We start from the raw sequence: 456492 nt of genomic DNA, 5'->3' as shown, positions 1-456492 counted from the left end.
TCGACCTCCGCACGCTCGCGTCGGAGGTGTTCGTGGACCTGCCGGCGGGGACGGCCGGGCGCGTCCAGTCCGACCTGGCCTTCTCGGCCGCCGGTCTGCGCCGGGACGTCGCCTTCGAGGTCAGCACGGCGGACCTCTTCCTGGCACGACTGGTCGCGCGGGGTCTCGCCGTCGCCCTGCTCCCGGCCGCCTTCGTTCCCCAGCTCCCGGGCGTCACCACGATCGAGGTCACCGACGCGCCGACGCGCGTGGAGTACGTCGTCTGGAGCCACACCGGCCGGACGCCTGCGGCGACCGCGTTCCTGGCGATCCTCGGCATCCCGGAACCGGGTACGGAAGGGCGCGTTCCGTGAGACCGGTCGCGCGACCGGTCTCACGGAACAGACCCTCCCGGGACCCGTCCCGACACCCCTCCCGGGACCGCCGCGAGACCGGTCAGGAATCGAGAAGCGCCCGCTCCGGGCCGCACGTAGCGTGGCTGTCGTGGGCGCCCGAGGACGGCGGAACGACCGGCCGGCACATCGGTTCGGGCTCCCACGAGCCACCGGGTCCTACGGGCCCACGACCCCAGGAGTGACCATGACCGCCTCTTCCACACAGGGCATCAAGACCGTTCTGCACCCCGTGTCCGACCTGGCGAAGGCCAAGGCGGTGTACGCGGCGCTGCTCGGCACCGACCCCCAGGTCGACGGGGAGTACTACGTCGGTTTCGAGGCCGGGGGGCAGCACATCGGACTCGTGCCGGGCGGTGGACCGCAGGGCATGACCGGGCCGGTGGCCTACTGGCACGTACCGGACATCGAGGCGAAGATCGCCGAGGTCACGGCCGCCGGTGCCACCGTGAAGGAGCCCGCGCACGACGTCGGCGGCGGCCGCCTGGTGGCCACCGTCACCGACGCCGACGGCAATGTCCTCGGGCTGCTCCAGGACCGGTGAGCGTCGGCGCCCCGACGGCAGGCCGTTGCCCCCGGGGCGCCGACGACGTAGAACACACTGCTGAGAACGACGACGTAGTACCAGGGACGTACCCGCTCGACACCGCCGGGACCGGGCCGGGGACGACAACGACGGAGACCGCGCAGGCGGCCCCGCCTCACAGATGGAGACACGATCAGCATGGCCACGAGGAAGGGCGCGCGGTCGACCGCACCGCACGGTGCCGACAGTCACGACGTGATCCGCGTGCACGGCGCGCGCGAGAACAACCTCAAGGACGTCAGCATCGAGATCCCCAAGCGCCGGCTGACGGTGTTCACCGGGGTCTCCGGCTCGGGCAAGAGCTCGCTGGTGTTCAACACGATCGCCGCGGAGTCGCAGCGGCTGATCAACGAGACGTACAGCACCTTCGTCCAGGGCTTCATGCCGACGCTCGCGCGCCCCGAGGTCGACGTGCTCGACGGGCTGACGACGGTGATCACCGTCGACCAGCAGCGGATGGGCGCCGACCCGCGCTCCACCGTCGGCACCGCCACGGACGCCCACGCGATGCTGCGCATCCTCTTCAGCCGCCTCGGCAAGCCGCACATCGGGCCGCCCAGCGCGTACTCCTTCAACACCGCCTCGGTCCGGGCAAGCGGAGGAATCACGGTCGAGCGCGGCGCCGCCAGGACGAAGACCGTGAAGGCGACCTTCCAGCGCACCGGCGGCATGTGCACGCGCTGCGAAGGCCGGGGCAAGGTCTCCGACATCGACCTGACGCAGCTCTACGACGACTCCAAGTCCCTGGCCGAGGGCGCGTTCACCATCCCCGGCTGGAAGTCCGACAGCCAGTGGACCGTGCAGCTCTACGCGCAGTCCGGCTTCGTCGACCCGGACAAGCCGATCCGCAGGTACACGAAGAAGGAGATGCAGGCCTTCCTCTACGGAGAGCCGACCAAGATCAAGGTCAACGGCATCAACCTCACCTACGAGGGGCTGATCCCCAAGATCCAGAAGTCGTTCCTGTCCAAGGACAAGGAGTCGATGCAGCCCCACATCCGGGCGTTCGTGGAGCGCGCGGTCACCTTCACCGTCTGCCCCGAGTGCGACGGAACGCGCCTCAGCGAGGGCGCGCGGTCCTCGAAGATCAAGCGGATCTCCATCGCCGACGCCTGCGCGATGGAGATCAGGGACCTCGCCGAATGGGTCCGTGGCCTCAAGGAGCCGTCGGTGGCGCCGCTGCTCGCCTCGCTGCAGCGGACCCTCGACTCGTTCGTCGAGATCGGCCTCGGCTATCTGTCGCTCGACCGGCCCGCGGGCACGCTGTCGGGCGGTGAGGCGCAGCGCGTCAAGATGATCCGTCACCTCGGATCGTCGCTCACCGATGTCACGTACGTCTTCGACGAGCCCACCATCGGTCTCCACCCCCATGACATCCAGCGGATGAACGACCTGCTGCTGCGGCTGCGCGACAAGGGCAACACGGTGCTCGTCGTCGAGCACAAGCCCGAGGCGATCGCGATCGCCGACCATGTCGTCGACCTCGGTCCCGGCGCCGGTACGGCGGGCGGCACCGTCTGCTTCGAGGGCACGGTCGAGGAACTGCGGGCCGGAGACACGATCACCGGCCGTCATCTCGACGACCGGGCCGCGCTCAAGGAGTCGGTGCGCACGCCGTCCGGCACGCTGGAGATCCGCGGCGCGACGGCGAACAACCTGCGCGACGTCGACGTCGACATCCCGCTCGGCGCGCTGGTCGTCGTCACCGGTGTCGCCGGCTCCGGCAAGAGCTCCCTCGTGCACGGATCGATTCCGGCCGGTGAGCCCGTCGTCTCGGTCGACCAGACGCCGATCCGCGGCTCGCGGCGGAGCAACCCGGCGACGTACACGGGTCTGCTGGACCCGATCCGTAAGGCGTTCGCGAAGGTCAACGGCGTCAAGCCGGCGCTCTTCAGCGCCAACTCCGAGGGCGCGTGCCCCACCTGCAACGGCGCCGGGGTCATCTACACCGACCTGGCGATGATGGCGGGCGTCGCCACGCCCTGCGAGGACTGCGAGGGCAAGCGGTTCCAGGCGGAGGTGCTCGAGTACCACCTCGGCGGCCGCGACATCAGCGAGGTACTGGCGATGTCGGTGACCGAGGCCGAGGAGTTCTTCGGCTCCGGCGAAGCGGCCACCCCGGCCGCGCACAAGATCCTGGAGCGGCTCACCGACGTCGGGCTCGGGTACCTCACGCTCGGCCAGCCGCTCACCACGCTCTCCGGCGGCGAGAGGCAACGGCTCAAGCTGGCCACCCACATGGGCGACAAGGGCGGTGTCTACGTCCTCGACGAGCCGACCACCGGCCTCCACCTCGCGGACGTGGAGCAGCTGCTCGGCCTGCTCGACCGGCTCGTCGACTCGGGCAAGTCGGTCATCGTCATCGAGCACCACCAGGCCGTCATGGCGCACGCCGACTGGATCATCGACCTCGGCCCCGGCGCCGGCCACGACGGCGGCAAGGTCGTCTTCGAGGGCACGCCCGCGAAGCTCGTCGCCGACCGCTCCACCCTCACCGGCGAGCATCTCGCGGCGTACGTCGGAGCCTGAGCCGTACGCGACGCACGCGAGCCCCGTCACCACCGGAAGGTTGGTGACGGGGCTCGCGTGCGGTGCGGTCCGTCCGCTCGGTCCGTCCCCGCTAGCGGCGGCTGCGGACCAGGAGGTAGAGGAAGTACGGCGTTCCGATCACGGCGGTCATCATGCCGGCACCGAGCTGGGCCGGGGCGATCACCGTACGGCCCAACAGGTCCGCGGTGCAGACGAGTACGGCGCCGAGGAGGACCGCGACCGGGACCACGCGCGTGTGCTGCCTGCCCACGAGGGCGCGGGCCGCGTGCGGGGCCACGAGGCCCACGAAGCCGATGGTGCCCGCGGCGGCGACGGCCGTGGCGCTGAGCAGGACGCTCAGGACCAGGAAGCCGAGCCTGCCGCGCTCCACGCCGAGACCCAGGAGCCGCGGGGTGTCCTCGTCGAGCGACAGGAGGTCGAGTTCCGTACGCCGCAGGACCGCGGCGACGACGCCCACGGCGAGCACGGCCGCCAGCGGCACGACGTCCGGCAGGGTCCGCCCGTAGGTGGAACCGGACAGCCAGGTGAGGGCCTTGGTCGCGTTGAACGGGTCGGTGAGGACGATGAGCAGGCTGATCAGCGCGGCCGTACCGGTGGCGACGCCGAAGCCGACGAGGACGAGCCGGTTCTGCTGGAAGCCGCCGCGAGCGGCGAGTCCGAAGACCACGACCGAACTGATCGCCGCGCCCACGAAGGCGGCGCCCGCGACGCTCCACGCACTCGCGAGCGGAACGGTCGTGACGAGGAGTACGGCGCCGAGCGCGGCGCCGCCCGAGACGCCCAGGGTCGCGGGTTCGGCGAGCGGATTGCGGGTGACGGCCTGGACGAGCGTTCCGGCCAGGGCGAGTGCCGCGCCGGCGAGGAGCGCCGCGAGGACCCGGGGCACCCGGCTGTCCAGGATGAAGGAGGTGGTCTGCCCCGCCCTGCCCTGCGCCCAGTTCATGACGTCGCCGAGGAGCAGTTTGCTGTCGCCCAGCAGGACGGCGGCGATCGTGACGCCCACCAGCACCGCCACGAGTGCGGCGGTGGTGGTCAGGAAGACGGCCCGGCTCCGGATGCGCAGCCGGTCGGCCGCGGCGGCTCCGGCGGTGTCGCGGGCCCGCGTCGCCATCACGATGAGGAAGACGGCGCCGACCAGGCTCGTGACGACACCCGTCGGCACGGCGACCGCCGTGTCCGCCGGCACGATGGTGCGCAGCAGCACGTCCGATCCCAGGACGAGGGCGGCGCCGACGAGACCCGCCACCGGAAGTCCGGCCCGCGCGCGGGAGAAGCCGCGGAACCTGCGGACGAGCGGACGGACGAGGGCGGGGGCGCACAGACCGACGAAGCCGATCGGGCCGGCGAGCGTGACGGCCGCCGCGGAGAGCATCGCCGCGAGGACGACCGCCGTGACGCGGGTGGAGCGCACGGGTACGCCGAGGCCGCGGGCCGCGTCGTCGCCGAGTGCCAGCGCGTCGACCCTGCGGGCGATGAGCAGCAGCCCGACGAGGCCGAGGAGTCCGACCGGTGCCATCTGGAGCACACCGTCGAACCCGTTCTGGGAGATGCTGCCCTGGTTCCAGGCGAACAGGCCCACGGTCTGCTGGGGGAACAGCAGAAGCAGCCCCTCGGTGATGGCGGTCAGGCCGAGCATGAGCGCGCTGCCGGCGAGCACGAGCCGCACGGTGCCCGCGCCCAGGCCGGAGAGTCCGAGGACGACGGCCGCGGCGGCGAGTCCGCCGACGAACGCGACGCCCGAGGAGGCGAGTAGCGGCAGCGAGACTCCGCTGACGGCGGCCAGTCCGAGGGCCAGATAGGAGCCGGCGTTCACGGCGAGGGTGTCGGGCGAGGCGAGCACGTTGCGGCTGACGGCCTGGAGGGCGGCTCCGGCCATGCCGAGCACGGCGCCGACGAGCAGTCCGGCGGCCAACCTCGGCAGGCGCGAGGCGATGACGACGGACGCGTCGGACGGGTCGGCCCGGCCCGTGAAGGCCTTCCAGACCTCGGACGCGCCGACGGAGGCCGTGCCCTGGGTGATGTCGACGAGCGCGAAGCCGGCGACGAGGAGGAGCAGCGCGGCCGTCACCGCGGCCGCGCCCGTCCGGGACACGGCCGCCGACGGAAGGGTGGCGGAGGAAGGTGCGGTGACGGCCATGGGGGTTACTTCGTCAGCGCCTTCACGACGGAGTCGACGTACTGGTTCATCGACTCGGTGCCGCCGAACATCCAGATGCCGTCGGGCAGCCGGTGGGTGTCGCCCTTCTTCACGAACGAGAGCGAGGTCCACACCTTGTCCTTCTTCAGGACGCCGTCGAACGGGGTGCTGCTCGGGTCGCCGTTGTTGCTGATGTACGCGAAGTGCGTGCCGTCACCGAGCTTGGTGAGGCCCTCGACGTCGGTGGTGCCGAGGCCGTAGGCCGGGTCGCCCTCGACCGTCCAGGCGTTCTTCAGGCCGAGCTTCTCGTTGACGGCGCCGATGAGCGAGCCGCTGGTGAACGGGCGGATCGAGACCTGGTTGGAGACGACGTAGCCGTCGGCGAAGGCGTACGGCTTGCCGGCCAGTCCGGCGTCGGCCAGGGCCTTCTTGCCCTCGGCGAGCTTCGTCTCGAACTCGGTCTTGAGCTTGCCGGCCTTCTCGGTGGTGCCGGTGGCCTGCGCGATGAGGTCGAGGTTCTTCGTCATCCGGCCGATCGGGTCGGCCGCGTCGGCCGCCTTGACCTCCAGAACCGGGGCGACCTTGCGCAGCTGCTTCACGGCGGCCGGCGGCAGGTCGTTGGTGGCGACGATGAGGTCGGGCTTCAGCCCGGCGACGGTCTCCACGCTCGGCTCGCCGCGCGTGCCGATGTCCTTGGGGTCGTTCTTCAGCGGGACCGCGGTGTCCCACGTCTTGTAGCCCTTGACGTCGGCGACGCCGACGGGGTCGACGCCGAGGGAGATCAGGGTCTCGACGACGTTCCACTCGGTGCCGACGACCTTCTTGGCGGGTCCTTCGAGCGTCACCTTCGTGCCGGTGGAGTCGGTGAGGGTGATGGGCTCCGCGGACTTCTTCGCGTCGTCCTTGGCGGGCTCGGTGGTCCCGCAGGCGGTCAGGGTGAGCGCCGCCGTGGTGGCGACCGCGGCGGTGAGGAGGAGGCGTCTCATGGGGTGGGGCTGAGCCTTTCGCTTCGCGTGTGATGGCGGCCGATGGCGCGGGTGCGCAGTCGGCCTGTCGTGGGGTCGGTGTCGACCTCGATGCGGATGCCGTACGTGTCCGTCAGCCGGGATGCGGTCAGGACGTGTTCGGGGCGGCCTTCGGCGATGATCCGTCCCGCCTGGAGCAGCACGATCCGGTCGGCGACGGCCGCGGCCTGGTCGAGGTCGTGCAGGACGACGCCGACGGCGATGCCGTGGTCGTCGGCCAGGTCGCGGACGAGGTCGAGGAGTTCGATCTGGTACCGCAGGTCGAGATAGGTCGTCGGCTCGTCGAGCAGCAGCACGCCGGTCTCCTGCGCGAGGCAGCCCGCGAGCCACACCCGCTGGAGCTGTCCTCCGGAGAGGAACTCGGCGCCCCGGTCGGCGAACTCCTCGACGCCCGTCATGCCGAGCGCGCGGTCCACCGCGACCTTGCCGCCGGGGTCCGACGTGCCCCAGCGCCCGCGGTACGGGTAGCGGCCGAACTCGACGACGTCCCGTACCGTCAGCCCGCTGGGCGTAGGGCGCCCCTGCGTCAGCAGGGCCACGTGCCGCGAGAACTCGCGGGGCGTCAGGGCGAGGCCGTCCGTGTCGGCGTCGATGGTCAGCGTGGCGCTGCGGGGCCGCTGCAGACGGGCGATCGTCCGCAGGAGCGTCGACTTTCCGCTGCCGTTCGGCCCGACGAGCACGGTCACTTCGCCGGGTCGCAGCGTCACGGCCGCGTCGTGCACGACATCGACACCGTCGTAGGCGACGGTGACCTCTGTGGCCGACAGGGCGTGACCGCGTACGGCCGTGGCCTGCGGGCTTTCTTCACCAACTCTCACGCCGCACAGGTTAGCCTAACCTAATTAAGACTGAACACGGGGTGGGCGCGAGCGATCCGGGGCAAGCCGGGTGGGATCGGTCATCTTCGGTCAGACATCTGGTCAGTTCCGGGTATTTCCGGTCCATGGGGGAGAACGGGCAGGGCCCGGCCGTCTGTGAGGCGAGGGCGCGTACCGCGCCCCCTTCGGAACAGATGGAGATCGACTCAGATGACGGCGCCCTTCGAGTGGACCGGGATCGTCCCGGCGTTGATGAGCGTGGTGATCCCCGGGCTCACCGCTGCGGTGCACCTGTACGCAGACCGGCGACGGTCCAGAGGAGGCACGCAGGGCGCCGTGGCGGCCGACGACGGGGCCGCCGTCGTCACCGTCAGGATCGTGATGACGACGGGCCCCGGCGGGACGGCGGCGCACGTATCCGGCGCGGCGGAGGCCCGCGGGACGGCGGACGCGTCCTCGGCGAAGGAGCGCGCCCCGTGGTAGACGGTGAGACGCGGGAGGGGGCGGCGCTCGCGGTGGACGGCGGGGTCGGGCGGCGACTCTACGACCATTACCCGGTGTTCATGGGCCGGGAGCCCCACGCGCTGAGGAGGCGGAGCGACGAGAAGCTGTCGCTCCAGGCCTGTCAGGACATAGCCCAGGAGGCGTTCCTGCGTGTGGCGCGCAAGGCCGCCAGGGGTGAGCTCGACGAGGCGGTCAACGTCCCGGCCTATCTGCGGACCGCGGCCTGGAACCTGGCTCGGGACCGGCTCAGGGCCGAGGGACGGCTGGAGCTGGCGGGCGACGGCCTGACGGCCTCGCTGCCCGAGCAGCGACAGGCGGTCGGCGAGTTCGATCCGCTGGAGGATCTCGTGCGGCCCGCCATCGACGCGATGCCGCCGAGCCGCCGTCGTCAGGTCGTACGGCTCCAGAGCCAGGGACTCAGCGACGGGGAGATCGCGGCCTCGCTCGGGATGCGCACGGACCGGCTCCACCGGGAGCGGTACAAGGCGGTGCTCGAACTGCGGGACGCCCTGGTCGCGTTCATCCGCGACGAGCACCGGAAGACGACACGATGCTTGAAGAAGGACAGGTGACGGTTGTGAGCCGCTTCAACGCGGACAGCGGCGGCCGCCCGGCGCCGGACGTCCCGGCCGGGCTCGTGGAACTGATGGGCCGGCTGGCCGGGCCTCCGGACTTCTGGGACCGGCCCGAGGGGGAGTTCGGCCCCCTCACTGGCGCGTACGAGACGGGCCGTGAGGAACGTGAGCGGGCGAACTCGCTCTACCGCCTCGGCTCGAAGGCGCTCGCCCGGGACGAACTCGTCGCCGCCGCGCAGTGGCTGGGGGAGGGGGCCTCGGCCGGACACCCGGGTGCCCTGTTCCGGCTGGCCGTGGTCGCGCTCCGGGCCGGCGGGGAGTGGGCCGACGAGGCGGGCTACCTGGTCGCGGAGGCCGCGCGGCACGGCCACGGGGACGCCACCCGGCTGCTGAGCGCGCTCGGTCACCGGCGCCCGGGCCCCGGCACGGCGACCGCCGTCCCTGAGGACCCCCGGTATTTCGAGGAGGTCCGCACCCGGCTCCGCGTACCCGAGGAGATGCTCCGTGCGGAGCCCGGAACACCCCGTCCGGGGACGGCCGGTGACGGTCACTCACGCGCACGCGGTGGTGGGGAGCCGCCCGCCGCGGACGGTGGTCCGGCGCTCGGAACGGAGACCGACGCGCAGCCTCAGCTCTTCCTCGTGCCCGCGCCCCTGGTGCCCAACGAGTACCGGCACACCCCGTCGGACGCAGCGACGGAGGGACGGCGGCCGCGGCTCACCGCGCTGCCGGGCGGGCAGGAGCCCGGGCTGGTCCTTCCTCTCCCCCAGCTGCCTCTGGATACCGAGAGCGGGACCGAGAGCGAAGGCGGGACCGACACCGAGGCCGTCGCCGCGTTGATGTCGCACGAGGCGGCCGGTGAGGTGGGCCCGGGAGAGGGCGGGCAGGAGCCCTGGTGGTCGGCGAACGCCCTGCGGCCGGCCGTCCTCACGGACATGGCCCGGCGCGACCTGTCCCCCGCCGTGGTTCCGGCCAGGTGGCAGGCCACCCAACGGGCCAGGGACCTGCTCCAGCTCATCTGCGCCGGGGGCGGGACCGACACCCGCACCCTCGCGCGGCGCGCGCGGATGTCCCTGAACGGCACCGCCCTGCTGCTGGAATGGCTCCGGGGCCAGCGTCTTGTCGACAGCGTCGCCGGCGCCCACCACCCCGGGCCACTGATGAACCTGGTGACGGGGCCCGACCCCGACGGCGAGCTCCTCAGGAACGCCCTCGCCGGTCTCCGCGACGAACTCGACGCGGCGGTCTACCTCAGCAGCTACACCGACGGCGAGATCCACATCCACGAAGCCGCACACAGCCCGACGGCCCCGCCGGTCGACGAGTGGGCGCCCTTCACCGACACGGGCCATGCCAGCGCCGTCGGCAAGAGCCTCCTGGCCCAGCTCGACTTCGCCTCCCGCATGGACCACCTCGCCCGCTACCCCTCCATCCAGCTCACCGACCGCACCATCACGAACCCCCGCGCCCTGATCGAGACCCTCGACGGACACGTCCCCCACGCGGCCCAGTTCGACCTCCTGGAGTACTCCAGGACCGAGGTCTGCGTCGCGTACTCCCTCGGGCTGCCCGGCCGGGCCTCCAGCGTCGCCCTGTCGCTGCCGGCCCACCAGCACCCCCGGCTCATCGAGGCCGCCCGTTCCTTGAGCCGGCGCGCCACCGGACTGCTCCTCGCCCACCTCCTCGCCTACGACGACCTGTCCACCGCCACCGCCGCGGCACCGGCGGACTGGACGGACACGACCCCCGAACCCCGTCGGGCCCTGCCCTGACCCGCCGTTGGGGGCTGCGGTTCCGGGCGCGGTGCTCGACCGTTCCGGGCATGGGGAGGCCCCCCATGCCCGGGTTCCGCGAACCCGTATGACCGGCCCGTCGTGGGGGGGGAGCACGACGGGCCGGGGGCTGACGGCGCGGGCCGCGCTCAGCAGTTGTTCAGGCCGTCGCGCGCCAGGTCGTACGCGGGGGCGTGGTCGTCGGCTCCGGGGAGGGCCAGGGCCGCGCGGAACTGCTGCCGCGCCTCGGCCCCGCGGCCCGCCGCAGCGTAACTCTGGCCCAGCCGGATGCGGACATCCATCTCGAGCCATGTGCTGGTGCGCTCGGTGAGCGTGGACAGGGCCTCCTGGTGGAGGTCCACGGCCCTGTGAGGCCGGCCCCTGCCCTGTTCCACCAATCCGAGCCGCGTGAGCGTGACCGTGTGCAGCTCCTCCTCACCCGCGTCACGGGCCAGTTCGACGGCCCGTCCCACCAGGCTCGCGGCCTCCGCGTGGCGGCCCAAGGCGATCCGCGCGTCGGCGGCGAAGCACAGGAACCTGGCGATCAGTCCGGGGCGGCCGTTCTTCTCGGCCAGGGCCAGGGCGGAGTCGTAGTGCTCGAGTGCGTGCTCGTGCCGCCCCTGCCGGGCCTGGATGGCGCCGAGGTTGCAGGTCACCATCCCGGCCAGCCAGTTGTCGTCGAGCCCCGTCGCCCGCTCGGCCGCCTCCCGCAAGTGGGCGACGGCCTCCTCGATCCGGCCGAGAGGCCACTCCACGATGCCCATCCCGGCGATCGCCCGGGCCTGGTCCAGGGGATCGCCCTGGCTCCGGGCCCGTTGCAGCGCGTCGACGAACCAGGCGTGCGCCTGCCGCAACCTCCCCTGGTAGATGTCGGTGACGCCCAGGCAGTTCCGCAGGGAGGCGGGCATCCTCCGGTCGGTGGCCATCTCCGCGTACGGCAGCGCCAGTTCCAGCGCGGCACGGCACTCGTGGGAGCGGCCCCGGCGGACCAGGTGGTCGACCATGCTCTCGGCGATCCAGCAGGCGTGGTCGTACTCCCCGGCGGCGACCGCGTGGGCCACCACGTCGACCAGTTCACCGCCGACGGCCTCCAGCCAGGCGGACGCGGCCCTCCAGTCGGCGAAGGGCGAGCCCGTGAGGTCGGGGCCGCTCGGGAAGCCCTCGGGGCCCCAGTCGCCGGCGCCGCGCCCTGCGGCGACATAGAGCCGCAGCACCGCCGCGCGGTCGGCGGCGGCCTCCTCGGGCGTCGCCTCGGCGAGCCGCCGCGCGTGGGCCCTGACGAGATCATGCGGTCGATAGCGGTCGGGCCGGGGTTGCTGGAGCAGGCTCGCGTCGACCAGCCGCTCCATGAGGTCCTCGGCCGTCTCGCGGGAGCAGCCCAGCATGACGGCGGGGGTGAGTCCGTCGAGGACGTACGTCGGCGACGACCCCAACGTACGGAACGCGCGCCGCAGTTCGGGCGGGAGCTGGTCGTACGACAGCTGGAAGGCGGCCTCCACGCTGCGGTCCCCGGCCCTCAGTTCGTCGAGGCCGTGTTCGTCGTCGGGCATCCGGCCCGCGAGGTGGGCCATCGTCCAGGACGGGCGGTGCTGGAGACGGGCGCCGGTGATCCGCAGTGCCAGCGGCAGTCCCCCGCAGCGCCGGGCGAGTTCGCGCGCGGCCTGCGGCTCGCTGTCCGCGCGCTCCTCGCCGAGGAGCTGCCGGAGCAGCTCGACCGCCGCTCCCGTGTCGAGGGGCTCGACGGAGAGCCGCAGGTCGGCGTCGAGGTCCGGCAGCCGCCCGCGCCCGGCCACCAGAACCCGGCTGCCGGGCCCGGCGGGCAGCAGCGGGCGCACCTGCTCCGCACTGCGGGCGTCGTCGACGACCAGGAGCAGCCGCAGCGAACTCGTCGCCGCTCGCCAGGCCGCGACCAGGTCGTCCAGATCGCCCGGCAGGTCGCTGACGTCGCTTCCGATCGCGCGCAGCAGCCGGCGCAGGGCCCGCTGCGGTCCGACGCTCTCCTGAGCCCCGTCGTGCGTGCGCAGGTCCACGAACAGGCAGCCGTCCGGGTACTGGCCGTGGAGCGTCCAGCCCGCGCGGACCACGAGCGCGGTCTTGCCGACCCCCGCCGTTCCGTCCACGGCAGCCACGGACACGGCTCCGGAGGGCACGGGGGCGGTGAGCAGGGCGAGTTCGGCCTCGCGGCCGACGAGGCACGCGGTGTCGCCCGGCAGGTCGACGCGGGGCCGCCGCGGGTGCGCCGTAGCGGGCCCGGCAGCGGGCGGGCGCGTGACGCCGTCTCCGAGGAGCAGGGCGTCGTCCCGGCGCAGAACGCCCTGGTGGACCCGCCGGAGCTCCTCGCCGGGCTCCAGCCCCAGCTCCTCCAGGAGCCGGTGGCGCGTCTCCCGGTAGAAGGCGAGCGCCTCCGCCTGCCGGCCGCTGCCGTACAGCGCCCGCATGCGCAGGGCGGCGAGGGCCTCGTCGTACGGCTGGACCAGAGCCGCGGCCGCGAGGCCGTCCAGGGCGTCCGCGAAACGGCCGAGGAGGACCAGGCACTCCACCCGCTCCTGGTGCAGCACGCGCCGCTGCTGGGCGAGGCGCTGACGCTCCGCGTCGGCGAAGGGTCCCGGCAGCCCGGCCAGCGGCTCGCCGCGGAACAGGTCGAGTGCCCGGGCGCAGTGCTCCAGGGCGGTGTCGAGGGTGCCTGCGGCCTTCGCCCGCCGGCTCTCGGCCGCCCGTCCGGTCAGCTCGGCCACATCCGTCCGGGCCGCCCCGGGGACGAAGCGGTAGCCGCCGCGCTCGCCGCGGATCACCGACTGTGCGAATCCGGTGCCGGGCGCGTCGAGCGCCTTCCGTAGGGGGTAGACGTAGCTCGGCAGGACTCGGTGGCCCGTCCCCGGTGGCTCGGCTCCCCACACGTCGTCGAGCAGCTGCTGACGGGTGATCAACGTTCCGTCACGCAGGACCAGCGCGGCGAGGACCGCCTGTCGCCGTACGGGACCGATGTCGAGCGGCTCCTCGCCGCGGCGGACACCGACCTGTCCCAGCAGGTCGATCCGCAGCCGTGCCACCGGATCCACGCACCTCACCGATTCCCCCATGCCCCCGTGGCCTCCTCCGTATGCGTTCGCTCAGGTGAACGCTCGCGCGCATCAGCAGGATTTCATCGTCGTTCCACCGCGACGCGAGAGGGTCTGCCACGTCGTCAAGAGAGGACCTGTCACCATGTCGAACGTCGATCGCCCACCCGGCACCCCGCCCACCCGCCGCGGTGCGCGATGGGAGCGCTTCCGGGTCACCCACCCGTTCTCCCCCAGGGACCTGGCGGGCTTGTGGGGAGCGATCATCGGGGTCGTGGCGCTTGCCCTCCTGCTCGGCTGGGGGCTCGAGGTCCAGGGCGGCGCGGTGATCGTCGCGGCCCTGCCCTTCATCATCGCGTGGTTCGAACAGCGTCGTACGGCGTTCCAGTTCGACGCGGCAGGTGTACGCGTCGGCAATGTGCTGCTGCCGTGGTCCGACGTCTCCCAGTTCGCCGTGGCCACCCCGCCGGACGACCCGCACGCCTTGATCGGCGTGCGGCTCCGTCCCGGTGCGGCCCTGCCGCCGGGCGCCGTGGTGCCGCCGCGGAACCCGGCGATGCCCGCGCCCATCCATGTCGCCGTGCAGCGGCCCAAGTTCCATCTGACCAAGTTGATCCGCAAGGCGCGCAGATACGCCCCCTCGCACGTTCAGATCATGATCGTCGAGCCGGCGGGCGAACGCGCCGCGGTCTAGATCGGCCCCCTCGTCGGGGGAGGGGGGCCGGAGGGCCGGTGTCCGCCGTGACGGCGGACACCGGCCGGTGGGTCAGGGGAAGGAGACGACGGTCGACGGGATGGTTTCGCTGCCGGCCGTGGGCGCTCCGATGTCGTTGATGACGTGGTCGAAGTGGCCGTTGCCGCCGAGCGAGACCGTGAGCAGGCTGTGGAACTTCACGCCAGGCTTCACGGGTGCCTTGAAGCCGTGTGCCTGCCGGATCGTCGGGTCGACGTTGTAGTAGCAGTAGCTGCCGAGGCCCCAGCCCTCATGGGTGGTGACCGAGTCGTCGACACGGTAGGCGGCATAGCCCTTGGTGGCGCCGTTCTGGATGGCGGCCTGGTTCGGGGCGTCGTACGCCTTCTCGTTCTGGAAGAAGATCGTGCGGCCCCGCTCGCCGTACCACTCCACGTCGTACTTGTTGAAGTGCTCGACGAACAGTCCGGTGGCGAGCACGTCGTCGCCGTTGACGCGGACGCCGTAGTCGGCCCGGTTGGTCTCCCAGCCGACACCCTCGCCGTGGTCGGCCCGCCAGACCCAGGTGTGGTCGATGATCGTGTCGTCGCTGTTGACGACCATGCTGGTGGTCGCCTTGCCCGCGCCGGCCCCGCCGATGCGGAGGTAGACGTCCTGCACGGTGGTGGGGTTGGCGGCGTGGTCGGCGGCCGCGCCGGCGGGGCCGACCTCCAGCAGTGTCGGCGAGTTGACGGGTCCGGCGTCGATGAGGAAGCCGGCCAGCCGGACACCGTCGACGTCACCGACCCGCATGGCGGTCACGCCGTTGTCCGGGATGATGGTCGCCAGCCCCAGGCCCAGCACGATGGTGTTCGCCCGGTTGATCTCCAGGGTGCGGTCGACGTGGTAGACGCCGGGGGTGAAGAGCAGGTGCAGGCCCTGGGCGACGGCCGCGTTGATCGTGGCGGCGGTGGCGCCGGGCTTGACGACGTAGAACCTGCTCAGCGGAATCGACTCGCCCTGCGGGGTGCCGTTCGCCCACGTGGTGCCGCGCGCGTTGACGCGCTTGGCGGGTGCGAAGACCTTGAACTCCCCACCCTCGTGGATGAGGAAGGGCTTCTCCCGGGAGATCGGGGTGGTGTCGAGGGTGGTGTAGCGGGGCTCGGGGAAGCTGGTGGAGGGAGCGCCTTCGACGCCGGAGAAGACCTGGTTCCACACGGAGTTCGACCAGCCGCCGATGGCGCTGTCGCGCGTGTACCACTGCTGCTGCGAGAAGTTGCCGATCTGCCCGTCGACCTTGCTGTCGGCGATGTAGCCGCCACTGGCCCAGCCGTAGCCGTTGGGTGAGAGGTTGAGACCGCCCTTCACGTGCATACGGCGGAACGAGGCGGCCTGGGAGACGGCCCACCGGTTGGTGCCGCTGACCGGGGTGAGGGCCAGGTTCTCGGCGGAGCGCCAGAAGTTCTGGGTGGCGTTGCCGTTGAACCAGCCCGCGTCGACGGTCACGTCGCCGTTGATCGAGGTGTCGTCGGGGCGCAGGCCGAGACCGGCTATCTGGGTGTAGAAGCCCACTTGCGCGTTGAGCCCGTTGTACGTGCCGGGCTTGAAGAGGAAGGCGTGCCGGCCGCTGCCGAACTGCGCCGATTCCTGCTGTCGGAAGACCTCGTCGAGCTTGGCCTGGATGCCGGGGGTGGACGGGTCGAAGACGTGCACGTTCGGCCCGAGGTCGCCGCCGCCGGGGAGCGTCGGGCCGCCGTCGGTGCCGTACACCTGGAACTCCCAGAGCGAGTAGCCGTATCCGGTGGCGCGCGTGACGCCCTGGAGGCGTACGTAGCGGGCGGTGCCGGAGACGGGGACGGTTTCCGTGCCGCCTGCCCCGGTCGTCGTGGCGTACGCGGACGTCCAGTCGGTGCCGTTGGTGGACAGCTCGATGCGGTAGGCCTTGGCGTAGGCGGCCTCCCAGCGGAGTTCCACCCGGTCGAGCGCGATGGGGGCGCCGAGGTCGACCTGGAGCCACTGGTTGTCGGAGAAGGCGCTGGACCAGCGGGTGCCGAGGTCGCCGTCCACCGCGGCCGCTGCCGCGGTGCCGGGCTGCTCCACGCTGGAGGCGGTGACGGGCTTGCCCTGCGAGGCCGGCACGGCGGCCGCCCTGGCCCCGGTCGCCGGGGCCAGGGCGAGCAGCGTACCGGTGAGGGCCGTGGCCACGGCCGCCGCGACACCGCGCCGCACCCATGGTCGCCGTGCGGATGCTGGCGCGGGTACGGGAGCGGGCGCCGGTGCTGACGCTGGTGCTGGTGCGCCTCTCTGCGATGTGAGGGGTGGGTGTTGCCCAAGAGGAGACATGCGGGGCTCCTTGGAAGGAAACGGAAGCGGGAGAGCGCTCCCGGACACCCTGCCCGGCGCCGTTTCTGACGGTCAATAACTCTGACAGGGCTTTTCTTTCGTCTTGCCTTAAGCCTCGGATCACGCGAGGAATCCGGCCCCGGGGCGCGCGAAGGCAGGGTTTCCGCTCCCCCCTCGTGGGAGCGGAAACCCTGCCGTCGGCGACCGGTGGCGGTCGCCCGTCAGCCGGTGAGCCCCCGGTGGGCGCGGATGATGTCCGCGTACCTGCGGCCGCTCCCCTTCACGGTCCGCCGCTGTGTGGCGTAGTCGACGTGGACGAGGCCGAAGCGCTTGTCGTAGCCGTAGGCCCACTCGAAGTTGTCGAGCAGGGACCACGCGTAGTACCCGGCGAGCGGCACGCCCTTGCGCAGGGCACGGGCGCAGGCGGCGACGTGCTCCTCCAGGTACGCGGTCCGCTCGGGGTCGTCCACCGTCCCGTCCGGGCCGACGGTGTCGGGGAAGGCGGAGCCGTTCTCGGTGACGTACAGCCGGTGCGCGCCGTAGTCGTCGGTGAGCCGCATCAGGATCGCCTCGAGACCGTCGCCGTCGATCTGCCAGTCCATGCCGGTGCGCGGCACGTCCGGCAGGCGGAGCTCGCGGGCGTACGGGACGGGTCCCGCGGGGTCGTCGGCGACGGTGACGGGGAAGTAGTAGTTGACGCCGTGCCAGTCGAGCGGGGCGGCGACGGTGTCGAGGTCGCCCGGCCGTTCGGGCAGCTCGACGCCGTACAGCTCGCGCATGTCGGCGGGGAAGCCGCGGCCGTACACGGGGTCGAGCCACCAACGGTTGGTGTGGCCGTCCATGCGGGCGGCGGCCGCGATGTCCTCGGGCCGGGTGGAGGCGGGCGCGACGGTGGAGTGGTTGGTCACGATGCCGACCTGGGCGTCGGGGACGGCGGCCCTGACGGCCTGTGCCGCGAGACCGTGACCGAGGAGCAGGTGGTAGGAGGCGCGTACGGCGGTGGTGAGGTCGGTCAGACCGGGGGCCATGCGCCCTTCGAGATGGCCGATCCACGCCGAGCAGAGCGGCTCGTTCAGCGTGGCCCACTGCCCGACACGGTCACCGAGGCGGGCGGCGACCCTTCCGGCGTACCGGGCGAAGTGTTCGGCGGTCTCCCGCTCGGCCCAGCCGCCCCGGTCCTGGAGCGCCTGGGGCAGGTCCCAGTGGTAGAGGGTGACCGAAGGGGTGATCCCCGCGTCCAGGAGGCCGTCGACGAGCCGGTCGTAGAAGTCCAGCCCCGGCGGGTTCAGTGGGCCGTCACCGGCCGGGACGACGCGTGGCCAGGCGATCGACAGGCGGTACGCGTCGGCGCCGAGGCCGCGCATCAGGGCGATGTCCTCGGGCCAGCGGTGGTAGTGGTCGCAGGCGGTGTCGCCGTGGTCGCCGTTGTCGATCGCGCCGGGCGTACGGGAGAAGGTGTCCCAGATGGACGGACCGCGGCCGTCCTCGGTCACGGCGCCCTCGATCTGGTAGGCGGAGGTCGCGGTGCCCCAGGAGAAGCCGGCGGGGAAGGCGTCCAGGTCGAGCGCGCGGGCGTCGGTGGGTTCGGACACGGAGGACCTCTCTGACATCGGTGGGAAGAAGAGCGTCACTTGACCGCACCCGCGGTGAGGCCTGCGACGAGATAGCGCTGGAGAAGGAGGAAGCCGGCGACGACGGGCACGCTCACGACGAGGGAGGCGGCCATGACCTGGTTCCAGTACACGTCGTTCTGGGTGGCGTAGCCCTGGAGGCCGACGGCGAGGGTACGGGTGGTGTCGTTGGTCATCACGGAGGCGAAGAGGACCTCGCCCCAGGCGGTCATGAAGGCGTAGACGGCGACGGCGACGATGCCGGGCACGGCCGCGGGGACGACCACGCGGAACAGTGCGCCGAGGGGGCCGCAGCCGTCGACCTTGGCCGCTTCGTCGAGGTCCCGGGGGATCGAGTCGAAGTAGCCGATCAGCATCCAGATGGAGAACGGCAGCGAGAAGGTGAGGTAGGTGAGGATCAGGCCGCCGCGCGAGCCGAAGAGGGCGATCCCGGTGGCGTTGCCGATGTTGACGTAGATGAGGAACAGCGGCAGCAGGAAGAGGATCCCGGGGAACATCTGTGTCGACAGCACGGTCACCGTGAAGACCCGCTTGCCGCGGAAGCCGTAGCGGCTGACGGCGTATGCCGCGAAGACCGCGACCACGACGGAACACACGGTCGCCGCGACCGCGACGATCAGGGAGTTCACGAAGTAGTCGGCGAGCGGGACGGTGTGCCAGATGTCGATGTACGGCCGGACGGTGAGCTCCGAGGGGAGCCACTGGAACTTCTCCGAGACGTCCTGCAGCGGCTTGAGGGAGCTGGAGACCATCACGTACACCGGCAGCAGGACGAATCCGGTGAGCAGGGTGAGGAAGACGCGCCGCGTCCACAGGAAGGAGCGGGGCGCGGCCATCGGGGAGCGGGGCGTCCCCCGCCGGGCGGGCTCAGACATCGCCTGCCTTCCTTCCTCTGCCGGTGACCAGCAGATAGACGCCCGTGACGAGGAGGAGGAAGAGCAGCAGCAGGACGGACATAGCCGAGCCGGTGCCGAAGTTCCAGGTCTGGAACGAGGACTGGTAGATGTGCAGGGAGATCAGGTCGGCCGCCTCGGGCGCCGCCTTGCCGAAGAGCACGAACGGCGTGTTGAAGTCGTTGAACGTCCACAGGAACAGCACCAGGACGAGGACCTGGTTGACCGGTCGCAGGGAGGCGAGCGTGATGTGCCGGATCTGCTTCCACACCCCGGCCCCGTCCAGGGCGGCCGCTTCGTACAGCTCGCGGGGGATGTTCTGCAGGCCGGCCATCACGGTGAGGAAGGCGAACGGCCAGCCCTTCCACACGGAGACGATCAGCAGGGCCCAGAAGCTGTTGTCGCCGATGAGCCAGAAGGCGGGACGGTCGCCGATGCCCAGCTGGTCGTGCAGCACGTGGTTGATCAGGCCGTTGTCGTGCTGGAACATGAACGCCCAGGTGATGACGGCGGCGTAGACCGGCAGGGCGTACGGGACGAGGAAGAGCGCGCGCAGCAGGCCCCGGCCGCGGAAGGACTCCTGGAGGAAGACGGCCGCGGCGGTGCCGAGGAGCCAGCACAGTCCGACGGACGTGACGGTGAACAGGCAGGTCGTCACGAAGGACGTGAGCAGAGCCTGTCCCACGGGGGCGTCGAAGTCGATCGACAGCGCGTAGTTCTCGAATCCGGCCCAGGGCGCGTCGGCCCAGTTACGGATGGAGAACTGGGTGAGCTCCTTGAAGCTCATGGCGATACCGATCAGCATCGGCACGAGGTGGACGAGGAGTTCGAGGGCCAGGGCGGGCAGGAGCAGCAGGTACGGCAGCCCGATGCGGCGCAGCCGCCCGGAGCGGCGGCGCGTGGGGCGCGCCTCTCCGGGCGGCGCCTTCCGCACCGCCCGTTCCTCGCGGGGCGAGACGGTAGAGGTCATGAGTGGTCCGCGCCTACTTCTTGGGCATCTGCTGCTGGGCCTTTTCGAGCGCGGCCTTCACCGACTCGTCGGTGACGGGCCGGCCGGCCGCGGCGTCGGCGAAGAGCTCCTTGACCGCGGTGCCGACGACGGTCTCGAACTGGGACTCCTCGGGGACCTGCGGCAGGGCGGAGGCGCTGGTGGCGAGCGTCTCGCGGATGACGGTGAGCGACGGGGTGGAGAAGGCGGGGTCCTGCTGCGCGGACTTGACCGGCGGAATGGAGCCGTACGCCTTGTTGAGGACCTTCTGCTCCTCGTCGCTGGTCATGAACTTCACGAACTTCATGGCGCCGTCGACGTTCTTCGTGTTCTTGAAGACGGCCATGTTGATGCCGGCGACCATGGAGTTGACGGCCGTTCCCTGGCCCGGCTCACCGGAGAGGACCGGCGCGGGGGCGACACCCCACTCGTCCTCCTTCATCCCCTGCGAGGCGAACGTCTGCGAGGGGGTCTGCCACAGGACCATGGCGGTCTTGTCCTTGGCGAAGTCGCTGAGCGACTGGTTCTGGGCGTACTCCGCGTTGCCGGGGGCGACGATCTTGTGCGCGGCCATCAGGTCGACGTACTGCTTGACCGCGGCGACGGCTCCGTCGGAGGTGAAGTCGGCCTTGCCGTCGGCGGTGAAGAAGTCGGCGCCGTGCTGCTTGCCGAGGACGTAGACCTGGTGGATGTTGTTGGAGAGGTTGGAGCCCTCGACCCCGATGGCCCACTTGCCGTCCTTGCTCAGGCGCTTGCCGGTGGCGACCAGCTCGTCCCAGGTGGCCGGGGGCTTGTCGACGCCGGCGTCCTTGAACATCTGCTTGTTGTAGTAGAGGGCGTAGGCCATGGAGTACAGGGGCACGGCGGCCGGGTCCTGACCGGCCGCGCCGGTGGAGCCGAGCGCCGAGGCGACGAAGCGGTCCTTGCCCCCGATCTTCTCGAGGTTCTTCGCGTCCCAGGGCAGCAGGGCGCCGGTGGACTGCAGGGAGGCGCTCCAGGTGTTGCCTATGTTGAGGACGTCGGGGCCCTGGCCGGAGGTGGTCGCGGTGAGGATCCGGTTGAGCAGGTCCGACCAGGGCACGACCTCCAGCTTCACCTTGATGCCGGTCTCCTGCTCGAACCGGTCGAGTTCGGGCTGGAGGACCTTCTTGTCGACCTCGAGGCTGGAGCCCTGGTTGGAGGCCCAGTACGTGAGCGTCTTCGGCTGGGAGTTGGAGCCGGAACCGTCGGAGGTGCCGCCTCCGCAGGCGGCGGCGGTGAGGACGAGGGAGAGAGTGACGGCGCCAGTGACCGCGGCTCTGATTCTGCGCATGGCTCCTCAAGGCCCTTTCGGGGAGTGACGGAGTCCGAGGAGGCGGGGGCGGGCGAGACGTCCCACGCTCGCCCCGTACACCCTCCCGGCTTAATTTAGGACGTGAGTTAAATGCCGAGAGAAGGTCGCGTCAAGGGCCCTGACAGGGGTATCTTGCGATGAGAGACTTCACGAACAGGGGGCAGGGTGCGAGCGAAGAGCAGTCGTACGGTGCGTGACCTGCGGCGGGAGAACCGCACCGCGGTTCTGCAACGATTGTATTTCGACGGGCCGCAGAGCCGCCTGACGCTCGGCCCTGCCACCGGGCTGAGTTCCGGGTCCGTCAGCAACGTGGTCGGCGAACTCCTCGCCGAGGGCCTGGTGGAGGAGGCGGGCAGCGTCGACTCCGCCGGAGGCCGGCCCCGCACCCTGCTGCGCGTCAGCCCCGACAGCGGCTGCATGATCGGCATCGACGTCGGCGAGACACGCATCAGGGTCGAGCTCTTCGACCTCGCCCTGACCGAACTGGCGCGCGTGGAGAGCCCTCTGTCGGCCGACGGCACCGGTCCGCACGGCCGGTACGACATCGGCATCGTGGTCGACCACGTACGCGACGGCATCGCCAAGGTGCTGCGCGCGGCGGACGTGCCCCCCGAGCGGTTGCTCGGCGTCGGCATCGGCGTCCCGGGCATCGTCGCCCACGCGCCCGAGGACGGCGCCGTCGTGCACGGCCAGACCGTCGGCTGGGACGCCGTGCCCCTGGAGCGGCTGCTGCGGGACACCGGCGCGGTGCCGGAGAGCGTGCCGTACTACATCGACAACGGCTCCAAGACGCTCGGGCAGGCCGAGATGTGGTTCGGGGCCGGACGCGGCACCGCCAGCGCCGTCGTCGTCCTCTTCGGCTCCGGTGTCGGCGCCTGCGTGATCGGCGAAGGCATGGGCACCGGGCGGGCGATCGAGTGGGGTCATCTCACGGTACGGGTGCGCGGGCGCCGTTGCCGCTGCGGCTCCCAGGGCTGCCTGGAGGCGTACGCGGGCGCCGAGGCGCTCCTCGACCGCTGGCGGGAGGCGGGCGGCAGGCCGCCCGCGGGGGCGGACGAGGAGACCGCGCTGACGTCGATGCTCGCCGCCGCCTATCCCCCGCACGACGCGGAGAGGGAGCCCGACGCGACGGCGCTCGCCGTCCTGGAGGAGACCGCCGAGTATCTGGGCGCCGGCTTCGCCGACCTGATCAACCTCTTCCAGCCCGAGCGGATCCTCGTCGGCGGCTGGGCCGGCCTCCAGCTCGGCTCCCGCTTCCTGGAGACGGTCAAGCCGCACGCCTCGGCCTTCGCCCTGCGCTACCCGGCCAGCCGGACCCGTATCGAGCTGGGCACGCTCGGCCCGGACGCCGTGACGGTGGGCGCGGCGATCCTCCCCCTCGAAGCGTTCTTCGCCCGGGGCGGCCGCCGCAGCGAGGCCCCGCCGGAGGAGCCCGTCCCCACCTGGCAACCGGCCCTCCAGCACCGCGCGACGTCCTGAAGGCGGGGCACCGCGGCGACCCGCCTCGGAACGCCGAGCGTGGTCGCCGCGGTCCTGGCCAGGGCCTCGGCGACCGCCGTCACCGGGCCGGGGTGATCCATCGCAGCAGTGCGTCATGGATGGTGTCGTCGAGCGCGCAGAGCGCCTCGATGGCGCCGAGGTCGCCGGGCAGGGGCGCGATGCCCGCCGCGGTGAGCGCGGCGTGCAGATCGAGGCGGCGTCGGTCGGCCGGCGGCAGCGGGAAGGACAGGCGGTTCTCCGGAGCCGGCGCGGGCAGAACGTAGTCGCCGAACTCCATGACCCCGCGGGTCATGGTCGTCTCCTCGGGCTCGTCGTCCATGAGCATGGCGGGGAACCGGTACGGGTCGAGATCCAGCAGCTCAGTGGTGCCCGTAGCGAAAGCCTGAAACCCGGTCACGAGTGCCTCCTCAGTTCGTCGTGCAACTGATGAGGACGACTACGAAAGGACCGGGCGCAGTTGCGGTCCGCCCCGCAGTCCACCCGAATGCCCCCAACTCCATCTCGTCACAAAAGAGATGAACCGACGGACGCCGCCGCCCGGAAATCCGGCCGCTCCAGGTCAGAAGGTGACGGCGTCCCGGGCAAGAGGGCAGGTCATGCAGTGGCCGCCGCCGCGGCCGCGGCCCAGTTCGGCACCGACGATGGTGACGACCTCGACCCCGGCCTTCCGCAGGAGGGTGTTTGTCTGTGTGTTGCGGTCGTACGTGAAGACGACACCCGGCTCCACGGCGACGGCGTTGTTGCCGCTGTCCCACTGCTGGCGCTCGGAGGCGTACACATCGCCACCGGTCTCGATCACCCGCAGCGCGGGGAGCCCGAGGGCCCGGGCGACCACGTCGACGAAGGCGGCGCCGCCCTCGTCGGTGATGTCCACGGGCGCCCGGTCACCGGGGCGCAGCGTGAAGGTGTGGACCGCGTCCATGATCTTCGGGTAGAGCGTGACGATGTCGCGGTCGGCGAAGGTGAAGACGGTGTCGAGGTGCATAGCCGACCGGAGTCTGGGCATCCCGGCGACGATGACCCGCTGGGCGGCTCCGTGCGCGAACAGTGAGGCCGCGACCTGGGTGATGGCCTGACGGGAGGTGCGTTCGCTCATGCCCATCAGGACGACACCGTTGCCGACGGGCATGATGTCACCGCCCTCGAAAGTGGCCTGTCCCCAGTCCTGTTCGGGGTCGCCCCACCACACCGTCGCGTCCACGAAGTCCGGATGGAAGCTGTAGATCGCCTTCATGAGGAGCGTCTCGCCGTGCCGGGCGGGCCAGTAGAGCGGGTTCAGCGTCACACCGCCGTAGAGCCAGCAGGTGGTGTCGCGGGTGTACAGCGTGTTCGGCAGGGGCGGCATCAGGTACTCGCGTGGCCCGACGCTCTCCCGCGCCAGCGCCACGTATCCGGACCGGAAGTCCTCGGGCAGATCGGTCGTGGAAAGACCGCCGATCAGGAACTCGGCCAGCTCCCGCGGGGCCAGGGACTCCAGGAAGGCCCGGGTGTCGTCGACGAGCCCGAGACCGACCTCGTTGGGGACGATCTTGCGGTCGAGGAGCCAGCTCCTGGCCTCGGGGATCGCCATCGTCTCGGCGAGCAGATCGTGCAGCTCGACGACCTCGACACCGCGCTGGGTGAGCTTGTTGACGAAGTCGGCGTGGTCGCGCTGAGCGTTCTCGACCCACATGACGTCGTCGAAGAGAAGGTCGTCGGAGTTGGTCGGGGTGAGACGGCGGTGGGCGAGGCCCGGTGAACAGACCAGCACCTTGCGGAGCCGTCCGACCTCGGAGTGGACGCCGAGCGCGGGCTCGGCCGAGGGGGTGTCGCTGCTCGTCATGGTGAACCTTTCCGGAGGAGGCCGCGGAGGGCGGAGGCGGGGGGCGTCGGTCGGGTCAGAGTTCGATCCAGCCGGCCGCGAGCGCGATGACTCCGACGACCGCACCGGCCACGGACACGGCGCAGATGAGGGCCTCCGCGGGCGAGAAGAGACGCCGGTTCTGCTCGCGCCGCGCCTTGACGAACAGGAAGGTGGCCGGGGCGTAGAGGATGAAGGAGACGAGGACGAACTTGAGCCCGGCCGCGTAGAGGAGGAAGGCCGTGTACAGCGTCGCGAGGACGGCGACGACGAGCTCCCGCCGGGTGCTCCGCCCCACGACCCGCTCCTCACGGGGTCTCAGTGCGATCTTGACGGCGAACGCCGCGGCCAGCAGGAACGGGATCAGACTCAGAGCGCTGGTGAGATCGAGGGCGAAGTTGAACGCGTCGTCCGAGAAGGCGGTGACGACCAGCACGACCTGGCTGAGGGACGTGGTCATCAGCAGGGCGGGGGCGGGTACGTCGTCGCCTGTGGAGCGTCCGAGGAAGCGCGGCATGTCATCGTCCTTGGCCGCGACGAAGAGCACTTCGGCGGCCATCAGTGTCCAGGCGAGGTAGGCGCCGAGGACGGAGACGATCAGGCCGACGCTGACGAAGACCTCGCCCCAGGTGCCGACGGCCGCCTCCAGGACGCCGGCCATGGACGGCTGGCGCAGCTCGGCGATCTCGCTCATCGGGAGGATCCCGTACGACACGATGGTGACCGAGGCGAAGATCGCGAAGACGCTGAGGAAGCCGAGGAGCGTGGCCCGTCCCACGTCCTCCCGGCGTTTGGCGTGCCGCGAGTAGACGCTGGCGCCCTCGACGCCGAGGAAGACGAAGACGGTGGCGAGCATCGTGCCGCGCACCTGGTTGAAGAGCGAACCGGCGTAGTCGGCGCCGCCCCAGTTGTCCGCGAAGACGGACGGTTCGAAGTAGAACAGCGCCAGGATGACGAAGACGATGATGGGGACGAGCTTCGCGACGGTCACGATCCTGTTGATCGCGGCCGCCTCCTTCACGCCGCGACGGATCAGCAGGAAGAATGCCCACAGTCCGGCCGAGGAGAGGACGATGGCCAGGGCGGTGTCACCGTCGCCGAGCGCGGGGGCGATCGCCCCGATCGTCGACATGATGAGCACCCAGTACGTCACGTTGCCGACGCAGGCGCTCGCCCAGTAGCCGAACGCCGAGAAGAACCCCAGGTACTCCCCGAAGCCCGCCTTCGCGTACGCGTACACACCGGCGTCCAGGTCCGGTCTGCGGACGGCCAGGGTCTGGAAGACGAAGGCGAGCATGAGCATCCCGAAGCCGGCGACCGCCCACGCGATGAGCGCTCCCGCGACACCCGTCTCCTGGGCGAAACGGCGGGGCAGGGAGAAGACCCCCGCGCCGACCATGGAGCCGACGACCATCGCGGTCAGGGTCAGCAGCGTCAGTTTGACCGCCGGCTCGGTGTCCGCGGCCGCGGCCCGCGCGTCGTTCGTCACACGTTCCCCTTCGAGTAGTGGCAGGCGCTCGCGCGGAGCCGACCCATTGAAAGGGGAATTTAGCCGGAAATGACTCATTTTTCCTTGATGCGCACCGCATCTCGGCGACGGCCCGGACCGGAACGGCCCGGGCGGGATCACAGCATCACGTGTTTGACCTGCGTGTAGTCCAGGAGGCCCGCGAGGGAGAGGTCGCTGCCGTAGCCGGAGTGCTTGACCCCTCCGTGGGGCATCTCGGAGACCGTGGTGCCGTGGGTGTTCACCCACACGATGCCGGTGTGGAGGGCGCGCGTCGCGCGCATCGCGCGGTCGTGGTCCGCGGTCCACACACTGGCGGCGAGGCCGTGGCGCACGTCGTTCGCCAGGTGCAGGGCCTCCGCCTCGTCCGTGAAGGGCTGCACGGTCACGACGGGCCCGAAGATCTCCTCCTGCACGATCTCGTCGTCCTGCCGCACGCCGGCGACGACGGTGGGCTCGTGGAAGAACCCGGCGCGGGGCGGTCGGCCGCCGCCGGTGACGATCTCCGCGTGCGCCGGGAGCCGTGCCAGCAGGGACTGTACCGAGGCGAGTTGAGCCGCGTTGTTGAGCGGACCGACGTCGGCGTCCGGCTCGTCCGGGGCGCCGGTGCGCAGCTTCCGCGCCTCGGCGGCGAAGGCCGCGAGGAACGCGTCGTGGACCGTCCGGTGGACCAGGAGCCGGGTGGGCGCGGTGCAGTCCTGGCCCGCGTTGTAGTAGGCGACGGCGGCGAGGGCCGCGGCGGTCGCCTCGACGTCCACGTCGTCGTGGACGAGGACCGGGGCGTTGCCGCCGAGCTCCAGGTGGACCCGCTTGAGATCGGCGGCAGCGGCGGCCGCGATCTCCCGGCCCGCCCGCACGCTGCCGGTGACGGCGATCAGGGCGACGTCGGGGTGGGCCGTGAGCGCGCGACCGGTGTCGCGGTCACCGCAGACCACGTTGAGCACGCCCGGCGGCAGGTGCGCGGCCGCGACGCGGGCCAGCAGCGCGGACGACGAGGGGGTGGTGTCGGCGGGCTTGAGCACGGCGGTGTTCCCGGCGGCGACCGCCGGGGCGATCTTCCACACGGCCATCATCAGCGGGTAGTTCCATGGCGTGATCTGGGCGCAGACCCCGACCGGTTCGCGGCGCAGCAGGGAGGTACGGCCCTCGGTGTACTCGGCGGCGGCGACGCCCGGCAGGTTCCGGGCGGCTCCGGCGAAGAAGCGGACGGTGTCGACGATCGCCGGAAGTTCCTCCGTCCTGAACTGGTGGGGAGGCTTTCCGGTGTCTCCGGTCTCGGCGGTAACGAAGGCGTCCGCGTGCTCCTCGATGGCGTCGGCGAGGGAGAGCAGGGCGCGCTGCCGTACGGCGGGCGTGGTCGTGGACCAGTGCCGGTAGGCCGCCGCGGCGGCGTCGCAGGCGGCGTCCGTGTCGACGCGGCCGGAGCGCGGGGCGCGGCGGTGCACCCGGCCGGTGGACGGGTCGACCAGCTCCATCGTCTCGCCCGAGGCGGCGGGCCGGTCGGTGCCCGCGATGTGGTTCCGCACGGTGTCAGCCACGGCGAAGCGCCTCCTTGGCCGCGTCGCGCCCGGTGCGGACGGCGCCCTCCATGTAGCCGGCCGTCCACTGATCGGATCCGCAGACGTAGAAGGGGGGTTCGTGGGTGCCGTGCAGGGGGCCGACGGCCATGACGTCGCCGGGGGTCCACTGGGTGACGTACCCCTGGGTCCACGGATCGGTGCCCCACATCCGGATGTAGCTCGCCAACGGCCGGTACGCCTCGTCACCGTAGAGGCGGGCGATGTCGGCCAGCAGTTCGCCGGTGCGCAGCGGGGTGGGCATGCCGAGGAGGACGCCGAGCCTCTCGGGCGGTACGAGGGCGGAGAGGATGCCGTCGCTCTGCGGCCAGGTGCTGCCGAGGACCCCCTCGCACTCGGAGAGGCCGCTGCGGCCGCGGTCGCGCCAGAACGGCCGGTCGTACGCGGCGACGAACTTGGCGGCGAGCGCGTGGCGTTGACGGTGCAGAGAGGCGAGGCGCTCCTCGGACACTCCGGTGACGTCGACCGAGCGGAGCGGGCCGACGGGCAGGGCGCTGACGACGGCGCCGGCGGTGAGGGTCTCGCCTCCGGCCAGCCGTACGGAGCAGCGGCCCGCCCCGCGTACGGTGACGGCCTCGACGGGCGCGCCGGTGCGGACGCGCCCGCCGAGGGCGCCGGCCATGCGCAGGGCCACCGTCGCCGATCCCTCGGCCACCCGCAGGCCCTCCCAGGCCTCGTAGTCGTAGTGGTCGGAGCCTGCCGCGGAGCCGGGTACGGCGGCGTGCTTGCGCAGGGCGGCGAGCAGCGACGTGCGCTCGTACGAACCGTCGGCGAGGGCGAGTTGGCCGATCTCCCAGAGACGTACGACGGCCGGGGTCGCTCCCTCGGAGCGCAGCCAGTCGCCGACGGAGAGCCGGTCGAGGGCGGTGGCTTCGGCATGGGCCCACGGGGCGTCGGGGTAGACGGTCCGGGCGAGTGCGCGGAAGGCGGCGGTGACCTTCTGGTGGCATGCGTCGTCGCCGGGGCCGAACCAGTGGGGCGGGTCGCCGGCGGAGACGCCTTCGGGGGTGGCGCGGGCGAGGGCGCCGGGCTCGGCGACGTAGCTGGGGGCGAGGGTGAGGCCGAGTTCGGCGGCCAGGGTCGTGTACGCGGTGTGGGCGCGGCCGACGACCTCTCCCCCGAGCTGGACCAGCCGGCCGTCGGGGAGTTCGGTCTGCTCGACACGTCCGCCGACGCGGTCGCGGGCCTCGACGACGAGGACGTCGGCTCCGCCGGCGGCGAGGTCGCGTGCGGCGGCAAGACCGGCCAGGCCGGCGCCGAGCACGATGACGTCGTGGTTCATGAGGTGTTCCTTCGGTCGGTGCCGCTTCAGTCCAGGACGAGGCAGTGCTCGGGCTTCCACCCGACCTCGACGTGTTCGCCGCCGCTCCAGCGGTCCTCCATGCGGGAGCGGTCGGTGTTCTGCTCGAGCACGGACACCGTGACGCCGGGGGCCAGTTCGATGAGATAGGTGGTGGTCGGGCCGCAGTAGACGGTCTCCCGGACGACCCCGCTGACGCGCGCCATGTCGGGTTCCAGGTCGGACAGCCAGATCTTCTCGGGGCGGATCGACAGATTGACCCTGGCGCCGTCGGTGACGGCCGGCCGCTCGCCGACGGGCAGCTCGGGCCCGTCGTCGAGGACGACCCGGCCGGAGCGGTAGGTGCCGGAAACGAGGTTGGAGGTGCCCATGAAGGAGGCGGTGAAGCTGCTCGTGGGGCGCTCGTAGACGTCCTCGGGTGTTCCGCACTGCTCGACGCGCCCGTCGTTCATCACGGCGAGGCGGTCCGACATGGTCAGCGCCTCGTCCTGGTCATGGGTGACGAAGACGAAGGTGATGCCGACCTCGCGCTGGATCTGCTTGAGCTCGACCTGCATGTGCCGGCGCAGTTTGAGGTCGAGGGCGGCCAGCGGCTCGTCGAGCAGCAGGACATGGGGCCGGTTGACCAGGGCACGGGCGAGCGCGACGCGCTGCCTCTGGCCGCCGGAGAGGGTGGGCGGCTTACGGCCCGCCAGATGTCCGAGCTGGACGAGGTCGAGCATGTCGGCGACGCGTCGGCGGATCTCGGCGCGGCCGACGCCCTTGCGCTTGAGGCCGAAGGCCACGTTGTCCGCGAGCGAGAGGTGGTCGAAGAGGGCGTAGCTCTGGAAGACGGTGTTGACGTTGCGCTTGTCGGGCGGCAGCCCGGTGACGTCCTGGCCGTCGAGCAGGACGCTGCCCGCGGTGGGGTCGGCGAAGCCTCCGATCATCCGCAGCAGGGTGGTCTTGCCGCAGCCGGAGGGGCCGAGGAGGGAGAAGAACTCGCCCGGGGCGATGTCGAGGGCGACGTCGCGTACGGCGTAGGTGTCGTCGGCGGCGGAGTACTGCTTGCTGACGTGGTCGAGCCGGACGGCGGGCGTCGTCGGGGCGGGGGCTGTGGCGTCGGGGGGCGTCGAGGCGGGGCTCGGAGCGTCGGGGCCGGGAGCCTCGGGGTTCGGGTGCGCGGAGGACGGGTTCATGGCTGTCACTTCCCGGAGAGCAGATCGAGGCCGCCGCGCCGCCCGAACAGGCGCGGGATGGCGAGTGCGAGGACGATGAGGCCGATGGACCCGGCCAGCATCAGGGTGCCGACGGCGTTGATGGTGGGCTGCACGCCGAACCTGATCGCCGAGTAGATGCGTACGGACAGCGGCTGCGGGTCGACGCCGGTCGTGAAGTAGGCGAGGACGAAGTCGTCGAAGACGAGGGCGAAGATCAGCACCGCCGACGCGAGGATGCTCGGGAGAAGCGCGGGCAGGGTGACCAGGCGCAGTGCCTGTCTGCGGGTGGCGCCGAGGTCCATCGCGGCCTCCTCGACCTCCGGGTTGAGCGCGGCGATACGGGAGCGGAGGATCACCGTCACGTACGAGATGGAGAAGGTGATCTCGGCGAGCATCACGGTCGTGGTGGACAGGGTGATGCCCAGGCCCTTGAAGAGGAGCATCGCCGCGACACCGGTCACGATCTCCGGTGTGATCAGCGGGACGAGCATGACCAGCCCGGCGAAGGAGCCGAGACGGCTGCGGCCGCGTACGAGCCCCAGGGCCAGGGCCACGCCGAGGACGAGCGATCCGGCCATGGCGACCAGCGAGACCCGCAGGCTCATGCCGAGCGAGTCGAGGAGGACGTCGTCGTGGACGAACGCCGTGTACCAGCGGAGGCTGACGTCCTCGAAGACGGTCAGCGACTTCTGCGAGTTGAAGGAGAACAGGACGACGACGCCGACGGGGAGGTAGAGGAGCGCGAAGAAGACGGCGGTGACCGCGACGGCGAAGCGGGGCCGGCGCTCGGCTCCGCGCCGGCGGCGCTGCCGGGCGCTCATCGGACGGCCTCCGCCTCGTCCTTGCGGGTACGGCGCAGGTATCCGAGCATCCCGAGGAACAGGACCGCCATGAGGAGCATGGTGAGGGCCGAGCCGAGGGGCCAGTTCTGGCCCTGGAAGAACTTGTCCTGGATCAGGTTGCCGATCATGATCTGGTCGGGACCTCCCATGAGCTGGGCGCTGACGAAGTCCCCCATGGCGGGCAGGAAGACGAGGACGCAGCCGGCGGCCGCTCCCTGCCGGGTGGCGGGGACGGTGACGAAGAGGAAGGTGCGCAGCGGACCGCCGTAGAGGTCGCGGCCCGCCTCGATGAGCGAGGTGTCCATGCGCTCCATCGCCGCGTACAGCGGGATGATCATGAAGACGACGAAGCCGTAGACGAGTCCGGCGACGACGCCCCCGCCGGTCTGGAGGATCTTGGTGCCGTCGTCGGCGAGACCGACCGCGCGCAGAGCCCTCAGCAGCGGTCCGTCGTCGGAGAGGACGACGGACCAGCCGTACATCCGCACCAGGTAGTTGGCGAAGAACGGGACGACGATCGCGGCGATCAGCAGGTTCTTGAAGCGGCCACCGCGCAGCGCGATGGCGTAGGCGACCGGGTAGGCCACGGCCAGGCAGATCAGACAGGTGATCAGCGCGTAGCCGAGGGAGCGCAGCAGGACCGTGCTGTAGGCCGGATCTGCCAGTGCGGCGATGTTCCCGACGTCGAATCCGAAGCGCGGGTTGCCGAGCGGGTCGGTGGTCCCGAGCGAGAGGACGGCCACCAGAAGGAGGGAGGCGACGAGGAAGCCCGTCATCCAGAGGGTTCCGGGGAGCAGGAGCCAGGTCCACAGCCGGGGCTGCGTGCGGGCCGCCGCCCCTGAACGCTTGCCAGATGTCATGTCAGCCGGCCTTCACATCGGTCCAGGCGGCGTCGCGGGCCCGTTCGGCCCGTGTGTCGCCGTTACGGAAGAAGAGGTCCGCCTTGAGGTCGTCGGCGGTCACCATGCACTGGGGGAACGGTTCGACGAGCGCGGAGTACGTGTCCTCGGTGCCGCGGACCGGCATGGGGTAGCCGATGTACTCGATGTTCTTCTTCACGTTCTCCGGACGGAGCATGTAGTCGATGAAGAGCATCGCGGTGCCGGGATGCCGGGCGTCGGCGGGGATGGCGTAGCAGTCGGAGTTGACGGGGGCGCCCTCCCGGGCGACTTCGAAGCCGAAGACGGCGGGGTCCTCGGCCTGGGCGAGCATGGCGGCCATGTCGCCACTCCATGCCTGGGTCATGTCGGCGTTGCCGTTGAGCAGGTTGTTGTAGCTGTCGCTGGAGAAGCCGCGCAGGCGGGGCCGGAGCGTGCGCAGGGTGTCGGTGACGCGGGAGAGCTCGTCGCGGTCTCCGGTGGTGAGGTCCAGGCCGAGCGTCAGCGCGCCGAGCCCGAGCACCTCGTCGCGGTCGTCGAGGACGAAGACCTTGCCCTTGGCCCGGTCGTTCCAGAGGTCGTTCCAGGAGCCGGTCAGGTCGCCGAGCCGGTCACGGCGCCAGCCGATGCCGGTCTTGTACATGGTGAAGGGGACCGTGTGTGCGGAGCGGGCGTCGTACCAGGGGTCGGCGAAGTAGTCGTAGCCGGCGAACACGGCCTCGGCGTTGCGGAGCCGGGAGTGGTCGATCCGGCGCAGCCGGCCGCCGGCGACGAGGCGCTCCGCCCACTTGGCGGTGGGGAAGATGATGTCGTAGCGGTTTCCGGCGTTGAGCTTGGCGGCCATGCCCTCCATGGAGTCGTAGTTCGACTGGACGACCTTGACGCCGTACTCCTCCTGGAAGCCGTCGAAGACGGCGGGGTCGACGAAGTCGGCCCAGTTGAAGTAGACGAGATCGCCGTCGACCTCGACGTCGATGGGGGCTTCGGCGCGCGCCCTGCCGGCCGGGTCGTCGGCCGAGGCGAAACCGCAGCCTGCGGCGGTGAGGGCGACGGCGGCGGCGGTGCCGGCACGGAGGAACGTGCGTCGGGTCGGTGGGAGTGCCTCGGGGGACATGGGGTCCTCTCCGTAGGGGCCGCGGGGGGGGGACGGCGGGAACGAGCGGTGCGTCGGGGCTCGGTCGTGGGGTGGGCGCGGTCGCCGGCGGCGCGGGGTGGGGGTGTGCGGCCGGCGAGAGCGTGCGGGAGGCGAGGGCCCGGCGAGGGTGCGGCCGGGGTGAGGGAGGCGACCCCAGGGGGCCCGCCGAGGGGCGTGAGGGCGTGCGGCCCGGTGCGGGGTGCGCGAGTCGGCATCGAGCGCTCGGTGGGGGCCGCGGCCCGGCGGGCGCGGGTACGTGGGTGGCCGGCGCGCTGGGCGTACGGACGGCCGGCCGGCGGCCTGTCTACGGCTCGGCGCCGTCGAGGTCGGCCCGGACGCGGTCGGCGAACCAGCCGACCGCCGACTCGCGGCGCGACAGCGGTCCGGGCTCGAACCCTGGCGTGGAGAGCCCCTTCTGCACGCGGGCGACCAGCTCGGCGTCCTCGTCGTTGGTGATCCAGCCGATGTGGATGTTCAGGCGCCGCGCGAGGCGGGTGCGCAGGCCGGTGCCGCGGCGGGTGTAGAACGCTCCGGGCACGGCCACGCGGTCCACCGCGGTGGGGATCGCGGTCCAGGCCAGCACATGGTCGGGGTAGAAGTCGATGAGGGTGTTGGGGTAGATGACCGCGTACCGCCAGATCCGGCGGTCGGCCTCTCCGAGGCCGGGCATGGGCGCGGCGATGCGCTGGTAGAGGCGTTCGGCCCAGTTCGAGGACGGTTTGTCGCGCAGCGGCGAGGCGAAGAGGGCGTAGGACTCCTCGATCTCGCAGGTGTAGCCCTGGTAGTCGAGCAGCCGCATCAGCCCGGGGTGGGCCACCGGAACGTGGTACCCCTCCAGGTAGTTGTCGACCGCCACCTTCCAGTTGGCGTTCTGCACCTCCGCACCGGCCAGATCGTGGATGCGGGCACGGCCGACCGGGACCAGGTCGGCCCCGGCGTAGTGGCCGACCGCCGCCTCGAGACCGGCGCAGCTCTGCGCCAGCGGTACGGCGTCGAGGTCGAGGTTGACGAAGACGAAGCCGAGGAAGGACTCGACGCGGGCGGGGAACAGGCCGAGGTTCGGCTTGTCCAGGCAGGGGATCTGCCGCGCCTCCGGGGCACCGACCAGGCTGCCGTCGAGGCGGTACGTCCAGCCGTGGTACGGGCAGCGGATCGCCTTGCCGGCCGGTTCGGGGGTGGCGACCAGGCGCGTGCCGCGGTGGCGGCAGACGTTGAGGTGGGCGGCGAGACCCCCGTCCTCGGTGCGGACCACCAGGACCTCGCGGTCCGCGACGGTGGCGGCGAGCCGGGCTCCCGGGTCGGGCAGGTCGGACTCGTGGCAGACGAGCTGCCAGGACCTGCCGAACACGTGTCGCGTCTCCGCGGCGGCGGTGGCCGGATCGGTGTAGTAGCGCGCCGGAAGCGCGGGGGCCACCGGCGTCTCGGGTGCGGCCCGTGAAGCGGGGGCTTCCGGCGCTTCGGGTGCCGGCGTTCGGGCGGCCGGTGATTCGCCGGCTGTCGGCGCTTGGGCGACCGCGGGTGTTTCCGGGGCTCTGGAGTACATCGGTGACTCCTCCGTGCCGCCAGTGCGGCGATCGGTGTCGGCGTGCGATGTCGAGACGACCGAGTTGCGGACAGGCGGTCGGGGCGGGAAGCCGGGACCGGCTGACCGATTGGACAGCCAGATTGCTGGCTCATTTCCGTCGGGTCAAGACTTGTTCACTGACCGATCGGTCAGCTAGCGTAATTCTTGCCTGACCGATCGGTCAGCAAACGTGTCTTCCTGTCGCCGCCCCGGCGCTTGCTCCTCATTCGCCCTGCTCACGGGCGTGGAGGCGGTCGGACGGCACCCATCTCCCGGAGGCACGCATGAGCGGGCGTCGGCGTCTGGACTGGCTCGGACTCACTCCCGAACCGGAGCGAGAACTCCCCACCGCGGTCGCCGCCCTGCGCGCCTCGTCACTCGATGCGCCCGCGCGGCGACCGAAAGACCTGGCGGCGGCCGAGCAGAGCCGCGTGGAGCGGCTGATCCTGCGCGGAAGCCGGCACAGCTGGCTGCGCTACCTCGCCGAGGTCACCGACCTGGTGACCGGCGTGGCCACCGGGTCCCGGGCGGGTGATCCGGCGGCCGCCCTGCTCGCGGGCGAGGTCGTGCTCGACCACCACCGCATGCTCATCGGCCTCCCGGGGCCGGGATACGGCCGTACGGCGGACGACCGCGCCGCGCTGGAAAGCGCCGTACACACCCTGCGCAGCCGCCCCGGTACCCAGACCCCCGACAGCGCCGACATGCAGACCCCCACCCGGACAGGAGGCAGCCGATGACCACGATCCGACTCCCGGCGGCGGACCCGCCGGGGACCGTCCTCGGGGCGGCCCCGGGCCTCACGGAGAGCGCCGGCGCCTACCGCGCCACCGGCGGCTACGACGAGGCCACGGCCCCCGACGAGCTGCTCGCCCACCTCGCCGCCTCCGGACTGCGCGGCCGCGGCGGCGCCGGTTTCCCGGCTGCGGTCAAGCTCCGCTCCGTACGCGACAGTGGCGGCGCGCCCGTCGTCGTCGCCAACGGCGAGGAGGGCGAACCCGGCTCGGTCAAGGACCGCTGGCTGCTGCGGGCCCGACCCCACCTGGTCCTCGACGGGCTCGCGCGGACCGCCGCGATCACCGGCGCCGTCCGCGGCTACGTCTACCTCTCCGACCCGGTCGCGGCCGAGAGCGTACGCCGGGCCCTCGTCGAGCATCCGCCGCCGCTGCCCGTCGAGGTCGTCGAGACCGATCACACCTATGTCGCCGGCGAGGAGACGGCGGTGGTCCGCAGGATCGACGGCGGACCCGCGCTGCCCGCGGCCAAGCCGCCCCGCCCCTTCGAGCAGGGGGTCGGTGGGGCGCCCACCCTGGTCTCCAACGTCGAGACGCTCGCCCGGATCGCGCTCACGGCCGCCCGGCCCGACCTCGGCCGCGCGATCGCCGTCACCACTCTCGTCACGTTGTCCGGTGGCGGGACCACGCCGCTGCTCACCGAAGTCCCGTACGGCATCCCCCTGCGCGCCCTCGCGGCCGAGCTCGGCATCCCCGGCGCGACCGGCGCGCTGATGGGAGGCCTCTTCGGCGGGCTCGTCGGAGCGGACGCCCTGGATCTCCCCCTGGAACCCGGCGCGCTCACCGCCGCGGGCACCGCCCTGGGCTGCGGCGCGATCCACTTCCTCTCCCCCGGCAGCTGCCCGGTGACCACCGCCGCGGGCGCGGCCGCCCATCTCGCTGCCGAGAGCGCACGCCAGTGCGGGGTCTGCGTCTCCGGGACCGGCGCGATCGGGAACGCCTTGCGCGCCCTCGCCGCCGGAACCGCGGGCCCGGACACCGCCGACAGCCTGCACCGCTGGTCACAGGGCCTGCCCGGGCGCGGTGCCTGCGGGCTGCTCGACGCCTCGGCCGGCATCGCGGGCAGCCTGCTCCGCGCCTTCCCCGGGCTCGTCCCCTCCCATCTCGCCGCCCCCTGCCCGCAGTGCGCCGACGCGTCCCCGGACGGCCGCCGCCTGACCGTGACCGTGCCGCAGGTGGCGGCCGGCATCACCTCCCCCGCACCCGTCTCCCCCACCGCCACCCCCCTCTCCCCCACCACCCTCACCGCCCTCCCGCTGCCCGCCCTGAAAGGAACGCCGTGAAACTCCTGCTGGACTCCACCCGCTGCCAGGGCTACGGACTGTGTCAGGAACCCGCGCCCGACCTGGTCGAACTCGACGAATGGGGCTACGCGAAGGTCATCGCCCTCGTCGTCCCGTCCGGCCCCGAGGCCGCCGCCCGCGCCCGGGCCTGTGCCGAGAGCTGCCCCAACTCCGCCCTCCGCGTGGAGGGATGACATGGCACGCGATCTGACCGCCCTCTTCGACCCCGGCTCCGTCGCCGTCGTCGGCGCGAGCGACGACCCGGCGAAGTACGGCCACGCGGTGGCCTCCCAGGCGCTGCGCGCACCCGGCCGACGCCCCGTTCACCTGGTCAACCGTCGCGGCGGCACCGTCCTCGGCCGGACGGCGGCCACCTCCGTCTCCGCGATCGGCGAACCCGTCGACCTGGTGGTGATCTCCGTGCCCGGCGCCGGCTTCGAGGCCGCCGTGGACGACGCCCTGGCCTGCGGGGCGAAGGCGATCGTCGCCATCACCGCGGGCTTCGCGGAGGCCGGCGCCGCGGGCCTCGCCCGGCAGCGGGCGGTCGCCGCCCGCGTACGCGCCGCCGGAGCCGTCCTCGTCGGGCCCAACTGCCTGGGGATCGCGGACAACACCACCGAGCTGTACCTCGCCTCCGACCGTTTCGCCCCCGGCGGAGTCGCCCTGCTCAGCCAGAGCGGCAACCTCGCCCTCGAACTCCAGCTCCGCGGCGAGCCGCACGGCCTGGGATTCTCCCGCTTCGTCTCCCTCGGCAACCAGGCCGACGTCACCCTCGTCGACCTCGTCGAGGACTGTGCCCGCCACGAGGCCACCTCGGCCATCGCCGTGTACGCCGAGGACTTCGGCGACGGCCGGGCGTTCGCGGCGGCCGCCGCCACGGCGGGCAAGCCGGTGGTGCTGCTCACCGCCGGCCGGGGCACCGCCTCCGCCCGCAGCGCGCAGTCGCACACCGGGGCACTCACCACCTCGGCCGACGTGGTGGCCGCCGCCTGCCGGGACGCGGGCGTCGAACTCGTCCGCACGCCGCGGGAGATGACCGTGGTCCTGGCCGCGCTGGGAGCGGGATCCCGCACGGGCGGCCGACGGACCGCCGTCTTCACCGACGGCGGTGGTCACGGTGCGATCGCGGCGGACGCGGCCGAGGACGCCGGGCTCGACGTGCCGGAACTCGGCGCGCCGGCCCAGGACAGGCTGCGGACCGTGCTGTGGGAGCAGTCCTCGGTCGGCAACCCCGTCGACCTGGCGGGGATGGGCGAACAGCGCCCCCTCTCGTACGCCGACACGGTCGGGGAGCTCCTCGCCGCCGACGAGGTCGACGCCGTGCTGATGACCGGGTACTTCGGCGGTTACGCCGCTTCCGACGGCGGTCTGGGCGGCGGCCCGGCCGGCGGCTCCGTACTCGCGGACGGCGAGACCCGCGCCGCCAAGGAGATCGCGGCTCACCTCGCCGCCGTACCGAAGCCCCTTGTCGTGCAGTCGATGTACCCGCGGTCGCCGAGCTGCCGGGTGCTCGCCGAGGCCGGGGTGCCGGTGTTCGACGCCACCGAGGACGCCGCCCGCGCGCTGGCGGCGATGACCGGCCGGGCGGCGCCCGGCACCGGCGGCGTCCCGCCGCTGCCGCCCACCGCCGTACCGCTGCGGGATCCGGGGTACCACGGGGTGCGGGCGCTGCTCGGGTCGGCCGGCGTGCCGTTCCCGGCGGCCCGCGAGATCACGGACGAGGCCGGACTCCTCGCCGCCGCAGGGGAGTTCGACGGGCCGTACGTGCTCAAGGCCCTGCACGTCCTGCACAAGTCCGACGCCGGTGGTGTGGCGCTGCGTCTGCCCGACCGGGACGCGCTCCTCGCCGCGTACCGGGAGATGCGGTCCCGGCTCGACGCACCGGCCTACTCGGTGGAGGCGATGGCCGATCTCTCGGACGGTGTCGAGCTGATCGTGGGCGTGAACCGGGATCCGAGGTTCGGGCCGGTCGCCCTGGTCGGGCTCGGCGGGGTGCTCACGGAGACGCTCCGGGACGTGGCCTTCGCGCTCGCGCCCGTACCGGCCGCGCGGGCCGAGGTCCTGCTGCGGGGCCTGCGCAGTGCCGCGCTGCTGGACGGCGTACGCGGCCGGCCGGCCGTCGACGTGGCCGCGGCCGCCGCCGTCGTCGAGCGCATCACCACCGTCGCGGCCGCGCACCCGGAGATCGCCGAGCTGGAGGTCAACCCCCTCCTCGTACGCCCGGACGGCGCCCTCGCCCTGGACGCCCGGGCCGTCCTCGCCCCGCCGGCCGACGTCGAACCGGCGGCCTTCCCCGCCTCGCCGGCCGACGTCGAACCGGCGGCCTTCCCCGCCTCGCCGGCCGACCTGGACTGAGGTGGCCCACCGCACCACCCGCCCCTCCCCACCACCTGTGCCCTGGAGGACACATGGACTTCCGCTACACACCCGAGCAGGCCGACCTCAAGGGCCGTGCGGCCGCCTACGCCCGGCTCCTGATGAGGTACGAGGACCAGGCCGAGGAGGCGGGCGGCCCGCTGCCCGCCGACACGGTCCGCGAGCTGACCCGCGCCGCGATCGACGCCGGCGTCTACGCCATCAACATGCCCGCCGAATGGGGCGGCGCTGGCCTCTCACTGCTGGACCAGGTCATCGTCGAGGAGGAGTTCGGAAAGGTCACCAACTGCCTCTGGGACATCCCCTGGCGGCCCGCGAACGTCCTGGCGTACGGAACCGAGGAGCAGCGGGAGAAGTACCTGCTGCCGGTCATCAGGGGCGAGCGGTTCGACGCGTTCGCGGTGACCGAGCCCGGTGCGGGCTCCGACCCGGGCTCCGGCACGAGCACGGCCGCCCGCACCGACGGCGGCTGGCTCCTGAACGGCGAGAAGTGGTTCGTGACCTGCGGTGACATCGCGGACTTCCTGCTGGTGCAGGCCGACGCGGGACCCGAGCGGGCGGCGACCCTGTTCTTCGTCGACAAGCAGGCGCCGGGCGTCGAGATGACACGCGTGCCGCGCTTCATGCACTCCGCGGTGAACGGGCACCCCGAGTTCACCTTCACCGACGTCTTCGTCCCCGACGAGGACGTGCTCGGCGGCGTCGGCAACGGCTACGAGCTGACCAAGGAGTGGTTCACGGACGAGCGGCTGATGATCGCCGCCCGGACCGTCGGCGCCGCCGAGCGGGCACTGGAGCTCGCCCGGGACTGGGCCGTCGAACGCCGCCAGTTCGGCTCCCCCATCGCCGACTTCCAGCTCGTGCAGGGCATGCTCGCCGACTGCGCCGTCGACATCGCCGTCAACCGCGCCTACACCCACCAGGTCGCCTGGGAGGCGGACCGGCCGGACACCGACCGCAAGACGCTGCACGCCAAGGCGTCGACGGCCAAGCTCGCGGCGAGCGAGGCCGCGGGGCGGGTCGTCGACCGGTGCGTACAGATCTTCGGCGGCCGGGGCTACGACCGTACGTACCCGGTCGAGCGCATGTACCGCGAACTGCGCGTCGACCGGATCTGGGAGGGCACCTCCGAGATCCAGCGCCTGATCATCGCCAACGAGCTGATCAAGCGCGGTACACGGGCCCTCGCCCTCCCCCACTCCTGACGACCGCTCGCCCGCCCACCACGACCCAGAGGACAGACACGCACATGGACTTCCGCCTCACCGCCCGTCAGGAAGAGCTCCGGGAAGCGGCGCGCGCACTGACCGACGTCATCATGAAGTACGAACTCGACTGCGAGGAGAACAACGGGCTGCCCCCGCAGGCCCACGCCGAGATCCGCGACGCCGTCCTCGACAGCGGGCTGCAGGCCGTCAACATGCCGCAGGAGTGGGGTGGCGCCGGCCTCACCATCCTGGAGCAGGTGACGGTCCAGGCGGAGCTCGGGCGGCTCACCGGCGCGCTGTGGGACATGGTGTGGCGTCCGGCCAACGCCCTGTCCTTCTGCACGCCGGAGCAGCGCGAGCGCTACCTCGTCCCCGTGATCAGGGGACAGCGCCGGGACTGCTACGCGGTGACCGAGCCCGAGGCCGGTTCCGACCCGCAGAGCCTGCGGACGACGGCGACGCGGACGGACGGCGGCTGGCTCCTGAACGGCGAGAAGTGGTTCGTCACGGTCGGCGACCACGCCGACTTCATGATCGTGCTCGCGGTCGCCGGGGAGGAACGCGCGCCGACCCTGTTCCTCGTCGACAAGGACACGGCGGGCATCGAGATGACGCGCGTGCCGCGCTGGATGCACACCTTCGTCTACGAGCACCCCGAGTTCACCTTCACCGACGTGTTCGTCCCCGACGACGCGGTGCTCGGCGAGCTGGGCCAGGGCTATGACATCACCCGCTCCTGGTTCACGGAGGAGCGGCTGATGATCGCGGCCCGGACGATCGGGGCTGCGGAGCGGGCCCTGGAGCTGGCCCGGGACTGGGCGGTGGAGCGCCGCCAGTTCGGCTCTCCCATCGCCGACTTCCAGCTGATCCAGGGCATGCTCGCCGACTGCGCCGTCGACATCGCCGTCAACCGCGCCTACACCCACCAGGTCGCCTGGGAGGTCGACGAGGGCCTGATCGACCGCAAGACGCTGCATGCCAAGGCGGCCATCGCCAAGCTGGCGGCGAGCGAGGCGTCCGGGCGGGTGGTCGACCGGTGCCTGCAGATCTTCGGGGGCCGGGGCTACGACCGTTCGTACCCGGTCGAGCGTCTCTACCGCGAGCTGCGCGTCGACCGGATCTGGGAGGGCACCTCCGAGATCCAGCGCCTCATCATCGCGGGCGAACTGGTCAAGCGGGGTACGGGCGTTCTGCGGATGCCTTCCGCGGGGTAGGCGCCCGGCCCGGGTGGTCCGGGCGGCGCCCATCGGCCGCTGCCCGGACCACCCCACCCGTACGCAACTCAGGCACCACAGGAATCGGTGCAGGAACAGGAATCAGTGCAGGAATCAGTGGAGGGAGGACGCGCCGATGACGGATGTCGAACGGGTCGGGATCGTGGGCTGCGGACTGATGGGTTCCGGCATCGCCGAGGTCTGCGCCCGCGCCGGACGGGACGTCGTGGTGGCCGAGACGACCCGGACGGCCGCGGCCGCCGGCCGGGAGCGGATCTCCCGCTCCCTGGAACGTGCCGCGGCGTCAGGAAGGCTGACGACCGCCGAACGGGACGCCGCCGCCGGCCGGATCACGGTGACCACGGACATGGCGCGGATGGCGGACCGTGACCTCGTCGTCGAGGCGGTGGCCGAGGACGAGCGGGCGAAGCTGGAGGTGTTCGCCGTGCTCGACCGGACGGTGGAGCGGCGGGACGCCGTCCTGGCGACGAACACCTCCTCCATCCCGGTCATCCGCCTGGCGGCCGCCACCTCGCGGCCGGCACAGGTCGTCGGCCTCCATTTCTTCAACCCCGTCCCGGTACTTCCGCTGGTCGAGCTGGTGCCGTCCCTGCTCACCGGCGAGGAGACCGTCCGGCGGGCACGGGCGTTCGCCGTCGACGTCCTGGGCAAGGAGGTCGTCCGTGCCCAGGACCGGGCGGGGTTCGTCGTGAACGCCCTCCTCGTGCCGTACCTGTTGGCCGCCGTGCGCATGGCCGAGTGCGGGACGGCGTCGGCCGAGGACATCGACCGGGGCATGACGCTGGGCTGCGCGCACCCCATGGGACCGCTCGCCCTGGCGGACCTCATCGGCCTGGACACGGTGCAGGCCATCGCGCGGTCGATGTACGCGGAGTACCGGGAAACCCTCTACGCGCCTCCGCCGCTCCTCGCCCGCATGGTCGACGCGGGTCTGCTGGGCCGCAAGACGGGCAGGGGCTTCCACACCTACGGCGGTCCCGGGGGAACGATGCGCGAGAATGACCGTGTGGCGGCCCGGGCGACCGGGCCCACCCGCCCGGTCCACGGGCACCGACACGGGGAGCAGCAGACGTGACCAAGGCCGATCGCGCACTGGAGACGCGTGAGCGCATCCTCACGGCCGCGTGCGAAGTCATCGCCGACATCGGCTTCGAGAACGTCAGCATGCGCAAGGTCGCCGAGCACGCCGGAGTCTCGAAGGCCCTGCTGCACTACCACTTCGACACGCGGGAGAAGCTCTTCGCCGACGCGATGACGCACTCCTTCGCCCAGACCGGTACGGAGGCCGACGACGGCGCCGACCCGGTTCCGGCGGCCGTCGCCCTGGCCCGCATCCTGCGGAGCATGCTGCCGACGGACGCGGAGCTGCGCCAGGACTGGAAGCTCTGGCAGGAGCTGTGGGTACGGGCCCAGCGCGACACGGCGGCGCGGCACCTGGCCGTCGACCTGTACGACCAGCTGCACGCGTGGGTGGGCGGGGCGATGGAACGGGGCATCGCGTCCGGGGAGTTCACCGACTGCGACGTCGACGCGCTGAGCACCCAGGTGCTGGCGCTGTGCGACGGCCTCGGCATCCGTCTGATGCTCGACGACCCCAGGGTGGACCTCGCGACGGCACGCTCGACGATCTGGGGAGCGATCGCACCGGCGCTCGGCATCGACCCGGCGTTCCCGGAGGTCTGACCGGTTCAGCCGGCCGGGTCGGTCGTGAGCGCCGCGGCCGCCGCGAAGAGGCGGGCGCAGCGGCGGGTCATGGCCTCGGGGGACTCGTCGGGGTGCTTGACCCACCAGCGGACGAGGGTCGCGACCAGCTCCCTCCAGACGTACTTCAGCGCGTCCGCGTCCAGCGGGTCGGTGGAACCGGCCGCGCGCAGCAGTTCGGCGGTTCCGCCGGCGGCGAGCCGGTCGATGGCCGTCCAGTACTCCGCGGCCCGACGCGCGGCCGCGCCGTCGGCCGGCAGGGAGGTGTCGTAGAGCACGAACCATGACTCCCGTTGCCCCTCCAGCGCGACGAAGATGCTTCTGAGGACGCGCAGAGGCGTGTGTCCCGTGGTCCCGTCCTCCCCCATCGCGGTGCGGATGGTGTCGAGGAGCCGGTCCCCGACCGGGACCAGGCAGGCGAGGTACAGATCTTCCTTCGTACCGAAGTACTGGTGCAGCAGCGTCTTCGTGACACCGACGCGCTCGGCGATCGCGGCGAGCGATGCGGCCGCGTAGCCGCGCGTGCCGAACTCCTCAGTGGCGGCGTCCAGCATCTGCTGCTGACGGTGGTGCCGCGGGACTCCCTTGGTGCCGGCCTTCGAACGGGGGGTTGCCATGGGCCGATATTATCAGTAAGTAATTTACCGCTAGGTAAATTCCGTCCGCGGCCTCTGGAGCACACCCATGTCCGGCACCATCACGCAGCCCGTTCCCCGTCCGCGCACCCGCTCCTGGTGGGGTTGGGGGTGGGCGGACGCGCATCCCGACGACGCGGAGTGCGCCGCGATGGGCGCCCTGCTCCCCGGCACGCTCGCCCGCCCGCTCCCCGTCCCGAGCGTCGGCGACCTGCGCATCGCGAACCCAGCCGTCGAGCCGCCCGCGAGCCTCGCGCACCTGGTCGACACCGACCCCCGGGAGCGCGCGGCGCACGCCATGGGCAAGGCGTACCGCGATGTCGTACGGGCCCTGCGCGGGCGCCCCGGCCGTATCCCCGACCTCGTCGCACGCCCGACGGACGACCGGGAGGTGACCGACCTGCTGGACTGGGCCGGCGAGCGGCAGGTCGCGGTGGTCCCGTACGGCGGTGGCTCCTCGGTCTCGGGCGGCGTGGAGTACCGCGGTGACGCCCACCGCGCCGTCCTGTCCCTCGACCTGACCGCCATGGGCCGCGTCCTGGAGGTGGACACCGTCGGCCGGGCCGCCCGCATCCAGGCCGGGACCCTCGGTCCGAGCCTGGAGGACCAGCTCCGGCCGCACGGCCTGACGTTGCGCCACTTCCCGCAGAGCTTCGAGTTCTCCACCCTCGGCGGCTGGCTCGCCACCCGGGCCGGCGGCCACTACGCGACCGGCCGCACGCACATCGACGACTTCGTCCAGTCTCTGCGCGTGGTCACCCCGGCCGGCACCAGCGCCTCGTGGCGGCTGCCCGCCTCGGGCGCAGGGCCCTCCCCCGACCGGCTGTTCCTCGGCTCCGAGGGAGCACTCGGCGTCATCACGGAGGCGTGGGTGCGGCTCCAGGAGCGCCCCGCCCACAAGGCCTCCGCCTCCCTCTCCTTCACCGACTTCCACGCCGCGCTGGAAGCGGTACGCGACCTGGCGCAGTCGGACCTCTCCCCCGCCAACTGCCGGCTCCTGGACTCCGGTGAGGCCGCGCTCTCCGGGGCGGCGCACGACGGCTCCGCCGTACTCGTCCTGGGATTCGAGTCCGCGGACGGACCGGTCGTGTCCCGCCTGGAACAGGCCGTCGACCTGGCCCGTTCCCACGGCGGAAGGCCCGGCACCGCGTCGTCCGCGAAGGACGGCGACGCCGCCGTGAGCGCCTGGCGCTCGGCCTTCCTGCGGATGCCCTACCTCCGCGACGGTCTGGCCAGGATGGGGGCCGTGGCGGAGACGTTCGAGACGGCGGCGACATGGGACCGCATCCCCGCCCTGATCGAAGCGGTGCGCACGGAGGTCGGCGAGGCGGCCCTGAAGGCCTCCGGCCACCCGGCGACCGTCAACTGCCGCCTCACCCACGTCTATCCGGACGGCGCCGCACCTTACTTCACCGTCCTGGCCGCCGGCCGCCCCGGCGACGAGGTCGCCTTCTGGGACGACCTCAAGGCCGTGGCGAGCGATGTGCTGCACCGCCACCGGGCCACGATCACCCATCACCACGCCGTCGGCCGGGACCACCGCCCGGGCTATGACCGCCAGCGCCCCGACCCGTTCGCCCTCGCGCTGCGCGCCGCGAAGGGAGCGCTCGATCCGCGGGGCATCCTCAACCCCGGCGTGCTCGTCGACTGACCGTGAAGCCCCGGCCGCCGCACGGGAAAGATGACCGGACCGTGCGGCGTGAGGTACGAAGACTTCTGTGAACGATCAGATCCACTCCTCGACCATTCGGGTGTTCGTCGCGCTCGCCCCACCGGACGACGCCAAGGAAGAGCTGGCGCGGGCGCTGGGGCCCGCCTACGCGGCGTACCCGAACCTGCGGTGGAACCGCATCGAGGACTGGCACATCACGCTCGCGTTCCTCGGGGAGCTCCCGGCGACGACCGTTCCGCTCCTGCGGCCGCCGCTCGCCGCACTCGCGGCAGCCCGTCCTTCCTTGGACCTCGGGCTACGTGGTGGCGGGCACTTCGACGAGCGGGTGTTGTGGAGCGGCATCGACGGGGACCTCGAAGGCCTGCACCTGCTCGCCTCCGAGGTCCGGGCCGTGGCCCGCGCGTGCGGTGTCGCCTTCGAGGACCGTCCCCTACGCCCCCACCTCACGCTCGCCCGGGCCCGCCGCAACGAAACGGCCCCCGTGGTGGAGACCGCCGCCGCACTCGAGGCGTTCACCGGTCGCCGCTGGCAGGCCGGACGACTGCACCTGGTCGGCAGCAACTTCGGCCGCGGCCCGGGGCCGATCCACTACCGCGACATCGAGGCCTGGAGCTTCGGCCGCGCCGACAGCGCCGGCGGGATCGGTGGCACCGGTTCAGCGACGTGAGGCGGACCGCTTCGGCGGCTCGATACGCACCCGCCGCCCGCTGGGCACCATGTCGATGTCGTCGAGCTGCGCGGTGATCGTGCTCCGCAGGACGTCGTAGTCGTCGAAGGAGTAGTCGTTGAACAGGGTGTAGCCGGTCCACATGAGGTTGGCGCAGACCCGCGCGGGTACCCGGCCGGTCCGAGCGCCCATGCCGACCAGGGCCACCGACGCGATGCTGCCCGGAGCCTCGCTGTTCTGCCGGTGGATCGCCTGGAAGGCGGCGGCGCACGCCAGCGCCACATTCAGCGTCTCCCGCACGTTCTCCGCAGACGATTCCATCGTCGGCGTCGATATCAGGAACTTCGGGACGACCGCACCCGACGGAACGCACACCGCACTGCCCACAGGGAGATGTCCCGCGAACCGGTCGCGAATCGCCCGCTGCACGCGCAATTGGATGCCCGCTCCGAGGTGTCGCTTGATGACCGCGTCCACCCCTCCGTCCATCCGCCCCCGGGAATTGGTGGGGGTGACCCAGGCATCGACCTTCTCGTCGAGGATCGAGCCCCTGCGGATCTCGATTCCGGGAGTGTCGGCGAACGCCGCGCGCCACGACTCCACCACGTCGGCGTTGATGTCCGTCAGCACCACCTCGAGAGGCGACTGCACACGGTTTTCGGTCATGATGCGCTCCGATCGAGAGACGGCTCTTCCCACCACTCACGACGCTACCGCGCACCACTGACAACGCCGCCGAGAGCGGCGGTCGGTGAGGCACCGTCACGATTGCCCGCGCCGTGACCCGGTGCTAGCCTGCCGCCCGTCTCCGCAGGTCCGACCGTGGCGGCCGACGCCGCCGACCCTGCCGACGGGGGCCGGCGAGAGTCGGCGGGCCGGACACCCAGGCGTTCAGAGGTCTGCTTCTCCGCGCCGCCCAAGCCCTTTCCCGCATATTCCATCACCGCATGGGGAGTCTTGCCGAAATGAACGATTCCAGCACCCCGAACGAGCCTGACGCGAATGACCCGTTGGGCCTCTCCGAACTCTTCGAAGGCGGCGGTGAACCCTGGCTTCCGATTCTGAAGCCCGCGATCGAGGCACAGCCGGACGCGGCCACGTTCATCGGCGCGGGCCGCAGCCCGGAAATCGTTCCTGTCCGGGAATTGACCTTCCAGGCGCTCAAGCCTCATCCGCCGCGCAGATGGAAGGTCGTCGTCTTCGGCCAGAATCCTTATCCGAGGCCCGAAAGCGCCACGGGGATAGCCATGTTCGACAACACCTTCCACGACTGGAAGGACAGTCAGTTCGGCCGGGTCGTCAGTATCCGCTGCATCATCAAGGCGGCGGCGATGTGGAAGTACGGAATTCCCAAGAAGACGCCCATCGCCGATGTCCGTGCCCTCCTCGAGAAGCAGGACACCGTCCAGCCGCCGGAGTGGTTCCAGGCGATGCTGACGCAGGGCGTCCTGCTGCTCAACGCGTCACTCACCGCCGGCAGCGACGGCGCGACGGGGACCGAACGGCACACCGCGTTCTGGCGTCCGGTCGCCGAGCGGATCGTCGAGGAGATCCTCAAGGCCAAGCAGGAGGCCGACGAGGAGGACCGCGGTGTCGTCTTCGCCTGGTGGGGGGCGCACGCGCGCAACCTGAAGAAGGTCGTCCTGCGTCTCCAGGAGAAGTACCCCGAGGTCGACGTCCGGCACATCGACCACCCCAACCCGGCGGCGCAGGGCGACATCTTCTGCGACGGCGACCACTTCGCCGTGGTCAACGACGCCCTGGCGTCGCTCGGCGCGGATCCGGTCGACTGGCTGCCGAGCAAGGGGTGGGACCGGACCGCGGGGGACGACGCCGACAGTGGTCGCGGGGATGTCGCGGAACGCATGGGAGCGTTCATCGCCTCCACCATGGAACTGCACCAGCTGTATCTGGACCGGCTCTCCGGCGTCAAGGACGAGGGCCTCGTCCTCCCCGGGATCACCGGTGTGTTCGACACCCCGGTCATGGAATTCCAGGACGCCGTCGGTCCCGTCACCGAGGTGCTGTCCAACCTCGGCCGGCACGTCGGCCTGTCGCACGAATTCGGCAAGAGGCGCGCGGACGAATCGGCTGCCGGCGGGCTCTCCGCCGACGCGATCGCCGCGCTCCACCTCTACACCTGCGAGTCCGCGTTCTACCGGGAGATCAACGCCGTCCTCCGCTCCCCCGACCGCTCCAAGCTCGTCCCGTACATCCCGTACCTGCGCCTGCTGTTCTCGGCCGTGTCGCAACTCCCGGCCCGTAAGGAGCCGTTGTGGCGCGGGGTGTCGCTGGACCTGCGCGCGCAGTATCCGCTCGGCCGCACCGTGACCTGGTGGGGCGTTTCCTCGTGCACGTCCGAGCTCGGCGTGGCACGCGCCTTTCTCGGCGGCCGGGGAAAGCGCACGCTCTTCGAGGTGACGCCCGTCCGGGCCGTGGGCATCCGCAATTTCTCCGCCTTCACCGGCGAGGAGGAATTCATCCTGGCGCCGGGCACGCAGCTCAAGGTGACGGATGTCACGACCGAGCGCGGCGGCCTGTGCACCGTGAAGCTCACCGAGCTGGAGGAGCAGACCCTCGTGTCGTGATCGACGGTCTGGCCGTCGGACGGCGGGCACGTGAGAATGCCCCCATGACCGATACCCCAGCCGCCTCGTCCGACCCCGTCGCCCCTTGCGTGCGTGTGGAGCGGGACGGACCCGTGACGACGGTGGTGCTGTCGCGGTCCGCCGCCCGCAACGCGGTGGACGGGCCGACGGCCCGGCAACTGGCCGACGCCTTCCGGGCCTTCGAGGCGGACGACGAGGCTTCGGTCGCGGTGCTGTGGGGCGAGGGCGGGACGTTCTGCGCGGGAGCCGACCTCAAGGCCATCGGCACGGAACACGGGAACCGGGTGGAGCCGGACGGCGACGGCCCGATGGGCCCGACCCGGTTGCGCCTGACCAAGCCGGTCGTCGCGGCCGTCGCCGGCCATGCCGTGGCCGGGGGGCTCGAACTGGCCCTGTGGTGCGATCTGCGCGTGGTCGAGGAGGACGCTGTTCTCGGGGTGTTCTGCCGCCGGTGGGGAGTGCCGCTGATCGACGGCGGTACGGTCAGGCTGCCCCGGCTGATCGGCGAGAGCCGCGCCATGGACCTCATCCTCACCGGCCGCCCGGTCCCGGCCACCGAGGCGTACGAGATCGGCCTCGCCAACCGCCTCGTACCGCCGGGGCGGTCCCGTCAGGCGGCGGAGCAGCTCGCCCGGGAGATCGCCGCGTTCCCTCAGCTGTGCCTGCGCCACGACCGCCTCTCGGTACGGGAGCAGCACGGGCTCCCCGAACCCGAGGCCCTGGCCGTCGAGCTGCGCCACGGCATGGTGCCGCTGTCGGCCGGCGAGACCCTCGCGGGCGCCACCCGCTTCACGCACGGGGCCGGCCGCCACGGGTCCTTCGCCGACTGACGTCTCACCGGGGGGACACCTGGCCTCGCACGGAGACCCCGGGCGCACGGAACGGCCTCACCAGAAGGGGGTTGATGAGGCCGTTCCGCGAGTCCGGGGTCTCCGCGTTTTCCGGGAGCGGCGCCTATCCCGCGCCGTCGAGCATGCCCTTCCGCAGCTTCTCCAGGTTGCGGGAGAGGAGCCGGGAGACGTGCATCTGCGAGATGCCCAGCTCCGCGCCGATCTCCGACTGCGTCATCTCCTCGACGAAGCGCAGATGCAGGATGCGACGGGCCCGCTCGTCGAGTTCGACGAGGAGGGGGGCGAGGGTATGGAAGTCCTCGAAGAGTTCGAGGGCCGGGTCCTCCACCCCGATGAAGTCCGACAGCGCCGCGTCGTCGTCGTCCGAGCCGATGGCCGCGTCGAGCGACGTGGAGTTGTATCCGTTGGATGCCACGCGGGCCTCGATGACCTCGTCCTCGGAGAGGTTCATCAACGTCGCCAGCTCCGCCACGCTCGGCGAACGACCCAGGCGTGAACTCAGCTCCTCCGTCGCCTTGGCGAGTTCGACGCGCGCCTCCTGCAGCCGGCGCGGTACGTGGACCGCCCAGGAGGTGTCACGGAAGAAGCGCTTGATCTCGCCCACGATGTACGGCACGGCGAAGCTGGTGAACTCCACCTCACGCGATATGTCGAAGCGGTCGATGGCCTTGATCAGACCGATGGTGCCGACCTGGACGATGTCCTCCATCTCGTCGCCACGGGCGCGGAACCGCCCGGACGCGTACCGCACGAGAGACATGTTCATCTCGATCAGCGTGTTGCGCGCGTACTGGTATTCGTGGGTCCCCTCCTCGAGGACCGCCATCCTGTTGAAGAACGTCCGGGACAGCTCTCGTGCGTCCTTGGGGGCGACCTTGCGAGGCGCCTCCAGTACAGGGAGCTCCCCCACACTCGTTCCGGCTCGGGCCTTCGTCTCCGTCGTCACCACAGTCGGCACTCGGACGACCTCCCTCGTAGCTCGAACAAACTCGACTCCCCGTCAGCAGACCGCCTGCCCCGAGTCCGTCGAAGCATTCCCATGGATTCACATCAATTTTTTCCGCGGCGCTCGGACGCGCCCGGGCGGATCAGGCGAGCGAGAGGCGCGCCCGGACCCGCTTGCCCGTGGGCACAGGGTCCACGCTCACGCTTTCGCAGACGGCCACCACGATCTCGACACCGTGCTGACCGATTCGCCCCGGGTCGTGACCGCGGGGGACGGGAGACGCCTCCTGCCGGTCGAAGACCGAGATCTCCAGCGCCCCGTCGAACAGCTCCAGCAGGACCCGGCACGGGCCCGGCGCGTGCCGCACCACGTTGGTGACCAGCTCGCTGACCACAAGTCGTGCGAGGTCGATGCGCTCACGGGTCACCGGTTCACGTCCCACCGCCGGGGAGGCGCTGAGGAAGTCGGCGGTGAAGTCGCGAGCGGAAGCGATCATCCCGTCACCCATGTCGTACTCGACGCTCGCGGACAGCGAAGGTCGTCGGGTCGCACTCTCCATGGCCGTCAAGTCCGTCACCGCCCCTCCTCCCCCACACGTTTCGTAGATCCCTGCTCGTTCTGCGAATTTTCCCCTCTTCGCACGTTCCACACCGTCCCCCGTCCGGGAAATCCGGGCGCGCGCGCCGCCTCTCTAGCGGCCACGGCCTCCGGACTGTTCTACCGGTCCGCACTCTCGTCCGCATCCCGTTCGGCGGCGCGGCCGCCGTGCCAGTCGAGGCAGAGGACGAGGATCGCTTCCGTCGGCACGCCCGGAGATCCCCGCAACGCCCGGACCACGGCGCTGGGCGTGTCGGCGCAGGTCAGATGCCGGACGGCGTCGATCGCGCCGTTCACGGCACGGTCCGACACCGGGCCGCTCGCTCCGGGCGGGTCCTCGGGCCGGTCGCAGGCGAGGAAGACGAGCCGGTCGCCCGGGAGGATCCGCAGGCGCTGGGTGGCGTAGACGGTGTCCTCGAACATTCCCAGCGGCAGTTGCCGTTCCAGATCGAGCCGCTCGGTCACGGCTCCACGGGTCCGCCAGACGGTCGGCGAGCCCGCGTCGACGACCTGCACCTCGCCGTCGGCGAGGCTGAAGCTCATCAGAAGGGCGGAGAGGCTCCGCTCGCCCCGGTGCTGACCGTAGAGCGCCTGGTCGGTCAGGCTCGCCTGGCCGACCAGGTCGAGCCCGGCGCGCCGGGCGTTGCGGAGCGCGTTCAGGGCGAGGTTGCTCACCAGGACCGACTGGGTGCCGGGCCCGGTGCCGTTGGCGACCACGAGCGTGAGCTCGTCCTCGGTCACCGACCAGTCCAGGACGTGTCCGCCCGAGGTGTAGGACGGCTCCCAGTAGGCGTGGAGAGCGAACTCCTCGCCCGCGCAGGCCCGCCCTGGAAGCATGTCCCACTGCATCTCCGCAGGGATGCTGAGGGCGCGGGCCCGCCGGGTCTGCCGGTAGACGTCGGTGTGGCGGTCCGCGACCCGCATGGCGTGCCCGAGGGTTTCGGCGATCGCGGCGAGATCCTCGGCCGACCGGGGTGTGAGGTGCTCCGAGAGGAGGTCGACCACAAGAACCCCACACCGGTCGCCGCGAACCGTCACAGGAAGGTACGCGGTCGCCGTCGGTCCGTCCGCCCCGGAAAGATATGGTTGCTGTGTGGTGAAGGCGTGACCCGCGGGCCCGGAGTCCAGGGCCATGGGCTGCGATCCGGTGCGGGCCTGGACGGGCTCGACGGGGCGGAGCGCCGTGAGCCCGTAGTCGACGAGCAGGAGGTCGACGGAGAACGCAGCGAACTGCTGTGCCAGATTGATTCGGAGGGAGTCCAGGAGGCGGTGTGCCGGCGCCCCGCGCAGAGCGCGTTCCACTGTCACGCGTCGATCCACCGAATCCGTACCGCCTTCTGGAGAGATGTGGAGATGACCGGGCGCCCGGCGGTGCCGGCGCCCTCGGCCCGGACGCCTGAGGAGTGTCGATAGCCATGGACACGGACCCCGCCCCGTCTCAACGGGAGGCGCAGCAGACGACCGAGGCGGCCCGGGAGCTCATCGAGCTTCTCGAGGTGCTGTGGGAGCGCGGCCGGGACATGGTGTCGTCGACGCCGGTGTCGGCGTCTCAGCTCCGGGTGCTGTACAGCCTCGACCGCGAGGAGGGGATCAACCTCCGCGCGCTGGGCGAGCTGCTCGGTTCCGCCCCGCCCTCGGTGAGCCGCATGTGCGACCGGCTGGAGGCCCTGGGGTTCGTGCAGCGGCTGCCCAGTCCCGTCAGCCGCCGCCAGCTCGAGCTGCACCTGACGGTCCGCGGCAAGGCGTACCTGAAGGACCTCAGGGCCCAGCGGGAGGAGGCGCTGATGGCCGTCGTCGCGGCCATGTCACCGACGACCCGCAAGGCGCTGCTGCGAGGGCTGACCGGGTTCCAGGACGCCCTGGACAAGGAAGGTGCGGCCCCGCGGAGCGCGCCGCCGCTCAAGGGCGTGCGTTCCGCCTGACCGCCGCATGCCGTGAGCGCCGTCCGGTCACGTGCCCCATGTCCCACTTGTCACCCCTGGTCGCCTACGACGTGTTCACTCCCGGGCACGAGCCAGGTGTTGCCACAAGGATACAGTTGTCACGCGGCAACTGTTACACGTGGTGGTGCACGGGGCGACGCACGGGCGTGTCAGGGGTGGGCGTCCTCGACCGGGGTGACCTCCTGGCGCGCTCCTCGTCCCCACCAGTCGAGGCAGACGACGAGCGCGTCGTCCTCCAGCGCCGTGTCTCCGTGGTACGCCGCGAGTTCCCGCAGCACGGCCCCGGGCACCTGGGTGGGCGGCAGCAGCCGCGTCGAGGTGAGCGCGCGGGCCAGCGCCCGTTCGCCGTAGCTCTCGCCGCTCGGGGACGCGGCGTCGTACACACCGTCGCTGCCGAACAGCAGCCGGTCCCCCGGACGTACGGTGAACCGCTCCGGGACGTAGGCGGTCTCCTCGAACATCCCGAGGGGCAGCTGGGCCTCGAAGATGACGGGCTCGACGGAGCGGTCGCGCATCCGCCACAACCGGGGTGAGCCGGCGTCGACGGCCTCGACCTCTCCCGTCGCGAGGTCGAAGCGGAGCAGCAGCACGGAGACGTAGGCGGTGCCGCGGTACTGCGCGAAGACCGCCTGGTCCGCCAGGGCCGCCTGGTCCGCGAGGCCGAGGCCGGCGCGGCGGGCGTTGCGGAGCGCGTTGATCGCGAGATGGGTCAGCAGGGCGGCCTCGATGCCCTCGCCCATCCCGTTGGTGACCGTCAGGGTGAGGTGGTCGGCCGACGCGGACCAGTCGTAGTTGTCCCCGAAGATCGCGTAGGCGGGTTCCAGATGGGCGCCCAGGGCGAACTCGGGCCGGGCGCAGGAGCGGCCCGGAAGCAGCTGCCACTGCATCTCGGCGGCCAGGGTCAGTCGGGTGGCACGCCGCGCCTGGACGTACAGGTCGGTGTCGCGCTCCGCGACGAGGATCTCGTGGCCGAGCGCCTCGCTGATGTCTCCGAGCTCCGAGAGCAGAGGGGCCAGGTCACGGTCCGGCGGTACGGTCACGGTGAGCACGCCCATCCGGTCACCTCTGATGGTCACCGGAAGGTGCGCGGTGACGGCGTCCGCCTCGTGCGTGACGTACGGCTCCTGCGCACCGAAGGCACGGCCCTGCGGGCTGTCGTGGATGGGCACCGACACGCTCGTGTGCGGCGCGCGCTCGACGAGCTGGAGCGACCGCAGGCCGTAGTCGGCCAGCCGTAGCTCCACCCGTCGGGCGCCGTAGTGCTTCCGCAAGGCGTCCTCGACGACGCTCACCAGCATGTGCGGAGCCGCCCGGCGCAGCGCCTGCTCGACGACGGTGATCTCGTGCACGTGTTCCCGCTTCTCCTTCCGCCCGCCGCGGGCCCGCAGCGGCGGGCCCGCGCCGAGGTCGACTATCCGGCGCGGCCGGCCGCCGCGAGCGCCTCCGCCACGTCGGCGTGCAGGGGCGTCGTCATCGTGAGACCGGTGATCTCCAGGATGCGCCGCACTGCCGGCGTCGGCGCGACGAGATGGAGGTCGCCCTTGGCCTCGCGCGCGTCCCGCGCCGCCCTGATCAGGACGTTCAGGCCGGACGAGTCCATGAAGGCGAGGGAGGAGAGATCCAGGACCAGGTGGCGGCGGCCGTGCAGGACCTGGTTTGCCAGGTGGTGGTGGAGCAGTGTGGCCGTCTCGATGTCGAGTTCTCCGCCCACGGACAGCACGGCCGTGTCGTCGTCGCGGATGTCCACCTCGACGTCCAGGTTCGCTTCTCGCTCGGTCATACTGCCTGCTTTCTGTGGTGGGGCATTCGGTCTTCCATGGGTGGGGACGTACGGTCGTCGAGCACGGGACGCCCGGTCACCGCGCGGTCAGGAGACCCGCACGCCGATCAGGCACGTGTCGTCGTCCGTGTCGGACTTGCTGTGCGTCAGCAGCGTGTCCAGGCGCCGTTCGAGGCTGTCCGCCGGGGCCTGGGCCGTGGTCAGGAGCTGGGCGAGGGAGTCGTGCACGGCCGTGTCGCGGCGCTCGACCAGTCCGTCGGTGTACATCAGGACCGTGTCGTCGGCCTCGAGCTGGAACTCCGCCTCCTCGTACTCGGCCTGCGCGAGCGCTCCCAGCAGCATGCCCTTGAGCAGCGGCAGCGTCGAGGCCTCCGTACCGCGTACGAGAACCGGCGGGAGGTGACCCGCCCTGGCCCAGCGCAGCGTACGGGTCTCGGGGTCGAAGACCCCGCAGACGGCCGTGGCCGTGACCTGCTCGGTGAGGTGGTGGGCCACGATGTTCAGCCAGGAGAGGAGCTGGCCGGGGCCCGCTCCCGTGACGGCGAGGCCGCGCAGGGCGTTGCGCAGGACCACCATGCCGGTGGCGGCCTCGATGCCGTGCCCGGCGATGTCCCCGACACACAGCAGTATCTTCTTGGACGGCAGCACGACCGCGTCGTACCAGTCGCCGCCCACCAGGGACTCCGTCTCCGCCGGGCGGTAGCGCACCGCGACGTCGAGGCCCGGTGCGTCGAGCGGGGCCCTGCTCGGCGGCATGATGGCGTGCTGGAGCTGCAGGGCCAGCCGGTTGCGTTCCGCCGACTCCTGCTCCGTGGCGGCGAGTTGGTCGCGGGTCGCCGCCAGGGCGACCTCCGTCCAGTGCTGCGAGGAGATGTCCTGGTACGCGCCCCGAACGGCGAGGAGCCGCTCGTCGGGGTCGAGGACGGGTTCGGCGATCACCCGGATGTGGCGGGTCACCCCGTCGGGGCGCAGCAGCCGGAAGGCGGTCGAGGTAGCCCGCCGGTGGTGCAGCACGGCCTGCAGGAAGCGGCCGATGGCGACGGAGTCGTCCGGGTGGGCGTGGGCGCTCAGATCGTGCAGGGACACCGGCCCCGCGGAGACGTCCCTGCCGTACAGGTCGAAGAGCTGTCCGTTCCAGGTGATCTCCCTGGTGACGATGTTCTCCTCGAATCCGCCGATGCGGCCGAGGCGCTGGGCGTGCTGGAGCAGGCTCGCGAGCCGGGCGGTCTCGTCCTCGATGCGCCAGATGAGGAGCACGCTGCCGCCGTGCCGGCTGATGCTGAGGTCCGCGACCGACGCGAGCTGCACCTGGTCCACGAGCGCGGTCAGCCGGGCGCGGCGCGCGCGGAAGGCTTCGCCGGTGGCGTAGACGCGCTCGATCCGCTCGAAGAGTTCGTTCTCGCCCGCGGCCGTGGGGTACGCCTCCAGGAGCAGGGCTCCGGCGACGGCGCTCCGGGTGCGCCCCGCGGGGTCCTGGAAGCGTTCGTTGGCATGCCGGATACGGAAGTCCGACAGGCGGCCCTCGGAGTCCAGCTGCGGCGTGAGGACGAGCGCGGGATCGTACAAGCCGTCGGCGAGGTCCACGAGTTCGGACACCCCGGCCGGTTCGCGCGGTCGCATCGGCTCCGGCTCTGCCGGAAGGGTCTCCAGTGTGTGGGCACACAGCTCGGCCAGCGCCTCGAACTGGCGCTCGACGACCGGGGAGTGCGGGTCCAGCGGCCCGGGCCAGCAGATCTCCAGGACACCGTGGATCCGGCCGCCGGTGCCGGCGGGTACCGCCACCCGTCCGCCGTCGGGGTTACCGGTGTGCCCGATGGAGGGGATGCCCGCGGCCGCCAGCGTGGGGAACCGCACCGTACGGCGCTCGGTCAGCGCCTGCCGGGCGACGGTGGCCACTCCGGGCGGTACGTAGCGCCATCGGGCGGGCTCGTCGGGACCGAACCCCGCGTGGCCGCAGAGGGTGAGCGAGGAGTCCGAGCCCGCGGTCCAGACGGCGACTCCGGTGGCCCCGAGGGGTGCGAGCGCGTGCTCCAGGAGGGACTCGGCCACGGACTGGGTGTCGCCGGCGTTCAGCGCCGCGCACTCTGCCGTGCGCAGGCGCACGGCGACCGAGGCCTCGGCGCCGCCGCTGGTGTCGGGGCCCTCGCCGGTCCCGGGGTCGCCCGCCGTTCGTCGGACGAAGTCGTCGGCGACCTCGGCGACCTGGTCGTGGGCCGCCTGGTTGACGACGTCGGCGGCCAGTTCCAGTTGCGAGAGTCCGGCCTGCTCCGCCAGGGCGGCCAGCTGCCGTGCCGCCTGCGCCGGGCCGCACCGGAGCCGCTCGACGATGACGCCCTTGGCTAGTTCGATGAGCGCGCGCCCGTCTGCCGCGGCCTGTGCGGCACGCACCTCTTCGCGCAGCCGTTCCACCGTGGCGGCCAGCCGGCCGACGGTGGAGTGGTCCTCGGACAGCGGATCTCCCTCGTTCGACGGTGCGGGCGCGGGCCCCGCCCCGGGCGCGGGGCCCCGTGGGGCGTCGCCCACCCCGTCGCCGCCGCGCGGACCGTGGCCGAGCAGGACGTCGTCGCCCGTCGAGTCGCCACCGGGCTCGGAGCCGGCCCGCGAGGCGTCCGCCGCACGGGACCGGGGCGCCGGCAGTTCGCGGTACGCGACGGACTGGCGGGTCCGGCGGTCGCCCTCGGGAGCGTCGTCCCCCGAGGGACCGACGGCGGGGTCTCCGTCGGGATGGTGGGGAGCACTCATGACGCGGACTCCTGAGAGGGGACGGCCGGGGGGCCTGGGCGGGCGGGGAGCGGGGGCGGTCGGTCCGGGCGTGTGGGGCTACCCCTCACCCAGCCAGCGCCGGATGCAGTTGACGAGGTCGTCGGCGTCCACCGGCTTGGTCACGTAGTCGCTGGCACCCGAGGCGAGGCTCTTCTCACGGTCCCCCGGCATGGCCTTCGCGGTGACCGCGATGATCGGCAGGCGGGCGTGGGCGGGCATCTGCCGGATCTTCGCGGTGGCGGTGTAACCGTCCATCTCGGGCATCATGACGTCCATCAGGATCAGGTCGATGTCCGGGTTCGCGGCGAGCGCGTCGATTCCCTTGCGGCCGTTCTCGGCGTGCAGGACCTCGACGCCGTGCAGCTCCAGGATGCCGCTGAGGGCGTAGAGGTTGCGGGCGTCGTCGTCGACCACGAGCACGGTACGGCCCTGCAGGGTGGCGTCCATGGCCTGCGGGACGGGCTGCCGCTGCTCGGCGCGTACGAGAGGAACGACATCGCCCGGCTGGTCGGCGGAGAGATGCAGGGCGATCCGCTCGCGCAGTTCGTCGAGGCTGGAGAGCAGCTCCAGGGGGCGCGTGCCGGCGCGCGACTGCAGGGCCCGCTCGTGGTCGGCGGCGAGCCTGCGGTTGTTGTGGGCGAGGACCGGGACCGTACGCAGCGCCCGGTCGCCGTCCATGGCGTCGAGGAAGGTGATGGCCTCGCTGTCGGCCATGTCGAGTTCGAGCACGACGCAGTGGAACGGCTGGGTGGCGAGGGCGGTGGCGGCGTCCTGGGGGCCCACGGCCGTGATCACCTCGATGCCGTCCTGGAAGCCGAGGTTACGGCCTCCGGCCAGTTCCGCGACGGCGTTCTCGGCGACGAGCGAGAGCAGCCCGCGCGGGCGTTCCTCGATCACCAGCAGCCGCCTCGGCTGCCGGGGCTGCGCGTGCGCGAGTCCGTCGCGGCCCGAGGGGGCGCCGTCGACGGCCGCCGCGAGCTGTGGGCCGTCCTCGGTCCTGGCGGGGTGCGCCGGGCCGGACGGTTCCTGGAAGTCCGCCCGTGCCACGGGCAGATAGAGCGTGAAGGTGCTGCCTTCGCCGGGCGTGCTCTCGGCGGTGAGTGCGCCGCCGAGCAGGTAGGCGATCTCACGGCTGATCGAGAGGCCGAGGCCCGTACCCCCGTACTTGCGGTTGGTCGTGCCGTCCGCCTGCTGGAAGGCGCCGAAGATGGCCTCCAGGTGCTGGGAGGCGATGCCGATGCCCGTGTCCTTGACCCGGAAGGCGACCACGGCACCGCCCCGGTGGACGCCGGCGGGCAGCTCCTCGTCCGCGGCGGGTTCGATCCGCAGCTCGACGCCTCCGCGCTCGGTGAATTTGACCGCGTTGGAGAGCAGGTTCCGCAGCACCTGGCGCAGCCGGGAGTCGTCGGTGACCAGGTCCACCGGCACACCGGGGGCGGTGGAGACGGTGAAGTCGAGGCTCTGCTGTGTGGTGAGCGGCCGGAACGTCGCCTCGACGTAGTCCAGGAGCCTGCGCAGCACGACCCGTTCCGGGTTGAGGTCCATCTTTCCGGCCTCCACCTTCGACAGGTCGAGGATGTCGTTGATCAGCTGGAGCAGGTCGGACCCCGCGGAGTGGATGATGCCGGCGTACTCGACCTGCTTGGCGGTGAGGTTGCGGGTCGGGTTCTGTGCGAGCAGCTGGGCGAGGATCAGCAGGCTGTTGAGCGGGGTCCGCAGCTCGTGACTCATGTTCGCGAGGAACTCGGACTTGTACTTCGAGGCCAGTGAGAGCTGCTGGGCGCGGTCCTCCAGCTCCTGCCGGGCCTGCTCGATCTCCAGGTTCTTGGCTTCGATGTCGCGGTTCTGCGTGGCGAGCAGGGCCGCCTTGTCCTCGAGTTCGGCGTTGGAGCGCTGCAGCTCCTCCTGCTGCACCTGCAACTCCTCGGAGCGCACGCGCAGCTCGTCCGCCAGGCGCTGCGACTCGCCCAGCAGTTCGTCCGTACGGGCGTTGGCGACGATGTTGCTGACGTTGACGCCCACCGTCTCCATGAGCTGCTCCAGGAAGTCCCGGTGCACGGCGGTGAAGGGGGTGAACGAGACCAGCTCGATGACGCCGATGACCTGGTCCTCGACCACGATCGGGAGCACGATCAGGCTGCCTCCCGACGTCTGGCCGAGCCCGGAGGAGATGTACACGTAGTCGCCGGGTACGTTCTCGGCCGCGATGGTGCGGCGACTGCGCGCGGCCTGGCCGACGAGCGACTCACCCAGCCGGATCCGCTTGCGGCCCGGGCTGTCCGCGGGAAGGCCGTAGGAGCCGACCAGCTTCAGTTCGGTCCCCTCCTCCCCGTCCTCCGCCAGGTAGAAGGCCCCGTACTGGGCGGAGACGAGGGGGACGAGCTCGTCCATGACGAGGTCGGCGACGACGGCCAGGTCGCGATGGCCCTGCATCAGCGCGGACATCCGGGCGAGGCTGGACTTCAGCCAGTCCTGCTCCTGGTTGGCCCTGGTCGTCTCGCGGAGCGAGCCGACCATCGAGTTGATGTTGTCCTTGAGTTCGGCGACCTCGCCCGAGGCGTCGACGGTGATCGAGCGGGTCAGGTCGCCCTCGGCGACCGCGCTCGCGACCTCGGCGATGGCGCGGACCTGCCGGGTGAGGTTGCCGGCGAGTTCGTTCACGTTCTCCGTGAGCCGCTTCCAGGTGCCGGAGACGCCCTCGACCTCGGCCTGGCCCCCGAGCCTGCCCTCGCTGCCGACCTCCCGGGCCACGCGGGTGACCTCGGCGGCGAACGAGGACAGCTGGTCGACCATCGTGTTGATGGTCGTCTTCAGCTCCAGGATCTCGCCCCGGGCGTCGACGTCGATCTTCTTCGAGAGGTCGCCGTTGGCGACGGCGGTGGTGACCTGGGCGATGTTCCGGACCTGCCCCGTCAGGTTGTTGGCCATGGAGTTGACGTTGTCGGTCAGGTCCTTCCACGTGCCCGCCACGTTCGGCACCCGGGCCTGGCCGCCGAGACGTCCCTCCGTGCCGACCTCGCGGGCGACCCGGGTCACCTCGTCGGCGAAGGCCGAGAGGGTGTCCACCATCGTGTTGATGGTGTCGGCCAGCGCGGCGACCTCGCCCTTGGCTTCCACTGTGATCCTGCGCGCCAGGTCGCCGCGTGCGACGGCGCTCGCGACCTGGGCGATCGAACGTACCTGCCCGGTGAGGTTGGACGCCATCACGTTGACGTTGTCGGTGAGGTCCTTCCACGTGCCGGAGGCTCCCCGGACGGTGGCCTGGCCGCCCAGGTTCCCCTCCGTACCGACCTCCCTGGCCACCCGGGTCACCTCGTCGGCGAAGGCCGACAGCTGGTCGACCATCGTGTTGATGGTCTCCTTCAGCTCCCTGATCTCGCCCCGGGCGTCCACGTCCACCTTCTGCGAGAGGTCGCCCTTGGCGACGGCGGTGGCGACGTGCGCGATGGAGCGGACCTGGGCGGTGAGGTTGCCGGCCATGGAGTTGACCGAGTCGGTGAGATCGCGCCAGGTGCCGGAGACACCCTTCACGTCCGCCTGACCGCCGAGGATTCCCTCCGTGCCGACCTCGCGCGCCATGCGCGTGACCTCGTCGGCGAAGGACGAGAGCTGGTCGACCATGGTGTTGATCGTGTTCTTGAGCTCCAGGATCTCGCCCCGGGCGTCCACGTCGATCTTCTGCGAGAGATCGCCCTTGGCCACGGCGGTGGCGACCTGGGCGATGTCACGGACCTGCGTCGTCAGGTTGCCGGCCATCGCGTTCACCGAGTCGGTGAGGTCCGCCCAGGTGCCGGAGACTCCGGGGACCTTCGCCTGCCCGCCGAGGGTTCCTTCCGTACCGACCTCACGTGCGACGCGGGTCACCTCGGAGGTGAACAGCGAGAGCTGGTCGATCATGCCGTTGAACACACTGGAGATCTCGCCCATCAGCCCGCTCGCCTCGTCGGGCAGCCGGGTTCCGAAGTCTCCGTCGCGTACGGCGGTGAGGCCGGCGAGGAGCTGTCGCAGTTCCGGCTCCCCCACCTCGGCCGGCCTCTGCCGCCCTACCCCCGAGGAGCCCTCGATCGTCGTCTCAGACATGATCCATCCTCGTCAGCTAGCGGGTCCCGCCGATGTACCGGGCGTCGTCAGGGCAGCGGCCGGGGTCCGCCGCCCTCCCGTACGTTCCCGGCCAGGACCGTTGTCGTACGGCAATCAACCCGAGACTACTCCCCCGTGATCGACGGGAGGGAGACGGAGCCGGATCCGGCGGCTGGAAGTGATCCGGTCCGGGCTCGTGGCACCCTCCCCGGACCGGTCTGCCGGACAGCCCGACGGGCCCCCGGGAGCGCGAGGACGGGGTACGCCCGCTTCCCTCACCGCTCCCTCTCCATGGCCTGAATCCGCCATTCCTCACGGTCGCGAACCCGGCGCGGCCGATCCGACACGCTGTAGCGGAACTGATGCCCGATGAGGGTGTCGGCGACGGGACGACGGGAAGACGACCCGAGTACGCAGAAGCGAATTCAGGGAGGAGGGGAACCATCATGCAGCCCCAGGGCGAGACGCGGTCCCGTGCCTCGATTCCTCGGCCCCGGCCGCCGCGCTCCGCCGACGACGAGCGGGCGGTACGCACGTCGACCCAGGCGCGAGAGTTCACCAGGCGGAGGCTGGCCGGCATGCGGCCGTGGGACGAATCACAGGTCGACGACCTGTTGCTCGTCGTCTCCGAGTTGGTGACCAATGCCGAACGTCATGGCGGTGGCCTCATCGATTTCCGCCTGGATGTGACACGGAACACAGCGACGGTGTCCGTCTCGGACGCCAGCGAGGACGCGCCCTTGTACCGGCGCCACGAACCAATGGTTCCCGGCGGGTTCGGGTGGCCGATCGTCCTGCACCTGTGCCGTGAGGTGGGCGTGACGGTCCGCGCCGGCGGCAAGACGATCCACGCGGTCGTACCCCTGGGGCAGTGACGGCCCCAGCGGATCCGGCACCGGAGAGACCCGGCGAGCGCAGCAGTGCCAGGGGAACGGGAATCATGGTCATCCAACCTCCGGCACGCCGCGTACCCCCTGTTCTCCTGCCCATTCCCGCTGAACAGGCAGGTTTTCCGCACGCTTTCCGGGGAATCTGCTGCCCTTGCCGCGGCCGGCGTCGTGCTCAGCGCTGGTACGTCCCGAGGAGGGTGCCCGAGGCCAGCTCCCGGCCCTTCAGCGCACCGTGCACGTCCTCGACACCCGGGTGGCCCTCGAGGGGCAGTGGCTCGGACAGGGCGTACAGGCGGAAGAAGTAGCGATGCGGCCCGTGGCCCGGCGGAGGCATCGGCCCGCCCCATCCCATGCGCCCGAAGCCGTTGGGCCACGGCAGTCCGCCCTGCGGCTTCGTGTCCTCCGCCACTCCGGTGGCCGCCGGATCGATGCCTGTGACCAGCCAGTGCAGGAAGGTCTCCCCCGGCGCGTCCGGGTCCTCGCACAGGAGCACGAGCTCCGTGGCCTCTTCGGGCACTCCTGACCAGGTCAGGGGTGGTGAGATGTTCTCTCCCTCCCCGCTGTACCGACGGGGGATCACCGTGTTGTCGTCGAACGCGGCGCTGCTGAGTTCCATTCCGCTCATGCGCGCCGCCCTACCCGCAACGACGGCACCGGCACCGGTTCACGCCCCGAAACCCCCGTTCGGCCGAGCGCCCGGTGGACCCGCGCGATCCGCTCCCGACGCCGCTCAGCCCTGTGGCGGGGCGGCCCGGTCCCGGCGGGAGCGCACCGCGCGCGTCACGCGTGCGATGCCGTAGCCGAGCAGCCAGGGCAGCACGGTGATGCCGAAGACGTAGACGACGAGATAGCCCGTGAGGTCCTCCTGCCAGGTCTCCTCCTTCAGCCGGAGGAGGCCGGACATGAGGACGGTGCCCGAGATCCCCACAGGCACGGCGGGCACCAGCACGGACCACAGTCGCGGCGTCCAGCCGGGCCGGCGGGCACACCACACACCGAATCCCGCCATGAGGAAGGGCCCGAGCGGCACCCAGAACACCACCGGGACGAACAGCAGCGCCAGCCAATCGTCCGAGTACCCGAACATCACGCGGCATCCCCCCCGACATCAGCCGCCCTCGTGCTACCTGCCCCGCCGCGGCCGCACCTGAATCATGGCCGCGGGTGTGAGGTGGCCGACACGGTCGCCGTCCTCAACCGCCGCGCCCCTCCTGGCGTCTGGCTTCCTGGAGGCTTCCTGGAGCCTGCACGACGACGAGGAGCACGCGTGGCCACCAGCGCAGAGTCCGCCCCACCCGCCGAGCACGCAACGCGGGGCCGGCCCACGACCGGTGAGCCGACCGATTCCGCCACACCCGCCTGGCGCATGCTCCTGGGTTACGTACGGCCGCACCGCTGGACGCTGCTCCTCGGCGCGGTGCTGTCGCTGGTCACCGGAGCCACCGGGCTCGCGCTGCCGCTGGTGGCCAAGTTCCTCATCGACGCGCTCACCGAGGACCGGCCGATCGCCGGCGCCCTGGTGCTGATGTCGGTCCTGGTCGTCGCCAACGCGGGGATCGGCGCGCTCGGCGGGTACGTCCTGCAGCGCACCGCGGAGTCGGTCGTCCTCGGCGCCCGGCGCACCCTGTCGTCGTATCTCCTGCGACTTCGCATCACGGCGGTGGACCGCAGTGAGCCCGGCGATCTGATGGCCCGGGTCACCTCGGACACGACCCTGCTGCGCGAGGTCACCACCGACTCCCTGGTGGGTCTCGGCACCGGAGGGCTGACGCTCGTCGCGACGCTGGTGATGATGGGCGTGGTCGACCCGGTCCTGCTGGCGGTCACGCTCGGCGTCGTGCTGGGCGCGGGGACGGTGATCGGCGTCTTCGTGCCCCGCATCAACAAGGCCAGCAGGCAGGCGCAGGACGCCGTCGGGGCGATGGGGGCGTCGCTGGAGCGCATCCTGGGCGCACTGCGTACCGTCAAGGCGTCCGGCGCCGAGCACCGTGAGGAGCAGGCCGTGCACGCGGCGGCCGAGGAGTCTTGGCGGCAGAGCCTCCGGGCCGCCAAGTGGTCGGCGCTGGCCGGGAACACGGCCGGCCTGTCCATGCAGATCGCGTTCATCACCGTGCTCGCGGTCGGCGGCGCCCGGGTCGCCACCGGCGCGATCGACGTGGGCACTCTGGTCGCGTTCCTGCTGTACGTCTTCTATCTGATGTCGCCGATCCAGCAGGTCGTCGGCGCCGTCACCCAGTACCAGGCCGGGGCAGGCGCGCTGGCCCGGATCCGCGAGGCGCTGCAGCTGCCGGCCGAGCCGCCCGCCGCGCCCGCGCCGCTGCCCGCGCCCGGCGCCGAACCCGCCGCGCTGGCCTTCGAGGACGTCCGGTTCCGGTACGCGGACGATCTGCCGCATGTCCACCACGGCGTGACCTTCTCCGTACCGCAGCGCGGTATGACCGCGTTCGTCGGCCCGTCCGGCGCGGGCAAGACCACCGTCTTCTCGCTCATCGAGCGGTTCTACGACCCGGAGGCCGGACGGATCACCCTCGACGGCCGCGACCTGAACGCCTGGGAGATACCGCGGCTGCGTTCCGCGATCGGGTACGTCGAGCAGGACGCGCCGGTGCTCTCAGGCACCCTGCGCGACAACCTGCTGCTCGGCAACCCCGAGGCCGGCGAGGACGACGTACTGCGGGTACTGGGGACCACCCGGCTCGACGGTCTCGTCGACCGGCTCCCCAAGGGCCTCGACACGCTCGTGGGCCATCGCGGTACCAAGCTGTCCGGCGGCGAGCGTCAGCGCGTCGCGATCGCCCGCGCGCTCCTGCGCCGTCCCCGGCTGCTCCTGCTCGACGAGGCCACGAGCCAGCTCGACGCCGTCAACGAGGCCGCGCTGCGCGACACCGTGGCGGACGTGGCCCGCACCACGACCGTGATGGTGGTCGCCCACCGGCTGTCCACGGTCACCATGGCCGACCGCATCGTCGTCATGGACGCGGGCCGGGTACGGGCAGTGGGCACGCACCGCGAACTCATCGCCGTCGACCCGCTGTACGCGGAGCTCGCCGCCACGCAGTTCCTGGCCACCGCCGACAACTGACCGCGGTTCCCCGGGCGCTCAGCGGGGCGCCCGGCGCTGTGGGGCTCCAGGGGCTTCCCTTGTGCACGGGGCTCCTGGGGCGCTCGGGTAGACCAACCGCTGTTCCGAGCCAAAAGCGGGGCCGTTCACGGGCGGATTGTTGGCCGGGCTCCGCCCTGCCCTGCCGTCCCCGGGCGCCTAGCATTCGACCACCCCCGCCCACACCGGCAGGGAGCCTCAGCAATCACGCATGACATGTACATGATAGTTCAACCGTTGCCGGTTGGACCACCCCTGTGGCGCAGCGAAGCACTGGATGGGAGAAATCATGAGAGTCCCCCTGCTCGTGGGCGGAGCGGTCGCCGCCCTGTTCGCCTCGGCCCTGCCGACACAGGCGACGCCGTCGTCGATCGTCGACCCGCCCCCGGACCGGATCGTCATCGACATCGCCACGGTGAACGGCTCCGGCTGCCCCCTGGGCACCGCGGCCATCGCCGTGTCCGAGGACAACACCGCCTTCACCGTCACCTACAGCGAGTACCTGGCCCAGGTGGGCGGCGGCTCCGCCCCTACGGCGGCCCGCAGGAACTGCCAGCTCAACCTCCTGGTGCATGTGCCCCAGGGGTTCACCTACGCGATCGCCAGCGCCGACTACCGAGGCTACGCGTCGCTCCAGCCCGGCGCGAGCAGTACCGAGAAGGCCTCGTACTACTTCCAGGGTTCACCGAACACCGCGTCCCGGACCCACACCTTCCGGGGTCCGTACGAGGACAACTGGCAGGCCACGGACAACACCGACTGGGCGCAGCTCGTATGGGCACCCTGCGGCGTGCAGCGGAACTTCAACATCAACACCGAACTCCGGGTGAACGCCGGCACGTCGAACCCGGCCAAGACCAGCTACATGACCATGGACTCGACCGACGGTGACATCAGCACCGTCTACCACCTCGCGTGGAAGGAGTGCCCCACGAACTGACAGGGCGTCACCCCGGCCGGGCCCCCCGTCCCGGCCGGGGACACCTCACCCGGGGGACCGCTCACGGCTCTTGACGGACACTTAACTTACTTCTTAAATCATGGAGGCGACAAAGGAGGGAACGACCACACACGCACATCAAGGTATGTCATGCGCATGACCTCCTACCCACCTGTCGCCCTCCGCCCCGGCAGGGCCGGATGTGCCCCTCCCCCACCCGCATCCGACGGAAGCGAGAGCCATGCACTCCTCCCGACCACCTCGCCGCCCCCTGCGGAAGGTCCTGTCCGCTCTGGCAGGCGCCGCCCTGTTGCTGGGCATCGCCGGCACCGCCCCCACGCCCGCCGCCGACGACGCCACGCGCGCGGTGCCCGCCGCCGGAGCCGCCGCGGTCACCTTCGCCGAGGAGTTCGACGGGCCCGCGGGCTCCGCCGTGAACGGCGGCCGCTGGCAGCTCGAAACCGGTGACAACGTCAACAACCACGAGCGGCAGTACTACACGGCCGGCACCGCCAACGCCGCGCTGGACGGCCAGGGCCATCTCGTGATCACGGCGCGCCGCGAGAACCCCGGCAACTACACCTGCTGGTACGGCCGGTGCGAGTACACCTCGGCGCGTCTGAACACGGCCGGCCGCTTCACCGCCCAGTACGGCCGGGTCGAGGCGCGGATGAAGGTGCCCCGCGGCCAGGGCATGTGGCCGGCGTTCTGGATGCTCGGAAACGACCTCGGCCAGGTCGGCTGGCCGAACTCGGGCGAGATCGACGTCATGGAGAACGTGGGCTTCGAGCCCTCCACCGTCCATGGCACCCTCCACGGTCCGGGCTACTCCGGGGCGGGCGGCATCGGCGCCGGCTACACGCTGCCCGGCGGACAGGCGTTCGCCGACGCGTTCCACACCTTCGCCGTGGACTGGGCCCCGGACCGGATCACCTGGTCGGTGGACGGAACCGTGTACCAGACCCGTACGCCCGCCGATCTGGGCGGCCGGGCCTGGGTCTTCAACAAGCCCTTCTTCCTCATCCTGAACCTCGCGGTCGGCGGCTACTGGCCCGGCGACCCGGACGGCTCCACCGTCTTCCCGCAGCAGCTCGTCGTGGACCACGTCCGGGTCACGACCGACGACGGCCCGGCCACCGGCCGACGGATCACCGGACTCGGCGGCAAGTGCGTGGACGTCGCCGGCGCGAACGCGGCCAACGGCACTCCGGTACAGCTCTACGACTGCAACGGCACCGCGGCGCAGCAGTGGACGGTCGGCACGGACGGCACGATCCGGGCACTGGGCAAGTGCCTCGACGCGGCCTCGGGCGGCACGGCGGACGGCACCCTCGTCCAGCTGTGGGACTGCAACGGCACGGCGGCCCAGCGCTGGGTCGCCAACGCGGCCCGGGACATCGTCAACCCCCAGGCGAACAAGTGCCTGGACGCCACCGGCAACAACTCCGCCAACGGCACGCGCCTCCAACTGTGGACCTGCTCCGGAGCGGCGAACCAGAAGTGGACGGTCGGCTGAGTCCGGTACAGCCGACAGGAGAGTGCCCCCTCGCGAGCGGGGGCACTCTGCGGTTGTCACCATGAGCCCGGTTGCCCGCGTGTCACTCCGGATCGTTCCGGATGCCCTGCCCGGCCCTCCCCCCTCTACCGTGTCGACGGCGCCCGCCAGAGCGACCAGTCCGTGGCCCGGGGGAGCAACGATGTCGTCGACCACCACCACCGAACGCCGCACCGCCACCGTGCTCAGGCATCAGGAGCGCACGGTGCTCTCCGCGGTCGGCTGCGGCCTGCGGGACCACGAGATCGCCGCCGCCCTCGCCATCCCCGAGGACGCCGTGGCCGCACACCTCGCGCGGATACTGGCGAAGCTCGGTCTGCGCGACCGGGCCGCGGCCATCGTCCACGCCTTCGACTGCGGCCTGGTCGTCCCCGGACGTGGTCCCCGCACGCAGCCGGTGAGCTCCGCCCTGCGGTCCGCCGCTCGGGCGGCCGGACCGACGGTACGGATTTCCGTGCTCGGCCCCGTGCGGGCATGGCACGACGGGCGGCCCCTGGATCTCGGGCATCCGCGCCAGCAGGCGGTGCTGGCGACGCTGGCGCTCTGCGCGGGACGGCCCCTCACCCGGCAGGAACTGCTCGACGACGTATGGGGGATGGAGCCGCCGGCCGCCAACGTGGTGCCGGTGTACGTCTACCGATTACGCAAGATCCTGCGCATCGGGGACAGCCCGGACTCGGTCATCGAGCACGCCCGGCACGGCTACCGGCTGGTCCCCGGGGCGGTCGACGTGGACGCGGCGCGTATGGAGGAACTGGTCGCGGCCATCGGAACGGCCGATCGCGCGGGTGAGCCGGCCGAGGCCGTCCGCCTGTGTGCCCAGGCGCTGGAGCTGTTTCGTGGGGAGCCGCTGGCCGGTCTGCCCGGGCCGCTCGCGGAGCTGGAGCGCATGCGGCTCACCGAGCGCAGGATCGCCCTTCTGCAGCGGAAGCTGGAGTGGCAGCTGCGGCTGGGCCAGGACGCGGAGGCCATCGACGAGCTGTTCGCCCTGTCCGTGGCCAACCCTCTGAACGAACCGGTGGCCGCGATGCTTATGCGGGCGCTGTACCGCAACGGCCGCCAGGCCGACGCGCTGACCGTGTTCGACCGCGCCCGCCGCAGCCTGGCCGACGATCTGGGCGTATCCCCCAGTCGGATGCTGCGGCGGACGCACACGATGATTCTGCGCGGTGACGAAGCCGGCCTCGGCCTCACTCCCCTGGCCGGCCGCACCGCCTGCCCGTGATCACCAGGAGGCGGGGTACCAGGCGCCGTTGTACCACTGCTCGTTGGCGCTGTCGTTGTGGTGGTCCATGTTGAAGTCGTTGGGGTAGTTCCTGACGTGGTTCCCCGGGTAGGTCCAGATACCGGCGGACTCGTCGCAGACGTAGTCCCAGTGACAGATCGTCTTGACCGGGATGTCGCCGAAGAACCGGTCGGCGCCGGCGAGCGGAGCGCCGACGATTCCGCCGAAGGGCACGGATCCGCCGTTCGCGCCGGGATTGCCCTGACGCTTCGGGTCCGCGATGAGAATGGCGTTGACGTTGTCGAACGTCTGCCAGTTCTCGGTGACCCAGATGTGCACCACCGCCGCGCCCAGGGAATACCCGCCCATCTTGACGTGCTGGCCCGGGCACGCGGCACGTTGGTCGCGGACCAGCCGGTTCAGTTCATTGACGCCGGCCCGGGCGCTCGCGCCATTGGGAATCTGCGTGGGGTATCCGACGTGCTGCTGAATGTTCCCGGTGAAACCGTCGTTGTTCCACGAACTTCCCGTACCGCCGACGACGATCGTGTACGTGCCCTCGCACGGAGCCGTCGCCGCTGCCTGCGCCGTCGAGCCCTGGGCCACCGAAAGCCCGGCTGTCATCAGAAGTCCGGCCAGCGCGGCCGTGATCCTCTTCGCTCGCATTTCGATCCTCCATGTGGTCGGCCTACGGGTGACGACATTGACAGAGGCCGATGACATCCCGATGAAACGCGTACGGGACCGATTCCATCGGCATTTCATCGACGCCTTCTACTGTCGGCCGCCGAATACCGGAGTTCACGGCAGAAAGGCACACGATGGCAAGAACTGGCTTATACCGGGTGTTCACCGGACTGGCCTTGGTAGCCGCTGTCTGGGCGTTGGTCGTCGGGATGACCGCCTCGGTCGCCCTCGCCCAACCCGACCCCGGTCCGCGCCCGGGTGACGACCGGTACGGCGTCTCCCACTACTTCAGCGGTCCCGAGGGGCTGGCGATTCCGACCGAGCCGTGTGATCCGGCCGGTCCGTCGGCCACCGACGGCCTCATGGCCGCACAGCTCAATCCTCAGCTGCAGGCACGGATGGCCGGCTATCTGACGGCCTACAAGATGTCCTGCGCGCGGATGGTCACCCAGGCGGTGAAGGACCGGGGGCTCAACCCACGAGCCGCGGCGATCGCCCTTGCCACGATCATCGTGGAGACCAACATGAACAACTACTCCCAGGCCGTCGACCACACCAGCATCGGCCTGTTCCAGCAGCAGGACTGGTGGGGCAGCAGGGAACAGCGCCTGAACCCGGCCTACGCCACGAACGCCTTCCTCGACGCGATGGAGGAGCAGTTCCAGGGCGGCTCGTGGAACAACGTCGCGATCGGCGAGGTGTGCTGGAAGGTTCAGCGGCCGCGGGAGGACCTGCGCCACCTGTACGGGCTCGAGGCGGGTGACGCCGTGCTGATCGCCAACGCGCTGTGGTCCGGGATGACCGCAGGCCCCAAGCACCCGTACGCCGCCGGTCGGGTGGTGTCCGGGCGGTCCGCGGACGGGCGGCTCGAGGCCTTCGCCGCTGGTGCCGACGGCGTGTACCACTCGTGGCAGACCGAGGTGAACGGCGGTTGGTCGCGGTGGCGGTTCGCGGGTGGTCCGCGCAACGCGCAGCTGGCGGTGGCGTCCAACGCGGACGGCCGGCTGGAGCTGTTCGCGCTGTCGGACAGCACGTTCGACCACATGTGGCAGACGGCGCCCAGTGCGGGCTGGTCCGCGTGGGAGAACTTCGGCACCGGGGGGTACCGGCTGGCGGCGGGCAACAACGCCGACGGCCGTATCGAGGTGTTCGCGTCCAATGCCAGCGGTGTGTTCCACCGCTGGCAGACCGCGCCGAGCGGCGGTTGGGCCCCCTGGGCCGGCTCGGGTGGCGGCCCGGCCAACGCGCGACTCGCCGTCGAGACCGCGCCCGACGGGCGACTGGAGGTGTTCGCGTTGTCGGACTCCACGTTCGGGCACCTCTACCAGACCGGCGTCAACGGGGGTTGGTCCTCGTGGGAGCGCTTCGGCGAAGGAGGGCACGCCGTCGCCGCCAACTACAACCAGGACGGCAGGCTCGAGGTGTTCGCCTCCAACGCGGAGGGGGTGTTCCACCGCTGGCAGACCGGCCCGACGTCGTGGTCGGAGTGGACGGGCACCGGCGGTACACCCGACGCCGAGCTGGTCACCTCACGGTCGGTCGACGGCCGGGTCGAGGTGTTCGCGATCAACGCCACCACCGCGAGCCATGCCTGGCAGACCGGCCCGAACGCGGCGTTCTCGCAGTGGGAGACGTTCGGTACCGGTGGCAGCGCGATCGGGGCGAGCAACAACGCCGACGGTCGTATCGAGGTGTTCGGTACCAGTCACGCGGGCGTCTACCACCGGTGGCAGACCGGGTTCGCCAGCTGGTCGGAATGGGGCTGGCTCAACGATTCCGGCCCCGCGGTCGTCTGACACGTACCCGCGTTCCCGCCGTCGTCCCGCGGGCCGCACCAGCGGCCGGGACGACGGCGGGCTTCGCGTCAGGAGGCGAAGTGTCGTTCCAGCCGGGGAATCAGATCCCGGAGGTCCTCTTCCCAGCAGCCGGCGTTGTGGCCGCCGTTGCACCGGGTGCCCCAGCCGGAGCCGTCGCCGTAGTTCACGAAGTGGTACGACATGCCCAGGGCGTCCATGGCGTTCTTGACGTGTTCGGCCGCGCCCTCGAGCCAGAACTCCAGGTCGCCGGGAGAGCCGCCCCCGTTGCCCACGTAGATCGAGACCCCGACTCCGCCGCCCTTGAGCCTGTCCATGTGCTGCGACGGGTCGACCTCGTTCCACCGCCGGTCGGCGTTGAACACCGGGTAGGGCGAGCCGAACGCGGCGTCGCTGTCCACCGAGGGCTCGTAGGCGACGAGGGAGGCGACGACGGCCAGTCGCAGGTCCATGGACCGGACCGACAGGTCGATGTCGCCGGACAGGGATGCGGTCTGGCTGAACAGGTCGGGACGGACCTGGGCGTAGTGGAGGGCTCCGAACCCGCCCATGGAGATGCCGGCGACGGCCCTCGCCTTCTTGGTGGCGAGGGTCCGCAGGTTCGCGTCGATGAACGGGATCACCTGCTTGAGGTGGAAGTTCTCCCAGTTCTGAGCACCCGCCTTGGTCTTCTGGTTCAGCCAGTTGGCGTACCAGCCCCGAGCGCCGCCGTCCGGGATGACGGTGATCATCCGGTCCGACATGCTCAGCGCCGGATAGGTCTGCTGGACGGGGTCGTCGGGTGACCCGTGCAGGAAGTACATCACCGGGTACCGCCGGCTCGGGTCGTCGTGGTAGCCGCTCGGCAGAATGATTTTGATGTGCTGCTCACCGGCGACCTCGGGCGTGGTCACGGTGATGTAGAAGTTGGTGGCGTTGCCTGTCGCCGTGCCGACCTGGGTCAGCCCGAACCCGTTCGCCATCGGTGGCGGCACGGAGTCGTCCGCGGCCTGCGCCGAACCTGCCGGCAGGGCCGTGACCATGGCCAAGGCGGCGAGGATCCAGGCCACCACCATGCACCGGCCATTCGATTTCCTTCTCACAGGGCTCCCTCTCGTGATCGTTGTCGTTGCGTCGATGTCAGTCGAGGACCTTGACCACCAAGGCCGGCGAGGCCGCGATCTGGTCCTCGGTGAAGCGCTCGGTCACCCACTGGCCGGCCGCGAAGAGCTTGGTCTGATCGGCGTGGTGCGGCGAGTTCGGGTCGGCCGACTGGGAGTAGGTCAGGACGGAGCGCGCCTGCGGCGGGCCGTCGGCTGTGAACCGGACCTGCTGGATGAAACTCGACCCGAAGACGATGTCCGGCTTTCCGTCGACCTGGCCGGCAGTGATCACGTTCAGCACGCCGAGTTCGCCGATCGCGCCGTGGATCGGGATCTGCTCACCACCGCGGGTCACCTTCTGGTGGTCCGACAGCGGCGCGTTCAGCGGAATGCCTGCCTTGCGCAGCGCGAGAACGGCCCGGGCCAACGCGTCACGGACGGCGGAGCTCCCCGGGTCCAGTGAATTGGGCGTGTGCACCGGGTCCTTGGGGTCGAAGGGGACCCGCCAGGGGAGCTTCTCGATCCCCTGTCCGCCGAGCAGGGAGAACCAGTAGTTCGCGAAGAGCAGGGATCCCCGGCTCTCCGCCGTGTAGTCGTGGTCCTTCCAGGCGGCGAGGATCGGGCATGCCTCGCTCACGTTGACCAGGTTGCCGTCCACCAGGACGAGCCCGAAGGGGACGCTTCTGCACATCGCCACGGTGGTGTTGAGCGCCAGGTCGGCCGCCCTGCTGTTGTCGGCGAAGAGCAGCGTCCCCATGGTCTCGGGTGTGAAGCCCCTGCCCGGCAGGCCGTCGGTTCCGTCGATCCGCTTCTGCGCGGTGAGGATGAGTTCCTGGGTACGCAGGGAGCGGGGCGCCCCCATGTCCCCCATCACCCGGGGGAAGGCCAGCGGCTGCTCGGGGTTGGCCAGCCAGGCGCTGTCGTTGGCGTTGCCCACGAAGTCGTCGCGGATCAGGCGTGGCTGCTTGTGCGGGTCCAGGAGTCCCGGTGCGGCCGCGTTCGGGTCGTCGGGCCAGTCGCACGCGCTGCGCTTGCCGTCGAGGATGGAGATCGGCGGCACGTTCGGCAGCCGTAGGGGCTGGTTGAACAGCAGTTGGCCGGTCATGGTGAGGCACGACTGCGCGTGCGCGTCGGTGATGTTCGGGGCGGCCTGGATGTCCGCGTACAGCGCCTTGCCCTTGCGGTCGGAGGCGACGGTGTTGAAGAAGGGGACGCCCTGCGTGGTCTCCAGGATGTTCACCACGTCGTCGACGTCCTTGGCCTGGTCGAGGCCGAACCAGGTGTTCAACGCCCGCAGGTTGTGCATGTTCACGTCGCGTACCGCGTGCGCGCTGACCGCCCAGGGCAACGGGACGCCCTGCATCGACGTGGTGATCGGGCCGTACCGGGTGGACCACAGCGTCCTGGTGACCTTGTCGATGGAGCCGTCCGCGTTCAGCACGTCGACACCGACCTGCTGCGAGGTCATCTGCTCCCAGGCGCCGTCGACCAGGTACTTCGTGGGGTTGAGCGGGTCCACCTGGACGTCGAACAGCCCGAAGGGAGCCACCGTGGCGACGGTGTGACTCCAGGCGACATCGTCGTTGTACCCGATGTTCACTGCGGGGAGCCCCAGCAGGCTCGCCCCGGAGACGTTGAGCTTCCCGGGGATCGTCAGCTGGCTCTGCCACATCCGGTTCTTGCCCTGCCACGGAAAGTGCGGGTTGGCCAGGAGCATGCTGGTGCCGCCGGAGACGCCCTGCGAACCGACCGCCAACGCGTTGCTGCCCATGCTCTGCCGACGGCTCACCGCCATCGCGTCACGGATCCTCGCCGCGGTCTCCCTGGGCGTGGACGCCGGCCGCGCGGCACCCGGCGCCCCCGGGGGCGTGGCGTTCACCTGGCCGTCCAGCAGCGCGTCGGCGCTGCCCATGATGATCTCGGCATGCGCATGCCGGTAGACGTCCAGTTCCGTGATCGGCCGCACCCAGGCCGCACCGCGGCAGGCCGGGTCGGAGAGGTTGTTCACGCCCGTCTCGGACAGGTACCTGTTGTATCCCCGGACGTAGCCGCGGATGGCCTCTTCGACCTCCGGTGCGGGCCCGTCGGGGGCGGGCTGTTCGAGCAGCCGCTCCACCACCAGGTTGTCCTTGATCCGCTGGAAGTACAGGTCGCTGTTGAGGTTGGTGGTGCTGTTCTGGTTCTGCCCGGGGCTCGCCTTGCCTGCGGGCCCCAGATGGCGGGAGCGCTGGGCGTTGACCATCAGATAGGTGTCGGCCAGGGTGCAGATGTTGTCCTTGGCCGCCGCGTATCCGTAGCCCGTTCCCAGCCCCTCCCAGTCCGAGGCGACGATGTGCGGGATCCCGTACTCGGTGTAGCGGATCGTCGGCCTGTCGGGCCCCGGTCCGGCAACCGCTGACCCCGTCGTCACCGGCCCTTCGGCCGCCGATCCGCCGGCAGTCGACCTCGTCGCCGCCGATCCGGTGGCCGTGGACCCCGTGGCGGCCATCGTGCTCATCACCGCCACCGCGGTCGCGACCGCCACCGGCAGCCTCGCTCTGCATCTCCTCCGCGCCATCGAGCCGTCCTTCCCCTGGGTACCGGTTCTCGTCCGAACTCGGTCACGCTAAGGAGGGGCGATGAAATCCCGATGATGCGGCGGACGGCTGCCGCGGCCCGCCGGCCGGACCGCTGCCCCCTAGCCGACGCGCTCCCGCCTGTCACTCCGTACTCTTCCGGGGTCTCCCGGCCCTAGGGCGTTGCTACGTTCCCTACCGCCCGTTCGCACGACCGGGTCGACGGACCGCGCCCACGGAGGAGCTTCCTGTGCTTCCTGGACTTTCCCGCCGCGCACTGGCCTGTGTGCTCGCGGCGACAGCCGCCCTGCTGCTGCCGGCCCTGGCGCCGGCGCCTCCGGCCGCGGCCCGGCCCGCCGCTCTCACCGGGGCCTGTCCGGCCGCCGGCTTCGTGTCCCAGCACTTCCACGACGGTCACAACGGCGTCGACATCGCCAACGGTGTCGGGACGCCGATCTACGCCGTGGGCGACGGCGAGGTGACCATCTCGGGGTACGAGCCCGGCTACGGCCAGTGGATCCGCGTGCAGCACCCCGACGGGAGGATCTCGGAGTACGGGCACATGTCCCGGCGGGACGTCTTCGCCGGCGACCGTGTCGTGGCCGGCCAGCAGATCGCCCTGATGGGCTCCGAGGGGCAGTCCACCGGCCCCCACCTCCATCTGCGGATCTGGGGGGACCGGTCCACCTCCTACGGCGTCGACCCCGAGGTCCACCTCGCGGAACGCGGCGTCGTGCTGCCCTGCACCCCGGGCAGCGGCCCGCGGCCCACGCCGCCCGTCCACCCGGCGGAGTCGGGCCGGGTCGTGTCGGCCCGGTCGGCGGACGGACGCCTCGAGGTGTTCGCGGCCGGAGCCGACGGCATCCATCACGCCTGGCAGCAGGAGGTCAACGGCAACTGGTCGGCCTGGGAACCCCTCGGCGGACCCGCAGACGCGGAACTCGCGATCGCGCCCAACGCCGACGGCCGTCTGGAGCTGTTCGCCCTCAACGGGAACACCTTCCAGCACCGTTGGCAGCAGAGCCCGTCCGGCGGCTGGTCGAACTGGCAGACCTTCGGCGAGGGCGGCCGGGACACCGCGGCCGGCGTCAACGCCGACGGCCGAATCGAGGTCTACGCGTCCGGCCCGGTCGGGCTCTTCCACCGGTACCAGGTCGGCCCGAACGGCGGCTGGTCGGAGTGGGAGCCCACGGGCGGCGGCCCCGCCGACAGCCGTGTGGAGATGGAGAAGTCACCCGACGGGCGACTGGAGGTCTTCGCCCTCAACGGCAGCACCTTCCAGCACCGGTACCAGACCGCGCCCAACGGCGGCTGGTCCCCGTGGGACGCCTTCGGCGAGGGCGGCCACGACCTGACCGTGGACCACAACGCCGACGGCCGGCTGGAAGTCTTCGCCTCCGGCCCGGTCGGCGTCTTCCACCGGTACCAGACCGGTCCCGCCGGGTGGTCCCGCTGGGAACCCACTGGCGGCCCGGCCGACGCACAGCTCACCAGCGAACGCACCCCCGACGGCCGCGTCGAAGTCTTCGCGATGAACGGCACCACCGCCATGCACACCTGGCAGACCGCCGTGAACGCCCCCTACAGCGACTGGGCCCCCTTCGGCACCGGCGGTACCGCAGTCACCGCCGCCACCAACGCCGACGGCCGGATCGAGGTCTTCGGCACCAATCCGGCCGGCACCTTCCACCGGTGGCAGACCGGCTTCTCCACCTGGTCCGGCTGGACCTGGCTCAACGACACCGCCGGCCCAGGCCTCGACTGACCCGCTCCCTCTGGAGGGACTCGTGCTTCCGATCAGCAGACGGAGCCTCTTGCACGGTGTGGCCGGGGCCGGTGTGCTCCCGTTCCTGGGCATCGGCCCGGCCGCCGCCGCGGCCTCCGAGGACACCCCGTCCCCCCAGTGGGTCGCCGCGGGACCCTTCACCTACGTCCACGACCCGTCGACCTCCACCGGCCCGCGCTATCTCAACGATCACTCATTGCTCCACGCGCGGGGCCGCTGGCACCTGTTCGGCATCGTCGGGGACAGCGCGCCGCGCGGCGAGTCCCCGGACAGCTCGGCGGAGATCTCCTTCGCCCACGCCTCGGCCTCCAGCCCGCACGGGCCGTGGACCAGCCACGCCGACGCCCTCACCGTCGACCCGTCCTATTTCGGCGAGGAACACCTGTGGGCGCCGCACGTCGTCGAGGCCGACGGCAGGTTCTGGATGTTCTACGCCGCGGGCGGCGAGCGTGGTGCCGCGATCAACCTCGCCACGTCGACCGACCTGTTCACCTGGACCCGCGAACCGTCCGGCCCGCTGTTCCGGGGGCGCGCGGCGCGTGACCCGATGGTGCTGCGGGTCGGCGGCGAGTGGGTCATGTACTACACGGAACTCTCGGACGTGGGCGGCCACCATGTCGTGGCGTACCGCCGTTCCGCCGATCTGCTGCACTGGAGCGAGCCGGGCGTCGCGTTCACCGACGCGAGCACGGACGCGACCGTCTCGGTCACCGAGTCGCCGTACGTCGTCCAGCGGGACGGCTGGTACTACCTGTTCATCGGTCCGCGCAACGGATACGAGGGAACCGAGGTCCTGGCGTCGCGCGACCCGTTCCACTTCGCACTCGCGGGGTACGCGGGCCATGTGCCCGGGCACGCCGTCGAGGTGATCGCCGACGGGGAGAGGTGGTACGTCAGCGCCGCGGGCTGGTTCCGCAACGGGCTGTACGTGGCCCCCCTGTACTGGCGGGACACGCCGGCCCCATGGCAGAGCCCCGACAACCCGGTGGCCGGCCTCGATGTGCACGGCCGCCTCACGGTGTTCGCTCTCGACGCCACCGACCGCTCCATGCTGCGGCGCGTCCAGCTCGACCCGTACACCGACACCTGGTCGGAGTGGGAGACGTTCGGCGGGCCGGCGGGTGCGGTGCCCACACTGGGCCGCGACACCGACGGCAGGCTCGAGGTGTTCTCGATCGCCCCGGGCGGTGTCCACCTCAACCACCGCGTACAGAGGCCGGACGGCGGGTGGCACGACTGGACGGGGTTCGGGGGGCCGGCCGGCGCCGCCCCTGCCGTCGCCCGCGCCGCGGACGGCCGCCTGGAAGCCTTCGCGCTGAGCCCGGGCGGCGCCTCCGTCGCGCGGCGACGGCAGACGGCACCCGGGTCTCTGGCCTGGGCCCCGTGGGAGCCGGGGTTCGGTGGGGCGGCGGGCGCGCCTCCCGTGGTCGCGGCGAATGCCGACGGCCGGCTGGAGGCGTTCGTCCTCTCGCCCGGCGGCTCGGGGATCGTCCACCGCTGGCAAGAGGCCGCCGACGGCCCCTGGACCGTGGCATGGCACCCGTTCGGCACGGCGGCCGGTGCCGCGCCCCGAGGGGCCAGGGACGGCAGCGGCCGGCTCACCGTCGCCGCGATCGGACCGTCGGGCGTGGGGACCTTCGCCCGGCGGCAGACCGTGCCGAGCGGCGGCTGGGACGAGTGGCAGCCGCTGTTCGGCTGGAGCGCCGGCGCTCCGGCGTTCGCCGCCAACGCCGACGGCCGGCTGGAGGCGTTCTCCCTGGCGCCGGGCGGCGCCCGGCTCAGCCACCGCTGGCAGGTGGCTCCAGGCGGGAACTGGGCTCCCGGCGGTGAGTTCGGCGAGCCCGGCATCCGGCTCGCCGCCCCACCCATGGCCGTGCTCGACCCTGCCGGGCTGCTGCACGTCTTCGCCGTCACCGTCGCGGGCGGGATACGGACCCGCGTCCAGGACCGGCCGAGCGGCGGGTGGCGGCCGTGGACGGCCTTCGGCGACCGCGCGGTCGCGCCCCTCGTGTCAGGCAGCCCCGCACTCTGAGCGGAGAGTACGGATCGCGCCACGTGAACGGGGGAATCAGCCCTTCGTACGCGCCGTGGATCTCCCTGGAATCCTCCGCGTGCGGTGACCTTCCCCACCTTGTGCGGCCCGGGGGGCGGCATTCGTACCCCGCACGGCAGTTGCCGCTCTAGCGCGCCCGGCCTCCGCGGAGGCAGCCGTCTCCCCCATGTCTCGGCGCGGCAACTGCGCCTGAACAGCTCGGCGGAGGCCCCCGGGACGCGGCGAGTGGCGTCCCCGGCGGACCGTGTCGCGGCGCGCCACGGGGAGAGCACTTCGGGAGCTTCCCCGCACCGCTGCGGCCGGCGGCCCGCCCCCGCGCTGTCGGTCGGGGCGAGGTGGCCAAAGTACGACGGTGAACTCCCGTGATGGATGAGTATCGTTCGGCTCGTCCGACACGTAGGGCCGGGGGAACGGGGGGAACGGTGAGCGGCGTAGTCGTCCATCTGCCGCGGGGGAGCGGTGGCGGCACCGACGGCGGCGAACCGCGCGGTGACGCGGTGACGTTACGGCTCGGTCCCGGCGAGGTCGCCCGCTTCGGACGGGGCTCCACCGCGGTCCCCGTCGAGCTGCGCCTGGCCGACCCGGCGATCTCGCGGCTCGCCGGGGAGATCCGGGTGACCCACGACCACTGGCAGCTGACGAACTACAGCGGCAGCCACAGCTACCTGGTGGAGAACCCGGAGGGAGCGGGGGAATACCTGAGGATCCAGCCGCGACGGGTCGGGGCGCCCATCCCGTTCGAGTTCTCCCGTGTGGTCCTGCCCACCCGCGGTGACGCCACCGTCTCCTTCCAGGTGTTCGCCCCCGACCACGTCTATCTGGACCCGGAGGCCATGAACGTCCCGTGGGGGAACAGCACGGTCACCGCGTACTCCCTGGACGAGACGGCCACGTACTTCGTCGTCCTCGTCGCGCTCTGCGAACCGCGCCTGCGCGACCAGTCCCGCGTGGCGGTGCCCACGACTCCCCAGATCGTCGAGCGGCTGAGGGAGCACGCCACCTGCGGAACGCTGACGGCGCGGGCGGTCAGCTCGCACATCGACTACCTCGCCGAGGAGAAGCTGCGCATCGGCGTCGCGGACGCCCGTGAGCCCGGCAAGGGTGACCGCCGCAACGGCAAGCGGGAGGAGATCGTCGGGCTCGCCCTGCGTTTCGGGCTCGTACGTGAGGAACACCTCGCGCTGCTGCCGCCCCTGGCGGGGGCCGGCGGGCGGGAGCGGCAGGCCGCACCGTGACCTCGCCGTACGGCCTGGGAGGCAGTACGGGAGGCGACCGAACGGACGTGCTCCCGCCGGGCCATCGGGTGGGGGGCTGGGTGGTCTCCCGGCTGATCGGATCCGGGGGCTGGTCCACGGTCTACGCGGCACGGCCGGCCGAGGGGCGCCCGGACCGCACCGGGAGGGCGGGCGCGGCCCGGCCTTCGGGCCCCACCGATGTCGCGCTCAAGATCATGCCGACCGACGGGCTCGCGCCACGGCAGGCGCGCAGGATCATGGAATCCGCCCGCCGCGAGGTCGAACTCGGCAGCCGGGTGGGGCATCCCAGGCTGATCGGCCTCCTGGAGTCGTTCGTTGTGGCGGCACCCGACCGGCCCTCCCTGGACGGCGCGATCGTGCTGGTCATGGAACGGGCCGTCGGCAGTCTGCGGGAACTGCTCGACGCGGGGGTGCCCGAGGCCGATCGCGGCCCCCTGATCGCGGGAATCTGCGAGGGGCTCTCCCATCTCCACCGCTCGGGCTGGGTCCACGCGGATCTCAAGCCGGAGAACGTCCTGCTGGGCCAGGACCGCTCCGTGAAGCTCTCGGACTTCGGCCTCGCCACCGAGCTGACGGGGACACACGGGTACGTGCCTCCCATGGGCACCCTGGACTACCTGCCGCCCGAGCGCTGGAGGGCGCCCCTCGGCGAACTCGGCGTGCGCATCAGGCCGACCGCCGACATCTGGGCCCTGGGGATCGTCATCCACGAGGTGTTCTCGTCGGGCGGCTCACCGTTCTCCGGCGCCACACCCGTCGCGCGGGGCGCAGCGGTCCAGGAGTACGGCGAGGGCCGTGCCCCGTTGCGCATGGACCACGCGGTGCCGCCGTTCTGGCGGGCGCTGGCCGCCGACTGCCTCGCCCCGACCCACGCGGCGCGCGCGCCGCACACCGCCGACAGCCTGCTGGCCCGCATCGCCGCCCATGGGGAGAGGCCCGGGGCGGGGGGCGGTCGGCAGCGGGGCCGGGCCCGCGCCGCCGTCCTCGCCACCGCGCTGTGCGCGATCGCCGGCGCGACCCTGTGCTCGGACGCGACGCGGACGGCCTCGTCCACGCCGTCCGTCCGTGCGGGCGAGACGGCCGGCACGGTCCGGGTGTTCAACGCGGAGCGGGGTTGCCGGGAGCGGGTCGACCGGGACCCCGGGTGCAGTCTGGGCCTGGCGATCGATCCCGTGAAGCCGTACACGGCGGACAACGTCGTACCGACCAGGGTGTGGCACGGCGACGTCCTCGCCGCCGACTGCCAGTTGCCCGACGGGCAGCCCATCGTCGACGAGGAGGCCCTGTGGTCCACCCGCTGGTTCCGTGTCCGTCTCCCACCCGGCTCCACTCCCCCGGCGGCCTGGCTCCCGGCCGTACGCACCAAGGAACGGCCGGCCCTGCCGGAGTGCCGACACCCCACGACGGTGCGCTGAAGACCCGCACGACCCGCGCCACCAGGCGCGGGATGATGGAGGTGGAACGACGGAACACGAGGTCAGGAGTCACATGGCGAAGCGGGTTCACCAGCCCCGTGAGGACGCGGAGTTCGATTTCATCCTTCGGATGAGCGGAGTCCCGGTCCTCGCGTACTTCATCGGGACATGGCCCAAGGCCATCGAATCCTGCCGGACGACGGACCTCGTGGTGGGTGGCATCGCCGACGAGTACGCGGGCCGCCTGACGGCCGTCAGGACCGACATCTCGCGCTGTCCGGCGGCGACCGAGCGGTACGGGATCACCGGCGCCCCGTCCTACGTCCTGCTGAAGGAGGGCGAGGCGGTGGCGCAGGCCGCGGGGATTGTGACCACCGTGGAGCTCCGGGAGTTCGTGGACGGTCACCTCTGAGGTGCCCGGCCCCCTGGCGCGCGGGGCACCCCGGGGCGCTGGATTGACCCGTCATTTCGCACCTCCAATGCACCCTTCTGCCGGTCTTTCGGGGAACTAGATTGAGTGGTGTCGCCGGGAACACCGGCGGCGGAACCACTGAGACCCAGGAGCGGCCATGACGTTCACCCGTGCTTCGAAGCCCGTCCTCGTCCGTGCCGACGAGGCCGAGACGCTGCAGGACGGAGCCACCAGCCTGATCACGCTGCTGGCCGACGCGAACGCCACCGGCGGTGCGCTGACCGCCAACCGCGCGACGCTGCGGAAGGGCTCTCCCGGTGCTCCCGCGCACTTCCACACCCGGGCCACCGAGATGTTCTACGTGCTCGACGGATCCATGCGGATCCTGCTCGACGACCAGGTCCTCACGCTCGGTCGGGGTGACTTCCTCACCGTCCCGCCCACCGTCCCGCATGCCTTCGCGCCGTCCCCGGACAGCGAGGCGGAGATGCTCGTCGTCTTCACGCCGGGGATGGACCGCTTCGACTACTACCGGCTGCTGGAGCGGGTGTACACGGGCGAGGCGTCGGTGCAGGACATCCGGGACAGCTCCGAGCAGTTCGACAACCACTACTTCGAGAGCCCCGTCTGGCAGCAGGAGCTCGCCCGCCGCTGACCTCACCGGACGCTTCATCGCGTCCGCGACCCCGGAGAGGGAAGGGGCCAGGGAGCGGGCGGCAGGGTCTGGCAGAGCGCGTCGAGAGCGGCGGCGTACGCGTGGTCGGGCGGGGTCGCGTAGCCGACGACCAGCCCGTCGAACAGCGCTGTCCCGGTGGAGGGGTGCCGGAAGCCGTCGAGGCCGTCGAGCGCGAGGCCGAGCGAGGTGGCGGCGGTCAGGGTGGAGGTCTCGGTGCCCGGCGGCAGCCGCAGCACCGCGTGCAACCCCGCGGCGATCCCGGTGACTTCGATGTGCGGCGCGTGCGCGGCGAGCGCGGCGACCAGGCGGTTACGACGGTCACGGTAGCGCTGCCGCATCTGCCGGATGTGCCGGTCGTAGGCACCGGAGGTGATCAGGTCCGCGAAGGTGAGCTGGTCCACCACGCCGGTCCAGCGCTCGCGCCGGCCCTTCACCGCGAGGACGGGGCCGACCAGACGCTCCGGCAGCACCATCCAGCCCAGCCGCAGCGCGGGCGACACACTCTTGCTCGCCGACCCGACGTACAGCACGTGGTCGGGGTCCAGCGCCTGAACCGCGCCGACCGGTTCGCGGTCGTACCGGAACTCCCCGTCGTAGTCGTCCTCGATCACCACTCCGCTCCGCGCACGCGCCCAGTCGATTGCCGCGTTGCGCCGCGCCGGACCGAGGGGCCCGCCTACGGGAAACTGGTGGGCGGGGGTGAGCAGTACCGACCGTACGCCGCGGTGCCCGTCCAGCTCCTCCGTTCTCGTGCCGTGCCCGTCCAGGCCGAGCGGCACCGTCCGTACGCCGTCGGCCGTCAGCAGCGCCCGGTGGAAGGCCAGGCCGTATGCCTCGACGGCGAGCGTTCCGCGCAGCACGCCGCCACCGAACAGCAGCCTCAGCGCGTCGGAGAAGCCCGAGCAGATCACGATGCGCTCCGGGTCGGTCCGCACTCCCCGCACGCGGGCCAGGTAGTCCGCGAGCGCGGTGCGCAGCTCGATCCGGCCCTGTGGGTCGCCCGGCCCGAACGCGTCGTGCGGAGCAGCGGTGAGCGCCCGGCGGGTGGAGGTGGACCAGGCGTTCCTCGGAAACGACGAGGCGTCCGGCTGACCTTGCGTCAAATCGTGTGCGGGTGGGGCGGACCCCAGGGGCGGCTTCTTCGGCACGCGCACGACCCTGGCGGGCGCGGCGCGCTCCGCGACCCGGGTGCCCGAACCCTGCCGGGCGGTCAGCCAGCCTTCGGCGACCAGCTCCGCGTACGCGTCGGCGACCGTGTTCCGCGCGAGGCCGAGGTCGACCGCGAGCGACCGGTAGGGCGGCAGCCGGACCCCGGCGGGCAGCCGCCCTTCCTGGATCGCCTCCCGCAGAGCCCGGGCGAGGGCGGCCCGGCGCGAACCAGTCCCGGCCAGCTCGAGGTGCAGGTCAGCGCCCAGGCGTTCGGCCAGATCGACCCAGGATTCCGACACGTGTGCACACCTCTCCCACCATCCGAGGCGCCGCCTTCTCCGGAAGCGAGCGCCGACACCGTCCACGTACCTGACTGCACATCAGCGCGTGGGTCCACCCAGGACCAGCGGCGTGCCCGGGACGTGCAGGGAACGGAACGCGCGTGCCTTTTCGAGAACTGTCACCATGAGCGACATTGCACCACGAGGCCCGGACGCACGATCACGGCTCCCGGCCTTCCCGGGACCCGGCCGACCTCAACTGGCCCCGCACAGAGCCGCACCGCAGACCGCACGGCAGAGGCGGAGGCCGCTCAGCCGCCGCTGGACGAGCGTGTCCGGAGCCGCGGGAGGACGAACAGCCGATGCCTGGGGGCGTCCGGCTGATCTAGTCTGCGTACCAGCAACTCCACGGCAGACGCGCCGACTTCGTGCTTCGCCGGGGCGATCGCGCTCAGCGGGATGTCGGCCAGCCCCGCGACCTCGTCGTCGTACGCCACGATCGCGACGTCGCCGGGAACCTGGATCGACCGCGCGCGCAACCTCCTCAGGAGCGCGAGCGCCTCGTTGTCGGGATGGGCGATGACGGCGTCGACGCGACCTTCCGCGGCGGCGTCGAGCAACTGCTCGACCAGGCCGTCGCGTTCCGGGCTCCCCGGCGTCGCGTCGGCGATGTCCAGGACGGTCGTCGAACGAGCGTCGAGCCCGGCCGCGCGTACACCCGCCTCGAACCCCTCGATGATCCACTGGGCGGTCGGACTCGTCCCGCGCACGAGCAGCACGAGGCGACGGCGGCCCGCCTCGACCAGATGCCGCACGGCCAGGCGTGCTCCATGGATGTGGTCGGACACGACGTGGTCGATCCCGGCGACCTCGTCCGCCTCGGGGCGGCGCTCCACGATCACGACGGGAACGGGCAGTTCCTCGTACCAGCCGCGCGGCCCCGACGGAACCACCAGCAGTCCGTCGACTCCGTCGCCGATCATCCGCTCGGCCTGTGCGCGCTCCTCGTCCGCGTCGTACCCCGAGATGTCCAGCACCAGCCGGGCGTTCCGGGCGGCGGCGGCTTCGCGCGCCCCCTTGATCACTTCGGGGTAGTAGTAGTCGGCGGACGGCACGATCAGCCCGATGACGCGCTCCCGGCCGCGGGACGACGCGGAGGGAACCGCCGCCTCGGAGGTGGCCGTCTCCGCCCAGGTCTCGGGGAGCATGGCCCCGCCGTGCACCCGGGCGACCAGGCCACGGTCCGCGAGGATCTCCACGTCACGGCGGACGGTGACAGGGGAAACGCCCAACTCGGCCGCGAAGTCGCTGACTCGTAGCGAGCCCTCCTCCCGCAGCCTGCGCAGGATCGCCTGGTGCCTGTGTTCCGCGTGCACTGCCACGCTCCCCTCCGACGACGCCCCAGTTCACGCGCAGTGTAGCGAGCGTTGGATCGATTCTGTCTGTTTGCTTTCGAACGGACAATGCATGGCTGTTCCTGTCCAAACTGTTGCTGTCTTGCTTTTCTGCGTGTTAGAAACCCCACGCTCACGAGCCAGCGACAGCGAACAGCGCCGAGGCAACGACGCGCTCCTCCCGTAAAGGTCGTCTCCCATGCCATCTCCCTGGCGTCGCCGCACATTCCTCCAGGCTGCGGGTGGGGGCGCGCTCGCCCTCGGACTCACGGGAACGCTCACGCACCCGTCCGCCGCCGCCGAAGTCCCCGGCGTCGACGGGACGTTCACCACCGCGTCCGACGCCGAGTTCGACGCGCTGCGCGCCAAGTGGCGCGACCTCGCCCTCGGTACGGGCTTCAGCCCGACGGCGGAGCCGTTCCGGACCATCCTCACCAACCTCGGCACGACCGCGTCCGGATACGCGGCGACCATGGCCCCGGCGAGCGGTTCGCTCTGGCCCGGCCGCACCTGGACCGACCCGGAGCCCGACCTCGACGCGGAGTCCTACGCCTTCTCGGCGGTCATGAACGACAGCTACAACCGGCTGCGCACCATGGCCGAGGCGTACTCCCAGCCGGGCACCGGGCTGACCGGCGACGCCGGGCTCCGCGACGCCGTCCTCACCGGCCTCGACCACCTCTACGCCGAGATCTACAACGAGAACACCGCGCGGTACGGCAACTGGTACAACTGGCAGATCGGCGCCCCCCAGGCGCTGATGGACACCTGCGTGCTGATGTACGACCACCTGTCGGCGGTCCAGATCGCCGACTACTGCCGGGCCGTGGACGCGTTCGTGCCGGATTCGGTCTTCGCCTCGTACACAGGGACCAGCACCGGCGCCAATCGGGTCGACCTGTGCCGCGGGGTCATCCTCCGCGGGATCGTCGGCAAGGACGCGGCCAAGATCACGCTGGCGTCCCGGGCGCTGGCCCCGGTGTTCCCCTACGTCACCTCGGGCGACGGCTTCTACGAGGACGGGTCGTTCGTCCAGCACCGCAACGTCCCCTACATCGGCGGCTACGGCGCGGTGCTCCACGACGGTGTGGGCCGGCTGCTCGCGCTGCTGCGCGGGTCGAGCTGGGAGGTGACGGGTCCGGGTACACAGCTCTTCCTCGACACGATCGAGAAGGCGGTCGCACCGTTCATCTACAACGGGCTGATGATGGACAACGTCAGCAGCCGGGGGATCAGCCGTATCGGCACCAACGAGCACCAGCGCGCCCACGGCCTCATGGCGACCATCCTGCTGGTCGGCCAGGGTGCGAGCCCCGAGGAGAACGCCCGCTGGCGCGCCATGGTCAAGGGCTGGCTCCAGCGCGACTACTACTACCCGGCGCTGAGGAACCCCGGCCTGAGCCTGATCAGGGCCTCACTCCTGCAGACGCTGCAGGACGACACCTCCGTCAGGGCCGCCCCCGAGCCCGTCGAGCACCGGCTGTTCCCCAACATGGCACGGGCCACCCACCGCCGCCGCGACTGGGCGGCCTCCGTCTCCATGGCCTCGAACCGCATCGCCCACTACGAGTTCGGCAACGGCGAGCACGCCCGCGGCTACCACACGGGCGCCGGCTGGCTCTCCTGGTGGGGCGGTGACTTCGGCCTGGAGCAGTACTCGGACGCCTACTGGCCCACCGTCGACCCCTACCGCCTGCCCGGAATCACCGCATCGCGCAAGCCTCTCGCCGACGGCGAGGGTGGCAACTGGGGCCAGCCCATGCCGGACGCGGCCTGGGTGGGCGGCACGACCGACGGCGAGTACGCCGCCATCGGCCAGCACCTCAAGGGCATCTCCAGCACCATGGACGCCAAGAAGTCGTGGTTCTGCCTGGACGACTCCATCGTCTGCCTCGGCGCCGGCATCACCTCCGCCGACGGCCACGCCGTCGAGACGACCGTCGACAACCGCGCCCTCGGCGCCTCGGGCGCGCCGGTCCTCACCGTCGACGGCAGGGCGCAGCCCGTGACACTGGGCTGGACGGCCACCTTCGACGACGCCGAGTGGGCCCATGTCGCCGGACAGGCCGGCTACGTCTTCCCCGGCGGCGCCACGCTCAGCGCCGTACGCGAGGAGCGCACCGGCTCCTGGAGGGACATCAACACCGGTGGCTCCCCCGACCCGATCACCCGCCGCTACCTGACCCTCTTCACGGACCACGGCATCGATCCGACCGACGGGGAGTACGCCTACGTGCTGCTGCCCGGTGCGAGCGCCCGGACCACCGCCCACCGCGCCCGCGACCGGGGATGGTTGCGGATCCTCGCCAACTCCGCCGACCAGCAGGGCGTACGTGTCCAGAGACTGGGCCTGACCGCGGTGAACTTCTGGAACGCGGGCACCGTCGACAGGCTCCGGGCGAGCGCCCCCGCCTCCGTCCTCGTACGGGAGCACCGCAACGGAACCGCGACCGTCGTCGTCTCGGACCCCGCGCGGCAGGCCACGTCCCTGGACGTCGTCTGGAACCGCGGGGTGAGCAAGGTGCTTTCGAAGCCCGCCACGGTCACCGCCGCCACGACCGGCTCGTCGCTGAAGCTCATGTTCGGCGACCTCACCGGCGAGGCCGGCGCACCCCAGAGGATCACCGTCCGCCTCGGCTGACCCCCGGGAAGAGAGGTGGTGCCCGCTCCGACCCTCGTCCCGCGCCCCCACTCGCGGACATCCGCTCTCCCCCCACCGGAGGATCCATGCATCAAAGCAACGTCCGGGGCACCCCCCGCTTCTCCCGCTCGGGCCGTCGCCGCTCCCCCACGGACCGGCGGGCGCCGCAACGGCGCCGGCGCGGGCGGCTGTTCGCTCCCGCGGCCCTCGCCGCGGCACTCTCGCTCGTCCTGGCGACACCCTCGCACGCGGCGGTCGAGTGGAACGGTGACGCGGACAACGGAGGTACCGCCGTGTTCGCCTCGGTGCTCTGCGACTCCCCGTCGTACGTGTACCAGCCGGACTGGAACGACGGCCGGGGACAGATCTTCGGCTTCACCAAGGCAGTGGGCTCCGAGCGGTGCGAGGGACACGGCATCGCCGGCCGCACCCTCACGTCCGGCCGGACGTACTGGTTCGGCTGGGAGTCCATGACCAAGACCGGCGACGCCCAGACCGTCTTCCAGTGGAAGTCGTGGGGCACCGGTGAGGAGCACGACCAGAACTACCCGGTGATCATGAAGGTCGAGGACAGCCGGCTGAAGATCTGGTACGTGGCCCCGGGCGAGCAGTGGATCTCCGTCGGCAGCGTCGCCTGGACGCCGGGCACCTGGAACAAGATCGAGCTGGGGATCGACGCCCGGACCTCCACGAGCGGTTCCTTCGCCCTGTACGTCAACGGCCAACTGGTCGTCGACCGCCGGAACGCCCGGACCTGGGACCTCCAGGGCAACGTTCCGCGCTGGGGCTCCTACGGCTCCACCATCGTCGACGTCGAGTCGGTCCACTGGGTCGACGGCCTGAAGATGGGCACGACGCGGGCCGACGTCGACTGACGTACCGCGTGCAAGGGTGAGGGGCCCGAACTCGTCGAGTTCGGGCCCCTCACCCTGTCGCGCCCGGTGCGCCACGGGTTCGCTACCACCGGTACCAGCGACCGCTACCGCTCTTGGGGCGAGCGACGAAGCCGAGCAGCCAGACGACGAGCAGGACGATCGCGATCCACCAGAGCACCTTCAGCGCGAAACCGGCACCGAAGAGAATCAGGATCAGCAGAAGAACGAGCAGCAGGGGAACCATGTTTATCAACCTCCGGCGGTACGAGTGCCCCGGTCTCCTGTTCGCACACACGACTGGCTGTCGCACACCGGAATTACCGCCGTCCCTGGTCCTCGCCGAGCGGCACGCGCAGAGGGGCAGGAGGGAGGTTCGTCACCAACTGCGGTCCAGCACGTAGGTGAACAGGGCGTCCAAGTCCCCAGCGGCACCAGGCGCGAGTGACGCCTCCCGCAGCCCGCGGCGGGCGATGTCCAGATGCAGGCGTGCCTCGGCGCGAGTGGCGGCCCGCCCGCCCGCCTCCTCCACGAGCACAGCGGCACGCGCCACCACCGAACCGTGCGGTGGCTGCCCGGAAGGCCCCAGCACCGCCGCCAGCTCACGGGCGGCAGCTCCGTCCGCGGCCAGCGCGGCGAGGACGGGGTAGGTCTTCTTGCCCTGCCGCAGGTCGCTGTGGACGGGCTTGCCCGTCACCGCGGGGTCACCCCAGATGCCGAGCAGGTCGTCCACCGCCTGGAAGGCGACGCCCAGATGACGCCCGGCCCGGTCCAACGCGCGGACGGTCCCGGCCGGAGCACCGCCGAGCACCGCACCGAGTCCGATCGCACAGCCCAGCAAGGCCCCCGTCTTCCCCTCTGCCATCAGCCGGTACTGCGCCGGCGCCACCGCATCGGGTCCGCTCCAGGGGCGCTGCTCGAACCGCAGGTCGTCAGCCTGCCCGCGCACCAGCGCGCTGAGCGTCCCGGACAGGTGCCGGACCGCGGTCGCGGCCCAGGGGCTCGACGCCTCGGCCAGCGTCTGCACGGCCAGGGCGAGGAGCGCGTCACCGGCCAGGACGGCCGGGCCGGTCCCGTAGGCCCTCCAGACGGCCGGACGCTGCCGTCGCAGGAGGTCCCCGTCCATGATGTCGTCGTGGAGCAAGGAGAAGGTGTGCACCAGTTCCGTGGCCACCCCGCCGGCGACGGCGACACCGCCGTCCGCTCCCACAGCCTCGGCCCCCAGCACGGCGAGCGCCTGCCGCACTCCCTTGCCCTCGGAGCCGGCCGGATCCGGCGTCCCGGCCACATCGCTCCAGCCCAGCGAGTACGCCGCCATCTCACCGATCCAGGGATGCAGCTGACCCACGGCCTCCACCAGCGCGGGCCGCACCAGCTCACGACAGCGCGCCACGACACCGGGCACCCTGCCGAGGGCGTCGGGTACGGCCGCCGAGGCGGGGTTCGCCGCGCCTCGTGACCCGACGGGCGAGGACGCGGTCTCCGGCTCGGGCTGCGGCTCCGGCCCCGTCTCCGGCTCCGTCGAGGTGAGCGTGGACGTGCACGCGAAAGCGGAGACGGACGCGGAGGGGGATGTCAGAGAGGAGTTCACCGCAGTGCCTCCGCATCGGCCGCCCGCAGTGCCTCCACCCCGGCCGCGGGCAACACCGGCTCCTCGGACACCCCGTCCCGGGCCTCGCCGGGCAGCGGACCCACTCCCAGCTCTGCCGCCGCCTTCTCCACCATGTCCCGGGCGTGCCGCAGGCCGATGCGCTCCAGCATCGAGCGCAGCTCCCCGAGCTCGGCCGCGCTCTGCGCGGCGTCCCGGCCCAGCCGGGCACGTGACTTGACCAGCCCCAGCCGAGAAAGCGCCGTCCCCCTCGGCTCCTCCATCGCGCGGAACTCCTCGAGGGCCCGCGCGTACAGCTCACGCGCCTCCTCGTACCGGCCCGCCCGGTACAGCACGTTGCCCCGCATCTTGTGGTTGTAGGCGAGCGCGCTGGACAGCCGTATCTCACGGCAGGCCTCCTCCGCCTGCGACAGCAGCGACAGAGCACGCTCCACGTCCCCGTCCCGCGCGGACACCACATCGGCGACGCCTCGCAACGCCCAAGCCCACCCGCGCCGGTCCTCGGCGCGCGACGCCGTCTCCGCCGCCTCCTCGAACAGCGCCAACGCCTCGTCGTAGGCGCCGGTGTTGCGGTGCATCTGCGCGATGCCCTCCAGGGCCCACACCGTGTGCCGGGCCTCGCCCCGCCTGCGGGCCTCGGCGAGCAGCTGCTCGTGCAGCCTGCCCACAGCCGCGTAGTCGCCCTGGATGCGCCCCGTCTCGGCAAGCCCGGCCAGGGAGTAGCCCCGCACGACGACGTCACCGCCCCGCTCACCCATCTCGGCCGCCAGGCGCAGCAACCGGTACGCCAGCGGGAACGACCCGCGCTGCCGCGCCAGCGTGCCGCCGCTCCACAACGCCCAGGCCATCGCCCCCTCGTGGCCGGCCGAGCGGGCCGCCCGGTAACTCGCCTTCCACGCCCGGTCGGCCTCCTCGATCCGGCCCAGCCTCCGGCAGGCCTCCGCGACGGCGAGCCCGCAGCGTGCCGCCTCCTGCCGGTCACCGGCCCGCTCTGCCGCCCGCAGCTCCTCGACGCCCCGTGCGAGCACGTCGGCCAACGGAGCGTTCACCGACAGCGACCCGAGAACCCCCTGGTACTCCGGCGCGGACGCCTTCGCCCGTCCCGCATCACATACCTGACCCGCCATCAGAAGCCTCCTTCAGTCGAACTTGACGGTCAAGACGTCGACGAGGGGCCGAGGTTCCGCGAAGGCTGCAAAGTCCGTCTGCGTACGGGTGCCGGGTCATCCTCAAGTGCTACGCGCCCCACCACGGAATCCTCAGCGAGACCTACCCCGCCCTCCGGCCCTCCGCGGAGACCCGCGCGCCGCGCGTGCTGCCCAGCCGGCCAAGGAGGAAGGAGACGGGCAGGGACACGAGGACGACCGTCTGGAGCGGGAACCAGTCGACGTGCCAGTCGGGGAAGAGGGCCAGAGGGTTGCCGGAGAAGACCGGACCGGACAGCTGGAGCCCGACGGCGCAGCCCAGACCTCCGTACAGCGTCCAGAGCAGACCGGTCCGGGTGTAGCCCTTCCAGAAGAGGGAGTACACCAGGGCCGGCAGCAGTGAGGAAGCGGCCACCGCAAGGGAGAGAGCCGTCAGGAACTGGACGTTCCACCCCTGGACCCAGACCGCCAGGGCGATGCTCAGTACGCCGACACCGGCGGACGCCAGGCGGGCGGCGGCCACTTCCCGGCCCTCGGTGGTACGCGCACGGCGCAGCACATGGGTGTACAGGTCGTGGGCGATCGTCCCCGCTGCCGCCAGGGTGACGCTCGCGACGACGGCCAGCGTGGTGAGGAAGACGCCGGAGGCGACGAGCACGACGAGCAGAGCCCCGCCGGCGTCGGCGTCCGCGCCTCCCGCCAGTTCGTCGGCCAGCATCACCAGCGCACTGTTTCCGCCCGGATCGGCGGCCAGGATGGCCGGTGCGCCGATCAACGCGGAGGCGGCGAGACCCATGAGGGCCGTGGTGAAGCAGAACGCGCCGACGATCGTGAGGGTATGACGCACGGTACGGCGGGCGGTGGCGGCGTCGGGCGCCGTGCCGAGTTGCAGGGCGACGTGCGGCAGGCAGGCCACGCCGAGCACGATGGTGATCATGAGGCCGATGAAGTCCAGGGTGGCGGCGGGCTCGGCGCTCGCGCCGAATCGGAGGCCGGGGCGCAGGAAGTCGGCGGGGCGGCCGCTTCCCTCTCCGGCCGCGGCGATCAGGGAGTCGGCGCTCCAGTGGAAGCGGTGCAGCAGCACGGCCGACACGCCCAGGGCCACACAGAGCAGCACCACCGTCTTGATCACCTGGATCACGACCGTACCGCGCATGCCGCCGAACGCCGTGGTGCAGACGACGAGAGCACCGATCATGACGATCGCCGTCTTCTCGATCCCCGGACCGGACAGCCCCAGCAGCGCCGAAGTGGTCACCCCCGCGCCGGAGAGCTGTACGACCAGGTAGGGGACACAGACGCACAGGGTGACCACGGCGACCGCGATCCTCACCGCGCGCCCCGGCGTCCGCAGGCCGAACGTGTCGCCCAGGGTGTAGCCGGCGCGCTCGCGCAGGGGTACGGCGAGCAGCAGCAGTACACCGAGGGAGAGCACGGTGCAGAGCGCGATGAACAGGCCGTCGTATCCGAAGACGGCGACGCTTCCCGTGGTGCCGAGCACCGTGGCCGAGGAGAGGTAGACGCCGGAGAGGACGAGCGCCCCTCGCAGGGGCCGCAGTGTGCGTCCCGCCGTGTAGAAGTCGTCGACGCGGTCCCTCGGAGGGCCGCTGAGGACGCAGAGGAACAGGATGGGGACGATGAACGCCACGAAGCAGCCGAGGATCAGGGCCTGGGTCTCCGGGTCCATGGTGCCGGGCGCGGCGAGCGGGATCTCCGGTCTCATCAGTACTCCCCGTGCCCGTGCGCGGTGGAGCGGCCGGCCGTCCGGGACTCGTCCGCCCTGCGGTCGTAGCGCACCGCCGTCCCGACGAGCAGCACGGCCTGGAGGAGGAGTGCCAGGACGCCGATGCCGGTCCCGCCCCGGACCGGGGCGGCCATGAAGTCGGGCGCGGAGCACACGAGCAGCAGATGCGCCGTGAAGACCGATCCGTTGACCACGGCGAAGGACAGACCTGGACGACGACGAGACCGGGAGCGATGAGGGGGACGAGGGACGTGCGGGTAGGTCATGGCGGAGCTCTCCTGGCAGGCCTGGGTGCGGGTGGGTCGCCTCTGAACGGGGCTCACCAGAGCACCTGGCCGCACGACGCGTCCATGTGCTTCGCCCGCACCGGTGCCCGCTCCCAACGCCCGGCAGGTGCGACTGTGCCGGGGCCCAGGGCGTGGAGGGCGAAGGAGGGCCAGGGAGTGCGAGGGAGTGCCAGGAGGGATCGGGCCGGGGCAGGGAGAAGGGCGTCAGGCCGGTGGGCGACGTCGGCGTCCGTCGTCGGCGGATCCGGCTGCCGCGGCCGGCCCCAGCAGGCGGTGGGCATCGAGCGCGAGGGTGAGTTGCACCAGGTCGCGGGGGCGGGACAGCGTGAGGCCGGTGACCTGCTCCACACGGCGCAGACGGTTCAGCACGGTGTTCCGATGGCAGAACATCTGCCGAGCCGCCTGGACGGAGGATCCACCGCATTCGATCCAGACGCCGATGGTGTCGAACAGCAGGTCGCGGTCGGCGGGTTCCAGGCCGTAGAGGGGGCGCAGCACCTGGCGGACGAGTTCGTTCGACAGGTCGGGCCGCGAGACCAGGAGTCCGTCGGGCAGGCGGGAGTCGAGCCGGGCGACCTCCCCGTCACCCCGGCAGGTACGAAGAGCGAGTCCGGCCATGTCCCGCGCGCGGGCCAGACTCTCCAGGCCCGGGACCACCGGGCTGATGCCGATGCGGAGCCCCGCTCCGGCGACGAGTCCTGAGGCGAACGCGTCCAGCGGACGGTCGCCCAAGTGGGCGACGAACACGGCGCGCCGGCCCCAGGAGTGCCGCAGGACCCGGACGTCCTTCAGCTCCGGCGCGGCCTGGGGCACGCGGCCGTACGGCGGTGTCGCCTCCGCGACCGCCACCGCGTACCGGCCGTCGAGCGGCAGATCGAGGATGTCGGCCGCGCTCCGGGTGAACTCGGGTTCGTGGCGCGTCTCGAGGAGCGCGGCGAGGATCAGACGGACGCGTTCGGCGTGCCGGCCGGTCACCCCCTCGATGACCTGCCGGTAGGCGTCGGCGACCAGGACGGCGTCGCGGTCGTTGCTCTTCCACACCAGCTCGGCGACGTGCACCAGCCGGCGCATGTCGCCCAGACCCTCGCGCTCCACCACCCCGATCATCCCGCTCCAGACCTCGGAGCCGGCGACGCGGTAGGCGTGCAGCACCTCGTCGAGGGGGCGGCCCTGTTCCGCGCGGCGCGTGCCCAGCTCTCTGGTGAACCGCTCGACGTCCACGATCCTGCCCGGGTCCACCCCGGTCTCCAGCGCGTGGCGGATGCCCGTCGCCACGTTCTCGCGCACGTCGGGCGGCGCCAGCACCGGGTCGGCGTAGTACGGCACCTCCGCCCGGATCGCCTCCAGGACGGAGTCCGTGAACACCGTGCCGTATCCGAGAAGCCGCCGGCACGCACGGTCGAACAGCTCGGCCGAGGACGGGTCGATGGCACTGCCGGGGGCGGAACTACGGTGCATGGACGCTCCTGGGGGACGGGGGTGCGAGCACCGCGCGAGCGAGGTGCGGGCGCGAGGCGCCGACGTGCGGTGCCGACGGAGCTGCATGAAGCGCGGAGCCTTCACCGGGCGGTCGCCGCAGGCGGGAACCGGCGGCGCCCTCCCGGCGGCCACCATGCTAAGCGGTCGGTCAGGAAGTGGTGGGGCCTCAGCCGGATCGTGATGATTCCGTGTGCGCCGACGCGAGCCGCCACGTTTCGAAAGCGCGTTCACGGATACGTGGCGTTCCGTCAGGAACATCGGCCTCTCGGAGGGGACAGCCGCGGTACTGACCCGCAGACCGGTACGACGCGGCCCTCGAACCCTTCCCGGGTCGGGGCCGCGGTGCGCGTGAGCCGTCGAAGAGTGAGGGAGGGCCCGGATGAAGGTGACCGGGGAAGACAGTGGTGCGGCCCGGCGTGGCCCTGCGGCCATCGGGCGCGATCTGCTGCTGGCGGTGGGGCTCATAGGGATATGCGGCGGCGGCCTCGCTCTCTTCCTCAGGACGGCCGAAGTGGCGGGGAGTCGCGGATCGGGAGTCCCGGTCGCCGTCCTCGTCGCACTCGCCGTCCTCGGAGTGCTCGCCGTCGGGCTGGGGGTGGCCAGGCGGAGCACGGTGCCCGTCCGGAACCGCGAGAGCGTGCGTCCCGCAGGCGCGCCGCGGGACTCGCCGCCCGCCGCGGACGTGCCCGACGTCGGGTCGGAGGCGCTGGACCACGCGGCGGTCGACGCCGACGGCTTCGAGCACACGGTCGCCGCACTCTGCGCGCGGGACGGCTGCGCCGCGGTGGAGGTGGTCGGCGGGGCGGGCGACCTCGGCGCCGACGTGCTCGCGGTGACCGAGGACGGCCGGCGTGTCGTGCTCCAGTGCAAGCACTACGCGGAGGACAACCGCGTCGGCTCCCAGGATCTGCAGAGGTTCGGCGGCACCTGCTTCACCATCCACGAGGCGGATGTGGCCGTCGTCGTGACCACCAGCTCCTTCACCGCGCCGGCTGTCGAGTACGCCGCCACGTCCGGGATCGTGTGCGTGGACGGTGAGGCCCTGGCCGCGTGGACGGACCAGATCGCGCCGCCCCCTTGGGAGACGCTCGGCGCGGATCCTACGACTCCCGTCTCGCTGACCGGCCCGGCTTGAGCCGTCGCACGGCGTGCGCGGCCCCCACGGCATCGCCCGGCCGCGTCGGCGAGCGTCCCCGCAGGAGACCCTCACCCCAGCCGCGGGCTCGGCCCGAGCGCCGCGCGGCGGCTGGAGGCGGCCCTGCCCCGGAGCCGGGGCCGGGTCCTCGCTGCTCCCGGGCTGCGACGCCCGGCCGGCCCACGTACAGGCCGCGGCGGCCGGGCCCCGGCTGCCTCCGGGCTGCGACGCCCACGCCCGGCCCTGGGCTGCCGCGGTACCCGCCCGACGAGGCATCAGTCCACCGGTTCGTCCGCGGCGGACTCCTCGTGCCCCTCCTTGGGGGCATCGCCCTCGGCGCGGTCCCGGCGTCCGGTGCCCGCCACGTCGGTCCCGGGCAGTCCGGTGTCGGGCCAGTCCGGTACGGGTATCGCCAGGGGGTCCTCCCCCTGCTTCGCCTGCTGGTTCTGCGGGTCGCGGGGAAGCGGCTCCTCTGCCCGCTCGGCATCGTCCGGAGTGCTCATACGGCTCACCTTCCTCTGGCGGCGGTCTTTCGCCGGTGGATACGGGCGCGGGGTCGCCGCGCCTCGGCGGCGGGGGGACCGGCCCCACCCCTACGGCTGCTGACCGGTGCGCCGTCCGGCAAACCTCGGTGCCGCGCGCCGCCGTCGGCCCGGCCCCGGTTCCCGGAACGCTCTCCCGTCTCCGCTCCGCTGCCACGCCACACCCGCTGACCGCTCCAGCGGGGCCACGACCTGGCCTTCGTGCGCCGGGATCGGCGCTCCCGGCGACGGTCCGGACACCGCAGACGTCCAGGGCGTGGCACACGAGGGCCTCCTCCTGGCCGGCCCACATCCGCGCCGCGGGGTCCCGCCTCGGTCGTGGTCGGACGAACGCGCCTCAGGCGCGAAGGGCGGTGTCGACGTCGGGATGGAGGGCGAAGACCTGATCGAGGCCGACGAGGCGCAGAATGCGCAGGGTGTTGGTGGGTACGGACGCCAGAGCGATGTCCGCCTGGGCCGCCTCGGCTCGGTTCCGAGCCGCCAGCAGGACGGTGATGCCGCTGGAGTCGCAGAACTCCATGCCGCCCAGGTCCATGACGAGGCGTTGTCCCGCGTGGAGGGCGAGCGTGGGCAGGACGTCACGCAGCTCGTCGGCGCTGGCGTAGTCGAGTGCGCCCTGGATCTCCAGGACGAGGCCGGCCACGGCGTCTCGGACAGTGATCTTCAATGCGCTCATCATGTTTTCTTCGCTACAGGACGGAAGCCGGATGGGTGGGGACGCCGAGGGCGAGGAGAGCGGTGTCGTCGTCCAGCCCTTCGCCGAATCCGGCCAGGAGCCCGGTCAGAGCTTCGATGACGCCACGGACGGACCTGCCGGCGTGGCCGGCGGCGAAGTCCCGGAGGGCCTCGTCCCCGAAGAGGTCCGCACGGTCCGTTCCCGTACGGGCCTCGGTGAGGCCGTCGGTGTAGAGCAGCAGCGTGTCGCCGGGGGCGAGTGTGGTGTCCACGGCGGCGAAGTTCGGCCGGGGCAGGATGCCGACGAGCAGGCCTCCGGGGGTGTGGAGATACTCGGTCCGACCGTCTGCGCGCAGCACGAGGGCCGGGGGGTGGCCGCCGGATGCCAGCTGGACGGAGGCCAGCCCCGTGTGCGGGTCCGGTTCGAGGATGCCGACGATGGCCGTGCAGTAGCGCGGGTCTCCGCCCGTGTAACGCTCGTGCAGCACCGTGTTGAGGGTCGACAGCGCCGCTACGGGGTCGGGGTCGTGCAGGGCGGCGGCCCGCAGGGTGTAGCGGGTGAGTGAGGTGACCGCGGCGGCCTGGGGGCCCTTGCCGCAGACGTCTCCGAGGAAGAAGCCGTAGCGCTTGTCGTCGATGGGGAAGACGTCGTAGAAGTCACCGCCGAGCCGGTCGGGGGAGGCGGTGTGGTAGTAGGCGGCCGTCTCCACTCCGGGGACCGGGGGCAGCGTGGTGGGCAGGAGCGACTGCTGGAGCACGGCGAGGGCGTCCTGCAGGCGGGCTCGGTCGGCCTGCGCCTGCTTGGTGGCCTCGTCGGCCGCCTTCCTGGCGCGCAGGAGCTCTTCCTCGTACGCGCGGCGGTCGCGGGCGTCGAAGACGGAGGTGCGGATCAGCAGCGGCTCGCCGTCGTCGGCGTGCTTGACGGTGCTGGAGACCAGCACGGGCAGCCGGGCCCGCTCGGCCTGCCGCAGATCGAGGGCGATGCCGGCGATCTCACCCTGCATCCGCAGCAGGGGTGCGAAGTGCGTCTCGTAGTACAGCTTGCCGCCCACGGTCAGCAGGTCGGTGAACCGCATCCGGCCCACCACCGCGTTCCGTTCGAGGCCGAGCCACCTCAGGAGCGTGGTGTTGATCTTCGCGATGGTGCCGTCCATCAGCGTGGAGAGGTACCCGCACGGAGCGCTCTCGTACAGCTCTTCGGCGTCGTCCTCGAGCATCGCCGCGAACGCGGCATCGCTCGTCTCCTCGCCGTCCGCCTCGTTCGGCCCGGACGCCTGTCCGGTACGGCACATCACCGCAGGCCTGCCAGGAAACCCGTGATGGCCTGGTTGGTGGCCTCGGGCGCCGAAAGATGCGGACAGTGGCCCGTGGCATCGAGCGTGACCAGGGTCGAGCCCGGGACGGCTGCGTGGACGAAGGCACCGACCTCTCGGGGGGCGATGACGTCCTCGGTGCATTCCAGCACCAGGGTCGGCACCGCGACGGCCTTCAGATCGTCCCGCGAATCCGACAGGAACGTGGTCCTGGCGAAGACGCGCGCCATGTCCGGATCGGTGGCGCAGAAGCTGTTGGTCAGCTCCTCGCCCAGCTCGGGCCGCTCGCCGTTCCCCATGATCACCGGCGCCACGGCGGCCGACCATCCGAGGTAGTTCGACTCCAGGGAATCCAGCAGCTCGTCGATGTCCTCGGCGCTGAACCCGCCCCGGTAACCGTCGTCGTCGACGTAGCGCGGCGAAGGGGCGACCATCACCAGGGCTCCGATGCGTTCGGGAGCCATCGCGGCAGCCAGGACCCCGGTCATCGCGCTGACCGAGTGCCCCACGAACGCCACGTCGCGCAGCTCCAGAGCCTCGCACACCTCCACCACGTCCCGGGCATAGCCTTCCAGGGACGAGTAGCGGTCCTCGGTGAACGCCGAGAGGTCGGAGCGGCCCGAGCCGACGTAGTCGAACAGCACCACCCGGTAGTCCTCGACGAGAGCCGGCACCGTCAGCCGCCACATGTTCTGATCGCAGCCGAATCCGTGCGCCAGGACGACCACCGGCCCCTTCGGGTTACCGGTGACGGTGATGTTGTTCCTGCGTCGGATGTCCATACCCGCCATCCTCGCAGCTCCCGCACGTCGACCCCCACGGGCCCGCGCATCCCCCGGACTGACGCGAAGCCTCCACCGGTGGCTCCGGTCGCCCGCGGGGTGGCCGCCGAAGGTCAGGCCGTGGAATGCTCGTCCCGCCGCTTCAAAAGGCGCCGCCGGGGCGCCCGAGGCTTCGCGGCCGAACCAGTGACAGTAGGGGGTGGCGTCGGCGGCCGCCGCACGCGTGACGCGCGATCGGTGTCCCGCAGAACCCACTGGACCCGGCCCTTTCCCGCGGTACCCCTCGTCGCCCCTCCGTCGGGGACCGCCCGGTCGCGCCGGTCGGGCGTGCCCCTGGTGCGCGCCACCAGGACGAAGGTGACGCTGATCAAGAGGGCCCAGGCTCCGAACTTGCCGAGGGGTACGGGTTGCCAGCCGTCGAGCTGGTGGGGGTAGCTCCAGGCACCGGCGTAGGTGGCGGCGTTCTCCGCGACCCAGAGGAAGAACCCGATCAGTGCGAAGGCCAGAGCGAGGGGCATCCGTGGGCGCGAGGAGCCCACCGTGAAGTGGACCCAGGTGCCGGCCATGGCGCCGAGCAGCAGCAGGGCCAACAGAACGCGCGCGTCCGGCAGCCAGTGATGGGTGAAGAAGTTGACGTACACCGCGGCCGCGAGGACGGCCATCAGGCGCGGCCGGTACCCGGACAGCGACAGATCCATGATCTTCCACGCCCGGCAGCAGTAGCTGCCCACGGCGCTGTAGAGGAATCCGCCGTAGAGAGGAACTCCCGCGACCTTGGAGAGGGCGTCCTCCGGGTAGCTCCACGAACCCATGCGCACTTTGACGAGTTCGAACAGCAGGCCCACGGCGTGGCAGCCCAGGATCACGGCGGTGTCCCGTGGGCCGTCCCAGCCGACCTTGCGGGCCAGGACCGTCAAGGCCACGCCGTAGAGCAGCAGCAGGTCGTAGCGCGCGACCGGCAGGTCGCCGGGCAGCAGCCGCGAGGCGCCGATGCCGCCGACGAGGGCGACGGCGAAGGCGACAGCCCGCACCTGGTCGAGCCCGAAGCGCCAGAACTGCGCGCACCCGTGGGCGATCCGCTGGAAGGTCATGCCCGAGCAGACTGCCGACCGGTGACCCTTGGTTCCGTCGATTCCGTCGATTCCGTCGGACCTTCCCGGAACTCCGCGTGCGACCCGGCCGGCTCTCGCGGGCGTTGCCGGGCCCGCTGCCGCCGGGCCGCCGCCCCGCCCGTCCGTCGATTAACCGGTGGATCGACCGTCGTGACGGTCCATAGAGTTTCCGACCATGCGTACGCACTATCCCCGGACCCCACACCTTCCCTGGTCACCCGGCGCGACCTCGGACGACGTACGGGCCGAGGGGCTCGCCGGGTTCGCCGGCCGCGAGATCGTGGTCACCGAGAAGCTGGACGGCGAGAACACCACCCTCTACCGGGACGGCCTGCACGCGCGCTCTCTCGACTCCGGCCACCACCCCTCCCGGGCCTGGGTGAAGGGGCTTCAGGGGCGCATCGGCGCGGGCATACCCGCGGGCTGGCGGGTGTGCGGGGAGAACGTGTACGCCCGCCATTCACTGGCCTACACCGACCTGGAGAGCTGGTTCTACGGGTTCTCGGTCTGGGACGACTCCGACCGCTGCCTGGACTGGGACGACACCGTCGCCTTTCTGCGCGCCGTGGGCGTGCCGGCGCCGCGGGTGCTGTGGCGCGGCGTCTTCGACGAACGGTCGCTGCGCCGGCTGCGGCTGGATCCCTCCCGGCAGGAGGGCTATGTGGTGCGGACCGTCTCCGGCTTCGCCCGGGACGAGTTCGGCCGGCGGGTGGCCAAGTGGGTGCGGGCCGGGCACGTGAGCACGGACACGCACTGGATGTACGCCGCCGTGGTGGAGAACGGGCTCGGACCGACGGCGCCTCTGTGGGCCGTCCGCTCGGGCGCCGCGCCCGACCCGGCCGGTCTGCTGGAGGCGGTGGGGATCGGTCCGGCGCACGGTGGTGCCGGTCGGCTGTCCGCGACGGGTGGACCGGCAGCCGTGGAGGCGGAGGAGTCCGTACGAGAGGTCGCCGGGCGCCTGGATGTGCTGGGGCGAACCGGGGAAGCGCGGCTCGCCGGGGTCCTGGCCGCGCTGCTGCACGACCGGCCTCGCGGCTCGTTGGGGCCCGCGCTGGCAGGCCGGCTGGGGACACCGCTGGCTCGGCGGGTGGCCGATCTCGTCGGCCTGCACCCGCGGTTGCACTCTCCTTTCCCGGACTCGGAGCGACGGGCCGGACTGCTGCGTATGACGGCCGCCGCCGATCTGGGGGTCCTTCACGCGGTGGCCGCGTCCGTGCCAGGGGGCCGGACCCGTGACGGCCGGGAACAGGTGGAGTGGTCCTCGCTGTACGCGGAGGAGGCCGGGCTGCTGGGTGCGGCCCCGCTGGAGCCCCTGCGGACCGGGCTGCGGGAGGCCCTGGCCGGGGCGGGGGTGACGGCGGAGGCCGCCGACCGCTGCTGGGCGCAGGCTCGGGAGGCGTACGCGGAGGGCCGGATCGGCACGGTGGAGGAGGCTGTTGCCGCGACGTGGCGGTGGCGGTCCGGCGAGTTCCCGCGGCTGGTCCAGCTGGTCGGGCCCTCCGGCAGCGGCAAGAGCACCCTGGCGCGGACGTTTCCGCACGTGGTGTGCGTGTCGCTGGACGACCTCAGGACGGAGCGTGGCGATCGCTCGGACCAGTCCGCCAACGCGGAGGTGGTCCGGCGCGGGCTGGAGCGACTGGACGCGGCGCTGTCGTACGGCGGCACGGTGGTGTGGGACGCCACGTCGCTGACCGAACGGCAGCGAGATCCGGTCCTGGCGGTCGCGCGGCGGCGGAACGCCCTGGTCACGCAGGTGGTGGCGCTGGTGGCGAAGGACGAGTTGGTACGGCGCAACGCCTGCCGACCGCATCCGGTACCGGCGGAGGTGCTGGACCGGCAACTGCGGCGGTACAGCCCGCCGTATCCCGGGCGGGCGCATCGGACCTGGTACGCCGGTCCGGAGGGTGGGATCGAAGACCGGGCCGGCGGCCTGGACCAACGGGAGCTGTGGGGTGTGAGGGACTGATGCGTACCAGTGAGGCCATCTATCACCAGGTCCGCTGGGATCCGCGGTTCGATCCGGCCCGGTTCCTGTTGGGGGTGGCCCAGCGCGGGCGGGAGCCGAAGCGGATCCCGCTGACCTCCTTCGTGCCGGGGGGCGATGTCCCCTGGCACCGAGTGCTGTTCGTGGAGGCGGACGGGGAGCTGGTGTGGGACCGGTCGAGCGGCCTGGACCGGGTCGCGGAGTCCGGGGCCGGGCGCATGCGGACGCCGCGCCGGTTGCGGGCCCCGTTCTTCACCGCGCGCACGCCGCACGCCTGGGACGGGGCGCGATGGAGTCCGGTCGCCTCGGACGTACCGGCCACGGCGGGCACCATGAGGACCGTCTCAGGGGCCGGCTCCGGGAGCGTCTCAGGGGCCGGCTCAGGGGTGCGGTTGCTGACCTGGAACACCCTGTGGGACCGGTACGACCCGGAGCTGATCGACACCGCGCTCCGTCGGCCTCGGCTGCTGGAGGCGCTCGCCGACGCCGACGCCGACGTGATCGCGCTGCAGGAGGTCGAACCCGCCCTGCTGGAGATGGTGCTGGCCGCCGACTGGGTGCGCTCCGGCTACACGCTGGGCGCGGAACCCCGCGGGCGGGACGTGGACGACTTCGGTCTTCTGCTGCTCAGCCGGCTGCCGGTGAGCGAGGCGGGCGTGCACGCGCTCGCCCCGCACAAGGCCGTGACGGCGATCGCGGTGGAGGCCGACGGCGTCCCGCTGGTGGTGGCGTGCACGCATCTGTCGAGCGACCACTCGGCCCGCGGGGCGGACCGGCGGGAGGCCGAACTGACCCGGCTGGCCAAGGGGCTGGCGGACACCGACGGCGACGTGGTGCTGCTCGGCGACTTCAACGACGGGCGGGACGGCCCGGAGGGCCCGGCCGCCATGCTCGGGCTGCGGGATGCCTGGACCGAGGCACGCGGTCCGGCCGACCGGACGCCGACCTTCGCCCCGGGGGTCAACCCGCTGGCCGCGGTGTCCTCGCTGAGCGGCCGGGCCTCGCGGCTGGACCGTGTGCTGCTGCGCGGGACCGGCCGGGTGACGAGCGTGGGGCTGCTCGGCGATGTCCCGCACGCCGACGGGCTGTTCGTCTCCGACCACTTCGGCGTCCGCGCCGATCTGGACTTCACACCGACGGTCGCGGCGACCGAGATCGTGGACGTGGCGCCGACCCCCCGTACGGCGCTGGCCTGGCTGCCCCCCGAGGAGCTGTGGCCCGCGATCCAGCGGCTGCGGCAGGCGTACGACCCCCGGTTCGACCGGTGGCCTCCCCATGTGAACCTGCTGTTCGGCTTCGTACCGGAGGCGGAGTTCGAGCGGGCGGCGGCTCTGGTGGCCGGAGTCGCGGCCGGGACGGAGCCCTTCCCGGTCCGGTGGGCAGGGGTCCACGACTTCGGGCACCGCGACGACGCCACGGTGTGGCTGGACCCCACCGGGGGCGGCGAGCAGGCATGGCAGGGGCTGCACTCCGCGCTGGCCGCGCGGTTCCCGGGCTGCCGCGGCCGGGCCCCGGGCTTCACCCCGCATCTCAGCCTCGGCCGAACCGCCGAACCGGCGGCCGTCGCCGCCGAGTGCGCCGAGGCACTGGCCGGGCTGCCGGCCGGCGCGGTCGGTGAGTTGGCGCTGCTGTCCCGGCGCGGCCCGGAGCCGATGCGCGTCCGGGCCACGGTGGCGCTGGGGACCGGCGAGATCCGCTGGCGCCCGGACCCGGCCGCCCCGGGCCACGAGGCGGGCGGCGGGCCGGGCTTCGCGGCGGCGGTCGCCGAGCGGGTCGCCGGCGCCCTGGGTGACGCGGCGGTGGAGGTGGTCGGATCCCGCCGGATGGGCTGTGCGCTGCCCGGCGCCGACCTGGACCTTGTCGCCGCCCTGCCCGGGGAGGTGGACACGGACGCGGTCGGCGCCCGCCTGGCCGCGGCACTGCCCGAGGCGACCGGACTGCGGCACGTGGTCGGTGCCAGGGTTCCGGGCCTGCGGTTCACCGTCGGCGGTCTGGCCGTGGACCTCGTGCTGGTCGGCACGGGCGGTCTGGACCCGGCCGAGGCGGTGCCACGCCGGGCGGAGTTGGGCGAGTCGGCGGCGGTCGCGCTGAGCGCCGTCGGCGACGCGGAGGCGGTCCGCGCGGCGGTGGCCGGACGGACCGCCGCCTTCGAGGAGCTGGCCCGGCGGGTCAAGTCCTGGGCTCGCGCCCGGGGTCTGGACTCCGCACCGCACGGCGGTCTGCCCGGCCTGGCATGGACGGTTCTGGCCGCCCGTGTGGTGGCCCGCTCCCCTTCCCCGGACGCCGGACCGGAGGCCCTGTTCCGCGAGTTCCTCGCGACCTGGGCCGCCTGGAACTGGCAGCACCCGATCGGCCTGGAGCCGGATGACGGGGCGTCAGGTACCGGCCCCACCCGCGGTCCGCAGGACACCGGCTCGCCCGATCCTGTCGTGGTCCTGACCCCCTCCGCTCCCGTGCGGAGCTGCACCGCCCAGGTGTCCGCCGGGTTCCGGGACCTGCTGGTCCAGGAGCTGTACGAGGCGTGGGAGCACGCGGAGGCCGACGTCCGCGCCGGTACGCCGGTCCTTCCGCCGCTGCACCGGCGGCATGCCGCATGGGCGCTGGTGACCGTGCGGGGCCGGCGCGGCACGGTGGAGTTCGAGGAGGTGCTGGGGCGCGTGCGGGGCCGGGTCCGGGCTCTGCTGGGCGCGCTGGAGGTGTCCGGTGGTCCCGACCTCCACGCCTGGCCCCACCCGTACGAGAGCGGCCCCGGGACCGTCCACTTCGCGATCGGTCTGGGCCGCACCCCGCCGCCCGTCGCCGCCGTCGAAGCGCTGGCGCGCACCTGGCCCCGTGACCTCCCCGGCGTGGACCTCACCTACGCCGCCGGGGGCGAGGTGCCCACACCGCTCCGCCCCGGAGGCGCCCGCGCGAGCGACGGCGCGACGTAGGCCGCCCGCCCTCCGTTCACCCCGATGGCAGGCGGCTCGCGCGGTGTCCGTGACCGGCCACGCCCATGATCGTTACCCGCAGTGGCAGCGACCGAGGGCGGACCCCTTCGCCCGGAGCGCGTACACGGCTTGTCAGGTCGTCGCGGGGAGGAATGACGCGTGGGTGGCTGGATCAGTGTCGGTCTCGGGGCGGCGGCGGCCCTGTGCCCGCTGCCGCACCACGGCGACGTGACCGTCGTCATGGACCACGCCCCCGGCCGCGATCACCTGGTGGTGTGTGCCCCGGACGTCCGGGTCGACATGGGCTACGGCGATGTGGCGCCCGAAGTCCCGCCACCCACGTGCACACCGCCGGCCGCGCACGCACCGCACACGTCGCCGCCGCCCGCACCGGCTCCCCCACCGCCGCCCCCGTCGGCGCTCCCCCAGCCTGCGCCGTCGGTGCCGCGCGGACCCGCGCCCTCACCGACGCCCCAAGCCGCCCCCGCATCCGCGGCGCCGGCGCCCGCCGCACCGCCGCCTCCCGGCCCGGAGCCGGCACCGGCAGCCCCGGTGCCGAGCGCCATCCCGGTCCCCGCGTCGTCGCCGCCGGCGAAGGCGCCCGAGGCCTTCCGGTGGGTGCCACGCTCGCACTACACCGGCGGTCCGTCCCGTCCCGCGCCCGCCAGACTCTCGATGACCATGTCCACCGTCGTGGTCACCCTGCCGGCTGTTCTGGCCGCGGCCGCACTGCGACCCGGGTCCCGCCGCCGCGGCCGCGGCTGACCGCCCGCTTCGCGTCGCGCCGGCCGGCCCCCGACCGGCCCACCCCGTCCGTCCCCGTATGTCGTACACATCGCTTCGCTCGTCCTGGAGTTGTGCAATGCCGGAATGGCTCGTCTACACCCTGGCCTCGGTCCTGGTCTGCGTTCTCGTCGTCACGGCGACCGTCGTGCGGCACCGCCGCGTGGCCGTCGACGAGGACACCTCCGAGACCCCGGACGTGCTGGAGTACATGGTCATGATGGTCGGCGTCGTCTACGCCATCGTGCTCGGTCTGGCGATCGCCGGCGTCTGGGAAGCCCGAACCGCGGCCGAGGACACCGTCCAGCGCGAGGCCCAGGCCCTCTACGAGATCGATCAACGCCTGGACGTCTACCCGGCCGCCTTCCGCACCCAGATCAAGGAGCACATCGACGCCTACGCCCGGCACGCCGTCACCACCGAATGGCCGGCCCTGAAGGACGGCACGCCCGTCGACGGCACGGGCGCCGAGCTGCTGGGCCGCATCCGGAGCGACATCGCTCACCGCACCCCGGCCGACGAGCTTCAGGCCCAGGCCTACCAGCCGCTCCTGGACCAGGTGGCGGCCGCGGACGACGCCCGTCACCAGCGTCTGGACACCTCCGGCACGACCCTGCCCGCCGCGCTCTGGTTCGGCCTCGTCGCCGGCGCCCTGGTCACCCTCGGCCTGCTCTACACCCTGCAGATCCGCCGCTCGGCGCGCGAACTGCTGCTGGCCACCACCTTCAGCGCGCTGGTGGTCTTCCTGCTCTTCCTCGTCTGGAGCTTCGACGCGCCCCTCGGCCACTCCGGAACGGACTCCGCCCAGCCCTTGAGCGACCTCCTCACCACCGCGGTCTGATCAGGGGTCACGGAGGGAGCGGCACCGCACCTCGCGGAGCCCGCGCCGTCAACAGCGGCGGGTCTGGTACGGCACGGGGGCGGGTACCGGTTCGGGCCGTGCCGGGCACCGGCTCAGGGCGAAGAGGAAGGTCAGCGCGATGCCGCCCGCGGCGACGAAGAGCGTGGTGCGGATCCCGTCGGCGGTGGCGGTGCGGAGCTGTTCGCCGGAGAGGCCGTCGAGACCGGCCGTCGAAACCAGGACGAGGAGGGCGAGGCCGACGGCCGCGCCCACACCCGAGCCGGTGGAGGCGATGCCGGAGGCGATGCCCTGTTGCCGGTCGGGGACGCCGGTGGCGGCGGCGATGAACATGGTGGTGAAGACCACGCCGTCGCCGACGCCGAGCGCCACGAGGCCGGGGACGAGTTCCGCGTACGTGCCGTCGGGCGCGATCACGAGGCCGAGCGCGACCGCACCGAGCGCACCGACGGCGAGGGCGGCGCCCAGGGTCCGCCGGAGGCCGAACCTCGTCACGAGCCGGCCCGCGACGGTCGAGCCCGCCACCACCACCGCCGTCGGGAGGAGGAAGCCGACGCCGGTCCGCAACGCGTCGTAGCCCAGGATCTCCTGGAAGTAGAGGGACAGGAAGTAGAGCACGGATCCAAAGGTCGCCATGAACATGAAGGCGATGACGACGCCGGTGATCAGGTGGGGGTTGGAGAACAGCCGGGGCGGCATCAGCGGGTCGGGGCTCCGCCGCTCGACGACGACGAAGGCTCCGATCAGCAGGACGCCCACCGCCGCGCTCAGCAGGATGGCCGGCGAGAGCCAGCCCGATCCCGGGCCCTGCACGAGGGCGAACACGATGAGGGTGACGCCGACGGAGATGCTGAGCGCACCCGGCAGGTCGAACGTGCGGCCCTTCTCCCGTTCGCCGTCCCGGGGGATCACGACGAAGGCGAGCAGCAGCGCGGGGCCGGCCAGGGCGACGTTGACGAAGAAGACCGCTTCCCAGCCGAAGACCTGCGTCAGTAGACCGCCGAGCAGCACACCGATGACGAGGCCCGCCGCGCCCGCCCCTCCCCAGATCCCCAGGGCGCGGTTGCGCGGACGGCCTTCGGCGAAGGTGGTGTTGATGAGCGCCAGGGTGGTGGGGAAGACCAGGGCTCCGCCGAGACCCTGGAACGCCCGGGCGGCCAGGAGTACTTCGGGGCCGGTCGCGAGCCCTCCCGCGAACGCGGCCCCGGCGTAGAGCGCCAGCCCGGTGGCCAGGACGCGGCGTCGCCCGAGCAGGTCCGCGGCCCGTCCACCGAACAGGAGGAAGCCGGCCGAGGCCACCGCGTAGGCGCTGATGACCGACTGCAGCGTCTGCGCGGAGTAGCCGAGGTCGCCCGCGATGTCGGGAAGGGCGACGACCACGATGTACTGGTCGAGCGAGACGATCAGCATGGCGAACGACAGGAGCAGCAGCGTCGCCGTCTCACGGTTCCGGCCGAGGCCGCCGGACGCGGTCGAGGTCTCCACTGGTCCCACGACAGCACTCCTGGTGATCGGTACCGCGCCCGGTCGGCCGTCTTCGGTTCACGCCTTCTGCTGCATGGAGCTGCGTGCGGGGTTGCTCTGGTCGGCCGCCTTGGGGTCCTTCTCGCCGGCCTTGTCGCGTACGCCCTGGGCGATGCGCTCGCCGATCGCCTTGTCGATGTTCGTCCAGTACGCGAACGCCCGCTCCAGGACCGGCTCGGAGACGCCGTTGAGGAGATGGCCGACCACGTTGTCCACCAGGCGGTCGCGAGCCGCGTCGTCCATGACCTCGCGCACGAGCGTGCCGGGCTGTCCCCAGTCGTCGTCCTCCGGATGGGAGACGTACGCCGCCCGGGTGATCTCGCCGTCCGCCGCCCAGCTGGGCGGGGACCCGTACCGCTCGGTGTCGGCGGCGGGGCCGCCCTTGGAGTTCGGGGCGTAGACCGGGTCGGTCGTCCTGCGGTAGGCCATCGCCCCGTCCTTCGAGTACGTGTGGACGTCGACGACGGGCGCGTTCACGGGCAGCTGCTGGTAGTTGGCGCCGATGCGGTGGCGGTGGGCGTCCGCGTAGGAGAACAGCCTGGCCAGCAGCATCCGGTCGGGGCTCGGCCCGATGCCGGGGACCAGGTTGTTGGGCTGGAAGGCCGCCTGCTCGATCTCGGCGTGGTTGTCGGTCGGGTTGCGGTCGAGCGTCATGCGCCCGACCGGGATGAGCGGATAGTCGCCGTGCGGCCACACCTTGGTCAGATCGAACGGGTTGAACCGGTACCCCGCGGCCTCCTCGTACGGCATGACCTGGACGTACAGCGTCCAGGAGGGGAACTCTCCGTCCCGGATGTGCTCGAAGAGGTCCCGCGTGTGGTAGTCGGTGTCGACGGCCGCCATCTGGTCGGCCTCGTCCTGGGTGAAGAACTCGATGCCCTGGTCGGTCTTGAAGTGGTACTTCACCCAGAACCGCTCGCCGGACGCGTTGATCCACATGTACGTGTGGGACGTGTATCCGTTCATGTGCCGCCAGGTACGCGGGATGCCACGGTCCCCCATGAGCCAGGTGACCTGGTGCGCGGACTCCGGTGAGAGGGTCCAGAAGTCCCACTGCATGTCGTGGTCGCGCAGGTTGTTGTCCGCGCGCCGCTTCTGGGAGCGGATGAAGTGCTGGAACTTCATCGGGTCCTTGACGAAGAACACCGGCGTGTTGTTGCCGACCATGTCGTAGTTGCCTTCGCTGGTGTAGAACTTCACCGCGAAGCCGCGCGGGTCGCGCCAGGTGTCCGGGCTGCCGCGCTCACCGGCGACGGTCGAGAAGCGGACCACGAGATCGGTGCGCGTGCCCGGCTGGAACAGGGCCGCCTTGGTGTAGCCGCTGACGTCGTGGGTGACCTCGAAGTGGCCGAACGCGCCGCTGCCCTTGGCGTGGGGCTGGCGCTCCGGGATCCGTTCCCGGTTGAACTGTGCCATCTGCTCGATCAGATAGGCGTCCTGCAGCAGGATCGGACCGCCGGGGCCCACGGTGAGCGAGTGTTCGTCGCTCTCGACCGGGGCGCCGGAATCGGTTGTGGTGGCGGGTCGGCTCTCGGTCATCGGTCAGTCTGCCTTTCCTTGAGCTGAGCGGTGGCGCGGCCCCTCGATGGCACGTCGGCGCACGACCGGCGTCGAGGGGCTGCTGCCCGTCGGTCGGGGCTCGTACGGCCTGGAGATGTCCCCTTCCCCGGAGGACCTCGGCCTCGTTGCCCACGTCTCGACATGTCGCCTCGCCCGCCGTCGCCGCGGTAAACGTCTTCACCGCCGTCGGATGCGCCTGCCGTCGCGGTGGGCGCGGGTGCGCCGTCGGCATGGGCCTCCTCGCCGGGTGCGGGCGGGCGTACGGGGACCAGGCGGCGTGCTCGCCGCCCGGACGCACCTCCCAGCCTGGGCCTTCTCGGCCGAACCCACCACCGGAGGCCGGACGGCTCCCGCCGGCGGCGGGCCGGCCCGCCGCCCTGCCCGGCGGGGGCGTCAGGCGACCGCGCTGAGGGTGTCCGCGAGGCGGCGGCGGGCCGCGCGGGCCGCGGGCAGGGCGGTCAGGGCGATCGCGCCGAGGACGGAGGCGGCGATCATGACCACGAGGTAGCCGGCGGGCGGGGCCTGGGCCACGCCGGAGCCGATGCCGGTGGTGTGGGCCTCGTGATCGATGAGCCGGCGGGCCAGGGGGACGCCGAGGGCCGTGGCGGCGAGGGCGGCGACGAGCGCGGTGCAGCCGATGGCCGTCACCGTGACGGCGGTGATCTGGCGCGGGGAGAGGCCGATGGCCTTCAGGGCCAGCAGGTCCCGTTCGCCGTCGCGGATGCTGCCGCCGATCGCCGTGGACAGTTCGGTCAGGCCGATCAGGGCGAGGACGGAGATCAGGCCCACGACGACCCCGCGCAGAGCGGAGAACCGGTCGGCGGGGGACGTGACCCCGTGGACGTCGAGATGCCCACCGGACGCGTCGGCCAGTTCGGCGCGGACGGCACGCGGGTCGGCGCCGGGCTCCAGGCGGAGCCGGTAGAGGGTGGGGCTCAGGGACGGGTCGTTCTCGCGCAGGGTGTCGAGCGAGGTGGAGATGACCCGGCCGCCGTTCTCCGGCTCGATGCTGCGCCCGACGAGGTGCAGCACCTGCGGGTGGCCGCCGACGGTGACTCGCACCCAGTCTCCGACGCGTACGTCCAGCAGGTCGAGCAGGCCCTGGCCGGCGACGGCCTCGTCGGGGCCCTCGATGGGACGGCCCTCGGCGACCGTGTACGGGTAGGGCTCGACGCGGGTGCCGAGACCACGGAGCGCGATGGTGCCGGTCTGGCCGGGAACGAGGGCGGCGACTTCGAGCCCCGGGTGGGCCGCGTCGATGTCGTCGTCGGCCGCCAGCAGCGCGGCGGCCTCGCGGTCGCCGAGCGTCGCGTCGGGGCGGGCGGTGAGCGCGGCGGCGTGCCCGAGCCGCTCGGGCCGGCTGTCGAACCGTTCGACGGTGGTCCAGGCGCTCAGCGCCACGGTGATCAGCAGCAGCGGCAGGGCGAGGCGGACGATCGTGGCCGGGGCGCGCCGTCCTCGGCCGAAGGCCCGGTGCCAGCCGAGAACCAGGGTCGCCGGTGTGCGCAGGGCAAGCGCTCCCCGGGCGGCTCGGGACAGTCCTCCGCCCGGCGCCGCGGCGGCGGGGACGACGGGTACGGGCTCCACGCGCCCGGCCCGCCAGGCGGCGAGGCAGGTCGCCACACCGATGAACAGCACCGCCGCGACGGGCACCGCGAGCAGCGCCGCCGTGTGCCCCTGGAGTCCTTGCCAGACGCCGACGGCGTCGCCGAGCCGACCGGGCAGGTGGGTGCCGAGCGTCTGCACGGCCGCCGTGGCTAGGGCCGCCCCGAGCACGGCGAAGGCCAGATGCTGGACGAGGAAGACACGCACGACCTGGCCAGGGGTGAAGCCGATGGCCTTGAGGACGGAGATGTCCCGCAGGTGGCCGCGGACCCGGGTGCTGATGGCGCCGAACACCGCGAGGGCGGCGGCGATCAGCGCTCCGAGACCGAACAGGCCGAGGACCTGGCCGAGCAGCCGGGTGTCGCCCTGGGCCTCGGAGCGGCCCTGCTGCCAGGTGCCGACGTCGGTCACGGCGCCGGCGCCGAGCACGGTGACGGCGCGCTGGACGACGTAGTCGGTGTCGTCGGGGTCCGCCAGACGCAGTCCGACGACCTGGCCGCCATCGCGCTCGGCCGGCACCCCGCGCGGCAGGGCCCAGACGGTGCCGGGCCGTTCACCGGGGCTGTAGCGGGGCTCGGCGCTGTCGGCGACGCCGAGGACGGTCAGGGTCCGGCCGGTGGGCAGGGTCAGCCGGTCGCCCGGTTCGGCCCACAGGGCGCGGGCGAGGCTGGATTCCAGGACGACGCCGTCCGGGACGGTGTCGTCGAGCCAGCGGCCCGACGTCAGCAGGGGACGGCCGGTGGCCGGGGGCTCGACGGCCGCCGCGCGCAGTTCGATGCGGGCGCGTGTGCCGCGTGAGGCGACGGTGTCGCCCGCGGTGCGGTAGGGGCCCGATATCCGCTCGACACCGTCGAGGGCCGCGAGGGCGCCGGTGTCGGCGGCGGGGCCGGTGTGGATCCACACGTGGGCGCCCCGCGACTGGGTGAAGATCCGCTGCCAGGGGTTGGTGGCGTAGCCGAAGAGCGCCGTGGCAAGGAGCAGCGAGGCGACGATTCCGGCGGTGGCGGCGACCATGAACAGCGCCTCGCCCCGGTGGGTGCGCAGATCGGCGTGCGCCCAGCGCAGCATGGCCCGCACGGGTCAGTCCTTCAGTTCCAGTACGCCGGCGAGGCCCTTGCCGCGAGGCGGGGTGCCACTCAGATCGGCGTCGTCGGCTATGCGGCCGTCGAAGAAGCTGATCACCCGGTCCGCGGCGCTGGCGAGCCGGGCGTCGTGGGTGACGAGCACGATGGTCTGGCCGAGCTGGTGGAAGCGGGCGAGCTGCCGCATCACTTCGCGGGTGCCCTTGCTGTCGAGGCTGCCGGCCGGTTCGTCGGCGAGGAGCAGCCGCGGCTGGTTGACCAGGGCACGGGCGAGGGCCACGCGCTGCTGTTCGCCGCCGGACAGCTCGCCGGGCATGCTGCGGGCCTTGCTGTCGAGGCCCAGCTCGGCGAGGAGTCGCTCGCGTTCGGCGCGGGCCCGCTTGGCGGCGGTTCCGGCCAGCAGCGCGGGCAGTTCGACGTTGTCGGCGACGCTGAGGTTGGAGACGAGGTTGAAGAACTGGAAGACGATGCCGATGCGGCGGCGCCGTTCCACCGCCCAGCGTGCCTCGGTCCAGCCGTCGGTGCTCTCGCCGTCCAGCAGGAGCGTGCCGCTGTCCGGACGGTGGAGGCCGCCGAGCAGATGCAGCAGGGTGGACTTGCCCGCACCGGAGGGGCCGGTGACCGCGACGAACTCCCCGCGCCGCACGGTCAGGTCGACGCCGCGCACGGCGTGGGCGGGCGCGCCCTCGCCGTGGTGGGTCTTGACGAGGCCGTCGGCGCGCAGCAACGGCACGGGTACGGCGGAGTCGGTCATCGCAGCTCCTCCAGCTCCTCCTGGCAGCGCTCCAGCCAGTCGAGATCGGCCTGGAGGTGCAGCATGGCGCCTTCGATCAGCAGGTGGGCTATACGGTTGTCCCGGTCTTCGGCGGCGGCCAGCTTGGACAGGTTGCGCATGGTGGTGAGGTATTCGCGTCGCTGCTTGTTGATGAGGGCGATCTGGTCGGCGAGGCCCGTGCGGGGGGCGAGGGCGAGCTTCATGAAGAACTCGTCCCGTACCCGCGGCTCGTCCGCCGTCTCGTCGAACCAGGAGCGCAGTGCTTCCTGCCCGGCTTCGGTGAGGCGGTAGATCTTCTTGTTGGGGCGGCTCTCCTGGGCGATCTCCTCGCCCTCGATCAGCCCGGACTTCTCGAGGCGGCCGAGCGTGACATAGATCTGCCCGACGTTGGTGGGAGGGTACGCGGCGCCCAGCAGTTGCTCAAGGTCCTGCTTCAGCTCGTAGCCGTGGGCGGGGCCCCTGGCCAGGAGGGCGAGGAGGGGATGGCGCACCCGTACTGTCCTCCCTTGGCGTGCTCCCGGTGTGGTGAGGGCTCTAGTATCGCCCATGCCTAACGGGTATACATGCCCTGTTGCTGGACGAAGGTGTACGGCGCGGCCCCCTGGGAGGAACCTATGCGGTGGATGCGGGCCGCGGGTAGGGGTCTCCTGGCTCTCGCGGTGGTCCTGACGGGCTACCTGGCCTCCGGAACCCCCTCGGGCGGCGCGGAGCACGCGGGTGGCCGCGGCCCGATGACGCTGGCGACCGCCGGTGATCTCACCGGCTATCTCGCACGTGTGCTGGAGGGCTGGAACCGCGCGCACCCGGCCGAGCAGGTCACCGTGGTCGAGCTGCCGGATTCGGCCGACGAGACCCGGGCCCAGATGATCACGGATCTGAAGTCGGGCGACGGCAGGTTCGATCTGCTCAACATCGATGTCGCGTGGACGTCGGAGTTCGCCGCGGCCGGATGGATCGCTCCTCTGGAGCGCGGGCGTTTCCCCTTGGAGAGCTTCCTGCCTCCGGTGGTGGACACCGCGACGTACGACGGACGGCTGTACGCCGTCCCGTACGTGACGAACGCCGGGATGCTCTTCTACCGCAAGGACGTGCTCGACCGTGAGGGGCAGCGCCCGCCGCGGACCTGGGCGGAGCTGGAGCGGCAGGCCCGCACCATCGCCCCGAAGTACGGCCTGGGCGGTTACGCGGGCCAGTTCCTGCCGTACGAGGGGCTGACGGTCAACGCGGCCGAGGCGGTGTACTCGGCAGGCGGATCCATCCTCGGCGACGAGGGCGAGCGGGTGACGGTCGACTCGGCGGCCGCCCGCTCCGGGCTGGGGTTCCTCGCCCGAGGTGTACGGGACGGCTGGATACCGGGGGAAGCCCTGTCGTACAAGGAGGAGGAGTCCCGGCAGGCCTTCCAGGACGGCCGGCTGCTCTTCCTGCGCAACTGGCCCTACGCGTACGCCGGCGCATCCGGCGCGGAGTCGAGGGTCGCGGGGAAGTTCGGCGCCGTGCCGCTGCCGGGCCCGGCGGGGCCGGGCGCGAGCGTGCTGGGCGGCTCCAATCTGGCCGTGAGCAGCCAGGCCCGGTATCCCGAGTCGGCGCGCGATGTGATCGCGTACCTCACGAGCGAACCGGTGCAGCGCCGCGTCCTGACCGAGGGCGCCCTGCCGCCGGTGCGGAGCGCGCTGTACGAGGATCCGGCGCTGGTGGCGCGCTTCCCGTATCTGCCCACGCTGCGGGCGAGCGTGCTCGCGGCCGCTCCCCGTCCCAAGAGCCCGCACTACGAGCAGGTGAGCCTCGCGGTGCAGGCGGTGGCGCACGACGCGATGACGCAGCACCAGACGCCCGAGGCCGCGGTGCGCCGGCTCGCGGACGAGCTCGCGGCCATAGCCCGTCGCCGCTGACACCTCGCCCAGTGCCTTCCCTCTTCGGCGCTCCCTCGCTGTCATCGCTGCGTCCCCTACTTACCTGTTAGGTATCAGCATGTGGACCGGTGCACCCCGACCGCAGGTGCAAACCAGGGCATTTCACCCCAACTGACTTCGATTTCCGACAGCTTCGTTGACACCCTCTCGTCATGCGTACTTAACATGCATGCATAACCGCTATCCGCTCTGGGTGGCGCGCACCCCTTCACGCAGAAATACAGGTCAACGGGTGATGCTCACAGCCCCAGGCCGCCGCCGCTGGTGGCGCGACGCGGTGATCTACCAGGTGTACGTCCGCAGCTTTCTGGACAGCACCGGCGACGGGATCGGCGACCTCGCCGGTGTCCGGGCCGGACTGCCGTACCTGAAGAAGCTCGGGGTCGACGGGATCTGGCTCAGCCCCTTCTACCCGTCGCCGCAGCACGACCACGGGTACGACGTCGCCGACTACTGCGACGTGGACCCCGTCTTCGGCGACCTCGCCGAATTCGGCCTGATGGTCGCGGACGCACATCGGCTGGGCATCAAGGTGCTGCTGGACATCGTCCCCAACCACTGCTCCAGCGAGCACGCCTGGTTCCGCGAGGCCCTCGCCGCCGGGCCCGGCAGCGAGGCCCGGGCCCGCTTCCACTTCGCCGAGGGTCGCGGTCCGGACGGCGACGTCCCGCCCAACAACTGGCACGCCATGTTCGGCGGACCGGCCTGGAGCCGGATCACCGAGCCGGACGGCACGCCCGGCCAGTGGTACCTGCACATGTTCACGCCCGAGCAGCCGGACCTGAACTGGCGCAACCCCGAGGTCGGCGCCCATTTCGACCACGTCCTGCGCTTCTGGCTGGACCGGGGCGTCGACGGCTTCCGCATCGACGTGGCCGCCGGCCTCTTCAAGCACCCCGACCTGCCGGACTCCCCCGACCCCGAGGCCGACGCCCGTACCCGCGACTCGGTCAACCCGCTCGCGTGGAACCAGCCCGAGGTGCACGACGTGTGGCGTCACTGGCGGTCGGTGTGCGAGGAGTACACGGCGCGCGACGGGCAGGAGCGGCTGCTGGTCGGCGAGGTGTCCGTACCGACCGCCCGCGAACACGCCCGGTACGTCCGGCCCGACGAGCTGCACCAGGCGTTCTTCTTCGACCTGCTCGGCGCACCCTGGGACGCCGACTCCTTCCGCAAGGTGATCGACGAGGCGATGCGCGACATCGCGGGCACCGGCTCCACCGTCACCTGGGTCCTCAACAACCACGACCAGGTGCGCACGGTGACCCGGTACGGCGAGTCCGGCACCGAGGGCAGCGGGCTCGGGGCCGCCCGGGCGCGCGCCGCCGCCCTGCTGATGCTGGCCCTGCCCGGCGCCGCGTACATCTACCAGGGCGAGGAGCTGGGCCTGCCGGAGGTCGTGGACCTGCCGGACGAGGTGCTCACCGACCCGATATTCCGGCGTACCGGCAGCCGGGCCCGGATCCGCGACGGCTGCCGCGTGCCGTTGCCGTGGTCCGGGCACGCCTCGCCGTTCGGCTTCAGCACCGGGGCGGAGAGCGCCAAGCCCTGGCTGCCGCAGCCCGGTTGGTTCGCCGAGCACGCCACCGACCGGGCGCTGGCCGACACCCGCTCGGTCTGGCACCTGTACCGCGAGGGGCTCCAGCTGCGGCACGGCCTGCCGCAGCTGGGCGAGGGCACCCTGCGCTGGCTGGACGCGCCGCCCGGTGTGCTGGCCTTCCTGCGCGGCGACGGGCTCGTCTGCGCCGTCAACTTCGGCACCGCTCCCGTGCCCGCACCGGTCTCCGGCGCCCCGCTGCTGTCCAGCGGACCGTGCCCGACCGCCGTACTGCCCGGGTCCACCGCCGCCTGGTGGATCAGTGACGACACCACTCTGGAGGAACTGCGATGACCCTGCGACGGATGACGACGGCCTGCTGCTCCGCGTTGACCCTGGCGCTCGCCGCCACGGCGTGCGGCGGCGACCCGGTGAGCGCCGGTGGCGGCGGCAAGGAGCTGTCCGGCCAGACCCTCGATGTGGCCGGGGTCTGGTCGGGCGCCGAACAGAAGAACTTCCAGAAGGTGCTGGACGCCTTCACCGCGAAGACCGGCGCCAAGACCCGGTTCGTGTCCACCGGGGACAACGTCTCCACCGTCGTGGGCAGCAAGATCGAGGGCGGCAACGCCCCCGACGTGGTCATGGTCCCGCAGGTCGGCGTGCTCCAGCAGTTCGCGCGGCAGAAGTGGCTCAAGCCGCTGTCGCAGACCGCGACGAAGGCCGTCGACACCAACTACGCACCGGTGTGGAAGAACTACGGTTCCGTCGACGGCGCCCTCTACGGCCTGTACTTCAAGGCCGCCCACAAGTCGACCGTCTGGTACAGCCCGGAGGCGCTCGACCAGGCGGGTGTGAAGCCGCCGAAGTCGTACGAGGAGATGCTCACGAGCGGGCAGACGGTCTCCGACTCGGGCCTGCCCGCCTTCGCGATCGCCGGTGAGGACGGCTGGACGCTGACCGACTGGTTCGAGAACATCTACCTCTCCCAGGCCGGCCCCGAGAAGTACGACCAGCTCGCCAAGCACGAGATCGCGTGGACCGACCCGACCGTGGTCAAGGCGCTGACCACCCTCGGCACCCTCTTCTCGGACAGGAAGCTGGTGGCCGGCGGTCAGAAGGGCGCGCTCGGCACCGACTTCCCCGGCTCGGTCGAGAAGGTCTTCGGACCGAAGCCCGAGGCGGCGATGGTGTACGAGGGGGACTTCGTCGCCGGCGTCGCCAAGGACCAGTTCGGCAAGAAGATCGGCGAGGACGCCACCTTCTTCCCCTTCCCGGCGGTCGCGGGCGGGAAGGCGCCGGTGGTCAGCGGCGGTGACGCGGCCGTCGTCCTGAAGGACGGCAAGAACCCGAAGGCCGCCATGGCGTTCCTGGAGTACCTCGCGACGCCGGAGGCGGCGGCCGTGTGGGCCGAGGCGGGCGGATTCCTCTCGCCGAACAAGAAGCTCGACCTCGCGGCGTACGGCGACGACACTCTGCGCGAGACCGCCAAGTCGCTGATAGACGCCGGGGACTCGGTGCGCTTCGACATGTCGGACCAGGCCCCTGCCGCGTTCGGCGGCACCAAGGGCGTGGGCGAGTGGAAGATCCTCCAGGACTTCCTGCGCGACCCGTCGAACCCGGCCGCCACGGCCGCGGCGCTGGAGGGCGCGGCGGCCAAGGCGTACAAGGGCTGAGGCGGACGTCATGACCACAGTCACCGCCCCACCACCCCCTCGGGCCGGCTCCACGAAGGGCGGCCCGCGGTCCGGAAGCCCGCGGGACCGGGCCAGGCGCCGACGGCGGATCGTCGCCCTGGCGTTCGTACTGCCCGCGTTGCTCCTGCTCGGCGCGCTGGTCGTGTATCCGGTGCTGTTCTCCGTGGGCCGCAGCTTCTTCGACGCGTCCGGCACCCGGTTCGTCGGCGGGGACAACTACACGGAGATGTTCCGCGACCCGGCCACCCTGACCGCGATCCGCAACAGCGCCATCTGGGTCGTCGTCGCGCCGACGCTGCTGACAGGCCTTGGGCTGATCCTGGCGGTGCTGGTGGAGAAGGTCCGCTGGGCCACCGCGTTCAAGCTGCTGCTCTTCATGCCGATGGCGGTCTCCTTCCTGGCGGCGGGCATCATCTTCCGCCTCGCGTACGAGGAGGACCCGGACAAGGGGGTGCTGAACGCGGCGGTGGTCGGCGTGCACGACGCGTTCCAGGGTTCCTCGTCGTACCCGGCGGCCCGGGCCCGCGAGGGTCAAGGGCTGGAGAAGGCGCCCGACGGTTCGTACGGGACGGCCGAGGCCGTCTCCCCGGGCCGGAGCGTCGCCCTCGGCCTCGTCGGCGTACCGCCCAAGGAGCTGCCCGCCGACGCCGAGCAGGCGGCCGTCGGCAAGGCCGGTGCGGAAGACGTGGCCGGCGCCGTGTACCTGGACTTCACACCCGGCGGCGGGGGGCGGCACGGCGCGATCGACCCCGCGGAGCGGGGGCTGCCCGGCATGACGGTCGAGGCGGTCCGCGACGGGCGCGCCGTCGCGACCACGGTCACCGCGGCCGACGGGTCGTTCCGCTTCACCGGTCTCGGGGCCGGCGCGTACACGGTCCGGCTGCCCGCGGAGAACTTCGCGCCTCCGTACGAGGGCGTCTCCTGGCTCGGCCCCGCCCTGGTCACACCGGCGATCATCGGTGCGTACCTGTGGATCTGGACCGGCTTCGCGATGGTGCTCATCGGCGCGGGGCTGTCCTCCCTGCCTCGCGACGCGCTGGAGGCGGCACGGATGGACGGGGCCAACGAATGGCAGGTGTTCCGCCGGATCACCGTGCCGCTCCTTGCCCCCGTGCTGACCGTCGTCTTCGTGACGCTGGTGATCAACGTGATGAAGGTCTTCGACCTCATCTACATCATCGCGCCGGGGCCGGTGCAGGAGGACGCCACCGTGCTGGCCACCCAGATGTGGCTGGTGTCCTTCGGCGGCGGCAACGACCAGGGGCTCGGCAGCGCGCTCGGTGTGCTGCTCCTGCTGCTGGTGATCCCCGCGATGGTCTTCAACGTCCGCCGCTTCCGTAGGAGTCAGCGATGAGTGCGACCGCGACGATGCCGGGCGGCCGGCTGCGCCGCTGGCTGGGCAACGGTCTGGTCCAGGCGTTCCTGGCGGTGATCGGCCTGGTCTGGGTGACCCCGGTCGCCGGACTGCTGCTGTCATCGCTGCGCTCGGCGAGCGACAACGCGGCGAGCGGCTGGTGGACGGCGCTGACCGGCCCCGGGCAGCTGTCTCTGGAGAACTACACGGCTCTGCTGGGCAACGCGGGCATCACGCGCGCCTTCTGGAACACGGTGCTGATCTCGGTGCCGACGACCGTCCTGGTCGTCGTCGTCGCGGCGCTCGCCGGATACGCCTTCGCCTGGCTGGAGTTCCCCGGCCGGGACTGGATCTTCCTGGGCGTGGTGGCGCTGCTTGTGGTGCCGGTGCAGGTGGGTCTGCTGCCGGTGGCGAAGCTGTTCGGACAGCTGGGACTGTTCGGCACGATCCCGGGCGTGGTGCTCTTCCATGTCGCCTACGGGCTGCCGTTCGCCGTTTTCCTTCTGCGCAACTACTTCGCCGACATCCCGCGCGAGATGCTGGAGGCCGCTCGGATGGACGGCGGCGGCGAGTGGCGGATCCTGACGCAGCTGGTGCTGCCGGTGGGCCGCCCGGCGATCGCCAGCCTGGCGATCTTCCAGTTCCTCTGGGTCTGGAACGACATGCTGGTGGCGCTGCTCTTCGCCGACAGCTCCTCGCAGCCGCTGACCGTGGAACTCCAGTCCCAGGTGCGGCAGTTCGGCAGCAACATCGACGTCCTGGCGCCGGGTGCGTTCCTCTCCCTGATCGTGCCGGTGGTGGTCTTCTTCGCCTTCCAGCGTCACTTCGTGCAGGGGGTGATGGCGGGTTCGGTGAAGTGACGGTACGGGCGGGGCCTCACGCGTCGGCGTGGGGCCCCGTTCCGTCCGGTGGGAGCGTCAGGGCCCCTCGGTCTCGAACATGCGCAGCAGATCGGCGGCGACGCTCACGGCGATGGTCGCGGGCTCCTTGCCGGTGATGTCGGCCAGCCCGATCGGCGTCTTGATCCGATCGATGGTGGCCTCGGCGTGACCGCCCTCGGTGGCGAGGCGTTGGCGGAACCGCGCCCATTTGGCCGCCGATCCGATCAGTCCGACGGAGCCGAGATGGGGCGTCCGCAACGCGGCGTCGCACAGGGCGGCGTCCTCGGCGTGGTCATGGGTCATGACCAGGACGTGGGTGCCGTGCGGCAACTCCTCCAGGACGTCCTCGGGCAGGAGCGGCGTGTGGTGCACGTGCACCTGCGCCACGGCGTCCGCCAGCACGTCGAGCCGCTCCTTGGTGAGGACGTCCGAGCGGCTGTCGACCAGATGGAGGTCGAGGTCCTGACGTGCCAGGATGCGCGCCAGCTCCATCCCGACGTGCCCGAAGCCGAAGATCGCCACCGCCCGTACGACCGGCAGCGGTTCGAGCAGCACCGAGACCGTGCCGCCGCAGCACTGGACGCCGTGCCGGTTGGTCACCTTGTCGTTCAGTGCGAAATCGATCAGCTCGGGCTCCGGCTTGCTCGCGACGATCATCTCCCGGGCCCGATCGATCGCCACGGCCTCGACGTTGCCGCCACCGATCGACCCCCACGTCCCGGTCTGCCCCACGACGAGTTTCGCACCGGCGTCGCGGGGGGCGTGGCCCCGCACGGTCGCGACGGTCACGAGCACGCCGGCCTCCCGGCGTGCCCGCAACCGCGCGACCGCGGCGAACCACGTCATGTCAGGCACCGCTCAACGCTTCCGCGTCGGCCCGGACCTCGCCGTCGGCGTGCGCGACGGTGGCGGCTCCGTCGCCGGCGCGGCCGATGCGGGAGGCCTCGCCCTGACGGGCCGACTGGATCGCCCAGTACACCGCCTCCGGCGTCGCGGGCGACGCCAGCTCGACGCCGACCCCGCTCGGGCCGAACGCGGCGGCGGCCTGCCGGAGCGCCTCTCGCATCGAGAAGGCCAGCATCAGCGGAGGCTCCCCCACCGCCTTGGACCCGTACACCGCGCCCTCTTCGGTGGCGTTCCGCAGCAGCGTGACGTTGAACTCCTCGGGCATCTCCGAGAAGCTCGGCAGCTTGTACGTGCTCGCGGCCTGGGTCAGCAGCCGGCCGCGGTGGGGCCCGTCGGTGGCGTCCCAGCGCAGGTCCTCGAGCGTCAGCCAGCCCGCGCCCTGCACGAACCCGCCCTCGACCTGGCCGATGTCGATCATCGGGGAGAGGCTGTCGCCGACGTCGTGCACGATGTCCACCCGCCGGATGCGGTACGCCCCGGTGAAGCCGTCCACCTCCACCTCGGCCGCGGCGGCGCCGTAGGAGAAGTACTTGAACGGCGAGCCCCTGAACGCCTTGGCGTCCCAGTGCAGCCCCTCGGTCCGGTAGAAGCCTGCCGCCGACAGCTGAACCCGCTGGAAGTACGCGGTGCGCACCAGGTCGTCCCAGGCCAGCTCCTTGTCGCTGCCCAGCGTGCGGGCGACGCCCTCGCCGATGCGCACGTCCGAGGCGCTCGAACCCAGCTGCGTGGCGGCGACCTGGAGCAGCCGTTCACGCAGCTGCTCGCAGGCGTTCTTCACGGCCGCGCCGTTGAGATCGGCCCCCGCACTGGCGGCGGTGGCGGAGGTGTTGGGCACCTTGTCGGTACGCGTCGGGGCCAGCCGCACCTTGTGCAGCGGGATGCCCAGCGTGGTCGCTGCCACCTGCAGCATCTTGGTGTGCAGGCCCTGACCCATCTCGGTGCCGCCGTGGTTGATCAGGACCGAGCCGTCCTTGTAGATCAGCACCAGCGCTCCGCCCTGGTTGAAGGCGGTGAGGTTGAACGAGATGCCGAACTTGATCCCGGTGATCGCGAGTCCCCGCTTGGTGTGCGGGTGCGCGGCGTTGAACGCGGCGATCTCGCGCCTGCGTTCGTCGATGCCGCCGTTCTCCTTGACCTGTTCCCAGACGGCGGAGATCCGTTCGGGCTGGGTGACCGGCTGTCCGTACGGCGTGGACTGGCCCTGCTGGTAGAAGTTGCGTTCGCGCAGCTCCGTCGGATCCAGGCCGAGCAACGGCGCACACCGGCCCATGATGTCCTCGATCACCAGCATGCCCTGCGGCCCGCCGAAGCCGCGGAAGGCGGTGTTGGAGACCTTGTTGGTCCTGGCGATGCGGCCGGCGATACGTGCGTGGGGAATCCAGTACGTGTTGTCGATGTGGCACAGCGCGCGGGCCACCACCGGCTCGGACAGGTCCAGGCTCCAGCCGCCGTCGGCGGTCAGGGTGGCCTCCAGGGCCCGGATGCGGCCGTCGGCGTCGAAGCCGATCTTCCACGCGGCGTGGAACCCGTGCCGCTTGCCGGACATGGTCAGGTCCTGCGTCCGGTTGAGCCGTAGCCGGACGGGCCGGCCGGTCAGCTTGGCGCCGAGGGCGGCGACGGCCGCGAAGCCGTGCGGCTGCATCTCCTTGCCGCCGAAGCCGCCGCCCATCCGCAGACACTGCACGGTCACCTCGTGGCTGTGCAGCCCGAGCACGTGCGCGACGATCTCCTGGGTCTCGGACGGATGCTGGGTGCTGCTCTGGACGAACACCTGCTCGGCCTCGTCGACATGGGCCAGCGCCGCGTGCGTCTCGAGGTAGAAGTGTTCCTGGTCGGAGAAGCGGAACTCGCCGGAGAACACGTGCGTCGAGTCGGCGAACCCGGCGTCGACGTCACCGGTGACCATCACGGGCCGGGCACCGTGGAAGCTGTCGGCCGCGATCGCGTCCTCCAGGGTCACCACGGAAGGCAGTTCGTCGAGTTCCACCTCGACGGCCGCCGCACCGAGCCGGGCCGCCTCCAGGGTCTCGCCCAGCACCCAGGCGACAGCGTGGCCGTGGAACATGACCTCGTCGGGGAAGAGCGGCTCGTCGTGCTTCATCCCGGCGTCGTTGACGCCGGGCACGTCGGCACCGGTCAGCACGCGGACCACCCCGGGAACGGCGAGCGCGGGCTCGGTGCGCAGCGCCGTGATCCTGCCGTGGGCCTTCATGACCTGGACCGGATGGGCGTGCAGCACGTCCTTTGTACGGGCGACCAGGTCGTCCGTGTACAGAGCGGTGCCGGTGACGTGCTGGAAGGCGCTCTCGTGCGGCATGGAGACGCCGACGACGGGCTTCTCGGGGCGCTGGGAGAGATGACTCATGACGACACCGCCTCGGTGGTCTGTGCGTGCAGCTTCAGAAGGCTCTGGCCGAGCATCGCGGAGCGGTAGAGGGAGCTGGCCCGGTGATCGTCCATCGGTGTCCCCTCGCCGCGCAGCACGCGGGCCGCGGCCTCGACGGTCTCCGCCTCCCACGGCCTGCCCTCCAGGGCGGCCTCGGTGGCGAGCGCGCGGATCGGGGTGGCGGCGACGCCGCCCAGGCCGATGCGCGCCTTGCGGACGATCCCGTCCTCGACGTGGAGCGCGAAGGCGACCGCCACGCTGGAGATGTCGTCGAAGCGCCGCTTGGCGATCTTGTGGAAGGCCGTGACCGGTGACAGCGGCAGCGGGATCCGTACCGCACGGATCAGCTCACCGGGCCGGCGCACGCTCTGCCGATATCCGGTGAAGTACTCCGCCAGCGGGATCTCGCGCTCGCCGTCGGGGTCGGCGAGTACCACCGAGGCTTCGAGGGCGAGGAGCACCGGCGGGCTGTCACCGATGGGCGATCCGGTGCCCAGGTTGCCACCGAGGGTCGCGCCGTTGCGGATGAGGCGGGAAGCGAACTGCGGGAACAGCTCCGCGAGCAGCGGAACGTCGCCGTCCAGGCGGCGTTCGATCTCGGTGAGCGTCAGCGCCGCACCGATCTCGATGTGGTCGGATTCGACGCGCAGCGCCCGCAGTTCGGGCAGCCGGTCGACGGCCACCACGCAATCGGCCCGGCGGGAACGGATGTTGACCTCCACACCCCAGTCGGTGGAGCCGGCGACCACCACCGCGTCGGGCCGCTCGCGCAGCACCTGCAGCGTTTCGGCCAGGGTGCTCTTCCGCAGGAACACGCTGTCGCCCTGGGTGTACACGGTGGCGACCGGTGCGGGTGGGGCCTGCTCGCGACGCCGCGCCAGCGGGTCGTCATCGGTGGGCGTACCGACGGCGAAGGCGGCATCGCGGATCGGGCGGTACCCGGTGCAGCGGCACAGGTTCCCGCTCAGTGCGTGCAGATCGAAGCCGTTCGGACCGTGTTCACGGTCGGCGCCGTCGGCCGGGTCGGCGTGCGCGCAGCGGTCGGACCGGTAGTACTCGGCGGCCATGCTGCAAATGAACCCCGGTGTGCAGTATCCGCATTGGGAGCCGCCGCGGACCGCCATCTCCTCCTGCACCGGGTGCAGGGTGGGCGGCATGCCGGGTTCCCCCGCCGTGGCGAGCCCTTCGGAGGTGATGATCTCCTGACCGTCGAGTGCCGCGGCGGGGACGAGGCACGCGTTGACGGCCACCCAGTCGGTGGGCTTGTCCACACCGGGGCGGGCGACGAGGACCGAACAGGCGCCGCACTCACCCTCGGCACAGCCCTCCTTCGTACCGGTGAGGCCACGCTCGCGCAGAAGGTCCAGCGCCGTGGTGTGGGGTGCGGCCGGGGAGATCGGTGTTTCCGTCCCGTTGACCGTGATCCGCGCGGCCACCGCGTCGGGTCGTCGTTCCGATGCGCGATCGGTCGCTTCGATGTTCGCCAATTTCAGGCAGCTTTCTGTGTTCGGAGGCGCCACAGGAGAGGTGGGGGCGCAAGGCGGCACGTAACGGCGACGTGCCGGGAAGTGGTGAGGGAAACCCGAAAAGTGCCCACGAGAGGGGCACATCAGAAACGGCGTGCTAGCAGCCGTGCGCGATCCGGCCCGGAACCCAGACCGTACGGCGGGCGAGGCGACCGAGGTCAGAGACGGTGTACATCTGCCGGTCGCCTCCTTTCGCTGGTCGTGGGTCGGCTCTCACGCAAAGTAGTGGCCGGTGCCATCGAGGTCAAGGGGTCGGCCGGCACACGGCAGCCGGGGACCGGGTGTCATGGCGGTGGATTCTCCCGTGGGTGATCGGGCCTCGGCTCCATCTCGGCCACCATCTCCTCGAGCCGCGCGCAGACGCGTTTGATCTCCTCATGGGTGTTGTCGCGCTCGGTGATGACAGCCGCGAGAAGCAGAGCCGTCAGCGCCGTCGTGCCGTTGAAGGCCTGGAGGGTGACCATGGTGGCGAACACGTCCTCGCCGGCGAACGGGCCTCTGTCGTCGGCGGCGGCCAGAACCGCGAGCGTCGACACCGCGAGCGCGCACGGCGCCGCACCGTCCAGGCGAAATCGGAAGGCCGCCCAGATCAGGAACGGCGAGACGAGGAAGAGCAGGCTCGCATGGGCCGTGCGGGTCGCCAGGAGCGTGACGAAGACCGTGCCGAGTGCCAGCGCCACCGCCTCGAACCATCGGCCGGGCCCTGCCCGCGACGGCCACCGGGCCTTGCGCAACACGAACAGGAAGGGTGTGACGACGAGGATTCCCATCGCGTCGCCGGTCCACCACACAGACCAGGTCGGCCAGAAGTCGCCCTCGTCCAGCGCTCCGGAGAGGACCAGGACGCCGCTGCCGATGGTCGAACTGATCGACATCCCGGCGAGGGCGCCGAGGAAGACCAGGGACAGTACGTCCCGCAGCCGGTCGAGTTCGGTTCTGAACCCGACTCTGCGCAGCATCAGGCAGGCGCAGACCGGTGCCAGCGTGTTGCCCGCGGTGATGGCCAGCACGGCGAGCAACGACGGGCCGAGGAGGACATTGACCAGGAACGCGCCCAGCGCGATCCCCGGCCAGACGCGCAGCCCCAGCATGAACAGCGCCGCCAGCGCGACGCCGGTCGGCGGCCACAGGGGGGTGACCTGGTCACGCACCAACGCCACCTGCTGGCGGAGGCCGATCTGCGCGGCCCCGTAGTACACGGCGGCGACGGCGAGAATACGCAGCGCAGCCAGCCCGTGGCTCCTCATCTCCGCGCTGCGCACGACAGCAGTCTGCGCTGAGATCCCCACGCCTGCGACCCCAGCGACGCCTCCCCCGCCACCTGGGGCCCCATCGGTCAGAGGGGCCCCGGCGGCCCGTCGTAGCGGACGACCAGGACTGCGGCATCGTCGCGGTGTCCCGTCAGATCGGCCACTTTGACGATAGCGGAGGCGAGGATGTCCGGGTCGGCGTCGAACCCCGCGCGGACCAGCTTGGCCACCTCGGCCAGACCGGCCTCCATCGGGTAGTGCGGGCCCTCCACGACCCCGTCGGTGAGCAGCACGAGCATCCCCGCTTCGGTCAGCCGCCGGTGGGTGACCGGGTACTGCTCGCCCGCGACGATGCCGAGCGGCGGCCCCCCGCTGTCGAGCGCTATGCCGTAGCCACCTCCGGCCGTGGCCCAGACCATCGGAACATGGCCGGCCCTGGAGACCGTCAGATCGCGGGTGACCGGGTCGAAACGCAGGAAACAGCAGGTCGCGAAGAGGCCGCCCCCCATGGCGATCAGCAGGTCGTTGGCGCGGCCCAGCACCTCTCGGGTGTCGATCGTCTGCTGGGCGAGAGCGCGCAGACTCGTCCGCACCTGCCCCATGAAGGCGATCGCCTCGACGTCATGGCCCTGGACATCGCCGACGGTGAGCCCCAGTGAGCCGTCGTGCATGACGAAGGCGTCGTACCAGTCGCCGCCGACGTCCAGACCGTCCCGCGACGGCGAATATCTGGCGGCCAGATGCAGTCCGGGCAGCTCCGGCAGCGCGGGCGGGAGCATATGGCGCTGGAGCGCCACGGCCAGCTCGGCCCGGGCCCGCTGGTACTTGATCCGTTCCAGGGCCTGGTCGACGAGCTGTCCGAGGGCGACGAGAAGTTCCTGCGCCCCTTCGTGCGGCTCGGGACGGTGTCCACGCATCGCCCCTCCTCACTTCACCCTAGCCGCCGCTGCGATATGCCTCCACAGCGGCGAAACGGCAGGCCGGAGCCGACCGTCGCCGCAGCCCCGCTTCCTACGAGCGCCCCCTCCGCACGTGTTCGGCCGGACAGCTCCTGGGGCTCGGGACTCCCCGCCCGCCGACTGTTCCTGGTCAGCGGTCCCGGGTACGCAGCCGGCCTCGTCGAGCCACTGAGGTTCAGTCGATGACCGCGATGGCTTCGAGCTCGACCAAGTGCTCGGGTACGTCGAGTGCCGCGACGCCCAGCATCGAGGCCGGTGGGAGCGGTACGGCCCCCAGCTTCGCGGCCGCCCGGCTGATTCCCTCCATGAGCTGGGGCATCTTGTCCGGGGTCCAGTCGACGACGTAGAGGGTCAGTTTCGCAACGTCGTCGAAGGAGGCGCCGGCCTCGGCCAGGGCGGTGCCGACGTTGAGGTAGCACCGCTCGATCTGGGCGGCGAGGTCGCCTTCGCCGACCGTGACACCGTCGGCATCCCAGGCGACCTGTCCGGCGACGAAGACGAGCTTCGATCCGGTCGCGACCGACACCTGCCGGTAGGCGTCGATCTCGGGCAGTCCCTTGGGGTTGATCAGAGTTATGGCCATGCTCCATGCCTCCATTGCCGTGAGAGCCCGCGAGGCGGCTTCCCTCGAACCGCATCGCGCTCGCTCTCTTGTGGTTACTCAGGAACCGTAGGAGAGTGGCCGGTGACATGGAAGAACGCACTTTTCGGTGACTGGGGAACCCCATGGTGACCAAGCAGCTCAGCGGCACGGCCGACGAGGCGGACTTGCGGCGCGCGGACTCGTTGGGGCGGGAGATCTTCTCGGACGTCGCCAACAAATGGGCGCTCCTGATCATCGAGGCGCTGGGGGAGCGCACCTTGCGCTTCGGCGAGCTTCGGAACGAGGTCGAGGGCATCAGCCACAAGATGCTGACCCAGAACCTGCGCATGCTGGAGCGCAACGGTCTGGTCGAGCGGACGGTCCACCCCGTCGTACCGCCGCGGGTCGAGTACACCCTCACCGCGCCGGGCCAGGCCCTGCGCGTGACGATCGATGGACTCTGCGACTGGACCCACCGGTACTTCCGTGACATCGAGGCCTCCCGCCATCGCTTCGACGCCTGACGGGTGAAGGGCCCCCCGCACGCGAAGCCATCGGCCGGCCTCACCCGAACGGTTGGGTGGACCGCCACGGGCGACAAGGTGGAGATACGGCGGGCCGGACGCGGCTGAGGATCCTCAGCGGGAGGCGTAGCGGTTGGCGTGCGGGTCCGACGGAACCGGGTACCGTCTTTGTCATGTTCTTCCAGCGGCCGATTGACGAGTGAGGGCGTGATGGGCCGCTGCTGACGTGCTTCGACGTCGCCGCCCGTCCCCCACCGCCGAATCCGTAGATCACTTCACATCACCACCGGGAGAACCCGTGACCGACAGCAAGAACATCAACAACCCCGTGGGCCAGGGCGGCGGCCAGCGCAAGAGGCTGTCCCGCGCAGAGCGGCAGAACAACGGTCCGCACCGCAACCTCGACCGCCGGAGTGCGGCCGACCAGAAGGCGGAGCTGGTGCGCAAGATGCGCGAGAAGACCGCAGGAGCCGAGGGTGCCGGGCAGGCGGGCGGCGACACCGCACAGAGCTGACGCACCGCCGCCGCATCTCCCGGTCAGCCGCACCGCGCCCTCTTACCCCAGCGGGGTACACCTAGTTCGCGGCTTGGAGTGCACGCACGGGCGGAGGAGGTGGACGATGGGATGGCAGACACGGCACCGGCCATCGTCCGATCCGGCGGACAGCACTCTGAATCGGCGGCCGAAGGGAGCCTGAGGATGGGAGCCACCGAACCCTCTCAGAGCGACCCTGGAGCTTCGGATGTGGTCCCGTCCACGCCGGGTGGCTTGCTGGATGTGCTGAACGTGGCCGCTGTCCTCCTCGATGCCAAGGGCAGGATCGATCTGTGGAGTCCGCAGGCGAAGATCCTGTTCGGGTACACCGCAGAGGAGGCCCTGGGCCAGTACGCGGCTCACCTGCTGATCGACAAGGAGCACCGCAATGCGGTGCTGGCGCTGTTCGACCAGGTCATGCGGGACGGGGAGAGCTGGGCCGGGGTCTTTCCCGTCCGGCACAAGGACGGCAGCACGCGGCTGGTGGAGTTCCGCAACATGCGGCTGCAGGACGACCAGCGCGACTACTGGGCCCTGGGGCTGGCCACGGACCAGGCGACGCTGCGGCGGGTGGAACGGAACCTGGCCCTGTCCGCCCAGCTGGTGTCCCAGTCGCCGATCGGTATCGCCATGCTGGGCACCGACCTCCGCTACATTTCCGTGAATCCCGCGGAGGAACGGATGAACGGCGTGCCGGCCGCCGAGCATGTCGGCCGCCACGTCCACGAGGTGCTGCCGTTCCTCGACGAGTCCTTCGCGGGAGCCATGCGGGAGGTCCTGGCCACCGGGACGCCGATCCTGGACCAGTACACCGTCGGCCGCACCGCGGCCGACCCGGACAACGACCACGCCTGGTCGATCTCGTTCTACCGCCTCGAAGCCCCCAACGGAAAAGTGCTGGGCGTGGCAACCTCCAGCGTCGACGTCACCGACCGGCACCGCGCCGTGGAAGAACAACGCCACACCGCCCTCACCCTCCAGCGCAGCCTGCTGCCCCACCCCCCTCCACAGCGACCGGGTCTCGACATCGCCTTCCGCTATCGCCCCGCGCAGGCCACCATCGAGATCGGAGGCGACTGGTTCGATGTCATCCCCCTGAGCGGCGACAAGACAGCCCTCGTCGTCGGCGACGTGATGGGGAGCGGCGTCGCGGCCGCGGCGAGCATGGGACAGCTGCGCACCGCCACGAGGACTCTGGCCGACCTCGATCTGCCTCCCGCCCAGGTCCTGCACCACCTGGATCACATCACGGACGGCCTCGGCACCATCGCAACCTGCGTCTACGCCGTCTACGACCCCGGCGCCGCGCGATGCCAGATCTCCCTGGCCGGGCATCTGCCGCCCGTGCTGCTCCACCCGGACGGCACCCGCGAGCTGCTCGACCTGCCCACGGGCGCGCCTCTGGGCGGCTGCGGCATTCCCTTCGACACCACCGCCATCGACGTCGGGCCGGGCGATCAGCTCGTCCTGTACACCGACGGCCTCGTGGAAACCCGCGACCAGGCGATCGACGCACGCCTGGACGCTCTCCTCGACGTCCTCGACGACCCCCACCGATCGCTCGACGCCACCTGCGACCTGCTGTTGCGCACTCTGCGTGAGGAGGGTGACCACGACGACGTAGCCATCCTCATCGCCCGGGTCGGCCACGGTCCCACGAATGTCCGGGAGCGGTCACCCGCTCCTCGCTCGGACCTCTGATGCCGGAATTCGCAGGTCAGCGCACGCGTCCCCGTGCCTTCAGCGGTGTCGCGGGCAGTTCCGGGGCCGGGAGCGGTGCTCCGTCGTAGACCTTGACCTCGCCGAACCCGGTGCCGTTCGTCCACGCCTCGCACGCCTCTTCGATTGCTGCCGCGCACCCGTCGCGCGCGAACGCCACCTGGGCCCGCTACGAGGCGCCACGCTCCACCGCTCAGCGGATCCGAACTCCGTCTGAGCTCAGGCCGTCGGGGTTCGCAAAGCCACGGGCCTCACCCGGCGTGACCCAGTCCTACGTCGCAGCGTCTGCCTCGATCGCCCGCCGATACGCCACGTGGCCACCCAGCGCACCGGTCACGGCAACCGCGGCCAGGCCACCAAAGGACCACAGCACGCCCTTCGCCGGGCGGCCCCCGAGCCGCGCCGTCAAAGACATCGCATAGCACGCGACCGTGGCCACATTCCCCAGCGCATGAGCCAGGCCCACCCGAGCCTGCTCGGGTCGCAGATCCGCCCAGTCGACCCAGCCCGCGATCGCTGCCGGTCCCGCCCCCGCCAGGCCGACCGCCGTCAGCGTCGTCGCCGCGCGACGGGCTCCCGGCACGGTCGTGTCGAGAACGGCAGCGGAGAACCAGCAGCCGATCGGTACCTGCACCAGTACAGGATGAACCGGGTGGCCCAGCGGCCTCCCCCGCAGGAGCTCACGTGCCCTTTTCAGAGGAAGGGCGCGGATCTTGCGTTGAAGGGCACTGATGGCGGGGTCCGCCACCGTCGTCCGCTCCAGACGGTCCAGTATCGTGAGCCACAGGGATGACGTGGTATCGAGCACCGAACCGTGTCCGCCCGTCACAAAGGGTCCATGGCATGAGTGTTGGTCATGCCCCGACGCCTACCCGGCCTCGCTCCCCCGGTCGCGCCGACGGGGTCGACTACGCCCGAACAGCCCTGATACGGGACTCAGGTATGCGCAGTTCGACGCACTTGTCGTTCGCGCGGGCGGAAGCGGGCGGCTTGAGAACGCCACACTGCCACTGGCCCGCCCGGGCGGGCCAGTGGCAGTGCACGCGTCGCAGGCTTGCCGGAGTCGCGCCGTCGTGACGCAGTGGGCCGCGAGCGCGTCGCTATATTCGGCGCAGACGATGACGGGCCTCGGGCCTCGTTATGAAATCCCCACAACACCGCCCGGCTCACCTTCGCACAGCACACCGCACCGACGCCGGCCGGAACCCGTTGCCCGCAACCACGTATGTCTCATACGCGTCGAGAAGCAGCAGATCAGCGCACCCTTCCCCGCGGCTTCAGCGGGGTTGCGGGAAGCTCCGGGGAAGGAAGCGGAGCGCCGTCGTAGCCCTTGACCTCGCCGAACCTGGTTCCGTTCGTCCACGCCTCGCGCGCCTCTTCGATCTCCTGCTGCGAGCGGCCGATCCAGTTCCAGAACATGACGATCTCCTCCTCGAACGGCTCGCCGCCCAGGAGCATCAGGCCCGCGTCCGAGGTTGCGCGCAGGGGGAGTTCGGTGCGGCCGCAGCCGAGGTAGAGCATCGAGCCCGGGAGGACCGGGACGCCGTCGACGTGTGCCTCGCCCGACATCGCCAGGACCGCGTACTCGAAGTCCGGCTCCAGCGGGAGGCTCGTCTCCGTGCCCGCCGTCAGGGCGAGGTCCGCGCCGATCAGGGGGCTGTAGGTGGTACCGGGCGAGGCGGCGCCGTCGAGTTCGCCGAGGATCACCGTGGCCGTGAGGCCGGCGGCCGTGACCCGCGGGAGGTCCGCGTGGTGCTGGAAGTGCGGTTCGACGTGGCGGTGGGCGTCCGGGAGCGCCACCCAGAGCTGGGCGCCGTGGAGGAAGCGCGCGTGGGACCTGGGGCTCTCCTCGGAGTGGGAGATCGCCCGGCCCGAGGTCATCAGGCCCAGTTCGCGGGGGCGGATCGTCTCCAGGCTGCCCGTGCTGTCGCGGTGCAGGACCTCGCCCTCGTGGAGCCAGCTGACCGTCTGGAGCCCCATGTGCGGGTGCGGCGGGACCTGCATGCCGGGCTCGTCGGCGATGTCGTCGGGACCGTAGTGGTCGACGAAGGCCCACGCGCCCACCATGCGACGGCCGAGGTTGGGGAGCAGACGTCGGACCTCGGTCGACTCGCCGAGCTGGACGTGACGGGGACTGAGGAGTTCTCGGACCGGTTCGGCGACGACGAAGCCGCGGCCGCCGCAGACGGTGAGGGCGGCCTGACGATCAAGATTGCTCATGACACTCAACCTATTCCTGTCCGGGGACGAGGCGGGCGTGTCTCCACGCGGAAATAGTAGTGGAATGTTCAATCATGTCGGCGTGTTGACGACGCCAGTGCCACCCCACCGGGTGGCAGGGTAGGTACCTCACGAGGGAGCGCGAGTGAACGACACGTACTACGAGTTCGGCACGGCCGGCGAGCGCTGGGACCGTGCGCAGTTCTTCTTCGAGGCCAAGGAGTACCAGTCGGCGGCGCGCATCCTGCGCGGCCTCGTCGCCGAGCACCCCGAGCAGACCGCCCAGCGACTGCTGCTCGCCCGCGCCTACTACCACTCCGCCCAGCTCTCCCGCGCCGAGACCGAGCTCCGCGCCGTGCTCGACCATGACCCGGTCGAGCACTACGCCCGGCTCATGCTCGGCCGCACCCTGGAGCGGCAGGGCCGCCCCGCCGAGGCCGCCCCGCATCTCCGGCTCGCCGCCGCGATGGGCGGCGACCTGCCGGAGTAGACCCTTGAGCCGGTCCCGCGCGCCCCTTCGGTAGGGTCGTCGCGGGAGGTTCAGCCGTGCGTACGGGACGAGTGGGACAGAGCCGCATGCGAGCGGGAGGCGCCGTCGCGCACCTGCTGCTCGTCGTGGTGCTCGCCCTCGGCGTCTTCGTCATGCACGCGGTCGGCCACCCGGAGAGCGCCTCGGAGACGGGGACGGACGGCACGTCACATGCCTCCACCCCCGCGGGGACCGACGACATGCCGCACGTCCCCGCCCCCGTGCACCACACAGTGACGGAAACGCCGGCCGCTCCGTCGCACGACTCCGGTATGCCGATGGACATGACCACGCTCTGCGTGGCCGTCCTCGGCGTCTGGGCTCTCGCCCGGCTCGTCCTCGGCGCCCTCGGGCGCCGTCCCGACTGGCTGGTCCGGCTGCTCGGCCGGCTCGTCCGGGCTCTCGCCCCGAACGCCCCGCCGCCCATACCTCCCGACCTCGCTCAGCTGTCGATCCTGCGGATCTAGGCCGAATCGCCACCGCGGGCGCCTCGCGCTGCCCGTACACGCGCCCCTTCGACCATTCCCGCAGTACCCAGCACACGAGGTGTGACAGACATGCGTGCCTTCACCAACCCCACCGCCAGGAAGCTCGCGCTGACCGGCGCCGCCGCCGTCGCGAGCCTGCTGCTCTCCGCCTGCGGCTCCGCCACCGACTCCGCGGGCGACGCGGCGAGCGGGACGAATCCGGGCTCCGGGCCCTCGGTCTCCGGCTCCCCCGCGGCCGACGCGTTCAACGACGCGGACGTGGCGTTCGCCCAGGCGATGATCCCGCACCACCAGCAGGCCCTGGAGATGGCGAAGCTCGCCGACGGCCGGGCCGAGGACGCCGGCGTCAAGAAGATCGTCGCCGACGTCGAGAAGGCCCAGGATCCGGAGATCCGGACGATGAGGTCCTGGCTCAAGGCCTGGGGCAGGCCCGAGTCGGCGGGTCGCAGCGGTCACGGCGGCGGGCACGGCGCCGGCCACGCCATGGCCGGGATGATGTCCGAGCAGGACATGAAGGATCTGGAGTCCCTCCGGGGCAAGGCCTTCGACCGGAAGTTCGCCGAGCTGATGATCGCCCATCACGAGGGGGCGGTCGAGATGGCGAAGACCGAGCAGAAGGACGGGCGCGATGCCACGGCGAAGAAGCTCGCCGATGACGTCGTACGGACCCAGTCCGCCGAGATCACCGAGCTGAGGAAGATCCTCGACCGGCTCTGACCGCCCCGGTGCCGGGCGGCCCTCGTGTCCCGGGGGCCGCCCGCGCCCGGTCTCAGCCTTCCGTGCGCGCGTGGACGACCTCTCCGCCCACCACGACCGTCTCCGCCACCGTGCCCGGGATCTCCTCGGGGTCGATGCGCAGGATGTCGCGGGAGAGGACGACGAAGTCGGCGAGCTTGCCGACGGTCAGCGAACCCCGCTCGTCCTCAAGGAAGTTGGCGTAGGCGGACCCCATGGTGTAGCCCTCGACGGCGGTCGCGACATCGATCGTCTCCTCCGGCGTCCAGGGCTCTCCCCCGCCGCGCAGCGGGCGGCGGGTGACGGCGGTGTAGATACCGACCATGGGGTCCATCTCGGCCACGTTCCAGTCGCTGGAGAGGGCGAGGACGGCCCCGGCGGCGTGCAGGCTGCGCAGCGGCCAGGCCTTGTGCCAGCGGTCGGGGCCGATGTTCTCGGCCCAGTCCTGTCCCGGGCCCGCGATGTCGGGGGCGGCGTGGCGGGGCTGCATACAGGCGACGACGCCGAGTTCGGCGAAGCGCGGGGTGTCGTCCGGGTCGAGGCACTCGACGTGCACGATCTGGTGGCGGGCGTCGCGCGGCCCGTTGGCCCCACGGGCACGGGCGACGGCGTCGAGGACCGTACGGACGCCGCGGTCGCCGGTGGCGTGCACGAAGCACTGGAAGCCGCGCCCGTCGAGGCCGGTGAGCAGGTCGGCGAACTCTTCCGGCGGGTAGAAGGTGTCGCCGCGGTGGTGTCCGCACCCGGCGTACGGCTCCAGGAGCGCGGCCGTGCGGGGTTCGACCACGTCGTCGATGTAGAGCTTGAGCGGTCCGACGCGCAGCCGGTCGTCGGCGAACTTCCGGGCGGCGGCGGCGAATTCGTCCAGGTCGGTGTCGGTCGTGCCGCGCGGGTGGAAGAGCGCGGCAACGATCCGTGAGCGGAGCCGGCCCTCGGCGCGGGCGCGCTCGAAGAGGGCGAGGTCGTCCAGGGAGTTCTGCGGTTCGACGACGGTGGTGATGCCGTACGCGACGGCGTCGTCGAGGCTCTTGGCGAGCCTGCCGTACTGGCGGTCCGGCGAGGCCCACGGGACGCCGAGCTCACGCAGTGCGCGGTGGCCTTCGCGGGAGAGGCCCTTGATCGCGAAGTCCTTGACGAAACCGGTCGGTTCGCCCGTCTCGGGGTCGGTGACGGCGGTGCCGAACGGCAGGTCGGTGCGGTCGCGGGTGACGTCGAGCGCACGCAGGGCGGCGGTGTTGAGCCAGGCGGTGTGCACGTCGTAGCTGAGTACGAGGGCGGGGGTGTCGCCGGTGACGGGGTCGAGGTCGGCCGCGGTGGGCATGCGCCCACCGGGTATCGCCGAGTAGTCGAAGGCCTCGGCCTCGATCCAGCCGGCCTCGGGGTGCGCCGTGCGCCAGGTGGTGATCCGCTCGTGGATCGCGTCGAGGGTACGGGCTCCGGCGAGTTGGACGCAGGCGTCGTCGGAGCCGAGGCGTACGTGGTTGTGGGCGTCGATGAAGCCGGGCAGGACCAGCCGGCCACCCGCGTCGAGGACCGTGGTGCCGGGCCCGGTCCAGCGCGCGGCGTCGGCGTCCGCGCCGAGCCAGACGATGCGTCCGTCGCGTACGGCGAGCGCCTCGGCCTCGGGCAGATGGGGGTCGACGGTGTGGATGCGGGCCCCGGTGAGGACGAGGTCGGCGGGGGTTGCGCTGTTCATGCTGGTCGGACTCCAGTTCCTGACAAGGACGTTACGGCTGTACGGGGGTGGCGGTGCGGCGCGCGAGGAGGACGTACACGAGCGCGGAGACGAGGGCGCCGAGAAGGGTGAGGTCGGCGCCGCCGAGCGGGGCGACGAGGGGGCCGGTCCAGAGCTCGGAGTCGCAGGTGAGGGCGGCGAAGACCATGCCGGCGAGCAGGGCGGTCGTGCCGGCGGGGTTCCATCCGGAGCGGTACCAGTAGCGGCCGCGCTCGCCGGCGTGCAGGGCGTCGGAGTCGTACGTACAGCGACGCAGGACCATGTCGGCGAGGAAGACCCCGCCCCAGGGGGCGAAGACGATGATCAGGAGGGAGAGGAAGGCGAGCAGCGAGGTGGTGAAGTCGGTGAGGAAGAGGGCGCCGAGGGAGCCGAGGGCGGTGACGGCGGCGCTGATCACGATGGCGCGTGAGCGGCTCCAGGGGATGCCCAGGACCTGGAGGTTCAGGCTGGAGGAGTAGAGCGTGATGATCGAGTTGGTGACCGAGCCACCGAGGATCAGGGCGAGGAAGAGCGGCTGGAACCAGCCCGGGAGCAGCCCCTCGGCTCCGGCGACCGCGTCGGTCATGTCGGCCTGTGTCGCGGCGGCCACTCCGGCGACGCCGAGGGCCACGGAGGAGAGGAAGCCGCCGAGCCCGCCGCTCCAGGTGAGGGCCTTGAGCGAGGTGGTGCGCGGCAGGTAGCGGGTGTAGTCGGCGGGCATCGGGACGTACGAGAAGGGGCCCGCGAGCATGACGACGAACGCGAGGCTCCAGCCGGCGGCGCCGGGGCCCTGGGCCGGAGCGGCGGTGTCGGCGCCGGGCAGGACGAAGACGAGCAGGGCGGCGAACCCGAGCGCGAGGGCGTAGGCCATCCAACGCTCGGCGAACTGGACGGTGGCGTGGCCCCACAGGGCGACGGCGAAGGTCATCGTGAGGGTCACGAGCAGGGCTATCGCGCGTGCGGTGTGGCCGCCGAGACCCCAGCCGAGGTCGGCGAAGAGGGCTTCGAGGGCGAGAGTGCCGACGACCGTGTTGACGATGGTGTAGCCGATGCTGACGACCCAGTTGAGGAGTCCGGCGGGCCAGTTGCCGCGCACTCCGAAGGCCGCGCGGGAGATCACGAGGGTGGCGGTGCCGGTGCGGACGCCGCTGAGTCCGGCCGCGCTGATGGCGAAGAAGGAGAGGCCGCCGATCACCACGACGGCGGTCGCCTGCCAGAAGGAGAGGCCGAACGCGACGGCGAGGGCGCCGTTGATCACGTAGGTGAAGGTGAGGTTGGAGCCGAACCAGAGCCAGAACAGGTCCTTGGCGCCACCATGGCGCTCGGCGTCCGGAATGGGGTCGATGCCGTGGCCCTCGACCTGAAAGACCTCGTCGCGGCCGACGTCCGCCGTTCTCTCCTGGTGCAGCATGCCCACTCCCAGACTTTGAATGGTGTTCTAGAATTTAGAACAGCATTCAAGATGTGGGAGAGGTGACGGCCGCGTCAAGGCCTCCGGGACCTGCGGTTAAAGTCGTGACCTGGCGGGTGACGGGGATGGAGGCGGCACGGGTGGCAGGGGCAGCACGACGGCGCGACGGGCACATCGCCCAGGAGCGGATGCTCGAGGAGGCCATGGCGGCCATCGCCGAGAACGGTCTCGCGGCGCTCACCATGTCGGCCCTGGCCGAGCGGCTCGGCACGAGCGGCGGACACATCCTGTACTACTTCGGCAGCAAGGACCTGCTGCTGCTCGCCGCGCTGCGCTGGAGCGAGGCGGCCCTCACCGAGGAGCGCCGGGCGCTGCTCGGCCGGCGGCTGACGGCGGAGCGCAAGCTGGACCTGTTCCTGCGGCTCTATCTGCCACAGGGGCCGCGCGACCCGCGGTGGATGCTCTGGATCGAGCTCTGGGCGCGCACCCAGGGGAACGACACGCTGCGTGAGGCGCAGCAGGAGCTGGACCGGGGCTGGCAGGAGGATCTGGAGGCCCTGCTCGCCAAGGGTGTGGCGCAGTCCCGGTTCGCACCGATGGACGCGGCCGAGGTGACCGAGCGCGCCTCCGAACTCCTCGCGCTCCTCGACGGGCTGAGCACGCGCATGGTGCTCGGCCAGGAGTACGGCCCCGACCCGCGCCCGGCGATCGACGCGGCGCGGGCGGCGGCCGCGCGGCTGGTCCCGCGGCGCTGAGCGGACGCTACCCGGTGGCGGCCGGCGGGTCTGCCCACGGCAGGGGGTCGGCGGCGGCGAACGGCCACTCCAGGGCGTCGGGGTGACGGCGCATCTGGTCGGCGTACCAGCGGATCTGCTCGGTGTGGAGCGCGGGGCGGGACAGCCTGGCCACCGCTGGATACGAGTCCGCGATCACCTGGGCGACGGCGAGTGCCGCCCCCGCGTCGGAGGCCGGGTCTCCGGGGTGGGCGTGCGGGACGCCGTACCACGTGGTGACGGCGCGCAGGGAGCGGCTGCCGGGGCGGTAGCGGTCGGCGTGGCGGTCCAGGAGGAGGGGGTCGCAGACGGGGGCCACCCCGTGCGGGAGCCGGGCGGTGAGGGGGGCCAGGTCGTGGCGCCGGAGTTCGGCGTGCAGGGTCGTCAGGACGTGCGGGGCGAACCAGACGACCAGGACCTCGTTCGACGCCAGGTGATCGGTGAGGACGGTCGCGAGTTCGCCGAGGGCGTGGGGAGCGGGGATGCCGTCGGCGCGGGCCCGCTCGACGGCGGCGCCGATCCCCGTGCCGCGGTCCGGATATCGGAGATTGGATCCAGGATCCACGATCCAGTCCGCGTTCGCGCCGTCACTGGTCCGCACCGACGCGGCGAGGATCCGATCCACGGCCGCCCGGTATCCCGTGGTCACGATGTCCACCGCCATGAGGCGGCGGCGGTGCCAGCCCGGCAGGTCCTGCCGGGCCGGCGGCGCGTCCTCGGGCACGTGCCCCGGGTGGAAGACCTCCCAGCCGTCCTTGGGGCCGTGGCCGTGCCGCAGCACCCCCGCCCCGGCCGGCACGACGGCCCCGCAGACCGCGCAGCGGCCGTCGTAGTCGTTGGTGCGGTCGGGGTCGGAGGCGCCGGGGCTCATGTCGTCGCCGCACCGTCCCGGTACGCCTCGAGAAGCCGCAGCCATGCCTCGCTCAGCGTCGGATACGCCGGAACGGCGTGCCAGAGGCGGTCGATCGGCACCTCGCCCGCGACGGCCACGGTGGCCGAGTGGAGCAGTTCCCCGATTCCCGGCCCGACGAAGGTGACGCCGAGGACGATCTCGCGGTCCAGGTCGACGACCATCCGGGCGTGGCCTCGGTAGCCGTCGGCGTACAGACCGGCGCCCGCCACCGAGGTGAGGTCGAGATCGACGGCGCGGACCCGGTGACCGGCGCTCTCGGCCTCGGCGAGGGAGAGCCCGACCGCCGCGGCCTCGGGGTCGGTGAAGACGACCTGGGGTACGGCCGCGTGGTCGGCGGTGGCCGCGTGCGCGCCCCAGGCGTCGGTCTTCACGGCGGAGCCGTCGGCGGCGCGCGCGGCGATGGCCGCGCCGGCGATCCGCGCCTGGTACTTGCCCTGATGGGTCATCAGCGCCCGGCGGTTGACGTCCCCGACGGCGTACAGCCAGTCGCTGCCAGTGACCCGGAGGCTGTCGTCCACCGAGAGCCAGGATCCGGGCTCCAGGCCGACGGTCTCCAGACCGATGTCGTCGGTGCGCGGGCGCCGGCCCGTCGCGAACAGGACCTCGTCGCCCTCGATCCGGTCGCCGCCCTCCAGGACGACGGTGACCGGTCCGGTGCTCCCGTCGCGTACCACCGCGGCGACGGAGACGCCGGTACGGACGTCGGCGCCGCCCTCGGTGAGCGCATCGGCGACGTGCTCACCGACGAAGGGCTCCATGCGGGGCAGCAGCCCCTTGCCCCGTACCAGGACGGTCACGCGTGAGCCGAGCGCCTGCCAGGCGGTCGCCATCTCCGCGGCGACCACTCCCCCGCCGACCACGATCAGGTGGCCGGGAACCTCGTGCGAGCTGGTCGCCTCGCGGCTGGTCCAGGGCCGGGCCCCGGTCAGACCGGGCAGGTCGGGCAGCGCCGCGCGGCTGCCGGTGCACACGGCGACGGCGTGGCGGGCCGAGAGGAGGTGGCGATCGCCCTCGGGGCCTTCCACGACGACCTTCCGGGGGCCGTCGAGGCGGCCGTGGCCCCGGTAGAGGCGGGCGCCGGTGGAGTCGAGCCAGCCGACGGCGCCGTCGTCCTTCCAGTCGGAGACGTAGTAGTCACGGTGGGCGAGGACCGCCGCGGCGTCGAGCGGCCCCTGCACGAGCTGCCGCAGCCCGGGGACCTTGCGGGCGTCCGAGCGGGCGATGGCCGGGCGGAGCAGGGCCTTGCTCGGCATGCAGGCCCAGTACGAGCACTCGCCGCCCACCAGTTCGCTCTCCACCACGGCCACGCTCAGCCCCGCTGCCCTGGCCCGGTCCACCACGTTCTCGCCCACCGGTCCCGCGCCCAGGACCACCACGTCGTACTCCTGCTCCACCTCATGTGTCATGGGCCCCAGTCTGCTGGCAGGTGTGCGCCGTGGCCACAGGGGAAGGCGCGGCCGTGCGCGCCCGGAACGAGGGCCGTGCACCCTCGGAACAGCGTGGAATAGCGCGACTCGATACGCCGTTGTGCGGGGCGAGTCCCCAGGGGACCGTGAGGACACCCACCAGGAGACCCGGAGAGGTAGAAAACATGAGCACTGTTGAGCTCACCAAGGAAAACTTCGACCAGATCGTGAGCGACAACGAATTCGTTCTGATCGACTTCTGGGCTTCCTGGTGTGGTCCGTGCCGGCAGTTCGCGCCGGTCTACGAGGCGGCTTCCGAGCGCCACGAGGACCTGGTCTTCGCCAAGGTGGACACCGAGGCGCAGCAGGAACTGGCGGCCGCGTTCGAGATCCGCTCGATCCCGACGCTGATGATCGTCCGCGACAACGTGGCCGTGTTCGCCCAGCCCGGGGCGCTGCCGGAGGCGGCCCTCGAGGATGTGATCGGGCAGGCGCGCAAGCTGGACATGGACCAGGTGCGCAAGTCCATCGAGGACGCGCAGCAACAGCAGCAGCAGTAACCACCGCGTCGCGGGGGCGGTACGGGATGTCCCGTACCGCCCCCGCCGTGCGTCGTCGCTCCCCCGCCGAGCCCGCGTGCCCTGGAGCAGCGCTCCAGGGCCGGCCCGTGTAGGGGGATCAGCGCTCCCCGTGTGCGGGGATCAGCGCTCCAGGACCAGCGCGAGACCCTGGCCGACGCCGATGCACAGGGCCGCGAGTCCGGTACCCGAGCCGGCCGCCGCCAGCTGGTGGGCCACCGCGCCCGCGAGCCGCGCGCCGGAGGCGCCGAGCGGGTGTCCGATGGCGATGGCGCCGCCGCGCGGGTTGACGACGGCGGGATCGAGTCCGGGCCACTCGGCGAGGCAGCCGAGCGACTGGGCGGCGAAGGCCTCGTTGAGCTCGAACGTCGTCAGGTCGGCGAAGGAGCGGTCCGCCTTCCCGAGCGCGCGCCGGACCGCCTCCACCGGGCCGAGCCCGAAGAGCTGCGGCTCGATGCCGGTGACGGCGGAGGCGCGGATCCGGGCGAGCGGCTCGCGGCCGGTCTCCCGCAGGCCCTCCTCGTCGACCAGGAGCAGCGCGGCGGCACCGTCGTTGAGCGGCGAGGCGTTGCCCGCCGTCACGGTCCCGCCCTCGCGGCGGAAGGAGGGCTTCAGCTTGGCGAGCGCCTCGAGCGACGTGGTGTCGCGGATGCACTCGTCCCGGACGAGGTCCACTCCCTCGTAGGGCACCACCTCGCCGTCGTACAGCCCCTTCGCCCACGCCTCGGCCGCCTTCTGGTGGCTGGCCAGGGCGAAGGCGTCCTGCTGCTCGCGGGTGAGGGCGTGCTTGTCGGCGATCAGCTCAGCGCCCTCGCCGAGGCCGACGGTCCACTCGGCGGGCATCCTCGGGTTGGTCATGCGCCAGCCCAGCGTCGTGGAGTGGAGCTGCTGGTGGCCGGCCGGGAAGGCGCGCTCGGGCTTCTGCATGACCCAGGGCGCGCGGGACATCGACTCGACGCCTCCCGCGACGGCCACGGAGGCGTCGCCCACCGCGATGGCGCGCGCGGCCTGGATCACCGCCTCCAGGCCCGAGCCGCAGAGCCGGTTCACGGTGACGCCCGGCACGGAGGTGGGGAGCCCGGCGAGCAGGACGGCCATGCGGGCCACGTCGCGGTTGTCCTCGCCCGCGCCGTTGGCGTCGCCGAAGTAGACGTCGTCGATCCTGGCCGGGTCGAGGTCGGGCGTGCGGTTCACGAGCGACGCGACGACATGGGCGGCGAGGTCGTCGGGGCGTACGGAGGAGAGCGCGCCTCCGAACTTGCCGATCGGGGTGCGGACGGCGTCGACGATGTAGACGTCGCGGATGCTCATCGGTTCTCTCCCACGTGACCCGGGGCGGTCGGTCGCGTGCGCGTCGTCCGTGCGCCTGCGGTCGACCCTGGGTGCGTTCGCCTGGTGAATTTTCCTTCGTTGACGTGCGAGTCTCCGCCCGGCGGCGGCTTCTGTCAACGGTGCCCGACGGCGCGTACGTGGCGGATGAACCGATACGACGGGACTCCCGGTCAGGGGGCTCCCGGGGTCCTGACCAGCGCCGTCAGGCCGTAGTCGAGCTCACGGCCGTCGACGAGCAGCGCCTCGACCGTGCGGGTCTCCGGGTCGATGTCGGCGGTGATGCCGTGGCCCTCGTAGCGCGGGTAGCCCGAGGAGCCCGTGCGGCCCGTCGCCTCCACGACCGCGGTCCGGACCGCGCTGTCCTCCACGGAGGCACCGCCCCGGTCCTCCACGTGCTCGGCGACGAGCAGGATCTCGAAACGCCGCGGAACTGTACTCATGCTTCGACGCTAAGCCGCTTCACGGCCCGCCGCCCGGCGCCCGCCCCTCGCGACCGTCGCGCGGCCGGATCGGGCCCCGCGCTCAGCTGGAGTCGCGGGGGACGACCCGCGAGGCCATCAGGTCCTGTGCCAGGGGCGCGCTCTCCGGGTCGCGGACCGCGCTGTCGACGAGTTCGGCGAGGTGCCGGCCGATCACCATGTCGATCTGCACCGTCGTCAGCCGCGGCCGCAGCAGCCGCCCGAGCAGCAGGTCGTCCGAGCCGACGATCGCCGTGTCGTCCGGGACGGAGATCCCCGCGTCCTGCAGGGCCCGCATCAGCAGCATCGCGTACTCGTCGTTGTACGCGAACACCGCGTCGAGGCCGAGTGCGCGCCAGCGTCCCGCGAGCTCGTTCGCCGCCTCCTCCTCGTACCGCAGCGGCAGCGGTACGACGGTGGCGTCCGTCCCCGTCACCGCCTGCCGGGCGCCTTCGAGCCGCGGCCCGGAGAACATCTCGAGCCCCGGCTCCTCCGGGACCACCACGCCGATCCGGCGCCGGCCCCGCTCCAGGAGGTGCTCGACGGCGACGCGGCCCACCCGCCCCTGGTCCATGACGAGGGCGTGCGCGCCCTTGACGCGGTGCGGGCCGACGGTGATGACGGCCTTCGCCCCGGACCGCTTGAGGATCTCGACGCCGTGCGGGGAGAGCTGGACCTCGCCGAGCGAGACCACCGCGACCGGGCGGAGCTCCGCCCAGGCGCGCGCGGCCTCGTCCCCCTCCAGGCCGAGGCTGCCGTACTGCACGACGGTGTAGTCGAGCCGCCGCAGGGCCCACTGCAGCTCGTTGAAGAACCGGCTGTAGAGGGGGCCGATCGGCACGTGCGCGGTGGGCAGCAGCACCATCCGGCTGTGACCGGCGCGGAGACTGCGCGCCGCCGCGTGCGGGACGTAGCCCAGCTCCTCGGCCGCCTCCCGCACCCGCCGGCGGGTGGGCTCGCTGATCCGCACGGCCGCGGTGTTGTTCAGCACGTACGAGACGGTCGCTCTGGACACTCCCGCGAGCCGCGCCACATCGGCGCTCGTCGGGACGGGACGTTCGGCGGACTTCTCGGGTGACTGGCTCATCGCTCCGGCATCTTTCCAGACCAATCCGGACCAGGGTCTGGCGGATGGCCGGATTCGAGTGCTACACAATGCTGACGCGTGTCACTGACACGTGTCAGCACTCGCACATCCGCTCCTCGCCCCCGCATCGGGCGATCTTCACCAGGAGGGCACCGTGGCCCTTTCCTCCCCCGGAACCGGACCCGAAACCGGACCCGAAACGGGACCCGGAGCAGGACTCGGACTCCGCACCGGAACCGACACCGGCACCGCCACCCGCGCCACCGGCTCCGGCTCCGGCTCCGAGCCCCGCCCCACCCGCGGTCTCCTGTCCCTCCTCCTCGCCGGGAACACGGCGATGTACGCGCTGTACATCGGCGTCCCCGGGCTCCTCCTCGCGCTGCAGATCGAGGACATCGACCCCGCGAACAAGGTGGCCAACTTCGGCCTGGTCTCCGGTGTCTCCGCGATCTTCGCGACGGTCTTCAACCCGGTCGCCGGCGCGCTGTCGGACCGCTCGGGCCGCCGTAACCCGTGGATCCTCGCGGGCGGACTGCTCGCGATCCCGGTGATGTTCCTGCTCGGCAGCGTGCACACGATCCTGCTGGTGATGATCGCCTGGTGTCTGGGCCAGGCCGTCATGAACATCTACCAGGCCGCGATCACCTCCGTGGTGCCCGACCGAGTACCTCTCGCCTCGCGCGGCAAGGCCTCGGCCGCCGTCGGGCTGGGCCTGCCGATCGGCTCCACCGTCGGCGCGCTGATCGGTGCGGCGTTCTCGGAGAACTACCGCACCGGCTATCTGGTCTTCGGCCTGATCGTGGCCGCCACGGCCGTCCTGTTCACCACCTGCGCCCCCGAGCGGCGGATGCCCGCCAAGGCTCCCCTGCCCGTGAAGCAGCAGATCGCCGCCTTCGGCAGCGCGCTGAAGGACCACGACTTCCGCTGGGCGTTCATCGGCCGCGCGCTGCTCGTCCTCGGCTACTTCGCGGTCGCCGGCTTCCAGCTGTACATCCTCAAGGACCATACCGATCTGCCGGGCGGACTCACCCCCGAGGAGGCGGTGGCGATCCTGATGCCGGTCAACTCCGTCGCCATGGTGGTCTCCACCGTCCTGGGCGGATGGCTCTCCGACCGCTACGACCGCCGCAAGCTGTTCGTCGGCGCCTCCGCCGCGCTGGCCGCGGTCGCGCTCGTCATCCCGGCCGTCTCGACGAGCTGGACCGCGATGCTCGTCTTCTCCGTCGTCAACGGCCTCGGTTTCGGCAGCTACATGGCCGTGGACACGGCCCTGGTCACCATGGTGCTGCCGAAGGCGGAGGACGCGGCCCGCGACATGGGCGTGCTCAATGTGGCGAACGCCGGGCCGCAGATCGTCGCCCCCTTCGTCGCCTCGCTCATCGTCTCGCTCAGTGGCGGATACACGGCCCTCTTCGTGGTCGCCGCCGTACTGTCGGTCCTCGGGGCACTCGCCGTGCGCCCGATCCGTACCGTGCGCTGACCGAGAGGCAACGACGTGCACCTGCACACGACCACCTGGGGATCCGGCGACCGGGTCGCCCTGCTGATCCACGGCATCATGTCCGACCACCGCACCTGGCGGCGGGTCGGACCGGCCCTGGCCGAACAGGGCTACCGGGTGGTCGCGGTGGATCTGCGCGGCCACGGTGCCAGCGGCCGGGCCGCCGGGCCCGAGGCGTACACACCGGAGGACTACGCCGACGACCTCGTCGAAACCCTGCCCATGGGGGCCGAGTTGGCGATCGGACACTCGCTCGGCGCGCTGACCCTGGCAGCGGCCGTGGAGCGGCTGGCCCCGCGGCGCGCGGTCTACGTCGACCCTGCCTGGCACCTGCCGGTCGGGGACGCGAGCATCCGCGCCCAGCTGTTCCTCCAGGCCAAGCGGCTCACCCGCGAGCACATCCGGGTCTTCAACCCCCGCTGGGCGGAGGAGGATCTGGACATCGAGATCGATACGGTCCGGCTCTGGGACGAGCGCACGGCGCACAGCCTCGTGGCACTCGTGGGCAGGGACATGTGGCCCTCGAAACCGGTCGTCCCGTCGCTGGTTACCCTCGCCGATCCGAGCAGGCTGGTGACCGCCGACGACGCCCGGATGCTCGCGGAGCGCGGCTTCGAACTCCGTACGGTCGTGGGCGCGGGGCACACCGTCCACCGCGACGACTTCGACGGGTTCATGACCGCCCTGAAGGGGTGGATCTGACGTACCGTGTGGTCATGGACGACGTCTCGATGGTGGGCATGCTCGGCCGGGTCACCGGCACCGTCGGGCCGGGACTCGTCGGCGAGGTGATCGTCCGGATCCGGGGCGGAGCCGAGCACTTCCTCGCGTACGCGGCCGACGCCAGGGAACGGATCAGTCTCGGTACGGTCGTGATGGTCGTGGAACATCTCCCTCCACGCACCGTCTATGTCACAGCCGCGTACGACGGTTGACCGATCCATTGAGCGCCCGTCCGGCGAGGCGCACACTCCCTTCACCGGATCCGCACGGCTCCGGTGAAGGGGGAGCTGCCCATGGGAATCGGCATCCTGGCGGGCGGCGCTGTCGTCGCCGTCCTCGTCCTCATCGCTCTGTTCAAACTCATGTGGCGCGTCGCGGAACCCAACGAGGCGCTGATCATCTCCGGCTCCAACCACAAGATGGAGGGGCTCGGCGAGGGCATGGGCTTCCGGATCGTCACCGGGCGCGGCACGCTCGTGATGCCGGGCGTCCAGGCCGTACGGAAGCTGTCGCTCGATCTCAACGAGACCCAGTTGCAGGTGGAGTGCGTCACCCACCAGGGCATTCCGCTCAAGGTCCGCGGTGTGGTGATCTTCAAGGTGGGCGACGACTTCGTGTCGATCGCCAACGCCGCCCGCCGTTTCCTCGACCAGCAGAAGCTGATGTCGGAGCGGGTGCACATCGTCTTCGCCGGTCATCTCCGCGCCATCGTCGGCGGGTTGACGGTGGAGGACATGATCCGTGACCGCGAGAAGCTGACCGGGCAGGCCCGTTCGGCCTGTGGCACGGAGATGGAGAAGCTCGGTCTGATCGTGGACTCGCTGCAGATCCACGAGATCGAGGACCCCACCGGGTACATCAAGAACCTGGCCGCGCCGCACGCCGCGGCCGTGCAGCGCGACGCCCGGATCGCGCAGGCGGAGGCCAACCGGCGCGCCACCGAGGCCGAGCAGCAGGCCGCGGCCCGGATGTCGGAGGCCACCCGGGACAGCGAGATCCTGCAGGCGGGCTATCAGGCCGAGCGGGATCAGGCTTCCGCGAAGGCCCGGCAGGCCGGTCCGCTCGCGGAGGCGGCGGCGCGCCAGGAGGTCGTCGTCCAGGAGACCCGGGTCGCCGAGCTGGAGGGGCACCGCAAGGAGCAGCAGCTCCAGGCGGAGGTCCGCAAGCCCGCGGACGCGATGGCGTACGAGACCCGGACACTGGCCGAGGCCGAGCGCGACGCCCGGATCTCGGCGGCGCAGGCGGAGGCCAAGGAGACCGAGCTGGCGAGCGCGGCCAAGGCCACCGCGACCCGGCTCACCGGTGAGGCGGAGGCGGCGGCCCAGCACGCGAAGGGTCTGGCCGTGGCCGAGGCGATGCGCGCCAAGGGTCTCGCGGAGGCCGAGTCGATCAAGGCGCGGGCGGCGGCCCTGGCCGAGAACCAGGAGGCCGTGGTCGCTCAGCAGCTGGCCGAGAAGTGGCCGGAGATCGTCGAGGCCGGCGCGTCGGCCTTCGGCAATGTGGACCAGATGGTCCTGCTGAACGGTGCCGACGGCATGGCGGAGGTGTTCGCCAAGGCGCTGACCATGGGCGGGACGGGTCTGGGGCTCGCTCGTCAGCTGCTCTCGACGATGAATCCGGGTGCCCAGGCGGCGGTGGTGCCCTCGGTGAACGGCGCGACCCCGCCCGCTCCGCGGACGGAGGCGATCGAGGTCGGCGACGACCGGGAGTAGCCGTACGGGAGCGGGACAGAACGGGCCCGGCGCCGTACCGGCGTCGGGCCCTCGTCGTGTCGTCGCCGGATCTCGGCCGGCCACAGGGGGTTCGCGCCGGGCCGATCACGGCGTCGGGCCGATCACCACGAGGCTGACACCACAAGGCCGGCCGGCGGAGGGCTGCCCGCGCAACGCGGTTCCGTGGAAGGTCAGTTGTGGCCGAACTTCCGTTCCTTCTTGTGGGACACCTGCTCGATGATCGGCCGCGGGGTCTCACGTACGGCCGGTGTCTGTTCCTTCGTCGCCTCGGTCCTGTGCTCGTGGCCGCCCGTACGGGCACCGCGGTTCACCCGGGTCTGTTTCTTGCCCACGATCGTGCCTCCTGTACCGGAAATGCGGACGCTGGGGCCGTTTTCAGCCTCGCACGGGGGTACGGACGGCGCATGTCAGGGACGGTGCGCCCCCGCCGGGCCCTACGGTGGTCCCCGTGACGACCTTCCAGTACTCCACGACAGAGGCCGACCCTCACGCGATCGGCCCTGTCCGCACGTCCTACGCCCCGGACCGTGACGGTGCCCCGGATCCCGGGGAGATCGTCTGGACCTGGGTGCCCTTCGAGGAGAACGACGGTCGGGGCAAGGACCGGCCGGTGCTCGTGGTGGCCCGGGAGGCGGCGGGAACGCTGCTCGCCGTGCAGTTGTCCAGCAAGCGGCATGATGACGATCGCGAGTGGGTGGCGATCGGGGTGGGTGACTGGGACAGCGCGCGGCGCGAGTCCTGGGTGGATCTGGACCGGGTGCTGCGGGTCCACGAGGCGGGGATGCGGCGCGAGGCGTGTGCCCTGGACCGGCCGCGCTTCGACCGGGTGGTGGCGCGCCTGATCGAGCGCTACGGGTGGTCGTAGCCGGTCAGCCGCCCGTGACGACCCGCTGGAACGCGCCGAGCGTCGTCCGGTCCGCCGTACGGTCGAGAATCGCGAAGACGATCTCGTCGAAGTGGCCGGCGAACCGGCCGCCGTCCATGAGCAGTGCCCGGAACGCGGCCGCGACCTCGGCCGGGTCGTTCTGGAAGACGCCGCAGCCCCAGGCGCCGAGGACGAGCCGCCGGTAGCCGCCCGCCACGGCCGTCTCCAGGACCCGCTCGGCGCGGGCTGCGAGGGCGGCCGGGACGCGGTCGGCGAGCTCGGGCGTCTGCCGGCGGATCACACCCGCGTTGGGCGCGGGCGAGGTGAGGAAGCCGACCGTGAAGGGCTCGTCCATCAGTCCGCCGCGGTCGTCGCGGAAGACGGGGACGCCGGGCGAGTGGATCACACGGTCCGTGTAGAAGGCGTCCCTCTCGGCCCGGTGGTGCGTGTAGTACTCGGGGGCGCGCAGGAGGGTCGTGTAGAGGGCGGAGGCCCGGCAGAGGGCCTCTTCCTGGGCCTGGGCGCCGTTCAGATATCCCCCACCGGGGTTACGGGCCGAGGCAAAGTTCAGGACGGCCACCGGTGTGGCCGGATCCGCCCTGGTCAGGCGCTGCGCGGCGACGAGGCTGCTCTCGTCGGTGACCTCGACGGAGGTGCCGCGGTCGGTGTCCGGGGTGACCGGCAGGGCCTCGGGGCCGTACAGCTTCGTGCCGGCGAGCGCGGCGCGCAGCGCCTCCTCGATGGAGACCGCCCGGCCGCCGGAGGCCCGGTACCGGCCCGCCTCGACGATCTCCTCGGTCTGCTTCGCGATCCCCCGCAGTCGTGCGCTCATGAACGCAAGCATGATCGATTCCGTTGACCGTGGGCAACGGGATATTCACCATGGGGCCGGTGAGGCGCTCTTGCACGCCCGTCAGTGGTGGCTTTAGGTGGAATCAGCGCCTCACGGAACAGGAGGAAACGACATGTCGTCGAGCGGCATACCGCAGAGCGGTCAGGGCCTCAGCGTGGACGAGGCCGAAGACCTGCTGCGATGTATCTGCTTCAAGACGGGTCCGCCCCGCACGGTCGGGGCGGAAGTGGAATGGCTCGTCCACGAGCTGCGTGACCCGCGGCTTCCCGTCCCGCCCGAGCGACTGGCCCTGGCCGTCGACACCGTACGGTCCCTGCCCCTGGCCTCGGCCATCACCCTCGAACCCGGCGGACAGCTGGAGCTCAGCTCGCCGCCCGCCGGTTCGCTCATGAGCTGCGTCGACACTCTCTCGGCCGATCTTCGCGCGGTGCGCGACGCACTCTCCCCCCTCGGACTCTCCCTCAACGGGTACGGGGTCGATCCCTGGAACGCGCCGCGCGAGCGGATTCTGCGTGAGCCCCGCTACGACGCGATGGAGACCGCTCTCGACCGTGCGGGCCCCGCGGGCCGGGCCATGATGCGGGACTCTGCGTCGGTGCAGGTCTGTCTGGACGCCGGTCACGAGGAGCCGGGTCCGCTCGGCTACCACCGCCGCTGGCAGCTGGCGCATCTGCTGGGAGCGGTGCTGGTGGCGGCGTTCGCCAACTCACCCGTCCACGGCGGGCGTCGGACCGGCTGGCGCTCGACCAGACAGGCCCTGTGGACGGACCTCGATCCGGCGCGGGCGCTCGCCCCGCCCCCGGACGGCGAGCCGCGTGCCGCCTGGGCCGCGCATGTGCTGGACACCCCGGTGATGTGCGTGCGCGGGGCGGAGACGCCCTGGGACGTCCCGGAGGGGCTGACCTTCCGGGAGTGGCTGCGCACCGGGCGTCCGCGACCGGCCGACGAGGACGATCTGCGCTATCACCTGACCACTCTCTTCCCGCCGGTGCGGCCTCGCGGGCATCTGGAGCTACGGATGATCGACGCCCAGCCCGGGCCGGACGGCTGGGTCGTGCCGGTCGCCGTGACCACGGCGCTCTTCGAGGATCCGGAGGCGGCCGAGACGGTGTACCGGGCCGTCAAGCCCCTGACGGAGCGTGCGGGTCCGCTCGCCGCGCCGCGCAATCCGCTCTGGCTGGCGGCGGCGCGGGACGGGCTCACCGATCCCGAGCTGCACGCCGCCGCGCTGGTCGCGTTCGGCGCCGCTCTGGAGGCGCTGCCCCGGATCGGGGCGAGCGAGACCGTCCAGCATACGGTGGCCGACTTCCACGAGCGGCATGTACGGACCGGCAGCTGTCCCGCCGACGAGCACCTGGAGGTGGCGTGATGACCGTGACCGACGACCCGACGGCACTGCGGCGGCGGGCGCTTGAGGCGCTCACCACCGCGCGGGCCCGCACCGCGCTGCTCACCTCGTGCGTCGAGGACGACGAACTCACCGCGCAGCACTCCCCGTTGATGTCTCCGCTGGTGTGGGACCTGGCCCATATCGGCAACCAGGAGGAGCAGTGGCTGTGGCGGACGGTCGCCGGGCGGGACGCGCTGCGCCCGGAGATCGACTCGATCTACGACGCCTTCGAGCACCCCCGTGCCTCCCGTCCCACCCTTCCGCTGCTCGCACCCGCCGAGGCCCGCTCCTACGCCTCGGACGTACGGGGCCGGGTCCTGGACATCCTGGGGAGCACCCCGCTGGAGGGCCGGCCGCTGGTGGAGGCGGGGTTCGCCTTCGGGATGATCGCCCAGCACGAACAGCAGCACGACGAGACGATGCTGATCACCCATCAGCTGCGGAAGGGTCCGCAGGCGCTCACCGCTCCCCCGCCGCCCGCCACGGACATCGGCCCCCTTCCGGCCGAAGTCCTGGTTCCCGGCGGCTCGTTCACGATGGGCACCTCGGACGAGGCATGGGCGCTGGACAACGAGCGTCCGGCGCACACCCGGGTCGTCCCGGGGTTCTTCATCGACACCGTGCCGGTCACCAACGGCGCCTACATGGCCTTCGTCGCGGACGGCGGGTACACGGACGAGCGCTGGTGGCAGGCCGAGGGCTGGGAGCAGGTCCGCAGGCACGGCATCGGGGCGCCGCTGTTCTGGCGGCGTGACGGCGGGCAGTGGCTGCGCCGCCGGTTCGGTGTGACGGAGCCGGTGCCCGAGGACGAGCCGGTCGTGCACGTCAGCTGGTACGAGGCGGACGCCTACGCCCGCTGGGCCGGGCGCCGGCTGCCCACGGAGGCCGAGTGGGAGAAGGCGGCCCGGCACGACCCGACGACGGGGCGCTCGCGCCGGTACCCCTGGGGCGACGCCGACCCCGAGCCCGACCACGCCAATCTCGGGCAGCGGCACCTGCGGCCCGCCCCGGCCGGCAGCTACCCCGAGGGCGCCTCACCCCTCGGAGTACGGCAGTTGATCGGGGACGTGTGGGAGTGGACGTCGAGCGACTTCCTGCCGTATCCGGGGTTCACCGCCTTCCCGTACAAGGAGTACTCGGAGGTGTTCTTCGGCCCCGCGCACAAGGTGCTGCGCGGCGGGTCGTTCGCGGTGGACCCGGTGGCCTGCCGGGGCACGTTCCGCAACTGGGACCTGCCGGTGCGGCGCCAGATCTTCTCCGGTTTCCGGACCGCACGCGATGCGGAGCGCTCCTGATGTGCCGCCATATCGCCTTCGTCGGCGATCCGTTGGCGCTCGGTGAGCTGCTGCTGCGGCCGCCGTTCTCACTGGAGCGCCAGGCGTGGCAGCCGCGGATGCAGAGCAGCGGCCTGGTGAACGCGGACGGCTTCGGTGTCGGCTGGTACGCCGACGGTGACACGGTGCCGGCTCGCTACCGCCGCGCCGTGCCGGTCTGGGGAGATCTCACCCTGGCCGATCTCGGGCGGGTGGTGCGCACGGGCGCCCTGCTCGCGGCGGTCCGGGGCGCCACCCGGCCGGGCGCGGACGGGGAGGCCGCGGCGGCCCCGTTCGCGGCCGGGCCGTGGCTCTTCAGCCACAACGGGGCGGTCGAGGGCTGGCCGGGCTCGCTGACCGGCCTTGCCGCGTCGCTGTCGGCCGCGGAGCTGCTCGCCCTGGAGGCCCGTACGGACTCGGCGCTGGTGTGGGCCCTGGTGCTGCACCGGCTGCGGGCCGGTGACGCGCCGGGGCAGGCGCTCGCCGACACCGTACGGGAGGTCGCCGAGGCCGCCCCGGGGTCCCGGCTCAACCTGTTGCTCACCGACGGTACGGAGATCACCGCGACGAGCTGGGGGAACTCCCTGTGGTACCTGAGGCGTCGCGACCGCGTGGTCGTGGCCTCCGAGCCGTACGACGACGATCCGCGCTGGCACGAGGTGCCGGACCGCACGCTACTGACCGCCACCCGTACCGACGTCACCCTCACCTCGCTCAAGGAGCCGTCCTCGTGAGCCCGTTCCAGCTGACCCGCACCCTTCCCGAGGACGCCACGGAGGCCGATCTGCGCGCCGACGTGCTCCATGGTCTGACCCGCATGCCGAAGGAACTGCCGCCGAAGTGGTTCTACGACGCGCGCGGCAGTGAACTGTTCGAGGAGATCACCCGGCTCCCCGAGTACTACCCGACCCGTGCCGAGCGGGAGATCCTGATCGACCGGGCCCATGAGATCGCGGCGGTGACGGGGGCCCGGACCCTGGTCGAGCTGGGCTCGGGCTCCTCGGAGAAGACCCGCTTCCTGATCGACGCGCTGCTGCCGGAGCTGGACAGCTATGTGCCGGTGGACGTGAGCGAGTCGGCGCTGAAGGGGGCGGCCGACGCTCTGCTCGCGGAGCGGCCGGGACTCCACATCCACGCCCTGGTCGCCGATTTCACGCGGGGGCTCGCCCTGCCGGGGACTCCGGGGCCGCGCCTGGTGGCGTTCCTCGGGGGCACGATCGGCAACCTGCTGCCCGCCGAGCGCACGGTGTTCCTGCGCTCGGTACGGGCGATGCTGGCGCCGGGCGACGCGCTGCTGCTCGGCACGGACCTGGTGAAGGACGAGGCGACGCTGGTCGCCGCGTACGACGACGCGGCGGGGGTGACGGCGGAGTTCAACAAGAACGTGCTGGCCGTGATCGCCCGTGAGCTGGACGCGGACGTGCGGCCGGACGACTTCGACCATGTGGCGCGCTGGGACCGGGACCGGGAGTGGATCGAGATGCGGCTGCGGGCGCGTCACGCGCTCACGGTCAAGATCCCGGAGCTGGATCTTGTGGTGCCGTTCGAGGAGGGCGAGGAGATTCGGACGGAGGTGTCGGCGAAGTTCCGTCAGGCCGGTGTGCGGGCGGAGCTGGCCGAGGCCGGGCTGGAGCTGACCCGCTGGTGGACGGACAAGGAGGGGCGGTTCGCGCTGTCGCTGGCGACGGCTCTCTGAGCCGCATGGGCGAGCGCGCGACGGTTCGGATACTGGACGCTGGATATCGGATCCAGTATCCGAATCTCCGCGGTGAGTCCGCGGGCCGTCGCGATCCGCCACAGTGAGGCGGCCAGCGGATCGTCTCCCACGAAGGCGGCGGGGCCGACGGGCCGGTACTCCAGCCGTACCGGCTGGACCGGCGCGGAGGCGTCGATGGCGGCCTGGAACGCGGCGTGCCGGAAGGCGCCCCCGCCCCGGCCGCACCAGGTCGACCCCTCGGGGAAGACGACCACCCGGCCGCCGTCCGCCATCGCCCCGGCCATCGTGCGTACGGTCGCGGGCAGGGCCCGCAGCCGGTCGCGGTCGATGAAGAGGGTGCCGCCCCGCGCCGCGAGCGGGCCGAGCACCGGCCAGGTCCGGACCTCCCGCTTGGCGAGCATGCGTCCGGGCAGGACGGTGGCGACGAGCGGGATGTCCAGCCACGAGATGTGGTTGGCGACGACCAGCAGCGGCCCGTCCGCCGGGACGGGGCCGCCGGTGACCTTCATGCGGACGCCGAAGGCCAGGATCACCAGCCGGCACCACCGGCGGACGAGCGCCCGCCTGCCGGCGGCGGGCAGCGGCGCCGCCAGGGGTGCGAGCAGCACCCCGGCGAGGACGGCGGCGATGCCCATGATCAGCCGGAGCGCGGCCAGGGCGGGCCCGACGGCCGGGGAGGCGTGCCGGGCGCAGTCGGCGGGCGCGCACGGCGCCGTCGGCAGCCAGGGCGAGACGGGGCCGGCGGTGGTCACTGTGCCGGGGCGAGGGAGAGGAAGTGGCGGAGGTAGCGGGGGTTGGTGTTGCGCAGCGACAGCAGGACGTAGAGGTCGGCGACGCCGAAGTCCACGTCGTGCGCGGGCGCACCGCAGACCCAGGCGCCGAGCCGGAGGTAGCCGCGGAGGAGCGGCGGGAGCTCGACGCGGCCCTCGGGGCGGGTGACGCCGTCGGGGGTCCAGAGCTTGTGCGGGGTGACCCAGTACTCCTCGGGGGCGAGGTGCTTGGTCCTGACGGTGTCCCAGGTGGCGGCGGCGAGCGTGCCCCCGTCGGCCAGCGGTACCGAGCAGCACCCGGCGAGCCAGTTGTGGCCGGTCCGCGTCATGTAGCGGGCGAGTCCGGCCCAGATGAGGGCGATGACGGCGCCGTTGCGGTGGGCGGGGTGGACGCAGGAGCGGCCGACCTCGACGAGGTCGTCGCGGATCGGGCCGAGGCGGCCGAGGTCGAACTCGCTCTCGGAGTACAGGCGCCCGATGATCCGGGCGCGGTCGGGCGGCAGCACGCGGTACGTGCCGACCACGTCGCCGGTGGCCTCCTCGCGTACGAGCAGGTGGTCGCAGTAGGCGTCGAAGGCGTCGATGTCGAGGCCCGGCTCCGGACCGTCGAGGTGGGCGCCCATCTCGCCGGCGAAGACCTGGTGGCGCAGGCGCTGGGCGGCGCGGACGTCGTCCTGGTCGCGGGCGAGGCAGACGATGTAGCGAGGCTGCTCCTCGGTGGCGCGGTCGGCGGCCGCGGGCTGCGGCTGCGCCGGGACCCCGTGGAGGGGGACGGTCGTGAGGGGGACACCGGCGGGGACGGGGACAGCGGGTGCGACAGTGGCTGCGGGTGACGGTGCGGGCATGTCGGGCTCCTCCGGCGTACGGAAGGGGGACGGTGAGGGCCGGACCGGGAGAGCGGTGGTCCGGCTCCTTACTTCTTCCGTGGCCGATTGGATTCGACATGACCGTGCGGCGGATCGCGGGTGTGTAGGTGCTGAATGCTGGTCGGCGGACCCCGCGTGGCCTGGTTCTTCGGTGTCCGGCCCGGCTCTACTCGCCGAGGGTCTGGGTGATCTTCTCCGAGGCGGACCGGGCGGCCTTCTTCGGGTTCTCGCCCTGGAGGACGGCCGTCATGTAGGGCTTGATCGGGTTGGCCGCCTCGACGTCGGCCCACTGCGGGGAGTTCGGTGTGGCCCGGCCGCGGGCGGCCGCGACGGCCATGACGGCGGTGGCCTCCTGGCCCTCGACGACGGACGCGAGGGAGGTCTTGTTGGGGACGTTGTTCATGGCCCGGGCCAGTTCCGTCTGCCACTTCTCGCCGGCGAGCGCCTTGACGACCTCGATCGCCGCGTTCCGTTCCGGCGCGTTCTCCGGCACGATCAGGTCGGAGCCTCCGGTGAAGACGGCGCAGGGCTGTCCGGCCTTCTTGCCCGGTATCGGGAAGAAGCCGAGCTTGTCCTCGAGTCCGGGGTTGGCCTTGGTGATGGCGGCGACGACGCTGGGCGTGGCGATGATCTGGGCGACGTCACCCTGGGCGAAGACCTCGGCCTGTGGCGGCGTCTGCTCGTCCGCGTCCTTGGGACCGGAGCCGAGGGACTGGAGCTCCTTGTAGAAGTCCATGCCGCGCAGCGCGGCGGGGCTGTCCAGGGCGCCGGTCCAGTCGCCGCCCTTGTCCTCGGCGAGTTCGCCGCCCTCGTCCCAGATGAATCCGGCGAGCGTGTACCAGTCCTGTCCCGCGAGGTAGATGCCCTGGGAGCCGTTGCGGTTGAGCTTCTCGGTGTCGTCGAGCCACTGGGCCCGGGTGGTGGGCGGTTTGGTGACACCGGCCTGCGCGAAGAGGTCCTTGTGGTAGATCACGACGCGGTTGGCGGCGTACCAGGGGATGCCGTACTGGGATCCGCCGATGCGTCCGGGCTCGGCGAGGCCGGGCAGCCAGTCCTCGCTGCCGAGGTCGCGTACGGACTCCAGTGTCAGGTCGTAGAGCTTGTCGGTGTCGGCGTACTGGGCGACCTGGGTGTTGCCCACCTCGATGACGTCGGGCCCGCCCTCGCCACGGATCGCCTCGGTGACCTTCTTTCCGATGCCCGTCCATTCCTGGATGGTGAATTCCAGCTCGACGCCCTCATGTTCGGCCTCGTAGGCAGCCTCGAAGCGCTGGAGGAAGTCCTCACTGGCGCTGTCGCGCATCAGCCATACGTTCACCGTTCGGGACCCGGCCTCGTCGCCGGGGAGGAGCCCGCAGCCCGCGAGGGCGAGGGCGGTCGCGGCTGCCAGGGGACAGGCCAGGTGGCGGTTCTTCACGTAGGTCACCTTCTGCGTTCCATGAATGGAGCACGGCATGGGGAGCTGACCCGTCGTGGGGGGACCGAACGGCGTGTTCGTGCGGGTGCGTGGCCTGGATTCTGGTCTGGACCAACCAAGTGGTCAAGCCCCGGTCGATCCGGTTCCGGGCAGGTGCACGGGGCACACCTGCCCGTTACCGCGGGTAGGGCCGGTGAACTAGACGGCCGGTACGGAGTCCTCGAAGGCCGTGCCCGCCGTGCGGTAGGCGGCCACCTTGGCGGCCACCTGTGCCGGGCTCAGGACCTGGTCCTTCACATGCAGGACGTAGTCGACCTTCTGGTCGTAGGACCGCGGCGTGGTCGACGTCTGGCCCTGGAGGTCGATGAGCCACTGGTTGAAGTTGATGGACATGGGGCGCTCGGGGAGATAGCGGGCGTCGTGGCGGCCGAACTCCTGGCCGTCGACGTAGTACACGATCGTGCTGTCGTCGATGGTCAGGACGAGGTCGTGCCAGCCGGCGTAGCTCGCGCGGACCTCGGAGTGCTGGTTCACCGCCTCCCACGGGTCGGGCCGGTAGGTCTCCCACGAGGTCGTGTAGAGGATGTTGGCGGGCTCGCCCCAGCCGCCGTTGGGCAGGTACTCGAAGTCGTACTCGGCGTAGTCGTCCGCCATCGGCGCCTTGAGGTCGTTGATCGTGAAGAAGGTCTGGACGAGGCGGTCGCCGTCCGGCCCGGAGACCGGCGCGTCGGAGAAGCGGACCCGCGCGGCGTACGTACCGTTCCTGAACTTCGTCGACCGGGTCAGGATCTCGGTCTGCCTGGTCGACTCGGCGGTTCCGGCGGTCGAGGTCCGCAGGTTCATGATCGAGTTCGTGCCCTCCTTGGCGAAGGTCACGTTCTCGGCCGCCCAGGTGGCGCCGGGGACGCCCGGTCCGCCGGAGTTGGACCGCACGCTCCAGCCGTGGGCGGAGATCGCGGGATCGGTGTGGCCGGTGTAGGCGAAGTCGTCGAAGAGGCTGCCGCCGCCGGTCGGGGGCGGGGTGGTCGGATCCGTCGGGGTCGGAGTGGGCTCGTTGCCCGCGGGTGCCGTGCCCCAGACCACGACGCCGCCGACGGTCGCCGTGACCTTGCTCCAGTTGGCGTACGTCGTCTGGGACGGGCCGAAGGAGTAGTCGTCGCTCTGGTTCAGCGGCTGCCAGTTGGAGCGGTGGAAGCGCAGCTGCATGTCGCCGGTGTCGGCGCCGGGAGCGAGACTTCCGGCGCCCGCGGTGAAGCCGACCTCCAGATAGCGGTCGGCGGTGGCGGTGGGGTTGGCGAGGGTGCCGAAGGTTCCGGTGAGGTTCGCGCAGCCCTTGACCGCCCAGGAGCAGGCGTAGGTGTACGAGGCTCCCGCGTCGGCCTTGAAGTAGTACCGCAGCTTCACCTGGCTCAACGGGACGCTCGACGAACCGGAGTTGACCACCTTGAACCAGGGCTCGACCTGGTCGCTCCCGGTGGCGCTCTGCCGGTACTGGACGGTGACGACCTCGCCCGCCGCGGCCGCCGGAAGGGCGGTCAGGGCGGTGGCGCCGAGGCCGGTCACGGCGGCGACGGCGAGTGCGGCGCGCATCCGCAGCGCTCGGGTGCTCTTCGGTTCACTCATCGGGTTTCCTCTCCTAGGTGGTGACGGGGGCGGGGGAAAGGCGGCGCGGCACCCCGAGGGCGTCGAGCCGGGTCCTGTGGTGGCGCAGCCGCGCCAGGAAGCCGTTCCAGTCGCCGCGTCCGGTCCAGGCGACCTCCGCGAGGGCGCAGAGCCGGGGGAAGGTCAGGTACTCGGCGTGCGCGGCGGTGGGCACGTACTCCGTCCACAACTGGGCCTGTGCGCCGAGCACCTGGGCCGTCTCCGCGGCGCTCCAGTGGGCGGGTGCCGGGTCGGTGCCGTGGACGGTGCGCAGGTCGACGACGGCGCCGGGCTGGCCCGGCGGCTCGTCGGAACGTGCCGACTGGGGGTAGTCGAGATAGGTGGTGCGGTGCGGCGCCATGACGACGCGGTGGCCGCGGCGGGCGGCGGTGCGGCCGTGTGCCGTGTCGCGCCAGGGCATGACGGTGAAGTACGGCGGGAGGTCGGCGCCGGTCTCGGTCCAGCCGAGCGGCCGTCGGCCGGCGTCGAGGAGATGGCCGCCGATCCGCTCCATGAACCAGCCGTGCAGGGCTTCCGGCCCGTCGAGTCCCTCCTCGGCGGCGCGCCGGCGCGCGGCGGGCGAGGCGTGCCATTCGGTGCTCGGGCACTCCTCCCCGCCGACATGGACGTACGGGGAGGGGAAGACGTCCATCACCTCGTCGAGGACGTCGCGGCAGAAGTCCAGGACCTCGTCGTGGACGCCGAGGACGGTGTCGCACACGCCCCAGCGGTCCCAGACGTCGAGGGTGCGGTCCGGCCGGTTGCCGAGCGCGGGGTAGGCGGCGAGCGCGGCCCTGACGTGGCCGGGCATCTCGATCTCCGGGACGACGGTGACGCCGCGCTCGGCGGCGTGCCGTATCAGGGCGGTGAGTTCGGCACGGGTGTAGGCGCCGCCGTGCGGGTGGCCGCCGATCTCGGTGAGCCGGGGACGGGCCGCGACAGGCATGCGCCAGCCCTGGTCGTCGGTGAGGTGGAGGTGGAGGACGTTGAGTTTGTGGAGGGCGAGGAGGTCGACGTAGCGGTGGAGGAAGGAGACGGGCCGGAAGTGGCGGGCGACGTCGAGCATGGCTCCGCGCCAGGGGAACCGGGGTGTGTCGGTGATCTGCGCACAGGGGACGGACCAGGTGATGCCGGGCTCGGGCACGTCGTGAAGGGCCTGTACGGGCAGGAGCTGACGGAGTGTCTGGACACCGGCGAGGAGCCCTTCGGGGCGGGCAGCACGCATCAGCACACCCGCGGCGCCGATGGTCAGGCCGTACCCCTCGTCGCCCAGGCCGGTGAGGGCGGGGTCGAGGGCGAGGACGACGGTGCCGTCGGACCGTTCGGGGAGGGGCAGACCGGTGGCCGGCCCGAGCAGGGTGCGCAGCAGCCGGGCGGCCCCTTCGGCGCCGGGGGCGATCTTGAGCGCGGTGGCGTCGTCGAAGGTGAATCTGCCGGGCAGCGGGTGAAGTTGGGTGGGATGAGGAACGAGTGGGGGCAGGCGCATGGCGTGCTCGTTATCCCTTCACGGCTCCGCCGGTCATCCCGGCGGCGACCCGGCCCTGCAGGACCAGGAACAGGACGAGGACGGGCAGGGCGAAGAGGGTGGAGGCGGCCATGGTGGCGCCCCAGTCGGTGCCGAAGACATTGGAGAAGGAGGAGAGCCAGACGGGCAGGGTCCGGTCGTCCTGGTTCTTGATGATCAGCATGTTGGCGAAGGCGAACTCGTTCCAGGCGGTGATGAATCCGAAGAGCGAGGTGGCGAGGAGACCGGGTGCGAGCAGCGGCAGGGTCACCCGCCGGAACGCCTCGGCGCGGGTGCAGCCGTCGACCTGGGCGGCCTCTTCCAGCTCGGCGGGGACGGCGGCGAGGAAGGAGCGCAGGGTCACGATGGTGAAGGGCAGGGTGATCATGAAGTAGATCAGGGTGAGGGTCGCCAGCCGGTCGAGCAGGTCGGCGTCCCGGGCGATGACGTACATCGGAATCAACAGGGCTTCCCAGGGAGCCACTTGGGCGATGAAGACCATCAGGATGAAGCCCCGGCGGCCGCGCCAGCGCATCCGTGCGACGGCGAACGCGGAGCCGAGCGCCACGACGAGCGCGAGCAGGACGCAACCGGCGGTCACGAGCAGGCTGTTGCGCCAGAAGAGCCAGAAGCCGTCGGCCTCCACGGCGTGCGCGAAGTGTTCGAGGGTGAGGGAGGTGGGCAGGAAGACGGGGGTCTCGGCCTGAATGTCGGGGGTGGGCTTGAAGGCGGTCAGGACCATCCAGTACACGGGGAAGACGGCGAGGGCGAAGACGATCGACGCGGCCGTGTTCAGCGGAACGCGGCGCAGGGCGCGGGGTGTCACCGGTCGGCCTCCTGCCGGAGCAACTGACGGAAGTAGGCGATCAGCGCGGCGACCAGCAGGAGCACGGTCAGGGTCGAGACGGCCGAGCCGAGGTCGTAGCGGTGGAGCGACTGGGCCACCCGGTAGGCGTAGACGGGCAGCGTGGTGGTCGCGTCGCCCGGGCCGCCCCGGGTGACGGCCCAGATCTGGGCGAAGCAGCGGAAGACCCAGATCACTTCGAGGCAGAGGACCAGGCCGAAGATCGGCCGCAGCAGGGGCAGGGTGATCGCGTGGAAGATCCGCCAGGATCCGGCGCCGTCCAGCCGGGCCGACTCGTACAGCTCCTCGGGAACGGTCATCAGGGCCGCGTGCAGGGTGATGGCGGCGAACGGGACCGACTGCCAGACCACGAGCAGGACGAGGACGGTGAAGGCGGCCGGGCCGTCGGCGAGCCAGGAGTAACCCTCGTAGGAGCTGAACCCGAGCCGTACCAGCACCCAGTTGACGACGCCGAGGCGGGAGGCGAAGAGCCACTGGAAGACGGTGGTGGTGGCGATGACCGGGCTGGCCCAGGCCAGGACGAGCCCGCTCGTCACCAGGATCCGCATTCGCCGGCTCAGCCGTCGCATCATCAGCGCGACCAGGGTGCCGATCACCATGATCAGGACGACGTTGACCAGGGTCCACCAGAAGGTGCGGCGGACGACCTCCCAGAACTCGGGGTCGGCCAGGACGGTCCGGTAGTTGCGCAGTCCGACGAACGCGGCGTCGCCCCGGATCAGTTCGCCCATCCCGTAGCGCTGGAGGGAGATCAGCAGATTGCGGACGAGGGGGTAGCCGAGGAGCAGGGCGCCGCCGAGGACCGTCGGCGCGACGAGGAGGTAGGGCCAGAGGGCGGCCCGGCGCCGCCCGCTCACGAGCCGAGGGTCTTGGTGATGCTCTCCGACGCGTCCTTGGCGGCCTTCGCCGGGTCGGTGCCGGTGAGCACGGCGGTCAGGTACTGCTTGATCGGGTTGGTCGCCTCGACGGCCGCCCACTGGGGGGAGTTGGGCGTCGCGCGGCCCTGCGCGGCCCCGGCCGCCATGGCGGCGGTGCCCGCGTCGTCCTGGATGACCCGGGCGAGCGAGGTCCGGTTGGGGACGTAACTCATCGTCCTGGCCATCTCCGTCTGCCACTTCTCGCCGGCCAGCGCCCTCACGACCTCGTACGCGGCCTCGGAGTGGGCGGAGGCTTCGGGGACGATGAGATCCGAGCCGCCGGTGAAGACCGCGCCGGGCTTCTCCGCCGACTTGCCGGGGATCGGGAAGAACCCCAGCTTGCCCTTGAGCTCGGGGTTGGCCTCCTCGACGATCTTCGCGCCGCCCGGTACGGCGATGATCTGGGCGATGTCCCCCTTGGCGAAGGCGTCGGCCTGCGGGGGCTTGGCCTCGTCCGAGTCCTTGGGCCCCTTGCCGAGGGCCTGGAGCTGCCGGTAGAAGTCCATGCCGGCGAGCGCCTCCGGGGTGTCGAGCGCGCCCTTCCACTCCTTGCCGTCGCGTACGGCGAGGTCGCCGCCGTCCTCCCAGATGAAGCCGGCGAGGGCGTACCAGTTCTGGCCGGGGAGGTAGATGCCCTGCGTCGAGCCCTTGTTGAGCTTGGCGGTGACCGCGAGCCACTCGTCGCGGGTCTTGGGAGGGGCGGTGATACGGGCCTGCGCGAAGAGGTCCTTGTGGTAGATGACCACACGGCTGGCCGCGTACCAGGGGATGCCGTACTGCTTGCCGTCGATCTTTCCGGGCTCGGCGAGTCCGGGCAGCCAGTCGGCGCCGTTCAGCTCGTCGACCTTGTCGCTGAGGTCCCGGACGCCGCCGCTCGCCGCGTACTGGGCGATCTGCGTGTTGCCGACCTCGATGACGTCCGGGGCGTCCTTGCTGGCCAGGGCCGCGGTGACCTTCTCGCCGATGCCGTCCCACTCCTGTATCTGGATGTCGAGGGTGGTGCCCTGGTGCGTCGCCTCGAAGTCGGTGCGGAAGCGGGTGAGGAAGTCGTCGGTGACGCTGTCCTTCATGATCCACACGGTGACCTCGCCGGATCCGCCGGCCTTCGGGTCGTCCGCCGAACCGCAGGCGGTGGCACAGAGGGCGAGGGTCGCCGCGAGGGCGACGGGCGCTGCGAGGGATCTGGTCTTCACGGGCACCTCGGAGAAGAAGAATTGACCAATTGGTCAAGTGGTCAGCTGCGTGACCAGAAGGTGGCATGGACCAATGTGGCCGTCAACCCCTTGAAAAATATGCGCTGTTCACCGACCTTCCCCTCAATGCCCGTGGTTAGGATGGGGCTTACCAGTTGACCAGTCAGGAGTCAGGGAGAGCGCATGAAGGACAGCCCCTCGGGCGGGGTGCTGAAGCGGGAGCGGGTACGGGAGCATCTGTTGGGCCTGATCGAGGCGGGCGGTCCGGGCGACCCGATCCCCTCCGAACGCACACTGTGCGCCGCCCTCGGCGTCTCGCGCCCCACCCTGCGCGCCGCGGTCGACGAACTCGTCGCGACGGGAGCGCTCGTACGGGAACACGGGCGCGGCATGTTCGTCGCCCCCGCCAAGATCACCCAGCAACTCGCCCCGGACGACACGGCGTTCAGCGTCCCCCGGGCCGCGGGCAGCTGGTCGAGCACGGTGCTGGAGTCCGCCAGGACGCGGGCGGGGGCGCGGATCGGGCGCAAGCTCCGGATCTCCCCCGCCGCCGAACTGCTCTACATCGCGCGGCTCCGCCTGGTCGACGGCTCCCCCATGGCCATCGAGCACCTCCACATCCCGGCGGACCTGGTGCCCTCCGCGCTCACCGCCGAGGAGCTGGAGGCGGGCGATCTCTACGACCATCTGCGCGAGCACCATCGCATCCATGTCCGGGAGGCGACGCAGTCCATCGAACCGACCGTCGTCAGCGAGGCGGAGGCGCGGCTGCTCGACGTCCCCGTCCTCTCCCCCGCCCTGCTGATCGAGCGCCTCACCCTCGACACCTCGGCCAGGCCCGTCGAGTACGTCCACTCGGTCTACCGGGGCGACCGCTACCGGATCGTCTCCCGGCTCGACTTCACCCGCGACGGCGTCGTGACCTCCTCGACGGAGGGCGATGCATACTGACCGCCGGAGCCACGGCGGGGAGGGCACGCGATGGAACTCAAGCGGGAGCGGGTACGGGAGCATCTGCTGGCCGTGATCGACGGACGCCGTCCGGGCGACGCCATCCCCTCCGAACGCACCCTGTGCGCCACCCTCGGGGTCTCGCGCCCCACCCTGCGGGCGGCCGTCGACGAGCTGGTGGCCACGGGAGCGTTGGTACGGGAACACGGGCGCGGCATGTTCGTGGCCCCGGCCAAGATCACCCAGGAACTGGTGGCCGAGGACCACGCGGCGGGGGCGCCCCCGAGCCGGGGGAGCTGGACGAGCACGGTGCTCGAGTTCCGTACCGTACGGGCGGGCGCGCGCATCGGCCGGAAACTGACCGTCTCCCCGGCGGCGGAGCTGCTCTACGTGGCGCGGCTGCGGCAGGTCGACGGCGCGCCGATCGCCCTGGAGCATCTGCACGTCCCGGCCGAACTCGTCCCCGGTCTGACGCCGGCCGACATGGAGCGCGGCTTCTACGCGCATCTGCGCGAGAAGTGCGGCATCCGGACGGCGCGGGCGGTGCAGTCGATCGAGCCGACGGTCCTGAGCGAGGAGGAGGCGGCGCTGCTCGACGTCCCCGTCCTCTCCCCCGCGCTGCTCTTCGACCGGATCACCTCGGACACGAGCGGGCGCCCGGTGGAGTACGTCCGCTCGCTCTACCGGGGCGACCGCTACCGGATCGTCTCCCGCCTCGCCCTCACGGACGGCGCGCCGGACCACCCGGAGCCCGACGTGTCGCGGACCGGGGCGTGGTGGGGCACCGTGGAGTGACCCCCACCGAGAGGAGTTCGGCCCCCATGTCGAACCACACGTATCGCGTCACCGAGATCGTCGGCACCTCCCCGGAGGGTGTCGACCAGGCCATCCGCAACGGCATCCAGCGTGCCGGACAGAACCTCCGGGGTCTGGACTGGTTCGAGGTGACGCAGGTCCGCGGCCACATCGTCGACGGGGAGATCGGGCACTACCAGGTCGGTCTCAAGGTCGGCTTCCGACTGGAGGAGGACGGGGCCTGAGGGTCTCGCGGGGACCCGCGGCGGCGGCTCCCGAGAGGGCACATCCTGCGCGGGGCGGGCGCCTGAGGGGCGGGCGCCCGACCGAGCTCCGCGGTCAGGTACGGCCCTCCTTCTCCTGGGCGTCCTTCAGCGCCTCGGAGGCGGCCGCCCAGCGGGCCCGTACGACCGTGAAGCCGGCTTCCTCGGCCGCGTCGCAGACCAGCTCGTCGTCGTCGACGAGCATCCGGATCTCACGGTCGCGGCCGAGCCGGCGCAGAATCTCCAGCTTGGTGTGGCGGGCGGGGCGGAAGTCCCGGTCGCGCCGCATGTGAAGGGCGCCGCCCTCCGGCAGTCCCTGCGCGGCCAGCCATGCGACGGTGTCCCGGCGGCAGCGCTCGGGACGCCCGGTGAGGTAGACGATCTCGCACTCCTCGGCGGCCTCCAGACACAGGGCGACGCCCTCCGCGAGCGGCGGGTCCTGCGGAGCCGCGGCGAAGAACGCCGCCCAGTCGCGCGGCCGGCGCTCCAGGAACCGCTGCCGGTGCGCGGTGCCGGCGAGGGTGTTGTCGAGGTCGAACACGGCGAGGGGGCTGCTGGTACGCGTCACACGGACAGCGTAGGCAGTCCGGGCGGGAGCGTGGGCACGCGGCCCGCCGAGGGCGCGGACAGGCGGACCGCCGGGGGACGCGGGCACGCGAGATCGGGCCTGGGCACGCGGACCGCCGGGGCGTCGGCCGTCCGGGAATCCTCCGCGCCGCCGCGCGTTGAACGAGACGTGACCTCTTCCCTCAGCGGCATCCGCTTCTCCGTCCTCGACCGTTCCCGGACCCGGGAGGGTGAGGACGGGGCCGTCGCCCTGCGGGCGAGTGTGGAGCTCGCGCGGGACGTGGAGGCGCTCGGGTACCACCGGTTCTGGGTTTCGGAGCACCACAGCGTGCCCGGTGTGGCCGGCTCCGCGCCGACCGTCCTCGCGGCCGCCGTGGCCGCCGCCACCTCCACCATCCGGGTCGGCACCGGCGGGGTGATGCTCCCCAACCACCAGCCGATGGTCGTCGCAGAACAGTTCGGCGTCCTGGAGTCGCTGTTCCCGGGCCGGATCGACATGGGCCTCGGCCGCTCCGTCGGCTTCACCGACGGGATCCGCCGCGCGCTCGGCCGGGACAAGGAGGACGCCGACCGCTTCGGCGAACAGCTGGCCGAGCTGCTCGGCTGGTTCGCGGGCACCCAGACCGCCCACCCCCAGGTGCACGCCCGTCCCGCCGAGGGCCTGCGGGTCCCGCCGTACGTCCTCGCGACGGGTGAGGGCGCGGCGATCGCCGCCGAGGCCGGACTGCCGCTGGTGATCGGCGATCTGCGCGGCAGGGAGCGGCTGCTGGGCGCCGTCGACACCTACCGGTCCGCTTTCCGGCCGTCGGGGTGGGCCGAGGAGCCGTACGTCGTGATCGCGGGTACGGTCGCCGTGGCCGCGACCGAGGAGGAGGCGCGGAGCCTGCTGATCCCGGAGGCGTGGTCGCTCGCCCACTCCCGCACCCGGGGCGTCTTCCCGCCCCTCATGCCCGTCGAGGCCGTCCAGCGGCTCTCCATGACCGGCAAGCAGCGCGACTTCTTCGAGTCGGGCCTGACGGGGCATGTGTACGGCACGGAGGAGCAGGTCGGCGACGCGCTGGAGCGGGTGGTGAAGGAGAGCGGGGCGCAGGAGGTGCTGGTGACGACCAGTACGTACGACCGCGCGGCGCTGCTCGACTCGTACCGCCGACTGGCTCGCGTGGCGGGCCTGACCAGCGCAAACACCTAGAATTGCGGCATGCCCGACACTCCCCCCGGCGGCCACGACCCGTACGTCCGCGTCCGCGGCGCCCGCGAGCACAACCTGGCCGGCGTCGATGTGGACGTCCCGCGCGACGCGATCGCCGTCTTCACCGGGGTGTCCGGCTCCGGCAAGTCCTCGCTCGCGTTCGGCACGATCTACGCGGAGGCCCAGCGCCGCTACTTCGAGTCGGTCGCACCGTACGCCCGTCGGCTGATCCACCAGGTGGGGGCGCCGAAGGTCGGCGAGATCACGGGGCTCCCCCCGGCGGTCTCCCTCGAACAGCGCCGGTCCTCGCCCAACGCGCGCTCGTCGGTCGGCACGGTCACCACACTGTCCAACTCGCTGCGCATGCTCTTCTCCCGCGCCGGTACGTATCCGGCGGGGGCACCGCGGCTCGACTCCGACGCGTTCTCGCCGAACACCGCCGCCGGCGCCTGCCCCGAGTGCCACGGTCTGGGCCTGGTCCACGAGACCAGCGAGGAACTGCTCGTACCGGAACCGGAGTTGTCGATCCGGGACGGGGCGATCGCCGCCTGGCCCGGTGCGTGGCAGGGAAAGAACCTCCGCGACGTGCTGGACACGCTCGGCCACGACGTCGACCGCCCCTGGCGGGAGCTCGACGCGAAGGACCGGGAGTGGATCCTCTTCACGGAGGAGCAGCCGGTCGTCACGGTCCATCCGGTACGGGAGGCGGGACGCATCCAACGCCCGTACCAGGGCACGTACATGAGCGCGCGGCGCTATGTGATGCACACCTTCTCGGACTCGAAGAGCGCCACTCTGCGGGCGAAGGCCGGGCGTTTCCTGACCAGCGCGCCGTGCCCGGTGTGCGAGGGCAGCCGGCTGCGGCCGGAGGCGCTCGCGGTGACGTTCGCGGGCCGGACGATCGCCGAGCTGGCCGCGCTGCCGCTGACGGTGCTGGCGGGGCTGCTGGCGGAGCACGACGGCTCGGAGACGGCACGGGTCCTGACCGAGGACCTCGTCGCGCGGATCGGCACGGTGACCGAGCTGGGCCTCGGCTATCTCAGTCTGGACCGCACCACCCCGTCACTCTCCAACGGCGAGCTCCAACGGCTGCGGCTGGCGACCCAGTTGCGCTCGGGTCTCTTCGGTGTCGTGTACGTCCTCGACGAGCCGTCCGCGGGTCTGCACCCGGCGGACACCGAGGCGCTGCTCGTCGTCCTGGACCGGCTCAAGGCGGCAGGCAACACGGTGTTCGTGGTCGAGCACCATCTCGATGTGATCCGCCACGCCGACTGGATCGTGGACGTCGGCCCCCGGGCGGGGGTGCACGGCGGCCGTGTCCTGCACAGCGGTCCGCCGCACGGGCTGGCGGATGTGGAGGAGTCGGCGACCCGCCGCTTCCTCTTCGGACGCGCGCCCGCCCCCGAGCGTGCGGTGCGCCGGCCCACGGGCTGGCTGCGCACCGGTCCGGTCACCCGGCACAACCTCAGGGCCGTCGAGGCGGCCTTCCCGACCGGTGCCCTCACGGCGGTGACCGGGGTCTCCGGGTCGGGCAAGTCGACCCTGGTCGGCGTGCTCGGCGAGGAACTGGAGGGTGTGGAACGGCTGGTGACAGTCGACCAGAAGCCGATCGGCCGGACGCCGCGCTCCAACCTCGCCACGTACACGGGTCTCTTCGACGTGGTGCGCAAGCTGTTCACGGCCACCGAGGAGGCCCGGGCGCGCGGGTACAAGGCGGGGCGGTTCTCGTTCAACGTGCCCGGCGGGCGGTGCGAGACGTGTCAGGGGGAGGGCTTCGTCTCGGTCGAGCTGCTGTTCCTGCCGAGCACGTACGCCCCCTGCCCCGACTGCCGGGGCGCCCGCTACAACCCGGAGACCCTGGAGGTGCGGCTGCGCGGGCTCACCATCGCGGAGGTCCTGGATCTGACGGTCGAGTCGGCGGCGGACTTCTTCGCCGATACCCCGGCCGCCGCACGCAGCCTGCGCACGCTGCTCGACGTCGGCCTCGGCTATCTGCGGCTCGGCCAGCCGGCGACCGAGCTCTCCGGTGGCGAGGCCCAGCGCATCAAGCTCGCCGCCGAGCTCCAGCGGCTGCGCCGCGGACACACCCTCTACGTCCTGGACGAGCCGACGACCGGTCTTCACCCGGCCGACGTGGAGGTGCTGATGCGACAGCTCCACGGTCTGGTCGACGCCGGGCATTCGGTGGTCGTCGTCGAGCACGACATGGACGTGGTCGCCACCGCGGACTGGGTCGTGGACCTCGGTCCCGGGGGCGGCGACGAAGGCGGCCGGATCGTCGCCGAGGGGCCACCGCGCGCGGTGGCCGCGGCGCCGGAGAGCCGGACCGCGCCCTGTCTCGCGGCCCGGCTCGACGGCTGAGGCCCGTCCGGTTCCCTCCGGCGCCGGCTACGCGGGCTCGACGAACTGGACCTCCAGGCTGACCTTGATCACGTCGCCGAGGAATCCGGGCGCGAAGTCGAGGCCGAAGTCGCTGCGGCGGAACTCGCCGGTGGCGTCGAAGCCCGCGTGCCGGCTGCCGTCCCCCGGTACGTCGACGACTCCGCCGAACTCGACGTCGAAGGTGATCGGGCGGGTCACGTCCCCGATGGTGAGGTCCCCCTCCAGGGTCCACTCCTCCCCCGCGCCGCCGATCCGGGTGGAGCGGAAGGTCATCGTGGGGCGCTTCTCCACGTCGAGCAGGTCGGCGGCCCGCACATGCGCGTCCCGGTCCGCGTTGCCGGTGTCGATCGAGGCGAGCGCGACGGTCGCGGTGATCGAGGAGTCCGCCAGGCTGTCGCCGACGACGAGCTCCGCCTCCAGGTCGTTGAAGCGGCCGCGCACCTTGGAGATGCCGAGGTGGCGGATGGTGAAGCCGACGGCGGAGTGCAGCGGGTCGAAGGCCCAGCGGCCGGCGGTCAGCGGAAGGGCGGTCGAGCTGGTCTGCTGTTCAGTGGTCATGGCTCCACGCTGGGGCCTCGCCGTCCCGCGAGGAAGGCCGCGCCGAGACGGGTAGTGGCGGAGCCTGGTAGTGGCGGAGCCAGGTAGTGACAGGGCCACCCTCGCGGCGCCCGGTGCTCGTAGGATCGTGGAGTGAGCGACAACGAACTGGGGGCGTTCCTGCGCGCCCGACGCGAGGCCCTGTCCCCGGCCGAGGCCGGGCTCCCGGCCGGGACACGCCGGCGGACCCCGGGGCTGCGGCGGACGGAGCTGGCGATGCTCGCCGGGATCAGCGTCGAGTACCTCGCCCGCCTCGAGCAGGGCAGGGACCGCAACCCCTCGGCCCAGGTCCTCGGCGCGCTGAGCGACGCCCTGCGGCTGCCGCTCGACGCCCGGGTCCATATGCGGCGGCTGCACAAGATCGAGCACCACCAGCACCTGTGCTCGGCGGCTCCGGCACCGGCCCGCGAGGTGCGGTCCACGGTGCGCGCGCTGGTCGACCGGCTCGGCGAGACGCCGGCCGCGGTGACGAACATGCTGGGTGAGATCGTCGCGTACAGCGACGGCTTCGCGCGGCTCGCGGGACCGGTGGGCCTGCTCGACGGCGATCCGCCCAGCATGCCGCGCTACGTTCTCACCGACCCGCGCGCCCGGGAGGTCTACCCGGACTGGGACCGGGTCGCCGACCAGCAGGTGGCGGGGCTGTACTTGGGTGTCACCGGCTCCGATCCCGCGATGGCGGAGCTGGCCAGGGAGCTGACGGTCACCGCCGGTGCGGCCTTCTCGGACCGGGTGGCCGCCGCCGGTCTCCTGCCGGAGCGCTCGGGGGTCGAACGGCTGGTGCACCCCGAGGCCGGCGAGCTGCGTCTCGCGTACGAGGTGCTCGATCTGGAGACCGACGGGCAGCAGCTGGTGGTACGGCTCCCCGCCGACGAGGCGTCCTCCGCCGCCCTGGACCGGCTCGTCGGCCGCCGGCCGGGCACCTTGCGCGCGGTCGGGGGCTGAGCCGGCGCCGGTCGGGGGGAGGTCCGAACGTGGCGGGCGGAGGCTGAACGTACCTAGCGGCGGCCGGACTTGCGTGTCGCGCGCAGCCACTCCCTGTTCATGGCCGCGATCGACGGCAGCGGGATCCCCTTCGGGCAGGCCGTCGCGCACTCTCCGGTGAGCGTGCAGCCGCCGAAGCCCTCGGCGTCCATCTGGCCCACCATGTCCAGGACGCGCGTCTCGCGCTCCGGTGCGCCCTGGGGCAGGACGTTCAGATGGTTGACCTTCGCCGAGGTGAAGAGCATCGCCGAGCCGTTCGGGCAGGCCGCCACGCACGCGCCGCAGCCGATGCACTCGGCGTGCTCGAACGCGAAGTCGGCGTCGGCCTTGGGCACCGGGGTCGCGTGGGCCTCGGGGGCCGAGCCCGTGGGGGCGCTGATGTAGCCGCCTGCCTGGATGATGCGGTCGAAGGCGGAGCGGTCGACCACCAGGTCCTTGACGACGGGGAAGGCGGAGGCCCGCCAGGGCTCGATGTCGATGGTGTCGCCGTCACGGAAGGACCGCATGTGGAGCTGGCAGGTGGTGGTGCGCTCGGGACCGTGGGCATCGCCGTTGATCACCAGGCTGCACGCGCCGCAGATGCCCTCGCGGCAGTCGTGGTCGAAGGCGACGGGGTCCTCACCGCGCAGGATGAGCTCCTCGTTGAGCGTGTCGAGCATCTCCAGGAACGACATGTCGGAGGAGATGCCGTCCACGTCGTAGGTGGACATGGCGCCGGGGGCGTCGGCGTTCTTCTGGCGCCAGACGCGCAGGGTGAGCTTCATGCGTAGCTCCGCTGGGTGGGGTGGACGTACTCGAAGACGAGGTCTTCCTTGTGCAGGACGGGGGCTTCGCCGGTTCCGCCGAACTCCCAGGCCGCCGCGTAGGAGAACTCCTCGTCGCGGCGCGCGGCCTCGCCGTCCGGCGTCTGGGACTCCTCGCGGAAGTGGCCGCCGCAGGACTCGGCGCGGTTCAGCGCGTCGAGGCACATCAGCTCGGCGAGCTCCAGGTAGTCGACGATCCGGTTGGCCTTCTCCAGCGACTGGTTGAACTCCTCGCCGGTGCCCGGGACCTTGATCCGGCGCCAGAACTCCTCGCGGATCTGCGGAATGCGGTCGAGCGCCTTGCGCAGACCCTCGTCGGTGCGGGCCATGCCGCAGAACTCCCACATCAGTTCGCCGAGTTCACGGTGGAAGGAGTCCGGTGTCCGGTCGCCGTCCACGGCGAGCAGCAGGTTCAGCCGGTCCTCGGTCTCGGCGAGCGCCTCGCGTACCGCCGGGTGCTCGTCGGTGACCGGCTGCGCGTGCGGGTGGCGGGCGAGGTAGTCGTTGATGGTGGAGGGCAGCACGAAGTAGCCGTCGGCGAGGCCCTGCATCAGCGCGGACGCGCCGAGCCGGTTGGCGCCGTGGTCGGAGAAGTTGGCCTCGCCGATGGCGAACAGGCCCGGGACGGTGGTCTGGAGGTCGTAGTCGACCCAGAGTCCGCCCATCGTGTAGTGCACGGCCGGGTAGATCCGCATCGGGACCTCGTACGGGTTCTCCGCGGTGATCCGCTCGTACATGTCGAAGAGGTTGCCGTACTTCTCCTCGACCGCCTTGCGGCCCATCCGCCGGATCGCGTCGGCGAAGTCGAGGTACACGCCCTCCCGTCGCCCACCACCGCCCTCGGCCGAAGAGCCTTCGGCTCCGCCCCTCTGTCCCTGGCCGCCAGGTCCGACGCCGCGCCCCTCGTCGCAGACGTTCTTGGCGGCGCGGGAGGCGATGTCACGCGGCACGAGGTTGCCGAAGGAGGGGTAGATGCGCTCCAGGTAGTAGTCGCGCTCGTCCTCGGGGATCTCGGCTGCGGGGCGGGTGTCGCCCTTCGTCTTCGGGACCCAGATGCGGCCGTCGTTGCGCAGCGACTCACTCATCAGCGTGAGCTTGGACTGGTGGTCGCCGGTGCGCGGGATGCAGGTGGGGTGGATCTGGGTGAAGCAGGGGTTGGCGAAGTACGCGCCGCGCCGGTGGGCCCGCCAGACGGCTGTGGCGTTGGAGTTCATGGCGTTCGTCGACAGGTAGAAGACGTTGCCGTAGCCGCCGCTGGCGAGGACCACCGCGTCCGCGTAGTGCGTCGAGATCGCGCCGGTGATCAGATCCCGGGCGACGATGCCGCGCGCCCGGCCGTCGACCACGATCAGGTCGAGCATCTCGGTGCGGGCGTGCATCTCGACGTTGCCCGCCGCGACCTGCCGGGAGAGCGCCTGGTACGCGCCGAGGAGCAGCTGCTGGCCCGTCTGACCGCGGGCGTAGAACGTGCGGGAGACCTGGACGCCGCCGAAGGAGCGGGTGTCGAGGAGTCCGCCGTACTCGCGGGCGAAGGGGACGCCCTGGGCGACGCACTGGTCGATGATCTCGACCGAGATCTGGGCGAGCCGGTGGACGTTGGACTCGCGGGCGCGGAAGTCGCCGCCCTTGACGGTGTCGTAGAAGAGGCGGTGGATGGAGTCGCCGTCGTTGCGGTAGTTCTTCGCGGCGTTGATACCGCCCTGAGCGGCGATGGAGTGGGCGCGGCGCGGGGAGTCCTGGTAGCAGAACTGGACGACGTGGTAGCCCTGTTCGGCGAGCGTCGCGCCGGCGGAGCCGCCCGCGAGGCCGGTGCCGACGACGATGACGGTGTGCTTGCGGCGGTTGGCGGGGTTGACCAGCTTGGCCTGGAAGCGGCGGGTGTCCCAGCGTTCCGCGATGGGACCCGCGGGGGCCTTGTGGTCGACGACCGGCTCTCCGGTCGTGAAGTCGAGGAAGCTCATGTCAGCTCACCACTCCGGTCATGACGGCTACGGGTACGGAGATGAAGCCCACGGTCAGGACGAGCGCGAGGCCGTTCGCGAGCACCTTGAGCAGTCGCTCGCGGCGGGCGTTGCCGAGGCCGAGGGTCTGGGCGGCGCTCCAGAAGCCGTGGCGGACGTGGAGCCCGACGGCGAGCATGGCGACGATGTAGATGACGTTGCCGTACCAGGTGGAGAAGGTGTCCACGACGTTCTGGTACGGCCGGCCCTCCTGGAAGCCGCCGGGGTGGACGGTCCCGGTGGTCAGGTCGAGGACGTGCCAGACGATGAAGAGGGCGACGATGATCCCGCCCCAGCGCATGGTGCGGGTGGCGTAGGAGGATCCCTTGCGCCGGTGGACGTAGCCGGTGGGGCGGGCCTTGATGTCGCGCCTGCTCAGCTGGTACGCGGAGACGGCATGGGCGACGACGGCGGCGACCAGCACGATCCGGACGAGCCAGAGGGCCCAGGAGTGGTGCAGGACGGGGGCGCCCATGGTGCGCAGCCAGTGGCCGTACTCGTTGAACTCCTCGGGGCCGAAGAAGACCTTGAGGTTGCCCATGACGTGCGCCACGAGGTAGCCGAGCATCAGCAGGCCGCTGACGGCCATGACCGTCTTCTTGCCGATGGTCGACGACCAGAAGCCGCGGGAGCGGGTGGGCGGCGGGGGTGCCGCCTTCGTTGCCAGAGCCATGCGACCGACGGTAGGGCCGAACGGTCCGAGAGGTCCAAGACATGGTCCGGCTCATCTCGATAGGCTGAGCCTATGCAGTTCCAGCAGCTTCAGTACTTCGTCGCGGTGGCCGAGACCCGGCATTTCACCCGAGCCGCCGAGCGGGTGCACGTCTCCCAGCCCTCGCTCTCGCAGCAGATCCGGGCCCTGGAGAAGGAGCTGGGTGCGGAGCTGTTCAGCCGGGCGCGGGGGAACATCGCGCTGACCGACGCGGGCGAGGCGCTGCTGCCGCTGGCGCGCCGGATCCTGGCGGACACGGACACGGCGCGGCACGAGGTGCAGGAGCTGGTGCAGCTCAGGCGTGGGCGGGTGCGGCTGGGCGCGACGCCGAGCCTGTGCACGGGGCTGCTGCCGGACGTGCTGCGCGCCTTCCACGACCAGCACCCGGGGATCCAGCTGCTCATCGAGGAGGGCGGCTCGCACGACCTCGTACGGGAGCTGGCGCGCGGCGCGCTCGACCTGGCGCTCGTGGTGCTGCCGCTGCCGACGCCGTCCCCGGCGCTGACGACGGTGGAGCTGCTGCGCGAGGACCTGGTGGTGGTGTCGAGCGCGGCGGCGGCCGCACCGGCCCGGCCGGTGCGGATCGCGGATCTGCGCGATCAGCCGCTGGTGATGTTCCGGCACGGCTACGACCTGCGGGAGCTGACGGTGGCGGCGTGCCGGGCGGAGGGCTTCGAGCCGACGTTCACGGTGGAGGGGGGCGAGATGGACGCCGTGCTGGGGTTCGTACGGGCGGGTCTCGGGGTGGCGGTGGTGCCGGCCATGGTCGCGGCGCGCGCGGGCCGCGACCTCCGGGTCACGGCCCTGGCACGCCCGGGCCTGCGCCGCACGATCGCCCTGGCCCACCGCAGCGACGTGGCGCCACCCCGCGCGGCAAGGGAGCTGCAGCGCCTGCTCCTGCACTCGGCGTGAGCCGGCTCCCGCCGGCGTCGTCACACCGCGTCCGCCAGGAGCAAGGAGTGGATCCGGTCCGGGGCGCCCGGGCGGGCGTAGTACCAGCCTTGGGCCGTGTCGCAGCCCAGTTCACGCAGCTGCTGCGCCTGCGCCCCCGTCTCCACGCCCTCCACCGTCACCGCCAGTTCCAGGCTGTGCGCCAGCGAGACGATCCCCTCCACGATCTTCAGATCGACCGGGTCCGCCGGATGCTGCTGCATGCCCTGGGTGAACGACCGGTCCAGCTTGAGCACGCTCACCGGCAGCCGGCGCAGATTGGCCAGGTTCGAGTACCCAGTGCCGAAGTCGTCCAGCGCGATGTCCACGCCCATCTCGGCGAGCTGCCGCAGCGGTTTCAGCAGGTCGTCGTCCGCGCCGATCAGCGCCGACTCGGTGACCTCCAGGCACAGCGCGCCCGGTTCGAGCCCCGAGCGTTCCAGGACGTCGACGGTGTCGGCGACCAGGCGCGGGTGGTGCAGCTGGGTCGGCGAGAGGTTGACGTTGATGCGCAGCGGGCCGCCGTCGGCGTGCCGGGCCTGCCAGAAGCGGGCCTGGCGGACGGCCTCCTGGAGGACCCAGCGGCCCAGGGGCACGATCAGTCCGGTGTTCTCGGCGAGCGGTATGAACCGGTCGGGCCCCAGGACGCCGTGCTGCGGATGGCACCACCGGACGAGCGCCTCGGCGCCGTGCACGCTGCCGTCGCCGAGGTGCACCAGCGGCTGGTACTCGATGAAGAACTCGCCGCGCTCCAGGGCCGCCGGAAGGGCGGTGGTCAGACCGTGGCGGGTGATCGCGCGGGCGTCGGCCTCGGCATCGGCGAACTCGAAGCGGTTCCCGCCGGCCGACTTGGCGCGGTACATGGTGATGTCGGCGCTGCGCAGCACCTCGGCCGGGGTCCGCTCCCCCGCCGGGCCCTCGACGACACCGACGCTGCCGCGGACCGTCAGCTCACGGCCGTCGATCCGGACGGGGGTGGCGAGGGTGGCGAGGATACGGTTCGCCAGCTCGACGACCTCCCGCTCGGTGTTCGGGCCGGTGGTCAGCGCCACGAACTCGTCGCCGCCGAGCCGGGCCACCATCTCGCCCGGGGCCGTGGCGCAGCTCTGCAGCCGGTCGGCGACCTCGACGAGCAGCCGGTCACCGGTCGAGTGGCCGAGGCTGTCGTTGATCGCCTTGAAGCCGTCCAGGTCGAGGTAGCAGAGGCCGAAGCGGCCACCGTCGGCCGGGGTGAGCGCCTTCTCCAGGCGCTCGAAGAACAGGGTCCGGTTCGGCAGCCCGGTGAGCGCGTCGTGGGTCGCCTCGTACCGCAGACGCAGGTTGAGCAGCCGCCGCTCGGTGGTGTCCTCGAGGAGCGCCAGCTGGTACTGCGGGAATCCCTCGGCGTCGCGCAGCAGCGAGACCGTGAGGTTGGTCCACAGGACGGTGCCGTCGCCCCGGTAGTACGGTTTCTCGACGCGGTAGTGCTCGCGCTCGCCGCGCACCAGCTCGTCGTAGAGCTTCCAGACGTGCGGACCGTCCTCGGGGTGGGCCCACTCCTTGACCTTGCGGGCGCGGATCTGCTGGTCGAGACCGCCGAACATCCGGGTGAGGGTCTCGTTGACCTCGAGGACGTTCCCTTCGAGGTCGGCGATGCCGATCCCGACCGCCGCTCCGTCGAAGACCGCCCGGAAGCGGCTCTCCGTGGTGTGCAGGGCGACTTCGGCGGCGTTACGGGCGCTGAGCGCGGAGCGGGCGATGGCCTCCTGCTCCGCGCGGGTCCGCTCGCGCAGGGCCTGCGCGAAGCCGGCCGCCATGGCGTGCTGGAGCCGTGAACAGCTGGCCCGCAGCTCCTCCGTGGAGGTGCGCTCCTCGTCGCCGCAGTAGAGCACCAGATACGCGTCGATGACCCCGAGGGTGCGGCTGAGCGCGTCGGGTTCCGTGCAGTGGATACCGACCAGCGCGGCACCGGCGCGGTGCGCCGGTGCCGTGTCGAAGGAGCGGTCGTGCAGCGCGGCACGCAGCTCGCGGGCGAGCGGCAGCAGCTGCTGCTCGAACTCGGCACGGGTCATGGAGGTGGCCGTGACAGGGAAGGTGGCCCGGCTCCAGATGGTGACGAACCGCCGGAGTCTGTCTTCGAGGCTGTCCGGTTCCGCGCCGGAGCCTGACGGCTGCGACGGCACCTTCACGCCTTGCGCCCCACACCTGCGAAGCCCGAGAAGGCGTAGGGATCCTCCTCCTCGACCGGGCTCTCGGGCCGCCATTCCGGCATGGTGACCAGGCCGGGCTCGACCGGCTCGCAGCCGTCGAAGAAGCGGCTGATCTCGGCGTGCGAGCGCATGACGAGGGGGTTGCGGATCTGGCGGTACACCCCGACGGTGCCCTCGGCCTGGTCCTGCGTCAGCGGGATGCCCTCGTAGGAGGCGTGGGTCAGGATAAGCAGGCTGCCGGGGGCGAGCGCGTCGAGCAGCTCGGCGACCGCCGCGCGCGGTTCGTCCTCGTCCTCCAGGAAGTGCAGGACGGCCACCAGCAGCAGCGCCACGGGCCGCTCCAGGTCGAGGAGTTGGCGCACCTCGGGGCTCTCCAGGATCTCCCGGGGCTTGCGCAGGTCGGCCGCGACGACGGCGGCGCGGTCCTCGCCCTCGAGGACGGCCCGGCTGTGCGCGACGGCCACCGGGTCGTGGTCGACGTACACGACGCGTGCGTCGGGCGTCGCCGCCGTGGCGACCTCGTGGACGTTGCCGAACGTCGGGATGCCGGAGCCTATGTCGAGGAACTGGGTGACTCCCTCCGCGACGGCGTACCGCACGGCGCGGCGCATGAAGGCGCGGTTCGCCTGCATGACCTTGGGGAGTCCCGGCATGAACTCCATGGCCTTGCGGGCCGCTTCGCGGTCCACCTCGAAATTGTGCGAGCCGCCCAGATAGAAGTCATACATTCGGGACACGCTCGGCACCGAGATATCGATGCCCGGCGGGGCCCAGGCGGGACGCTCCATCAATGTCTCCAACAGTCAACCACGGGGGATACGGCCAGGTGTTCGCGGCCGGTGTTCGAGCCGAGGCTACTGATCGCCCGTCGCGAGAGCGAGTGGAAACGGAAATTCGCGGTCCGTTCTTCGTCACACGCCATTGGCACGTGCGAGAGGAACGGAGAGTTCACGCCTTCAGCTCGTGCATTTTCACGTGCATATGGACGTGCGCCGGCCCGCCGTCACCCGTGGGGTGACGGCGGGCCGACAGGCCGGAAGCGCGGCGCGGGGGACCTACTTGGGCGCTCCGACCAGCTTTCCCGCGGGGGACACGGCGTACCAGGTGCCGCCCACACCTTGGCCGTTGGTGTCTCCGGGCTCCTCGTCGCCGGCGAAGGTGTAGAGGGGCCAGCAGTCGATGGTCTGCTGCTTGATGCCGTCGGGCCGGTCGAAGGTGACGAAGCCCTTCTTCGTGATGCCCTCGATGTCGTTCTTGTCGACGGGGGCGACAACCGGCCACTTCTCCAGGCAGGCGTCCGTGCAGGCCGTCTTCATGGGCCAGGCGGAATCCTTCTTGAAGCGGTAGACCGTCATTCCTCGCGAATCGACCACGATGTCACCGAGCTTGGGATCCTTGCGCACCGAGAGGCCGGCCGCGTCCGTCACGGGCTCCTCCTCGGCGCCTTCCTCGGCCGCCCCGCCGTCGGCCGCCGCCGAGGCCTTCTTTCCGTCGGGGGCGGAGGCGAACCAGGTGCCGCCGACACCGTGGCCGTTGACGTCTCCGGGCTTGGTGTCCTTGGCGTACCGGTACATCGGCCAGCCGCCCAGCGTCAGTTGCTTGCTGCCGTCGGCGCGGGTCACCTCACCGAGCAGCGAGGCGTCCACCCCGGCCGGGGCCTTGGCGCCCTCCGGGCTGACCACGGGCCACGCCTTGGCGCAGTCACCCTCGCAGGTCGCCTTCGGCGGGGAGGAGGAGTCCTTGTCGAAGCGGTAGAGGGTGAAGCCCTCGCTGTCGGTGACCACCTTGCCGAGCTGCTTGGTGGACGCCACCGCCATCTGCCCGGCGGGCTCCGCCTCGCCGCCTCCGCTGTCGCCGTAGCCCCCGGAGGCGTATCCGCCGGAGCTGTATCCGCTGTCGGCGGGGGCACCGGCCGGGTTGGCGGCTCCCGCCGGCTGACCGCCCAGTGTCTGGTCGCCCTTCTCCTGACCGCATGCCGTCGTCAGAGCGAGCATCGCCGCCGCCGTCAGTGCGAGCGCCGCGTTCCCCCAGGTCTTCATGTCAACTCCCGTTGCCTCATTGCTTGTCGGCGCAGCCTCTGCGGCCGCTTCCCGGCATTGGATACGGGGCCCGTCGGCGTCGTACTCAACGGCGCCGAAGAAAACTTTCGGAGATCGTCAAACCGGTGTGCTCCGAGATCCCCTCCATCCGGGGAATCCGGCGCGATTCCCGGCGTGGTGCGCCGGGACTGTGATGATGCTCTTCGGCGTGCCTCTGTACGGATCTCTCCTCGCGCGGCCACTCGCGGCCGCCGCGCTGCTGTCGCTGCTCGCCATACCGGCGCCCGCCGCCGCCGATGCCTGCGCCTACGCCGTCACCGGACCGGGCGGCTCGAACACCTCGGTCGCGGTCGCCGGTCCGGGCGCCTGTTCGCCGACGCCGAGCCCGCCCCCGTCGCCGAGTCCGGAACCCACACCGGAACCGAGTCCGGAGCCCACGCCGGAGCCGACACCGGAGCCGACACCCGAGCCGACACCCGAGCCGACACCGCCGAAGCCCGCGCCACCGCTCCCTCCCGAACCCGCGGACCCGCCGCCCCCGCCGCGGCCCGCCCCGCCGACCCGGAAGGCGCCGCCACCCCCGGCACCGGCCCCGCCACCGCCACGGGTGTCAAGGGCGCCCGCTCCCCCGCCGCCGTCGCTGCGTCCGCGGCCACCGGCCGCCACCCCCGTCGCCCTGCCCGAATACCGCCGCACCGCGCGGCCCCAACCGACGGGCGGGCCCTCACTCGTGTCCTTGATGCTGCTGGTCACCGCCCCCGCGGTGCTCGCGACAGCGATCCTGCGTCCCCGCTCCCGCTGAGCCCCGCCGAAGGAAACACCATGTCCGAATGGCTTGTCCTGACCATCGCCATGGCAGCCGCCTGCGCGGTCGTCCTCACCATCGTCGTCATCAACAACCGCCGGGTCCCCGACGACGACGACCCCAGCGAGACCCCCGACGTCATGGAGTACATGACCATGATGATCGGCGTGATCTACGCGATCGTGCTCGGCCTCGCCATCGCCGGCGTCTGGGAGGCGCGCGGCGCGGCCCAGGAGACCGTGCGCCAGGAGGCCCAGGCTCTGCACGAGATCTCGGCCCGGGTAGAGGTGTACCCGGCCGACGTCCGGGACCGGATCCGGTCCGACGTCGACGCGTACGTCTCGTACGTGGTCGACGAGGAGTGGACCCACATGTCCGAGCACGGCGAGCTCAGCGAGCAGGGCACCCGGCTCCTGGAGCAGGTGCGCCGGAGCGTGAGCGACTACCGGCCGGCCGACGACCACGAGGGGCAGGCGTACCAGCCGCTCGTGGACCAGGTGGCCGTGGTGGACGACGCGCGGGGCGCCCGCGGGCAGAACGCGGGGGCGACCATGCCCGGGGTGGTGTGGTTCGGCCTGATCATCGGCGCGCTGGTGACGGTCGGACTGATCTTCACCCTGCAGATCCGGCGCACCGGCCGGGAGTTGCTGCTCGCGGGTCTGTTCAGTGCGCTCATCGCCTTCCTGCTCTTCCTGATCTGGGACTTCGACGCGCCGTTCGGGCGCGGCATCTCGGCGACGGCCACCCCGTTCACCGACCTGTTCCCGCACCTCACGAGTTAGCGCCGGCGCGACACGTCACGGGGCCGGACGGGGGACATCGGTCCCCCATTCGCCCGTCTGGGATCGCGGCTGTGGTAATGCGCTCCTAGCGTCTCCGGTATCGAGGTGTATGCCCTGTCCTTGTGCGGAAACCGCTTCCGCGGCTGCTCCTCGGAGACCCGGAGGAACCCATGCGCGCGATACGTGCCGTGTCCACAGCCCTGCTGGGGGCGGCCACCCTCGCCCTGGCCGCTCCCGTCGCCTCCGCGGCGGACGGCGCACCCGCACCGAACCCGCAGGCCGCCGGAGCGAAGGCACCGGGCGATTTCGTCGTGACCCCCTCGCTGGTGGCGCCGGGCGGTCGGGTGACGCTCACCGCGCCCGGCTGCCGCAGCACGGCGATGGCGTCGGCGGGCATCTTCGACACGGTGACCATCGCCCCCGGATCCTCGGCCACCGCCACGGTGGACGCGGACGCCCGGCGCGGTGCCGTCTACACGGTGGCGTTCAACTGCACCGGTGGCATCACGGACACCGTCAATCTGACCATCAGCGGCACCACGGCGACCGCGACGACCAGCTCGACCATCCTCACCACCCCGCGAGGTGTCCAGGGCGGTCTCGGCGGTTCGGTCGACAAGGTCGACACGGTGATGCTGGCGGCCGGTGCGGGCCTGGTCCTCGCCGCCGCCACCGGAACCGTCCTCGTCGTACGACGCCGGTCGACGGCCGACCGGGGCCGGCGGCACTGACGGCGCGGACGGGGCCGCCGAGGCCCACCGCCTCCCCTCAGCCCTCGCCGAGCCCCACAAGCCCGTCCACGCCCGTCGCCCCCGACTCCTGATCCAGGAGTCGGGGGCGACGGGCGTACAGGGCCGACCGGGAGGTTCGGCGGTCAGGCCTTTCCGCTGCTCATACGGCGCCGGGCGATGAAGAGACCGCCGCCGAGCGCTGCCGCGGCGACGAGCGAACCGCCGACGGCCATCTCCGTGGAGCTGGGCGCGAGCGAGCCGCCGAGGCCGCCCTGCGCGCCCTGACCGGCGAGCACGCGGAACGTCTGGGTGAGCGTGCGGCCGTTGCACTGGACGGCCAGGTTGTACTGACCCGGCGTGGCGTGGTCGTGGATACGGGCGGTGGCGGTGGACACCCCGTTGTTGTTGCCGGAGAGGGTGACCGTCGGGAAGGCGTTGGACGAGACCCGGCCGCCGGGGCAGTTCCGGACGGAGATCGTGAGGATGCCGCCCTGGTGCACGGCGAGGGGGGAGACGGTGACGCTGTTGGAACCGTCACCTCCCCGGTCGACCTGGTGGGAGCTGACGGCCAGATGGTCGGGCCCGTGGGTGGCGGCGGCGAGTGGGGCGGCGAGCCCGACCGCCGCGAACGCGGTGGCGGTCACCGCCAGAGTGCGTGCAGCACGCATGGTTGAACCTCCAGTGGAAGACGCCCCAAAGCGGTGCTCCGGGAAGTTCGACGAGTACGCCTTCCATGACGAACACTCACAAGTGGTGGCCGACCGCGCATTTCGGCACTGGTCCACCCCGGTGAGGCGACACGCCGGGGAAATGACCCCGAATCTGACGGAGTCGCAGGTCACAGGCCGTCAGGGTGATTGTCCGACGAATACTCGGATGGGTCATCGTCCCCGTCACCCGGCCTGCCCTCGGGTACGAAGGGCCCGGGGCCCGTCGGCCGCGTCCCGGCGGACGTGCGGCACCCGTCCGGCGCCCGGCCGCCACCCGTTCGCCCCGCTCTGATCGCCGGCCCGGCCCGCCGCCCTTACCGTTCTGACGACGCCACGAAGGGAGAACCATGCGGCCCAAGGACTTCAGCGTCTTCGAGCCGAGAAGGATGCGCCGGCCGTGGGGCGTCCTGACTCTCGTCATGCTGTCCGGTCTGGCGATGATGCGCAATGGAGTCGACGTCGAGCTCGGCCCGCCGCAGCCCGCGGCCGCCGCGGCTCTCGACACCCGTCTGACCGGGCCCGCGCCCCCCGCCTCCGCCGACCTGGAGCCCCTTCCCCACGCCCCCGCCTCCCGCATCAGGATTCCCTCGATCTCGGTCAACGCCCCGATCATGGACGTCGGTCTGGACGCGGCCGGGTGGATCGAGGCACCGCCCCCGCAGGACCCCAACATGGCGGGCTGGTACCAGAACGGCATCGCGCCCGGGCAGCGCGGCACGGCCGTCGTCGTCGGCCATGTCGACAACGAGGCGGGCCCCGCGGTCTTCTACGGCCTCGGCTCGCTGGAGAAGGGCCAGCACATCGAGGTGGAGCGGTACGACGGCCGGGTCGCGGTCTTCGAGATCTACGGCATCGAGGTCTACTCCAAGAACGACTTCCCCGGGGCCGCGGTCTACGGCGACACCGGGGCACCCGAGCTGCGGGTCATCACCTGTGGTGGCGGCTACTCCCGGGCGCACGGCTACGACGGCAACGTGGTGGTCTACGCCCGGATGATCGGCTCCAACTGAGCGGTCGGCACGTCCGCGCGAAGGCCCCCGGCGCTATGGAGCGCCGGGGGCCTTCGCCGTACGGACTCAGCGCCGGGGCACGGTGATGCTGTAGCCGGCGTCCAGGAGTTCGGGCAGGTACCGCCTGAGCGCCGCCACGCTCTGGGACCGGTCGCCGCCCGCGTCGTGCGAGAGGACGACGACGCCGGGCGCCGCCCCGTCCAGGACGGCGCGCACGATGCTGCCGGTGCCCGGCTCCTTCCAGTCGAGGGTGTCGACGGTCCAGGCGAGCGGCTCCATGCCGAGCTCGGCGCCGATCTCGAATGAGTGCCGGTTCCACGCCCCGAACGGGGCGCGGTACCAGAGAGGGGCCGAGCCGAGGATCCTCTGGACCAGGTCGCTGGTGGAGCCCAGCTCGTCCCGGATGCGGGACGGGCGCAGCTTGGGGATCAGGGGATGGGACCAGGTGTGGTTGCCGACCACATGCCCGTCCGCGGCCATCTCCCGCACCAGGTCCTGGTTCTCGACCGCCATCTCGCCGCAGACGAAGAACATCGCCCGGCAGCCGTGACGGCGCAGGGTGGCGAGGATCTCCGGGGTGTAGCGGGGGTCGGGGCCGTCGTCGAAGGTGAGCACCATCGAACGGCCGACGCCGGACATCTTCAGGAACGGCCGCTGCCGGACGGGCGGAACGGCCCGGCGGTGGGCCGGGGGCGCGTACGCCGTCATCGGCTGGAGCCGGTACGAGGACGGCCTCAGCCGCGCGCCCGGCGGCGGCCCGGCGGCCGGGCCGCCGCCGGGGACCGGTCGTCCGGCCGGTCCGGACGCCTCCGGCGCGGTGCCCGGGGGCGCCGCGAGACGGTCTGCCGAGAGGACTCCGACCGTGGCTGTGGCCCCGAGGGCGGCGGCGATGCGCAGGATCGTCCGCCGCCCACTGGGCTTCTCATCCTTTTTCATGACTAATAGCTCGCACGGCCGAACGCCGACGCGCCCCACCCACACCGACGGCCCGCCCGAATGCACCCGATGGGCGCACACCGACGGACGGTGCGCGCCCTGGAGGGCCGGGCCCGACAGCGGCCCTACTCCCCCATCACCAGCCCGTCCTTCGCGGCTCCCCGGTCGAGGACGACGTCGCGGATGGAGTCGCGTACGGCGGTGAGGGGTTCACCCTTCTTGATGGCGGCGTTGAGGTTGACCACCCGGCCGCGGCCCGTGTCGAACCACTGCGGGAGGAACTCCGCCCTGGCGACCTCCCACCGCGCGCCGGTGGCGGTGGGAGGGGTGAAGGTGAAGCGCGCGAGGGTGCCCTGGTTGCCGCGGGGGTCGAAGGCGCCCTGGTGGTTGACCATGTCGCCGGCGATCTGGTCCCCCATCCCGTAGACGATCCAGGTGCCGTTGACCTTCTCGTACGCCTGGGGCACATGAGCGTGCGTGCCGAGGATCAGGTCGATGTCGGGCCGGCCCCCGCTCTTCGACGACGTGAGGGCCCGGCCGAGGGTGAGCTGCCGCTCGTCCGGGGCGGTCTGCCACTCCGTTCCCCAGTGGATGCTGACCACGACGACGTCGGCGCCGGCCTTCCGGGCGGCCCGGGCGTCGGCAACGATCTTCTCCTCGTCGATCAGATTGACCGCCCACGGCTGCCCCGCCGGCAGGGGGTAGCCGTTGGTGTCGTAGGTGTACGCGAGCTGGGCGACGGTCGCGTCGCCCGCCTTGAGCAGCGTGGGGCGCGCGGCCTCCTCGGCGGTGCGGGCCGAACCGGCGTGCCGCACACCCGCCTTGTCGAGGGCGTCGAGGGTGCGGGCGAGTCCGGCGGCGCCGTCGTCCAGGCTGTGGTTGGAGGCGGTGGAGCAGGAGTCGTACCCGGTCGCCTTGAGGGCGGGGGCGATCTCGGGCGGGGAGGTGAAGGCCGGGTAGCCGGCGTAGGGCCCGCCCTCCGGTCCGTACACCGTCTCCATGTGGCAGATCGCCAGATCGGCCCCCGAGACGACGCTCCTGACGCCGGAGAACATCGGCCGGAAGTCGTATCCCCGACCGTTCGCGTCGGCGGCGGCCCGCCTGATGATCGAGTCGTGCGGCAGGACGTCGCCGGAGGCGACGAGGGTGAAGCCGGTCCGGGCCGAGGCGCCGCCGCCGACCGGCGAGGGGACGGAGGGGCTCCCGGGATCGGGCCGCGCAAACGGGGCGTCGGCACCGCCCGCGCAACCGGTCGCCGCCGTGAGCAGGACCGCCACGAAGGCCACCGCTCCGGGTTTCGTACGCTGGGTCATCTGCCGACTCCGCCCGATTCATAGGATAAACAGCTTTCCTGATGAATTGACAGGGGATGATTGCCCCAGTCAAGAGTCAAAGCCGCATCGGACGCAAACCCCGCTTAATCGGATTAAGCAGCTCCGGCCGACCGCTCACCGCACCATTCGCCGCTCGGTGCGACCGCTCGTCGCAGACAGTTGCCCGTTCCCTGTCCCTGGTCGCCCGCATGCGTTCGTATACGCCCCGGGACGACGAGCCGGCAGAAGAGGTGTGGAGCATGACAACGGCGACCGTGACGACGGGGAAGGCGACGACGGACGAGCGGGCCCTCGCGGAGCTCCAGCGTGACCACGGCCAGGCCCTCCTCGCCTTTCTGCTCGGACTCACCTACGGGGACCAGCAGCGCGCGGAGGACCTGGTGCAGGAGACGCTGGTACGGGCCTGGCTCCACCCGGAGGCCTTCGACAGCCCCTACGAGTCGATGCGCCCCTGGCTCTTCACCGTGGCCCGGCGCCTCGCCATCGACGCCCGGCGCTCCCGGCTCGCCAGGCCCGCCGAGATCGGCGACGGGATGCTCGCCGCCACGCCCGACCCGGCGGACGCCACGGAGTCCGCGGTGGCCGCGCTCGACGTGCGCGAGGCCGTCCGGGGCCTCAGCCCGGAACACCGCGCGGTCCTGGTCAGCCTCTACTTCCGGGGCCTGACCGTCAACGAGGCCGCGGCCGACCTCGGCATCCCCGCCGGGACCGTCAAGTCCCGCTCGCACTACGCGCTGCGGCAGCTCGGACACCGGCTGCCCGACTACCGGCCGCGGCGCCGTGCCGTTGCCCGTCGGCGGACCGCGGCCGCACAATGACCTCGTGACGCCGACGCTGACTCCCGCCGCCGCCGAGAAGATCCTCGCCGACAACTTCGCCCCCTGGGTGCTCGATCTGGGACTCTCCGTGGTCTCGGTCGATGCCCACGAGGCTGCGCTGCGCCTCCCGTGGTCCGACCGGCTCGCCAGGGAGGGCGGGGGCCTGTCGGGTCAGGCGCTGATGGCCGCCGCCGACACGGCGACGGTGATCGCGGTCGCGGCGGCGCGCGGCGGCTTCGTGCCGATGACGACGGTGCAGCAGTCCATCAGCTTCCAGCGCGCGGTGCTCGGTACGGACGTGCTGGTACGGGCCCGGCTCACCAAGGCGGGCCGCCGGATGGCGTTCGCGGACATCACGATGACGGCCGAGGGCACGGACGAGATCGCCGCGCACGCGACGGCGGTGTACGCGCTCCTCGGCTGAGGCGCCGGGCGTCCCATCGCCCCGCCCGCCCCGGGCGCCTCCCCGCCCTCCCGGTGCCCCACGGGCACCGATCCGGCGGAGAAACGTATCCGAAACCACACCGGCGAGTTGAGTAAAGAGCGACCCACACGCGTCTTCCTCGGTGGAGGCTCGTGTTCGGGATCGCCGACCGACATGTCCGGGAGAAGGTGGGAGCGTTGCTGCCCGAGAGTACGAACGGCACCAGCGGGGGCGGGCTCGCCGTCCCGATGGCGTGGCTGTGTGCCGAGTTCATAGCCGACGATCTGCTGCGCGCCGGCTGTCTGGTCGCGCCCGGCACCCTGGAGTACCGGGCCGGGCGGCAGACGCTCGCGCTCACCATCCATCTCTGCGAGGGTGCCCAGGCGCTGGGCGGGGCGCGGTCCGCGGGCCGGCTCGACGAGTGGATGTCCAGGACCGCCTACGACCACCCCTGGCCGCAGTGGGTCCGCGCACGGCTGGCCGAGCGGGCCCACGCCGGCGAGGACGGCCCGGACCTCGCCATGGCCCGCGAGACCTGGCGCCTCCTGGAGGCGACATCGGTGCGGGCGACCGACCTGGGCGGGCTGCCGCCGGCCGGGCTCGGCTGCCTGCCCGTCGACGAGTCGACCGAAGTATGGATGCCCGCCTGGCAGTTGGGTCTTCCGCTCGGCCATCTGGCGCTGCATCTCTACTGATCGGAGAGTTGGGGGGCCGTCGGGTGCACCCCTGGGCGGTACTTGGGAATCCGTACCGTCACCTTCATCCCCGCACCGATTCCGGTCTCGATGACAAGACCGTGCTCCGCCCCGTACACCTGGCGCAGCCGCTCGTCGACGTTGGACAGGCCGATGCCCGATCCGGTGGGCCGCTCCCCCAGCAGGATCGCGCGCAGCACGTCGGGGTCCATGCCCACACCGTCGTCCTCGATCACGACCACCGCCTCCGCCCCGGCGTCACGGGCCGCGATCGTGACCCGGCAGGTGTTCACGCTGTCTTCCAGGCCGTGCTTCACGGCGTTCTCCACGAGCGGCTGGAGGCAGAGGAACGGCAGCGCCACCGGCAGCACCTCGGGCGCGATCTGCAGCGTGACCTTGAGGCGGTCGCCGAAGCGGGCACCTGCGAGCGCCAAGTACTGCTCGATGGCGCGCAGTTCGTCGGCGAGCTGGGCGAACTCCCCGTGCCTGCGGAAGGAGTACCGGGTGAAGTCGGCGAACTCCAGGAGCAGCTCCCGCGCCCGTTCGGGGTCGGTGCGGACGAACGAGGCGATCGCGGCGAGGGAGTTGAAGATGAAGTGCGGGGAGATCTGGGCGCGCAGGGCCCGGATCTCCGCCTCCACGATCCTGGTCCGTGAGCGGTCGAGCTCTGCCAGTTCGAGCTGGACGGAGACCCAGCGGGCGACCTCCGTCGCGGCCCTCACGAGCACGGCCGACTCCCGCGAACCGTAGGCGACGAGCGCGCCGAGGACGCCGTCCTCTCCGGTGAGCGGAGCGATGACCGCCCAGCGCAGCGGGCAGTCGACATCGGCGCAGCCGGTGTGCGCGGAGCGGCTGCGCCCGGAGCCGAGGATCGCGGCGACCTGCTCCATGACGTGCTCGCGGTGGTGGCTCTCGCCCGGCCCGTCCCAGGCGAGGACGTCGGACCGGTCGGTCAGGCAGAGCGCCTCCGTCCCGAGCAGCGAGCGAAGGTGCCGGGCGGCCTTGTGCGCGGTGTCCTCGGTGAGACCGGCACGCAGCGGCGGGGCGGCGAGCGAGGCGGTGTGCAGGGTGTGGAAGGTGGCCCGCTCGACGGGGGTGCCGAGGTCGAGGTCGGCCGCCCGGCCTCCGCGGCCGGAGGCGAGCCGCCCGAGGACGAAGCCGACGGCGAGGAGCACGGCCCCGACGGCGGCGGAGGCGGCGAACGCGATCCCGCTCATCGCTCGGCCCCCCGCGCACCGGGCTCGGGGCGCGGCTCGTGACGCACCGGCTCCGGGCGGGCCGTCAGCTCCTCCGGCAGGTGCAGCCGGGCCAGGAGCGCCGGTGTGGCGGCCGGGATGTGCCGGGCGGTGGCGAGCGACACCAGGATCATCGTGAGGAAGCCCAGCGGAACCGACCAGACCGCCGGCCAGGCCATCAGGGTGTGCGGCCAGCCCTCCGCCGGCAGACCGGCGCGGGTCGCCATCACCGCCGTGAGCGCGGAGCCGCCGCCGAGCACCAGCCCGGCCATGGCGCCCGGCGGGGTGAGCCGGCGCCACCAGATGCCGAGGACGAGCAGCGGACAGAAGGAGGAGGCGGAGACCGCGAACGCGAGGCCGACGGCGTCCGCGACCGGGACCTTCGAGGCGAAGACCCCGGCGGTCAGCGGTACGGCGGTGGCCAGCAGGGTCGCGAGCCGGAAGTGCCGTACGCCCCGGGAGGGGAGCACGTCCTGGGTGAGGACCCCGGCGACCGCCATCGTGAGCCCGGAGGCGGTGGAGAGGAAGGCGGCGAACGCCCCGCCGGCGAGCAGCGCGCCGAGCAGGTCGCCGGGCACTCCGCCGAGCATCCGCTCGGGCAGGACGAGCACGGCGGCGTCGGCGGCTCCGGTGAGGGCCAGTTCGGGGGCGTAGATCCGGCCGAGCGCCCCGTAGAGCGGCGGCAGCAGATAGAACGCGCCGACGAGACCGAGGACGACCAGCGTGGTCCGGCGGGCCGCCCGGCCGTGGGGGCTGGTGTAGAAGCGGACCGCGACGTGCGGCAGCCCCATGGTGCCCAGGAAGGTGGCGAGGATCAGCCCGTACGTGGCGTAGAGCTGGTGGCCGTCGCGCCCGCCGGCCAGCGGCTGGGACCAGCCGAGGGGATCGGCTCCGGTGGAGGCCCGGGTGGGGACGGGGGCGCCCTGGGGGAAAGCGAGTTCGGTGCCGCCCTCGACGCGGTGGGCGCCCTCGTCCAGGGTGACGGCCCGCCCTTCGTACGGGAGGCCGTCGACGCGGCCGGTGACGGTGAGCGTGAGGGGGGCGTCGAGCTCGATCCGTACGGTGTCGGCGACCTTCACGGTGGTGTGCTCGCGGAAGACGGCCGGGGCGTCGAAGCGGACGCGGGGCGCGTCGTCGCCGAACCAGGCGGCCGTCAGGAAGAGGGCGGGCACGAGCAGGGCGGTGAGCTTCAGCCAGTACTGGAAGGCCTGCACGAAGGTGATGCTGCGCATGCCGCCCGCGGCGACGATGCCGGTGACGACGAGGGCGACGAGGAGTCCGCCCACCCAGTCGGGCGCCCCGGTGAGGATCTCCAGGGTGAGCCCCGCGCCCTGGAGTTGCGGGAGCAGGTAGAGCCAGCCGATGCCGACGACGAAGAGGCTGGCGAGCCTGCGGGCGGTCGGGGACTCGAGGCGGGCCTCCGCGAAGTCGGAGAGGGTGTACGCCCCCGAGCGGCGCAGCGGGGCGGCGACGAGGACGAGCAGGACCAGATAGCCGGCGGTGTAGCCGACGGGGTACCAGAGCATGTCCGGGCCCTGGACGAGGACGAGGCCCGCGATGCCGAGGAAGGAGGCGGCGGAGAGGTACTCGCCGCTGATGGCGGCGGCGTTCAGACCGGGCCGTACGGTGCGGGAGGCGACGTAGAAGTCGGAGGTCGTACGGGATATCCGCAGGCCGAGGGCGCCGATGAGCACGGTCGTCAGGACGACGGCGGTGACGGCGGCCACCGCGTAGGTGTGGTTCACGTCCGGCCCCCGCGCTCAGCGGCCCTCGACGAGACCGGTGAAGTCGCGCTCGTTGCGTTCGGCTCGGCGGACGTACCAGTGGGCGACGGCCCAGATGACGGGGTACACGCCGACGCCGAGCGTGATCCAGACGAAGGCCTCGGGCGCGGGGAGCGCGAGCAGGAGGGGCAGCGGTCCGACGCAGAGGGCCAGCGCGCCCAGCGCGGTGAGGGCGGCCCGCAGCTGGCTCCGCATGAGGGAGCGGACGTAGGTGTGGCCGAGGGTGGTCTGCTCGCTGATCTCCGAGCGAGCGGAGCGAGGTGGGGGTCCCCCCGGCCGGCGGCTGAGGGAGGGCGGATGGCCGGGGAAGCGCTGCCGGGGCAGTCCGCTGTCACGGAGCGCGGAGGCGCGCGTGACCGTCTCGCGCCGGGGCCGGCGCGGCGGTGGTTCCTCGGACGTCGGTGTCCGCTCCGGCATCGGTCGACCTCGCAGGGGCTGTGGAGTGCACGGAGTCTACGCAGCGGTGTTCACGCACGGTAGAGGCTGAGGCCAGGCCCCCGGCACGGCCCGCGGGTCAGCCGCCCGCGCGGCGCATGAGGAGGTCGCGCAGCTGGCGGGCGTGGCGGCGGCTCACGGCGAGCTCGGTGCCGCCGAGGCGGACGGAGGTGGCGCCGCCGTCGAGCCGGAGTTCGTCGATGCGGGCGAGCGCGACGAGGTGGCTGCGGTGGATCCGGACGAAGCCGCGGGCGGCCCACCGCTCCTCCAGGGTGGAGAGCGGGATGCGGACGAGGTGGCTGCCCCCGTCGGTGTGCAGGCGCGCGTAGTCGCCCTGCGCCTCGACGTAGGCGATGTCGTCGACGGCCACGAACCGGGTGACCCCGCCGAGTTCGACCGGTATCTGCTCGGGCGCCGCGACGGCGGGCGGCGCGACGGCGGCGGGGGCCGCGGCGGCGTGCACCAGCTCGCGGACGCGGCGGACCGCCTCGGCGAGCCGCTCGCTGCGCACCGGCTTGAGGACGTAGTCCACGGCCTTGAGGTCGAAGGCCTGCACCGCGAACCCCTCGTGGGCCGTGACGAAGACGATCAGCGGGGGCCGGGCGAAGCCGGCGAGGAGCCGGGCGAGGTCGAGGCCGGTGAGCCCCGCCATGTGGATGTCGAGGAAGACGACATCGATCGCCTCGTCCCCGTCGGGCCCGGCCTCCAGCGCGCGGCCGATCCTGCGCAGCGCCTCGGTGGCGTCGGTGGCACCTTCGGCGCTGCGGATCCGCGGATCGGCACGGAGGAGGTAGAGCAGTTCCCCGAGGGCCGGCTCTTCGTCGTCGACGGCCAGTACGCGCAGCATGCGGCGGAGTCTAAGGGAGGACGCTACTTCAGGAACTTGGACGTCCGGCGGTCGGCGAGCGGTGTGCCGCCGGTCTGACAGGTGGGGCAGTACTGGAGCGAGGAGTCCCGGTACGAGACCTCGCGGATGGTGTCGCCGCAGACCGGACAGGCCTCGCCGGTCCGGCCGTGGACCCGTAGCCCGCTCTTCTTCTCGGCCTTGAGCTTGCCGGCGGCGACGCCGTGGGAGCGCTCGACGGCCTCGCGCAGGGTGGTGCGCATCGCTTCGTAGAGCACGGCGGTCTCGGCCTCGGTCAGGTTCTGGGTGGGCTTGAAGGGCGACATCTTCGCCACGTGGAGGATCTCGTCGCTGTACGCGTTGCCGATCCCGGCGATCAGGCTCTGGTCGCGCAGAGCGCCCTTGAGCCGGCGTCGCTCGCCGGTCAGCAGGGCGGTGAAGGCGGAGAGGTCGAACTCCTCGGCGAGCGGGTCGGGGCCGAGCCGGGCGACGCCGGGCACGTCCCGGGGGTCCCTGACCAGATGGACGGCGAGGCGTTTGGTGGTGCCGGCCTCGGTGAGGTCGAAGCCGTCGCCGCCGGTGAGCGCGGTCCGCAGGGCGAGCGGCCCCTTGCCGGGGCGCGGCGCGCCGGAGGGCAGGGGGTCCTTCCACTGGAGCCAGCCCGCGCGCGCCAGATGGATCAGGAGGTGGAGCCGCCCCGCGGCGCCGTCGGTGGCGATGTCGAGGAACTTGCCGTGCCGGGCGATCCCGGTGACGGTGGCGCCCTCGACGGCGCTCAGGGGCGGGTCGTACGTCTTGAGCACACTGATCGCGACGGGCAGGGCGCGGGCGATCTCCTTGCCCACCAGATGCTCGTCGAGGAACTCTCGCAGGGCTTCCACCTCGGGCAGTTCGGGCATGGCTCCACCCTGCCGCAGGCGCCGCCGGGACGCGCGCTCAGTCGGCCTTCTCGAGGAGATCGAGTTCGTCGGAGAGCGCGGCGGCCAGCGCGTCGAGGTCGGGGACGGCCTTGCCGTCGGCGACCAGGCCGACATGGACCCGGCCGCCGTACGGGGACATGGCCACGGCGAGCGCCTGGCCGCGGGCGAGCGGGGCCATCGGGAAGAGGGTGCGCAGCGGTGCTCCGCCGAGGGAGAGGGCCGAGCGGGGCAGCGGCACGTTGGTGACCAGGACGTCGAAGAGCAGCCGCGCGGCGCCGCCGGCCAGCGGGGCGCCGAAGCGGTGGGCGAGCGGAGGCAGTTGGTCGACGAGGACGGCCAGCGCTCCGGCGCCCCGCAGCGGCCCGTCGGCCTTGTTGCGGTCCATGGCCCGGCGTACGGCGGCGAGCCGGGCGGCGGGGTCGGGCTCGGTGACCGGCAGGGTGAGGAGGTAGGCGGAGAAGCTGTTGCCGGAGGCCGCCGGGGAGCCGGGCCGCCGGCGGGAAACGGGGACCAGGGCGCGCGGGTCGGCGCCGGGGAGCGGTTCGCCGCGCTCGTCGAGCCAGCGGCGCAGGGCTCCGGCGACCACGGCGAGCAGGACGTCGTTGGCGGTACCGCCCGAGGTGCGGCGGATCCGGTGGACGCGTTCCAGGTCGAGGACCGCGGTGGCGACCCGTCGGGTGCCGCTGGAGTCGGCGGCGAGAGCGGCCGTGGCAGGCGGGTCGAGCCGGCCGGCCCGGGCGACCGAGGCGCCGACCACGGAGGCGCCGACCTCGACGGCCCGGCCGAGGTCGCCGATGCGCTCGCGCGCGGCGCCGACGATCCGGCCGGGGCCGGGGAGCCAGGAGCGCGGGGGTACGGCGACCGGTCGCCACCGCCCGTCCGGGGAGTCGCCTCGCGCGGCCCCCTTCCTTCCCGTACGGCGGGCGAGGGCGGCGATCTCGTCGAAGATCCCGGCACCGATGGCGACGGCCCGCATGCCGTCGGCGAGGGCGTGGTGGAGCTTGACGAGGACGGCGAACGAGCCGTCGGGCGCGCCGGTGAGGAGATACATCTCCCAGGGCGGCAGCCCGCGTTCGACGGGCCGTTCCATCAGCTCGCCGGCCAGGCGGGCGGCCTCGGCGTCGAAGTCGGCGCCCGGCAGTGCGATCTCCCGCACGTGGCGTCGCACGTCGAAGTGCTTGTCGGTGGCCCAGGCGGCGGCGCCGACGGGCAGCAGGACGTCGCGGACCCTCATCCGCAGGCGCGGGATGGCGGCGGCGCGGTTCCCGAGCAGCTCCAGGACGGTGGACGGGTCGCCGTCGCCGGGGAGCGGGCCGAAATGGGCGAGGGCGCCCAGGTGCATGGGGTGGTCGGTGGATTCGAGATGCCAGAAAGCCAGATCGAGAGGTGCCAGAAGCTCACTGCTCAAGAGATCCCCATGTCCTAGGGTGGCGAGAAACCAGGTGGCGGAAACCGCAGTCAATCGCGTGCGGTCCATTACGGTCAAGTACGATCTGTGTACGCAGAGTTAACAATGAATTCGCACCAGACGCACTTGCCGCTGCCACGCGATTCGACTCCCCAGACGTCCGAGATCCGGTCCACGAGCATCAGACCCCGGCCCGAGACGCCCGCCTCGCCCGCCTCACGACGTCGTGGCAGCGCGCTGGAACGGTCCTCCACCTCCACCCGGAGGCGCCGTTCCGGACCCGCCAGCATCCGCAGGGTCACGATCGCCCCGCCGTCGGTGTGCATCAGCGCGTTGGTGATCAGCTCGTCGGCGGCCAGCTCGATCTCGTCCGAGCGATCGCCCGCGCCCCAGGCCCGTACGGCCGCGCGGATCATGTGCCGGGCCGACCGCAGCGCCTCCGGGTCGCTCTGCGCCACGTGCTGCTGGAGGCGGCCGCCGGACTGCGGGAAGTACGCCCCCTGCCGCCGCAGCAGCAGAAGCGCCATGTCGTCGTCGCCACCCCGCTCGTCCACGACCTCGCAGAGGTGGTCGGCGAGCTGCTGGAGGTCGCGCGGTCCCTGCTCCACCAGCGAGCAGAGCCATCGCAGTCCGTCGTCGAGATCGGAGCCCGGCTTCTCGATCATCCCGTCGGTGTACAGCAGCAGGGTCTGCCCCGGGGACAGCCCCAGCGTCGTCGAGGGGTAGTCGAGGCGGTCGAACTCGGCCGAGAGGCCCAGCGGAAGCCCGCCGTCCACGGGCAGTCGGCGGCAGCTTCCGTCGGTGTCCTGGAGCAGCGGGTCGACATGCCCGGCACGGACCACCTGCATGGCACCGGTCGTGAGGTCCGCCTCCACATAGGTGCAGGTGGCGGAGCGGTCGGTGTCCAGCTCATGGAGGAAGACCGAGGCACGGGCCATCACCGTCGCGGGCGTGTGGCCCTCGGCGGCGTAGGCGCGCAGCACGATCCGCAGCTGTCCCATCACGGCGGCGGCGTGGGTGTCGTGTCCCTGGACGTCTCCGATGACGGCGCCGACCCGGCCACCGGGCAGCGGGATGATGTCGTACCAGTCACCGCCGATGTCCCGGCCGAGGCGGGCCGAGCGGTAGCGGACCGCTATCTGGGCGCCGGGCACGTCCGGGATGCGGCGCGGCAGCATCGCCTGCTGGAGCCCCTCGGCCAGGTCGTGTTCCTGCTCGTAGAGCATCGCGCGTGCGAGGCTCTGCGCGATGCTGCTGCCGAGTGCGACCAGCAGATTGCGCTCGTCGGCGCTGAAGCCGTTCCGGTCGCTGTAGAGCAGCCCGAGCGCGCCGATCGGCCGGGCCTGGGCGATCAGCGGGAGGTAGGCCGCCGAGGTGATGCCGAGGCCGCTGATGTGGGGCCACAGGATCGGGTACGACGCGGCGAAGTCCTCCGGCGAGTCGATGAACCGGGGCCTGAGGGTCCGGATCACCTCACCCATGGGGTACGGCTCGTCCACCCGGGTGAAGCGCGTGCCGGGCACGAAAGCGCCCTGGGGGCCCTCGGCGACGAGGTGGATCCGGCCGGACTCCAGGAGCCCCATGACCAGGCTGGTGGCGCCGAAGTACTCGAGGCCGTGCGAGTCGCTGAGGAGGTCGATGACGTCCTGCACGGTCCGGGCGTGGGCGAGGGCGGCCGTGGTGCGTTCCACCACGCTGGTGCGTTCCCGCCGGCCCTCGTCCAGGCCGAGCCGGGCGGCCTGCTCGGTCACCTCCTCCGAGGCGTCCCGGACGATGCCGACGATCCGGACGGGGCGGCCGGCCTCGTCCCGCAGAACCTGGCCCTCGGTGTGTGTCCAGCGGGGTGTGCCGCTCCGCAGCCGGACGCGGAAGTACGCGCCGTAGTGATCGCTGCCGTCCTTCAGCGCGTGACTGACGAGCGTGTCGAGCTGTCGGCGTTCGTCGGGCATCACGCGGGGGGCCAGGGTGGCGGGGTGGTCGTCGTACTCCTCGGGACGCATGTCGAAGACCCGCAGGGCGCTGTCGTCCATGGTCATCAGTCCGGTGAGCAGGTCCCAGTCGAAGCTGCCCATGCGGAACGCCCGGCCGTGGTCCCGGAGGAAGCAGCAGCCGACACCGCCCGTGCCCGATGCACAGCGGCAGGGCTCCGCCGCTTCGCCACCCCCGCTTCCCGCGCTCATGTGGCCACGCTAGGCGCAGGCCCGACGGTGCGCACGGCGGAGATCACGCCTCAGCCCTCGAAGGTCTCCGGCTGCTGGGGAGCCGTCTCCATCGGGAACAGGTCCTCGAAGGAGGGCCCGTCGGGCTCGTACTCGGGCTCCGGCTCCGGCTCCGGCTGCGGTTCCACGGGCGGCTCCGACCGGGCCGGGGGCGGCGAGGGGACGTCCTCGGGCGAGGTGGAGCCGTCGGGGCGCACGGACTCGCCGCGGCCGGGCTCGGGCGAGCGGCCGGGGACCGAGGGGGACGGCACGGCGGACGGCGCTCCGGTGAGGTCGCACGCGGCGGGGTCGCAGGGCGGGACCACGTCCGGGTGGGTGTCCCGCTCGCCGTCGGTGCCCGTCCTCCGCTCGATCCAGGTGTTGTCGACGACGTTCACGATCACCAGGCTCGTGACGACGGTCGTCGTCGGCCGGATGATCACGACACGCTCGGGGTGGTAGCCGGACCAGGGCTGCCCTCGGTGGGTGGCGCCCTGGACGGCGACCGGTGAGCGCAACGGGTTTCCGCAGGCGCAGCGGACGCGCGGCGCGCCGTACTGGTCGACGAGGACCGCCGTACCGGCCTGGAGGACGGACTGGTACGCGGTGGCCGCTCCGTCGCGGAAGCCGTGGTTGGTGACGTGGGCGTCGGCGCGCAGGACGACGGGGGTGAGACCACGCAGCCAGTCGGAGACCCCGGCCTCGGGGATGCCGGCCGCCTCGGCGAAGGCACGGGTCTTGACCCGGTCGCGCGCGAGGAGGACGACCTGCCGCTCGACGTCACAGCTGGCGACCTGCCGGGTGCCGCCGTAGAGACCGGGAGTGGCCCCCGTGACCTCGCGGATCGTGCCCGCCGTGGGCGTGCCGGGCGGGGCCGTGGCGGCCGGCGGCGGGGCTCCGGCCCTGGCCGTGGAGGCGGTGAACGGGTCCGGGCCCTGGGCGACGACCGGCTGGAGGACGACCTCCCGGGACACGGCGGCGGTCCGGTCCGCGGCGGCGCCGCCTTCGCCCGCGTCGCCGCCGGCCGAGCAGCCGGCCAGGACCAGCGTCACGGTCAGGGCGCCGACGGCCAGTGCGGTGACGTGGGGCCGTGGTGACCGGCGTGTGGGTGAGCGCACGTGGATCTCCCGCCTCTTTCCGCCCGGAGACATTCCTTCATGTCTGTCGCACCGGGGCATCGGCCGCAAGCAGGGCCGGGCCGATCGGGGGAGGCCGGCACAGGGAGCTCGACCGGGCGGGCCCTACCGGCCGAGGTCGGCCGGAACAGGGACTTGAACACGTTCAAGGAAGGCCCTAGTCTCAGGTCCAGCAAGTTTGAACACGTTCAACAGGGGGTGGGCGCATGTCCGTGCTGGTCGGTCTCATCGTGATGCTGGGCATGTTCGTGGTCGTCCCGGCCGGTCTGGCGCTGATCGACGGCCCGCGGCCGCGTGCCCTCCTGCTGCTCCGCCGCGCCTGGCCGCTGCTCGCCCTGCCCGGAGCGGTGGCGCTCTGGCTCCCCCGCTCCCCCACCGCCGCCGCGCTCGCCGCCGTCTACGCGCTGGCCACGCTCGCGCTCGCGCTCTGCGCCCCGGCCCGGCTCGCGGCGCTCCTCCGCCCGCCTCCCGCCGGGGGTCCCCGGGGCAGGCCCCGGTCGCTCGCCCCCTCGGAGGTCGCCGTGCTCACCGCGCTCGTGACCCCGTCGGTTGCGGGCCTCGCACTCGTCGCCGAACGCGCCGGCCACGAGCTGCTCGGCTTCGACCTCGACATCCTGGCCCTGACCGTGCCCCACTTCCACTTCGCGGGCTTCGCCGCCGCCCTCGTGGCCGGCCTGGTCTGCCGTACGTCCGACAGGCCCGCCACACGCTTCGCCGCGCTCAGCGTCCCGCTCGGCACGCTGCTCGTCCTGATCGGCTACTTCGTCGACGACTGGGCCGAGCTCGCCGGGGCGGTCGTCCTCACCGCCGGGATGTGGGCGGTCGCCCTGCCGACCTGGCGTGACCTGCGGACCGGCGCCCCCGACCGCGTCACCCGCGGACTCCTCGCCGTCTCGGCCGTCGTCCTGGTGGCGACCATGCTGCTCGCCCTCAGCTGGGCGCTCGGCGAGGCCACCGGACTGCCCCACCCGAACCTGACCTGGATGGCCGCGACCCACGGCCTCGGCAACGCCCTCGGTTTCGCGCTCTGTTCGCTGCTCGCCTGGCGCCGCCTGCGGGCGGCCGCCCCCTCGAAGGAGACCGCCCCATGGCCCGTCTGATCCGCGACCTCGCCACTCCGGCCTCCGCGCCCCTGAACTACCGCGAGGTCGGCGCCACCGCGCGCGACGTACTCCCCGGCGGGTACCACCACCTCCACCACATGGTCCGCGTCGGCCGGGGCCGGGACGCCTTCGAGACCGCCGGGGCCGCCGTCACGACCTGGCGGATGCACCGCGCGTCGGGCGCCCGGGTCCGCAGCCGGGCCGACCGCGCCGAACCCGGCGCGTTCGTCGAGGTCTCGATCGGCGCCGGTCCCGCCCGCTTCACCGCACCCTGCGAGGTGATCTGGACGGCGTACGAGAAGGACCGCGTCGGCTTCGCGTACGGCACCCGTGCCGGGCACCCCGAGCGCGGTGAGGAGTCCTTCGTCGTCGATCTCCACCCCGACGGCACGGTCTGGTTCACGGTCACCGCCTTCAGCCGGCCCGCCGCCTGGTACACACGCCTCGGCGGCCGCCTCGTGCCCGTCCTCCAGCACGCCTACGCACGCCGTCTCGGCCGCACGCTCCGAGGCCTTGTCGCGGGACAGGCCACGGGCTGACACCCGGGGTTACGCTCCCTGTGTAGGCATACGTCCCGACCCAGGAGGCGGCCGTGAGCCAGAACCAGTACGACCTGTACAGCACACCCTCGCAGGCCGAGGGCGAGCGGCTCGAAGAGGACATGGACGCCCTCCAGCGGGACCACCGCCACCCCGCCACCTCCCGCACGACACCGTCCCAGGCGGAGGGCGTGCGCAGCCTGGACGAGGAGGAGAAGGGCTGACGCCCGGTCCGGACAGCGCCGATACTGGAAGCGATGGAGTGGTTCACCGCACCGGACTACTGGCTGAGCCGGATCGTCTTCCAGCGGGGGCTCGCAGGCCTCTACGTCGTGGCCTTCCTGTCGGCCGCTCTCCAGTTCCGTGCCCTCATCGGCGAGCGCGGCATGCTCCCCGTACCGGAGTATCTGCGCCGGGTGGGGCCGCGCCAGACCCCCAGCCTCTTCCACTGGCGCTACTCGGACCGCCTGTTCGCCACGGTCGCGTGGACCGGCGCCGCGCTGGCACTCGCCCTCGTGGCGGGCGCGGGCGACGCCGTCCCGCTCGCCGTCTCGATGGTCTGGTGGGCGGTGCTCTGGGCCCTGTACCTCTCGATCGTCAACGTCGGTCAGACCTGGTACGGCTTCGGCTGGGAGTCACTGCTCCTCGAAGCCGGCTTCCTCGCGGTCTTCCTCGGCAACGACGACATCGCGCCACCCGTCCTCGTCCTGGTGCTGCTGCGCTGGCTGCTCTTCCGCGTCGAGTTCGGCGCGGGGCTCATCAAGATCCGCGGCGACCGCTGCTGGCGCAATCTGACCTGCCTCTACTTCCACCACGAGACGCAGCCGATGCCCGGGCCGCTCAGCTGGTTCTTCCACCGTCTGCCCCGGCCGCTGCACCGGGCGGAGGTGGCGGCCAACCATGTCGTCCAGCTGCTCGTCCCGGTGCTGCTCTTCACGCCACAGCCGGTGGCGACGGTCGCCGCCGGTCTGATGGTGGCGACCCAGCTGTGGCTGGTGCTCTCGGGGAACTTCGCCTGGCTGAACTGGCTGACGATCGTCCTCGCGCTCTCCGCCGTGGACGGCTCGCTCCTCGTGGGCGACCACCCACAGCCCGACCCGCCGCTCTGGTACGTCGTCGTGGTCGTCGCCGTGACCGCCCTGGTCCTGTTCCGCAGCTACCGGCCGGCGCGCAACCTGCTCTCGCGGCGCCAGGCCATGAACCGCTCGTACGATCCGTTCCACCTGGTCAACTCGTACGGCGCCTTCGGCACGGTCGGCCGGATCCGGGACGAGATCGTCGTCGAGGGCACCGACGAGCGGGTGCCGCACGCGGGCACGGCGTGGAAGGAGTACGGCTTCAAGGGCAAGCCCGGGGATCCGCGGAGGGTGCCGCGCCAGTTCGCTCCGTACCATCTGCGGCTCGACTGGCTGATGTGGTTCGCGGCGCTCTCACCCGCGTACGCCCGTGACTGGTTCGGGCCGTTCCTGGAGCGTCTGCTCGAAGGAGACCGGGACACCCTGCGGTTGCTGCGGCACAACCCCTTCCCCGACGCGCCGCCCGCCCTCGTCCGGGCCCGGCTCTACCGCTACCGGTTCACGACCTGGCGGGAGCTGCGGGAGACCGGGGCTTGGTGGCATCGCACACTGGTACGGGAGTACCTGCCGCCTGTCGGGCTGGGCACCACGGCCCGTCGCTGATGCTCCCCGCGCGCCGGGCGGGACCGGACAACCCCGTGCCCCCGGGCGCGGGGCGGCCGGGGGCACGGATGAAGCGGTACGACTCAGTCGATACCAGGCAGGATGTGGGGCTCCGCGAGGTCGTCCTCGTAGCCCGCCAGCCGGATCGGTGCAGCATGCGCCCACACATCGAGGCTTCCCAGCTCGCCGGGGCGGTGGGGCCGCTCCGGTCGTTCGGCCGGTCGCTGTTCCTGCTTCGTCAGTTCTGGTGTCACCGCGCACTCCCTTGTGTCGCGTACCTATGAGGACATGGCCGTTTCGGTCGCGGTGGCGCCGGCTTTCGGGCGGGACCGCGGCCTTGGTGGCAGGCCAGTCCCCAGGCCGACCGTGAGGATTTGGTGAATCCCTGGTGGTCGACCGTGGGCATCAGACTAACCAAATGAGCGCGCCAACGCTCCATGGGGCTGAGAAGTGTGACGCAATCGAGTGAATTTCGGACATCGGAGCGGTTTAGCGCGGTGATCTGATCGGATCGACGCAGAGATCCGCGCGGGGATCCACGTGGGGATCCCCGCGGTGTGACGCGGTGATCTACCAGTTGCCGGGCGCGTAGTCCTTGAGGAAGCAGCCGTACAGATCCTCGCCCGCCTCGCCGCGCACGACGGGGTCGTAGACCCGGGCTGCGCCGTCGACCAGGTCGAGCGGGGCGTGGAAGCCCTCCTCGGCCAGCCGCAGCTTGTCGAAGTGGGGACGCTCGTCGGTGATCCAGCCGGTGTCGACCGAGGTCATGAGGATGCCGTCGCTCTGGAACATCTCCTGGGCGCTGGTCCGCGTCACCATGTTCATCGCGGCCTTGGCGGCGTTGGTGTTCGGGTGGCCCGCGCCCTTGTAGCCGCGACCGAAGACGCCCTCCATCGCGGAGACGTTGACGATGTAGGCCCGCCCGCTGGCCGCCTTCTTGGCGGCGTCGGCCATGACCGGTCGCAACGCGCTGATCAGGATGAACGGCGAGGTGTAGTTGCAGAGCTGGGTCTCGAGCAGCTCCACCGGGGAGATCTGGTCGATCGTCTGCACCCAGGTGTTGGACTCGACGACGTCCGGGACGAGCCCGCCGGCGTCGATGGCGCTGCCGTCGCGGTGGCGCTCGACGCTGGCGTTGCCCGCGACCAGCGCGAGGTCGGCGACCTTCTGCGCGTCGAGGCCGCTCACGCCGACGGGCAGCGCGGTCAGACCGTCCACCGCGCCGGAGTTGAAGGCGCCGATGACGTGGTGGGCGGGGAGCTCCCCGGCGGGCAGCGGCGCGCTCTCGCCCTCGACGAGGGCGGCGTACGCGGAGGGCAGCCGGCGCACCGTCTGCGTCGCGTTGTTGATGAGGATGTCCAGCGGGCCCTGCTCGGCGACCTGCTCGGCCAGGGCGACCGACTGTGCGGGGTCGCGCAGGTCGATGCCGACGACCTCGAGCCGGTGCATCCAGTCCGCCGAGTCCTCCATGGCCTTGAAACGGCGGATGGCGTCCTTGGGGAAGCGGGTCGTGATCGTGGTGTGGGCGCCGTCGCGCAGCAGGCGCAGGGCGATGTACATCCCGATCTTGGCCCGGCCGCCGGTGAGCAGCGCGCGCCTGCCGGTGAGGTCGGTGCGGGCGTCGCGGCGCATCCGGTTCTCGGCGGCGCACGGCTGGCAGAGCTGGTGGTAGAAGTAGTCGACCTCGATGTACCGGGTCTTGCAGACGTAGCAGGACCGGGGACGCTGGAGTATCCCCGCGATCCGGCCGGCCTCGGTGACGGACGAGGGCAGGAGGCCTTCGGTCTCGTCGTCGATGCGCTGGGCGGAGCCGGTGGCGGTGGCTTCGGTGACCGCCTTGTCGTTCGCGGTCTTCGCGGCCCGGCGCTCCTGGCGGCGGCGCTGCTTCACCGTGCGGTAGATGCCGGCGGTGGCGCGCCGGACGGCGATCGCGTCCGGGTGGTCCACGTCCAGCTTGTCGAGCTCGTCGAGCACGCTCAGGCAGACGGCCAGGCGATCGGGGTCGATACCCGGTCCGTACTCCTGGGTTTCTTCGGTCACCGTCATGGCCTCTGCCGTTCCTCGATCGCGGGTCGTTCCAGTCGTTCCAAAAGATGAACTTTACGGAGCGGGGGGCCCTGTCTCCAAACCCGTGGACCGTCCTCGCACGGGAGGGTGGTCGAACACACAGTCGCCGCAGAGTCCGCCGCTCGGGCAGCGGTAGTAGAGGCAGCAGCTGGTACGGCGGAGAGCCGGGCCCTGGACGGTCCCGGCCAGGTCGGGGTGGGCGAGGAGCCCGGAGACGAGCTCGCCGGCGCGGGCGGCGACCTCGGGCCGGTCCTGGGCGCGGGCCCAGCGGGTGAGCTCCCGCAGCGCTCCGGCGAGGGCGGAACCGGCGTTGCCCCAGAGCAGCCGGGGCGAGATCCGTCCGTCGCGGCGGAAGGCCGCGTGCAGGGGAACGAGATGGGCGAGCTGGACGGCCTCGCGGAGGTCGGCCACCGTGGCGGGGCGGGTGGCCGTGCCCGCCCACCACAGGTCGTCGGGCGAGGTCAGCGCGCCGTCCCAGGACAGCTGGGCCGGGTCGAGGTCCGGGAAACGCCCGAAGAGGGCTGCCGGGCCTAGGGCGGTCGACCAGAGCCGGGCCGTGAGCCCCAGGTGGGCGATCGAGGCCGCGACCCGCCGCTCGGGGGCCCCGAGGCGGGCGCCCACTCGGTCGACGCGGGCGGAGAGGGGGCCGTCCTCCCCCGCGTACAGGCGCGCGAGCGGCAGATGCCCACCGCCTGTCTCCGGCGGGGTCGTCCGCAGGGCGAAGAACCCGCCCACGGACGAGCTCTCGACGAGATCCACCGCCACCGCCTCCTGGCATCGCCGTGCCCGGAAAGGGCGACGTAAAGTTCGGGTCGTCCGAGGTCATGACTCGGTCATCCACGGTCATCATCGGGTCATGACCGGACCAAGTCGCGGCCGGTGACCTCGGATCACCGTAACGCTCGGGCGCATGACCACTCGACCTGCCTTCCCCCACACCTCAACTCCCGGACGGCGCACCGTGCTTGCCCTCGGCGCCGCTGCGGCCCTGACGGCCGGCGTGCCGTCCGCGCGCGCCTCGGCCCCCCTCGGACGGGGCGGTACGCCGGAAGGGCCGCCGACCGCCGAGCGGGCCCTCGCCGAACTCCGGGCCGGCAACGCCCGGTTCGCCGCCCTGCGGCAGCTCCATCCGCACGAGGACGCCGCCCGGCGCGCGGCCGTGGCCGTCGCGCAGCATCCCTTCGCGCTGATACTCGGCTGCGTCGACTCGCGGGTGCCGCCCGAGCTCGTCTTCGACCAGGGGCTCGGCGATCTGCTGGCGATACGGTCCGCCGGGCAGGCGCTGGACGAGGCGGTGCTCGGCTCGATCCAGTTCGGCGTCGAGGAGCTGGGAGTGCCGCTGGTCGTGGTGCTCGGGCACGAGCGGTGCGGGGCGGCGACGGCCGCCGTGGAGTACGTACGGACCGGGAAGCCGGTCGAGGGGCACCTCGCCCGGATCGTGGAGGAGATCGCCCCCGCGGCGCGGGCGGCGCGCGGGCTGCCGGGCGACTGGGTGGAGAACACCGTACGGGCCAATGTGGCCCGGGTCCGGCGCCGACTGGCTCGGGATGAGGCGTTCGACAAGGCGCGGATCGTGGGCGCCCGCTTCGACCTGGATACCGGAAAGGTCGCTTTCCACCCCTCCTGACCTGCGCGGGCGTACATCCCAGGCCGTACACGACGGTCCCGTACTGCGACGGCAGTACGGCCGAAGGCGTTCCCAGGTACGACGACGTGAACGCCAGGAAGAGAGATCGTTGTATGTATGAGCCCCCTCGTGCTGTCCGTGCTCCTGTCACTGGTCTCGGCGGTCGCCTACGCGGCCGCGGCGATCGTGCAGGAAAGGGTCGCGACCTCCGCCGCCGGCCTCACGTACGCGCCGCTGCGCAGCCCGGCCTGGTGGGGGTCCGTGCTGCTCAACGGTCTCGGTGCGGTGCTGCACGTGGCCGCGCTCGCCTACGGTCCGCTCAGTCTGGTCCAGCCGCTGGGCGCCCTCACGATCGTCTTCGCGCTGCCCATGGCGGCGCTCTTCGTCGGCCGGCGGGCGGGGCGCACGGCCTGGCGCGGTGCGCTCATGGCCACGGTGGGCCTCGCCGGGCTGCTCAGCCTGACGGGCGGCGCCGACACCCAGTCCCTGGCGGACGCGGAGCGATGGCTGCTCGCCGCCGGGACCTTCGCCGTGGTGGGTGTGCTCTTCACGGCCGCGCACCTGCTGGGCCGCCCGGTGCTGCGCAGCATCGTCCTGGCTGCGGCGGCGGGCGTCTCGTTCGGGATCGCCTCCGTCTTCACCAAGACGGTGGCGGTGGAGTGGGCGCCGGACGCACCGTTCGCCCAGTGGCCGAGCGTGCTGGTCCTCTCGGCGCTCGCCGTGACGGGGCTCCTGCTCTCGCAGGCCTCCTACCGGGGCGCGGGGCTCGCGGCCCCGCTGGCGACGGTCACGGTCGTCAACCCGGTGGTGGCCGCGACGGTCGGTCTCACCCTGTTCGGTGAGAGCTTCCGCTACGGCGCCGCCGGCACGGTCGCCGCGCTGATCTGCGGCGCCGTGGCGGCGCTCGGGATCGTCCAGCTCACCGTGGAGCGGCTGACGACGTCGTCCGGCTCCCTGTCGGTGTCAGATCGCCCGGGGTCCTCCGACCGGACGGCCGCGGATCGCCGGGGGGCGGATCGGCAGGCCTCAGATCGAGACGCCGCGGGCGCGCAGGTAGGCGAGGGGATCTATGTCGGAGCCGTACCCGGGACCCGTCCGAACCTCGAAGTGGAGATGCGGTCCCGAGCTGTTGCCGGTCGATCCTGAACGGGCGATGCGCTGCCCGCCGTTGACCCGCTGGCCCTCGCGCACGGAGAGCGCGGAGAGGTGCGCGTACTGGCTGTAGCGGCCGTCGTCGTGCCGGATGACGATCTCGTAGCCGTACGCCCCGCCCCAACCGGCGGAGACGATCCGGCCGGGGGCGACGGCCTTGACCGAGGTTCCGGTCGGGACCGGGAAGTCGACGCCTGTGTGGTAACCGCTCGACCAGGACGAACCGGAGACGCGGTAGCGGGTGCCGATGGAGGCGGAGACAGGCGCCGAGAAGGTGTCGGCAGCGGGCTGGCTCGCGGGCTTGCTGACGGGCTTCGTCCTGGCCGCGGGCTCGGACGCGGGCTTCGTGGCCGGTTTCGAGACGGGCTTGGTCGTGGAGGCGGGCGCCTTGGTGGCGGGGGCCTTCGTGGCCGGGGGCTTGGCTGCCGGGGGCTTCGCGGTGGGCGGCTTCGCGGCCGGGGCCTTGCCGGCCGGGGGTTTCGCCGCCGGTCCGGGCTTGGCGGGCGCGGTGATCCGCAGGGTCAGCTTCTGGCCCGGGTGGATCAGGTCGGGATCGTCACCGACGACGGTGCGGTTCGCCTCGTACAGCCGCTGCCAGCCGCCCTTCACCTGCTCCTCGCGGGCGATGCGGGAGAGCGAGTCGCCGGGGGTGACCGTGTACATCTCGCGGACCGTCGGCACGGTCGTCGGTGTCGCGGAGGCCGCCGGAGCCTTCGCGGGCGCGGACCGCTGCCTGGGGAGGGAGGCGGGCGTCACGCCCGGCTTCTCCTTGCCGAGTCCGGCGCGCGTGGAGCACGTCGGCCAGGCTTCCGGCCCCTGTCCCTTGAGGACCTTCTCCGCGATGGCGATCTGCTGGTCCTTGGAGGCGAGGTCGGCGCGCGGCGCGTAGTGCGTGCCGCCGTACCGCTCCCAGGTGGACTGGCTGAACTGGAGGCCACCGAAGTAACCGTTGCCCGTGTTGATGCGCCAGTTGGAGGAGGACTCGCAGGCGGCGACCTTCTCCCAGACGTCGAGGGAGGCCGCGTGGGCCGTCCCGGCACCGACCAGCGGAAGCGCCATACCGACGCCGCTCGCCGTGACGGTGAGCGACGCGGCGTTGATCCGGCTCGGCTGCTGTCGGCGGTGTCGTCCGCGTAAGGCCATGGCCCCCCCTTGAACCCCTCGGCTGAACGCATCAGCAGTCGCCCACGGTAGGGGAGGGTCACAGGCCGTGACAAGGGTTCAGCGCCCGGCGGGCCCCGGTTCGGGCTGGGGTTCGGGGCTCGGGACGGGGGTGGGGCGCACCGGCTCCGGGACCGGGTTCGGCGGCGGTACGGGGGGCGGCTCGGGCACCGGGGCCGGCGGGGACGGCACGGGGCCGGGCGGCGGGATCGGCGAGGGCGGCGCCGGGACGGGTGGCTGGGTCATGTCGGGCCTCTCGGTCGGCGGGGCGTTACGGCCCCAGGCTCTCCCGGAGCGTCTGCCCGCGCCCGCCGGGGCCATTCATCCGTGTCGGCGCACCGCCGTGGCCGCGGCGGCGAGACCGAGGCGCGGGCTGGAGAGGACGGTCAGCGGCGTCGTGGTCCGCTCGGCGGCGCCGGCCATGGAGGCCTGGGCGAGGACGACGACTCCGCCGCCGGTGGGGTCGATACCGTCCACGGCCGCGGCGACCGTGTCGAGATAGCCGTCCCTGTCGCCGGCCTCGAAGCGCTCCCAGGCAGCGTCCACGACGAGCGTGGTGACGAACGAGGTCCTGTCTCCCGACTCCTCCCGGAGCAGGTCGAGCGTGGGCGCGAGGGTGGACTCCACGCTCGCGACGACCACGATCCGGTCCGCCCCGGCCGCCTCGGCCGCCATCGGCCGGTCCACCCGCAGGACGGGCACGCCCAGTTCGGCGGCGCTGCGCTCGGCGACGCCGCCGATGGTCGAACAGGTGCAGAGCACGGCGCGGGCACCGTCCGCGACGGCCTCGGCGAGGGCGTCACGAACGGCGCCCGCCACGGCTTCCGGCCCCTCGACCCGGGCGCGCCCGAGCAGTTCCTCGACGACGAGGTGACGCAGGCCGAGCTCCGGGTGGTGCCGGTCGCGCAGACCGTCGAAGACGGGCACGTGAACGGCGGAGGTGTGCAGCAGCGCGAGCGTCACCAGAGCTCCGGGGTTGCCTTCAGCTGCTGCTTGGCGGCGCGGACGACGTCCTCCGGGGGCACGGGCGCCTCATCGGGGTGCTTCTCGGCCCACGTGGCGGCGTACGGGCAGAGCGGCACGACGGGGACGCCCGCACGGGCGGCCATCCCGTAGAACTCCCGCACGAGCGACCCGGCGATGCCCTTGCCCTCGTTGCCCTCCTCGACGACGGTGTGCACGGCCACGAGGGCATGCGGTGCGGCGTCCAGGACGAAGTAGACGACGACTCCGACGTAACGGCCGTCCTCGAACGCCTCCAGGCGCCCCTTCTCCCGGTCGTCGCGGATCTCCCGTGCGGCCATGCGGATCGTCTCCCTCGGTACGAGCGGTCGGTACGAGCGGCGGGGGTACGGGCGGTCAGGCGTGCGCGGCCACGGCGTGCGGGCTCCGCAGGGTGTCGCTCCCGGGCACGGGCGCGGAGGCGTCGGCCCCGAGTTCGACGATCCGGTTGTCCGCGTCCACATGCACCACGCGAGGCACGAGCGCCCGCGCCTCGGCGTCCTCGACCTGGGCGTAGCTGATGAGAATCACCAGGTCCCCGGGGTGCACGAGGTGCGCGGCGGCCCCGTTGATCCCGATCACCCCGGAGCCCCGCTCACCCTCGATGACGTACGTCTCGAGCCGGGCACCGTTGTCGATGTCGACGATGTGCACGAGCTCCCCGGGCAGCAGATCGGCCGCCTCCATGAGCTCGGCGTCGACGGTGACGGAGCCGACGTAGTGCAGATCGGCCTGGGTCACGGTGGCACGGTGGATCTTGGACTTGAACATGGTACGCATCATCGAGGTACTCCTGGACATAGGCTCCCTGCCTGCGTTATTGCAGGTCAAGTGCGGTTTCCCTACCCTACAACGAGTCGCATGTTCGGGCAGCATTCCCCAGGTTTTTCAGGACTCATGCTGACCACTTGCTGACTTTTCCGACGCATCGTCAGGTGATTACAGGGGGCTTCGTCCGCCCTGCCGAGCTCCACCATGACGACTGCACAAGCCTACGCAGCACCCTCCGAACGGCGTCCGTGATCACCGTCACTCTGGCGGTGTGGGCGGCGGTCAGGAGCGAGCGCGGCGACCAGAAGGCTGCGCACCGCCATGGGTCAGCTGGCCCATGGCCCCTCTATTCCGCCGCCTCAGAGGAGTGGCCCGCAGTTCAACAAGGAATCTGAGGTGCCGAAGCGGCGCGGCAACATAGCAGCGGATCGCCGGTTACCCAAACCGGCGATTCCCTTGACCATGGCGAGAGCTCGTCCGGTGACTCTTGGCGGTGGCACAGGACGGGCGTCAAGGACGTTTGGAATTCGGCCAGAGCAGAGCACGAGCCGATGCCGCGATCATGCTCAGGCCAGCCTTAAGGAGCCATTTTGCCCGTGGAACCGCAGCCGCACCTAGACGAGACCCGCCCCGATAACAACTCGTCGAGCAGGCGCCGGAGCATCGAGCCCGTCCTTATGGACACTTCCGAGGTCGCCGCGATGCTCAACATGTCTACGAGCTGGGTCTATAGGGAGGCATCGAAACTGGGCTTGAAGGGCTACAAGCTCGGCCGGGGCAGGAACGCCAAGGTCCTGTACAAAAGGGCTGAGATCTTCAAATGGCTAGAGCAGCAGAAGATCCACTAAAGGCCGAGCCCGGCCCCCGCCTGCGAGCCCTGCATCACCATGGCGAGCGGCGCGGGAGCTTAACTTGGCGGTTAACCCCGACTCATCTCGCGCTGGGGTTAAACGACAAGGTCACAGTAGGTACGAGAAGCGCAGTGCCCCGCCCTCCTCGCGGTAGCGGCCCCGGCCGCGCTTGCCGTAGGGGTTGGGGAGCATGTGGATGGCCACCTTGTGAGGGGTGAGGGCGTGGGTGACCACTAGGAGGCGCCAGCGGTCGTTGCCCGCGTGCTGGCGGGCCGCGCGGACCTCGCTCTCCCCCAGCTCGAAGCGGCCGCCTTCGCCCCCGGTCGCCTTCACCTCATACAGGTAGGGCCGGCTGCCGGAGCCGACCCGGAAGTCGTAGCCGAGGCCGTCGTCGCCGGACGTGCCGGGGAAGGCTTTGCGGCGGTTGCTCGACACCCAGCCGCTCTCGTCCATGCGGTCCGGGTAGCGCGCACACAGGAACTGGTACGCGTACCACTCGCCCACGTACCCGATGGCCTCTCGCTGGGCCGTGGTCAACCCGCTGTCCGTGCCGCCCCCGTACCGCCACCCGCGCGTGCGACCGGTGGCCTGGGTGCGCCCGGTCTGGGGACGGGGGTCCGTGAAGCGGAGCGCCCCGGCGGCGGTGATGCCCGGCGCCGAACCGCTCTGCAGGACCTGGTCGAGTTCGCGGGTGAGGGCGGTGTAGTCGCCCGAGTACACGTCGAAGTCGCGGCCGCCGACGGAGATCGACCGCCGTTTGCGCTCCCGTTCGCGGCGCTCGTGTTCCGCCGCGTTGCGCACCCGGTCCAGGTCGGCCTCGGACAGCCCGTGCCGGCTGGGATCCGTCGCCACCGCCATCCCGTCGGGCCACTGGCCGAGGGCCGCCAGCCAGCCGACGATATCGGTGGGCGACAAGGGTCGGAAGTCCAGCGCGCCCGCGGCCTCCAGCCGCGCGGTGACCTCCTCGGCGGGCTCGGCTCCGGTCAGGGCCGCGGGCAACGGGTGTCCGGCCGCCCTGACCAGGACCGCGAGGTCGGCGGCCAGGCCGGTGATCGTGCGGAGGTTCGTGCCGCGTACCTGGTCGGGGGCGGGCAGGCGTTCGCCCGACCCGGGCAACGGCACAGGGCGGCCCAGGCGCAGCGCCAGCTGCTCCTCCACGTGCGTCTCCAGGCTCCCCGCGTCGGCCGTGTCCACGGTGTACGCCCATCCCTCCGGCGCGGTGATCCAGTCCAGGGCCCGGACCGAGGGCCAGTCGGGCATCGGACGGCGCGCGTCGAAGTCCTCCAGCACCGCCCAGCGCAGCCGGTTCAACAGGTCCTTCTTGCGCAGGTCCAGGTATGTGCGGAGCGCCTCCTCGTGCTCGTCGGCGTGGCTGACCGGTTCCAGGGGCGGGCCCATCGCGCGCAGAGTGTCGTTCAGCTCGGCGAATCCGATGCCCAGGTCGCGCCGCAGTTCGTCCGTACCGCGGGCCGCGCGGGCCCTGGCGATGAACTCCGACACGGGGACCGGGAACTCGGCGTCGTGCTCCTCGAGGTGGGCCTGGAATTCCCGGGTGTCGCCCGGCGGCGGCAGCAACAGCGAGTTCGCCGCCTCCGAGCCGAGCAGGTGGAAGAGGAAGGGCCGGCAGCGCTCCAGGACGACGCCGATGGCCCCGTCGATCCGGCGGCTCGTCTCCTCGACCTGGTGGACCGTGACTTCCAGGGCGTCGGCGAGTTCTTCATGGCCCGGGTCGCGCAGGTCGGCGTGGCGGGAGGCGAGCTGGTGGGCGGCGAGGCGCAGTCGGCCACCGAACTCCCGCCGCCCCAGCAGCTCGGCGACGGCCACCACGATGCGAGTGGTCTCGGTCCAGCCCGGCTCGCCTATCGGGGCGAGGACGAGCGGATATTTCGGATCGGGCAGCGGCAGCACTCCGGCGAGGCGGCCCGGCAATGTCACGGGCCGACCGTCGAGCTCGATGTCCCAGCAGCGGTAGCGGTACAGACGTACACTCCGGACCAGGGACGTCAGCTCGCTCAGCTCCGCCTCGCTCGCCCTGGGGCCGCGCGCCAGGTGGTCGGAGAGGACGCCCACGGCCAGCGTGAGCCAGGGCAGCTGCTTGACCAGTGGCTCTCCTATGGCCGCGGGGTCCACCCGTGCCCCGTCCACGGTCACTGTGAACATCAGGTCGTCGGTGTGCCGGACGGTGGCGGTGTGGTCGTCCGCCAGCAACTCGGCGGCCGCCGCCGAGACACCCGGAAGGGTCAGCAGGGGGCGCCCCGTCTCCCGTACCAGCAGGGCTGTCAGACCGTCGCGTTCACCACTGACGTAGAGCACGGTCTCGGCATCGCTATCGCTCTCCCCGCCGTCCAGGTCGGAAAGCGGCACGCCGATCAGCCGGTCCCCGGACTCGGCGAGCAGACTGGCGCCCTCGGGCAGCGAGGGATGAGGCTGCCGCACGAGGTGCCTCCAGGCGCGTTCGTTGGCGCGCTGCGCGGCGGGCCGGTCCTCGGCTCCCAACGCGCCCTCCGCCGCGAGCCGTCCCAGCGCGGCGATGGCGCGGTCGCTGTCCCGGGGGTCGTCCCAGGTCGGCAGCCCCATCTCCCGCAGGCGGTCGCCCGCCTTCCCGCGTTCCAGGAGGTGGCGCAGCCGATGGTCGACGGTCGGTGCGTACGAGGGCTCCTCCTCGAGCCCGGGCGGGCAGTGCCAGGCGTCGGCTGGCCGGACGAACCGGACGGCCCGGTCGCGGCCCCGCACCGGGAGCCACGGCTGTTCCCGGACGAAGGCGTCGAGCGGGGTCGGCACCCGTTCCGTGTCCGGGGAACTCTGGCTGCCGGCACTGGTCCAGACGCTGGTGAACCTCGTGTCGTTCCAGTCGGCCAGGCCGTACAGGAGAAGTCGTGCATACGCCAGCCGGGCCTCTTGGCCGAGGCGTCCGACGATGTCCTGGCCGGGGAGCCGCCAGGCGGGGGTTCCCCGGTACGGCGTCCGAGGGTAGTAGGCACGGGACCAGTTGCGGATGTACGGCTCCCACTGCTCCTGCACCTCGGCCGGCACCTTCGCCATGCGGACCAGGTGCCGAGCGGTGAGCTCCCGGCCCTGGTCCACCCAGCTCACGGCGTCGGGGGACCTGACCGGGACCAGCCCGTCGGCCACCCCGGCCTCCCTCAGGAACGCCCGCCACTCCTCAGCCGTGGTCGCGCCCCCCTTGGCGAACTCCTCGGGCGCGGCGATGAGGCGTCCGGCGATCGCCTTGAGGCTCTTCGACACGTCCTGCCCGGCGGCGACCACCGCCGCCAGGTCCTCACCGACGGATCCGCGGCCCCAGCCCCGGCCGAAAACGGCGCTGCTCGCCCTGATCATCCGCCCGTCCGCCGACGGTACGTACAGTCCGAGCGAGGAGACCTCCGTCCCGTCCAGCGAACGCCGAGGCTGCCACAGTCGGAAGACGAACCGCAGGGTCCGGAGCCGCAGTCGGAGATCGGTGCTCGTGCTGAGTTGCTGCCGTGCGTGCTCCAGCAGGCCCTTCGTGTCGTACGGCCGGACGAGCCCTTCCTCTTCAAGGAAGACACGGGCGGACCGCCCGCGCGTACGCTCGCCGCAGTCCTGCCAGACCAGCCCCGGGTGCAGGCAGAACAACCGCCTGCCGAGCAGGGAGGGGACGGTCGGGCCCTCGGCGCGGTTCGCCTCCGTGCGCACCGGCTGGAAGAACGCCTCCCGACGGGCACCCTGACCGGTCGGCTTGCCCTGTGCACGTGTACGCGTGGCCGCACCCACCCTGTCGGGGGGACGGTTGGTGTGCCGCAGTGTGCAGTCCTCCGCGAGCAGCAGCTGCCTGCCCTGCAGGACGTGCCCGTCGTCCTCGAAGAGGGCGGCCAGGTCCTCGTACAGCGCGCTCCACTGCTCGGGGAACTCACCGGACCGGAGGGGTGGAAGGGACCCGACGATCCGCTCCACGTGGTCGGCGAGGAGCTCAGGGGTCGGCTCCCACGGGCACGCGAGGGCGCGGCACAGGGTGGCCAGCCGTTTCAGCCGGTCGCCGCCGATCCCGGGATCCGCCACCACGATCCCGGCCTCGTGCGCGCGGTGTGCCGTGAGGACTGTCAGGTCGAGGTCAGGCCACAGGGCCGCGCCCTGGGGCGGCGCCCAGCCCGCCTCTGGCGGGGTGCCGTCCGCGGCAAGGACGGGCACGAGCGGTACGTCGGCCAGTTCGCTCCCATGCACGCGCAGTGCCGCCGCGCGGAACCGCCCCACCGAGTCCCTCTTGTTCTCCCAGCTCACCAGGTCCACGGCCAGCTGCCGCATCGACGGTTCGGGCGACGCACGCAATGCCGCGGCGGCCGCCAGACAGGTCTCGGCGACCGCGTCGAGCAGCAGCACGTTGAGGGGGTTGTCGGAGGGGATCCCGGTGCGGTCGAACTTGGTGAAGAACGGGGCGTTCGCGTGCCCAGGGAAGGGCGCGGCCTGGTCCTCGCCCATCGGCAGGAAGGTGTAGATCTGCCCGTGCAGCGGTCGGCGCGGGGCGGGCAGCGGGAGCGCGACCTCGACGACGGCGGACCGCTTCCACTCCTGCCACGTGTCGTCGAGGAGCCCGGAACCCACGGCCTCGGCGAGCGTGCTGTTCAGCCGTTCCTTCTCGACGGTGCTTCGGGCCACGAGGAAGGTGCCGGACGGCCCCAGGTCCACGGTCGCGCAGGAGACGGGGAGCCCGTGCCCGGCGTCGTCCTGCGCCACCGCGAAGCGCTCCTCGGAGCGGGTCAGCTCGTGCCGCTCGTGCGTCTCTCGGAGGTCGTCAGACTCGTTCGCTTCGCCTGTCTCGCCACCGGCGGCCCGCCGTTCCAGCGTCAGGTCGGCGAGCCGGTCGAGGAACAGCATGACGGGTACTTTCGCCCCCGCGAGTTCGCGCATCCGCAACCGGACCTCGGCCCGGGCGGCCTCGCTCAGCAAGGGCAGCCGGACGACGGTGACGTACCCCTGGGCGGCGAGCTGCCGACAGGTCGCGGGCACGTCGTCCAGCGGCAGGGGTGCCTGCAGCGGCGGATACATGGCGGCCACCTCGTGGGCGTTGTCCTCGCCGGCGAGGAACTCCTCGACGTCGGCCCTCTGCGCGAAGCGAAAGCAGTACCCGTCCAGTTCCGCGCCGGACGGCCTGTCGGGGTCCGCGCTGTAGATCTCGGGCGCGTCGCTGATCAGCAGGATGCTGCGGAACCCGACGCCCTTGTTCCCGATGCCCTCGCCGACCTCCTTCGAGCTCTGCGCGAGCTCGCAGATCTGCTTGACGTTGTGCCAGGTGAAGGGCGTGCCGCCGTTGGCGACGTACAACGTCCCCCACTCGCCCTCCGCCTCGTCCAGAAGAACGTGGACCCGTCCGTCGCCGCGGTCCCTCGGATGCGCGTCGTAGCCGTTCTGCAGCAACTCGAAGAGCGAGCGGCCGGCATACTCCCGCGCGCTCGTGTACGACACGGCGTTCACCTGCCGTGCCATGCGCAGGACTTGCTCCGACCGGGCCCCCTCCAGCACCGACTGGCCGTACTCCCGCAGCTGCTCGGCCCGGGCGTTCCTCGCCATGGTTCTCCCCTCACCTCAGCGTGATGAGGACGGTATCCCGCCGCACTGACATCGGGGGGCGCGAGGACCACCGTGTGGAGGGCGGCTCGGAGCTGAGCTTGACGTGTTGGTCCGCCGTCGAACGGGGCTCGAACTTGTTCAGGGTTTCCCCTATCCACGGTGTGTCCGTGAGGCCGGGGCCTGATCCTGAGAGGAGATCGGCGCGGCGCGTGGAGGCCGGATCATGGAACGGGTCGAGCACGGGATTCAACGAGACGTGTTCGTGTTCTGCCACACCTTCGGCCAGCGCCTGGGCAAACACCAGAGGCCCGCCGCCCGGTATGACGTCGGACGAGTCCGATAATCGACCCGCACACCACAAGGTCGTCATCAAGCCCTGGCGCACTGGATAAACGTCAAGCTGCAGCGTTGCCCCGTAACTGCTGGTCGTCACTGGGGGCGCGTCGCGCCGGTCCCGGATGTACCAGTCGAGCCGTGTGCCGTCGTTGCTGTGCGGCTGTTTGCCGGGTTGAATCCTGCCCGCTGCGCGACTGCACCGGATGCAGGGTTCTCCCGATCGACCCGGATCACCGCCTCCTCCCTGTCCTCAGTGGAACGCGTATGGGACGCCCGGAGGACCGCGCGACTTACCAGGCCGTGCGAACCGCGGGTAAATCGTTCCCTGCGAGCGCCCTGTCGGCACACACTAGGCCCCAAGGCCATAGCGGCTGAACGGCGAAGTCAGCTGACCAAGCGCGCGCCCATCTATTGCTGATCCGTGGTGAGCAAACGGCTTCACCAGGTGCAGCCGCGCCGCCCCTCGCAGCCGGAGGCACCGAGTGATGAGTGCCTCCCGGTACGACCTTGCGCGACAGCAGCCCTTTGCGCCCGCTCAGGCGGCCACGTCACGTCGGGCCACCAGTCTCGATTCCGGAGGATGCCCCGAGTCAGCGTTCGGCGGCGTCCCTCCAGTAGTCCTTCAGCATCTCGCTGGGCCACGAGGGCTGGGAGACCGTGCCGCGCGGCAGGAACTCTTCGAAGACCGCCACCAGGTCCACCACCAGGGTGCCATCGTCGGCATCGAGGTCGGTGACGTGCAGGTCCCGTCCGTCGACGCGGAGCAGCCTGGGGAACGAGGTCGCGAGCCGGGCCGGACGCCGGTGGTTGTGGTGCACGAAGGTTCCCGTGGCCGGCCACTCCGGGTTGTCTCGCGGGCTGCGCGCGTGGAGAGCGACGTCCTCGGGGGAACCGAAGTTGAAGAACCAGGTGACCTGGAGGTGGGAGAACTTCTCGATCCCCTGCAGCGTCTCCTCCGGGTACTCCGGGCGCAGCCGAATGATCGACTCCACACCGCCCTTGAAGTCGTCGAGCCGCCCATTGTGGCCTCCGACCACCTCGGCGATCACCGGCACCTCGATGGACTTTGTGGACACGGGCTCCCCCTTCTCCGCTCGCAGCACGGCAAGGCGGTCAACCACAGCATGCCCGCCTTCACCACCATGGCGCCGTCAGGCTACTCGTTCGAGTACGGCCTTGGCGCGCTCATCGATCTCCGCCGCCACGCTGATTCCCCGATTGCGGAAGGGGGACAGCACTCGGCGCATGTTCACGGCTGCCTTGCGTGCTCTGCCCGACTGCACGCCTTCCATCGCATCCAGGGCCTGTGCCCACGTGTGGCACGCGGCCTCCACGTTCCCCTGACGTGCCTGCACAGTGCCCATGTAGCCCAACGTCACCGCGTGGGTCCGGCTGAAGGTGTCGGCCTTCCTGGTCAGCACGCTGTTGTTGAACTCTCTAAGCGCTCCGTCGAGATCACCGAGCGTCCACAGGGTGCGGGCGGTCTCGTGGGCCAGGGAAGCCCGCTGGAAGAACCACACCCGACTCGGATCTTCGTCGCCGACGTCCGCCGCAGCGAGGTCGTCCTCGGCCCGGAGGAGCGCTGCAATCGCGGCGCGCTTTTGCCCGTCGGCGGCCAGGCTGCGTGCCTGCACCACTCCGAGCAGCGCCCTCTCGCGGGGGGTCGCCAGGGTGTACCGCTTGCGTGCCACGGAGGCCGTGGCGAGTTCGACGGCAAACCGTGGGTGGCCGAGGTCCGTTGCCTGGTGAGCCATCGCCCGCAGGATATGGCCGGCGAGCGGAGCATCGTCCGCTTCCGCCGCGAGCTTCAGGGCCAGCGTGAAGTAGCGCCGCGCGGCCTCGTGGTGGGAGGCGTCGAAGCTCATCCAACCGGCGACGTACACCGCCTCGGCGGCAGCGGCAAGAAGGGCACGACGAGTGTCGTCACTGGCGAAGACCCCGCCGATGTACCTGGCGACGTCGTCGACGAGGTACTGGTAGAGCGCCGTACGGCCGTCCATGCCGCCGTGGCGCTGGTCTCTCCGAGAGAAGAACTCCGTCATCTCACGGACGGCACTGACTTCTGCGGCCCCGACTCTGCGGCTCGTCGCGGCGGGGCGGGACTTCGCCCGCTGGGGAGCCTCGTCCCACCACTGCTGTCCGGGCAGGACCAAGCCGCCCACCGAGTAGGCGGCGCCGGCCAGCAGTCGGCGGCGTTCGAGGTCCACGTCGCTTCTCCCAAGGTCTACCAGCGCAGTCAGCGTATCGACATTCCACTCCGAAGCCGTGACTGCACCCGTGTCCGGCACGGAGAGCCCGATCTCAGATGGAGTGATGGGGCGTTGGAGCCGCCGGGACAACGTCTCGCACAAGATAAGGGGCGCTCTGCCCGAGGGCTGTGTTCCCGCCACCCACATGGCGATGTGCGAGCGGCTGGTGCCCAGCAGTTCTTGCGCTCCTACCTCGGCCGCGACCCTCACGAAGGCAGCCGCCACCTTTGGCTGCGACCAGCCTGTTTCCGCGATCGCGTCGGCCAGCTTCACGTTCCGCTCGCGCGCCATCGTCTACCTCGGTTCACCAAAACGATCTTTGACGGGTTTGACGGCCCCGGCAGCCGCTCGGAGATACCGCCGCAATGTGATCCACGGTTCGCTCGTGGTCAACGAAACCACCAACCGCCTTTGCCTGGGAGGAAACCGGTGAAGACCAGCCACACGACTGGCGCCGATGCCCGGACCACTTCGGGCGACGGGCTCGCTCCCGCCCCGACGTCCGACGTTCGGCACTTCGACCATCCCCAGCCGGTGGCCGTGCTCGTGCACCACCTCCGCCGCTTCGACCGCTCCGACAAAACCGCCGATCGAGTCCTCCGCGGGCTCAAGCACCAGTTGTGAGAAGGCGAGCATGGACCGAATCGAGAGCCTGGGCAGCGTCATCAGCGCCCCTGAACACCAGAAGAGCCTGACGCTCGCCGCCAATGACAGGGCGCCGGGCAGAGCACGCTCCTTCACCCGCGAGGCGCTGACGGCGTGGGGGGTGGAAGACCTTCTGGACCAGGCTGTGCTGATCGTCAGCGAGCTCACCACCAACGCCGAGCGGCATGGCCGAACTCCCGACGCCGGCCTGGTCCTTCTGCCCAGAACGGACGGCGAGCCCGTCGATGAGATCACGCTGACGCTCGCCCTTCAGGCCGGCGTTGTGGGGATCGAAGTCGAAGACAACTCCCCGGAGCCCCCGGTGCCTCAGATTGCCTCGCTCTACGCCACCAGCGGACGGGGCCTGCACCTCGTGTCGGCGGCGGCTGACGCCTGGACTGCCTGCCCCAAGGAAGACGGACGCGGCAAGAGGGTGATCGCCCTCGTGAGGCGCCCCGAGTCGCCCATCACCTCCTGACCACCTCCCCCTGGAGACCCGTGATGCCATCCCGGCTTACGCCCTCACACATGCCGCCCTCCGGCGGAACGAGGCTGGGCTTCGACACCGAAGCCGTACGTGTGCTACTGCTCGACCTGGACGGCGTGCTCGTCGACACCCGCCCAGTCATGGAAAGCGCGTGGCGCCAGGTCCGTGAAGACCACAGCCTCCACGTGCCGTTCGAGGAGTACGAGCGCCACCTGGGCCGGCCCTTCGCCGACATCATGGAGCAGCTCGGGCTCGCTGACGCCGAGCCGATCCACCAGACCTACTCGAAGGCGTCGACGGACGCCTCTCACCTCGCCCGACAGTTCGACGGCGTCGCGGAGGTCCTGCACGCCTTCGCCGCTGCCGATTGGCGGATGGGGATCGTCACGTCCAAGCCGTTGGACCGAGCCACTCCTCTGCTGGCCCAGCTCGGTGTCCCGTTCGCCACGGTACGCACTCCGAACGGGGTGGGGCGGGGCAAACCCGCACCGGATCCGATCATGCTCGCCCTGATCGACCTCGGCGCCGACCCGGCCGACGCGCTGTACGTCGGGGACATGGCAGTCGACCAGGAAGCGGCCCGCCGCGCCGGCGTCTCGTACGTGCACGCGGGCTGGGGCTACGGCACCCCGAGCTCCCCGGCCCCCTTCGTCGCCGAATCGCCGAAGGACCTGCTGCGGCTTGTGGACACCGGGCCGCTCCTCGAAGGGAGCCTGGTATGACGCCGCCCAAACGCAGCGCCCTCGGCATCGCCCAGGTCGCGTCCTATGGCAAGCCCCTGTGGGCGCTGGTCGGCGAGGGCGCGCTCGCGACCATGAAATCCGACCGGATAGCCACGTCCGAATTGGAGGCCCTGCCATTCGACCCGAGGGAAGCGGAAGTACGGGTCGACCAGGTGATGGAGGCTCTCGAAGCGTACGGCGCTGACCTCGCGAGGACGCCGCGTGGCGCGGGGTGGTTGTACGTCCAGCACGTGCCGGTGCGGCGCCTGGTGACGCAGGTCGTACGCAAGCTGGCGGCGCTCAGCGCCTGGGAGCCGTTCGCAAAGGCCCCAGGGCCGCTGAGGCTCGCGCCGTACGAAGGACTCGTCGGGATGCGGTCGAGCAGCTCCCGCGAGTACCGGGCGTACACCGTCACCTGGTCGGGCATCGCCTATCTGCTCGGTGCCGCGGCCCCTCACAACCCCCTCCGCTCCGCGCAGTTACGCAACCTCCCTCCTCTCCTGGCGGCCACAGCGTTGCCGGGCCCGGCTCCCTCGGGGCTGCCGCTGAGTGAGGTGGTGGCGCTGTCGTGGTCCTCCCGTCACGCGGCCACTCTGCTGCCGGTACTGGAGGAGCTGGCCAGGAACGGACACCCGAGCCTCGTGGTGGACCTGGCGACCGACCCGGCGGAGCGGTGCCCGGCTTCAGAAGTCGCGGGGGTAAACCTGTGCTCGCCGCCGACCGGGCTCTTCGACCTCTCCGGCGCCGTGGACGGTCTGAGGCTGCGGCACGACGGCCGCGTCGTTCGGGTCTACGAGCACGAGGTTCAACTGGACCGGCTGGTCCGTCTCGTGTCCGTACTACTGGAGACGAGCGGCGGGTGCACCCAGCCCTCGTGGCGATCCGTGGTCCGGGCGGAGACGTGGCTGGACGGCGTCCTCACCGCAGCCCGGCCGCACACCGTTCTGGTCAGCAACGACACCAGCCCGCTGGGTGCACTGTCTGTACACGTGGCAGAGCGCCATGGCGCGAATACGGTGCATGTCCAGCACGGGGCCTGGACAGCGGAGTCGGTCGCATGGCCCGCGCTGCACAGCCGCGACATCGTCGTCATGGGTGAACGGGACCTTCCTCTCGCGAAGGCGTGGGTGCGCCACCCTGCCGCCGAGGTCCACGTCCTGGGCCAGCCCCGCTTCGACGCGCTCGCCGGCCTCAGCCGCGAAGCCCAGCGGCGCTACCTGGAGAATCTGCTGTCGCCCAGCCCACGGCGAGGCCCTGCCCGCATCGCGGTGTGGGCCTGCCAGCCCATCGGACCTCACCGGCTCAAGGCTCAGGCCGACCTCCTCCTGGACGGTCTGTGGAAGGCCGGCGGCGACTGGGGCCTCGTCATCACGCCGCACCCGGCACAGAGCCTCGACGTCTTCGCCCCCCTGCTCGAACGAGACGGTCGGCCGCTCGTGGCCGTGGCCGATCCCCGGGTCGGCGCTCGCGGTTGCCTCGCCGGTGCCGACGCCCTGGCGAGCGCCTATTCGACGTGCGGCATCGAAGCCGCGCTGGTGGGCGTCCCGGTGCTCGAACTTGGTTCGCCCGGCGAGCGCACGCTCGGACTCTCCGACCACGGCCTCGCACGGCGGTGCAGCACCGCCGACGACGTCGCCGATGCCCTCGTCGCACTGCGCGGTCCGCGCCCGCCCGCCGACCGGGCGGCGCCGGACGCAGTGTGCCGGTGGCGCGGCGACAGCGCCGCCCAAGTCGCACGCCTCATCACCCGCCGGGCCGACGGCCATGTCACGCACTCCCACCACTCCACCACGATGCCCGCGGCACCGATTCCGGACTGCCGCAGGGCGAAGGAGTACCTGCCCGATGACACACCTGACCGCCGACAGCGTCGCCGAACTCTTCGTCGGCGCTGTCGCCCTGGCCAAGAGCGGCGAGAGCGTCAGCCCTCGTGGCATGGCGACCCGTGAGGTCCTCGACGTCCACATGCGGCTGACCCAGCCACGGGCCCGCCTGCTGTACGCGCCGCCGGCGCGCGTCATCAACCCCGCGTTCGCCGTGGCGGAGACCGTGTGGCACCTCTCCGGCTCGGACGCCCCGTGGATTTTCGACTACAACACGCGCCTGCGACAGTACGCCGACGACGGTGTCCTGCGGGGCGCGTACGGCCCGAGGATGCGGAAGTGGGCCGGGAACGTGGACCAGCTGAGCCGCGTCGTCGAGATCCTCAAGGAGGACCCCGACTCTCGCCGGGCTCTGATCCAGCTCTACGACCCGGCCCGGGACGCCGCCGGACACAAGGACGTGCCCTGCACGCTGGGCTTCCGCTTCTACCTGCGTGCCGGCCGCCTGCACATGTCGACCACGATGCGTGGTCAGGACGTGTGGATCGGCATGCCGTACGACCTGTTCTTCTACACCGTGCTGCACGAGCTGGTCGCGGGCTGGCTCGGCGCCGAGCTGGGCGAGTTCCACCACCATGTGGGATCGCTGCACATCTACGAGAACCATCTCGACCAGGCGGAAGAGCTGACCTCGGTGACCGCGAGCGCGGTCATGCCGGACCTCACCACACCGTGGCGAGGCTTCGATGGCCTCCTCGACCAGGTCGAGGCCCAGGACGTGACCGGCCACCCAGGCTGGGACGCGATGGCCGAGACACTGCGCAGCTACCGGCTGTGGAAGGACGACTCCCGTGAGCAGGCGTGGCGGGTCGCCGACAAGATCGACGGGCCGCTAGGCGAGTCGCTGATCGCCTGGTACGGCGAGCTGAACCACCGTGCCCGCACCTCCACCGCGCGCGAGACGGCAGTGACGCGGTGATGGCCGCCATGGACCGCGCGCCCTCGGTCATCCTCGGGCTGTGCTCCTACACGCACGACTCCTCCGCCGCCCTGCTGGTGGACGGCGAGCTGATCGGCTTCGTAGAGGAGGAACGGCTCTCCCAGCAGAAACACACCAAGGACTACCCCCACCACGCCGTTGAGTGGCTGCTGGGCGAGGCCGGGCTCACCGCAGCCGACGTCGACGCCGTCGCCTACAACTTCCAGCCCGCCCACTACCTTGCCGAGTCCCCAGCGGCCCTGCGCCTGGCGCTGTCGCCGACGACGCGTAACCGGGCGCTGCCGAGGGCTCGCGGCTTCGCCAAGGTGGCGCTACGAACCCAACTGCGCACCCGATCCCTGGGCCGGCACTTCCCCTCCGCCCGCGTCACCCCCGTCCTGCACCACCGCGCCCACCAGCTGACTGCCTTCGCCGCCTCTGGGTGGAACGAGTCAGCCGTGCTCATCGTCGACAGCCTCGGCGAGCGGCAGACCACGACCATCGCTCACGGGCACGACGCGCTCCACCCCTCCACCCGCACCCTGGAGGCGATCAACGACCCGGCCTCCCTGGGCTACGTGTACGGCGCGGTCACCGAGCACCTCGGATGGCGCCGAGGTGACGAGGAGGGCACCGTAATGGCGCTCGCCGCCCTCGGCGACCCGCAGCGGTTCCGGCACCTCTTCGCCCGGGCTGTGCGCACCACACCCACGGGGTTCGTGGTCGACCCCGCGTACTTCCCGCCACGCGTGCTGACCTCGGGCTACCCGCGGACCTCCCGTCATTTCATCGCCGAGACGTCCCCCGAGCGTCACGCGAGCGAACCGCTCCAAGACGTCCACCGGGATCTGGCCGCGGCGCTCCAGGAGCGCACCGAGCAGGTGATGCTGCATCTGGCCCGCCGGGCGCGGATGATCACCGGATCGCGCCGTCTGTGTGTCGGCGGTGGAGTCGCCACGAACTGCGTGAGCATCGGCCGGATCATCGAAGACGGCATCTTCGACGAGGTCTTCGTCCCGCCCGCCCCTGGCGACGCCGGCACCGCGATGGGAGCCGCCATCGCCGTGCACACCAGCAGCCGCAGCCAGCGGCCTGTGTCCGGCGTCGCCCGGGCCTGCTACCTCGGCCCGTCATACCAGTACCAGGCCCCTGACCTCACGCCCTGGCCCGGGCTCCAGCAGAAGACGCTGGGTGTCGAGACCGCCGAGTTCCTCGCCGACCAGCTCGCCCACGGCATGATCGTGGGACTCTTCCAGGGCCGGGTCGAGGCCGGCCCCCGCGCCCTGGGTAACCGCTCGATCCTCGCCTCCCCGCTGGAGCCCGGGGTCGTCGAGCGGCTGAACGCCACCGTGAAGTTCCGGGAGCCGTTCCGCCCCTTCGCTCCCATGGTCCTGGCCGAACGCGCCGCGGAGTTCTTCACCCTCGGCCAGGAGGCGCCGTACATGTCGATGGCGTCCGGCGTAACCGACAAGGCGCGCGAACGCGTGCCGGCCATCGTGCATGCCAACGGCACCTCCCGCCTTCAGACCGTCGCCCAGTCGCAGAACCCGTTCATGCACGACGTGCTCAGCGCCTTCAGCCGCCGCACCGGGGTGCCGGTCCTGATCAACACTTCGCTCAACGTCAAGGGCAAGCCGATCTGCGGGACACCGGAGATCGCGCTGGACTGCCTGGCCAACTCCGGACTGGACGCCCTGCTGCTGGAAGGCCGGTGGATCACCAAGTGAAGATCGGATACAGCTTCTGGGGCTTCCTCGGCAACGGAATCACCGACACCCCGGATGGGGGCCGCAGCCACCGCCGGCCCCTGATCGACACGCTCCTCGGCCGCGGCCACGAGATCGTCTTCCTGCAGGCCAACCGGGACCTGATCGAGGCCGGCGACGACTTGGGCAACGCCTACACCTTCCACGGGGGCAGCCCGGACATCGACGTCCTGTTCCTGGAGTGGCGCTGGGCGATCGACGGGCGCAACACCACCCCGTGCGGCACCGCGGGGCATACCTGCGACCTGCACCGCCAGGCCGAACTGGTCACCCGGTACAGCCTGCGCAAGAAGACGCCGACCGTGATCTGGGACAAGGACCGCCAGCTCCGGCCTGACAGCGTGTGGCGGCGCTTCCGGCAGACCACCGTGTGCGAAGCTGCCCTCGAGCCGACGCCGGGCGCCCACCGCCTGCTCTTCCCCGTCGACGACCTTCTCCTCGCCGAGGCGGATCCGATCGCGCTCGCCAAGAAGCCCCGGGACCTTGTCCTCGGGTACGTCGGCAATCAGTACGACCGCGACGAGCACTTCGACCGCTTCTTCGCGCCGGCCGCCGCGCGCTTCGATCACCTGGTCGGAGGCAAGTGGACCAAGACCGACCGCTGGCCGCACGTCCGGTTCCTCGGCAGGCTCCCCTTCGAAGCAGTCCACTCCGTGTACGGCAGGTCCTTGGCGACCGTGCTGATGCTGCCGGAGCGATACGCCGCCGTCGGGCAGATGACGCAGCGGATCTTCGAGGCCGTGCTCGCCGGCTGCCTCCCACTCGCCCCTGCCGACATCCTGCAAGCCGACCGCTTCGTGCCCAAGGAGCTGATCATCAGCTCCAGCAGCGAGGTGATCGAGCGGCTGACGCACCTCCAGCGGATCACGGGCACCCAGCAGCACGCGGACCTGATCGCGGCCTGCCTGGACCGCCTGGACCTGTTCCGCCTGAGCCGGCAGGTCGACGCGCTGGAAGCCATCCTGGACACGACCGCTGGCCCCGTAGTTCTGGAACGGGGAGCGGCGTGATGCAGCTGACTTCCCGGGCCATGGTGTCTGGATCATCCGAACGTGTCCGAGCGGCCGGTCCGACCGGGCACCTGAACGCCTCTACGCTGGAGCACCATGAAGAAGGTCGCCATCGTCGGCTGCGGAGGCAGCGGCAAGTCGTACCTGGCACGCGAGCTGGGCAGGATTCTCGACGCCCCGGTCACGCACCTGGACGCCGCGTTCTACGACGACGAGTGGAACGCGTTGCCCATGGAGAAGTTCGCCGCCCTGCAGCGGGACCTGGTCGCGCAGCCGAAGTGGGTGATCGACGGGAACTACAACTCGACGCTGCAGATCCGACTCGAAGCCTGCGACACGGTGGTCCTGATGGACGTCTCGACCGCGGCCGCACTGTACGGGATCTTCTCCCGGCAGATCCGGCACGGGGCCGGGCACAAGGGCAACGGGGTGCACAACCGCATCCACTGGGGCGTGATCAAGTACGTGGCGACGTACCGTCGCAAGATGCGCCCGCGGGTCATGGCGAAGATCGAGGAATTCGCCTCGGGCCGTGCCGACGTGGTGCTGCTGTCCAACCGGCGGCAGACGCGCCGCTGGCTGCGGAAGGTCGCCGCCGAGCGCCGCTGAGCACTCCGCGCGCCCGAGGGGAGGGCGCGGCATGAGCGGAACCAATCCCTTTCTGGACCCCGCGCGGCAGGCGGAGCTGTACGGGCACGCCTCTCGGCTGGCCGGACGGTCCAACGCCCTGATGCGGGCGAAGACCTCTGGGCGCCCCGTACCGGACACGATCGTCGGGCTGGTGCGCAACCACCACGAGCGACCGGACCGTCTCGGCCTGACCCTGGACCTCGGCTGCGGTCGCGGCACGAGCAGCCTGACCGTCGCCCAGGAACTCCGTCCCCGGCGCGTCGTCGGCCTCGATGCCGCGCCGGCCCTGATCGAACAGGCCCGCAAGCGTGCCCAGCGGTTGCCCGGCCTCCCCGTGAGCTTCCTCCAGGGCGACTTCCACCATCTCCCGGTGCCCGCCGGGGCGTGCGACGTCATCGTCGCCGCGTTCTGCCTATATCACTCTCCGCACCCGCAGGCGGTAGTCGCGGAGATCGATCGGGCGCTCGCTCCCGGCGGTCTGGCCGTGCTCGTCACGAAGGGGCTCGACAGCTACCGCGAGATGGACCAGCTGGTCGCTGCCGCCGGCCTCGACGCGCAAGCAGAGCAGCACGAGAGCCTGTACATCTCGGCGCACAGCGGCAACCTCACCGACCTGGCCGCCGTGTCGCTCGACGTACTCGCCGTGGAGCACGAGGAGCACAGCTTCACCTTCGACGGCCACGAACACGTCGCCGAGTACCTGGCCACCAACCCGAAGTATGACCTCGCCCCTGGCCTGTACGGCAATGCGGGCGCGCTCGCGGCGACCCTGCACGAGTTCCTGCCGGACCAACCCCTCACCACCAAGTCGCTCGTGACCTTCGTCGTGGCCCAGTCAGGGGGAGGACGGTCGTGAGCGTTCGCCAGTTCACCAAGCACTACGAGACCCCCCGCCAGGTGGCCTCGGCAGCCCGCCATCACGCCTGGCTCGCCGAGCACGCGCGGGCGCTGCGGCTGCCGGCGCTGACTGTGGTCGGGCCGACGAGCCTGACGTACGAGTGGATCGAAGGCCGTCCGGCCAGGACCGAGGATCTGCTGACCCTGGCCGGGCTGCTGGGCGACGCCCACGGAGCCGCCTGGGCCACCGACCTCCGGCCGGCCTCTCTGAACACGCCGCACCAGTTCTGGGACGGCATCGCGTTCGGCGACTACATCGGTCCCCGGCAAACCGCCCTCCGAAGAAGGCTGGATCAGGGGTACCTGCCGGACCGGGTCGCCCTCCACGTGATGCTGACGTTGCTGGAGAAGACCGCCGAGGGGCCAACGGCCTTCTACAAGGACAGCAACCCCCGGAACTTCATCATCACCGAGGCCGGCGACTTCTACATGGTCGACACCGACGACCTCACGCTGGCCCCGATGGGGTACGACCTGGCGAAGCTGATCGCGACGCTGGTCCTGACGTACGGGCCTCTGCCGGCCCCAGTCGTCGACTCCGCCCTGCGCGCCTACAACGAGGCCGCCGGACGCCACGATCCCCGGCTCGGCACCACGGATCGCGAGCGGCTCGACGACTTCCTCGCCCTGCACGCCGTCCTGACGGCCCCGTATGCCGGGCTCAACGGCTACCGCTACAGCTGGTCGCCCCAATCATGCCCCCGAGGTTCCGCATGATCACCACAGAACTCGTCTTCGTCCGCCACGGCGAGGCCCAGTGCAACGTCGACGGCCTGGTCGGCGGCCCGCGCACCTGCACCGGGCTGACCAACCGCGGCTACACGCAGGTAGAGCGGGTCGCGCTCCAGCTCGCCCCCGAGCACCGCGACAAGCCGTTCGACGCGCTGTACACCGGCCCCGCATCCGCCTGCGCCAGACCGCCGAGATCATCAGCCAGGCCCTCCGGCTCCCCATATCTACGGACGACCGTCTCGACGGTCCCGTCCACGGCGCCGCCGACGGCCAGCCCTGGACTGAGGTGAAGACGGCCGCCGACGGCGGACCGCACGCCCACCCCGACAAGCCTTGGGCTGCTGGATCCGACACCTGGAACGGGTACCTGGAGCGAGCCAGCCGCTTCCTGCTGGAACTCATCGACCAGCATGAAGGCGAACGCGTCCTGTTCGCCGCCCACGGCGAGACCGTAATCGTCGCGCACACCCTGCTCTTGGGCATCCCGCTCAGTTCCCCTTCCGGATTCACGGTCTCCCACGGGTCCATCACGCGCTGGCAGCACCACCTCAACCGTCTTGGACAGAGACGGTGGATGCTCGACCGCCACAACGACACCGAGCACCTGTCCGCCTTAGCGCAGGGGGCTGCCTCGTGATCACACTGTCCGACGACCCCCGCCTGAACCTGGCCCGCGGCGCACTCGGGGTGGTCCGGGTCGTGCACGATCCGACGCTCCCGCCCCGAGTCCTGCGCCTGGTCAACGCCGACGGCGACGAGTTCTTCGCCAAGCAGCACAGTGAACGCGACCGATACATCCGTGAGCTACACGCCTATCTCGCCTGGGGAGACCATTTGGTCGGCCACGTCCCCCGTGTGGTGGGCCGGCAGGACAGGACGTGCACCCTGCTGCTCGCCGCTGTTCCCGGCGTACGGGCGGATACGGTCGCGCCGGGGTCGCCCGAGGAGGAGCAAGCCCACTACGAGGCCGGGCGCGTGCTGGGCAAGCTCCACCACGCCACCTCGGTACCGCGTACCGGCGCCGTCGGCACGGAACTCGCTGAGCGGCTGCGCGACTGGTCCGCCCGCGCAGACCGGGCTGGCCTCATCTCCGCGGTCGAACGCGACCGCCTGAGCCACAACGCGGACGTCCTGGCGAACACGCTCATGGACAGCGCGGTATGCCACCTCGACTACCAGCCGCGGAACTGGCTCCTCGGGAACGCCTTCGGGGTGTGCGACTTCGAGCACATGCGCCGCGACGCCCGTATCCGCGACTTCGCCCGGCTCGAGTTCCGCCGCTGGCAGGCCGCCCCCAACCTCCGGACGGCGTTCTTCGCCGGATACGGACAGCCTCTGAACGACACCGAACAGCGGCTGCTGGAGTCTTTCGGCGCGATCGAAGCCGTCACAGCCGTGGTCCGCGGGCACGAGCAGGACGACCTCGCCCTCAGTACCCACGGCCGGACCGTTCTGGCCCGCCTCGTCTAAGCCACCCCTCCCCCAGAATCCTGGAGATCTCCGTGTCACAGCACCCATCCCACCTGACCACCGCCGTCCCCCGCCGGGCTGTGGTGACCGGCGCCGCGGGCTTCATCGGCTCCCACCTCGTGCACGCCCTCGTCCAGGCCGGCGCCCTCGTCGTCGGCGTTGACCGGCGCGACGCGGCCACCGACCCCACGGCCGCAGCCAACCTCGCCGTCCTGCAGGGGCTTCCGGGGTACATGCACGTCACCGCCGACCTCCTCAGCTGCGCGATCGAGCCGCTTCTCGTCGACGCGAACGCCGTCTTCCACCTGGCTGGTATCCCCGGGGTGCGCCCCTCCTGGGGGTCGAAGTTCAGCGAGTACGTCGCCTCCAACGTCATCGCGACCCACCGCGTCATGGATGCCGTCACCCGGATGGGCGTTCCCCGGCTCGTGGTGGCTTCCTCCTCCAGCGTTTACGGCCCCACCGACGGCGGGGCGAGCGTGGAGACCGACCGGCCCCAGCCGGCATCCCCGTACGCGGTCACGAAACTCGCTGAGGAGCAGCTCTGCCTCGCGCACTCCGCCCAGGCCCACTGTCCTACCAGCGTCGTCGCCCTGCGGTACTTCACCGTCTACGGCCCTCGGCAGCGACCCGACATGCTCACGCACCGCGCCCTCACGGCCGCCCTGACCGGCCAACCGCTGCGCCTGTACGGGGATGGTCACCAGCGCCGGGACTTCACGTACATCGAGGACGCAGTGAGCGCCACCATCGCCGCGGCGAGCATCCCGACGGCCAGCGGGGTGATCAACGTGGGGGGCGGTTCGAGCGCCTCCCTGCTCGAAGTGATCAACATCGCGAACAGCCTCGCCGGGCGCGAAATCCAGATTCACCAGGAGAACCCCCGCAGCGGCGACGTCCTCACCACACGTGCCAACCCCGGCCGCGCCCACGAGGTCTTGGGCTGGCAGCCCCACGTCGACCTCCACAACGGCATGCGGGCCCAGATGCGGGCCCTGGCCGCCGAGTCCGCCGCGTACGGCCGCGCGGCATAGCCAGCAGGGCCAAGAGGAGTTGCAGTGGAGAGTCCTGAGAGAGCCCGGCTGGACGCCTTCTTCCGGCAGATCACAACACGCTTCCCCGCCGGCGACCACGTCACCACCCTGATCATCACGCACCTGCTCTCCGAGCGGCCGGCGTTCCTCCGAGCGATGGCCGCGACGTCCACGGTCGGTGCCGTCCTGCCCAAGCCCAGGTCCGTAGACCAGCCGACGCTGGAGGCGGTCCGACGTGCCTTCACCGTCCACGATCTCAGCCGAGAGCTGTTTGAGGACTCGACGAGGGCGTTGGAGTACCTGGAGGACACGGTCGGCGGCCGGAACGTCGTCCTGGTGGACATCGGCGGCTACTTCACGCCGTGCCTCGACACCGTTGTGGAGAAGTTCTCCGGCCGCATCCTCGGCGTCGTCGAGGACACCGAGAACGGACACCAGAGGTACGCGGCACTCGACCACCTGCCCTGTCCCGTCGTCTCGGTGGCCCGCTCCCCGCTGAAGGACTGCGAGGACCACCTCGTGGGCCGGTCCATCGTCTTCTCGACCGACGCGCTCGTACGTGCCCGCGGCGACATCCTGACCAGCCGAAACGCCTGTGTCATCGGGTTCGGCAAGGTCGGCCGAGCCATCGCTCAGACGCTACGTGCCCAGGACCTGCGCGTTACCGTGCACGACACCGATCCGGTCAAGAGAGTGCAGGCACACTCCCAGGGCTTCCGTACGAGCACGTCGATAGCCGAGGCGCTCCGAGACGCGGACCTAGTCCTGTGCGCCACCGGCAACCTCGCTCTCCGCCAAGGCGACTTCGCCGCCCTGCGCAACGGGGCGTACGTCGCCTCGGTGACGTCCTCGGAGGACGAACTCGAACTCGGCAGCCTCCACGGGCTCTACCAGCGCACCCTGGCCGGCGAGCATCTGACGCGGTACGAGATCACCGGCCACTACTTCTACATCCTCGCCGACGGCGGCGCCGTCAACTTCGTGCACGGCGCCGCCGTCGGCACGTACATCCATCTCGTCCAGGCCGAGATACTCGCCGCCACCGCGGCCCTCAGCGAGGGCCACTTCCAGCCCGGCCTCCACGAAATGCCCGCACGCGATCGCCAGGCCATCGCCAGGATCTGGATCGACTACTTCGACAGGTGATGCCATGCCGCCGTCTCCCGACCACATCCGCGCCACCGTCGAGGCGTACCTCACCCGCTACCCGTCCGAGCGCGATGCTCTGGCTGCGCTCTTCGATGCTCTCGCCGGCGAGGACGACCCGACCAGCCGCAAGACGTTTCCCACGCACGTTACCTGCAGCGCCATCGTCATCGACGGCAGCAGCCGGGTGTTGCACATCCAGCACAACGCGACGGGCAAGGTCCTCGCGCCGGGCGGTCACAACGAGCCGGGCGACCAGAACCTTCCCGGTGCCGCCCTGCGCGAGCTCTTCGAGGAGACCGGCATCCCTCGCGACGCCATCCTCCCCCTCCCGGGATTCGAGACCGTACCCCTGGACATCGACGTACACGGCATCGCCGCCAACCCCGCGAAGGGCGAGCCGGCGCACCAGCACGTGGACTTCCGCTGGGCCTTCCTCCTGCGGGCCGAACACGCGGTGACTCTCCAGGCCGAAGAGGTCAGCGGCTACGCGTGGCGGTCGTTCGAGGACTCCGCCTCGCCCACCGTCCGCGCCAAGCTGGCTCTCCTCCCCCGCCCCACTCATTCCTGACACTTACCTACGGGAGTCCGCCGTGGCCGCCACCACAGCCGCACCATCAAGCACAGCGCCCCGCCGCCACATCGCCGTCATCCCCTGCCGCTGGGGAGCCTCCCGGTTTCCGGGGAAGCCCCTTGCGCAGCTCGGGGGCAAGCCGCTGCTGTGGCACGTCCATCAGCGCTGCCTGGAGGCGAAGCGCCTCGACGGGGTGGTCGTCGCCACCGATGACGAGCGCATCGAGGAGGCGTGCCACGAACTGAGCATCGAGTGCGTGCGCACCGGAGAACACCTCACCGGCACCGATCGGGTCGCGGAGTGCGCGGAGCGCCTGCCCGCCGACGCGTACATCAACGTCCAGGGCGACGAGCCGTTCATCTCACCCGCCGCGATCGACGCCGTCTCCGAAGCTCTAGAGCAGCTGGCGCCCGGAACGCTCGCAGTGAACGCGTACACGGAGCTTCAGGACGTCGGTGCCGTCCTGGACCACAACGTCGTCAAGGTCGTCGTCGATGCACAGCACAACGCCCTGATGTTCTCCCGGCAGCCGATCCCCTACCCGCGCGGGGACCGGCCAAGATACCTGCGTCAGCTCGGTCTCTACGGCTTCACCGGAACAGCCCTCAGCTTGTTCCAGTACCTCCCGCAGGGTCCGTTGGAGCGTACCGAGGGCGTGGAGATGCTGCGCTTCGTCGAACACGGCCACGGCCACGGCGTACGGATGCTCCCTGTCATAGACGACGGTCTCGCAGTCGACACACCGGAGGACCTCGCGCGGGCCAGCATGCTCCTACGCTCCCAGCCGGTCCGATGACTGGCCAGTCCCTGCTCCTCATTGAGCCCGCAGGAAGGCGTTGCCGGTCCGTCACGGCAGCCCTGGGCGCGGGGCCCGAAAACCCAAGCGTCACACGCGTACCCAACATCGGCGTGTCGGCCACCGGTCGATCGGTGGGCGTCCGGGCCGAACAAGGATCCGTGGACCCTACATGCGACGTCGAGCGCTCCATCTCGGGGTTCCGGCAACGGCTCAAACACGCGTGTTCGATATCGGGGTCCACCTCGTTGACCTCGATGTCGTCGTGCAGGGCCCACAGATCAGGGATAGAGGACCGCAGTTGAGCACAGCAAGCACACGCGAGTTCAACCAGGACGGCAAAGTTTCTCCTCCGCTGCCAGCGAGGATCCAGTGCACGGGGCAGTACTCCACTAACTCCCTCGCTCAAGCCTCCTTCCGCAAGCACTGCGCCCAGGTCCCGAAGGTGCCGCACCGCATCATCGGCATGTCCCGGTGTATCGACAGCCAGGCGGTGTTACTCAGCCCGCGGGGGCTTGACGTTCGCACGCGCCGCTCGGCACGACCGGATACGAGGTGGGCGGCATGAGCGAGCCCACCGATGCAGCCGCCGACACCATTCCGGCACCGCGGCCCGCCTCCCTGCCCCTGCCGCCGACGACCGTGCCCGCCGGGCCGGAGGACGGCGACGTGACCGATGCGATGGAAGAGGCGTACTGGTCCGTCCACGACGGCGCCGCCGCCAGCGCCACGGTGCGTCAGGTCCTCGCCCGTCTGCCCAGGATCACCGCCCTGATCGGGCGGCTCGCCTGGCAGGCGGACCGCGCGTCCACCCTCACGGCCGTCGTCTGCCAGCTGGCCTCGGCCGCCATGGCTGCCTTCGGGCTGATCGCCTCGGTCGGAGTGCTCCAGCACCTGTTCGCTCAGGGGCCCACGCCCGATCGCGTACGCGCAGCCATCCCCCAAATCCTCCTCGTGGCGGGCTTCCTCGCCGCCCGGACTCTGCTGGAGGCCGCCGTCTCGGTGGCCCAGGCACGCGTCACGCCCAAGATCCGCACCGCGCTCGAATGCGAGTTTCTGAGCCTCACGGCGCACGTACGGCTGGAGGCCGTGGAGGACGCCGACTGGCACGACGAGGTGCACCGTGCCAACGACCGCGGGCTCTTCTACGCCCGGATGATCGTCGGGCAGGTCGTCTCCCTGGCCTCCGCGGCCCTCGGCCTCATCGGCACCGCCGGCGTCCTGAGCGTCCTCCACCCCGCCCTGCTCCCGCTGCTGTTGCTGTCCGTCCTGCCAGTGGGGGCGGCCGCCGTGCACAGCGCGCGGGCCCGCTTCCACTCCTTCAAACGCTGGAACGCGCTGCAACGCCGTGTCCGGGTGTTCTCCTGGCTGCTGCTCGACGTGGACGCGGCCGCGGAGCTGCGCTCCGACACGGCCCAAAGCTCCCTGCTGGACGAGCACCGCCGCCTGACCGTCAAGATCGCCGATGAGGACACCCGTCTAGGCGTGAACTCGGCCCTGATCAACCTCGCGGGCCGGGCGGTGGGCGGGGTCGGCACCGGCATCACCTACACCGCGCTGGCCGCCATGCTGATCGCCGGGTGGCTTCCCCTTGCCGCCGGGGCCGGAGCGGTCCTGGCCATCCAGTCCGGACGGTCCTCCCTGACCCAGCTCATCGAACTCGCCCACCTCGTCTACGAGCACGCCCTGTGGGTCGACGACCTCCTCGCCGTCCAGGAGAACAGTCGCCGTCTCCTGCCCCGTACGGCCGATGTGCGGGCACCGGAGAAGGTGAAGCAGATCACCGTCCAGGACGTCCACTTCACCTACCCCGGCAAGGACACACCCGCGCTCAACGGCGTCTCCTTCACACTCCGCGCCGGGGAGACGGTGGCGTTCGTCGGCCTCAACGGATCAGGGAAGTCAACCTGCGCGAAGATGCTGGCCGGCCTGTACGAACCGCAGAAGGGCAGCGTGAGTTGGGACGGCATCGACGTACGCGAGATGGACGCGAAGTCGGTGCACCAGCAGGTCGCCTGCGTGCTGCAGGACCCCGTGCGGTTCCCCTTCAGCGCCCTGTCGAACATCACCGCCGGCACCGGCACGCTCACCGAGGCCGAACCCCAGCGCGCCATGGCCGCCGCACAGGCCGCAGGAGCCGACGGGGTCATCGCCGCACTTCCCGCTCAGTGGCAGACGCTGCTGTCGAAGCGGTTCAAGGGCGGGCAACAACTCTCCGGCGGACAGTGGGCGAAGATCGCCGTCGCCCGGGGCCTGTACAAGACGGCGCCGCTGCTGCTCCTGGACGAGCCGACGGCAAGCATGGACCCGCCTTCCGAGCACGCCGTGTACGAGGCGGTTCTGCGCGGCCGGCTGCGCACCGACCAGATCACGGTGCTGATCTCCCACCGGCTCGCCAGCGTCGTCGACTGCGACCGGATCCTCGTCTTCGACAGCGGCCGCATCGTCGAATCCGGATCCCACGATGAACTCATGGCCAGCGGCGGCGACTACGCCGCCATGTTCACCCTGCAGGCCAGCGGCTACCAGCCCGGCGCCGCCGCAGCCGCAGCCGCAGCCGAGGAGGCGGGCCGATGAACCGCTCACCAGCCGAGGAACGCCGGAGCTCGCCCCGGCCGAGGTGCTGCTCGAAGGGCTCGGACTGTGGTGAGCCTGCCTCCGCGCCGGCCAGCGAACCGCCACCGGCCCCAGTCGGCCGCCCCCGCCTTTGCATCCCGACCTCAAGGAGCCTGTGATGACCGTTTCCGACGACCCGGGCGGGACTGCTGCGCTGCTCGTTGACTCGCGTGGCCGTTACCTGCTGCACCTGCGCGACGCCAACAAGAAGATCTGCGACCCGGGAACGTGGAGCATCCCCGGCGGCGACCGCGAAGGATCGGAGACCTCACGTGAGGCGGTGGAGCGGGAACTGCTGGAGGAGACCAGCCTGGTGGTTCCGCTGGAGGAGTTCACGGTGGTCGACTCCCTGGGCCCCGACGGGACCAAAGGCCGGATTCGCGTCTACCTCGGAACCTGGGACGGCAACGCCGACGAACTTCCCTGTCCCGAGGGCATCATGTTCCGCCATTTCGACGCCGCCACCATCCCATACCTGACGATGTGCCGGTGGACGAAGGAGGTCATCGACCTCCACCAGGCCCAGGCCCCCACCCGGCCCCCCGTACCGGCGCAGGCTCGACCCGGAAGTCAGGCACGCCTCAACGTCGTCGGCGTGCACCTCTACCTCGAGCAGGACGGCAAGGTGCTGCTGGGCCTCCGGCACCCCGACGCCGCCTTCGCAGCCTCCACCCACCACTTCCTGGCCGGCCACTGCGAACAGGAATCCGCCATCGCCTGCCTGATCCGCGAGGCACAGGAAGAAGCCGGGATCGCAATCGCCCCCGCAGACCTGGAGCTGGTCCACGTCGTGCACCTCGTGGACCACCCCGGCGGGCAGCCCCGCATGGGGCTCGTCTTCCGCGCCCAGAAGTGGACGGGAACGCCGGAGGTACGCGAGCCCGACCGCTGCGTGTCCTGGGGCTGGTGGCCCTCCGACGCCCTCCCCGACAAGACCGTCCCGTACACCCGCGCCGCGATCGAGGGCATCCGGGCCGGCCGCCTCTACACCGAATTGGGGTGGTGACTGTGGCCTCCATCCCAAGCACCTCAGTGGATGCGGGCCCGCAGCGGCTCGGCAGCCGCCCGGTGCTGCCAGGGGCGTCCTACCGGATTGCCCCTACCTCGGTCGTCGCTGCTCACCGAGCGCCCCGGAGAAGCCCAGGAGGGATGCCGTGACTGCCTGTCCTGACTCTTCCACCGCGCCCAAGTCGTTATGGCGGCACCGCGACTTCCGTCGCTACCTGACCGGCCAGACCGCCAGCGTGGCCGGCAGCTCGATCAGCTCGATGGCGATCCCGGTGCTCGCCGTACTCCACCTGGACGCCACCCCCGGCCAAGTGGCCTGGCTGGCGTTCTGCGGGCAGCTGCCGCCCGCACTGCTCGCTCTGCACGCCGGTGCACTCGCCGACCGGCACTCCAAGCGACGACAGATGATCACCGGTGACCTGGTCAGTGCTACGGCGCTGGCGACGGTGCCGGTGGCCGCGGCCCTGGAGGAGCTGACCCTGTTGCAGCTCATGGTGGTCGCCGTGGTTCAGGGTGCCGCGGGTGTGCTGCACGATGCGGCGGCGATCAGCCTGCTGCCGACACTGGTCGATCGGTCCCTGATCCAGCGGGGCAACAGCCGCATCGGGGGCCTGTTCGCCATCGCCACGACCGGTGGCAGCAGTCTCGGCGCGGCGCTGACCGCGTGGCTCGGCCCGGCCCGTGCCCTGCTCGGGGACGTCGGCTCCTATCTCCTCAGCGCCTGGTGCACCACCCGTATCCAGGCCCGCGAGACGACCCCGGCACGGCCGAAGCAGCGTCGGCTGCGGACGGAGATCGCCGAGGGCCTGCGATACGTGCGCGACGATCAGCGGCTGAGCGTGCTCACCTGGGTCAACGCCACCACGTCGCTGGCCCTGGCCGTGCTCAACACCCTGTGGGCGCTGTACCTGCTGCGGGTCCTGGAGATGAGCGCGACCGCCTTCGGCGTGGTGCTGGGGATCGGCGCCCTGGGCGCGGCGGCCGGGGCTCTGTCCGCCCCTGCCGTCGCACGGCGGTTCGAACCCGGTCCGATGATGCTGGGCGCGCTTGCGCTCACACCGCTCACTCAGGTTCCGCTGCTGCTGGCCTCCCCAGGGCTCGGCTGGGAGATCGTGATCGGCGGAGCGTTGTTCCTTCAGCTGGCCTGTGCGGGGGCGGCGGGCACCACCCAGCGGTCGATTCGCCAGATCATCACCGAGGACAGCATGCAGGCCCGGATGCAGGCCGTGAGCACGTGGCTGACCTCCGGCGCCCGGCCGTTGGGCGCACTACTCGCCGGCGGGTTCGGCACATGGGCCGGCGTGCGCCCCGCCCTGATCGCCGGTTCTTGCCTGCTCGTCGTACCGCTTGTGGTCCTGGCCCGCTCACCGCTGCGCGCCCTGCGGCAGATGCCCGCCCCTCCGCCCAGCCCCGACACCGCGGAACAGCGGCCTCCCGCTACCGGGCCGGTCGTGCCCGCGCCGGGGCCTGCACCCGCCGCGGAGGGCTCGATGGACGGAGGCATGCCGTGAAGCAGCTGAACACCGGCGGTACGGAAGTCGGGCCGACCGCCCCCGCACTTCCCGAACCCCGCAACGCAGCACCCGCCCCCTACGCCCCGGATCCGCAGGTCGCGGCCGCACGGACAGAGATGCTTGCCCGCCTGGAGGAGGCCGGCGACCTTCAGGCCGGCCCGGTGCGCGATGCGCTGCTCGCCCTGCCGCGCGAGACGTTGATGCCGCAGGCGTACGTACGTCGCAGCGCCCCCGACGAACCGCCGCGCTGGGAGCTGCTGGACTGGGCGCGCCCCGACGATCGGGAGGAGCTTGCGGGTCTTCTCCACAGCGGGGACAGCGTGTCCATCCAGCACGAGGGCGAGCCCATCCTCGGCCGGCTCCCCGGCATCCGGTCCGGGGGCTCCATGACGGCGATGTCGAGCACGACGGGCATGACCGCCGACCTGTTGCAGCGCCTGGACTTGCGCCGCGGGCAGCGGGTGCTGGACGTCGGCACCGGTGCAGGCGTGACCGCCGCCGTGGCCTGTTTCGTTTGCGGCGACGACGGCGTCGTCAGCCTCGATATCGACCGGCACGTCAGCGAGGCCGCCCGCGCGCATCTGATGGCCTTGGGGTACCAACCTGCTGTTGTGACCGGGGACGGCCTGTCCGGCTGGCCCGAGTTGGGCCCGTACGACCGGATCTTCGTGTCCTTCGCCGTTCCCCGGATCCCGCCGGCCCTGGTTGCCCAACTCGCGCCAGGTGGACGCGCGCTGATGACGCTCGGCACACCCTCGCCGTCCTGGCCGGGCCTGGTGGTGATCACCAGAACCCCGACCGGCGTTGCAGAGGCGGAACTGGTCGCGGTGGAGTTCGGGCACCGCGGGGGCGCCGGATTCGACCGGCTGTTCCTGTCCGCCGCCTTCCGTAATCGGATCGCCGCATCCGAGGGCGGCCGGACCCGGCGCAGCCGGCTGGAGCCGCCGGCGGATGCCGACCGGGGCATGTGGCTGGCCCTGGACCACCTCGACCCCGGGCTCGTCCGTGACTTCAGCGCGGAAGACCTGACGATCGGTGCACCGCGGTGCGGTTCCTGGGTGCAGGCGCGCCGCGTCGGTCATCGCCGCTGGGAGGTCACCTCTTTCGGGCCGCGTGATATCTGGGCGGAGATTCATGACGTCGCTGACCGCTGGCGCGCGGCCGGCTCGCCGCACACCTACCGGCTGGAGATCGATGACGACGGCGTCCAGCGGGTGACCAGCCGCTGCGGCGCGCTGTCCTGGACGCTGACCGGCGCCTCTCACACCGGTACGGGGGCGACGGGCGAACTTGACCCGCTCTTGGAGAAAGGCGACAGCCATGCATGCTGATCCCGCCACGGCCACCAGCACCGCCGTGATCCTCACCAACAGCCGCGGGCAGTACCTGCTGCACCTGCGCGATGCACACAAGCCGATCTGCGATCCGGGCACGTGGTCGCTGATCGGAGGAGGCCCCGAAGGGCAGGAGACGCCCGACGAAGCGATCGTCCGCGAGCTCCGCGAGGAGGCCGACCTCGTCATCCCCGGCCTGACGCTCTTCACCACGGTGAGTGCCTCGGGCCCCCACGTCACCGAGGGCCGGATCCAGGTCTACGAGGGCCGGTGGGACGGCGACGCCGACCGGCTGCCGGTCACCGAAGGCATCATGTTCCGCTGGTTCGACGTGGACACCATGGTCCACCTCTCCATGTGTCCCTGGGCGTACGAGGCGATCCTCGCCCACCATGCGAAGAACCCCCTCAGCGAGATCGCGCCGGTACCCGGGCAGCGGCCCAGGGCGTCACAGGGCGGTGCGGGGGCCGTGAAGAACGTGATCGGTGCCCACCTCTACCTGGAGCGCGACGGGCGCACCCTGCTCGGACTACGCCATCCCGACGTCGCATTCGCCGCCGAGCAATGGCACGCGCTCGCCGGACACGTCGAGCGGGAATCGGTGCGGTCCTGCCTGGTAAGGGAGGCTGCCGAGGAGGCCGGTCTCGTCATCAGGCCGGAGGACTTGGAGCTGGTGCACACGGTCCACCTTCTCGACCACGCCGATGCCGAGCCCCGCATCCAGCTCTTCTTCCGAGCCACGACGTGGTGCGGAGAGCCGGAAGTACGCGAACCGGACCGGTGCGTCGGCTGGGAGTGGTGGCCACTCGACGACCTGCCGGAGCCGATGGTGCCCTACACCCGTATGGCCATCCACGGCATCCGCTCCGGCCGCTCCTACTCCGAGATGGGATGGGCGTGAACGTCGAACCACCAGGGCCCGATCGCCCCGACGAACCGTCCGTCGACCCTGAAGACGCCTTGTTCACCGTCCTGCTGGCCCGTCGGCCAGGAGCGGCGTCGTGAGCGGCGAGCGGCGGCACCGGGAGCCGGTCGACGTCCACCTGATCCTGCGCCGTGACGGCGCCGCCGGCCCGGAGGTCCTGCTGTCCCGCCGGGCTGGGAACGTCTACGCCTCGGGCCTGTGGCATCTGCCCTCTGGACACCTCGATGGCCCGCACGAGGATGTCGTCGGCGCACTGATCCGCGAGGCGTACGAGGAGACCGGCGTCGTCATCGAACCGGCCGAGGTCCAATTCGCGGTCACCGTCCACCACCGCAGCCCTGGTGGCATGTCCCGGACCGGGATGTTCTTCGAGGTACACACCTGGCAGGGCACCCCCGCCGTTCGGGAGACGACCGTCTGCGACGCGATGGACTGGTTCGGTCTCGACGCGCTGCCGGAACCGATAGTCGCGTACTGCCGTGCAGGGCTGGACACCTACCGGGCCGGCCAGGCGATGGCCGTGCACTTCCAGCAGCCCGGCGATCCGATCGCCTACGACCCCGACCTCGACCGGCGCCGGCCCGTCCCCGCCGCCGGTACGGCCGGGCCGGGTGCCCGGCTGCGGGAGTTCACCGAGCGGGCCGTCGGTCGCATCGCCGACTGGAGGGACGTGTCTTGGGCGCGGGAGGGCAGCCAGGTGTGGCGTGCTGTCGGCGCCGAGGACGGGGTGTGGTTCGTCAAGGTCCACCAGAACGATCGCTTCCACCAGCGGGAGGTGTCCGCGTACCGCACCTGGGTCCCCGGCCTGGGCGTGGCCGCGCCCCGCCTGGTGGCCGCCGACGAGGTGCTGAGGGCCATCGTCATCACCGCGGTACCGGGCCGCTCCCTGCACGGCGCCGTCCACCCACCGGCAGAACAGCGGCGGATCTTCCACCGCATCGGCCGGCTCGCGGCAGCCATCCACCACAGCGCACCTGCCCGGCCGGCAACCGGCGACACCTTGCCCCTGGGGAAGTGGGAACGTCACCTCGACGCCGCTCGCCCTCACCTCGCCCCCGGAGACGAGGAGTTCATCCGGGCGATGGTGGTGAAAGCCGCGGGGCTGCCTCCCCTGGAGGCGGGGCCCACGCATGGCGACTTCCAACTGCGCAATCTGCGCTGGGACGAGGCCAGCGGAAGCCTTTACATCATCGACTTCGAGCGCAGCGAAGACGGCCCGGCCGTACGGGACTTCGTGCGCCTGTCCGACGCCTGGGCGGGCCGGCCGGACCTTTACGAGGCCGTGATGGACGACTACGGCCGCCCGTTCACCCCGGCCGAGGGGGAGCACCTGGCCGTCCTGGACGCCCTGGACGCCCTCTCCGGCATCCAGTACGGCGCCGCCCACGGCGATCCGGAGCTCGTCGAACGCGGCCACCGCACCCTGGCGCGCCTCCGCGCCACAAGCCACCCGTGAACACCGCCTTATCCACCGCACCCGACCAGTTGAGGAGCAGCACCGTGGGGTACACCGCTCGCGAGGAGTGGCAGCAGCACTACGCCGACGGGAAGAACTTCCGGCAGCTCGGTGACGCCGAGCAGGCTGTGTTCGCCGAGCACACGCCCGTCCCCGAAGGCGGCGGGCGGGCGCTCGACGTGGGATGCGGCACCGGCGAACTGGCCGCCTACCTCGCGTCTCTCGGCTACGCGGTGGACGCCGTCGACTTCGTCGGCAGCGCGATCGCCCGGGCCCGCGCGGAACACCCGGAAGTGGAGGGAGTGCGCTGGCTACAGCTGGACATCGAGAACGACGACCCGGCAGAGCTGCACCAGGGATATGACCTGATCAGCCTGCGCCTGATGTATCCCTTCCTGCGCGACCGCAGCCGCGTCCTGCACGCCCTCGGCGAGCGGCTGCGGCCCGGCGGCGCGCTCGTGGTCATCACTCCGGTGGCCGAGCACACCCCCGAGGAGCGGCGTGACATCGCCCTCGACGAGGACGAGATCGGCCTGCTCACCACCGGATGGAAGCAGGTCGTACGGCTGGAAGCGGACGAGCTCGCCGTCCTTGTTCTGCGCGGCTCCTGCCACAGGGACACCGCCGCGGTCGAGAGGCGGCAACCACCCACTGGTCACGCCGTGACCGGAGCCCTCGCGATCGTCACCGACGCGGCTGGGCGGGTCCTACTCGGCCGCTCGCGTCGGGGCATGTGGGAGCTGCCCGGCGGCAAGACCTCCGGACCGGAGGACTTCGCCGCGGCGGCGGTCCGCGAACTCGGTGAGGAGACCGGCCTGACGGCTTTGGCCTCGGAGGCGTATGTGGTCACGATGCTCGTCGACGACAGCCACGGCGTGCCCCGGCTCACGGCCGTTGTCCGTATCACCGCCTGGTCGGGAACCCTCACCAACCAAGAGCCGAAGTTGTTCGACCGGTGGGAGTGGCATGACCTGCACGCCCTGTCTTGCGTCGGCGATGTCTTCACCCCTGCCTCGCAGGCCCTGGACGCCATCTGGCCCGGGGTCATCCCCGACCTGCCGCCCGTCCACATCTACCCCCTCGCCGGCGACCAGCCGCCCGTGCCCGGCGAGCCGGCCGAAGCCGCCCGGCTGCGCCACGAGATGGCCGAGACGGTCATCGCCGGCGGCTGGGCCCCCTCCGAACAGGTTCAAGAGGCGCTGCGGACCGTGCCCCGACACCGCTTCGCCCCGGAAGCGAACCTCGCCACCGCGTACGACGGCGGCGACCGGGCCGTGATCACCCGGCGCGACGAGACAGGAGCCGCGATCAGCTCGGTGTCCGCGGCCTGGCTCCAGGCCGACATGATCGAAAGCCTGCACCTTCAGCCGGGCGCGATCGTGTTCGAGGCCGGGTCCGGCGGCTACAACGCCGAACTGATCGCCCACGTCGCCGGAACCGAGGGGCGCGTGGTCACCGTCGACATCGACCCGTGGGTCGTGCGCCGCACCCGCCGGTTCCTCACGGAGGCCGGCAGCGGACGCGTCACCGTCGTCGAGGCCGACGCGGCCCTGGGAGCACCCGCACACCTCGTGCCGCGCGGCGGCTTCGACGGCAGCGTGATCACCTACAACTGCTGGGACATCGCCCCGGCCTGGCGGGACCAACTGGCTGAGGGCGGAAGCCTGGTCCTGCCGCTGGAGATCGGCGGCTATACCCGGGCGATCACCCTCGAGCGGCGCGGCCACGTGCTGCACGCCCGCCACTTCACGTACTGCGGCTTCGTGCGTGACCAAGGGCAGCAGGCCCGCACCATCCCGGTCGCCGGCCTCCTCAACGGTGAGCTGACGCTCCGCTTTGAGAACGGCATCGCCGCCCCGACAGCGGGCTTGGAGGAGGCGTTGCGTGGGCCTCGGCACGAACTCGCCACCGGCGTGACCATGGGGGCGGGGGCCTATTTCGGCTCCCTGCAGCTGTATGCGGCCACCACCCTGCCCACCTTCTGCCGGCTGGCCGCGCACCAGGACACGGGCGTCACCGGCATCGTGAAGGACCGTGACACGCCGGCGATCCTCGGCGACGGCTCGCTTGCCTACCTGATGCACGTCCAGACCCAGTACGGCGAGCGCCCCGAGGACAAGAAGTGGGAGTGGTTCATCCATGCCTTCGGTGAGCAGGGTCCTGAGCTCGCGGAGCAGTTGGCGGCCACAGTGCGGTCCTGGGACCGCCACGTGCGCGCCGACGACAACAGCAAGCACGCTGATCCGATCCTGACCGTCCACCCGGCCGGTACGCCCGACGATCTGCTGCCTGCGGGGGATGTCCTGGACAAGGAGCACTGCCGCCTGGTGTTCCGGTGGCCGGGCCGCAACGGGCACCTCCCGGGCCCCGCTCGGCACACCGACGCGATCGCCGCGGCCACGGGAGAAGCATGATCATCTGGCTGAACAGCGCGCCGGCGGCGGTAGGCACGCGGGCGAGGGCGGCCTGACCGGCGCCTATGACCGAACAGCAGGACCCCGTCCATCCTCCGCCCCTGTCCGGCCGGCCAGACCACCGTCCCGGGAGATGCCCGTTGTTACCCAGTCTGCTCGCTGTCTTCGCTCACCCGGATGACGAGTCCCTCCTCGCTGGCGGGGTGCTCGCCCAGCACGCCGCCGCCGGGGCCCAAACGGCGGTGGTCACCGCCACCTGGGCCCCGGACAGCCGTCGGGCCGCCGAACTCGCAGCGGCGCTGGATGTCCTCAGCGCCGGTGCGCCACGGATGCTCGGATACGGTGACGCCCGCAACGGATCGTCGGCGCCCGGCCGACCCCGCTGGTGCGACGTGCCCCTGGACGACGCCGTCGCCCAGGTGGTCGCGCACATTCGGCAGGTCCGCCCCGACATCGTCGTCACTCATGACGCGCTCGGCCAGCTGACCGGGCACCCGGATCACCGGCGCACCCACCAGGTGACGCTGCTCGCTATGGAAGCAGCCGGAATCGCTCACCTTCACCCGGAGGCCGGCGAGCCCTGGCGGCCCCGCGCGCTCTATGCGGCCACCCACCCTCAGTCCGGGATCGGCGACCTCGGGCCGCTGCTGTGCGGGGTCGGCAAGACCCTGCTGGCCGTGCCGGACGAGTACGTCACCGCCGCCGTGAACGTGACGGAATGGATCGACCGCAAATGGCGCGCGATCTGCTCCCACAGCAGCCAACTCGAAGGCGAGCGACCGCTGCCCGCGCTGCTGTCCCGCGTCGACACGGAGAGGCGGGACCGCATTCTGGCCACCGAGTACTTCACCCGCCTCAGCCTCACGACCGGCGGCTCCGTCACGTCCGCGCTCACCAGCGGTCCGACCGTCCACGGTGAAGTCCCGTCGCGTCTGACCAGTCCCAACCAGCGACGTTGGCCCGTCCGATGACACGGACAAGGAGATCCATGCCCAGTTCATCCCACCTCTCCGGCCAGACGACCGGTCCGGCGTCGACCGGCCCCTCAGCCCCGGACGCGACCCCGGCCGCCAACGGTCCAGCCGTTGCACGGAGGACCGGGCGCTGCCAGTGCGGGAACATCGTGTACCAAGCGGAAGGCATCCCGGACGATCCGCATCTGTGCTCATGCCGACACGAGACACGCATCTCCGGCGGCCCCGCTGTCCTGTGGGTCGGCTTCCGTAAGGACAGGCTGACGTGGACGGGCCCAGGTGGCGAGCCGACGTGGTACGCGACCTGGCCGACTCTGCGCCGCGGCTTCTGCCCGCGCTGCGGAACACACCTCGTCTCCCTCGCCGACGACTCAGACATGATCATGGTCACCGGTTTCAGCCTCGACGACCGCAGCGGCACCGATCCCGTCGGACATTCCTATCGCGACGAGGCCGTCCCGTGGATCACCATCACCCTCGCTCCCGATCCGCAACGCTCCGCGGCCCCCTCACAGTGACGCATGGCTGCCGCCCTGACGACCATCGGCCCCTCCCGGCCCGCCGGCCGGCCGCCCGGTGTCGCCGGTACGCCACAACTCCCGACGCCACCTCTTTCGTAGACGAGAAAGGCTTCCGCTGTGACCACTCCACGGCTGGCACGTCCTGACGACGCCGGCGAGATCATCCGCCTCAGATCCGAGCTGATCTTGTCCGAACCCCTCGACGAGAACTGGCTCGCCAACTGCAGCGACCAGCTCGCTGCCCGGCTCCAGCCCGGTGGCGACGCCCGGGCCTACGTCATCGACGCCACCGGCGGAAGGCTCGCCACCTGCGCCCTTGCCTTCCTCCAGCCGCTTCTTCCCGCACCGAAGTACCCCAAGGGGCTGGCCGCACGTATCCACGCCGTCGCCACCGAACCCACCTGCCGGCGCCGGGGTTACGCTCGGGCCGCCCTCACCGCGCTCACGGACCACCTTGAGGAGGACGGCGTCACCCTCTACGAACTGCACGCCAGCGAAGGCTCGGCCCCGCTGTACGAGGCGCTCGGCTTCACACACGATCCCGCGCTCATGCGCATGACCCGATTCCCCAACTCGACCGGCGGGAGTACGACATGAACCGGCTGGCGGCAGTGATGCAGGCCCGCCACCCCGGCACGACCGCGTACGTCAGTGCATGGGCCCTGGAGGCATTGATGAATATCGTCCTGATGTCCGACCGCCGCGTCGCCGACTGCGGCGAGCCGCTCGTCGACGTCCGCGGAACCTTGTTGGTCGACGACCGCAGGGCCGACCCGGCGGGCGCCTTCGCCCATCTCCGGCAAGGAGTCCTCGACCGGCTCCTGTACGCCCAGTCGCTTCTGCCCGAGGGCCTTCGCCTTCTGTTCATCGAGGGGTACCGCCCGCCCGACCTGCAACAGCAGTACTTCGAGCAGTACGCGGACGAGCTGCGTACGGCCAACCCCACCTGGCCCCACGACCAAGTGCACGAGGCCGCAAGCCGGTACGTGTCTCCTCCGGAGATCGCGCCGCACAGCGCGGGCGCAGCAGTCGACCTCACCCTCGTGGACGCCGATGGCCACGAGCTGGACATGGGCACACACGTGTGAACGCGAGCCCCGAGGAAAGCGACGGTGCCTGCTACACGAGCGCGAAATCAATCAACCCCCAGGCCCGTACGAACCGGACCACACTGGCCAACGCCCTCTCCACCGCCGGACTCGTGAACTACGCGACCGAGTGGTGGCACTGGAGCCATGGCGACCGGTACTGGGCGCTGATGGCGCAGCAACCGGCCGCCCTGTACGGACCACGCGACCTTCCTTGATCAGGCCGTGCCGGGTCGGCCGGCCACACCCCACCGCTATCGCAGAAGGAACCGGAAATGCCACGCACCATACGGTTCGCCCACCCCGACCCAGACCAGCTCGGGCACAGCCTCATTGACAACGGCTCGGGGAGCGGGAGTCGCCTCGCGCCGCCAGGTCCCGGTGCCACCACGCCGGCTCCCCCTCAGCCCTTCCGCCTGAAAGCGATCAGCGATGACACCCAGCACGACCACCACCCAGTTTCGGATGGGTACCCGGCCCAGCCCCATGGCCATGGAGCAGACCGGTCGGGTCGAGACGGCCTTCCGGTCCCTGCACCCGCACATCGACCTCAAGATCTTCAGGATCACTTCCCAAGGTGACCAGCACCGAGGCCCGCTGGCCGAGATCGGCGGAAAGGGCGCGTTCACCCGCCACTCTGGACACCCTGCCACCCGGCACCCTCGTCGGCACGAGCGCACCCCGCCGGGCGGCACTACTCAAGGCCCTGCACCCGCAGTTGATCCCCGTGCCGATCCGCGGGAACGCCGACACCAGGATGAACGCGCTCGACACCGGGACCTTGGGCGCGGACGCGATGATCGCCGCCCTTGCCGGACTCCGGCGCCTCGGCCTCGCGGACCGCGCCTCACAGATCCTGGACCCCACGGTGTGGCTGCCCGCTGCAGGCGCCGGGATCGTCGTCATCGAGCACCGCGCCGACGACCCCACCACCAGCCGGCTCCTCGCCCCGCTCACCCACTCCCAGACGCGGGTCCTCCTGGACGCCGAACGCGCCGCCCTCGCCGCCCTGCGGGGCGGCTGCCTGACCGCCGCTTCCGTCCACGCCGCCCTCGACGAGGAACACGAGTGCGTCACCGTGTACGCGGTCGTCCTCAACCCAGACGGCGGTGCACCCCTTCGCACCGTCACGAGCGGCCCCGCAGCCGACCCCACGGGTGTCGGACGCCGGGCGGGAGAGCAGCTGCTGGACGCTGGCGCCGCCCGACTCCTGGGAGTACGGCCATGAGCGGCGCGACAGCGTCGGGGAGCGGCAAGGCCGCGGAGCGCACGGCGGTGTTCGTTCCGCCGAGCCAACGCGACGACCAGGTGCGGATGCGGAGGGCACACTCGGCTGCGGCCCGGAAGTTCGGCGTGGAGGCCACCGGGCCGGAAGTCTGGGGGTGGCAGGGTCGCACCATCGGCCGCCGAGCCGGCCGCTGGTGGCTCCGTCTTCTCTCCGTACCGGAGGACAAGCGCGGTGGTCGCCTGTGGGAGGGAACGGCCGCCGCCGACACTGCGCTTCCGCGCTCGGTGCCCCGCCCGCGGCTGCACGACCTGCTGGACTGGTCCGCAGGCGGCCAGGCGTACCGCGCGGAGTTGACCGAGTACGTGTCCCTGCCGGCTCTCCAGAGGGGCGGGCCCGTCCTCCATTCGGAGCTGGAGCTGCCCGACGCTTGGTGGGCGGACCTGCGGGCCGCCCTCGCCGCCATTGCGACCGTCGCCACCGAGCGACAGGCCGTGCGTCAGCAGTGGGTCGACAGGAACTTCGCCCGCTTCCTGGGCATGCCTGCGATCCGGATCACGGACTGGACGACGGGGCACGGCGACCTGCACTGGGCCAACCTCACCAGCGCGCCGCTGGTCATCCTCGACTGGGAGGGCTGGGGGAGGCTGCCCGTCGGCTACGACATCGGCCTCCTGCACGCGTACAGCCTGACCACCCCGACGACCGCCGAGCGAATCCGGACCCGGTTCGCCCACGTCCTCTCCACGCCGGCGGGAAGAACCGGTGAACTAGTGGCGCTCGCCCAACTCCTCCAGGTCGTCAGACGCGGCGGCCACCCAGAACTCGCCCCGCACCTCGCGCGGCACGCCCAACAACTGACCGGCATGCCCGTGCCAGACCCGACCTCATGAACACCTGGTACGGGCCGAACACAGCCGCGACCGCAGCCTCCGATCCGGAGACGCACTAGAAAACTGGAGCGCAGCGATCACCTCGCCGCTGGAGCCGTCCACTTGATGGCTTCGGCGGGTTCGGCAGGGCAGGCCCAGCACCGAGCGGGAGGGGCCTGCCCTGGTCGGGCCCCGGGCGCTACCTGCCAGGCCGGATGCTCGTAGCGTGGCCTCGCACGCTTACGGTGATGCGCTCGGCCGTCAGTCCCGGTGCGCGGCCCGCGCCGTCCGTACGCTCGCCTCCAGCGCGGCCATCAGGTCCACCGCCGGCTCAGGCTCAGGAGGGGCGGCGATCTCTCCCCCCGACACCTTGGCGCTGACCAGTTCTTCCAGCGCGTGCCGGTACTCGTCATGCAGCTCGCCGACTTCGATGCCCGTAAGCTCCCGTACCAACACCTCGGCGAGTTGCAGCTCCCGGTCCGTGACAGGCGCGGAGGAGGTGAGGTCTCCAGGGTCGCGCACCTCCTCGGGCCACAGCAGGCTCTGGCAGATCAGCAGCCCGTGGCGCGGTCGGAGCACGGCAAGCCGTTCCCTGGAGCGGACAGCAATCTTGCACACGCCCACGTACCCGGTGCGGGCGAGCGCCTCCACCAGTACTGGCGAACCCGGTTATGCGAACTTGCGGAATGGTTGAGCGTTCGCCGAGGTTGCGAGTGGACCCGACCCCGAACAAGGCCCCGGCTGGTTCCGGTGCAGCTGGTACGGGGCCGGTCGGCTGGGGGCCCGGGTTGAGCTCTGTGCGCCGTCCCGGTAAAGCGGTACCGCGACCATGCTGAGGCCCCGACGGATCGTCTTGGGTTCAGGATTCGGGAGAACCGGGGCAAGGCTCAGGGCCGCAGGACCCTGGTCCGTGAGCGGGAGGAATACTTCCGGCTCATGGACCAGGGCCTGAGCAGCGCCGAAGCCTGCAAACGCGTCGGGACCCCTCTCATCACCGTCGGCTGCTTGGCCGGCGCGTGACCTGGGGCTGGACGCTCCGGCCCCCGACTGAAGGAGGTGAACCTGCGGCACCCTCGCCATTGACCGCGCCAGACACGCAGGAGGGCCACGGCACCGGTTACGGCCTGGGCCTGCGGGCGTGCAGGACGTAAGCCGGCGGAGAGTTCCGCCAGACGGTGCGGCCGGGGACGACCTCTTCGAAGCGGTCGGCCAGCAGGTCGCGGAAACGGCGGGCGGAGGCCAGGGGGACGGCGTGGCGGTAGGCGAAGGTCGTCAAGGCGCCCGCCGGTGCAAGGACCGCGGTCAGTTCTTCGATGAGTTGTTCCTGGACCGTGGTGGGGAAGAGGGACCAGGGCAGGCCGCTCACCACCACGTCGGCCTGGTCGACGCCGCGTTCGTCCAGGAGCTGGCGCAGATCCGCGGCATTGCCCTGGATCACCTCGGTCGCCGGGTAGCGGTCGCGAAGGAGCTCGGCGAGGCGCGGATTGATCTCCACGGCGAGGTGACGGCCGCGTCCGGCGAGTTTGCGCTGGATCTCTGCGGTGAACGGTCCTGTTCCGGGGCCCAGTTCCACGACGACGGGTTCCCCGCGTTCTGGGATGGCGCACGTGACGGCGCGGGCCAGGTGCCGGGAACTGGGCGCGATGGCACCGATGTGTGAGGGCGAGCGCATCCACTGTCCCAGGAACAAGGTCGCCTCACAGTGGCGTGGGAGGTCCGTGGTGCCTCGATTGGTGTCGGTCATGTGGTTCCTCTGCCTGCGTGCGGATGCCGGTGCGCGGACTGATCCCGGCCAGGTCAGTAGGCCGGCAAAGGCAAGGGAGCCGCGGCCTTGCCTTCGCTCCGGCACCTGGGCGCATGAACGTTCACGAAGTCAGTGGCGGCGATCGTGGGGGTGAGCGGCATGCGTACGGCGGCCGGGCGACGGTGGCACGGCGGATGGGCCCGACCGCGCCCATGCCTGGCATCCTCAAGAACGTCGGCTGACGAAAGTGCCGCGCCGTCGCCGGGCGGCGCGGCACGCTTAAGCCGTGGGGACGAGCATCGACGTGACATCGATCAGCACGTGCTGTCACGTTGGCGATCTTGTGGCCGGGTCCTGTCGCCTCGCTGACTGGCGAGCGCACTGCGGGCGACCGCGCGGGCAATGTGCTTCGTCAGCTGGCCAGGATCACGGAGGCGACCGTCCGCCATCCCGCGTCGGTCCGGGCGGCCAGGTAGAGCACACGGACACGCTGGAACTCCTGCCCCTGGCTGTCCTGGCGCGCCCAGGTCACCTCGATCTGCGCGGCCCGCTCGTTGAGCGCGCGCACCACGGGGTCGAGGGCCTTGCTGCCCCCGTAGTCGGCGTCGCGCAGTGCGCGCAGCTCGTGTGCGAGTCCCTGGGAGAGCGCCTCGGCGGAGGTGAGAACGGTGTGGGCCGTCCCCGTGGTCATGCTGATCGGCACCGAGAAGTAGTCGAGGAGCGGCGCGGGATCGGTGCTCCCCTTTGCTGCCAGTCCGATGAACGTCTCGACGTAGCTGTCGAACCATGCCTGTGCTTCGTTCGCGACGGCGGCCAGATCGGTGTTCGTCATGATTTCGTGATCCTTCTTGCAGGGATTTCAGGTGCGGGTTTCTTGGAGGGGAGTGCGCTTTGCCGTCGTGTCACCGGTTCGCGAACGCGTTGGTGCCGGTCAGCTGGGCGGACAGGGTCCACAGGCGTGCGGCCTGTTCGGGGTCGACCGCGTAGGGCCTGACTCCGGGTGCGTCGTCCTGGGAGAGCGGGGCGATGTCGCAGTCGTCCAGGTAGACGCCGCCGGTGTGGGCCAGCTGCGGGGAGGTGGCCGCCCAGACCTGGGTGGCGGCACCCTGCTCGGGGGTCTTGAAACTGGGGGCCGTGTTGCCCTGGTCGTCGATCCAGCCGAAGGCGATCATCTCCTCGCGAGTCATGTGCCGCTGGAGCGGGGTCATGACGGCACCGGGGGCGACGGCGAAGGCCCGCACCTGGTGCTCACGGCCCAGGGCGTCGAGGTGGACGGCGAACAGCGCGATCGCGGTCTTGGACTGTCCGTAGGCGACGGCCTTGTCATAGTCGTTTGCGAACATGATGTCGTCCCAGCGGATCGGCGAGTAGCGGTGTCCGGCAGAGCTGAGCGCGACCACGCGCGCGCCGCCGTCGGCCGCCAGAGCTGGCCACAGCCGGTTCGTGAGTGTGTAGTGGCCCAGGTGGTTGGTGGCGAACTGCGCCTCCCAGCCGGGGCCGAGGCGGGTCTCGGGCAGGGCCATCACGCCGGCGTTGTTGATGAGGATGTCGATGCTGCGGCCGCTTGCCAGGAACTCGTCCGCGAAGGTGTGCACGCTGGCCTGGTCGCCCAGGTCGAGACGGCGCACCTCGACCCCGTCCACTGCGGTGAAGGCTTCCGCGGCCGCTTCCGGGCGGCGGACGGCTGCGACGACAATCGCGCCGGCGCCCCGCAGGGCGCGTGTGGTCTCCAGCCCCAGTCCGGAACTACCGCCGGTCACGACAGCGAGCTTTCCGGTGAGGTCGAGGCCGGCCAGGACGTCGGCCGTGGTGCTGCGGGCCCCGAAGCCGGAACCGATGGGCTGCTGTGCTGTCATGATCGCCATTCCTTGCGCGTGGAGCGTCACGGTCAACGCCGCAACCGGGGAGTTCCCCGGTTAGTCATCACGGTAAACGGGGAACTCCCCGGTTGTCCAGATAGACTGATCCCCTGACGAAGGGAACAGCCTTGACCACCAAGCCGAGCGTGTTGCGCGCCGACGCCCGCCGCAACCGCGAGCGCATCCTCGAAGCGGCCGTGCGCGCCTTCTCCGAGAAGGGCCCGGACGTCGCCATCGACACCATCGCCAAAGCCGCGGGCGTCGGCTCGGCCACGCTCTACCGCCACTTCCCCACACGCGAGGCACTCATCGAGGCGGCCTACCGCAACGAGCTCGCCCGCGTCTGCGACAGCGCCGCACAACGGCTGGCCGACCATGCCCCGGACGAGGCGCTGCGCCTGTGGATGGACGACTTCATCGACTACCTCACCGCCAAGCAGGGCATGGCGGACGCACTACGGGCCGCGGCCGCCTCCGGCGCCGACCCCTTCGCCGAAACCCTCGACAAGCTCGCCACCGCGATCGGCACCCTGCTGCACGCCGGCGCCGACGCCGCTCTCCTGCGCCCGGACATCGACCCCTTCGATGTCGGCTTCAGCCTGGCCGGCATCGGGCTGATCACCAGCGCTCCCGACCAGCGCGAACGGGCCAGCCGCCTCCTCGACCTGCTCCTCGACGGCCTCCGGTACGGAGCGGACGGATCGGCATCCAGCTCGTGACCCCGCCTTTGGCCGCGTCCCCGCCGGCTGTGTGACGTCAGCGGTCCAGCAGCCCCGACCGCGTTGCGGAGCGCGAGCCACTGACACGGGTCAGGAAATGTGAAACAGGCACTGACGCTCGATCAAACAGCTGTCAGCGCGGCGGCCTTTTGCTGCGGTCGGCGGCGTACTCCGTTCGTGCGCTGCCGACGGCGTCGGCCCATTGGGTGGCAGCTTTTACGCCGACGCCGAGAACTTGGCTGAGGACGGCGGGGGGCATCTGGGCGGCGAGGTCCATCAGGGCGCTGTTGCGGCCGCGTCGGGAGGGCAGGCCGTAGGCGGTCAGGCGGGAGCGGAGATGGGCCGTGCCGCGCGGGCGTCCTGGGAGGAAGCCGGGGAGGAGCCAGGGCTGGCCCTCCCGGCCGAGGCCGGGAGGGCCATCGCGGTCTTCGGCCAGGGCGAGCAGGAGCCGGTCCAGCGGTGGGGGCACGTCGACGGGGTGCGTGCCGAGGGCCAGCCGGACGCTTTGCCCGGCCTGGATGACGTGGCTGGTGGTGAGGCGCGAGATCTTGGTGAGGGGCTGGCCGTAGAGGAGAACGAGCAAGCCGACGACGCGGTCGACGGTGTCGATGGTGTCGTCGTGAAGGAAGCGGTGGGCCAGACGCCACCGTTCGTCGTCTGCCAGAGAGCGGCGCGGCTTGCCGCTGGGCATGGGCGGGAAGTCGACGGGGCGGCGGATGTGGCTGCGTCGAGCGGCCCACAGGACGAAGCCGCGGGCCTTGTACCGCATCACGGTGCCGTCGCAGAGGTAGGCGTCGATGTCCTCCTGCGCGCAGGCGGTGAGGGACATGCCGGCCTGCCGCAGCCATTGCAGGAAGTGAACGGTCTGCGTGAGGCAGTAGCGAACATTGGCTGCGGTATGTGGCGACAGGGGATGGTCGGGCGAGTGCCGAGAGCGCAGGCGGCCCAGGTGATGCCAATGGGCGAAAGCATGAACGAGCTGACGTTCCTGGGCGTCGGGGATGCTCTCCAGCAGCGTGGGCACCCAGCGCTCCAGCGCGGCAAGTTGCTCGTCGCGCGCAGGCAGCACCTGGCCGGCTACCAGGAGCATGCGCAGCAGATGGACGCCGTCTGCCGGGATGAGGTCGTCGAGCATCTGGTGGGTGACAGGGCCGCCGGTGTCGCGGATGCGGGCCAGGAGCGAGGCCCGCGCAGGCCGGTTCAGCCAGTCCATCACGGAGGAGGGCTTGCCGGAGGCCAGGGCGTGGAAGACCGGTTCCAGGCCGGGGAGCACGGCGCCGTTATCCTTGCCGAGCAGTTCGCGCAGGCGAGCTGGTACGGCACAGGCTTCGCACAGGCCCCGGCGGCGGGGGATCGTGATGGTGCCGCACTGGGCGCACGGTTGTCGGCGAGCGGGGTCCTTGCTGTAGCAGGAGTAGCACAGCGCCTCGCCGGTGGTCCGACGGGTACTGACCCGCTTGTGCCTGCCGCACCGGTCGCATGCCTTGACGATGATGTGGCAGGAGCCGCACAAGGGCTCGCCGGAGTCCGTTCGGGTGGTGACGCGCCGGAGCTTGCCGCAGGCGCTGCACACCTCCCGCGGACGGCAACACTCCGGACACTGAGGAGAGTTGGTCATCGCGCGATAGCACGGTGTGGTCTTGCCACAGGTCGAGCAGACGGCGGTGGGGTAGCGGGTGCAGACAAAGCAGACGCCCGCCATGGCGCCGGCCTGGCGGACCTCGGTGGTACGGCCACAGCGCACGCACTGCTCGTGGTTGGCCGGCTCACGGCTTCGGCAAGTGCGGCAGAGCAGGCTCCCGTCGGCTCCCCGCCCGTATCTGCGGACCTCTCCGCATCGGGAGCAGGGCTGCGTCCGCAGCCGTGAGGAGCAAGCACGGCAGGAGCGCATGCCGTCGTAGGTGGTCGTCAGCCGCACGTGACGTCCACACCAGGGGCAGGGCGGCATGACGATGTTCCGTGCCTGCCGGTCGTGGAGGTATTCGAGAAGCCTGATGAGCCGGGGCGACCCATGGGCGCCGCTACCGGTCAGGAGGGACGGGTCCGCCTGAAGTTCATAGGCGAGCTTGCGGACCTGGAACGGCTTGGGGGCTGCGACCCGCAGGGCCTCGTCCAACACCGCCTCGTCCAGGCCCGTATCCAGCCGGACCAGGTGGGCGTGCACCGCGGCCCAGTACAAGGCCGGATCGTCGTCCTCCCGGGCACAGCCAGCGCACTGGCTGCGTCCGTGCCGATCCCGGCGGGCCACCGCACGCACGTTTCCACAGACGCTGCATTCCTCCCGGCGTGCAAACCGCTGATGGCCGCAGGTCCCGCAGATCCGCACCCTCCCCTCGACATAGGTCAACGGCTTCTGCCTGCCGCAGCGTCCACACCGGGGCGGCACCACACGGTTGGCTCCGGCCTGGAGGAGTGCGTCGATGAGGTCACCCATCAGCCGCGGACCTTCCGGCCGACCGGAGGTCAGCAAGTCGGGAGCTTCCTGAAGGCTCCGGGCCAGTCGACGGCGGCGAGTACGATCCGGCGCTACCTCGCCCACCGCTGCCGCAACAATCTCCGGATCCAGCTGCGGCTCGGCGGACAGCACCGCTTCACGGATCACACCGTCCGGGTCGACGGCATATCGCGGCGGCTCCTTGGCAGCCGTCACCTGTCGCTCTCCCCCGTGATGCGGGCTCGCTTGGGCCGGAAGGCACCGACTCCCCCCTCGCCCGGCCCGCCGCCGACTGCGCGCCGGCGGCCCTCGGAGGCGGCGGCCACCGGTTCGATGAGCTCCTCCATCCGGCAGCCCAGGATGTCCATCAGCGCCATCAGCGTCTTCAAGCTGAGCCGCTCCGGTTTGTCCACCACCAGGCGGTAGACCTGGCTCGGCGAGAGATCGATGCCACGCTCGGCGAGCAGAGGCCGCAGATCCGTGGTCGAGAACAACCCGCGGCCTGCCATGATCGTGCGCAAGTGCCACTGGTAGTCGAGCTTGGCAGTCATCACATCTCCTGGTCCGCCGCATAGGCGCGGTCGAGGGCCTTACGCATCATCGTGTTCATGAAGTCCCCGCTGACTCCTGTGTAGATGGCCGTGGTCGACGCGAACCGATGCCCGACCTGCTCCTGCACGAACGCAGGATCGGCACCGTCCTCGATCAGGTGCGTGACGTAGGAGTGCCGAAGGCAGTGCGGGGTGAGCTCCTTATCCAGCCCCAGCTCGTCCCGGTACTCCGCGAAGCGTTCCTCCATCTCACGCGGCTTGAGCCGACCGCCCCGCTCCGTCAGCCATAACGCGGACCCGTCGCTGCTCCGGTACCGCGGGCGGATATTGACCAGGTAGTCCTGGACCGCCTCCACAGCCCAGGGCATGACGCTGAGCACCATCCGACGGCGAGGCCCAGACCCCCTGCTCGCCTTGCCGTAGCGGACCTGGAGCGAACCGAACCGCCCCAGCTCCGGCGCCTTGGGATTCCGGTAGAAGTCGGTTGTATCGATCCGGGAGGTCTCGTTGCAGCGCAGCCCCCACCCGTAGATGACCTTGAACACGGTCGCATCCCGGTACGCCGCCAGTGCACCCTTGCGGCCCAGTCTGACCGCGCGATCGACCTGGTCATCGGCGTGATCCAGGATGAGTTGCACTTCCTCCCGAGTCATCGGCCGCCGACCCGGCCGTCCCTCGTAGTCCGTCAGATGGGCGATTGTGTTCCACTCATGGCAGACCTGCACTGGATGGGTGCCGAAGCGGGCTTCGCACACCTCTGGCCACTGGTAGTACGGCGAGGTGATGTAGTCGCAGAACAGCTTCAGCGCGTCTTGATAGCTGCGGATCGTCGATCTCGCCCGCTTCTTCTCGGCGACGAGATGCGTCATCCACTCATCCACGTGGCCAGAGGTCCAGGTCCATGGGTACTCGTTGATGCCTTCCATGAACCGGCGCACGATCCGCTGCCGTCCAAGGATCGTCTCCGTGGCCAAGCGGCGGCCCCCGCGCTGCTGGCGACCCCAGCCCTCCAACATCGCCTCGAACACAGCGTCCTCGGGATGGAGCAGGGCAACGCCGTCGAGCAGCAGCATGCGAGCACGGCTGCTGTCACCTCCAGCACTGACCACTGCCCCCTCCGTTCAGCTGTCGCGCGAATCATGCATCACATGCACGAATGTCGGCAACCGGCCAGCTCAGAAGGGAAGTTCGGCGCTAACATGCGACCGCGACAGAAGCCCAGGCAGTACGGCTACACCGGGAAGTCGGCTTGCATGCGCTGCATTTCCCCGGGGTTGGGCGCGTACGGCGGGTCTGCTCCGCGGGCGGCGCAGCCGCGCGGTCGAAGACGCGCTGGCCAAGCTGCGTAACTACGTTGCCCATCCCTCCGGCCATCATGTCGATACCCCCGTCGGGGCGGCCCGAACGGTGCGGGACCTAGCGGAGCTGATCAACCAGTTGTGGGGGCAGGCCACTCCCGACGGGCGCCTGTACCCGGCACCTCTGCACCGGGAGATCGCCGTACTGAGCTGGAACGGTTCCGGGCGGGCGCGGATGGAGCCCGCCGACGCGCTCACCGCCCCCGACCCCACGGAAGATCAGGAGAGCGACGAGCATCAGCACGTCGTGGTACGGGCCATCCCCTTCATTCCACATAGCCGCTGGAACGACGATCATTGGGCGGAGTTCGACACCCGCTACGAGACCACACGGTTCCCCACGGAATACCTGTGGGGACCGGGCACCCGAGAGGAGGCCCGGGCGTGGCTGGAGCAGGGGCGCCCCGAGGGGGACAGCGTCGACTTCACCGACCGAGTGTTCCTCGTCCAGGACCACGAACGCCTGCTGCCGCCGATGCGGCCGGCGGTAGCGGCCGGGCTGCCCGACGACGAACGCGCCGGGGTCTGGCATGCCGTGCGGGCCGACTTCCCCGACGACGCCTTCGCGCACGTCCGAGGCTCCAGGGATAGCAGCGCTGGTCACGCCCGACGCCCCGGAGACTGTCCTGCCTGTTCCGCCGAAGTCCTTGGCGCCGGCTCCTACAACGAAGCCCTTCGCGCCGCGGCAGCCGTTCTCGGACCGATCGAGACGGTACAGCTGCCCTCCATCCGACTCCCCTTGTCGATCTTCTGGCCCGACCGGCCGTGAGTGGTACAACACGAGGAGACGGGTGGCAAGCCAACAACACCAGTCGCCATCGGACATGGCCGCAACTGCGCGCCCTGACGACAGGAGCCATGCAAGATCGGCAGCCCGCCGCCCGGCCCCGGGAGGGCCCAGGCCCGTGCCAGGGTAATCCCCATGAACCCCATGATCCCCGCACACGTCCCCGACGAGCCGCCGCTCACCTACGCCGACAGTTTCGACATACCGGTCCTGTTCCGTAACGGACCCGCGGACAAGCCCAAGAGGCAGTGGCGGACCCACAAGCACAAGGCGTGGACCGGGTCGGACGGGTTCCCGGCAGCGGATGGCTGGTATGCCCCGACCACCACGTGGCGCGAGATCATCAAGGCTGCCACCGAGGTCGGCCGCGACGTCACCCCACACCTGCAGAACCAGCCGCGGTACGCGCACGGGGAACTCGTCGCTCGGGTCGCCCCTCTGTACGCCTACCTCGGCGCGCACCCCGTCGAGCCCCGGCACCCCGTAGCGGGCGCCAAGGGCCGGCGCCTGACCCTGAACCCGGTCTACGCGCACGGAACCGAGCGTACGGCGAAGAACGCCGCCGCCTACCGGTTGGGCATGACGATGACCGAGTGGGCCTGTCGCTCGCTGCTGGGCCTCGGGCAGACCGAACACCTCGAACTCGGCGGCCCCATCCCCGCCCTGAGCGAAACCTTCAAGGACCCGAAGAAGAAGCTGCCCGACCTGTGGGGGCGGCACGAGGCGGAGGAGATGTATTGGCTGATCGAGGCCAAGGGCGGCAACGTCGGTGTCGACGTGCTCCGCAAGGGGTGGGCACAACTGGTGGCCGGCAGCAAGATCCTCGGCTCGTACGCGCACCGCACCGTCCTGGTCGGTGCCTCGGTGCGGCCCGGAGACGATCTCTTCCTCACCATCGACCATGACCTGCACCCGGGCCAGCCGCCGCTCGTCCCAGGCGGATCCGACACCGACGACGAGGCAGGCGCGGGGAACCTCGAAGACCGCCTCGGCGACAGCGACGACGCGCTCATCGGCGCGGCCCGCGCCCAGATGCTCGCTTACCTGGCGCTGCGGTCCGCTCCCGCCTCGCAGTTGCGCACGGTGGCTGTGCCGGCCGACCGCGCTTCCCGTCACCGGCGCTCCGGTCTGACCACCCCCTTGGAAGACGACACCCTCACGCTCGCCATGCGGGCCGACGCCCGCGGAGCGGCGCTCCACGGTGAGCAGCACAACCTGCGTGCCGGGATCCGCTCAATGGGGCTCGACGACTTCCTCACGTGTCGCATCCCCGGAACCGAGGTCCACCTCGGCATGTCCCGGAAGCTGTTCGCAGCCTGCGGGCGCCTGCACGAGGAAGATCTCGCCATCGCCCGGCGCACCCCGGGGCTGCGTGCCGAGGACCAGCCGGCCGACGACCTGGGGCTCAGCGAGGATGCTCAGGAAGAACAGCGACTCATCCGGCGGCGGATCTTCCGCGAGCAGCAGGAGGAGGCCCGTCCCCGGCTGCGCCCCCTGCTCCGTGAAGCGTACGAGCGGGGTGCGACGAGCGACTGGAGCGACCTGCTGCGCCGTCCCGAGGAACCGAAGCTTGATCTGGAGGGTGACGAGGGTCTTCTCGAAGCAGCGACGCCGGAGACGTACCTGGCCGTCAGCCGCTACGACGTACCCCCGATCCACGCCTAGCCCGTTGAGATGTGGCTGAGCAGGCCAGTTGGCCACTCTGAGCACCACAGGTGGCCATGCGTTCCGCCTGCAGAGGGGGAGCCACTTCATAACCCGATGATTCGATCAACGTCCGACTGCGAACGTTCGGGTGACGCGGCGGCGCGTCACCACACCGACCAGGGCCTGCCCCCGGTCGATGTGGTCGAATCCGGAGCGGTGGGCCCGGCGGGGTCCCTGCCCCGTGCTCGACCCGACATCGAGCACGCCGTGGAGAAGCCAACTCGGCCGGCGCCGCTGCGTGGTCCGCATGTTCTTCGTGGCTCTCCGCCGCGCGTGCTGTGTCGGGACGGCCCCGCGGTGTTGAGGAGCTTCGAGTTATGAAGACAACCGCCGTCGAACGTCGCGCCGAACTGCTGCGTCTGTACACCGGGATGCCCTGGCAGTCCGCCCGGCGCCGGGTCGAGGCCGCCGCACCTGGCTCCTTGCTGATCCCGCAGCCGGACGCCGACCAGATGCTGCTGGAGGCCCGGCTGATGGCCGCACTGGCCTGGCGTCGGATCACCACTCTGCACCCATGGGGCATCGAATACGTCGACCCACGCTCCGACCGCCTCCTGATCCGATTCGAGGCCGACCCGGTCGAGCAGCGCGACCCGGAGGAGACCCAGGCTCTGGACCTGGCCGAGGCGCTGCTGCCGCGCGCCGACGAGTACGGCGACATCCAAGGGGTGCCCGGGGCCCGTACCCACGTCGAGGACGGGCAGGTGATGCTGCGCATGCTGGACACGTCCGCCTCCGTCACTCTGCTGGGTCTGGACCCCGACGCCTGGCTGCGCGCGGTCGACGTCCAGGACCGGCAGATGAGCGCCTACGGTATGACGCCGTGCCACCGCGACCTGCCAACCCGGTGGCACCCGGCCGAACGTCCGTACCGGCGGCCGAGCCGCTGGGGCACCGCGGCGTCGGCCTGGCTGACCAGCGGGCTGCTGCGCCGCGTCGGCCTGATCCGCACCCTGGGGGTACCGCTGGCCGTGACCGGTTGGATCGGCCACCACGAACGCGACGGTGGCGAACGCTGGATCATCGACCCCACGTTCGCAGAAGGTTCCGGCACCACCGGCCACCGGCGGCTGATGGCACTGCTCGCGGCGCCCGGCTGGGGCCTGCCCCTCGCCTCCGTGGACGAACACTGCACCTGCCATCTGCCGCCCGGCTACAGCGACCAGTGCACCACCGTCGCCGCCGGCCTGGCCGAGCGGCCCGGAGTGCTGGAGGTTCGCGCCATCCAGCGCCACGGCGACCGCCTGAAGCGGCTCCAGGAGCACCGCCCGGCGACCTTCGCTGCCCAGCAGCAGCTTGCCCTCTCCGTGCCAGTCTGGGTCGACCGCTGGCTCGAGCGCGGTGGATCCTTACTTCGGAGCTACCGGTCGGCGCCGTCACCACCCTTCGCTCAGAATCACTCACAGCTCATGATTCACAACCCACGCGATTGAGCACGCTACTTGGCAAGACTGAGCATCACGCTTGGCCGCAGGTTGCGACTCATTTGCTCACCCGATGCCGGGGCTGTACGGAATCGCCTACGGCAAACCCCCTTGGGGTCAGCTGCGCTCGGATTCTTAGGCTCTGCCACCGCCGCGTTCATGCCAGGCGCACGCGCGTCGAGGTTCGCGCGGTGGTGGTGACGGCCGTGGGGAGGAAGCCAGACGGAACTGAGAGTGTCGCACTGTTAACGAACCGGTCATCAGTGACGGAGGTCACACTTCCGCGTGTCGCAACTCCAAACGCCTGAACATCGGCTGGACGGGCCGAAGTTGCCAAGCGACCGCGAGCTCGCCCGGATTCCTAGATCATCTCATGTTGCGTTGCACGCCTAAAGGGGTGGTGTTCCACTTGAGTGGTGGGGGAAACTCGGCGACACGTTCGCCAGGGCCTACCTCTGGGGTCGTCATGGCTGAGACAACGAGAGGAACGGCCGGAGCCCAGCTTTCGGTGGCATTGTGCCTCTCGGGCGGCGGCTACCGAGCGATGCTCTTTCATGCGGGCGCGCTTCTGAGGGTGTGCGAGACCGGATGGATGCGCAAGCTGGACTTGGTGTCGAGTGTGTCCGGAGGGTCGATTGCAGCGGGGCAGCTGGCCTCCCAGTGGGACGCGATGATGAGTGGGGACGACACCGTGCAGAGCTATCGCCGCTTGGTGCTCGACCCGTTGCTGGCGCTATCACGCCGGACGATCGACAAGCCGGCAATCATCATGGGTCTCCTCACCCCAGGGGGAAGCGCTGGGAGAGTCGCAGCGGCCTATCGAAAGCATCTATTCGGCGAGAAGACGCTGCAAGACATACCCGATCATCCGCGGTTCGTTATCAATGCTACGAACATGCAGAGTGGAGCTCTCTGGCGCTTCTCGAAGCCGTATGCCCGGGATTACAAGATCGGCGGTGTCGGGAAGCCAGGCATCGAACTTGCGGACGCCGTGGCAGCATCCTCGGCGTTCCCCCCATTCTTGTCGCCAGCAATCCTTGACTTCTCCTCAGACGCGTGGAACTTGCCAGGCGATGCCGCAGATCTGCAGCGCGAGCCGTACACCACGCGTTTGGTACTGAGCGACGGAGGAATCTACGACAATCTCGGCCTGGAGCCTGCCAAACGCTCCACGACGCTGCTGGTGAGTGACGGTGGCGGGCGCATGCCTCCCGTGGCCAGACCGCATGACAACTGGGTTGGCCAATTGCGACGCGTCCTTGCGATTGAGGACAACCAAGTTCGAGCACTGCGGAAGCGCGCGCTTATTAATGGTTACAGAAGAAGAGAATTCTCTGGCGCCTACTGGGGCATTCGGACCGAAGTGGATAACTACCATATCGCGGACGCTCTGCCTTGCCCCCACGCGGAGGTTATGCACCTTGCGGCAATTCACACACGTCTATCAAAAGAATCACCAGGCGAGCGCGATCGACACAAGCTAGTGAATTGGGGATATGCCGTTTGCGATGCCGCGCTACGCAAGCACGTAGACGGTTCACTAAGCACTCCAGACGGGTTTCCTTTTCCTGAGGCGGCACTCTAACCTGCAGTATCACAGCAAGTTTCCAGAGGTGAACCTTATGACTCATGGTGTCATGGAGAGGGGTATTGGGGTGGTTGGTCGTCTGAGGGCGTGGGATCCCACGTCGGCCGACGAGGGGAAGGCGCTCAACGTGGAAGCCCTCATGCGAAAGTGGACTCGATACGACTTCTACTATTTGGCCGTTGAGGAAATAACTGCCGACATAGTCACCTTTGAAGTTTCACGATGGCCAATGCTGGACGAGTTCGGGCGCCCGCATTTCTTGGCCACCAATCTCCCCCAAGGGTTCGAGGAAGACGAGAGTATCGCCCTCTTGTCTATTTCTGCAGAGGCTCTACAGGAGAAAGAACGTGTGCACTTTGGGAGCGCAACCCAAAAGCCGATTAGAGTTGATGACGTCTTCGGCGTTGCGATCGACCTGCAGAAATGGGCCGAACTGCCAGAAGTTGTCAGGGGGCAGGATCTTACGACACTGATCCCTTCACCACTGTATGACGTCAGCGCTGAAGCACGAGAACTAGCCCGTATTACGAGGCTTGCTTCGATCGCCCAGCCGCTCGACGAGAAGGATGCCGCCATCGCGGAGGGCAATTCGGGGAAATTGGATGATTAATCCATAATGCTTCCATACGGGAGGCCGAGTTATGGGCGAGCCGAAGCCGATACCTGCTATTGACATCGAGACTCCGCCGCAGGGTGGCGATTTCGGCGCCGCCATTACGGAAACCGACATGGTGTACTTCCTGCTCAATGTCGGCAACGCTGATGCCCAGCTCATCATGCTTCCGCAACATGACGGTAGACGCCGACTCATCGTGGTCGACGTCGGGGGATTCGCAGTGATGGATCAATTGATCAAATCCCTGCAGGCTGCAAATTTCATTCCGAGTGAACCGGAAATTGCCGTCGTTGTTGCAACCCATCCTCATTGGGATCACATCTCCGGGATGAGTTCGCTACTCAAGGCTTACAAAGTCAATGAGTTTTGGGATCCAGGCTACGATACCGGAAGGCCCGCGTACATCAAGATGTACGCGGAAGCCGAGTCCAGAACTCACGTCTGTATGCCGACGAGCGGTTATGAGAAAAGATTTGGGCTTGTCCATCTACGGGTACTGGCTCCATCCATTGCGCTGAAGCATCAGTTCGGAATGCAAGGCATTGAGGAGAATAACTCCTCTATTGCCCTGATGATTGAATATCCCGAAAAGCGCGTGGTACAGCGCCCTAGGGAGAGAAGCGAACTCCGCCGTAGCCGGGGGTCTCGCCTACTGCTTGGGGCGGATGCTCAGACCGCCAGTTGGGCCCACGTGGAGAAAGACTTTCCCGCCTTGAAAACCCGGGCATCTTGGCTTGCCCGTGAGATGCTGCATCACCAGGGAGCGGACTATCTGGATGCTGACATTTTTAAAGTGCCGCATCACGGATCAAAGTATGGCATTAACCTCGAACTAGTTGAGAGAGTGCATCCCAGGTACAGTCTCGTGTCTTGCGCCAAGGGCGGAGGAGTGCATCGCTTCCCCCATGATGTCGCTCAGGAGATCTTGCGGGAAGCATGCCAGAAAACGGCCGGCAGGGGGAGGGAACGGGCAGCTGACCATAAGCTTGGAATCCACTACACGAGTGACCACGTCGACAGCTCAAGTGGCGGAAAGCCGCTTGGGTCTATCGCCGTCATCGTGGGATTGAATTCCAAGCGGCTACAACTGTGGCGGCTATGTGATGACGTCAAGGCTGGTTATCCAGTCGATCTCAGCCAGGCCGTGAAGGTCACGTAAGAGGCCCCGCACACACCAGGCCAACAAAGGTCATGTGCTCCGAGTGGCCAAGTAGGGAGCTCACTGGCCAACAAGCGTGTTCGGTCATAGCCGAACGCTGCGCCCACTAGGCGTACCGCGCCGTACCCGAGCCCAACGGCACCGGTCATCGTCGAGTACAAACGCGGTTCCCTTCCTCGGCTACGGGGCCCCAGCCCTTCCACTGTTGCCTTTTCACCGGTGCCGCCGGACGACGAGTGGAGCTCAAGGGTGACGTGACGGAGATCGTGCCGCGGGCGTTGACGCCGGGGTCATCAATCAGGGCCTCTTCTACCTGACGTGGCTGATGGACCATCGCGTCGAGTTCGAGCACCTGGTCCGGCGTCCACGCCCTCGCCGCCCGCCGCGCCAGCACGCCGGCGCCCCTCCCGAGCACAAGGACGACCTCGCCGAGCCTGCGGTGTCGTGGGACGCGGACGTCCCCGACGGGCCGGAGGTAGCCTTCCTGGCGAGCGAGTACAGCACGGGGCCGGTTCATGGGACCCGTTCTCGTCCAGCCCGAGCGAGTCGATCCGGCCCCCGATCCGAGGATCCCACATACGTCCCACAGCATCACGGGACGAGCGCCAGGAGGACTGCGTTTTCGCAGGTCAGCCCTCGTAGCTCAGTGGATAGAGCAGGTGCCTTCTAAGCGGCTGCTCCATCGCCCCGGAGCGTGGCAGTCGCCGCGGCTGCAATAGCTCCTGCAGCATGGCGCCCGGCCGGCTCCGTCCAGTGCGACTCGGCCCCCAACCCCCTTGGCACTTCGCCGTGTTGGCAGGACACCTTTCGCTTCCGCCGCCCTTCCACTGTCAGCGGCGACTGTCACAATCTTGTGCATGAGTGATGAGCTGCCAGCGCCTGACATGTCCCGCGCCCTCGACACCCCCGAGAACGCTCCTCTGGTGAGTGAGTGGCTGCTCGGCACGAGCGCTGTTCTGGCGTACCACCTGGGGAAGACCGAGACGGCGCGGATGATCGCCGACGTTTCGTCGGCTGAGGTCCGACTCTGGAACACCGAGTACGACCACGAGGGCTACCGGATCGTGCTCGTGGTGGAGCCGAGCCTGTACCCCACCTACAGCGAGCGGGAGTTGGAGAGCATTGCCGAGGTGGTGCGAGACGTGATGTGGGGGTCGGGTAAGTCGGTTGATGAGCTTGTCGCCCGGCCGTCGATCCCTCGCCTCGGCCCTGACTGGCGCAGGCAGGTCAAGACAGCCGACGACCCCAAGCCCAGCAACCAGGGGCGAAAGGTGCAGCTCGAACCGGGACATCCGGTCGAAGATCAGCTCCGCTTCACGAACGAGTGGGAGCTCGACGTGTACCGGGTACTCAGGGAGCGGCAGCAATCGCTGCCCGATAACGAGACGATCGGAATCATGCCACTCGGAGGTATGAGGGTGAGGGGCTGGACCTTCGAGCCCGATCTGTTGATCACGTACCGCGGTCACGCCGGTGTGATTGAGATCGACGGGCCTCACCACAAGGGCCACGCCGGACGCGACCATAGCCGCACCCGCCTGTTCCTGCACTCCGGCGTGAAGGTGGTCGACCGGCTGAACGTGGAGGAAGTGAAGAGCCGAGCCGAGGTGGAGAAGTTCGTAGAAGACTTCTTGGCACAGCTCAAGCGGTAGACAGCAGGGAGCCTCCGCCGGTTGGCATGGGCTCCGTTGCGCCGCCGGGTTCAGCCGCTCCCACTTAATCCGGTCGGTCGCCGGGGCCGCGTTCCGTTTCATCGGCGGCCGCTACCAAACGGACCTGATCGAACAGATCAGGCGCCAGCCGCGGGGCATCACAGAGCGCCGTCCCGGACACGGGGTACCTAGGGAAGCACGCTGAGACGCACTGGCGCGGCACCGCTCGCGTCTCGACACACGGACCCGGCTCGCGAAGCTCGTCCAGAGCCACCTCAACCGACTGGCAAGCCGACCTTCCTAGACCGCGCAGTCCTTGCCCGGCCATGTCGTCAAGAACCGGTGAAGGAGCCCGTGTTCGTTTCCTTCCGGCGTCGAGCACCAGCAGCTCCGTCCCGATACCAGGCAGGTTCAGGGGCTCGTATCTGATATCTGTTGACAGCTTGTCGGACTCAGCAAGGATCGTCCATGACATCGCGGGAGGCGGAGGGCGTGGTGGCCAGCAGGGGCAATGACGACAGACACACCCTCTCCGAGTCCGACGACATTGCGATAGAGGAAGAGCCGCCGCCCGCTTCGTCACCCTTGACGGCCACAGCACCGCTTCTGCTTCGCTTGCACGAGCTGTCCTGGGAAGCTCTGGAGCATCTGGTTGTGGCCCTGGCCGTCCGAGCGGACCACGCTTTGGAGGCACGCCCCTTCGGCCGGGGCGGCCAAGCTCAAAATGGGGTCGACGTCGTGGCGTTCTTCGCCTCACACTCCGCGTCGGTCTATCAAGCCAAAAGGTACGAGAAATTCACCGCCACGGATCTACGCAAGGCTGTGCAGGCGTATGCCGACGGGCAACGCCCCTTCGCCGCACGGCGTCTGGTGGTTGTGACGACGGCGGATGTCCGCGACACCCGGATCGATCTAGAGCTGGCGAGGCTGCGCGATCAGCACCACGACTTGGCGATAGATCTATGGGGCCGGCAACAGCTGTCCGACATGCTGTTCGCCTTGCCGGATCTGGTGCGACGGTTCTTCGGTGAGGACACCATGCGAGTGTTCTGCCGTCCGCTACCGAACCAGGACTCACGGGACAGTAGCGACGTGGCTGATGCGGGGCAACTGGAGGACTACCTGGCGCAGTTGGGCGCCCACTTGAGCAGCGATCTTCCCGGCCTGGTCCCAATGACCCTGGAGGAACAGGACGGATCAGAGCAGGTGTCGTCGGCAGACCTTGCAACATGGCTGCGTCCCGGGCGCCACATACAGGTAGCTGGAGGCTCGGGTACCGGCAAAAGCCATATTCTCACCCACACAGCTCTTCGGCTGGGGCAGGCGGGCTGGCTGCCGCTCCTGATGCGGGCAGGCACCTACGAAGGTCGCCTGCAGGACACGCTCGAGGAGTGCGTGGCCCCCTTCAACCTGACTGGACTGCAGGCCCTGCTGCAGGCCGCCCGGCTTCTGAGGCTGCCGATCGTGTTGCTCGTGGACGGGGTCAACGAATGTCCCACCCAACTACAGGAACGGCTGATACACCAGATCGGCTCGTGGTGCCGCGCCACCGAAGCAACCGTATTGTCCAGCAGCCAGGAGTTCGTGCGCGTACCGGAGGTACTGCGTGGTGCCCGGCTGAGGACAACAGAACCGGACGCACAGCAACGTAGGTCGTTGGTGCGCTTGTACGCAGTGAGCCTGGAGGCGGATGCGCTCAGCGAGGAGCGATTTACGGCGTTCGGTACGGCCTTCGAACTGTCCCTCGCGGCGCGGTTGACCCAGCTTCTGCCTCCAAGGGCAGCTCGAGGTGCCCTCTTGGACCTCTACATTGGCGAGGAACTGCAGCGTGCCACACAGCCGACTAACGTGCGGCGGGTGCTGCACCACTGGGCGCTGCTGATGGATGAACGGCTCTCCGGGTGGCTGCCGCTCGCCGAAGCGCAGCGCACTGCAACCCAGTTGCTTGGCGGTCAAGGTGCATCCGCGGGTGTCGTGGATGAGGCACTGGCCTCGTCGCTCGTGCGCGTGCGACAACAGCGGGTGGAGTTTCGACACGAGTGGTTCGCCCAGTTGCTGGCCGCCGAGGCCCTGATGTGGCGCTGTGCGAGCATTTCGGAGCTGGCGCGCGAGCTGGGGCAACCACACCGTCGCGAGCTGGCAATGTGGGCGCTGCCGCTGTGCAGCGCCCCGGAAGCAGTTGGTGGACTGCTCCGGGAGCTACCCGCCACCAGCGAGATACTCACCGAAGCGCTGCGGGGCCTGCTGGGTTCGATAGCTGACGAGGTGGCTCTGACCGAGGCCCGGAACTGCCTGGAGAGGGCCGTCGAGGCAGCAAGCGCCAGCCGGATCGTGCTCGCCTCAGACTTCAATTACGCCGTTGAGCCGGGCTCGTCCTGGAGCGCATACGAGCAGGCACTCTTCACTGCCATCGGTGCCACCTGCCGTGATGGGCGCCTGCTGGAGCCACTGACCCTGCTTCTCCGAGAGACCGACCGGGCATTCAGGCGCGGCACCGCTCGCGTCTCGACACACCGTCGAGACACAGTGCCTGCATTCATCGCCGCAACCCTGCACGGGCCCATGTCGCCGGCCGACGACGCACGGCTGCCCGCTGCGATCATCACACATGCGGCACATCTCGCCTGGCCTCGATCAGGACGGAGCCTGCACCAGCCCCTTGCATCATTCGCGCTGCAGCCTTGGGTCAACTCGCTGCACTCCAACGATGTCGGGCTGATGGTCCTGCTGTGCAGCCTGCTTCGGAACCCCACTGACGCCGAAACCGCCGCTCTCGCGCCTGCCCTGTTCGCCCGAGCTTGGGCTAGTGACGCACCTCACCTGCAATTCGCCGGCCTCGACCTGCTCACAAGCATCCGCAGCAGCGCTGATGAGGCCGCCATCACTCAAGTCTCCGAGCTGCTGACCACATTGCACACCGACGACGTGTTCGTCTCCACCATGCTCGTCGATGCACTGCACATCTACGGCCAGATCGCATCGCCTTATGCGGTCAACGACATCGCCGAGGAGATTTCGCTGCTCCTCACCGACCCGAATCAGCCTGACGCGCATGCTCGCGCCAAACGCATCGTGGAGAGTCAGTTCGAGGAAGTCATCGCTGCACCATTCATCCAGGCCATCGACGCCCTGGAACCTGCTGCGCGCCAGGCACTTCTGATCCTAGCCGTGCGCGAAGGCGACGCCGGTCTGTTCACTGACGTCTTGCTCAGGGAACTGATTCAATCGGACGATCCCCTCGCGCTTCCTGCCCTACGGTATTGGGCTTCCCATCTCGACGTGCGCGACCCATTCCCCCAAGGTGCCATCAGCTGCCATCTCCTTGGGATCGAAGGCTGCGCCGCCCATCTAGCCGGCCCTCCTCGGCTCCTGGCGAGCCATCGGGGCACCGATGCGGAAGCGTGGCGTTCCTATGGCCAGATCCTGTTCTGGCTCCACCGCCCGGGCCTCTCCGCACACGAGCAGCACGCGCACTGCATGCCGCTCTGGGAACAGCTGACTGGATATCTCTTGGACGCAGCGGTTGATCCCTTGCACCAGTATCAGTACGTCGCCCAGTTCGCCCAAGATCTCGGCACCACTGCACTGGGTCGAATTCTGGACACCTTCCCAGCGCAAGCCCGCAGCATCCTGCATCACGCGCTGAGCACTGCAGACCAACTCACCTCACTCTTCCCCTATCCCCGCTCTCAAGAGCGCACAGCAACTGCGCTTCGCCTGCTTGCTCGCGTAGGTGACCGCTCTTCCCTCGACCTACTTGCGCCCTATCGGGACAACCCGGCCTTCGCCAGCACAGCCGCAGACATCATCCGCACCATTAATAATCGCAGTGTAGGCAAAACTAGGTCCTAAGCGACCTCACGTCCGTCAACGTTCGACCACACTTGTTCCCGGACAACCCGACTCATCGCCGGAGCGTGCGCCCGACCTTCGTCTTCGTCGATGTGCACCCCACCGACCACGGCGCCGCCTCGTTCGCCGAGGGACTCCCATCGATCTCACTCAATCCCCGGCCGACGAGTACGGAGATACCCGCGGGCAGGAGCGTCAGTCCTCTGCCGCTCACAGCTCTGCCAGTGCTCCCACCGCCTTGCCAGGTACTTGCGACGCTCGTCGGACAACATGGTCGATCGGGCAAGGCCGGCCTGCGGATCGCCCAACAGCAGAGCGCCTTCACCAATATGTGTTCCCGTCCCGTAGACGGGTGAGAAGGCATGAATTTCCGGGCCACGCGATGTCATGGACAGCGTCATAGAAATCGAGTGATCGTAGCGAGGACGTAGCGCGTCAAATGTCATGAAGGACTCGTCCCTCGATCGCTGTTGATCTCGCTTGTATCTCAGTTCATCCGGGTTGACATGACCGCCGCCGCGCCTGAACTCAGACTCGCGGCCATAGATCAGAACGTACTGCGGCTCAATAGGCCGGTTCCTGTATTTTTCACCCAGGAAGAGAAACGTCTGTCGAAACAGCGCTTGGTTTCCTTCACGAGCGAACCAAGAACGCCAGTCGTTGAGTTGATCGCGAGCCTCCGTAAATTCCCCGGTTGGTCGCCCATCCTTCCTGAACCAGCGTTTTGAGGGCTTCTCAATCTCGATCAAAATTGGTGTGATGAGGCCGGATGATCTCGTCACCCACATGAAATCTGGCTCGAACGCACGACCACCGCCGATGAGTTTCGGCCGCCGGAACACAGCCCCCATATCCGATCCGTGATGTCCCCCTGGACCGATGTCACCACTGCCTCCGGGGATCATGGCCGGGTGAAGCTCAAGGAAGCTCTGGACATCAGCCTCCTCAGGATCCCGGCTGAGGAGCTCGTACCACTCCGCCAACGCTTTGTCCGAGTACTGCTCCCACGGCAGAGCCATCGGCCGCGATGGATCCGTGTCGGGCACTACGACCGTTTCCCGGAACACGCTCTGAGAAGACTGAGGTTCATCCACGCGCTCAGGCTACTGACTCTGATCGCACGATCTCGACATACGCCAGAATCTATCCCGGTCCTCCTGGACACCGGTCGATGCAGGCACGTCCCCCTTGCTTGCGTCCGGCCGACCACGGGCCCATAGCAGCCGCGTGACATTCACTGGAACTCGATGGCCTTGCGGGCATGCGGTGCCGGACGACCCGCCTCCGAGTCGTTGGCGCGAGTCGGTACCAGTCGGTAGCACCGTGGCAGTTCCGGTTCCATCACCGCGGCGGTCAGGGGCACCCAGCGCCTCGGTGCCGCCTAGAATCCGATCGGCGGCCGGATGTTCCATCCGCACGGTTGGGAGGGGCACCCATGGCACCGAACGTACCTGTTGCGGCAGCGCAGAGGGCAGCTGACGCGGCGGGCGGCACTCTCAGCGCGCTGATGGCGCGGGCGGCGCAGGGCACAAATCAGAAGTGTCCGTGGGAGTTGGTGACGATGACTGCACCCACCGAAGAAGCACGTGCTGCTGCCGCGTGGATTGTCGCCGACGCGATCATGGCTGGCCGTACCGGCCTCGACACCGAGTCCTACCAGCTTTGGCGCGAGGCCACGCTGACCGGCACCCCCTCGACGGAGCCAACCGGAGCATTGTCCACGCCTACGCCTACCCCGTGTTCGACGCTGCAGGCCGGGAACGCGAAGACGACGTGAAGTACCACGGCCTGGAGGGCTACGTCAGCGAGTGGCTGTGGTACCTCACGCTCAAGGAGGCTCCGTTGAAGGCCGGCGAGAGCGTGGAGTTCCTTTCCTCCCCTGGCCCCACCTCTACGGACAGCGGCGGCGACGGAATCGCCGTTCACCGCCTCCAAGGCAGCACCATGAGCTTCATTTTTCGGCTTTGGGAAATCAAGAAGTTCACTTCAGAGAAGAGCGACGACGTCGGACCCACGATCCGCAAGGCTGTGAAACAGCTCAACGACTTTGGACACGTCTACCTGGCGGCCTTCTCGTGGGCAGACAAGCATCTCGCTGCCGACACCCGGATTTTCGTGAGCACTCTGCCTCGGCAGTGGGCCAAGGCTGAGCCGACCAGCAACGCCGGAATCAGCGTGGCAGTCGACTCTGCGCCCTCCAAGGCGTTCCACACCGCGCACAAGCACCTGCCGACGCATACGCACCCTGGCGCGCTCTACGGCCGGATCGTGGCCATCGACGACTTCGAATCCTTCGCCAACGACGTCCGGGAGTACGTGTGGACCGCACTGTAGACAGGGACGTCCTGGCCCGGGCAATGGGCGAGTACCGAGAGGGCACGATGCCGTCTCCCGAGGAACTCGTGTCTCTGATCTCGAATGTAGAGATCGCGGCGGTCCGCTCCGCCCACTTCGAGCTCCCCAGCGACTTGTTGCGCACCGCCTGGTACCTGCATGGAGTCGCGGCCGCAGCACCTGACAGCAACGAGTACGACCCGGTCCAGCTCCGGCACGCCTTCGCCGTCAGCGCCCACGTCTTCGACCTGGCACTCGGTTCCGACGACCGCGGAGACTCAGAGCGGCTTCGTCTGGCCTTCGCCGCGCAGGCCGGCTACCGCCGCTGCGAGCAGGATCCCAACGCTACTGCCATCTTTCATCAGGTGCGGCACTTGGTGATCACAGACGCCAACCTGGCCGCTCATATCGAAACGCTGGCCATCGAAGCCGGCGTCGCCTTCCTCGGGATGAACCGCACCGTCCTGACCCACGCTGTGCGCGTCTGGCGCCGTCAGTTCGATGAGCTGCGGCGGCTGACTCGGCGAGAGTCGATGGGCGGGACCATGTACGGGCCAGCCGAGGCGGTCATCGAGGCCGTCCACCACCTTCACCGCCACCTCGTGTTCGGCGGCCGGCATGACCTGGAGCGTGCGCAGTCAAATCTGTGGTCGGTAGTGGACCACAGTGCCGGTTCGGGCGACTTGTGGGCCCGCTGGGTGGCCTCGCACCTTCTGGAACTCACTGGAGAGCTGGCTGCAAGCGGCCTTTACGCCCTGCTGCCACCTGGTACTCCTCCAGCTGTCGCCCGTACATTTGCACTCTCTGAACCACCGGTGATGACACTGTGGCCGCCCCAGCGCAAGTTGCTGCAGCTGGAGGCCGGGAACCCGATGGATCCGGCAACCCGTAGATCCCTGATCAGTGTTCCCACGAGTGCGGGCAAGACCCTCATGGCGCAGCTGGTGATCTGTTCTCACCTCGCCCAGAAGCCGGGCCGCGTCGTATACGTGTCGCCGCTGCGCAGCCTGGGACGGGAGATGCGTGGGGCTCTACGGGGCCGGCTTCGGCTCCTGGGCAGGCGTCTGGCAGCCGAGCAGCCCGACTTCCCCGTCGGTCAGGCTCGTAGCACTGCTGAGGATGTCGAGATCCTCACGCCCGAGCGGCTGATGCACGCACTACGCAACGATCCGGACATGGCGCTGAACGACGTCGGACTGATCGTGGTCGATGAAGCCCACCACCTCGCCCAGGGGCAGCGTGGCTTCCTCCTCGAAGGACTGCTGGCGTACTGCCAAGCCCACCCCGCAAGCCCTCGGCTGGTCCTACTCTCCGCAGCCGTTGGAAACCGAGCCGCCCTGGCATCGTGGCTGGACCCAGACCGCCCAGCGGCGGAGGTGGTGTTCACCGACCAATGGCGTGGCCCCCGTCGGCTCCACGGCCTGATCTCCCCGGCCCTGCTGAGGGATGAAGTAGTCCGCCAACCGCGGAAGGCAAGCAAGAATCACCCTGGCCTGACCCGAGCGACCGTACCGGTCGCCGCGCGGCTGAGCCTGCGACCCACCGCGACCGCGAAGCCGGCCGTCATGGTCACGAAAGGGCTCGGCCTACGCCACTACGCCGAGGATGCGCCCGGCGTCTGGAGCGCCACCAACAAGCTCAGCGGCACACCGGACAGCAAGCTCTTCGCCCTGACGGCGGCTCATCTCACCCGAGCGGGAAGCGTCCTGATGATCGGCAGTACGCAGAAGGAGGCTCGGAACACGGCTCTCGCGATCGCCGAGCACCTCGATGACAGGCCCGAAGCCGCACCGCTTGCGGAATACTTCGCCCATACCCTCGGATCCGAACACCCCCTGGTCGACTGCGCCCGCAAGGGTGTCGCCTACCACCACGCCAGCTTGCCCGACGATGTGCTCCACGCGATCGAGGACGCACTGCGCGCCGGGAAGATCGTCGCGGTAACCGCGACCAGCACACTCACCGATGGCGTGAACCTGCCAGTGCGGACCGTGATCATCAACACGAGGGTCGGCGACGACCACCTGGCTTACGAGGCGCAGCAGCGGCTGACGTCCGCCCAGCTGCTGAACGCTGTCGGACGTGCCGGCCGAGCCGGCCGGGAGAGCGAGGGATGGATCTTCCTCACCCGCCACAGCACCGCCTTCCCCAAGGGCGCCGACTTCGATCTGATGGCCCCGGGTGACGACGCCCTCGAGGTGACCTCCGCACTCCTCGACTCCGAGGCACTGGAGGAGCTCGCGGCCTGCGAGGGTCTGATCCGCGAGAGCGCCGACTCGATCTTCGAGCTCGCCGGAACTCTGGTCGCCGACTTCGTTGCCTACGTGTGGTTCACCCTGGACGCGCTGTCCCGTATCCCCACTCTCACCGATACCGACCCTCTCCTGGCTGTTCGGCGCCTTCTTGGAATGCAGCAGCTCCAGCCAGATATCCGTGCAAGGTGGCTGGCCCTGGCCACCACGGTTGCACAGCGATACGAGCTGACCGATCCGGCGGCACGCCGACGGTGGACCACGACCGGTACCAGCATCGGGACGGCGCGCACAATCGACAGCATCGCGGAAAGGATCGCCCTGCCCCTGATCACCGGGTTCACGCCCCCTCCCGACGAAGGCTTGATCTTCGGACAGCCGACTCAAGTCGAGGAGCGGTCACTTCACGACACGCTGGCCTACCTTTCCGAGCACCACGCTCTCGACGAGCTCCTGGAGCTTCCCGAGGTCGTCAAGGCCCGAGCTTGGAGCTTCACCAGCGCGGCCACGAGCGGGGAGAGGGTAGACGTACCCCTTGAGGGTGCCGTTCACAGCTGGCTGTCAGGCATCCCCATCCCGGAACTGGCCGCCCTATGGCTGCCTCACTCCAGCCGCGAATGGGCACTCGAGCAGGCCGTCGCTAACATCAGCCGAACCTTCGAGCACGCCCTGTCCTGGACCCTCGGGGCCCTCGTCAACCTCGTGAACCGCCGGCTTACGGCCGCCGGCACGCCCGTCCGCCTGTGCACTGACACCGCCTGGTACCTCCGCCACGGCGTGGACACCGAGCAAGCCCTGCACCTGCTGACCTCAGGCATCACCTCGCGCCGGCTCGCCCACCAGATCGGAAGCCTCGCCCAGGAGCAGAGCATCTCGACCGCGGATCTGCGCCCGTGGCTCACCTCCCTCCACATCGACGGCTGGCTCACCCTGTTCAACGCCACCGAGTACGAGGTCACCGACCTCCTGGAGTACGTCCGCCTCCGCAGCGGCAGCCTCCTCAACACCGTCCTGGAAGCTGGCTCGGCCAGGCTGAAAGTCAGCCTCATCGAGGGCTCTGGGGCACCCACCGGGACTGTCCTCATCGGAAATCGCAGCGGGTCAGCCGCGCTGGCCCTTCTGCTCCAGAACCAGCCTGTCGCAATCATCCCAGCCAGCAGTCACAGCGACGTAGCTGCGCTGCAGGACAGCCACCTCGACACCGAGCTCACACTCGCTGGCGACGAGCTCACCATCCGCCTTTCCACCTCCGAGCGCCGGTGACGCGGCACCGCTCGGCTGCGGTGAGGAAGATCGGGATCAGCCTCAGACCAGCCTTCCCGGCCAACCACTCAGGACGACCGTTCCCCTGGGTCGCCGTGAGCCCGCTGATGTATCAGGCCGCATCCCAGAGGCCGGCGTCCAGAATTCGAGCTGCCTTGGTGATGCTCCCGGGCATCAGGTGCCGGTAGGTGCGATACGTCTCCTCGATGGACTTGTGCCCCATCCATTCGGCGACGTCGGTGATGGGTATGCCGCTCCCGAGCGCGTTCGAGGCGAAGAAGTGCCGGAAGCTGTACATTCCGACGCCGTCCTCCGCGGGGAGGTCTTTGCAGAGCTTCTGCACCCGACGGCGTTCCATCGGCTCCGTGTAGTAGCCGCTCGGACCGCGCAGCAGGTACCCATCCTTTGTGGTGCCGTGCTGCTCCTCGTAGCGCTCCAGCGCCTCCTTCACCGAGCGCGGGAGCGGCACCTCCCTGAACTCGCCCGCCTTGCGGTGCTTCAGCTTCGCCGGCTTGTGCGTGTTGGAGTGGATCTGCTCGTGCACCCTGTAGACGTCGTCCGCCACGATGTTTTTGACGTTCACCGCCCGGGCCTCACCGTTGCGCAGGCCGCAGCCGACCATCATGACGATCTCAAGCGCGAGATCGTCGTCGGCGACAGTCAGCGCCTTCTTCACGTAGGTGAGAGACGGGATGACCACCTTCTCGCGAACATATTCTGGTTCTTGGACGCCCTTGACCGGGTCGTCTGCCATGGCCCCCTTGCCATAAGCGTCCCGCAAGATGGCCTTGAGGGTGCGGAATATGTTCACCTGGTTTCCGCGACCGACCTTGTCGGCCTCCAATTCGTCCAAGAAGCGCTCGACGACGATCGGCGTGATGGAGTTCAGCTTCCGCGATCCGAGCCGAGGAACGATGTGTACATTGATCGAGCTGTCGACATGCTCGCCCGTGGAATACTCCGTCATCTTGCGCTGCCGGGGTCGCCATTGCTTCGCGTATTCCTCGACCGTCTGCTGCCCGAGCTCGCGGCGGGCCTCGGCGACGGACGGCGCCGTGCTCTTCTTCTCTTTGTAGATCGCGGTCAGACGCTCGATGGCATCATCCTGCGTCCCGAAACCGGACTCCTCACGCTGCTTGCCGAGCGCGTCCCTGAAGCGAATCGTGTACGGGTGCGGGCAGCGGGTGGGCATGGCGCAGTCACATTCCTTGAAGAAGGAGCCCATGCCGCGGGCGAGCTGTCGAGCCACGTGTCGAACCTTCCGAGCGGGAGCGAGGAACCATGCACAGTCACTGCGCAGAGGGCGGAAGGTCAGCAAGCGGAGACAGGGCTGCGATGCATGCTGACCTTTTGCTAACCCGAGGGGCCTCTATCATGCCCCTGACCTGCACAGACGTCCAAATGCTAGATCTTGGACTTGAACAGAGTACGCAGCACTTTGGACTCCTCTGAGACGGCTCCCTGCCTGCTTTGTGCAGGTCAAGGGCGGTCTCGACTGTACACCGGCAGGCACCGAACAATGTTGGTGAGGAACATCGCTCCCGTCGGGCTAGACGGCTTCCTGCCTGGTGTTTCCCTTAGCACCAACGCCTGTTGGGACGATCGCCACGGAACGCGCGGGGACTCATGCTGACCGAATGCTGACTTATCTGATGCGCCATCAGGCATGCAGAAGGTCCCTCCGTGCCCACTGACGTCGTGCGCCCATGCACAGCCGACCTGTCGGGGACTGTCCTCGACCCGGTATACGGAACACGGCCCCTTTGACAGTCGACGGTCGACCGCTCCAGAAGTCGGCTCGCTGCCTGCCACGCCCGAGAGCCTCGACAGCGTAGAACTCGCGAGCAAGGCGGCGACACTGTGCCGAGACCGTCGGCCTCGACGATCGGAATCATTCCCTTCCTCGTACGGATGTCGCCGTGGCCACGATTGCGGACGCCGCCGCGAGGCCGGCAAGCACTCCGAACAACTCCGGGTAGCCGCCCAGGATTGAGGCGAGAGCGGCTGCAGCGAAGGGCGCGAGAGCGGAGGCTGTCATGGCGGGGGCGCTGAGGAGGGCGGAGAGCCGACCGTAGTGCTGTGTGCCCCAGCGGTCGGTGATGGCGGTGGCCTGGAGGAGGGTGAGGTTGCCGCGGACCACGCCGGCCGCGATCGACACCGCGATCACCAGGCTGCATGGGCCAGGGGTGACGGCGAGGACCGCCGTGGTCACGGCCCGAGTGCGATGTCGACCTGCTGCCCCACGGACTCCGCCGCGAGGGCGAGGTGCAGGTCCTCGGACGTCCCGTCCGGTACGGCAAGGGCGACGCCGGCCTGCGACCCCCAATATCGAATGACAGTTTCAAAAAAGAACATTCATTCGTAACGAATAGTGCATTGTCGGTGACGTGGTGTATATCGATCAGCTATGAGCATTACTCAGGAAGCCGCCAGGCCCGCTGACCGTGCACACCCTCAGTCCGTCGGATCGGAGTCGCCGGACGGCTGTCCACCAGCGAATGCGGTAGCGGAGTCACGGGATGCCGCGCCCGGCAGGGACCGGGATCCCCAGGGTGCAGCAGACGACTACATGACGGTGGAGTTGTTGTGTGCCGCCTTGGCGAGAATCCGGCTCGATCGGCAGTCGGCGGATGGCGGGCACTTCAGGGCTGCTGAAGTGCATGGTCCGTTGCCGCGCGCCTGGCGTGACGCACGGGGGCGGTTGTGGTGGAAGGCGCAGGCGCTGGGGTCGGACTGGCCGGGCAACGACCTCGAGCTGTTCGAGTGGTGCCGTCGCCCGCTGGGGTCCTGGCCCGTTCCGCTCTCCCTCGCCGACGGTGATCTAGAAGCCATCCTGCTGGACGGGGATGAGCTGTCGGAGTTCGCCGAGCAGGCAGCCGATCTGGTCCGTCACGCCGACGTCGAGGCGGAGTTGGTTCAAAACCAGGCCTTCGCGGCACTGATGTCGTGCGCTCGGATGAATGGTGATGGCGAGGAGGCTGTCCAGCGTATCTACTGCCGACTGCGGCGCTTGCTGATCGATCGTCCCGTGCTCAGCGACCGCGACGTCCAGGCGTTGGCCCGAGAGTTGCCGAAGGCGGACGCCGACAGCGACTCGTACCTCGCGAAGTTCGTGCGTACCGCGTACGTCCTCCATCCGGTCGAGAGTCCGGGGAAGGTCCGGCTGGGTCGCTGTCGGGAGTGTCACAACCCGGTCGACGACGGGGCGAGCGGCTGCGGGACTCCGGGGTGCGGCGGGAGGCCCGAGCGGTTCGAGGTGGCCTGTCTGGCCGGGTACTGGACCCAGCACAGGGCGACCCGCCAGTTCTTCCACGACCCTGGACTGCTCGAAGGGCGGCTGCTGGACCGGCTCGCCGAACTGCCGTCGGATCGGGTTCGGACTGAGCCGTGGCCGTGTCTGGACGCCTGGGACGCGGCGTTGATCTTCGAACCGGTGGACGCCGGCGGGGAACGGGAATGCTGGGCGATCGACGCGAAGGACTGCGCGAGCCCCACTCTCCTCGCCCGGGGGTTCCGCAGCGATCCCCGCGTGCCGGCGCGTCGGCGCATCATCGTCGTCCCCACGCACCGCCTCCAGACACCTGGCTACCTCGCGGATCTGGAGCGCGAGCTGCAAGGCCGGGCCGCCGGAGTCGAGGTCCTTGATGAGAAGGCGTTCTTGCGGCAAGCCGCCGTCCGCGCGAGCAGGGCGGGAGGTGCCCGATGAGGGACACCCGCTCCTGGAGCACCTCGCTGGTGAAGGAGCTGGACGACGAGTGCGTGCGGCCGATGCTCGGCCAGCTCAAGCCATGGGAACTGTGTGCCCTCGAGCTGGGGCTGTCGTTCCTGGTCGATCACATGCCGGGGCGGGGCATCGGCGCTCTGTGGCCCGTGCTCGCTGGATACATGCGGCTGGACTCGGCGCTCGACCCGCAGATCCGGACCCTGCGTGAACTGATGGGCCCGGTTGCCAAGACCGGGACGATGCGGGAGAAGCTCGATCACTACGTGAAGCTCCCTGCCCAGGTACGGGGGTTCGAGCCAGGTGACATGGCGGGGCACAAGGCTGAACTGTCGACGGTGTTCACCCGGCGCCGCTCCCCGTACGCTGCGGCACGCCATGACGTCTACCGGCAGAGGCTTCAGGAAGTCGCCCCTTACAAGGCGGGGAGCGGCTATCGGCCGGCGCCGCCTGGTTCGACGTGCTCTTTCGAGCGAACTGACGGCAGCTGGGAAAAGGTCCGTATCCCCGAGACTTTCGTCCCCGCGCCGGCCCCGCCCGAGCTGCTGGCGACGACCCTCCGAACACGGGAGCCGATTCCTCTCACCATCGAGGATTTCCAGCGGGCTGCCGCCGAGATGGACGAGCTCCTGATCGCTCACCCGGAGATCGAGAACCGGAACTTCGTCAAGCGGCTGGAGCAGATGGAGGCCCTGCTGGCCGACCATGTGGGAGGGCGCCTCCTGGAGCGGCCACAGGAGATGGTCATCGACGGTCTGTGGCACGTGGTGGGCCTGATGAACAGCGGAAAATCCACGTTGCTGGACATGATCGCCTACATCGTTGCCCAGCGCAGCGGCAAGGTGGGTCTCGTGCTCGCCTCCGGTAGCGACATCTACACCAAGGTCAGTTTCCTGCAGGCACTCGGCATCAACGCCGTCCCCATCTTCGGTCGGACCCGGGAGGGAGTCCACAAGGACCGCTATTGGCGCTCGCTCCTGCACGACGGCGCTACCACCTTCCCCACCGGTGCCGACGCCGCGGCGGCGTTCGCCGACGACCAGTGCTACGTGGAGGAGCTGCGCCTGACCAGCAGGAGCGACCGGGTTCCGCTCCCGAGGGAGGAGCGGCCGTGCGGAGGCAAGCTCTCCGTGGACGGCCAGCGCGGGCGCCGGGACTGCCCGATCCTTTCGCAATGCCCTGCCCACGCAGCGACTCGCAATGTGGCCGACGCCCAGGTGTGGGTGACCACTGCGGCCGGCCTGGCTTCCACGATGATGCCGCAGTCCCAGATCGAGGTTCGCGTCGCCGAAGCGGCCCAGCATCACCTGACCGTTCTCCTGATGGACGAGGCCGACACCGTCCAGCAGCAGTTCGACGACCGGTTCTTGCTGCACGAGATTCTCTCCCAACCTGGCAGGGGCTGGAGCCATCGCGTGGGGGACCGGATCGGACAGCGCTTGGAGCACTCGTGGTTCCTTGACCTCCGGGACCCCGAGGTGACGGCGGGCGACAAGCACTTCCGCCGCCACGACCAGGCGTTGACGGAGCTCCACCGGCTGATGATCGACCCGGGTGCCGACCACCTGAGCGCCCTCATCACCGAGGGACCGTTCACCGGGTACAGCCTCCTGCGGCGCCTGGCCCGAAGCCTCCACGGCCTCGGCGAGCGGAACGACTTCGCCCGCAAGGCGGAACTGGAGGAAGCCGCCGACCAGTACTTCGAAGAGCACTTCGAGCCGCTGGTCACCGCCCCCTTCCAGGCGCCCGCAGAGAACTGGGCGGAGCTGATCGAGGCAATGACAGCGTCCCACGACACGCTCATGTCGGCGCAGGAGGCCGCCGAGGCGTGGATCGAGGCCCATCAACCGGTACTCGACGGCATCACGGCCCGGGGCACGCCGGCGGAGCTCGCGCAGCTGTTGCAGGGCGGCTTGTGGGCCGCGCGCATCACGACATCGTTCTTCGAGGTCGCCCAGCGCCTGCCAGCCATCAGCCCGGCACAGATCGGAGACGGCGACGACTTCTGGAGCCGCCAGCCGCCCCGCGACCTGATGTCCTTCGTCCCAGAGCAGGCCGCGGGCAACCTGATGGCTCTCCAGTGGCAGCCCAACCCCGCTGGCGACAGCGGGTCCTTCAGCATCCTGTGGCTGCGCGGTGTGGGCCGGTGGCTGCTGTATCACCTCCATGACCTCCTGGAGGCCGAAGGAATCCAGGGGCCCAACGTCGTCCTCGCCTCCGCCACCAGCTGGATGCCCGCCTCCCCCCGCTTCCACCTCGACGTCACTCCGAACCTGGTCCTGCGCGAACCTGAGAAGGCCAGGGCGGCGCTGCTGGAAAGCAAGATGTTCTTCCGGCCGCCGCGCTACCGCGACGGCCGCCCGGTCTTCACCTCGGGCACCGGGGGTGACCCCACCCTCCACGCGCACGCCCTGTGTACGTCCGCTGACTGGATCTGCAATCCCGCCCCCGGTGCGCGGGAGTCGCTGCTCCAGCAGGCCCGTCAGCGTCTTGCCGACGACCGCCAGCAGGTCCTGTTCACCGTGCAGAGCACCCGGGACGCTCAAACCGTCGCCGATTACATCAACCAGAAGACCCCGTACACGGCCCTCCATGTCATCCGCGACGACGATCCGCCCACCCGCCACAGCATCCCCCGGCGGCGCCTTGCCACCTTCGCTGCCTCCGGTGCCGACATCCTCGTGGCAGCCGAAGGCGCCGTTCAACGCGGCCACAACATCCTCAACGCCCGCCGCGTCGCGGCCCTCGGCGCCGTGTTCTACCTGGCTCGGATCCACCCGCCCGCCGACGACGCCACCTTCCCGCTCTCGCTCCTCAGCCGTGAGGCGATGCGCCGTCTTCGAAATCCTGTCGACGTCACTCTTGACCACGTCGATCCAGTCGACCTCGCGCGCAAGCTCCGCGGCAGCGAGCGTCGCCGTTGGCAGCGACGGGTAGGCGAGCCCGTCCTGTTCACGCGGCTCACCGACCCGGTCGAGCACGCCGCGTTCGTCGGCAACTTCCTCGTTCCCCTCCACCAGACCCTCGGCCGTGGCATCCGCGGCAACGAGCCTGTGCTGGTCTACCTCTGCGACGCGGCCTTCGCCCCCCGTACCGCAAACCTCGACGACTCCGCCCCGGACACCCCCCGTACCAGCGTGATCGTCGCCGCGCAGCAGCTCCTGCACGGCTGGCTCTCCGACCCGGGTCCCGCGGCCACAGTCGCCGAGCGGCTCGACCACGAACTCGCGAAGGCCTGTTGGGGCCTGGCTTCCCATCTTCTCGACAACATCGACTGGGGTCACCGCTGATGCCCGCCTACCGCAGCACCCAAGCCACCGTGCTCACCTTCACGCCGGAAGCCACCTGGCCCGTCACCGGCTACCGCACGACCTGCCCGCCGGGAATGCTCGACCTCCTGGAGAAGGCGTGGGATACCCGGCCCGGCCGTCGTCCCCGCAGCGGGCCCGACTACCTGCCCACGCGCTCTCTGAGGGACCTGCTCACCCTCATCGACCCCGAAATCACCTCCGTACAGACGAATCCCCGCGATCCCGCATGGCTCCGGTCCCGGACCGAGGTCGACCCGGACCTCCTGCTGATCGCTCTGTCGGCATGGGCCTCGGCCCGTGTGGCACCCCACATGCCCGACACCGACTGGTACAGCCAACTCGAAGGCGCCGGCCAACTGGAGTGGATCCCCGAAGACCTCGACCTCACCCGCCACGACCTTCATGCCAACGGCACCGCCAACCCCCCGAACCACGTCTTCAACCTCCTGCCCAGCCTCGTCGCCGAACACCTCACCAGCAGCGGGCTCCATCTCCTGGGACACCACCGCGACCTGCGACTCGGACCCACCCGAGCAGACGGCCGCCGTGCCCTGCACCTCGGCGCACCCGAGACCCTCACCGACGAAGACGGCTCGGCCGGAGCCAGCGTGGACGTCCTGACCTTCCACCTCGAGACAGTGCCCGGTGTCCCCGAAGTCCACCTCCACGTCGACCTGAACATGACCCGCCTCGCGACGCGCCCAGTCGAGTACATCCCCCGCCGCGGATTCAGCGACCCGACCGCCAAGGTGCTCCTCTCCGCCAAGCAAGGATTCGTCCACCGCCGCGAGCGACCCATGCTCCTACAGAGCGGAGTCACCATCCGCCGGCGCGGAGAGAGCAGCACCTGGACCTGGGAGCCGGGCGTCGCCGAGATCCTCGCCCACCTCACCCACCACCAGCCACCCAGCCTCGACCAACTGCGCACCGCCCCCGGCGACGCGGCAGCCCAGCCCTTCGCCGCCCACCTCGTCCACAGCACCGGCATGACCTACCGCTTCCCCGAAAAGGACGGCACACCGCCGGCGCGCTCGGTCCACGATCACCCCGTCGGCCACGGCTATCAGCCCCGCGACCACATGGAGGTCCTCGCCCAGGTCGCCCGCCAGCTGGCGGAGAAGGGTCTGGCTCCGCTCGCGCCCACGCCCAAGGCCCGGACCCGCGCCAAGGCGCTCCTGCCGCTGGAGCTGCCCAACGCCCCTACCTACGAGATCGAGGTATGGGCGTCCTCCGACCGGACCTGGCAGGGCCTGCAGGTCGCTGCCGCCGCAAAGCTCGGCCTGACCCCCTTCCGGTCCACAGCGACTTCGGCCGGCTTCACCGGGCCGCTCAACGTCACGCTCCACCGCTGCAACCCGCAGGACCTGACCGCCGGCCTGCCCCGCTCCACCAACCCCGACAAGGCCGCACGCCGAGCCGAGTACGAAAGGAGTGAGGCCGAGCGCGCCGGGAGGATCGTCGAATCCTTCCCCCGCCTCGCCGCACCCATCGCCTGCATCGTGGAGATGGAAGGGCCCGCCTACTTCTCGCGCACGCGCCAACGCGATCCAAAGAAGCTCTTCAAGAAGACCCTTCCGGCTCTTCGCCGAAACGTTCAGTGCCTTCGCCCTATCACCCCTGCCAACCCCAACCCCAGCAAAGCCGCCCTCGCCAAACGCTTCGCCGACACCGACTTCGCCACGGCCGACATCGAACGCGCTGCCGCCGCCCTCAACGACGCCCTCCGCCAGGCTGGCCACCTGCCCAAGATCGCCGTACCCCAGGGCATCAGCGGCCCCTTCGAACTGATCACGGTCTGGCTCGCCCCCGCGGGCGAACGGATGATCGTGCCCATCCTCATCCGGCAGCACACGCACGAAGAGCCCACCGCACAGCTCATGCCCACACCCGGCAGCCCAAGTGAGCACCCCATGCCGCTGACCGCACTTCCCGAGGCGCTGACCGCCGGCCGCGGACGCCTAGCCACCCGCACCTCGCGCGCGGCCCTCGCCGAGTTCATCACCGGCGCCCTGGCCCTCGACTCCACCGCCGACCGGCTCCTGCTCGTACGCCGCGCACGGATGAGCGATCGGGAGATCTGGCCATGGCTGCAGGACGGCCGGATCGCCTTCGACCAGCTAGTCCTGCCAGGTGTCGACATGACCGACCCCGCTGTGACTCCGGCGATCCGAAAGCCCGGCGACCAGCCCGGCCTGCGCATCATCCGGCTCCGGGAACGAAGCGACCGCGACGCGGTCCCCCGGTCCTTCGGAGTCACCGAGGAAATGGTCAGGGCCGGCGAAGAATCGGAAGAGTTGATTCCCGTGACGAAGTACGGGCGGTTCTCCGGGGTCGTCCAGATCGGGGAACGCGCGTTTTGGGGTATCAACCCCCGCTCGGCCCAGAACCAGACCGCGCTCGGCGTCACCAAGCTCGACCCGGCCGAACCGGGCAACCGAACCAAGACCTGCTCCAACCCGACTTCCCTGGAGATCGTCCCCGCGTTCCTCCAAGCCGGAGACAACCCCGCCGACTGGGCCATGTACACCCAGGCCCAACGACGTCTTCACGCCCACACGACGATCGCCACCACCTGGCCAGCCATCGCCCACCTAGCCGGATTGATGGAGGAGTACATCCTGTAATCAGCACGGATCTCATGACGGCGCTCGCGACAGCTCCCGAGCGCCTGAGTGAGCAAGGCCGCCGCAAACCGCATATCTCCGGTCACGATCGCCGCAGCGGCTTCACACCCTCCACTGGCAGTAACCGGGCAGCGGGATGGCGGTAGCGCAGCAGATATGCAGAGCCTTGACGAACTGGAAGAGGTACCCGAGCGCCGAAGCCGACGCCTCACTGCTCACCGGTGTCTGTCATCGCCCACCCTCTTCGTCAGACCGACGCAGCGATCATTCCACGACGGTGATCGCCCACACATGGCTATGCGTAAAGCAGGCGGCTCCGTTCTACTGCGAACGCCGCGAAGCCGCCGGCGAGCTCGTAGCTGATGGCCCGGCGATGGCAACCGATGGAGTGCAGTTTGGCCTGGCCCGAACCGAGGATCGTGGTGTTGAGGTCGCCCAGCAGGGCGGGCAGCCCGGCGACCACGGGGAGGTTCGCGCCCTGGCGGTACCGGTTCGTCTCCGCGACCTGCTCCCGCACCCGCTCCGCGGCGGCGGTCGGCGCGGACGGAACAAGACCCGGGGTGGCCAGAGAGGATGAGGGAGGAACGGCGCGGCGCTGCCGGCAGCGCCAGCATGGAGCACCCACCATGGCACCTCGCGCAGGGAACTCACCAACAGCGGACGGTCGCCTGCCGCCTTGGCAAGATGGACGATCTTCTTCGGCTTGCCCGCCCACTAGTAGTACGAGGCGGCCCGCGAGGCTTCGCCACTTTCGGGCTACAGGTCTCCGAGAAGGCCAGCTGCCTCGGTCTCGTGAGCCCAGCTACCGGTCACTGCACTGTCGGCGAGCCAGCATCGCGTGGAGAGGGCTGCCTCAATGAGGCACAAACAAGGAAAACATGGCCCGCTCCCGTGAAACCCGCACGCGGTCCAATGCGCGGCCACGGCTCGACCCTGTCGAGCGCAACGCCTGTGCCAGACGGTGCTCGTCATCCGATCTACGCAACCAAAGGACCGTCCCGAACGTGCACGGCACGAATGGCGTAGAGCCAGTCGGCTGCCTCTTTGCTGTACTCATCCTTGGCCTGCGGCTCGACGTGGGCGATGGCACCGTCGATGCGAGAGCTCTGCGGCTCCACCAGATCAGGATCCATGGCGATCTGACGCTTGGTCAAGAGGAGAACTAGCAGAGTGGTGGGTCACCGCATCGCCGCGCGCCGCGTTCAGGGCATCGACAAACGCGCCGGAGGCGGCGCCGAGAAGATAGATGACGGCTGGGCGAATGAGGCCTGCATGTCGCTGAATCGCCGTCGCAGGCTCCAGCCCACCGAAGCACCGGGATACGGCTCCATCGGCTCGAAGCCGTGCGCCCGCATCAGCGCCGTGGCCTCGGCCGGATCGGTACGGCGGGCAGCAGCCCGCTGCTCTACGTCATCACCCACCGGGAGTGGAACGCGGTCAAGGTAGGCATCGGCGCCTGCACCGGCTACACCTCCCGGCTCCTGCAGCATGAGCGCCAGGGGTGGGAGCTGTACCGAGCCAGTGACTTCACGACCGGCGCCGCCTACGACGTCGAGCAGGGCGTGCTGGACCGTCTGCGCGGCGCCAAGTTGTGTCCGTTCCTCACCAAGGACGTCATGCCGAACGGTTGGAGCGAGACCTGCTCCACCGACCGCGTCACCGCGGATGAGGTGTGGGCCATGGTCGAGGAGGAGACCCGCCGCGCACCGGACGACTACGCTCCCCGGGCCGGCGCCCGGCCTCGGGCCGCCTTCCTGTTCGACGCGGAAGCTGCTGCCGAGGAGATGCGCGCCCGCGGGTACGAGCCGCTCGTGCCCTACCCGGGCCGTACGAACGCGACCTGGCCCTCACGGTGCACCACGTGCGGGCACGAGGGCCGGCCCACCTTCAACGCCGTACGCAACGGAGGCCAGGGCTGCCGCATCTGCCGCACCAGAGCGGCGCAGGCCAAGCGCGCCACGGCGGCGACCGCCCCCAAGGCGGAGGGGGGTGATGCGGGCGGCAGGGTTCGAACCGCTGGAGCCCTACTCCACCAGTCAGACTCCTTGGCGCTGCCGCTGCACCGCCTGCGGTCGCGAGAGCACCCCCACCTACTCCAACGTCCGCAACGGAGGAACCCGCTGCCGCTTCTGCTCCTCCAAGTCATCGAACGCCGAGCAAGCCGAGACCGAGATGCACGCGGCTGGTTTCGAACCGCTGGAACCCTATCCCGGCCGGACCACGGACCCATGGCACTGCCGCTGCTCCTGCGGGAACGAGGTCATGACGCGTCTGTCCTTCGTCCGGTCAGGAACGACGGGATGTAAGAAGTGCCCTCGGACCGGCGGCCGAACTGATCCGGCAAAGGCTGCTGCCGAGGTCCGCCAGGCCGGGTTCGATCCCCTGGAGACCTACCCTGGCAAAACCACCGACCGGTGGCGCTGCCGCTGTGCGTGCGGGACCAAAGTCACGGTGACCTTGACCGGCATCAGGCGAGGCCGAACCAGGTGCGGGACATGTTCCAAAGACCACACCGACTGATCGGCACGTACCGCAGCGTCCCCCTGAGGGCGCCCGCTCCCCGCCAGGCATACGAGTCACCGGTGTCTGGAGAAACCTGCCGCACTGCAAGAGGACACGTGTTCACCGCCTTGCTCGCCCAGGCCGACGCCGAAGGCGACCTCAACTGGATCGTCTCGGTCGACTCCACGATCGTCCGGGCTCATCAGCACGCCGCCGGGGCCCTTCAAAAGGGGCCCCTACCGGCGAGCCGGACGACCATGCCCTCGGCCGATCCCTCGGTGGACTGACCACCAGGGTCCACCTCGCCGCGGACAGCCTATGCCGGCCACTGGCGTTCGTCCGAACCCCAGGACAGGCCGGTGACGCGCCCGCGTTTCCCGAGGTCATGGCCCGCTTGCGGGTGCCGCGGCCGATCCGCCGACCCAGGACCACCCCGGATGTGGTCCTGGCCGACAAGGCCTACTCGTCCCGCGCAATCCGAACCCCTCTGCGTCGGGCCGGGATTCTGGCGGTGATCCCACAGCCCTCCGACCAGGCCGCGAACTGCAAACGCCGCGGCAGCCGGGGCGGCCGCCCACCGGCCTTCGACCGCGACGCCTACAAACAGCGCGACACCGTCGAGCGGTGCATCAACAAGCTCAAGCAGTGGCGCGGCCTCCCCACCCGCTACGACAAGACCGCCACCATCTACATCGCCGGACCCCACATCGCCGCCATCTTCATCTGGTCGGCAAGATGATCCGAGAGAAACGCCCTAGCCCTGCTCCTCGCCGGAGCGCTGCCCCGTCGCCTTACCCGTGACAGGCCCGAGGAATGTGCTGCCTCGGAAGTCAATATGGTCACCACCGTAGGTGGCTTCGGTAGCACGGCCTCTAGATGGTCCCCCCTCAGGGTTGGAACTGCTTCCGCGGGGCTGCTGTCGGCGCAGGATGGCCATCGCCACCGCGGCCGCCTGGTCAGCGGCCCGCTGCTGGGATCCCGAAGCGTCCGCCTCGTGCTTGTCAGGGTTGGCTCGGTCACTGATCCCCCGGATGACGAGGGAGTCCTGGCCGTTGAGATGGGCAGCGTGGGCGGCGCCGGACCCTTCCATCTCGATGGCGTAAGCATCGTTGTAGTTCACTCGGATGTACTCGGCGAACTCGGACTTGTCGTCAGCTAGGACAACATCACCACATGCGATCGGCTTGAAATGGCAGCGGACGCCCTCCAGATCCCGCAGCGCCGCACGGGCCGTTTGCAGCAACCGGTGCGAACCATTCCACGCTTCGGGCCGGGCGAGGAATCCTTGTGGGGTCTGCTTGCCACCGTGAACGGCGTACACCTTCGTCCCGACCACAACGTCACCGATCGCAACGTCATCTTTGAGGCCGCCCGCGACCCCGATGAACAGGAGCACCTGCGGGCGAAGCCAGCCGACAACCTGTGTGGTGAGCGCGGCGGCGTTGAGGGCTCCCACGCCCAGCTCAGCGATCGCCACGCTCCAGGGCGCTCCCTCGAATCGGCCCTGCTCGACCCGGGTCCCGTCGCCGTGTACGAGCTCCTTGGCGTCCCTCAAATGTTCTCGAACGGCCTCGTACTCCACAGGAAGCGCGGTGAGAATCACGGTTGTGGGCTGGGTATCAAGCATGGACCTATGATATTGCCGCATCAGTGCCAGACACGTGGCGTTGGGCAGGAGGGGTGGGGCTGTGTCGGAACCGGCAGGGGGCATCAGTGTTGGGCAGCTGCTGCTAGTTGAGTACCAGAGCGTCAAGGACGAACAGAAGACGCGTATCGGGTTTCGCGACAACCTGCTCTACGTGACGCTCGCCGTGTCCGCCGCGATCATTGCGGCGGTGGCACAGGCCAAGCAGACGTCCATGCTGCTTGCACTGCCGCCTGTCTGCATCGTTCTGGGATGGACGTACCTGGTCAACGACGAAAAGATCTCGGCGATCGGACGCTACGTACGCAAGGAGCTGGGCCCTCGTCTGACGCAACTATCGGGGTCCAACGGTGAATTTGCCGCCTTCGGATGGGAGGAAGCCCATCGAGGCGATGCGCGCCGTCGTTCCCGGAAGGCGTTCCAGTGCCTGGTGGACCTGACAGCGTTCTGTGTGCTGCCGCTGGCAGGGCTGCTCGTGTTCTGGACCGACCAGCCGAGCGGCGTTCTGCTCATCGCCCTATCAGCGCTTGAGGCAGTGGCGGTGATAGGCCTCGGCATTCAGATCGTGTTGTACGCCAAGGCATCACGCCGCGCGATGTGAACCTCTACCGTTGACCTACCACTCCAAGTGGACGGTTGCGCGGGAGAGAGAAGCGGTAGATGAACAAGACGTTGCCGCCGGCATTGCTGGCGGCTCTGTCCGAAGGGGCCGCCGGGGAAGCCGGACGTCAACTGGTCGACGAACTGGCACGGGCGCTGACACAGGATCGGAACGCCAACCCAAGTGCGCTGGTTGAGGCAGCAGCACACCCCGCACGGCGGGAGGAAACCCGGGCCTGGGTCGGACGTGTGGTGGACCTGCTTTCCACCGACCTCGGCATCGCGCGAACCGTGGCGGAGGCCATGCAGCGGCATACTCCGGGCAGTGTGGGGGCCTGGTATCAAGGGGATCACATCGACTTCCGCGGTTCTGTCTTTCTAGGCGATGTGGTCGGCACCCAGGTCGTGCTCCAGCAGAATGGGAACGCGGGGCCAAGCCCGTGGATGAAACCCGACGACTACCTCCGCGAGGCGAACAAAGGCTCGGTGTACAGCCACCGCTGGCGGCTCGTCGGACGCACGGAGACGATGGACCGCCTCGTGCCGTTTGCCAGGAGTGCGCACGGAGCCATCGCGCTTCTCGTTGGCCGGGGCGGGGTCGGGAAGACCAAGATCGTGACGGCTCTGTGCCAGACGCTGAGCGAAGCTGAGCCCGCCGTCGAAGTACGGGTGCTCGGTGCCGACTCCGACATCAGCTCCGGGATGTTCGGGGAGCTGCCGAACGAAGGCAGTCTGCTGGTCGTCATCGACGACGCGCACAACGACACCCTCCCCTTGGAGAAGATCGTCTCCGGCGTTCGGAGCGCCAACCCATCGGCCAATGTGCTGCTGTGTCTCCGCCCTTACGGCCTAGCCCACGCCCGGCGGGCTCTGTCCTGTGCAGGGACCCACATGAGCGACACCACTCAGGTTGAGATCGGTGACCTGGAGTTCGAAGACGCCGTCTCCCTAGCTGGCGAGATCCTGAAAGAAGAGGTACGACTCCACGCGCCCCGACTTGCTACATCGGCACGGGATTGTCCACTGTTGATCGTCACGGGCGCGGCGCTGATCAACAATGGAGAGCTGGATCCCCGAAGGTTCGAAGGCGACGAACAACTCCACCGAGAACTTACCGACCGGCTCGCCGAAGCGCTGACGACCGCTCCGTCAGCCGGACAGGTGCCACGAGAGCTGCTGTCCGCTCTCGCCGCGTTCCAGCCGGTCCGCCTCGCAGAACCAGAAGTCCAAGGTTCGCTGGAGGCGCTGACCGGGTTGCCGTACGACGTCTCAGCTCCGCACTTGGAGGCATTAGAAGAGGCGGGGGTGATCCTCCGGCATGGCACCACCATACGTCTGGTCCCCGACCTGTTGGGGGACGCCTTGCTAGTCAAGGCAGCCCTCCATCGCAGCACAGGGCTGCCCACAGGCTACCTCGCCAAAGCCATGGAAGCCGCTGAGGGCAGCGCCTTGGCCAACCTAGTGGTGAACACCGGTCGCGTGGACTGGCAACAAGGACAGGGCGCCGGCGCCGGCGTGCTGATCGAACCGCTGTGGCAGGGCATCACTGCGGCGTTCCATTCTGCAGACGCACGCGGTCGAGTGAGCTTGCTGGAGATGGTGAAGGAGGTTGCCTTCTATCAGCCCCAGCGGACTATCGACCTGGCTAATTGGGCGGTGGAGAATCCTAGCGACTCCGTCACCGGGGACGTCGGCTTCGGGATGATGCACACCTGGACCAACACAGCCGTACATCACGCCCTCGCCGACGTCCTCCAAGCCGCCGCGCGCTCGCTGGAGTCCCTGCCACAAGCAGCCACGCTTCTTTGGCGCCTAGGATGCGACGACCAGCGTCCCCTCAACCAGTACCCCTCGCATCCTTTGCGCATTCTGGAGAAACTGGCCGGCTATACCCGCTGGGGCCCCACCAAGTACCAACATGCCCTCGTCAGCCAGGTCGAACGGTGGCTCGCCCGCTCACCCGATACCGCCACTATTCATCAGCCGTTGAGCGTGCTGAGCCCTCTGCTGGAGACCGAGGGTTATGACGAATTGTGGACACCAGCTACCTGGTCTCTGACCTTCCGTCCCTACGTACTGGCCCCAACCAGCGGGGTCCTGAACCTGCGCGGCCTCGTGCTGGACCTGGCGTTCGAAGAATTGGGGCACCCGCAGCTCGTACGCGCCTCGGCAGCCAGCTCCCTGATCGGCGAGGCCTTCCGCCTGCCACATGGCACCTTCAACCTGTCGGTCACCGACGCGATGCGTCAGCCGTGGTTCCCACACCTCGGCAGCACCATCGAACGTCTACATCAGTTCATCCTCCAGCGCACCCTGCCACCATCAATTCTGGTCACCGTGCGCACAGAGGTCCATTGGCTCGCGAGATATGGGCCCGACGATCTGCGCCAGCATGCCCAGGACCTCCTGAGCTCGATCCCTACTTCACCGGACAACGAGCTCGCGCGGGCGTTGCATGGCGGACCGGCCGACCCAACTGTCCATCCAAACCGATCAGACTGGCACGCGGCGCAAGACTCGCTGTTCCAAGATGTGATGGCCACACTGTCCGACTGGACAGACGATCAGATCGCCACTCGTGTCAATGTCTTGCTGAGCGAGAACGAAGTGGTATTCGGTCCGGACACGGGCAAGTCCCGACGGTTCATCTGGATACTCGTCATCAATCGTCCGGCCGTCGGTGAAGCTATCTGTGAGCAGGCCATGGCTGCGCCCGATCGTGTGCCGGCATCGCTTGTGGAAGTTGCTCTGGCTGCGATGGGGCGCGCCGCCGGCGACCGCGCGGTCCACTGGGGCCGCACACTCATGGGCTCAAAGAACACGGGACTAACACGGTCGGTGGCACTGGCGTTTGGTGTCCAGCGTGGTCGCGACGAACTGTTGGGTGGCGAGGGTGAGCTGCTCCGGGCACTCGCCGCCCACGAAGACACAGTTGTGCGCAGGGCGACCGTTGGCGCCGTGCACCTCATCGCTACGCAGCACAAGGACCTGGCCATCGAACTGCTCACCGCTTCACCCGTAGTCGAGACAGCGGACCTCGACGCGTTCGCTATGGCCATCTCGGGCCCTCCGTTCAGCGCGCTGTCCTGGTCCGATCTCTCTCAGGACCAGCAGAAGGCCTTTCTCACAGCGCTCGCCACGGCATCGTCCATCGACAGCCACGAAGTCGGTCGCTTCCTTGCAGAGCTCGTCAGCACTGAGCCTCTCACCGTCATCGAACTACTCGAAGCCAGAATCGATTCCTCGCCATGCCAGGGCCGGGGCTACTCCCCCCTGCCCTTTCAGTGGAATGACACACCGCCGTTTCGCGGGCACGACGACTTCCCGGCCCTACTGCGACAGGTCCGCGACTGGATCGCAGCCGATCCGGACTCAACTTACCGACGCTGCCTGGGAGCTGACCTCTTTGAGCTTGTCGCCGGGCCTTACGACGCCCAGGTCACCGAGGTAATCGAGGAGTACTTCCACGACGGTGACCTGGTGAAGGTCACGATCGCTGCGGACATACTGTCTAAGGCTGACAGGACGATTGTCTGGGACATTGACTTCGTACGCCGCTGTCTGCGGGCTGCGGACCGACACGGAGACGCCAGCCTGGAGAGAGTGAGAGGCGCCTTGCACGCAGCCGCCATCACCGGAATGCGTTCCGGAACGCCTGGACAGCCCTATCCCGAGGATGTCGAGCAGCACACTAAGGCCACGGAGCTGGCCGACAGCTCTGCTGGGGGTAGCGTCGAGGAGCAGTTCTATCGCGACCTCGCAGCCTCCGCCCTGCGCCTTATGCAGCGGGATACGGATGATCTACCTCCGGACGGCCGTGCCTGGTGAGGGCCAGGGCTATGCCGTCATTTCTCACACCGCATCAAAGGTGAGACGAGAATGAAGGCTACGTCGTAGGACTGACGGTTACGACGTAGCGGTGTCCGCGCCACGCTACCGCTTGAGGCGGGTGAAACATTGTTCCATCCGCTCGGCTGCCACGCCGGACCAGCTTAGGGGCAGAGTCGGCCCTGAGGGATGGTATAGCAGCGAAAGCCTACTGACAGCATGGTCCTGCTCGCCAAATAGCGCCGCCTGCCCGGCGAGCCAAGCGAGACTTCCCTAACGGACCCGGGTACCGAGGAGACCTCGCCGTGCTAGGACGAGGTCGGTGCGCTGGTTCACCTCGTCGGCCGGGCCGACGAGGTGAACCAGTCGATCTGAACACGGGAGGCTGAACTCTCCTGCGGCCGCCATCAAGCGCCAGTCCGCCAGGACCGGTGCAGCCCCGCCCGCGCGGGGCTGCACCGGTCCTGGCCCGCGCCAGCCTGCCACCTCACCCGTCCGGTCCCGATCACGCTCATTCTCTTCCACCACCGCCGAAGCATGACCCGATCCGGCACCTTCACACCAAGATCCGGAGCATTTCCGGATCAGACTCGGTCACAGGGTTCCGCGAACAACCATTTTACCTGGTCAGCCTAGGTGTAGGTGCTGTACCACCAGCACTCGAAGAACCTGCTGTTCCCTGAAAACGGGAAAATCAGGCGGCTTCCCAGAGGCCTGCGTCCAGGATCCGGGCGGCTTTGGTGATGCTGCCCGGCATCAGGTGCCGGTAGGTGCGGTACGTCTCTTCGATGGACTTGTGGCCCATCCACTCCGCGACGTCGGTGATGGGGATACCGTTCCCGAGTGCGTTCGATGCGAAGTAGTGCCGGAAGCCGTACATCCCCACCCCCTCCTCCGGCGGGAGGTCCGCGAAGCGTTTCCTCACCCGGCGCCGCTCCATGCCCTCGGTGAAGTAGCCGCCCGGGCCCCGCAGCAGATAGCCGTCCTTCGTGGTGCCGTGCTTGGCCTCGTACCGTTCGATCGCTTCCCGGACCGACCGAGGCAGGGGCACTTCCCGGAACTCCCCCGCCTTGCGGTGCTTCAGCTTCGCCGGCTTCAACGTGTTGGAGTGAATCTGCTCGCGCACCCGGTACACGTCCTGCGCCACGACGTTGTTGACGTTCACCGCCCGCGCCTCGCCGTTTCGCAGGCCGCATCCCGTCATCATGGCGATCTGCAGCGCGAGGTCCTCATCGGCTACGGTCAGTGCCTTCTTCACGTAGGTGAGGGATGGGATGGTGACCTGCTCTCGTACGTATTCCGGTTCCTGGACACCCTTCACCGGATCGTCGGCCATGGCCCCCTTGGCATAGGCGTCGCGCAGGATGGTCTTGAGAACCCGGAGAATGTTCACCTGGTTCCCCCGGCCGACCCCGTCGCTCTCCATCTCGTCCAGGAAACGCTCGACCACCATCGGCGTGACCGAATTCAGCTTCCTTGCCCCCAGGCGAGGAACGATGTGCACGTTGATCGAGCTGTCGACATGCCAGCCCGTGGAGTAATCCGTCATCCTGCGCTGCCGAGGCCGCCACTGCTTCGCGTACTCCTCCACCGTCTGCTGCCCCAGCTCGCGGCGGGCCGCCGCCACCGACGGCGCCGTGGTCTTCTTCTCCGCGTACAACTGCGTGAGGCGTTCGATCGCGTCGTCCTGCGTGCCGTATCCGGACTCCTCGCGCTGCTTGCCGAGCGCATCACGGAAGCGGATCGAGTACGGGTGGGGGCAGCGGGTGGGCTTCGCGCAGCCGCAGTCCTTGAAGAAGGACCCCATGCCGCGGGCGAGCTGTCGGGCCATGTGTCGCACCATCCGTTCCAGCCCAAGAACCTGCTCAGGCGCCGCACTGTCGGTCGCAGGTCAGCAAGCGCGGACACGTCCGGGACGCATGCTGACCGTTTGCTGACCTGAGGGGGGCACATGATGCCCCTGACCTGCGGCGACGCCAAATAGTCAGATCTTGGACTTGAACAGAGTGCGCAGCACTGTGGACTCCTCTGAGACGGCTCCCTGCCTGCTTTGTGCAGGTCAAGGGCGGGCTCGACCTTACACCGACGTCCCCGTCCGATGTTTGTGAGGAACATCGCTCCGGTCCGGCGATTCGGGTCCCCACCTGGGCTCTCCCGCCGTCATCGACGCTTGTTCAGTCAATCCCTTGGGAACGCCCGGCGACTCACGCTGACCGAATGCTGACTTACCTGATGAGCCATCAACCCTGCGGGAACCTTTCCGCACACACTGACGACGTGCGTGCACGCGTCACCGACCTGTCGGGCACCGACGCCACCCCGCTTCGTGGAGAACGGTCCCTTTGGCCGTCGGCCGGTCGACGCCGGGCCGCCCCGGAAGCCGGATCGCCGCCAGCCGCCCGCCCGAGATCCCCGGCAGCGTGGAACTCGCGAATGACGGCTTCGCACCCGGCACCCCGGGATCCGGAGGTGCGGTACGAACCAACCCAGGCCGGCGGCACGCACACCGCGAGGCCAAGCACACCACCGCGATGCTGTGGCAAACGCCGCTGCAGAGGTGCGCCAGGCCGGGTTCGAGCCCCTGGAAACCCCTCCCGGCAAGACCACCGACCAGTGGCGCTGCCGCTGTGAGTGCGGAACCGAAGTGCCGCCTACTTACTGTCCGGTTCAATCGCAAACATGCCCGGCTGAGGCTCCAGGAGAACGCGCCTTCGCGCAGTTGAAGTCCTGGCGGCTACTTCGGCGAGCCAGATGTTCCACCCGCCGCATCGGCACCATCGTCCAGGTCGTCCACATGCTACTGACCTGCGACTATTCAGGATGAAAGAGGCTCTTTGAACCCATCCAAGAAATAGGACCGTTGTGGGAGGAGCCGCCCAGGCGAGGCTTGCCACTCGCGTGAGGGAGCGGGCCGTGGGCGCCGATGCGAAGCTCTGGTTGGGGACACTCATGCCATAACGAACCGCATTCGGAGCTGAGTTCAGCGATTACGTCGGCAGACAGCCCGTGATCCGGTGATTGCTGACGACATTGCATGAGCCACGCTCTCCGCCCGACCATGATCGACCATCCGAGGCTCGACGTCTCACCGCTTACCGTGCACGAGTTCGTCAGGCCCCTGTCCGCTGCGGTATCCGCCACGGGTTGGAGGTCCGCAGAGGTGACGGCAAGAGGGCCTCGGGCATGTTCTGGTAGGCGACCGGGCGCAGCCACCGGGCGATGGCGGTGCCGCCCACGCTGGTGTGCAGCGGATTGGTCGTGGCCGGCCAGGGGCCGCCGTGGTGCATGGCGCGGGTGACCGCCACTCCTGTCGGCCAGTCGTTCCAGATCAGGCGTCCTGCGCGCAGGACGGACCAGATGGTGCGGGCCAGTTGCCCGTCTGTGTCCTCCTGGCCGTGCAGCGTGGCCGTGAGGCTGCCCGGGAGCTCCCCGAGGGTGGTGAGCAGTTCCTCGGTGGAGGCATAGGTGACGACGGTCGATGCCGGGCCGAAGCATTCCCGGAGGAGTTCAGGGTGGGCGCGCAGGTCGTGGGCCGTGACGGTGAGGAGCGTCGCCGAGGAACCCTCGGTGGGTCGCCCTGTGTGGTGGGTTCCGGCCGGTGCGGCCGCGATCCGTCGGACGGCGGGGTGCATGGCCAGCTCGTCAAGGGTCGTACGGTAGGCCTCGGTGATCCAGGCCCCCAGCATCGGCGCGGGAAAGGTCCGCGTGACGGCCAGGCGGAGAAGTCCGTCCAGGCCGTGGTGTTCGGGCAGGAAGAGCAGGCCCGGCTTGGTGCACAGCTGGCCCTGGCTGCGGGTGACGGATGCGATGTACTCGCTCACCAGGGCGGGCCCGCGTGCGGCGAGGGCGCGGGGGGTGACCACCACGGGGTTCAGGGAGCCCAGTTCTCCGTAGAACGGGATCGGGTCGGGGCGGCCGGAGGCGAGGTCGAACAGCGCGCGGCCGCCTGTGGTGGAGCCGGTGAAGCCGACGGCCTGAACGACGGGGTCGGTGACCAGGGCGCGACCCGCCTCGCGGCCGTGGACGACGGCAAGCGCTCCCGGTGGCAGGACTTCGGCCGCGAGGGCGGCGGTGCGGTCGGTGAGACGGGGGTGGCCCTCGTGGGCCTTGACCACGACCGGGCAGCCGGCGGCGAGCGCGCTGGCCGTGTCACCGCCGAGGACGGAGAAGGCGAAGGGGAAGTTGGAAGCGGTGAAGACGGCGACCGGGCCGAGCGGGACGAGCATGCGCCGTACGTCCGGGCGCGGGGCGGGGACGGCGGTGTCGTCCGCCTGGTCGATCATGACGTCGAGGTGCGCGCCGTCTTCGGTGATCTCGGCGAACATCTCCAGCTGTGCGCGGGTACGCACTACCTCGCTCCGCAGTCTGACGTCGCCGAGGCGGGTCTCCTCCTCCGCGAGGGCGACCAGTTCGTCGGTGTGCTCGCGGAGCACGTCGGCGAGGTCTCGGAGGAGTGAGCCGACCTCGGACGGGGTGAGTGCGGCGAGAGTGGGAGCGGCGGCGCGGGCGGCTTTGATGGCCAGGGGGTCGAGCGGGGAGCGGGAGGGCATGTCTTCTCTCAGTTGTGTTGCGGGGGGGCTGAAGTCGGTTTCCCGGGCGGATTGCTGGGCGCCCCTAGGCGCTCGGAGGGCTCTTCTCTCCTGCCATGAGCAGGAGTTCGGCCAGGTGCACGGCCTTGACCCGTGAGCGTCTGCGGCGCAGGCCGGTGCAGAGCTGGCGCAGACACCCCGGATTGACCGCGGCGACGAAGTCGACGCCGGCGGCCTCGATCTCGTCGATCTTGGCGGTGAGGATGCGGCGCGATTCACGGGGCCGCAGCAGGGAGTAGGTCCCGGCGGCACCGCAGCAGGTGATGGCCGAGGTGAGTTCGACGTAGTCGGCGATTCCGGCGAGCAGATCACGCGGGGCGGTCCACACTCCGAGGCCGTTGCGCAGGTGGCAGGAGTCCTGGAGCGCGACACGGGCCCGGCGGCCGTCGACCCGGAGTTCGCCGAGGGGGCAGTACGCGGAGCCGTTGGCCAGGTGCTCGGAGAGTTCGCGGACGCGGTCCCTGCCGAGGACCGAGGCGAGGTGGGCGGCGCAGCCGCCGGAGCTGGTGACGATGGTGCCGGGAAGGTCCTCGCCCATCCGGTGCGCGAGGCGTTCACCGGTGGCGGTGTCGCCGTTGTGGGCGTGCAGCGCGCCGCAGCAGCCCTGGCCGGCGGGGGCGGTCAGTCCGGGGACGAGGGCGAGAGCCGCGCGGCCGACGCGCGGGAAGAGGACGCGCTCGAAGCACCCGAGCATGAGGGAGGCCCCGCCGGAGCCGGCGGCCGGGGTCTCGGCGACGGTCGTGGGCGGGGTTCCCCGCAGTCGTCCCAGTAGGCGGAAGAAGACCCGCCGGCCGGCGGCCAGCATGAGGGCACGGGCGAGAACGGGCATCCGGCGTCCGCGCCACTGGTGGTCGCGCCACTGCTCCAGCAGCTGCCCGTACTCGACGCCGGCCGGGCAGACCGGTTCGCAGGCGCGGCAGCCCAGGCACTGCGAGGACTGTTCCTTCAGCGTGGGGTCGTCGGGTTCGAGATCGCCGGTCTGCAGGGCGCGCATGAGGTTGATCCGGCCTCGGGGAGAGGAGGCCTCGTCACCGGTCTCGGCGTAGGTGGGACAGGCGGGGAGGCAGAAGCCGCAGGAGATACAGCGGGAGAGGAGGTCGGGGTCGAAGACGGGCTTCGGCAGGGGGGCGGCGCCTGTGCGGTCGGTCATGAACCCAGCTTTCCGGGGTTGAGGATGCCGGCCGGGTCGAAGGCCGTCTTCAGCCGGCGCAGGAGGTCGATCTGGTCGGCGCCCAGCTGCGTGGTCAGGTAGGGGAGTTTGGCCGCGCCGACGCCGTGTTCGCCGGTGATGGTGCCGCCCAGGTCGATCGCGGCGGCGAAGATGTCGGCGAAGGCGCTCTCCGCGCGGGCAATGGCATCCGTGTCGTCCTGGGACTTCACCACGCAGGTGGGGTGGAGGTTGCCGTCGCCGGCGTGGCCGAAGGTGGCGATCGTGACGCCGTGTCGGGCTCCGATGGCGTCGATGCGGTCGACCATCTCCGCGATGCGGGGCCGGGGCACGGTGGCGTCCTCCAGGATGGTCAGCTCACCCAGCCGGGAGAGGGCGGGAAGTGCGCATCGCCGAGCGGCGAGGAGGGCCTCGGCCTGCGCCACTTCGGCTGCGGTCGTGACGTCGAGGGCTTCGTGGGCCGTGCAGACGTCACTCATGCGCTCCAGGGCGCGGGCGACCGTGTCGCTTTCGCCGTCGTCGCCGAAGAGAAGCAGTGCCCCCGCGTCGGTGCGCAGCCCGAGACGGGTGAAGTCCTCCACTGCCTGGACGCAGGTACGGTCGAGGAATTCGAGGGTGGCGGGGAGGATCCCGGCGGCGATGATCGCGGTGACGGCCCGGCCCGCGGCTGCCAGGTCGGGGAAGTAGGCGACTCCCGTACCGGCAGTCGCAGGGGCGGGCCGCAGGGCGAGGGTGGCTTCGGTGATGACGGCGAGGGTGCCTTCGGAGCCGGTGAGGAGCCGGGTGAGGTCGTATCCGGCGACGTCCTTGTGGAGGCGGCCTCCGGTGCGGATCACCTCTCCCGTGGGCAGGACCGCCTCCAGACCGAGGACGTAGTCGCGGGTGACGCCGTACTTGAGGCCGCGCAGGCCGCCGGCGTCGGTGGCGATCGTGCCGCCGATGGTGGCCACCGTGCGGCTGCCGGGGTCGGGGGCCCACAAGAGGCCGTCGCGGGAGGCTGCTTCGGCCAGGGCCGCGCTGGTGACGCCGGGCTGGACCCGGGCCAGGAGTTCTGCCGGGGCGATCTCGAGGATCTGGTTCAGACGGGTCAGGACCAGGACGACGCCTCCTTGGGAGGCGACGGTGGCGGCGCACAGGTTGGAGCCGGCGCCGCGTGGGATCACAGGGACGGCGTAGCGGGTGGCGATGTCGAGGACGGCAGCGACCTCGGCGGTGTCGGCCGGGAAGACGACGGCGTCGGGTCGGGCGTGGAACAGCGGGGTCGCGTCCCTGCTGTAGGGGACGAGTTCGCCGTCCGTCTCCCGGAAGTGACCGGGTCCGACGACCGACCGCAGGGCCGCTCGTGCGGTGGCGTGCATGGGGGTCTCCTCGGGGCCGGGTCCCGCCCGGGGGAGGAGGCGGGACCCGGCGGTTCTAGAGCCTGATCGCGGAGCGGTCGGCGATGAGGACGGGCGAGTCGTACACCGGCACGTTGCGGAAGGTGTGGGTGCTCCCCGATACCGTCCAGTCGGCGGCGGGGATGTCGAAGACGGCACCGGTCCGTACGTCGACGTAGACGGGGTCGGTGAAGTCGCCGTTGGGGAGGGTCAGGCGGACCGGGATGCGGGTGGTGCTGTCGCCCGGGGTGGTGGTGCCGTTCCAGACGCCGACGATCTGGCGTCCGGTGTCGCGCTTCGCGAAGCCCTGGACGGTCAGGGTGGTGGCGGAGTCGGTGGTGAACGCGTAGGCCGGCAGCGCCGTCACCGTGCTGTCGATGACGGCGGCGAGGGTCTGGACCGCGTAGTAGGACGGCTTGGCGTAGCGGATCGACTTGTCGCTGTTCGTCTGGAGCAGGCCCTTGCTGTTGATCTTCGAGGGGTAGTGGAGGTCGGAGATGCTGAAGGCGCTGGTGCTGATGCCCTGGCCGAGGTCGTGCGTGAGGCGGCGCAGGAACCACTTGGTCTGGCTCAGTTCGGTCCAGTCGAGGTCGCCGAGCGCGCCAAAGCTGTTGGGCGCGCTGGGGGCTCCGTTCTCGCCCTGCCTGAGTACGGCTCCGGGTGCGTACTGGTTGATCAGGGCCCGGATCCTGTCGACCTGCTGGTAGGTCCAGACGTCGTCGGGGTTGGGGTTGTAGGGGTGGTAGCTGATGCCGTCGAGCAGGTGGCTCTTGCCCTGTCCGGAGAGCCGGACGAGGAAGTCGTTGGTGTACGGGACGTCGATGCCGGCCTCGCCCGGACCGTAGATGACGGAGTCGGGCTGTTCGGCGCGGACCCGGGCCGCGGTACGGGCGAAGAAGTCGGCGTACGTGGCTGCCGGGATGCCGGCGAGGTTGGGCTCGTTCCAGATCTCCCACTCGGTGACCCGGTTCTCGTATCGCTTGACCATGGCGGTCACCCAGGCGTCCCAGGCGGCCAGGGCCTCGGTGGACGTCGGGATCTGGCCGCCGAGACCGGCGCCTCCGCCGCCCGTGTAGATGCCGTTGCCGTAGGACAGCTGGAGCCAGGGCCTGACGCCGCGGGCCGTGGCGTCGTCGACGATGCGATCGAGCCATGTCCAGTCGTAGACCCTCTTCGTCCTCTCGGTCTTGGCCCAGCCGCCCTGCAGGCGGACCCCGGTCGCGCCCAGCCGCCCGAGGTAGGGGGCGTACGCCTGGTAGTTCGTGTAGTCGCGGTCGAGGGTCTCGGCCCCGACGAGCAGCTGGGAGGTGCCCACCTGTGCGGCCGTGCGGGGGGCGATCGTGCCGAGGTGCGGCCAGGCCGTCTGGGCTGCCTCGGCGGTGGTGCGGACGTCGTCGAGGTAGGCGGTGCCGGTGTCGGCTACGGAGACCCCGGCCTGCAGGCTGGCCAGATCGGTGGTGGAGGTGCGGAAGTCCAGCCCGGCGGCACGGCGCTCGCCGTCGATGTGGAGGTCGGCACTGGCGGTGCCGGGCCGGGCGACGAGACGGATGTCGTACCAGCGGTTGGGGACATAGGCGCCGAGATCGACCTGGGTGGCGCCGTCGTAGGTGTAGAGACGGCCGGTGGGGCTCATGGCCACCGTGACGCTGTGGCCGCCCGAGCCGTCGAGGTGTACGCCGACCGTGGCGGTGGACTGGGCGGCTCGCAGCCGGAATCCGGCGACGACGGTCGACGTCGTGGTTCCGAAGGTGGCGGTGGCGGTGGTGTTGGCGGTCGTGGAGGCGTCTCGCAGGCGAAGACTTCGGTCGACGGTGCCGGTCACGTCCTGGACTGTGACGTCACCGCTGGTCGTCCAGCCGGGAGCGGGAGAGCCGGGGGCGACGGTGTCGAAGGTGCTGGAGAGGTTCGCCGCGGCGGCCGGGCCTGCCGAGGCGACGGAGATCAGGGCGCCGACCAGAGCGGCGGAGAGGAGGAGCGGAACGGTGCTCCCGTTACGGGAACGTACAGAGCCGGATGGAGCGGGGTTGACCATGATTCCTGCCTTCTGCGGGGGAGGGCGAATCGATCGGTGAACGGGATGTGGGTCGTGCTGCCGGAGCGCCGGTTGCCGGCGCTCCGGAGACTGGGCCGCCGGCGCGGTCGGAGGGCGCCGGGCGGACGGGGTTCAGTCGGTCGCCGGCAGCGCGCCGCGCGACTCGTCGTAGGCGCGGCGGGTCGCCTCGTCCGGGGGGTAGGTGCCGCGCAGGGGGGCGCCGCCTGCCACGCGGGCGACGATGAACGCCTCCTGCAGTTCCTGTTCCCGGGCCGCCCTGGCGATGACCGGAACGAGGTGGCGGGGTACGCAGACCACACCGTCGGCGTCGCCGACCATCACGTCCCCGGGGTAGACGGCGACACCGGCGCACCCGATGGGCACTTGCAGGTCGACCGCGTGGTGCTGGGCCAGGTTGGTCATGGCGGCCGCCCCGGTGGCGAAGACGGGCAGGGGCAGGCGGCTGATCTCCTCGATGTCGCGCAGGGTGCCGTCGGTGACCACGCCGGCGGCGCCGTTGACCGCCATGCGGGTCAGCAGGATGTTGCCCGCGGCGGCGGCGCGTCCTTGGCCGCGGCAGTCCACGACGAGAACCTGGCCGGGGCCGGCCTGCTCGACCGCCAGGCGCTGCGGGTGGTCGTAGTCGTCGTAGACCTCAAGGGTGTCGATGTCCTCGCGGGCCGGGATGTAGCGCAGGGTGAAGGCTTCGCCGACCATGCGCCTGGCGTCGGGCGTGACACAGGTCAGGCCCGCCAGGAAGGTGTTGCGCAGGCCGTGCTTGAAGAGTTGGGTGGTGATGGTGGCGGTGCTGGCCTCGCCCAGGGCGGCCAGATCATCGGGGTCGAGGGGCTGCCGGGGGGTCTGGGTCATGTCGAGCTTCCTTCGGTGCAGCAGAACAGCTGGCGGGTACGGAGCGGGACGGTGATGCGCCAGGTCAGGGGACGGGACGGTCGAGAGCGGGGTCGGCCCCCGGCGGCCTGAGCTGCGCGCTCAGTCCCCCGTCGACGTTCAGCACCTGTCCGGTGATGAAGGACGCGTCCGCCGAGGCGAGGAACGCGACGGCCCCGGCGACATCGGATCCGTCGCCGACCCGGCCGAGTGGGACCGGCTGCGCGCGGGTCTGCCGCTGGGCCGGATCGAGGAGGGCGAAGCGGTCGTTGATGACCGGACCGGGGGCGACCGCGTTGACGCGGATCCCTCGGGGCGCGAGCTCCAGGGCCATCGCACGGGTCGCCGCGTCGACGGCGCCCTTGCTGGCGTCATAGGCGACGGCGGCCCGGTGGGCACGGGTGGCCCCGACCGAGGAGATGTTCACGATCGAGGAGCCGGCCGACATCACCCGGGCGGCTGCCACCGTGCACAGGAACACCCCGCGCGCGTTGACGGCGAAACTGCGGTCCCAGTCGGCGACGTCGATGTCGAGCAGCGGACCACGCCCCAGCATGGGTGCGGCCGCGTTGTTGACCAGCAGGTCGAGTCCGCCGAGGACATCGACCGTACGGCTGAGGCAGGCGTCGACCTGACGGGCGTCGGATACGTCGCCGGGGCAGGCCACCGCGGACACGCCCCTGTCGCGCATGGCTGCGGCCGCGGCTTCGGTCTCGGTCGGGTCGGGGCCGTTGAGGGCCACCGCCGCACCTTCCTGGGCAAGCCTCCATGCGATGGCCAGACCGATGTTGCGTGCGCCTCCGGTGACCAGCGCGACCCGGCCGGTGAAGCGGCCTTCGGCACGGACGTCACTCGTCGGCTGCGGTGCGTCGCTCACGTGGCGGCCACCTGCCGGTCGACGACAGCGGCGGCGCTGGTGGCCGCCCAGGTCAGCGGTCCGGCGGAAGCCGACAGCCGCTGCGGGTCGAGCGTCATGCCGAGGCCGGGGCCGTGCGGCACGGACAGCAGCCCGCCGGTGTAACGGACGGGGTCGGTGACGACGTCCCGTGTGTAGAGGAGCGGTCCGACCGGGTCGCTCGGGACGGTGACGGCCGACATGGCCATCGCGATGTGCGCGGCGGCCGCCGTGCCGATGGACAGCTCCTGCGTGGTGCCGACCAGGCACGCCTTGCCGGCGGCGTCGGCTATCGCGAAGATCCGGCGGGCCGGTGTGATCCCGCCGATGGCGATGACGCTGACGTTGAACACGTCCACCGCGTCCGCGGCGACGAGGTCCAGTGCCCACCGGAAGCTGTAGACGTGCTCGCTGATCGGGACGGCGAGCCGGTCGCGGGCCCGGACCAGACCGCGGATGTCATGGTGCGGGGCGGGCGACTCGATGAGGTCGTAGCCGACGTCGGCCACCCGCTCGGCGAAGGCGCAGGCCGCCTTGGCGTCGAGGAGGTTGGAAAAGTCCAGGGATTTGATGGTGATGCGGTCGCCGAACCGTTCGCGGGCGGTGCGCAGGAATCGCTCGTCCAGGTCGAGGCGGCGTCCGACGTACACCCGGAAGAAGGTGAAGCCCTCTTCCAGGCGCTGTCCCACCATGGCGAGATTGCGTTCGACGTCCTCCTCGTGCTGCTGGCGGAAGATCGGATACGCGATGGGCACGGACTCGCGGACCGCGCCGCCGAGCAGGTCGCACACCCGGAGACCGAGCTGTTTCGCGGCCAGGTCCCAGAAGGCGATGTCGACCCCGCACTTGATGGCGCGGCTCTTGTCGTAGATGTATCCGGCCTGGGGGAAGTTCGCTTCCAGGCGCCGTTCCATCTCGGTGATCTGGAGTGCGTCGAGGCCCACGAGGATCTCGTTGAGGGTGGCTTCCAGTTCCGGTACGTCGAGGTGGTAGCGCGGGAGGTGCTGGAGGTCGGACATCTCACCGAGGCCCGTCAGCGCGTCGTCGTCGGTGAGGAGTTCGACGAGGATGTGTCCGCAGGTGATGCTGTTGTGCCGCGGCGTGTTGATCGAGGTCAGGCGGACTTGGGTCACTTTGGCCATGTGATGCTCCGTTCCTTGTCGGTGCCGGGAGTGCTCTCCGCGCCGGCGAGGCGGGGCGAGGTGCGCCCCGGGGCCATCGAGAGCAGTTCGCGGGTGTACGGGTGGGAGGGGGTCTCGTAGATCCGGTCGGCCGGGCCTTCCTCGACGATCCGGCCCTGCCGCATGACGGCGATGCGGTGGGCGACCGATCTGACGACGGCGAGGTCGTGGGTGATGAAGAGGTAGGCCATGCCGTGGGCGGCCTGGAGGTCGGCGAGCAGGTTGAGGATCTGGGCCTGGACGGAGACGTCCAGGGCGCTGACGGCCTCGTCGCAGACGATCAGTCGCGGCTGCAGGGACAGGGCCCGGGCGATCGCGATGCGCTGGCGCTGTCCGCCGGAGAAGGCGGAGGGGAAGCGGTCCAGCGCGTACGCGTCGAGGCCGACGTCCTGGAGGAGGCGTACAAGCTCGGGTTCCGCGGTGTCCATCCCGTGGACCCGCATCGGCTCGGCGAGGATCTCGCGGACCGTCATACGGGGATCGAGGCTGGCGTACGGGTTCTGGAAGACGACCTGGATCTCCCGCTGGAGCCGCCGCAGCTCCGAGGCGGACGGCCGTCGGACGTCGATGCCGTCGTAGCGGACGGTTCCCCCGGAGGGGGTCTCCAGCCTGAGCAGCATCTTGGTCAGGCTGGTCTTGCCCGATCCGGACTCCCCCACGAGAGCGAGCGTCCGTCCCGGCTCGACCTTCAGGCTCACCTGCTGGACGGCGTCGACGTGCCCGGTGATACGGCGCAGCGCTCCGGTGCGGACCGGATAGCGCAGGTCGGTGGCGTCGAACTCGACGAGATGCGTGCCGCCCTCCTGTTCGGCGTCCTGGGGCAGGTCGTCGGTCGTCACGGGCAGTGCCAGGGGCCGTTCGCGTGGTGCGTCGGCGAACAGGCATGCCGCCGCGTGGTCTTCGCCGACGGTGAGCAGCGGGGGCACGGCACTCTCGCAGCTCTCCGTGCGAACCGGGCAGCGTGGTGCGAAGGAGCAGCCCGGAGGGCGTTCGCTGAGCCGGGGTGGCCGGCCCTCGATGGAGGCGAGGCGGGTGCGGGCGGGTGCGTCCAGACGCGGGGTCGCTGCCAGGAGTGCCTGGGTGTAGGGCATGCGGGGATCGGCCAGGACCTGGGCGGTGGGTCCGCTCTCGACGATCCGCCCGGCGTACATGACCGCGACCCGGTCAGCCTGTTCGGCGACCACGCCGAGGTCGTGGGTGATGAGGATCAGGCCCATGCCGAGGTCGTCGCACAGCGAGCGGAGCATGGTCATGATCTCGGCCTGGACGGCGGCGTCGAGGGCGGTGGTGGGTTCGTCGGCGATGAGGAGTCGTGGGCGGGCGGCGATCGCCAGGGCGATGGCGGCGCGCTGGCGCATGCCTCCGGACAGTTCGTGGACGTACTGGGTCAGGCGCTTCTCGGGCTCGGGCATGCGGGCCTGGGTCAACGCCTCGACCGCCCGTTTCCGCGCCTGCTCGCGGTTCATGCGTTCGTGCGCGCGGACGGCGTCCATGATCTGTGTGCCGATGGTCAGCAGCGGGTTGAGGGCGGTGCCGGGGTCCTGGAAGACCATGGCGACCCGGTTGCCGCGTACCTCCCGCCAGGAGCGCCGGTCCAGGCCACGCAGGTCGGTGCCGTCCAGCAGGATCGACCCGGTGGTCTCGCACAGGGGCGGGGGCGGGTTGAGGCCGAGCAGGCTCAGGGCGGTGACGGTCTTGCCGGAACCGGACTCGCCCACGATGGCGAGGGTCTCACCGGAGGCGAGGTGCAGGCTGACCTCGTCCACAGCGCGCACGGGCGGCTCGTCGGAAGCGGTGTGGAAGGTGACGGCGAGCCGGCTGATGTCGAGGAGGGTCATCGCAGGCCCTTCAGGAGCCGAGCCGGGCACGCTCGAGGCGCCACTGACCGTCGACGTCGAGAGCGACGCCCTTGAGGTTGCTGCTCTGGATCAGCGGCGACTTGGCCTGGTGCAGGAAGACCCAGTAGTTGTTCTCCAGGATGCGGCGCTGCACGTCGACGTACGCCTGCTTGCGCACGGCGCGGTCGTCCGTGCTCAGCCCCTTGTCGAGCAGGGCGTCGAGGGCGGAGTCCTTCAGGCCCGACCAGTTGCTCGGGCCGTCACTGGCGAAGTACGGGTCGAAGGTGAGGGAGGGGTCCAGACGGGGGATGTCGACGACGAGGATCGCCGCGTCGAAGTCCTGCTTCCGCATGCGCTCCAGCTGGGTCTGGAATTCGAGGATCTCCACCTTGGGGGCGAATCCCACCGCGGTGAGCTGGCTCTGGAGCAGCTCCGCGACGGTGGGGTCGGGGGCGCGACGGCGGGCGAGGAGGGTGATGGGTACCTTTCCGCGCAGTCCCGCCTTGTCCAGGGTGGCGCGGGCCCTCTCGGGGTCGTACGGCAGGGGGGCGAGGGCGTCGTCGTAGAACCAGTCGCCGGCGGTGGCGAAGGAGGGGGCGATGTCGAAGTCGCCGCCGGCGGCGGCCTTGCCGACGGACCTGCGCTCGACGGCCATCGCGAAGGCCGCGCGTACCTGCGGGTCGCGGAAGGGTCCCTTGGTGACGTTGAGCGAGGCGTAGTAGTTGCGGCGAACACCCTCGTCCTTGATGGTGATCCGTGGTGCGTCGGCCAGCTGCTTGTACTCCTCCGGGGGCAGGGCGCGCACCAGGTGCACTCCGCCGGTGGACAGTTCGGCGCGCAGGACCTTGGCCTCGGTGACGAAGCGCAGGACCACCTTGTCGAGGAGCGGAAGCGCGTCGCCTTCCTCGGTCCTGGCCCAGTACGTCTTGTTGCGCTCGGCGGTCAGCTGGACCTTGGTCCTCCACTGGCGGAGGGTGAAGGGGCCGGTTCCGACCGGCCTGCGGCCGAACTCCTCGGCCCCCTTAGCGAGCGCGGTGGGCGAGGCGATCATTCCGGGTTCGTGGGCGAGCTGGGTGAGCAGCAGCGGATCGGCCGCCTTGAGGGTGACCGTGACGGTCCGCGGGCCGGTTGCCTTCACTTCGCGGATGGAGGCCAGCGCGGCCTTCTTGGTGGAGCGGGTCGCGGGATCGGATATCCGCTTCAGGTTGAGGACGACCGCATCGGCGTCGAAGGGGGTTCCGTCGTGGAACTTCACGCCCTGGCGGAGCTCGAAGGTGATCTCGGTGCCCGTGTCGGTCCATTGGGTGGCGAGGGCCGGCTCGAAGGTTCCGTCGCGGCGCTGACGCAACAGGGTGTCGAAGAACAGGTTGAGGACGTTGCGGTCGGAGGAGATGGCGGAGCTCAGCGCCGGGTCGAGGGTGACGGGCTCGTTGTCGAAGCCGGCGGTGAGCGTTCCCCCGGAGGTTCCGTCGGAGGAGTCCGAGGAGCCGCATCCGGCCAGGGTGGCGAGGGCCGCGGTGGCTGCGGCACCGGCCAGGACGGTGCGACGTGATATCCGGGGCGGCGTGGAGTTGGGCATGACGAAGTACTTCCTCTGTACGGGGGGAACGGGGTGAAGGGCTGCGAGACGGCTCAGCGCGCGGGTGCGAGGTCCGGGCGGTGGGCGTCCAGCGCGTCGCGCAGGGCGTCGGCGAGCAGGTTGAACGCGGCGACGGTGAGGAGGATCGCGAGCCCGGGGAAGACGCTGAGCGACCAGCTCGCGCTCAGGTGGTCGGTGCCACTGGCGACGATCGCGCCCCAACTCGGTTGCGGGGGCTGGACGCTCAGCCCCAGGAAGCTGAGCGCGGCCTCGGCCATGATCGCGGTGGACACCTGGAGCGCGGCGAACACCAGCAGGGTGCCGGCGAGGTGGGGCAGCAGGTGGCGGCGCATGATCGTCGTCCGTGTGACGCCCACGATACGTGCGGCGGACACCCATTCGCGGGTGCGCAGGGAGAGCACCTCGCCCCGGACCACGCGGGCGAAACGCGGGGTGGTGACGACGGCGATGGCGATCAGGGCGTTGCGCAGCCCGGGGCCGAGGGCAGCGACCACGGTGAGGGCGAGGACGAGGAGGGGAAAGGCGAGCAGTCCGTCGGAGACGCGCATGACCAGGGTGTCCACCCAGCCGCCGCGGTATCCGGCGATCAGACCGAGCACCGTGCCGGCGATCAGGGCGGCGCCCACGGTGATGGTGGCCACCCCTACGGTGACCACGGCGCCGGCGACGATCCGGGCAAGGACGTCCCGCCCGATCTCGTCGGTGCCGAGCAGGTGCCGGGAACTGGGGCCGGTCAGGAGCCGGCCGGTGTCCGTGGCGCTGACCGAGTCCGACATGAAGGGTGCGACGGCGGCGGCCACGAGCAGGAGGAACAGCAGGGGCACGGCGATGTGGGCGCGGCGGTCACGGCGCAGCCGGTCCAGAACCGGTCTGCGGGAGACTTTCGGCGCGAGGTCTAGGGCCATCAGCGCTCCAGAAGGTGCGTGCGGGACGTGCGGTGCGGTGCGGGACGTGCTGATCGGCGCGCGGGGAGGCGCGGATCGGGTGACTCTGTGGGCGAGGGCCGAGTCAGTACGTGATGCGCGGGTCGAGCCAGGCGTAGACCAGGTCTGCCAGAAGGTTCACCAGGAGGACGAGGACCACGACCATCAGCACGGCGCCCTGGACTACGGGGAGATCCCGGCTGAAGATGCCGTTGACGATCAAGGTGCCCATGCCGGGGACGGTGAAGACGGTCTCGGTGACGACGGTGGCACTCATCAGCGCCCCGATCTGGAGAGCGATCACGGTCACGACCGGCACGATGGCGTTCCGCAGGGCGTAGACGCCCACGATCCGGCCGCGTGAGAGACCTGATGCCTCGGCTGTGCGGATGTAGTCCTCGTTGAACGCGGCGAGGAGAGCGGCGCGGGTCTGGCGCATGGTGACCGCGGCGACGGTGGAGCCGATCGTGAGAGCCGGGAGGACCATGCGTCGCAGGTTCTCGACGGGGTCCTCGGTGAAGGGAACGTATCCCGAGGGCGGGAGGACCTTGAGCCACAGGGCGAAGACGAGGATGAGCAGTGCGGCGAGGTAGAAGTGAGGGGCGGACAGGGCGAGCAGACCGACGGAGTTCAGCACGGTGTCCGTGCGGCTGCGACGGCGGACGGCGGCGAGGACGCCCGCGGGGATCCCCACGAGGACGGCGAAGACCAACGCGATGACTCCGAGCTCGACCGTGGCGGCGAACCGGTCGGAGATGACCGTGCCCACCTTCTCGTCGGTGAGCCATGAGCTGCCCAGGTCGCCGCGGACCAGATCGCCGAGCCACTGGGTGAACTGCTGCCACAAAGGTGCATCGAGGCCGAGGTCCCCTCGGAGTACCGCTCGGTCCTGCTCGGTGGCCTCCTGGCCGAGGATGGCGAGGGTGGGGTCGCCCGGCATCAGCCGCAGGAGCATGAAGAGCACCAGGGAGACGACGAGGGCGACCGGAATCAGTTGGAAGAGTCTGCGAACGAGGTATCCGGTCATTTCACCGGCTCCGGTATAGGGGGCGAGGGTGCGGGCTCGGCCGTGTCAGGACAGCCGGTGAGGCGGGAGAGGCCACTCAGCCACGCGAGGTGCTGTGCTGGGGCCAGGTCGTAGGCGTACAGGGCCAGGGAGCGGGCTCCGGACGCGTACGCGTCCCGGGCGACATCCGCGAGTTGCTGCTCGCCGGTGGTCCGGCCGACGGCCAGGTTCCAACCGACGGTCACCTGTGCGTCGGTCCGGGCTGCTGAGGCGAGCTCGCGGCGCAGCGCGTCATGATTCCCCGACAGGTCGGTGACGGTGAGGGCGCCCGATGCTGCGGCGAGGGCGCTCGTGTCGGCGGCGGACCTGCCGTCGCAGGCATACGGGTCACTGGTGGTGCGTATGGAGACGGGCAGTCCGTCGGCTGCGGCGACGGCGTCCCGCACGAGGGCCACGGTGGTTCGCGAGCGCACGGCGAGAACGGTGTCGTGCAGGTCGGAGCCCAGGGCGGTGCGTGCGTCGACTTCGAGGTCGCCGGCTTCGCACGGCTCGGCGAGTTGGGCGAGCAGTGCCGCCCGGACGGTTTCGGCCAAGGCGGGCACGTCGATGCCCGCTTCGGTGAAGCGTTCCGCGCAGGCGGAGCAGAAGCACAGTGAGAGCAGCCAGCGGTCCACCGGACGCAGGGCCGCGCCGAGTTTGTCATGGGCGCTCTCGTGCTGCCAGCCCAGGTAGCCGAAGGCTTCGAGTTCGAGGCCGGTGACACCGGGCCGGCGGGCGGTCCGGGCCACAAGATCGGTGGCAAAGGCGCGGACCTCGGGCCGTGCCGGGCACAGTGCGTGCCGGTAGTGGTGGCCGAAGGCATTACGCAGCGCCGATTCGGGATGTCGCATGGCGGGTCCGGACTGGTGGAGCCCGACGAGCCAGGCGGTCACACCGAGGCCGGCCCGTAGCAAGGCGGTCGTGGCGGTGGTCGCGTCGTCACCGAGAGACGGCAGGGCGAGGTCGTTCCCGTTGACGGGGACGGCTTCGTCGCGGAACCACTGCCCGGCCCGGAAGTCGGCCACGGCACACGGGTCGCTGGTCGTCAGCAGCCACCGCCCGCCGTGATAGCTGAACGCCAGGTGGACACCGTCGACGCCATGGGCGGCCAGTCGGTCCGCCTGGACCTGCGGGTGCCGGCGGAAGGAGAGCGGGTGGGCGAACAGCTCGACGTTCACCGGTCGTCGCCGAGCGCGCGGGAGATGGTCTGTTTGGCCTTCTCGATGTGAGCGCGGGTCAACCGTTCGACGAGCGGACCGTCACCCTGCTCCATCGCCTCCAGGATCGCCGCGTGTTCGGCGGCCTCTTCCTCCCAGGTGGCACGCAGCCGCCAGCCGAGGCCGGCCACGAAAGCCGTGAGGTCCTGGAGCTGGTCCAGGAAGCCGCAGAGGAAGCTGTTGCCACAGGCGCTGTAGAGCTCGCGGTGAAAACGCCGGTTGGCGATGCCCAGACCGCGCGTCTCGCCCGAGCCGATCAGCGTGGTCGCGTCCTGGAGTGCCTGGCGGGCGGCCGCGTGGGAGGTCGCACCGAGACGGACCGCGCCCAGGCGTACGGCCTCGGGTTCCGCTGCACAGCGGGCGGCGTACAGCTCTTGCACGAGACGGTTGTCGGGGCGGCGGACACTGACTCCCTGGTAGGCGTTGATCTCCACCAGGCCGGTGGAATGGAGCTGCTTCAGGGCCTCGCGCACCGGGGTCTTGGACACCCCGTACACCTCCGCGAGTTCCCGCTCGACCAGGGGCTTTCCGGGCTGAAGCGCACCTTCGAGGATCGCCTGCCGTAGTGCCTCCCGCACCCGGTCCGTTCGGGAGACGGCCTGGCGCAGCGGCGGTAGTGAGCCGGGAGGCAGGGCTTCGGCGCTGTTCACTGGATAGTCGATCTGCGGCATGGCGGCATGCTGATATACCAGCATGCCAACTCGCAACCCCCGTGCAGATGTTCTTCGAAACGCCCCCTGCCGGAACTCGACGCCGCCCCATGGAACTGACATGACGTCAGAATGTTTACAGGCGGTACAGGGTTGCGTTCATTTTCCACTTCTGTAACTGTCGCTCACGCAAGACCACACCCCCACAACGGACTTCGGAGCGCAGCCACGGGTCGCGCACCGCCCAGGGGCAGCGTTCTGACATGACGTGACGCCCTTGCCCTGTCCTTCCCGGCACACTGCTTCCTGTGCACGGTTCTCGACCGAGGGAGACACGGCCCGCTTCAGTCCGGATGACTTCGGAGACCAGGCACCAATGAAACGCACGCGCACCTTCGCCGCGACCGCAGCACTGCTCGCGTCGTCCGCCCCGCTCGGCATCGTCACCGTGGGAGCCGGTACGGCCCACGCTGCAAACCGCACCTACTTCGTGAGCCCCGAAGGCAGCGACAGCAATCCGGGAACCTCGGCCGGAGCGCCCTTCCGCACCCTCCAGAAGGCCGCCGACAGCGCCGGCCCCGGCGACACCGTCTCAATCATGAACGGCACATACTCGGAGCGCTCCGCAGGATCCAATGTGCTGACCATCAAGCGCTCGGGCCGCCCCGGCGCACCGATCACCTTCACCGCGCACCCCGGCCACCAGCCGGTGATCCACCCGGTGAAGGCATGGAACGGCATCGGCGTCTACGGCGCGTCCTACATCTCCATCAAGAATCTGGAGATCAAGGGCAACAACGCCGCCCTGGACCTGGCTGGGGCCGAACGCGGATCGAAGAAGGGCGACCCGACCTACAACACCAACTGCATCTCGATCGAACGAGACAGAGCCACGGGTGCTGCGTCGCACCACGTCGAGGTGACCGGCAACAAGGTGCACGCGTGCGCGGGCGGCGGCATATCGGCGATCGAATCCGACCACGTGACCATCTCCGCGAACCACGTGTACTCCAACTCCTGGTACACGGTCTATGCCACCAGCGGCATCTCCGTCCTCACTCCGCGCGATGTGGGGAGCTCCGACGCCAGGACGTACAAGATCCGCATCACCGGTAATCGCGTCCACGACAACGAGACCAAGATCAAGTGGGAGAGGTGTCGCTGCTACTCCGACGGCAACGGCATCATCATCGACACGCTCAAGGGCGACGCGGGCCACCCCGCCTACGGAGGACGCGTCCTGGTCGCCGGCAACCTCTCCTACGACAACGGCGGCTCGGGAATTCACTCCTACAAGAGCCAGCACGTCGACATCGTGCACAACACGGCGTACCTGAACGGCCGAAGCACGCGCATGAAGAGCTACGCCAACATCTACGCCCACGACAGCACCGACGTCCGGCTGCTCAACAACATCGCGTACGGCCGACCCGGCCAGGCGACGAACAGCAAGTCCCGCAACGTGGACGTGACCTACGACTACAACGTCTACTTCGGCGGCAAGGCTCCTGAGGTCAAGGGTCCGCACGACATCGTCGCCGACCCGAAGTTCGCCGACGCCGGCACCACGGCGGACGCGGCCTTCCGGCTGCGCGACAGCTCCCCAGCCATCGGTTCGGGCACTCCGTTCACCGCCGTCACCACCGGCATCCGCCGGGCCGGCGGCGCGCCTGACCGTGGCGCCTACGGATTCGGCACCGGTGGCGTGACGCAGGGGGCTTCCGATTCCGACCTCGACGATTCCGGCTCCAACGGTCGGCAGGGTGAGGCCCAGCCCAGGGAAGAGCAGCCTGGCGAGCCCGGCACCGGGGCCTCGCCCGGCACAAGCGGCACCACCGCCTCGCCCAGCGCGGAAGGGCTGAGCGCCGGTACGGGCGACGGCGGTTCCAGCCTTGACGCGGACGGCGAAAGCGGTCCGCTCGCACAGACCGGCGGCTCCGATCCCCTGGTACCCCTCGGCATGGCAGCGGCCGCTCTCGCCCTCGGCGGCGGTCTCGCCCTGGTCGCCCGTCGCAAGCGTTCCTGACAGTCCGGTTCATCCGGACTCCCTGGCGTGGTGTCGGCCCCATCCCCCGTACCAAGGGGCCGGCACCACCGCATGCTCATCCAGCCGCGTGCTCGCGGGCCTCCTCGCGATCCGGCGGCTCAACCCGCGGACAGACGTGTGTCATGGCAGACGAACTACGACGCAGAGACAACGACCTCCCGGGTGAAGAATCACCCGATCCCCCGCGCGTCGCCTGGCGCAAGCAGATGAGGGCAAGCGTCCTCGATGCCGCTCACGACCTGACCTGCGAAGCCGGGTGGGACCAGGTAAGCCTTTCGGCCGTCGCGGCACGCGCTCAGGTCTCCCGCCCCTCCGTCTACAAGGAGTTCGGCAGCAGGGCCGATCTAGGACGCGCACTGGTGGTCCGTGAGACCCGGCAGTTCCTCGCCGGGGTAGCCGACGCGTTCTACCCCGGCCTGCCCGAGTCTCAGGCCTGTCTCGAAGCTGCCATCTTGTACGTGCTCGAAGAAGCCGACAACCAGCCCGTTGTACGGGCTGTCATCGCAGCCGCCCGCCACGGCTCCGACAGCCTGCTCCCCTACTTCACCGCCCGGGCGGACCCGATCTTCGACGCGGGCCGGGGCCTGGTGCAGGAGTGGTTGGGCACGCGGTACCCAGACCAGCACACGGAGGCTCTTGAGATGACAGCAGACGTCATCGTCCGCATGACTATCAGCCATCTCATCCTGCCTACCGCCGAACCACGAATCACCGCCCGGAGGCTTGCTGTAGCCGCAGTGAAACTGCTGCAACGGCAGCATCACATCGACGGCGACATCCGGTGACCCCACAGCAACATGCAACGCACCGTCACCCCTTACGAGACCGCCCGCACCGAGGCCGAACAGCACGGCGTCGCCGACGAACGCATCACCTCCCAAGCGCAGCGCGCCTTCACCCTCGCCTTCACCAACCCCGCTCTCGCCGACCACGAACTCGGCTTCGCCCAAAAACTCCTGACCGGCCTCGACCTACGCCACCACCTTCGCCACGAGGATCGCCCCCCCTCATCCGCGACACCGGCACCCGCCACGGCCTCCCCGGCCGCACCGACATCCCGCGAACCGAGATCGGTGCCACCGGACTACGCGCCTGCGAGGCGACCCTCGAACTCGCCCTGGCTTCCACCACGCTGTGTGCATCAGCAGCTCCGGCTCCACGACCGTCGCCGAGCCCCTGGAGCAGCACGTCGGCGGCTACGCAGACATCGCGGGCTTCACGAGGCATGGGGGCGACCTTTCGGAGGCTGAAGACACAGAGGGGAAGCCGCTCCGAGCCCATGGGCCCAGCAGCCAGACGCTCGACCCGCCCCGGCGCAGGCACCGCCTCGTGCGGACGCGGGCGGACCCGGAACGCAGGGCCCACGTGCCCAGCACAAGCAGTCCCCACGTACACCGAGCAGGCCCCGGCGTCCCACACGTAACACACGGTACATTTGGCTGAGAAGTGAGCATGGCCTGGTCGCGGCTGGTGGCAGCGGCAGATCGCCGCGATCAGACCACACCAGGGAGGAAAGCCGATGAGCCATACGCTGGCCGACGAGATTCGCAGGCGACTGGGAGATCTGAGTCCGGCCGAACGCAAGGTCGCGCGGGTCTTGCTGGCCGGCTATCCGGCGACGGTCTTCGAGACGGTCGCCACGATCGCAGAGCGAGCATCGGTATCCGCTCCCACGGTCCTGCGCTGTGCTTCCCGTCTGGGCTTCAAGGGCTTCCCCGACCTGCAGGCGGCGCTGCGCTCCGAACTCGACGCGCGCACGGCCTCACCCATCACCCTGTACGAGAACTCCGGATCATCGGAGCACAGCGCGTCGGCACGGCCCGAGGGAACATCCGATGCCCGGCTCGGGGCAGCTCTGTCGCTCGTGCGGCAGGCCGTGTCGCAGACGTTCGACGAGGTCGCTCCGCACGAGTTCTACGACGCGGTGAATCTGTTGAGCGATCCCCGCCGCCGCGTACACGTTGCCGGCGGCAGGTTCACTCACCTTCTGGCCCAGTACCTGGGTCTGCATCTCACGCAGTTTCGTGACCAGGTGCATTTCCTGCCCGACAGGGATGTGGAACGGGCTTCCTTCCTCACGCAGCTCGCGCGCCGCGACGTCACCGTGGTGTTCGACTACCGGCGCTACGAACCCGACAAGACCGTCATGGCCGAACTGGCCCGCGAACGTGGTGGGAAAGTCATCGTCTTCACCGACCCGTGGCTGTCGCCGGCCGCGGCCCACGCGGACGTCGTCCTCACCACTCAGGTGACGTCCGACTCTCCGTACGACAGCCTTACGCCTGCCCTGGCTCTCGTGGAGTCCTTGGTCGCCGCGGTCCTGGACCGGATCGGCGACGAGGGACATGAGAGGATGAAGATGTCTGAAAGCGTGGCAAAGCGCACGGGGCTGATCTGACCCGGGGCGCACTCGCGATTGCTCGTAGGGCGTTCTTCCGGTCAGTACCGGCTGGGGGCCGGCGCGTCCGTCCGCCTACGTGGCGGACGGGGGAAGAACCCGCTGGTGCGGGCCCGGTAGGCGGCGTGTCCGGGGCGGTCCGCCATGTGGGCTTCGAGGAGGCGCTTACCACTGCCCCAGATGAGCAGGGCACTCATGACGAGCGGGGAGACGAGCGAAAGAACCGCGGTCTGCCAGGTTGCGGCGGCCGTCAGGTAGAGGCCCCACCAGACGAGGAAGTCGCCGAAGTAGTCGGGGTGACGGGTCCGGCTCCACAGCCCGCGGTCCATGACTCACCCCTGATCTTCCCGTGACCTACCGACTCCTCGGGCGCGAACCCCGTCGCCCTGCCGGGCTGCAGCACTCCCTCAGTGCGGTGGTCCTGCACGTGGGCATCGACCGCACGTGGCCGGTGCCCAGTCACCACACACTCTCCTTCGGCGAAGGCTGGTCGACGACCTTCCGTGAGCTCACGCGTACGGGAACGCTCATGAGCGATCCGTCGTTCCTCATCACCCGCCCGACCGCGACGGACGCCATGCCGGCGCCACCCGGCAAGCACCTCCACCACATCCTCCTCCTTGCCCGAACACGGACATCGCCCCAGTACCGCTCACTGGAGCGAGCTCGGGCCGAGGTACCGCGACTCGCTGTTCGCCGAGCTGGAGCGCAGGGGCCTGCACGGGCTGGATCGGTCCATCGACGAGGAGTGCCTGGTGACCCCGCGCACTGGACGGCTCAGGGGCACAGCGCGCGCACACCTTTCTCGGTGTCCCACACGTCCGCCCAGACCGGCCCGTTCCGACCTCGCAACCTCGTACGTGGCACCGAGAACGTCGTCCTCGCCGGATGCGGGACCACTCCGGGTGTAGGTGTTCCGCCTGTGCTGATCCCGGGGAAGCGGGCTGCCCAGCGGATCGCAGGGCAGCAGGTCCGGCGCGCGGGCAGCCGCCTGCGGGGCAAGCGGACGCCTCCGTTGTCCACCGCCCCTCGCCCCGGAAGGCCCTCACGTTGCCCCCCCCGGGAGCTCGACGCCGCAGGAGTGACCGATCTGTTTCTGCGCGCCGCGTACACCCGATGCCGACGACTCAACGCGCGCCACGGCAGGACGTACTTTCTCGCCACCCGTCCCCTCTCCGTGGAACGGCGGAGCACCGCGCACGCGTTGTACGGCTTCGCCCGGTACGCCGACGACGACATGGACGGACGCTCCTCGCAAGCTCAGCGGTCGACGGCCCTGAACGACCTCGAAGCACAGTGGGCAGGGCGCTCCGCGGGGAAGCGGTCAGTGAACCGGCAGTGGCGGCCGCGGCGTACACCCGCGCCCGCTATGACATTCCGCCAGACAGCTTCAGCGCCTTCCTGGCTTCGATGCGCAGCGATCTTTCGGTGCGCTCGTACGCGACGTACGACGAGCTGAGCACGTACATGTACGGTTCGGCAGCCGTCATCGGGCTGCAGACGGTCCCCGTCCTGGGGACCGTCTGCCCCCAAGAGGGCCGTCGTCGGCAGACGACGCAGGGCATCGGTGGCCCTGTCGGGTCTGGCGAGGGCTCTCACCGCGCGGACGGTGCGGCGCTGGGTACGCAGGGGAATCCCGCCGGCGAACGACACACTGATCGAGGGAGGCTCCCCTGCCGCTCTCCACTCGTCGGGAGACCGTCGCGAGAGGGCGAGAGGTGAAGTCGGTGAGTAGCCACCAGGGACGACGGGGACGACGAGGCGTGCCTCTGCGATGGCGGCGCAACCGCTCGCCTGGAGTTGAGTTCCCGCGCGTGCCGGGAGGTTCTGTGCGGAGAATTCTCCGTCCTGGTGGGTCGCACGGAGTGTATGGGGGTCGAACCCCGCGTGCCGGGCCACGCACGCGCGCATGGAGCGGCACGGACCGCAACGCCCCCTTCGTTCACGGACTCGAGAACCAAGGGGGCGGTGCGAGGGGAGGCAGGTAAGTGCCGGGCGCGCGTGCCGGCCGTCAAGGGCGGTGCCGGAGTGCGCCCGGCCACCACACTGCGGGGCCGATGTCACGCACCAAGGCGGGGACAAGCAGCGACCGGACGACCAGGGTGTCGAGAAGGACGCCGAAGGCGACGATGAACGCGATCTGCACCAGGAAGGCAAGCGGGATGACGCCCAGGGCCGCGAAGGTGGCGGCCAGGACGACACCGGCCGAGGTGATGACACCGCCGGTGGCGATCAAGCCCCGCCGCATTCCCTCCCGCGTACCGTGCTGGACGGTCTCCTCGCGGACGCGGGACATGAGGAAGATGTTGTAGTCAACGCCGAGTGCCACCAGGAAGACGAAGCCGTACAAGGGCACGGCCGAGTCTGTTCCGGTGAATCCGAAGACATGCTCGAACACGAGAGAGGACACCCCGAGGGTGGCGGCGAAGTTGAGCGCGACCGTCGCCACCAGGAGCAGGGGAAGCAGGATCGAGCGCAGCAGGCCGAAGAGAATCACCAGAATGATCGCGAGCACCACGGGAACGATGAGCTTGCGGTCCCGTTCTGCGGTGACCTGAGTGTCGTACTGCTGTGCGGTGTAGCCGCCGACCAGGGCGTCGGCGTCCGGTACGGCATGGAGGGCCGATCGGAGTTCGGCGATGGTGTCCTTCGCCGCGTCGGTGTCCGCGGCATCCACGAGGGTGACGTCGATGCGCACGCGCCCGTCCGCGACGAGCGGCTCGGTCGTTCCGGGAGCCCCGGGGGCTGTGAAGACAGTGGCGGAGTCGACTCCTTCGACCCCCTCCGCAGTCGATCGGATCTTCTCCGCGGCGCCTGCGTCAGCGATGACGACGGCAGGATTACCGGCGCCACCAGGGAAGTGTTCGCCAAGTCGCGCCTGGGCCGCGACGGACGGGGCGTCCTTGACGAAGATCTCGTCGAGCGGCACACCCTTGGAGTCGAGGGTGAAGGAGAAGGCGGCGCAGACCAGGAGGGCGGCGAGGGATCCTCCCCACACCTTGCGGGGTGCCCGGTCGACGAGGGCGGCGATCCTGCGCCAGATCGGGTGCGCGTCGTCGGCGGGTGTCGCCTTGGGACGTGCGGGCCAGTAGACGGCACGGCCGAGCAGAACCAGGACCGCGGGAAGGAACGTCACGGCGCTCAACACGGCGCACACGATGCCGATCGCTCCGACCGGCCCGAGTGCGCGGTTGTTGGTCAGGTCGCTGAAGAGCAGCGCGAGAAGACCGAGTGCGACGGTGGCCGCGCTGGCCGTGATCGGCCCGATGGACTGCCGCAGCGCGGCCCGCATGGCGGGCATGCGGTCCCCGTCCCGAGCTCCGAGCTCCTCTCGGTAGCGGGCGGCCAGCAGCAGTGCGTAGTCGGTGGCGGCCCCGATGACGAGGATGGACAGGATGCCCTGCACCTGGCCGTCCACGCGCACGATGTCATGGTCGGCCAGGAAGTAGACGATGGCGCAGGCCAGTCCGAGAGCGAACACGGCTCCGATGATGATCATCAGCGGGAGCAGGACACTTCGATAGACGAGGAGCAGGATCACCAGGACGGTCACCAGGGCGACCGCCAGCAGAAGACCGTCGATGCCGGCGAAGGCGTCGGTGAGGTCGGCCTGCGTGGCGGCCGGTCCGCCGAGCCATGCCTCCGTGCTCGGAACGGCGGACGCCGTGGCATCGATCTTCTCGATCGTCGCCGGAAGTTCGTCGCCCAGGTCGGGCCGGAGTTGGACGATCCCCCGCAGGGCTTCGCCGTCTGTGGACGGCAGCGCCGGAGAAGGCGCGCCGATCACCCCGGGCGCGCCCTTCAGTGATGCGAGGGCTTGCGTCGCCGCCGCCTGCACCGCGGGGTCCAGTCGCCCGCCTCCCGGGGCTGTCCAGACGATCAGGGCGGCCAGGGTCTCTTCCTGACGGAAGGCTTCCTGCTCCAGCAGGACCTGGGTGGATTCGGCGCTGCGAGGAAGGAAGGCCGCTTGATCGTTTGTGGCGACCTCTCCGAGTTTGCCCGCGTAGGGGCCCAGCCCTCCTCCGATGGCGAGCCAGACGACAAGCATGAGGAGCGGCAGCAGTCGGCCGGCCCACCGCAGGGGTGTGGACATGAAAACTCCCGGAAGGATCTCTTGATAACAAACAATCTCAACGATTGAGATAAATTGAACCATGACCCGCAACTGCAACTGCCGACGAGTGACGGAAGCTTCTGGATCGGTAGGGGTTCCGTGCGGGGCCGTTCGGTGGATGCACCCGATTCACGAAAAGATGGTTCACGCCGTCCCGGGAGTCAGCGCCTCGGGACCCGAAGGTCGGCCAGTTCGGCGTTCAGAGCTCCGAGGTACCGCAACACCACCGCGAGTTCGTCGTCGGTGAACCGCCCGCGTGCCCGTTCGGTCGCCTGCGCGAGCGGCATGAAGTACGAGCGCGCCGCCGCCCGGGCTCCGTCCGCGTAGTGGATGCGGACGACCCGGCGGTCGGTGTCGTCCCTGCTGCGGTAGATGTGGCCGGCCTTCTCGAGTCGGTCGAGGCAGGCGGTCACCGCACCCGAGGTGAGGCCGAGACGGTCTCGCAACAGACCAGGCGTAGGCGGATCCGGGTGGTCGAGTACGAGCGAGAGCGCCTGCACATCGGTGGGGTGCAATCCCTGCGCGGCGGCGAAGCCGTGGACGAGACGGCTGATCTCCGAGACGGTCCGGCGCAGCGCGACGGCGAAGCTCTGCAGGTCGACCGCTCTGATGTCGCTCGCCTCGGTGCCGCCTTGCTGCCCATGGGTCACACCACCAGCGTATAGAAGCCACACCCCGGCGACGCTCTCCTGATCGAGGGGCGTGCGGCACGTCGTCGGGAGACGGACCTCCTGACGTCGCGGTCCGCACGAACCAGCGGCGACGGGGCAGTCACCTCGAGCGGATGACCCCATGGGCGACGGCGGTACGTGGGAGTCAGTCCAGCGAGCCGTTGATGGTGGCCTTGGGTATGGCGATCCCGGGAACGTTGTACTTCTTCAGGATCTTCTCGTAGGAGCCGTCGTCCATCAGGGACTGGAGGGCCGCCTGGATGGCCTCCTTGAGTCCCGGGCTGTTCTTGGACACTCCGATTCCCATGGGCGACGCGCTGTACTCACCGACCGCGGCTCGTCCGGTGACGGTGGAGAATGCGGCCCCGTCGTCGGCCTTGGCGGCGACGTATCCGGCGGTGACCTCGTCGAGGTAGTCGGCCACGACCTTGCCGCTGCGCAGAGCGAGCTGCGCTTCCGAGTCCTTGGAGAACGAGAGGATCTTGATCGGGGGAAGGTTCTTGGACTTGCACAGGTCCTGCCGCTGTTCGAGCAGCTTCTGGTGATTCGTGCCCGTCTGGACCCCCACTGCCTTCCCGCAGACATCGGTGACGACGGTGATTCCCTCGGGGTTCCCCTTCCTGACCAGCCATCCGGGACCGGCGTTGAGGTAGTCCACGAAATCGACCGACCGCTGCCTGGCCTTCTTGTCGGTCATGGCGGACATCACGGCGTCGAACTTGTCGGCCTCGACGGCGGGCAGGATGCCGTCGAACTTCTGCGCCTGGAAGTCGAACCTGACGCCAAGTCGGGCTCCGAGAGCCTGGCCGAGGTCGAAGTCGATTCCGGTGATCTGCTTGCTGTCCTCGCTCTCGTACATCTCGAAGGGAGGGTAGGGGACATCGGTCGCGACCCGGACGACTCCGGAGGAGCGGATGTCCGCGGGCAGTTCCGCGTGGAGAGTGGGGTCGGGCGTGACGGTGAGTCCGGGGATCACCGTGACGGGGCCGGCCTTGGCGGGAGATTCGTCTCGTGGGGCTCCGCCGTCGGTGCACGCGCTGAGCGTCACAGTGGCCAGGACAAGGGCGAGGGCGAGGGGTGATCGGCGTGCTGACATGTGGATTCTCCTGGTGAGCGGGGCAGTGGGCAGGTACGGGTTCACGCGCCGCCTGCGTCAGACCAGGTTGATCCGGCGGGCGACGTCTTCGCTGTGCTTCATGTGCTCGTGAGCGTCGGTGCCGAGGGTGCCGACGAGTCCGGCGACGATCGCCTCGATGACAGCAAGCGTGGGAACGAGGCTGTCGTAGGGAGAGGGGCTGTCGACCTGGCTGGAGAGGACGACCTCGGCGTGGGTGGTGGCCGGCGACAGCCACGTATCGGTGAAGACGATGACCTTGCCGCCGCTCTCCTGCGTCAGCCGGGCGACAGCCAGGTTGGTCTCCTCGTAGCGCCGGTAGTCGAAGACGACGACGACATCTCTTCGGCTCAGGGCGGCGAGGGCGGCCGTTCGCTCGACGTCGCGGTCGGGCAGGAAACGGACGTCTCGGCGGAGCTGCATGAGGTGCAGGCCCAGGTACTGGGCCAGCAGGTGGGTGAAGCGGCCGCCGAGCAGGGTGATACGGCGCTTCCTGTCGGACAGGAGCGCGACGGCGCTCTGCAGGTCGTGGGGTGGTACCTCGGCGAGGGTCTTGACGAGAGCAGCGCTCAGGAGCTCGCTGGTACGGCTGATCAATCCGTCGGTGGAGTCCGTGGAAGAGGGCTCTCCCGCGGTCTCGCGAGCGAGATGGGCGAGGCGTTACGTGCGTCGAGCTCGCGGCGGAGGGCGCCCTGGAAGTCGGGGAAGCCGGTGAAGCCGAGGCGGCCGACGAATCGGAGGACGGTGGGCGCACTGACGCCCGCTCTTTCGGCGATCGCGGAGACGGTCTCGAAGCCGGCGGAGGGGTAGGCGGCAAGGAGCACTCGGGCCACTCGGCGTTCCGCCGGGCTGAGAGTGCCGAGTTTCAGCCGGATGTCGTCGGCGAGCGGGCGTTGGGCCATGCGGAATGTCGTCCGTTTCATGCGGGGTGACGTCTGGGCGTTCAAAGCCCGGGGGTCGTGTGCGCCGGCGCGCCGGGCCGCGCGGCGGGGAGTGCTCCGTGGGATCGGCACGGCCGTTCCCACGGAGCGCGGCTACTCGGGCGCGATGTCGATGCGCAGGCCGATCAGGGTCTGCGGGCTGTCGGCGGTGTCGGACCAGGCCGTGAAGCCACGCGGCTCGGTGAAGGTGACGGTGAAGCCGGGCTGGGTCTCGTACGTCGTCGCCGTGGCCCGGGTCTGGAGGCGGGCGGCGAGTTCGCGGGCGGTGGTCCGGAACGCGTAGGGCCTGCCTTCGGGGTTGGCGGCCGAGTAGAAGACGTCGCTGTTGACCGGAACGGGGGTGGTGTCGCCGGGGATCACGGGCTTCTTGCCGGGCGCGGGCAGGGGGGTCCCGGTGCGGGCGGTGTAACGGTCTCCGTGGGTGAGGTAGGTGTAGCGGGCGTTGCTGAGAGACCAGCCGGCCGTGGTGGTGCGGGCGTGCGCGCGGCGAAGGTCCAGGACGGCGACGCCGTTGGGGCCGAGGACGGACAGGCGTTCGTCGGTGCTGCCGGGGTTGTCGACGACGAGGGCGGTGTTCTCCTCAAGGGCGTAGACCCGGTCGTGGCGGGTGTCACTGGCCAGTCGCAGGGCGCGTCCCTCACGGCCGTAGGCGCCTGTGTGGGTGTCGACGAGCCCGGAGCGCAGGAAGCCGAAGCCGCCCCGGGGTATGTACCCGAGCCGGGTCGCGTCGTCGAAGTAGCCGGGGCTGCTGCCGTCGCGGAGAGCCTCGTAGGACTCGCCGCCGCTGACCATGTCGGGTCCGGAGGCGATCTGTGCGCCTGCGGAGGATCCGGCGACGACGGCTCCTCCGGCGAGCTTGGCGCGGATGGCGGCGAGGACCTTGGAATCGGTGTGCCTGTCACCGTTCAGAAGGGTGGTGACGTAGCGGTACTGGTCGCCGCCTCCGAAGAAGAAGCCGGTCATGGCGTTGACCTGGGCGACGACGGTGTCGGAGTCGGCGTTCGCGAGGTGGTCGAGGTCGATGGGGACCCACTGGGCGTCGGCGGCTCCGTGCTTCTTGAAGAGATTCGCGTAGTAGCCGCCGTTGCAGGCGGAGTTGCTGCACCGGTCCGGGTCAGCGGCATCGGGGTCCTGGCTCTCAGGCACGGAGGCGGCCGTGATGACGCCGATGCGGGCCTTCGGGCCGCCGGCGCGCTTGATGATCTCGCCGTAGACCTGGCTGTTGTCGTCCTTGAGCCCACCGCCCACCAGGACGAGCGAGCCGGCGTGACGGAGGCCGAAGGACGTGGCCTGCGCCGCGGGAGTGGCGGTGAGGAGACCGAGAGCGAGTGCGGTGCTGCCGGCGAGAATGACGCGACGGGCGGGTCGGGTACGTGCGCGCATGATGCCTCCGTGGGCGGTGTGAGTGGGGTGGGATCAGGGCCTCGCGGCGGTCGGCCGGGAGGCCCTGATCGGTGCCCCGGCAGGGCGACGGGGAAGTCTGCCGGGGCCGTCGGCGAGGCGGAGGACAGTGCTCGGCCCGGCGTGTCGTACGGGTCAGGAGTCGTTGCCGGCGCTGCCGAGCGAGGCGATCAGAGAGGCCAGCATCGCGACGCGGTGCGGGACGCTGGAGGTGTCGAGCCATTCACCGGGGGTGTGGTCGGCCCCTCCCACAGGGCCGAGGCCGTCGAGGGTGGGCACGCCCGTACCGGCGATGAGGTTGGCGTCGCCGACTCCTCCGGTGGCGGCCGCTCCCAGCTGCACACCGTAGGTGGAGGCGGCCTTGCGTGCCGCTTCGAAGACCCGTCGTGAGGCGGGGGTGTCCTCCATCGGGGGGCACAGGTCGATCTGCTCGACGGTGACGGCGGTGCCGGGTACGGCGGGGCAGGCAGCGGCCTGATGGATGGCTCGGGTGACACGCTTCATGTCGGCCGTGGTGGCGGCGCGGACTTCGATGTGCAGTTCGGCTTCGGCGCACACGATGTTGGGGCGGGTGCCCGCGCGGACGACTCCGACGTTGATGGTGACGTCGTCCCAGTGTCCGTTGAGTCCTTGCAGTTCCACGGTGAGATGGGCGGCGGCGAGGGCCGCGTTGGCACCACGTTCCGGCTCGATGCCGGCGTGCGCGGCGCGGCCGGTGACCGTCAGCCGGAAGTCGGCGACACCCTTGCGGGCGACGACGAGGTCGCCGTTCTCCCGGGCGCACTCGAGGCCGAGGCCGTAATGCATGCCCCGCGCGGTCCGCTCGATGAGCGGCCTGCTGACCTGGGAGCCGATCTCCTCGTCGGGGGTGGCGAGGAACACGAGCTCGCCGAAGTCCTCGACGGAGGCCTCCTGGAGGATTTCCAGGGCGGCAAGGCCTGCCAGAAGTCCCCCCTTGTCATCGCTGACTCCGGGACCGTAGGCGATGGCTCCGTTCATGTGGAACGGACGGTCGTCCGCGGTGCCGTCGTCGAAGACGGTGTCCATGTGAGCGGCGAGGAGGATCCTGCGGCCGTCCGCGGCGGGGCCCAGCCGGCCGCGCTTGCGCCCGATGACGGCGTCGCCGGCCTGGTAGCGGTGGTCGGCCGGGAAACGGACCCGCTCGACGTCGAACCCGGTACGGAGGAGGCGCTGCTGCACCCAGTCGGCGACCTTGTTGACGCCGTTCGGGCTGTAGGAGCCGGAGTCGATCGAGACGAGGTCGCGAAGATCCGTCAGGTACTGGGTGTGGCGAGCGCGCGCCAGGGTCAGCAGTTCCGCGCTGAGCGGCGGACGTGTGGGCGCGTTCACAGGACCTTGGACAGGAAGGCGCGGGTGCGCTCCTGCTCCGGGTCGACGAGTACCTGTCGCGGATCGCCCGCTTCGACGACGACGCCTTGGTCCATGAAGACGGCGGTGTCGCCGACCTCGCGGGCGAAGCCGATCTCGTGGGTGACGACGACCATGGTCATGCCGTCGGCGGCGAGGCGGCGCATGACGTCCAGGACGTCGCCGACGAGTTCGGGGTCGAGGGCGGAGGTGGGCTCGTCGAACAGCATGAGTTTGGGCTTCATCGCCAGGGCGCGTGCGATGGCCACGCGCTGCTGCTGGCCACCGGACAGTTGGGCCGGGTAGTGCCCGGCGCGGTCGCCGAGGCCGACCTGGTCCAGCAGGTGGCGTGCCTGTTCCCGGGCTTCCGCCCTCGGCACCCCGCCGACCTTGACCGGTGCCTCGATGACGTTGTCGAGCGCGGTCATGTGGGGGAAAAGATTGAAGCGCTGGAAGACCATGCCGATGTCGCGGCGGCGCTCCGCGACCTCCCGTTCGCGCAGCTCGTGCAGCTTGTTGCCGTGCTGCCGGTAGCCGACGAGCTCGCCGTCGACGGTGAGCTTGCCGCCGTCGACCTTCTCCAGGTGGTTGATGCACCGCAGGAAGGTCGACTTCCCGGAGCCTGAGGGTCCCAGGAGGCAGCACACCTGGCCGCGCTCGACCGTGAGGTCGATCCCCTGGAGGACCTCGAGCTTTCCGAAGTGCTTGCGCACGCCCTCGGCGCGCACCATGGGGGCGTTCATCGGCCCGTCTCCTTGTTCTTCCTGCCGATCAGCCCCGTGGCTCCTCCCAGCATCCGCTGCAGCGGGGAGACGTGGCCGGCCTGAGCGGTGCCGCGTCCGTACCGGCGTTCCAGCCATGCCTGGGGAATGCTGAGCAAGGTCACGAGCGCGAGGTACCAGAGGCTGGCGACGACCAGCATGGGAATGACCTGGTAGTTCTGCGCGTACACGTCCTGGATGTTCGACATGAGGTCGTGGGCGGAGATGACCGAGACGAGGGCGGTCATCTTGAGCATGTTGATGGTCTCGTTGCCCATCGGCGGGATGATGACGCGCATGGCCTGGGGCAGGACGATCCGTCGCATGGTGAGCGCGGGCCGCATTCCCAGGGAGTGCGCGGCTTCGGCCTGTCCGTGGTCGACGGACTGGATGCCCGCACGCACGATCTCGGAGGCGTAGGCGGCCTCGTTCAGGCCGAGCGCGAGCAGGGCCGCGACGGCGGGGGTGAGGAGGGAGTTCGTCTCGGCCTGGAAGAAGGTGATGTCGGTGAAGGGGACACCGATCTTCACGTACTTGTACAGGGCGGCGGCGTAGCCCCAGAAGATGATCTGGACGAGGAGCGGGGTGCCGCGGAACACCCAGACGAAGGCGTTCGCCAGTCCGTAGAGCACGGGACTCGTGGACAGCCGCATCACCGCGATGAGGGTGCCGAGGCCGAGGCCGAGGGCCATGGCGGCGGCGGTGAGCCAGAGGGTCGTGGCGAGGCCGTCGAAGATCAGGTCGGCGAAGAGGTACTTGGCGACGACATCCCAGTGCAGGTTGTCGTTCTTCGCCAGGGAGCCGACGAGTCCCACGAGGGCCAGGATCGAGGCCGTCGCGGCGATCCAGCGTCCGTAGTTGCGGAGGGGGACCACTTCGAGGTCCTGTGCGGCCGGCTCGGGAGTGGAGGTGGTCCTGGGGGAGGCCGTGGTGTCGATCATCTCTAGTCGACCGCCGCGTTCTTGGTGGCTTCCTCGACCGCTATCGAGGCGACACCGTACTTGGTGTAGATCTTGGTGACGGTGCCGTCGTCGATGAGGGCCTGGAGGGCCTTCTGGATCGCTTCGGTCAGTTCGGGCTGCTGCTTGCTGACGGCGATGCCGTTGGGTGAGGCGTTGTAGCCGCCGGGCGCGGCCGGGTCCTCGACCAGGTCGAAGGCCTTGCCCTCGTCGGCCGTCTTGGCGACCCAGCCGGCGGCCGGCTTCGTCAGGACCTGGGCCACGACTTTGCCGGAGCGCAGGGCGAGCTGGGCGTCGGAGTCCTTGGGGAAGGTCTGGATCTCCATGGCGCCCTTGCCTGCCCCGGCGCACTTGGCCTGGTGGGTCTTGAGGAGGTCGAGCTGGTTGGTCGCGGTCTGGACGGCCACCTTCTTGCCGCACAGATCGTCCAGGGTGGCGATCTTGGCGGGATTGTCGTTGCCGACGAGGATGCCGGATCCCGACTGGGAGTAGTCGACGAAGTCGACGACCTGCTGGCGCTCCTTGTTGTCGGTGATGGCCGACATGGCGACGTCGAACTTGCCGGCCTGGATCGCGGGGACGATGCCGTCGAACTTCTGCGGCGTGAAGGCGAACGCCACGCCGAGCTTTCCACCGAGAGCCTGGCCCAGGTCGTAGTCGAGCCCGGTCAGGGCGGTCTCGCCCTCCTTCACGAACATCTCGAAGGGCGGGTACGGCACGTCGGTGGCGACGCGGACCTTCCCCGCCTTCTTGATGTTGTCCGGCAGCATCGCGTGGAGAGCGGGGTCCCTCTTGATCTGGACGCCGTTGACGGTGACCGTTCCGTCTGCGGCGGAGGAGGGATCGGCGTCTCCGCACGCGGCGAGCGTCGCCAGGGCTGTGGCCGTGACAGCGGCTGCCGCAAGGCAGCGGGTAACACGAGCGTTCATCGGGGTCGAACCTCTCGGGGATTCCAGCCGACGGATTCAAGCCGCCGGTCACAGCACGGAAGTTACAGATCAAAGGCCATCTTGGCTAGATGTATCGCGCGTTACTTTGATGTAACGCGATCGACTCCACGCGCGACGAGGCCATTTCAGCAGCTCGAGCCGCACTCCCGGCCGCTGCAAACCGACGAAGAGGGAGATCTGGCCGTACATCTTCCGCCAGGTAAGAACTATCTGTAAGTTCCGCTACCAACCCGGATGCCAGGAAGGCACTCTGCCGATACGTCACTTCGGCAGTCGGCGACCCCCGCACCGACACCATCCCTCTGCCCCCATGGAGCGCATCATGGCGTCACCCGCCACCCGCAGATCCGCCCCGGCCCTGGCCGTCACCCTGCTGACCTTGGCGATGTCCCTCACCACGCAGCAACCCGCTCACGCAGCCGCCGATCGCGTCCGGCTCGGTTCGGCCGCGGACGTCAGCCGCACCTCGTGGAACGGCCCCGCCTTCACGATGAACGGCGCCGGTGCCGTCGTGCCCGCCTCCATGAACAGGGCCATCGAGGAGATCCGCGGCGGAACCGGAAGCATCGACGTCGTCGTCCTCGCCGGATCGGCGCCGACCTCGGGCAGCCGGACACCTGAATGCGACACCGTCATGAGCCTGGCAGGCGTCAACTCCTGTACGACCTGGACGCTCACCGCAGCCGCCGACGGCAACAACAGCCAGGTGAACACCGACGTGCGGAACGCTGAGTTCGTGTACTTCGCCGGCGGCGACCAGTGCCGGTACGCCGCCTGGAAGGGAACCGCGCTCGAAGCCTCCGTGGAGTCCGTGGTGGCCAAGGGTGGCGGATCGGGCGGAGGCAGCGCGGGCCATCACATCAACAGCCCCCTCGTGTACGACGCCTGCAACGGCAGCGTCACCACCAGCGAGGCACTGGCCAATCCCTACGACCGATACATCAGCTTCACCACCGGCATGTTCCAGTGGGCCAACTACGGCGGGGTCATCAACGACTCCCACTTCGTGACGCGCGACCGCATGGGCCGCAGCATGGCGTTCGTCGCCCGGGCGGTGAAGGACGGACTCACCACGGGTGGCGCCGCCTGGGCCGTCGGCGTAGAGGAGGGCGGCGGCTCGCTGTTCATCGACCGCAACGGCATGGCGACCGAGTACGGCAAGGACGCCTACGTCGTCCTTGCCGACCATCAGCCCGAGCAGGCCGCGGACCGTAAGCCGCTGACGTACTCGAACTTCAAGATCTGGCGCCTCACTCCGGGTGCGACGTTCGACTTCAAGAACCGCCCCACGTGCGGCTACTACCTGCGCAGCGTCACCAACGGCGTCCCCGACCCCAACCTCTACAACGGCACCCCCGTGACCAACTGCGGCTCCCCGTCCGGCGGCAGTCTGACGGAGACCGAACCGAACGACACCCGCGACACCGCGAACGATGCCACCGGCCTCTCCTCCCCCACCGCTCTGAGCGGCACCATGAAGTCGACCAGCGACCGTGACTACTTCAAGGTCACCCTCGCGTCAGGGCAGAACGCGTCCGTGCAGTGCGCCGTCCCGGGTGCCTACGATGCCGATCTCTACTGGCTCGACTCCTCCGGCAGCACCCTCGAGCGCTCCGTCAACAACGGTGCCGGCACGGACGAAGCCCTCACCTTCACGAGGACCGCATCCGGTTCGGGCACGTACTACGTGGACGTCGAGGCCTACAGCGGCTCCGGTTCCTCTACCTACACCTGCACCCTGACCAAGAGCTGACAAGCACCCATCCCGACCAGGACGTACAGCATGTCGTGCTGTCCGGCTGCGGAGCCCGGCCATGGCGCCACAGCCGGACACAGCAGATCAGAGCTCCGGGCGCGCCAAGCGCTCGTGGTCAAGGAGCTCATCGATCTGCTCGTCCGTCAGCAGCCCCGACTCACCGGCCAGCTCCCTCACGGAACGGCCGGCGAGGAGGGACCGGCGAGCCAGATCGGTCGTCCGCTGGTATCCGAGCCCCGGATTCAGAGCCGTAGCCAGACCCGGCGACCGTTCCACGAGGTCACGCAAGTGCCCTTCGTTCGCCTCGATCCCGAGGACGCAGCGTTCGGCGAGCAGGCGACAGGCGGAGTCGAGCCGGTTGAGTGAGTTGAGGAGCAGGTGGGCGATCAGCGGCTCGAACGCGTTCAGCTGGAGCTGGCCCGCCTGAGCCGCCATGGACACCGCGGCGTCGGCGCCGAAGACATCGAAGCAGACCTGGTTGACCGCCTCCGGCACTACCGGGTTGACCTTGCCGGGCATGATGCTGGACCCGGCCTGGAGGGCGGGCAGCCGTATCTCGCCCAGCCCCGCCGTCGGCCCCGAACTGAGCAGCCTCAAGTCGTTGCAGATCTTGGAGAGTCGTAGCGCGAACTGGCGCACAGCGCCGGAGAGCTGCAGAAACGCGCCCATACCCTGTGTGCTCTCGATCAGGTCGCGGGCCTGGTGGACCGGAGCGCCCGTCACAGCGGCCAGGTGCACGATGACGGCCCGCCCGAATCCGGGATCGGCATTGAGGCCGGTGCCGATCGCGGTGCCGCCGAGGTTGACTTCGCACAGCGCCTCCGACGCGCGCTGAACGAGTACGGCATCGTCGCGAACGGTGAGGGCGAACACGTCGAATTCATGGCCCAAGGTCATGGGCACAGCGTCCTGAAGCTGCGTTCTGCCTAGTTTGTAGACTTTCGCGAAAGATCCGCCCCGGTCGGCCAGGGCATCGGCAAGGACGTTCATCCCGTCCAGGAGATGACCTGCGGCATCCCGCAGAGCGAGCTTGACCGCCGTCGGATAGACATCGTTCGTGCTCTGTCCGCGGTTGACGTCATCGTGGGGGTGCAGATGCTCGTAGGCGCCACGCGGATGGCCGAGGAGCTCGAGAGCGCGGTTCGCGATCACCTCGTTGGCGTTCATGTTCGACGACGTTCCGGCACCGCCCTGGAAGACGTCGACGACGAAGTGGTCGCGCAACCCTCCCGCACGGATCTCGCGGCAGGCCGCCACGATGGCCCGGGTACGAGCCGCGGGCAGCGTCTCCAGCTCGCGGTGAGCCAGCGCAGCCGCCTCCTTGACGCTCGCCAGCGCCCTCACGAGCTCAGGGTGAGCGGACAACGGAACTCCGGTGAGAGGAAAGTTCTCCCGCGCCCGCAGCGTATGAATGCCGAAGTAGACGTCAGGCGGTACGTCCCGACTGCCGATCAGGTCGCTCTCTTCGCGTCGGACGTTCATCGGCGCGCACCTCCGTACGAACTCGACATCATGTATGGCCGCCCTACAGCGACCGCCACCGAAGTATCCCTCATTACATGCAGAGCGCACAAGAAGCGAATGAAACATCTATTACATAAGACCAGTGGCTCCCGCGTCAGCGACCCCTGCGTCGTCCACTGGCCGGAAGCCATCCGTGCTCGCGGTGAGGTCCGCGACCAGCTCGCGCACATCATCGACATGGCGCGCACCTTCGACGACGGCACCGCGCCGACCCGACACCGCACCCAGCACTACGAGATGTTCGGACACGGGGCGATCGACCACGACGGATGGCGAGCGGTCCGCCCCTGGCCCGGCCCCGACTTCGACTTCGCCGAGGCCGGGAGACCGTTCGGCGCCCCGATCGCCATGGCGGGCCTCGATGACCTCGACGCCCACCGCTGGGAGCTCCACCACGTCGACCAGGACGTCGCCGAAACCCGGAACCCCGCCCAGGCGCACCACAGCAACCTCATCGAGACGGTCGCCCTGTGGTACATGGAGACAGGCAAGTACAGCGTGATGCCGATCGATGGCAGTGGCGTCCTGAGGTACCTCTGCCGTCCTGCGGGTCAGGAACACCTCTCCGGCGGGTGAGTCCTCGACAGGTTTCCTCAGCCGACCCCGTCGCTCTCCATCCCGCCCAGGAACCGCTCTATCACCATCAGTGTGACCGAGTTCAGCTTCCGCGATCCCAGACGCGGGACGATACGCACATTGATCGAGCTGCCGACATGCCAGCCGGTGGAGCAATCGATCATCTTCCGCTGCCGGGGCCGCCACTGCTTGACGTACTCCTCGACCGTCAGCCGGCCCAGCTCCCGACGGGCCGCCCGCCACCGACGGCGCCGTGGTCCTCTTCTCCGTGTAGAGCTGTGTGACGCACCATCCGCTCCAGCCCAAGAACCGTGCTCAAGCGCCGCGCTGCCGGGCGAAGGGCAGCAAGCGGGGACACGGCCGGGACGCATGCTGACCGTTTGCTGACCCGAGGGGGGCACCTGATGCCCCTGACCTGCAGCGACGCCGCATAGTCAGATCTTGGACTTGAACATGGTACGCATCATCGAGGTACTCCTGGACATAGGCTCCCTGCCTGCGTTTTTGCAGGTCAAGGGCGGTTTTCCTACCCTACAACGAGTCGCATGTTCGGGCAGCAGTCCCCAGGTTTTTCAGGACTCACGCTGACCACTTGCCGACTTTTCTGGCGTATCGTCAGGTCGGCTCGGGAGGGCTGCGTCGGCCCAACCACTCCCCCACCGCGACGACGATGCCAGCCTACGCAAGGCCACTCGGAGCCTCCGTGTGATCACTGTCACGCGGCATCTGGGGCGCATCACCCCGCCCCCGCTGTGGTCGCCGACGGCTGGCCTGGTCCGAATCGGCGACGCTCGCCGCACGGCGTACGGCCGGGCCTGGCAGGGGGAGGCCGCCGCCGTGGGGCGGGCGGAGACGTCGGCGATGCGACTGGGGACCGTTCGACCCCAGCGAGATGCCCGTCCTGTGGACCAGACTGGTGGTGTCGGTCCCGGGAGGTCTCCATGAATACCCAGCCGAGCGTCACCGCTACAGCCGAGCCTCTCCTGCTCGACGCGGCTCTGCCCGAGTTCCGGTTCTCCCGCCTGGAGTGCGCCGTGATCGCCGCCGCGCCGGACGTCGTGTACGGCGCAGCCCGTGATCTTGACATGCTGTCCATCCACTCGCCGCTGTTCGACGCGGTCATGTGGGCGCGTGGAGTGCCGGACCGGGTGCGCCGTCGGCCCGTGGTCACACCGCCGTCGATGCGGGTGTCCGATCTGTTCGACACCGACGCAGGTGGTGGTCAAGGGGACCCGGAGGCCCAGCCCTGGGTTGCCCTGGGTGAGCGCGCGGGCCGCGAGATCGTCTTCGGGGCAGTCGGCAAGGTGTGGAGGCCCACCATCGAGTGGCGCCGTGTCGAACCCGGTAACTACGTGAGCTTCGACGAGTCCGGCTGGGCGAAGATGGCGGCTGCCTTCGTCATCCACCCCTACGGTGCACGGCGGTCCCTCCTTACCTACGAGGCGCGCACCGCCTGCACCGACCCCGATTCCACCACACGGTTCGGCCGCTACTGGATGTTCGTGTCCCCGGGCGTCGGCGTCGTGCTACGCGGGGCACTCAGGACGATCGGGAAGGCCGCGGAGGCGGCCGGAGAACAGAGTCCGAGAGGAGACGAGGCGTGATGCGTGCGGTGATCGTGTACGAGAGCCTGTTCGGCAACACACGCGAGATCGCTGACGCGATCGGAGAGGGCGTGAAGGAGGCGCACCCGGACGCCGAGGTCGAGTGCGTGGCAGTCGTCGACGCGCTGCCGGAACGCATCGGTCCCACCGATCTGCTGGTCGTCGGCGGGCCGACCCATATGCGAGGCATGACCACAGGGATGAGCCGGAAGATGGGGCTGAAGGCCGAGGAGAAGGAAGCCGAGAAGGGGGAGCGACCCTTCGCCCCCGAGGAGGGTGCCGAAGGCCCTGGCGTCCGCGGCTGGTTCCACGACACGCTCCCGAAGGCCCACACCGGTACCCATGCTGCCGCGGCCTTCGACACCCGGGCGGACATGCGGCTGGCCGGCGCCGCCGCCGGCGGCATCGCGCGCCGGCTGCGCGGCCATGGCTATGAACTCGTCGCAGAACCGGAAGGATTCATTATCGAGGACACCGAAGGACCGCTACGCGAGGGCGAAAGGGATCGCGCGAGGGCGTGGGGCGCGGCCCTCCAGGTCGCTTGACTGGCCCCCACAGGAACGCCACCTGAGTGCCAAGACCCACGGGCGGCACTGGCCGGTGAAGCGACGATCAGGTCCGTACACATCCTGGCCGACGCACTCGCCGGCTCCGTCCGGGACTCGGGTGTGGTTGGCGCCGCGCTCCGTCAGCCAGGGCGCGACACGACGCCTCCGTGCGACCCGGCCCGGGCGGCCTTGTTCCGACGCGTGCCGGAAGGTCGCCCAGTCGGCGTCGAGCTTGTGATCAAGAATCCGATGCGTGCCGCACACGGCGGGACGCCCGAGGCGGGTTGACACGCCCCGCACGGGCCGAACAGGGCCCCAAGGGGGCCATCCGGCCCTCCTCTCCCATCACAAACCGAGGCAAGACTCGGAGTGGACACCGATCAGGAGGCCCCCGATGAGTACTCCCCCTAACCCGCGGCTCACGGCAGCTCTCTCCGCCGACCAGCGTGACCGGCTGTTGCAGTGCGCCGGCCCGGTGGACTTCCCTGAAGGAACCCGGCTGTTCGAGGAAGGCGGGTACGCCGATCGGTTCTGGATCGTCCGTACCGGGACGGTCACCCTGGACGTCCGCGTGCCCGGCAAGCGGCCGGCCGTGGTCGACAGTGTCAGTGCGGGTGAACTGCTCGGCTGGTCGTGGCTGTTCGAGCCGTACCGCTGGCACTTCGGGGCCGAGGCCATGACACGGGTACGAGCGGACGAGTTCGACGCGGCGACCGTGCGCATGATGATGGACGCCGATCCGAGCTTCGGCCTCGCCCTGGACCACTTCGTCGGACAGATGCTCGCCCACCGTCTCTTCTCCGCCCGTGTGCGGCTGCTGGATCTCTACGCCCCGCACGGGAGCGGCCTGTAGATCCCCACCCCTCTGGGAGAACGTGATGCCCGCCTCGCGCTACACCGTCAGCGACGTCATGACCCACACCGCCATCGCCATCGGGCGTGACGCGCCGTACAAGGAGATCGTCGCGCTCATGGACCAGTGGAAGGTGAGCGCCGTTCCCGTTCTGGAGGGGGAGGGACGGGTGATCGGGGTCGTGTCGGAGGCCGATCTCCTGGCGAAGGAGGAATTCCGGCGCGATGTACCCCGCCCCGACGAGTTCGACGCGGCGTCCAAGGCCGGAGCCGTACGGGCCGGTGAACTGATGTCCAGCCCGGCCGTGACTGTCCACCCGGACGCGACGCTCGCCGAGGCGGCTCGGATCATGGCCAAGCGGAGGGTGAAGCGGCTGCCTGTCGTGAACGACGTCGGGATGCTGGAGGGCGTCGTCAGCCGGAGCGACCTGCTGAAGGTGTTTCTCCGTACGGACGCCGACATCGAGCGGGAGATACGCCGATCCGTCCTCGGCGAGACGCCCGTTCCGGCAGGGCTGGAGGTCGGGGTGACGGAGGGGGTGGCCACGATCCGCGGCGCGCTCGCCGACCGGACGCTGGTTCCGCTCCTCGTCCGCGCGGTGCGCGCGGTGGAGGGGGTCGTCGACGTCCGGATGGATCTCGATCCCGCCCCTTGAGCCGTTCCATGGCGGACAATCCTCATAGGGGCGATTCTGTCCGTGCCCGACCGACCGCAGGGGTCGCCATGTCCGATCTGCCGGCATCCACCGCACACACTCGCGTCTTCCTCGTGGATGACCACGAGGTCGTCCGCCGGGGTCTTCGCGACCTGATCGACGACGAGCCCGACATGGAAGTGGTCGGCGAGGCGGCCACCGCCGACCAGGCCCTGGCCAGGGGCCCCGCTCTGCGGCCGGACGTGGCGGTCCTCGACGTCCGGCTGCCCGACGGTGACGGGATCTCCCTGTGTCGGGAGCTGCGCTCACGGATGCCGGAGCTGGCGTGCCTGATGCTGACCTCGTTCGACGACGAGGACGCGCTGCTCGACGCGATCATGGCGGGAGCGGCGGGGTACGTCCTCAAACTGATCAAAGGCTCCGACCTGGTGTCGGCGGTACGGACCGTGGCCACCGGCCAGTCGATGCTCGACCCGGCCACCACCGCCCGGCTGATGCACTCGCTGCGCGACCCCGAGGCGGCGAAGCCACCGGAGGACGAGCGGCTCGCGGCGCTGTCGGAGAGGGAGCGGTCCGTACTCGAACTCATCGGCGAGGGGCTCACCAACCGCCAGATCGCCAAGCGGCTCTATCTGTCGGAGAAGACCGTCAAGAACCACATCTCACGGCTGCTCGGCAAGCTCGGCGTGGAGCGCCGCGTCCAGGCCGCCGTCATCGCCGCGCAGGCCCACGAACACGACGCCGAGCAGACGTAGCCCGCTCACTCCCGCTCGGTCGGCAGCGGAATCCGCCACTCCAGCAAAGTGCCGCTGCCCGGCGCCGCTCGTGCGAACACCGACAGGGTGCCGCCCAGCCGCTCGGCCCGTTCGGAGAGGTTCCGCAGCCCACTGCGGCTGCCACCCTGCGAAATGCCGATGCCGTCGTCGCTCACCGTAACCGCCAGCACGGCGTCTTCTACGACGACGGACACCTCCGCCCTGCTCGCCCGGGCATGCCGCGCCACGTTGGTGAGCGCTTCCCCGAGGACGGCCAGCACCTCCTCGGCCGCACCCGGCGGCACGTCCGTGTCGAGCAGGCCCTCCATGCGCAGCGCCGGAGTGAATCCGAGCGTCGCCGCGGCCGAGTCCACGACCTTGACCACGCGGTTTCTCAGTTTCGGTGCGGCTCCGGGGGTGTCGTGTTCCCGGAGGCCGAAGATGGTCGATCGGATGATCTTGATGGTGGCGTCCAGGTCCTCGATGGCCCGGGTCAGTCGGTCCACGGCCTCCGGGTGCTCGACGAAGCGCCGGGCGCTCTGCAGCGTCATACCGGTGGCGAACAGGCGCTGGATCGCCAGATCGTGCAGGTCTCGGGCGATCCGGTCACGGTCCTCCAGAAGGCTCACCTGCTCGGCGTCACGGCGCCGGTCGGCGAGTTCGAGCGCCAGAGCCGCCTGCCCCGCGAATCCGGGAAGAGCGGTGACCTCGGCGGCCGTGAAGAGGGGTCGCCCGTGGCGCCGCGCGAGGATCAGAACCCCGCTGAGTCGCTCCTTGGTACCGACCGTGACGGCCACCGCCGGCCCGAATCCCTTCCACCGCTCCGGCTGAACCGTGATGCGCGGCTCATTCTCCACATCGACGACCGTGGCCAGGCCCTCCTGCGCCAGGGCGGCCTCGACCAGGGTTCCTTCGCTGCTCGGAAGGACGACACCCCGGTGCGCGTCGGCCCCCTCGCCGCAGGCCAGCGAGCCCCGCAGCTCACCGCCCGTTCCCACCAGGTAGAAGACCCCCATGTCGGAGCCCGCGATGTCCACGGCCTGTTCCAGCATCCCCTCGAGGACCTGGGACTTCTCCGCGCCGGACAGGAGGGCGCTGGTCAGGTCGGAGTTCGCGGCCAGCCAGCGCTGCCTGAGCCTGCCCTCCTCGTAGAGGCGGGCGTTCTCGATCGCGATGCCGGCCGCGACGGCCAGGGTCGTCACGACGGCCTCGTCCTCGGCGTCGAAGTCCGCCGCTCCGCGCTTCTCGGTGAGGTACAGGTTGCCGAACACCTCGTCGCGGACCCGGATGGGTACGCCGAGGAAGGAGTGCATCGGCGGGTGGTGGGGCGGGAATCCGTACGAGGCCGGGTGCTCGGACAGCTCCGGCAGACGCAGTGGCTGGGGGTTCCGGATAAGTTCGCCGAGGAGGCCGTGCCCGGAGGGCAGGTCGCCGATCTGTTCCCGCAGATCGTCGCCGATGCCGATGGGGAGGAACTCGGAGAGTCTCTTGTCGTCTCCGATGACGCCAAGGGCCCCGTACTCGGCGTCCACGAGGGTCACCGCCGCCTCCACGATGCCACGCAGCACCTGCGGCAGGTCGAGTTCGCGGCCCACGGACATGACGGCTTCGAGCAGCCCGTTGAGCCGGTCCCTGGTGCCACGCACCTCGTCGATGCGCATCTGGACCTCTTCGAGCAGCTCGTCGAGTCTCAGCCGCGGAAGCCTGTTCTCCGCGGGCTCCGGGCCCTCACGACCCATCCGAACCTCCGGCTGCATCGAGCGCACGGGCCGCACCCGAAGCGCGCACTATCACCGTAGTCCGGATGGGCATCCCGTTCCTGCCGGGTCCCCTGGATGGAAGGCCGTCCGTACGAGGCGGGCCGCCACGAATCCGGCGGGCGCACACGCGAGAGCGAGGGCGGCGCCCGCCCATCCGAGCGGCTCGGTCTCCAGGACCGAGCCCAGGAAGGGCACGTACAGCGCCGCCGCGGCCAGAAGGGCGGAGGCGAGGACGGACAGAGGGAGGAACGGGTTCTCCTTGGTCAGAAGTCGAGTGCGTAGTCCCAGGACGACGCCGAGCTGTGCGGCGAGCAGGGCGAGGAAGAGGACGCTCTGCCAGGCGAGGTCCAGTGCCTGGGCGGCGAGTCCCGCGCCGAGGGAGGCCGCCGTGACGACGGCCGCGAGAAGGAGCAGCCTCTGCCAGGCGCCACCACCGAGAATGTGCTGGTCAGGTGGGCGCGGGGGGCGGTGCATCGCTCCCGGGGACGCGGGTTCGGCGCCCATGGCTACGCCGGTGAGGCCGTGCGTCAGGAGGTTGATCCACAGGATCTGTCCGGCACGAAGAGGCAAGGGAAGTCCCAGGAACGGGCCGATGAGCATCACGAGGATCTCCGCCGCACCGCCGGCCATCCCGTAGACGAGGAAGCGGCGGATGTTGTCGTAGACACGCCTTCCCTCCTCGACGGCCGCCACGACCGTCGAGAGCTCGTCGTCGGTGAGGACGAGATCGGCGGCCTGCCGGGCGACCTCCGTGCCCCGTGCCCCCATGGCGACGCCGATGTCCGCCCGGTGCAGGGCGGGGCCGTCGTTGACGCCGTCGCCGGTCATGGCGGTCACCGCTCCCCTGGCGCGCCACGCCTCCACGATGTCCAGCTTCTGCTGGGGGTCGGTGCGGGCGAAGACCCGCACCGAGGTGAGGTCGGCGACCCGTCCCGCGGCCACGTCCACGCCGGTGACGACTCGGCCTTCCGTCTCGCCGTCGTCCAGGAGAGCGACGTGGGACGCCACCGCCCGAGCCGTCGCCGGATGATCCCCGGTGATGAGGACGGGAGTGATGCCGGCCGCTCGGCAGGAGGCGAGGGTCGCTGCGGCATGCGGCTTGGGCGGGTCGCTGAGCGCGACGAGGCCGAGGAGCGCGAGCCCCGACTCCGCCGCGGTGACCGGGCTCGGGATGTCGTTCCGCACGCCCGATGCCACGGCGAGCACGCGGTACCCCCGGGCCGCCAGGCGCGCTGCCTCCTGGTGGGCCTCCGCGAGCGCTTCTCGGGGATCGAGCAGCACGGCCGGGTCGAGTACGGCTTCGGGTGCGCCCTTCATGCAGACGAGCACCCCGTCTTCGCCAGTTGTGTGGAGTGTGGTCATGCGTCTGCGGAGGCTGTCGAAGGGCGCTTCTCCGATCCGGGGGCGGGTCACCGACAGTTCCGTCGGCTCCGGGCAGCCTGTCTTGGCCGCGGCAGTGAGCAGGGCGGCCTCCATGGGGTCGCCCAGCGCCGTCCAGCGGCCGCCGGACGCCCTGTCGTCCGCCGGGCGCAGCGTGGCGTCGTTACACAGGGCCGTCACCGTCAGCAGCTCCGTCAGCGGCTCGAGCTCGTCCGCCTCCGCCGGTCTCCCCGCGATGAGGGCCTCGCCCTCGGGTTCGTAGCCCACACCCGAGAGCTCGGCGCTCACTCGCGGTGTCCAGACGTACTGGACGACCATACGGCCCTCGGTCAGCGTGCCGGTCTTGTCGGTGGCCAGGACGGACACCGAGCCGAGCGTCTCCACCGCCGGCAGCCGCCGCACCAGGGCGTGCCGGGCGACCATGCGCCGGGCCCCGAGAGCGAGGGCCAGGGTGACGACGGCGGGAAGGGACTCGGGGACGGCTGCCACGGCCAGGCTGATGGCGGTGACCGCCATCGTGCCGAGCGGCAGCCCCCGCACCAGGCCGAGGGCGAAAACGAGGACGCACAAGGCGAGCGTCACGGCCGCGAGGACGCGCCCGAGTGCGGCAAGTCGGCGCTGCAGCGGGGTCGGCTCGCGACGTTCGTCGAGAAGAGCCGCGATGCGGCCGAGCGCACTGGACGTCCCCGTCGCCGTGACCGTGGCCACGCCCCGGCCCCGGACGACGATCGTGCCGGCGCTCAGCGTCGCACCGGGGTCCTTGTCGACGGGCACGGACTCCCCCGTGAGCATGGACTCGTCCACCAGAACGGCGGACGCCTCGGCGAGCTCGGCGTCGGCGGCGACGACGTCACCCTCACCGACCAGGAGGACGTCACCCGGCACGATCGCGGCCGCGGGGAGGTCGCGGACGGCGCCGTCGCGCCGCACGCGCGCGTGCGGGGCGGTGAGGGCCGAGAGGGCGGCTACGGCGTTGTCGGCCCGGATCTCCTGCGCCACCCCGACGGTCGTGTTCACGAGGACGACCAGTCCGATGACGATGGCGTCAGGATGGTCGCCGATCGCGAGGGTCAGCACGACGGCCCCGAGGAGCACCATGATCAGCGGGTCGGTCAGCTGGGCCAGGATCCGCTTGTGGAGCCGTACGGGCTTTCTCGCGGTCACCTCGTTGGGGCCCGACTCGGCGAACCGCCGGGCGGCCTCCTCCTCGGTGAGGCCCGTGGTCTCCCGCACCGGTGCGGGTGCCCGGTCCTCTGCCGACGCCGTCACGGCCCGCTCACCCGGCAGGGACTGTGATCACCGGGCAGTGGGCACGGTGCAACAGCCCGTGGACGACGGAGCCGACGCGCATCCCGGTGTATCCGCCCCGGCCCCGACGGCCGACCACGACGGCAAGGGCGTGCTCGGCTGCGTCCGCGAGCGTCTCCACGGGTGAGCCGATGGGCACCTCGTGGGTCAGCCGGACGTCGGGATACTTCTCCGACCAGCCCGCGGTGGTCTCCGAGAGCAGTCGGCGCTCGGCGTGGAACAGCGTGTCACCACTGTGCAGGGAGAAGACGGGTGGTTGCCAGACGGCTATGGCACGCAGTGCGCAGCGCCGGAGGTCCGCTTCCTCGACGGCCCAGGCCAGGGCTGCTCGGGAGGATTCGCTGCCGTCGACGCCGACCACAAGGTACGGCGTCTCCTGCGTGACGTGTTCCGCGTCCCCCACGACCACCACCGGGCATTGCGCCTTCGCGGAGACCGGGACGACCAGGGAACCGGCGCTCAGGAACTCCTCCGTACGGCTGAGATGCCGGGAGCCCAGCACGATCATGTCGGCCTCGTGCGACAGACCGGCCAGGACTCCTGTCGGGAACCCGTCGAAAAGGGAGGAGGTGGGCTTGACGCCGGGCTGCCGGGCCTGAGTCCAGGCAAGCGCGGCACGCAGAGCTTCCGTGCCGGCTTGTCGCTGTGCCTCGTGACGCGGGGTGTCGTCGACGTGCTGGGTGTCGTGCTGCGGGGGTATCGCGACCACCAGGCGCAGTCCCCGTCCTCGCAGGTGAGCCTCGTCCGCAGCCCAGGCAAGGGCCAAGTGCCAGTTCTTGACCGGGTCGATACCGACGACGATGTCACTGCGATCCGTGGTGCTGGTCATGACGTGCTCCCATGTCCAGGCCCTTGCCGGGGGATGAGCTCCACAGGGCAGTGCGCGTGCTGCAGCAGGGTCAGCGTGATCCGGCCGAGCGTCGGTCCGAGGTAGCCGGGCGATCGCCGACCGCCGACGACCAGAAGGTCGGCGTGGTGCGACGCGTCGACGAGAGCTCCCGGCACGCTGTGGCTCTTCTGGCCATCGGCATGCACCGTCAGATTCGGGAACTCCTCCCGGAGCCGGTCCGAGACCGAGGACAGCACGTGTACGTGATCGCGGGCGTTCCCGTCGCCACCGTTACGCAGCGCAGCCCGTGAGGCGGCGGGCAGCCCCACACTCCAAATATGCAGGAGCCGCAGAGGCACCTTTCGCAGCAGGGCTTCGCGGGCCGCCGCACGGGCGCAGCCCACGTCGGCCTCGTTCCGGACCGCCGCAAGAACCGCGCCGGCATCGACGGGCTCTGCGGCCCCGCGCACCACGACCACGGGTGTGGTGGCGCCGGCCGCGACCTCAAGACCGACCGATCCGAGCAACAGTGAAGAGAACCCGCCCAGACCCCGGTGCCCGACGACGATCGTGCCGGTCCGGGCGGCGGCTTGCCGCAGACTGCCTGGGGCTCCGCCATCCGTGAGCTCCGGGACGACCGTCAGGTCGGGGTGGCGTTCCGCGATCTCTTCAGCGGTCCGGTCGAGTAGTGCCTGCCCTGCTCGTCGGCTTGTGACGATCTCCGCCTTGGAGAGAAACGGGACAGGTGGGTCCGTGTCCGCCGCGTGGACGAGACAGAGAGTAGTGCCCCGCAAGGCCGCCTCCGCTGCCGCCCACGTCACCGCCGTGTGTGCAGACGGTGATCCGTCGACGCCGACGACGACCCTGCCCAGACCGGGACGGGCTGCGGTTCCGTTCATGGCTCCTCCTCGCAAGGTCCGAGGGACCTCCTTCCACCCTGGCATCTGGCCTCGGGTGGCCGCAGGTCCGCTGGGGGCAATGAAGGGACCAAAGGTCCCCGCCCTCGGCCGGGCAGGCCGCGGACCGCGCAGTAACGAGCCCGTTCGGTCCTGAGGATGGCCCATTCGGCCCTCGCCCACCCCCAGCGCGCGTCGGAGGGTGATGGTGCGGGACAACACCGTCCGAACCCTCGAACAGGAGGCGCGGCGATGAAGCACATGAAGGTCGGCGGTCTGATGACCGATGACGTGGTCTCCGCCGTCCCTGCGACGTCGTTCAGGGAGGTGGCGAAGATGCTCGCCGAGCACGAAATCAGCGGGGTCCCCGTCCTGGACCAGGACGACCATGTCGTCGGAGTCGTCTCCGAGAGCGACCTCCTGGCCCGCCACGAGCTGACCGCGCGGGCCCTGATGACGACGCCGGCGGTCACGGTTCACGCGGAGGAGACGGTGGCGGACGCGGCGCGGCTGATGGTGCGTCGCGGGGTCGAGCGCCTTCCCGTGGTCGACGAGGAGGAACGACTGGTAGGCATCGTGACCCGCCGCGATCTGCTCTGCGTCTACCTCCGCCCGGACGCGGAGATACGGCGCCGCATCCGGGAGGACGTACTCGCGGATGCCATGGACCTGCCCGGGGACGCCGTGGACGTGCACGTCCTCGACGGCGTGGTGACGCTGGGGGGCCGCGTCCGGCGACGAAGTCAGGCCCTGATGCTCGTCGGACTCGCCGAGAGCGTGGACGGCGTCGTCGCCGTCGTGGACCGGCTGTCGTTCCACGAGGACGACACACGTCCCACGTCCTCCGCCCGGATTCCGCACGACCCCTCTTGGTAACTCACCACAGACAGGACGAACCGTGTCTGCCACCGTTCTGACCCGACCACTCGTGATGTCTCTGATCGAAGACGCCGTCACGGCCCCCTCGATGCACAACGCACAGCCATGGAAGTTCGTCTGCGGGACGGGCGCCGGCGTCGTCGAGCTGCACGGCGACCCGCTGCGCGGCATGCCGCACGAGGACCCGGATCACCGTGCCCTCCACCTCGGTTGCGGCGCCGCCCTGTTCAATCTGCGGGTCGCCGCCGCGCACCGGGCCCTGCATCCCGTGGTTCGGCTGCTGCCCTCTCCCGACGATCCCTGGCACCTCGCCGACGTACGGTTCGACGGTCCCGCCGACGCCGACAGCGAACTGGGCGTGCTCCATGCCGCCCTGTCGCGGCGGCACACCAGCCGCTTCCCGTTCACCGAGGAGCGGATCCCCTCCGAGGTGATCGACGGGCTCCGTGCCGCGGCCCTCCTGGAGGGCTGCCGACTGGTCGTACCGGGCGCGTGGCACACCGACACCGTCATGGATCTCGTCCACGCCTCCGAGCTGTTCGAGGCGGCGGACGAGGCCGTGCGCGCGGAGATCGCTGCCTGGACACGCACCGGTGCCGCCGGGGAAGGCCCCGGCACCGAAGGCATCCCGGCTTACGCCCTCGGCCCGCGGCAGTACGACGTGACCTCTCCTGTCAGGGACTTCGGCGCTCCCCGACAGGTGCCCGGCCGTACCTCGGCGCGCTTCGAGAAGAGACCGCAGATCGCGCTCCTCGGCACGGTCGAGGACACCCAGGCGGACTGGCTGAAGGCCGGCCAGGCCATGCAACGGGTCCTCCTGCAGGCCACCCTCGACGGACTCGCCACCTCACTCATGTCGCAGCCGCTGGAGTGGCCCGAACTACGTTCCGACGCACGCGATCCCGGCTCGACGATCGGCTTCGTCCATATGCTGATCCGCCTGGGCTACGGCCCCGAGGGCCGGGCCACGCCGCGCCGGCCCGTGTCCGAGGTACTCGCCTTCGGCTGAACCCCTCAGAGGCGGAACCAGCGCTCGTGTCCGGCGGGGACGGTGACCTTCCGGTCGCCGGGGAGCACCACGGTGAGCGGGCCCTCGGGCGAGGCGGGAACCCGAATGGCCAGCCGCCCGGGGAGCCTCCGCAGCCGTACCCCTCGATGTCGGCCGCAGCACAAGGTGTAGGCGAACCGCGGAATCTCCGCGAGTGGCACCGGAGCCACTCGAAGCCCTTCCGGTCCCGTTTCCAGGCCCGTGAGCCCACGTTCGACGAGATCGATCGTGCCGGCCATCGCCCCGAGATGGATGCCCTCCCCCGTGGTTCCGCCCTGGACGTCGGCCACGTCGGCGAGCAGTGTCTCCTCGCAATACCGCCAAGCGTCGGCACCCTTCTGCCGCGCCAGCACCCAGCCGTGGACGAGACCGCTCAGCGTCGAGCCGTGGCTGGTGCGCCGCAGGCAGTACGAGACGGTCGCACGCCACATCTCGTCGTCCAGTGCGTAACCGAGCCTGGCGAACAGGCCGTACAGCTCCTCGGGCCCGAAGAGGTAGCCCAGCATGAGCGTGTCGGCCTGCTTCGACGCCTGGTAGCGGTTGACCGTGTCGCCCTCGGCCTCCAGGATCCGGTCGAGTCTGCGGATGTCGCCGTAACGGGCCCGGTACGCCTCCCAGTCGAGCTCCGCCAGGTCTCCGTATCCCTCGAACTGGCTGACCACGCCCTGGTGGAACGGCACGTACAGACGGCGGGAGACGTCCTCCCAGCGAGTGAGTTCACCGTCGTCCAGCGACAGTTGCTGCGAGAGTTCCGAGCGGCGGGCCGCGGGCAGTTCGCCGAGCAGGTCGAGGCCGCGGGCGAGCACCCAGGCGGCGGTCGCGTTGGTGTAGGCGTTGTCGTCGACGCCCGGCGTCGTGGCATCGGGATAGGCCTCGTGGTACTCGTCCGGCCCCACGACCCCACGGATGCGGTAGCGGCCGATCGCCGGATCGAACGTGGCGGCCCCGGACCAGTAGCGGGCGACCTCAAGGAGGATCTCCGCCCCGGCGGAGTGGAGGAATCCGCGGTCACCGGTGGACTGCGCGTACCGCCAGACGTTGTACGCGACGGCCGAGCCCACATGGCGCTGGAGGTGGGAATGGTCGGGCAGCCAGCGTCCTGAGCGGGGGTTGAGGTGGAGGGCCTGTGTCTCCTCCCGGCCCGAACTGGCGCTCTGCCAGGGATACATGGCTCCCTGATGACCGGCGAGTCGGGCGGCCTCACGGGCGGCCGGCAGTCGGCGGTGCCGGTACATGAGCAGCGCCCGGGCCACCTCGGGGAAGTGGAGGTCGAGGTAGGGCAGCACGAAGAGCTCGTCCCAGAAGACGTGCCCCCGGTACGCCTCACCGTGCAGCCCGCGAGCGGGCACGCCCACGTCGAGTTCCGCCGTGTGCGGGGAGAGCGTCTGCAGCAGGTGGAACACGTGCAGCCGCAGGATGCGGCCGGCCTCCCCTGGGACGTGCAACTCGCCCTGCTCCCAGACGCGCTGCCAGGCCGCCTTGTGGGCGGAGAGCAGCTGAGGGAAGGAAGCAGCACGAGCGATCACGTCGGTGGCTGCCGAGAGCGGGTCGGCAGCGGGCCAGTCCATCGAGGTGTGCAGTGCCAGAGTCTTCACGACCACCGCCGAGCGACGGGGAACGATGGGCAGGTGGTACGTCTGCACGGTGCCGGTACCGGTGGCCTCCTCTCGCGCGGGCCGCGCGGGGCGGGTGACCGTGCGCACGGCCATGGCGATCCCGATGCCCGGGTCGACGGTACGGCAGGAGATCCAGGCGACACCGTCGGACTCGAATCCGGTCCGGTGGTCCGTGAGGTGACGCCCGTCCAGGTGTCGGTAGCGCTCGACTCCGGCGTTGGTGACGGCGCCGTCGAGGACGGACAGTACCTCGACGGAACCGCTCCAACCGTAGGCGCGGAACAGGGTGCACTGGGCCGCGAGTCCGGGATCGCCCATGTGCACGACGCGGATGTGGCTGACGCGCAGGCCCCGTCCGCGGGCGTCCTCGAAGAACAGGCGTCGGGTGAGCACGCCCGCGCGCAGGTCGAGACGGACGTCGTAGTGGCGCAGCTCCGCCGCATCGGGTGTGAGCCAGTCGCCGGTCGGACCGTCGTCCGGCCGGCAGCGATAGCGCAGAAGCGTCCAGTTCGGAAGGTTGACGAGGTCCTCGTTCGCGACCCGCTCGCCCGCGACGACCGAGGTGAGCCGGTCATAGCCACCGGCCAGATACGTGCCCGGGTAGTGCGCGGTCCCGGCGGTGCACTCGGGAGCGGACCCCCGGGTGGCGAACCGGCCGTTGGCCAGCGTGCAGAGCGCCTCGACCAGCGGCTCGCGCTCCGGGTCGTAACCGTCGTACCCCCACGTCCAGCCGGTGGTCATCCGCGCTCACCCCACACGCTCCGGACCAGCGTCGTGAGATCCGGAACCACCAGGTCGGCACCCTGCTCTCGCAGGAGGGCGGCAGTGCGGCGCAGCGGGGTGCGGTCGACTCCGACGACGAGACCGAAACCGCCACGACGCGCTGCCTCGACTCCGGCGAGGGCGTCCTCGGCGACCGCGGTCTGCTGCGGGTGCGTGCCGAGCCGTGCCGCCGCCCGCAGGAAGAGCGCGGGATCGGGCTTGCCGGCGAGGCCGAGCCGAGCGGCGTCCTCGCCGTCCACGATCACGGCGAGGAAGCCGGCGAGCCCGGCGGCACGGATCAGCGCCCGGGCGTGCCGGGAGGCGGACACCGCCGCGCATGGCACGCCCGTCGTGCGCAGGGCGGCGAGAGCAGGCCGGGCGTCGGCGAAGGCCGCGACGCCTTCCGTACGAAGCAGATCGACGAACGCCGACTCCTTGCGTGCCGCGACGGCCCAGACCGTGTCACAGCCGGGGGCGTCGTGGGGCTCTCCAGGTGGGAGATGAAGGCCGCGGGAGGTGAGGAACGCCGCCGCGCCGTCGTACCGGGATCTTCCGTCGACGAGCCGGCGGTACTCGGCGTCCGGGTCGAAGGGCGGCTGTGTCCCGCTGCCGAGCGCCCGTTGGTCGAAGCATGTGTCGAACGCGACCTTCCACGCCGCCGCGTGCACGACGGCGGAGTCGAGCAGGACGCCGTCGGTGTCGAGGACGACACCGTCCGGCGGCCGAGGACCCGGGCCTCGGCCGTTCATTCAGGCCGCCGGCGGGGAGGGGAGGCTCACGACGGTGTGCTGTGGGCCGCCCAGCGCGACCTTGAGCGCGCCGGTCTCGGCTGCTCGCCCGAAGACCTCGTACGCCTCCTCCATTTCCCCCAGCTCGAACCGGTGGGTGACCAGTTCTGCCGTCGGCAACCGCCCGCCGGCCATCATGCGCAGCAGCAGGGGCGTGGACGAGGTGTCGACCAGCCCGGTGGTGATGGTGACGTCCTTGATCCACAGGTCTTCGAGATGGAGCGCCGCGGGCTTGCCGTGGACTCCGATGTTCGCGACCCTGCCGCCGGGCCGGACCATCCGGGTGCACATCTCGAACGCCTCCGGAACGCCGACGGCCTCCATGACGACGTCGGCCCCGAGTCCGTCGGTCAGATCCGCAACCAGCTGCTCCGGCTCCTCCCCGGCGTTCACGATGGCGTCCGCGCCGAGGGCACGGGCGGCGGCCAGCCGCGACTCGGCGAGGTCGACGGCGACGATCCGGCCCGGGCTGTAGAACCGGGCGGTGGCAATGGCGGCGAGACCGATGGGGCCCGCTCCGACGACGACCACCGTGTCGGCGGGGCGCACGGCGCCGTTGAGGACCCCGACCTCGTAGGCGGTGGGGAAGATGTCGGCGAGGAGGACGGCGTCGAAGCTGTCGATCGAGTCCGGCAGCGGGTGGACGGACAGGTCGGCGAAGGGAACCCGGACGTATTCCGCCTGTGTGCCGTCGACGGTGTGGCCGAGGATCCAGCCACCTCCGCCTCTGCACTGTCCGTATCGGCTCTCACGGCAGAAGCGGCACCTGCCGCAGGCGGAGATGCAGGAGACCAGGACGCGGTCGCCCGGTCGTACCGTGCGGACGTCGCCGCCGGTCCCGACCACGGTGCCGACCGCCTCGTGTCCGAGGACCCGGCCGGGCGTCACCTCCGGCACGTCCCCCTTCAGGATGTGCAGGTCCGTGCCGCAGATGGTGACGGCGTCGACCCGGACGATCGCGTCGGCGGGGTCCTCGACGACGGGGTCGGGTACCTCCCGCCAGGCGATCCGGCCCGGCCCCTGGAAGACCAGTGCCTTCATGGCGCCCACCCACTTCCTGTCGCGCGTCGCTGCGATCCTCGTCCACCAGGCTCCACGGAGTCCTCCGGCAGCACATGAGCCGATCGGCCCCTGAACGGGCCCGCTCGGACCCTCCGGACCGGGCTGGTCCGGATGCGAGGGTGGAGACCGGTCCACACTCCGAAGGAGGGCTGACCATGTCCGAGGCAGCCCCGAGCCCCTCTCCCGCCACCCCACGCCCGGCACTGCTCAGTTTCCTTGGCGGCGTGGGAACGGTCACCGGAAGCAAGTTCCTGGTCGAGAGCGACCATGCCCGGATCCTCCTCGACTGCGGTCTCTTCCAGGGTTTCGCGAACCTGCGACGCCGCAACTGGGAACGCTTCGCCCGCGACGCCGCGGACGTCGACGCCGTGGTCGTCACCCATGCCCACCTGGACCACTGCGGCTATCTGCCCCGCCTGGTCCGCCAGGGCTTCCGGGGGCCGATCCTCACCAGCGCCCACACCGCTCGGCTCGCCGGGATCGTGCTGCGCGACAGCGCCCGTCTCCAGATGGGGGCGGCCCGGCACGCCGACGAGCACGGCTGGTCCAAGCACCGCCCGGCCAAGCCGCTTTACGACGACGCCGATGTGGAGAAGACGCTGGCGTTCTTCGACCCGGTCCCCGTCGGCGAGGACGTGGAGATCATGGCCGGCACCGGGTTGACGCTCCACCACGGCGGGCACATCCTGGGATCCGCGTGGGCCCGCCTGACGCTGGAGGACGGCCATACCCGGGCGGGGTTCGCCGCCGTGATCGCACGGACCCTCGCCCGGAGCGGCACCGTCGTCATCCCCGCCTTCGCGATCGACCGCACCGAGGTCGTCCTGCACGAACTGACCCTGCTGCTGGCTGCGCGGCGCCCCTCCCCCGCACACCACGTACCTCGTGCACGGCGAACCGGCCGCGTCCGAGGCGATGCGTGACCGCATCGACCTCGAGCTGGGCTGGACGGTAGTCGTTCCCCGCTCCGGTGAGGCCGTCCTGGTCCGCTGACCCGGGCCCATCGGTCCCCCGTGTGTGACCCGCCCGGCCCTACGTGGGCCCGGCCGCCGCGCGGGAGTCTGTGAGGGAAGGGCTGGAGGCACATCATGAGCACCATGAGGATGCTGCTGAACGAACTCGCTCCGGAGGCGCGGGACCGGCTCCTGCGGCAGGCCCGCCCGGTCCGGTTCCCCGCAGACACGCGCATCTTCCGCGAGCGGCAGCTCGCCGACCGGTTCTGGATCATCGAATCCGGCCGGGTCGAGCTGGACAAGCGCCTCCCTGGTCCCAGCACCGCTCTCGTCGACACACTCGTGCCCGGCGACCTCCTCGGCTGTTCCTGGCTGATCCCTCCGCACCGCTGGCGTTTCGACGCCACGGCGACCACCGAGGTGCATGCCCTCGAATTCGACGGGCGCTCTGTCAGGGAGCTCAGCGCACGGGACATCTCCGTGGGTGAGGCGGTATCGGCGGCCGTCGCGGCTGCGCTGGCGCGCAGATCCCTCAGGTAAGGAATGAGCGATGACACCTCAGCCGTTCACCGTCGCCGACGTGATGACCAAGAAGGTCGTCGCTGTCCGGCCCGGCGCGGAGTTCAAGGAGATCGTCGCCGCGATGGAGCGGTGGAAGGTGACGGCCGTACCCGTCGTCGAGGGAGAGGGCCGCGTCGTCGGGGTGGTCTCCGAGGCCGATCTGCTCCTCAAGGAGGAGTTCCACGACCACCGCCTCGGTCTCGTCGAACAGATGCGACGGCTCGGCGCCACGGCCAAGGCGGGTTCCCGCCGGGCCGAGGACCTCATGACCTCGCCCGCCGTCACCGTCGCTCCAGAGGCGTCCCTGCCCCAGGCCGCGCGCCTCATGGCCGCCCGACGCGTCAAGCGGCTGCCGGTCGTCGACGCGAGCGGCACCATCCAGGGAATCGTGAGCCGGTCCGATCTCCTCAAGGTCTTCCTCCGCCCGGACGGCGATCTCGCCGCCGAAGTGCGCCGCGACGTCGTCGAGCACCTGTTCCCGCTCTCACACCGGCATGTGGTCGTCCGCGTCGACGCCGGAGTCGTGACCCTCTCCGGCGAGGTCCGCGACAGGGCACTCATCCCGCTCGCAGCCCGCCTGGCCCGCGCGGTCGAAGGCGTCGTGGACGTACGGTGCGAACTCACGGCCAGGAGCCTGACATAGCCATGTCCGGCCGTTCCGGTGCGGGTCACGGGACCACGGCGCGGGGACGAAGCATGTCTCGGTGACCAGCACCGACCTGTCCCGTCGGCGAAGGCGACGGCTCCGGCCCCGGACCCGAGGCAGGTGTTCCGCGGCCCCGGCCTTCGCGACGTCATCGGCCGGGCGAGAACCGGCTGTCGGCTCTGACGATCGTCGTACGAGGCCGGATCGAGGCGCGGACGCGAGCCGTGCTGTAGCACCTAGGACACCCCGCGGAAGCTGCGCGCCTGAAGGGGCGAGCGGGCGCCGCCAGTGGGCTGAGATCGAAGCCGGAGGGCGGGACACCATCGCCGCTCGTGGGAAAGGTGCCGGGATGACGTGGCTTGCGACACCGGCGGGCGCTGTCCTGGTGCTGTTCATCCTCCGGGACGTGTTCCACACGCTCTGGCACCCGACCCGTCACGGAGGTCTGAGCAGACTGGTGATGATGTCCATGTGGCGGCTGTCCGCCCGCCTCGGCATCGGGAGGCGGCCCGCCGGTCTCGCGGGCCCGCTCGGCATGGTGACCGTCTTCGCCGCCTGGGCGCTGACCGTGGCCCTGGGGTGGGCGCTCATCTACTGGCCCCACATGCCGGAGGGATTCTCGTACGCGACGGGGCTCGTCCCGTCCGAACACGCGGGCCCTCTCGACGCCCTCTACATCTCGCTGGTCACCCTGGCCACGCTCGGACTGGGCGACATCGCGCCGGCCTCCGGATGGCTGCGCGTACTCGCCCCCATGGAGGCCCTCGTGGGCTTCGTCCTGCTGTCGGCGACCGTCGCCTGGATCCTCGGCATCTACCCGGCGCTGGCCCGCCGCAGGGCGCTGGCCCTGCGGCTGTCGCACGTGCGCCGCAGCCGGGCCACCGCCCAGGCGCTCGACTCCGACGGCGGCGCCGCTCTCCTGGACGGACTCGCCTCGGCCCTCTCCACCATCACGGTCGACTTCCTGCAGTACGCCGAGTCGTACTACTTCCACGACGTTGACGAGAACACGTCCCTGCCCCGGCAGCTCCGCTACGCCCTCGGCCTCGCGGACCAAGCCAACGGGGCGCATCACCCGGACGTCAGGCTCTCCGCGTCGGTACTGCGCAGGGCACTGGAAGACCTGGCCGCCGTGCTCGACGAGCGCTTCCTGCGCACGGGCGAGGGACCGGAGCGGGTCTTCGTGGCCTACGCCGACGACCACGGGCAACCCCAGGGGCCGGACGGCCCTCCCCACGACGGCGGCAGCGGGCGATCCTGAAGGTGGGGCCGCCGGTCGAACGCGCGAGAAGGTGACGAGCGATGAGGCACCGCAGCGTCGCGGATCTGATGACACCCGCGGCGGTCAGCGTCGTTCCGGGCACGACGTTCAGGGAGATCGCACGGCTTCTGGACGAGTTCGACATCACCGCGGTGTGCGGAGTGGATGAGTCGGACCGGCCACTGGGCGTGGTCTCGGAGGTGGAGCCGGTACGCCGCCGTCCCACCGGGGCCGGGCTCGACACCGCGGGCACTCTCATGTCGAGTCCGGCCGTCGTCGCCCGACCCGAATGGAGCGTGGTGCGGACCGCCCGTGTGATGGCCCGGACCGGCGTCGACGGTGTCGTGGGGGGCGTCGACCGGCTCAGGTACGAAGACGACGACCTGTCGAGGAAGTGACGATCATGGACACCCCTGGCGCCCCGCAACGTCCCGTGGCGGTATCCGCCGAACTCGACAGCCAGCTGTCCCGCTGGCTGTGGCTGGTCAAGTGGATCCTGGTGATCCCGCACTGGATCGTGCTGTTCTTCCTCTGGATCGCCTTCTTCGTCGTGACGGTGATCGCGTTCTTCGCCATCCTCTTCACCGAGCGCTTCCCCCGGGGCCTGTTCGACTTCAACCTCGGCGTGCTCCGCTGGTCCTGGCGCGTGTCGTACTACTCGTACGGCGCACTGGGCACCGACCGCTACCCGCCCTTCAGCCTGGGTCCCGAACCCGACTACCCGGCCCGGCTCGACATCGCCTACCCGGAGCGGCTCTCGCGCTCGATGGTGCTGGTCAAGTGGTGGCTGCTCGCCATCCCCCACTACCTCGTGATCGCCTTCTTCACCAGCGGCATGCACGCAGGATGGTGGAGCGGCGGACTGATCACCCTGCTCGCGCTCATCGCGGCCTTCGCCCTCGCCTTCACCGAGCGCTATCCGCGCGACCTCTTCGTCCTGATCGTCGGACTGAACCGCTGGGTCCTGCGCGTCGCCGCCTACGCGAGCCTGATGACGGACGCCTACCCGCCCTTCCGACTCGACCAGGGCGGTACGGAGACCGCCGGGACCGAGCGCGCCTCGGACGGCGGCTGACGGCGCCGCCTGGCGCGCCGCAGCTCGTCCGTTCCCCACACCAGGACCGGGAACGTCGCGACGAGCAGGACGACGTCCAGAGGCAGGGCGACCGTGCCGAAGAGATTCTGGAGCGGGGGCGCGTAGACGAGAGCGGCCGTGAACGCGAGCTCGAAGGCGATGCCGGCGAGCAGCAGCGGGTTCGTGAACACCCCGATGTCGCGCAGCGCCGCGTGATCGGTGCGGGCCGCGAACGCCGTGCCGACCTGGCAGGTGACGATGCCGGCGAACGTGGCCGTCGTAGCCGTCACATAGGCGTGGTGCAAGGGGCTGCCCGTGCCCGTGGGGTCACCCGGCTGCCACCCGGCGCGCCAGAGCACGTAGAAGTAGCCCGCCATGACCAACGCCGCGGAGACCAACCCGAGGTAGCCCCAGCTCCTGACGAGCATGTCGCGGGAGATCACGCCTTGATGCCGCGGCCGAGGCGGCCGCTGCATGATGCCGGGCTCGGAGCGTTCCCGGCCGAGTGCGAGGGCGGGCAGGGTCTCCGTTCCCAGGTCGATGGCGAGGATCTGCAGAACGGTGAGGGGAAGCGGTACCGTGCCGGCGGAGAGCGCGAAGACGAGGAAGGGAACGATCTCCGGGGTCGCGTGAGCGAAGATGTAGACGATGAACTTGCGCACGTTGTCGTAGACACGTCGTCCGGATTCGACCGCGGTCACGATGGTGGCGAAGTCGTCGTCGGTGAGCACCATGGTGGCAGCCTCGCGGGCCACATCTGTGCCAGAGCGTCCCATGGCGACCCCGATGTGGGCGCGGTGCAGCGCGGGGGCGTCGTTGACGCCGTCACCCGTCATGGCGACGATCCGGCCGTGCGCCCGCAGGGTGTCGGCCACCTTGAGCTTCGTCTCGGGTGAGGAGCGGGCGAAGACGATCTCGGCGTCGCCCTCCACGAGGAGCCGGTCCAGCTCGTCGTCGCCCAAAGACTCCGAAGCCGCGACCACGTGCAGACGGGGTACTCCGATTCCGACCTCCCGGGCGACGGCCGCGGCGGTGGCTCCGCTGTCCCCCGTCACGATGTGCACGCGCACCCCGGCCTCGTGGCAGCGGCGTACGGCCTCCGCCACCTCGGGGCGCGGCGGGTCGTACAGCCCGACCAGACCGAGCAGCGTCAGTCCCGACTCGGCGTCCTGACGGCGTGACGGCGGCTCCGCGCCCGGCGGCAGATCGCGTACGGCGACGGCCAGGACCCGCATGCCGCCCCGAGCCAGCTCCTCCGCCGCCGAGCGGGCGGCGTCCGTGGCGGAGCCAGGACGGACACGGGCCAGGACCGCCTCGGGCGCTCCTTTGGTGACGGTCCGCACGCGACCTTTCGCCTCGTCTTCCTGCACGACCGACATCAGCCGCAGCCGGGGATCGAAGCGGAACAGTCTGCGCCGTCCCTCGTCGCGCCGGGCGAGGTCCACCGGCACCTCGCGGTCGGAGGCCCCGGTGACGAGGGCAGCCTCCGTCGGATCGCCGTGCAGCTCACCGTCCTCATCACGAGTGACGGTGGTGCACAGGGCGCTCGCCCGCACCAGCGCCTGCGCCCAGGGGCCGGGCTCCGCTCCATGACCCGCAGTCCAGAGAGTCCTCAGACGCATGCTGTTGCGAGTCAGCGTGCCTGTCTTGTCCGTGCAGATGACGTTCGTGGAACCGAGCGTCTCCACGGCGCTGAGCCGCTTCACCAGGGCGCCCTCACGGGCCAGTGCGCGGACGCCGACGGCGAGGGCCAGTGTGATCGTCGGAAGCAGTCCCTCGGGAACGTTGGCGACGAGGAGCCCGATGGCGAACATGAGGGAGTCGGTCACCGGCAGTCCGACAGCCACGCCCAGGACCAGGAACAGGGCGCCCATGCCGGTGGCGACGCCGGCGATGAGCCAGGCGACCTTCTTGACCTGTCGTTCCAACGGGCTCGCCTCGCGCCGCGTCCGCTGGCTCAGGGCCGCGATCCGGCCGAGCTCGGTGTGGTCGCCTGTGGCGAACACGATGGCCCGGGCCTGCCCCTCGACGCAGGTCGTGCCGCTGAAGACGAGGTTCGGCTCCTCAAGCAGGGGGGCGCCGAGGAGCCCGGCCGCGGCGATGCGTTCGGCGGGTACGGACTCCCCTGTGAGCATCGACAGATCGACTTCCACTCCGCCTTCGGTGACGCGTGCGTCGGCAGGTACCTTGTCGCCCTCTTCCAGCACGATCACGTCGCCAGGCACCAGGTCCCGTGCCTCCACGGTGAGGGGCCGGCCGTCACGTACGGCGAAGGCGTGCTCGGGCAGATAGCGGGCGAGGGTCTCCACCGCACGCTCGGCCTGGCGTTCCTGGAGCAGCGCGAACGCCGCGTTGACAGCGATGACCGCCAGGATCGCCCAGCCGAGTACAGCGAGGTCCGCGACGAAGGCAAGGGCCGCGGCGGCCCACAGCAGAAGGGCGAGCGGATGGATCAGCTGCCCGACGAGCTCCCGCGCGAAGGAGGAGCGCGCCTTGCGCCGCACCTCGTTCGGGCCGTGAACGGCGAGGCGGCGGGCGGCTTCGCGGTTGGACAGTCCATCCGGTCCGGTGGCAAGTTCCCGGCGCAGCCTGGGCAGGGGCTCGCTGGGGTCGAAGGGCAGCGTCCGAGTGTGCGAGGTGGTCCGCTCCGGTGCGGTACGGCGGCCTGCACGGTCAGTCATCGTCGCTCCCTGCATCGCTGCCCCGGCGGTGTCGGCCGGACCACAGGGGTTCCACCTGCTCCCACTCGCGTTCCCAGGCAGCGAGCCGGTGACCTTCGGTCCGCCGTCGTACAAGGAGGACCACACCGGCGCCGGTGGCCCCGATGACTCCTGCCGCCGCCGTACCGCCTGAGAGGGAGGCCAATGCCCGGTCCGCAGCGCTGCCTGGAGGTCGGGCGGGGGCCCCTGCGTCGTCCACCCAGATCGTCATGGTTCGGCCCTGCGGCGTTCGAGGCGGGACATGGATGGTCCCGGACCGGCGAACGTTCTCAGGTTGTTCCCACACCGCGGGTGCGACGGACTGCGGCTTCGTGCCGTACCGGGCGGCGACGGGTGCTTCCTTGGCCGGCCCGGTGGTGGTCGCCTGGACCTGGTGACGGTTGGCGGCGAGTTCACGATCGGCCCTGGCGCCGGCGTTCCACAACATGCCCGTGGCCACGGCGCCGCAGACCAGGGCGGTCATCAGAACGAAGACCAGGACTGCGCGCCTGAAGGGTCCTTTCGATGGCAAGGCGGCCCCGCTGCCCCGCGACTCCTGGTGGGACATGCCGCACCTCCCGTCGGGGGTGGCCGGCCAGTGGATCCGCAGCACCGGTCAGGGGTTGGCGCCGAGTTCCGTTCCGATGTGGTGGGCCCACGCCCGGATCCGTTCCGGATTGCGGAAGTCGCCGCCTTTGCCCCGGCTGACCATGTGCCGGGCGACCGGGTCCGATGTCTCGGCGGTCACGGCGCCACCGAAGGTGATGTGCTCACGGGCTCCGAGCTTCTCCATCCGCCGGGCAACCCCGCGTACGGGCGGGATGTCATGGTCATCCGCGGAACGGTCGACCGGACCGCTGCTGTAGAGCCAGACAGGACGGTGCCGCAGTTGTTCGGCGTTGCGCCGGGCGCACCGCCGGGCCTTGCCGTTCCAGTGCCCGGCGTAGAGGGCTCCGCCGAGCACGACTCCGTCGTAGCCGCTGACGTCGGTGACGGTGTCGGCCGGCAGGACGACGGCGTCGAAGCCGTCGTCCCGGAGCGTCTTGCCGATCGCTTCGGCGATTCCGGCGGTGGCGCCGGCCTTGCTGCCGTAGGCGACCAGGACACGCTTGGCGTTCATGGCTCCTCTCCCCCGGCCTTGGTGTCGGCCCGCTTCACCGGAATGGTCCGCCCGGTCGGTGTCTCCTCGTCGGGCATCGGGATGCGGACGGTGAGAATGCCGTCCGCGTACGAGGCGTCGACGTCGTCGACCGGGATGGTGCCCGGGAGGCGCAGTGTCCTGCGGAACGATCCATAGCGGAACTCCGAGTGCTCCTTGTCCTCCGTGCTCTCGCTGTGCTCCGCGCTGACGGTGATGAGGTTGTCATCGACCCTGATGCTGATGTCCTTGTCCGGGTCCATGCCCGGCAGTTCTGCCTTCAGGACGTACTCGCCGTCCCCGCTGGTCATCTCGACCGGGATGGAATGGGCGGCGGAGCCGGGGCGCCAGCCCGGCAGCCCCGGAAACTCCCGGTTGAACCAGTCGTTGAAGTCGGGGAAGTGGCTGTGCCTGCGTTCCACCTTGCCTCCGGCCATTGTCTGCTCCTCGTGTACGGGGCCCAGGACTGTCGCCGTGGACCCGAGTCGGTACGGACAGGCGGCGGATCGGGTTCCGGGGCCCGGTCCGACTCCGTAACCCCATCGTCCGCCCGCGAGGTCATGTGGCGCAGCGTCCAAGGGGGCTGTCCGACGGGGCCGAACGGGCCGCACCAGGAAGGACCGACCGGCCCATGGCGCCACGGCTCCGGTGCTGTCAGCGGCAGACCTCCTCGACGAAGTGGCCAACCCGTTCCTCCGGCAGGTGCCGTGCCAGGTCCGCCTCACTGATCATGCCGATCAGGCGGGTTTCGTCGATCACGGGCACGCGGCGGATGCGGTGATCCTGCATCGTGCGGAGCACCTCTTCGCTGTCGGCGCCCGCGTCCACGGTGACCGGCTTGCCCTGGGCGAGGTCCCCGGCCGTCATCCGTTGGGGGTCCTTGCCCTTGGCAAGGCACTTCACCACGATGTCCCGGTCTGTGATGATGCCGTGCAGCCGATTGTCCGGCCCGCAGATGGGCAGCGCGCCGACATCCAGCTCGCTCATACGGCGCGCGGCATCCGCGAGGCTCTCGTTCTCCTGCACGCAGCTCGCCCCGGTGTGCATGATTTCCCTTGCGGTCGTCATGGCCGCGTCCTCCTTTCCATCCCCCTGCTCGCGATCCGGTCGGTTCTCCACCGTTTCAGAGGAAGAGCGTCGACACCCTGATGGTGTGTACCGGGCGCTTGGGAGGCACGTTCGACCCCTCCGCCGGCATCTGGTGGTTCCTGGGGCGACCGCGCCGCGGGTCCCTCCTGGCCGCCTGCGGCCCGAGCTGAACCGGCGGCTCGCTGTTTCGGGCGACTTTGTGCCGTGTGTTCCTGGGCATGGTCACCGCTCCCTTCGTCCCGTGCCGCTCCGAGCGTCGTCTCCGCGCGGGCCACGTGCCGCTTGACCGCCGCGAAGCTGTCCGGCGCCACGGAGATCGAGTCGAGGCCCGCCTCGACGAGGATCGCGGTGAACGCCGGATCGTCGCTTGGGCGCTGCCCGCACAGTCCGACCGGGCGGCCGACCGCCCGGGCGCGGGCGGCGAGCGTCTGGATGCTGCGGACGACGGCGGGGTCTCGCTCGTCGAAGACGTGGGCGAGGGCCTCGGAGTCCCGGTCGACGCCGAGGGTGAGCTGGGTGAGGTCATTGCTCCCGATGGAGAATCCGTCGAAGCGTTCCGCGAACTCCTCGGCCAGGATGATGTTGGCCGGGATCTCCGCCATGACGTAGATCTTCAGCCCGTTCTCGCCACGTACCAGTCCCTCGTCCGCCATCACCGCCAGTACGCGGTCGGCCTCGCCGAGGGTCCGGCAGAAAGGGATCATGACGAACACATTCGTCAGTCCCATCCCGTCGCGCACCCTGCGCAGCGCGCGGCACTCGAGGGCGAATCCCTCACGGTAGCCGTCGCTGTAGTAGCGGCTCGCACCGCGCCAGCCGATCATGGGGTTGGCCTCTTCTGGCTCGAAGGGCCGGCCGCCGAGGAGCTTGGCATACTCGTTGGTCTTGAAGTCGCTGGTGCGTACGACGACGGGTGCGGGCCAGCGGGAGGCGGCGATCCGGGCGATGCCGTGGGCCAGCCGGTCCACGAAGTACTGACCTCGATCGAGGTAGCCCTCGGTGATCCGTTCGATGACGTGCCGGTCGTGAGCGTCGAGCCGCTCGGGGTGCAACAGGGCCATCGGGTGGACCTTCACCTGGTGGGCGACGATGAACTCGAGGCGCGCGAGCCCCACGCCGTCCGCGGGCAGCCGCCACCAACGGAAGGCGGCCGACGGATCGGCCAGGTTCAGCATCACCCGGGTACGGGTGGTGGGCAGCTCCGCGAGGTCGGTCAGGGTCTCCTCATGGGCGAGCAACCCTTCGTAGACGTGCCCGCCGGCCCCTTCCGCACAGGACACGGTCGCCGTACGGCCGTCGCGCAGGATCCGGGTGCCGTTGCCGGTGCCGACGACGGCGGGGACGCCGAGTTCGCGGCTGACGATGGCTGCGTGCGAGGTACGGCCCCCGTGGTCGGTGACGATGGCCGCAGCCCGTTCCATGACCGGTTCCCAGTCGGGGTCGGTGACTCGAGTGACGAGAACGCCGCCTTGAGGGAAGCGGTCCAGGTCGACGGGGGCGTCGAGTGCGACGACGGGCCCCTGGCCGATCGCCTCGCCGACCGCGATGCCTTCCACGAGCGGCTCTCCAGGGGGGCGCGCCTGGACGATCCACAGTTCGCCGGTGAGGCCGTCCTTGGCCCATTCGAGGTCCATCGGGCAGGTGCGCAGATCGAGGGGGCTCGGCCTGCGGGGCTGACGGGGCCGGGAGCTGATGCGGATGCGCTGCATGGTGCTCACCTCTCCGTGAAACCGGCGGACGGACCGGATTCGTCCTCTCGCCTCACCGTCCCGCGTGGAGGTCTCCGCCCCCCAGTGCCGAGCGGGTCAGCCGGCCGGGGCCGGTCGGTCGGCCTGGAACGGGACCGGTCGGCCCATGCCGGATCGCCGACGCGCCCCTCGCGCTGTGGGAAGGGGACGGTGATCACGGGACACATGGCGCGGTGCAGCAGGCCGTGGACGGTCGAACCAAGCCGCATGCCGGAGTAGCCGCCGCGGCCTCTGCGGCCGACGATCAGGGCGAGGGACTCCTGGGACGCCAGGGCGAGTTGCTCGACCGGGTGTCCTCGAAGGACCTCTTGGGAGATGGCGACGTCCGGATACCGCTCGGCCCACCCTGCCACCGATTCGGCGAGCAGCCTCCGGCGCTCGGCCAGGCCCTCGTCGAGATCGTCGCGGGCGAGGACGGAAGGGGGCCAGACCCAGACGGCCCGCAGGCGTGCCTCGCGCAAGCTCGCCTCCTCGACGGCGAAGCCGACCGCGGCCCGTGCGGAGTCGCTTCCGTCCACGCCGACGACGAGGGTCGGTGGGTGCACGGCGATGTGCTCAGGTGCGCGGACCACGACGATGGGGCAGTCAGCCCGCGCGGTGAGCGGGACGACGACGGAGCTCTCGCTGAACATCTCGGCTGCCCTGCCGAGACGGCGCGAGCCCACAACGACGAGTGTCGCGTGCGCCGCCATGTTGCGGAGCACGGTCGCCGGCATGCCGTTGACGCGTTCCGTCGCGGTCCGCAGACCGCCGTGGATTTCCCGTACGAGGTCCTCCGCGTTGGCGATCGCCGATTCCGCGCGGAGGCGCAGGGCGCTCTGGTGGGCGAGCGCGTCGTACCGGAGCCCGTCGTGGGCGGGCGGTACGGCGACGACCAGGCGGAGCGCCAGTCCTCTTCGTACGGCCTCGTCGGCGGCCCAGACGAGAGCGGGGATCGACTGCTCCCGGGGGTCGATTCCGAGCAGTATCTCGTTCACGTCTCCTCGACCCGGGTGGCGAAGGCGGGTGGGACGATCTCCACCGGGGAATGGGCGTGGTGGAGCAGGACGTGGGCGACGCGTCCCAGGGAGGGGCCTGCGCCCAGAACTCGGTGTTCTCTGCCCATCACGAGCAGATCGGTGTGGGCAGTCGCCTCCACCAGGATCCCGGGCGTGCTCGTGCCCGTCTCCACGTGATGGCTGACGTTGAGCCCGGGATAGAAGTCACGCACGCGGTCGGCGAGCGCCTTGATCTCATGCACGCGCTGCCACGCGATCTCGTCGAGGTCGTCCAGCATGGTCGCGACGCTGCCGACGTGGGTGAGCACGTTCCAGACGCTCATCAGTCGCAGCACCGCCTTGCGGGCATCCGCCTCGGCAGCCGCAGCAAGCAGCCAGCCGACATCCGAGGCACCGTGCACGGCTGCCGTCACCGAGCCCGACTCGGGGCGGTCGCTGTCACCACGGACGACGATCACGGGCACCTCGGCGCGGGCTGCCACGCCCAGACCTACGGAGCCGAGCATGAGCGCGGAGAATCCGCCGAGGCCCCGGTTGCCCACCACGATCGTCCCCCGGTCGCCGGCGGCCGCCCGGAGACCGGCAACCGGCTCCCGGCGGCTCAGTTCCCTCGTGACGGCAAGGTCCGGAAAGCGCTCTTGAACCGTGCTCGCGGTCTCGATGAGCAGGTCACGGCCCGCTTCGCGTACCGCCTGGATCGTCTCGGCATTGGCGAAGAGGGCCCGTCGGTCGGTGTCGGCGGCGTGCACGAGATGCAGAGACCGCCCCCGTCGGTCCGCCTCCGCGGCGGCCCAAAGCACGGCCGTGCGCCCGGAGGGGGACCCGTCGACTCCCACGACGACGTCGCCCAGCTCCGGTCGAACGGGAATCTCGCTGGTCATGGTTCCTCCTCCGGGATGCGCCCGGCGCTCGGAAGCACGTCCCGAGGGGCGACACCTCCCACGCTGACACCGTGGCGGGCTTCCCGGGGATGGGCCGTTCGGCCCCGATCGAGACCCGCCCGGCCCTGCTGTCGGGAGCCACGGGACCACCAGCCTGAAGTTCGGGATGTCCTGTGCGATCCGACCGCGGACGGAGCGGAGCGGACTCGGCTGAGGAGGCACGTCATGACAGCCCAGGTCACTGCCGGTCTGGACGGCTCGAAGGAAAGCCTCGCTGCAGTGGGGTGGGCGGCATCGGAAGCGGTGCTGCGCGAAGTGCCCCTCCGGCTGGTGCACGTTGAGGAGTGGCCGAACACCCCGGAGGTGCCCTTGCCGTACGCCCGCACCTTGGCCGAGCGGGCCGAGAGTCTGTTGCGCGAGGAGTCGGACCGCGCGCGGAAGGAGCATCCCGGCCTCGAGGTGCTCACTGAGCGTGCGCGTGGCCGGGCTGCCGAGGAACTGACGGCAGCCGCGAACGAGGCGGATCTGACGGTACTCGGATCGCGCGGGCTCGGTGGCGTCCGCGGCTTCATCGTCGGCTCGGTCTCCCTCGCCGTCGTCGGCTCGGCGCGCCGGCCGGTCGTCCTCGTGCGCGCGGAGGGCGCCCCAGGGGCTTCCGAAGGCGGGATCGTGGTGGGCGTCGACATCTACCACCCGTGCGAAGCCCTGCTCTCGTTCTCGTTCGATGAAGCCGCCCGCAGGGGCACGCCGCTGCGGTTCCTGCACAGCTGGACGCTTCCCGCCTCGTACGGCTACGCGGCCATCGTTGACCCGGGGATCGGCGAGGAGCTGGGCGGCCACCTGTTCAGAGGTCTGGACGACCTGATAGAACCGTGGCGGAAGCGGTACGCGGGCGTGGACGTTACGGCCATGGCGATCGTGGGCTCGCCTGCGTACCAGCTGGTCGAGGCGTCACAGACCGCGCGGCTCGTCATCGTGGGACGACGGAGCCGGAAAGTCCCCCTCGGCACGCATCTCGGCCATGTCGCCCACGCGGTCATCCACCACAGCCCCGCGCCGGTCGCCGTCGTCCCCTTGATGTGAGCGGTCGGCTCGCTCGGTGTTCTACGGTTGCCGATGCCCCATGGAAGGCGTGTAGCGGTCGGGAGCGGCGTCGTAGGCGGTGGCGCAGTGGGTGGAGCAGAAGTGCACTGGGGGCCTGCGGGGCTGTCTCGGTGTTCGGGTGCGGTCGTGGGGGTCGACTTCCATGCCGCACACGGGGTCGACGGCCGTCTCGCTTCTGTCCGGGCGTCCCCAGGGCGGATGCCGATCTCGTCCCCGACGACCACCTCCTCGACGGGAATCTCGGTTTCGGTTCCGTCGCGCAGGACGTGTGCCGTACGGGCCTGCAGGCCGAGCAGAGCGCGGATGGCCTCACCCGTACCGGCCTTGGCACGGGCCTCCAGAAGACGGCCCAGCAGGATCAGGGTCAGAATGACGCCGACGGCCTCGAAGTACACCTCCCGCACGTCCTCGGGGAGCAACCCTGGGGCGAGAGTGACGAGCAGGCTGAAGCCGTAGGCGGCGCTCGTGCCCAGCGTGATCAGGGAGTTCATGTCCGCCGACCGGTGGCGCAGCGCCAGCCAGCCGGTGAGGTGCACGAGCCAGCCGGTGTAGAGCATCACCGGCGTGATCAGTGCGAGCTGGACCCAGTGGTTCAGCATCCAGCCGGGCACCCAGTCGGCACCGAACAGCTCGTGCGCCATCACGGCGAACAGCACCGGTGCGGTGAGCCCCGCGCCCACGACGACGCGGCGGGTCAGGTCCTTGATCTCCGCCTGGCGCTCGGCGATGTCGGCTGCCTCCGCGTCCTCGGCCGACGTCTCCCCCGCACTCGGCGCCGCTTCTCCGCCTGGCGCCACGCCCGGTTCCGGTGCCCTGCCATCGGCGGGTTCGACGACGAGCGTCCCGCGGATCATGTTCATGCCGCAGGGCGAACCCGTAGGTGCCGGGCCGGTCAGGGCTCAGCCGCACGGTCGTGCGGGTGTGGGCGGGCAGGCCGGCCCCGACCTTGAGATTGGGGAACACGACGCGGGAGGTGCATTCGCCGGCCTCCTGCCGGTCGAAGACGAGCTCGACCGGTGTGCCCTGACGGACCTTGATCAGGTTCGGGCTGTAGCCGCCCCGCACGGTCACGTCGACCCGCTGCACGCCTCCCTCCACGCGGACCGTGCCGGCCTTGCGTGGGCCGAAGAAGTACCAGCCCAGCACGGCGATGAGGCCGACGGCGACCACGATGACGATCACGTCCGCGACAGTCATGGTCATTCGCCTCCTCGCGCGCCTGCTGTTCCAGCCGCCGTGCTGGCGGCCCTCGTGCTGTCAGGCACGCCGGCCTCTGGATGCGCGGCCGGCAACAGCACCGGCGGCACGTCCCTCAGCCCAGCCGCTGCCCAACCCCGCCCAGCCGGCAGCGATTGCTGGGGGCCGGGCGGGTCGGGCGACGACTGGGACGACTGGGAGTCGTGGGAGCCCGGCATGGGGCCGGGCATGATGGGCCGCGGTGACCGCGTCTGGGGTCCCGGCATGGTGAATGGGCACTACTGGCAGCGCGGCAACGGCACCCCGGTCAGGACCCTGGACCAGGCCCGCCAGCGGGCCGAAACCTTCGCCGACCCGCTCAACCTGCGTGTCGGTGAGGTCATGCAGTTCTCGAAGAACTACTACGCCGAACTGGAAACCCCTGGCGGGAAACTGGCCACGGAGGTCCTCGTCAATCCGTCCGACGGTGACACCGGTATCGAGTACGGGCCGGCGATGATGTGGAACACCGACTACGGCATGCACCGCGGCGGCCAGACCCAGACCCGGATCTCCCCTGACCAGGCACAGGACCGCGCCCAGAAGTGGCTGCGTGACCGGGGCAGCGACCTGACTGCCGGCGAGACCGAGGCGTTCCCCGGTTGCTACACCCTGCACACGCTACGCTCGGGGAAGATCAGCGGCATGCTGTCGGTCAACGCCTCCACCGGCGCCGTGTGGGACCACACCTGGCACGGCACCTACGTCGCCACGCCGGTCCGGTACTCTCCGGTGATCTCATCGATCACGCCTGGCCAGCAGACCCGTTCAAAGTGCCGGGCGCGCCCGGCACGCGGATTCGGCGGCCGGTCACCCGGCGCGGCGAGAGCGTCACCTTGGTGTCGCGCCCATCCCCGGCCCACGGCTCCGGGCGGCCGGCGTCGTTCATCCTCTCTACCGAGGTCTCGTCCGACACCGTGCGTACCGGACCGACAAGGAGCACGCTCCAGCCCTGGCTGAAGGCTTCGTCCAGACGGTCCTCCTCGAAGGCGACCTCCGCGCCGGACGCCGCGGCGCGCGCGAGGGACGAGTCCGCACCGGTCATGAAGACCATCTCCCCGTCGACGACCTGGTAGTTGAGAGGGAACACCGCCAGCCCGTCCCGTCCCTCGACGGCGACCCGGCCGACGCCGTGGCCGTCGAGCAGCTTCCAGCACTCGGCCTCGCCGATCTCCTCCATCCGTGCCTGGTGCCCGGCGTGGGCCCCTCCGGGCGCGAGGTCCGACCTGTACCCGGTGAGATCCTGGACGGTGGTCTCCAAGGCGTTGGCGAGCCGGACCAGGAATTCGATCCCCGGGGTCGGCACACGCTCTTCGACGTAGGCGATGAAGCCGGGTGCAGAGCCGGCTCGTTCGGCCACTTCCTCCCGGGACAAGCCGAGCTGCATGCGCCGTGCCGCGACGCGGCGTCCCAGGTCGCTCGTGACGTGCGGCGCGTGCCGGTCATCGGCCGTGTTCATCACCGGTCTCCTTCCGGGGGCTCCGGGTTCCGCTGGGGTACGACGGCGACCGGACACGAGGCGTGGTGCAGGGCGCGGTGGGCGACCCTGCCGAGTTCCAGGCCGACGAGCCTGTCACGGCGTCGTGCCCCGACGACCAGCAGGTCGGCGGCGGCGGAACGCTCGGTCAGCACTCTGTGCGCGGCACCCTCGACCGTGGTCCTGCGCAGGCGCACCCGGGGATGTTCGGACGCCGCGGCCTCAAGGGCCTTGTCGAGCAGTTCCGAGGACCTTTCCGCGAAGTAGGCTCCCCCGTCGCCGGTCAGCAGCAGGTGGTCGACCGGTTCATGGGCCGGCCGTCGCCAGGCGCGGACGACGTCGAGTTCCGCATCCCGGACAGCCGCCTCACGGAACGCGAACCGCACAGCCGGAGAGTCCACGTCCTGCTCTCCTACGCCGAGCAGAACGCGCCCGTGGCGTGCCTCCAGGGCCTGTCGGTCTCCACGGACGACGACGACCGGGCAGTGGGCCCGGGCGGCCACGATGAGACTGACGGATCCGAGCAGAAGGTCGGCGAACTCGCCGCGCCCCCGGGACCCGACGACGAGGATCGCGCCCTCCTGCCCCTCCCTGAGCAGCCCGGTGGAGGCGTCCTCAGCGAGGACGTCCGCGGCGAGGGGGAGGTCGGGTGCGCGGCGTCGGGCGCGTTCGGCCGCCGTGCCGGCGATGTTCTCGGCGAGGACCTGGCCCGAGGGCCGGTTCGTGGCCCAGGTCGGGACGACTCCTTCGTACCGTTCCCACATCGAGGCGTGGACGATCCGCAGGGAAAGCCCGTGCCGTACCGCTTCGTCGACGGCCCAGTCCACGGCCGTGAGACTGGCGTCGGACCCGTCGACTCCTACCACCAGGGGCGATTCCATCGTGCCCACCGCCTTCCGGGTCGTGTGGTGGCCTGCTGCCACGCTCGCACCGGGCTGCAGGGGCTGGGTAGGGCCGGTCGGTCCCGTGCGCGGTCCGCCCGGACCACGAGTGGCGGCGGCGCTGAGACACGACGGGAGAAGGGGCCCATCCGCTTCTCGCGGATCCTGATCGCGCGGTGCGCGGCTCGAAGCCGCTTCCCCGCGTCCTTGGGGCGGGCCCCTCCTCACTTTCAGGAAAGCACCGGTCGACGGTCCGTGCCAGGGCTGCACGGGTCCCGACGTGCCCCTTTCGGCCCTTGCCGTCCGCCGCCCGGTGGCGACACCCTCGCGGCAACAGGACTCGGGGCGCAGACGTACCGGAGGCCGGTCATGAAGCACCCACGTACCGTCGACGACGTGATGACCCATGCGGTGGTCTCCGCCAGGCTCGACGCACCGGTCAAGGAGATCGTCCGTTCCATGCGGCGCTGGGGCATCAGCGCGGTTCCCGTGCTGTCTGCCGAGGGGCGGGTGGTCGGCGTGGTGTCCGAGGCGGACGTACTCGGCAAGGTTCCGGGGGAGGACGGGGACGGCGCGGGATCGGTGACGGCGGGCAGTTTGATGTCGTCGCCGGCCGTCACAGTGCCGCGCGGTGCCATGATCGCGGGGGCCGCGCGGCTCATGGGACGGGGCCATCTCACGCGGCTTCCCGTGGTGGACGAGGACGGCCGCCCGGTCGGCGTCGTCAGCCGGGGCGACCTGCTCAAGGTCTACCTACGCTCCGACGCCGAACTCGCCGAGGACGTGAGGCACGAACTCCTCACGCATCTGATTCCTGAAGGCGACGCCGCACTCACCGTACGGGTCGCAGACGGCGCGGTGACGCTCACCGGACGCCTGCCCCAGTCCGTACCTTCGGATCTGGCCCTGCGGCTGACACGGGCTGTGCCCGGCGTGGTGGACGCGGCCGCGGAGTTCACGACCGCGTAGCGGCCTTCGTGTCATGCGGCGGGAAGTGCTGGACCCGCGCGTCCGGGCCCGGGAACACCAGGGTGACCCGGCCCGTGTCCGACCATCGGACGTCGAAGGGGGGAGTGCCGTCCGCGTGGTGGAGCGCGACGATCTCACCGTCACGCCCCTCGTCGCCGACCGTGGCACCGCCCACGATCAGCCGGTCGCCGACGCGAGCCCACAGCCCGGCGCGTGGCTTTTCCTGGCCCTGCCGAGTTCCGGTCGCAGTCATTGTTCTCGCCTCCCGGCCCGCGCGCCCGGCCGCGGCCCTCCCGAGACCGGCGCTCTCGCCTTCCACCGTGCGTCCCGGTGGGCCGACGGTCATAGGGGCGAACAGTCCCGGAAGGGGACCATTCGGCACTGCCCGCGGGTGGGCTTCTCGCAGCAGGGTGAGATCTACCGGGGCCGTCGCGCCCCGTGAAGGAGGACCGTCATGCAGCACCGCACGGTTTTCGAGGTGATGACCCACGACGTGGTCACCGCCGCCCCAGAGACCTCGTTCAAGGGGATCGCCCGTCTCTTCGCCGAGAACGACGTCTCGGCGGTCCCGGTCGTCGACCCGGACCGACGTCTGCTCGGCGTGGTCTCGGAGGCCGACCTGCTGCGGACCACCGCCGAGCTCCCCGATCTGGAGGGCCGCCCAGCGGGCGTCCGATTGCTGTCCCAGGAGCGAGGGCTGCCCGATGCGGAGACGGCCGCCCAGCTGATGACCTCGCCCGCCATCGCGGCACAGCCGAACTGGAATCTCGTCGAGACTGCCCGGACGATGCACCGCAAGGGGGTGAAGCGGCTTCCCGTCACCGACGAGACCGATCGGCTCGTCGGGATCATCAGCCGCAGCGACCTGCTCCGGCCTTTCCTGCGCGGTGACACCGCGATCCGTGACGAGATCGAGCACGACGTCCTGGCCGGCACTCTGCGCCTCGCCCCCGACACGATCCGTGTGACCGTCGACGACGGAGTCGTCAGGCTGACGGGCCGGGTCGACGAGCGCGCCGACATCCCCGTGATCGTGCGGCTCTGCCGCTCGGTCGACGGAGTCGTCGCCCTGCACGAATCGATCGAATACTCCTACGACAACCTCGCGCTCGACGCGCAGCCACCGCGATGAACGCCCTGTGGGTGGCACCTGTCATGCCCGACTACGACAGCGCCCGGGCCACGTTCTCCTGGCGACGCGAGCGGTCCCGGCTCGCCGGGCTACCGGACGGCGGCATCAACATCGGGTACGAGGCGGTCGATCGGCACCTGCACGAGGGCCACGGCGAACGCGTCGCGCTGCGCTGCATCACCCGCGACGGATCGATGCAGACGGTGACTTTCACCCGGCTCGCGGCCGAGAGCTCCCGCTTCGCGCACGTGCTGGAGATGCTGGGCACGGAACGCGGCGGGCGGGTGTTCACCCTGCTCGGCCGCCGGTTCGAGCTGTACAGCACCGTCCTCGGAACGTTGCGTGCCGGAAGAGTCCTGTGCCCTCTGTTCACCGCCTTCGGACCCGAACCCGTCGCACTGCGCATGGAGCTGGGCAACGCCAGGGCTCTGGTCACGACCCGGGAGCTGTACGAGCGCAAGGTGGCCCCGGTACGGTCCCGTCTTCCGCACCTGCGCCACGTACTGCTTCTCGACCCCGGGACCGCCCCGCCCCCGGACACCCTCTCCTTCCCCGCTCTCACGTCCGCCGCGCCGGACGAGTACACCGTGGGACCGACCGATCCGGCAGAGCCGGCCCTGCTGCACTTCACCAGCGGCACGACGGGCACCCCCAAGGGCGCGATACACGTGCACGAGGCGGTCCTCGCCCATCGCGTCACCGCCGCCTACGCCCTGGACCTGCATGAGGGCGACGTCTTCTGGTGCACGGCCGACCCCGGCTGGGTCACCGGCATGTCGTACGGCATCATCGCCCCGCTCACCCACGGGGTGACGACCGTCGTCGACGAAGGGGACTTCGCCCCCGCTCGCTGGTACGGGACCCTCGCCGACCAGCACGTCACCGTCTGGTACACGGCTCCCACCGCGCTGCGCATGCTCATGCGGGCCGCACCGCGCAGCGGCGACCCGACGCCTGCCGCGCGCCACGACCTCTCCGCGCTCCGGTTCGTCGCGAGCGTCGGCGAGCCGCTCAATCCCGAGGCCGTGCACTGGGGCCGGGAGGCACTCGGGCTACCGGTCCACGACACCTGGTGGCAGACCGAGACGGGGGCGATCATGATCGCCAACTTCGCGGCCGATCCCGTGCGGCCCGGTTCGATGGGCCGACCGCTTCCCGGTGTCGAGGCGGCCGTGTTGGCGTGCGGCGAGGACGGCCGGGCCGCGGTCGCCGGCGGGCACGTCCGGATCCTCCAGGATCCGGGTGCTCAGGGCGAGCTCGCCTTGCGGGCGGGTTGGCCGTCGATGTTCCGCGGCTACCTCCACGAGCCGCGCCGTTACGAGGCGTGCTTCGCAGACGGGTGGTACATGACCGGCGACCTGGTCAGCCGCGACGCCGACGGCTGGTACTGGTTCGTGGGCCGGGCCGACGACGTCATCAAGTCCGCGGGGCACCTCATCGGGCCGTTCGAGGTGGAGAGCGCGCTCATGGAGCATCCGGCGGTCGCCGAGGCCGGTGTCATCGGACGCCCCGACCCGCTGGCCGGGGCGATCGTCAAGGCGTTCGTGCTGCCGCGCCCCGAGTATCCGCCCGACACCGAACTGCGGCGCGACGTCATGGCGTTCGCCCGTCGGCGCCTCGGCCCGGCCATCGCCCCCCGGGAGATCGAGTTCGTCGAGGATCTGCCCCACACCCGCAGCGGAAAAGTGATGCGCCGCCTGCTCCGGGCCCGCGAACTGGGCCTGCCCGAGGGCGATGTGTCGACGCTGGAGTCACCCGAACCGGCCGGGACGGCCGACATGTCCGGGAAGGAGTCGTGATGGCCACCGCACACGGCGGCACGTCCGCCAAGGCATCGCCAACAAAGCGCCCCCGTCGCGCTCGTGGACCCGCGACGCCCTCCCGCACTCCTGCGGCGGCCCACGACCTGGACCTCCTGCGGCAGATGCTGCTCATCCGGCGGTTCGAGGAACGGTGCGTCGAGCTGTACAGCACGGCGGCGATCCGGGGCTTCGTCCACCTGTACATCGGCGAGGAGGCGGTGGCGGTCGGCGTCCACCAGGCGCTCGATGAGGCGGACGCGGTCGTCTCCACGTACCGCGAACACGGCCACGCGCTGGCCCGAGGGGTACCGCCCGAGGCCGTGATGGCGGAGATGTACGGGAAGACCACCGGCTGCAGTCACGGCCGCGGTGGCTCCATGCACCTCTTCGACGCAGACCGTCGCTTCTACGGCGGCAACGCGATCGTCGGCGGCGGGCTGCCGCTCGCGGCCGGTCTGGCGCTCGCCGACCGGATGCGCGGCGAGTCCCGGGTGACCTGCTGCTTCTTCGGTGACGGGGCCTTCGCCGAGGGCGAGTTCCACGAGACCGCCAACCTGGCGGCGCTCTGGGGACTGTCCGTGCTTTTCGTCTGTGAGAACAACCTGTACGCGATGGGGACGGCTCTCGCCCGCGAGCACGCCCAGACGGACCTCGCGATGCGGGCCGCCTCGTACGGCATGGCGGCCTGGGCCGTGGACGGCATGGACGTACACGCCGTGGAGAAGGCGGCGCGCGGGGCGGTCGAGTCCATCCGCGCCGGCAACGGACCGCACTTCCTGGAGATGCGGACGTATCGGTTCCGTGCGCACTCGATGTACGACCCGGACCGATACCGGGCGAAGGACGAGATCGAGGAGTGGAAGCGGCACGACCCTGTCACGAGCCTCGCCGGTGGCATCCGTGCGGCCGGTCTCCTCGACACGGACGCCCAAGAGGCCCTGGACCACGAGGTCATGGAGGAGATCGACCGAGCCGTGCGGACGGCCGAACGGGCTCCCGAGGAGCCGGCTGAAGACCTGCTGCTCCATGTCACCGGCCGGCACGAGGGGGCTCCGTCATGAGCGCGCGTACGCGACCGCGGGCGCATCCCGACGACGGCACCACCACATACAGGGAGGCCCTGCGGGAGGGTCTGCGCGAGGCCCTGGCCTCGGATGACCGGGTCTTCCTCATGGGCGAGGACGTGGGCCGCTACGGCGGCTGCTTCGGGGTGAGCCTCGGCCTCCTGGAGGAGTTCGGACCCGATCGTGTCCGGGACACGCCCCTGTCGGAGTCCGCGTTCGTCGGAGCCGGTATCGGCGCCGCCCTGGCCGGGATGAGACCTGTCGTCGAGATCATGACGGTCAACTTCAGCCTGCTGGCCCTCGACCAGATCCTCAACAACGCAGCCACCCTGCGGCACATGTCCGGCGGACAGCTCGGTGTGCCGCTGGTGATCCGCATGACGACGGGCGCGGGTCGGCAGCTGGCCGCCCAGCACTCCCACAGCCTCGAAGGCTGGTATGCCCACATCCCCGGCCTCCGTGTCCTGGCGCCGGCCACGGTCGACGACGCCCGCCACGTGCTGTCGGCCGCGCTGGCCGACCCCGATCCGGTGCTGCTCTTCGAGCACGGCAGCCTCTACAACACGGCCGGCATGCTCGATCCGGCGGTCCATGGTGTCGACCTGGACCGCGCGGCCGTCCGCCGCGAGGGCGCCGACGTCACGGTCGTCGCGTACGGCGGTTGTGTGTCCAAAGCTCTCGAAGCCGCAGAGGCAATGGCTGGGGAGGGGATCAGCGCCGAGGTCGTCGACCTGCGGACGCTGCGGCCCCTGGACGACACCACGATCGTCGGCTCGGTCAGGCGGACCCACCGGGCCGTCGTGGTCGACGAAGGCTGGCGCAGCGGCAGTCTGTCCGCCGAGATCGAGTCGCGCATCTACGAGCAGGCGTTCTTCGAACTCGACGCGCCTGTCGAACGAGTGTGCAGCGCGGAGGTCCCGATCCCCTATGCCCGTCGTCTGGAGGAGGCGGCACTCCCCCAGCCGACCGGAATCGTGGCGGCGGCGCGCCGGGTGGTGAGCTGAGATGGCCGAGTTCACGATGCCGTCGCTCGGCGCCGACATGGACGAGGGCACGCTCTCCCAGTGGTTGGTGCGCCCGGGGGACGAGGTGACGCGGGGCGACGTCATCGCAGTGGTCGAGACCGACAAGTCCGCGATCGAGGTGGAGTGCTTCCAGAGCGGTACGGTCGACGCCCTCCTCGTCGACGAGGGCACCACCGTGCCGGTGGGCACCCCGCTGGCACGTATCGGCACGACCGCCGAAAGCCTGCCCACCGAAAGCGGGCCCGCCCAAAGACCGCCCGTCGAAAGCCCGCCGCCGTCGACGCCCCTGGTCCGCAGACTCGCCGAGGACCGGCACGTCGACCTCGCCGCCGTCCATGGCTCGGGCCCGGGAGGGAGGATCACACGCGCAGACGTGGAGCACGCGGAACCGGAGCCGGAAACTGCACCAGCACCCGAACGCGACAAGACCGCGCCGACGACACGGCCGGCGAAGCCGGTGCGCAGCGACGACTCGACCGGGGCGCGTCCCGCTCCGGTGCGCGTTCGGTCCTCACCGCTCGCGCGGAGGCTGGCCACAGAACTCGGCGTCGACGTCGCCGAGGTGACCGGCACGGGCCGGGGCGGCACGGTCCGTGCAGAGGATGTCCGTTCCGCCGCAGCCGCCGAGAGCACACCGCGGCCGGCCGTCCCGGATCCGGCACGGGCGGCCACAGCCCGGCTCATGAGTCGATCCAAGCGGGAGATCCCGCACTTCTACCTGTCCACCACGGTGGACATGGCAGCGGCCCTGGAGTGGATGCACGCCCGCAATCGCGAACTGCCGCTGTCCGCCCGCCTGGTGCCCGCCGCACTCACCTTTAAGGCCGTCGCGATGGCAGCGCGCAAGGTGCCCGAGCTCAACGGGCACTGGGGCGACGACGGCTTCGTCCCGGCGGAGGAGGTACGGCTGGGCGTTGCCGTTTCCTTGCGGGGCGGTGGCCTTGTCGCCCCTGCCCTGGCCCATGCCGACACGCTCTCCGTGGCCGAGGTGATGGCCGCGCTCAAGGACCTGGTGGCACGGGCACGGGGCGGTCGGCTCCGAGCGTCGCAGACCGCCGATCCCAGTCTCACCGTCACGAACCTCGGCGACCAGGGCGTCGAGGCCGTGTTCGGGGTCGTCTACCCGCCGCAGGTCGCGCTCGTCGGCCTCGGCAGGATCGTCGAGCGGCCGGTGGCCGTGAACGGCCTACTGGGAGTACGTCCCGTGCTGACGGCGACACTGTCCGCCGATCACCGAGCTGCCGACGGCGCCACCGGCGCGCGCCTCCTGATCGCCATGGACCGGCTCCTGCAACGACCGGAGGAACTGTGAACCACGACCAGGCAAAGGCGTTCGTTCGGCAAGCCGTGCAGCGTGTCGTCCCCGGCGCCGAGTTCACCGGTCTCGATCCCGGCGTGTCCCTGCGGGACACGTTCGAGATGGATTCGCTGGACTTCCTCGAGTTCGTCGAGGCGCTCGCCGAACTCAGCGGGACGGAACTCACCGAGGACGACTATCCGGCCCTCGACACCTGGGACGGCTGCGCCGCTCGCCTGATGGGCGAGGCCAGTGCGTCCGCACAGGGAAGGAGCGAATGATGCGTCACCGCAGGATCGGCCGGCTGATGACCCGTGAGGTGGTGAGCGTCCGCGGCGACGCCCCGTTCAAGGAGATCGCCCGCACGCTCTCGCAACACCAAGTGACTGCTGTTCCCGTGGTGGACGGCGAGGGCCGGGTGGTCGGGGTGGTGTCGGAAGGGGATCTGCTGCGCAAGACCGCCGACCAAGCCGCCGCACCGGGTGACCCGCCGGCCGTTCCGGCCCTGGAGGCGTGGGAGCGGGCGAAGGCCGAGGGGACGCGGGCCGAGGAGCTGATGTCCGCACCCGCCGTGTGCGCCCGCCCGGAGTGGACCGTGGCCGAGGCGGCACGGCTCATGGAGGTCCAGAAGGTCAAGCGGCTCGTCGTCGTCGACGGCGACGACCTGCTGCTGGGCATCGTGAGCCGTCGCGACCTCTTGGGCATCTACCTCCGCGAGGACGACGACATCCGCCGGGAGATCGTCGAGGACGTTCTCGGTGACACGCTGCGCCTCGGACCGACCTCCCTCGCCGTTGAGGTGCGCGACGGGCGGGTGGAGCTCAGCGGCAGGCTGCCCTTCCGCGGCATGATCCCGGCGATCGAGCGCATGTGCGCGACCGTGGACGGCGTGGTCTCGGTCTCCTGCACCCGTCTCACGTACGACGTCGATGACACCGAACGAGGAGGTGGACGATCATGACACGGAGCATCGTGGTCGGCCTGGACGGCACGGCGCAGGCCGAGGCAGCTGCGGAGTGGGCGGCCGAGGAGGCGCTGCTGCGCGGCACAGACGTGCATCTGGTGTATGCGAAGGAACCGGTACCGGGGTCCGCTCTGTCTCTCGTGGAGTGGGAGTCCGAGGAGCCGTGGGTCAGGGAGATGATGGCCCGCACCGCCGGTGAACTGCGCGAGCGCCATCGCGGCCTGTCCGTGACCTCCCAGGTGCTGCCCTCCAGCCCCGTGCCGGGTCTCGTCGCCGCGGCCGAGGAGGGCGAGCTGCTGGTCCTCGGCTCCCGGGCGCTCGGCAGCGTGGCCGGCTACCTCATCGGCTCAGTGGGCCTGACGGTCGCCGGTGCCGTCGAGCGACCCGTCGTACTGGTGCGGGCCGCCGGCGCGGCGAGCACTCCACGGGGCCCCGTCGTGGTCGGGGCCGACGTGCGGCAGCCCGTGGACTCCGTGCTGGGCTTCGCCTTCGAGGAAGCCGCGCGACGGCACACCCAGGTCCTCGTCGTGTACGTCCAGCAGCTCCCGCTGCACGCGGGAATGGGGCCCGCGATGGTCCCGGATTTCAGGCTTTCCATGGTGCCGGAGATCAAGCGTTCGGTGGAGGTGATGCTGGAACCCTGGCGGGCGAAGTATCCCGACGTCGAGGCGGTCGCCCGCGTGGCGGTCGGATCGGCCGGACTCGAACTGGTGGCGGTCGCCCGGGAAGCCTCCCTCATGGTGGTGGGGCGGCGTACCCGCCGTTCGAAGCTCGGCGCGCACATCGGCAGCGTGGCCCACGCCGTCCTGCATCACAGCCCGGTGCCCGTGGCCCTCGTTCCCCACGACTGATCGGTACCGCTCAGTCGTCGGACACCGTCGGACGCAGCCGTACCGCCGTGACCTTGTACTCCGGACACGAGGTCACGGTGTCGGCGTGCTCCGAGGTGAGGGAGTTGACGCCGCTGGCCGGGAAGTGGAACGCGCAGAAGACCTGCCCGGGGGCGAGTTCCGTGCCGACGCGGGCGACGAGTCGCGCCTGTCCGTGGCGGCTCTCGACGGTGACCGGAGTGCCGTCCCGCACACCGAACCGAACGGCGTCCTCGGCGGTCAGGTCCAGGTGGTCGGAGGCGTCGAGGAGCAGGTTGCCGCCTCGCCGGGTCATGCTCCCGGAGTTGTAGTGGGCCCATCGGCGCCCCGTGACGAGCACCAGCGGATAGTCCTGGTCCGGTTCCTCGCCGGGCGGCAGATAGGGCGCAGCCGACAGGTGGGCGCGCCCGTCGGGCGTGGCGAACTCTTCGGCGTACAAAGTGCGTTCGCCAGGCAGGTCCGGCGCGGGGCAGGGCCAGGGCACAGCCCCCTCCTGGTCGATCCGCTCGTGTGAGAGACCGGCGAAGAGGGGTGTCACACGTCCGCACTCTGCGAGAGCCGCCGCTGGGGTGGGGCAGTCCAGGTCGGCACCGAGGGCATCGGCGACGGCATGCACGACCTCGAAGTCGGAGCGCGCCGCACCGGGCGGAGCCACCGCTGGTCGTACGCGCTGGAAGCGGCGGTCGAAGTTGACGAAGGTCCCGTCCTTCTCCAGCCAGGAGGCCACGGGCAGGACGACATCGGCGTGGTGGGCGGTCTCGCCGAGGAAGAGCTCGTTGACCACGACGAGCGGGCAGGCGTCGAGGGCCTCCGCGACCCGCCGGCTGTCGGGATCGGTCGCGCACACGTCCTCACCGATGATCCACAGGGCCCGCAGCCGTCCCTCCCGAGCGGCCGCGAACATCTCGGGGATGCGCATGCCGGGCCGCTCGGGTACCGGCCGGCCCCACACCGCCTCGGCGCGAACGCGGGCCTCCGCGTCGGTGACACGGCCGTAGCCCGGAAGCAGGTCGGGCAAGGCGCCCATGTCGGAGGCGCCCTGGACGTTGTTCTGGCCGCGCAGGGGGCTGATGCCGAACCCGCGGCCGGTGGCGCCGACGGCGCCGCGCAGGACGGGAAGGTTCGCCAGGGTCCGCACCCCGTCGGTGCCGTGCAGGTGCTCGGTGACCCCGAGTCCGTACAGGACGGCCGGCCGCTCCGCGCGGCCGTAGAGCCGGGCGGCCTTCCTGATGTCGTCGGCGGGGACGCCGGTGATCTCGGCGACCCGCTCGGGCGGGTAGTCGGCCAGCAGGTCGGAGAGTTCGTCCAGCCCGGTCGCGCGATCGCGGAGGAAGCCCGAATCGGTCATGCCTTCGTCGACGAGAACGTGGGCGAGGCCGTGGAAGAGGGCGACGTTGGTGCCGGGGCGCGGACGCAGGTGCACGTCGGCACTGTGCGCGAGGCCCACGGCACGGGGGTCGGCCACGATCAGGGCGGCCCCTGCGAGTGCCCGCTGAAGGAGGCGGGCACCGACGACGGGGTGGGCCTCGACGGGATTGGCGCCGACGACCATGAGGCAGTCGGCGGTCTCGACGTCGTCGAAGGGGTCGGTGCCGCCGGCGCGTCCGAAGGAGGCGGTGAGTCCTGCGGCTGACGGGGCGTGGCAGAGGCGGGAGCAGTTGTCGACGTTGTTGGTGCCGATGACGGTCCGCAGGAACTTCTGGACGAGGTAGTTCTCCTCGTTGGTGGCACGGGCGGAGGAGATCGCGGCCACCGAGTCGGGGCCGCCGTCAAGGACGGCCGCGCGCAGGCCGTCGGCGATCCGGGTCACCGCCTCGTCCCATGTCGCCGGTCGCAGTTCGCCGTTCTCCCGGATCAGGGGCTCGGTGAGACGTTCGGCGGAGCTGAGATATCCGTACGCGAAACGGCCCTTGACGCAGGCGTGGCCCCGGTTGACAGGCCCGTCCCGGGCGGGGAGCACAGCAGCGACACGGTCCTCGCGGACGACGACGTCGAGGGTGCAGCCGACTCCGCAGTAGCCGCAGGTGGTGCGCACGCGGTCATTGGGGGTCTGCCGCGAGGTGAGGCCCTGACCGGGTCCGGGCTGGGTGATCGCCCCTGTCGGGCAGGCGTCGACACAGCCGCCGCAGGACACGCAGTCGGAGTCGGCCCAGAGGCCGCCGGTTCCCGGTGCGACGACCGTGTCGGCTCCGCGTCCGGTGAGGGTGAGCGCGAAGGTGCCCTGGACGTCCGCGCACATGCGGACGCAGCGCCCGCACGCGATGCACAGGTCGCGGTCGAGATGGACGTACGGGTGGCTCTCGTCCCGCCCGCGCGTGGGATCACCGGCCGCCGTGTCCGCCGGGATCCCCAAGGACCGGCACGCCTCGGCCAGTTCACTGTGCGCGCTGTCGGCGAGCGCGTGCGGCGGGAGCGCCGAGGCGATCAGGCCGACCGCGTCCCGGCGCAGGTTCCGCACGCCCTCGCCGACGGTGTCGACGGTGAGGCCCGGCGTCGCGGGCGTGACGCAGGCGGCGACGGTCCGCCCGTCGGCGCGGACCAGGCAGGTCCGGCAGGAGCCGACCGGCCGGAGACGGTCGTCGTGGCAGAGGGTGGGCAGTTCGGCTCCGGCGGCACGTACCGCGTCGAGCAGTGAGGACCCGGCGGGCAGTTCGACCGACACGCCGTCGACCTGGAGCCGGGTCATCGGTCCCATCCTTCCAGGGCCGGCCCGTAGGCGCGGGCCAGGCTGCGGACGGCGGCGGGAACGCGGCGGCCGAAGGCGCAGAGACTCGCCTCGCTCATCAGCCGTGCCAGTCGTTCGTAGGACTCCCCCGGCCCGCGCCGGCCCTGCGCGAGTCCGAGCCCTCGCCGGGTGCCGACCCGGCAGGGCGAGCAGGCTCCGCAGCTCTCGTCGGCGGCGAACTCCCAGACGTGCCGAAGGAGTTCGTACGGATCTGTGTCAGCGCCGAAGGCGACCATGCCGGCGTGGCCGAGCGCGGCGCCGTGCTCGGCGAGCGCTGCCGTGGTGAGCGGGACGTCGAGCGCGGTCCCGGCGAGGAACCCGCCGAGGGGCCCGCCGATCTGGAGGGCGACGAGCTCGCGGCCGCCCTTGAGGCCGCCGCCGAACCGGGTGACGATCTCGCCCACAGGAGTGCCGAGCTCGACCTCGTAGGCGCCGGGCCGGGTGAAGCGCTCGGACAGACAGACCAGTTTGGTGCCGGTCTCGTCCGGTACGCCGCGCCGGGCGTAGGACGCTCCGCCGTGGGCGACGATCCAGGGCACGGCCGCGAGGGTCTCCACGTTGTTGACCACGGTCGGCGCGTCCCACAGACCGTGGTCCGTGGGGTACGGAGGCCGGGGGCGCGCACAGCCGCGAGCGCCTTCGAGGCGGGCGATGAGGGCGGTCTCCTCGCCGGAAACATAGGAGCCGGCTCCTTCGGCGATCTCGACGAACGGCTGCGGACCGGCTGTCTCGACCGACGGGGCCAGGTCCCCCGCCTGCGTCGCGCGCTCCACCGCCCGACGCAGCCGGGCCAAGGCTCTCGGATACTCGGAGCGGACCAGGACCGTCCCACGCCGGGCACCGCAGGCGAAGCAGGCCAGGGCGAGTCCCGTGAGGACGCGCTCGGGGTCCTCCTCCATGAGCAGCCGGTCGGCGTACGAGCCGGGGTCGCCCTCGTCCCCGTTGGCGACGACGACCGTGTCCGGCTTCCCCGCCGCTGCGGCCCACTTGTCTGCCACGGGAAATCCGGCGCCCCCGCGCCCGCGCAGTCCTGAGACGGCAGTCTCCTCCCGTACGTCTTCGGGACGCAGCCCGGCCACCGCCTCGCGCCACACGTTCCAGGCGGAGTGCCCTCCCACGATCCCGGCGAGCAGGACGGGCGCCCCGGTGGTGTCGGCCGCGGGAATGCCCGGCGCGCGCGGTTCCGTCCGCCCGCCGAGTTGGTCGGCCAGGTCCGGGCCCATGCGAGGCAGGATGCCGTCGAGGGCGGCGGGGCCCGCGTAGCAGTAGCCGAGGCAGTGCACGGTCTGCAGCGAGGTCGAGCTTGTCTCGTCGACCGTGCCCGCCACCACTCCCAGAGCGCGTTCGACCTCGGCCAGATGCTCACCACCCCGCGCGGCGAAGCACGCCGTCGCGGTGCACACCCGCACATGCCGCTCGCCGCGCGGAGCGGCGAGATCGGCGAAGAAGGTGGCGGGGCCGAGCCCCGCGGCGCCCGGCAGTCCGGCTGCTTCCGCGACCTGGGGCGCCCACGCCTCGGGCCCTTCGGCGGTGCCCGACCTGGCGCGCTCCAGCGCGGCCGGCAACAGCCCCCCGCGGTGTCCGTGCCGTTCGGTCAGCTCACGGAGCGCGTCGGGGCGTGGACTCGGCTCCTCGGGCATCCGACCGGTCATGCTCCCAGGGTGACCGGCCATGCCCCCTCCCGCATCCCGGCCGGTCACGGACTTCACGGTTTCGCGTTGCGCAGGGTAGTCAGGAGCCTGCGGTACTCCTCCTCGTCGATCTCACCGCGCGCCAGTCGCTCGCCCAGGATCTGCTCGGCCGACGTGGCTGGGCCGAGACCCCGAGGCCGTTCCGCGGCACGGTCCAGCGTGCGGAAGAGCATCACCGCGACGGTGATGAGAAGGCCCCAGAACAGCACCATCCCGGCCGACATGGCGAACCAGCCCCATCCGTTCATGCCGTCGCCGTACCAGAACATCATCGCCACTCACACTCCCGGCGGTCTGGCCTGCAGGAGCGGGACACCCCCGCCTCCGGTCTGTCCGACACTCCCACCGTGCCCGGCCGGGACGCCCCCGCACAGGGCCGACCGGCCCCTGGCGTGGGGCCGGGTCGGTCACGGAAGGGAACGGGTGGCCCCTGGAGCCGGGGTCCCGGCCTGCCAGAGGGTGGGGAACAGCAGGGCTCAAGCCGCCCATGCGGATCACTGCCGGGAGGCCACCATGGTCCGGAACACGGGGAGCCGGCCGGTCGCGGATACGCCGCGGCCGTGGCAGATGCTGCTCCTCGCCACCATCGGGTTCGCGCTCTGTTTCTGGGCGTGGGCGCTGCTGGCACCCCTCGGCCCACGGCTCCGGGACGACCTGGACCTCAGCTCCTTCGAGCAGTCGCTGGTGGTCGCCGTGCCCGTAGTGGTCGGCGCGCTCGGCCGGATCCCGGCGGGGGCGCTGACGGACCGGTGTGGGGCACACCGAGTCTTCCCTCTCGTCGCGGCCCTGACGATCATCCCCGTGCTGTACCTGGGCCACCTGGCCGACTCGCTGGCCGAGGTACTCGCGGGCGGCTTCCTCCTCGGGATCGGGGGAACGACCTTCGCCGTCGGCGTACCGTTCGTCAACGCCTGGTACCCACCCGCACGGCGGGGCGTCGCCCTCGGAATCTTCGGCCTCGGCACCGGAGGTACGGCCATCTCGGCCTTTACCACTGTCCAGCTCGCCGACGCCGTCGGACGTGCCTTCCCCTTCGATCTCGTGGCCGGCGGCCTCGCGGTGTACGCCGGAGCGGCCTGGTTCCTGCTCCGCGACAGGCCGGGGCGCGTGACGGCGGCGGGATCGCTGTACTCGCGCACCGCCCTGGCCGTCCGTACGCCGGCCACCTGGCAGCTGGCGTTCCTGTACGCCGTGTCCTTCGGCGGATTCGTCGCTTTCAGCGTCTACCTTCCGACCTACCTCACCCGGGCCTACGAGCTCGGCCGCTCCGACGCGGCACTGAGGACCGCAGGATTCGTCGTCCTCGCCGTGGCGATGCGGCCGGTAGGCGGCTGGTTGTCGGACCGTGCACATCCCGTACCCGTACTGACGGTTTCGTACGGGCTCGTTTCGGTGTGCGCCCTGGTCGCGGCGTTCGAGGCGGACCTGGTCCCCGTGGGAACGGCGGCCTTCTTCGGCATGGCCGCCGGCCTGGGCGCCGGGTCCGGGGCGGTCTTCGCGCTCGTCGCACGTCTGGTCCCGGCCGAGCGGGTCGGCTCGGTGACGGGAGTGGTCGGGGCGGCGGGCGGCCTCGGAGGCTTCTTCCCACCCCTGGTGATGGGCGCGGTCGACAGCGTCGCGCACGACTACACGTGGGGGTTCGTCCTCCTCGCCGTCACCGCCACGGGCGCAGGAACCCTGGCCGCCACCGCAGTCCGGCGACGCGCCCGGGCGACGGTGGACGCCTGACTACGACGGCGTAGCCGCTCGAGCGGGGCCTCTCGGTGACCCGGCGATTGGGCCCTTCGGCCCCTCTTCCGGGCCTGGATGGCCGTAGCCTCCCGTTCCTTCCGGGGGTTGGTATGGAAAGCATGAACACCGACCGGGCACTCCTTGTCGCCACCGGGGTACGGAAGATATACCGGACGGGCTCCGTGGAGGTCACCGCCCTGCTCGACCTGGATCTCCTCGTGCGCCACGGGGAGATGGTGGGCGTCATGGGACCGTCCGGTTCCGGAAAGACCACGCTGTTGAACTGTCTGTCGGGGCTCGACGACATCGACGGGGGTCGGGTGGAGGTCGACGGCCACGACCTGTTCGCCATGTCGGACGCGGCGCGCACGGAGCACCGGGCCCACACCATGGGTTTCGTCTTCCAGGCGTTCAACCTCATCCCCGTCTTCTCCGCGGTGGAGAACGTCGAACTGCCCCTGCTGCTCGTGGGCACCCGGCCTCGTGAAGCGCGTCGCAGGGCTCTGGACATGCTCGACCGGGTCGGCCTCGGCCACCGGGTCGAGCACCGGCCGAGCGAGATGTCCGGCGGTGAACAGCAGCGGGTGACCATCGCCCGCGCCCTGGCCGGACGCCCGGCCATCGTGTGGGCGGACGAACCCACGGGCAACCTCGACAGCGCGATGGCCGACCAGGTCATGGACCTGCTGTGCGAGCTCAACCAGGACGAGGGCCAGACGATCGTCCTGGTCACGCATGACAGCGCCATCGGCGCGCGCGTCCCAAGACTGATCCGGATGCGCGACGGGCAACTGGTCGACGACGTCCGCCAGGCCGTCACCGCCCCGGCCGCGATCCGCGACTTCCCCATGGGCTGACCATGTACCCGAACCTCCTCATCCCGCTGCTCACCGCCCTCGCGCTAGCCCTATTGGCGTTGGTGCTGGTCGCCGTCCGGCAGCCGGTGTCACGGCGGCTGGCTTTTCGGCAGGTCGCCCGACGGCGCACCGAGGCAGCGCTGGTGATCGGCGGATCGATGCTCGGAACGGCCATCGTCATCGGAGCCCTGGTCGTCGGCGACACCCTGAACTTCTCCGTACGACAGGAGGCGTACCGAACCCTGGGACCGGTGGACGAGCGCGTCGTCGCACCCCCTGGGCCGACCGGGCGCGCCGTCACCGAGCGGCTGGCCGCCTTGGCGAGCGATCCCGACGTCGACGGAGTCCTGCACGCCCAGACAACCCAGGCATCGGCCGTCAGCACCGCCGACGACCGCACGGCCGCCGAACCGCGCGTACTGGCCTGGCAGATGGACTTCGACGAGGCATCGCGCTTCGGCGCGGCGGGTGGCGACTCCGGCCTCGGCGGACCGAACCCGAAGCCCGGCCAGGTCGTGGTCAACGAGCCGCTGGCCCGGTCCCTGAGCGTGGGAGCCGGTGATCCGGTCACGGTGTATCTGTTCGGAGCACCGCAGACGTACCGGGTCGAGCGCGTGGTGCCGGAGCAGGGCCTTGCCGGTGTGGGCCTGGGCGGCAGGCTGAACCGCGACGTTTTCCTGCCACCGCAGGCCCTGGACTCCGCCGCCCGGGCCGCCGGAGCGGAGCCGCGCTCGGTCACCTTCCTGTCCAATCGAGGCGGCGTCGAGAGCGGCGAAGCCCTGACCGATCGGGTGACCGCCGACATCCGGCAGGCTCTGGGCCCGCTCGCCGGCCAGACTGCGATCGAGACGCCGAAGCACACGGTCCTGCGGGATGCCAAACAGGCCGGGGACTCCCTCGGAGCCCTGTTCCTCATGATCGGCAGCTTCAGCATCATCGCGGGCGCCCTGCTTCTGGTGAACATCTTCGTCATGCTCGGCGAGGAGCGGAAATCCCAGATGGGCATGGTGCGAGCAGTGGGGATGAAGCGCTCGCGGCTTGTCGGGTCCTTCACGCTCGAAGGGGCCACGTACGCGTTGCTGTCCGCGCTGCCGGGCGTGGCCATCGGGGTCGCCGTCGGCTGGGGCGTCGCCGTCGTGGCGGCGCAGATCTTCCAGGGCTGGTCGGTCGGCGGCAGCAGCATCCGCATCGCGTTCGCCATCACCCCCACCAGCATCCTCAACGGACTGGCCTTGGGCCTGCTCATCGCCTTCGCCGCGATCCTCGCGACCAGCGTGCGCATCAGCAGGTTCAACATCATCGCCGCCATCCGCGACCTCCCCACCACACCCGGACAGGGGCCACGCCGCCGGCTGCTCGCGGTCTCCACCACGCTGGCCGTCCTGTGCGCGTTCGCGGCCGTCCCGGCCGTGGCGCGCAGCCAGCCCGACGCTACGTACCTCATGCCGGCGCTCGCCCTCGCCTTCATGACTCCGGCACTGCTGCGCGTCCTCCCCCGTCACACGGTCACCACCCTGGTCGCGGGAGCCGTTCTCGCCTGGACGCTCCTGGCACCCGTCATACGCCCCCGGATCTTCGACACGCCGTCGATGTCCGTGTACGTCATCCAGGGCGCCCTGGCCGCCTTCTCCGCCGTGGTGCTCGTCAGCGACAATCAGAAGACGCTGCTCCGCCCCGTACGGCGACTCCTCCAGCGCCCGACGGAAGGCGGCCTCGCGGCGCGGCTCGCGGTCGCGTACCCCTTGGCCAAGCGGTTCAGGACCGGCGCGACGCTGGTGATGTACACCCTGATCGTCTTCGTCCTCGTGCTCCTGACGGAGATCTCGGGCACTCTGCGCGCCGGAGTCGACGGAGTCGTCGCCGACGCCACCGCCGGATACTCCCTGCGACTGGACTACAACCCCCAGGTCGCCGGCGGTCGACTCGTCTCCGATCTGCGTGGCGGCCCGTCGGCCGCCGAGATCGCCGCCGTCACACCGCTGCTCAACGCCACAGGGCGGGCCACCGATCCGGGACACCGCAGCCCTCAACCTCTGGACACCGCCGTCGTCGGCGTGCCCGACGGGGCGATCACCGGCATCACGTTCCGGGAGCGGCTGCCGGGCCTGGCCGACGATGCCGCGGTATGGCGTGCTCTCGCCTCCGACCCTCGCTACGTCGTCCTCGACGGCTTCTTCGGTAGCACCGGCGGACCGGCCGGCGACTACTACGACCCCGGGGACTCCCTCACAGTGACGGATCCCCGGACGGGCCGCAGCGAACAGAAGGTCATCGCCGGCGTGCTCAGCAACGGGTTGGTCTTCTACCCGGGCACCGGCGCCAGTTCGACCACGTACCCCGTGGTACTGAGCGAACAGGCGACGCGCGAGCTCTTCGGTACCCAGGCACAGAACGCCTCCGCGCTGGTCAGAACCGGCCCCGGAACCTCCCCCGACGCCCTGGCGACGCAACTGCAGGGCGAGCAGCTCTCGTCCAGTCTGGTCGCCACGCCCATCGAGTCGGACATCCGCCAACAGTTCGACTCCAGCACCGCCTTCTTCCGTCTCATGCAGGGCTTCCTCGCCCTTGGCCTCGGCGTGGGCATCACCGGCCTCGGCGTCGTCATGGTCCGAGCTGTACGCGAACGCCGCCGCACCATCGGCATCCTGCGGGCCCTCGGCTTCCGGGCACGAACCGTCCAACGGTCCTTCCTTTGGGAGAGCAGCTTCGTCGCCGTGGAAGGGATCGTGCTCGGCTCACTGCTGGGCGTGCTCACCACCTGGCTGATGTACAGCAACAGCGCCGCATTCGAGGGCCTCGAAGGAGGTTTCCCGGTCGAATGGACGAGTATCGGCGGCCTGGCGGCAGCCACCTTCGCCGCGTCGCTCCTGGCCACGATCGGGCCGGCCCGGCGCGCGGCCGCCATCCGCCCGGCACTCGCGGTCCGCGTAACCGAATGACGAGCAGCCCAGGACTGCCCACGGAACCAACCTGGCTCGTCACGTGTCGAGCTCCCGGGCGATGTTTACGAAGGCACCCTTTTCATCACGGGCGCCAACGGCCGGTCCGGCTCCTGGGACCTATTGAGGACGGCGAGATCAGCGCCAACCCGCCGGTCCATCTCGACTGCGCCCTGGAAGCAGCCCGGCACTGTCCCCACCTCTTGAACGGTCATGTCGCCGCCGGCTTCGTGTACCCCACGTCATGGGGTGTGCACGCGCTACGACCTCCCGGGGAGCACCCCGGCGCCTGGCAAGCCTGGCACACGGAATGGACGGCCACCCCAGGCAGCCACACCCTGGCGGTCCGGGCCTCGGATTCCTCCGGCCGCACCCAGCCCCTCGAACCGCCCTGGAACCGCGGGGGCTTCGGCAACAACCTCATCCAACGCGTCCCCGTCCTGTGCTACTGAACTGATGAGACTGGAAGGGAAGGCTGAGGACCCTCTTGAGGACCCTCTTACGGATCCGTGACGCGCGGCCCGTCGAACACCTCGCCGGAACCGAGGCGGCATAGCTTCGAGGCATGCGCGTACTTGTAACTGGAGGAGCGGGCTTCATCGGCTCGCACATCGTCGCCGAGCTGATCGGACGCGGCCACGACCCGGTGGTCTTCGACATGGCGGAGGACGGGCGGGACGTACGGGATCCTGCTGCCGTGCGGAAAGCCCTGGCCGGGGTCGACGCGGTCTGTCACCAGGCGGCCAAGGTGGGCCTGGGCAAGGACTTCGGGGACGCACCCGGGTACGTGTCGGTCAACGACCTCGGTACGGCGGTGCTGCTGGCCCAGATGACGGAGGCGGGCGTACGAGGGCTGCTGCTCGCCGGGTCGATGGTCGTCTACGGCGAGGGGCGGTACGAGTGTGCCACGCACGGCGTGATCCGGCCCGGTCCGCGTGCCGAGGCCGACCTGAAGGCCGGTCGTTTCGAGCCGCGCTGTCCTGACTGTGGTGCCGACCTGGCACCCGGTCTGGTCGCCGAGGACGCGCCGATGGACCCGCGGAACGTATATGCCACCACCAAGCTCGCGCAGGAGCACCTCGCGTCCTCGTGGGCCCGGGCGATCGACGGACGCGCCATCTCGCTGCGCTACCACAACGTCTACGGGCCGGGGATGCCCCGCGACACCCCGTATGCGGGCGTGGCCGCCCTGTTCCGGTCCGCGCTCGCGCGCGGCGAATCGCCGCGCGTCTTCGAAGACGGCGGACAGCGGCGGGACTTCGTCCACGTACGGGATGTGGCCTCGGCCAACGCGGTGGCGCTGGAGGCTCTGGCGGACGGGCCGGGCTTCGCCGCGTACAACGTCGGCAGCGGCGATCCGAGGACCGTCGGCGACATGGCACAGGCACTGGCCGGCGCGTGCGGAGGCCCGGACCCGGTCGTCACCGGCGAGTACCGGCTGGGCGACGTGCGGCACATCACCGCCGACTCTGCGCGGCTGTGCCGCGAGCTGGGCTGGCGCCCGACGGTGCCGTTCGCCGACGGGATGGCCGAGCTCACGGGTGGCGCGGAAGGCCCGGCTCTGCGGGCCGCTGGGCTCGCCCGGCAGCCGTAGGGCAGCAGTGGGCTGACCTGGAGGGTCGGCTACCCCGCCGGTGCCGGCAGGGTCAGTTCGAAGCGGCAGCCGCCGGAGACGTTGCGGACGTCGGCCCGGCCCGCGTGGGCCTCGACGATGCCCCGGACGATCGCCAGGCCGAGGCCCGCCCCCGAGGGTGGAGTACGTGCCGGGGCGCCGCGCCAGCCGGTGTCGAAGACGCGCGGGAGGTCTTCCTCGGGGATGCCTCCGCAGGCGTCGGTGACCGAGAGCACCACGGAGTCCGCGCGGCGTTCGGCGGCGATCGCGACGGTGCCGTCGGCGGGGGTGTGGTGGATGGCGTTCACGAGGAGGTTGGAGAGAACTCGGGTCATCTCCTTGCCGTCCACCTCCACCGGGAGCGGTGCGACGTTCTCGCCCGCCAGGCGCACGCCGTGTTCCCGGGCAAGGGCGTCGGCGCCGGCCAGGGCATCTCCGACCAGGTCGTAGAGGGAAATCCGGGTGAGACTGAGGGACAGCGCGCCGGCGTGGATGCGGGAGAGCTCGAAGAGGTCGCCGACCATGGAGTTGAGGCGGTCGACCTCGGTGCGCATCTGGCGGGGGTAGCGGGCGGGATCGGCCGCCATGCCGTCCTCCAGCGCCTCCGACATGGCGCGCAGCCCAGCCAGTGGGGTGCGCAGGTCGTGCGAGATCCAGGCCACGAGCTCGCGCCGGGACGTCTCCAGGGCCCGCTCGCGTTCACGGGAGGCGGCCAGCCGTTCGCTGGTGAGGGCGAGCTCGCGGCTCAGGGCCTCGAACTCGGCGGGGGCGGGTACGAGCGGTGGCGTGAACGAGCCCTGCTCCCCGAAACCGCGGGCCGCACGGACGAGTTCCCGGCATCGTCGCACGACCTGGCGGCCGAGGAGCAGTGCGGTGGCCAGCGACACGGCGGCCGCCATCGCGACGACCATGGTCACCACGGCCAGGTCGTGGGAGGACAGGAACATCGCCCACGCCACCGCGAGCGTCCCGGCGAGCATCGCGGACACGGCGACGGCGGCGACGACGGCGAGGGACACCGCGAGACTCCGGTGCCTGAGGACGCGCAGCGCCACGACTCCCAGAAGCCCCGCGGCGCCTGCGCCAAGGAGGGCGTACAGGGCGATCAGCAGCAGGTCACGCACGGCCGGCCGCCGTCTCGGCAGCCGACGCGGCCTCCGTGGCCGGGCTCGCCTCGAAGCGGTAGCCGACGCCCCAGACGGTCTGGATCAGTCGTGGGCTCGCCGGGTCGTCCTCGACCTTTCCGCGGAGCCGGCGCACGTGGACGGTCACGGTGGACAGGTCTCCGAAGTCCCAGCCCCAGACCTCGCGCATCAGTCGCTCCCGGTCGCAGACCTGCCCCGGGTGCCGCAGGAAGTAGGCGAGGAGGTCGAACTCCCTCAGGGTGAGGGCGAGTTCCCTACCGTTCTTGGTGACCCGACGCGCCGCCGGGTCCAAGGACAGACCCGCCGCGGCGAGGCGTGGCTCACCGGCCGGAGCGGCGGCCGTCGCCCGGCGCAGGACCGACTGCACGCGCAGGACGAGCTCTCGCGGGCTGAAGGGCTTGGTCACGTAGTCGTCCGCGCCCACCTCCAGGCCCAGGATCCGGTCGTCCTCGTCGCCGCGCGCGGTCAGCATGATGACCGGGACGGGCCGTGTGCCGCTCTCCCGTGCGCGCAGCCGACGGCAGACCTCCAGCCCGTCCATACCGGGCAGCATCAGGTCGAGCACCATGAGGTCGGGCCGGAGCTCTTCGGCGGCGCGCAGTGCGGCCGGCCCCTCCGCCGCCAGGCGAACCGCGAAACCGGCCCGCTTCAGATACCCGGCCACGACCTCCGAGACGGTCGGATCATCGTCCACGACGAGAACACCGGCCGGCGCACCGATCTCGTCGGTGCCGTCGGGCCGGTGCCCTTCGTACGCACTCTCCCCATCGCTCACTGCCATGGGCTCCAGGTTGTCACCCGGCTGGGCCGGTTGTGGCGTGGGTTCCCCTCCTCCGGGATGGCGTCCGCGTTTCGTAAGGACTGGAAGGGCCATTTCCCGCTACTCGGTTCCTACGGTATGGAGGGTGACTTCATCTGCTTGCGCACCGCCCCACGCGGACCTCGTACTGCCGTGCCTCGACGAGGCCGAAGCACTCCCCTGGGTGTTGGGGCGCGTGCCCGCCGGATGGCGGGCCGTCGTCGTCGACAACGGGTCGACCGACGGCTCCGCGGAGATCGCCCGAAGCCTCGGGGCGACCGTGGTGCACGAGAGCCGACGCGGTTTCGGTGCGGCCTGCCACGCCGGGCTGCTCGCGGCGCAGGCCGACTTGGTCTGCTTCTGCGACTGCGACGCCTCCATGGACCCGGGGCTGCTCGCCCCGATGGCCGCACGGGTGGCATCGGGTGAGGCCGACCTGCTGCTCGGCCGCCGCCGCCCGCAGGGCTTCGGCGTATGGCCCGCGCACGCCCGCGCCGGGAACCTGGCCCTCGCACGGATGCTGCGCCACCGCACCGGCCTGCGGCTCCACGACCTCGGACCGATGCGGGTGGCGCGCCGGGAGGCCCTGATCGGCCTGAGGCTGACCGACCGGCGCAGCGGCTACCCGCTCCAAATGGTGGTGCGCGCCGCGGACGCGGGCTGGCGGGTCGCCGAGACGGACGTCCCGTACCTGCCCCGCTCGGGTAGGTCCAAGGTCACCGGGACCTGGCGGGGCACCTGGAACGCCGTACGCGACATGCGCCGGGTCCTGGCGGAGCCGCCCGGCGCAATGTCCGCCTCGGCCGGGGAGGTCTCCGTATGAGCACCCTCCTCGTCATCGCCAAGGCTCCCGTGGCGGGTCGGGTCAAGACGCGCCTCACTCCGCACTTCACCCCGCAGCAGGCAGCCGATCTGGCACGCGCCGCACTCGAGGACACCCTCGCAGCCGTGCTCGCCACTCCGGCCGGGCGCCGTGTCCTGGTGCTCGACGGGCGACCAGGGTGCTGGGTGCCCGAGGGCATCGAAGTCGTTCCGCAGACCGCTGGCGGCCTCGACGTCCGACTGGCCGCGGCCTTCTCCCACGTCGACGGACCCACCCTGCTCATCGGCATGGACACACCCCAGGTCACCCCGGATCTCCTCGCCCAGGGCCTCGACTTCAGCGAGACCGACGCCTGGTTCGGTCCCGCCGACGACGGCGGGTTCTGGGCGCTCGGCCTGGCCGAGCCCGACCCGGCGCTGCTCCGCGGTGTCCCCATGTCAGTGGCGCGCACCGGGCGGGAGCAGCGCCGACGGCTGACCGCGTCCGGGCGCACGGTTCGGGACCTGCCCGAGCTGTGCGACGTGGACACCCCGGCCGACGCGGCACAGGTCGCGGCCGCCATACCCGGCACACGCTTCGCCACCCTCCACGGTGGCCTCTGCGCGGTGACGCGATGACCACCCAGCTGACCGAGCCCGCCCTCGCCTGGCGTGCCGACCCGTACGCCGAGGCCCTCCGCTCCGGCCGGGGCCCGCTCTACCTGCGCCGAGGCGACGGCTGGCTGCTGCCTCTGGAGGTCGAGCGATGGTGCGCCGAACCCGACGCGGCCGACGCCACCGTCCTCGACCGCTGCGACGGCCCGGTCCTGGACATCGGCTGCGGACCCGGCCGCCTCGTCACCGCCCTCGCCGCACGCGGACACCGGGCTCTGGGCGTGGATGTCGCCCCGGAGGCGGTGGCCCGCACGGCCCGCGCGGGAGGCAGCGCCCTGTGCAGATCGGTCTTCGATCCCCTGCCTCGTGAGGGCCGCTGGGACACCGTGCTGCTCATCGACGGCAACATCGGCATCGGAGGTGATCCGGCCGCCCTGCTGCGCCGCGCCGCCCGACTGGCCTCACCGTCCGGCTCGCTGCTGGTCGAGGTGGCGACCACCGAGGTCGACGAACGCGTCGAGGTCCACGTCGACGACGGCCATGGCGGCCGCGGGGCGCCCTTCCGGTGGGCCCGGCTCGGCACGCGGGCCCTGTGCGCCGAGGCCCCGGAGGCCGGCTGGACCCGCGCCCTCACCTGGCAGGCCGCGGGCCGCAGCTTTGTGGGCCTACGCCGCTGACGACGCGACGTGGAGGGGGCCGACGCCGGACACGTGTCGGCCCCTTCTCCATCGCCCCGGGCTCACCGCCGCTGAACCGCCCGTCGCAGGCATGCGCGCACCCCGACGTACGCGAGCGTGATCACGGCGACGGCCGCCATCGTGAGAAGCCAGTTCCGCGCGTAGTCCAGCGGCAGAACCGTCGCGTTGGCCACGCCTTCGGGGCGCAGGAGCGGCGGCAGGGCGATGGCCGTCAGCGAGCCCGCGACGATCAGCGCGGCGCGCGGAACTCCACTCAGACGCAGACCCGCCGCCGCGGCGAGCGCGGCGATCGCGACGACGAGCGGTGCGATCAGCCCGTCGTGCACGAGGACCCCACCGGCGAGCCACACGCCGACCCGCCACGGCTCTGGTTGGTCCAGCACCAGGGCACCGCCGAAGGCCATCAGGACGATCCCACAGCCGCCCAGCACGTACCGGAACACCATCACGTCACCTCCAGTCGGCCGACCCACTTGGTCTGGAGCACTCCGGGCCGGTTCGGGGCGATGATCCGCGCCGGGTAGCCGTGGTCCAGGGACAGGACTTCGCCGTTCAGGCCCAACGCCAAGAGGGTGAGCGGGTCCTGGGCATACGTGCGGCCCATCTCCATCACCCGGTACGCGCCCGCCGCCTCCAGTGACACCACCCGGCACCGTGCCCCCGGGCCGCCGCCCGCCCGGTGCAGCAGGTCGCGCATCCGTACCCCCGTCCAGCGGGCGGACTTGCTCCAGCCCTCGACACATGCGATCGGCAGGCTCACCTGGTACTGCGGCATCGCGCGCAGTTCCTCCAGAGTGAGGCTGTACGGGCGCGGCCCGACGATGGTCAACCGCCAGTCGGTCAGCGACGCCGCGGTGACGCGTGCCGCGGCGGCCGTGCGGTTGACCGGCATTCCCTGCGGCCCGTGGTCCGGGCTGCGCGGTCCGAACAGCTCCAGCGGACCGAGTGCGGTGACGGACTGGCCGACCGTCGTCAGCGTGACGGCGCCGACCCCGGCCGCGACGGCCGCCAGCAGCCGGCGGCGGTCCGGTCCATCGGCGGCGGGAAGGGCGATGGTGGCGGGTGAGCGGCGGGTGAAGTGGTCCCGGATCTGTGGCCATTGAACGGCGACGTGGAGCAGCAGCGCTCCCAGCAGCAGCCAGCCGACGGCGTAATGCACGGACACAAACGGGAACGGCCATGGGTACCACTGGAAGGTGTTCAGCAGCCCGGTGAACAGCTCGAAGATCCCCGCGGCGACGAGCACCGCCACCGAGAGGCGTTCCAGCGCGTGACGGACCGACCGGACCGGCGGCCACGTGAAGAGTCGGGGGTAGACCGTCCACAACTTGACCATCAGCAGCGGGATCGCGGCTATGCCGGAGGCCACGTGCAGCCCCTGGGTGAGCCGGTAGCCCCAGTACGGGCGGCTCGGCAGCCGGTCGGCGAGCCAGGCGGGCGGGTGCTGGAGGTAGTGGCTGAGCACGCCGGTCGCGAAACAGACGACGATGGCGAGCCCGAGCCAGCGGCCGATCGCGGTCGCGGTACGGGCATCATGCAGACGCGCCGTGAAGGTGATCGACGGTCCAGGAAGCGGAGTTGAGCGCATGAGCCCATGACACCCCCGCCAAGGCACCCGTGGGTGGTCGGAACACCTTACGAAACACGGACACTCGGGGCGCCCGACCCCACTTCCAGAACTGTTCCTGGAACGCTGCGGACGTGAACCCGCGCACCGCCCTCACCGCCACGTCCCTCGCCGCACTCACCACCGTCCTCGTCCTCACCATCCGGTACGACGGCTACTCCGCCGACCCCGGCGGGCTGTTCTGTTGGTACGCGGCGTGCTGGGTGCTGTTCGCCGGCGCTCTGCTCGCGATGCGCCGGGTTCCGTCCTCCCATGTCCTGCCCCTGCTCGTGGCCGGGGCGATCGCCGTCACGGTGACCGGACTGGTGGCGCCGCCCCGGACCAGCACCGACTCGTACCGCTACGCCTGGGACGGCCGCGTCCAGTCGGCCGGCGTCTCCCCGTACGACCACGCTCCGCAGGACCCGGAGCTGGTCCGGCTGCGCGACTCGTGGCTCTTTCCCACGGGGGCGGCCTGCACCGGCCCCGACCGTGCCCGCATCCCGCATCCCGGACCGGTACGGCACTGCACGCGTCTCAACCGGCCCGCCGTACACACCATCTACCCGCCCGTGGCCGAGGCGTACTTCCTGACCGTCGACCAGCTCTCCCCGGAGGGGGCCCTGCACAAGCCCCTCCAGATCGGCTCCGGCCTGATCTCCCTGGGCGTGACCGGTGCGGTGCTGCTGATCCTGCGCCGCAGGGGCACGGATCTGCGGCGGGCCGCGTACTGGGCGTGGTGCCCCGTCGTGCCCATCGAGGCGGTCAACAACGCGCATGTGGACGTCCTCGGGGCGCTGTTGGCCGTGATCGGACTCGGACTCGTCGCCGTCCTTCCGGACCGTCGCTCGGCCGGCGGTCTGCTCCTCGGCGCCGCCGTCGCCACCAAGCTCATGCCCGCCGTCGTCCTGCCAGGGGCGCTGTCCGGAGTCCGCCGCGTCCGCGACGCGGCCGTCGTGCTGCTGCCCGCCGCCGCGTTCACCGCGCTCGCCTACCTCCCGTACGTCCTCCTCTCGGACGGTTCCGTTTTCGGCTACCTCGGCGGCTATGTGGAGGAGGAAGGCTACGACGACCCCGCGGACGGACCCCGGTACGCGCTGCTCCGCCTGGTCCTGCCCGACAGCTGGGCGCTCCCCGTGGTCCTCGTCGTCATGGCGGGCGTGTCCCTGTACGTGATGTGGCGCGGTGACCCGCACCGGCCATGGAGCGGCGCACTCCTGGTCACCGGCTGGGCCTTCGCCCTCCTCACGCCCGGCTACCCCTGGTACGCCCTCCTCCTGGTCGCCCTCGTCGCACTGGACGGACGCTGGGAATGGCTCGGCGTCGCCCTGGCCGGCCCAGCCGTCTACGTCCTCGGCCGGGTCTTCGACCACCGGGAGCCGACGGCCGCGATCGCGTACGGCCTCGCGGCCCTCCTCGTCCTCGCGGCCGCTGCCGGGCGGCGGCGCCGCGGAACCGGAACGCGTCAGCCCGAAGACGTCTCCATCCAGACATCGGGGCCGGGGCCGCCGCCCCCGGCCCGGACCGCGAGCCGGCCGACGTAGTGGCGCCGGCCCCCGGCGTGCGCGGCGCGTGCCTCCGGGGAGGGGAGTCCGCTGTGGAGCAGGCGCGATGAAGGCCGACGTCCTGACCGAGACAGTGATCGCCGTACCGTCCGACCGGGTCGCCTCCTACGCGGCCGGCCCCTCGCACGCCCCGGACTGGTACGCCAACATCGACTCCGTCACGTGGCAGACCCCGCCGTCCGTCGCGATCGGCTCCCGGATCGCGTTCACCGCGCCGGCGACCGCACCCGCATGACACTGCGGAACCGGGGCGAGCCCAGCGGCTTCGCCGTACTCGCCGCCCCCGCGATCGCGTCCGCGATGCGCCGCACCCAGAGCAAGGACCTGGCACGCCTCAAGGCGCTGCTGGACCGGCAGGTCTGAGGCCGACCATCTTGCCTCGATGCCCCGTCACTTGGGCGGCAGTGTGCTCGCGAAACCCACGGCCGTCGTAACCCAGTGGTCGAGGACCTGATCCTCCGCTAGCGCGGGGCCGCCGATGGTCACCCAGCCGCGCATGGGCTTGCCTGTGAAGTCCATCGGGCGCGCCTCCGGGCGGGCCAGGGCCACCTCGGCGTGCTCGGGGCCCACCCGGGCGATCAGCTCGTCGCCGATCACGCCCACGGTCATGGTCCCTCCGAGCAGGAAGGCCAGGCCGCCGAACATGCGCTTCTCGGTGAGGTCCGGCCGCTCACCGAGCCCGTCCCTGATCCGCTGGGCCATCCCTTCGTCATAGGTCATGGAACCCCTTCTTCCGCACGACCCGACGACGCGCCGTGCGGGAGAGGCCGAGACCCGACCGGCACCGCTCGGGTCTCGAGCCGCCGGCCCCCGCCGTCACCGCGCGGCTTCGCGTGCTCGTCGCTCGCGTCGTGCCGCTCGTCGTCGAGGCGCCGATTCGTGCCACCTTCGGACGAGGAGGGTCGCCGCCGAGGCGCCGAAGAGGGCAGCTGTGACAAGCAGCCAGCGTCCCAGGAACCCGTCGGCCGGGAGCCCTGTGTACGCGGTGTAGTGGTCGACCCGGCCCAGGATCAGCGGCCACCAGACCAGCAGCAGAAGCCCCGATACGAAGACCGGAACCCGCACGTAGTTGACGCTCGGCCTCGGCGGCTCCTCCCCCGCACCTGCCTTCTCCCTGAACAGGCGCTGCGCGGCCCGGTCGGTCACCGCGTAGAGGGGGAGCAGGACGAGGTCGTGGAGGAGTGCCGCGCCGACGAACCACAGGGCCACGCCCAGGGTGTCCCCCTTGAGCAGCCGGACGCCGGCGTACGCGGCGAGCGCGAAGGAGGCCAGCACGAGGAGCAGGTGGAGCGGGGAAGCTCCGTAGCGGCGGCGGAGGGCAGCCATGTGGCTCATGCCGGTTCTCCGAAAGTGATCCGGGTGACCCATTTGGTGTTGTGGACGCCGGGCGCGCCGGGGACGATCACGCGGGCCGGGTAGCCGTGGTCCCGCGAGAGCACGGCTCCGTTGACGCGTACGGCCAGAAGTGAACGGTGGTCGCGTACCTGGTTGTCCCTCAGGACGACGGAGCTGAACGCCCCTCCCCGCTGTACCGATTCCACCAGGGCCCGCGGGGTGTCCGTGCCGCGCCCGACCAGTGCGGCCAAGTCCGTGAGCCGAACGCCGCTCCACAGCTGGTCGGGGGTCGACCAGCCCTCGACGCAGGCGATGGGCAACGCCGCTTCGTGCTGCTCCATGGCCAGGAGCGCATCTCGGGTCAGCACGACCTGGCGGCCCGCGCTGCGCACGGTCAGCCGCCAGGCGGGGCCGATGTCGCTGGGCCGGATACCGACGGATGCCGCGGTCTTGTTGATCTGGAAGCCGTTCGGTCCTGAGCCGGGATCCCTGCCGTGCGGGGCAAGCAGCGCCGTCTGGCGCCACCAGCCGCCGACGCTCTGCCCGGCCGTCACCACGAACAGTGCCAGGGACCCCAGTCCGACCATGCCCAGGGCGCCCCGCCGTGAGATGGTCGGCGGCGCCGGCCGGGGCGACACAAGGCCGGCCGCCTCCTCCGTACCGGCTTCCGGCAGCTCGCGTCCGTACCTCACCGCGCGCAGGGCACGCGGCAGCCGGAAGGCCACGTGCACGACGAAGGCGCCGATGAACACCCATGCCCCGTAGAAGTGGAGGACGTAGAAGGAGCCCGGGAAGATGTAGTGCAACTGCACGTTGAGGATGCCTGTGGCGAACTCGAAGCCGGCGCCGCCCACCAGCAGGAGCAAGGACAGGCGCTCGATGCCGTGGCTGACCGACCGTACGGGCGGCCACTGGAACAGCTTGGGGATGACCGACCACAACTTCGCCAGCAGCACAGGCACGAGGACGACGCCCAGGACCACGTGCACGCCCTGGTTCACCCGGTAGAGCCAGTACGGCGAGGTCGGCCAGGAGAACAGGTAGAAGCCGAGCCACCCCTTGTCCGGCGTCTGGTCGTTGACCGGAGACAGATCCGGGTTGTACGCGGCGTACGACAGCAGGCCCGTCACGAACAGCAGCGTGATGCCGACCAGCAGGACGAGTCCGAGCACAGCGGTCAGCCACAGCCCCCGCAGCGGGCTGCGCCAGAACTCCGGCCGCGTCGGCCCCGGCGGTGGCCCCGACACGGCAGCCCGCAGACGCGTCAGCGGAGCCGGCCGCCTAGCAGGCTCCGACGGCACCCGGGATGGGGGCTCGGGCCGATTCCGCTCGCCGCCGCTCGCCTCCACCGGGACACTCCCCACACTCGCCGATCGTCGGAGAAGAACATCCCGCACCGGAAACCGGGCCGAGCCCGTGACACGCCCACTTGAGGCCGCCCAGTGCCTCCCATGGGCGCCGTACGACGTCGATGCACCGCACCTGCGTGGCGTCCCCGCGACCGGTCACCCCTGACCGGCGTCCGTAACTCCCTCCGCGCCGGCCTTCACGTGGTCAAGGCTCCACGCGACCGGTGTGGTTCACAGCCGTCGGCGACAAGGGCGCCCCGCCGTCCTCCCTGCCGGTGCCGGGCCTGCCCGACGTGCCGTTCACGCTCGACACGCTGACGACGATCGCCCCGTACGCCTTCGCGATGGCGCTGGTCGGCCTGATGGAAACCCTGATGACCGCGAAGCTGGTCGACGACATCACCGACACGCATTCCAACGAGACCCGCGAGTCCATCGGCCAGGGCATCGCCAACATCGTCACCGGCTTCTTCGGCGGCATGGGCGGCATGGGCCATGATCGGCCAGACGATGATCAACGTGAAGGTCTCCGGCGCCCGCACCCGGCTGTCCACGTTCCTCGCCGGCGCGTTCCTGATGGTGGTGCATCGCCTTCGGCCCGGTCGTCTCCGACATCCCCATGGCCGCCCTCGAAGCCGTCATGATCATGGTGTCGTTCTCGACCTTCGACTGGCACTGTTCGCCACGCGCGTCGCCCACCTCGCCGACGTCACCGCTGTCACCTCTGTCACCTCTGTCACCGACCCGGACGGCACGACGGTGGTCTACCGGGTGACCGGAGAGCTGTTCTTCGCTTCTTCCACGACCTGATCGGCCGGTTCGCCTACGCCGCCGCCCCGGACAAGGTCGTCATCGACCTGTCCGCCGCGCACATCTGGGACGCCTCTTCCACCGGCGAGCTCACCAGCCACCGACCGGAGGCGGGCACGCCCGCACAACGGACCCCCGGACTTCGGGGGCGGGGGTCCTTGACTCTTCCCGGCAGGGCCCTCGGGCCGGCAAGCCGTGCCGCGTGTGAGGTGGCAGCGCTCCTGCGGATGGGTCCCAGCCACCGGGCCGGCGAGCAACACTGTGAGTAGGCGGACACCGTACTGATCCGATCACCGGGAGCGCCCCGAGGGCCTGCGGCTCGGGCGGAGGACCGCCTGCTTCAGCCCTGGGAGACGGAGATGAACGGCTCGGTTCGGATAGGGCGAGTTCTCGGCGTGCCCCTGCGCGTCCACTGGACCGTACCCCTGCTCGTGGTCCTCTTCGGGTACAGCCTGGGAAGCCAGACGCTCCCCGTCTGGACCCCCGCCCAGTCGCCCGCCACGTACACGGTCGCCGGGCTGGTGGGGGCCCTGCTGCTCATCGGAAGCCTGCTGGCCCATGAGGCCGCGCACGCGTTCATCGCCCGGAGGAAGGACATCCCTGTCCAGGACGTCACGCTCTGGGCGCTGGGCGGGATGACCCGGATGGGCAAGCCGCGCACGGCCGGCGCGGCCTTCCTGGTAGCCGTCGGCGGGCCGCTCACCAGCCTTGTCGTCGGCGCGGCGGCGCTCGGTGCGGGAGTCGGACTGAACGCCTTGTTCGGCTGGGCGGTACCGGCGGCCGTCCTGGTGTGGCTGGCGTGGGTGAACTTCCTGCTGGGAGTGTTCAATCTGCTGCCCGCCGCGCCGCTCGACGGAGGGCGTGTGGTGCAGTCGGTGATCTGGTGGCGAACCGGAGACCGGGACCGGGCCGAACGGGCAGCCGCACGCAGTGGGCAGGTACTCGGCTTCCTGCTGATCGCCGGCGGCTGGGTCTACGTCCTGCGCGGTGGCTTGGGCGGTCTGTGGCTGATGGTCGTCGGGTTCTTCGTCCTGATCGTCGCCAACGCGGAGCGACGGCAGGCCGGAATGGCCTCGGCCCTGCACGGGGTACGTGCGGCGGAAGCCATGTCGAGCCCCGTGGAGACCTGCCCCGACTGGCTCACCGTGGAACGCTGCGTCGACGACGTCGCGATGCGGGCCCGCCATTCCGCCCTGCCCCTGACCGACTTCGAAGGCCGCCCCAGCGGCCTGGTCGACCTGTCGCAGATGGCGAAGATCCCCGTGACGCAGCGCAACGAAATGCGCGTACGTGACGTGGCGACCCCACTGTCGCAGTGCACCACCTGCACGCCGGACGACCTCTTGGAAGACGTTCTCGAAAAGGCCCGCCCGAGCAGGAGCGGCATACGGATCCTCGTCACTGACGGTCGACTCCTGGTAGGCATCATCACCGCACGTGACATCGCCCGGCTCGTCCAGCGCCACTCGCTCCGCGGTACGAACAGCGACACGGGTAGCGGATGAACCCGGGTGGTCGCCAACCCTGCGGGGCTCGCCTCCGCCGACATCATCGGCGAGCATGGCGGATGAGCAAGTTCCCGCTCATCAAGGAAGTCGTCGTGGGCAAGGGCGTCGCGGTCTCGATCTTCTGGTCGGTCGGTATGGCGAGGGAGCCGGCCCACGCGGCGGCCCCGGCGGCGGCCCGCTGCGGCGTGGTCACCTCGGGATTCCCGGAGCCCTCGCCGGCGGCGCTCAATCGCCGGACGTCTGCCCCCGGCCCGGCACCTGGGGCGCCCTCGCGGCCTCGGCCTCGGCCTTCGCGTCGCTCACTACGGCGGCGGCCTGCTTCGCGACCTCGTCAGCAGCCGCGGCAGCGTCGAGCGGAAGCGGCGAGCCTGCCTCGAGCTGTGGAGGCCCGCCTTCGTCCGGCGTGCCGTCGGCATCGGTGGGGGTTGCTTCCTCCGGTTGCGCGGATCCGGGAAGACCCATCGTCGACTGATCGCCGAATGCGTGGGTGACGGCGCGAACTGCCTCGGTCAGCTCGCCTGGGATCACCCAGAAGGTGTTGTTGTCGCTCTTCGCCAGGTGCGGGAGCGTCTCGAGGTATTTGTAGGCCAGGATTTTCGGGTCGGCGTTGTTGCGATGAACGGCCTGGAAGACGCGCTCCACCGCCTTGGCCTCGCCGTCCGCCCGCAAGATCATGGCTTGCTGGGTGCCTTGTGCTTCGAGGATGTCCTTCTGCTTCGTGCCCTCCGCGGTAAGGATCTTGGCCTGCCGCTCCCCTTCGGCGTGCAGGATGGCTGCACGCTTGTCGCGTTCGGCCCGCATCTGCTTCTCCATGGCCTCTTTGATGGTGTGCGGTGGGTCGATGGCCTTGATCTCGACGCGGTTGACCCGGATGCCCCACTTGCCGGTGGCGTCGTCGAGGACGGTGCGGAGCCGGGTGTTGATCTCCTCGCGTGAGGTGAGCGTCTGCTCCAGGTCCATGGAGCCGATGACGTTCCGCAGGGTGGTCACGGTGAGCTGATCGATCGCATGCAGGTAGTCAGCCACCTCGTAGGCCGCCGCCCGCGGGTCGGTGATCTGGTAGTAGAGCACGGTGTCGATGTTCACCACGAGGTTGTCCTCGGTGATCACCGGCTTGGGCTCGGACGAATACACCTGTTCGCGCACGTCGAGTTTGGTGTTGACGCGGTCCGCCACCGGCACGACGAAGTTCAGGCCGGGTTGGAGCGTCCGCCGATACCGGCCGAACCGCTCGATGTTGTAGCGACGCGCCTGCGGCACGATCCGCACCGTGGCGGCCACGAGGAAGACAACAACAATCGCCGCCACAAGAATCGGGATGACAAACGGATCCACAATTCCTCCGTCCGGATGTGTTCGGCCGCTTCATGGAAGGAGTTCGCAGGGATAGACGACCGCTGTAGCACCTTCGATCTCCATGACATCCACCAGCGCCCCCACCGGGATCACATGGCTTTCGTCAAGGGCGCGAGCCGACCAGTCCTCCCCGGAGATCTTGATCAGGCCGCGGCTCGCGGTGACCTCCTGCATGACCTCGGCCCGCTTGCCGATCAGCGCATCGCTGCCCTCACGGGTCAGCGGGGCCTGTGACATATGACGCAGCGCGACAGGACGGACGATGAGGAGACCCGCTGCCGCTGCCACTCCGAGCGCCACGAGCTGGCCAAGAAGGCCGATGCCGACACCGGCGACGACAGCGGCAACCAGTGCAGCGCCCGCCAGCAACCCGAAAACCAGTGTCAGGGTGAAAAACTCCGCGACACCAAGCACCCCGGCAGCGAGCAGCCAAACGAACCACGGCATCGAGTCAGCCTCCGTCAGAGATCTACCCACCAACCAATCACCCGGAACCTGGACATAAGGGACCCGTCCGGCCCGGTCTGCGTCAGGACGCCCGGACGGCGGCCTACCGGCGAACAGAACGCCAGAAGCAGGCCGACAAGGACCGCACCGCGAGAAGCGCCATGGAAACGGGGGCGACGCTCGACTCCGAGCCGTCCACTCCGACCGTCACCGGTTCGCCGGTAGTCGCCTCCGTACCTCACGTCCAACCTCGCCCCGGACGACCGTCACCGCTACGGGATGCGCGACGGCGGCGGCAACCGTAGGGAGATCGGCAGGTCACACGGTCTGTGGCCCCATGATCCGGACGAGCAGGTCGTCGAGGCTGATCAGGCCGGTGAGCGCACCCTGGGCGTCCCGTACGAGGGCGAGGGAGGCGCGGCGCTGGCGGAGCTGTTCGACGGCGTGGGAGATGGTGTCGGTCGAGGACAGCTCCGGCACCGGGCGGGCGAGGTCGCGCGCCGTAAGAGCCCTGCCGCGCGTGCGGGCGACCAGCGCGTCTCGGGCGTGCACAGAGCCGAGAATCCGGTCTCCGTCGCGGACGAGGAGGCGGGAGCGGTCCGCTTCGGAGGCGCGGGCGAGGACCGTGTCCAGACCGGCTCCGGCCGGGACGGTGACGATGTCGGCAGCCGGGGTCTGGAGTTCGGCGACCGGGGTCTGCGGTTCGGTCAGGGAGCGGGTGATGAGCTGGGAGTCGGTCTTGTTGATCAGGCCGAGGCGCTCGGACTCCTCCACGAGGTGGGTGAGCTGTTCGCGGTTGTGGACCGCGGTCAGCTCGTCGCGGGGCTGGACGCGGCACATCCGGACGAGCGCGTTGCTGACCCTGTTGAGCAGCCAGAGCAGCGGACGCACGGCCTTGACCACGGCACGGAAGGGCGGGGTGAGCAGCATCGCCGAGCGTTCGGGGTGGGCGATGGCCCAGGACTTGGGTGCCATCTCGCCGACGACCATGTGAAGGAACACCACGATGATCATGGCGACGGCAAAGGCGATGCCGTAACTCAGCCCCGTGGGCAGTCCAAGCTCCACAAGCAGCGGGTCCAGCTCGTGGGAGATGGCCGGCTTGGAGATGGAGCCGAGCCCCAGCGTGCAGATGGTGATGCCGAGCTGGGCGCCGGCGAGCATCAACGACAGTTCGCTCATGCCGGCCAACGCGGCCTTGGCGCCACGCTGCCCGTCCGCGACGGCCTTCTCGATGCGGTGCCGCTTCGCGGCGACCAGGGCGAACTCGGCGGCGACGAAGAAGCCGCTGCCGACGAGTAGCAGAACGGTGACGAAGAGGGCCATGGGGAAACTCATACCTGGGCCTCCTCAGCCTGCTCGGCGATGGTCTTCTCGATGCGTACGCGTTCGGGGACATGGCGGTCGAGGCTCAGGACCTCGATGCGGACGGCGTCCACGGTGAGCCGGTCGCCGATGGTCGGGAAGCGTCCGAGGCGGTCGATGATCAGCCCGGCCACGGTGTCGTAGTCCTCGTCCTCTGGCAGGGCGATGCCAGTGGCGTCCTCGACCTCGTCGAGACGGCGGCCCGCGTCGACGCGCCAGCCGTCACCGTCGGGCACCGCGAGGGCGACGACGGTGTCGGTCTCGTCCGCGATGTCGCCGACCAGCTCCTCGGCGATGTCCTCGTACGTGACGACGCCGGCGACGCCGCCGTGCTCATCCAGGACGACCGCGAACTCGTCGTCCCGTTCCCGCATTTGCGCCACTGCCTGCGGCAGCGGGAGTGTGTCGGGGAGCAGAAGTGTCCGGCGAGCCGCCTCCCCCGCGGTCGTCGTGTCGAAGTCCGCGGCCGGCAGGCGCATCAGCTCGTTCACGCCGAGAACGCCGGCGACGTCATCCGGGTGATCCCCCAGGACGGGGTAGTTCGAGTGGCCGTACTTCGCGATGAGCTCGACGGCTTCGGTGAGCGTGGCGTCCTTGCGTACGAACACGGCGTCCACGCGTGGCACCATGACCTCGTCCATGGTCCGCTCGGAGAACTCCAGGGCGTGGTCGAGGAGTTCGGCCGTGTCGGCCGGCAGCTGGCCCTGCTCGTGGGACTCCCCGATGAGGTGGCTGAGCTCTTCGAGCGTCGCGCCGTGGTGCAGCTCCTCGACCGGCTCGATGCCGACCTTGCGCAGCAGCTTGTTCGCGGCGCCGTCGAAGACGTGGACGACCGGGCCGACGATCTTCAGGTAGACGAGGGTGGAGGAGGCCAGCGACTTGGCGAGCCGTTCCGGCACGGCCAGCGCCAGGTTCTTCGGCGCCAGCTCGCCGAGCACCATCTGCAGCACGGTCGCCACGACGAAGGCGAGGACGACGGAGATCGCGGAGACGGCGCCCTCGGAAAGCCCCGTCCCCTCCAGTGCGGGCTTCAGCAGCGCCGAGACCGACGGCTCGGCAAGGAAACCGACGACCAGACCGGTCACGGTGATGCCGAGCTGGGCGCCGGAGAGCATGAACGAGAGCCGTTCGAGGACCTTCAGGGCGCGAGCGGCCCGCTTGTCGCCGGCCGCTGCCTCGCCTGCGAGCGCGATGCGGTCGGCGGCGACGTAGGCGAACTCCTGGGCGACGAAGTAGCCGGTGCCGGCGGTCAGCACGAGGACGGCCAGCAGGCCGAGAGCGGCGTTCATCGGCTACCGCACCCCATCACATAGGGGCGCGTCGATCTGGCGGACAAGAAGGTGCTCCTCACACAAAGGGTCGGGACTGAAGTATCGGGGGCGGGTACGCGGCAGGCCGCCGCGTGGAGCTCACACGGCGGCGGCGCCGACCAGCTCCTCCAGGACGTCCTCCATCGTCACGTAGCCGAGGACGGCGCCCGCCTCGCCTGTGACAGCGGCGAGGTGGCTGTCGGCTGCCCGCAGCGCGGTGAGCGTGTCGTCCAGCGGCGTGTCGATACGGACGCGGGTCACAGCATGGAACGCGGTACGCGGGAACGGCTTGCCGCGGTCGACGACGCCGAGGGTGTCCTTGATGTGCAGGTAGCCCAGAACGGCACCGGTCGGGCCTGTGACCGGGAAACGGGAGTAGCCCGAGCGTGCCGCCGCCCGCTCCAGCGCGGCAGGCGTGATCCGATGGTCCACCGTGACCATCCGGGCCGCCGGGACGAGGATCTCGCCGACCGGCCGGGTCCCCAGCTCCAGGGCGTCACGCAGCCGCTCGCTGTCGGCGGGCGAGAGCAGCCCGGCCTCGCTGGTGTCCTGGACCATCCGGGCGAGCTCGTCGTCGGTGAAGACGGAGGACACCTCGTCCTTCGGTTCGACCCGCAGCAGGCGCAGCAGCGCGTTGGCGAAGGCGTTGATCCCGAAGACGACCGGCTTCAGGGCCCGGGTCAGGGCGACCAACGGCGGGCCGAGCAGCAGCGCGGTCCGCACGGGGGCGGCGAGCGCGATGTTCTTCGGAACCATCTCGCCGATCAGCATGTGCGCGTACGTCGCCAGGGTCAGCGCGATGACGAACGCGATCGGGTGGACCAGGGTGTGAGGCACGTGCGTCGCCTCGAAGACGGGCTCGAGGAGGTGGGCGATGGCTGGTTCGGCGACCGCGCCGAGCACCAGAGAGGACGCGGTGATGCCCAGCTGAGCCGTGGCCATCATCGCCGAGACGTGCTCCAGGCCCCACAGGGTCATGCGGGCACGTCGGTCACCCTCACGGGCCAGCGGCTCGATCTGGCTCCGGCGCACGGAGATCAGGGAGAACTCGCCGCCGACGAAGAACGCGTTCGTCAGGAGCGTCAGGAAGCCGATGGCGATCTGGACGGCGGTCATCGGGCCATCCCGGCGTGCTTGCGCTCCGAAAGGCGGTCGGGCTCGGTGATGTGGATCCGGTCCGCCCGGTGGTGCTCGATGTCGAGAACGTCGAGCCGCCAGCCGTCCAGCAAGATCGCGTCGCCCTGGGCGGGGATGCGGCCGAGCCGGGTGGCGACCAGGCCGGCAACCGTCTCGTACGGGCCGTCCGGCGCCCTCAGTCCTATCCGGGCCAGCTCGTCGATCCGTACGCCTCCGTCGGCCTCCCAGGTGGCCCGGCCGTCCTCGGTCGGCGGCGCGGGGAGCAGGTCGGGGACTTCGACGGGGTCGTGCTCGTCGCGGACCTCGCCGACGACCTCCTCGACGATGTCCTCCACCGTCGCCACACCCGCCATACCGCCGTACTCATCGATCACGACCGCCATCGTCCGGTGCTCCCGCATCCGCTCCAGAAGACGGTCGGCGGCCAGCGTCTCGGGCACGAGCAGTGGCTCGGTCACCAGCTCGGTGATCGGAGTGGCCGCGCGGGCGGCCGGTTCCAGGGCGAGGACGTCACGAATGTGGACGGTGCCGATCACATCGTCCAGCGAGACCCGGTAGACCGGGAAGCGGGACAGGCCGGTGGCGTACGTGAGGTTCGCGGCGTCCGCGGCCGTGGCCCGGGCCTCCAGGGCGCGAACGTCGACGCGCGGGGTCATCACGTTCTCCGCCGTCAGCTCGCTCAGGTGGAGCGTACGGACGAACAGCTCGACGGAGTCAGCCTCGATGGCGCCCTCGGCGGCCGAGTGCCGGGCGAGGGACGCCAGCTCGGCGGGGGTGCGGACGGTGGTCAGCTCCTCGGCCGGCTCCAGGCCGAAGCGGCGTACGAACCGGTTCGCGGTGTTGTTGAGGTGCCGGATGAACGGCCCGAAGGCAGCGGTGAATCCCCGCTGGGGTCCGGCCACGACCTTGGCGACAGCGAGGGGGTGCGAGATCGCCCAGTTCTTCGGGACCAGCTCGCCCACGACCATCAGCACGACCGTGGAGATCGCCACACCGAGAACAGTGGCGACCGAGGACGCCGCGCTGCCCAGACCGATCGCTTCCAGCGGACCGCGGAGCAGTGCCGCCAGGGACGGCTCGGCGAGCATGCCTATCACCAGCGAGGTGACGGTGATCCCCAGCTGGGCGCCGGAGAGCTGAACGGTCAGCCGCCGCACGGCATGCAGCGCACCTTCGGCGCCGCGTTCCTTCGCCGCGACGGCACGCTCCAGTTCACCGCGCTCGACGGTGGTGAGGGAGAACTCGGCCGCCACGAACACCGCACACGCCAGCGTGAGGGCCAGGGCCAGAAGCAGCAGAAGCACTTCGGTCACCGTGCCGCCCCCGCTCCTTGGCTCGTCTCGGCCGGGCAGGCGGTGGCACGGCTGGTACTGGGAGGCTCACCCATTGCGGGTCGCTCACTCCTTCTCGTCCTCAGGAGGAATCGGATGGTCAGGCAAGCACGTAGGCTTCTACACCACTGTAAAGGAAAGGCAAACACGCATCGAGAGCCGAGGGTGTGTCTCCTCGTCAGGGCACGGAGTGCTGGTGGACCCGGGACTCGTCCGTCACGTCGCCACCCTCCTCGCGGCGGAGCCGGCCCCTGCCCTTCTCCACACGCATCTTTCGGACTTTCTCTCCGAAGCACCTCTGGGCGCCCTTCCGTTGAGGCACCCGACCCCTATTCTTCTACAGTCATGTAGAGGGCACGGGGCCCGGCTCACGCACGCGTCGGCGGGCGGATCCAGTCCACGGGCTCATCCGTTACCCCTGAGAGGGCTGTCATGGCTTCGATCGACCTGGACAACATGCTGGACAAGGCGTGGGCGGACAAGAACCTGCCCGAGATCCTCGCGGCACCCGTCGCTGCTCTCAAGGGCGTGTCGGACCGCGACGGCGACCTCCTTCAGGAGGCGTTCGGGGTCAAGACGATCGCGGACCTCGCCGATCTGAAGTATGTCCGCTGGGCCCAGGCCCTCGTCGGCCTGGACACGTCCGGCAAGTAACGGCACACCGCGCCGGTGCGCCGGCTGCGTCCTCGGAAACACACGTACACAAGAAGGAGTGAACGCCACGATGGTGTTCAAGCGGCTGCTCGGATCCCTCGGCATCGGCGGCCCCGCCGTGGACACGGTTCTCGACCCCGGCACCGTGACGCCGGGCGGCAGCCTGACCGGTCAGGTCCATCTGAAGGGCGGCGACACCGACTTCACGATCGAGCACATCACCCTCGAACTGGTGGCCCGCGTCGAGGCCGAGCACGAGGACGGGGAGTCCGAAGGCATGGTCGTGTTCGACCGTTTCACCGTCGGTGGCAACCTCCGTCTCGCCGAGGGCGAGCAGCGCAGTGTCCCGTTCACGGTGAGCCTGCCTTGGGAGACGCCGATCACCGAGCTGTACGGCCAGGGCCTCGGCATCGCCCTCGGCGTACGGACCGAGCTCGGCGTCGCCGGCGCGAAGGACAAGGGCGATCTCGACCCGCTCGCGGTACGGCCACTGCCCGTCCAGGAGGCAATCCTCGAAGCGCTCGGCCAGCTCGGCTTCGGCTTCAAGTCGGCCGACCTCGAACTCGGCCACATCCGGGGCACCGGCCAGCAGCTGCCGTTCTACCAGGAGATCGAGATCACCCCAGCGCCGCAGTACGCGCATCAGGTGAACGAGATCGAGGTGACCTTCCTCGCCGGACCGGCCGGAATGGAGGTCGTCCTGGAGGCCGACAAACGCGGCGGCTTCCTCTCCGAGGGCCACGACGCCGTCAACCGCTACACGGTCAGCCACCACGGCGTCGAGCAGGTCAACTGGAACGCCGAGGCCGAATCCTGGATGAGGCAACTCATCGAGCACCGCGCCTCGTACGGATCGCACTCCTCCTACGGATCCCACGACGCCTACGGTCACAGCCACGGTGACGGGCACGGGCGCCGCTCCGGGCCGGGCATGGGCACGGCGGTCGCGGCAGGTGCGGCAGGGATCGCCGTCGGTGTCGTCGGCGGAATGGTCGCGGCCGAAGCCGTCGACGAGATCGGCGACTTCTTCGAGGGCGACGAGGAGGAAGGCGGCGAAGGCTGAGATATCGGCCTGACGGGCGCACGCCCGGATACCCCTGGGCCCGCGACCGCTTCCGGCCGCGGGCCCTCCCCACGACCGCCGAAGCTCCACACCGTACGTCCACCCGGGTCTTCCGGTACGCGTCCACCGGCTCCACCTCTACGGGACTGCAGATTTCAAGCTCGGGGGGACAGGGACGCCACCCCTCTCCCAGGAGCCCGCCACGCGCCCGCCGGCGGTGCGAAACCGGGCGTCGTCCCGGACGCCCTCCGATTCACCGCCACAGCTCGCGACGGACGTCCGTTCGAGGCTTCACAGCTCGCGGGCAAGCCCACGGCTCTGTGGTTCTGGAAGCCGTCGTGCGCCAAGTGCCGCGCCCAGGGCCCCGAGACCGTGATGACGGCAGACTTGTACGAAGGAGAGGTCAACGTCGTCGGCATCGCCAGGGCAGGAGGGGCTGCCTTCATGGACGGGTTCATCGCCTCCACGGGCACGCGACATGTGCGCCACCTGACGGATCCGGATCGGCGTATCTGGGAACGGTTCGGAATCACCGGGCCAGGTGCGTACGAACTGCTCGACTCGGCGGGGGAGGTCGTCGTTCGCGGCCCGGACCTCGACGGACGACTCGCCAAGGAGGTCACCCCTCTCATGTCGTGGGCCTAGCGGAGTTGACCGGAACGACGCCGATCATGCACCACCCTGATAGCTTCTACATCAATGTAGAAGATGTGGGCGGTCCGGGCCGTCCCCCCATCCGGCCTGGACCGCCTCCGACACGTAAGGGAGTTCTGAAATGGCCCTGTGGGACCGCATCAAGGAGTCCGCATCGACGATGCAGACCCAGCTCATGGCGAGGAAGAACGACCTGAAGAGCGGCGCCTTCCGGGACGCCAGCATGGCGATGTGCGCGCTCGTCGCCGCCGCCGACGGCAACATCGACCCCTCTGAGCGGCAGAAGGTCGCCCAGCTCATCATGAACAACGAGGTGCTGCAGAACTTCCCCGCGCAGGACCTCCAGCGCCGCTTCGACGACAACTGCAACAAGCTCACCGCGGACTTCGACTTCGGCAAGGTCAGCGTCCTGCAGGAGGTGGCCAAGGCGAAGAAGAAGCCCGCCGAGGCCCGCGCCGTCATCCAGATCGGCATCATCATCGGTGGTGCCGACGGCGACTTCGACAAGGACGAGCAGGCGGTCGTACGGGAGGCGTGCTTCGCCCTCGACCTCCCGCCGCACGAGTTCGACCTGTAGTCGCCCGTCCAGGGTGGGGGCTCGTCCCGTCGTCGCGAGCCCTCGCCCTTCCACCCGCCACTGACCGCGGCGTTCTGTGGACGCTGCAGGATCCCGGAGGGCGGCACCCCGACCGCGGCCACGTCGCCGAGCGCGACCCGGCCGCCCGCCTCCCCGAGTAGACCCTCTACGGCCAACCCTGGGCCTTGGTCCGCTCAGGGTCCGACACGCGCTCGGGACAGTCGGGGTTGTGGCAGGGGCCTGGGGTCCACGCCGGCACGTAGACCCCGAGCGACTTGTGCCGCCCCTTGATGATCGCGTCTACACGGTGATTGCAGACCGGGCAATGCAGCGAGCCTCGCGGCCCGGTCTCGTGCTCTTTTTTGCCCATTCTTTAACAATAGTCGCTTATCGATGGATCGGGCATGATCGTGGGGCCTGTCTGTTTCTCAGGACGTCGGTGGGTCCGGCTGCTCGTCGGGCCCGGTACCGCTGGGGTCACCCGGCTGAGGGGTGTCGTCGTCCGGGCCGGGACCGACGGCCTGGTGATCACCGCTTGCGTCCTGAGGCCGATCGGGCTCAGGCGTGTCGGGCCGACGGATGCTGAGGAAGACCGAGGCAGCCAGGACGGCGACGATGACGGCCAGACTCACCGGGGAGGGGATCTCAGGGATCGCGGGGCTGATCAACTTGTGGGACGCCTGGAGGATGAGCTTGATGCCGATGAACGACAGGATGATGGCGAGGCCGGTATTGAGGTAGTGGAAGCGGTCCAGAAGGCCGGAGAGCATGAAGTACAGGGCTCGCAGGCCCAGAATCGCGAAGGCGTTGCTGGTGTAGACGATGAAGGCGTCGTCACTGACCGCCAGGACGGCCGGGACGCTGTCGACGGCGAAGATCAGGTCGGCTGCCTCGATCGCGGCCACCACGGCGAGCAGGGGCGTGGCGACGCGCTTACCGGCCTCCTTGACGAAGAACTTCGCACCGGCGTACTCGTCCCTTACGGGGATGACCTTCCTGAGGGCCCGGACGGCGAAGCTCCTGCCGGGGTCGAAGGTGTCCTCTTCCTCCTTGAGGAGCTTGTAAGTGCTGTAGAAGAGAACGGCGGCGAAGGCGAACAGGACGGCGGTGAAGCGGCTGACCACGGCGACACCGAGGGAGAGGAAGACGCCACGGAAGACCAGGGCGCCGATGACGCCGAAGAACAGGACCCGGTGCTGGTAGGCGCGGGGGACCCTGAAGTAGGCGAAGATCACGGCGAAGACGAACAGGTTGTCGACCGACAGGCTCTTCTCCAGTAGCCAGGCGGTGGTGTACTCGGTTCCCGCGGTCGTGCCGAGGACCACGAAGACGACGGCGCCGAAGATCAGAGCGAGGCCGACCCACAGCCCGCTCCAGGCGGCGGCCTCCTTGAACCCGATGACATGCGCCGTGCGGTGGGCCAGCAGGTCCACGGCCAGCGACACCACCACCGTGATGGCGAACGCTGCCCACAGCCAGAGCGGGACATCGAGCATGTCGGCCATTCCCCATGGCCGACGCCGCGCCGGCCCCTACCTTCGATTCTGCGGCATGGCACGTCTCGAGGCGCGGCCGACGCTGGATCATGGCGTGGACCGGGCCGCCGGCCGGCCGGTGCAAAGGTCTGCGGGCAGCGCCAGCCCCGGGATGCCCGGGTCGGTCTTGAGCTCGATGAAGCGCGACAGCCGTGCTCAGGAACACCGGACAGCGAGATCACTTACGGGACGGCCCTAGAGCGGGGTAGCCGCCTTGAGGATCAGGAAAAGCGTGACGGCCGAGTTCGCCGAGGAGAGTGCGGAGACCGTCGTGCCGGCCGCCGCGCCCCACGCGGCCAGGCCGGCGGTGGTGAACAAGGACGGCCAGAGGCGTGCGGCGGGAGCAGGGCCCATCAGGGCCGCGACGCGGCGCGGGACAGGTCCGGCCGAGGCGAATCCCGCGAGCGTCACGGACGGCGCGCCCCGGGAGACCAGCGCGGCCTTGCCGACCGCCCGGGCCACGGTGCGGCGGCTGCCGATCCGGGTGGCGGCCTCCTCGTCCGCCCACCGCTCGGTGGTGTACGTGACCGCCGTACGCAGGGGCCGCAGGAACGGGTTGGCCCGCGCGGCGAGCTGCACAGTCAGCAGGAATCGGTGGTGGCAAGCATCCAGATGGGCACGCTCGTGGGCGAACAGCGCTCGGCGCTCAGGCCCGGTCAGCGTGGCGAGCATCGAGGTCGTGACCACGACGCGGTTCTTCCGGCCCGGGAGGGCGTACGCGTACGGCGTCTCGTCGGGCAGCACCACGACCGATGTGGCGGGCAGGCCCGCCAGCGCCCGGCCGGCACGGTGGCGTACGCGGTGGCGCCGCCACGCCGTCCTGGCGCAGGAGGCGAGAACGGCGATCAGGGTGGGGATGGCGACCTTGCCCGCGACCTCGTCGTAGGGGACGGCCGCACGGACCTCAGGGTCGGACCAGCCGTCCGGCAGCGGGTTGCCAGGCAGTTGCGCGGTGCCGACGACCATCAGCAGTGCCAGGCACAGTGTGCTGCATACGGCGAGCACTCCCGAGACACCGGTCAGCAGCCAGGTGGCCATCCGCGGATGCAGGTGGTGCGCGGCAAGACGTGCGACCGGCCATGCCGTCAAGGGCAGGACCAGCGGCAGGAAGACGAAGACCCCCATGCCGTCAGCCTTCCTTCTCCTCGGGCTCCTGAGCCAGCAAGTCACGCAGCAGGCGCTCGTCCCGGGGCGAGAGCGCCGTCACGAAGCTGGCAAGCACTGCCTCCCGGTCCGCCTCGGCGTCCAGGACCTTCCGCATCCGGAGCGCCGCGAGTCCCGCCTCGTCGGCGACCGCCGTCCACTCGAACGACCGGCCCGCCCTCTCCCTGCTCACCGCACCCTTGATGTGCAGGCGCGTCAGGATCGTGATGACGGTCGTATAGGCGAGGTCACCGCCGAGGCGCTCCTGCACCCATCCTGCGGTGCGGGCACCAGGTGCCTGGCGCAAGGCGGTCAGCACCTGCGCTTCGAGTTCGCCCTGGCCCCGCCGCCGGGGAGGCGTGTCGCGCCCCTCCCGCTTGTGTTCCGTCATGCCGCCACCCTCCCGCCGACTCGTACCGCCATTGTGGGGCGGTTCATCGTACTGAGACGACACGGTCCTGCCCGCTTCTGTTTCTGTGGTGTTGGTGACGATGCCCTACGGCAAGGGGACGCGGACCACCGCGACACTCCAGCCCGGACGGTTCGGTCGAGCACACGGGCGACAACCTCACCGGCGAGGGCGACGGCGACGACGAGGCCATCAAGGTCGACCTGGCCGCCGTACCCGCCGACATAACGAAGATCGTCTTCCCCGTCTCCATCCACGACGCCGAGAACCGCGGTCAGAGCTTCGGCCAGGTCCGCAACGCCTTCATCCGCGTGGTGAACCAGGCCGGCGGCGCCGAACTCGCCCGCTACGACCTCTCCGAGGACGCCGCCACCGAGACCGCGATGATCTTCGGCGAGCTCTACCGTCACGGCACCGAGTGGAAGTTCCGCGCCGTGGGCCAGGGATACGCCTCCGGACTCACCGGAATCGCGACGGACTTCGGCGTCAGCGTCTGAGACACCGAGCCAGATGGCCACCCCTCCAGAGAGCGGAAGACAGTGTTCGGAATCAGCGAGATAGCGATCCTCCTGATCGTCGTCATCGTCTTTCTCGGCGCCAAGAAGCTGCCGGAGCTGGCCCGTAACGCGGGCAAGGCGGCCCGCATCCTCAAGAGCGAGTCGAAGGCGATGAAGAGCCAGGGCTCCGCCCAGGAGGCCACCTACCAGGTCACCGAGAGCCGACCGGTTCAGGACCCGGCTCAGCAAGGCACCTCCGGGACGCACCGCACCGACGCCTCACCCGGACCCACCACGGGGAGCGTCCGCCCCTGACAGAACCCCTGCCTGCCCGTCCCCCAGGGCGACATCGAGTCCTTCACCCTGGACTTCGTGCCGAAGGCGAAGAAGGCTCTCGGCTGCACGGGCCTGACGCACAAGCGAAGCGACCAAGGCACCACGTCGTAGGTGGCGCGACGCGGTGTGCCGGGGCCAGGCACTTTCGTCGGGTCCGTCGCACGGGACGGTGTCGGGCGGGCGCCGAGGGTGCCACCACCGGACCCCGGGGAGCACCTTGTCCAACCCGCCGCCAGCCGGAACACGCGCACTGTCCGTTCTCCCCTGTCTCGTCATGGCGATCACCGCGCTCGCCGACGTCACCGCCGGGCCGGACCGTCGGCCTGCTGCCCCTGGTCGCGCCGGGACCCGCCTTCGCCGGACTCACCGGCGGACCGCGCCGTACCGCCGCGATCGGAGCGATGGCCCTCGTGCTGTGCCTGGCGCTGGGCTGGCACGACGGTCTCTTTCCCGGGCGCCGCGGTACGACGGCACTGGTCTCGGTGGCCGAGGTCACCGCCGCCGGCCTGCTCGCGGCCGTCATGCGTGAGCGCCGCGAGGCCGAGCTGGCGAGCGTCCGCTCGATCGCCGAGGTGGCGCAGCGGGTCCTGCTCCGCCCTGTGCCCCGGACCGCCGGCGAGCTGAGTGCCGCTTTCTCGTACACGGCCGCCGTCGCCGAGGCACGCATCGGCGGCGACCTGTACGAGGTCGTCACGTCGCCCGGTGGTGTACGGGTCATCGTCGGCGACGTCCAGGGCAAAGGGCTCGACTCGGTCGAGGCGGCGGCCGACTTGCTCGGGGCATTCCGCGAAGCCGCCCACGACGAGCCCGATCTCACGGCGTCAGCACCCGGCTGGAGCGGGCCATGAACCGAGCCCTGAGCGGGGAGCGATTCGTCACAGCGGTGATCGCCGAGATTCGGGAGGACCGGACGATGGCTCTGCTCAACTAGGTCACCCCTCACCCCTGCTTGTCCATGCGGACGGCTCGGCGCAGTTCCTCGATCCGAAGAAGCGCGCACTGCCACTCGGGCTCGGCCTCCACGGAGCGGTGGGCCCCGAGATGTTGAGGACGGTGTTCCACCCCGGTGACCAGCTGCTGCTGTACACGGACGGTGTCACCGAAGCACGCGACGGCCAGGGGGAGTTCTATCCCCTTGCCTCCCGGCTCCATCTGCTGAAGGCCGACAGCCCGGAGCTCGCGCTCGACGCCCTGCACGGCGACATCGTCGCGCACGCCGGCGGGCCGCTCGGGGACGACGCGGCGATGCTGCTGCTGCGTTACCGCTCACACGAGACGACGAACTGAGCCGGTCTCGGCCCTCTCTACAGCAAGCGGTACAAAGGTCCGTATGCGAGAGCACAAGGAGACCGGCCCGGTCCAGGACGACATCGAGGCCGTCACGCGTGCGGTGCTGACCGCGTCGCGGCTGCTCGTAGCGCTATCGGCCCGGTCGCTCGCGACGGTCGAGGACAGCATCACCCTGCCTCAGTTCCGGATGCTCGTGGTGTTGTCCACTCACGGCCCGGCGAAGCTGGTGGCGTTGGCGGACCATCTCGGCGTGCAGCCGTCCACCGCCATGCGAATGGTGGACCGGCTGATCGCCTCCGGCCTGATGCACCGTCGGACGAACCCGGACAACCGCCGGGAGACCGAGCTGAGCCTCACCGAGGAGGGAAGCCGTGTCGTCCAGGACGTGACTGCCCGTCGGCGGGCGGAGATCACGGATGTCCTGCGGCGGCTCGAACCGGCCCGGCGGAGCGCCCTCGTGGAGGCGCTCGACGCCTTCAACGCGGCAGGACAGGAACTGCCCGTCGACGAAGGCGGCATGGGCCCTCATCCCCTCGGCTGGACCGATCCGGTGGACGGCACACGGTAGGACCGTACGACGGCGAGAAAACAGACCACGGCGAACGCGAAGAGGAGCAGCACGGACGCGACAGCGCCCCGCAGCAGGTTGCCGGGCCCGGCGACACCTCGCGGGGCCACCCTGCCCGCCGGGTCGTAGACCATGCCGATCAAGTCCCCGGGGGTCACCGAGGGGCCACAGCCTCTCCACAGCCTCGTCTCGACCGGAGAGCCGTCCTGCCGCCGGACGGAGCAGTAGTAGGCGGGGTTGCCCGCCGGCTCGTACGCGACTGTGGTCACGACGACGTCCTGGGTACGTCCCGCCCCGGTCAGCACCGCCTCCGCCGCGACACCGGCAACACCAGTGGCGAGCAGGGCACCGAGGACCGCGAGGACCGCGACGAACGCCTCGACGAGTAATACCAGCCACCCAGCTGTTACCGAACCGAGCCGCCAGGCACTCGCCCTCGCGCCAGGAGAACCGTCAGATGTCCCCCGCACCTCGACGTCCCCGCCCTCCCTCAGGCTGGAGGCGCCGCCTCGCCCGGCTTCCGATCCACCTCTAACGAGGCGGGCGGGCTCGGCCCTCTCTTCGGAGGGAGACTGCTCCTTCTCATCCACACGGGCCGAAAGTCGGGCCAGTCGCGTGAGGTGGTCCTGGAAGTGGTCGACCGCGACCACCTCCACGACACCTGGACCGTCGCCTCCGGCTTCGGTCCGGATGCCCAGTGGTACCGGAACCTCCGCAGCACTCCTCAGGCGACGATCCAGTTCGGACGCCACTACCAGGTGGTCACCGCGCGATTCCCCGCCCCGGAGGAAGGAGGTCGGATCTGGCCGAATACGCCCGCCGGCACCCCCGGGCCGCACGCGCGCTCTGCCGCTACATGGGCTTCACGGTCGACGGCAGCGAGGCCGCCTACCGCGCGGCGGGTGAGCAGATCCCGTTCGTCCGGCTGGAGGCCGCCGACCGCTGAGGCGTCTCACGGCTGTGCGGAGGGTGCGTACGTCGGCGGTTCGTACGTGTACGTGGGCGGGTTCCAGGTCGGCGTGGGTGACGGAGCGAAGGGCCCGGCACGGTTCTCCATCATCACGAGCATGAGGATGGCGAAGACCGAGCTGGCGATGATCAGCCCGAGGCCGATGGGGTTGCGGGGGTTGTAGGTGTAGCGGTTCGTCCCCCATGAGCTCTTCTTGAAGACGGGCTCGTCATCGTGATTCACAGGACGTTCCTCCGTAGTCGGGCATCGAGATGGTCAGCGGAAGTGGGCGAGCAGCGTGGCTGCTGTGACCGTCCCCAGCAGACTCGGGTGGCCGTCGCCGTCGTACTCGACGACGGCGGCGACGGGGCTGCCGCTCCGGGCCATGACGGCGGCCATCTGCAGGGGTGAGGCGTGCGGGCTGACGAGGGCGAGGGCGGGACGCCGCCGGGGCAGGACATCGGCGACCGTCAACGCGGCCATGTTCTGGCGGACTTCGCCGTCGAGGCGGCCGGCGAGCACAGCGGCACGCAGAGGGTCTTCACGCACCGAATCGGGCAGCATCCCTGCCAGGAGGTGATGCCCTTCCATGAACGCGATCGGATGGCCCTCCCGCGTCACCACCAGGAGGGCGAGCGCCTCGTCGCCGGCCAGGAGCTCGGCGGCTCGGAGCACGGACTCGTCGGCGGACACGGAAGCGCAACGGCGAGCGAGGTCACGTGCGTGCATGAGTGCTCGCTTCCGTGGTGGTGATCGTTGCGCGTGTCGTTGCCCCCGCGCCGCCGGCCTCGACGAGGTCGTCCACGTGGAACAGGCGGGCAATCGGGACGTCCGTACTGCTGTGGGCGATGATCGAGAAGGCGATGCAGACGGCGATGAGGGTGTACGCCTCCTGGCCCTGCGGGACGCCGGCCTGGAGGACCAGCAGTCCGTAGACGACCGAGGCGAATCCCTTCGGGCCGAACCAGGCCGCGACGAGCTTCTCCCGGCGGTCGATCCTCGTGCCCAGCAGCGACAGGAGCAGTGACGCGGGGCGGATCAGCACGATCGCGAGGATCACCGCCACGTACCCGCCGAGAGACAGGTCCCCGAAGAGCTGCGGGGTGAGCAGCGCCCCGAACACCAAGAGAGCGGCGAACTTGGCGAGCTCGGCCAGCGACTCGCCCAAGGGCTCGAACGCCTTCTGGGACTCTGGCGAGACGGCTGCGAGGACCGCCCCCGCGGAGAAGGCGGCGAGGTAGGGGTTGGCGTGGGTGAGGTGGCAGGCGGCGTACAGGATGACGCCGATGGCCAGCGGCAACAGGGGCTGGAGCTTGGGCTCGGCCCCCAGCAGCCGGAACCTTACGAGCCCGCTGACGATCAGCGGCATCAGGACACCGAATACGAGACCAAGGCCCAGCTCCAGGCCGATCATGCCGAGGGACGCCTCGGCATGGGGCGAGCTCGGACCGGCTGCGGCGATGAGGATCAGGACGACTGGCAGCGCGAGTCCGTCGTTGATGCCGCTCTCCACGTTGAGCAGTTCACGCAGCCGGGCCGGAACCTCCTTGCGCCCCACGATCGCCGAGGCGAAGACCGGGTCGGTCGGCGCGAGGACCGCTCCGACGAGGAACGACGTCGTCCAATCCAGGCCCACCAGGTAGTGGGTGATCAGTGCCGTGCCCACGAACGCGAGTGGCATACCGAGGCCGAGCGCGCGGGCGGGGTTGCGCCAGTTGGCCCGGAGCTTGGCGAAGGAGACGTGCATCCCGTCGGTGAACAGGACGGCGAACAGCGCGAGGTCGGCTGTGACCGACACGATCTCACTGTCGGGAGTGATGTGGATCAGCCCGAGGAATCCGTCACTGACCAGCGCCCCGCCGAGGAGGAAGAGCAGCGAGGTCGACAGGACGGTACGGGCGGCGAGCCCGGAGAGCAGGACCGCGATGAGGAGCGCGGCCCCGAAGACGACGACGAGCACCATGGCAGAAGTCCCCCGATCGACACGTAAGAACAGAGAGAGCTCTCCCCCTGCTTCGCCGACCAGGCTTCCCGGCACACCGCTAGCGACCTTATGCGCTTCTTACGCGATGTTGACAGGTCCTTGACGGGCAACCGGAGGCGGTTGTGCTTGCCGGAAGGCGGCAATGTGCCACTGGTTCGGTCCTCACCGGGGGCGGCCCAGCGATCCTCGACAGCCGCCGTCGAGATCGTCCCCCGATGTCTCCGCCCCCCCGAAGCCCCGGAACAGGGCCCCGCCTTCGAGTACGAGCAGCAGCACTCCGAGGGATACCGTCACGGAGCCGCTCGCTTCGTGTCATGGCCGGGCAGCGAGGCCGGCGACCAGCAGTCCGGCGAGGACCGCCCACGGCATGCTCGCAGGGCCTATCGACGCCCAGCCGATCGCGCCGAGAACAGACCCCGTGAGCGCACCCACTGCGAGCGCCCGAGGCTCGCGGAGGAACGCCCACTGCCGTGCCCCGCTCCCGGGAACTCTCAGCTCGTGGACGGCCGTACGAATGACCAGCAGGGCGATGATGATCGCCACTCCGAGCACTGCGGATCCCACAGCCGCTACCCTCCGTTCGCCGCACCGGTGCGCGAGCCGGTCTGGTAGATGTCGGGGATGCCGTCGGCGTCCTCGTCCCGTTCCTCCTCCTCCCACAGACGCCGGTAGATGCGGTTGCGGCGGCGCAGGAGGACGGCTGCGAGGACCGCGGCGATGAGCGAGGCGACGAGGACGGCCGCCTTGATGTGCTCGGCTTCGGCCGGTTCGGGGAAGGCGAGTTCGCCGATCAGGAGGGCGACGGTGAAGCCGATTCCGGCCAGGGTGGCGAGTCCGAAGACATCGGCCCATGCCAGCTCAGGGTTGAGCTGCGCTCTGGTGAAGCGCGCGGCCAGGTAGGTGCCGAGGAAGATGCCGAGGATCTTGCCCGCGACGAGGCCGACGACGACCCCGAGGGGCTCGGGATCGGTGAAGACGTGGGTCAGCGCGGCGCCCGAGATGCCGACGCCGGCGGCGAAGAGAGCGAAGAGGGGGACGGCCACGCCCGCCGAGACGGGGTGGACGAGGTGCGACACTCGCGCTCCCGGGGAGGCTGTCTCACCCTTGTCGCGGGTGGTGCGCAGGATCAGGCCCATGGCCACGCCGGCGACGGTGGCGTGGACACCGGAGTTGTACATCAGCGCCCAGATCGCGATGCCGAGTGGCACGTACCACCACCAGCCGCGCACCCGGAAGCGCTGGAGGGTGTAGAAGAGGGCGAGCCCGGCGAACGCGCCGCCCAGCGCCCAGAAGTTGAGGTCCGAGGTGAAGAAGATCGCGATGATCAGGATCGCACCGAGGTCATCGACGACGGCTAGCGTGAGCAGGAACGCCCTGAGCGCGGACGGCAGATGGGTGCTGATGACTGCCAGGACCGCGAGCGCGAAGGCGATGTCGGTGGCCATCGGCACGGCCCAGCCGTCGAGGCTTCCGCCGCCCGCGGCGGCGGTGAGCGCATAGAGCGCCGCGGGTACCGCCATGCCGCACAGGGCCGCGACGACGGGGAGGGCGGCGGTGGCGGGGGTACGCAGTTCGCCGACGACGAGCTCGCGCTTCAGCTCGATGCCCGCGACGAGGAAGAAGACCGCGAGGAGGCCGTCGGCGGTCCAGTGCCCGACAGACAGGTCCAGGCCCAGCGCGGGGATGCCGAAGTGGAAGTCCCGTACGGACTCGTACGCCTCGCTCCACGGACTGTTCGCCCACACCAGCGCGACGACGGCCGCCGCGAGGAGGACCAGACCGCCGACGGTCTCCGTGCGCAGGGCTTCGGTGACGGCCTGACGTTCGGGCCACGGCAGCAGTCCGAAGATGACTTTGCGGGGGCGTGCCTGAGTCACGGGAAGGGACCTCCGGGGCATGTCGGCAAACGGGCACACAGGCCCTCGGACGCCGACCAGACTTCCCGGCACACCAGCATCGTGTTGATGCGTTCTTAACACCCTATCGGGTGGCCGGGGGTCCCACCAGGCGTCTCTCACCTGCTGGAACGCTGGAACGGGGCGAGAGGGCCCGTCCCCACCAAGGCGCGAGGTGGGAGCGGGCCCTCTCAGGAACCGGGCCGCCGGGGGGCGGTCAGACGGTGGTCTTCACCGGCTCCTGGTCTTCGTCCTCGTCCGTGTCGAGACCGGCGTCGCGCTTCTTCACGAAGGCGAGGAACGAGTTCAGCTCCCGCTTGACGACCGGGGCGAGGAGGTAGAGGCCGATGATGTTGATGACGGCGAGCATGAAGAGCACCGCGTCGGCCATGTCGATGAGGGTCTGCAGGGTCAGCAGCGAACCGGCCACCGCGAAGAGCGTGTAGAGGACCTTGAACGTGAACTCACTGGCCTTGGAGCGGCCGAAGAGGTGGGTCCACGCCTTCATGCAGTAGTAGCCCCAGGTCAGCACGGTGGAGATCGCGAACAGCATGACCGCGATGGTCAGGATGTACGGGAACCAGGGAAGGACGGTGGCGAAGGCGTCGGAGGTGATGGTCACGCCGCCGATGGAGTCACCGCCCTTACGGACCTCGACATAGCTGGCCGGGTTGGCGATGACGATGGTCAGCGCGGTCATGGTGCAGATGACGACCGTGTCGATGAACGGCTCGAGCAGGGCGACCAGACCCTCGCTCGCGGGGTGCTTGGTCTTCACCGCGGAGTGGGCGATCGGGGCGGAGCCGAGACCGGCCTCGTTGGAGAACGCGGCCCGCTTGAAGCCGATGATCAGCGCGCCGAGGACACCGCCGGCGACGCCCTGAGGGTTGAAGGCGCCCTCGATGATCGTGGCGATCGCGGCGGGGACGGCGGTGACGTGGACGGCGATGACGACGAGGCAGGCGGCGATGTAGATGCCCGCCATGGCGGGAACGAGCTTGCTGGTCACCGAGGCGATGGAGCGGATGCCGCCGAGGAGCACGATGCCGACGAGGGCGGCGATGAGGATGCCGAAGAAGAGCGCGCCGGCGGAGGAGCCCAGGGCGCCGTTCTCGCCGCCGGTGACGGAGACGAGCTGGGCATAGGACTGGTTGACCTGGAAGAGGTTGCCACCGAACAGGCCGAAGAACAGGATCATGAACGAGGCGAGCACGGCGAGAACCTTGCCGAGCGTCTTGCCGTTCTTACCGAAGCGCTCGGCCAGGCCCTTGGGCAGGTAGTGCATCGGACCGCCGGAGACGGTGCCGTCGGCGTGGACCTCGCGGTACTTCACACCGAGGGTGACCTCGACGAACTTCGTCGCCATGCCGAGCAGGCCGCAAAGGATCATCCAGAACGTGGCGCCGGGGCCACCGATGGAGACGGCGACGGCCACACCGGCGATGTTGCCCAGTCCGACCGTGCCGGATACGGCGGCGGTCAGCGCCTGGAAGTGGTTGACCTCACCGGCCGACCCCTTCTCGTCGTACTTGCCCCGCACCACGTTCACGGCGAGCTTGAACTTGCGCAGCTGCACGAGGCCGAACCAGCCAGTGAAGACCAGACCGGCGACGACGAGCCAGGCCACGATGAGGGGAAGCTCCGTACCACCGACAGGGACGGAGTAGAAGACGACCTCGCCCAGCCATTTGGCTATGGGCTCGAAGAAGCCGCTGACGGCCTCGTCGACGGACTGGGTGAAGGAATCGAGTGACACGATGGGGACCTCAGTAACGCAGGACCGGCGTGCGGGAGGCTTCGCCGGTGGATGTGCGGGCTTTGAGCGAACGCCGTTGTCCGATCGGCGACCCGAGGGTCGACGTCCACGAACTCGGAACGTGATCACCTTGGTCGTGCTGCCGGTGCGTGCCGGCACTGCGCAGGAGCGGCGACGAGCGGTTCCACCTGCGAAGTTGCGCTTTCCTACCACGACATCCGCCACAGGCAGCGTGACGGACGTCACATAACGCATGGTGATCTTCGAAAGTCCCAGCAAGCGTGACGTGACCGTTATCCGGACACGGCGTCCGTTCACAGTGCATTTATCTCCGCAGGTCAGGAGCTTGAGTACGTAACACCCCTGTTCACGAGGGATGGCCCGCAGACAGGCGTCCACGGCTCGGCGGGAACGGCGCGCGAGCCTGGTCTAGCGTGGAAGTGACGCACCGCAACTGCGACAGACACCCCGCCTGGCCGCAGACAGTTCCGTCGGGCGGTGTGCTCGATCGGCAGGTGAGGTCCATGACCAGCACAGCCGGCGTGTCCGGTGCCGGAACCCAGGATTACGACGTGATCGTGGTCGGCGCTCGGTGTGCGGGTGCCCCGACCGCCATGCTTCTGGCCCGCCTCGGTCACCGGGTACTCCTTGTCGACCGGGCGACGTTCCCGAGCGACACCATCTCCACCCATCTGATCCATCCGCCCGGCCTGGCCGCGCTCCAACGCTGGGGACTGCTGGACCGAGTGGTCGGAACGGGCTGCCCCGCCATCGACATCTATGCGTTCGACCTGGGCCCCTTCGTCATCGCCGGGTCCCCTGCCGGGGAGGGCTTCGACGTCTCCTACGCCCCACGCCGCACGGTCCTGGACAAGATCCTCGTCGACTCCGCCGCAGAGTCGGGCGCCGAGGTCCGAGAGGGGTTCACCGTCGAGGAGATCCTCTTCGACGGCGGGACGGTCACCGGAATCAAGGGGCACGGCAAGGACGGCAGGACCGCCACCGACCACGCACGGATCGTCGTCGGTGCGGACGGACTCCACTCGACCGTCGCAAAGGCAACGGCCGCCTCAGGCTATGCGGAGAAGCCGAAGATCAACGCGTACTACTACACCTACTGGGCCGGCCTGCCGATGTACGGGCAATTCGAGGCGTTCGACCGCGAAGACCGCGCCTTCGCCGCATGGCCCACCAACGACGACCTGACGATGGTCATCTGCGCGTGGCCCATGCGCGACTTCGAGGCCAACCGCGGCGACATCGAAGGCAGCTACCACGCCACACTGGCCCGCGCGCCGGCCTTCGCCGAGCGGGTCTCGAAGGCCACTCAGGCCGAACGGTTCGTCGGCATGGCCATCCCCAACTACTTCCGCAAACCCTACGGACCCGGCTGGATCCTCGTCGGAGACGCCGGGTATCTGAAGGACCCCATCACCGCCCAGGGCATCCAGGACGCCTTCCGGGACGCGGAGCGGTGCACGCGGGCCCTCGACGACGTGCTCGCCGGCCGCCGGCCTTTCGACGAAGCCATGCGGTCCTGCCAAGAGGCAAGGGACTCCGAGGTCATGAGCATGTACGAGTTCACGGCCGAGTTCGCGACGCTGGAACCACCGCCCCCCGAGATGCAGGAGCTGCTCCTCGCCGCGTCCCGCAGCCGCTCGGCACAGGACGAGTTCGCCCGAGTGACGGCCGGCGTGACGCGGCCGGAGGAGTTCTTCGGACATATGCAGGAACGCATGGAGCATCAGGCACCTCACGCTGCCTAGCGGGAAGCTTCTGCCGGTCCTGCCGCGTGCCTTCCTACCGGACGGGCGAGCAGATGGCGCGGGTCCGTCGCCCGGGTGATCGCCGTTTCGACGGCCGTGATGCGGTCGGCGAGCAGGCCGAGGGCGGCGACCGCCCGGCTCAGCGGGTCCTCTCCGGCGCCGCCAAGTACCTGGGTGCGCAGGTGGGCGGTGGTGACCTCCGACCAGCGGGCGGCCTGCGAGGTGGTGAGGGTGCCCCGCAGCGCGGCGAGCTTCAGGAGGTTGGCCTCGGCCTCGGTGGTGAGCGTCTGGGCCTCGGCGGTGTAGTGGTCGTCGATCACGGCGGCGAGTTCGGCGGTGTTCATGGCGGGTGAGATACGGGCCGCGATCTTGTTCATGTTCCGGTACGAGCCCTGGAGCCGGAACGCCGGTTCGGTGCGGGCGTCGTCGGACTGGGCGGCGGAGGCGATGTAGGCCGCGTTGACGGCGAGGACGGTCTCGCGGGCGGTCAGCAGGTGGCGCAGGACGGCGAGGACGCGGTCGAGTTCGGCGGGGGCGTAGGGGTGCACGAGCCCGTCTCGGCGGGCGGCCGGGTCGCCGTCGGCGAGGCGCACGAGGAGTTCCAGGTCGGTCCGCTCGCGGCCGGCGAGAGGTGCGAGGACCGGGTTCGAGGTGAGGGCGTTCTCGACGAAGCTCAGTGCGAAGGGTTCCTCCTTGCCTGTGAGGACGTCGCCGAGGTTCCAGACATCGGCGCGGTTGGCGAGCATGTCGGGGACGCGGAAGAGCCGGCCGGACTCGGTGTAGGGGTTGCCGGCCATGCACACGGCGAAGCGCTTGCCCCGCAGGTCGTGGCCGTTCAGGGTCCGGGTCGCGTCGCAGAGGGGAATGAACCTCTGCAGGAACTCGGGTGACGTGTGCTGAATGTCGTCCAGGTACAGCAGGACGTTGTTGCCCGCCTCCAGGGCGAAGGCGATCTTCTCCAGCTCCCGACCGGCGGCGGCGCTCCGGGCCTCGGCGGGGTCGAGCGAGGTCGTGTCCTGGCCGAGGGCGGGACCGTCGACCTTGACGAGCAGCAGGCCGAGGCGGTCGGCGACGTACTCGATCAGCGTCGTCTTGCCGTACCCGGGCGGCGAGAGGAGCAGCAGCAGACCGCTGTTGTCGGTCCGCTTGGCGTCACCGGCCGCGCCGAGCTGCTTGGCCAGGTTGCCACCGATCAGGGGCAGGTAGACCTCGTCGACGAGCCGGTTGCGTACGAACGACGACATGACCCGCGGACGGTACCCGTCCAGTCGCAGCCGACGGCGCTCGGCGGCGGCGAGGGCGGTCCGCTGCTGCTGGTACGCCCGGAAGCCGGGCACGAAGCGGTCCGCGAAGGCCGCCGTACGCGCCAGGAACTCGTCCAGCCGCAAGGGCAGCGTCCGGTCGGTGATTCGCGGGTGTGTGCCGAGCAGGCCGGTGACCCTCGCGACCGTCGTGCCACGCGCGTCGTAGCGCTCCAGGTCCGGACACAGCTCGATCGCGACCGCCTCGGCAAGGTCGCCGTCCTCGATCTCCTCGCCGCAGGCCGCCGCGTAGGACGTCAGCCAGCCTTCCACCACCTGCCGCCGTGCGGACAGGTCCCCGAGAGCGGCAAGGTCGTCGTCGTACATGGGGCTTCCGACGGCCCGGCGGAACTTCTCCAGGAACGTGCGGGCCGACTCGGACACAGCAAAACCGGCCGGGGCGGCGGCCAGTTCCTCGAAGAGGTACGCGGCGGCTGCGGCGTCTCCCACCTCGGCGGCGAGTTCCGCCCGGGCGGTGTCGATCGTGGGGGCGAGTCCGAAGGTGTCGCGGGCCCGGACCAGCGAGGCGGCACGGCGGGTCCACGAGGCGCGGGACTCATCCGTGGTGCCGTGTGACCAGAAGATCTGCGCGGCGGCACGTGCTGTGGCCGGGTGTCGGAGGAGTCCGGCGTTCTCGTGCAGTCTGAGTAGTGCGGTGAGGATCGCTGCCGCGTCGTGGTCGTGGACGCCACGCTCGTACCCCTCGTCGTAGGCGGCTTCGGCAGCCTGCCGGACGAGTGCGGGCAGATCCGCACCCGAGAGGGCGTCGGGTCCGTGCTCGGTGAGCAGTCGCGCGGCCAGGTGCTCGGCGCGGTAGACCTCGGACGATTCGGAGGGCAGCGATCGGTCCCAGTACGGCCGGGTCTCGGCGAACTCCGGGTCGGTGACCGGCGCGCGGTAGTCGGTGCCGGTGAGGGCGAACGCGAGCGTGTCCTCGTACGGTACGAGGGTCAGTTCGGGTGTCTGCCGGTTGACGGCGAAGGCGTGCCGGCCGAGGCGGATCGTGTCTCCGCCGTCCACGTACAGCTCGGTGCGGTCCCGCAAGGCGCGCCCGGCCTCCTGCCGGGCGGCCGCGAGCCGGCCGTCGAGCTCCTCGGCCCGTACCTGGTCGTCGAGTGCGCGCAGCTCCTCCGATGTGCGGCGGACCTTGGCGACCATGGGGTCCGAGGCAAAGTACGTGTGGACCGCGTCGAGGCTTTCCAGGGACGAGGCCCGGCGGTTGACGGCCTCCAGGACCCGCGTCGCCGAGTCCGCGAGCTGCTGGGCTCGGCGGGCTCGGGCGTCCTGGAGGGTCTGCCTGCGCGCCGAGAACGCCTCGTACACCTCCGTGCGCTTGTCGGCGATCTCGCCGAGGAAGCCGTCGTGCTCGGCGAAGCGCGACTCCAGGTTCTCCAACTGAAGCAGGAGGCGTGCGAGCTGGTCGTCGCAGGCCGAGGGGGTGTCGGCGGATGCCAGCGCGCCCGTGACCGTCTGGGCGAGGAGCGCGAACTCGGCGGCGAACTCGGCCTGTCCCTCCTGAGCGAGGAGTTCCCGGCGACGGGCGGAGAGCACCGCCCCCGCCCGGTTCGCCCCGCCCAGCACCTCCGCGATCCGCTCCAGGATCGCGGTGCGGACCGTCGCGTCGCCGATGTCGAGGCCGGCGACGACCTCTGTGAGCGTCTGGAGCCCGGTGGTCAGTGCCTCCAGCCGATCGGTGACCGGGCCCGCACCGGCGACGGTGGCGATCGCCTCGGCGTCGGCGGTGAGCCGCTCGACCTCTCCATGGTGACCGGCGAAGGAGTCCTCGCGCCCGAGGAACGCGACGGCGCGCTGCGCGGTGGAGGCGATGTCGGCTTCGACGTCCCCGGCCAGAACGTCGATGCGCTCCGTGTCGGCGTACCGCATCTCCTTCAGGGTCACCAGGTGGCCCTGCGCCTGCCGGAGTTCGGTGACGCGGCCGATCCACTCCTGGGCGGAGGCCGGCGCCTCGCCCCGGATCCGGCGTACCAGTCGGGCGATGTCCGCGGCCGACTCGGCCAGCGCGTCGGCGGCCTGCCGCGTCAGGGTCTGTACGGTCTCGAACTCGGCCAGCACCTGCTCGGCGGTGGTCCGCACTTCGCGCAGTGGGGTGAGCAGGTCGCCGGCCTCCGGGGCGCTGAGCCAGTGGTGCTGGTCGGTGGCGCGGGTGCAGGCGGCGAGCAGGGTCTCGTACACGCCGCTGGTCGGGGTGGTCTCGGTGACCTGGCGGGCGACGGACAGGCAGTCGGAGATGCCGCGCACCAGGTCGGCGTTGCCGATCCGGGCCAGCGGGCCGTTCGCGGAGGGCGCGACGTGGGTGGCGGAGACGTACGGGCTCTGCCAGATCTGCAGCGGGTGCACCCGCGTGGGCGCGTACGCCTCGCCGCGCAGGACCACCAGCGCGCCGTCGTCGAAGAGGGCGTAGCCGCGGCAGGAGAGCGGCGAGTCGATCTCCTTGCGGATCAGGTTGTACGGGAGGAGCAGGTTGCGGCCCTCGGCCCGGGCGTGGAACGCGTACAGCACGTCCTCGCCGTTCGGCGAACGCACAGCGCGCTCGAACTCCAGGTCGTCGGTGTCCGCGTCGAAGGTCTTCACCGCGCCGGTGGCCAGGCAGTACCCGCCGGGGAAGACGATGCCCTGGTCCTCGGGCAGCCGTCGGCAGGACTGACCGATGCCGTCGAGCCGGACCACGGTCTTCGTGACCGTGTTGAAGACCAGGTGGCGCCGCGTCTTCTCCTTGTACGGGCGGATACGCAGGAGGATCAGCGTGCCGACCGTGACGTGGGCGACCTCGGCATCCGCGAGGGACTGGAGCGGCTCGTCCACGGGCTCGGCGTAGATGCCGTCCCTGGTCTCGGTGTCGTTCTCCGTCTTGAGGGTGAGGGTCCCGCCGACGATGGAGACGAAGACCGTCCCGTCGATGGAGACGTGCGGGTGGCGGCCGAGGACGTGGTCGTCGCGGGTCGTCTCGGTCCACTCGAAGTCCTGCGGGGCGGGGAAGGCATGGTCGCGCTCGCCTCGGGCGTCCAGGAACTGTGCTTCGCCGGACGGGGTGAGGGTCCAGCGCAGCACGCGGATGTCGTCGGCCTGCTCGCCGATCTGGAACACGGCGAGCAGCCTGCCGTCCACATGGCGAAGCTGGAGCAGCCGCGCGCCCTGGTAGTACCGGTGCAGGGCCGAGAACTCGCGGATGAAGGCCGGGTCGTCGAGCAGGCCGGGGACAGCGCCGTCGGGGAGCCGGTTCAGCTCTCGGTCGTGGAGGGCGAGCACGTCACCGACGGCCTTCTCGGAGGTGAGGCCCGTGGAGGCATTGTAGGCGAAGAGCAGACGGTCACCGATGGCGACGATGTCACGCGGGACACAGTTGCTCTCGGTACGGATCCGTTCGGTGCCGGTGAGGGTGAGGTCGGTGGAGCCGAACTCCGTGACACGGGCCGTGTTCAAGATCTCCGCGCGACGGGCCAGCTCGGCGGCCTGCGCTCCGAGCCGGTCGCGCAGCACCTCGTACGTACCGGCGTCCAGCGTGGTCTCCATACCGGTCTCCATCTGCTCCAGCTCCTGTGTGTGCAAGGTGATTCAGGTGGCTGAGCCGCACCCCCGTGGCAGCTCAGCCACCTCCGACCGCTCCCCCGTGGGCGGTCAGTTCTTGGCGGCGCCGTTCAACGCCTGAGTGTCGACCGGGGCCGCTGGAGCCGCTCCGTCCAGGACGCCGGACTTCATGACCTTCGCAAGGAGTGCGGACACGCTGAGGTTCTGCACGTCGGCCGTGGAAAGGGAGCCGAGCACTTTGGTCAGGTCCTCGGTGAAGTCCGAGGTGCCGTTGAGCCACGAGCCTGCGAGGGCCTGCGCAGTCTGCGAGGAGTCCATGAAGCCGTCGACCGACTTGCCGAGGGCGATGGACTGCACGAGGCGGTCGAGGAAGACGGACTCCCCGCCGACGATGGTGATGTCCGCGTGCTCCAGGCCGGTCGCCAGGACCGTGGCCTGCGCCTCGGCGACCTGCCGCTGGACTTCGAGCCCGGCCAGCCGGATGTCCTTCTCGGCCTCCAGACGCAACCGGTACTCCTCGTGGCCGCGCGACGCCTCGTCGAGCGCGGCCATCGCGGCCGCCTTCTCGGTCAGTCCGGCCGCCTCGGCCTTGAGCTTCTCCCCGATCGCGGTCGCCTCGGCGAGCGCCTTCTCACGGGTGCCGATGGCTTCGGCACGCAGTCGGGCCTCGATGGCCTCCGCCTCGGCACGGCCGGCCTTCTCGATCGCGTCGGCCTCCTTCTCCCGCACCTGCACGGCAGCGAGGCCGTCGGCAGCGGCCTCGGCCTGGACGCCCTCGGCGAGACGGATCTTGGCGCGGGCGTCCATGTCGGCGGCCTTGTTCCGGGCCTCCGCCAGGGTGAGTTCCTCGGCCGCCCGGTGGACGGCGGCCTGCTCGGCGGCCTCGGCGGCCTTGATGTCCTTGACGAGCTTCTCCTGCGCCTCGGCCTCGGCAGCGATGATGACGGCCTGCCGGTCGCGCTCAGCCTCCTCGACCGCCCGCAGTCGCTTGATGGACTCCTCCTGCTCGGCAACCGTGCGGTCGACCGCGATCCGCTCGCGGATCACCTCGGCGATGTCCCGGCGCTCGACCTCGACCTCCTTCTCCGCCGAGATACGGGTCAGTTCGGTCTCCCGGTCCCGGGCGATGACCTCCAGAAGGCGGTCCTTCTCGATCCGCTCGTTCTCGACGGCGATGACCCGCTCGCGGTTCTTCTGCGCGACCGCCACCTCACGGGCCTGGTTCTCGCGCTGAATGCCGAGCTGCTCCTCGGTCTTGAGGAAGGCGCTCTGCGCCCGCAGCCGCTCCTCCTCGACGACCCGAGCAGTCTCGGCCTCTTCCCGGGCCCGTACGGTGTCGATCTCCCGCTTCTGCTTGATCTCGGCATCCGCCTGGCGGCGTTCCAGCTCCAGGATGGCCTCGCGGGCGTCGACGTTCTGCCGGGTGATCTCCTTCTGCTCGTGCTGGCGGAACTCGTTGGTACGGACGTTCTCGACAGCCGTCAGCTCGGTGATCTTCCGTATGCCCTGGGCGTCGAGGATGTTGCCGGGGTCGAGCTGGGTGAGCGGAGTCTGCTCCAGGTAGTCGATGGCCGCGTCCTCCAGGCTGTAGCCGTTGAGGTCGATGCCGATGATCTCGATGATCCGGAACCGCAGCTCCTCGCGCTTGGTGTAGAGGTCGGTGAAGTCGAGCTGCTTGCCGACGGTCTTGAGCGCCTCGGAGAACTTGGCGTTGAACAGCTCCTGCAATGTCTCCTTGTCGCTGGCCCGCTGGGTACCGATGGCCTGCGCGACCTTGATGACGTCCTCGACGGTCTTGTTGACCCGCACGAAGAACGAGATCCGGATGTCCGCACGGATGTTGTCCCGGCAGATCAGCCCATCGCGGCCCGTCCTGCTGATCTCGATCGTCTTCACCGAGATGTCCATGATCTCGGCCTTGTGGAGCACGGGCAGAACGACCTGCCCGGTGAACGTGACGTCGACCTTTCGCATCTTGGACACGATCAGCGCCTTGCCCTGCTCCACCTTGCGGAACAGCCGGCTGAGCACGAACAGGAGAGCGAGGGCGGCGAGCAGGGCAACGGCGACGAACACGCCGATGCCCACGGTGATGGCATCCATGAGAAGTCCTCGGGTGAGGTGAAGTGTGGTGGGTGGAAGCCCGGAAGAGCACGACCGACGGAGTCAGGTCAGGTCGGCGACGTCTTCCCGGGAAGGCCCGGGTTCGTCAGGGAAGAGCGCGGCAAGCGGTCGTACGAGGCGACGCGTCACACGCCAGGAGACGAAGGGCGCGAGAAAGAGCAGGAGCAGGGAGAGCAGTGGGGGCAGCGCGCCTGGCAGAGCGGCAGCTGCGAGCAGCACGGCGCCGGACAGGCTCAGAAACCAGCCGACGGCGACGAAGATCGAGGCCGCCACCGCGACGGGCAGACCGGCGAGGTGCAGCGCGTCGGTGTCCACGTCGGAGTCGAACGCGTCATAGCCCGCCGCACCACAGAGCACCAGCAGCCAGAAGCCGACGACCACGACCAGCGCCGCGGTCAACAGCAGCGTGGGGAATCCGACGGCGGCGTTCAGCAACTCCCCCATGGTCTACCCCCTGACGCGTGACAGCTTCCGGCCCCCGGCATCGGCTCTCCACCCACACCCCCGGCAGGCCCATCGTGGCACCGCGAGTGCGTCTCGCACATTGCCGTCGTCCGGCAGCCTTAACGCCTTCTTGATGCCGGTAGGAGCCCCCTCGACGGAGCCATGGCACCCTTGGTCTCCGCGCGTCAGGAACTCATCAACGACGCAACGTGTAGTCGGGGAGGGACCGTGACGGAACGGGAGTCGGCCGAGGAGTACCTGGAGGGGTACGCCGAGATCCTGAAGGGCGTCTGCGTCACCGGACGAAGGCTGACGCGCGAGGAGCTGGAGGGGCTGCGCGCCCGCGGCGAGCGAGCCGCCGAGGCCGGCATGGGTCTGCGCGCTCTCGTCCGCGCCCACCTCTCCGCCGCGAGGGCGACCAACTCCGAGCTGCCGCAGGGGGCTCACGACCACCTTCTGGCAGCCGTCGAGCAGGCAATCGACGCTTTCGCTGAAGGGCACGAGCGGGCACAACGCCTGGCGGTACGTCAGGAAGAGGCGGCGCGCCGCGAGTTCATCGACGACCTGCTGTATGGACGCAGCGATCTCGGCCGCCTGGCCGAGCGCGCCGAACGCTTCGGGCTGCTCCTCTCCCACGCCCACGCCGTGGCCGTCGCCCAGGGACCAGAGCCGTACTCCGACGGATTTCCGGTCTCCCGCAGCGTCGAGTCCTCGCTCGTCGCCCGCTTCGGCAACCGCCGCATCCTTCTCACGACCAAGGACGGCCGGCTGATCTGCGTCGCGCCCGCCGACGAGCCCGACGTGCTCACCCACTTCGCGAAGCAGGCATACGCCGCCACCGACGGCGGCCAGGTCGCGATCGGCCGCCCCCACTCCGGAGCGGGAGGAGTCGTCCACTCCTACGAGGAAGCCCTCAACGCGCTCGACCTCGCCGCCCGCATGGACCTGAACGACCCCGTCCTGCACGCCGCGGACCTCCTGGTCTACCCAGTCCTCACCCGCGACCGGCAAGCGATGGCCGACCTGGTCCTCAGCGTGCTCGGCCCACTCCAGCAGGCCCGCGGCGGCGCCGAGCCGCTCCTCAACACCCTTACTGCGTACTTCGACACCGGCTGCGTGGCCGCCGAGGCCGCCCGACGCCTCTCCCTGAGTGTCCGCGCGATCACGTACCGGCTCGACCGCATCCACCGACTGACGGGCGCCGACCCGGGCGACCCCGCCCAGCGATACACCCTCCAGACCGCCGTCGTCGGAGCCCGCCTCCTCGGGTGGCCCGACCAGGAACTCTGACCGCTGGGGGCGCCGAGACAGCGCCGGACGGGCACACTGACGGTAGGAGTTCCACAGCAGCGGTGGAGGCGGTCACCATGAGTCACCCCGCAGACGACGAGCGCATCCTTGCCGAGATGGAGCACGGACTCGCCCACGACGACCCCGCCCTCAGCGCCACGATGGAGACGCTGAACCAGCAGTTCCCAGAGCAACCGGAGCGCCCTGTCAAGGCTCGTTCCCGGCGCGACCCCCGACTCGTGACGGCGGTCGTCCTGGCCGTCATCGCAGTGCTGGCGCTGATCCTGACAGCCGCCCTGAGCACAAGGCCCGCGCCACCCGACGGGGAGGTCACCCGGCCGGCGGCGCACTCTGCCGTGGTGACCACACACCGGTGATCGAGTTCAGCGACGCTTCGACCGCGAGGAACGTGCCAGGTGGTCGTAGAGGATCACCAACGCGATGCTCATGGCGACAAGCCCCAGAGCCGTGTACGCACACACCGAGCGCACGCCGGTCGACGCACCGGCCAGGCGTGCTACCTCGTCGGTGAGCACCGCTCCGTACAGGGCCACGCCCGCCACGCCGAGCAGGGGCACGGGTCCCTCGGACCACCGCAGTCTGCCGGGTCTCCAGCCCCGGAGAAGGGCGACGCTCGGCGTGAGGACAAGGACGGCCCCGACGGCCAGGAGTGTCCAGCCCACCCACGGGCTCACGCCGACGCTCCCTGTGCAGCGCCGTTCGCGCGCACACGGTGCCGACGCATTTCGAACGTACCTACCAGTGCGGTGGCTGCGTTCAGGGGGAACGCAAAGGTCTCGGCGACGACGGTCGTGCCGGTCGCCCGGCTGAGGCTCGCGGCCAGCGCGGCGCAGAGCAGGAGCGCGGGCAGTACGCGGCGCCACCGTGGCAGCTCAGTGAGGCGCAAGACCCGTACGGCGATGACGGTGTTGAACGTCAGGAAGGCGAGCGCCCACAGGGCGAGCACGACGAGGGTGAGAGGCATGGTGGCTGCTTCCGGGCAGGCGGACGACTGTGCCGACCAGACTTCCCGGCTCACCAGCAGTGGATCCTAGCGGTCAGGGCAGATCTGTGAACGCCTCCACGGCCTGGGTCTTGCCCGTGACCACGATGATGTCGCCCTTCTCGACAACCGTCTCGGCGGTCGCATAGGTGAAGTCTTCCCCGGGCCGCTTGATGCCGACGACGGTCACGCCGTACTCGCTGCGGACCCGGGAGCGTCCCAGAGGCTGTCCAGTGGCCACGCCCGGTGCGACGGTCTTGACGAGGGCGTAGTCGTCGTCGAACTCGATGAAGTCGAGCATCCGGCCGGTGACGAGGTGCGCGACCCGCTCGCCCATCTCGTGTTCGGGCAGGACGACGTGGTGGACGCCGAGGCGTTCGAGGATCTTGCCGTGCTGGCGGCTGATCGCCTTGGCCCAGATGTTGGGGACGCCGACTTCGAGGAGGTTGGAGCTGACCAGGATGCTGGCCTCGATGTCGGTACCGATGCCGACCACGGCGCTGGTGAACTCGTGGACGCCGAGCTGGCCCAGGACGTCCGGGTCGGTGGAGTCTGCGACGACGGCGTGGGTGAGCAGGTCGCTGTACTTCTGGACGAGCCGGGCGTCGGTGTCGATGCCGAGGACGTCCCAGCCCCGGTGCATCAGCTCGTTGGCGAGGGAGAATCCGAAGCGGCCGAGACCGATGACGGCGACACGTTGGTCTGTGGCCACCTGGTGCTGCTCGGTCAGCCGCCGGCGCCGGCGCTTGCGCAGGTTGTGCAGGTAGTTAGCCAATGACGGGTCGCTCCTCGGGCAGTTCGTAGCGTCGTGTGCGCTCGCGCAGGGCGAGTGCCGACACGAGGGTGATGGGGCCGATGCGGCCGATGAACATCAGGCCGACGAGGATGAGCTGCCCGATCGCCGGGAGGTCGGCCGTGATGCCGGTGGACAGGCCGACGGTCGCGAAGGCCGAGACCACCTCGAAGAGGACGACGTCCAGCGGCTCCTCGCTCACCGACAGCACGGCCAGGGTGGCGGCCATGACCAGGCCCACGCCGAGGAGCGCCACCGTGAGCGCCTGGCGCAGCACATGCGGGGCAAGGCGGCGGCCGAGGACGACCGAGTTCGGCTCGCCGCGTACCTCGGCCAGGATCGCGGCCGCCAGGACGGCGAAGGTGGTGACCTTGATGCCGCCGGCCGTTCCCGCGCTGCCGCCGCCGATGAACATCAGGGCACACGTCATCAAGAGCGTGGAGGAATGCAGTGCGCCGATGTCGAGGGAGTTGAAGCCGGCGGTGCGGCTCATCGAGGAGTAGAAGAAGCTGTTCAGGAGCTTGCCCCACACGTCGTACACGCCGAGCGTAGCGGGGTTGGTCCACTCCAGCAGGCCCGTGAGCACCGTCCCGACCACCAGCAGGACCATTGACGTGATGACCGTGAGCTTGGTGTGCAGGGTCCAGTTCCTGCGGCCCGTGGTACGCGCCCGGTTGCGGTGGCGCAGCAGCTCCAGCATGACCGGGAACCCGATGCCGCCCAGGATGACGGCGAGCGCGATCGGCAACGTGACCCACGGGTCCTGGGCGTAGCGGGTGAGGCTGTCGGCATGCAGACCGAACCCGGCGTTGTTGAAGGCCGACACGGCGTGGAAGTACCCCAGGTACGCGGACTCGTCGAAGCCGTAGTCGTACCCGAAGCGGAACCGCAGCGCGAGGAAGGCGCCGACGGCGAGCTCCACCGCCAGGGTCGTGCCGGCCACGCCGAGGAGGACCTTGCGGACGTCTCCGATGCCGAGGCTCTTGGTCTCCGCCTGCGCGGTCAGCTGCATGCGCAGCCGCAGCCGGCCCGAGACGAGGAGGGCGAGCAACGAGGCCATCGTCATGATGCCGAAGCCGCCGACCTGGATCAACGCGAGGATGACGCCCTCGCCGAAACCACTCCAGTACGTGCCGGTGTCGACGACCGCGAGGCCGGTCACGCACACAGCAGAAGTCGACGTGAACAGCGCGGTCAGCAGGTCGGTGGCACCACCGTCCTCGGTCGCGAGCGGCAGCATCAGCAGCATCGTGCCGACCATCACCACACCCGCGAACCCGAGGACCACCGTGCGGGCGGGGTGTGCCGTGAAGAGCGCTCGTGCGCGCTGGGGCGCGGTCACTACCACCGGCGCTGTCCTCTTCCCGCGAGTTGATGCTGATGTGATGTCAAGAGAGCGTCATTGACCGGCGCAACAGTACCTCCGCGCCCGTGGGGGACGAGCGACCGGCACGATGGCGGCACGGGTGCTCGGTTCTACGCTGTGGCGATGCGATCGATCTACCGCGGCCCGGCCGCGCACGACCAGGTGCGCGACTGGTGCGAGAAGCGCCTCGACGCGTGGCCGGTGCCCCACACCCGCTCGCATGTCGACACCTCTGCGGGAGCGACTCATGTGACGACGGTGGGGGCTGCCCCGACTCCAGGGACTCCGAGCATCGTCCTCGTACCGGGGACGAACATGAACGCAGCTGTCTCCCTGGACACGCTGGAGTCCCTGTCAGGTGTCGGTCAGGCAATCGCGGTGGATGTTCCGGGGCAGCCCGGTCTGAGTGCGGATGTTCGTCCCGGGCGCGACCGTACAGCGTGGTACGGGCGCTGGCTGACACAGGTCGTGGACCAGGTGGCGCCCCAGGGTGCGGTGGTCATGGGGCATTCGCTGGGCGGCGCGATCGCACTCGCCTGCACCTCGGAGCGGATCACAGCCCGGGTCGTCGTCTCCCCTGCGGGGCTGATCAGGCTACGGGTCAGACCCGCCGTCCTCGGGGCGACGCTCCCGTGGTTGCTGCGTCCCACTGTTCACCGCGCCGAGCGACTTCTACGGCACATGACGGCCCCCGGTACTCGGCCACCGCATGCCTTGGCCGACTGGATGGCGCTCGTGGGCACGACGTGCCGCAGCAGCCTCGCTCCCCGGCCTCTGCCGCGATCGGCGCTGACGGCCGCCCGGACTGCTCCGGTCTTCGTGATCGTCGGGGCACACGACACCTTCCTGCCGGCCTCTGCGCTGCGTCGCGCCGCACGACGCCTGCTCGGTGCCGATCTCCTTGTGATCGGCGATTCTGGGCACCTGGTCCTGGACGAGGCGGTGGAGCGAGCCGCCATGGTCGTTTCTGAGGCGCTCGGCGCGCGTTAACGGCATCAAGAGCGCGTAAAGATTGCCGGACTCCGGCAGTGAACTCCCGTGCGGTTCGGTGGGAACATCCTTTAACGGCAGAAGCGGCACCGCATCTGCGTGCGAGCCGAGGGGACAGTGACATGACGTGGTTTCTCGGCCTCGGCACCGCGGGACTCGTGCTGCTCGTCCTTGCCCTCGTCCTCGACGGTCTGTTGGAGGGGGTCTTCGACGGACTCGGCTCGGGACTGGACGGGTTTCTGTCACTGCCGGTGATCGCCGGTTTCGTGTCGGCGCTCGGGTTCGCGGGGGCGATCACGATGGGGGTCACCGGTACGGGGGCGGGGGTCGCCACCGGTGCGGGCGTGGTCGCGGGGGTCGTCGTGGCCTGGCTGACGGGGAAGTTCAGTCGGGCGCTGATGCGCGACGGTGCCGCGCCCGCGCCGAAGGGCGAGGACCTGACCGGGAGTTCGGGGTCGGTGGTCACCGCCATTCCGGGGGACGGCTATGGCGAGGTTCTGCTCTACCTGGCCGGCCAGCCGGTGAAGTACGCGGCGAAGGCGTCCGGTCCGGTTCCGCGTGGCGCCGAGGTGTGGGTCGAGTCGGTGCTCTCGCCGACCTCGGTCGTCGTACGTCCCGTCGAGCGCTGACCGCTGCCCCCGACTTGCTCTGTTTCTGTGGCTCCACTTTCAAGGGATGTGCTCATGAGCCCTGTTCTCACCGCTGTGGTGGGCATCGTCGTACTCGTCGTCCTGCTTGGTCTTGTGGTCATCACGCGCTACAAGGTCGCGGGGCCCAGTGAGGCGTTCATCATCACCGGCCGGCGCGGCAAGCAGGCCACCGATCCGGCCACTGGGCGGGTCTTCACCGACAACAGCGGCCAGAAGGTCGTGGTCGGCGGCGGCGTCTTCGTCGTGCCGTTCGTGCAGCAGAAGTTCACCCTCGACCTGTCCAGCCGGCACATCCCGGTCGCCGTGCGCGGCGCGGTCACGCTGCGCGGTGTGAAGGCCAACCTGGAGGGCGTCGCGATCGTCAAGGTCGGCGGGACGGAGGACTCGATCCGGGCCGCAGCCCAACGGTTCCTGATGCAGCAGGACGGCATCGTCGGCTTCACCCAGGAGGTGCTCTCCGGCGCGCTGCGGTCGATCGTCGGCCGCATGTCGGTCGAGGACATCATCCGCGACCGCGCCGCCTTCGCCGGACAGGTCGCCGAGGAGGCCGAGGCCAGCCTCTCGGGCCAGGGCCTGGTCCTGGACGCCTTCCAGATCCAGGACATCACCACCGAGGGCTCCTACCTGGAGGACCTGGGCCGGCCTGAGGCCGCCCGCGCCAAGCAGGAGGCGGACATCGCCGAGGCCGTCGCCCGGCGTGCCGCCGAGCAGGCCCGGCTCAAGGCGGAGGAGGAGATCGCGATCGCCCAGCGGACCCTCTACCTGAAGCAGGCCGAGATCAAGGCCCAGACCGACGAGGCCGCCGCCCAGGCGAACGCGGCCGGTCCGCTCGCCGAGGCCGACCGCCAGCAGCAGATCCTCGCCGAGCAGGAGAAGGTCGCCGAGCGCCAGGCGGCACTGACCGACCGTCAGCTCGACACCCAGGTCCGCAAGCCCGCCGACGCCGCCCGCTACCAGGCCGAACAGGAGGCCGAGGCCCGCCGCATCGCCCTGGTCAAGGAGGCCGAGGCCGACGCCCAGCGCTCCCGCCTGACCGGTGAGGGCGAGAAGGCCCACCGCGCCGCCCTGGCCGACGCCGTACGCATCGAGGGCGAGGCCCAGGCCGCCGCCATCGCCGCCAAGGGCTCCGCCGAGGCCGAGGCCATGCGGAAGAAGGCCGACGCGTTCGCCCAGTACGGCGACGCCGCCGTCCTGCAGATGCTCGTCGAGGTCCTGCCCCAGGTCGTCGCCAAGGCCGCCGAACCCCTCGCCGCCATCGACAAGATGACCGTCATCTCCACCGACGGAGCGAGCAAGCTCTCCCGCACCGTCACCGACAACGTCGCCCAGGGTATGGAACTCCTCTCCTCCACCACCGGCGTCGACCTGGCCGCCCTCCTCCAGGGCATCACCGGCAAGGCGGAGCCGGCGGCCGTGCCGGCCGCGAGGAGCGCGCAGGTCGAGATCACCGACTGAGACACGAGTCCGACGGGGGGACGGCGTGAGAAGAAGCTTCAAAGTGCACGCGGGGCTGCAGCTGGCCCTGGCCATAGTGGCGTTGTCCGCGGCCGCCTATAGCGCCGTCCCCTACCTACCGCCGTTCGCCGGCGAGGGGATTCTTCTCGGTATCGGGTTCGCTCTGCTTTTCCCGCTCCACGCCGCGACGATCTTCCGCAGCATCGCGCTCGAGTTCCGCGTCAGGGGATACGCGAGCAACAAGACGAACCAGTGGCGTGCTCTGAAGTCCCTTCCGGGCCGGGTGCACGTCCTGCTCGTGGGACTGGGTCTGGCAGGGGCCGGCCTGCTCTCCGGAGCGTTCTCGGACGACTCGGGCCTCCAGGCGACCGATGCCGTCCGGGGCCGCTACTACGCCGTCGACACCACCGACCCTCAGCGGCAGAGGATCGAGGTCACCGGAAGCCAGTACGAGGCGCTGAGCAAGCAGGGCCAGAGGACGATGTTCGCGATCTATGGCCTCATAGCGGCCGGCGGTGGCGGCCTGACCCTCGTCTTCGCGAAGCTGGAGAACTGGGCAGGACGGCCGTGACGCGGGCTCCGCGACACGGCAAGCCGTACGACACAAGACGGCTGCGCATACGCGCCGTACTCATCGGGCTCGCCGGAGTGTCAGCCCTCATCGCAGGCACCGTCCTGTTCGCGTGGCTCCCCTATGCGGTGGCAGAGGAGCGGGCGTTCCGCGCGGCGACCGAGTGCCACGGGGCGGCGACGAGGGACTGCCTGTGGGCGGCCTGGTACACCGTCAAGTCCGTTCAGGTGCACCGCGGCAAGAACCGGGGCGGACGGGTCGTGGTCTCGGGGGCCGACGAAACAGCCGGCGAGGCGGAGTTCTCCGGCGTCGGTGACTTCTTGGATCAGGTGCGCCCGGGCGATCGGGTCGCGGGCACGATCTGGCGCGGCCGGATCATCGTCCTCTCGAACGACCGGGCCGCGCAGCGGACCAACTCCCACCCGGCTGGCGACTCTCAGTTCGCCGCCGGGACCGGCACCGCCCTCCTGCTGGCCGGAGGACTCGGTGTCCACGTGTCGCAGTGGTCGCTCAGGTACCAGGAGGCCGCCGCGTGGCGCCGGAAGCCGGCTGCACTCGGCAGCAGCACCTGGGCGGTGGGCCTGCTGAGCGCCTGGTCCTTCCTCCTGCCGCTCCTCCTGCACGGCCGGAGCACAGACCTCGGCGTCTACTTCGCGCTTTGGACACCCGCCGCCCTGGCCGCGTGCGCGTTCCTGATCCACATCGGCCGGCGAGGTCAGACGCCTCGCTGATGGCAGCCGCAGGACATTCCCGGCGCAGAACCTCAGGGCAATGATCGAATCAGTGCGTTCACGACGTCATAGGGGGAGACATGGCGGCACTGCCGCAGCAGGGGAACGCGGAGGCACGGGCCGGCGGGCACATGGTGGTCTGCGGCGACGACGGGCTCGCCCGCCGGCTGGCCGACGAGCTGCGGGAGGTCTACCGGCAGCGGGTCGTCCTGGTCCTCACCGGAGAGCAGGCCGAGGTGGGGACCGCCGAGCGGGTCACCGCACCGGCGGGCACGACGAGCGGGGGCACCCTCGTGCCCGTACACGTGATGACGGCGCAGGCTCCGACGGAGGAGACGCTGCTGCGGGCCGGAGTCGACCGGGCGACCGCGCTCGCGCTGCTGTACGAGGACGACGAGACGAACCTGCGGGCAGCGCTCACCGCCCGCCGGCTCAACCCGGGGCTTCGGCTGGTGGTCCGCATGTACAACCGGAAGCTCGGCCAGCGACTGGAGGAGCTACTCGACCAGGCCGCCCTCGTGCACTCCCCCGGCATGGAACGGGCCGTCCTCGACGCCTCCACGACCGTCCTCTCCGACGCGGACACCGCGGCCCCCGCCCTCGCCGCCACCGCCGTCGCCGGCACGAGCAAGGTCGTCCAGGCCGACGGCGTGCTCCTGCGCGCAGCCGAACGCACCCCGCCCGGACGCGGCGAGGTACCGGACCCCGGCCTGTGCACCCTGGCGCTGCTGTCGTCCACCACCGCCGACCCGGCGGGCGCAGAAGGCTCGGAGGCCAGCGGGCCGCAAGGCCCCGTCCTCCTGCCCGACGACCGGACCGCGGCGGGCACCACCGGGCGCGGCAGCGTTGTCCTGGAGACCGTCCGATACACCGGTCCCGCCCTGCCCGCACGGCGCCTGGCCCGCCGTGGGGCGCCGCTGCGCGACCTCTTCTCCAGTCGCCTGCGCTGGGCGCTCGCCGGCATCGTCGCCACCGTCCTCGCCCTGACCCTCACCACCACAGCGCTCACCGACGCCGACCCGGTGCACGCCGCCTACATCACGCTGCTCGACCTGTTCTCCATCAACGACCCCGCCATCGACGCGTCGGCCACGAACCAGATCCTCCAACTCCTGACCGGGCTCGTCGGCCTCGCGCTTCTCCCCCTCCTCGTCGCCGGAGCGCTGGAGGCACTCGGCACCTTCCGGAGCGCGGGCACCCTACGCCGCCCGCCCCGCGGCCTGTCCGGCCATGTCGTCCTGCTCGGACTCGGCAAGGTCGGCACCCGCGTCCTCGCCCGGCTGCGAGAACTCGACATCCCGGTCGTCTGCGTGGAGGAGGACCCCGACGCCCGCGGCATCCCCCTCGCCCGCAGCCTCCATGTGCCGGTCGTCCTCGGCGACGTCACGGAGGAGGGCGTGTTGGAGGCCGCCAAGGTCCACCGGGCTCACGCACTGCTCGCCCTCACCAGTGCGGACACCACCAACCTGGAGGCTGTCCTCTACGCACGTACGGTCAAGACCGATCTGCGCGTGGCCATGCGCCTGTACGACGACGACTTCGCCACCGCCGTCTACCGCACCCTGCGCACCGCCCACCCCGACGCCCTCACACGCAGCCGCAGCGTCACCCACCTCGCCGCCCCCGCCTTCGCCGGCGCCATGATGGGCCGCCAGATCCTCGGCGCCATCCCCGTCGAGCGCAAGGTCCTGGTCTTCGCCGCCCTCCTCGTCGCCGGACACCCCCAGTTCGAAGGACGTACCGTCTCCGAAGCCTTCCGTCCCGGCGCCTGGCGCGTCCTCGCCATCGACACAGTCTCCCCCGCCGCGCGCCGCCCCGACCTCGCCTCCGCCCACCACGACGGCGAACAGCCACAACTGCTCTGGGAACTCCACCCGGGCTACGTGCTACGACCAGAGGACCGCGTCGTCATCGCCTCCACCCGACGCGGCCTCGCGGAACTGCTGGGGAGACAACCTGCGGGCAGCAGCTCCTGAGCTGTATCAGCCGGACGCGGGAGAAAGGAGTGGGCTCAGCGCCGCCGTGACCGTCCGCCGCACAGGACCGGAAAGGTCATGTAGCGAGCTCACGCTCCGCGGCGAAGCCACCGAACGCGAACGGCTGGCCGAAGCGGAAGCGGCGCGGCGAGCGCATCCGCTGGGAGGCCGCGATGGAACAAGCCCGCGTCAAGCAAGCAGAGGCGTTCCGCGTCAGGCACTCCGAAGCGCGGGGAGCGGCATAGCGCCACGCCACCCGACTGGACCGGTACGCGAGCGCCGCGCGCACGCACGTGCCAGGGGGCCAGGCCAGAACCGAAGCCGAAGCACGGATCAGTTTGGCGGCAGCCCCGTGGAGCGCCCCGTTCGTGTGTCCGGTCAGCCGCCCCCAGGTGTTTCAGGGCTCACACTCTCGGTCCCGGGGTCGTCCTCCCGGTCGGTCGCCAGTGCGGTCGGCAATGGCAGGCCGTACTTGTCGCACAGGAATCGGGTCTGGCAGTACCGCTGGGCGTCGGCGGCCACCCTGCCGAGGACCGCGGAATTCATGCCGGCACCGATGAGGACGCCCACGAACGGCACGACCTTGGCGACGTTCTTGACCGGCACCCTGGAGCCGGCCGGGCCCAGCTGCTGCATCAGCTTCTCGAGGGCTGCCAGGAGGCGGTGGTCCTGGCGGAGCTTCTGAGACCACTTGATGCGCCCTTTGATCGCGTTCGCCGCCTGCGCGGTCTCACGCAACGGCTTGGCCTTGGCCGCCTGCACCATGAAGGACCGCTGTACCAGGCGTTGGATGAAGTCCTGCTCCTTGGGGTCCTTGGCGTCGTAGCCGTAGGAGTACGCGATGCGCGACGCGATCGACGTGCTCAGGACCTGGATGACGAGAATGTCCGCTGTCATCGCCACGGGGATACCGGCGACGGGCACCATGGCCAGCAGGCCCATGGCGCCACCTTCGAACGCGCCCGCGGTGCGCCACTTGAGGGTGTTGCGGGACAGCAGCCGGTCGCAGACCTTGAGATCCTGCTGCCGTAGTTCGGCGAAACCGTCGAGTTCGATGCCTTGCTTGCGGGCGAGCTTCTCGACGTTCTTCGGGTCGTTGAGCTCCATGGCCCAGTCGTTGACCAGCTCGAGCAACGCTGCCGCTCCTGCGAGCGCCGGTCGCATGGCCTTGTCGGCGACCGCGTCGCCTGCGCGACGGATCGGTTCTGCGACCGTCGCCGGCACAGCGTCCGCGACCCGTCTCATGGCGTTTCCAGCGGCCTCACCGCTGCGACCGAGGGCGGCGCTGGCCCAGTTCGGCAGACCACGGCGGTTGTTGCGCCCCTGCCAGTGCTCGTTGAGCGTGTCCCATACCTGCGCCTCGTACTCGCTCATCGGGGTTGCGGCGTCGACGAGTGGATCGGCGTACGTAGTCATTGAGGTTCTCCGTATCCCCTGTGATCGCCGGGTCCACGATGCCTGCCGGAACGGCACGTGGGTGGAGCCGCAGTGCCGGGGGCGACGTCCGAAGTCGGCCGCACCGCCACACGCTCATGCGCATGTTCCAGGAGTCCGGACACATCGCGCAGCAAAAGGGCGACAAACGACTGGAGTTGTCCACCCGGACGACGGGGCTAAGCGGGATGAACCGGCCGCCGCCGACCGCGCCGCACATCGTCACGACCACGTCGCAGCCCTGGCTCCCGGACCAGCGCTGACCGGGGCCACGGCTGCGGTGTCAGTCCGCCGAAGTATCCTTCCCGCCACCGCACACCGACTGTGAGGATCAACAGAATTGACCGGCCTGTCCGCTTTCCCGCTGCCCTTTCAAGCTTCCCGTTCCCTGGCGTTCGCGACGCCCCGAACGCTGCGGGAACTTCAGATGATCCAGTGCAGCGCTCACATTCGGGCGAAGCCGGGGTGGTTCGACAAGATGAACAACGCCGACATCGTCGCCAGGTGGACGCAGGAAGCGGTCGCCCAGGGCCTCACCGAGGCGCAGGTTCGTTACGTCCTCGCCGAACTCGTGCACTACGCCGCGCTGCGCGACGGACGGAACGGCGTCGAGGTGTCCGCCGTCGACGGGGTGTGGCAGGCGGACACGCTGATCGACGACAAGCTCAGGTCCCGGCTGCGCGAGGCGGTCCGGGTTCTGGAACAGGTCCCCGAAGCAGAACTGGACTGGCATCCCGGATCCGACGGCCAGGTACTGGATCTCGTTCATCCCTCACTGTTCTGCCTGGTGAGAGAGGTGAGCGGCGCGCCCGAGCGGGCCTGGGAGAACCCGACGAACCACTACTCGAAGTACGAGTTCTCGGAGAAGTTCCAATGGCTGCCCACGGACGTCGACGTCAGTGAAGACGGCGATGTCGCCTTCCGCTCCTACGTCAACAACGTCCACCCCGAGACCCATCACGAACTGGCCTCCGTCCTGCCGGACCTGTTCGCGCGCATGCGCCCGCTGCTGGAGAACGTGCTCACCGATCTGCGCCATCCGCGGCCCCTGCGGATCGAGGCCGATCCCTACGGGTGGTACGACTCGGAGCCGGAGTATCCGGACAAGTCTTCCTACAGCGATGCCGCGGCCCACGCGGAAGCCCTCCGGGCATGGGAAGCGGCCCAGGACGACTGGTGGGAGAACCGCCGCCCGGTCGTCCCGGACGCCCCGGCCTTCACCCCGCCCGAGGTGCCCGGTGAATCGGCCCGGGTCGACCTGCGCGGCCGCCGTCTCCAGGTCATCGTCAAGCTCGCCACCATTCATCTCACCCCGGACAAGCCCGAGTACCCGGGCGGTTCCTGGCATGTCGAGGGGATGCTGAACGAGCGGATCGTCTCGACCGGCATCTACTACTGGGACAACGAGAACATCACCGAGAGCCGGCTGAGTTTCCGGGCGGCACTCGACGACCCGAACTACGAACAGAACGACGACAACGGCCTGCGTGAGGTGTACGGCCTGGAGGACGAAGACGCACTGAACCAGATGCTGGGATCGGCGTCGACCCCGGCGGGCCGCTGCCTGGCGTTCCCGAACGTCCTGCAACACCGCGTCGACTCGTTCCGCCTCGCGGACCCCACCCGCCCGGGGCATCGCAAGATTCTCGCGTTCTTCCTGGTCGACCCGTCGGAAAAGATCGTCTCGACATCCGATGTGCCACCGCAACAGCCGTGGTCCCACACCTCGACCATGACGCTCGAGAAGGCCAAGAACTTCCGCGAACAACTCATGCAGGAACGCAAGTTCTTCGTCGACGAGCACAACGAGCAGCTCTACGAACGGGAGTTCTCCCTCTGCGAGCACTGATCCCGCGGCGTCAGTCCTGGTCGCGGGCGCGGCGGAAGCGGGCCAGACCGTCGACGAGCGTGACGATCGGGTCCGGGTAGTCGAGGGAGACGCCCAGCCGCCCGGCGAGCTTCCACGGTTCGTGGACCGACGGGGCTTCCAGACCGGAGAGTTCCGGGACCCAGCGGCGTACGTAGGCACCGTCCGGGTCGTATCTCCTGGCCTGGAGCACGGGGTTGAGGACCCGGTTGGGCCGGGTGTCGGTGCCCGTGCCCGCCACCCACTGCCAGTTCAGCTGGTTGTTGGCGACATCGCCGTCGACGAGCAGGTCGAGGAAGTGGCGGGCCCCGGTCCTCCAGTCGAGGTAGAGCGTCTTGGTCAGGAAGGAGGCCGCGAGCAGCCTCCCCCGGTTGTGCATCCAGCCCTCGTGGGTGAGTTGCCGCATCGCGGCGTCCACCACCGGATACCCGGTCCGCCCTTCCTTCCAGGCCCGCAGATCGGCCTCGGCCTGCTTGCCCTCGCGCCAGCGGTCGTGGCGCGGACGGTAGTCCTCCGTGGCGCTGTGCGGGCGGGCGTTCAGCACCTGGTGGTGGAAGTCCCGCCAGCACATCTGCCGTACGAACGCGTCGGCGCCGGCACCGCCCCGGGACCGCGCGCGGTGCACCACCTCGGTCGCGGAGACCGCGCCGAAGTGCAGATAGGGCGAGAGCCGGGAGGTGACGTCGCCGGCGAGGTCGTCGTGCCTGTCCTCGTACTCGTCGACGTGGCGCGACATCCATGCCGCGAGGCGCCTGCGCGCCTCCCGCTCGCCGCCGACGGCCAGTCCCTCGGAGACGGCGGCGATCGAGCCCCGCGACGGCACGTCGTCGGAGCGTACGGTGCCGGGCACCTGGACCGCCCGGGGAGCCGCGACCGGGGAGCGCAGCGACTCGGCCGACCACCGCCGGTGGTAGGGGGTGAAGACGGCGAAGTGGTCCGATCCACCGGGAGCGACGGCCCCGGCGGGCAGCACGGTGATCACCCCGTCGTGGACGTAGAGCCGGCGGCCGTCCGTCTCCAGGGCGTGCCGCAGGCGCTCCTCTCGTCGGCGTGCGAAGGCGCTGCAGCCCGCCGCCATGTGCACCTCGTCGGCGTCGACTTCGCGGACCACCGCGCACACCTCGTCCACCGTGTCGCCGTGCCGCACGACGAGTCGGCCGCCCCGCTCCCGCAGCCCCGCGTCGAGGTCGGTAAGGCAGTCGGCCAGGAACGCGAGCCGGTTGGGCGCGGCGAAGCCTGCACGGTCCACGGCGGGGTCGCGGACGAACAGAGGTACCACCTCGGGTGCCGATTCCAGCGCGGCGCGCAGGGGCGGGTGGTCGTGGAGACGGAGGTCCGAGGTGAACAGGACGACCGAGACGTTCATGGCACCACTCCTGGCGATCGAGCACCGGGGCGGAGGCGGGTACGCCCGGTGGACTTCTGCGCGTGCACTACGGTCCTCCTTCTGCGCACCGAGTGCCCGCGGATGCGGCTGCTCCTCGCGGCCGTGTCGTGGCGGGTCCGTGCGACCGGTCCCTTGGCCGTGCTCCATGCCCGCCGGTTCCCCGCGGTCCGCGCGACTCGTGCATCCGCCGACGCCCTTGGAGGGGAAGGAGGGGCGACCAACGCACGGCGGCCCTTCGGGCCGGACGAAGGAGGCGGCGAAGTGATCGTGGTGCGACGGAGCATGCTCCTCTCATGCCCTCTGGACGAGGCGGTCGCCTATCTGGAGGACTTCACCCGGACCGAGGAATGGGATCCGGGGACGGTGCGCTGTGCCAGGGTCGACGAGGGGCCGGTGCGGCCGGGCTCGTCCTGGCGCAACACGTCACGCTTCCGCGGGCGTACCAGCGAGCTCCTCTACCGGCTCGAGGCCCGGGAGCCCGCCCGCCTCATGTTCGTGGGGAAGAACAAGACAGTGACCGCGACCGATGACATGACCTTCGAGGCGCGGTCCGCCACGGAGACCGCGCTGACGTACGTCGGATCCCTCCGGTTCCACGGTCTGGCGAAGCTGGCCACGCCGTTCCTGCGGACGGAGTTCGAACGGCTCGGTGACGGCGTGACCGAACGTCTCCCGGCCGCGGTCACGGAGCACTACCGCTGATTGGTCCGGCCTCCGCGCCACGTTCCGGAGACCGCGTCGTGGCGCGGTCTCCGGAACGTCTTGACCGCCGCGTTCCCGCGGCGGTCATCGTTCAGTTCGGCATCAGCACGGTGTCGATCACATGGACGGTGGCGTTCGAGGTCGGCACATCGCCGCAGACGATCTTGGCGGTGCCGTTGACGGTGTAGGCGTCGCCGGAGCCGTCGGTCGTCACCGTGCCGCCCTGGAGCGTCTTGAACGAGCCGTCGGCCAGCTCCGCCTTGCCGACCTCCTCGTCCACGACGTGGTACGTGAGGATCTTGGTCAGGGCGGCCTTGTCCGCGAGGACCTTGTCCAGGTCCGCCTTCGGGATCTTCGCGAAGGCGTCGTTCGTCGGCGCGAAGACGGTGATGTCCTTGGCTCCGTTCAGCGTGTCGACCAGTCCGGCCGCCTTGACGGCCGAGACAAGCGTGGACAGTTCCGGGTTGTTCGACGCCGCGGTCGCGACCGGGTCGTCGGCCATACCGTCGACGCTGCCCTCGCCCTCTGCCGGGAGCGCGCTGCAGCCGGGCCCGAACGGGCCGTTCCCCTCTGCGGCCACAGCCTGCGGGGCCAGTACGCCCAGCGACACCGGGAGGGCGACGGCCGCGGCAGCTGCGGCGACACGGCGCATGACGTGCGAGGTGTTCATGATGCTTCCTCCTCGTGGGCAGGTCCCGGAACCGGGACCGGCCATGGGCTGGAATGGCACTCTCTGTAGGTATTCGCAGCGGCACCCCTCTCCGGATCAGGCGGGGGCAAGCGGATCGAGGTCGGCGAGGACTTCCCGGGCCGCGCGGGCTCCGGAGGCCAGCGCCCCCTGCAGCGAGCCCGTCGCCCGGTGGTCGCCGCAGACGTACCTGCCCGGCGCGAGACGAGTGGTCCGCGAGAGCTCCAGCGGCGGGAGCATCACGGGGAGGGCGTCGTGCACCGTGACGCGGTGCACGGCTTCCCAGGCCGCCGTGTCCGTGCCGTACACCTCGCCGAGGGCCTCGCGGACGGCCTCTTCCTCCGCCGGACCCGGCGAGCCGAGGACGGAGGTCGACACCAACGCCCGCCCGTCGGCGGACCAGCCACGCTGGGCCTCGGTCACGACGCAGGTGTTCAGGAACCGCCGGCGTGCATCGACCACGAGGGTCGGCTCGGCCAGGGGGGATCGCTCCGCCGCGTGGTAGAAGGTGGTGACGGTCCGGCCGGGTGGTACGTCGAGGCCGGGCAGCAGACGTCCTGCCGCGCTCTGCCCCGTGGCGACGACGACGGCCCGTGCCTTCAGCTCGCCTCCGTCGGCCGAGGCCACCCCGTCGGTGGTCAGCGAGGCGACCGGCGAACCGGTGCGTACGACTCCGGCGGGGAGCCCGGAGGCGAGCTGCGCGGGGACCGCGCCGATCCCGTCGGCCGGCAGACACAGCGTGCCGCGTGCCATGGACCGCCAGACGAGGTGGAAGAAGCGTGCCGAGGTCTCCAGGTCGTCCTCGAGGAACACCCCGGAGAGGAACGGCCGCAGGAGAGTCTCCACGAGTTCGGACGAGAGACCGGCATCGGACAGGGCGCGGAGGGTCGTGGCGTCGGGTCGCGTGCGCAGCCGTGAGGCGGGCAGCAGCGTGTCGCGCGCGGAGAGCACGCCCAGGGCCGCGAGGTCACGGGCGGAGGCCAGTCGGCCGGGCAGGAGGTCACGACTCTCCCGGAGACGCCGGGTGGGGTCGGTGAACCGGCGCGGCCCGTCGTCCGTGTGCACCAGTACGCCCGGAGTGAGCGGTCTCAGCCGGAGCATTCGCAGGTTCAGACGCCGCTTGACCTGCGGATAGGAGGTGTTGAACACCTGGAAGCCGCGGTCGGCGGTGAAGCCCGCGATCCTGTCGGTCCGCATCCTCCCGCCCACGGTGTCGTCGCTCTCCAGCACGCGCACACGTACCCCCGCGCCGACGAGGTCCGCCGCACAGGCCAGACCGGCCGCACCGGCCCCGACGACGACGACATCGATTCCACCGTCCGTCTTCCGCATCACCGTTGCCGCTCCTCTTCCTGTCCGGATGGCCCCTTCTGCACGCCGCGTCACACCGAGGCGCATCCGTACTTCCGTCATGGGGTGCCGTACGGATGAGCCCGCGGCGCACTCCCGTCCGGGGCGGGCAGGGCTCCGCGACGGACTCGCATCACTTGTGCGTCGTATCCTTGGTCGTATGAGCGAGACGGCAGCCGGCATCACGACAGGGGCCGTGGCGCGACGGCTGGGTGTCTCGCCCACCACGCTGCGGTCGTGGGACCAGCGTTACGGCATCGGCCCGGCGGCGCGTGAGGACGGGCGGCACCGGCGCTGGTCACCGGCGGACGTCGAGATGCTGGAGGCGATGTGCCGGCTCACCACGTCGGGCGTGCCGCCGGCCGAGGCCGCCCGGGTCGCCCGGGCGCGCGCCGGTCGACAGCCCGGGGAGCCGGCCGGGAAGCAGTCCCCGCGGCAGCCTCGGAAGGCGTCCGACCAGCCGGCCCCCGATGTGACGGCATCCGCGCCCGTGTCCGCGCACCCCCCGGGTTCCGGCAACGGGCTGCCCCTCGACAAGGTCCACCAGGAGTTCCGTGGACTGGCCCGGGCGGCGGTACGCCTCGACAGCCCCACCATGCACGCGTTGCTGCGCGATCTGGTGGCCGAGCACGGGCTCGTCGCCTCCTGGGAAGAGGTGATGGCGCCGACGCTCCACGCCGTCGGCCGCAAGTGGGAGTCCTCGGGTGACCGGTACGTCGAGGTGGAGCACCTTCTGTCCTGGCACATCTCCACGGCTCTTCGTCAGCTGATCGGATCCGCGAGTCCGCGCGGCCACGTGAATCCGGTGCTGCTGGCCTGTGTCCCCGGCGAGCAGCACACCCTTCCGATCGAGGCGCTGGCCGCCGGTCTGGCCGAACGAGGGCTGCCGACCCGTATGTTCGGAGCGGCTGTGCCGGCCGAAGCCCTGGACGCCGCGGTGCGGCGCCTGGGCCCGACGGCCGTCGTCCTCTGGTCGCAGGCGCGCTCCACCGCCAGTCACGCCCTGGCCCGGCACGTGGCGGACACCTCCTTCGGCGTCAGGGGTGCCCGGACCCATCCCCTGGTGCTCCTCGCCGGCCCCGGCTGGGCCGGTCGCGCCACCGCGCCGGGGATGCTCCGGCCCGGCGGCCTGCGCGAGGCGCTCGACATCCTCGTCCACCGGTGTACGGCCGGCCCCCACACCGACGCGGTCCGTCACGCGGGCGGTTGAGTCGGGTTCCCGGGGCGTCGCATCGGGTGTTCGGTCGGGCGAGTGGCCGGCCGCACGTCACCGGCGGGCGAGCAGCCGCGCGGTGAGTTCGGCGGTGCGACGGTGCCAGCGGGAGGCGCCGGCCAGCATGGCGTGCCCTCCGTAGGGCATCGGGACCCCGACCGCGTCGGCGCCCGCGCACCGGGCCCTGCGCACGAACCCCCAGGACTCCCGCGCGCTCGTGACGCGGTCGGTCTCGTCGTGCAGCAGGTAGATCCCCCGCCCTTCGAGGTGCTCGACGGGTTCCCCGGGCGGGCACCACGGGGCCAGGCCCACCACACCGCGGACCATCGGGTCCCGGGCGGCGCTCAGGGCGGCGCGGCCGCCCATCGAGTGGCCGACGAGGACGACGGGGACCGCGCCGAAGTCGTCCCGCAGCCGCACAAGGGCGGCCTGCGCGTCGCGAGCGGCGTCGCGGCGCTCTCCGTTCCAGCCGCGGTGCCGGTAGCGGACGTCGGCGACCAGGACGTCCCGTCCGGAGAGCACGCGTGCGACGGCCGCCGCGAACGGCCGCATGCGCAGGGCGGGGAGGTTGATGAGAGGCGGCGGCTCCAGCCCCTCGGACCGGCCGCCGTGCAGCAGGAGAACGGCCGCGACCGGAACCGCCGGCGCACTGCGCACGACCAGCGAGCCCTCCTCACCCCGCCGGAGCCCGAAGCCCGGGCCGTCCGTCATCCGGCCTCGCTCCCCGACGCGCCCGATCGGGGCGCACGGGGCCGCCGGCGGGGAGGCCGCGGCAGGAAACCGCTGGTGCGGGCCTCGTAGGCCGCGTATCCCGGACGCCCCTCCATATGGGCTTCCAGCAGCCGCTTTCCGCTCCCCCAGATGAGGAGTCCGCTCATGACCAGCGGCGACACAAGAGTGAGCGCGGCGGTCTGCGGGCTCGCGCAGGCGGTCAGGTACAGCCCCCACCAGACGAGGAAGTCGCCGAAGTAGTTGGGGTGACGGGTCCAGCTCCACAGCCCCTGGTCCATGATCCGCCCCCGGTTGGCGGGGTCGGACTTGAAGCGGGCGAGCTGATGGTCGCCCACGGTCTCGAAAGTGAGCCCCACGGCCCACAGCACGAGTCCGGCGACCAGCAGGACGTCCACGCCCCGGGGCAGGTAGGCCGCCGCCTGGACGGGGAGCGAGACGAGCCAGACGAGGGCGCCCTGCAGGAGGTAGACCTTGCGCAGCGCGTGGAGGGCGGGACTGCCGGGGGCGTGGGCGAGCATGCGGGCGTAGCGGGGATCCTCGCCGTGGCCGCGTCCCCGGCGAGCGATGTGGAGCGCGAGCCGCAGGCCCCAGAGAAGGGTCGCAAGGGTGACGGCGAGTCGGCGCCCGTCGTCCCCGTACCCGGCGGACAGCACCCAGGTGACCAGGGCGACGGCGGCGAACGCCAGGCCCCAGGCGATGTCGACGATCCGGTGGACGCCCTTCACCAGGGCCACGGCGAAGGTCACGAGCATGACGCCGAGAGCGGCACCGGCCGACACGGCCAGGTTCACGGCGAACGCGGACCATGTCATCGCGGCTCCTCCGGATCCTGACCGTCGGCGACCAGCCGGAGTTGGCGCACGTCGAGGTAGCGCGAGCGGAACCCCGCCTCGGAGTAGGCCAGGTACAGCTCCCACATGCGGCGGAAGACCTGGTCGAAGCCGAGCGCGCCGACCGCCTCCGACTCCGCGACGAACCGCTCGCGCCAGAGCCGTAGCGTCTCGGCGTAGTGGTCGCCGAACCCGGCGTCGTGGGTGATCCTCAGGCCGGCGGCGGCGCTCTCGCGGGCGATGGCCTCGGGGGACGGGATGAGACCGCCGGGGAACACGTACTTGCTGATCCAGGTGTGCGTACGGGCGGTGTCGAGCATCCGCTCGTGCGCCATGGTGATGGACTGGAGCGCAACCCTGCCGCCGGGCGCGAGGAGGCGGCGCAGGGCGCCGAAGTACGCGGGCCAGTACTCGGCACCGACCGCCTCGATCATCTCGACGCTGAGGACGGCGTCGAACCGCCCCTGGACCTGGCGGTAGTCACGGAGTTCGACGGTGACCCGCTCTGTGGCGCCCGCGTCCGCGATCCTTCGCAGGGCCAGCTCGCGCTGCTCGGCGGAGAGGGTGACGGTGAGGACGTCGGCACCCCGGGACGCGGCGCGGACGGCGAGTTCGCCCCAGCCGGTGCCG

The 456492-nt window shown here is 70.7% G+C and carries 386 protein-coding genes and 17 pseudogenes (2 of these 403 running past the window's edge); 198 read left to right on the top strand and 205 right to left on the bottom strand.

Features of this window, described 5'->3' with window-relative positions:
• From ACZ3OF_RS04615 to ACZ3OF_RS04605, 3 genes are all read left to right on the top strand, one after another.
• Positions 1 to 353: the final stretch of a LysR family transcriptional regulator gene (locus ACZ3OF_RS04615; protein ID WP_467302712.1), read on the top strand. It extends 547 nt beyond the left edge of the window; 353 of the gene's 900 nt are visible here — the last part of the coding sequence; its start codon lies beyond the left edge, outside the window; its stop codon occupies positions 351 to 353.
• A gap of 226 nt (positions 354 to 579) precedes the next feature.
• Entirely contained in the window at positions 580 to 936 is a 357-nt protein-coding gene (locus tag ACZ3OF_RS04610) for a VOC family protein (RefSeq protein WP_361607534.1), read from the top strand.
• Between the two features lie 174 nt (positions 937 to 1110).
• The gene (locus tag ACZ3OF_RS04605) at positions 1111 to 3507 is read left to right on the top strand and encodes an ATP-binding cassette domain-containing protein (RefSeq protein ID WP_467302854.1); all 2397 of its coding nucleotides are present in this window, start codon (positions 1111 to 1113) and stop codon (positions 3505 to 3507) included.
• 91 nt (positions 3508 to 3598) lie between these two features.
• Here ACZ3OF_RS04605 and ACZ3OF_RS04600 read toward each other — a convergent pair whose 3' ends face one another.
• Genes ACZ3OF_RS04600 through ACZ3OF_RS04590 form a run of 3 tightly spaced genes read right to left on the bottom strand, consistent with a single transcriptional unit; the run spans position 3599 to position 7508 of the window.
• A complete protein-coding gene (locus ACZ3OF_RS04600; protein ID WP_361666241.1) occupies positions 3599 to 5665 on the bottom strand; it encodes an iron ABC transporter permease in 2067 nt (688 codons plus the stop codon).
• Positions 5666 to 5670: 5 nt separating this feature from the next.
• Positions 5671 to 6651, bottom strand: a complete 981-nt coding sequence (locus tag ACZ3OF_RS04595; protein WP_361666243.1) for an iron-siderophore ABC transporter substrate-binding protein — start codon at positions 6649 to 6651, stop codon at positions 5671 to 5673.
• Complete coding sequence (locus ACZ3OF_RS04590) at positions 6648 to 7508, bottom strand: ABC transporter ATP-binding protein (RefSeq protein ID WP_361666245.1); 861 nt, start codon at positions 7506 to 7508, stop codon at positions 6648 to 6650. Before ACZ3OF_RS04590 ends, ACZ3OF_RS04595 begins: the two co-directional genes overlap by 4 nt.
• 210 nt (positions 7509 to 7718) lie before the next feature.
• On the opposite strand from ACZ3OF_RS04590, the gene ACZ3OF_RS04585 reads away from it, so the two are divergent.
• Genes ACZ3OF_RS04585 through ACZ3OF_RS04575 form a run of 3 tightly spaced genes read left to right on the top strand, consistent with a single transcriptional unit; the run spans position 7719 to position 10359 of the window.
• A complete protein-coding gene (locus tag ACZ3OF_RS04585) occupies positions 7719 to 7991 on the top strand; it encodes a hypothetical protein (protein WP_467302706.1) in 273 nt (90 codons plus the stop codon).
• Complete coding sequence (locus ACZ3OF_RS04580; RefSeq protein WP_361666250.1) at positions 7985 to 8584, top strand: RNA polymerase sigma factor; 600 nt, start codon at positions 7985 to 7987, stop codon at positions 8582 to 8584. Before ACZ3OF_RS04585 ends, ACZ3OF_RS04580 begins: the two co-directional genes overlap by 7 nt.
• Positions 8581 to 10359, top strand: coding sequence for an IclR family transcriptional regulator domain-containing protein (locus ACZ3OF_RS04575; protein WP_467302704.1), 1779 nt, complete (start codon positions 8581 to 8583; stop codon positions 10357 to 10359). The genes ACZ3OF_RS04580 and ACZ3OF_RS04575 overlap by 4 nt, the downstream gene beginning before the upstream one ends.
• Positions 10360 to 10508: 149 nt before the next feature.
• Here ACZ3OF_RS04575 and ACZ3OF_RS04570 read toward each other — a convergent pair whose 3' ends face one another.
• On the bottom strand, positions 10509 to 13439 hold the full coding sequence (locus ACZ3OF_RS04570) for an AfsR/SARP family transcriptional regulator (RefSeq protein ID WP_467302702.1): 2931 nt from the start codon (positions 13437 to 13439) through the stop codon (positions 10509 to 10511).
• A gap of 124 nt (positions 13440 to 13563) precedes the next feature.
• Between ACZ3OF_RS04570 and ACZ3OF_RS04565 the strand changes: the two genes are divergently transcribed.
• The gene (locus tag ACZ3OF_RS04565; RefSeq protein WP_361666254.1) at positions 13564 to 14112 is read left to right on the top strand and encodes a hypothetical protein; all 549 of its coding nucleotides are present in this window, start codon (positions 13564 to 13566) and stop codon (positions 14110 to 14112) included.
• Positions 14113 to 14184: 72 nt separating this feature from the next.
• Here ACZ3OF_RS04565 and ACZ3OF_RS04560 read toward each other — a convergent pair whose 3' ends face one another.
• From ACZ3OF_RS04560 to ACZ3OF_RS04540, 5 genes are all read right to left on the bottom strand, one after another.
• Positions 14185 to 16431 carry a discoidin domain-containing protein gene (locus ACZ3OF_RS04560; RefSeq protein WP_467302700.1) on the bottom strand — a complete coding sequence of 749 codons (2247 nt, stop codon included), beginning with the start codon at positions 16429 to 16431 and terminating at the stop codon, positions 14185 to 14187.
• Positions 16432 to 16652: 221 nt separating this feature from the next.
• Positions 16653 to 18041, bottom strand: a complete 1389-nt coding sequence (locus ACZ3OF_RS04555) for a GH1 family beta-glucosidase (RefSeq protein ID WP_361666258.1) — start codon at positions 18039 to 18041, stop codon at positions 16653 to 16655.
• A gap of 17 nt (positions 18042 to 18058) precedes the next feature.
• A complete protein-coding gene (locus tag ACZ3OF_RS04550) occupies positions 18059 to 18898 on the bottom strand; it encodes a carbohydrate ABC transporter permease (protein WP_361667285.1) in 840 nt (279 codons plus the stop codon).
• 31 nt (positions 18899 to 18929) lie between these two features.
• Positions 18930 to 19925, bottom strand: a complete 996-nt coding sequence (locus ACZ3OF_RS04545) for a carbohydrate ABC transporter permease (RefSeq protein ID WP_467302697.1) — start codon at positions 19923 to 19925, stop codon at positions 18930 to 18932.
• Between the two features lie 13 nt (positions 19926 to 19938).
• Positions 19939 to 21255, bottom strand: a complete 1317-nt coding sequence (locus ACZ3OF_RS04540; RefSeq protein WP_361666261.1) for an extracellular solute-binding protein — start codon at positions 21253 to 21255, stop codon at positions 19939 to 19941.
• A 186-nt stretch (positions 21256 to 21441) separates the two neighbouring features.
• Here ACZ3OF_RS04540 and ACZ3OF_RS04535 point away from each other — a divergent pair, with 186 nt between their 5' ends.
• Positions 21442 to 22755, top strand: a complete 1314-nt coding sequence (locus ACZ3OF_RS04535) for an ROK family protein (protein ID WP_467302695.1) — start codon at positions 21442 to 21444, stop codon at positions 22753 to 22755.
• Between the two features lie 79 nt (positions 22756 to 22834).
• On the opposite strand, the gene ACZ3OF_RS04530 is transcribed toward ACZ3OF_RS04535, so the two are convergent.
• The 10 genes from ACZ3OF_RS04530 to ACZ3OF_RS04485 all read right to left on the bottom strand — a co-directional run bounded on the left by ACZ3OF_RS04530 (position 22835) and on the right by ACZ3OF_RS04485 (position 34468).
• Complete coding sequence (locus ACZ3OF_RS04530) at positions 22835 to 23173, bottom strand: hypothetical protein (protein ID WP_361666264.1); 339 nt, start codon at positions 23171 to 23173, stop codon at positions 22835 to 22837.
• Between the two features lie 162 nt (positions 23174 to 23335).
• Positions 23336 to 24598 carry an arginine deiminase gene (locus tag ACZ3OF_RS04525; RefSeq protein WP_467302693.1) on the bottom strand — a complete coding sequence of 421 codons (1263 nt, stop codon included), beginning with the start codon at positions 24596 to 24598 and terminating at the stop codon, positions 23336 to 23338.
• A gap of 55 nt (positions 24599 to 24653) precedes the next feature.
• Positions 24654 to 26105, bottom strand: a complete 1452-nt coding sequence (locus ACZ3OF_RS04520) for a basic amino acid/polyamine antiporter (protein ID WP_467302691.1) — start codon at positions 26103 to 26105, stop codon at positions 24654 to 24656.
• Between the two features lie 137 nt (positions 26106 to 26242).
• Positions 26243 to 27661: an aminobutyraldehyde dehydrogenase gene (locus ACZ3OF_RS04515; protein WP_361666268.1), complete on the bottom strand. Its 1419-nt coding sequence runs from the start codon at positions 27659 to 27661 to the stop codon at positions 26243 to 26245.
• The gene (locus tag ACZ3OF_RS04510; RefSeq protein ID WP_467302689.1) at positions 27654 to 28982 is read right to left on the bottom strand and encodes a flavin monoamine oxidase family protein; all 1329 of its coding nucleotides are present in this window, start codon (positions 28980 to 28982) and stop codon (positions 27654 to 27656) included. Before ACZ3OF_RS04510 ends, ACZ3OF_RS04515 begins: the two co-directional genes overlap by 8 nt.
• Positions 28983 to 29008: 26 nt before the next feature.
• Positions 29009 to 30178 (bottom strand): ABC transporter ATP-binding protein, encoded by a 1170-nt coding sequence (locus ACZ3OF_RS04505; RefSeq protein ID WP_361666270.1) that lies wholly within the window; start codon positions 30176 to 30178, stop codon positions 29009 to 29011.
• 5 nt (positions 30179 to 30183) lie between these two features.
• Positions 30184 to 31020 carry an ABC transporter permease gene (locus ACZ3OF_RS04500; protein WP_361666271.1) on the bottom strand — a complete coding sequence of 279 codons (837 nt, stop codon included), beginning with the start codon at positions 31018 to 31020 and terminating at the stop codon, positions 30184 to 30186.
• Positions 31017 to 31901: an ABC transporter permease gene (locus tag ACZ3OF_RS04495; protein WP_467302686.1), complete on the bottom strand. Its 885-nt coding sequence runs from the start codon at positions 31899 to 31901 to the stop codon at positions 31017 to 31019. Before ACZ3OF_RS04495 ends, ACZ3OF_RS04500 begins: the two co-directional genes overlap by 4 nt.
• A 1-nt stretch (position 31902) precedes the next feature.
• Entirely contained in the window at positions 31903 to 33033 is a 1131-nt protein-coding gene (locus ACZ3OF_RS04490) for a polyamine ABC transporter substrate-binding protein (protein ID WP_467302684.1), read from the bottom strand.
• Between the two features lie 325 nt (positions 33034 to 33358).
• Entirely contained in the window at positions 33359 to 34468 is a 1110-nt protein-coding gene (locus ACZ3OF_RS04485) for an aromatic ring-hydroxylating oxygenase subunit alpha (RefSeq protein ID WP_361666276.1), read from the bottom strand.
• A gap of 434 nt (positions 34469 to 34902) precedes the next feature.
• On the opposite strand from ACZ3OF_RS04485, the gene ACZ3OF_RS04480 reads away from it, so the two are divergent.
• The 8 genes from ACZ3OF_RS04480 to ACZ3OF_RS04445 all read left to right on the top strand — a co-directional run bounded on the left by ACZ3OF_RS04480 (position 34903) and on the right by ACZ3OF_RS04445 (position 43197).
• Entirely contained in the window at positions 34903 to 35358 is a 456-nt protein-coding gene (locus ACZ3OF_RS04480; protein WP_467302681.1) for a hypothetical protein, read from the top strand.
• Positions 35355 to 36695, top strand: coding sequence for an NADH-ubiquinone oxidoreductase-F iron-sulfur binding region domain-containing protein (locus tag ACZ3OF_RS04475; RefSeq protein WP_467302679.1), 1341 nt, complete (start codon positions 35355 to 35357; stop codon positions 36693 to 36695). Before ACZ3OF_RS04480 ends, ACZ3OF_RS04475 begins: the two co-directional genes overlap by 4 nt.
• On the top strand, positions 36692 to 36889 hold the full coding sequence (locus ACZ3OF_RS04470) for a ferredoxin (RefSeq protein ID WP_361643666.1): 198 nt from the start codon (positions 36692 to 36694) through the stop codon (positions 36887 to 36889). The genes ACZ3OF_RS04475 and ACZ3OF_RS04470 overlap by 4 nt, the downstream gene beginning before the upstream one ends.
• A 1-nt stretch (position 36890) precedes the next feature.
• Positions 36891 to 39050 carry an acetate--CoA ligase family protein gene (locus tag ACZ3OF_RS04465; RefSeq protein ID WP_361666279.1) on the top strand — a complete coding sequence of 720 codons (2160 nt, stop codon included), beginning with the start codon at positions 36891 to 36893 and terminating at the stop codon, positions 39048 to 39050.
• A gap of 53 nt (positions 39051 to 39103) precedes the next feature.
• Positions 39104 to 40276 carry an acyl-CoA dehydrogenase family protein gene (locus ACZ3OF_RS04460; protein WP_467302676.1) on the top strand — a complete coding sequence of 391 codons (1173 nt, stop codon included), beginning with the start codon at positions 39104 to 39106 and terminating at the stop codon, positions 40274 to 40276.
• 44 nt (positions 40277 to 40320) lie between these two features.
• On the top strand, positions 40321 to 41493 hold the full coding sequence (locus tag ACZ3OF_RS04455; RefSeq protein ID WP_467302674.1) for an acyl-CoA dehydrogenase family protein: 1173 nt from the start codon (positions 40321 to 40323) through the stop codon (positions 41491 to 41493).
• A 136-nt stretch (positions 41494 to 41629) separates the two neighbouring features.
• Positions 41630 to 42589 (top strand): 3-hydroxybutyryl-CoA dehydrogenase, encoded by a 960-nt coding sequence (locus ACZ3OF_RS04450; RefSeq protein WP_361666283.1) that lies wholly within the window; start codon positions 41630 to 41632, stop codon positions 42587 to 42589.
• The gene (locus tag ACZ3OF_RS04445) at positions 42586 to 43197 is read left to right on the top strand and encodes a TetR/AcrR family transcriptional regulator (RefSeq protein WP_467302670.1); all 612 of its coding nucleotides are present in this window, start codon (positions 42586 to 42588) and stop codon (positions 43195 to 43197) included. The genes ACZ3OF_RS04450 and ACZ3OF_RS04445 overlap by 4 nt, the downstream gene beginning before the upstream one ends.
• A 5-nt stretch (positions 43198 to 43202) precedes the next feature.
• On the opposite strand, the gene ACZ3OF_RS04440 is transcribed toward ACZ3OF_RS04445, so the two are convergent.
• Entirely contained in the window at positions 43203 to 43832 is a 630-nt protein-coding gene (locus ACZ3OF_RS04440; RefSeq protein WP_361666287.1) for a TetR/AcrR family transcriptional regulator, read from the bottom strand.
• Between the two features lie 67 nt (positions 43833 to 43899).
• Here ACZ3OF_RS04440 and ACZ3OF_RS04435 point away from each other — a divergent pair, with 67 nt between their 5' ends.
• Both ACZ3OF_RS04435 and thpR read left to right on the top strand, forming a co-directional pair.
• Positions 43900 to 45501, top strand: coding sequence for an FAD-binding oxidoreductase (locus ACZ3OF_RS04435; protein WP_361666288.1), 1602 nt, complete (start codon positions 43900 to 43902; stop codon positions 45499 to 45501).
• 67 nt (positions 45502 to 45568) lie between these two features.
• Positions 45569 to 46189: an RNA 2',3'-cyclic phosphodiesterase gene (thpR, locus tag ACZ3OF_RS04430; RefSeq protein WP_467302667.1), complete on the top strand. Its 621-nt coding sequence runs from the start codon at positions 45569 to 45571 to the stop codon at positions 46187 to 46189.
• Here the strand turns inward: thpR and ACZ3OF_RS04425 are convergent.
• On the bottom strand, positions 46178 to 46888 hold the full coding sequence (locus ACZ3OF_RS04425; RefSeq protein ID WP_467302665.1) for a macro domain-containing protein: 711 nt from the start codon (positions 46886 to 46888) through the stop codon (positions 46178 to 46180). The genes thpR and ACZ3OF_RS04425 overlap by 12 nt on opposite strands.
• A gap of 266 nt (positions 46889 to 47154) precedes the next feature.
• Between ACZ3OF_RS04425 and ACZ3OF_RS04420 the strand changes: the two genes are divergently transcribed.
• Both ACZ3OF_RS04420 and ACZ3OF_RS04415 read left to right on the top strand, forming a co-directional pair.
• Complete coding sequence (locus tag ACZ3OF_RS04420; RefSeq protein ID WP_467302663.1) at positions 47155 to 48777, top strand: ADP-ribosyltransferase domain-containing protein; 1623 nt, start codon at positions 47155 to 47157, stop codon at positions 48775 to 48777.
• Between the two features lie 44 nt (positions 48778 to 48821).
• Positions 48822 to 49628 (top strand): crotonase/enoyl-CoA hydratase family protein, encoded by an 807-nt coding sequence (locus tag ACZ3OF_RS04415; RefSeq protein WP_467302661.1) that lies wholly within the window; start codon positions 48822 to 48824, stop codon positions 49626 to 49628.
• 124 nt (positions 49629 to 49752) lie between these two features.
• Here ACZ3OF_RS04415 and ACZ3OF_RS04410 read toward each other — a convergent pair whose 3' ends face one another.
• From ACZ3OF_RS04410 to ACZ3OF_RS04400, 3 genes are all read right to left on the bottom strand, one after another.
• A complete protein-coding gene (locus tag ACZ3OF_RS04410) occupies positions 49753 to 50598 on the bottom strand; it encodes an RNA polymerase sigma factor SigF (protein WP_467302851.1) in 846 nt (281 codons plus the stop codon).
• Positions 50599 to 50737: 139 nt separating this feature from the next.
• Complete coding sequence (locus tag ACZ3OF_RS04405) at positions 50738 to 51172, bottom strand: ATP-binding protein (protein WP_361666297.1); 435 nt, start codon at positions 51170 to 51172, stop codon at positions 50738 to 50740.
• A gap of 140 nt (positions 51173 to 51312) precedes the next feature.
• Positions 51313 to 52500: a PP2C family protein-serine/threonine phosphatase gene (locus tag ACZ3OF_RS04400; RefSeq protein WP_467302658.1), complete on the bottom strand. Its 1188-nt coding sequence runs from the start codon at positions 52498 to 52500 to the stop codon at positions 51313 to 51315.
• Positions 52501 to 52607: 107 nt separating this feature from the next.
• Between ACZ3OF_RS04400 and ACZ3OF_RS04395 the strand changes: the two genes are divergently transcribed.
• Positions 52608 to 53114 carry a MarR family winged helix-turn-helix transcriptional regulator gene (locus ACZ3OF_RS04395; protein ID WP_361666301.1) on the top strand — a complete coding sequence of 169 codons (507 nt, stop codon included), beginning with the start codon at positions 52608 to 52610 and terminating at the stop codon, positions 53112 to 53114.
• Between the two features lie 170 nt (positions 53115 to 53284).
• Here the strand turns inward: ACZ3OF_RS04395 and ACZ3OF_RS04390 are convergent, their stop codons facing one another.
• The 4 genes from ACZ3OF_RS04390 to ACZ3OF_RS04375 form a co-directional block, all read right to left on the bottom strand.
• Complete coding sequence (locus tag ACZ3OF_RS04390; RefSeq protein ID WP_467302656.1) at positions 53285 to 54484, bottom strand: PP2C family protein-serine/threonine phosphatase; 1200 nt, start codon at positions 54482 to 54484, stop codon at positions 53285 to 53287.
• 62 nt (positions 54485 to 54546) lie between these two features.
• Positions 54547 to 54915, bottom strand: coding sequence for an STAS domain-containing protein (locus ACZ3OF_RS04385; RefSeq protein ID WP_361666303.1), 369 nt, complete (start codon positions 54913 to 54915; stop codon positions 54547 to 54549).
• An 87-nt stretch (positions 54916 to 55002) separates the two neighbouring features.
• Complete coding sequence (locus ACZ3OF_RS04380; protein ID WP_361666305.1) at positions 55003 to 57657, bottom strand: PP2C family protein-serine/threonine phosphatase; 2655 nt, start codon at positions 57655 to 57657, stop codon at positions 55003 to 55005.
• 78 nt (positions 57658 to 57735) lie between these two features.
• Positions 57736 to 61758, bottom strand: coding sequence for a HAMP domain-containing protein (locus tag ACZ3OF_RS04375; RefSeq protein ID WP_467302653.1), 4023 nt, complete (start codon positions 61756 to 61758; stop codon positions 57736 to 57738).
• Between the two features lie 446 nt (positions 61759 to 62204).
• Between ACZ3OF_RS04375 and ACZ3OF_RS04370 the strand changes: the two genes are divergently transcribed.
• Positions 62205 to 62633, top strand: a complete 429-nt coding sequence (locus ACZ3OF_RS04370) for an ATP-binding protein (RefSeq protein ID WP_361666309.1) — start codon at positions 62205 to 62207, stop codon at positions 62631 to 62633.
• A gap of 187 nt (positions 62634 to 62820) precedes the next feature.
• Here ACZ3OF_RS04370 and ACZ3OF_RS04365 read toward each other — a convergent pair whose 3' ends face one another.
• A complete protein-coding gene (locus ACZ3OF_RS04365; RefSeq protein ID WP_467302650.1) occupies positions 62821 to 63273 on the bottom strand; it encodes a YbhB/YbcL family Raf kinase inhibitor-like protein in 453 nt (150 codons plus the stop codon).
• 105 nt (positions 63274 to 63378) lie between these two features.
• Positions 63379 to 63735, bottom strand: coding sequence for a hypothetical protein (locus ACZ3OF_RS04360; RefSeq protein WP_361666311.1), 357 nt, complete (start codon positions 63733 to 63735; stop codon positions 63379 to 63381).
• Between the two features lie 279 nt (positions 63736 to 64014).
• Between ACZ3OF_RS04360 and ACZ3OF_RS04355 the strand changes: the two genes are divergently transcribed.
• The 4 genes from ACZ3OF_RS04355 to ACZ3OF_RS04340 all read left to right on the top strand — a co-directional run bounded on the left by ACZ3OF_RS04355 (position 64015) and on the right by ACZ3OF_RS04340 (position 69468).
• Positions 64015 to 65730, top strand: coding sequence for an ABC transporter ATP-binding protein (locus tag ACZ3OF_RS04355; RefSeq protein WP_467302849.1), 1716 nt, complete (start codon positions 64015 to 64017; stop codon positions 65728 to 65730).
• A gap of 307 nt (positions 65731 to 66037) precedes the next feature.
• Positions 66038 to 66688 carry a DUF4360 domain-containing protein gene (locus ACZ3OF_RS04350; protein WP_361666313.1) on the top strand — a complete coding sequence of 217 codons (651 nt, stop codon included), beginning with the start codon at positions 66038 to 66040 and terminating at the stop codon, positions 66686 to 66688.
• Between the two features lie 241 nt (positions 66689 to 66929).
• Complete coding sequence (locus ACZ3OF_RS04345) at positions 66930 to 68204, top strand: ricin-type beta-trefoil lectin domain protein (protein WP_467302647.1); 1275 nt, start codon at positions 66930 to 66932, stop codon at positions 68202 to 68204.
• Between the two features lie 181 nt (positions 68205 to 68385).
• Positions 68386 to 69468, top strand: a complete 1083-nt coding sequence (locus tag ACZ3OF_RS04340; protein WP_361666316.1) for a BTAD domain-containing putative transcriptional regulator — start codon at positions 68386 to 68388, stop codon at positions 69466 to 69468.
• Here ACZ3OF_RS04340 and ACZ3OF_RS04335 read toward each other — a convergent pair whose 3' ends face one another.
• On the bottom strand, positions 69469 to 70134 hold the full coding sequence (locus ACZ3OF_RS04335) for a cutinase family protein (protein WP_361431455.1): 666 nt from the start codon (positions 70132 to 70134) through the stop codon (positions 69469 to 69471).
• Positions 70135 to 70289: 155 nt separating this feature from the next.
• Between ACZ3OF_RS04335 and ACZ3OF_RS04330 the strand changes: the two genes are divergently transcribed.
• The gene (locus ACZ3OF_RS04330) at positions 70290 to 71951 is read left to right on the top strand and encodes a PLL family lectin (RefSeq protein WP_467302644.1); all 1662 of its coding nucleotides are present in this window, start codon (positions 70290 to 70292) and stop codon (positions 71949 to 71951) included.
• Between the two features lie 68 nt (positions 71952 to 72019).
• On the opposite strand, the gene ACZ3OF_RS04325 is transcribed toward ACZ3OF_RS04330, so the two are convergent.
• Positions 72020 to 73024 (bottom strand): alpha/beta hydrolase, encoded by a 1005-nt coding sequence (locus ACZ3OF_RS04325; protein ID WP_361666320.1) that lies wholly within the window; start codon positions 73022 to 73024, stop codon positions 72020 to 72022.
• Between the two features lie 64 nt (positions 73025 to 73088).
• On the bottom strand, positions 73089 to 75575 hold the full coding sequence (locus ACZ3OF_RS04320) for a penicillin acylase family protein (protein ID WP_467302641.1): 2487 nt from the start codon (positions 75573 to 75575) through the stop codon (positions 73089 to 73091).
• A 281-nt stretch (positions 75576 to 75856) separates the two neighbouring features.
• Between ACZ3OF_RS04320 and ACZ3OF_RS04315 the strand changes: the two genes are divergently transcribed.
• The 6 genes from ACZ3OF_RS04315 to ACZ3OF_RS04290 all read left to right on the top strand — a co-directional run bounded on the left by ACZ3OF_RS04315 (position 75857) and on the right by ACZ3OF_RS04290 (position 83183).
• Entirely contained in the window at positions 75857 to 77371 is a 1515-nt protein-coding gene (locus ACZ3OF_RS04315; protein ID WP_361666324.1) for a DUF8189 domain-containing protein, read from the top strand.
• Between the two features lie 22 nt (positions 77372 to 77393).
• Positions 77394 to 79424 carry a DUF8189 domain-containing protein gene (locus ACZ3OF_RS04310; protein ID WP_467302638.1) on the top strand — a complete coding sequence of 677 codons (2031 nt, stop codon included), beginning with the start codon at positions 77394 to 77396 and terminating at the stop codon, positions 79422 to 79424.
• A gap of 443 nt (positions 79425 to 79867) precedes the next feature.
• Positions 79868 to 80680, top strand: coding sequence for a serine/threonine protein kinase (locus tag ACZ3OF_RS04305; RefSeq protein ID WP_361666327.1), 813 nt, complete (start codon positions 79868 to 79870; stop codon positions 80678 to 80680).
• Positions 80681 to 80694: 14 nt separating this feature from the next.
• The gene (locus tag ACZ3OF_RS04300; RefSeq protein WP_467302848.1) at positions 80695 to 82116 is read left to right on the top strand and encodes a serine/threonine-protein kinase; all 1422 of its coding nucleotides are present in this window, start codon (positions 80695 to 80697) and stop codon (positions 82114 to 82116) included.
• A 73-nt stretch (positions 82117 to 82189) separates the two neighbouring features.
• On the top strand, positions 82190 to 82528 hold the full coding sequence (locus ACZ3OF_RS04295) for a thioredoxin family protein (protein WP_361666329.1): 339 nt from the start codon (positions 82190 to 82192) through the stop codon (positions 82526 to 82528).
• A gap of 157 nt (positions 82529 to 82685) precedes the next feature.
• Positions 82686 to 83183 carry a cupin domain-containing protein gene (locus ACZ3OF_RS04290; protein ID WP_467302634.1) on the top strand — a complete coding sequence of 166 codons (498 nt, stop codon included), beginning with the start codon at positions 82686 to 82688 and terminating at the stop codon, positions 83181 to 83183.
• 14 nt (positions 83184 to 83197) lie between these two features.
• On the opposite strand, the gene pdxR is transcribed toward ACZ3OF_RS04290, so the two are convergent.
• Positions 83198 to 84652, bottom strand: a complete 1455-nt coding sequence (gene pdxR, locus ACZ3OF_RS04285; RefSeq protein ID WP_467302632.1) for a MocR-like pyridoxine biosynthesis transcription factor PdxR — start codon at positions 84650 to 84652, stop codon at positions 83198 to 83200.
• A gap of 293 nt (positions 84653 to 84945) precedes the next feature.
• Positions 84946 to 86016 carry a LacI family DNA-binding transcriptional regulator gene (locus ACZ3OF_RS04280; RefSeq protein WP_467302631.1) on the bottom strand — a complete coding sequence of 357 codons (1071 nt, stop codon included), beginning with the start codon at positions 86014 to 86016 and terminating at the stop codon, positions 84946 to 84948.
• A gap of 211 nt (positions 86017 to 86227) precedes the next feature.
• Here ACZ3OF_RS04280 and ACZ3OF_RS04275 point away from each other — a divergent pair, with 211 nt between their 5' ends.
• Both ACZ3OF_RS04275 and ACZ3OF_RS04270 read left to right on the top strand, forming a co-directional pair.
• On the top strand, positions 86228 to 88669 hold the full coding sequence (locus ACZ3OF_RS04275) for a polysaccharide lyase 8 family protein (RefSeq protein WP_467302630.1): 2442 nt from the start codon (positions 86228 to 86230) through the stop codon (positions 88667 to 88669).
• Between the two features lie 86 nt (positions 88670 to 88755).
• Positions 88756 to 89544: a heparin lyase I family protein gene (locus ACZ3OF_RS04270; protein WP_361666337.1), complete on the top strand. Its 789-nt coding sequence runs from the start codon at positions 88756 to 88758 to the stop codon at positions 89542 to 89544.
• Positions 89545 to 89626: 82 nt separating this feature from the next.
• Here the strand turns inward: ACZ3OF_RS04270 and ACZ3OF_RS04265 are convergent, their stop codons facing one another.
• From ACZ3OF_RS04265 to ACZ3OF_RS04240, 6 genes are all read right to left on the bottom strand, one after another.
• On the bottom strand, positions 89627 to 89788 hold the full coding sequence (locus ACZ3OF_RS04265) for a DUF5670 family protein (RefSeq protein WP_389564390.1): 162 nt from the start codon (positions 89786 to 89788) through the stop codon (positions 89627 to 89629).
• Positions 89789 to 89920: 132 nt separating this feature from the next.
• Complete coding sequence (locus ACZ3OF_RS04260) at positions 89921 to 90946, bottom strand: polyprenyl synthetase family protein (RefSeq protein WP_361667292.1); 1026 nt, start codon at positions 90944 to 90946, stop codon at positions 89921 to 89923.
• 182 nt (positions 90947 to 91128) lie between these two features.
• Positions 91129 to 92277 (bottom strand): tetratricopeptide repeat protein, encoded by a 1149-nt coding sequence (locus ACZ3OF_RS04255; protein WP_361666341.1) that lies wholly within the window; start codon positions 92275 to 92277, stop codon positions 91129 to 91131.
• 142 nt (positions 92278 to 92419) lie between these two features.
• Positions 92420 to 94018: a sodium/solute symporter gene (locus tag ACZ3OF_RS04250; RefSeq protein ID WP_361666342.1), complete on the bottom strand. Its 1599-nt coding sequence runs from the start codon at positions 94016 to 94018 to the stop codon at positions 92420 to 92422.
• The gene (locus ACZ3OF_RS04245; protein ID WP_361666344.1) at positions 94018 to 94233 is read right to left on the bottom strand and encodes a hypothetical protein; all 216 of its coding nucleotides are present in this window, start codon (positions 94231 to 94233) and stop codon (positions 94018 to 94020) included. The genes ACZ3OF_RS04250 and ACZ3OF_RS04245 overlap by 1 nt, the downstream gene beginning before the upstream one ends.
• A gap of 297 nt (positions 94234 to 94530) precedes the next feature.
• Positions 94531 to 95784 (bottom strand): PucR family transcriptional regulator, encoded by a 1254-nt coding sequence (locus ACZ3OF_RS04240; RefSeq protein ID WP_467302626.1) that lies wholly within the window; start codon positions 95782 to 95784, stop codon positions 94531 to 94533.
• Positions 95785 to 96184: 400 nt separating this feature from the next.
• Between ACZ3OF_RS04240 and ACZ3OF_RS04235 the strand changes: the two genes are divergently transcribed.
• Complete coding sequence (locus ACZ3OF_RS04235) at positions 96185 to 96940, top strand: restriction endonuclease (protein WP_467302624.1); 756 nt, start codon at positions 96185 to 96187, stop codon at positions 96938 to 96940.
• 275 nt (positions 96941 to 97215) lie between these two features.
• Here the strand turns inward: ACZ3OF_RS04235 and ACZ3OF_RS04230 are convergent, their stop codons facing one another.
• From ACZ3OF_RS04230 to ACZ3OF_RS04210, 5 genes are all read right to left on the bottom strand, one after another.
• A complete protein-coding gene (locus tag ACZ3OF_RS04230) occupies positions 97216 to 97443 on the bottom strand; it encodes a hypothetical protein (protein ID WP_361666347.1) in 228 nt (75 codons plus the stop codon).
• 376 nt (positions 97444 to 97819) lie between these two features.
• On the bottom strand, positions 97820 to 98158 hold the full coding sequence (locus ACZ3OF_RS04225) for an STAS domain-containing protein (RefSeq protein WP_361666349.1): 339 nt from the start codon (positions 98156 to 98158) through the stop codon (positions 97820 to 97822).
• 13 nt (positions 98159 to 98171) lie between these two features.
• Positions 98172 to 99449 (bottom strand): PP2C family protein-serine/threonine phosphatase, encoded by a 1278-nt coding sequence (locus tag ACZ3OF_RS04220; RefSeq protein WP_361666351.1) that lies wholly within the window; start codon positions 99447 to 99449, stop codon positions 98172 to 98174.
• The gene (locus ACZ3OF_RS04215) at positions 99449 to 100252 is read right to left on the bottom strand and encodes an alpha/beta fold hydrolase (protein WP_361666353.1); all 804 of its coding nucleotides are present in this window, start codon (positions 100250 to 100252) and stop codon (positions 99449 to 99451) included. Before ACZ3OF_RS04215 ends, ACZ3OF_RS04220 begins: the two co-directional genes overlap by 1 nt.
• Before the next feature lie 113 nt (positions 100253 to 100365).
• Positions 100366 to 101343, bottom strand: coding sequence for a DUF817 domain-containing protein (locus ACZ3OF_RS04210; RefSeq protein WP_361666354.1), 978 nt, complete (start codon positions 101341 to 101343; stop codon positions 100366 to 100368).
• Positions 101344 to 101539: 196 nt separating this feature from the next.
• On the opposite strand from ACZ3OF_RS04210, the gene ACZ3OF_RS04205 reads away from it, so the two are divergent.
• The 4 genes from ACZ3OF_RS04205 (at position 101540) to ACZ3OF_RS04190 (ending at position 107902) form a co-directional block, all read left to right on the top strand.
• Positions 101540 to 103330, top strand: coding sequence for an RNA ligase family protein (locus ACZ3OF_RS04205; RefSeq protein WP_467302619.1), 1791 nt, complete (start codon positions 101540 to 101542; stop codon positions 103328 to 103330).
• Positions 103330 to 106278: a poly(A) polymerase gene (locus tag ACZ3OF_RS04200; protein WP_467302617.1), complete on the top strand. Its 2949-nt coding sequence runs from the start codon at positions 103330 to 103332 to the stop codon at positions 106276 to 106278. The genes ACZ3OF_RS04205 and ACZ3OF_RS04200 overlap by 1 nt, the downstream gene beginning before the upstream one ends.
• A 159-nt stretch (positions 106279 to 106437) precedes the next feature.
• On the top strand, positions 106438 to 107043 hold the full coding sequence (locus ACZ3OF_RS04195; protein WP_361666359.1) for a hypothetical protein: 606 nt from the start codon (positions 106438 to 106440) through the stop codon (positions 107041 to 107043).
• 97 nt (positions 107044 to 107140) lie between these two features.
• Positions 107141 to 107902 carry a bestrophin-like domain gene (locus tag ACZ3OF_RS04190; protein ID WP_361666360.1) on the top strand — a complete coding sequence of 254 codons (762 nt, stop codon included), beginning with the start codon at positions 107141 to 107143 and terminating at the stop codon, positions 107900 to 107902.
• Positions 107903 to 107950: 48 nt separating this feature from the next.
• Here the strand turns inward: ACZ3OF_RS04190 and ACZ3OF_RS04185 are convergent, their stop codons facing one another.
• The 5 genes from ACZ3OF_RS04185 to ACZ3OF_RS04165 all read right to left on the bottom strand — a co-directional run bounded on the left by ACZ3OF_RS04185 (position 107951) and on the right by ACZ3OF_RS04165 (position 114957).
• A complete protein-coding gene (locus ACZ3OF_RS04185; protein ID WP_361666362.1) occupies positions 107951 to 109414 on the bottom strand; it encodes an MFS transporter in 1464 nt (487 codons plus the stop codon).
• Between the two features lie 48 nt (positions 109415 to 109462).
• Positions 109463 to 110983 (bottom strand): catalase, encoded by a 1521-nt coding sequence (locus ACZ3OF_RS04180; RefSeq protein ID WP_361666363.1) that lies wholly within the window; start codon positions 110981 to 110983, stop codon positions 109463 to 109465.
• Between the two features lie 414 nt (positions 110984 to 111397).
• Complete coding sequence (locus tag ACZ3OF_RS04175) at positions 111398 to 113686, bottom strand: ABC transporter permease (RefSeq protein WP_361666364.1); 2289 nt, start codon at positions 113684 to 113686, stop codon at positions 111398 to 111400.
• Positions 113687 to 113689: 3 nt separating this feature from the next.
• A complete protein-coding gene (locus ACZ3OF_RS04170) occupies positions 113690 to 114445 on the bottom strand; it encodes an ABC transporter ATP-binding protein (RefSeq protein WP_467302613.1) in 756 nt (251 codons plus the stop codon).
• The gene (locus tag ACZ3OF_RS04165; protein ID WP_361666368.1) at positions 114442 to 114957 is read right to left on the bottom strand and encodes a PadR family transcriptional regulator; all 516 of its coding nucleotides are present in this window, start codon (positions 114955 to 114957) and stop codon (positions 114442 to 114444) included. Before ACZ3OF_RS04165 ends, ACZ3OF_RS04170 begins: the two co-directional genes overlap by 4 nt.
• A gap of 123 nt (positions 114958 to 115080) precedes the next feature.
• Between ACZ3OF_RS04165 and ACZ3OF_RS04160 the strand changes: the two genes are divergently transcribed.
• The 5 genes from ACZ3OF_RS04160 to ACZ3OF_RS04140 all read left to right on the top strand — a co-directional run bounded on the left by ACZ3OF_RS04160 (position 115081) and on the right by ACZ3OF_RS04140 (position 121821).
• Positions 115081 to 116355 (top strand): ABC transporter substrate-binding protein, encoded by a 1275-nt coding sequence (locus ACZ3OF_RS04160; RefSeq protein ID WP_361666369.1) that lies wholly within the window; start codon positions 115081 to 115083, stop codon positions 116353 to 116355.
• Between the two features lie 256 nt (positions 116356 to 116611).
• Complete coding sequence (locus ACZ3OF_RS04155; RefSeq protein WP_467302610.1) at positions 116612 to 118267, top strand: glycoside hydrolase family 13 protein; 1656 nt, start codon at positions 116612 to 116614, stop codon at positions 118265 to 118267.
• A complete protein-coding gene (locus ACZ3OF_RS04150) occupies positions 118264 to 119586 on the top strand; it encodes an ABC transporter substrate-binding protein (protein WP_361666371.1) in 1323 nt (440 codons plus the stop codon). The genes ACZ3OF_RS04155 and ACZ3OF_RS04150 overlap by 4 nt, the downstream gene beginning before the upstream one ends.
• A gap of 10 nt (positions 119587 to 119596) precedes the next feature.
• Positions 119597 to 120961 carry an ABC transporter permease subunit gene (locus ACZ3OF_RS04145; RefSeq protein ID WP_361666373.1) on the top strand — a complete coding sequence of 455 codons (1365 nt, stop codon included), beginning with the start codon at positions 119597 to 119599 and terminating at the stop codon, positions 120959 to 120961.
• A gap of 14 nt (positions 120962 to 120975) precedes the next feature.
• Positions 120976 to 121821: a carbohydrate ABC transporter permease gene (locus ACZ3OF_RS04140; protein ID WP_467302845.1), complete on the top strand. Its 846-nt coding sequence runs from the start codon at positions 120976 to 120978 to the stop codon at positions 121819 to 121821.
• Between the two features lie 57 nt (positions 121822 to 121878).
• Here ACZ3OF_RS04140 and xdhC read toward each other — a convergent pair whose 3' ends face one another.
• From xdhC to ACZ3OF_RS04110, 6 genes are all read right to left on the bottom strand, one after another.
• Positions 121879 to 122688: a xanthine dehydrogenase accessory protein XdhC gene (gene xdhC, locus ACZ3OF_RS04135; protein ID WP_361666375.1), complete on the bottom strand. Its 810-nt coding sequence runs from the start codon at positions 122686 to 122688 to the stop codon at positions 121879 to 121881.
• 1 nt (position 122689) lies between these two features.
• Entirely contained in the window at positions 122690 to 125113 is a 2424-nt protein-coding gene (gene xdhB, locus ACZ3OF_RS04130; protein WP_467302607.1) for a xanthine dehydrogenase molybdopterin binding subunit, read from the bottom strand.
• A complete protein-coding gene (locus ACZ3OF_RS04125; RefSeq protein WP_467302605.1) occupies positions 125110 to 126621 on the bottom strand; it encodes a xanthine dehydrogenase small subunit in 1512 nt (503 codons plus the stop codon). Before ACZ3OF_RS04125 ends, xdhB begins: the two co-directional genes overlap by 4 nt.
• A 323-nt stretch (positions 126622 to 126944) precedes the next feature.
• Positions 126945 to 127922, bottom strand: coding sequence for an MASE1 domain-containing protein (locus ACZ3OF_RS04120; RefSeq protein ID WP_467302603.1), 978 nt, complete (start codon positions 127920 to 127922; stop codon positions 126945 to 126947).
• A gap of 74 nt (positions 127923 to 127996) precedes the next feature.
• Positions 127997 to 128827, bottom strand: coding sequence for a PP2C family protein-serine/threonine phosphatase (locus tag ACZ3OF_RS04115; RefSeq protein WP_361666381.1), 831 nt, complete (start codon positions 128825 to 128827; stop codon positions 127997 to 127999).
• A 217-nt stretch (positions 128828 to 129044) separates the two neighbouring features.
• A complete protein-coding gene (locus tag ACZ3OF_RS04110; protein ID WP_361666382.1) occupies positions 129045 to 129452 on the bottom strand; it encodes a RidA family protein in 408 nt (135 codons plus the stop codon).
• A 143-nt stretch (positions 129453 to 129595) separates the two neighbouring features.
• On the opposite strand from ACZ3OF_RS04110, the gene ACZ3OF_RS04105 reads away from it, so the two are divergent.
• The 3 genes from ACZ3OF_RS04105 (at position 129596) to ACZ3OF_RS04095 (ending at position 132212) form a co-directional block, all read left to right on the top strand.
• Positions 129596 to 129976, top strand: a complete 381-nt coding sequence (locus ACZ3OF_RS04105) for a winged helix-turn-helix transcriptional regulator (RefSeq protein ID WP_361666384.1) — start codon at positions 129596 to 129598, stop codon at positions 129974 to 129976.
• 298 nt (positions 129977 to 130274) lie between these two features.
• On the top strand, positions 130275 to 130490 hold the full coding sequence (locus ACZ3OF_RS04100) for a DUF6243 family protein (protein ID WP_467302601.1): 216 nt from the start codon (positions 130275 to 130277) through the stop codon (positions 130488 to 130490).
• A 186-nt stretch (positions 130491 to 130676) separates the two neighbouring features.
• Positions 130677 to 132212 carry a SpoIIE family protein phosphatase gene (locus ACZ3OF_RS04095; RefSeq protein ID WP_361666386.1) on the top strand — a complete coding sequence of 512 codons (1536 nt, stop codon included), beginning with the start codon at positions 130677 to 130679 and terminating at the stop codon, positions 132210 to 132212.
• A 16-nt stretch (positions 132213 to 132228) separates the two neighbouring features.
• Here ACZ3OF_RS04095 and ACZ3OF_RS04090 read toward each other — a convergent pair.
• From ACZ3OF_RS04090 to ACZ3OF_RS04080, 3 genes and pseudogenes are all read right to left on the bottom strand, one after another.
• Positions 132229 to 132357, bottom strand: a pseudogene (locus ACZ3OF_RS04090) (pirin family protein); the annotation flags it as partial.
• 144 nt (positions 132358 to 132501) lie between these two features.
• Positions 132502 to 132978, bottom strand: coding sequence for a DUF2231 domain-containing protein (locus tag ACZ3OF_RS04085; protein WP_467302844.1), 477 nt, complete (start codon positions 132976 to 132978; stop codon positions 132502 to 132504).
• A 506-nt stretch (positions 132979 to 133484) separates the two neighbouring features.
• Positions 133485 to 134450 carry a pirin family protein gene (locus ACZ3OF_RS04080; RefSeq protein ID WP_467302598.1) on the bottom strand — a complete coding sequence of 322 codons (966 nt, stop codon included), beginning with the start codon at positions 134448 to 134450 and terminating at the stop codon, positions 133485 to 133487.
• Positions 134451 to 134595: 145 nt separating this feature from the next.
• Between ACZ3OF_RS04080 and ACZ3OF_RS04075 the strand changes: the two genes are divergently transcribed.
• The 3 genes from ACZ3OF_RS04075 (at position 134596) to ACZ3OF_RS04065 (ending at position 136184) form a co-directional block, all read left to right on the top strand.
• A complete protein-coding gene (locus ACZ3OF_RS04075) occupies positions 134596 to 134940 on the top strand; it encodes a tetratricopeptide repeat protein (protein ID WP_361666390.1) in 345 nt (114 codons plus the stop codon).
• Positions 134941 to 135026: 86 nt separating this feature from the next.
• Positions 135027 to 135446, top strand: a complete 420-nt coding sequence (locus ACZ3OF_RS04070; protein WP_467302596.1) for a DUF6153 family protein — start codon at positions 135027 to 135029, stop codon at positions 135444 to 135446.
• A gap of 90 nt (positions 135447 to 135536) precedes the next feature.
• Positions 135537 to 136184 (top strand): DUF305 domain-containing protein, encoded by a 648-nt coding sequence (locus ACZ3OF_RS04065; RefSeq protein WP_361666393.1) that lies wholly within the window; start codon positions 135537 to 135539, stop codon positions 136182 to 136184.
• 52 nt (positions 136185 to 136236) lie between these two features.
• Here ACZ3OF_RS04065 and ACZ3OF_RS04060 read toward each other — a convergent pair whose 3' ends face one another.
• Positions 136237 to 137898, bottom strand: coding sequence for an amidohydrolase (locus ACZ3OF_RS04060; RefSeq protein WP_467302594.1), 1662 nt, complete (start codon positions 137896 to 137898; stop codon positions 136237 to 136239).
• A gap of 31 nt (positions 137899 to 137929) precedes the next feature.
• Positions 137930 to 139327: a purine-cytosine permease family protein gene (locus tag ACZ3OF_RS04055; protein WP_361666397.1), complete on the bottom strand. Its 1398-nt coding sequence runs from the start codon at positions 139325 to 139327 to the stop codon at positions 137930 to 137932.
• Between the two features lie 140 nt (positions 139328 to 139467).
• Between ACZ3OF_RS04055 and ACZ3OF_RS04050 the strand changes: the two genes are divergently transcribed.
• A complete protein-coding gene (locus tag ACZ3OF_RS04050; RefSeq protein ID WP_361666398.1) occupies positions 139468 to 140082 on the top strand; it encodes a TetR/AcrR family transcriptional regulator in 615 nt (204 codons plus the stop codon).
• A 7-nt stretch (positions 140083 to 140089) separates the two neighbouring features.
• Here the strand turns inward: ACZ3OF_RS04050 and ACZ3OF_RS04045 are convergent, their stop codons facing one another.
• Together ACZ3OF_RS04045 and ACZ3OF_RS04040 are read right to left on the bottom strand one after the other, a co-directional pair.
• A complete protein-coding gene (locus tag ACZ3OF_RS04045) occupies positions 140090 to 140971 on the bottom strand; it encodes a 3'-5' exonuclease family protein (protein ID WP_467302591.1) in 882 nt (293 codons plus the stop codon).
• A complete protein-coding gene (locus ACZ3OF_RS04040) occupies positions 140968 to 142419 on the bottom strand; it encodes a dihydrolipoyl dehydrogenase family protein (RefSeq protein ID WP_361666401.1) in 1452 nt (483 codons plus the stop codon). The genes ACZ3OF_RS04045 and ACZ3OF_RS04040 overlap by 4 nt, the downstream gene beginning before the upstream one ends.
• Positions 142420 to 142604: 185 nt before the next feature.
• Here ACZ3OF_RS04040 and trxA point away from each other — a divergent pair, with 185 nt between their 5' ends.
• Positions 142605 to 142979 carry a thioredoxin gene (gene trxA, locus ACZ3OF_RS04035; RefSeq protein ID WP_467302589.1) on the top strand — a complete coding sequence of 125 codons (375 nt, stop codon included), beginning with the start codon at positions 142605 to 142607 and terminating at the stop codon, positions 142977 to 142979.
• A 141-nt stretch (positions 142980 to 143120) separates the two neighbouring features.
• Here trxA and ACZ3OF_RS04030 read toward each other — a convergent pair whose 3' ends face one another.
• The 3 genes from ACZ3OF_RS04030 to ACZ3OF_RS04020 all read right to left on the bottom strand — a co-directional run bounded on the left by ACZ3OF_RS04030 (position 143121) and on the right by ACZ3OF_RS04020 (position 145874).
• Positions 143121 to 144308 carry a thiolase family protein gene (locus tag ACZ3OF_RS04030; protein WP_361666404.1) on the bottom strand — a complete coding sequence of 396 codons (1188 nt, stop codon included), beginning with the start codon at positions 144306 to 144308 and terminating at the stop codon, positions 143121 to 143123.
• Between the two features lie 191 nt (positions 144309 to 144499).
• A complete protein-coding gene (locus tag ACZ3OF_RS04025) occupies positions 144500 to 144769 on the bottom strand; it encodes a hypothetical protein (protein WP_361666405.1) in 270 nt (89 codons plus the stop codon).
• An 82-nt stretch (positions 144770 to 144851) separates the two neighbouring features.
• Entirely contained in the window at positions 144852 to 145874 is a 1023-nt protein-coding gene (locus ACZ3OF_RS04020) for a LacI family DNA-binding transcriptional regulator (protein WP_361666406.1), read from the bottom strand.
• Between the two features lie 154 nt (positions 145875 to 146028).
• On the opposite strand from ACZ3OF_RS04020, the gene ACZ3OF_RS04015 reads away from it, so the two are divergent.
• The 4 genes from ACZ3OF_RS04015 to ACZ3OF_RS04000 all read left to right on the top strand — a co-directional run bounded on the left by ACZ3OF_RS04015 (position 146029) and on the right by ACZ3OF_RS04000 (position 149810).
• Positions 146029 to 147354, top strand: a complete 1326-nt coding sequence (locus ACZ3OF_RS04015) for an MFS transporter (RefSeq protein ID WP_467302585.1) — start codon at positions 146029 to 146031, stop codon at positions 147352 to 147354.
• A gap of 15 nt (positions 147355 to 147369) precedes the next feature.
• Positions 147370 to 148077: an alpha/beta fold hydrolase gene (locus ACZ3OF_RS04010; RefSeq protein ID WP_467302583.1), complete on the top strand. Its 708-nt coding sequence runs from the start codon at positions 147370 to 147372 to the stop codon at positions 148075 to 148077.
• Between the two features lie 14 nt (positions 148078 to 148091).
• Entirely contained in the window at positions 148092 to 148310 is a 219-nt protein-coding gene (locus ACZ3OF_RS04005) for a hypothetical protein (RefSeq protein WP_361666412.1), read from the top strand.
• Positions 148311 to 148391: 81 nt separating this feature from the next.
• Positions 148392 to 149810, top strand: coding sequence for a flotillin family protein (locus tag ACZ3OF_RS04000; protein ID WP_467302581.1), 1419 nt, complete (start codon positions 148392 to 148394; stop codon positions 149808 to 149810).
• Between the two features lie 191 nt (positions 149811 to 150001).
• Here the strand turns inward: ACZ3OF_RS04000 and ACZ3OF_RS03995 are convergent, their stop codons facing one another.
• Positions 150002 to 150163, bottom strand: coding sequence for a hypothetical protein (locus tag ACZ3OF_RS03995; RefSeq protein WP_361431316.1), 162 nt, complete (start codon positions 150161 to 150163; stop codon positions 150002 to 150004).
• A 107-nt stretch (positions 150164 to 150270) separates the two neighbouring features.
• Between ACZ3OF_RS03995 and ACZ3OF_RS03990 the strand changes: the two genes are divergently transcribed.
• On the top strand, positions 150271 to 150696 hold the full coding sequence (locus ACZ3OF_RS03990; RefSeq protein WP_467302580.1) for a type II toxin-antitoxin system PemK/MazF family toxin: 426 nt from the start codon (positions 150271 to 150273) through the stop codon (positions 150694 to 150696).
• Positions 150697 to 150700: 4 nt separating this feature from the next.
• Here ACZ3OF_RS03990 and ACZ3OF_RS03985 read toward each other — a convergent pair whose 3' ends face one another.
• The gene (locus ACZ3OF_RS03985) at positions 150701 to 151528 is read right to left on the bottom strand and encodes a TIGR02452 family protein (protein WP_467302579.1); all 828 of its coding nucleotides are present in this window, start codon (positions 151526 to 151528) and stop codon (positions 150701 to 150703) included.
• 133 nt (positions 151529 to 151661) lie between these two features.
• Here ACZ3OF_RS03985 and egtA point away from each other — a divergent pair, with 133 nt between their 5' ends.
• Genes egtA through egtD form a run of 4 tightly spaced genes read left to right on the top strand, consistent with a single transcriptional unit; the run spans position 151662 to position 155948 of the window.
• Positions 151662 to 152918, top strand: coding sequence for an ergothioneine biosynthesis glutamate--cysteine ligase EgtA (gene egtA, locus ACZ3OF_RS03980; RefSeq protein WP_467302577.1), 1257 nt, complete (start codon positions 151662 to 151664; stop codon positions 152916 to 152918).
• Complete coding sequence (gene egtB, locus ACZ3OF_RS03975) at positions 152918 to 154234, top strand: ergothioneine biosynthesis protein EgtB (RefSeq protein ID WP_361666419.1); 1317 nt, start codon at positions 152918 to 152920, stop codon at positions 154232 to 154234. Before egtA ends, egtB begins: the two co-directional genes overlap by 1 nt.
• Positions 154234 to 154986 (top strand): ergothioneine biosynthesis protein EgtC, encoded by a 753-nt coding sequence (gene egtC, locus ACZ3OF_RS03970; protein ID WP_361666420.1) that lies wholly within the window; start codon positions 154234 to 154236, stop codon positions 154984 to 154986. The genes egtB and egtC overlap by 1 nt, the downstream gene beginning before the upstream one ends.
• Complete coding sequence (gene egtD / locus ACZ3OF_RS03965) at positions 154983 to 155948, top strand: L-histidine N(alpha)-methyltransferase (RefSeq protein ID WP_361666422.1); 966 nt, start codon at positions 154983 to 154985, stop codon at positions 155946 to 155948. The genes egtC and egtD overlap by 4 nt, the downstream gene beginning before the upstream one ends.
• Here egtD and ACZ3OF_RS03960 read toward each other — a convergent pair.
• The 8 genes from ACZ3OF_RS03960 to ACZ3OF_RS03925 all read right to left on the bottom strand — a co-directional run bounded on the left by ACZ3OF_RS03960 (position 155843) and on the right by ACZ3OF_RS03925 (position 165142).
• Positions 155843 to 156721, bottom strand: a complete 879-nt coding sequence (locus tag ACZ3OF_RS03960) for a lysophospholipid acyltransferase family protein (RefSeq protein WP_361666423.1) — start codon at positions 156719 to 156721, stop codon at positions 155843 to 155845. The genes egtD and ACZ3OF_RS03960 overlap by 106 nt on opposite strands.
• Positions 156718 to 157584 (bottom strand): GNAT family N-acyltransferase, encoded by an 867-nt coding sequence (locus ACZ3OF_RS03955; protein ID WP_361666425.1) that lies wholly within the window; start codon positions 157582 to 157584, stop codon positions 156718 to 156720. The genes ACZ3OF_RS03960 and ACZ3OF_RS03955 overlap by 4 nt, the downstream gene beginning before the upstream one ends.
• Positions 157585 to 157771: 187 nt before the next feature.
• On the bottom strand, positions 157772 to 159022 hold the full coding sequence (locus ACZ3OF_RS03950; protein ID WP_361666427.1) for an extracellular solute-binding protein: 1251 nt from the start codon (positions 159020 to 159022) through the stop codon (positions 157772 to 157774).
• 198 nt (positions 159023 to 159220) lie between these two features.
• Entirely contained in the window at positions 159221 to 160645 is a 1425-nt protein-coding gene (locus ACZ3OF_RS03945) for a cellulose binding domain-containing protein (protein WP_467302573.1), read from the bottom strand.
• Between the two features lie 13 nt (positions 160646 to 160658).
• Positions 160659 to 162149 (bottom strand): beta-N-acetylhexosaminidase, encoded by a 1491-nt coding sequence (locus ACZ3OF_RS03940; protein ID WP_467302571.1) that lies wholly within the window; start codon positions 162147 to 162149, stop codon positions 160659 to 160661.
• 10 nt (positions 162150 to 162159) lie between these two features.
• Positions 162160 to 162993, bottom strand: a complete 834-nt coding sequence (locus ACZ3OF_RS03935) for a carbohydrate ABC transporter permease (protein ID WP_361666430.1) — start codon at positions 162991 to 162993, stop codon at positions 162160 to 162162.
• Positions 162990 to 163889: a carbohydrate ABC transporter permease gene (locus ACZ3OF_RS03930; protein ID WP_361666432.1), complete on the bottom strand. Its 900-nt coding sequence runs from the start codon at positions 163887 to 163889 to the stop codon at positions 162990 to 162992. The genes ACZ3OF_RS03935 and ACZ3OF_RS03930 overlap by 4 nt, the downstream gene beginning before the upstream one ends.
• Positions 163886 to 165142 (bottom strand): extracellular solute-binding protein, encoded by a 1257-nt coding sequence (locus ACZ3OF_RS03925; protein ID WP_467302568.1) that lies wholly within the window; start codon positions 165140 to 165142, stop codon positions 163886 to 163888. Before ACZ3OF_RS03925 ends, ACZ3OF_RS03930 begins: the two co-directional genes overlap by 4 nt.
• 183 nt (positions 165143 to 165325) lie before the next feature.
• Between ACZ3OF_RS03925 and ACZ3OF_RS03920 the strand changes: the two genes are divergently transcribed.
• The 3 genes from ACZ3OF_RS03920 to ACZ3OF_RS03910 are packed head-to-tail and all read left to right on the top strand — an operon-like array spanning position 165326 to position 167133.
• Positions 165326 to 166093 (top strand): GntR family transcriptional regulator, encoded by a 768-nt coding sequence (locus ACZ3OF_RS03920; RefSeq protein WP_361666436.1) that lies wholly within the window; start codon positions 165326 to 165328, stop codon positions 166091 to 166093.
• Between the two features lie 30 nt (positions 166094 to 166123).
• Positions 166124 to 166888: a GntR family transcriptional regulator gene (locus ACZ3OF_RS03915; protein WP_361666437.1), complete on the top strand. Its 765-nt coding sequence runs from the start codon at positions 166124 to 166126 to the stop codon at positions 166886 to 166888.
• A 26-nt stretch (positions 166889 to 166914) separates the two neighbouring features.
• Entirely contained in the window at positions 166915 to 167133 is a 219-nt protein-coding gene (locus tag ACZ3OF_RS03910) for a dodecin (protein ID WP_361666439.1), read from the top strand.
• Positions 167134 to 167227: 94 nt separating this feature from the next.
• Here the strand turns inward: ACZ3OF_RS03910 and ACZ3OF_RS03905 are convergent, their stop codons facing one another.
• Positions 167228 to 167719: a phosphatase domain-containing protein gene (locus ACZ3OF_RS03905; protein WP_361666441.1), complete on the bottom strand. Its 492-nt coding sequence runs from the start codon at positions 167717 to 167719 to the stop codon at positions 167228 to 167230.
• Between the two features lie 168 nt (positions 167720 to 167887).
• Between ACZ3OF_RS03905 and ACZ3OF_RS03900 the strand changes: the two genes are divergently transcribed.
• Positions 167888 to 168907, top strand: coding sequence for an MsnO8 family LLM class oxidoreductase (locus tag ACZ3OF_RS03900; protein ID WP_467302563.1), 1020 nt, complete (start codon positions 167888 to 167890; stop codon positions 168905 to 168907).
• A 9-nt stretch (positions 168908 to 168916) separates the two neighbouring features.
• The gene (locus tag ACZ3OF_RS03895; protein ID WP_467302561.1) at positions 168917 to 171268 is read left to right on the top strand and encodes an ATP-binding cassette domain-containing protein; all 2352 of its coding nucleotides are present in this window, start codon (positions 168917 to 168919) and stop codon (positions 171266 to 171268) included.
• A 27-nt stretch (positions 171269 to 171295) separates the two neighbouring features.
• Here ACZ3OF_RS03895 and ACZ3OF_RS03890 read toward each other — a convergent pair whose 3' ends face one another.
• A complete protein-coding gene (locus ACZ3OF_RS03890; protein WP_361666445.1) occupies positions 171296 to 171847 on the bottom strand; it encodes a YceI family protein in 552 nt (183 codons plus the stop codon).
• Positions 171848 to 171979: 132 nt separating this feature from the next.
• Between ACZ3OF_RS03890 and ACZ3OF_RS03885 the strand changes: the two genes are divergently transcribed.
• Positions 171980 to 172831 (top strand): helix-turn-helix domain-containing protein, encoded by an 852-nt coding sequence (locus ACZ3OF_RS03885; RefSeq protein ID WP_361666447.1) that lies wholly within the window; start codon positions 171980 to 171982, stop codon positions 172829 to 172831.
• Between the two features lie 53 nt (positions 172832 to 172884).
• Here ACZ3OF_RS03885 and ACZ3OF_RS03880 read toward each other — a convergent pair whose 3' ends face one another.
• From ACZ3OF_RS03880 to ACZ3OF_RS03870, 3 genes are read right to left on the bottom strand one after another with little or no spacing between them, the layout of a single operon-like run.
• A complete protein-coding gene (locus tag ACZ3OF_RS03880; protein ID WP_361666449.1) occupies positions 172885 to 173634 on the bottom strand; it encodes a succinate dehydrogenase/fumarate reductase iron-sulfur subunit in 750 nt (249 codons plus the stop codon).
• The gene (locus tag ACZ3OF_RS03875) at positions 173631 to 175634 is read right to left on the bottom strand and encodes a fumarate reductase/succinate dehydrogenase flavoprotein subunit (RefSeq protein WP_361666450.1); all 2004 of its coding nucleotides are present in this window, start codon (positions 175632 to 175634) and stop codon (positions 173631 to 173633) included. Before ACZ3OF_RS03875 ends, ACZ3OF_RS03880 begins: the two co-directional genes overlap by 4 nt.
• 1 nt (position 175635) lies before the next feature.
• Positions 175636 to 176346, bottom strand: coding sequence for a succinate dehydrogenase (locus ACZ3OF_RS03870; protein ID WP_361666452.1), 711 nt, complete (start codon positions 176344 to 176346; stop codon positions 175636 to 175638).
• Positions 176347 to 176418: 72 nt separating this feature from the next.
• Between ACZ3OF_RS03870 and ACZ3OF_RS03865 the strand changes: the two genes are divergently transcribed.
• Positions 176419 to 177297, top strand: a complete 879-nt coding sequence (locus ACZ3OF_RS03865; RefSeq protein ID WP_361666453.1) for a LysR family transcriptional regulator — start codon at positions 176419 to 176421, stop codon at positions 177295 to 177297.
• Positions 177298 to 177317: 20 nt separating this feature from the next.
• On the opposite strand, the gene ACZ3OF_RS03860 is transcribed toward ACZ3OF_RS03865, so the two are convergent.
• The 4 genes from ACZ3OF_RS03860 to ACZ3OF_RS03845 form a co-directional block, all read right to left on the bottom strand.
• The gene (locus ACZ3OF_RS03860) at positions 177318 to 179483 is read right to left on the bottom strand and encodes a putative bifunctional diguanylate cyclase/phosphodiesterase (RefSeq protein ID WP_361666455.1); all 2166 of its coding nucleotides are present in this window, start codon (positions 179481 to 179483) and stop codon (positions 177318 to 177320) included.
• Positions 179480 to 180292 (bottom strand): SAM-dependent methyltransferase, encoded by an 813-nt coding sequence (locus ACZ3OF_RS03855; RefSeq protein WP_361666456.1) that lies wholly within the window; start codon positions 180290 to 180292, stop codon positions 179480 to 179482. Before ACZ3OF_RS03855 ends, ACZ3OF_RS03860 begins: the two co-directional genes overlap by 4 nt.
• A gap of 267 nt (positions 180293 to 180559) precedes the next feature.
• A complete protein-coding gene (locus tag ACZ3OF_RS03850) occupies positions 180560 to 181543 on the bottom strand; it encodes an SCO0930 family lipoprotein (RefSeq protein ID WP_361666457.1) in 984 nt (327 codons plus the stop codon).
• 306 nt (positions 181544 to 181849) lie between these two features.
• Positions 181850 to 182296 (bottom strand): hypothetical protein, encoded by a 447-nt coding sequence (locus tag ACZ3OF_RS03845; protein WP_361666458.1) that lies wholly within the window; start codon positions 182294 to 182296, stop codon positions 181850 to 181852.
• A 69-nt stretch (positions 182297 to 182365) separates the two neighbouring features.
• On the opposite strand from ACZ3OF_RS03845, the gene ACZ3OF_RS03840 reads away from it, so the two are divergent.
• Together ACZ3OF_RS03840 and ACZ3OF_RS03835 are read left to right on the top strand one after the other, a co-directional pair.
• A complete protein-coding gene (locus tag ACZ3OF_RS03840; RefSeq protein WP_361431244.1) occupies positions 182366 to 183130 on the top strand; it encodes a bestrophin-like domain in 765 nt (254 codons plus the stop codon).
• A gap of 170 nt (positions 183131 to 183300) precedes the next feature.
• On the top strand, positions 183301 to 183861 hold the full coding sequence (locus tag ACZ3OF_RS03835) for a hypothetical protein (RefSeq protein WP_361666459.1): 561 nt from the start codon (positions 183301 to 183303) through the stop codon (positions 183859 to 183861).
• A 143-nt stretch (positions 183862 to 184004) separates the two neighbouring features.
• Here ACZ3OF_RS03835 and ACZ3OF_RS03830 read toward each other — a convergent pair whose 3' ends face one another.
• Positions 184005 to 184529, bottom strand: a complete 525-nt coding sequence (locus ACZ3OF_RS03830) for a hypothetical protein (RefSeq protein WP_467302553.1) — start codon at positions 184527 to 184529, stop codon at positions 184005 to 184007.
• 389 nt (positions 184530 to 184918) lie between these two features.
• On the opposite strand from ACZ3OF_RS03830, the gene ACZ3OF_RS03825 reads away from it, so the two are divergent.
• Positions 184919 to 185581, top strand: coding sequence for a class F sortase (locus ACZ3OF_RS03825; RefSeq protein ID WP_361666462.1), 663 nt, complete (start codon positions 184919 to 184921; stop codon positions 185579 to 185581).
• A 66-nt stretch (positions 185582 to 185647) separates the two neighbouring features.
• On the opposite strand, the gene ACZ3OF_RS03820 is transcribed toward ACZ3OF_RS03825, so the two are convergent.
• Positions 185648 to 186517 carry a polysaccharide deacetylase family protein gene (locus tag ACZ3OF_RS03820; protein ID WP_361666464.1) on the bottom strand — a complete coding sequence of 290 codons (870 nt, stop codon included), beginning with the start codon at positions 186515 to 186517 and terminating at the stop codon, positions 185648 to 185650.
• A 125-nt stretch (positions 186518 to 186642) separates the two neighbouring features.
• A complete protein-coding gene (locus ACZ3OF_RS03815) occupies positions 186643 to 187830 on the bottom strand; it encodes a CapA family protein (RefSeq protein WP_361666465.1) in 1188 nt (395 codons plus the stop codon).
• 275 nt (positions 187831 to 188105) lie between these two features.
• On the opposite strand from ACZ3OF_RS03815, the gene ACZ3OF_RS03810 reads away from it, so the two are divergent.
• From ACZ3OF_RS03810 to ACZ3OF_RS03800, 3 genes are all read left to right on the top strand, one after another.
• Entirely contained in the window at positions 188106 to 188669 is a 564-nt protein-coding gene (locus ACZ3OF_RS03810) for a sigma-70 family RNA polymerase sigma factor (RefSeq protein WP_361667296.1), read from the top strand.
• Positions 188670 to 188673: 4 nt separating this feature from the next.
• Positions 188674 to 189093, top strand: a complete 420-nt coding sequence (locus tag ACZ3OF_RS03805; protein WP_361666467.1) for a PaaI family thioesterase — start codon at positions 188674 to 188676, stop codon at positions 189091 to 189093.
• A 197-nt stretch (positions 189094 to 189290) separates the two neighbouring features.
• Positions 189291 to 189788, top strand: a complete 498-nt coding sequence (locus ACZ3OF_RS03800; RefSeq protein ID WP_361666468.1) for a hypothetical protein — start codon at positions 189291 to 189293, stop codon at positions 189786 to 189788.
• Here ACZ3OF_RS03800 and ACZ3OF_RS03795 read toward each other — a convergent pair.
• The 8 genes from ACZ3OF_RS03795 to ACZ3OF_RS03760 form a co-directional block, all read right to left on the bottom strand.
• Complete coding sequence (locus ACZ3OF_RS03795; protein ID WP_361666469.1) at positions 189782 to 191005, bottom strand: sensor histidine kinase; 1224 nt, start codon at positions 191003 to 191005, stop codon at positions 189782 to 189784. The two genes, ACZ3OF_RS03800 and ACZ3OF_RS03795, sit on opposite strands and share 7 nt — an antisense overlap.
• On the bottom strand, positions 191002 to 192768 hold the full coding sequence (locus ACZ3OF_RS03790) for a sodium/solute symporter (protein WP_467302547.1): 1767 nt from the start codon (positions 192766 to 192768) through the stop codon (positions 191002 to 191004). The genes ACZ3OF_RS03795 and ACZ3OF_RS03790 overlap by 4 nt, the downstream gene beginning before the upstream one ends.
• A 15-nt stretch (positions 192769 to 192783) precedes the next feature.
• Positions 192784 to 193224 (bottom strand): DUF485 domain-containing protein, encoded by a 441-nt coding sequence (locus ACZ3OF_RS03785; protein WP_361666471.1) that lies wholly within the window; start codon positions 193222 to 193224, stop codon positions 192784 to 192786.
• A 97-nt stretch (positions 193225 to 193321) separates the two neighbouring features.
• Complete coding sequence (locus ACZ3OF_RS03780; RefSeq protein WP_361666473.1) at positions 193322 to 194089, bottom strand: LytR/AlgR family response regulator transcription factor; 768 nt, start codon at positions 194087 to 194089, stop codon at positions 193322 to 193324.
• 23 nt (positions 194090 to 194112) lie between these two features.
• On the bottom strand, positions 194113 to 194985 hold the full coding sequence (locus tag ACZ3OF_RS03775; protein ID WP_361666474.1) for an Fpg/Nei family DNA glycosylase: 873 nt from the start codon (positions 194983 to 194985) through the stop codon (positions 194113 to 194115).
• Positions 194986 to 195022: 37 nt separating this feature from the next.
• Positions 195023 to 196414: a wax ester/triacylglycerol synthase family O-acyltransferase gene (locus ACZ3OF_RS03770; RefSeq protein WP_361666475.1), complete on the bottom strand. Its 1392-nt coding sequence runs from the start codon at positions 196412 to 196414 to the stop codon at positions 195023 to 195025.
• Between the two features lie 74 nt (positions 196415 to 196488).
• Positions 196489 to 198594, bottom strand: a complete 2106-nt coding sequence (locus tag ACZ3OF_RS03765) for a SpoIIE family protein phosphatase (protein ID WP_361666477.1) — start codon at positions 198592 to 198594, stop codon at positions 196489 to 196491.
• A 50-nt stretch (positions 198595 to 198644) separates the two neighbouring features.
• Positions 198645 to 199730, bottom strand: coding sequence for a DUF6777 domain-containing protein (locus ACZ3OF_RS03760; protein WP_467302541.1), 1086 nt, complete (start codon positions 199728 to 199730; stop codon positions 198645 to 198647).
• A 224-nt stretch (positions 199731 to 199954) separates the two neighbouring features.
• Between ACZ3OF_RS03760 and ACZ3OF_RS03755 the strand changes: the two genes are divergently transcribed.
• From ACZ3OF_RS03755 to ACZ3OF_RS03740, 4 genes are read left to right on the top strand one after another with little or no spacing between them, the layout of a single operon-like run.
• The gene (locus ACZ3OF_RS03755) at positions 199955 to 200848 is read left to right on the top strand and encodes a YndJ family protein (RefSeq protein ID WP_361666481.1); all 894 of its coding nucleotides are present in this window, start codon (positions 199955 to 199957) and stop codon (positions 200846 to 200848) included.
• Positions 200836 to 201390 carry a DUF1990 family protein gene (locus ACZ3OF_RS03750; protein ID WP_467302539.1) on the top strand — a complete coding sequence of 185 codons (555 nt, stop codon included), beginning with the start codon at positions 200836 to 200838 and terminating at the stop codon, positions 201388 to 201390. Before ACZ3OF_RS03755 ends, ACZ3OF_RS03750 begins: the two co-directional genes overlap by 13 nt.
• A gap of 53 nt (positions 201391 to 201443) precedes the next feature.
• Positions 201444 to 201614, top strand: coding sequence for a hypothetical protein (locus ACZ3OF_RS03745; RefSeq protein WP_361666484.1), 171 nt, complete (start codon positions 201444 to 201446; stop codon positions 201612 to 201614).
• 33 nt (positions 201615 to 201647) lie between these two features.
• The gene (locus ACZ3OF_RS03740; protein WP_467302536.1) at positions 201648 to 203069 is read left to right on the top strand and encodes a lipase maturation factor family protein; all 1422 of its coding nucleotides are present in this window, start codon (positions 201648 to 201650) and stop codon (positions 203067 to 203069) included.
• An 83-nt stretch (positions 203070 to 203152) separates the two neighbouring features.
• Here the strand turns inward: ACZ3OF_RS03740 and ACZ3OF_RS03735 are convergent, their stop codons facing one another.
• From ACZ3OF_RS03735 to ACZ3OF_RS03725, 3 genes are all read right to left on the bottom strand, one after another.
• Positions 203153 to 203323, bottom strand: a complete 171-nt coding sequence (locus tag ACZ3OF_RS03735; RefSeq protein WP_361431199.1) for a hypothetical protein — start codon at positions 203321 to 203323, stop codon at positions 203153 to 203155.
• Between the two features lie 316 nt (positions 203324 to 203639).
• A complete protein-coding gene (locus ACZ3OF_RS03730; RefSeq protein WP_361666487.1) occupies positions 203640 to 205115 on the bottom strand; it encodes an SDR family NAD(P)-dependent oxidoreductase in 1476 nt (491 codons plus the stop codon).
• Positions 205116 to 205169: 54 nt separating this feature from the next.
• Positions 205170 to 205895, bottom strand: coding sequence for a (2Fe-2S)-binding protein (locus ACZ3OF_RS03725; protein WP_361666489.1), 726 nt, complete (start codon positions 205893 to 205895; stop codon positions 205170 to 205172).
• 151 nt (positions 205896 to 206046) lie between these two features.
• Between ACZ3OF_RS03725 and ACZ3OF_RS03720 the strand changes: the two genes are divergently transcribed.
• Both ACZ3OF_RS03720 and ACZ3OF_RS03715 read left to right on the top strand, forming a co-directional pair.
• Positions 206047 to 206763 carry a carbonic anhydrase gene (locus tag ACZ3OF_RS03720; protein ID WP_467302531.1) on the top strand — a complete coding sequence of 239 codons (717 nt, stop codon included), beginning with the start codon at positions 206047 to 206049 and terminating at the stop codon, positions 206761 to 206763.
• A gap of 117 nt (positions 206764 to 206880) precedes the next feature.
• Positions 206881 to 207909: a DMT family transporter gene (locus ACZ3OF_RS03715; protein WP_467302529.1), complete on the top strand. Its 1029-nt coding sequence runs from the start codon at positions 206881 to 206883 to the stop codon at positions 207907 to 207909.
• On the opposite strand, the gene ACZ3OF_RS03710 is transcribed toward ACZ3OF_RS03715, so the two are convergent.
• The 4 genes from ACZ3OF_RS03710 to panD all read right to left on the bottom strand — a co-directional run bounded on the left by ACZ3OF_RS03710 (position 207790) and on the right by panD (position 210861).
• Positions 207790 to 209058, bottom strand: coding sequence for a transglycosylase family protein (locus ACZ3OF_RS03710; protein ID WP_361666493.1), 1269 nt, complete (start codon positions 209056 to 209058; stop codon positions 207790 to 207792). The two genes, ACZ3OF_RS03715 and ACZ3OF_RS03710, sit on opposite strands and share 120 nt — an antisense overlap.
• A 339-nt stretch (positions 209059 to 209397) precedes the next feature.
• Positions 209398 to 210039: an aspartate/glutamate racemase family protein gene (locus tag ACZ3OF_RS03705; RefSeq protein ID WP_467302527.1), complete on the bottom strand. Its 642-nt coding sequence runs from the start codon at positions 210037 to 210039 to the stop codon at positions 209398 to 209400.
• Positions 210036 to 210380: a GNAT family N-acetyltransferase gene (locus ACZ3OF_RS03700; RefSeq protein ID WP_361666496.1), complete on the bottom strand. Its 345-nt coding sequence runs from the start codon at positions 210378 to 210380 to the stop codon at positions 210036 to 210038. The genes ACZ3OF_RS03705 and ACZ3OF_RS03700 overlap by 4 nt, the downstream gene beginning before the upstream one ends.
• 55 nt (positions 210381 to 210435) lie before the next feature.
• Positions 210436 to 210861 carry an aspartate 1-decarboxylase gene (panD, locus tag ACZ3OF_RS03695; RefSeq protein WP_361666497.1) on the bottom strand — a complete coding sequence of 142 codons (426 nt, stop codon included), beginning with the start codon at positions 210859 to 210861 and terminating at the stop codon, positions 210436 to 210438.
• A 584-nt stretch (positions 210862 to 211445) separates the two neighbouring features.
• On the opposite strand from panD, the gene ACZ3OF_RS03690 reads away from it, so the two are divergent.
• Positions 211446 to 211697: a helix-turn-helix domain-containing protein gene (locus ACZ3OF_RS03690; protein ID WP_402651297.1), complete on the top strand. Its 252-nt coding sequence runs from the start codon at positions 211446 to 211448 to the stop codon at positions 211695 to 211697.
• Positions 211698 to 211808: 111 nt separating this feature from the next.
• On the opposite strand, the gene ACZ3OF_RS03685 is transcribed toward ACZ3OF_RS03690, so the two are convergent.
• From ACZ3OF_RS03685 to ACZ3OF_RS03675, 3 genes are all read right to left on the bottom strand, one after another.
• Positions 211809 to 217244, bottom strand: coding sequence for a sacsin N-terminal ATP-binding-like domain-containing protein (locus tag ACZ3OF_RS03685; protein WP_467302523.1), 5436 nt, complete (start codon positions 217242 to 217244; stop codon positions 211809 to 211811).
• A 926-nt stretch (positions 217245 to 218170) separates the two neighbouring features.
• The gene (locus tag ACZ3OF_RS03680; RefSeq protein WP_467302521.1) at positions 218171 to 218656 is read right to left on the bottom strand and encodes a TrmO family methyltransferase domain-containing protein; all 486 of its coding nucleotides are present in this window, start codon (positions 218654 to 218656) and stop codon (positions 218171 to 218173) included.
• 75 nt (positions 218657 to 218731) lie between these two features.
• Positions 218732 to 220120 (bottom strand): Tat pathway signal protein, encoded by a 1389-nt coding sequence (locus tag ACZ3OF_RS03675; protein ID WP_467302519.1) that lies wholly within the window; start codon positions 220118 to 220120, stop codon positions 218732 to 218734.
• Between the two features lie 138 nt (positions 220121 to 220258).
• Here ACZ3OF_RS03675 and ACZ3OF_RS03670 point away from each other — a divergent pair, with 138 nt between their 5' ends.
• The 30 genes and pseudogenes from ACZ3OF_RS03670 (at position 220259) to ACZ3OF_RS03525 (ending at position 250508) form a co-directional block, all read left to right on the top strand.
• Positions 220259 to 220453, top strand: coding sequence for a hypothetical protein (locus ACZ3OF_RS03670; protein WP_467302517.1), 195 nt, complete (start codon positions 220259 to 220261; stop codon positions 220451 to 220453).
• Between the two features lie 10 nt (positions 220454 to 220463).
• Entirely contained in the window at positions 220464 to 220952 is a 489-nt protein-coding gene (locus tag ACZ3OF_RS03665; RefSeq protein ID WP_467302516.1) for an ATP-binding protein, read from the top strand.
• Positions 220953 to 221002: 50 nt separating this feature from the next.
• A complete protein-coding gene (locus ACZ3OF_RS03660; RefSeq protein ID WP_467302514.1) occupies positions 221003 to 221683 on the top strand; it encodes an HAD family hydrolase in 681 nt (226 codons plus the stop codon).
• On the top strand, positions 221680 to 223632 hold the full coding sequence (locus ACZ3OF_RS03655) for a hypothetical protein (protein WP_467302512.1): 1953 nt from the start codon (positions 221680 to 221682) through the stop codon (positions 223630 to 223632). Before ACZ3OF_RS03660 ends, ACZ3OF_RS03655 begins: the two co-directional genes overlap by 4 nt.
• Positions 223529 to 224485, top strand: coding sequence for a thymidylate synthase (locus ACZ3OF_RS03650; RefSeq protein ID WP_467302510.1), 957 nt, complete (start codon positions 223529 to 223531; stop codon positions 224483 to 224485). The genes ACZ3OF_RS03655 and ACZ3OF_RS03650 overlap by 104 nt, the downstream gene beginning before the upstream one ends.
• 8 nt (positions 224486 to 224493) lie before the next feature.
• A complete protein-coding gene (locus ACZ3OF_RS03645; protein WP_467302507.1) occupies positions 224494 to 226212 on the top strand; it encodes a carbamoyltransferase family protein in 1719 nt (572 codons plus the stop codon).
• Positions 226209 to 227261 (top strand): glycosyltransferase family protein, encoded by a 1053-nt coding sequence (locus ACZ3OF_RS03640; RefSeq protein WP_467302505.1) that lies wholly within the window; start codon positions 226209 to 226211, stop codon positions 227259 to 227261. Before ACZ3OF_RS03645 ends, ACZ3OF_RS03640 begins: the two co-directional genes overlap by 4 nt.
• Positions 227262 to 227357: 96 nt before the next feature.
• Complete coding sequence (locus ACZ3OF_RS03635) at positions 227358 to 227870, top strand: P-loop NTPase family protein (protein ID WP_467302503.1); 513 nt, start codon at positions 227358 to 227360, stop codon at positions 227868 to 227870.
• Between the two features lie 31 nt (positions 227871 to 227901).
• The gene (locus tag ACZ3OF_RS03630) at positions 227902 to 228747 is read left to right on the top strand and encodes a class I SAM-dependent methyltransferase (protein WP_467302501.1); all 846 of its coding nucleotides are present in this window, start codon (positions 227902 to 227904) and stop codon (positions 228745 to 228747) included.
• The gene (locus ACZ3OF_RS03625) at positions 228744 to 229505 is read left to right on the top strand and encodes a phosphotransferase (RefSeq protein WP_467302499.1); all 762 of its coding nucleotides are present in this window, start codon (positions 228744 to 228746) and stop codon (positions 229503 to 229505) included. The genes ACZ3OF_RS03630 and ACZ3OF_RS03625 overlap by 4 nt, the downstream gene beginning before the upstream one ends.
• A pseudogene (locus ACZ3OF_RS03620) lies at positions 229484 to 230157 on the top strand (histidine phosphatase family protein). The gene ACZ3OF_RS03625 and the pseudogene ACZ3OF_RS03620 overlap by 22 nt, the downstream one beginning before the upstream one ends.
• Positions 230154 to 230990 carry an aminoglycoside phosphotransferase/kinase family protein gene (locus tag ACZ3OF_RS03615; RefSeq protein ID WP_467302497.1) on the top strand — a complete coding sequence of 279 codons (837 nt, stop codon included), beginning with the start codon at positions 230154 to 230156 and terminating at the stop codon, positions 230988 to 230990. The pseudogene ACZ3OF_RS03620 and the gene ACZ3OF_RS03615 overlap by 4 nt, the downstream one beginning before the upstream one ends.
• A 32-nt stretch (positions 230991 to 231022) precedes the next feature.
• Positions 231023 to 232024 (top strand): NAD-dependent epimerase/dehydratase family protein, encoded by a 1002-nt coding sequence (locus tag ACZ3OF_RS03610; RefSeq protein ID WP_467302495.1) that lies wholly within the window; start codon positions 231023 to 231025, stop codon positions 232022 to 232024.
• A gap of 24 nt (positions 232025 to 232048) precedes the next feature.
• Complete coding sequence (locus tag ACZ3OF_RS03605; protein ID WP_467302493.1) at positions 232049 to 233170, top strand: adenosylhomocysteinase; 1122 nt, start codon at positions 232049 to 232051, stop codon at positions 233168 to 233170.
• A 4-nt stretch (positions 233171 to 233174) separates the two neighbouring features.
• The gene (locus ACZ3OF_RS03600) at positions 233175 to 233741 is read left to right on the top strand and encodes an NUDIX hydrolase (RefSeq protein ID WP_467302491.1); all 567 of its coding nucleotides are present in this window, start codon (positions 233175 to 233177) and stop codon (positions 233739 to 233741) included.
• Positions 233742 to 233763: 22 nt separating this feature from the next.
• The gene (locus ACZ3OF_RS03595; RefSeq protein ID WP_467302489.1) at positions 233764 to 234540 is read left to right on the top strand and encodes a 3-deoxy-manno-octulosonate cytidylyltransferase; all 777 of its coding nucleotides are present in this window, start codon (positions 233764 to 233766) and stop codon (positions 234538 to 234540) included.
• A gap of 564 nt (positions 234541 to 235104) precedes the next feature.
• The gene (locus tag ACZ3OF_RS03590) at positions 235105 to 237117 is read left to right on the top strand and encodes an ABC transporter ATP-binding protein (protein WP_467302487.1); all 2013 of its coding nucleotides are present in this window, start codon (positions 235105 to 235107) and stop codon (positions 237115 to 237117) included.
• Positions 237118 to 237274: 157 nt separating this feature from the next.
• The gene (locus ACZ3OF_RS03585) at positions 237275 to 238162 is read left to right on the top strand and encodes an NUDIX hydrolase (protein ID WP_467302485.1); all 888 of its coding nucleotides are present in this window, start codon (positions 237275 to 237277) and stop codon (positions 238160 to 238162) included.
• 148 nt (positions 238163 to 238310) lie between these two features.
• Entirely contained in the window at positions 238311 to 239675 is a 1365-nt protein-coding gene (locus tag ACZ3OF_RS03580) for an MFS transporter (RefSeq protein ID WP_467302483.1), read from the top strand.
• Complete coding sequence (locus ACZ3OF_RS03575) at positions 239672 to 241009, top strand: methyltransferase (protein ID WP_467302481.1); 1338 nt, start codon at positions 239672 to 239674, stop codon at positions 241007 to 241009. The genes ACZ3OF_RS03580 and ACZ3OF_RS03575 overlap by 4 nt, the downstream gene beginning before the upstream one ends.
• Entirely contained in the window at positions 240999 to 241913 is a 915-nt protein-coding gene (locus tag ACZ3OF_RS03570) for an NUDIX hydrolase (RefSeq protein ID WP_467302479.1), read from the top strand. The genes ACZ3OF_RS03575 and ACZ3OF_RS03570 overlap by 11 nt, the downstream gene beginning before the upstream one ends.
• A gap of 100 nt (positions 241914 to 242013) precedes the next feature.
• Positions 242014 to 243393, top strand: a complete 1380-nt coding sequence (locus ACZ3OF_RS03565) for a phosphotransferase (RefSeq protein ID WP_467302477.1) — start codon at positions 242014 to 242016, stop codon at positions 243391 to 243393.
• A 44-nt stretch (positions 243394 to 243437) separates the two neighbouring features.
• On the top strand, positions 243438 to 245807 hold the full coding sequence (fxlM, locus tag ACZ3OF_RS03560; protein WP_467302475.1) for a methyltransferase, FxLD system: 2370 nt from the start codon (positions 243438 to 243440) through the stop codon (positions 245805 to 245807).
• A gap of 140 nt (positions 245808 to 245947) precedes the next feature.
• Positions 245948 to 246778: a PIG-L deacetylase family protein gene (locus tag ACZ3OF_RS03555; RefSeq protein WP_467302474.1), complete on the top strand. Its 831-nt coding sequence runs from the start codon at positions 245948 to 245950 to the stop codon at positions 246776 to 246778.
• A complete protein-coding gene (locus ACZ3OF_RS03550) occupies positions 246775 to 247299 on the top strand; it encodes a GFA family protein (protein WP_467302472.1) in 525 nt (174 codons plus the stop codon). The genes ACZ3OF_RS03555 and ACZ3OF_RS03550 overlap by 4 nt, the downstream gene beginning before the upstream one ends.
• A 120-nt stretch (positions 247300 to 247419) precedes the next feature.
• The gene (locus tag ACZ3OF_RS03545) at positions 247420 to 247899 is read left to right on the top strand and encodes a GNAT family N-acetyltransferase (protein WP_467302470.1); all 480 of its coding nucleotides are present in this window, start codon (positions 247420 to 247422) and stop codon (positions 247897 to 247899) included.
• A 74-nt stretch (positions 247900 to 247973) separates the two neighbouring features.
• Positions 247974 to 248608: pseudogene (locus ACZ3OF_RS03540) on the top strand (M15 family metallopeptidase).
• Between the two features lie 214 nt (positions 248609 to 248822).
• Positions 248823 to 249264: pseudogene (locus ACZ3OF_RS03535) on the top strand (hypothetical protein); the annotation flags it as partial.
• The gene (locus ACZ3OF_RS03530; RefSeq protein WP_467302841.1) at positions 249259 to 249618 is read left to right on the top strand and encodes a hypothetical protein; all 360 of its coding nucleotides are present in this window, start codon (positions 249259 to 249261) and stop codon (positions 249616 to 249618) included. The pseudogene ACZ3OF_RS03535 and the gene ACZ3OF_RS03530, both read left to right, overlap by 6 nt.
• Positions 249615 to 250508, top strand: coding sequence for a hypothetical protein (locus ACZ3OF_RS03525; protein WP_467302468.1), 894 nt, complete (start codon positions 249615 to 249617; stop codon positions 250506 to 250508). Before ACZ3OF_RS03530 ends, ACZ3OF_RS03525 begins: the two co-directional genes overlap by 4 nt.
• A 240-nt stretch (positions 250509 to 250748) precedes the next feature.
• On the opposite strand, the gene ACZ3OF_RS03520 is transcribed toward ACZ3OF_RS03525, so the two are convergent.
• The 4 genes from ACZ3OF_RS03520 to ACZ3OF_RS03505 all read right to left on the bottom strand — a co-directional run bounded on the left by ACZ3OF_RS03520 (position 250749) and on the right by ACZ3OF_RS03505 (position 254090).
• Entirely contained in the window at positions 250749 to 251138 is a 390-nt protein-coding gene (locus ACZ3OF_RS03520; protein ID WP_467302466.1) for a Ku protein, read from the bottom strand.
• A gap of 466 nt (positions 251139 to 251604) precedes the next feature.
• Entirely contained in the window at positions 251605 to 252231 is a 627-nt protein-coding gene (locus ACZ3OF_RS03515; protein WP_467302464.1) for a class I SAM-dependent methyltransferase, read from the bottom strand.
• Positions 252232 to 252643: 412 nt separating this feature from the next.
• A complete protein-coding gene (locus ACZ3OF_RS03510; RefSeq protein WP_467302462.1) occupies positions 252644 to 253063 on the bottom strand; it encodes a DUF6841 family protein in 420 nt (139 codons plus the stop codon).
• Between the two features lie 70 nt (positions 253064 to 253133).
• Complete coding sequence (locus ACZ3OF_RS03505; protein WP_467302839.1) at positions 253134 to 254090, bottom strand: SDR family NAD(P)-dependent oxidoreductase; 957 nt, start codon at positions 254088 to 254090, stop codon at positions 253134 to 253136.
• A gap of 128 nt (positions 254091 to 254218) precedes the next feature.
• Here ACZ3OF_RS03505 and ACZ3OF_RS03500 point away from each other — a divergent pair, with 128 nt between their 5' ends.
• Entirely contained in the window at positions 254219 to 254809 is a 591-nt protein-coding gene (locus ACZ3OF_RS03500; RefSeq protein WP_361680583.1) for a TetR/AcrR family transcriptional regulator, read from the top strand.
• Between the two features lie 133 nt (positions 254810 to 254942).
• Here the strand turns inward: ACZ3OF_RS03500 and ACZ3OF_RS03495 are convergent, their stop codons facing one another.
• The 3 genes from ACZ3OF_RS03495 to ACZ3OF_RS03485 are packed head-to-tail and all read right to left on the bottom strand — an operon-like array spanning position 254943 to position 258867.
• The gene (locus ACZ3OF_RS03495; protein WP_467302458.1) at positions 254943 to 257459 is read right to left on the bottom strand and encodes a hypothetical protein; all 2517 of its coding nucleotides are present in this window, start codon (positions 257457 to 257459) and stop codon (positions 254943 to 254945) included.
• Entirely contained in the window at positions 257456 to 257794 is a 339-nt protein-coding gene (locus ACZ3OF_RS03490; protein ID WP_467302456.1) for a helix-turn-helix domain-containing protein, read from the bottom strand. Before ACZ3OF_RS03490 ends, ACZ3OF_RS03495 begins: the two co-directional genes overlap by 4 nt.
• Entirely contained in the window at positions 257794 to 258867 is a 1074-nt protein-coding gene (locus tag ACZ3OF_RS03485) for a tyrosine-type recombinase/integrase (protein WP_467302455.1), read from the bottom strand. The genes ACZ3OF_RS03490 and ACZ3OF_RS03485 overlap by 1 nt, the downstream gene beginning before the upstream one ends.
• A gap of 334 nt (positions 258868 to 259201) precedes the next feature.
• On the opposite strand from ACZ3OF_RS03485, the gene ACZ3OF_RS03480 reads away from it, so the two are divergent.
• From ACZ3OF_RS03480 to ACZ3OF_RS03440, 9 genes and pseudogenes are all read left to right on the top strand, one after another.
• Complete coding sequence (locus ACZ3OF_RS03480) at positions 259202 to 259921, top strand: hypothetical protein (protein ID WP_467302454.1); 720 nt, start codon at positions 259202 to 259204, stop codon at positions 259919 to 259921.
• A 153-nt stretch (positions 259922 to 260074) separates the two neighbouring features.
• Positions 260075 to 261604, top strand: coding sequence for a gamma-glutamyltransferase (locus ACZ3OF_RS03475; RefSeq protein WP_467302453.1), 1530 nt, complete (start codon positions 260075 to 260077; stop codon positions 261602 to 261604).
• 359 nt (positions 261605 to 261963) lie between these two features.
• Positions 261964 to 263079 carry a hypothetical protein gene (locus tag ACZ3OF_RS03470; protein WP_467302452.1) on the top strand — a complete coding sequence of 372 codons (1116 nt, stop codon included), beginning with the start codon at positions 261964 to 261966 and terminating at the stop codon, positions 263077 to 263079.
• A 364-nt stretch (positions 263080 to 263443) separates the two neighbouring features.
• Positions 263444 to 264655 carry a patatin-like phospholipase family protein gene (locus tag ACZ3OF_RS03465; protein ID WP_467302450.1) on the top strand — a complete coding sequence of 404 codons (1212 nt, stop codon included), beginning with the start codon at positions 263444 to 263446 and terminating at the stop codon, positions 264653 to 264655.
• Positions 264656 to 264692: 37 nt separating this feature from the next.
• Positions 264693 to 265268 carry a hypothetical protein gene (locus ACZ3OF_RS03460; protein ID WP_467302449.1) on the top strand — a complete coding sequence of 192 codons (576 nt, stop codon included), beginning with the start codon at positions 264693 to 264695 and terminating at the stop codon, positions 265266 to 265268.
• A 31-nt stretch (positions 265269 to 265299) separates the two neighbouring features.
• Positions 265300 to 266433: a ComEC/Rec2 family competence protein gene (locus ACZ3OF_RS03455; protein ID WP_467302447.1), complete on the top strand. Its 1134-nt coding sequence runs from the start codon at positions 265300 to 265302 to the stop codon at positions 266431 to 266433.
• Between the two features lie 274 nt (positions 266434 to 266707).
• Positions 266708 to 266794 (top strand): annotated as a pseudogene (locus ACZ3OF_RS03450) (DUF5655 domain-containing protein); the annotation flags it as partial.
• A gap of 496 nt (positions 266795 to 267290) precedes the next feature.
• Positions 267291 to 268085: a PDDEXK family nuclease gene (locus ACZ3OF_RS03445; protein WP_467302446.1), complete on the top strand. Its 795-nt coding sequence runs from the start codon at positions 267291 to 267293 to the stop codon at positions 268083 to 268085.
• A gap of 468 nt (positions 268086 to 268553) precedes the next feature.
• On the top strand, positions 268554 to 271937 hold the full coding sequence (locus ACZ3OF_RS03440; protein WP_467302445.1) for an NACHT domain-containing protein: 3384 nt from the start codon (positions 268554 to 268556) through the stop codon (positions 271935 to 271937).
• 146 nt (positions 271938 to 272083) lie between these two features.
• Here the strand turns inward: ACZ3OF_RS03440 and ACZ3OF_RS03435 are convergent, their stop codons facing one another.
• A complete protein-coding gene (locus ACZ3OF_RS03435; protein ID WP_467302443.1) occupies positions 272084 to 273031 on the bottom strand; it encodes a Shedu anti-phage system protein SduA domain-containing protein in 948 nt (315 codons plus the stop codon).
• A gap of 341 nt (positions 273032 to 273372) precedes the next feature.
• On the opposite strand from ACZ3OF_RS03435, the gene ACZ3OF_RS03430 reads away from it, so the two are divergent.
• From ACZ3OF_RS03430 to ACZ3OF_RS03420, 3 genes are read left to right on the top strand one after another with little or no spacing between them, the layout of a single operon-like run.
• Entirely contained in the window at positions 273373 to 273714 is a 342-nt protein-coding gene (locus ACZ3OF_RS03430) for a hypothetical protein (protein ID WP_467302441.1), read from the top strand.
• Positions 273675 to 274271: a hypothetical protein gene (locus tag ACZ3OF_RS03425; RefSeq protein WP_467302439.1), complete on the top strand. Its 597-nt coding sequence runs from the start codon at positions 273675 to 273677 to the stop codon at positions 274269 to 274271. Before ACZ3OF_RS03430 ends, ACZ3OF_RS03425 begins: the two co-directional genes overlap by 40 nt.
• Positions 274256 to 277786 (top strand): DEAD/DEAH box helicase, encoded by a 3531-nt coding sequence (locus tag ACZ3OF_RS03420; protein ID WP_467302437.1) that lies wholly within the window; start codon positions 274256 to 274258, stop codon positions 277784 to 277786. Before ACZ3OF_RS03425 ends, ACZ3OF_RS03420 begins: the two co-directional genes overlap by 16 nt.
• A 112-nt stretch (positions 277787 to 277898) precedes the next feature.
• Here the strand turns inward: ACZ3OF_RS03420 and ACZ3OF_RS03415 are convergent, their stop codons facing one another.
• Complete coding sequence (locus tag ACZ3OF_RS03415; protein WP_467302837.1) at positions 277899 to 279011, bottom strand: tyrosine-type recombinase/integrase; 1113 nt, start codon at positions 279009 to 279011, stop codon at positions 277899 to 277901.
• A 666-nt stretch (positions 279012 to 279677) separates the two neighbouring features.
• Positions 279678 to 279998: a hypothetical protein gene (locus ACZ3OF_RS03410; RefSeq protein ID WP_467302436.1), complete on the bottom strand. Its 321-nt coding sequence runs from the start codon at positions 279996 to 279998 to the stop codon at positions 279678 to 279680.
• A 357-nt stretch (positions 279999 to 280355) separates the two neighbouring features.
• Here ACZ3OF_RS03410 and ACZ3OF_RS03405 point away from each other — a divergent pair, with 357 nt between their 5' ends.
• The 3 genes from ACZ3OF_RS03405 to ACZ3OF_RS03395 are packed head-to-tail and all read left to right on the top strand — an operon-like array spanning position 280356 to position 287442.
• Positions 280356 to 281492, top strand: a complete 1137-nt coding sequence (locus tag ACZ3OF_RS03405; protein ID WP_467302434.1) for a restriction endonuclease-related protein — start codon at positions 280356 to 280358, stop codon at positions 281490 to 281492.
• The gene (locus tag ACZ3OF_RS03400) at positions 281489 to 284797 is read left to right on the top strand and encodes a pPIWI_RE_Z domain-containing protein (RefSeq protein ID WP_467302433.1); all 3309 of its coding nucleotides are present in this window, start codon (positions 281489 to 281491) and stop codon (positions 284795 to 284797) included. The genes ACZ3OF_RS03405 and ACZ3OF_RS03400 overlap by 4 nt, the downstream gene beginning before the upstream one ends.
• On the top strand, positions 284797 to 287442 hold the full coding sequence (locus tag ACZ3OF_RS03395) for a pPIWI_RE module domain-containing protein (protein ID WP_467302431.1): 2646 nt from the start codon (positions 284797 to 284799) through the stop codon (positions 287440 to 287442). The genes ACZ3OF_RS03400 and ACZ3OF_RS03395 overlap by 1 nt, the downstream gene beginning before the upstream one ends.
• Before the next feature lie 295 nt (positions 287443 to 287737).
• Here the strand turns inward: ACZ3OF_RS03395 and ACZ3OF_RS03390 are convergent, their stop codons facing one another.
• Both ACZ3OF_RS03390 and ACZ3OF_RS03385 read right to left on the bottom strand, forming a co-directional pair.
• A complete protein-coding gene (locus tag ACZ3OF_RS03390) occupies positions 287738 to 288070 on the bottom strand; it encodes a hypothetical protein (protein WP_467302429.1) in 333 nt (110 codons plus the stop codon).
• A 349-nt stretch (positions 288071 to 288419) separates the two neighbouring features.
• Complete coding sequence (locus tag ACZ3OF_RS03385; protein ID WP_467302427.1) at positions 288420 to 288596, bottom strand: hypothetical protein; 177 nt, start codon at positions 288594 to 288596, stop codon at positions 288420 to 288422.
• Between the two features lie 189 nt (positions 288597 to 288785).
• Between ACZ3OF_RS03385 and ACZ3OF_RS03380 the strand changes: the two genes are divergently transcribed.
• Both ACZ3OF_RS03380 and ACZ3OF_RS03375 read left to right on the top strand, forming a co-directional pair.
• On the top strand, positions 288786 to 289748 hold the full coding sequence (locus ACZ3OF_RS03380; RefSeq protein ID WP_467302425.1) for a hypothetical protein: 963 nt from the start codon (positions 288786 to 288788) through the stop codon (positions 289746 to 289748).
• 312 nt (positions 289749 to 290060) lie between these two features.
• Positions 290061 to 290683: pseudogene (locus ACZ3OF_RS03375) on the top strand (IS5 family transposase); the annotation flags it as partial.
• Positions 290684 to 290698: 15 nt separating this feature from the next.
• Here ACZ3OF_RS03375 and mtnN read toward each other — a convergent pair.
• A complete protein-coding gene (mtnN, locus tag ACZ3OF_RS03370) occupies positions 290699 to 291571 on the bottom strand; it encodes a 5'-methylthioadenosine/S-adenosylhomocysteine nucleosidase (protein ID WP_467302423.1) in 873 nt (290 codons plus the stop codon).
• Between the two features lie 61 nt (positions 291572 to 291632).
• Here mtnN and ACZ3OF_RS03365 point away from each other — a divergent pair, with 61 nt between their 5' ends.
• Positions 291633 to 292190 carry a hypothetical protein gene (locus tag ACZ3OF_RS03365; RefSeq protein ID WP_031004315.1) on the top strand — a complete coding sequence of 186 codons (558 nt, stop codon included), beginning with the start codon at positions 291633 to 291635 and terminating at the stop codon, positions 292188 to 292190.
• 59 nt (positions 292191 to 292249) lie between these two features.
• Positions 292250 to 296017: a hypothetical protein gene (locus tag ACZ3OF_RS03360; RefSeq protein WP_467302420.1), complete on the top strand. Its 3768-nt coding sequence runs from the start codon at positions 292250 to 292252 to the stop codon at positions 296015 to 296017.
• Between the two features lie 694 nt (positions 296018 to 296711).
• Here the strand turns inward: ACZ3OF_RS03360 and ACZ3OF_RS03355 are convergent.
• Positions 296712 to 297824 carry a tyrosine-type recombinase/integrase gene (locus ACZ3OF_RS03355; protein WP_467302835.1) on the bottom strand — a complete coding sequence of 371 codons (1113 nt, stop codon included), beginning with the start codon at positions 297822 to 297824 and terminating at the stop codon, positions 296712 to 296714.
• 885 nt (positions 297825 to 298709) lie between these two features.
• Between ACZ3OF_RS03355 and ACZ3OF_RS03350 the strand changes: the two are divergent.
• Positions 298710 to 298841 (top strand): annotated as a pseudogene (locus tag ACZ3OF_RS03350) (IS5/IS1182 family transposase); the annotation flags it as partial.
• A gap of 286 nt (positions 298842 to 299127) precedes the next feature.
• On the opposite strand, the gene ACZ3OF_RS03345 reads toward ACZ3OF_RS03350, so the two are convergent.
• The 13 genes from ACZ3OF_RS03345 to ACZ3OF_RS03285 form a co-directional block, all read right to left on the bottom strand.
• Complete coding sequence (locus ACZ3OF_RS03345) at positions 299128 to 300567, bottom strand: aldehyde dehydrogenase (NADP(+)) (RefSeq protein ID WP_467302419.1); 1440 nt, start codon at positions 300565 to 300567, stop codon at positions 299128 to 299130.
• A gap of 64 nt (positions 300568 to 300631) precedes the next feature.
• The gene (locus tag ACZ3OF_RS03340; RefSeq protein WP_467302418.1) at positions 300632 to 301756 is read right to left on the bottom strand and encodes a (Fe-S)-binding protein; all 1125 of its coding nucleotides are present in this window, start codon (positions 301754 to 301756) and stop codon (positions 300632 to 300634) included.
• A complete protein-coding gene (locus ACZ3OF_RS03335) occupies positions 301753 to 303132 on the bottom strand; it encodes an FAD-binding oxidoreductase (RefSeq protein ID WP_467302417.1) in 1380 nt (459 codons plus the stop codon). Before ACZ3OF_RS03335 ends, ACZ3OF_RS03340 begins: the two co-directional genes overlap by 4 nt.
• Positions 303133 to 303187: 55 nt before the next feature.
• The gene (locus ACZ3OF_RS03330) at positions 303188 to 305182 is read right to left on the bottom strand and encodes a GH39 family glycosyl hydrolase (RefSeq protein WP_467302416.1); all 1995 of its coding nucleotides are present in this window, start codon (positions 305180 to 305182) and stop codon (positions 303188 to 303190) included.
• 132 nt (positions 305183 to 305314) lie between these two features.
• Positions 305315 to 306052: a ribonuclease activity regulator RraA gene (locus tag ACZ3OF_RS03325; protein ID WP_376579727.1), complete on the bottom strand. Its 738-nt coding sequence runs from the start codon at positions 306050 to 306052 to the stop codon at positions 305315 to 305317.
• A 64-nt stretch (positions 306053 to 306116) separates the two neighbouring features.
• Positions 306117 to 306947 carry an SDR family NAD(P)-dependent oxidoreductase gene (locus tag ACZ3OF_RS03320; RefSeq protein ID WP_467302414.1) on the bottom strand — a complete coding sequence of 277 codons (831 nt, stop codon included), beginning with the start codon at positions 306945 to 306947 and terminating at the stop codon, positions 306117 to 306119.
• A complete protein-coding gene (locus ACZ3OF_RS03315) occupies positions 306944 to 308107 on the bottom strand; it encodes a mandelate racemase/muconate lactonizing enzyme family protein (RefSeq protein ID WP_467302410.1) in 1164 nt (387 codons plus the stop codon). Before ACZ3OF_RS03315 ends, ACZ3OF_RS03320 begins: the two co-directional genes overlap by 4 nt.
• Positions 308095 to 309984, bottom strand: coding sequence for a dipeptide ABC transporter ATP-binding protein (locus tag ACZ3OF_RS03310; protein ID WP_467302408.1), 1890 nt, complete (start codon positions 309982 to 309984; stop codon positions 308095 to 308097). Before ACZ3OF_RS03310 ends, ACZ3OF_RS03315 begins: the two co-directional genes overlap by 13 nt.
• Positions 309985 to 309994: 10 nt before the next feature.
• Positions 309995 to 311563: an ABC transporter substrate-binding protein gene (locus ACZ3OF_RS03305; protein WP_467302406.1), complete on the bottom strand. Its 1569-nt coding sequence runs from the start codon at positions 311561 to 311563 to the stop codon at positions 309995 to 309997.
• A gap of 53 nt (positions 311564 to 311616) precedes the next feature.
• On the bottom strand, positions 311617 to 312489 hold the full coding sequence (locus ACZ3OF_RS03300) for an ABC transporter permease (protein WP_467302404.1): 873 nt from the start codon (positions 312487 to 312489) through the stop codon (positions 311617 to 311619).
• A gap of 103 nt (positions 312490 to 312592) precedes the next feature.
• Complete coding sequence (locus ACZ3OF_RS03295) at positions 312593 to 313534, bottom strand: ABC transporter permease (protein WP_467302402.1); 942 nt, start codon at positions 313532 to 313534, stop codon at positions 312593 to 312595.
• Positions 313531 to 314730 carry a hypothetical protein gene (locus tag ACZ3OF_RS03290; RefSeq protein WP_467302400.1) on the bottom strand — a complete coding sequence of 400 codons (1200 nt, stop codon included), beginning with the start codon at positions 314728 to 314730 and terminating at the stop codon, positions 313531 to 313533. The genes ACZ3OF_RS03295 and ACZ3OF_RS03290 overlap by 4 nt, the downstream gene beginning before the upstream one ends.
• On the bottom strand, positions 314727 to 315440 hold the full coding sequence (locus tag ACZ3OF_RS03285; protein WP_467302398.1) for a GntR family transcriptional regulator: 714 nt from the start codon (positions 315438 to 315440) through the stop codon (positions 314727 to 314729). Before ACZ3OF_RS03285 ends, ACZ3OF_RS03290 begins: the two co-directional genes overlap by 4 nt.
• Positions 315441 to 315795: 355 nt before the next feature.
• Between ACZ3OF_RS03285 and ACZ3OF_RS03280 the strand changes: the two genes are divergently transcribed.
• The 3 genes from ACZ3OF_RS03280 to ACZ3OF_RS03270 all read left to right on the top strand — a co-directional run bounded on the left by ACZ3OF_RS03280 (position 315796) and on the right by ACZ3OF_RS03270 (position 319864).
• On the top strand, positions 315796 to 317445 hold the full coding sequence (locus ACZ3OF_RS03280; RefSeq protein ID WP_467302396.1) for a right-handed parallel beta-helix repeat-containing protein: 1650 nt from the start codon (positions 315796 to 315798) through the stop codon (positions 317443 to 317445).
• A gap of 143 nt (positions 317446 to 317588) precedes the next feature.
• The gene (locus tag ACZ3OF_RS03275) at positions 317589 to 318251 is read left to right on the top strand and encodes a TetR/AcrR family transcriptional regulator (RefSeq protein ID WP_467302394.1); all 663 of its coding nucleotides are present in this window, start codon (positions 317589 to 317591) and stop codon (positions 318249 to 318251) included.
• Between the two features lie 734 nt (positions 318252 to 318985).
• A complete protein-coding gene (locus ACZ3OF_RS03270; protein ID WP_467302392.1) occupies positions 318986 to 319864 on the top strand; it encodes a MurR/RpiR family transcriptional regulator in 879 nt (292 codons plus the stop codon).
• Positions 319865 to 319905: 41 nt separating this feature from the next.
• Here the strand turns inward: ACZ3OF_RS03270 and ACZ3OF_RS03265 are convergent.
• Positions 319906 to 320196: pseudogene (locus ACZ3OF_RS03265) on the bottom strand (DUF1295 domain-containing protein); the annotation flags it as partial.
• Between ACZ3OF_RS03265 and ACZ3OF_RS03260 the strand changes: the two are divergent.
• A pseudogene (locus ACZ3OF_RS03260) lies at positions 320196 to 320843 on the top strand (phytoene desaturase family protein); the annotation flags it as partial. The pseudogenes ACZ3OF_RS03265 and ACZ3OF_RS03260 sit on opposite strands and share 1 nt — an antisense overlap.
• Before the next feature lie 102 nt (positions 320844 to 320945).
• A pseudogene (locus tag ACZ3OF_RS03255) lies at positions 320946 to 321586 on the top strand (phytoene/squalene synthase family protein).
• Between the two features lie 289 nt (positions 321587 to 321875).
• Here the strand turns inward: ACZ3OF_RS03255 and ACZ3OF_RS03250 are convergent.
• The 10 genes from ACZ3OF_RS03250 to ACZ3OF_RS03205 form a co-directional block, all read right to left on the bottom strand.
• Positions 321876 to 323957, bottom strand: coding sequence for an MMPL family transporter (locus ACZ3OF_RS03250; protein ID WP_467302390.1), 2082 nt, complete (start codon positions 323955 to 323957; stop codon positions 321876 to 321878).
• Between the two features lie 182 nt (positions 323958 to 324139).
• Positions 324140 to 324628: a MarR family winged helix-turn-helix transcriptional regulator gene (locus tag ACZ3OF_RS03245; RefSeq protein ID WP_467302389.1), complete on the bottom strand. Its 489-nt coding sequence runs from the start codon at positions 324626 to 324628 to the stop codon at positions 324140 to 324142.
• Between the two features lie 166 nt (positions 324629 to 324794).
• A complete protein-coding gene (locus ACZ3OF_RS03240) occupies positions 324795 to 325745 on the bottom strand; it encodes an ABC transporter substrate-binding protein (protein WP_371637164.1) in 951 nt (316 codons plus the stop codon).
• Positions 325746 to 325802: 57 nt separating this feature from the next.
• Positions 325803 to 326360 (bottom strand): MurR/RpiR family transcriptional regulator, encoded by a 558-nt coding sequence (locus tag ACZ3OF_RS03235; protein WP_467302385.1) that lies wholly within the window; start codon positions 326358 to 326360, stop codon positions 325803 to 325805.
• Positions 326357 to 326665, bottom strand: coding sequence for a MurR/RpiR family transcriptional regulator (locus ACZ3OF_RS03230; RefSeq protein ID WP_467302383.1), 309 nt, complete (start codon positions 326663 to 326665; stop codon positions 326357 to 326359). Before ACZ3OF_RS03230 ends, ACZ3OF_RS03235 begins: the two co-directional genes overlap by 4 nt.
• A gap of 132 nt (positions 326666 to 326797) precedes the next feature.
• Positions 326798 to 328087 carry a cyanophycinase gene (locus ACZ3OF_RS03225; protein WP_467302381.1) on the bottom strand — a complete coding sequence of 430 codons (1290 nt, stop codon included), beginning with the start codon at positions 328085 to 328087 and terminating at the stop codon, positions 326798 to 326800.
• A 153-nt stretch (positions 328088 to 328240) separates the two neighbouring features.
• Positions 328241 to 329455, bottom strand: a complete 1215-nt coding sequence (locus ACZ3OF_RS03220) for a M20 family metallopeptidase (protein WP_467302380.1) — start codon at positions 329453 to 329455, stop codon at positions 328241 to 328243.
• The gene (locus ACZ3OF_RS03215; protein WP_467302833.1) at positions 329452 to 330204 is read right to left on the bottom strand and encodes an amino acid ABC transporter ATP-binding protein; all 753 of its coding nucleotides are present in this window, start codon (positions 330202 to 330204) and stop codon (positions 329452 to 329454) included. Before ACZ3OF_RS03215 ends, ACZ3OF_RS03220 begins: the two co-directional genes overlap by 4 nt.
• 8 nt (positions 330205 to 330212) lie before the next feature.
• Positions 330213 to 331175 carry an amino acid ABC transporter permease gene (locus tag ACZ3OF_RS03210; RefSeq protein ID WP_467302378.1) on the bottom strand — a complete coding sequence of 321 codons (963 nt, stop codon included), beginning with the start codon at positions 331173 to 331175 and terminating at the stop codon, positions 330213 to 330215.
• Between the two features lie 2 nt (positions 331176 to 331177).
• Complete coding sequence (locus tag ACZ3OF_RS03205; protein WP_467302376.1) at positions 331178 to 332122, bottom strand: ABC transporter substrate-binding protein; 945 nt, start codon at positions 332120 to 332122, stop codon at positions 331178 to 331180.
• A gap of 343 nt (positions 332123 to 332465) precedes the next feature.
• Between ACZ3OF_RS03205 and ACZ3OF_RS03200 the strand changes: the two genes are divergently transcribed.
• Positions 332466 to 333896, top strand: a complete 1431-nt coding sequence (locus ACZ3OF_RS03200; protein ID WP_234439592.1) for a pre-peptidase C-terminal domain-containing protein — start codon at positions 332466 to 332468, stop codon at positions 333894 to 333896.
• Positions 333897 to 333983: 87 nt separating this feature from the next.
• Here the strand turns inward: ACZ3OF_RS03200 and ACZ3OF_RS03195 are convergent, their stop codons facing one another.
• The gene (locus ACZ3OF_RS03195) at positions 333984 to 335381 is read right to left on the bottom strand and encodes an aspartate ammonia-lyase (RefSeq protein ID WP_467302374.1); all 1398 of its coding nucleotides are present in this window, start codon (positions 335379 to 335381) and stop codon (positions 333984 to 333986) included.
• A 99-nt stretch (positions 335382 to 335480) separates the two neighbouring features.
• On the opposite strand from ACZ3OF_RS03195, the gene ACZ3OF_RS03190 reads away from it, so the two are divergent.
• The 6 genes from ACZ3OF_RS03190 (at position 335481) to ACZ3OF_RS03165 (ending at position 340414) form a co-directional block, all read left to right on the top strand.
• A complete protein-coding gene (locus tag ACZ3OF_RS03190) occupies positions 335481 to 335999 on the top strand; it encodes a hypothetical protein (RefSeq protein ID WP_467302372.1) in 519 nt (172 codons plus the stop codon).
• 941 nt (positions 336000 to 336940) lie between these two features.
• A complete protein-coding gene (locus ACZ3OF_RS03185; protein WP_361666499.1) occupies positions 336941 to 337603 on the top strand; it encodes a hypothetical protein in 663 nt (220 codons plus the stop codon).
• Between the two features lie 8 nt (positions 337604 to 337611).
• Complete coding sequence (locus tag ACZ3OF_RS03180; RefSeq protein WP_467302369.1) at positions 337612 to 338148, top strand: flavodoxin domain-containing protein; 537 nt, start codon at positions 337612 to 337614, stop codon at positions 338146 to 338148.
• Positions 338149 to 338545: 397 nt separating this feature from the next.
• Positions 338546 to 339004: a Crp/Fnr family transcriptional regulator gene (locus tag ACZ3OF_RS03175; RefSeq protein WP_361666503.1), complete on the top strand. Its 459-nt coding sequence runs from the start codon at positions 338546 to 338548 to the stop codon at positions 339002 to 339004.
• Positions 339005 to 339029: 25 nt separating this feature from the next.
• Complete coding sequence (locus tag ACZ3OF_RS03170) at positions 339030 to 339659, top strand: CBS domain-containing protein (protein WP_467302367.1); 630 nt, start codon at positions 339030 to 339032, stop codon at positions 339657 to 339659.
• 68 nt (positions 339660 to 339727) lie between these two features.
• Positions 339728 to 340414 carry a response regulator transcription factor gene (locus ACZ3OF_RS03165; protein ID WP_361666506.1) on the top strand — a complete coding sequence of 229 codons (687 nt, stop codon included), beginning with the start codon at positions 339728 to 339730 and terminating at the stop codon, positions 340412 to 340414.
• 5 nt (positions 340415 to 340419) lie between these two features.
• Here the strand turns inward: ACZ3OF_RS03165 and ACZ3OF_RS03160 are convergent, their stop codons facing one another.
• The 4 genes from ACZ3OF_RS03160 to ACZ3OF_RS03145 are packed head-to-tail and all read right to left on the bottom strand — an operon-like array spanning position 340420 to position 346590.
• Positions 340420 to 342153: a sensor histidine kinase gene (locus ACZ3OF_RS03160; protein ID WP_361666508.1), complete on the bottom strand. Its 1734-nt coding sequence runs from the start codon at positions 342151 to 342153 to the stop codon at positions 340420 to 340422.
• Between the two features lie 51 nt (positions 342154 to 342204).
• Complete coding sequence (locus tag ACZ3OF_RS03155) at positions 342205 to 344823, bottom strand: HAD-IC family P-type ATPase (RefSeq protein WP_467302365.1); 2619 nt, start codon at positions 344821 to 344823, stop codon at positions 342205 to 342207.
• 7 nt (positions 344824 to 344830) lie between these two features.
• Positions 344831 to 345691, bottom strand: coding sequence for a universal stress protein (locus ACZ3OF_RS03150; RefSeq protein WP_467302363.1), 861 nt, complete (start codon positions 345689 to 345691; stop codon positions 344831 to 344833).
• The gene (locus ACZ3OF_RS03145) at positions 345688 to 346590 is read right to left on the bottom strand and encodes a universal stress protein (RefSeq protein ID WP_467302360.1); all 903 of its coding nucleotides are present in this window, start codon (positions 346588 to 346590) and stop codon (positions 345688 to 345690) included. Before ACZ3OF_RS03145 ends, ACZ3OF_RS03150 begins: the two co-directional genes overlap by 4 nt.
• Before the next feature lie 249 nt (positions 346591 to 346839).
• Between ACZ3OF_RS03145 and ACZ3OF_RS03140 the strand changes: the two genes are divergently transcribed.
• On the top strand, positions 346840 to 347463 hold the full coding sequence (locus ACZ3OF_RS03140) for a CBS domain-containing protein (protein WP_361666510.1): 624 nt from the start codon (positions 346840 to 346842) through the stop codon (positions 347461 to 347463).
• A 55-nt stretch (positions 347464 to 347518) separates the two neighbouring features.
• Positions 347519 to 348475 (top strand): Acg family FMN-binding oxidoreductase, encoded by a 957-nt coding sequence (locus ACZ3OF_RS03135; protein WP_361666511.1) that lies wholly within the window; start codon positions 347519 to 347521, stop codon positions 348473 to 348475.
• A gap of 5 nt (positions 348476 to 348480) precedes the next feature.
• Here ACZ3OF_RS03135 and ACZ3OF_RS03130 read toward each other — a convergent pair whose 3' ends face one another.
• Genes ACZ3OF_RS03130 through ACZ3OF_RS03120 form a run of 3 tightly spaced genes read right to left on the bottom strand, consistent with a single transcriptional unit; the run spans position 348481 to position 352721 of the window.
• Positions 348481 to 350871 (bottom strand): glycoside hydrolase family 65 protein, encoded by a 2391-nt coding sequence (locus tag ACZ3OF_RS03130; RefSeq protein ID WP_467302357.1) that lies wholly within the window; start codon positions 350869 to 350871, stop codon positions 348481 to 348483.
• Complete coding sequence (locus ACZ3OF_RS03125) at positions 350868 to 351641, bottom strand: HAD family hydrolase (protein WP_467302356.1); 774 nt, start codon at positions 351639 to 351641, stop codon at positions 350868 to 350870. Before ACZ3OF_RS03125 ends, ACZ3OF_RS03130 begins: the two co-directional genes overlap by 4 nt.
• The gene (locus tag ACZ3OF_RS03120; RefSeq protein ID WP_361666515.1) at positions 351642 to 352721 is read right to left on the bottom strand and encodes an alcohol dehydrogenase catalytic domain-containing protein; all 1080 of its coding nucleotides are present in this window, start codon (positions 352719 to 352721) and stop codon (positions 351642 to 351644) included.
• A 176-nt stretch (positions 352722 to 352897) separates the two neighbouring features.
• Here ACZ3OF_RS03120 and ACZ3OF_RS03115 point away from each other — a divergent pair, with 176 nt between their 5' ends.
• The 7 genes and pseudogenes from ACZ3OF_RS03115 to ACZ3OF_RS03085 all read left to right on the top strand — a co-directional run bounded on the left by ACZ3OF_RS03115 (position 352898) and on the right by ACZ3OF_RS03085 (position 357238).
• On the top strand, positions 352898 to 353665 hold the full coding sequence (locus tag ACZ3OF_RS03115) for an MBL fold metallo-hydrolase (protein WP_467302354.1): 768 nt from the start codon (positions 352898 to 352900) through the stop codon (positions 353663 to 353665).
• The gene (locus ACZ3OF_RS03110; protein WP_467302352.1) at positions 353628 to 353735 is read left to right on the top strand and encodes a hypothetical protein; all 108 of its coding nucleotides are present in this window, start codon (positions 353628 to 353630) and stop codon (positions 353733 to 353735) included. Before ACZ3OF_RS03115 ends, ACZ3OF_RS03110 begins: the two co-directional genes overlap by 38 nt.
• 95 nt (positions 353736 to 353830) lie before the next feature.
• Positions 353831 to 354235: a cyclic nucleotide-binding domain-containing protein gene (locus ACZ3OF_RS03105; RefSeq protein WP_361666519.1), complete on the top strand. Its 405-nt coding sequence runs from the start codon at positions 353831 to 353833 to the stop codon at positions 354233 to 354235.
• Between the two features lie 10 nt (positions 354236 to 354245).
• Positions 354246 to 354899: a CBS domain-containing protein gene (locus ACZ3OF_RS03100; RefSeq protein ID WP_467302350.1), complete on the top strand. Its 654-nt coding sequence runs from the start codon at positions 354246 to 354248 to the stop codon at positions 354897 to 354899.
• 352 nt (positions 354900 to 355251) lie between these two features.
• A complete protein-coding gene (locus tag ACZ3OF_RS03095; RefSeq protein ID WP_467302348.1) occupies positions 355252 to 356163 on the top strand; it encodes a potassium channel family protein in 912 nt (303 codons plus the stop codon).
• Between the two features lie 41 nt (positions 356164 to 356204).
• Positions 356205 to 356528: pseudogene (locus ACZ3OF_RS03090) on the top strand (CBS domain-containing protein); the annotation flags it as partial.
• Positions 356529 to 356566: 38 nt separating this feature from the next.
• Entirely contained in the window at positions 356567 to 357238 is a 672-nt protein-coding gene (locus tag ACZ3OF_RS03085; RefSeq protein WP_467302346.1) for a DUF4389 domain-containing protein, read from the top strand.
• Here ACZ3OF_RS03085 and ACZ3OF_RS03080 read toward each other — a convergent pair.
• The 8 genes from ACZ3OF_RS03080 to ACZ3OF_RS03045 form a co-directional block, all read right to left on the bottom strand.
• Positions 357166 to 359919, bottom strand: a complete 2754-nt coding sequence (locus ACZ3OF_RS03080) for a cation-translocating P-type ATPase (RefSeq protein ID WP_467302344.1) — start codon at positions 359917 to 359919, stop codon at positions 357166 to 357168. The two genes, ACZ3OF_RS03085 and ACZ3OF_RS03080, sit on opposite strands and share 73 nt — an antisense overlap.
• Positions 359912 to 360385: an Rv1733c family protein gene (locus tag ACZ3OF_RS03075; RefSeq protein ID WP_467302831.1), complete on the bottom strand. Its 474-nt coding sequence runs from the start codon at positions 360383 to 360385 to the stop codon at positions 359912 to 359914. The genes ACZ3OF_RS03080 and ACZ3OF_RS03075 overlap by 8 nt, the downstream gene beginning before the upstream one ends.
• A 168-nt stretch (positions 360386 to 360553) precedes the next feature.
• Positions 360554 to 361057 (bottom strand): flavodoxin domain-containing protein, encoded by a 504-nt coding sequence (locus ACZ3OF_RS03070; RefSeq protein WP_361666524.1) that lies wholly within the window; start codon positions 361055 to 361057, stop codon positions 360554 to 360556.
• A complete protein-coding gene (locus ACZ3OF_RS03065) occupies positions 361054 to 361512 on the bottom strand; it encodes an Hsp20/alpha crystallin family protein (protein ID WP_361666525.1) in 459 nt (152 codons plus the stop codon). The genes ACZ3OF_RS03070 and ACZ3OF_RS03065 overlap by 4 nt, the downstream gene beginning before the upstream one ends.
• Positions 361513 to 361729: 217 nt before the next feature.
• Positions 361730 to 362143 (bottom strand): CBS domain-containing protein, encoded by a 414-nt coding sequence (locus ACZ3OF_RS03060; RefSeq protein ID WP_361666526.1) that lies wholly within the window; start codon positions 362141 to 362143, stop codon positions 361730 to 361732.
• Entirely contained in the window at positions 362140 to 363873 is a 1734-nt protein-coding gene (gene ppsA / locus ACZ3OF_RS03055) for a phosphoenolpyruvate synthase (RefSeq protein WP_467302342.1), read from the bottom strand. The genes ACZ3OF_RS03060 and ppsA overlap by 4 nt, the downstream gene beginning before the upstream one ends.
• A gap of 5 nt (positions 363874 to 363878) precedes the next feature.
• Positions 363879 to 364889 carry a universal stress protein gene (locus ACZ3OF_RS03050; RefSeq protein WP_467302340.1) on the bottom strand — a complete coding sequence of 337 codons (1011 nt, stop codon included), beginning with the start codon at positions 364887 to 364889 and terminating at the stop codon, positions 363879 to 363881.
• Positions 364886 to 365791 carry a universal stress protein gene (locus ACZ3OF_RS03045; protein WP_467302338.1) on the bottom strand — a complete coding sequence of 302 codons (906 nt, stop codon included), beginning with the start codon at positions 365789 to 365791 and terminating at the stop codon, positions 364886 to 364888. The genes ACZ3OF_RS03050 and ACZ3OF_RS03045 overlap by 4 nt, the downstream gene beginning before the upstream one ends.
• A gap of 225 nt (positions 365792 to 366016) precedes the next feature.
• Here ACZ3OF_RS03045 and ACZ3OF_RS03040 point away from each other — a divergent pair, with 225 nt between their 5' ends.
• Positions 366017 to 366874, top strand: a complete 858-nt coding sequence (locus ACZ3OF_RS03040) for a universal stress protein (RefSeq protein ID WP_467302336.1) — start codon at positions 366017 to 366019, stop codon at positions 366872 to 366874.
• A 206-nt stretch (positions 366875 to 367080) separates the two neighbouring features.
• Here ACZ3OF_RS03040 and ACZ3OF_RS03035 read toward each other — a convergent pair.
• The 3 genes and pseudogenes from ACZ3OF_RS03035 to ACZ3OF_RS03025 all read right to left on the bottom strand — a co-directional run.
• Positions 367081 to 368092, bottom strand: a pseudogene (locus ACZ3OF_RS03035) (cupredoxin domain-containing protein); the annotation flags it as partial.
• A 784-nt stretch (positions 368093 to 368876) separates the two neighbouring features.
• Positions 368877 to 369590 carry a helix-turn-helix domain-containing protein gene (locus tag ACZ3OF_RS03030; protein WP_361666534.1) on the bottom strand — a complete coding sequence of 238 codons (714 nt, stop codon included), beginning with the start codon at positions 369588 to 369590 and terminating at the stop codon, positions 368877 to 368879.
• Positions 369590 to 370489: a universal stress protein gene (locus tag ACZ3OF_RS03025; protein ID WP_467302334.1), complete on the bottom strand. Its 900-nt coding sequence runs from the start codon at positions 370487 to 370489 to the stop codon at positions 369590 to 369592. Before ACZ3OF_RS03025 ends, ACZ3OF_RS03030 begins: the two co-directional genes overlap by 1 nt.
• Positions 370490 to 370858: 369 nt before the next feature.
• Here ACZ3OF_RS03025 and ACZ3OF_RS03020 point away from each other — a divergent pair, with 369 nt between their 5' ends.
• The gene (locus ACZ3OF_RS03020) at positions 370859 to 371458 is read left to right on the top strand and encodes a CBS domain-containing protein (protein WP_361666537.1); all 600 of its coding nucleotides are present in this window, start codon (positions 370859 to 370861) and stop codon (positions 371456 to 371458) included.
• Between the two features lie 25 nt (positions 371459 to 371483).
• Here the strand turns inward: ACZ3OF_RS03020 and ACZ3OF_RS03015 are convergent.
• Positions 371484 to 371663 (bottom strand): annotated as a pseudogene (locus tag ACZ3OF_RS03015) (DUF1918 domain-containing protein); the annotation flags it as partial.
• A 249-nt stretch (positions 371664 to 371912) separates the two neighbouring features.
• Between ACZ3OF_RS03015 and ACZ3OF_RS03010 the strand changes: the two are divergent.
• From ACZ3OF_RS03010 to ACZ3OF_RS02975, 8 genes are all read left to right on the top strand, one after another.
• The gene (locus ACZ3OF_RS03010; protein ID WP_467302332.1) at positions 371913 to 372590 is read left to right on the top strand and encodes a CBS domain-containing protein; all 678 of its coding nucleotides are present in this window, start codon (positions 371913 to 371915) and stop codon (positions 372588 to 372590) included.
• Positions 372591 to 372613: 23 nt separating this feature from the next.
• Complete coding sequence (acsA, locus tag ACZ3OF_RS03005; protein WP_467302331.1) at positions 372614 to 374389, top strand: acetate--CoA ligase; 1776 nt, start codon at positions 372614 to 372616, stop codon at positions 374387 to 374389.
• Positions 374390 to 374514: 125 nt separating this feature from the next.
• The gene (gene pdhA, locus ACZ3OF_RS03000; protein WP_467302329.1) at positions 374515 to 375453 is read left to right on the top strand and encodes a pyruvate dehydrogenase (acetyl-transferring) E1 component subunit alpha; all 939 of its coding nucleotides are present in this window, start codon (positions 374515 to 374517) and stop codon (positions 375451 to 375453) included.
• A complete protein-coding gene (locus ACZ3OF_RS02995) occupies positions 375450 to 376460 on the top strand; it encodes an alpha-ketoacid dehydrogenase subunit beta (protein ID WP_361666544.1) in 1011 nt (336 codons plus the stop codon). Before pdhA ends, ACZ3OF_RS02995 begins: the two co-directional genes overlap by 4 nt.
• A gap of 1 nt (position 376461) precedes the next feature.
• Positions 376462 to 377793, top strand: coding sequence for a 2-oxo acid dehydrogenase subunit E2 (locus ACZ3OF_RS02990; protein ID WP_467302327.1), 1332 nt, complete (start codon positions 376462 to 376464; stop codon positions 377791 to 377793).
• 35 nt (positions 377794 to 377828) lie between these two features.
• Positions 377829 to 378059 carry a phosphopantetheine-binding protein gene (locus ACZ3OF_RS02985; RefSeq protein WP_467302325.1) on the top strand — a complete coding sequence of 77 codons (231 nt, stop codon included), beginning with the start codon at positions 377829 to 377831 and terminating at the stop codon, positions 378057 to 378059.
• The gene (locus ACZ3OF_RS02980) at positions 378059 to 378739 is read left to right on the top strand and encodes a CBS domain-containing protein (protein WP_467302323.1); all 681 of its coding nucleotides are present in this window, start codon (positions 378059 to 378061) and stop codon (positions 378737 to 378739) included. The genes ACZ3OF_RS02985 and ACZ3OF_RS02980 overlap by 1 nt, the downstream gene beginning before the upstream one ends.
• Positions 378736 to 379593 (top strand): universal stress protein, encoded by an 858-nt coding sequence (locus tag ACZ3OF_RS02975; protein ID WP_361666549.1) that lies wholly within the window; start codon positions 378736 to 378738, stop codon positions 379591 to 379593. Before ACZ3OF_RS02980 ends, ACZ3OF_RS02975 begins: the two co-directional genes overlap by 4 nt.
• A gap of 10 nt (positions 379594 to 379603) precedes the next feature.
• Here ACZ3OF_RS02975 and fdhF read toward each other — a convergent pair whose 3' ends face one another.
• Genes fdhF through ACZ3OF_RS02960 form a run of 3 tightly spaced genes read right to left on the bottom strand, consistent with a single transcriptional unit; the run spans position 379604 to position 384299 of the window.
• On the bottom strand, positions 379604 to 382297 hold the full coding sequence (fdhF, locus tag ACZ3OF_RS02970; protein WP_467302320.1) for a formate dehydrogenase subunit alpha: 2694 nt from the start codon (positions 382295 to 382297) through the stop codon (positions 379604 to 379606).
• The gene (locus ACZ3OF_RS02965) at positions 382294 to 383988 is read right to left on the bottom strand and encodes an NADH-ubiquinone oxidoreductase-F iron-sulfur binding region domain-containing protein (protein ID WP_467302318.1); all 1695 of its coding nucleotides are present in this window, start codon (positions 383986 to 383988) and stop codon (positions 382294 to 382296) included. The genes fdhF and ACZ3OF_RS02965 overlap by 4 nt, the downstream gene beginning before the upstream one ends.
• Positions 383989 to 384041: 53 nt before the next feature.
• A complete protein-coding gene (locus tag ACZ3OF_RS02960; RefSeq protein WP_467302829.1) occupies positions 384042 to 384299 on the bottom strand; it encodes an SHOCT domain-containing protein in 258 nt (85 codons plus the stop codon).
• 241 nt (positions 384300 to 384540) lie between these two features.
• Between ACZ3OF_RS02960 and ACZ3OF_RS02955 the strand changes: the two genes are divergently transcribed.
• The 4 genes from ACZ3OF_RS02955 to ACZ3OF_RS02940 all read left to right on the top strand — a co-directional run bounded on the left by ACZ3OF_RS02955 (position 384541) and on the right by ACZ3OF_RS02940 (position 391148).
• Positions 384541 to 385755, top strand: coding sequence for an MFS transporter (locus ACZ3OF_RS02955; protein ID WP_467302316.1), 1215 nt, complete (start codon positions 384541 to 384543; stop codon positions 385753 to 385755).
• 122 nt (positions 385756 to 385877) lie between these two features.
• Positions 385878 to 386615: an ABC transporter ATP-binding protein gene (locus ACZ3OF_RS02950; protein ID WP_467302315.1), complete on the top strand. Its 738-nt coding sequence runs from the start codon at positions 385878 to 385880 to the stop codon at positions 386613 to 386615.
• Positions 386616 to 386617: 2 nt separating this feature from the next.
• Positions 386618 to 389554 (top strand): FtsX-like permease family protein, encoded by a 2937-nt coding sequence (locus ACZ3OF_RS02945; RefSeq protein ID WP_467302313.1) that lies wholly within the window; start codon positions 386618 to 386620, stop codon positions 389552 to 389554.
• A gap of 565 nt (positions 389555 to 390119) precedes the next feature.
• Positions 390120 to 391148, top strand: a complete 1029-nt coding sequence (locus ACZ3OF_RS02940) for an NAD-dependent epimerase/dehydratase family protein (protein ID WP_361666559.1) — start codon at positions 390120 to 390122, stop codon at positions 391146 to 391148.
• Between the two features lie 29 nt (positions 391149 to 391177).
• On the opposite strand, the gene ACZ3OF_RS02935 is transcribed toward ACZ3OF_RS02940, so the two are convergent.
• Together ACZ3OF_RS02935 and ACZ3OF_RS02930 are read right to left on the bottom strand one after the other, a co-directional pair.
• A complete protein-coding gene (locus ACZ3OF_RS02935; RefSeq protein ID WP_467302310.1) occupies positions 391178 to 392290 on the bottom strand; it encodes a sensor histidine kinase in 1113 nt (370 codons plus the stop codon).
• Positions 392283 to 393092: a response regulator transcription factor gene (locus tag ACZ3OF_RS02930; RefSeq protein WP_361666562.1), complete on the bottom strand. Its 810-nt coding sequence runs from the start codon at positions 393090 to 393092 to the stop codon at positions 392283 to 392285. The genes ACZ3OF_RS02935 and ACZ3OF_RS02930 overlap by 8 nt, the downstream gene beginning before the upstream one ends.
• Positions 393093 to 393216: 124 nt before the next feature.
• Between ACZ3OF_RS02930 and ACZ3OF_RS02925 the strand changes: the two genes are divergently transcribed.
• The 3 genes from ACZ3OF_RS02925 to ACZ3OF_RS02915 are packed head-to-tail and all read left to right on the top strand — an operon-like array spanning position 393217 to position 395203.
• Positions 393217 to 393933: a glycosyltransferase family 2 protein gene (locus ACZ3OF_RS02925; RefSeq protein ID WP_361666563.1), complete on the top strand. Its 717-nt coding sequence runs from the start codon at positions 393217 to 393219 to the stop codon at positions 393931 to 393933.
• Entirely contained in the window at positions 393930 to 394550 is a 621-nt protein-coding gene (locus ACZ3OF_RS02920) for a TIGR04282 family arsenosugar biosynthesis glycosyltransferase (RefSeq protein ID WP_467302307.1), read from the top strand. Before ACZ3OF_RS02925 ends, ACZ3OF_RS02920 begins: the two co-directional genes overlap by 4 nt.
• Complete coding sequence (locus ACZ3OF_RS02915) at positions 394547 to 395203, top strand: class I SAM-dependent methyltransferase (RefSeq protein ID WP_361666565.1); 657 nt, start codon at positions 394547 to 394549, stop codon at positions 395201 to 395203. Before ACZ3OF_RS02920 ends, ACZ3OF_RS02915 begins: the two co-directional genes overlap by 4 nt.
• A 62-nt stretch (positions 395204 to 395265) precedes the next feature.
• Here the strand turns inward: ACZ3OF_RS02915 and ACZ3OF_RS02910 are convergent, their stop codons facing one another.
• Complete coding sequence (locus ACZ3OF_RS02910) at positions 395266 to 395670, bottom strand: hypothetical protein (protein WP_467302304.1); 405 nt, start codon at positions 395668 to 395670, stop codon at positions 395266 to 395268.
• Positions 395670 to 396812: a molybdopterin-dependent oxidoreductase gene (locus tag ACZ3OF_RS02905; RefSeq protein ID WP_467302302.1), complete on the bottom strand. Its 1143-nt coding sequence runs from the start codon at positions 396810 to 396812 to the stop codon at positions 395670 to 395672. Before ACZ3OF_RS02905 ends, ACZ3OF_RS02910 begins: the two co-directional genes overlap by 1 nt.
• A 113-nt stretch (positions 396813 to 396925) precedes the next feature.
• Between ACZ3OF_RS02905 and ACZ3OF_RS02900 the strand changes: the two genes are divergently transcribed.
• The 3 genes from ACZ3OF_RS02900 to ACZ3OF_RS02890 all read left to right on the top strand — a co-directional run bounded on the left by ACZ3OF_RS02900 (position 396926) and on the right by ACZ3OF_RS02890 (position 398758).
• Positions 396926 to 398374, top strand: coding sequence for a glycosyltransferase 87 family protein (locus ACZ3OF_RS02900; RefSeq protein ID WP_467302300.1), 1449 nt, complete (start codon positions 396926 to 396928; stop codon positions 398372 to 398374).
• A 67-nt stretch (positions 398375 to 398441) separates the two neighbouring features.
• The gene (locus ACZ3OF_RS02895) at positions 398442 to 398630 is read left to right on the top strand and encodes an SRPBCC family protein (protein ID WP_361666571.1); all 189 of its coding nucleotides are present in this window, start codon (positions 398442 to 398444) and stop codon (positions 398628 to 398630) included.
• Complete coding sequence (locus ACZ3OF_RS02890; RefSeq protein WP_361666572.1) at positions 398627 to 398758, top strand: SRPBCC family protein; 132 nt, start codon at positions 398627 to 398629, stop codon at positions 398756 to 398758. Before ACZ3OF_RS02895 ends, ACZ3OF_RS02890 begins: the two co-directional genes overlap by 4 nt.
• A gap of 27 nt (positions 398759 to 398785) precedes the next feature.
• On the opposite strand, the gene ACZ3OF_RS02885 is transcribed toward ACZ3OF_RS02890, so the two are convergent.
• From ACZ3OF_RS02885 to ACZ3OF_RS02875, 3 genes are all read right to left on the bottom strand, one after another.
• Entirely contained in the window at positions 398786 to 399115 is a 330-nt protein-coding gene (locus ACZ3OF_RS02885) for a TfoX/Sxy family protein (protein ID WP_361666574.1), read from the bottom strand.
• 96 nt (positions 399116 to 399211) lie between these two features.
• Complete coding sequence (locus ACZ3OF_RS02880) at positions 399212 to 399721, bottom strand: hypothetical protein (RefSeq protein ID WP_467302827.1); 510 nt, start codon at positions 399719 to 399721, stop codon at positions 399212 to 399214.
• A gap of 5 nt (positions 399722 to 399726) precedes the next feature.
• Positions 399727 to 400977 (bottom strand): molybdopterin-dependent oxidoreductase, encoded by a 1251-nt coding sequence (locus ACZ3OF_RS02875; protein ID WP_467302295.1) that lies wholly within the window; start codon positions 400975 to 400977, stop codon positions 399727 to 399729.
• 341 nt (positions 400978 to 401318) lie between these two features.
• Here ACZ3OF_RS02875 and ACZ3OF_RS02870 point away from each other — a divergent pair.
• Positions 401319 to 402158 (top strand): annotated as a pseudogene (locus ACZ3OF_RS02870) (SulP family inorganic anion transporter); the annotation flags it as partial.
• A gap of 90 nt (positions 402159 to 402248) precedes the next feature.
• Positions 402249 to 403394 carry a site-2 protease family protein gene (locus tag ACZ3OF_RS02865; protein ID WP_361666575.1) on the top strand — a complete coding sequence of 382 codons (1146 nt, stop codon included), beginning with the start codon at positions 402249 to 402251 and terminating at the stop codon, positions 403392 to 403394.
• Between the two features lie 228 nt (positions 403395 to 403622).
• On the opposite strand, the gene ACZ3OF_RS02860 is transcribed toward ACZ3OF_RS02865, so the two are convergent.
• From ACZ3OF_RS02860 to ACZ3OF_RS02835, 6 genes are all read right to left on the bottom strand, one after another.
• On the bottom strand, positions 403623 to 404732 hold the full coding sequence (locus ACZ3OF_RS02860) for an SPFH domain-containing protein (RefSeq protein ID WP_467302293.1): 1110 nt from the start codon (positions 404730 to 404732) through the stop codon (positions 403623 to 403625).
• 30 nt (positions 404733 to 404762) lie between these two features.
• Positions 404763 to 405200 carry an NfeD family protein gene (locus ACZ3OF_RS02855; RefSeq protein WP_361666577.1) on the bottom strand — a complete coding sequence of 146 codons (438 nt, stop codon included), beginning with the start codon at positions 405198 to 405200 and terminating at the stop codon, positions 404763 to 404765.
• A gap of 318 nt (positions 405201 to 405518) precedes the next feature.
• Positions 405519 to 406538 (bottom strand): hemolysin family protein, encoded by a 1020-nt coding sequence (locus ACZ3OF_RS02850; RefSeq protein WP_361666578.1) that lies wholly within the window; start codon positions 406536 to 406538, stop codon positions 405519 to 405521.
• Positions 406535 to 407854, bottom strand: coding sequence for a hemolysin family protein (locus tag ACZ3OF_RS02845; protein WP_361666580.1), 1320 nt, complete (start codon positions 407852 to 407854; stop codon positions 406535 to 406537). Before ACZ3OF_RS02845 ends, ACZ3OF_RS02850 begins: the two co-directional genes overlap by 4 nt.
• 120 nt (positions 407855 to 407974) lie before the next feature.
• Positions 407975 to 408991, bottom strand: a complete 1017-nt coding sequence (locus ACZ3OF_RS02840) for a hemolysin family protein (RefSeq protein WP_361666582.1) — start codon at positions 408989 to 408991, stop codon at positions 407975 to 407977.
• Entirely contained in the window at positions 408988 to 410325 is a 1338-nt protein-coding gene (locus tag ACZ3OF_RS02835) for a hemolysin family protein (protein ID WP_361666583.1), read from the bottom strand. Before ACZ3OF_RS02835 ends, ACZ3OF_RS02840 begins: the two co-directional genes overlap by 4 nt.
• 450 nt (positions 410326 to 410775) lie before the next feature.
• On the opposite strand from ACZ3OF_RS02835, the gene ACZ3OF_RS02830 reads away from it, so the two are divergent.
• From ACZ3OF_RS02830 to ACZ3OF_RS02815, 4 genes are all read left to right on the top strand, one after another.
• Positions 410776 to 410997: a hypothetical protein gene (locus ACZ3OF_RS02830; protein ID WP_361666584.1), complete on the top strand. Its 222-nt coding sequence runs from the start codon at positions 410776 to 410778 to the stop codon at positions 410995 to 410997.
• Between the two features lie 70 nt (positions 410998 to 411067).
• Positions 411068 to 412060: a sporulation protein gene (locus ACZ3OF_RS02825; RefSeq protein WP_467302825.1), complete on the top strand. Its 993-nt coding sequence runs from the start codon at positions 411068 to 411070 to the stop codon at positions 412058 to 412060.
• Positions 412061 to 412063: 3 nt separating this feature from the next.
• Positions 412064 to 412705, top strand: coding sequence for a redoxin family protein (locus ACZ3OF_RS02820; protein WP_467302823.1), 642 nt, complete (start codon positions 412064 to 412066; stop codon positions 412703 to 412705).
• 130 nt (positions 412706 to 412835) lie between these two features.
• Complete coding sequence (locus tag ACZ3OF_RS02815; protein WP_361757009.1) at positions 412836 to 413291, top strand: tellurite resistance TerB family protein; 456 nt, start codon at positions 412836 to 412838, stop codon at positions 413289 to 413291.
• Positions 413292 to 413719: 428 nt separating this feature from the next.
• Here ACZ3OF_RS02815 and ACZ3OF_RS02810 read toward each other — a convergent pair whose 3' ends face one another.
• The 3 genes from ACZ3OF_RS02810 to ACZ3OF_RS02800 all read right to left on the bottom strand — a co-directional run bounded on the left by ACZ3OF_RS02810 (position 413720) and on the right by ACZ3OF_RS02800 (position 416360).
• A complete protein-coding gene (locus ACZ3OF_RS02810) occupies positions 413720 to 414787 on the bottom strand; it encodes a TerC family protein (RefSeq protein ID WP_361666587.1) in 1068 nt (355 codons plus the stop codon).
• A 234-nt stretch (positions 414788 to 415021) separates the two neighbouring features.
• Positions 415022 to 415951, bottom strand: coding sequence for a M56 family metallopeptidase (locus tag ACZ3OF_RS02805; protein ID WP_361757003.1), 930 nt, complete (start codon positions 415949 to 415951; stop codon positions 415022 to 415024).
• A gap of 4 nt (positions 415952 to 415955) precedes the next feature.
• On the bottom strand, positions 415956 to 416360 hold the full coding sequence (locus ACZ3OF_RS02800; protein ID WP_361666591.1) for a BlaI/MecI/CopY family transcriptional regulator: 405 nt from the start codon (positions 416358 to 416360) through the stop codon (positions 415956 to 415958).
• A gap of 140 nt (positions 416361 to 416500) precedes the next feature.
• On the opposite strand from ACZ3OF_RS02800, the pseudogene ACZ3OF_RS02795 reads away from it, so the two are divergent.
• From ACZ3OF_RS02795 to ACZ3OF_RS02780, 4 genes and pseudogenes are all read left to right on the top strand, one after another.
• Positions 416501 to 416875, top strand: a pseudogene (locus tag ACZ3OF_RS02795) (TerD family protein); the annotation flags it as partial.
• A 42-nt stretch (positions 416876 to 416917) separates the two neighbouring features.
• Entirely contained in the window at positions 416918 to 417190 is a 273-nt protein-coding gene (locus tag ACZ3OF_RS02790; RefSeq protein ID WP_361756994.1) for a twin-arginine translocase TatA/TatE family subunit, read from the top strand.
• Positions 417191 to 417485: 295 nt separating this feature from the next.
• Positions 417486 to 418498, top strand: a pseudogene (locus ACZ3OF_RS02785) (PP2C family protein-serine/threonine phosphatase).
• A 43-nt stretch (positions 418499 to 418541) separates the two neighbouring features.
• Positions 418542 to 419069 (top strand): MarR family winged helix-turn-helix transcriptional regulator, encoded by a 528-nt coding sequence (locus ACZ3OF_RS02780; protein WP_467302285.1) that lies wholly within the window; start codon positions 418542 to 418544, stop codon positions 419067 to 419069.
• Here ACZ3OF_RS02780 and ACZ3OF_RS02775 read toward each other — a convergent pair.
• Positions 419027 to 419539 carry a hypothetical protein gene (locus tag ACZ3OF_RS02775; protein ID WP_467302283.1) on the bottom strand — a complete coding sequence of 171 codons (513 nt, stop codon included), beginning with the start codon at positions 419537 to 419539 and terminating at the stop codon, positions 419027 to 419029. The genes ACZ3OF_RS02780 and ACZ3OF_RS02775 overlap by 43 nt on opposite strands.
• On the opposite strand from ACZ3OF_RS02775, the pseudogene ACZ3OF_RS02770 reads away from it, so the two are divergent.
• Positions 419527 to 420015, top strand: a pseudogene (locus tag ACZ3OF_RS02770) (nitroreductase family deazaflavin-dependent oxidoreductase). The gene ACZ3OF_RS02775 and the pseudogene ACZ3OF_RS02770 overlap by 13 nt on opposite strands.
• Positions 420016 to 420021: 6 nt before the next feature.
• On the opposite strand, the gene ACZ3OF_RS02765 reads toward ACZ3OF_RS02770, so the two are convergent.
• The 6 genes from ACZ3OF_RS02765 to ACZ3OF_RS02740 form a co-directional block, all read right to left on the bottom strand.
• Positions 420022 to 420261, bottom strand: coding sequence for a hypothetical protein (locus tag ACZ3OF_RS02765; RefSeq protein ID WP_329113317.1), 240 nt, complete (start codon positions 420259 to 420261; stop codon positions 420022 to 420024).
• A gap of 33 nt (positions 420262 to 420294) precedes the next feature.
• Positions 420295 to 420747, bottom strand: a complete 453-nt coding sequence (locus tag ACZ3OF_RS02760) for a CBS domain-containing protein (protein ID WP_467302280.1) — start codon at positions 420745 to 420747, stop codon at positions 420295 to 420297.
• Positions 420734 to 421981 (bottom strand): cation:proton antiporter, encoded by a 1248-nt coding sequence (locus tag ACZ3OF_RS02755; RefSeq protein ID WP_467302278.1) that lies wholly within the window; start codon positions 421979 to 421981, stop codon positions 420734 to 420736. Before ACZ3OF_RS02755 ends, ACZ3OF_RS02760 begins: the two co-directional genes overlap by 14 nt.
• Positions 421982 to 422314: 333 nt before the next feature.
• Positions 422315 to 422566 carry a hypothetical protein gene (locus ACZ3OF_RS02750; protein ID WP_361666602.1) on the bottom strand — a complete coding sequence of 84 codons (252 nt, stop codon included), beginning with the start codon at positions 422564 to 422566 and terminating at the stop codon, positions 422315 to 422317.
• 5 nt (positions 422567 to 422571) lie between these two features.
• Complete coding sequence (gene nhaA / locus ACZ3OF_RS02745) at positions 422572 to 423900, bottom strand: Na+/H+ antiporter NhaA (RefSeq protein ID WP_467302275.1); 1329 nt, start codon at positions 423898 to 423900, stop codon at positions 422572 to 422574.
• A gap of 214 nt (positions 423901 to 424114) precedes the next feature.
• Positions 424115 to 425653, bottom strand: coding sequence for an alanine/glycine:cation symporter family protein (locus ACZ3OF_RS02740; RefSeq protein WP_361666605.1), 1539 nt, complete (start codon positions 425651 to 425653; stop codon positions 424115 to 424117).
• A gap of 524 nt (positions 425654 to 426177) precedes the next feature.
• On the opposite strand from ACZ3OF_RS02740, the gene ACZ3OF_RS02735 reads away from it, so the two are divergent.
• Positions 426178 to 427419 (top strand): NAD(P)/FAD-dependent oxidoreductase, encoded by a 1242-nt coding sequence (locus tag ACZ3OF_RS02735; RefSeq protein WP_361666607.1) that lies wholly within the window; start codon positions 426178 to 426180, stop codon positions 427417 to 427419.
• Here ACZ3OF_RS02735 and ACZ3OF_RS02730 read toward each other — a convergent pair.
• From ACZ3OF_RS02730 to ACZ3OF_RS02720, 3 genes are all read right to left on the bottom strand, one after another.
• On the bottom strand, positions 427416 to 432263 hold the full coding sequence (locus tag ACZ3OF_RS02730) for a DNA repair ATPase (RefSeq protein WP_467302821.1): 4848 nt from the start codon (positions 432261 to 432263) through the stop codon (positions 427416 to 427418). The genes ACZ3OF_RS02735 and ACZ3OF_RS02730 overlap by 4 nt on opposite strands.
• A 93-nt stretch (positions 432264 to 432356) precedes the next feature.
• Entirely contained in the window at positions 432357 to 434369 is a 2013-nt protein-coding gene (locus tag ACZ3OF_RS02725; RefSeq protein WP_467302272.1) for a flotillin family protein, read from the bottom strand.
• A 63-nt stretch (positions 434370 to 434432) separates the two neighbouring features.
• Positions 434433 to 434834 (bottom strand): hypothetical protein, encoded by a 402-nt coding sequence (locus ACZ3OF_RS02720; RefSeq protein WP_361666611.1) that lies wholly within the window; start codon positions 434832 to 434834, stop codon positions 434433 to 434435.
• Between the two features lie 228 nt (positions 434835 to 435062).
• On the opposite strand from ACZ3OF_RS02720, the gene ACZ3OF_RS02715 reads away from it, so the two are divergent.
• Complete coding sequence (locus ACZ3OF_RS02715; RefSeq protein ID WP_361666612.1) at positions 435063 to 436124, top strand: PucR family transcriptional regulator; 1062 nt, start codon at positions 435063 to 435065, stop codon at positions 436122 to 436124.
• A 77-nt stretch (positions 436125 to 436201) separates the two neighbouring features.
• The gene (locus ACZ3OF_RS02710) at positions 436202 to 436501 is read left to right on the top strand and encodes a DUF3040 domain-containing protein (RefSeq protein WP_361666614.1); all 300 of its coding nucleotides are present in this window, start codon (positions 436202 to 436204) and stop codon (positions 436499 to 436501) included.
• A 6-nt stretch (positions 436502 to 436507) separates the two neighbouring features.
• Here the strand turns inward: ACZ3OF_RS02710 and ACZ3OF_RS02705 are convergent, their stop codons facing one another.
• From ACZ3OF_RS02705 to ACZ3OF_RS02690, 4 genes are all read right to left on the bottom strand, one after another.
• A complete protein-coding gene (locus ACZ3OF_RS02705; protein ID WP_467302269.1) occupies positions 436508 to 436819 on the bottom strand; it encodes a hypothetical protein in 312 nt (103 codons plus the stop codon).
• A complete protein-coding gene (locus ACZ3OF_RS02700) occupies positions 436816 to 437109 on the bottom strand; it encodes a hypothetical protein (protein ID WP_467302268.1) in 294 nt (97 codons plus the stop codon). Before ACZ3OF_RS02700 ends, ACZ3OF_RS02705 begins: the two co-directional genes overlap by 4 nt.
• A 73-nt stretch (positions 437110 to 437182) precedes the next feature.
• Complete coding sequence (locus tag ACZ3OF_RS02695; RefSeq protein ID WP_361666618.1) at positions 437183 to 437902, bottom strand: potassium channel family protein; 720 nt, start codon at positions 437900 to 437902, stop codon at positions 437183 to 437185.
• On the bottom strand, positions 437895 to 439268 hold the full coding sequence (locus tag ACZ3OF_RS02690) for a TrkH family potassium uptake protein (RefSeq protein WP_467302265.1): 1374 nt from the start codon (positions 439266 to 439268) through the stop codon (positions 437895 to 437897). Before ACZ3OF_RS02690 ends, ACZ3OF_RS02695 begins: the two co-directional genes overlap by 8 nt.
• 141 nt (positions 439269 to 439409) lie before the next feature.
• On the opposite strand from ACZ3OF_RS02690, the gene ACZ3OF_RS02685 reads away from it, so the two are divergent.
• The 6 genes from ACZ3OF_RS02685 (at position 439410) to ACZ3OF_RS02660 (ending at position 445659) form a co-directional block, all read left to right on the top strand.
• Positions 439410 to 440276 (top strand): alpha/beta fold hydrolase, encoded by an 867-nt coding sequence (locus ACZ3OF_RS02685; RefSeq protein WP_361666621.1) that lies wholly within the window; start codon positions 439410 to 439412, stop codon positions 440274 to 440276.
• 122 nt (positions 440277 to 440398) lie between these two features.
• A complete protein-coding gene (locus ACZ3OF_RS02680) occupies positions 440399 to 440905 on the top strand; it encodes a hypothetical protein (RefSeq protein ID WP_361666622.1) in 507 nt (168 codons plus the stop codon).
• A gap of 54 nt (positions 440906 to 440959) precedes the next feature.
• Positions 440960 to 442381 carry a flotillin family protein gene (locus ACZ3OF_RS02675; RefSeq protein ID WP_467302262.1) on the top strand — a complete coding sequence of 474 codons (1422 nt, stop codon included), beginning with the start codon at positions 440960 to 440962 and terminating at the stop codon, positions 442379 to 442381.
• 43 nt (positions 442382 to 442424) lie between these two features.
• Positions 442425 to 442952, top strand: coding sequence for a hypothetical protein (locus ACZ3OF_RS02670; RefSeq protein WP_361666625.1), 528 nt, complete (start codon positions 442425 to 442427; stop codon positions 442950 to 442952).
• Positions 442949 to 443683, top strand: a complete 735-nt coding sequence (locus ACZ3OF_RS02665; RefSeq protein ID WP_467302261.1) for a hypothetical protein — start codon at positions 442949 to 442951, stop codon at positions 443681 to 443683. Before ACZ3OF_RS02670 ends, ACZ3OF_RS02665 begins: the two co-directional genes overlap by 4 nt.
• Before the next feature lie 80 nt (positions 443684 to 443763).
• A complete protein-coding gene (locus ACZ3OF_RS02660) occupies positions 443764 to 445659 on the top strand; it encodes an NAD-binding protein (RefSeq protein WP_467302259.1) in 1896 nt (631 codons plus the stop codon).
• Positions 445660 to 446037: 378 nt separating this feature from the next.
• Here the strand turns inward: ACZ3OF_RS02660 and ACZ3OF_RS02655 are convergent, their stop codons facing one another.
• Complete coding sequence (locus ACZ3OF_RS02655; protein ID WP_467302258.1) at positions 446038 to 447075, bottom strand: EcsC family protein; 1038 nt, start codon at positions 447073 to 447075, stop codon at positions 446038 to 446040.
• A 122-nt stretch (positions 447076 to 447197) separates the two neighbouring features.
• Here ACZ3OF_RS02655 and ACZ3OF_RS02650 point away from each other — a divergent pair, with 122 nt between their 5' ends.
• A complete protein-coding gene (locus ACZ3OF_RS02650) occupies positions 447198 to 447356 on the top strand; it encodes a hypothetical protein (RefSeq protein WP_361666630.1) in 159 nt (52 codons plus the stop codon).
• A 77-nt stretch (positions 447357 to 447433) separates the two neighbouring features.
• Positions 447434 to 448942, top strand: coding sequence for a DUF4246 domain-containing protein (locus tag ACZ3OF_RS02645; protein ID WP_361666632.1), 1509 nt, complete (start codon positions 447434 to 447436; stop codon positions 448940 to 448942).
• A 10-nt stretch (positions 448943 to 448952) separates the two neighbouring features.
• Here ACZ3OF_RS02645 and ACZ3OF_RS02640 read toward each other — a convergent pair whose 3' ends face one another.
• Complete coding sequence (locus ACZ3OF_RS02640) at positions 448953 to 450326, bottom strand: cryptochrome/photolyase family protein (protein WP_467302256.1); 1374 nt, start codon at positions 450324 to 450326, stop codon at positions 448953 to 448955.
• A gap of 282 nt (positions 450327 to 450608) precedes the next feature.
• Here ACZ3OF_RS02640 and ACZ3OF_RS02635 point away from each other — a divergent pair, with 282 nt between their 5' ends.
• Positions 450609 to 451049: an SRPBCC family protein gene (locus ACZ3OF_RS02635; RefSeq protein WP_467302254.1), complete on the top strand. Its 441-nt coding sequence runs from the start codon at positions 450609 to 450611 to the stop codon at positions 451047 to 451049.
• Between the two features lie 91 nt (positions 451050 to 451140).
• Here the strand turns inward: ACZ3OF_RS02635 and ACZ3OF_RS02630 are convergent, their stop codons facing one another.
• Both ACZ3OF_RS02630 and ACZ3OF_RS02625 read right to left on the bottom strand, forming a co-directional pair.
• Positions 451141 to 451719, bottom strand: coding sequence for a fasciclin domain-containing protein (locus tag ACZ3OF_RS02630; protein WP_361666634.1), 579 nt, complete (start codon positions 451717 to 451719; stop codon positions 451141 to 451143).
• Positions 451720 to 451815: 96 nt separating this feature from the next.
• Positions 451816 to 453069, bottom strand: a complete 1254-nt coding sequence (locus tag ACZ3OF_RS02625) for an NAD(P)/FAD-dependent oxidoreductase (protein WP_361666636.1) — start codon at positions 453067 to 453069, stop codon at positions 451816 to 451818.
• Between the two features lie 178 nt (positions 453070 to 453247).
• Between ACZ3OF_RS02625 and ACZ3OF_RS02620 the strand changes: the two genes are divergently transcribed.
• Positions 453248 to 454297 carry a MerR family transcriptional regulator gene (locus tag ACZ3OF_RS02620; protein WP_361666637.1) on the top strand — a complete coding sequence of 350 codons (1050 nt, stop codon included), beginning with the start codon at positions 453248 to 453250 and terminating at the stop codon, positions 454295 to 454297.
• 57 nt (positions 454298 to 454354) lie between these two features.
• On the opposite strand, the gene ACZ3OF_RS02615 is transcribed toward ACZ3OF_RS02620, so the two are convergent.
• The 3 genes in view from ACZ3OF_RS02615 to ACZ3OF_RS02605 are tightly spaced (each overlapping or abutting the next) and all read right to left on the bottom strand, a layout consistent with a single transcriptional unit that may run on beyond the window.
• On the bottom strand, positions 454355 to 455011 hold the full coding sequence (locus ACZ3OF_RS02615; RefSeq protein WP_467302251.1) for an alpha/beta fold hydrolase: 657 nt from the start codon (positions 455009 to 455011) through the stop codon (positions 454355 to 454357).
• A complete protein-coding gene (locus ACZ3OF_RS02610; RefSeq protein ID WP_467302249.1) occupies positions 455008 to 455844 on the bottom strand; it encodes a DUF1295 domain-containing protein in 837 nt (278 codons plus the stop codon). The genes ACZ3OF_RS02615 and ACZ3OF_RS02610 overlap by 4 nt, the downstream gene beginning before the upstream one ends.
• Positions 455841 to 456492, bottom strand: partial view of a class I SAM-dependent methyltransferase gene (locus ACZ3OF_RS02605; protein WP_467302247.1) — the final stretch only. Its footprint extends 659 nt past the window's final position; the window shows 652 of its 1311 coding nt (coding positions 660-1311); its start codon lies off the right edge, out of view; it ends in the stop codon at positions 455841 to 455843. The genes ACZ3OF_RS02610 and ACZ3OF_RS02605 overlap by 4 nt, the downstream gene beginning before the upstream one ends.

Source organism: Streptomyces sp. NPDC022552 (assembly GCF_055561875.1).
Note: the sequence above shows the minus strand (reverse complement) of the source record. Positions and strands in the feature narration are given on the sequence as shown.

What these genes read in the sequence shown, in the direction of transcription:
- ACZ3OF_RS04610 (WP_361607534.1), top strand. Translation starts at nt 580, where the DNA reads ATGACCGCCTCTTCCACACAGGGCATCAAGACCGTTCTGCACCCCGTG.
- ACZ3OF_RS04600 (WP_361666241.1), bottom strand. Translation starts at nt 5,665, where the DNA reads ATGGCCGTCACCGCACCTTCCTCCGCCACCCTTCCGTCGGCGGCCGTG.
- ACZ3OF_RS04595 (WP_361666243.1), bottom strand. Translation starts at nt 6,651, where the DNA reads ATGAGACGCCTCCTCCTCACCGCCGCGGTCGCCACCACGGCGGCGCTC.
- ACZ3OF_RS04585 (WP_467302706.1), top strand. Translation starts at nt 7,719, where the DNA reads ATGACGGCGCCCTTCGAGTGGACCGGGATCGTCCCGGCGTTGATGAGC.
- ACZ3OF_RS04570 (WP_467302702.1), bottom strand. Translation starts at nt 13,439, where the DNA reads ATGGGGGAATCGGTGAGGTGCGTGGATCCGGTGGCACGGCTGCGGATC.
- ACZ3OF_RS04565 (WP_361666254.1), top strand. Translation starts at nt 13,564, where the DNA reads ATGTCGAACGTCGATCGCCCACCCGGCACCCCGCCCACCCGCCGCGGT.
- ACZ3OF_RS04560 (WP_467302700.1), bottom strand. Translation starts at nt 16,431, where the DNA reads ATGTCTCCTCTTGGGCAACACCCACCCCTCACATCGCAGAGAGGCGCA.
- ACZ3OF_RS04555 (WP_361666258.1), bottom strand. Translation starts at nt 18,041, where the DNA reads ATGTCAGAGAGGTCCTCCGTGTCCGAACCCACCGACGCCCGCGCGCTC.
- ACZ3OF_RS04550 (WP_361667285.1), bottom strand. Translation starts at nt 18,898, where the DNA reads ATGGCCGCGCCCCGCTCCTTCCTGTGGACGCGGCGCGTCTTCCTCACC.
- ACZ3OF_RS04545 (WP_467302697.1), bottom strand. Translation starts at nt 19,925, where the DNA reads ATGACCTCTACCGTCTCGCCCCGCGAGGAACGGGCGGTGCGGAAGGCG.
- ACZ3OF_RS04540 (WP_361666261.1), bottom strand. Translation starts at nt 21,255, where the DNA reads ATGCGCAGAATCAGAGCCGCGGTCACTGGCGCCGTCACTCTCTCCCTC.
- ACZ3OF_RS04525 (WP_467302693.1), bottom strand. Translation starts at nt 24,598, where the DNA reads ATGACGAGCAGCGACACCCCCTCGGCCGAGCCCGCGCTCGGCGTCCAC.
- ACZ3OF_RS04510 (WP_467302689.1), bottom strand. Translation starts at nt 28,982, where the DNA reads ATGAACCACGACGTCATCGTGCTCGGCGCCGGCCTGGCCGGTCTTGCC.
- ACZ3OF_RS04505 (WP_361666270.1), bottom strand. Translation starts at nt 30,178, where the DNA reads ATGAACCCGTCCTCCGCGCACCCGAACCCCGAGGCTCCCGGCCCCGAC.
- ACZ3OF_RS04500 (WP_361666271.1), bottom strand. Translation starts at nt 31,020, where the DNA reads ATGAGCGCCCGGCAGCGCCGCCGGCGCGGAGCCGAGCGCCGGCCCCGC.
- ACZ3OF_RS04495 (WP_467302686.1), bottom strand. Translation starts at nt 31,901, where the DNA reads ATGACATCTGGCAAGCGTTCAGGGGCGGCGGCCCGCACGCAGCCCCGG.
- ACZ3OF_RS04490 (WP_467302684.1), bottom strand. Translation starts at nt 33,033, where the DNA reads ATGTCCCCCGAGGCACTCCCACCGACCCGACGCACGTTCCTCCGTGCC.
- ACZ3OF_RS04480 (WP_467302681.1), top strand. Translation starts at nt 34,903, where the DNA reads ATGAGCGGGCGTCGGCGTCTGGACTGGCTCGGACTCACTCCCGAACCG.
- ACZ3OF_RS04475 (WP_467302679.1), top strand. Translation starts at nt 35,355, where the DNA reads ATGACCACGATCCGACTCCCGGCGGCGGACCCGCCGGGGACCGTCCTC.
- ACZ3OF_RS04465 (WP_361666279.1), top strand. Translation starts at nt 36,891, where the DNA reads ATGGCACGCGATCTGACCGCCCTCTTCGACCCCGGCTCCGTCGCCGTC.
- ACZ3OF_RS04460 (WP_467302676.1), top strand. Translation starts at nt 39,104, where the DNA reads ATGGACTTCCGCTACACACCCGAGCAGGCCGACCTCAAGGGCCGTGCG.
- ACZ3OF_RS04455 (WP_467302674.1), top strand. Translation starts at nt 40,321, where the DNA reads ATGGACTTCCGCCTCACCGCCCGTCAGGAAGAGCTCCGGGAAGCGGCG.
- ACZ3OF_RS04450 (WP_361666283.1), top strand. Translation starts at nt 41,630, where the DNA reads ATGACGGATGTCGAACGGGTCGGGATCGTGGGCTGCGGACTGATGGGT.
- ACZ3OF_RS04440 (WP_361666287.1), bottom strand. Translation starts at nt 43,832, where the DNA reads ATGGCAACCCCCCGTTCGAAGGCCGGCACCAAGGGAGTCCCGCGGCAC.
- ACZ3OF_RS04435 (WP_361666288.1), top strand. Translation starts at nt 43,900, where the DNA reads ATGTCCGGCACCATCACGCAGCCCGTTCCCCGTCCGCGCACCCGCTCC.
- ACZ3OF_RS04420 (WP_467302663.1), top strand. Translation starts at nt 47,155, where the DNA reads ATGAACGATTCCAGCACCCCGAACGAGCCTGACGCGAATGACCCGTTG.
- ACZ3OF_RS04415 (WP_467302661.1), top strand. Translation starts at nt 48,822, where the DNA reads ATGACCGATACCCCAGCCGCCTCGTCCGACCCCGTCGCCCCTTGCGTG.
- ACZ3OF_RS04395 (WP_361666301.1), top strand. Translation starts at nt 52,608, where the DNA reads ATGGACACGGACCCCGCCCCGTCTCAACGGGAGGCGCAGCAGACGACC.
- ACZ3OF_RS04385 (WP_361666303.1), bottom strand. Translation starts at nt 54,915, where the DNA reads ATGACCGAGCGAGAAGCGAACCTGGACGTCGAGGTGGACATCCGCGAC.
- ACZ3OF_RS04380 (WP_361666305.1), bottom strand. Translation starts at nt 57,657, where the DNA reads ATGAGTGCTCCCCACCATCCCGACGGAGACCCCGCCGTCGGTCCCTCG.
- ACZ3OF_RS04375 (WP_467302653.1), bottom strand. Translation starts at nt 61,758, where the DNA reads ATGTCTGAGACGACGATCGAGGGCTCCTCGGGGGTAGGGCGGCAGAGG.
- ACZ3OF_RS04370 (WP_361666309.1), top strand. Translation starts at nt 62,205, where the DNA reads ATGCAGCCCCAGGGCGAGACGCGGTCCCGTGCCTCGATTCCTCGGCCC.
- ACZ3OF_RS04365 (WP_467302650.1), bottom strand. Translation starts at nt 63,273, where the DNA reads ATGAGCGGAATGGAACTCAGCAGCGCCGCGTTCGACGACAACACGGTG.
- ACZ3OF_RS04360 (WP_361666311.1), bottom strand. Translation starts at nt 63,735, where the DNA reads ATGTTCGGGTACTCGGACGATTGGCTGGCGCTGCTGTTCGTCCCGGTG.
- ACZ3OF_RS04355 (WP_467302849.1), top strand. Translation starts at nt 64,015, where the DNA reads ATGCTCCTGGGTTACGTACGGCCGCACCGCTGGACGCTGCTCCTCGGC.
- ACZ3OF_RS04350 (WP_361666313.1), top strand. Translation starts at nt 66,038, where the DNA reads ATGAGAGTCCCCCTGCTCGTGGGCGGAGCGGTCGCCGCCCTGTTCGCC.
- ACZ3OF_RS04345 (WP_467302647.1), top strand. Translation starts at nt 66,930, where the DNA reads ATGCACTCCTCCCGACCACCTCGCCGCCCCCTGCGGAAGGTCCTGTCC.
- ACZ3OF_RS04340 (WP_361666316.1), top strand. Translation starts at nt 68,386, where the DNA reads ATGTCGTCGACCACCACCACCGAACGCCGCACCGCCACCGTGCTCAGG.
- ACZ3OF_RS04335 (WP_361431455.1), bottom strand. Translation starts at nt 70,134, where the DNA reads ATGCGAGCGAAGAGGATCACGGCCGCGCTGGCCGGACTTCTGATGACA.
- ACZ3OF_RS04330 (WP_467302644.1), top strand. Translation starts at nt 70,290, where the DNA reads ATGGCAAGAACTGGCTTATACCGGGTGTTCACCGGACTGGCCTTGGTA.
- ACZ3OF_RS04325 (WP_361666320.1), bottom strand. Translation starts at nt 73,024, where the DNA reads ATGGTGGTGGCCTGGATCCTCGCCGCCTTGGCCATGGTCACGGCCCTG.
- ACZ3OF_RS04295 (WP_361666329.1), top strand. Translation starts at nt 82,190, where the DNA reads ATGGCGAAGCGGGTTCACCAGCCCCGTGAGGACGCGGAGTTCGATTTC.
- ACZ3OF_RS04290 (WP_467302634.1), top strand. Translation starts at nt 82,686, where the DNA reads ATGACGTTCACCCGTGCTTCGAAGCCCGTCCTCGTCCGTGCCGACGAG.
- ACZ3OF_RS04275 (WP_467302630.1), top strand. Translation starts at nt 86,228, where the DNA reads ATGCCATCTCCCTGGCGTCGCCGCACATTCCTCCAGGCTGCGGGTGGG.
- ACZ3OF_RS04270 (WP_361666337.1), top strand. Translation starts at nt 88,756, where the DNA reads ATGCATCAAAGCAACGTCCGGGGCACCCCCCGCTTCTCCCGCTCGGGC.
- ACZ3OF_RS04265 (WP_389564390.1), bottom strand. Translation starts at nt 89,788, where the DNA reads ATGGTTCCCCTGCTGCTCGTTCTTCTGCTGATCCTGATTCTCTTCGGT.
- ACZ3OF_RS04255 (WP_361666341.1), bottom strand. Translation starts at nt 92,277, where the DNA reads ATGGCGGGTCAGGTATGTGATGCGGGACGGGCGAAGGCGTCCGCGCCG.
- ACZ3OF_RS04250 (WP_361666342.1), bottom strand. Translation starts at nt 94,018, where the DNA reads ATGAGACCGGAGATCCCGCTCGCCGCGCCCGGCACCATGGACCCGGAG.
- ACZ3OF_RS04240 (WP_467302626.1), bottom strand. Translation starts at nt 95,784, where the DNA reads ATGCACCGTAGTTCCGCCCCCGGCAGTGCCATCGACCCGTCCTCGGCC.
- ACZ3OF_RS04235 (WP_467302624.1), top strand. Translation starts at nt 96,185, where the DNA reads ATGAAGGTGACCGGGGAAGACAGTGGTGCGGCCCGGCGTGGCCCTGCG.
- ACZ3OF_RS04230 (WP_361666347.1), bottom strand. Translation starts at nt 97,443, where the DNA reads ATGAGCACTCCGGACGATGCCGAGCGGGCAGAGGAGCCGCTTCCCCGC.
- ACZ3OF_RS04225 (WP_361666349.1), bottom strand. Translation starts at nt 98,158, where the DNA reads ATGAGCGCATTGAAGATCACTGTCCGAGACGCCGTGGCCGGCCTCGTC.
- ACZ3OF_RS04220 (WP_361666351.1), bottom strand. Translation starts at nt 99,449, where the DNA reads ATGTGCCGTACCGGACAGGCGTCCGGGCCGAACGAGGCGGACGGCGAG.
- ACZ3OF_RS04215 (WP_361666353.1), bottom strand. Translation starts at nt 100,252, where the DNA reads ATGGACATCCGACGCAGGAACAACATCACCGTCACCGGTAACCCGAAG.
- ACZ3OF_RS04210 (WP_361666354.1), bottom strand. Translation starts at nt 101,343, where the DNA reads ATGACCTTCCAGCGGATCGCCCACGGGTGCGCGCAGTTCTGGCGCTTC.
- ACZ3OF_RS04205 (WP_467302619.1), top strand. Translation starts at nt 101,540, where the DNA reads ATGCGTACGCACTATCCCCGGACCCCACACCTTCCCTGGTCACCCGGC.
- ACZ3OF_RS04200 (WP_467302617.1), top strand. Translation starts at nt 103,330, where the DNA reads ATGCGTACCAGTGAGGCCATCTATCACCAGGTCCGCTGGGATCCGCGG.
- ACZ3OF_RS04190 (WP_361666360.1), top strand. Translation starts at nt 107,141, where the DNA reads ATGCCGGAATGGCTCGTCTACACCCTGGCCTCGGTCCTGGTCTGCGTT.
- ACZ3OF_RS04180 (WP_361666363.1), bottom strand. Translation starts at nt 110,983, where the DNA reads ATGACCGAGAGCCGACCCGCCACCACAACCGATTCCGGCGCCCCGGTC.
- ACZ3OF_RS04170 (WP_467302613.1), bottom strand. Translation starts at nt 114,445, where the DNA reads ATGACCGACTCCGCCGTACCCGTGCCGTTGCTGCGCGCCGACGGCCTC.
- ACZ3OF_RS04160 (WP_361666369.1), top strand. Translation starts at nt 115,081, where the DNA reads ATGCGGTGGATGCGGGCCGCGGGTAGGGGTCTCCTGGCTCTCGCGGTG.
- ACZ3OF_RS04155 (WP_467302610.1), top strand. Translation starts at nt 116,612, where the DNA reads ATGCTCACAGCCCCAGGCCGCCGCCGCTGGTGGCGCGACGCGGTGATC.
- ACZ3OF_RS04150 (WP_361666371.1), top strand. Translation starts at nt 118,264, where the DNA reads ATGACCCTGCGACGGATGACGACGGCCTGCTGCTCCGCGTTGACCCTG.
- ACZ3OF_RS04145 (WP_361666373.1), top strand. Translation starts at nt 119,597, where the DNA reads ATGACCACAGTCACCGCCCCACCACCCCCTCGGGCCGGCTCCACGAAG.
- ACZ3OF_RS04140 (WP_467302845.1), top strand. Translation starts at nt 120,976, where the DNA reads ATGCCGGGCGGCCGGCTGCGCCGCTGGCTGGGCAACGGTCTGGTCCAG.
- xdhC (WP_361666375.1), bottom strand. Translation starts at nt 122,688, where the DNA reads ATGACGTGGTTCGCCGCGGTCGCGCGGTTGCGGGCACGCCGGGAGGCC.
- xdhB (WP_467302607.1), bottom strand. Translation starts at nt 125,113, where the DNA reads ATGAGTCATCTCTCCCAGCGCCCCGAGAAGCCCGTCGTCGGCGTCTCC.
- ACZ3OF_RS04115 (WP_361666381.1), bottom strand. Translation starts at nt 128,827, where the DNA reads ATGCGTGGACACCGTCCCGAGCCGCACGAAGGGGCGCAGGAACTTCTC.
- ACZ3OF_RS04110 (WP_361666382.1), bottom strand. Translation starts at nt 129,452, where the DNA reads ATGGCCATAACTCTGATCAACCCCAAGGGACTGCCCGAGATCGACGCC.
- ACZ3OF_RS04105 (WP_361666384.1), top strand. Translation starts at nt 129,596, where the DNA reads ATGGTGACCAAGCAGCTCAGCGGCACGGCCGACGAGGCGGACTTGCGG.
- ACZ3OF_RS04095 (WP_361666386.1), top strand. Translation starts at nt 130,677, where the DNA reads ATGGGAGCCACCGAACCCTCTCAGAGCGACCCTGGAGCTTCGGATGTG.
- ACZ3OF_RS04080 (WP_467302598.1), bottom strand. Translation starts at nt 134,450, where the DNA reads ATGAGCAATCTTGATCGTCAGGCCGCCCTCACCGTCTGCGGCGGCCGC.
- ACZ3OF_RS04070 (WP_467302596.1), top strand. Translation starts at nt 135,027, where the DNA reads ATGCGAGCGGGAGGCGCCGTCGCGCACCTGCTGCTCGTCGTGGTGCTC.
- ACZ3OF_RS04065 (WP_361666393.1), top strand. Translation starts at nt 135,537, where the DNA reads ATGCGTGCCTTCACCAACCCCACCGCCAGGAAGCTCGCGCTGACCGGC.
- ACZ3OF_RS04060 (WP_467302594.1), bottom strand. Translation starts at nt 137,898, where the DNA reads ATGAACAGCGCAACCCCCGCCGACCTCGTCCTCACCGGGGCCCGCATC.
- ACZ3OF_RS04055 (WP_361666397.1), bottom strand. Translation starts at nt 139,327, where the DNA reads ATGCTGCACCAGGAGAGAACGGCGGACGTCGGCCGCGACGAGGTCTTT.
- ACZ3OF_RS04045 (WP_467302591.1), bottom strand. Translation starts at nt 140,971, where the DNA reads ATGAGCCCCGGCGCCTCCGACCCCGACCGCACCAACGACTACGACGGC.
- ACZ3OF_RS04040 (WP_361666401.1), bottom strand. Translation starts at nt 142,419, where the DNA reads ATGACACATGAGGTGGAGCAGGAGTACGACGTGGTGGTCCTGGGCGCG.
- trxA (WP_467302589.1), top strand. Translation starts at nt 142,605, where the DNA reads ATGAGCACTGTTGAGCTCACCAAGGAAAACTTCGACCAGATCGTGAGC.
- ACZ3OF_RS04030 (WP_361666404.1), bottom strand. Translation starts at nt 144,308, where the DNA reads ATGAGCATCCGCGACGTCTACATCGTCGACGCCGTCCGCACCCCGATC.
- ACZ3OF_RS04025 (WP_361666405.1), bottom strand. Translation starts at nt 144,769, where the DNA reads ATGAGTACAGTTCCGCGGCGTTTCGAGATCCTGCTCGTCGCCGAGCAC.
- ACZ3OF_RS04020 (WP_361666406.1), bottom strand. Translation starts at nt 145,874, where the DNA reads ATGAGCCAGTCACCCGAGAAGTCCGCCGAACGTCCCGTCCCGACGAGC.
- ACZ3OF_RS04005 (WP_361666412.1), top strand. Translation starts at nt 148,092, where the DNA reads ATGGACGACGTCTCGATGGTGGGCATGCTCGGCCGGGTCACCGGCACC.
- ACZ3OF_RS04000 (WP_467302581.1), top strand. Translation starts at nt 148,392, where the DNA reads ATGGGAATCGGCATCCTGGCGGGCGGCGCTGTCGTCGCCGTCCTCGTC.
- ACZ3OF_RS03985 (WP_467302579.1), bottom strand. Translation starts at nt 151,528, where the DNA reads ATGAGCGCACGACTGCGGGGGATCGCGAAGCAGACCGAGGAGATCGTC.
- egtA (WP_467302577.1), top strand. Translation starts at nt 151,662, where the DNA reads ATGTCGTCGAGCGGCATACCGCAGAGCGGTCAGGGCCTCAGCGTGGAC.
- egtB (WP_361666419.1), top strand. Translation starts at nt 152,918, where the DNA reads ATGACCGTGACCGACGACCCGACGGCACTGCGGCGGCGGGCGCTTGAG.
- egtC (WP_361666420.1), top strand. Translation starts at nt 154,234, where the DNA reads ATGTGCCGCCATATCGCCTTCGTCGGCGATCCGTTGGCGCTCGGTGAG.
- ACZ3OF_RS03955 (WP_361666425.1), bottom strand. Translation starts at nt 157,584, where the DNA reads ATGCCCGCACCGTCACCCGCAGCCACTGTCGCACCCGCTGTCCCCGTC.
- ACZ3OF_RS03945 (WP_467302573.1), bottom strand. Translation starts at nt 160,645, where the DNA reads ATGAGTGAACCGAAGAGCACCCGAGCGCTGCGGATGCGCGCCGCACTC.
- ACZ3OF_RS03940 (WP_467302571.1), bottom strand. Translation starts at nt 162,149, where the DNA reads ATGCGCCTGCCCCCACTCGTTCCTCATCCCACCCAACTTCACCCGCTG.
- ACZ3OF_RS03920 (WP_361666436.1), top strand. Translation starts at nt 165,326, where the DNA reads ATGAAGGACAGCCCCTCGGGCGGGGTGCTGAAGCGGGAGCGGGTACGG.
- ACZ3OF_RS03915 (WP_361666437.1), top strand. Translation starts at nt 166,124, where the DNA reads ATGGAACTCAAGCGGGAGCGGGTACGGGAGCATCTGCTGGCCGTGATC.
- ACZ3OF_RS03910 (WP_361666439.1), top strand. Translation starts at nt 166,915, where the DNA reads ATGTCGAACCACACGTATCGCGTCACCGAGATCGTCGGCACCTCCCCG.
- ACZ3OF_RS03895 (WP_467302561.1), top strand. Translation starts at nt 168,917, where the DNA reads ATGCCCGACACTCCCCCCGGCGGCCACGACCCGTACGTCCGCGTCCGC.
- ACZ3OF_RS03890 (WP_361666445.1), bottom strand. Translation starts at nt 171,847, where the DNA reads ATGACCACTGAACAGCAGACCAGCTCGACCGCCCTTCCGCTGACCGCC.
- ACZ3OF_RS03880 (WP_361666449.1), bottom strand. Translation starts at nt 173,634, where the DNA reads ATGAAGCTCACCCTGCGCGTCTGGCGCCAGAAGAACGCCGACGCCCCC.
- ACZ3OF_RS03875 (WP_361666450.1), bottom strand. Translation starts at nt 175,634, where the DNA reads ATGAGCTTCCTCGACTTCACGACCGGAGAGCCGGTCGTCGACCACAAG.
- ACZ3OF_RS03870 (WP_361666452.1), bottom strand. Translation starts at nt 176,346, where the DNA reads ATGGCTCTGGCAACGAAGGCGGCACCCCCGCCGCCCACCCGCTCCCGC.
- ACZ3OF_RS03865 (WP_361666453.1), top strand. Translation starts at nt 176,419, where the DNA reads ATGCAGTTCCAGCAGCTTCAGTACTTCGTCGCGGTGGCCGAGACCCGG.
- ACZ3OF_RS03855 (WP_361666456.1), bottom strand. Translation starts at nt 180,292, where the DNA reads ATGGAGCGTCCCGCCTGGGCCCCGCCGGGCATCGATATCTCGGTGCCG.
- ACZ3OF_RS03850 (WP_361666457.1), bottom strand. Translation starts at nt 181,543, where the DNA reads ATGAAGACCTGGGGGAACGCGGCGCTCGCACTGACGGCGGCGGCGATG.
- ACZ3OF_RS03840 (WP_361431244.1), top strand. Translation starts at nt 182,366, where the DNA reads ATGTCCGAATGGCTTGTCCTGACCATCGCCATGGCAGCCGCCTGCGCG.
- ACZ3OF_RS03835 (WP_361666459.1), top strand. Translation starts at nt 183,301, where the DNA reads ATGCGCGCGATACGTGCCGTGTCCACAGCCCTGCTGGGGGCGGCCACC.
- ACZ3OF_RS03830 (WP_467302553.1), bottom strand. Translation starts at nt 184,529, where the DNA reads ATGCGTGCTGCACGCACTCTGGCGGTGACCGCCACCGCGTTCGCGGCG.
- ACZ3OF_RS03825 (WP_361666462.1), top strand. Translation starts at nt 184,919, where the DNA reads ATGCGGCCCAAGGACTTCAGCGTCTTCGAGCCGAGAAGGATGCGCCGG.
- ACZ3OF_RS03820 (WP_361666464.1), bottom strand. Translation starts at nt 186,517, where the DNA reads ATGAAAAAGGATGAGAAGCCCAGTGGGCGGCGGACGATCCTGCGCATC.
- ACZ3OF_RS03815 (WP_361666465.1), bottom strand. Translation starts at nt 187,830, where the DNA reads ATGACCCAGCGTACGAAACCCGGAGCGGTGGCCTTCGTGGCGGTCCTG.
- ACZ3OF_RS03795 (WP_361666469.1), bottom strand. Translation starts at nt 191,005, where the DNA reads ATGAGCGGGATCGCGTTCGCCGCCTCCGCCGCCGTCGGGGCCGTGCTC.
- ACZ3OF_RS03785 (WP_361666471.1), bottom strand. Translation starts at nt 193,224, where the DNA reads ATGCCGGAGCGGACACCGACGTCCGAGGAACCACCGCCGCGCCGGCCC.
- ACZ3OF_RS03780 (WP_361666473.1), bottom strand. Translation starts at nt 194,089, where the DNA reads ATGCTGCGCGTACTGGCCGTCGACGACGAAGAGCCGGCCCTCGGGGAA.
- ACZ3OF_RS03775 (WP_361666474.1), bottom strand. Translation starts at nt 194,985, where the DNA reads ATGCCCGAACTGCCCGAGGTGGAAGCCCTGCGAGAGTTCCTCGACGAG.
- ACZ3OF_RS03765 (WP_361666477.1), bottom strand. Translation starts at nt 198,594, where the DNA reads ATGAGCGCGGGAAGCGGGGGTGGCGAAGCGGCGGAGCCCTGCCGCTGT.
- ACZ3OF_RS03755 (WP_361666481.1), top strand. Translation starts at nt 199,955, where the DNA reads ATGTCCGTGCTGGTCGGTCTCATCGTGATGCTGGGCATGTTCGTGGTC.
- ACZ3OF_RS03750 (WP_467302539.1), top strand. Translation starts at nt 200,836, where the DNA reads ATGGCCCGTCTGATCCGCGACCTCGCCACTCCGGCCTCCGCGCCCCTG.
- ACZ3OF_RS03740 (WP_467302536.1), top strand. Translation starts at nt 201,648, where the DNA reads ATGGAGTGGTTCACCGCACCGGACTACTGGCTGAGCCGGATCGTCTTC.
- ACZ3OF_RS03730 (WP_361666487.1), bottom strand. Translation starts at nt 205,115, where the DNA reads ATGACGGTGACCGAAGAAACCCAGGAGTACGGACCGGGTATCGACCCC.
- ACZ3OF_RS03720 (WP_467302531.1), top strand. Translation starts at nt 206,047, where the DNA reads ATGACCACTCGACCTGCCTTCCCCCACACCTCAACTCCCGGACGGCGC.
- ACZ3OF_RS03715 (WP_467302529.1), top strand. Translation starts at nt 206,881, where the DNA reads ATGAGCCCCCTCGTGCTGTCCGTGCTCCTGTCACTGGTCTCGGCGGTC.
- ACZ3OF_RS03710 (WP_361666493.1), bottom strand. Translation starts at nt 209,058, where the DNA reads ATGGCCTTACGCGGACGACACCGCCGACAGCAGCCGAGCCGGATCAAC.
- ACZ3OF_RS03700 (WP_361666496.1), bottom strand. Translation starts at nt 210,380, where the DNA reads ATGGCCGCACGGGAGATCCGCGACGACCGGGAGAAGGGGCGCCTGGAG.
- panD (WP_361666497.1), bottom strand. Translation starts at nt 210,861, where the DNA reads ATGATGCGTACCATGTTCAAGTCCAAGATCCACCGTGCCACCGTGACC.
- ACZ3OF_RS03685 (WP_467302523.1), bottom strand. Translation starts at nt 217,244, where the DNA reads ATGGCGAGGAACGCCCGGGCCGAGCAGCTGCGGGAGTACGGCCAGTCG.
- ACZ3OF_RS03675 (WP_467302519.1), bottom strand. Translation starts at nt 220,120, where the DNA reads ATGGCGCGCGAGCGGAACGTGAAGCTGGCCGACGCGATCGCGGAAACA.
- ACZ3OF_RS03665 (WP_467302516.1), top strand. Translation starts at nt 220,464, where the DNA reads ATGGACCGAATCGAGAGCCTGGGCAGCGTCATCAGCGCCCCTGAACAC.
- ACZ3OF_RS03660 (WP_467302514.1), top strand. Translation starts at nt 221,003, where the DNA reads ATGCCGCCCTCCGGCGGAACGAGGCTGGGCTTCGACACCGAAGCCGTA.
- ACZ3OF_RS03655 (WP_467302512.1), top strand. Translation starts at nt 221,680, where the DNA reads ATGACGCCGCCCAAACGCAGCGCCCTCGGCATCGCCCAGGTCGCGTCC.
- ACZ3OF_RS03650 (WP_467302510.1), top strand. Translation starts at nt 223,529, where the DNA reads ATGACACACCTGACCGCCGACAGCGTCGCCGAACTCTTCGTCGGCGCT.
- ACZ3OF_RS03645 (WP_467302507.1), top strand. Translation starts at nt 224,494, where the DNA reads ATGGACCGCGCGCCCTCGGTCATCCTCGGGCTGTGCTCCTACACGCAC.
- ACZ3OF_RS03635 (WP_467302503.1), top strand. Translation starts at nt 227,358, where the DNA reads ATGAAGAAGGTCGCCATCGTCGGCTGCGGAGGCAGCGGCAAGTCGTAC.
- ACZ3OF_RS03630 (WP_467302501.1), top strand. Translation starts at nt 227,902, where the DNA reads ATGAGCGGAACCAATCCCTTTCTGGACCCCGCGCGGCAGGCGGAGCTG.
- ACZ3OF_RS03600 (WP_467302491.1), top strand. Translation starts at nt 233,175, where the DNA reads ATGCCGCCGTCTCCCGACCACATCCGCGCCACCGTCGAGGCGTACCTC.
- ACZ3OF_RS03590 (WP_467302487.1), top strand. Translation starts at nt 235,105, where the DNA reads ATGAGCGAGCCCACCGATGCAGCCGCCGACACCATTCCGGCACCGCGG.
- ACZ3OF_RS03585 (WP_467302485.1), top strand. Translation starts at nt 237,275, where the DNA reads ATGACCGTTTCCGACGACCCGGGCGGGACTGCTGCGCTGCTCGTTGAC.
- ACZ3OF_RS03570 (WP_467302479.1), top strand. Translation starts at nt 240,999, where the DNA reads ATGCATGCTGATCCCGCCACGGCCACCAGCACCGCCGTGATCCTCACC.
- ACZ3OF_RS03550 (WP_467302472.1), top strand. Translation starts at nt 246,775, where the DNA reads ATGACACGGACAAGGAGATCCATGCCCAGTTCATCCCACCTCTCCGGC.
- ACZ3OF_RS03525 (WP_467302468.1), top strand. Translation starts at nt 249,615, where the DNA reads ATGAGCGGCGCGACAGCGTCGGGGAGCGGCAAGGCCGCGGAGCGCACG.
- ACZ3OF_RS03515 (WP_467302464.1), bottom strand. Translation starts at nt 252,231, where the DNA reads ATGACCGACACCAATCGAGGCACCACGGACCTCCCACGCCACTGTGAG.
- ACZ3OF_RS03510 (WP_467302462.1), bottom strand. Translation starts at nt 253,063, where the DNA reads ATGACGAACACCGATCTGGCCGCCGTCGCGAACGAAGCACAGGCATGG.
- ACZ3OF_RS03490 (WP_467302456.1), bottom strand. Translation starts at nt 257,794, where the DNA reads ATGACTGCCAAGCTCGACTACCAGTGGCACTTGCGCACGATCATGGCA.
- ACZ3OF_RS03485 (WP_467302455.1), bottom strand. Translation starts at nt 258,867, where the DNA reads ATGCTGCTGCTCGACGGCGTTGCCCTGCTCCATCCCGAGGACGCTGTG.
- ACZ3OF_RS03475 (WP_467302453.1), top strand. Translation starts at nt 260,075, where the DNA reads ATGAACCCCATGATCCCCGCACACGTCCCCGACGAGCCGCCGCTCACC.
- ACZ3OF_RS03470 (WP_467302452.1), top strand. Translation starts at nt 261,964, where the DNA reads ATGAAGACAACCGCCGTCGAACGTCGCGCCGAACTGCTGCGTCTGTAC.
- ACZ3OF_RS03465 (WP_467302450.1), top strand. Translation starts at nt 263,444, where the DNA reads ATGTTGCGTTGCACGCCTAAAGGGGTGGTGTTCCACTTGAGTGGTGGG.
- ACZ3OF_RS03460 (WP_467302449.1), top strand. Translation starts at nt 264,693, where the DNA reads ATGACTCATGGTGTCATGGAGAGGGGTATTGGGGTGGTTGGTCGTCTG.
- ACZ3OF_RS03455 (WP_467302447.1), top strand. Translation starts at nt 265,300, where the DNA reads ATGGGCGAGCCGAAGCCGATACCTGCTATTGACATCGAGACTCCGCCG.
- ACZ3OF_RS03445 (WP_467302446.1), top strand. Translation starts at nt 267,291, where the DNA reads ATGAGTGATGAGCTGCCAGCGCCTGACATGTCCCGCGCCCTCGACACC.
- ACZ3OF_RS03440 (WP_467302445.1), top strand. Translation starts at nt 268,554, where the DNA reads ATGACATCGCGGGAGGCGGAGGGCGTGGTGGCCAGCAGGGGCAATGAC.
- ACZ3OF_RS03430 (WP_467302441.1), top strand. Translation starts at nt 273,373, where the DNA reads ATGGCACCGAACGTACCTGTTGCGGCAGCGCAGAGGGCAGCTGACGCG.
- ACZ3OF_RS03415 (WP_467302837.1), bottom strand. Translation starts at nt 279,011, where the DNA reads ATGGGCTCCTTCTTCAAGGAATGTGACTGCGCCATGCCCACCCGCTGC.
- ACZ3OF_RS03405 (WP_467302434.1), top strand. Translation starts at nt 280,356, where the DNA reads ATGACGGTGGAGTTGTTGTGTGCCGCCTTGGCGAGAATCCGGCTCGAT.
- ACZ3OF_RS03400 (WP_467302433.1), top strand. Translation starts at nt 281,489, where the DNA reads ATGAGGGACACCCGCTCCTGGAGCACCTCGCTGGTGAAGGAGCTGGAC.
- ACZ3OF_RS03395 (WP_467302431.1), top strand. Translation starts at nt 284,797, where the DNA reads ATGCCCGCCTACCGCAGCACCCAAGCCACCGTGCTCACCTTCACGCCG.
- ACZ3OF_RS03390 (WP_467302429.1), bottom strand. Translation starts at nt 288,070, where the DNA reads ATGGTGGGTGCTCCATGCTGGCGCTGCCGGCAGCGCCGCGCCGTTCCT.
- mtnN (WP_467302423.1), bottom strand. Translation starts at nt 291,571, where the DNA reads ATGCTTGATACCCAGCCCACAACCGTGATTCTCACCGCGCTTCCTGTG.
- ACZ3OF_RS03360 (WP_467302420.1), top strand. Translation starts at nt 292,250, where the DNA reads ATGAACAAGACGTTGCCGCCGGCATTGCTGGCGGCTCTGTCCGAAGGG.
- ACZ3OF_RS03355 (WP_467302835.1), bottom strand. Translation starts at nt 297,824, where the DNA reads ATGGGGTCCTTCTTCAAGGACTGCGGCTGCGCGAAGCCCACCCGCTGC.
- ACZ3OF_RS03345 (WP_467302419.1), bottom strand. Translation starts at nt 300,567, where the DNA reads ATGCCCTCCCGCTCCCCGCTCGACCCCCTGGCCATCAAAGCCGCCCGC.
- ACZ3OF_RS03340 (WP_467302418.1), bottom strand. Translation starts at nt 301,756, where the DNA reads ATGACCGACCGCACAGGCGCCGCCCCCCTGCCGAAGCCCGTCTTCGAC.
- ACZ3OF_RS03335 (WP_467302417.1), bottom strand. Translation starts at nt 303,132, where the DNA reads ATGCACGCCACCGCACGAGCGGCCCTGCGGTCGGTCGTCGGACCCGGT.
- ACZ3OF_RS03330 (WP_467302416.1), bottom strand. Translation starts at nt 305,182, where the DNA reads ATGGTCAACCCCGCTCCATCCGGCTCTGTACGTTCCCGTAACGGGAGC.
- ACZ3OF_RS03325 (WP_376579727.1), bottom strand. Translation starts at nt 306,052, where the DNA reads ATGACCCAGACCCCCCGGCAGCCCCTCGACCCCGATGATCTGGCCGCC.
- ACZ3OF_RS03315 (WP_467302410.1), bottom strand. Translation starts at nt 308,107, where the DNA reads ATGGCCAAAGTGACCCAAGTCCGCCTGACCTCGATCAACACGCCGCGG.
- ACZ3OF_RS03310 (WP_467302408.1), bottom strand. Translation starts at nt 309,984, where the DNA reads ATGACCCTCCTCGACATCAGCCGGCTCGCCGTCACCTTCCACACCGCT.
- ACZ3OF_RS03305 (WP_467302406.1), bottom strand. Translation starts at nt 311,563, where the DNA reads ATGCCCAACTCCACGCCGCCCCGGATATCACGTCGCACCGTCCTGGCC.
- ACZ3OF_RS03300 (WP_467302404.1), bottom strand. Translation starts at nt 312,489, where the DNA reads ATGGCCCTAGACCTCGCGCCGAAAGTCTCCCGCAGACCGGTTCTGGAC.
- ACZ3OF_RS03295 (WP_467302402.1), bottom strand. Translation starts at nt 313,534, where the DNA reads ATGACCGGATACCTCGTTCGCAGACTCTTCCAACTGATTCCGGTCGCC.
- ACZ3OF_RS03285 (WP_467302398.1), bottom strand. Translation starts at nt 315,440, where the DNA reads ATGCCGCAGATCGACTATCCAGTGAACAGCGCCGAAGCCCTGCCTCCC.
- ACZ3OF_RS03280 (WP_467302396.1), top strand. Translation starts at nt 315,796, where the DNA reads ATGAAACGCACGCGCACCTTCGCCGCGACCGCAGCACTGCTCGCGTCG.
- ACZ3OF_RS03275 (WP_467302394.1), top strand. Translation starts at nt 317,589, where the DNA reads ATGGCAGACGAACTACGACGCAGAGACAACGACCTCCCGGGTGAAGAA.
- ACZ3OF_RS03270 (WP_467302392.1), top strand. Translation starts at nt 318,986, where the DNA reads ATGAGCCATACGCTGGCCGACGAGATTCGCAGGCGACTGGGAGATCTG.
- ACZ3OF_RS03250 (WP_467302390.1), bottom strand. Translation starts at nt 323,957, where the DNA reads ATGTCCACACCCCTGCGGTGGGCCGGCCGACTGCTGCCGCTCCTCATG.
- ACZ3OF_RS03240 (WP_371637164.1), bottom strand. Translation starts at nt 325,745, where the DNA reads ATGTCAGCACGCCGATCACCCCTCGCCCTCGCCCTTGTCCTGGCCACT.
- ACZ3OF_RS03230 (WP_467302383.1), bottom strand. Translation starts at nt 326,665, where the DNA reads ATGGCCCAACGCCCGCTCGCCGACGACATCCGGCTGAAACTCGGCACT.
- ACZ3OF_RS03225 (WP_467302381.1), bottom strand. Translation starts at nt 328,087, where the DNA reads ATGCGCGCACGTACCCGACCCGCCCGTCGCGTCATTCTCGCCGGCAGC.
- ACZ3OF_RS03215 (WP_467302833.1), bottom strand. Translation starts at nt 330,204, where the DNA reads ATGGTGCGCGCCGAGGGCGTGCGCAAGCACTTCGGAAAGCTCGAGGTC.
- ACZ3OF_RS03210 (WP_467302378.1), bottom strand. Translation starts at nt 331,175, where the DNA reads ATGATCGACACCACGGCCTCCCCCAGGACCACCTCCACTCCCGAGCCG.
- ACZ3OF_RS03205 (WP_467302376.1), bottom strand. Translation starts at nt 332,122, where the DNA reads ATGAACGCTCGTGTTACCCGCTGCCTTGCGGCAGCCGCTGTCACGGCC.
- ACZ3OF_RS03200 (WP_234439592.1), top strand. Translation starts at nt 332,466, where the DNA reads ATGGCGTCACCCGCCACCCGCAGATCCGCCCCGGCCCTGGCCGTCACC.
- ACZ3OF_RS03195 (WP_467302374.1), bottom strand. Translation starts at nt 335,381, where the DNA reads ATGAACGTCCGACGCGAAGAGAGCGACCTGATCGGCAGTCGGGACGTA.
- ACZ3OF_RS03190 (WP_467302372.1), top strand. Translation starts at nt 335,481, where the DNA reads ATGAAACATCTATTACATAAGACCAGTGGCTCCCGCGTCAGCGACCCC.
- ACZ3OF_RS03185 (WP_361666499.1), top strand. Translation starts at nt 336,941, where the DNA reads ATGAATACCCAGCCGAGCGTCACCGCTACAGCCGAGCCTCTCCTGCTC.
- ACZ3OF_RS03175 (WP_361666503.1), top strand. Translation starts at nt 338,546, where the DNA reads ATGAGTACTCCCCCTAACCCGCGGCTCACGGCAGCTCTCTCCGCCGAC.
- ACZ3OF_RS03170 (WP_467302367.1), top strand. Translation starts at nt 339,030, where the DNA reads ATGCCCGCCTCGCGCTACACCGTCAGCGACGTCATGACCCACACCGCC.
- ACZ3OF_RS03165 (WP_361666506.1), top strand. Translation starts at nt 339,728, where the DNA reads ATGTCCGATCTGCCGGCATCCACCGCACACACTCGCGTCTTCCTCGTG.
- ACZ3OF_RS03160 (WP_361666508.1), bottom strand. Translation starts at nt 342,153, where the DNA reads ATGGGTCGTGAGGGCCCGGAGCCCGCGGAGAACAGGCTTCCGCGGCTG.
- ACZ3OF_RS03150 (WP_467302363.1), bottom strand. Translation starts at nt 345,691, where the DNA reads ATGACCAGCACCACGGATCGCAGTGACATCGTCGTCGGTATCGACCCG.
- ACZ3OF_RS03145 (WP_467302360.1), bottom strand. Translation starts at nt 346,590, where the DNA reads ATGAACGGAACCGCAGCCCGTCCCGGTCTGGGCAGGGTCGTCGTCGGC.
- ACZ3OF_RS03140 (WP_361666510.1), top strand. Translation starts at nt 346,840, where the DNA reads ATGAAGCACATGAAGGTCGGCGGTCTGATGACCGATGACGTGGTCTCC.
- ACZ3OF_RS03135 (WP_361666511.1), top strand. Translation starts at nt 347,519, where the DNA reads ATGTCTCTGATCGAAGACGCCGTCACGGCCCCCTCGATGCACAACGCA.
- ACZ3OF_RS03130 (WP_467302357.1), bottom strand. Translation starts at nt 350,871, where the DNA reads ATGACCACCGGCTGGACGTGGGGGTACGACGGTTACGACCCGGAGCGC.
- ACZ3OF_RS03125 (WP_467302356.1), bottom strand. Translation starts at nt 351,641, where the DNA reads ATGAACGGCCGAGGCCCGGGTCCTCGGCCGCCGGACGGTGTCGTCCTC.
- ACZ3OF_RS03120 (WP_361666515.1), bottom strand. Translation starts at nt 352,721, where the DNA reads ATGAAGGCACTGGTCTTCCAGGGGCCGGGCCGGATCGCCTGGCGGGAG.
- ACZ3OF_RS03115 (WP_467302354.1), top strand. Translation starts at nt 352,898, where the DNA reads ATGTCCGAGGCAGCCCCGAGCCCCTCTCCCGCCACCCCACGCCCGGCA.
- ACZ3OF_RS03105 (WP_361666519.1), top strand. Translation starts at nt 353,831, where the DNA reads ATGAGCACCATGAGGATGCTGCTGAACGAACTCGCTCCGGAGGCGCGG.
- ACZ3OF_RS03100 (WP_467302350.1), top strand. Translation starts at nt 354,246, where the DNA reads ATGACACCTCAGCCGTTCACCGTCGCCGACGTGATGACCAAGAAGGTC.
- ACZ3OF_RS03095 (WP_467302348.1), top strand. Translation starts at nt 355,252, where the DNA reads ATGACGTGGCTTGCGACACCGGCGGGCGCTGTCCTGGTGCTGTTCATC.
- ACZ3OF_RS03085 (WP_467302346.1), top strand. Translation starts at nt 356,567, where the DNA reads ATGGACACCCCTGGCGCCCCGCAACGTCCCGTGGCGGTATCCGCCGAA.
- ACZ3OF_RS03080 (WP_467302344.1), bottom strand. Translation starts at nt 359,919, where the DNA reads ATGACTGACCGTGCAGGCCGCCGTACCGCACCGGAGCGGACCACCTCG.
- ACZ3OF_RS03075 (WP_467302831.1), bottom strand. Translation starts at nt 360,385, where the DNA reads ATGTTGTGGAACGCCGGCGCCAGGGCCGATCGTGAACTCGCCGCCAAC.
- ACZ3OF_RS03070 (WP_361666524.1), bottom strand. Translation starts at nt 361,057, where the DNA reads ATGAACGCCAAGCGTGTCCTGGTCGCCTACGGCAGCAAGGCCGGCGCC.
- ACZ3OF_RS03065 (WP_361666525.1), bottom strand. Translation starts at nt 361,512, where the DNA reads ATGGCCGGAGGCAAGGTGGAACGCAGGCACAGCCACTTCCCCGACTTC.
- ACZ3OF_RS03060 (WP_361666526.1), bottom strand. Translation starts at nt 362,143, where the DNA reads ATGACGACCGCAAGGGAAATCATGCACACCGGGGCGAGCTGCGTGCAG.
- ppsA (WP_467302342.1), bottom strand. Translation starts at nt 363,873, where the DNA reads ATGCAGCGCATCCGCATCAGCTCCCGGCCCCGTCAGCCCCGCAGGCCG.
- ACZ3OF_RS03045 (WP_467302338.1), bottom strand. Translation starts at nt 365,791, where the DNA reads ATGACCAGCGAGATTCCCGTTCGACCGGAGCTGGGCGACGTCGTCGTG.
- ACZ3OF_RS03040 (WP_467302336.1), top strand. Translation starts at nt 366,017, where the DNA reads ATGACAGCCCAGGTCACTGCCGGTCTGGACGGCTCGAAGGAAAGCCTC.
- ACZ3OF_RS03030 (WP_361666534.1), bottom strand. Translation starts at nt 369,590, where the DNA reads ATGAACACGGCCGATGACCGGCACGCGCCGCACGTCACGAGCGACCTG.
- ACZ3OF_RS03025 (WP_467302334.1), bottom strand. Translation starts at nt 370,489, where the DNA reads ATGGAATCGCCCCTGGTGGTAGGAGTCGACGGGTCCGACGCCAGTCTC.
- ACZ3OF_RS03020 (WP_361666537.1), top strand. Translation starts at nt 370,859, where the DNA reads ATGAAGCACCCACGTACCGTCGACGACGTGATGACCCATGCGGTGGTC.
- ACZ3OF_RS03010 (WP_467302332.1), top strand. Translation starts at nt 371,913, where the DNA reads ATGCAGCACCGCACGGTTTTCGAGGTGATGACCCACGACGTGGTCACC.
- acsA (WP_467302331.1), top strand. Translation starts at nt 372,614, where the DNA reads ATGCCCGACTACGACAGCGCCCGGGCCACGTTCTCCTGGCGACGCGAG.
- pdhA (WP_467302329.1), top strand. Translation starts at nt 374,515, where the DNA reads ATGCTGCTCATCCGGCGGTTCGAGGAACGGTGCGTCGAGCTGTACAGC.
- ACZ3OF_RS02995 (WP_361666544.1), top strand. Translation starts at nt 375,450, where the DNA reads ATGAGCGCGCGTACGCGACCGCGGGCGCATCCCGACGACGGCACCACC.
- ACZ3OF_RS02990 (WP_467302327.1), top strand. Translation starts at nt 376,462, where the DNA reads ATGGCCGAGTTCACGATGCCGTCGCTCGGCGCCGACATGGACGAGGGC.
- ACZ3OF_RS02980 (WP_467302323.1), top strand. Translation starts at nt 378,059, where the DNA reads ATGCGTCACCGCAGGATCGGCCGGCTGATGACCCGTGAGGTGGTGAGC.
- ACZ3OF_RS02975 (WP_361666549.1), top strand. Translation starts at nt 378,736, where the DNA reads ATGACACGGAGCATCGTGGTCGGCCTGGACGGCACGGCGCAGGCCGAG.
- fdhF (WP_467302320.1), bottom strand. Translation starts at nt 382,297, where the DNA reads ATGACCCGGCTCCAGGTCGACGGCGTGTCGGTCGAACTGCCCGCCGGG.
- ACZ3OF_RS02965 (WP_467302318.1), bottom strand. Translation starts at nt 383,988, where the DNA reads ATGACCGGTCGGATGCCCGAGGAGCCGAGTCCACGCCCCGACGCGCTC.
- ACZ3OF_RS02960 (WP_467302829.1), bottom strand. Translation starts at nt 384,299, where the DNA reads ATGATGTTCTGGTACGGCGACGGCATGAACGGATGGGGCTGGTTCGCC.
- ACZ3OF_RS02955 (WP_467302316.1), top strand. Translation starts at nt 384,541, where the DNA reads ATGGTCCGGAACACGGGGAGCCGGCCGGTCGCGGATACGCCGCGGCCG.
- ACZ3OF_RS02950 (WP_467302315.1), top strand. Translation starts at nt 385,878, where the DNA reads ATGAACACCGACCGGGCACTCCTTGTCGCCACCGGGGTACGGAAGATA.
- ACZ3OF_RS02945 (WP_467302313.1), top strand. Translation starts at nt 386,618, where the DNA reads ATGTACCCGAACCTCCTCATCCCGCTGCTCACCGCCCTCGCGCTAGCC.
- ACZ3OF_RS02940 (WP_361666559.1), top strand. Translation starts at nt 390,120, where the DNA reads ATGCGCGTACTTGTAACTGGAGGAGCGGGCTTCATCGGCTCGCACATC.
- ACZ3OF_RS02930 (WP_361666562.1), bottom strand. Translation starts at nt 393,092, where the DNA reads ATGGCAGTGAGCGATGGGGAGAGTGCGTACGAAGGGCACCGGCCCGAC.
- ACZ3OF_RS02920 (WP_467302307.1), top strand. Translation starts at nt 393,930, where the DNA reads ATGAGCACCCTCCTCGTCATCGCCAAGGCTCCCGTGGCGGGTCGGGTC.
- ACZ3OF_RS02915 (WP_361666565.1), top strand. Translation starts at nt 394,547, where the DNA reads ATGACCACCCAGCTGACCGAGCCCGCCCTCGCCTGGCGTGCCGACCCG.
- ACZ3OF_RS02910 (WP_467302304.1), bottom strand. Translation starts at nt 395,670, where the DNA reads ATGGTGTTCCGGTACGTGCTGGGCGGCTGTGGGATCGTCCTGATGGCC.
- ACZ3OF_RS02905 (WP_467302302.1), bottom strand. Translation starts at nt 396,812, where the DNA reads ATGCGCTCAACTCCGCTTCCTGGACCGTCGATCACCTTCACGGCGCGT.
- ACZ3OF_RS02895 (WP_361666571.1), top strand. Translation starts at nt 398,442, where the DNA reads ATGAAGGCCGACGTCCTGACCGAGACAGTGATCGCCGTACCGTCCGAC.
- ACZ3OF_RS02890 (WP_361666572.1), top strand. Translation starts at nt 398,627, where the DNA reads ATGACACTGCGGAACCGGGGCGAGCCCAGCGGCTTCGCCGTACTCGCC.
- ACZ3OF_RS02885 (WP_361666574.1), bottom strand. Translation starts at nt 399,115, where the DNA reads ATGACCTATGACGAAGGGATGGCCCAGCGGATCAGGGACGGGCTCGGT.
- ACZ3OF_RS02880 (WP_467302827.1), bottom strand. Translation starts at nt 399,721, where the DNA reads ATGGCTGCCCTCCGCCGCCGCTACGGAGCTTCCCCGCTCCACCTGCTC.
- ACZ3OF_RS02865 (WP_361666575.1), top strand. Translation starts at nt 402,249, where the DNA reads ATGAACGGCTCGGTTCGGATAGGGCGAGTTCTCGGCGTGCCCCTGCGC.
- ACZ3OF_RS02855 (WP_361666577.1), bottom strand. Translation starts at nt 405,200, where the DNA reads ATGCCGTGGTTCGTTTGGCTGCTCGCTGCCGGGGTGCTTGGTGTCGCG.
- ACZ3OF_RS02850 (WP_361666578.1), bottom strand. Translation starts at nt 406,538, where the DNA reads ATGAGTTTCCCCATGGCCCTCTTCGTCACCGTTCTGCTACTCGTCGGC.
- ACZ3OF_RS02845 (WP_361666580.1), bottom strand. Translation starts at nt 407,854, where the DNA reads ATGAACGCCGCTCTCGGCCTGCTGGCCGTCCTCGTGCTGACCGCCGGC.
- ACZ3OF_RS02840 (WP_361666582.1), bottom strand. Translation starts at nt 408,991, where the DNA reads ATGACCGCCGTCCAGATCGCCATCGGCTTCCTGACGCTCCTGACGAAC.
- ACZ3OF_RS02830 (WP_361666584.1), top strand. Translation starts at nt 410,776, where the DNA reads ATGGCTTCGATCGACCTGGACAACATGCTGGACAAGGCGTGGGCGGAC.
- ACZ3OF_RS02825 (WP_467302825.1), top strand. Translation starts at nt 411,068, where the DNA reads ATGGTGTTCAAGCGGCTGCTCGGATCCCTCGGCATCGGCGGCCCCGCC.
- ACZ3OF_RS02815 (WP_361757009.1), top strand. Translation starts at nt 412,836, where the DNA reads ATGGCCCTGTGGGACCGCATCAAGGAGTCCGCATCGACGATGCAGACC.
- ACZ3OF_RS02810 (WP_361666587.1), bottom strand. Translation starts at nt 414,787, where the DNA reads ATGCTCGATGTCCCGCTCTGGCTGTGGGCAGCGTTCGCCATCACGGTG.
- ACZ3OF_RS02805 (WP_361757003.1), bottom strand. Translation starts at nt 415,951, where the DNA reads ATGGGGGTCTTCGTCTTCCTGCCGCTGGTCCTGCCCTTGACGGCATGG.
- ACZ3OF_RS02800 (WP_361666591.1), bottom strand. Translation starts at nt 416,360, where the DNA reads ATGACGGAACACAAGCGGGAGGGGCGCGACACGCCTCCCCGGCGGCGG.
- ACZ3OF_RS02780 (WP_467302285.1), top strand. Translation starts at nt 418,542, where the DNA reads ATGCGAGAGCACAAGGAGACCGGCCCGGTCCAGGACGACATCGAGGCC.
- ACZ3OF_RS02760 (WP_467302280.1), bottom strand. Translation starts at nt 420,747, where the DNA reads ATGCACGCACGTGACCTCGCTCGCCGTTGCGCTTCCGTGTCCGCCGAC.
- ACZ3OF_RS02755 (WP_467302278.1), bottom strand. Translation starts at nt 421,981, where the DNA reads ATGGTGCTCGTCGTCGTCTTCGGGGCCGCGCTCCTCATCGCGGTCCTG.
- nhaA (WP_467302275.1), bottom strand. Translation starts at nt 423,900, where the DNA reads ATGCCCCGGAGGTCCCTTCCCGTGACTCAGGCACGCCCCCGCAAAGTC.
- ACZ3OF_RS02735 (WP_361666607.1), top strand. Translation starts at nt 426,178, where the DNA reads ATGACCAGCACAGCCGGCGTGTCCGGTGCCGGAACCCAGGATTACGAC.
- ACZ3OF_RS02730 (WP_467302821.1), bottom strand. Translation starts at nt 432,263, where the DNA reads ATGGAGACCGGTATGGAGACCACGCTGGACGCCGGTACGTACGAGGTG.
- ACZ3OF_RS02725 (WP_467302272.1), bottom strand. Translation starts at nt 434,369, where the DNA reads ATGGATGCCATCACCGTGGGCATCGGCGTGTTCGTCGCCGTTGCCCTG.
- ACZ3OF_RS02720 (WP_361666611.1), bottom strand. Translation starts at nt 434,834, where the DNA reads ATGGGGGAGTTGCTGAACGCCGCCGTCGGATTCCCCACGCTGCTGTTG.
- ACZ3OF_RS02710 (WP_361666614.1), top strand. Translation starts at nt 436,202, where the DNA reads ATGAGTCACCCCGCAGACGACGAGCGCATCCTTGCCGAGATGGAGCAC.
- ACZ3OF_RS02700 (WP_467302268.1), bottom strand. Translation starts at nt 437,109, where the DNA reads ATGCCTCTCACCCTCGTCGTGCTCGCCCTGTGGGCGCTCGCCTTCCTG.
- ACZ3OF_RS02685 (WP_361666621.1), top strand. Translation starts at nt 439,410, where the DNA reads ATGCGATCGATCTACCGCGGCCCGGCCGCGCACGACCAGGTGCGCGAC.
- ACZ3OF_RS02680 (WP_361666622.1), top strand. Translation starts at nt 440,399, where the DNA reads ATGACGTGGTTTCTCGGCCTCGGCACCGCGGGACTCGTGCTGCTCGTC.
- ACZ3OF_RS02675 (WP_467302262.1), top strand. Translation starts at nt 440,960, where the DNA reads ATGAGCCCTGTTCTCACCGCTGTGGTGGGCATCGTCGTACTCGTCGTC.
- ACZ3OF_RS02660 (WP_467302259.1), top strand. Translation starts at nt 443,764, where the DNA reads ATGGCGGCACTGCCGCAGCAGGGGAACGCGGAGGCACGGGCCGGCGGG.
- ACZ3OF_RS02655 (WP_467302258.1), bottom strand. Translation starts at nt 447,075, where the DNA reads ATGACTACGTACGCCGATCCACTCGTCGACGCCGCAACCCCGATGAGC.
- ACZ3OF_RS02650 (WP_361666630.1), top strand. Translation starts at nt 447,198, where the DNA reads ATGTTCCAGGAGTCCGGACACATCGCGCAGCAAAAGGGCGACAAACGA.
- ACZ3OF_RS02640 (WP_467302256.1), bottom strand. Translation starts at nt 450,326, where the DNA reads ATGAACGTCTCGGTCGTCCTGTTCACCTCGGACCTCCGTCTCCACGAC.
- ACZ3OF_RS02630 (WP_361666634.1), bottom strand. Translation starts at nt 451,719, where the DNA reads ATGAACACCTCGCACGTCATGCGCCGTGTCGCCGCAGCTGCCGCGGCC.
- ACZ3OF_RS02625 (WP_361666636.1), bottom strand. Translation starts at nt 453,069, where the DNA reads ATGCGGAAGACGGACGGTGGAATCGATGTCGTCGTCGTCGGGGCCGGT.
- ACZ3OF_RS02620 (WP_361666637.1), top strand. Translation starts at nt 453,248, where the DNA reads ATGAGCGAGACGGCAGCCGGCATCACGACAGGGGCCGTGGCGCGACGG.
- ACZ3OF_RS02615 (WP_467302251.1), bottom strand. Translation starts at nt 455,011, where the DNA reads ATGACGGACGGCCCGGGCTTCGGGCTCCGGCGGGGTGAGGAGGGCTCG.
- ACZ3OF_RS02610 (WP_467302249.1), bottom strand. Translation starts at nt 455,844, where the DNA reads ATGACATGGTCCGCGTTCGCCGTGAACCTGGCCGTGTCGGCCGGTGCC.